General features: G+C 57.1%; 404 protein-coding genes, 8 tRNA genes, 1 other RNA gene and 7 pseudogenes (2 of these 420 running past the window's edge). 231 read left to right on the forward strand and 189 right to left on the reverse strand.

The genetic code is table 11. The features are described 5' to 3' along the window. From sucC to brnQ, 4 genes are all read left to right on the forward strand, one after another. A protein-coding gene (gene sucC, locus RGV06_RS22585) for an ADP-forming succinate--CoA ligase subunit beta (RefSeq protein WP_019828555.1) crosses the window boundary here: on the forward strand, window positions 1-512 show its final stretch. It extends 655 nt beyond the left edge of the window; only the last 512 of its 1,167 coding nucleotides appear in the window; its start codon lies beyond the left edge, outside the window; the stop codon is at window positions 510-512. After that, window positions 512-1,393 (forward strand): succinate--CoA ligase subunit alpha, encoded by an 882-nt coding sequence (sucD, locus tag RGV06_RS22590; RefSeq protein ID WP_019408932.1) that lies wholly within the window; start codon window positions 512-514, stop codon window positions 1,391-1,393. The genes sucC and sucD overlap by 1 nt, the downstream gene beginning before the upstream one ends. A gap of 274 nt (window positions 1,394-1,667) precedes the next feature. Next, a complete protein-coding gene (locus RGV06_RS22595; RefSeq protein WP_052750689.1) occupies window positions 1,668-2,567 on the forward strand; it encodes a zeta toxin family protein in 900 nt (299 codons plus the stop codon). Window positions 2,568-3,055: 488 nt separating this feature from the next. After that, complete coding sequence (brnQ, locus tag RGV06_RS22600) at window positions 3,056-4,369, forward strand: branched-chain amino acid transport system II carrier protein (RefSeq protein WP_322151469.1); 1,314 nt, start codon at window positions 3,056-3,058, stop codon at window positions 4,367-4,369. Window positions 4,370-4,538: 169 nt separating this feature from the next. Here the strand turns inward: brnQ and RGV06_RS22605 are convergent, their stop codons facing one another. Further along, window positions 4,539-4,808, reverse strand: a complete 270-nt coding sequence (locus RGV06_RS22605) for a lipoprotein (protein ID WP_019828549.1) — start codon at window positions 4,806-4,808, stop codon at window positions 4,539-4,541. 233 nt (window positions 4,809-5,041) lie between these two features. On the opposite strand from RGV06_RS22605, the gene htpG reads away from it, so the two are divergent. Both htpG and RGV06_RS22615 read left to right on the forward strand, forming a co-directional pair. Further along, window positions 5,042-6,946 carry a molecular chaperone HtpG gene (gene htpG, locus RGV06_RS22610; RefSeq protein ID WP_019828548.1) on the forward strand — a complete coding sequence of 635 codons (1,905 nt, stop codon included), beginning with the start codon at window positions 5,042-5,044 and terminating at the stop codon, window positions 6,944-6,946. Between the two features lie 58 nt (window positions 6,947-7,004). Further along, the gene (locus tag RGV06_RS22615; protein ID WP_019828547.1) at window positions 7,005-7,733 is read left to right on the forward strand and encodes a dienelactone hydrolase family protein; all 729 of its coding nucleotides are present in this window, start codon (window positions 7,005-7,007) and stop codon (window positions 7,731-7,733) included. A 106-nt stretch (window positions 7,734-7,839) separates the two neighbouring features. On the opposite strand, the gene yegQ is transcribed toward RGV06_RS22615, so the two are convergent. The 9 genes from yegQ to RGV06_RS22660 form a co-directional block, all read right to left on the reverse strand. Then, a complete protein-coding gene (yegQ, locus tag RGV06_RS22620) occupies window positions 7,840-9,180 on the reverse strand; it encodes a tRNA 5-hydroxyuridine modification protein YegQ (protein ID WP_322151472.1) in 1,341 nt (446 codons plus the stop codon). 65 nt (window positions 9,181-9,245) lie between these two features. Continuing rightward, the gene (locus RGV06_RS22625; RefSeq protein WP_322151474.1) at window positions 9,246-10,112 is read right to left on the reverse strand and encodes an aldose 1-epimerase; all 867 of its coding nucleotides are present in this window, start codon (window positions 10,110-10,112) and stop codon (window positions 9,246-9,248) included. Window positions 10,113-10,139: 27 nt separating this feature from the next. Beyond that, the gene (locus tag RGV06_RS22630) at window positions 10,140-11,054 is read right to left on the reverse strand and encodes an EamA family transporter (protein WP_019828544.1); all 915 of its coding nucleotides are present in this window, start codon (window positions 11,052-11,054) and stop codon (window positions 10,140-10,142) included. Window positions 11,055-11,201: 147 nt separating this feature from the next. After that, window positions 11,202-12,482 (reverse strand): TRAP transporter large permease, encoded by a 1,281-nt coding sequence (locus RGV06_RS22635; RefSeq protein ID WP_019828543.1) that lies wholly within the window; start codon window positions 12,480-12,482, stop codon window positions 11,202-11,204. Next, a complete protein-coding gene (locus RGV06_RS22640; RefSeq protein ID WP_046808669.1) occupies window positions 12,483-13,010 on the reverse strand; it encodes a TRAP transporter small permease in 528 nt (175 codons plus the stop codon). A gap of 62 nt (window positions 13,011-13,072) precedes the next feature. Continuing rightward, window positions 13,073-14,056, reverse strand: coding sequence for a TRAP transporter substrate-binding protein (locus tag RGV06_RS22645; RefSeq protein ID WP_019828540.1), 984 nt, complete (start codon window positions 14,054-14,056; stop codon window positions 13,073-13,075). Between the two features lie 63 nt (window positions 14,057-14,119). Continuing rightward, window positions 14,120-15,007, reverse strand: a complete 888-nt coding sequence (locus RGV06_RS22650) for a glucurono-1,5-lactonase (protein WP_046808671.1) — start codon at window positions 15,005-15,007, stop codon at window positions 14,120-14,122. A 47-nt stretch (window positions 15,008-15,054) separates the two neighbouring features. Beyond that, window positions 15,055-15,882, reverse strand: coding sequence for an NAD-dependent epimerase/dehydratase family protein (locus tag RGV06_RS22655; RefSeq protein ID WP_322151477.1), 828 nt, complete (start codon window positions 15,880-15,882; stop codon window positions 15,055-15,057). A gap of 249 nt (window positions 15,883-16,131) precedes the next feature. Next, entirely contained in the window at window positions 16,132-17,427 is a 1,296-nt protein-coding gene (locus tag RGV06_RS22660) for an OprD family porin (RefSeq protein ID WP_082136475.1), read from the reverse strand. A gap of 235 nt (window positions 17,428-17,662) precedes the next feature. On the opposite strand from RGV06_RS22660, the gene RGV06_RS22665 reads away from it, so the two are divergent. Then, window positions 17,663-18,745 carry an AI-2E family transporter gene (locus RGV06_RS22665; protein WP_046808673.1) on the forward strand — a complete coding sequence of 361 codons (1,083 nt, stop codon included), beginning with the start codon at window positions 17,663-17,665 and terminating at the stop codon, window positions 18,743-18,745. On the opposite strand, the gene RGV06_RS22670 is transcribed toward RGV06_RS22665, so the two are convergent. Then, window positions 18,742-20,859 (reverse strand): TonB-dependent receptor family protein, encoded by a 2,118-nt coding sequence (locus RGV06_RS22670; protein WP_046808674.1) that lies wholly within the window; start codon window positions 20,857-20,859, stop codon window positions 18,742-18,744. The genes RGV06_RS22665 and RGV06_RS22670 overlap by 4 nt on opposite strands. A gap of 431 nt (window positions 20,860-21,290) precedes the next feature. Here RGV06_RS22670 and RGV06_RS22675 point away from each other — a divergent pair, with 431 nt between their 5' ends. Beyond that, on the forward strand, window positions 21,291-21,560 hold the full coding sequence (locus RGV06_RS22675; RefSeq protein ID WP_048350832.1) for a hypothetical protein: 270 nt from the start codon (window positions 21,291-21,293) through the stop codon (window positions 21,558-21,560). Window positions 21,561-22,314: 754 nt separating this feature from the next. Here the strand turns inward: RGV06_RS22675 and RGV06_RS22680 are convergent. The 24 genes from RGV06_RS22680 to RGV06_RS22795 form a co-directional block, all read right to left on the reverse strand. Beyond that, window positions 22,315-22,743 (reverse strand): DUF4304 domain-containing protein, encoded by a 429-nt coding sequence (locus RGV06_RS22680; protein WP_322151481.1) that lies wholly within the window; start codon window positions 22,741-22,743, stop codon window positions 22,315-22,317. Between the two features lie 94 nt (window positions 22,744-22,837). Beyond that, window positions 22,838-23,443, reverse strand: coding sequence for a hypothetical protein (locus tag RGV06_RS22685; RefSeq protein WP_322151483.1), 606 nt, complete (start codon window positions 23,441-23,443; stop codon window positions 22,838-22,840). 238 nt (window positions 23,444-23,681) lie between these two features. Beyond that, window positions 23,682-25,151: an NADH-quinone oxidoreductase subunit NuoN gene (gene nuoN / locus RGV06_RS22690; RefSeq protein ID WP_019828524.1), complete on the reverse strand. Its 1,470-nt coding sequence runs from the start codon at window positions 25,149-25,151 to the stop codon at window positions 23,682-23,684. 7 nt (window positions 25,152-25,158) lie between these two features. Then, window positions 25,159-26,691 carry an NADH-quinone oxidoreductase subunit M gene (gene nuoM, locus RGV06_RS22695; protein ID WP_019828523.1) on the reverse strand — a complete coding sequence of 511 codons (1,533 nt, stop codon included), beginning with the start codon at window positions 26,689-26,691 and terminating at the stop codon, window positions 25,159-25,161. Between the two features lie 38 nt (window positions 26,692-26,729). Next, entirely contained in the window at window positions 26,730-28,583 is a 1,854-nt protein-coding gene (nuoL, locus tag RGV06_RS22700) for an NADH-quinone oxidoreductase subunit L (RefSeq protein ID WP_019828521.1), read from the reverse strand. Beyond that, window positions 28,580-28,888, reverse strand: a complete 309-nt coding sequence (gene nuoK, locus RGV06_RS22705) for an NADH-quinone oxidoreductase subunit NuoK (RefSeq protein WP_019412103.1) — start codon at window positions 28,886-28,888, stop codon at window positions 28,580-28,582. Before nuoK ends, nuoL begins: the two co-directional genes overlap by 4 nt. Before the next feature lies 1 nt (window position 28,889). Continuing rightward, entirely contained in the window at window positions 28,890-29,393 is a 504-nt protein-coding gene (gene nuoJ, locus RGV06_RS22710; RefSeq protein ID WP_019828520.1) for an NADH-quinone oxidoreductase subunit J, read from the reverse strand. 9 nt (window positions 29,394-29,402) lie between these two features. Beyond that, on the reverse strand, window positions 29,403-29,951 hold the full coding sequence (gene nuoI, locus RGV06_RS22715) for an NADH-quinone oxidoreductase subunit NuoI (RefSeq protein ID WP_016780194.1): 549 nt from the start codon (window positions 29,949-29,951) through the stop codon (window positions 29,403-29,405). Window positions 29,952-29,963: 12 nt separating this feature from the next. Next, on the reverse strand, window positions 29,964-30,971 hold the full coding sequence (gene nuoH, locus RGV06_RS22720; protein WP_019828518.1) for an NADH-quinone oxidoreductase subunit NuoH: 1,008 nt from the start codon (window positions 30,969-30,971) through the stop codon (window positions 29,964-29,966). Continuing rightward, the gene (gene nuoG / locus RGV06_RS22725; RefSeq protein ID WP_322151487.1) at window positions 30,968-33,682 is read right to left on the reverse strand and encodes an NADH-quinone oxidoreductase subunit NuoG; all 2,715 of its coding nucleotides are present in this window, start codon (window positions 33,680-33,682) and stop codon (window positions 30,968-30,970) included. Before nuoG ends, nuoH begins: the two co-directional genes overlap by 4 nt. 132 nt (window positions 33,683-33,814) lie before the next feature. Continuing rightward, the gene (nuoF, locus tag RGV06_RS22730) at window positions 33,815-35,170 is read right to left on the reverse strand and encodes an NADH-quinone oxidoreductase subunit NuoF (protein WP_019828516.1); all 1,356 of its coding nucleotides are present in this window, start codon (window positions 35,168-35,170) and stop codon (window positions 33,815-33,817) included. Next, window positions 35,167-35,664 (reverse strand): NADH-quinone oxidoreductase subunit NuoE, encoded by a 498-nt coding sequence (gene nuoE, locus RGV06_RS22735; RefSeq protein ID WP_016780198.1) that lies wholly within the window; start codon window positions 35,662-35,664, stop codon window positions 35,167-35,169. Before nuoE ends, nuoF begins: the two co-directional genes overlap by 4 nt. Window positions 35,665-35,666: 2 nt before the next feature. Next, window positions 35,667-37,451 (reverse strand): NADH-quinone oxidoreductase subunit C/D, encoded by a 1,785-nt coding sequence (gene nuoC / locus RGV06_RS22740; protein ID WP_019828515.1) that lies wholly within the window; start codon window positions 37,449-37,451, stop codon window positions 35,667-35,669. A 73-nt stretch (window positions 37,452-37,524) separates the two neighbouring features. Then, window positions 37,525-38,199 carry a NuoB/complex I 20 kDa subunit family protein gene (locus tag RGV06_RS22745; RefSeq protein ID WP_019828514.1) on the reverse strand — a complete coding sequence of 225 codons (675 nt, stop codon included), beginning with the start codon at window positions 38,197-38,199 and terminating at the stop codon, window positions 37,525-37,527. 10 nt (window positions 38,200-38,209) lie between these two features. Next, window positions 38,210-38,623, reverse strand: coding sequence for an NADH-quinone oxidoreductase subunit A (locus RGV06_RS22750; RefSeq protein WP_003446990.1), 414 nt, complete (start codon window positions 38,621-38,623; stop codon window positions 38,210-38,212). Between the two features lie 621 nt (window positions 38,624-39,244). Further along, window positions 39,245-40,570, reverse strand: a complete 1,326-nt coding sequence (gene aceA / locus RGV06_RS22755) for an isocitrate lyase (protein WP_003446991.1) — start codon at window positions 40,568-40,570, stop codon at window positions 39,245-39,247. Window positions 40,571-40,810: 240 nt separating this feature from the next. Next, a complete protein-coding gene (locus tag RGV06_RS22760) occupies window positions 40,811-41,554 on the reverse strand; it encodes a secretin N-terminal domain-containing protein (RefSeq protein ID WP_322151490.1) in 744 nt (247 codons plus the stop codon). A gap of 189 nt (window positions 41,555-41,743) precedes the next feature. Then, window positions 41,744-42,166, reverse strand: coding sequence for a GNAT family N-acetyltransferase (locus RGV06_RS22765; protein ID WP_019828511.1), 423 nt, complete (start codon window positions 42,164-42,166; stop codon window positions 41,744-41,746). Then, window positions 42,159-43,325 (reverse strand): cupin domain-containing protein, encoded by a 1,167-nt coding sequence (locus RGV06_RS22770; protein WP_019828510.1) that lies wholly within the window; start codon window positions 43,323-43,325, stop codon window positions 42,159-42,161. Before RGV06_RS22770 ends, RGV06_RS22765 begins: the two co-directional genes overlap by 8 nt. Before the next feature lie 83 nt (window positions 43,326-43,408). Further along, window positions 43,409-44,779 carry an adenylosuccinate lyase gene (purB, locus tag RGV06_RS22775; RefSeq protein WP_019828509.1) on the reverse strand — a complete coding sequence of 457 codons (1,371 nt, stop codon included), beginning with the start codon at window positions 44,777-44,779 and terminating at the stop codon, window positions 43,409-43,411. A gap of 128 nt (window positions 44,780-44,907) precedes the next feature. Further along, on the reverse strand, window positions 44,908-45,531 hold the full coding sequence (gene hflD, locus RGV06_RS22780; protein WP_048350827.1) for a high frequency lysogenization protein HflD: 624 nt from the start codon (window positions 45,529-45,531) through the stop codon (window positions 44,908-44,910). Continuing rightward, window positions 45,528-46,661: a tRNA 2-thiouridine(34) synthase MnmA gene (gene mnmA, locus RGV06_RS22785; protein ID WP_322151494.1), complete on the reverse strand. Its 1,134-nt coding sequence runs from the start codon at window positions 46,659-46,661 to the stop codon at window positions 45,528-45,530. Before mnmA ends, hflD begins: the two co-directional genes overlap by 4 nt. A 59-nt stretch (window positions 46,662-46,720) precedes the next feature. Next, complete coding sequence (locus tag RGV06_RS22790; protein ID WP_046809247.1) at window positions 46,721-47,167, reverse strand: NUDIX hydrolase; 447 nt, start codon at window positions 47,165-47,167, stop codon at window positions 46,721-46,723. Window positions 47,168-47,362: 195 nt separating this feature from the next. Beyond that, entirely contained in the window at window positions 47,363-49,588 is a 2,226-nt protein-coding gene (locus RGV06_RS22795) for an NADP-dependent isocitrate dehydrogenase (RefSeq protein WP_322151496.1), read from the reverse strand. 463 nt (window positions 49,589-50,051) lie between these two features. Between RGV06_RS22795 and icd the strand changes: the two genes are divergently transcribed. Further along, the gene (gene icd, locus RGV06_RS22800) at window positions 50,052-51,308 is read left to right on the forward strand and encodes an NADP-dependent isocitrate dehydrogenase (RefSeq protein WP_019828504.1); all 1,257 of its coding nucleotides are present in this window, start codon (window positions 50,052-50,054) and stop codon (window positions 51,306-51,308) included. A gap of 74 nt (window positions 51,309-51,382) precedes the next feature. Here icd and RGV06_RS22805 read toward each other — a convergent pair whose 3' ends face one another. After that, on the reverse strand, window positions 51,383-51,661 hold the full coding sequence (locus RGV06_RS22805) for a cold shock domain-containing protein (RefSeq protein ID WP_019828503.1): 279 nt from the start codon (window positions 51,659-51,661) through the stop codon (window positions 51,383-51,385). A 228-nt stretch (window positions 51,662-51,889) separates the two neighbouring features. On the opposite strand from RGV06_RS22805, the gene clpS reads away from it, so the two are divergent. Beyond that, a complete protein-coding gene (clpS, locus tag RGV06_RS22810) occupies window positions 51,890-52,252 on the forward strand; it encodes an ATP-dependent Clp protease adapter ClpS (RefSeq protein WP_019828502.1) in 363 nt (120 codons plus the stop codon). A gap of 29 nt (window positions 52,253-52,281) precedes the next feature. Beyond that, window positions 52,282-54,552 carry an ATP-dependent Clp protease ATP-binding subunit ClpA gene (clpA, locus tag RGV06_RS22815; protein WP_019828501.1) on the forward strand — a complete coding sequence of 757 codons (2,271 nt, stop codon included), beginning with the start codon at window positions 52,282-52,284 and terminating at the stop codon, window positions 54,550-54,552. Window positions 54,553-54,605: 53 nt separating this feature from the next. Here clpA and RGV06_RS22820 read toward each other — a convergent pair whose 3' ends face one another. The 6 genes and pseudogenes from RGV06_RS22820 to aat all read right to left on the reverse strand — a co-directional run bounded on the left by RGV06_RS22820 (window position 54,606) and on the right by aat (window position 61,854). Beyond that, on the reverse strand, window positions 54,606-56,243 hold the full coding sequence (locus RGV06_RS22820; RefSeq protein WP_322151500.1) for a Na/Pi cotransporter family protein: 1,638 nt from the start codon (window positions 56,241-56,243) through the stop codon (window positions 54,606-54,608). Between the two features lie 95 nt (window positions 56,244-56,338). Then, window positions 56,339-59,053 (reverse strand): magnesium-translocating P-type ATPase, encoded by a 2,715-nt coding sequence (mgtA, locus tag RGV06_RS22825; protein WP_072022797.1) that lies wholly within the window; start codon window positions 59,051-59,053, stop codon window positions 56,339-56,341. A gap of 228 nt (window positions 59,054-59,281) precedes the next feature. Beyond that, on the reverse strand, window positions 59,282-59,521 hold the full coding sequence (locus RGV06_RS22830) for a hypothetical protein (protein ID WP_046809210.1): 240 nt from the start codon (window positions 59,519-59,521) through the stop codon (window positions 59,282-59,284). A 574-nt stretch (window positions 59,522-60,095) separates the two neighbouring features. After that, a complete protein-coding gene (gene infA, locus RGV06_RS22835; protein WP_002553999.1) occupies window positions 60,096-60,314 on the reverse strand; it encodes a translation initiation factor IF-1 in 219 nt (72 codons plus the stop codon). 98 nt (window positions 60,315-60,412) lie between these two features. Continuing rightward, window positions 60,413-61,120 carry an arginyltransferase gene (locus RGV06_RS22840; protein WP_046809211.1) on the reverse strand — a complete coding sequence of 236 codons (708 nt, stop codon included), beginning with the start codon at window positions 61,118-61,120 and terminating at the stop codon, window positions 60,413-60,415. Window positions 61,121-61,174: 54 nt separating this feature from the next. Further along, a pseudogene (gene aat, locus RGV06_RS22845) lies at window positions 61,175-61,854 on the reverse strand (leucyl/phenylalanyl-tRNA--protein transferase). Between the two features lie 366 nt (window positions 61,855-62,220). On the opposite strand from aat, the gene RGV06_RS22850 reads away from it, so the two are divergent. The 6 genes from RGV06_RS22850 to cysG are packed head-to-tail and all read left to right on the forward strand — an operon-like array spanning window position 62,221 to window position 69,738. Further along, window positions 62,221-64,662, forward strand: coding sequence for a DNA translocase FtsK (locus tag RGV06_RS22850; RefSeq protein ID WP_416194584.1), 2,442 nt, complete (start codon window positions 62,221-62,223; stop codon window positions 64,660-64,662). Between the two features lie 38 nt (window positions 64,663-64,700). Then, window positions 64,701-65,321 (forward strand): outer membrane lipoprotein chaperone LolA, encoded by a 621-nt coding sequence (gene lolA, locus RGV06_RS22855; RefSeq protein WP_019828492.1) that lies wholly within the window; start codon window positions 64,701-64,703, stop codon window positions 65,319-65,321. Between the two features lie 28 nt (window positions 65,322-65,349). Further along, window positions 65,350-66,675 (forward strand): replication-associated recombination protein A, encoded by a 1,326-nt coding sequence (locus tag RGV06_RS22860; protein ID WP_019828491.1) that lies wholly within the window; start codon window positions 65,350-65,352, stop codon window positions 66,673-66,675. Further along, entirely contained in the window at window positions 66,672-67,046 is a 375-nt protein-coding gene (gene crcB / locus RGV06_RS22865) for a fluoride efflux transporter CrcB (RefSeq protein WP_019828489.1), read from the forward strand. The genes RGV06_RS22860 and crcB overlap by 4 nt, the downstream gene beginning before the upstream one ends. A gap of 16 nt (window positions 67,047-67,062) precedes the next feature. Continuing rightward, window positions 67,063-68,343 (forward strand): serine--tRNA ligase, encoded by a 1,281-nt coding sequence (gene serS / locus RGV06_RS22870; RefSeq protein ID WP_322151508.1) that lies wholly within the window; start codon window positions 67,063-67,065, stop codon window positions 68,341-68,343. Next, the gene (gene cysG / locus RGV06_RS22875) at window positions 68,344-69,738 is read left to right on the forward strand and encodes a siroheme synthase CysG (protein ID WP_198821160.1); all 1,395 of its coding nucleotides are present in this window, start codon (window positions 68,344-68,346) and stop codon (window positions 69,736-69,738) included. A 64-nt stretch (window positions 69,739-69,802) separates the two neighbouring features. Here cysG and RGV06_RS22880 read toward each other — a convergent pair whose 3' ends face one another. Genes RGV06_RS22880 through RGV06_RS22890 form a run of 3 tightly spaced genes read right to left on the reverse strand, consistent with a single transcriptional unit; the run spans window position 69,803 to window position 74,535 of the window. Beyond that, window positions 69,803-70,990 carry an osmoprotectant NAGGN system M42 family peptidase gene (locus RGV06_RS22880; protein WP_019828486.1) on the reverse strand — a complete coding sequence of 396 codons (1,188 nt, stop codon included), beginning with the start codon at window positions 70,988-70,990 and terminating at the stop codon, window positions 69,803-69,805. Between the two features lie 23 nt (window positions 70,991-71,013). Then, complete coding sequence (gene ngg, locus RGV06_RS22885) at window positions 71,014-72,759, reverse strand: N-acetylglutaminylglutamine synthetase (RefSeq protein ID WP_046809467.1); 1,746 nt, start codon at window positions 72,757-72,759, stop codon at window positions 71,014-71,016. A gap of 3 nt (window positions 72,760-72,762) precedes the next feature. Further along, complete coding sequence (locus tag RGV06_RS22890; protein WP_322151512.1) at window positions 72,763-74,535, reverse strand: N-acetylglutaminylglutamine amidotransferase; 1,773 nt, start codon at window positions 74,533-74,535, stop codon at window positions 72,763-72,765. 347 nt (window positions 74,536-74,882) lie between these two features. Here RGV06_RS22890 and RGV06_RS22895 point away from each other — a divergent pair, with 347 nt between their 5' ends. Beyond that, window positions 74,883-79,694: an NEL-type E3 ubiquitin ligase domain-containing protein gene (locus RGV06_RS22895; protein WP_322151514.1), complete on the forward strand. Its 4,812-nt coding sequence runs from the start codon at window positions 74,883-74,885 to the stop codon at window positions 79,692-79,694. On the opposite strand, the gene mnmC is transcribed toward RGV06_RS22895, so the two are convergent. Then, the gene (mnmC, locus tag RGV06_RS22900) at window positions 79,681-81,660 is read right to left on the reverse strand and encodes a bifunctional tRNA (5-methylaminomethyl-2-thiouridine)(34)-methyltransferase MnmD/FAD-dependent 5-carboxymethylaminomethyl-2-thiouridine(34) oxidoreductase MnmC (RefSeq protein ID WP_322151516.1); all 1,980 of its coding nucleotides are present in this window, start codon (window positions 81,658-81,660) and stop codon (window positions 79,681-79,683) included. The genes RGV06_RS22895 and mnmC overlap by 14 nt on opposite strands. Before the next feature lie 139 nt (window positions 81,661-81,799). Between mnmC and pap the strand changes: the two genes are divergently transcribed. Continuing rightward, on the forward strand, window positions 81,800-83,305 hold the full coding sequence (gene pap / locus RGV06_RS22905) for a polyphosphate:AMP phosphotransferase (RefSeq protein WP_046809470.1): 1,506 nt from the start codon (window positions 81,800-81,802) through the stop codon (window positions 83,303-83,305). A gap of 149 nt (window positions 83,306-83,454) precedes the next feature. Here the strand turns inward: pap and RGV06_RS22910 are convergent, their stop codons facing one another. Next, on the reverse strand, window positions 83,455-84,846 hold the full coding sequence (locus RGV06_RS22910; RefSeq protein ID WP_019826805.1) for a class II fumarate hydratase: 1,392 nt from the start codon (window positions 84,844-84,846) through the stop codon (window positions 83,455-83,457). A gap of 192 nt (window positions 84,847-85,038) precedes the next feature. Between RGV06_RS22910 and RGV06_RS22915 the strand changes: the two genes are divergently transcribed. The 7 genes from RGV06_RS22915 (at window position 85,039) to RGV06_RS22945 (ending at window position 92,800) form a co-directional block, all read left to right on the forward strand. Next, window positions 85,039-85,554 (forward strand): DUF2059 domain-containing protein, encoded by a 516-nt coding sequence (locus tag RGV06_RS22915; protein ID WP_019826803.1) that lies wholly within the window; start codon window positions 85,039-85,041, stop codon window positions 85,552-85,554. An 11-nt stretch (window positions 85,555-85,565) separates the two neighbouring features. Beyond that, window positions 85,566-85,862: a BolA family protein gene (locus RGV06_RS22920; RefSeq protein ID WP_019826801.1), complete on the forward strand. Its 297-nt coding sequence runs from the start codon at window positions 85,566-85,568 to the stop codon at window positions 85,860-85,862. Between the two features lie 100 nt (window positions 85,863-85,962). Then, window positions 85,963-86,901: a rhodanese-related sulfurtransferase gene (locus RGV06_RS22925; RefSeq protein WP_048352432.1), complete on the forward strand. Its 939-nt coding sequence runs from the start codon at window positions 85,963-85,965 to the stop codon at window positions 86,899-86,901. A gap of 1 nt (window position 86,902) precedes the next feature. Next, a complete protein-coding gene (locus RGV06_RS22930; RefSeq protein ID WP_019826799.1) occupies window positions 86,903-87,538 on the forward strand; it encodes a DsbA family protein in 636 nt (211 codons plus the stop codon). A 28-nt stretch (window positions 87,539-87,566) separates the two neighbouring features. Then, on the forward strand, window positions 87,567-89,348 hold the full coding sequence (locus RGV06_RS22935; RefSeq protein WP_173667425.1) for an ABC transporter ATP-binding protein: 1,782 nt from the start codon (window positions 87,567-87,569) through the stop codon (window positions 89,346-89,348). Window positions 89,349-89,508: 160 nt separating this feature from the next. Then, window positions 89,509-91,968 carry an EAL domain-containing protein gene (locus RGV06_RS22940; RefSeq protein WP_322151522.1) on the forward strand — a complete coding sequence of 820 codons (2,460 nt, stop codon included), beginning with the start codon at window positions 89,509-89,511 and terminating at the stop codon, window positions 91,966-91,968. Window positions 91,969-92,014: 46 nt separating this feature from the next. Next, window positions 92,015-92,800 carry a TenA family transcriptional regulator gene (locus RGV06_RS22945; RefSeq protein ID WP_019826794.1) on the forward strand — a complete coding sequence of 262 codons (786 nt, stop codon included), beginning with the start codon at window positions 92,015-92,017 and terminating at the stop codon, window positions 92,798-92,800. Between the two features lie 81 nt (window positions 92,801-92,881). Here RGV06_RS22945 and RGV06_RS22950 read toward each other — a convergent pair whose 3' ends face one another. The 4 genes from RGV06_RS22950 to RGV06_RS22965 form a co-directional block, all read right to left on the reverse strand. Next, window positions 92,882-93,622 carry a YciK family oxidoreductase gene (locus RGV06_RS22950; protein ID WP_048352431.1) on the reverse strand — a complete coding sequence of 247 codons (741 nt, stop codon included), beginning with the start codon at window positions 93,620-93,622 and terminating at the stop codon, window positions 92,882-92,884. Window positions 93,623-93,664: 42 nt separating this feature from the next. Then, window positions 93,665-94,336: an N-acetylmuramic acid 6-phosphate phosphatase MupP gene (gene mupP, locus RGV06_RS22955; RefSeq protein WP_322151525.1), complete on the reverse strand. Its 672-nt coding sequence runs from the start codon at window positions 94,334-94,336 to the stop codon at window positions 93,665-93,667. A gap of 3 nt (window positions 94,337-94,339) precedes the next feature. After that, complete coding sequence (ubiG, locus tag RGV06_RS22960; RefSeq protein ID WP_019826788.1) at window positions 94,340-95,038, reverse strand: bifunctional 2-polyprenyl-6-hydroxyphenol methylase/3-demethylubiquinol 3-O-methyltransferase UbiG; 699 nt, start codon at window positions 95,036-95,038, stop codon at window positions 94,340-94,342. Window positions 95,039-95,101: 63 nt separating this feature from the next. Next, a complete protein-coding gene (locus RGV06_RS22965; protein WP_322151527.1) occupies window positions 95,102-96,433 on the reverse strand; it encodes a TRZ/ATZ family hydrolase in 1,332 nt (443 codons plus the stop codon). Between the two features lie 107 nt (window positions 96,434-96,540). Between RGV06_RS22965 and mtnA the strand changes: the two genes are divergently transcribed. The 27 genes and pseudogenes from mtnA (at window position 96,541) to RGV06_RS23100 (ending at window position 128,361) form a co-directional block, all read left to right on the forward strand. Next, the gene (gene mtnA / locus RGV06_RS22970) at window positions 96,541-97,617 is read left to right on the forward strand and encodes an S-methyl-5-thioribose-1-phosphate isomerase (protein ID WP_322151529.1); all 1,077 of its coding nucleotides are present in this window, start codon (window positions 96,541-96,543) and stop codon (window positions 97,615-97,617) included. A 400-nt stretch (window positions 97,618-98,017) separates the two neighbouring features. Continuing rightward, window positions 98,018-100,681 carry a DNA gyrase subunit A gene (gyrA, locus tag RGV06_RS22975; RefSeq protein WP_322151531.1) on the forward strand — a complete coding sequence of 888 codons (2,664 nt, stop codon included), beginning with the start codon at window positions 98,018-98,020 and terminating at the stop codon, window positions 100,679-100,681. A 216-nt stretch (window positions 100,682-100,897) separates the two neighbouring features. Next, window positions 100,898-101,983 carry a 3-phosphoserine/phosphohydroxythreonine transaminase gene (serC, locus tag RGV06_RS22980; RefSeq protein ID WP_019826781.1) on the forward strand — a complete coding sequence of 362 codons (1,086 nt, stop codon included), beginning with the start codon at window positions 100,898-100,900 and terminating at the stop codon, window positions 101,981-101,983. Further along, window positions 101,983-103,077 carry a prephenate dehydratase gene (gene pheA / locus RGV06_RS22985; RefSeq protein WP_016780245.1) on the forward strand — a complete coding sequence of 365 codons (1,095 nt, stop codon included), beginning with the start codon at window positions 101,983-101,985 and terminating at the stop codon, window positions 103,075-103,077. Before serC ends, pheA begins: the two co-directional genes overlap by 1 nt. A gap of 11 nt (window positions 103,078-103,088) precedes the next feature. Next, the gene (gene hisC, locus RGV06_RS22990) at window positions 103,089-104,201 is read left to right on the forward strand and encodes a histidinol-phosphate transaminase (RefSeq protein ID WP_019826778.1); all 1,113 of its coding nucleotides are present in this window, start codon (window positions 103,089-103,091) and stop codon (window positions 104,199-104,201) included. Window positions 104,202-104,205: 4 nt separating this feature from the next. Further along, entirely contained in the window at window positions 104,206-106,437 is a 2,232-nt protein-coding gene (locus RGV06_RS22995) for a bifunctional prephenate dehydrogenase/3-phosphoshikimate 1-carboxyvinyltransferase (protein ID WP_198821152.1), read from the forward strand. After that, the gene (gene cmk, locus RGV06_RS23000; RefSeq protein WP_416194569.1) at window positions 106,437-107,120 is read left to right on the forward strand and encodes a (d)CMP kinase; all 684 of its coding nucleotides are present in this window, start codon (window positions 106,437-106,439) and stop codon (window positions 107,118-107,120) included. The genes RGV06_RS22995 and cmk overlap by 1 nt, the downstream gene beginning before the upstream one ends. A 126-nt stretch (window positions 107,121-107,246) precedes the next feature. Beyond that, a complete protein-coding gene (gene rpsA, locus RGV06_RS23005; protein WP_019826775.1) occupies window positions 107,247-108,941 on the forward strand; it encodes a 30S ribosomal protein S1 in 1,695 nt (564 codons plus the stop codon). Between the two features lie 337 nt (window positions 108,942-109,278). Continuing rightward, window positions 109,279-109,575 carry an integration host factor subunit beta gene (gene ihfB, locus RGV06_RS23010; RefSeq protein WP_003447108.1) on the forward strand — a complete coding sequence of 99 codons (297 nt, stop codon included), beginning with the start codon at window positions 109,279-109,281 and terminating at the stop codon, window positions 109,573-109,575. Between the two features lie 24 nt (window positions 109,576-109,599). Continuing rightward, a complete protein-coding gene (locus tag RGV06_RS23015) occupies window positions 109,600-109,851 on the forward strand; it encodes a lipopolysaccharide assembly protein LapA domain-containing protein (RefSeq protein WP_322151536.1) in 252 nt (83 codons plus the stop codon). 1,212 nt (window positions 109,852-111,063) lie between these two features. Then, complete coding sequence (gene rfaH, locus RGV06_RS23020) at window positions 111,064-111,585, forward strand: transcription/translation regulatory transformer protein RfaH (protein WP_416194585.1); 522 nt, start codon at window positions 111,064-111,066, stop codon at window positions 111,583-111,585. A gap of 163 nt (window positions 111,586-111,748) precedes the next feature. Beyond that, window positions 111,749-112,636 carry a glucose-1-phosphate thymidylyltransferase RfbA gene (rfbA, locus tag RGV06_RS23025; RefSeq protein WP_019826767.1) on the forward strand — a complete coding sequence of 296 codons (888 nt, stop codon included), beginning with the start codon at window positions 111,749-111,751 and terminating at the stop codon, window positions 112,634-112,636. 2 nt (window positions 112,637-112,638) lie between these two features. Continuing rightward, the gene (gene rfbC / locus RGV06_RS23030; protein WP_019826766.1) at window positions 112,639-113,193 is read left to right on the forward strand and encodes a dTDP-4-dehydrorhamnose 3,5-epimerase; all 555 of its coding nucleotides are present in this window, start codon (window positions 112,639-112,641) and stop codon (window positions 113,191-113,193) included. A 150-nt stretch (window positions 113,194-113,343) separates the two neighbouring features. Further along, the gene (locus RGV06_RS23035) at window positions 113,344-113,916 is read left to right on the forward strand and encodes an acyltransferase (RefSeq protein ID WP_019826764.1); all 573 of its coding nucleotides are present in this window, start codon (window positions 113,344-113,346) and stop codon (window positions 113,914-113,916) included. Next, a complete protein-coding gene (gene rffA, locus RGV06_RS23040; protein WP_019826762.1) occupies window positions 113,903-115,033 on the forward strand; it encodes a dTDP-4-amino-4,6-dideoxygalactose transaminase in 1,131 nt (376 codons plus the stop codon). Before RGV06_RS23035 ends, rffA begins: the two co-directional genes overlap by 14 nt. Window positions 115,034-115,039: 6 nt before the next feature. Continuing rightward, a complete protein-coding gene (locus tag RGV06_RS23045; RefSeq protein WP_322151538.1) occupies window positions 115,040-116,323 on the forward strand; it encodes an O-antigen translocase in 1,284 nt (427 codons plus the stop codon). Then, the gene (locus tag RGV06_RS23050) at window positions 116,307-117,572 is read left to right on the forward strand and encodes a glycosyltransferase family 4 protein (RefSeq protein WP_322151539.1); all 1,266 of its coding nucleotides are present in this window, start codon (window positions 116,307-116,309) and stop codon (window positions 117,570-117,572) included. Before RGV06_RS23045 ends, RGV06_RS23050 begins: the two co-directional genes overlap by 17 nt. Before the next feature lie 59 nt (window positions 117,573-117,631). After that, window positions 117,632-118,585, forward strand: a complete 954-nt coding sequence (locus tag RGV06_RS23055; RefSeq protein ID WP_322151540.1) for a hypothetical protein — start codon at window positions 117,632-117,634, stop codon at window positions 118,583-118,585. A gap of 160 nt (window positions 118,586-118,745) precedes the next feature. Then, window positions 118,746-119,786, forward strand: coding sequence for a polysaccharide biosynthesis protein (locus RGV06_RS23060; protein WP_019826754.1), 1,041 nt, complete (start codon window positions 118,746-118,748; stop codon window positions 119,784-119,786). A 3-nt stretch (window positions 119,787-119,789) separates the two neighbouring features. After that, window positions 119,790-120,908 (forward strand): UDP-2-acetamido-2,6-beta-L-arabino-hexul-4-ose reductase, encoded by a 1,119-nt coding sequence (gene wbjC, locus RGV06_RS23065; protein WP_322151541.1) that lies wholly within the window; start codon window positions 119,790-119,792, stop codon window positions 120,906-120,908. 23 nt (window positions 120,909-120,931) lie between these two features. Further along, the gene (gene wecB / locus RGV06_RS23070; protein ID WP_322151542.1) at window positions 120,932-122,062 is read left to right on the forward strand and encodes a non-hydrolyzing UDP-N-acetylglucosamine 2-epimerase; all 1,131 of its coding nucleotides are present in this window, start codon (window positions 120,932-120,934) and stop codon (window positions 122,060-122,062) included. A 4-nt stretch (window positions 122,063-122,066) separates the two neighbouring features. After that, entirely contained in the window at window positions 122,067-123,287 is a 1,221-nt protein-coding gene (locus tag RGV06_RS23075) for a glycosyltransferase family 4 protein (protein ID WP_322151543.1), read from the forward strand. 60 nt (window positions 123,288-123,347) lie between these two features. Continuing rightward, window positions 123,348-123,938 (forward strand): annotated as a pseudogene (locus tag RGV06_RS23080) (sugar transferase); the annotation flags it as partial. A gap of 21 nt (window positions 123,939-123,959) precedes the next feature. Continuing rightward, window positions 123,960-124,565, forward strand: a pseudogene (locus RGV06_RS23085) (acetyltransferase); the annotation flags it as partial. Between the two features lie 95 nt (window positions 124,566-124,660). Further along, window positions 124,661-125,839, forward strand: coding sequence for a DegT/DnrJ/EryC1/StrS family aminotransferase (locus RGV06_RS23090; RefSeq protein ID WP_019826743.1), 1,179 nt, complete (start codon window positions 124,661-124,663; stop codon window positions 125,837-125,839). Window positions 125,840-125,923: 84 nt separating this feature from the next. After that, window positions 125,924-127,921 (forward strand): polysaccharide biosynthesis protein, encoded by a 1,998-nt coding sequence (locus tag RGV06_RS23095; protein WP_322151544.1) that lies wholly within the window; start codon window positions 125,924-125,926, stop codon window positions 127,919-127,921. Between the two features lie 110 nt (window positions 127,922-128,031). Then, window positions 128,032-128,361 carry a ComEA family DNA-binding protein gene (locus RGV06_RS23100; protein WP_019826739.1) on the forward strand — a complete coding sequence of 110 codons (330 nt, stop codon included), beginning with the start codon at window positions 128,032-128,034 and terminating at the stop codon, window positions 128,359-128,361. Window positions 128,362-128,424: 63 nt separating this feature from the next. On the opposite strand, the gene RGV06_RS23105 is transcribed toward RGV06_RS23100, so the two are convergent. Together RGV06_RS23105 and RGV06_RS23110 are read right to left on the reverse strand one after the other, a co-directional pair. Next, window positions 128,425-128,988 (reverse strand): TetR/AcrR family transcriptional regulator, encoded by a 564-nt coding sequence (locus tag RGV06_RS23105; RefSeq protein ID WP_322151545.1) that lies wholly within the window; start codon window positions 128,986-128,988, stop codon window positions 128,425-128,427. 138 nt (window positions 128,989-129,126) lie between these two features. Next, the gene (locus RGV06_RS23110) at window positions 129,127-129,294 is read right to left on the reverse strand and encodes a DUF2897 family protein (protein WP_019826736.1); all 168 of its coding nucleotides are present in this window, start codon (window positions 129,292-129,294) and stop codon (window positions 129,127-129,129) included. Window positions 129,295-129,522: 228 nt separating this feature from the next. Between RGV06_RS23110 and pyrF the strand changes: the two genes are divergently transcribed. Then, window positions 129,523-130,221 carry an orotidine-5'-phosphate decarboxylase gene (gene pyrF, locus RGV06_RS23115; protein WP_162207968.1) on the forward strand — a complete coding sequence of 233 codons (699 nt, stop codon included), beginning with the start codon at window positions 129,523-129,525 and terminating at the stop codon, window positions 130,219-130,221. A gap of 48 nt (window positions 130,222-130,269) precedes the next feature. Here the strand turns inward: pyrF and RGV06_RS23120 are convergent, their stop codons facing one another. Next, complete coding sequence (locus RGV06_RS23120) at window positions 130,270-131,274, reverse strand: NADP-dependent oxidoreductase (RefSeq protein WP_019826733.1); 1,005 nt, start codon at window positions 131,272-131,274, stop codon at window positions 130,270-130,272. 195 nt (window positions 131,275-131,469) lie between these two features. Here RGV06_RS23120 and RGV06_RS23125 point away from each other — a divergent pair, with 195 nt between their 5' ends. Continuing rightward, window positions 131,470-132,231 carry an SDR family oxidoreductase gene (locus RGV06_RS23125; RefSeq protein WP_019826732.1) on the forward strand — a complete coding sequence of 254 codons (762 nt, stop codon included), beginning with the start codon at window positions 131,470-131,472 and terminating at the stop codon, window positions 132,229-132,231. A gap of 44 nt (window positions 132,232-132,275) precedes the next feature. Here the strand turns inward: RGV06_RS23125 and RGV06_RS23130 are convergent, their stop codons facing one another. After that, window positions 132,276-133,466, reverse strand: coding sequence for a benzoate/H(+) symporter BenE family transporter (locus RGV06_RS23130; RefSeq protein WP_046809973.1), 1,191 nt, complete (start codon window positions 133,464-133,466; stop codon window positions 132,276-132,278). Between the two features lie 226 nt (window positions 133,467-133,692). Here RGV06_RS23130 and RGV06_RS23135 point away from each other — a divergent pair, with 226 nt between their 5' ends. Then, a complete protein-coding gene (locus RGV06_RS23135) occupies window positions 133,693-134,460 on the forward strand; it encodes a GntR family transcriptional regulator (RefSeq protein WP_019826729.1) in 768 nt (255 codons plus the stop codon). Between the two features lie 234 nt (window positions 134,461-134,694). Here RGV06_RS23135 and guaD read toward each other — a convergent pair whose 3' ends face one another. The 4 genes from guaD to xdhA are packed head-to-tail and all read right to left on the reverse strand — an operon-like array spanning window position 134,695 to window position 140,701. Continuing rightward, the gene (gene guaD, locus RGV06_RS23140) at window positions 134,695-135,993 is read right to left on the reverse strand and encodes a guanine deaminase (protein ID WP_322151546.1); all 1,299 of its coding nucleotides are present in this window, start codon (window positions 135,991-135,993) and stop codon (window positions 134,695-134,697) included. 8 nt (window positions 135,994-136,001) lie between these two features. Continuing rightward, a complete protein-coding gene (gene xdhC / locus RGV06_RS23145; RefSeq protein ID WP_048352413.1) occupies window positions 136,002-136,859 on the reverse strand; it encodes a xanthine dehydrogenase accessory protein XdhC in 858 nt (285 codons plus the stop codon). Further along, window positions 136,852-139,251 (reverse strand): xanthine dehydrogenase molybdopterin binding subunit, encoded by a 2,400-nt coding sequence (gene xdhB / locus RGV06_RS23150; RefSeq protein ID WP_322151547.1) that lies wholly within the window; start codon window positions 139,249-139,251, stop codon window positions 136,852-136,854. Before xdhB ends, xdhC begins: the two co-directional genes overlap by 8 nt. Next, window positions 139,244-140,701, reverse strand: a complete 1,458-nt coding sequence (gene xdhA, locus RGV06_RS23155; protein ID WP_046809969.1) for a xanthine dehydrogenase small subunit — start codon at window positions 140,699-140,701, stop codon at window positions 139,244-139,246. The genes xdhB and xdhA overlap by 8 nt, the downstream gene beginning before the upstream one ends. A 224-nt stretch (window positions 140,702-140,925) precedes the next feature. Between xdhA and RGV06_RS23160 the strand changes: the two genes are divergently transcribed. The 8 genes from RGV06_RS23160 to recR all read left to right on the forward strand — a co-directional run bounded on the left by RGV06_RS23160 (window position 140,926) and on the right by recR (window position 152,497). Beyond that, the gene (locus RGV06_RS23160) at window positions 140,926-141,585 is read left to right on the forward strand and encodes a GntR family transcriptional regulator (protein ID WP_019826717.1); all 660 of its coding nucleotides are present in this window, start codon (window positions 140,926-140,928) and stop codon (window positions 141,583-141,585) included. A gap of 2 nt (window positions 141,586-141,587) precedes the next feature. Further along, window positions 141,588-145,076: a chromosome segregation protein SMC gene (smc, locus tag RGV06_RS23165; protein WP_322151548.1), complete on the forward strand. Its 3,489-nt coding sequence runs from the start codon at window positions 141,588-141,590 to the stop codon at window positions 145,074-145,076. 258 nt (window positions 145,077-145,334) lie between these two features. Beyond that, on the forward strand, window positions 145,335-146,213 hold the full coding sequence (gene zipA, locus RGV06_RS23170) for a cell division protein ZipA (protein ID WP_019826713.1): 879 nt from the start codon (window positions 145,335-145,337) through the stop codon (window positions 146,211-146,213). 98 nt (window positions 146,214-146,311) lie between these two features. Beyond that, entirely contained in the window at window positions 146,312-148,675 is a 2,364-nt protein-coding gene (gene ligA / locus RGV06_RS23175) for an NAD-dependent DNA ligase LigA (protein ID WP_322151549.1), read from the forward strand. A 309-nt stretch (window positions 148,676-148,984) separates the two neighbouring features. After that, window positions 148,985-149,081, forward strand: an RNA gene (ffs, locus tag RGV06_RS23180) — signal recognition particle sRNA small type. A gap of 224 nt (window positions 149,082-149,305) precedes the next feature. Next, window positions 149,306-151,357, forward strand: a complete 2,052-nt coding sequence (gene dnaX, locus RGV06_RS23185; protein WP_048352408.1) for a DNA polymerase III subunit gamma/tau — start codon at window positions 149,306-149,308, stop codon at window positions 151,355-151,357. Window positions 151,358-151,437: 80 nt separating this feature from the next. Next, entirely contained in the window at window positions 151,438-151,776 is a 339-nt protein-coding gene (locus RGV06_RS23190; RefSeq protein WP_019826710.1) for a YbaB/EbfC family nucleoid-associated protein, read from the forward strand. 118 nt (window positions 151,777-151,894) lie between these two features. Then, on the forward strand, window positions 151,895-152,497 hold the full coding sequence (recR, locus tag RGV06_RS23195) for a recombination mediator RecR (protein WP_019826708.1): 603 nt from the start codon (window positions 151,895-151,897) through the stop codon (window positions 152,495-152,497). A gap of 124 nt (window positions 152,498-152,621) precedes the next feature. Here recR and RGV06_RS23200 read toward each other — a convergent pair whose 3' ends face one another. From RGV06_RS23200 to ccoN (RGV06_RS23285), 18 genes are all read right to left on the reverse strand, one after another. Continuing rightward, window positions 152,622-153,167 (reverse strand): adenine phosphoribosyltransferase, encoded by a 546-nt coding sequence (locus tag RGV06_RS23200; protein ID WP_019826705.1) that lies wholly within the window; start codon window positions 153,165-153,167, stop codon window positions 152,622-152,624. Window positions 153,168-153,219: 52 nt separating this feature from the next. Continuing rightward, window positions 153,220-153,954 (reverse strand): fumarate/nitrate reduction transcriptional regulator Fnr, encoded by a 735-nt coding sequence (gene fnr / locus RGV06_RS23205; RefSeq protein WP_019826703.1) that lies wholly within the window; start codon window positions 153,952-153,954, stop codon window positions 153,220-153,222. Between the two features lie 119 nt (window positions 153,955-154,073). Next, on the reverse strand, window positions 154,074-155,456 hold the full coding sequence (gene hemN, locus RGV06_RS23210; RefSeq protein ID WP_322151550.1) for an oxygen-independent coproporphyrinogen III oxidase: 1,383 nt from the start codon (window positions 155,454-155,456) through the stop codon (window positions 154,074-154,076). A 110-nt stretch (window positions 155,457-155,566) separates the two neighbouring features. Continuing rightward, window positions 155,567-156,250, reverse strand: coding sequence for a sulfite exporter TauE/SafE family protein (locus tag RGV06_RS23215; protein ID WP_016780296.1), 684 nt, complete (start codon window positions 156,248-156,250; stop codon window positions 155,567-155,569). Continuing rightward, a complete protein-coding gene (ccoS, locus tag RGV06_RS23220) occupies window positions 156,243-156,473 on the reverse strand; it encodes a cbb3-type cytochrome oxidase assembly protein CcoS (protein ID WP_019826698.1) in 231 nt (76 codons plus the stop codon). Before ccoS ends, RGV06_RS23215 begins: the two co-directional genes overlap by 8 nt. Window positions 156,474-156,493: 20 nt before the next feature. Next, window positions 156,494-158,944 (reverse strand): heavy metal translocating P-type ATPase, encoded by a 2,451-nt coding sequence (locus RGV06_RS23225; protein WP_046809963.1) that lies wholly within the window; start codon window positions 158,942-158,944, stop codon window positions 156,494-156,496. 93 nt (window positions 158,945-159,037) lie between these two features. Beyond that, complete coding sequence (locus tag RGV06_RS23230) at window positions 159,038-159,580, reverse strand: FixH family protein (protein WP_019826693.1); 543 nt, start codon at window positions 159,578-159,580, stop codon at window positions 159,038-159,040. Between the two features lie 11 nt (window positions 159,581-159,591). Further along, window positions 159,592-161,007, reverse strand: a complete 1,416-nt coding sequence (ccoG, locus tag RGV06_RS23235; protein ID WP_019826691.1) for a cytochrome c oxidase accessory protein CcoG — start codon at window positions 161,005-161,007, stop codon at window positions 159,592-159,594. Window positions 161,008-161,223: 216 nt separating this feature from the next. Continuing rightward, complete coding sequence (locus tag RGV06_RS23240) at window positions 161,224-161,634, reverse strand: type II toxin-antitoxin system VapC family toxin (protein WP_019826688.1); 411 nt, start codon at window positions 161,632-161,634, stop codon at window positions 161,224-161,226. Continuing rightward, window positions 161,634-161,882, reverse strand: a complete 249-nt coding sequence (locus tag RGV06_RS23245; RefSeq protein WP_198822707.1) for a type II toxin-antitoxin system Phd/YefM family antitoxin — start codon at window positions 161,880-161,882, stop codon at window positions 161,634-161,636. The genes RGV06_RS23240 and RGV06_RS23245 overlap by 1 nt, the downstream gene beginning before the upstream one ends. A 144-nt stretch (window positions 161,883-162,026) precedes the next feature. Continuing rightward, window positions 162,027-163,004: a cytochrome-c oxidase, cbb3-type subunit III gene (gene ccoP, locus RGV06_RS23250; protein WP_019826684.1), complete on the reverse strand. Its 978-nt coding sequence runs from the start codon at window positions 163,002-163,004 to the stop codon at window positions 162,027-162,029. After that, window positions 163,001-163,192 carry a CcoQ/FixQ family Cbb3-type cytochrome c oxidase assembly chaperone gene (locus RGV06_RS23255; protein ID WP_003447209.1) on the reverse strand — a complete coding sequence of 64 codons (192 nt, stop codon included), beginning with the start codon at window positions 163,190-163,192 and terminating at the stop codon, window positions 163,001-163,003. Before RGV06_RS23255 ends, ccoP (RGV06_RS23250) begins: the two co-directional genes overlap by 4 nt. Before the next feature lie 5 nt (window positions 163,193-163,197). Continuing rightward, window positions 163,198-163,806 (reverse strand): cytochrome-c oxidase, cbb3-type subunit II, encoded by a 609-nt coding sequence (gene ccoO / locus RGV06_RS23260; protein WP_019826678.1) that lies wholly within the window; start codon window positions 163,804-163,806, stop codon window positions 163,198-163,200. Beyond that, on the reverse strand, window positions 163,806-165,248 hold the full coding sequence (gene ccoN / locus RGV06_RS23265) for a cytochrome-c oxidase, cbb3-type subunit I (protein WP_019826676.1): 1,443 nt from the start codon (window positions 165,246-165,248) through the stop codon (window positions 163,806-163,808). The genes ccoO (RGV06_RS23260) and ccoN (RGV06_RS23265) overlap by 1 nt, the downstream gene beginning before the upstream one ends. Window positions 165,249-165,726: 478 nt before the next feature. Beyond that, window positions 165,727-166,665 carry a cytochrome-c oxidase, cbb3-type subunit III gene (gene ccoP / locus RGV06_RS23270; RefSeq protein WP_019826674.1) on the reverse strand — a complete coding sequence of 313 codons (939 nt, stop codon included), beginning with the start codon at window positions 166,663-166,665 and terminating at the stop codon, window positions 165,727-165,729. After that, window positions 166,662-166,853, reverse strand: coding sequence for a cbb3-type cytochrome oxidase subunit 3 (locus RGV06_RS23275; protein WP_019826673.1), 192 nt, complete (start codon window positions 166,851-166,853; stop codon window positions 166,662-166,664). The genes ccoP (RGV06_RS23270) and RGV06_RS23275 overlap by 4 nt, the downstream gene beginning before the upstream one ends. 15 nt (window positions 166,854-166,868) lie before the next feature. After that, on the reverse strand, window positions 166,869-167,477 hold the full coding sequence (ccoO, locus tag RGV06_RS23280) for a cytochrome-c oxidase, cbb3-type subunit II (RefSeq protein WP_019826671.1): 609 nt from the start codon (window positions 167,475-167,477) through the stop codon (window positions 166,869-166,871). 10 nt (window positions 167,478-167,487) lie between these two features. Continuing rightward, window positions 167,488-168,912, reverse strand: a complete 1,425-nt coding sequence (gene ccoN / locus RGV06_RS23285; RefSeq protein ID WP_019826669.1) for a cytochrome-c oxidase, cbb3-type subunit I — start codon at window positions 168,910-168,912, stop codon at window positions 167,488-167,490. A 73-nt stretch (window positions 168,913-168,985) separates the two neighbouring features. Here ccoN (RGV06_RS23285) and RGV06_RS23290 point away from each other — a divergent pair, with 73 nt between their 5' ends. Continuing rightward, window positions 168,986-169,669 (forward strand): alpha/beta family hydrolase, encoded by a 684-nt coding sequence (locus tag RGV06_RS23290; RefSeq protein ID WP_322151551.1) that lies wholly within the window; start codon window positions 168,986-168,988, stop codon window positions 169,667-169,669. Between the two features lie 97 nt (window positions 169,670-169,766). Here RGV06_RS23290 and RGV06_RS23295 read toward each other — a convergent pair whose 3' ends face one another. The 3 genes from RGV06_RS23295 to acnA all read right to left on the reverse strand — a co-directional run bounded on the left by RGV06_RS23295 (window position 169,767) and on the right by acnA (window position 175,175). After that, window positions 169,767-171,332: a methyl-accepting chemotaxis protein gene (locus RGV06_RS23295; protein ID WP_019826664.1), complete on the reverse strand. Its 1,566-nt coding sequence runs from the start codon at window positions 171,330-171,332 to the stop codon at window positions 169,767-169,769. A 114-nt stretch (window positions 171,333-171,446) separates the two neighbouring features. Further along, entirely contained in the window at window positions 171,447-172,238 is a 792-nt protein-coding gene (locus RGV06_RS23300) for a CPBP family intramembrane glutamic endopeptidase (protein ID WP_019826663.1), read from the reverse strand. Window positions 172,239-172,433: 195 nt separating this feature from the next. After that, a complete protein-coding gene (gene acnA, locus RGV06_RS23305) occupies window positions 172,434-175,175 on the reverse strand; it encodes an aconitate hydratase AcnA (protein ID WP_322151552.1) in 2,742 nt (913 codons plus the stop codon). Between the two features lie 204 nt (window positions 175,176-175,379). On the opposite strand from acnA, the gene rlmM reads away from it, so the two are divergent. Then, window positions 175,380-176,456 carry a 23S rRNA (cytidine(2498)-2'-O)-methyltransferase RlmM gene (gene rlmM, locus RGV06_RS23310; protein WP_019826660.1) on the forward strand — a complete coding sequence of 359 codons (1,077 nt, stop codon included), beginning with the start codon at window positions 175,380-175,382 and terminating at the stop codon, window positions 176,454-176,456. 14 nt (window positions 176,457-176,470) lie between these two features. Further along, a complete protein-coding gene (gene tusA, locus RGV06_RS23315) occupies window positions 176,471-176,719 on the forward strand; it encodes a sulfurtransferase TusA (RefSeq protein ID WP_019826659.1) in 249 nt (82 codons plus the stop codon). 84 nt (window positions 176,720-176,803) lie between these two features. Here tusA and RGV06_RS23320 read toward each other — a convergent pair whose 3' ends face one another. Continuing rightward, window positions 176,804-178,204: an MATE family efflux transporter gene (locus RGV06_RS23320; protein WP_322151553.1), complete on the reverse strand. Its 1,401-nt coding sequence runs from the start codon at window positions 178,202-178,204 to the stop codon at window positions 176,804-176,806. A gap of 175 nt (window positions 178,205-178,379) precedes the next feature. Here RGV06_RS23320 and pdxB point away from each other — a divergent pair, with 175 nt between their 5' ends. Continuing rightward, window positions 178,380-179,522 carry a 4-phosphoerythronate dehydrogenase PdxB gene (pdxB, locus tag RGV06_RS23325; protein ID WP_322151554.1) on the forward strand — a complete coding sequence of 381 codons (1,143 nt, stop codon included), beginning with the start codon at window positions 178,380-178,382 and terminating at the stop codon, window positions 179,520-179,522. 162 nt (window positions 179,523-179,684) lie between these two features. Here the strand turns inward: pdxB and RGV06_RS23330 are convergent, their stop codons facing one another. After that, complete coding sequence (locus tag RGV06_RS23330) at window positions 179,685-179,861, reverse strand: PA1571 family protein (RefSeq protein ID WP_046809938.1); 177 nt, start codon at window positions 179,859-179,861, stop codon at window positions 179,685-179,687. 253 nt (window positions 179,862-180,114) lie between these two features. On the opposite strand from RGV06_RS23330, the gene RGV06_RS23335 reads away from it, so the two are divergent. Further along, a complete protein-coding gene (locus RGV06_RS23335; protein ID WP_322151555.1) occupies window positions 180,115-181,872 on the forward strand; it encodes an ABC transporter transmembrane domain-containing protein in 1,758 nt (585 codons plus the stop codon). A 151-nt stretch (window positions 181,873-182,023) separates the two neighbouring features. Here RGV06_RS23335 and RGV06_RS23340 read toward each other — a convergent pair whose 3' ends face one another. Continuing rightward, window positions 182,024-182,305 carry a pyrimidine/purine nucleoside phosphorylase gene (locus tag RGV06_RS23340; protein ID WP_046809940.1) on the reverse strand — a complete coding sequence of 94 codons (282 nt, stop codon included), beginning with the start codon at window positions 182,303-182,305 and terminating at the stop codon, window positions 182,024-182,026. A 79-nt stretch (window positions 182,306-182,384) separates the two neighbouring features. Next, window positions 182,385-182,927 (reverse strand): exonuclease domain-containing protein, encoded by a 543-nt coding sequence (locus RGV06_RS23345; RefSeq protein WP_019826647.1) that lies wholly within the window; start codon window positions 182,925-182,927, stop codon window positions 182,385-182,387. Window positions 182,928-183,116: 189 nt separating this feature from the next. Between RGV06_RS23345 and RGV06_RS23350 the strand changes: the two genes are divergently transcribed. Beyond that, window positions 183,117-183,908 carry a substrate-binding periplasmic protein gene (locus RGV06_RS23350; protein ID WP_322151556.1) on the forward strand — a complete coding sequence of 264 codons (792 nt, stop codon included), beginning with the start codon at window positions 183,117-183,119 and terminating at the stop codon, window positions 183,906-183,908. An 899-nt stretch (window positions 183,909-184,807) separates the two neighbouring features. On the opposite strand, the gene RGV06_RS23355 is transcribed toward RGV06_RS23350, so the two are convergent. The 4 genes from RGV06_RS23355 to dsbD all read right to left on the reverse strand — a co-directional run bounded on the left by RGV06_RS23355 (window position 184,808) and on the right by dsbD (window position 188,927). Further along, window positions 184,808-185,356, reverse strand: a complete 549-nt coding sequence (locus RGV06_RS23355) for an RNA polymerase factor sigma-70 (protein ID WP_046809821.1) — start codon at window positions 185,354-185,356, stop codon at window positions 184,808-184,810. Between the two features lie 203 nt (window positions 185,357-185,559). After that, on the reverse strand, window positions 185,560-186,333 hold the full coding sequence (gene dsbG, locus RGV06_RS23360) for a thiol:disulfide interchange protein DsbG (protein ID WP_046809822.1): 774 nt from the start codon (window positions 186,331-186,333) through the stop codon (window positions 185,560-185,562). Then, a complete protein-coding gene (locus tag RGV06_RS23365) occupies window positions 186,312-187,184 on the reverse strand; it encodes a TlpA disulfide reductase family protein (RefSeq protein WP_019826323.1) in 873 nt (290 codons plus the stop codon). The genes dsbG and RGV06_RS23365 overlap by 22 nt, the downstream gene beginning before the upstream one ends. Then, on the reverse strand, window positions 187,185-188,927 hold the full coding sequence (gene dsbD / locus RGV06_RS23370) for a protein-disulfide reductase DsbD (RefSeq protein WP_322151557.1): 1,743 nt from the start codon (window positions 188,925-188,927) through the stop codon (window positions 187,185-187,187). A 146-nt stretch (window positions 188,928-189,073) separates the two neighbouring features. On the opposite strand from dsbD, the gene RGV06_RS23375 reads away from it, so the two are divergent. The 3 genes from RGV06_RS23375 (at window position 189,074) to cycA (ending at window position 192,837) form a co-directional block, all read left to right on the forward strand. After that, entirely contained in the window at window positions 189,074-189,754 is a 681-nt protein-coding gene (locus RGV06_RS23375) for a response regulator (RefSeq protein ID WP_019826312.1), read from the forward strand. Next, entirely contained in the window at window positions 189,751-191,079 is a 1,329-nt protein-coding gene (locus RGV06_RS23380; protein ID WP_019826310.1) for an ATP-binding protein, read from the forward strand. Before RGV06_RS23375 ends, RGV06_RS23380 begins: the two co-directional genes overlap by 4 nt. 348 nt (window positions 191,080-191,427) lie before the next feature. Then, complete coding sequence (cycA, locus tag RGV06_RS23385) at window positions 191,428-192,837, forward strand: D-serine/D-alanine/glycine transporter (RefSeq protein ID WP_019826308.1); 1,410 nt, start codon at window positions 191,428-191,430, stop codon at window positions 192,835-192,837. A gap of 223 nt (window positions 192,838-193,060) precedes the next feature. Here the strand turns inward: cycA and RGV06_RS23390 are convergent, their stop codons facing one another. The 10 genes from RGV06_RS23390 to RGV06_RS23435 form a co-directional block, all read right to left on the reverse strand. Continuing rightward, complete coding sequence (locus RGV06_RS23390; RefSeq protein ID WP_019826306.1) at window positions 193,061-193,966, reverse strand: metal ABC transporter solute-binding protein, Zn/Mn family; 906 nt, start codon at window positions 193,964-193,966, stop codon at window positions 193,061-193,063. After that, complete coding sequence (locus tag RGV06_RS23395; RefSeq protein ID WP_016780336.1) at window positions 193,967-194,866, reverse strand: metal ABC transporter permease; 900 nt, start codon at window positions 194,864-194,866, stop codon at window positions 193,967-193,969. Then, the gene (locus RGV06_RS23400) at window positions 194,863-195,618 is read right to left on the reverse strand and encodes a metal ABC transporter ATP-binding protein (protein ID WP_019826304.1); all 756 of its coding nucleotides are present in this window, start codon (window positions 195,616-195,618) and stop codon (window positions 194,863-194,865) included. The genes RGV06_RS23395 and RGV06_RS23400 overlap by 4 nt, the downstream gene beginning before the upstream one ends. Continuing rightward, the gene (locus tag RGV06_RS23405; RefSeq protein WP_322151558.1) at window positions 195,615-196,553 is read right to left on the reverse strand and encodes a metal ABC transporter substrate-binding protein; all 939 of its coding nucleotides are present in this window, start codon (window positions 196,551-196,553) and stop codon (window positions 195,615-195,617) included. Before RGV06_RS23405 ends, RGV06_RS23400 begins: the two co-directional genes overlap by 4 nt. Before the next feature lie 34 nt (window positions 196,554-196,587). Then, window positions 196,588-197,142 (reverse strand): DUF6162 family protein, encoded by a 555-nt coding sequence (locus RGV06_RS23410; RefSeq protein ID WP_019826300.1) that lies wholly within the window; start codon window positions 197,140-197,142, stop codon window positions 196,588-196,590. Continuing rightward, entirely contained in the window at window positions 197,139-197,474 is a 336-nt protein-coding gene (locus RGV06_RS23415) for a hypothetical protein (protein WP_019826298.1), read from the reverse strand. Before RGV06_RS23415 ends, RGV06_RS23410 begins: the two co-directional genes overlap by 4 nt. After that, window positions 197,474-198,013, reverse strand: a complete 540-nt coding sequence (locus RGV06_RS23420; protein WP_019826296.1) for a hypothetical protein — start codon at window positions 198,011-198,013, stop codon at window positions 197,474-197,476. Before RGV06_RS23420 ends, RGV06_RS23415 begins: the two co-directional genes overlap by 1 nt. Next, window positions 198,010-199,221 carry a PepSY-associated TM helix domain-containing protein gene (locus tag RGV06_RS23425; RefSeq protein ID WP_019826294.1) on the reverse strand — a complete coding sequence of 404 codons (1,212 nt, stop codon included), beginning with the start codon at window positions 199,219-199,221 and terminating at the stop codon, window positions 198,010-198,012. The genes RGV06_RS23420 and RGV06_RS23425 overlap by 4 nt, the downstream gene beginning before the upstream one ends. 324 nt (window positions 199,222-199,545) lie before the next feature. Beyond that, entirely contained in the window at window positions 199,546-200,496 is a 951-nt protein-coding gene (locus tag RGV06_RS23430) for a siderophore-interacting protein (RefSeq protein WP_322151559.1), read from the reverse strand. A gap of 69 nt (window positions 200,497-200,565) precedes the next feature. Continuing rightward, window positions 200,566-201,516, reverse strand: coding sequence for a 2-hydroxyacid dehydrogenase (locus RGV06_RS23435; protein WP_046809828.1), 951 nt, complete (start codon window positions 201,514-201,516; stop codon window positions 200,566-200,568). A 212-nt stretch (window positions 201,517-201,728) separates the two neighbouring features. On the opposite strand from RGV06_RS23435, the gene gltX reads away from it, so the two are divergent. The 8 genes from gltX to RGV06_RS23475 all read left to right on the forward strand — a co-directional run bounded on the left by gltX (window position 201,729) and on the right by RGV06_RS23475 (window position 206,202). Further along, window positions 201,729-203,210: a glutamate--tRNA ligase gene (gltX, locus tag RGV06_RS23440; RefSeq protein WP_198822702.1), complete on the forward strand. Its 1,482-nt coding sequence runs from the start codon at window positions 201,729-201,731 to the stop codon at window positions 203,208-203,210. A gap of 292 nt (window positions 203,211-203,502) precedes the next feature. Further along, a tRNA-Ala gene (locus RGV06_RS23445) sits at window positions 203,503-203,578 on the forward strand. 75 nt (window positions 203,579-203,653) lie between these two features. Next, a tRNA-Glu gene (locus RGV06_RS23450) sits at window positions 203,654-203,729 on the forward strand. 50 nt (window positions 203,730-203,779) lie between these two features. Then, window positions 203,780-203,855 (forward strand) — tRNA-Ala (locus tag RGV06_RS23455). Window positions 203,856-203,932: 77 nt separating this feature from the next. Beyond that, a tRNA-Glu gene (locus RGV06_RS23460) sits at window positions 203,933-204,008 on the forward strand. A 151-nt stretch (window positions 204,009-204,159) separates the two neighbouring features. Next, a complete protein-coding gene (locus RGV06_RS23465) occupies window positions 204,160-204,594 on the forward strand; it encodes an acyl-CoA thioesterase (RefSeq protein ID WP_019826163.1) in 435 nt (144 codons plus the stop codon). Between the two features lie 73 nt (window positions 204,595-204,667). Next, window positions 204,668-205,627 carry a tRNA dihydrouridine synthase gene (locus tag RGV06_RS23470; protein ID WP_019826162.1) on the forward strand — a complete coding sequence of 320 codons (960 nt, stop codon included), beginning with the start codon at window positions 204,668-204,670 and terminating at the stop codon, window positions 205,625-205,627. A gap of 122 nt (window positions 205,628-205,749) precedes the next feature. Beyond that, entirely contained in the window at window positions 205,750-206,202 is a 453-nt protein-coding gene (locus RGV06_RS23475; RefSeq protein WP_019826160.1) for an Hsp20 family protein, read from the forward strand. A gap of 134 nt (window positions 206,203-206,336) precedes the next feature. Here RGV06_RS23475 and pbpG read toward each other — a convergent pair whose 3' ends face one another. The 3 genes from pbpG to RGV06_RS23490 form a co-directional block, all read right to left on the reverse strand. Next, window positions 206,337-207,275: a D-alanyl-D-alanine endopeptidase gene (pbpG, locus tag RGV06_RS23480; RefSeq protein WP_037032421.1), complete on the reverse strand. Its 939-nt coding sequence runs from the start codon at window positions 207,273-207,275 to the stop codon at window positions 206,337-206,339. 356 nt (window positions 207,276-207,631) lie between these two features. Next, a complete protein-coding gene (locus RGV06_RS23485; RefSeq protein WP_046810526.1) occupies window positions 207,632-207,841 on the reverse strand; it encodes a helix-turn-helix domain-containing protein in 210 nt (69 codons plus the stop codon). Window positions 207,842-207,850: 9 nt separating this feature from the next. Then, the gene (locus tag RGV06_RS23490; RefSeq protein WP_046810525.1) at window positions 207,851-208,402 is read right to left on the reverse strand and encodes a DUF2975 domain-containing protein; all 552 of its coding nucleotides are present in this window, start codon (window positions 208,400-208,402) and stop codon (window positions 207,851-207,853) included. Window positions 208,403-208,631: 229 nt separating this feature from the next. On the opposite strand from RGV06_RS23490, the gene RGV06_RS23495 reads away from it, so the two are divergent. Continuing rightward, complete coding sequence (locus RGV06_RS23495; RefSeq protein ID WP_019826152.1) at window positions 208,632-209,573, forward strand: class I SAM-dependent methyltransferase; 942 nt, start codon at window positions 208,632-208,634, stop codon at window positions 209,571-209,573. Window positions 209,574-209,791: 218 nt separating this feature from the next. On the opposite strand, the gene RGV06_RS23500 is transcribed toward RGV06_RS23495, so the two are convergent. Beyond that, a complete protein-coding gene (locus RGV06_RS23500) occupies window positions 209,792-210,310 on the reverse strand; it encodes a Dps family protein (RefSeq protein WP_019826151.1) in 519 nt (172 codons plus the stop codon). A 204-nt stretch (window positions 210,311-210,514) separates the two neighbouring features. On the opposite strand from RGV06_RS23500, the gene RGV06_RS23505 reads away from it, so the two are divergent. Both RGV06_RS23505 and RGV06_RS23510 read left to right on the forward strand, forming a co-directional pair. Then, entirely contained in the window at window positions 210,515-211,210 is a 696-nt protein-coding gene (locus RGV06_RS23505; protein ID WP_322151560.1) for an AzlC family ABC transporter permease, read from the forward strand. Then, window positions 211,207-211,518, forward strand: coding sequence for an AzlD domain-containing protein (locus RGV06_RS23510; protein WP_019826148.1), 312 nt, complete (start codon window positions 211,207-211,209; stop codon window positions 211,516-211,518). Before RGV06_RS23505 ends, RGV06_RS23510 begins: the two co-directional genes overlap by 4 nt. Here RGV06_RS23510 and RGV06_RS23515 read toward each other — a convergent pair. The 3 genes from RGV06_RS23515 to RGV06_RS23525 all read right to left on the reverse strand — a co-directional run bounded on the left by RGV06_RS23515 (window position 211,466) and on the right by RGV06_RS23525 (window position 212,461). Further along, a complete protein-coding gene (locus RGV06_RS23515) occupies window positions 211,466-211,660 on the reverse strand; it encodes a hypothetical protein (RefSeq protein WP_082113487.1) in 195 nt (64 codons plus the stop codon). The two genes, RGV06_RS23510 and RGV06_RS23515, sit on opposite strands and share 53 nt — an antisense overlap. 95 nt (window positions 211,661-211,755) lie before the next feature. Further along, window positions 211,756-211,950, reverse strand: coding sequence for a hypothetical protein (locus tag RGV06_RS23520; RefSeq protein ID WP_019826144.1), 195 nt, complete (start codon window positions 211,948-211,950; stop codon window positions 211,756-211,758). 160 nt (window positions 211,951-212,110) lie between these two features. Continuing rightward, window positions 212,111-212,461 carry a hypothetical protein gene (locus RGV06_RS23525; protein ID WP_019826143.1) on the reverse strand — a complete coding sequence of 117 codons (351 nt, stop codon included), beginning with the start codon at window positions 212,459-212,461 and terminating at the stop codon, window positions 212,111-212,113. A 231-nt stretch (window positions 212,462-212,692) separates the two neighbouring features. Here RGV06_RS23525 and RGV06_RS23530 point away from each other — a divergent pair, with 231 nt between their 5' ends. Continuing rightward, complete coding sequence (locus RGV06_RS23530; RefSeq protein WP_046809272.1) at window positions 212,693-213,511, forward strand: shikimate 5-dehydrogenase; 819 nt, start codon at window positions 212,693-212,695, stop codon at window positions 213,509-213,511. A gap of 38 nt (window positions 213,512-213,549) precedes the next feature. On the opposite strand, the gene RGV06_RS23535 is transcribed toward RGV06_RS23530, so the two are convergent. The 6 genes from RGV06_RS23535 to RGV06_RS23560 all read right to left on the reverse strand — a co-directional run bounded on the left by RGV06_RS23535 (window position 213,550) and on the right by RGV06_RS23560 (window position 219,268). Then, window positions 213,550-214,221, reverse strand: a complete 672-nt coding sequence (locus RGV06_RS23535; RefSeq protein WP_322151561.1) for a YceH family protein — start codon at window positions 214,219-214,221, stop codon at window positions 213,550-213,552. Between the two features lie 131 nt (window positions 214,222-214,352). Beyond that, the gene (locus tag RGV06_RS23540; RefSeq protein WP_322151562.1) at window positions 214,353-215,669 is read right to left on the reverse strand and encodes an MFS transporter; all 1,317 of its coding nucleotides are present in this window, start codon (window positions 215,667-215,669) and stop codon (window positions 214,353-214,355) included. Window positions 215,670-215,859: 190 nt separating this feature from the next. Then, window positions 215,860-216,510 carry an N-carbamoylsarcosine amidohydrolase gene (locus RGV06_RS23545; protein ID WP_019826137.1) on the reverse strand — a complete coding sequence of 217 codons (651 nt, stop codon included), beginning with the start codon at window positions 216,508-216,510 and terminating at the stop codon, window positions 215,860-215,862. Window positions 216,511-216,519: 9 nt separating this feature from the next. Next, window positions 216,520-217,275: a maleate cis-trans isomerase gene (locus RGV06_RS23550; protein WP_019826135.1), complete on the reverse strand. Its 756-nt coding sequence runs from the start codon at window positions 217,273-217,275 to the stop codon at window positions 216,520-216,522. Between the two features lie 11 nt (window positions 217,276-217,286). Then, the gene (locus tag RGV06_RS23555; RefSeq protein WP_019826133.1) at window positions 217,287-218,123 is read right to left on the reverse strand and encodes an alpha/beta hydrolase; all 837 of its coding nucleotides are present in this window, start codon (window positions 218,121-218,123) and stop codon (window positions 217,287-217,289) included. Next, on the reverse strand, window positions 218,120-219,268 hold the full coding sequence (locus RGV06_RS23560; RefSeq protein WP_048358424.1) for an FAD-dependent monooxygenase: 1,149 nt from the start codon (window positions 219,266-219,268) through the stop codon (window positions 218,120-218,122). The genes RGV06_RS23555 and RGV06_RS23560 overlap by 4 nt, the downstream gene beginning before the upstream one ends. Window positions 219,269-219,604: 336 nt before the next feature. On the opposite strand from RGV06_RS23560, the gene RGV06_RS23565 reads away from it, so the two are divergent. From RGV06_RS23565 to RGV06_RS23580, 4 genes are all read left to right on the forward strand, one after another. After that, window positions 219,605-220,642: a 2,5-dihydroxypyridine 5,6-dioxygenase gene (locus RGV06_RS23565; RefSeq protein ID WP_019826130.1), complete on the forward strand. Its 1,038-nt coding sequence runs from the start codon at window positions 219,605-219,607 to the stop codon at window positions 220,640-220,642. 120 nt (window positions 220,643-220,762) lie between these two features. Continuing rightward, complete coding sequence (locus RGV06_RS23570; protein ID WP_198822697.1) at window positions 220,763-221,227, forward strand: MarR family winged helix-turn-helix transcriptional regulator; 465 nt, start codon at window positions 220,763-220,765, stop codon at window positions 221,225-221,227. A 177-nt stretch (window positions 221,228-221,404) separates the two neighbouring features. Continuing rightward, window positions 221,405-221,893 carry a (2Fe-2S)-binding protein gene (locus RGV06_RS23575; protein WP_019826125.1) on the forward strand — a complete coding sequence of 163 codons (489 nt, stop codon included), beginning with the start codon at window positions 221,405-221,407 and terminating at the stop codon, window positions 221,891-221,893. Window positions 221,894-221,907: 14 nt separating this feature from the next. Then, entirely contained in the window at window positions 221,908-225,468 is a 3,561-nt protein-coding gene (locus RGV06_RS23580) for a molybdopterin cofactor-binding domain-containing protein (RefSeq protein WP_322151945.1), read from the forward strand. Here the strand turns inward: RGV06_RS23580 and RGV06_RS23585 are convergent. After that, entirely contained in the window at window positions 225,462-226,121 is a 660-nt protein-coding gene (locus tag RGV06_RS23585) for a TetR/AcrR family transcriptional regulator (RefSeq protein WP_019826123.1), read from the reverse strand. The two genes, RGV06_RS23580 and RGV06_RS23585, sit on opposite strands and share 7 nt — an antisense overlap. 96 nt (window positions 226,122-226,217) lie before the next feature. Between RGV06_RS23585 and RGV06_RS23590 the strand changes: the two genes are divergently transcribed. Both RGV06_RS23590 and RGV06_RS23595 read left to right on the forward strand, forming a co-directional pair. Next, window positions 226,218-227,405, forward strand: a complete 1,188-nt coding sequence (locus RGV06_RS23590) for an XdhC family protein (RefSeq protein ID WP_322151563.1) — start codon at window positions 226,218-226,220, stop codon at window positions 227,403-227,405. A 224-nt stretch (window positions 227,406-227,629) separates the two neighbouring features. Further along, on the forward strand, window positions 227,630-228,139 hold the full coding sequence (locus RGV06_RS23595) for a DUF1993 domain-containing protein (protein WP_019826120.1): 510 nt from the start codon (window positions 227,630-227,632) through the stop codon (window positions 228,137-228,139). Between the two features lie 56 nt (window positions 228,140-228,195). On the opposite strand, the gene sstT is transcribed toward RGV06_RS23595, so the two are convergent. Further along, window positions 228,196-229,428, reverse strand: coding sequence for a serine/threonine transporter SstT (gene sstT, locus RGV06_RS23600; protein WP_322151564.1), 1,233 nt, complete (start codon window positions 229,426-229,428; stop codon window positions 228,196-228,198). A gap of 282 nt (window positions 229,429-229,710) precedes the next feature. On the opposite strand from sstT, the gene RGV06_RS23605 reads away from it, so the two are divergent. Further along, window positions 229,711-230,874 carry an MFS transporter gene (locus RGV06_RS23605; protein WP_048352391.1) on the forward strand — a complete coding sequence of 388 codons (1,164 nt, stop codon included), beginning with the start codon at window positions 229,711-229,713 and terminating at the stop codon, window positions 230,872-230,874. On the opposite strand, the gene nhaR is transcribed toward RGV06_RS23605, so the two are convergent. Further along, complete coding sequence (nhaR, locus tag RGV06_RS23610) at window positions 230,861-231,760, reverse strand: transcriptional activator NhaR (protein WP_019826115.1); 900 nt, start codon at window positions 231,758-231,760, stop codon at window positions 230,861-230,863. The genes RGV06_RS23605 and nhaR overlap by 14 nt on opposite strands. Before the next feature lie 136 nt (window positions 231,761-231,896). On the opposite strand from nhaR, the gene RGV06_RS23615 reads away from it, so the two are divergent. Both RGV06_RS23615 and RGV06_RS23620 read left to right on the forward strand, forming a co-directional pair. Next, on the forward strand, window positions 231,897-232,136 hold the full coding sequence (locus RGV06_RS23615) for a hypothetical protein (RefSeq protein WP_046809267.1): 240 nt from the start codon (window positions 231,897-231,899) through the stop codon (window positions 232,134-232,136). A 32-nt stretch (window positions 232,137-232,168) separates the two neighbouring features. Next, on the forward strand, window positions 232,169-232,924 hold the full coding sequence (locus RGV06_RS23620) for a TerC family protein (RefSeq protein WP_019826113.1): 756 nt from the start codon (window positions 232,169-232,171) through the stop codon (window positions 232,922-232,924). Window positions 232,925-233,811: 887 nt separating this feature from the next. Here the strand turns inward: RGV06_RS23620 and RGV06_RS23625 are convergent. Then, complete coding sequence (locus RGV06_RS23625) at window positions 233,812-233,979, reverse strand: hypothetical protein (protein ID WP_019826110.1); 168 nt, start codon at window positions 233,977-233,979, stop codon at window positions 233,812-233,814. Between the two features lie 224 nt (window positions 233,980-234,203). Between RGV06_RS23625 and RGV06_RS23630 the strand changes: the two genes are divergently transcribed. Further along, window positions 234,204-234,881 (forward strand): peptidase C39 family protein, encoded by a 678-nt coding sequence (locus tag RGV06_RS23630; protein ID WP_322151565.1) that lies wholly within the window; start codon window positions 234,204-234,206, stop codon window positions 234,879-234,881. A 120-nt stretch (window positions 234,882-235,001) separates the two neighbouring features. Here the strand turns inward: RGV06_RS23630 and RGV06_RS23635 are convergent, their stop codons facing one another. Continuing rightward, the gene (locus RGV06_RS23635; RefSeq protein ID WP_019826108.1) at window positions 235,002-236,285 is read right to left on the reverse strand and encodes an NAD(P)/FAD-dependent oxidoreductase; all 1,284 of its coding nucleotides are present in this window, start codon (window positions 236,283-236,285) and stop codon (window positions 235,002-235,004) included. Window positions 236,286-236,469: 184 nt separating this feature from the next. Here RGV06_RS23635 and RGV06_RS23640 point away from each other — a divergent pair. Next, window positions 236,470-236,546, forward strand: a tRNA-Val gene (locus RGV06_RS23640). Window positions 236,547-236,655: 109 nt separating this feature from the next. Here RGV06_RS23640 and RGV06_RS23645 read toward each other — a convergent pair. From RGV06_RS23645 to RGV06_RS23660, 4 genes are all read right to left on the reverse strand, one after another. Beyond that, on the reverse strand, window positions 236,656-237,792 hold the full coding sequence (locus RGV06_RS23645) for a tyrosine-type recombinase/integrase (RefSeq protein ID WP_322151566.1): 1,137 nt from the start codon (window positions 237,790-237,792) through the stop codon (window positions 236,656-236,658). Then, complete coding sequence (locus RGV06_RS23650; RefSeq protein ID WP_048401696.1) at window positions 237,792-238,025, reverse strand: hypothetical protein; 234 nt, start codon at window positions 238,023-238,025, stop codon at window positions 237,792-237,794. Before RGV06_RS23650 ends, RGV06_RS23645 begins: the two co-directional genes overlap by 1 nt. Window positions 238,026-238,060: 35 nt before the next feature. After that, window positions 238,061-238,291, reverse strand: coding sequence for a hypothetical protein (locus RGV06_RS23655; RefSeq protein ID WP_322151567.1), 231 nt, complete (start codon window positions 238,289-238,291; stop codon window positions 238,061-238,063). Window positions 238,292-238,454: 163 nt separating this feature from the next. Continuing rightward, window positions 238,455-238,886 carry a hypothetical protein gene (locus tag RGV06_RS23660; protein ID WP_322151568.1) on the reverse strand — a complete coding sequence of 144 codons (432 nt, stop codon included), beginning with the start codon at window positions 238,884-238,886 and terminating at the stop codon, window positions 238,455-238,457. 178 nt (window positions 238,887-239,064) lie between these two features. On the opposite strand from RGV06_RS23660, the gene RGV06_RS23665 reads away from it, so the two are divergent. Both RGV06_RS23665 and RGV06_RS23670 read left to right on the forward strand, forming a co-directional pair. Continuing rightward, entirely contained in the window at window positions 239,065-240,156 is a 1,092-nt protein-coding gene (locus RGV06_RS23665) for a PIN domain-containing protein (RefSeq protein ID WP_322151569.1), read from the forward strand. After that, window positions 240,153-240,962, forward strand: coding sequence for an HNH endonuclease (locus RGV06_RS23670; RefSeq protein ID WP_322151570.1), 810 nt, complete (start codon window positions 240,153-240,155; stop codon window positions 240,960-240,962). Before RGV06_RS23665 ends, RGV06_RS23670 begins: the two co-directional genes overlap by 4 nt. Here RGV06_RS23670 and RGV06_RS23675 read toward each other — a convergent pair. Further along, window positions 240,959-241,900, reverse strand: a complete 942-nt coding sequence (locus RGV06_RS23675; RefSeq protein WP_322151571.1) for a DNA cytosine methyltransferase — start codon at window positions 241,898-241,900, stop codon at window positions 240,959-240,961. The genes RGV06_RS23670 and RGV06_RS23675 overlap by 4 nt on opposite strands. Window positions 241,901-242,090: 190 nt before the next feature. Here RGV06_RS23675 and RGV06_RS23680 point away from each other — a divergent pair, with 190 nt between their 5' ends. Together RGV06_RS23680 and RGV06_RS23685 are read left to right on the forward strand one after the other, a co-directional pair. Then, on the forward strand, window positions 242,091-243,017 hold the full coding sequence (locus RGV06_RS23680; protein WP_322151947.1) for a potassium channel family protein: 927 nt from the start codon (window positions 242,091-242,093) through the stop codon (window positions 243,015-243,017). A gap of 140 nt (window positions 243,018-243,157) precedes the next feature. After that, window positions 243,158-243,496 (forward strand): hypothetical protein, encoded by a 339-nt coding sequence (locus tag RGV06_RS23685; RefSeq protein ID WP_322151572.1) that lies wholly within the window; start codon window positions 243,158-243,160, stop codon window positions 243,494-243,496. Window positions 243,497-243,941: 445 nt separating this feature from the next. Here RGV06_RS23685 and RGV06_RS23690 read toward each other — a convergent pair whose 3' ends face one another. From RGV06_RS23690 to RGV06_RS23705, 4 genes are all read right to left on the reverse strand, one after another. Then, a complete protein-coding gene (locus RGV06_RS23690; RefSeq protein WP_322151573.1) occupies window positions 243,942-244,289 on the reverse strand; it encodes a hypothetical protein in 348 nt (115 codons plus the stop codon). A 383-nt stretch (window positions 244,290-244,672) separates the two neighbouring features. Next, entirely contained in the window at window positions 244,673-244,858 is a 186-nt protein-coding gene (gene csrA / locus RGV06_RS23695; RefSeq protein ID WP_073510530.1) for a carbon storage regulator CsrA, read from the reverse strand. A gap of 54 nt (window positions 244,859-244,912) precedes the next feature. Beyond that, the gene (locus tag RGV06_RS23700; RefSeq protein ID WP_169908922.1) at window positions 244,913-245,296 is read right to left on the reverse strand and encodes a response regulator transcription factor; all 384 of its coding nucleotides are present in this window, start codon (window positions 245,294-245,296) and stop codon (window positions 244,913-244,915) included. 294 nt (window positions 245,297-245,590) lie between these two features. Then, a complete protein-coding gene (locus tag RGV06_RS23705; protein WP_322151574.1) occupies window positions 245,591-246,370 on the reverse strand; it encodes a S24 family peptidase in 780 nt (259 codons plus the stop codon). A gap of 105 nt (window positions 246,371-246,475) precedes the next feature. Between RGV06_RS23705 and RGV06_RS23710 the strand changes: the two genes are divergently transcribed. Beyond that, window positions 246,476-246,679, forward strand: coding sequence for a Cro/CI family transcriptional regulator (locus RGV06_RS23710; protein WP_322151575.1), 204 nt, complete (start codon window positions 246,476-246,478; stop codon window positions 246,677-246,679). On the opposite strand, the gene RGV06_RS23715 is transcribed toward RGV06_RS23710, so the two are convergent. Next, complete coding sequence (locus RGV06_RS23715) at window positions 246,676-246,852, reverse strand: hypothetical protein (RefSeq protein WP_322151576.1); 177 nt, start codon at window positions 246,850-246,852, stop codon at window positions 246,676-246,678. The genes RGV06_RS23710 and RGV06_RS23715 overlap by 4 nt on opposite strands. Window positions 246,853-246,939: 87 nt before the next feature. On the opposite strand from RGV06_RS23715, the gene RGV06_RS23720 reads away from it, so the two are divergent. The 5 genes from RGV06_RS23720 to RGV06_RS23740 all read left to right on the forward strand — a co-directional run bounded on the left by RGV06_RS23720 (window position 246,940) and on the right by RGV06_RS23740 (window position 250,381). Then, complete coding sequence (locus tag RGV06_RS23720) at window positions 246,940-247,713, forward strand: DnaT-like ssDNA-binding domain-containing protein (RefSeq protein ID WP_322151577.1); 774 nt, start codon at window positions 246,940-246,942, stop codon at window positions 247,711-247,713. Further along, window positions 247,710-248,405: a replication protein P gene (locus RGV06_RS23725; protein WP_322151578.1), complete on the forward strand. Its 696-nt coding sequence runs from the start codon at window positions 247,710-247,712 to the stop codon at window positions 248,403-248,405. The genes RGV06_RS23720 and RGV06_RS23725 overlap by 4 nt, the downstream gene beginning before the upstream one ends. Then, window positions 248,398-248,607, forward strand: coding sequence for a hypothetical protein (locus RGV06_RS23730; protein WP_235570841.1), 210 nt, complete (start codon window positions 248,398-248,400; stop codon window positions 248,605-248,607). Before RGV06_RS23725 ends, RGV06_RS23730 begins: the two co-directional genes overlap by 8 nt. Continuing rightward, window positions 248,604-249,920: a tyrosine-type recombinase/integrase gene (locus tag RGV06_RS23735; RefSeq protein ID WP_322151579.1), complete on the forward strand. Its 1,317-nt coding sequence runs from the start codon at window positions 248,604-248,606 to the stop codon at window positions 249,918-249,920. The genes RGV06_RS23730 and RGV06_RS23735 overlap by 4 nt, the downstream gene beginning before the upstream one ends. Before the next feature lie 80 nt (window positions 249,921-250,000). Continuing rightward, window positions 250,001-250,381 carry an antiterminator Q family protein gene (locus tag RGV06_RS23740; RefSeq protein WP_322151580.1) on the forward strand — a complete coding sequence of 127 codons (381 nt, stop codon included), beginning with the start codon at window positions 250,001-250,003 and terminating at the stop codon, window positions 250,379-250,381. A gap of 79 nt (window positions 250,382-250,460) precedes the next feature. On the opposite strand, the gene RGV06_RS23745 is transcribed toward RGV06_RS23740, so the two are convergent. Then, window positions 250,461-251,351 (reverse strand): DUF2971 domain-containing protein, encoded by an 891-nt coding sequence (locus tag RGV06_RS23745; RefSeq protein WP_322151581.1) that lies wholly within the window; start codon window positions 251,349-251,351, stop codon window positions 250,461-250,463. 342 nt (window positions 251,352-251,693) lie between these two features. Between RGV06_RS23745 and RGV06_RS23750 the strand changes: the two genes are divergently transcribed. The 31 genes and pseudogenes from RGV06_RS23750 (at window position 251,694) to RGV06_RS23900 (ending at window position 276,963) form a co-directional block, all read left to right on the forward strand. Further along, window positions 251,694-252,023: a phage holin, lambda family gene (locus RGV06_RS23750; RefSeq protein WP_235570834.1), complete on the forward strand. Its 330-nt coding sequence runs from the start codon at window positions 251,694-251,696 to the stop codon at window positions 252,021-252,023. Window positions 252,024-252,045: 22 nt separating this feature from the next. Further along, window positions 252,046-252,438 (forward strand): HNH endonuclease, encoded by a 393-nt coding sequence (locus tag RGV06_RS23755; protein WP_322151582.1) that lies wholly within the window; start codon window positions 252,046-252,048, stop codon window positions 252,436-252,438. Window positions 252,439-252,580: 142 nt separating this feature from the next. Further along, a complete protein-coding gene (locus RGV06_RS23760) occupies window positions 252,581-253,066 on the forward strand; it encodes a phage terminase small subunit P27 family (RefSeq protein WP_322151583.1) in 486 nt (161 codons plus the stop codon). After that, window positions 253,066-254,793, forward strand: a complete 1,728-nt coding sequence (locus RGV06_RS23765) for a terminase large subunit (RefSeq protein WP_322151584.1) — start codon at window positions 253,066-253,068, stop codon at window positions 254,791-254,793. Before RGV06_RS23760 ends, RGV06_RS23765 begins: the two co-directional genes overlap by 1 nt. After that, window positions 254,793-256,016, forward strand: a complete 1,224-nt coding sequence (locus RGV06_RS23770) for a phage portal protein (RefSeq protein ID WP_322151585.1) — start codon at window positions 254,793-254,795, stop codon at window positions 256,014-256,016. Before RGV06_RS23765 ends, RGV06_RS23770 begins: the two co-directional genes overlap by 1 nt. Beyond that, window positions 255,994-256,647, forward strand: a complete 654-nt coding sequence (locus RGV06_RS23775) for an HK97 family phage prohead protease (RefSeq protein WP_322151586.1) — start codon at window positions 255,994-255,996, stop codon at window positions 256,645-256,647. Before RGV06_RS23770 ends, RGV06_RS23775 begins: the two co-directional genes overlap by 23 nt. A 10-nt stretch (window positions 256,648-256,657) precedes the next feature. Further along, window positions 256,658-257,860 carry a phage major capsid protein gene (locus RGV06_RS23780; RefSeq protein WP_322151587.1) on the forward strand — a complete coding sequence of 401 codons (1,203 nt, stop codon included), beginning with the start codon at window positions 256,658-256,660 and terminating at the stop codon, window positions 257,858-257,860. Between the two features lie 42 nt (window positions 257,861-257,902). Then, window positions 257,903-258,085 carry a hypothetical protein gene (locus tag RGV06_RS23785; RefSeq protein ID WP_322151588.1) on the forward strand — a complete coding sequence of 61 codons (183 nt, stop codon included), beginning with the start codon at window positions 257,903-257,905 and terminating at the stop codon, window positions 258,083-258,085. Window positions 258,086-258,099: 14 nt separating this feature from the next. Next, entirely contained in the window at window positions 258,100-258,399 is a 300-nt protein-coding gene (locus RGV06_RS23790) for a head-tail connector protein (RefSeq protein ID WP_322151589.1), read from the forward strand. Then, on the forward strand, window positions 258,396-258,719 hold the full coding sequence (locus RGV06_RS23795) for a phage head closure protein (RefSeq protein WP_322151590.1): 324 nt from the start codon (window positions 258,396-258,398) through the stop codon (window positions 258,717-258,719). Before RGV06_RS23790 ends, RGV06_RS23795 begins: the two co-directional genes overlap by 4 nt. After that, window positions 258,712-259,191 carry an HK97-gp10 family putative phage morphogenesis protein gene (locus RGV06_RS23800; protein WP_322151591.1) on the forward strand — a complete coding sequence of 160 codons (480 nt, stop codon included), beginning with the start codon at window positions 258,712-258,714 and terminating at the stop codon, window positions 259,189-259,191. The genes RGV06_RS23795 and RGV06_RS23800 overlap by 8 nt, the downstream gene beginning before the upstream one ends. 4 nt (window positions 259,192-259,195) lie before the next feature. Next, entirely contained in the window at window positions 259,196-259,543 is a 348-nt protein-coding gene (gp17, locus tag RGV06_RS23805) for a tail completion protein gp17 (protein WP_322151592.1), read from the forward strand. Window positions 259,544-259,554: 11 nt separating this feature from the next. After that, window positions 259,555-260,022 carry a phage tail tube protein gene (locus RGV06_RS23810; protein WP_322151593.1) on the forward strand — a complete coding sequence of 156 codons (468 nt, stop codon included), beginning with the start codon at window positions 259,555-259,557 and terminating at the stop codon, window positions 260,020-260,022. Next, the gene (locus RGV06_RS23815; RefSeq protein WP_322151594.1) at window positions 260,022-260,492 is read left to right on the forward strand and encodes a phage tail assembly chaperone; all 471 of its coding nucleotides are present in this window, start codon (window positions 260,022-260,024) and stop codon (window positions 260,490-260,492) included. Before RGV06_RS23810 ends, RGV06_RS23815 begins: the two co-directional genes overlap by 1 nt. A 23-nt stretch (window positions 260,493-260,515) precedes the next feature. Then, the gene (locus tag RGV06_RS23820) at window positions 260,516-260,818 is read left to right on the forward strand and encodes a DUF4035 domain-containing protein (protein ID WP_322151595.1); all 303 of its coding nucleotides are present in this window, start codon (window positions 260,516-260,518) and stop codon (window positions 260,816-260,818) included. 74 nt (window positions 260,819-260,892) lie between these two features. Beyond that, window positions 260,893-264,249, forward strand: coding sequence for a tape measure protein (locus RGV06_RS23825; protein WP_322151596.1), 3,357 nt, complete (start codon window positions 260,893-260,895; stop codon window positions 264,247-264,249). Continuing rightward, window positions 264,249-264,587 (forward strand): phage tail protein, encoded by a 339-nt coding sequence (locus RGV06_RS23830; protein WP_322151597.1) that lies wholly within the window; start codon window positions 264,249-264,251, stop codon window positions 264,585-264,587. The genes RGV06_RS23825 and RGV06_RS23830 overlap by 1 nt, the downstream gene beginning before the upstream one ends. Window positions 264,588-264,594: 7 nt before the next feature. Beyond that, window positions 264,595-265,281, forward strand: a complete 687-nt coding sequence (locus tag RGV06_RS23835) for a phage minor tail protein L (protein WP_322151598.1) — start codon at window positions 264,595-264,597, stop codon at window positions 265,279-265,281. A gap of 3 nt (window positions 265,282-265,284) precedes the next feature. Then, entirely contained in the window at window positions 265,285-266,037 is a 753-nt protein-coding gene (locus RGV06_RS23840; protein ID WP_322151599.1) for a C40 family peptidase, read from the forward strand. After that, the gene (locus tag RGV06_RS23845; protein ID WP_322151600.1) at window positions 266,037-266,630 is read left to right on the forward strand and encodes a tail assembly protein; all 594 of its coding nucleotides are present in this window, start codon (window positions 266,037-266,039) and stop codon (window positions 266,628-266,630) included. Before RGV06_RS23840 ends, RGV06_RS23845 begins: the two co-directional genes overlap by 1 nt. Window positions 266,631-266,639: 9 nt before the next feature. Next, window positions 266,640-270,311: a phage tail protein gene (locus RGV06_RS23850; protein ID WP_322151601.1), complete on the forward strand. Its 3,672-nt coding sequence runs from the start codon at window positions 266,640-266,642 to the stop codon at window positions 270,309-270,311. Between the two features lies 1 nt (window position 270,312). Next, complete coding sequence (locus RGV06_RS23855) at window positions 270,313-270,615, forward strand: hypothetical protein (RefSeq protein ID WP_322151602.1); 303 nt, start codon at window positions 270,313-270,315, stop codon at window positions 270,613-270,615. After that, complete coding sequence (locus RGV06_RS23860) at window positions 270,615-271,469, forward strand: hypothetical protein (protein WP_322151603.1); 855 nt, start codon at window positions 270,615-270,617, stop codon at window positions 271,467-271,469. The genes RGV06_RS23855 and RGV06_RS23860 overlap by 1 nt, the downstream gene beginning before the upstream one ends. Before the next feature lie 8 nt (window positions 271,470-271,477). Next, the gene (locus tag RGV06_RS23865) at window positions 271,478-272,119 is read left to right on the forward strand and encodes a hypothetical protein (RefSeq protein WP_322151604.1); all 642 of its coding nucleotides are present in this window, start codon (window positions 271,478-271,480) and stop codon (window positions 272,117-272,119) included. Beyond that, a complete protein-coding gene (locus tag RGV06_RS23870) occupies window positions 272,119-272,451 on the forward strand; it encodes a hypothetical protein (RefSeq protein ID WP_322151605.1) in 333 nt (110 codons plus the stop codon). The genes RGV06_RS23865 and RGV06_RS23870 overlap by 1 nt, the downstream gene beginning before the upstream one ends. Next, the gene (locus RGV06_RS23875; protein WP_322151606.1) at window positions 272,438-272,710 is read left to right on the forward strand and encodes a hypothetical protein; all 273 of its coding nucleotides are present in this window, start codon (window positions 272,438-272,440) and stop codon (window positions 272,708-272,710) included. The genes RGV06_RS23870 and RGV06_RS23875 overlap by 14 nt, the downstream gene beginning before the upstream one ends. A 57-nt stretch (window positions 272,711-272,767) precedes the next feature. After that, window positions 272,768-273,301, forward strand: a complete 534-nt coding sequence (locus RGV06_RS23880; RefSeq protein WP_322151607.1) for a glycoside hydrolase family 19 protein — start codon at window positions 272,768-272,770, stop codon at window positions 273,299-273,301. Then, window positions 273,298-273,825, forward strand: coding sequence for a lysis system i-spanin subunit Rz (locus tag RGV06_RS23885; protein WP_322151608.1), 528 nt, complete (start codon window positions 273,298-273,300; stop codon window positions 273,823-273,825). The genes RGV06_RS23880 and RGV06_RS23885 overlap by 4 nt, the downstream gene beginning before the upstream one ends. Window positions 273,826-273,865: 40 nt before the next feature. Further along, the gene (locus RGV06_RS23890) at window positions 273,866-274,711 is read left to right on the forward strand and encodes a hypothetical protein (protein ID WP_322151609.1); all 846 of its coding nucleotides are present in this window, start codon (window positions 273,866-273,868) and stop codon (window positions 274,709-274,711) included. Between the two features lie 106 nt (window positions 274,712-274,817). Then, a pseudogene (locus RGV06_RS23895) lies at window positions 274,818-275,054 on the forward strand (DUF4113 domain-containing protein); the annotation flags it as partial. A gap of 241 nt (window positions 275,055-275,295) precedes the next feature. Continuing rightward, window positions 275,296-276,963: an ATP-dependent nuclease gene (locus RGV06_RS23900; RefSeq protein ID WP_322151610.1), complete on the forward strand. Its 1,668-nt coding sequence runs from the start codon at window positions 275,296-275,298 to the stop codon at window positions 276,961-276,963. Between the two features lie 678 nt (window positions 276,964-277,641). On the opposite strand, the gene RGV06_RS23905 is transcribed toward RGV06_RS23900, so the two are convergent. Further along, window positions 277,642-278,388, reverse strand: coding sequence for an outer membrane beta-barrel protein (locus RGV06_RS23905; RefSeq protein ID WP_019825426.1), 747 nt, complete (start codon window positions 278,386-278,388; stop codon window positions 277,642-277,644). A 375-nt stretch (window positions 278,389-278,763) separates the two neighbouring features. On the opposite strand from RGV06_RS23905, the pseudogene RGV06_RS23910 reads away from it, so the two are divergent. Both RGV06_RS23910 and RGV06_RS23915 read left to right on the forward strand, forming a co-directional pair. Next, a pseudogene (locus RGV06_RS23910) lies at window positions 278,764-279,510 on the forward strand (ParA family protein); the annotation flags it as partial. 55 nt (window positions 279,511-279,565) lie between these two features. Beyond that, a pseudogene (locus RGV06_RS23915) lies at window positions 279,566-279,775 on the forward strand (GNAT family N-acetyltransferase); the annotation flags it as partial. A gap of 25 nt (window positions 279,776-279,800) precedes the next feature. Here RGV06_RS23915 and RGV06_RS23920 read toward each other — a convergent pair. The 6 genes from RGV06_RS23920 to RGV06_RS23945 all read right to left on the reverse strand — a co-directional run bounded on the left by RGV06_RS23920 (window position 279,801) and on the right by RGV06_RS23945 (window position 285,465). After that, window positions 279,801-281,102: an MFS transporter gene (locus RGV06_RS23920; protein WP_037032257.1), complete on the reverse strand. Its 1,302-nt coding sequence runs from the start codon at window positions 281,100-281,102 to the stop codon at window positions 279,801-279,803. 47 nt (window positions 281,103-281,149) lie between these two features. After that, the gene (gene tcuB, locus RGV06_RS23925) at window positions 281,150-282,307 is read right to left on the reverse strand and encodes a tricarballylate utilization 4Fe-4S protein TcuB (protein WP_019825419.1); all 1,158 of its coding nucleotides are present in this window, start codon (window positions 282,305-282,307) and stop codon (window positions 281,150-281,152) included. Beyond that, window positions 282,294-283,748 carry an FAD-dependent tricarballylate dehydrogenase TcuA gene (gene tcuA / locus RGV06_RS23930; RefSeq protein WP_019825417.1) on the reverse strand — a complete coding sequence of 485 codons (1,455 nt, stop codon included), beginning with the start codon at window positions 283,746-283,748 and terminating at the stop codon, window positions 282,294-282,296. Before tcuA ends, tcuB begins: the two co-directional genes overlap by 14 nt. 169 nt (window positions 283,749-283,917) lie before the next feature. Next, window positions 283,918-284,853 (reverse strand): LysR substrate-binding domain-containing protein, encoded by a 936-nt coding sequence (locus RGV06_RS23935; RefSeq protein ID WP_019825415.1) that lies wholly within the window; start codon window positions 284,851-284,853, stop codon window positions 283,918-283,920. 56 nt (window positions 284,854-284,909) lie between these two features. Further along, window positions 284,910-285,113, reverse strand: a complete 204-nt coding sequence (locus tag RGV06_RS23940; RefSeq protein WP_198822690.1) for a hypothetical protein — start codon at window positions 285,111-285,113, stop codon at window positions 284,910-284,912. Window positions 285,114-285,183: 70 nt separating this feature from the next. Continuing rightward, a complete protein-coding gene (locus RGV06_RS23945) occupies window positions 285,184-285,465 on the reverse strand; it encodes a hypothetical protein (protein WP_019825411.1) in 282 nt (93 codons plus the stop codon). A 349-nt stretch (window positions 285,466-285,814) separates the two neighbouring features. On the opposite strand from RGV06_RS23945, the gene RGV06_RS23950 reads away from it, so the two are divergent. Genes RGV06_RS23950 through RGV06_RS23960 form a run of 3 tightly spaced genes read left to right on the forward strand, consistent with a single transcriptional unit; the run spans window position 285,815 to window position 288,887 of the window. Next, entirely contained in the window at window positions 285,815-286,627 is an 813-nt protein-coding gene (locus RGV06_RS23950) for an ABC transporter substrate-binding protein (RefSeq protein WP_322151949.1), read from the forward strand. Beyond that, a complete protein-coding gene (locus RGV06_RS23955) occupies window positions 286,624-287,469 on the forward strand; it encodes an amino acid ABC transporter permease (RefSeq protein WP_198821471.1) in 846 nt (281 codons plus the stop codon). Before RGV06_RS23950 ends, RGV06_RS23955 begins: the two co-directional genes overlap by 4 nt. Before the next feature lie 35 nt (window positions 287,470-287,504). Beyond that, the gene (locus RGV06_RS23960; protein ID WP_048352609.1) at window positions 287,505-288,887 is read left to right on the forward strand and encodes an LLM class flavin-dependent oxidoreductase; all 1,383 of its coding nucleotides are present in this window, start codon (window positions 287,505-287,507) and stop codon (window positions 288,885-288,887) included. Window positions 288,888-289,045: 158 nt separating this feature from the next. On the opposite strand, the gene gltP is transcribed toward RGV06_RS23960, so the two are convergent. Next, on the reverse strand, window positions 289,046-290,377 hold the full coding sequence (gene gltP, locus RGV06_RS23965; protein WP_322151611.1) for a glutamate/aspartate:proton symporter GltP: 1,332 nt from the start codon (window positions 290,375-290,377) through the stop codon (window positions 289,046-289,048). Between the two features lie 547 nt (window positions 290,378-290,924). Next, window positions 290,925-291,350 (reverse strand): hypothetical protein, encoded by a 426-nt coding sequence (locus RGV06_RS23970; RefSeq protein ID WP_046809258.1) that lies wholly within the window; start codon window positions 291,348-291,350, stop codon window positions 290,925-290,927. A 522-nt stretch (window positions 291,351-291,872) separates the two neighbouring features. On the opposite strand from RGV06_RS23970, the gene RGV06_RS23975 reads away from it, so the two are divergent. Beyond that, window positions 291,873-292,811 carry a hypothetical protein gene (locus RGV06_RS23975; RefSeq protein WP_322151612.1) on the forward strand — a complete coding sequence of 313 codons (939 nt, stop codon included), beginning with the start codon at window positions 291,873-291,875 and terminating at the stop codon, window positions 292,809-292,811. Between the two features lie 280 nt (window positions 292,812-293,091). Here the strand turns inward: RGV06_RS23975 and RGV06_RS23980 are convergent, their stop codons facing one another. Further along, window positions 293,092-293,298, reverse strand: a complete 207-nt coding sequence (locus RGV06_RS23980) for a hypothetical protein (protein ID WP_019826094.1) — start codon at window positions 293,296-293,298, stop codon at window positions 293,092-293,094. A 351-nt stretch (window positions 293,299-293,649) separates the two neighbouring features. Here RGV06_RS23980 and bcsQ point away from each other — a divergent pair, with 351 nt between their 5' ends. The 9 genes from bcsQ to RGV06_RS24025 are packed head-to-tail and all read left to right on the forward strand — an operon-like array spanning window position 293,650 to window position 308,424. Continuing rightward, window positions 293,650-294,855, forward strand: coding sequence for a cellulose biosynthesis protein BcsQ (gene bcsQ / locus RGV06_RS23985; RefSeq protein WP_048352605.1), 1,206 nt, complete (start codon window positions 293,650-293,652; stop codon window positions 294,853-294,855). Beyond that, the gene (gene bcsA / locus RGV06_RS23990) at window positions 294,852-297,074 is read left to right on the forward strand and encodes a UDP-forming cellulose synthase catalytic subunit (RefSeq protein WP_046809254.1); all 2,223 of its coding nucleotides are present in this window, start codon (window positions 294,852-294,854) and stop codon (window positions 297,072-297,074) included. The genes bcsQ and bcsA overlap by 4 nt, the downstream gene beginning before the upstream one ends. After that, window positions 297,074-299,341: a cellulose biosynthesis cyclic di-GMP-binding regulatory protein BcsB gene (bcsB, locus tag RGV06_RS23995; RefSeq protein WP_322151613.1), complete on the forward strand. Its 2,268-nt coding sequence runs from the start codon at window positions 297,074-297,076 to the stop codon at window positions 299,339-299,341. The genes bcsA and bcsB overlap by 1 nt, the downstream gene beginning before the upstream one ends. 6 nt (window positions 299,342-299,347) lie before the next feature. Beyond that, window positions 299,348-300,586, forward strand: coding sequence for a cellulose synthase complex periplasmic endoglucanase BcsZ (gene bcsZ / locus RGV06_RS24000; RefSeq protein WP_322151614.1), 1,239 nt, complete (start codon window positions 299,348-299,350; stop codon window positions 300,584-300,586). Further along, entirely contained in the window at window positions 300,562-304,494 is a 3,933-nt protein-coding gene (locus tag RGV06_RS24005) for a cellulose biosynthesis protein BcsC (protein ID WP_322151615.1), read from the forward strand. Before bcsZ ends, RGV06_RS24005 begins: the two co-directional genes overlap by 25 nt. A 17-nt stretch (window positions 304,495-304,511) precedes the next feature. Then, window positions 304,512-305,180, forward strand: coding sequence for an SGNH/GDSL hydrolase family protein (locus RGV06_RS24010; protein WP_037032400.1), 669 nt, complete (start codon window positions 304,512-304,514; stop codon window positions 305,178-305,180). Window positions 305,181-305,200: 20 nt separating this feature from the next. After that, window positions 305,201-305,839, forward strand: a complete 639-nt coding sequence (locus RGV06_RS24015; protein ID WP_037032406.1) for an alginate O-acetyltransferase AlgF — start codon at window positions 305,201-305,203, stop codon at window positions 305,837-305,839. 18 nt (window positions 305,840-305,857) lie between these two features. Further along, complete coding sequence (locus tag RGV06_RS24020; RefSeq protein ID WP_322151616.1) at window positions 305,858-307,273, forward strand: MBOAT family O-acyltransferase; 1,416 nt, start codon at window positions 305,858-305,860, stop codon at window positions 307,271-307,273. Between the two features lie 11 nt (window positions 307,274-307,284). Beyond that, window positions 307,285-308,424, forward strand: coding sequence for an alginate O-acetyltransferase AlgX-related protein (locus RGV06_RS24025; protein ID WP_322151617.1), 1,140 nt, complete (start codon window positions 307,285-307,287; stop codon window positions 308,422-308,424). A 1,741-nt stretch (window positions 308,425-310,165) separates the two neighbouring features. On the opposite strand, the gene RGV06_RS24030 is transcribed toward RGV06_RS24025, so the two are convergent. Beyond that, the gene (locus RGV06_RS24030) at window positions 310,166-310,744 is read right to left on the reverse strand and encodes a TetR/AcrR family transcriptional regulator (protein ID WP_046809794.1); all 579 of its coding nucleotides are present in this window, start codon (window positions 310,742-310,744) and stop codon (window positions 310,166-310,168) included. Between the two features lie 164 nt (window positions 310,745-310,908). On the opposite strand from RGV06_RS24030, the gene RGV06_RS24035 reads away from it, so the two are divergent. The 3 genes from RGV06_RS24035 (at window position 310,909) to RGV06_RS24045 (ending at window position 313,689) form a co-directional block, all read left to right on the forward strand. Then, a complete protein-coding gene (locus RGV06_RS24035) occupies window positions 310,909-311,691 on the forward strand; it encodes an SDR family NAD(P)-dependent oxidoreductase (protein WP_322151618.1) in 783 nt (260 codons plus the stop codon). A 63-nt stretch (window positions 311,692-311,754) separates the two neighbouring features. Beyond that, the gene (locus RGV06_RS24040; protein ID WP_322151619.1) at window positions 311,755-312,756 is read left to right on the forward strand and encodes an NADP-dependent oxidoreductase; all 1,002 of its coding nucleotides are present in this window, start codon (window positions 311,755-311,757) and stop codon (window positions 312,754-312,756) included. Window positions 312,757-312,837: 81 nt separating this feature from the next. Beyond that, entirely contained in the window at window positions 312,838-313,689 is an 852-nt protein-coding gene (locus RGV06_RS24045; RefSeq protein ID WP_322151620.1) for an AraC family transcriptional regulator, read from the forward strand. On the opposite strand, the gene RGV06_RS24050 is transcribed toward RGV06_RS24045, so the two are convergent. After that, window positions 313,686-314,273 carry a LysE family translocator gene (locus RGV06_RS24050; protein ID WP_019828887.1) on the reverse strand — a complete coding sequence of 196 codons (588 nt, stop codon included), beginning with the start codon at window positions 314,271-314,273 and terminating at the stop codon, window positions 313,686-313,688. The genes RGV06_RS24045 and RGV06_RS24050 overlap by 4 nt on opposite strands. 183 nt (window positions 314,274-314,456) lie before the next feature. Here RGV06_RS24050 and RGV06_RS24055 point away from each other — a divergent pair, with 183 nt between their 5' ends. The 4 genes from RGV06_RS24055 (at window position 314,457) to RGV06_RS24070 (ending at window position 318,395) form a co-directional block, all read left to right on the forward strand. Next, complete coding sequence (locus RGV06_RS24055; protein WP_019828888.1) at window positions 314,457-315,014, forward strand: helix-turn-helix domain-containing protein; 558 nt, start codon at window positions 314,457-314,459, stop codon at window positions 315,012-315,014. 22 nt (window positions 315,015-315,036) lie between these two features. Continuing rightward, complete coding sequence (locus RGV06_RS24060; protein ID WP_019828889.1) at window positions 315,037-316,383, forward strand: glutamine synthetase family protein; 1,347 nt, start codon at window positions 315,037-315,039, stop codon at window positions 316,381-316,383. 114 nt (window positions 316,384-316,497) lie between these two features. Beyond that, window positions 316,498-317,313, forward strand: a complete 816-nt coding sequence (locus RGV06_RS24065) for a hypothetical protein (RefSeq protein ID WP_322151621.1) — start codon at window positions 316,498-316,500, stop codon at window positions 317,311-317,313. A gap of 23 nt (window positions 317,314-317,336) precedes the next feature. After that, window positions 317,337-318,395 (forward strand): linear amide C-N hydrolase, encoded by a 1,059-nt coding sequence (locus RGV06_RS24070; protein WP_019828893.1) that lies wholly within the window; start codon window positions 317,337-317,339, stop codon window positions 318,393-318,395. A gap of 19 nt (window positions 318,396-318,414) precedes the next feature. Here RGV06_RS24070 and RGV06_RS24075 read toward each other — a convergent pair whose 3' ends face one another. The 4 genes from RGV06_RS24075 to RGV06_RS24090 form a co-directional block, all read right to left on the reverse strand. Beyond that, the gene (locus RGV06_RS24075; protein ID WP_322151622.1) at window positions 318,415-318,717 is read right to left on the reverse strand and encodes an XRE family transcriptional regulator; all 303 of its coding nucleotides are present in this window, start codon (window positions 318,715-318,717) and stop codon (window positions 318,415-318,417) included. Window positions 318,718-318,727: 10 nt separating this feature from the next. Continuing rightward, entirely contained in the window at window positions 318,728-319,069 is a 342-nt protein-coding gene (locus tag RGV06_RS24080; RefSeq protein WP_046809787.1) for a type II toxin-antitoxin system RelE/ParE family toxin, read from the reverse strand. Between the two features lie 205 nt (window positions 319,070-319,274). Further along, complete coding sequence (locus RGV06_RS24085; RefSeq protein ID WP_322151623.1) at window positions 319,275-320,861, reverse strand: aldehyde dehydrogenase (NADP(+)); 1,587 nt, start codon at window positions 320,859-320,861, stop codon at window positions 319,275-319,277. A 178-nt stretch (window positions 320,862-321,039) separates the two neighbouring features. Continuing rightward, window positions 321,040-321,651, reverse strand: a complete 612-nt coding sequence (locus tag RGV06_RS24090) for a TetR/AcrR family transcriptional regulator (protein WP_019828897.1) — start codon at window positions 321,649-321,651, stop codon at window positions 321,040-321,042. A 117-nt stretch (window positions 321,652-321,768) separates the two neighbouring features. Between RGV06_RS24090 and RGV06_RS24095 the strand changes: the two genes are divergently transcribed. Then, the gene (locus RGV06_RS24095; protein ID WP_322151624.1) at window positions 321,769-322,974 is read left to right on the forward strand and encodes an MFS transporter; all 1,206 of its coding nucleotides are present in this window, start codon (window positions 321,769-321,771) and stop codon (window positions 322,972-322,974) included. A gap of 70 nt (window positions 322,975-323,044) precedes the next feature. Here RGV06_RS24095 and pcp read toward each other — a convergent pair whose 3' ends face one another. From pcp to RGV06_RS24110, 3 genes are read right to left on the reverse strand one after another with little or no spacing between them, the layout of a single operon-like run. Continuing rightward, window positions 323,045-323,683 (reverse strand): pyroglutamyl-peptidase I, encoded by a 639-nt coding sequence (gene pcp, locus RGV06_RS24100; protein WP_322151625.1) that lies wholly within the window; start codon window positions 323,681-323,683, stop codon window positions 323,045-323,047. A 7-nt stretch (window positions 323,684-323,690) separates the two neighbouring features. Beyond that, on the reverse strand, window positions 323,691-324,641 hold the full coding sequence (locus RGV06_RS24105; RefSeq protein WP_019828901.1) for a DUF979 domain-containing protein: 951 nt from the start codon (window positions 324,639-324,641) through the stop codon (window positions 323,691-323,693). Next, a complete protein-coding gene (locus RGV06_RS24110; RefSeq protein WP_019828902.1) occupies window positions 324,638-325,369 on the reverse strand; it encodes a DUF969 domain-containing protein in 732 nt (243 codons plus the stop codon). Before RGV06_RS24110 ends, RGV06_RS24105 begins: the two co-directional genes overlap by 4 nt. Window positions 325,370-325,675: 306 nt before the next feature. On the opposite strand from RGV06_RS24110, the gene RGV06_RS24115 reads away from it, so the two are divergent. After that, window positions 325,676-326,596 (forward strand): LysR family transcriptional regulator, encoded by a 921-nt coding sequence (locus tag RGV06_RS24115; RefSeq protein WP_019828903.1) that lies wholly within the window; start codon window positions 325,676-325,678, stop codon window positions 326,594-326,596. 108 nt (window positions 326,597-326,704) lie between these two features. After that, entirely contained in the window at window positions 326,705-326,845 is a 141-nt protein-coding gene (locus RGV06_RS24120) for a hypothetical protein (RefSeq protein ID WP_019828905.1), read from the forward strand. 192 nt (window positions 326,846-327,037) lie between these two features. On the opposite strand, the gene RGV06_RS24125 is transcribed toward RGV06_RS24120, so the two are convergent. Continuing rightward, a complete protein-coding gene (locus tag RGV06_RS24125; RefSeq protein WP_046809785.1) occupies window positions 327,038-328,237 on the reverse strand; it encodes a methionine gamma-lyase in 1,200 nt (399 codons plus the stop codon). Window positions 328,238-328,361: 124 nt separating this feature from the next. On the opposite strand from RGV06_RS24125, the gene RGV06_RS24130 reads away from it, so the two are divergent. From RGV06_RS24130 to RGV06_RS24140, 3 genes are all read left to right on the forward strand, one after another. Then, window positions 328,362-328,832 carry an Lrp/AsnC family transcriptional regulator gene (locus RGV06_RS24130; protein ID WP_019828909.1) on the forward strand — a complete coding sequence of 157 codons (471 nt, stop codon included), beginning with the start codon at window positions 328,362-328,364 and terminating at the stop codon, window positions 328,830-328,832. A gap of 173 nt (window positions 328,833-329,005) precedes the next feature. Further along, window positions 329,006-329,689: a glycoside hydrolase family 19 protein gene (locus RGV06_RS24135; protein WP_322151626.1), complete on the forward strand. Its 684-nt coding sequence runs from the start codon at window positions 329,006-329,008 to the stop codon at window positions 329,687-329,689. An 86-nt stretch (window positions 329,690-329,775) separates the two neighbouring features. Next, window positions 329,776-330,309 carry a DUF3087 family protein gene (locus tag RGV06_RS24140; RefSeq protein ID WP_019828911.1) on the forward strand — a complete coding sequence of 178 codons (534 nt, stop codon included), beginning with the start codon at window positions 329,776-329,778 and terminating at the stop codon, window positions 330,307-330,309. A gap of 75 nt (window positions 330,310-330,384) precedes the next feature. Here the strand turns inward: RGV06_RS24140 and ppnN are convergent, their stop codons facing one another. After that, window positions 330,385-331,758: a nucleotide 5'-monophosphate nucleosidase PpnN gene (ppnN, locus tag RGV06_RS24145; RefSeq protein ID WP_019828912.1), complete on the reverse strand. Its 1,374-nt coding sequence runs from the start codon at window positions 331,756-331,758 to the stop codon at window positions 330,385-330,387. A 248-nt stretch (window positions 331,759-332,006) separates the two neighbouring features. Between ppnN and RGV06_RS24150 the strand changes: the two genes are divergently transcribed. Beyond that, entirely contained in the window at window positions 332,007-332,327 is a 321-nt protein-coding gene (locus RGV06_RS24150; RefSeq protein WP_019828913.1) for a YbjQ family protein, read from the forward strand. A 50-nt stretch (window positions 332,328-332,377) separates the two neighbouring features. Here the strand turns inward: RGV06_RS24150 and RGV06_RS24155 are convergent, their stop codons facing one another. Next, on the reverse strand, window positions 332,378-332,923 hold the full coding sequence (locus RGV06_RS24155; RefSeq protein ID WP_019828914.1) for a DUF1269 domain-containing protein: 546 nt from the start codon (window positions 332,921-332,923) through the stop codon (window positions 332,378-332,380). Window positions 332,924-333,224: 301 nt separating this feature from the next. After that, a complete protein-coding gene (gene csrA, locus RGV06_RS24160; protein WP_019828915.1) occupies window positions 333,225-333,419 on the reverse strand; it encodes a carbon storage regulator CsrA in 195 nt (64 codons plus the stop codon). A 252-nt stretch (window positions 333,420-333,671) separates the two neighbouring features. On the opposite strand from csrA (RGV06_RS24160), the gene RGV06_RS24165 reads away from it, so the two are divergent. Both RGV06_RS24165 and RGV06_RS24170 read left to right on the forward strand, forming a co-directional pair. Continuing rightward, window positions 333,672-334,028 carry a hypothetical protein gene (locus RGV06_RS24165; RefSeq protein ID WP_019828916.1) on the forward strand — a complete coding sequence of 119 codons (357 nt, stop codon included), beginning with the start codon at window positions 333,672-333,674 and terminating at the stop codon, window positions 334,026-334,028. A 122-nt stretch (window positions 334,029-334,150) separates the two neighbouring features. Further along, window positions 334,151-334,771 (forward strand): TetR/AcrR family transcriptional regulator, encoded by a 621-nt coding sequence (locus RGV06_RS24170; RefSeq protein ID WP_019828917.1) that lies wholly within the window; start codon window positions 334,151-334,153, stop codon window positions 334,769-334,771. A 98-nt stretch (window positions 334,772-334,869) separates the two neighbouring features. Here RGV06_RS24170 and preA read toward each other — a convergent pair whose 3' ends face one another. From preA to hydA, 3 genes are read right to left on the reverse strand one after another with little or no spacing between them, the layout of a single operon-like run. Beyond that, the gene (preA, locus tag RGV06_RS24175) at window positions 334,870-336,144 is read right to left on the reverse strand and encodes an NAD-dependent dihydropyrimidine dehydrogenase subunit PreA (protein ID WP_019828918.1); all 1,275 of its coding nucleotides are present in this window, start codon (window positions 336,142-336,144) and stop codon (window positions 334,870-334,872) included. Continuing rightward, window positions 336,145-337,512 (reverse strand): NAD(P)-dependent oxidoreductase, encoded by a 1,368-nt coding sequence (locus tag RGV06_RS24180; RefSeq protein ID WP_019828919.1) that lies wholly within the window; start codon window positions 337,510-337,512, stop codon window positions 336,145-336,147. 58 nt (window positions 337,513-337,570) lie between these two features. After that, window positions 337,571-339,010 carry a dihydropyrimidinase gene (gene hydA / locus RGV06_RS24185; RefSeq protein ID WP_019828920.1) on the reverse strand — a complete coding sequence of 480 codons (1,440 nt, stop codon included), beginning with the start codon at window positions 339,008-339,010 and terminating at the stop codon, window positions 337,571-337,573. A 620-nt stretch (window positions 339,011-339,630) separates the two neighbouring features. Here hydA and RGV06_RS24190 point away from each other — a divergent pair. Together RGV06_RS24190 and RGV06_RS24195 are read left to right on the forward strand one after the other, a co-directional pair. Beyond that, window positions 339,631-341,118: an NCS1 family nucleobase:cation symporter-1 gene (locus RGV06_RS24190; RefSeq protein ID WP_019828921.1), complete on the forward strand. Its 1,488-nt coding sequence runs from the start codon at window positions 339,631-339,633 to the stop codon at window positions 341,116-341,118. A 36-nt stretch (window positions 341,119-341,154) separates the two neighbouring features. Beyond that, window positions 341,155-342,429, forward strand: a complete 1,275-nt coding sequence (locus RGV06_RS24195) for a Zn-dependent hydrolase (protein WP_019828922.1) — start codon at window positions 341,155-341,157, stop codon at window positions 342,427-342,429. A gap of 32 nt (window positions 342,430-342,461) precedes the next feature. On the opposite strand, the gene RGV06_RS24200 is transcribed toward RGV06_RS24195, so the two are convergent. The 3 genes from RGV06_RS24200 to RGV06_RS24210 are packed head-to-tail and all read right to left on the reverse strand — an operon-like array spanning window position 342,462 to window position 348,232. Next, window positions 342,462-343,874 carry an efflux transporter outer membrane subunit gene (locus RGV06_RS24200; protein ID WP_322151627.1) on the reverse strand — a complete coding sequence of 471 codons (1,413 nt, stop codon included), beginning with the start codon at window positions 343,872-343,874 and terminating at the stop codon, window positions 342,462-342,464. Further along, a complete protein-coding gene (locus RGV06_RS24205) occupies window positions 343,858-345,024 on the reverse strand; it encodes an efflux RND transporter periplasmic adaptor subunit (RefSeq protein ID WP_322151628.1) in 1,167 nt (388 codons plus the stop codon). Before RGV06_RS24205 ends, RGV06_RS24200 begins: the two co-directional genes overlap by 17 nt. Further along, window positions 345,014-348,232 carry an efflux RND transporter permease subunit gene (locus RGV06_RS24210; RefSeq protein ID WP_322151629.1) on the reverse strand — a complete coding sequence of 1,073 codons (3,219 nt, stop codon included), beginning with the start codon at window positions 348,230-348,232 and terminating at the stop codon, window positions 345,014-345,016. The genes RGV06_RS24205 and RGV06_RS24210 overlap by 11 nt, the downstream gene beginning before the upstream one ends. A 223-nt stretch (window positions 348,233-348,455) precedes the next feature. On the opposite strand from RGV06_RS24210, the gene RGV06_RS24215 reads away from it, so the two are divergent. Further along, complete coding sequence (locus tag RGV06_RS24215; protein ID WP_322151630.1) at window positions 348,456-348,866, forward strand: hypothetical protein; 411 nt, start codon at window positions 348,456-348,458, stop codon at window positions 348,864-348,866. Window positions 348,867-349,057: 191 nt separating this feature from the next. On the opposite strand, the gene mapR is transcribed toward RGV06_RS24215, so the two are convergent. Together mapR and ccoG (RGV06_RS24225) are read right to left on the reverse strand one after the other, a co-directional pair. Beyond that, the gene (gene mapR, locus RGV06_RS24220; RefSeq protein ID WP_019828929.1) at window positions 349,058-350,467 is read right to left on the reverse strand and encodes a GntR family transcriptional regulator MpaR; all 1,410 of its coding nucleotides are present in this window, start codon (window positions 350,465-350,467) and stop codon (window positions 349,058-349,060) included. Between the two features lie 132 nt (window positions 350,468-350,599). Next, window positions 350,600-352,021, reverse strand: a complete 1,422-nt coding sequence (ccoG, locus tag RGV06_RS24225) for a cytochrome c oxidase accessory protein CcoG (protein WP_019828930.1) — start codon at window positions 352,019-352,021, stop codon at window positions 350,600-350,602. Between the two features lie 547 nt (window positions 352,022-352,568). Between ccoG (RGV06_RS24225) and glgB the strand changes: the two genes are divergently transcribed. After that, window positions 352,569-354,800: a 1,4-alpha-glucan branching protein GlgB gene (gene glgB / locus RGV06_RS24230; protein WP_322151631.1), complete on the forward strand. Its 2,232-nt coding sequence runs from the start codon at window positions 352,569-352,571 to the stop codon at window positions 354,798-354,800. A gap of 62 nt (window positions 354,801-354,862) precedes the next feature. Here the strand turns inward: glgB and RGV06_RS24235 are convergent, their stop codons facing one another. From RGV06_RS24235 to RGV06_RS24265, 7 genes are all read right to left on the reverse strand, one after another. Then, window positions 354,863-355,666: an endonuclease/exonuclease/phosphatase family protein gene (locus RGV06_RS24235; protein WP_322151632.1), complete on the reverse strand. Its 804-nt coding sequence runs from the start codon at window positions 355,664-355,666 to the stop codon at window positions 354,863-354,865. A gap of 94 nt (window positions 355,667-355,760) precedes the next feature. Beyond that, the gene (glgX, locus tag RGV06_RS24240) at window positions 355,761-357,914 is read right to left on the reverse strand and encodes a glycogen debranching protein GlgX (RefSeq protein ID WP_322151633.1); all 2,154 of its coding nucleotides are present in this window, start codon (window positions 357,912-357,914) and stop codon (window positions 355,761-355,763) included. Window positions 357,915-358,057: 143 nt separating this feature from the next. Next, window positions 358,058-358,285, reverse strand: coding sequence for a DUF2934 domain-containing protein (locus RGV06_RS24245; protein ID WP_046809774.1), 228 nt, complete (start codon window positions 358,283-358,285; stop codon window positions 358,058-358,060). Between the two features lie 27 nt (window positions 358,286-358,312). Next, on the reverse strand, window positions 358,313-360,394 hold the full coding sequence (gene malQ, locus RGV06_RS24250) for a 4-alpha-glucanotransferase (RefSeq protein ID WP_198822630.1): 2,082 nt from the start codon (window positions 360,392-360,394) through the stop codon (window positions 358,313-358,315). Window positions 360,395-360,453: 59 nt separating this feature from the next. After that, window positions 360,454-362,025 carry a glycogen synthase GlgA gene (glgA, locus tag RGV06_RS24255; protein ID WP_019828936.1) on the reverse strand — a complete coding sequence of 524 codons (1,572 nt, stop codon included), beginning with the start codon at window positions 362,023-362,025 and terminating at the stop codon, window positions 360,454-360,456. 528 nt (window positions 362,026-362,553) lie between these two features. Further along, entirely contained in the window at window positions 362,554-363,000 is a 447-nt protein-coding gene (locus RGV06_RS24260; RefSeq protein WP_037032823.1) for a DUF411 domain-containing protein, read from the reverse strand. A gap of 103 nt (window positions 363,001-363,103) precedes the next feature. Continuing rightward, window positions 363,104-363,634 carry a DUF4946 domain-containing protein gene (locus RGV06_RS24265; protein ID WP_019828938.1) on the reverse strand — a complete coding sequence of 177 codons (531 nt, stop codon included), beginning with the start codon at window positions 363,632-363,634 and terminating at the stop codon, window positions 363,104-363,106. A 228-nt stretch (window positions 363,635-363,862) separates the two neighbouring features. Here RGV06_RS24265 and RGV06_RS24270 point away from each other — a divergent pair, with 228 nt between their 5' ends. The 5 genes and pseudogenes from RGV06_RS24270 to RGV06_RS24290 form a co-directional block, all read left to right on the forward strand. Beyond that, window positions 363,863-365,140, forward strand: a complete 1,278-nt coding sequence (locus RGV06_RS24270) for a serine/threonine transporter (protein ID WP_046809771.1) — start codon at window positions 363,863-363,865, stop codon at window positions 365,138-365,140. Between the two features lie 148 nt (window positions 365,141-365,288). Then, window positions 365,289-365,813 (forward strand): sigma-70 family RNA polymerase sigma factor, encoded by a 525-nt coding sequence (locus RGV06_RS24275; protein ID WP_037032778.1) that lies wholly within the window; start codon window positions 365,289-365,291, stop codon window positions 365,811-365,813. Further along, window positions 365,810-366,793, forward strand: a complete 984-nt coding sequence (locus RGV06_RS24280; protein WP_322151634.1) for a FecR family protein — start codon at window positions 365,810-365,812, stop codon at window positions 366,791-366,793. Before RGV06_RS24275 ends, RGV06_RS24280 begins: the two co-directional genes overlap by 4 nt. A 152-nt stretch (window positions 366,794-366,945) precedes the next feature. Beyond that, the gene (locus RGV06_RS24285) at window positions 366,946-369,396 is read left to right on the forward strand and encodes a TonB-dependent siderophore receptor (RefSeq protein ID WP_048351977.1); all 2,451 of its coding nucleotides are present in this window, start codon (window positions 366,946-366,948) and stop codon (window positions 369,394-369,396) included. A 72-nt stretch (window positions 369,397-369,468) separates the two neighbouring features. After that, a pseudogene (locus RGV06_RS24290) lies at window positions 369,469-369,768 on the forward strand (hypothetical protein); the annotation flags it as partial. 229 nt (window positions 369,769-369,997) lie between these two features. Here the strand turns inward: RGV06_RS24290 and tal are convergent. The 3 genes from tal to ccoN (RGV06_RS24305) all read right to left on the reverse strand — a co-directional run bounded on the left by tal (window position 369,998) and on the right by ccoN (RGV06_RS24305) (window position 372,792). After that, a complete protein-coding gene (gene tal, locus RGV06_RS24295) occupies window positions 369,998-370,921 on the reverse strand; it encodes a transaldolase (protein WP_322151635.1) in 924 nt (307 codons plus the stop codon). Between the two features lie 154 nt (window positions 370,922-371,075). Further along, complete coding sequence (locus RGV06_RS24300; protein WP_048351979.1) at window positions 371,076-371,306, reverse strand: hypothetical protein; 231 nt, start codon at window positions 371,304-371,306, stop codon at window positions 371,076-371,078. Window positions 371,307-371,364: 58 nt separating this feature from the next. Next, the gene (gene ccoN, locus RGV06_RS24305) at window positions 371,365-372,792 is read right to left on the reverse strand and encodes a cytochrome-c oxidase, cbb3-type subunit I (RefSeq protein ID WP_019828948.1); all 1,428 of its coding nucleotides are present in this window, start codon (window positions 372,790-372,792) and stop codon (window positions 371,365-371,367) included. Between the two features lie 337 nt (window positions 372,793-373,129). Between ccoN (RGV06_RS24305) and RGV06_RS24310 the strand changes: the two genes are divergently transcribed. The 6 genes from RGV06_RS24310 to RGV06_RS24335 all read left to right on the forward strand — a co-directional run bounded on the left by RGV06_RS24310 (window position 373,130) and on the right by RGV06_RS24335 (window position 383,843). Continuing rightward, window positions 373,130-373,798 (forward strand): DUF3313 domain-containing protein, encoded by a 669-nt coding sequence (locus RGV06_RS24310; protein WP_019828949.1) that lies wholly within the window; start codon window positions 373,130-373,132, stop codon window positions 373,796-373,798. Window positions 373,799-374,001: 203 nt separating this feature from the next. Next, a complete protein-coding gene (gene tpx, locus RGV06_RS24315) occupies window positions 374,002-374,502 on the forward strand; it encodes a thiol peroxidase (protein WP_019828950.1) in 501 nt (166 codons plus the stop codon). 338 nt (window positions 374,503-374,840) lie between these two features. Continuing rightward, on the forward strand, window positions 374,841-376,148 hold the full coding sequence (locus RGV06_RS24320) for an MdtA/MuxA family multidrug efflux RND transporter periplasmic adaptor subunit (protein ID WP_322151636.1): 1,308 nt from the start codon (window positions 374,841-374,843) through the stop codon (window positions 376,146-376,148). Further along, entirely contained in the window at window positions 376,145-379,246 is a 3,102-nt protein-coding gene (locus tag RGV06_RS24325) for an MdtB/MuxB family multidrug efflux RND transporter permease subunit (protein ID WP_322151637.1), read from the forward strand. Before RGV06_RS24320 ends, RGV06_RS24325 begins: the two co-directional genes overlap by 4 nt. After that, complete coding sequence (locus tag RGV06_RS24330; RefSeq protein WP_198822622.1) at window positions 379,243-382,350, forward strand: efflux RND transporter permease subunit; 3,108 nt, start codon at window positions 379,243-379,245, stop codon at window positions 382,348-382,350. The genes RGV06_RS24325 and RGV06_RS24330 overlap by 4 nt, the downstream gene beginning before the upstream one ends. Continuing rightward, window positions 382,347-383,843, forward strand: coding sequence for an efflux transporter outer membrane subunit (locus RGV06_RS24335; protein ID WP_019828954.1), 1,497 nt, complete (start codon window positions 382,347-382,349; stop codon window positions 383,841-383,843). Before RGV06_RS24330 ends, RGV06_RS24335 begins: the two co-directional genes overlap by 4 nt. A 279-nt stretch (window positions 383,844-384,122) precedes the next feature. Here RGV06_RS24335 and RGV06_RS24340 read toward each other — a convergent pair whose 3' ends face one another. The 4 genes from RGV06_RS24340 to RGV06_RS24355 form a co-directional block, all read right to left on the reverse strand. Next, window positions 384,123-385,199, reverse strand: a complete 1,077-nt coding sequence (locus RGV06_RS24340) for a GGDEF domain-containing protein (protein WP_046809542.1) — start codon at window positions 385,197-385,199, stop codon at window positions 384,123-384,125. Window positions 385,200-385,314: 115 nt separating this feature from the next. Further along, window positions 385,315-386,031: an HPP family protein gene (locus RGV06_RS24345; RefSeq protein WP_019828956.1), complete on the reverse strand. Its 717-nt coding sequence runs from the start codon at window positions 386,029-386,031 to the stop codon at window positions 385,315-385,317. Between the two features lie 183 nt (window positions 386,032-386,214). Further along, entirely contained in the window at window positions 386,215-386,466 is a 252-nt protein-coding gene (locus RGV06_RS24350) for a hypothetical protein (protein WP_019828957.1), read from the reverse strand. Window positions 386,467-386,868: 402 nt separating this feature from the next. Beyond that, on the reverse strand, window positions 386,869-387,711 hold the full coding sequence (locus RGV06_RS24355) for a helix-turn-helix transcriptional regulator (RefSeq protein WP_322151638.1): 843 nt from the start codon (window positions 387,709-387,711) through the stop codon (window positions 386,869-386,871). Window positions 387,712-387,838: 127 nt separating this feature from the next. Here RGV06_RS24355 and RGV06_RS24360 point away from each other — a divergent pair, with 127 nt between their 5' ends. From RGV06_RS24360 to RGV06_RS24380, 5 genes are all read left to right on the forward strand, one after another. Beyond that, window positions 387,839-389,050 (forward strand): MFS transporter, encoded by a 1,212-nt coding sequence (locus RGV06_RS24360; protein WP_322151639.1) that lies wholly within the window; start codon window positions 387,839-387,841, stop codon window positions 389,048-389,050. Further along, window positions 389,025-389,555 carry a hypothetical protein gene (locus RGV06_RS24365; RefSeq protein WP_019828960.1) on the forward strand — a complete coding sequence of 177 codons (531 nt, stop codon included), beginning with the start codon at window positions 389,025-389,027 and terminating at the stop codon, window positions 389,553-389,555. Before RGV06_RS24360 ends, RGV06_RS24365 begins: the two co-directional genes overlap by 26 nt. A 330-nt stretch (window positions 389,556-389,885) precedes the next feature. Continuing rightward, entirely contained in the window at window positions 389,886-390,290 is a 405-nt protein-coding gene (locus RGV06_RS24370) for a TraR/DksA family transcriptional regulator (protein WP_016780464.1), read from the forward strand. 192 nt (window positions 390,291-390,482) lie between these two features. Beyond that, the gene (locus tag RGV06_RS24375) at window positions 390,483-391,817 is read left to right on the forward strand and encodes a T6SS phospholipase effector Tle1-like catalytic domain-containing protein (protein ID WP_322151640.1); all 1,335 of its coding nucleotides are present in this window, start codon (window positions 390,483-390,485) and stop codon (window positions 391,815-391,817) included. Window positions 391,818-391,948: 131 nt separating this feature from the next. Then, a complete protein-coding gene (locus RGV06_RS24380; RefSeq protein ID WP_019828962.1) occupies window positions 391,949-392,167 on the forward strand; it encodes a hypothetical protein in 219 nt (72 codons plus the stop codon). Window positions 392,168-392,204: 37 nt separating this feature from the next. Here the strand turns inward: RGV06_RS24380 and RGV06_RS24385 are convergent, their stop codons facing one another. Further along, window positions 392,205-392,435 carry a hypothetical protein gene (locus RGV06_RS24385; protein ID WP_046809536.1) on the reverse strand — a complete coding sequence of 77 codons (231 nt, stop codon included), beginning with the start codon at window positions 392,433-392,435 and terminating at the stop codon, window positions 392,205-392,207. A gap of 443 nt (window positions 392,436-392,878) precedes the next feature. Here RGV06_RS24385 and RGV06_RS24390 point away from each other — a divergent pair, with 443 nt between their 5' ends. The 4 genes from RGV06_RS24390 (at window position 392,879) to RGV06_RS24405 (ending at window position 399,233) form a co-directional block, all read left to right on the forward strand. Continuing rightward, window positions 392,879-393,349 (forward strand): hypothetical protein, encoded by a 471-nt coding sequence (locus tag RGV06_RS24390; protein ID WP_037032830.1) that lies wholly within the window; start codon window positions 392,879-392,881, stop codon window positions 393,347-393,349. Between the two features lie 285 nt (window positions 393,350-393,634). Then, entirely contained in the window at window positions 393,635-396,046 is a 2,412-nt protein-coding gene (locus RGV06_RS24395; RefSeq protein ID WP_322151641.1) for an efflux RND transporter permease subunit, read from the forward strand. Between the two features lie 93 nt (window positions 396,047-396,139). Next, window positions 396,140-397,522: a DUF1329 domain-containing protein gene (locus RGV06_RS24400; protein WP_019828967.1), complete on the forward strand. Its 1,383-nt coding sequence runs from the start codon at window positions 396,140-396,142 to the stop codon at window positions 397,520-397,522. 97 nt (window positions 397,523-397,619) lie between these two features. Continuing rightward, window positions 397,620-399,233: a DUF1302 domain-containing protein gene (locus RGV06_RS24405; protein ID WP_019828968.1), complete on the forward strand. Its 1,614-nt coding sequence runs from the start codon at window positions 397,620-397,622 to the stop codon at window positions 399,231-399,233. A 65-nt stretch (window positions 399,234-399,298) separates the two neighbouring features. Here the strand turns inward: RGV06_RS24405 and RGV06_RS24410 are convergent, their stop codons facing one another. The 7 genes from RGV06_RS24410 to RGV06_RS24440 all read right to left on the reverse strand — a co-directional run bounded on the left by RGV06_RS24410 (window position 399,299) and on the right by RGV06_RS24440 (window position 407,566). Beyond that, window positions 399,299-400,483: an acyl-CoA dehydrogenase family protein gene (locus RGV06_RS24410; RefSeq protein ID WP_019828970.1), complete on the reverse strand. Its 1,185-nt coding sequence runs from the start codon at window positions 400,481-400,483 to the stop codon at window positions 399,299-399,301. Beyond that, window positions 400,480-401,652, reverse strand: coding sequence for an acyl-CoA dehydrogenase family protein (locus RGV06_RS24415; protein WP_048351987.1), 1,173 nt, complete (start codon window positions 401,650-401,652; stop codon window positions 400,480-400,482). The genes RGV06_RS24410 and RGV06_RS24415 overlap by 4 nt, the downstream gene beginning before the upstream one ends. A gap of 131 nt (window positions 401,653-401,783) precedes the next feature. After that, window positions 401,784-403,058, reverse strand: coding sequence for a hypothetical protein (locus RGV06_RS24420; protein WP_322151642.1), 1,275 nt, complete (start codon window positions 403,056-403,058; stop codon window positions 401,784-401,786). Between the two features lie 98 nt (window positions 403,059-403,156). After that, window positions 403,157-403,654 carry a CS1 type fimbrial major subunit gene (locus tag RGV06_RS24425; RefSeq protein ID WP_019828976.1) on the reverse strand — a complete coding sequence of 166 codons (498 nt, stop codon included), beginning with the start codon at window positions 403,652-403,654 and terminating at the stop codon, window positions 403,157-403,159. After that, window positions 403,654-404,391, reverse strand: coding sequence for a hypothetical protein (locus tag RGV06_RS24430; protein WP_019828977.1), 738 nt, complete (start codon window positions 404,389-404,391; stop codon window positions 403,654-403,656). The genes RGV06_RS24425 and RGV06_RS24430 overlap by 1 nt, the downstream gene beginning before the upstream one ends. 52 nt (window positions 404,392-404,443) lie before the next feature. Next, complete coding sequence (locus tag RGV06_RS24435; protein ID WP_048352079.1) at window positions 404,444-406,969, reverse strand: TcfC E-set like domain-containing protein; 2,526 nt, start codon at window positions 406,967-406,969, stop codon at window positions 404,444-404,446. A gap of 102 nt (window positions 406,970-407,071) precedes the next feature. Further along, entirely contained in the window at window positions 407,072-407,566 is a 495-nt protein-coding gene (locus RGV06_RS24440; RefSeq protein WP_048351989.1) for a CS1 type fimbrial major subunit, read from the reverse strand. Window positions 407,567-408,192: 626 nt separating this feature from the next. Here RGV06_RS24440 and RGV06_RS24445 point away from each other — a divergent pair. From RGV06_RS24445 to RGV06_RS24485, 9 genes are all read left to right on the forward strand, one after another. Beyond that, a complete protein-coding gene (locus RGV06_RS24445) occupies window positions 408,193-408,732 on the forward strand; it encodes a PadR family transcriptional regulator (RefSeq protein ID WP_148561544.1) in 540 nt (179 codons plus the stop codon). A gap of 149 nt (window positions 408,733-408,881) precedes the next feature. After that, window positions 408,882-409,646, forward strand: coding sequence for an enoyl-CoA hydratase family protein (locus tag RGV06_RS24450; protein ID WP_019828982.1), 765 nt, complete (start codon window positions 408,882-408,884; stop codon window positions 409,644-409,646). A gap of 10 nt (window positions 409,647-409,656) precedes the next feature. After that, window positions 409,657-410,811, forward strand: coding sequence for an acyl-CoA dehydrogenase family protein (locus tag RGV06_RS24455; protein ID WP_019828984.1), 1,155 nt, complete (start codon window positions 409,657-409,659; stop codon window positions 410,809-410,811). A gap of 8 nt (window positions 410,812-410,819) precedes the next feature. Next, window positions 410,820-411,878, forward strand: a complete 1,059-nt coding sequence (locus tag RGV06_RS24460) for an acyl-CoA dehydrogenase family protein (protein ID WP_019828986.1) — start codon at window positions 410,820-410,822, stop codon at window positions 411,876-411,878. Between the two features lie 3 nt (window positions 411,879-411,881). Next, the gene (locus RGV06_RS24465; RefSeq protein ID WP_019828988.1) at window positions 411,882-413,033 is read left to right on the forward strand and encodes an acetyl-CoA C-acetyltransferase; all 1,152 of its coding nucleotides are present in this window, start codon (window positions 411,882-411,884) and stop codon (window positions 413,031-413,033) included. Window positions 413,034-413,043: 10 nt separating this feature from the next. After that, window positions 413,044-413,922 carry an SDR family oxidoreductase gene (locus RGV06_RS24470; protein WP_019828990.1) on the forward strand — a complete coding sequence of 293 codons (879 nt, stop codon included), beginning with the start codon at window positions 413,044-413,046 and terminating at the stop codon, window positions 413,920-413,922. Between the two features lie 179 nt (window positions 413,923-414,101). Next, window positions 414,102-414,887, forward strand: coding sequence for an SDR family oxidoreductase (locus RGV06_RS24475; protein ID WP_048351993.1), 786 nt, complete (start codon window positions 414,102-414,104; stop codon window positions 414,885-414,887). Then, a complete protein-coding gene (locus RGV06_RS24480; RefSeq protein WP_037032788.1) occupies window positions 414,884-415,354 on the forward strand; it encodes a MaoC family dehydratase in 471 nt (156 codons plus the stop codon). The genes RGV06_RS24475 and RGV06_RS24480 overlap by 4 nt, the downstream gene beginning before the upstream one ends. A gap of 9 nt (window positions 415,355-415,363) precedes the next feature. After that, window positions 415,364-416,572: an acetyl-CoA C-acyltransferase gene (locus RGV06_RS24485; RefSeq protein ID WP_019828996.1), complete on the forward strand. Its 1,209-nt coding sequence runs from the start codon at window positions 415,364-415,366 to the stop codon at window positions 416,570-416,572. Between the two features lie 21 nt (window positions 416,573-416,593). Here the strand turns inward: RGV06_RS24485 and RGV06_RS24490 are convergent, their stop codons facing one another. Next, window positions 416,594-418,126: an MFS transporter gene (locus RGV06_RS24490; protein WP_322151646.1), complete on the reverse strand. Its 1,533-nt coding sequence runs from the start codon at window positions 418,124-418,126 to the stop codon at window positions 416,594-416,596. Between the two features lie 162 nt (window positions 418,127-418,288). Here RGV06_RS24490 and RGV06_RS24495 point away from each other — a divergent pair, with 162 nt between their 5' ends. The 6 genes from RGV06_RS24495 to RGV06_RS24520 all read left to right on the forward strand — a co-directional run bounded on the left by RGV06_RS24495 (window position 418,289) and on the right by RGV06_RS24520 (window position 426,367). Next, on the forward strand, window positions 418,289-419,170 hold the full coding sequence (locus RGV06_RS24495; protein ID WP_322151647.1) for a LysR family transcriptional regulator: 882 nt from the start codon (window positions 418,289-418,291) through the stop codon (window positions 419,168-419,170). A gap of 117 nt (window positions 419,171-419,287) precedes the next feature. After that, window positions 419,288-421,384: a putative bifunctional diguanylate cyclase/phosphodiesterase gene (locus RGV06_RS24500; RefSeq protein ID WP_046809526.1), complete on the forward strand. Its 2,097-nt coding sequence runs from the start codon at window positions 419,288-419,290 to the stop codon at window positions 421,382-421,384. Window positions 421,385-421,450: 66 nt separating this feature from the next. After that, a complete protein-coding gene (locus RGV06_RS24505; protein ID WP_019829000.1) occupies window positions 421,451-422,197 on the forward strand; it encodes an SDR family oxidoreductase in 747 nt (248 codons plus the stop codon). A gap of 161 nt (window positions 422,198-422,358) precedes the next feature. Beyond that, window positions 422,359-422,859, forward strand: a complete 501-nt coding sequence (locus RGV06_RS24510; protein WP_019829002.1) for a sigma-70 family RNA polymerase sigma factor — start codon at window positions 422,359-422,361, stop codon at window positions 422,857-422,859. Then, window positions 422,856-423,833: a FecR domain-containing protein gene (locus RGV06_RS24515; RefSeq protein ID WP_019829004.1), complete on the forward strand. Its 978-nt coding sequence runs from the start codon at window positions 422,856-422,858 to the stop codon at window positions 423,831-423,833. Before RGV06_RS24510 ends, RGV06_RS24515 begins: the two co-directional genes overlap by 4 nt. Before the next feature lie 101 nt (window positions 423,834-423,934). Then, a complete protein-coding gene (locus RGV06_RS24520; RefSeq protein ID WP_322151650.1) occupies window positions 423,935-426,367 on the forward strand; it encodes a TonB-dependent siderophore receptor in 2,433 nt (810 codons plus the stop codon). Window positions 426,368-426,541: 174 nt separating this feature from the next. Here RGV06_RS24520 and RGV06_RS24525 read toward each other — a convergent pair whose 3' ends face one another. The 3 genes from RGV06_RS24525 to RGV06_RS24535 form a co-directional block, all read right to left on the reverse strand. Then, complete coding sequence (locus tag RGV06_RS24525) at window positions 426,542-427,786, reverse strand: AGE family epimerase/isomerase (RefSeq protein ID WP_019829007.1); 1,245 nt, start codon at window positions 427,784-427,786, stop codon at window positions 426,542-426,544. Between the two features lie 91 nt (window positions 427,787-427,877). Continuing rightward, window positions 427,878-428,741 carry a LysR family transcriptional regulator gene (locus RGV06_RS24530; RefSeq protein WP_048352000.1) on the reverse strand — a complete coding sequence of 288 codons (864 nt, stop codon included), beginning with the start codon at window positions 428,739-428,741 and terminating at the stop codon, window positions 427,878-427,880. 99 nt (window positions 428,742-428,840) lie between these two features. Further along, on the reverse strand, window positions 428,841-429,746 hold the full coding sequence (locus RGV06_RS24535) for a LysR family transcriptional regulator (protein WP_322151653.1): 906 nt from the start codon (window positions 429,744-429,746) through the stop codon (window positions 428,841-428,843). Window positions 429,747-429,860: 114 nt separating this feature from the next. On the opposite strand from RGV06_RS24535, the gene RGV06_RS24540 reads away from it, so the two are divergent. Together RGV06_RS24540 and RGV06_RS24545 are read left to right on the forward strand one after the other, a co-directional pair. Beyond that, complete coding sequence (locus tag RGV06_RS24540) at window positions 429,861-430,703, forward strand: type 1 glutamine amidotransferase domain-containing protein (RefSeq protein ID WP_019829012.1); 843 nt, start codon at window positions 429,861-429,863, stop codon at window positions 430,701-430,703. A 182-nt stretch (window positions 430,704-430,885) separates the two neighbouring features. Next, window positions 430,886-431,185, forward strand: coding sequence for a hypothetical protein (locus RGV06_RS24545; RefSeq protein ID WP_416194573.1), 300 nt, complete (start codon window positions 430,886-430,888; stop codon window positions 431,183-431,185). A gap of 108 nt (window positions 431,186-431,293) precedes the next feature. On the opposite strand, the gene RGV06_RS24550 is transcribed toward RGV06_RS24545, so the two are convergent. Beyond that, window positions 431,294-433,768: a TonB-dependent siderophore receptor gene (locus RGV06_RS24550; RefSeq protein ID WP_019829016.1), complete on the reverse strand. Its 2,475-nt coding sequence runs from the start codon at window positions 433,766-433,768 to the stop codon at window positions 431,294-431,296. 326 nt (window positions 433,769-434,094) lie between these two features. Between RGV06_RS24550 and RGV06_RS24555 the strand changes: the two genes are divergently transcribed. Continuing rightward, on the forward strand, window positions 434,095-434,961 hold the full coding sequence (locus RGV06_RS24555; RefSeq protein WP_322151656.1) for a pirin family protein: 867 nt from the start codon (window positions 434,095-434,097) through the stop codon (window positions 434,959-434,961). Window positions 434,962-435,071: 110 nt separating this feature from the next. On the opposite strand, the gene RGV06_RS24560 is transcribed toward RGV06_RS24555, so the two are convergent. Both RGV06_RS24560 and RGV06_RS24565 read right to left on the reverse strand, forming a co-directional pair. Continuing rightward, entirely contained in the window at window positions 435,072-436,253 is a 1,182-nt protein-coding gene (locus RGV06_RS24560; RefSeq protein ID WP_322151658.1) for an acetyl-CoA C-acyltransferase family protein, read from the reverse strand. A 39-nt stretch (window positions 436,254-436,292) separates the two neighbouring features. Next, on the reverse strand, window positions 436,293-437,213 hold the full coding sequence (locus RGV06_RS24565) for a LysR family transcriptional regulator (protein WP_019829020.1): 921 nt from the start codon (window positions 437,211-437,213) through the stop codon (window positions 436,293-436,295). Between the two features lie 133 nt (window positions 437,214-437,346). On the opposite strand from RGV06_RS24565, the gene leuC reads away from it, so the two are divergent. From leuC to RGV06_RS24665, 20 genes are all read left to right on the forward strand, one after another. Beyond that, complete coding sequence (gene leuC, locus RGV06_RS24570) at window positions 437,347-438,765, forward strand: 3-isopropylmalate dehydratase large subunit (RefSeq protein ID WP_046809810.1); 1,419 nt, start codon at window positions 437,347-437,349, stop codon at window positions 438,763-438,765. A 10-nt stretch (window positions 438,766-438,775) separates the two neighbouring features. Next, window positions 438,776-439,420: a 3-isopropylmalate dehydratase small subunit gene (gene leuD / locus RGV06_RS24575; RefSeq protein WP_019829022.1), complete on the forward strand. Its 645-nt coding sequence runs from the start codon at window positions 438,776-438,778 to the stop codon at window positions 439,418-439,420. Between the two features lie 119 nt (window positions 439,421-439,539). Next, on the forward strand, window positions 439,540-440,307 hold the full coding sequence (locus RGV06_RS24580; RefSeq protein ID WP_019829023.1) for a class I SAM-dependent methyltransferase: 768 nt from the start codon (window positions 439,540-439,542) through the stop codon (window positions 440,305-440,307). A 57-nt stretch (window positions 440,308-440,364) separates the two neighbouring features. Then, complete coding sequence (leuB, locus tag RGV06_RS24585; RefSeq protein ID WP_322151660.1) at window positions 440,365-441,447, forward strand: 3-isopropylmalate dehydrogenase; 1,083 nt, start codon at window positions 440,365-440,367, stop codon at window positions 441,445-441,447. 68 nt (window positions 441,448-441,515) lie between these two features. Further along, window positions 441,516-442,628: an aspartate-semialdehyde dehydrogenase gene (gene asd / locus RGV06_RS24590; protein WP_019829025.1), complete on the forward strand. Its 1,113-nt coding sequence runs from the start codon at window positions 441,516-441,518 to the stop codon at window positions 442,626-442,628. 317 nt (window positions 442,629-442,945) lie between these two features. Beyond that, complete coding sequence (locus tag RGV06_RS24595) at window positions 442,946-443,956, forward strand: aspartate-semialdehyde dehydrogenase (protein WP_019829026.1); 1,011 nt, start codon at window positions 442,946-442,948, stop codon at window positions 443,954-443,956. 188 nt (window positions 443,957-444,144) lie between these two features. Beyond that, window positions 444,145-446,544: a FimV/HubP family polar landmark protein gene (locus RGV06_RS24600; protein WP_322151663.1), complete on the forward strand. Its 2,400-nt coding sequence runs from the start codon at window positions 444,145-444,147 to the stop codon at window positions 446,542-446,544. A gap of 223 nt (window positions 446,545-446,767) precedes the next feature. Continuing rightward, on the forward strand, window positions 446,768-447,592 hold the full coding sequence (gene truA / locus RGV06_RS24605) for a tRNA pseudouridine(38-40) synthase TruA (RefSeq protein ID WP_019829028.1): 825 nt from the start codon (window positions 446,768-446,770) through the stop codon (window positions 447,590-447,592). A 56-nt stretch (window positions 447,593-447,648) separates the two neighbouring features. Further along, window positions 447,649-448,272 carry a phosphoribosylanthranilate isomerase gene (locus RGV06_RS24610; protein ID WP_019829030.1) on the forward strand — a complete coding sequence of 208 codons (624 nt, stop codon included), beginning with the start codon at window positions 447,649-447,651 and terminating at the stop codon, window positions 448,270-448,272. Window positions 448,273-448,540: 268 nt separating this feature from the next. After that, the gene (accD, locus tag RGV06_RS24615; protein ID WP_046809805.1) at window positions 448,541-449,461 is read left to right on the forward strand and encodes an acetyl-CoA carboxylase, carboxyltransferase subunit beta; all 921 of its coding nucleotides are present in this window, start codon (window positions 448,541-448,543) and stop codon (window positions 449,459-449,461) included. Beyond that, the gene (gene folC / locus RGV06_RS24620; protein WP_322151665.1) at window positions 449,458-450,765 is read left to right on the forward strand and encodes a bifunctional tetrahydrofolate synthase/dihydrofolate synthase; all 1,308 of its coding nucleotides are present in this window, start codon (window positions 449,458-449,460) and stop codon (window positions 450,763-450,765) included. The genes accD and folC overlap by 4 nt, the downstream gene beginning before the upstream one ends. After that, window positions 450,749-451,375 carry an SPOR domain-containing protein gene (locus tag RGV06_RS24625; RefSeq protein WP_046809803.1) on the forward strand — a complete coding sequence of 209 codons (627 nt, stop codon included), beginning with the start codon at window positions 450,749-450,751 and terminating at the stop codon, window positions 451,373-451,375. The genes folC and RGV06_RS24625 overlap by 17 nt, the downstream gene beginning before the upstream one ends. A gap of 106 nt (window positions 451,376-451,481) precedes the next feature. Beyond that, the gene (locus tag RGV06_RS24630) at window positions 451,482-452,039 is read left to right on the forward strand and encodes a CvpA family protein (protein WP_019829038.1); all 558 of its coding nucleotides are present in this window, start codon (window positions 451,482-451,484) and stop codon (window positions 452,037-452,039) included. 41 nt (window positions 452,040-452,080) lie between these two features. Then, the gene (gene purF / locus RGV06_RS24635; RefSeq protein ID WP_019829040.1) at window positions 452,081-453,586 is read left to right on the forward strand and encodes an amidophosphoribosyltransferase; all 1,506 of its coding nucleotides are present in this window, start codon (window positions 452,081-452,083) and stop codon (window positions 453,584-453,586) included. 67 nt (window positions 453,587-453,653) lie between these two features. Continuing rightward, on the forward strand, window positions 453,654-454,865 hold the full coding sequence (locus RGV06_RS24640) for an O-succinylhomoserine sulfhydrylase (RefSeq protein WP_322151668.1): 1,212 nt from the start codon (window positions 453,654-453,656) through the stop codon (window positions 454,863-454,865). A gap of 8 nt (window positions 454,866-454,873) precedes the next feature. Next, window positions 454,874-455,641 (forward strand): SDR family oxidoreductase, encoded by a 768-nt coding sequence (locus RGV06_RS24645; RefSeq protein ID WP_019829044.1) that lies wholly within the window; start codon window positions 454,874-454,876, stop codon window positions 455,639-455,641. Window positions 455,642-455,749: 108 nt separating this feature from the next. Next, window positions 455,750-455,825: transfer RNA gene (locus RGV06_RS24650), tRNA-Val, on the forward strand. Window positions 455,826-455,880: 55 nt separating this feature from the next. Continuing rightward, window positions 455,881-455,957: transfer RNA gene (locus RGV06_RS24655), tRNA-Asp, on the forward strand. Between the two features lie 101 nt (window positions 455,958-456,058). After that, window positions 456,059-456,135, forward strand: a tRNA-Asp gene (locus tag RGV06_RS24660). A 302-nt stretch (window positions 456,136-456,437) separates the two neighbouring features. Further along, entirely contained in the window at window positions 456,438-457,289 is an 852-nt protein-coding gene (locus RGV06_RS24665) for a DUF2242 domain-containing protein (RefSeq protein ID WP_046810352.1), read from the forward strand. A 238-nt stretch (window positions 457,290-457,527) separates the two neighbouring features. Here RGV06_RS24665 and RGV06_RS24670 read toward each other — a convergent pair whose 3' ends face one another. Next, the gene (locus RGV06_RS24670) at window positions 457,528-458,568 is read right to left on the reverse strand and encodes an AraC family transcriptional regulator (RefSeq protein WP_019829047.1); all 1,041 of its coding nucleotides are present in this window, start codon (window positions 458,566-458,568) and stop codon (window positions 457,528-457,530) included. 4 nt (window positions 458,569-458,572) lie between these two features. After that, entirely contained in the window at window positions 458,573-459,703 is a 1,131-nt protein-coding gene (locus RGV06_RS24675) for a carbon-nitrogen hydrolase family protein (RefSeq protein ID WP_322151672.1), read from the reverse strand. Window positions 459,704-459,914: 211 nt separating this feature from the next. On the opposite strand from RGV06_RS24675, the gene RGV06_RS24680 reads away from it, so the two are divergent. After that, on the forward strand, window positions 459,915-461,373 hold the 5' portion of the coding sequence (locus RGV06_RS24680) for an NADPH-dependent 2,4-dienoyl-CoA reductase (RefSeq protein ID WP_322151674.1). 578 nt of this gene lie beyond the right edge of the window; only the first 1,459 of its 2,037 coding nucleotides appear in the window; it begins with the start codon at window positions 459,915-459,917; the stop codon falls past the right edge of the window.

Raw genomic sequence — 461,373 nt, forward strand, 5'->3', positions numbered from 1 at the left:
ACGCAAACGCCATGTACCGTCAGGCCAAGCTGAAAACTTTCCACGATCCGTCGCAAGACGATCCGCGCGAAGCGCACGCTGCCAAGTTCGAACTGAACTACGTAGCACTGGAAGGCAACATCGGCTGCATGGTAAACGGCGCTGGTCTGGCGATGGGCACCATGGACATCGTTAACCTGCATGGCGGCAAGCCAGCCAACTTCCTCGACGTTGGCGGCGGTGCTACCAAAGAACGCGTTACCGAAGCGTTCAAGATCATCCTGTCCGACAGCAATGTCGCTGCAGTACTGGTCAACATCTTCGGCGGCATCGTTCGTTGCGACATGATTGCCGAAGGCATCATCGGTGCAGTGAAAGAAGTCGGCGTGAAAATCCCGGTGGTTGTTCGCCTTGAAGGCAACAACGCTGAACTGGGCGCTAAAGTACTGGCAGAAAGCGGCTTGAACATCATCGCTGCTACCAGCTTGACCGACGCTGCTCAACAAGTTGTTAAAGCTGCGGAGGGCAAGTAATGAGCGTCCTGATCAATAAAGACACCAAAGTTATCTGCCAAGGCATCACTGGTTCGCAGGGTAGTTTCCACACCCAGCAAGCCATCGAATACGGCACCAAGATGGTCGGTGGCGTTACTCCGGGCAAAGGCGGCACCACTCACCTGGACCTGCCTGTTTTCAACACCGTGAAAGAAGCTGTAGCTGCCACTGGCGCAACTGCCAGCGTTATCTACGTACCGGCTCCTTTCTGCAAGGACTCCATCCTTGAAGCAGCGTTCGGCGGCATCAAGCTGATCGTTTGCATCACTGAAGGCATTCCTACCCTGGACATGCTGGACGCTAAGGTTAAGTGCGACGAGCTGGGTGTTACCCTGATCGGCCCTAACTGCCCAGGCGTTATCACTCCAGGCGAATGCAAGATCGGCATCATGCCAGGTCACATTCACTTGCCAGGCAAAGTAGGCATCGTGTCGCGTTCCGGCACCCTGACTTACGAAGCGGTCAAGCAAACTACTGACGCCGGTTTCGGTCAGTCGACTTGCGTAGGCATCGGTGGTGACCCGATCCCTGGTTCCAACTTCATCGACATCCTGAAGCTGTTCCAGGAAGACCCGAAGACCGAAGCGATCGTAATGATCGGTGAGATCGGCGGTTCGGCTGAAGAAGAAGCGGCTGCCTACATCAAGGCACACGTGACCAAGCCAGTTGTTTCCTACATCGCTGGTGTGACTGCCCCTGCTGGCAAGCGCATGGGCCATGCTGGCGCAATCATCTCTGGCGGCAAGGGCACTGCAGACGAGAAGTTTGCTGCTCTGGAAGACGCAGGCGTTAAAACCGTGCGTTCGCTGGCAGACATCGGCAAGGCTCTGTCCGAGCTGACTGGCTGGGCAATCAAATAAGCCACGCGCTTATCTGATAGCTACACCAGACAAAGGCCACCTTCGGGTGGCCTTTGTGCGTTTGGTGTTTCGGTACTAAACAAATATATAGGCGTTACACGTCGAAGAAATTAACTGGAAAGTTGGGCACTGCCCTCTAGGTTTACCTTCGAAATAAACCTTATACGAGAGGATGTTACTGACATATCCAAATGTATATTGGAGATGCCCGTTTCTTGACTGGTTATTTGTGCAGAATGAAAATATTAACTTCTCAACCAGTGGAAGTTAAACAATGAAGGGTATTTCTCCAGGTCTGGCCAGCGTGCAAAGGTCCGCCAGTTTTCATGAGCTTCGACACATTCTAGTTTCTTCAGATCCCAGGCAAGTAGGGTCATTGGGCAGTGAGGAAAAACTCAAACTATTGCAGGCCGTTATAAAAGAATTAGCGGCTGCTGCAACTTCACAAAAAAATCCTGCTTCCCATATTGTTACCGGCCAAATGGGCGCTGGAAAATCAACGGCGATAAACAGTATTTCAGCACAGTTCAAAGGTAACTGTGTGATCGTCGATTACGATGATCTGAAGCGTTTTGTCCCTGGCTACACTGAGGCGGCACGGGAGGGTTACCCTGGCACTGTGCCCGGCAGCAAGGAGATAGCGCGTTATCTGGAGGAGGGTCTGCAAAAGCATGGGCTCGAAAACAGGCTCAACATGGTCATCCAGAAATCCATCAATAGTAGAAATCATGAAGTGCTGGCCGCAGCCAAAGCGTGCAAAGAGCATGGTTACCGTGTATCGCTCAACATCCTGGCAGTTGATAAGGCCACTAGCACGATGGGCGTCTTCTCACGGTATGAGTCTGGTTTGAAAGATATCAATGAAGGAAAAGACTCGCGGGACGGTGCCAGAAGAACACCAATGGACTATCACGAAGATGCGTATGTCAGTACCTCGAACCCTGAACAATACGAAAGCCTTGTGCCTGAACTGGATGAAGTTGTAGTGAGCGGCAGGGCGGGTGAGATTTATTATCATGGAGCGACAGATATATCACCTGACAAAATTGTCGCGGCTATTGAACAGGGAAGGGAAAGTGGAAAGTTCGAGCCCGTTCCATTATTCGAGAAGCTGTCGTCACTTGTTTCGTTTAATGCGCAGTTCGCCAATCCAGAGCTAAGAGACAAAAAATAACTGATGGGCCATCGTCTGTCAGATACAAAACCCGCTTGACTGCGACACTGCTCAAGTGTGGGAGCGGGCTTGCTCGCGATGGCTTCAGAGCGGCGTATTTATTCGGTAAATATCGGGCATCGTTAAAGACCATCGCGAGCAAGCCCGCTCCCACAGAGGCAAAAATCACTTAAGTGAACAACATTGCACCTTCGGGTGGCCTTCGTGCCTACCCCATCGCGGCAGCACCAACGCTGCAAAACCACACCAAATCAATTTTCGATGTCATCCAGGCGACAACTGCGTTCGTTCATCGGACAGTCCGCCCTCTAACAGTGCGTTGTAGGAAAAAAATCGGTAATCTTGCCGCCATTCTGCATTTCTGCGTGTGCATCCCAAAAGGAAGCCGCGCGCTAGACGGGTCGGACTTATACAGACCGACAGCATTTCCCACATCCGCACGGGAAATTCCCCTCTAAATTCCGATTCAGTAGTGTGGTATTTCCGTAATGAAAGTATTGAAAGGCCAGGACATCCTGGCACTTGGGTTTATGACTTTTGCCCTGTTCGTTGGGGCTGGCAACATCATTTTCCCGCCAATTGTTGGCCTGCAGGCTGGACCGAATGTCTGGATGGCCGCATTGGGCTTCCTGATCACCGCAGTCGGTTTGCCGGTGGTCACTGTGATTGCGCTGGCCAAAGTTGGCGGCGGAATGGACGCACTGAGCAGCCCGATCGGTAAAATCGCGGGTGGCTTGCTGGCGGCTGTGGCCTATCTGGCTGTAGGCCCGCTGTTCGCGACCCCGCGTACCGCCACCGTCTCTTTTGAGGTCGGTCTGGCGCCGTTGACTGGCGAAAGCCCGATGGCGCTGTTCTTGTACAGCTCGGTGTACTTCCTGATTGTGTTCTTCGTTTCTCTGTATCCAGGCCGTCTGCTGGACACGGTAGGGCGCTTCCTTGCTCCATTGAAAATCATTGCCCTGGCTATTCTCGGCATTGCCGCCGTGGCCTTGCCTGCGGGTGATGTTGGCGTTGCGACTCCAGAGTACGTGGCGGCACCTTTCTCTCAAGGGTTCATCAATGGTTACCTGACCATGGATACCCTGGGTGCACTGGTTTTCGGCATTGTGATCGTGAATGCCATTCGCTCCCGTGGGGTTGAGTCGCCGAAGCTGATTACCCGTTACGCAATCATTGCCGGTCTGATCGCCGGTGTTGGCCTTGCGCTGGTGTATATCAGCCTGTTCCGCCTGGGTGCGGGCAGCCACGAAGTGGCGGCGGGTGCAACCAATGGCGCGGCAGTATTGCACGCCTACGTACAGCACACGTTCGGCTCCCTGGGCAGCGGCTTCCTGGCTGTATTGATTGCCCTGGCATGCCTGGTAACGGCCGTGGGCCTGACATGTGCCTGCGCTGAATACTTCAGCACGGTCTTGCCTCTGTCTTACAAGACGCTGGTGATTATCCTTGCGGTGTTCTCGCTGGCCGTGTCGAACCTTGGTCTGACGCAGTTGATCGCCTTCTCCATCCCGCTGCTGACGGCGATTTACCCGCCGTGCATCGTGCTGGTGGCGTTGAGCTTCTGCAAAGGCCTGTGGCATGCCCAGGCGCGGATCGTGGGTCCGGTCATGCTGGTATCGTTCATCTTCGGTTCGATCGATGCGCTCAAAGGGGCGGGCCTGGCTGGCTGGATTCCGAGCCAACTGGCGAATATGCCATTCAGCGACCAGGGTTTGGCGTGGCTGGTACCATGCCTCGTGACCTTGGTGGGTGCATTTATTTGCGACCGTCTGCTGGGCAAGCGTGCAGAAGCACTCGCGTAATTATTCAGTTCGCCAAAAGCGTATCTGAATAGATAAAAAAGCCCTGTATCTTATGGATGCAGGGCTTTTTTTATGGCGGTGTGTTCGGGCGCTCGATCGACAAAGGTTAATGCCAGACATAACAAAGCCCGCACTTGGCGGGCTTTGTTTTACCTCACAAAAAGCCGTATTACTTGCTTTCTGGAGTTGCCACTGGAGCAGCAGGAGTAGCAGGAGCGGCTTCTTCAGCGGCGGCTTTGTTGGACTCGGCCTGAGCTTTGGCAGCTTCGGCGTTTTCTTTCGCCGCGTCGTTCACTTTGTCCTGAGCTTCAGACATTTTTTCTTGAGCTTGCTCAGCGTGCTGAGTGGCGTCCTGGGCTTTATCTTCGGACTTCTTGTCGCACGCAGCCAGACCAAGGGTGGCAGCCAGCATCAAGGCAACAGCAAAAGTATTACGCATGGGGTGTTTCTCCTTATGAGTAGATCTACGGGGCGTTTGAGCATAGGCAGATAGCTTAAGTTCCATGCTTTTCGACATATATAAGTAAAGCATCAGGGGCAGAAACGATTGGTAAAAAACGGATGCCATTCCATCAGGCCTTGAAATTTGAACCTTAGCCCCCAACTTTCATGACATCCCGCCGCCAACCCACTAGGGCGTGGCTCATGCCATCCAATCGGAGTTTGATAACAATGAGCGTGGAAACTCAAAAAGAAACCCTGGGCTTCCAGACCGAGGTCAAGCAACTGCTGCACCTCATGATCCATTCGCTGTACTCCAACAAGGAAATCTTCCTTCGCGAATTGATCTCGAACGCCTCTGATGCTGTCGACAAATTACGTTTTGAAGCACTGTCCAAGCCAGAACTGCTGGAGGGCGGTGCCGACCTTAAAATCCGTGTGAGCTTCGACAAGGACGCTAACACCGTCACTCTCGAAGACAACGGTATTGGTATGAACCGCGATGACGTGATCACCCACCTGGGTACGATTGCGAAATCCGGTACTGCTGACTTCATGAAAAACCTGACAGGCGACCAGAAGAAAGACTCGCACCTGATCGGTCAGTTCGGCGTGGGCTTTTACTCTGCCTTCATCGTCGCCGACAAGGTTGATGTCTACAGCCGTCGCGCCGGGACTCCTGCAAGCGAAGGCGTGCACTGGTCCTCCAAGGGCGAAGGCGATTTTGAAGTTGCCACCGTCGAAAAAGCCGATCGCGGCACCAAGATTGTTCTGCACCTGAAGTCCGGCGAATCCGAGTTCGCTGACGGCTGGCGCCTGCGCAACATCATCAAGAAGTACTCCGACCATATCGCCTTGCCGATCGAGCTGCCTAAAGAGCAACCCGTTGCCGAAGGCGAAGAAGCACCTGCGTTGGAATGGGAAACCGTTAACCGCGCAAGCGCCCTGTGGACTCGTCCTCGTACTGAAGTCAAAGACGAGGAATACCAGGAGTTCTACAAGCACATTGCACACGACTACGAGAACCCGCTGGCCTGGAGCCACAACAAGGTTGAAGGCAAGCTGGAATACAGCTCGCTGCTCTACGTGCCGGCCCGTGCTCCATTCGATCTGTACCAGCGTGAAGCCCCTAAAGGCCTGAAGCTCTATGTACAGCGCGTATTCGTCATGGATCAGGCCGAATCGTTCCTGCCGTTGTACCTGCGCTTTATCAAGGGCGTGATCGACTCCAACGACCTGTCGTTGAACGTGTCGCGGGAAATCCTGCAAAAAGACCCGATCATCGACTCGATGAAGACCGCGCTGACCAAGCGTGTGCTCGACATGCTGGAAAAACTGGCGAAGAACGAGCCTGAGAAATACCAGGGCTTCTGGAAAAACTTCGGCCAGGTCATGAAAGAAGGCCCGGCTGAAGACTTCGCCAACAAGGAAAAAATCGCCGGCCTGCTGCGTTTTGCTTCGACCCACGGTGACGATGGTGAGCAAAACGTGTCTCTGGCCGACTACCTGGCACGTGCCAAGGAAGGTCAGGACAAGATTTACTACCTGACCGGCGAAACTTACGCACAGGTCAAGAACAGCCCGCACCTCGAAGTCTTCCGCAAAAAAGGCATCGAAGTCCTGCTGCTGACCGACCGTATCGACGAGTGGCTCATGAGCTACCTCAGCGATTTCGACGGCAAGAGCTTTGTTGACGTGGCACGTGGCGACCTCGATCTGGGAAACCTGGACTCCGAAGAGGACAAGAAAGCTGCAGAGGAAGTGGCCAAGGCCAAAGAAGGTCTGGTTGAACGCATCAAGGCAGCCTTGGGCGAAAGCGTTAGCGAAGTGCGTGTATCGCACCGTCTGACCGACTCCCCAGCAATTCTGGCCATCGGCGAGCAGGACCTGGGCATGCAAATGCGTCAGATCCTGGAAGCTAGCGGTCAGAAAGTGCCTGAGTCCAAGCCAATCTTTGAGTTCAATCCGGCTCACCCGCTGATCGAGAAACTCGATGCAGAGCAGAGCGAAGAGCGTTTTGGTGACCTGTCGCACATCCTCTTCGACCAGGCCGCACTGGCAGCCGGTGACAGCTTGAAAGACCCTGCGGCTTATGTCCGTCGGCTTAACAAATTGTTAGTAGAGTTGTCGGTCTAACCGCGCTATAAAAACCCGCTTCGGCGGGTTTTTTTTGTTTTGAATTCAGGAGTTTTTAATGAAATCAATTACGGTCAGTTCAGTGGCCTATCAAATCGACGGCCAAGCTTACGAAGGCCGCCTCGCGTTTGACCCGAGCCGAGAAGACCCTTTGCCGGGTTTGCTGATGGCGCCCAACTGGATGGGCATCAGCGCGGCTGCCGAAGAGATTGCCAAGTCGGTTGCAGAGCAGGGCTACGTGGTACTGATTGCTGACTTGTACGGTCAGGCCATCCGCCCGGGCGATGCCGACGAGGCGGGCGCTGCAATGATGCCGCTCAAGAATGACCGCGCCCTGTTGCGCAAGCGGATGTGGGCAGCGTATGACGCGCTGAAAAATCAGGGCCTGGCCCAGGTCGACAGCAGCAAGCTGGCGACCTTTGGCTTCTGCTTTGGCGGTTGCTGCTCGCTTGAGCTGGCGCGCAGTGGTGCACCACTGCTAGCCGCCGTGTCCTTCCACGGCAACCTCGACACCCCAAATCCTATCGATGCACAGAGCATCAAGGGCTCGGTGCTGGTGTTGCACGGCGCTTCTGATCCCTTGGTGCCAAACGAACAGCTACCGGTTTTTGCGGCCGAGATGAATGCGGCGAGCGTGGACTGGCAATTGACCAGCTATGGCGGCGCGGTGCATTCCTTCACCGACCCGCATGCCAATGTGCCGGGCAAGATGATGTACGACGCCAAAACCTCCAGCCGTGCGTTTACCGCCATGCACAACTTGCTGGATGAAGTGTTTCGCGATTAATCGCAATCACCCAGTCTGTGGGAGCGGGCTTGCTCGCGATGCTGACGGCTCGATCGTCAGACAAAACCGGGCGATGCTATCGCGAGCAAGCCCGCTCCCACAGCGCTCACGCCGAGCGCTCCATCACCTCATTCACCGTCAAATCCCGCATCAACAACCCGTACTTCAAGTCCACCTGCTCAGGGATCGGCAGGTACACCGTGTGGCCGTCACCCGGTGCAACCTGGGTCGGCAAGCCCGCGCTGTTGTGCAACCGTTCGAGATCAAAGTGGTAATTGCCGTGCGGGGTCATCAGCTCCAGATGGTCACCCAGGGCAAATCGGTTTTTGACCTTGACCTCGGCCAGGCCGTTGCGCCGTTCGCCGGTCAACTCCCCGACAAACTGCTGGCGGTGCGATAACGAACTGCCCTGCAGGTAGTTTTGATATTCATCGTGGACATGGCGCCGCAAAAACCCCTCGGTGTAACCGCGCTGGGCCAGTGACTCTAGGTCCGTCATCAGGCTGCGGTCAAACTCACGTCCTGCCACCGCATCATCAATTGCCTTGCGATACACCTGGGTTGCCCGTGCACAGTAGAAGTGCGACTTGGTTCGCCCTTCGATTTTCAGCGAATGCACGCCCATCCCGGCCAGCCGTGCCACATGCTGCACGGCGCGCAGATCCTTGGAGTTCATGATGTAAGTACCGTGTTCGTCTTCGAACGCGGTCATCTGCTCGTCCGGGCGTTGGGATTCATGCAGCACGAACACGTCGTCGGTGGGCGCTCCCACCCCCAGGGTCGGCTCTACCACCTTGACGATATTGCCCAGTTCGTTTTCCGTGGCCGGTTTAGTGTCGTATTTCCAGCGGCAGGCATTGGTGCAACTGCCTTGATTGGCGTCACGCTTGTTCATGTAACCGGACAACAGGCAGCGCCCCGAGTACGCCATGCACAACGCCCCGTGGACGAAAATCTCCAGCTCCATGTCCGGCACTTGCAGGCGAATCTCTTCGATCTCTTCCAGTGACAGCTCGCGGGACAGGATGATCCGGCTCAAGCCTTGCTGACGCCAGAACTCGACACTGGCCCAGTTAACCGTATTGGCCTGTACCGACAAATGAATCGGTACGTGGGGGAAGTTTTTGCGCACCAGCATGATCAGTCCCGGGTCAGACATGATCAGCGCATCCGGGCCCATGGCAACGACCGGCTCCAGATCCTTGAGGAAGGTGCGCAGCTTGGCGTTGTGCGGGGCAATATTGACCACCACATAAAAACGTTTGCCCTGTGCCTGGGCTTCGGCGATGCCAATGGCCAGATTGGCGTGGTCGAATTCGTTATTGCGTACCCGCAGGCTGTAACGCGGCTGACCTGCGTACACCGCGTCGGCCCCATAAGCGAAGGCATAACGCATGTTTTTGAGGGTGCCGGCTGGGGCGAGGAGTTCGGGCGGTGCAAGGCGCATAGTCAGGTCATTCGCAAAAAGGCGCGATGGTAGTCGAGCCTTGATGCGGGACTATTGACCTGGGTCTATGGGTTGAGCTTGAAGCTGACACTCATGCTGGTCGACTGCCCCTTGTGCAATAGCGTCAACCCCGGATGGCCGGGCAGGTGATGGGCATTGACCGGGTGGCTGACGGGCTCGAAGCAGAAATACTTCTCCCCGGGCGGGCAGTAGACCAGACAGTACTGGCTGCCTGTAGCCTGGCATTCGAGCGTATAGCCCAGATCCGGCTGGCTGATCAGCGCGTTGCCATCCCATTCGGTAAAACAGTTGTCGAGCCGGGTGTGCGGCAAGGCGTTGCTCTGGTTGAAGTCCCATTCCACCGGCAGGGGCGCACGCTCCGTGGGCAGGCCCTGATCATCACACAGCCAGACCTGAGCGGCCTTGGCCTGCAATCGGGTGTTGGCGGTGCGCGGCAGATACGGGTGCAGCCCCAGCCCGTGCCAGGCGGCGCGTTCGTCCTGATGGGTGACGTTCAGGTCTATGCGCAGTTGGCCGTCGCTCAAGGTGTAGCGCAACTGGGCGCGGTACGCAAAAGGGGTGGTGCTGTCGAGTTGCAGGCAGGCATGGCGCGGGCTGTGCTCGGTCACGCTCCAGGCTTGCTGCCAGGCGCTGCCGTGAATGGGCAGGGGGCCGGGAGGATTGTTGGCCTGCAGGGCGAACCAGTGGCTGGGGCCGTCGAAGCCGCCGTTGCCTATCCGGTTCGACCAGGGCACCAGTGGATAACAGGCCAGCTGGTTGGCCGAGTTGCTGTCCAGGGCATCGGCCGCACTTGGGCGAAACAAGGGCTGGCCGCTGGCAATGATGCTCCAGTCGAGAATGCTGCCGCCTATGTGCGGTGCCAGAGTCAGACGGGTCAGGCCGTCTTCAAGGGTCAATGTTTCTGTGGGCATGGGGCTCTACCGTTAGGGAATGACAGATCAATCGGTGGCACGGCGCCAGGTCAGCATCACGATACCCGCGACCACGATCAGGCCTCCGATGATTTGGCCGCTGCTAAGCAACTGGTCCAGGATCAGCCAGCCGAACAGCAGGCTTGCCACTGGCTCAACGTTCATCACGGGTGCGTTGCGGGCCATGTTCAGGCGCGTCATGCAGATAAACAACAGGCAGAACCCTAGCCCATAAAGCGCCACCAGGCAGGCCAGAGCTGTCCAGCCGGTGGACGAGGAGGGCAGCGACACGCCGCCGGGCAGCACGCCGCTGACCCCGGCCAGGGCCGCTGCGCAAAACACAATCAGCATGGTCAGCATGCTGCGCACCGTGCCACGCAGGCTCGACAGTTTATGATCGGTAATCCAGAGCGCACAGGCGAACACGGAGGCGGCGGCGAACCCGAACAGAATGCCTTCGAGCCATTGCGCTTCGGTGCTGCCCTGGTTCGACAGGCGCTCGGGTACGTCCAGGGCAAATACCAGACCGCACATGATCAACCCCATGAGCAGCGCCGCTCGCCGGGTCGGGGCTGCACCGCCCAGCGCCCAGGTCAGCAGCACCAGCAGGATCGGCGCCACGTTGGCAATCAACAGTGCCAGTGCCACGGGAATCCGCGCCACGGCCGAATAGATAAAAAAGCTTTGTGCCGCGATCAGCAGCCCCAGCAGCAATTGCCAGCGCCAGTTGGCAGCGGTCAATCGGGGGCGTTCGCGTTGCCACAGCACCAGGCCGGTCAACACCAGCAAGGTCACGCCAGCGCGACACAGAATGGCCAGTAACAGGCCCGTATCGTGGTCGAAGGCGATGCGGGCGGCGATATGGTTGCCCGCGAATGCGCAGGCCAGCAGGACCAGAATCAACACGGCGATATGGCGGGGGAACAAAGCAGGAGCAGACATAAGTAACCAGCCTCCTTGGCTGGAAATAAAGCCTCTTGGATAAGCATTGTGGGAGCGGGCTTGCTCGCGATGGGATCGCTGCGGTGTATCAGTTACACCGCGTCGTCTGCATCGCAAGCAAGCCCGCTCCCACGGGCAGGGGACGGTTTACAGAACCAGGTTTGGCAACCACAGCGAGATGGCCGGAACATAGGTCACCAGCATCAGTACCATGAACAGCGCCACGTAGAACGGCAGCAAGGCTTTAACAGTGTTTTCAATGGTGACCTTGCCCACGGCAGCCCCCACGAACAGCACGGCGCCAACCGGCGGTGTGATCAGTCCTATCCCCAGATTGACCAGCATGATCATGCCGAAATGCACCGGATCGACGCCGATACCGATGATCACGGGCAACAGGATCGGCGTCAGGATCAGAATCAGTGGCGCCATGTCCATCACGGTGCCCAGCAGCAGCAACATCACGTTGATGCACATCAGGATCACGTAACGGTTATCCGACAGCGTCAGGAACGCTGTGGTGATCTTCATCGGGATTTCCATCAGCGTCAGGATGTAACCGAAGCTGGCGGCAAAACCGATCAGGATCATCACGATGGAAATGGTGCGTACCGCCCGGTGCATCAACTTGGGCAGGTCGCGCCATTTGTAATCGCGGTAAATAAACATGGTGACAAAGAACGACCAGACCACCGCAACCGCAGCCGACTCGGTAGCGGTGAAGATGCCGGTCAGGATACCGCCGAGGATGATGACCATGGCCATCAGCCCCCACATCGCTTCACCCGCGATCTTCAGTGCCTTGCGCAGCGGGATCACTTCACCTTTGGGGTAGTTGCGCTTGCGCGCAAAGATCATGCACAGGCCCATCATCACAGCGCTGAGCAGCAGCCCTGGCATGATGCCGGCCATGAACAGCGAAGCGATCGATACCGTGCCGCCAGCAGCCAGCGAGTACAGCACCGAGTTATGGCTCGGGGGGGTGAGCAGGGCTTGTACCGAGCCGCTGACAGTGACTGCCGTGGAGAACTCGCGGGGGTAGCCAGCGCGCTCCATTTCCGGAATCAGAACCGATCCTACAGACGCCGTGTCAGCCACGGATGAGCCGGAAATCGCGCCGAAGAAGGTCGAGGCCACAATGTTGACCAGTGACAGCCCGCCCCGTACGAAACCCACCAGCACCCCGGCGAAGGCCACCAGCCTGCGCGACATGCCCCCTTCGGCCATGATCGCCCCCGCCAGTACGAAGAACGGGATTGCCAGCAGGGAGAACTTGTTGACCCCGCCAGCCACCTGAATCATCAGGGCATCAAACGGGATATCGATCCACCAGGCGCCGACCAGTGCCGACAGGCCCAGCGCGTAAGCGACCGGCATGCCGAGAAGGATCAGGGCGATAAAGCTGCCCAACAGTACGAAAGCGTCCATTTATACGGCCTCTTCGCTGGCTTCTACGATGTCGAACCGCACGGCACGGCGGTGGCTTTGGTCACCCAGGAAGAGTTTTTCCAGGACGAAGCAAAGGGTGACCAGACCGCCTATAGGGATCGGTAAATAGGAGATGCCGACCCTGACGGATGGCATCTCACCGATGAATTGATTCCAGGTGGTCGCGCACAATTTAAACCCCTTCACGGTCATGAACAGGCAGACGATCACCATCAGTATTTGCACCAGCACGGCCACCTTGGAGCGGATGCGTGCGGGCATGCGTTCCACAGCCATCGCCACGGCCATGTGGGCCCCGGCGCGGTAACTGGCGGCGGCCCCGAAAAAGGTAAAGACCACCATCAACAAAATGGCGGTGGGCTCGGGCCAGCTGGAGCCGGTCCCGAGCACGTAGCGGGCAAAAATGCCCCATGGAATGATCAGGGTCATGGTCAGTACCGACAGGCCGGCAATCCCGATACATACCCGGTACAACATGTCGTTAAAGCGCAGCACGGTATTTTTCATGGGGCTCACCACTGCGGCGGAGAACGGGCAGGAGCCCGTTACCGCGGCATTATCGGACTGACTTATTGAACGGCTTCAATACGGGAAATCAGGTCTTTGTAGTTCGCACCATATTTGTCGCGCACTGGCTGAGTAGCGTCGTAGAAGGCTTTTTTCTGTTCTGGCGTGAGGGTGATGAACTCAACACCACCGGCCTTGAGCTTGGTGATGCTCTCGGCGGATTTTTTGTCCCACAGCTCACGTTCTTCAAACTGCGCCTCTCGGGCCAGTTTCTGCACCAGAGCTTGTTGCTCCGGGCTCAGTTTTGCCCAAGTGGATTTGGCGATCACGATTGGCTCCGGCAGGATCAGGTGATCGGTCCAGGTGAAGTACTTGGCGTTCTGATAGTGGTTGTGTTCAAGGAAGGTAGGGGGGTTGTTTTCGGCGCCATCGATAACGCCTGTCTGCAAGGCGCTGAAGATTTCGCCGGTCGCCATGCCGATGCCATTGCCACCCATGTCGTTGATGGTATCGATAAAGACCGGGTTGCCCTGGACGCGAATTTTCATGCCCTTAAGGTCAGCCATCTCGCGTACTGGCTTCTTGGTGTAGAGGTTGCGGGTGCCGCCATCCATCCACGCCAGCGCGACCATGTTGAAATCGGAATTGGTGATTTTATCCAGCATCTCCTGGCCAATTTCGCCGTCGATGATTTTGCGCATGTGGGCCTGGTCACGGAACACGAACGGCAGGTTGAACGCATTGGTTTCCGGTACGACCGGCCCGAGGATCCCGAGGCTGACGCGGGTCATTTGTATTGCGCCGGACTGAAGCTGCTCGACCACTTCTTTCTCTGAGCCCAGTACGCCACCGGCAAACATCTTGAAGGAAATATCGCCGTTGCTCTGGGCCTGGAGCTTCTTGCCCATTTCCTGCTCAGCCACCACAGGCGGATAGCCGGTGGGGTGAACTTCGGCGAACTTGATTTTGATTTCGGCCTGGGCCATGCCTGACAGGCAGAAGGCCAGTGGCAGTGCAGCGATAAGCAGGGTGCGTTTGAAATCCATGGGTCACTCCAAATATTGTTTTTTTTATATCAAGGTGTTGGATCAGCAGTGTCGGCAAAGCAGTCAGTTGTTGAACGCGGGCTCCGTCAGTCCCTTGACCCCGGGCCTGAGGGCGAAAACGCCTCCTGCCAGCGGCTGGTCGCTGAGATCACCCGCAGGACGGATCGAGGTGACGAACAGGGTGTCCAGATCTGCGCCGCCAAAGGCACACATGGCGGGTTTTTTGACGGGCACGGCCAAGGAGCGGTCAAGCTTGCCGTCAGGGGTAAACCGATGGACCAACCCCGCATCGTTGCCGCAGATCCAGTAGCAACCATCGGCGTCGACGGCGGCGCCATCGGGGCGGCCAGCATGCTCGGTCATGTCCACGAACAGGCGGCGGCCATGGGGGGTGCCGGTGTCGGTGTCGTAGTCGAAAGCCCAGATCTTTTGCACATCGGGGTGTGAGTCCGAGAGGTACATGGTCTTGCCGTCCGGGCTGAACGCCAGGCCGTTGGGAACAGTCAGCCCTTCAAGTTGCGCCTTGAGCGGTCCTTCCTGGCCCGCGTCATAGCGATACATCGCGCCTACCGGTGCCCCTGCGGCCATGTTCATCAACATGGTGCCCGCCCAGAAACGCCCTTGGCGGTCGCAGCGGCCGTCGTTGAAGCGCATCTCTGGCAGGGCGTGGGTCACGCTGGCCAGCAGGCGGCTGTCGAGGCTGCCATCGGCGTGGGGCGTGATAGCGAACAGGCCATTCTCCATGCCGGCGATCCAACTGCCATTCCCTGCCTGAGCAATGCACGCGAGCATTTGCGAGGCCTGCCAGCTTTGGTTTTTACCATCGGCGAGGCTCCAGCGGTGCAGGCGTTTTGCCGGGATATCCACCCAGTAAAGTGCTTGTTGCGCCGAGCTCCAGACCGGGCTTTCGCCGGTGGCGTTGCGTGCATCCAGAATCAGTTCAGCAGTCATGGCGGCTCAATCCTTGTCCGTATTCAGTGTGATGCGCGGGCAGCGGTTTACTCGTCGCCGAATGGACCGGCCGCAACGAAGGCTCCGCCCTGGTAAACCATGCTCGGATCATTGGCCGCAGGCATTGGTTGGGCGTCGATCTTGTCGCGGAATACTTCAGAGGTGTCCTTGGGCTCAAAAGCCAGGTGGGCCGCAAAACGGTTGTCCCACCACACGTTGAGGTTGTTTGAGGCGCCATAGACCACGGTGTGGCCGACATTTGGGGTGTACAACGAGCGTTCGATCAACTGCGTGAGGTCGGCAAAGCTCAGCCAGGTGCTCATCATCCGGCGGTTCTGCGGCTCGGGAAATGAGGAGCCGATGCGGATGCTGACGGTCTCGATGCCATAGCGATCGAAGTAGAAGGTGGCCATGTCTTCGCCGTAGGACTTTGACAGCCCGTAATAGCCGTCCGGACGACGCAAGGAGTGGGCATCCAGGGTTTGGTCCTGTTTATAGAACCCGATGACATGGTTGGAGCTGGCGAAGATCACGCGCTTGACGCCATGACGGCGTGCTGCTTCATAAACATGGAAAACGCCGCTGATGTTCGGGCCCAGAATTTCTTCGAACGGACGTTCGACCGAGACACCGCCAAAGTGCAGGATCGCGTCTACGCCCTCAACCATCTGGTGAACAGCCTGTTTATCGGCGAGGTCGCAGAGGACTATTTCTTCGTGACTATCGGCCGCGGGTGCTATTGGGGCGATATCAGAGAGTCGTAAAAGCTTGGCGTAGGGCTTGAGGCTTTCGCGCAGCACCTTCCCCAGACCGCCGGCTGCACCGGTGAGAAGAAGGCGATTGAAGGGGGTTTGGACAGTACGTGTGGTTGTCATCAAAGATCCCTGTAATTCTTGTTATTGTCATCTGTTGTCGTATGACTTGGCTCGGATTATTCACAGCCATTGTGGTGGTTGTCAATGCCGAATCCGTACTTGCAACCGCCGCAAATCGGTTGGGGTCAACAACAGTCTGGCTGTTGTGGGAGCGAGCCTGCTCGCGATGCTGGCGCTGCGGTTTGTCAGGAAAGTCGCAGTGATGCCATCGCGAGCAGGCTCGCTCCCACAAGTTGTTGGGGCTGGCGCTTACAACAACGACAGCGGATAGCTGATAAAGATGCGGTTTTCGTCAAACTCGTTAGCGCTGTAATCGCGACGGATACTAGCGTTACGCCAGCGCATGTTCAGGTCCTTGAATGTGCCGCTTTGCACGGTGTAGGCCAGTTCCGATTCGCGGCCCCATTCCTTGCCGTCCGTAATGGCGCCGGTGTGGATGTTATCGCCGCTGATATAGCGGTTCATCATCGTCAGGCCGGGTACGCCAAGCACTGCAAAATCCAGGTCGTGGCGCAGTTGCCAGGAGCGTTCCTTGGCGTTGTCGTAGCTGGAGTTGTAACTGTCGTTGGCCAATGTGCCGCCACTGGTGCCGTTGACGCGGAACCAGCCGTCGTCGCCGCTGACTTTCTGCAGGCCAACGTACAGGGTGTTGCCTTTGTATTTGGCCGACAGCAGGGCATAAGCGGTCTTGTTGTCCAGATCGCCAGCCAGTTTATTGCCGTCTTCCTTGCCCCAGAAATAACCGAGGTTAGCGCCCAGAGTCACATCGCCAATGGGCTGGCTGTGCAGGAGGTTAAGAAATTGCTGCTGATAAATGTCTTCCAGCTGGGCGTACCACACACCAACCTGAGTGCGCTTTTCGTTGAAGCTGTAATCACCGCCAGCAAAGTTGAATCGGTCCGAGGTAAAGGCGCCTTTACCGTTGAGCGACATGTCTTCCATGCTCGCATCGTTACGCGGGCTGTTGGCGCGGAACTGACCGCCGTAAAGGTTCAGGCCGGCGAATTCCTTGGAGGTGATCTGGCCGCCACGGAACGTTTGCGGCAGGGAGCGCCCGTCATCCGAGCGCAGGATTGGCAGCACCGGCATCCACTCGCCGATTTTAAGCTCCGTGTTGGAAATTTTGGCCTTGGCCGCGACGCCCAGGCGACCAAAATTATCGGCCGGTTCGCCATCGCTATGGATCGGCAGTAGTTGAGTACCGGCTGTGCCTTTGCCGCCGTCCAGTTTCTGAGAGTAGAGACCCAGTACATCCACTCCGAATCCGACCGTGCCCTGGGTAAAACCGGACTTGACGTCAAGAATGAAGTTTTGCGTCCACTCTTCGGCTTTGCTCTGCGGATAGGCAGGGTTGGTGAAATTGCGATTGATGTAGGCGTTGCGCAGGGTCAGGGTGGCTTTGGTGTCGTCCACAAAGCCCTCTGCCATACCCGTTAACGGCAAGGCCAGGCCCATGCTGCCGAGGCCGAGCAGCGCAAGGGATCGGGTATTTTTAGCGGTTATTGAGCGTGTGAGAAGCGAGAGGGCGCAGGTAGGTGACATCATCCGTAGAGCTCCTTGAACATTATTATTTTTGTTATCTGTTGTCATACAACTGGATGGATTTTTTACAGAGTGCGCACAGGGTTGTCAATGCTGCTTACGTCGTTTTCGTAGCCGTTGGTGCAGGTTGCGGGGTCTGGCTTGAGGGGGGATGGCACCGTGCTGCTTATCTCAGCCTGTGCCAACGGCTACACTGCGTCTATTCCAAGCATTCGCGGCTTACCGACATGGATGACACATGAACGAAACCAGTCTTCAACGCAAAACTCTTCTCCTGTTGCTGGCCTTGGTCACGATTGCCTTTATCTGGATTTTGCTGCCGTTTTACGGGGCGATTTTTTGGGCGGTGGCGCTGGGGATCTTGTTTGCACCCTTGCAGCGCAAGCTGCTGCTCAAGATGCGCGGACGCCGCAATCTGGCAACATTTACGACCTTGGGTGCGTGTACGGTGATCGCGATCATTCCGGTGGTCATCACCACAGCCTTGCTGGTGCAAGAAGTGGCCACCCTCTACAAGGACGTTGAGAGCGGCAAGATCAACGTCGCCAGTTACGTCATGCAGTTCAAGGACATCTTGCCGGCCACCGCGCAGGACTGGCTTGACCGTTTTGGCATGGGCAACATTGACGGGCTAAGTGAAAAAGTCTCCAAGGGTGCACTCGAAGGCAGCCAGTTTTTTGCCACTCAGGTTTTCAGCTTCGGTCAGAGCACTTTTGATCTGGTAGTGAGCTTTTTCATCATGTTGTACCTGCTGTACTTCTTTATTCGTGATGGTCAGCAGATGGTGCGCAACATTCGCAACGCAGTACCGCTGGCGGAACAGCAAAAACGCCTGTTGCAACTCAAGCTGCGCCGCGTGGTGCGGGCTTCGGTCAAAGGCAACCTGGCCGTGGCGATCACCCAGGGTGCACTGGGCGGCGTGATCTTCTGGGTGCTGGGCATCCACAGCGCGTTGTTTTGGGCGGTGCTGATGATGTTCCTGTCCTTGCTGCCTGCCATCGGCGCCGGGATCGTCTGGGCACCGGTAGCGGTTTACTTTGTGGTGACCGGTGCGGTTTGGGAAGGGGTGGTGCTGGCGCTGTACGGGGTCTTTGTGATCGGTATGGTGGACAACGTGCTGCGCCCGATCCTGGTGGGTAAAGACACCAAAATGCCAGACTTCCTGATCCTGATTTCGACCCTGGGCGGCATGGCAATCTTCGGCCTCAATGGCTTTGTGATCGGGCCGTTGATTGCCGCCTTGTTCCTGTCCAGCTGGGGATTGTTCAGCGGCACCCGCCGCAAGGTGCGGTTGCCAGCTGATATCCCGCCTGGCGATTAACGGAAGCTGTAGGAAACCCCGACGTAAACGCCCATGCCTTCACCCGGTGTGGAGCGCGCCGCATCCAGGCCTTTGTCGTCATAACCCGGAGTAATGGTTGCGGCATAGCGCTCACCGGTGAGGTTGCGCAGGTCGAGCCAGGTTTGCCAATCCTGCTTGGGGGAGTTGTAGCCCAGCGTTGCACCCCACAGCATGTAGGACGAGGCGTAGTACGAGTTTGCGTAATCCACCGCCATGCGCGAGGCCACCTGGGTGTTGACCCCGGCATAGAAGCCTTGTGGGTGGTCGTAACGGATCTCGGCCTGATAGTAGTGCTGCGGGATCCCGGGCAGTTTGTTGTCACCAAAACGCGAATCATCACGGTAATGGAAGTCGCTGAAGGTGTAGGCCTGGCGCATGGACACCTTGCCAGCGGCCTCGCCTTGCCACAGCAGGCTGTTTAGGCCGGCTTCGAAACCCTGGTGCACGGTTGGGCTGGCGTTTGACTCACCCACAATCGGCCCAAGGTTTTGTGTGGCTGCTTGCAATTCAACGGTCAACAGTTCATGGCGGATGGCCGAGTAATACCAGGCCAGATCCCATTGTCCGATCCATGATTCGCCGCGGGTGCCCAGTTCCAGAGTGGTGGCCGTCTGGTTTTTCAGGGCAATGGGTGTGCTTTGGCGTCCGGTGGCGGCACCGCTACCGACTGGAAACACAAACGGTGAACTCCAGATCATCGACCAGGGATGGGGTGGCTCGACCGAACGACTGAGGTTGCCGTACACCTGCAAGTTCGGGTTGAACTCATATCGCAGGCCGACACGGGGGGCGTAGTCCCAGTCATTTTGACTCACCTTGCCGCCGCTCTCGGGGTAGCTCACATCACTCTCGCGGCGGGTGTAGATCAGCGCCATGCCGGTGGTCAGCCATAGGTCGGGGATCAGCTCCAGATCGTTGCTGGCGTGCAGCACGGTGTCAGAACCCTGATAGCTGAAGTCGCGCATCTTGGTGCCGGGTGCGTAAGTCGCAGTGTTGCCCCGAGGGATACGTACATACTCCGAAGCACCACTGTTGGGCAAATGCTTGGTATTGCGCAGCCCTACGGTGGTTTTGCTTTCAAGTCCGAACAAGGTGTCGCGGCGCTTGTAGTTCAGCGTGCCGCTGACATCGGTGTAGGCAACTTTGAGGCGGTTGGGGCCTTCGCGCAGGTCCATGGGGTAGTCGTGATAGACCAGCCCCACTTCCAGTTGCGAATCGTCATCCAGATACATCGTGGTCTTGTTGCCCAGCCAGGTGCTGCCGGGTTGCGGGCGGGTGTAGTCACCGCTGACATAGGCCGGGTTGGCGGCGCGGGGATGATGCTTGATGCTGTCTTTGGTCACGCGCCCGGCCAGTTCGTTATCGGTTTCGCGATAGCGCAGATAGAAGCGGGTTTCCAGTTGCGGACTGAATCGATAACCGACGTTGGCGGCAATCCCTTTGCTGCTGCCCTGGGTGTGGTCCTGATAGCCATCGGTGTTGGAGTCGGTCAACGACACGTAGTAGTCCAGATCACCCAGCACCTGCCCGGAACTGATCTGACGTTTCTGATAGCCATAGCTGCCCGTTTCGTAGCGCACCTGCAAGGGCGCCGCGTCGTAGCCGGTATGGGTAACGTAGTTGATCGACCCGCCCAGGGCCAGTGAGCCGGTCTCGAAACCGTTGGCGCCGCGCAGCACTTCGGCGCGGCTTAGCCACAAGGGCTCGAACAACTCGTAAGGGGTGCCGCCGGGGCCCGTTAAGGGCAAGCCGTCGAACATCACATACAGGCCAGAACCGTGGGCGCTGGGCGCGCGGTTGATACCCGAGCCGCGCACCGAGACCTTGGCCCCGTCATTGCCCGCTGATTGTGCATAGACCCCCGGTTGATAGGCCAGCACATCGGCGTTGCTGGCAGTGCGGCCGTTTTCGACGCGACTCATGTCGATCAGGTTGCTGGCGCCGGGGATTTGCTCAAGCGCGGCCTTTGCGGCCTCAAGCTCACTGCTTTCTTCGCTGCGCACCTGAACCTCGCCCAGTTCCAGGGCACTGCCATAGGCGGGGGCGCTGCAGATCAACGCCAAGGGTAAAAGTGAAGAAAGAGCAGAGCGCATTAATGGAGCTTCCAGGTCGATGGGCGGGCGGCGCGCCAGCCTATACAAGCCGAGAATCACTCGCAACGTGCGGGCAGCATAAATTGAGTCGGAGCGGGCTTGCTCGCGATGCTACAAGCTCACGTTTTTTCGGGATTTTTCGCACAGGGTTGGCAATTGCTGGGGGCTTGGTGCGGGGCCTATAGTCGGTGCTCGCCGATAAGGCGACCGGGTTTGGCGACTTGGACAATATTTAGTTAGCATGTGGTTGTTATATATAGCGGGGCGTGTATTTTGCTCGCGTTGCTTTATGGCAGCTGTGCGTGGGAGATCTTTGGATCTGCCGGGTTTTCCTAAATGTTACCGGTTCGCCAACCCGCGCATAGCGGCCACCTTTTTTTGTTTGGCGACGAGAACGGTTGGCTCAAATTCGACATTTAGGAGTTTGATTAATGGCTAGTTCTTCGTTTATTCCTCTTACCGCTATCGACTGCACCATCCCCGCGTTATTGATCGATCGTAGCGCTCCCCTCGATGTGCTCCATGCCAACGCAGTCGCCCGCGTTCTGGCTGTAACTCAACTGATGGAATCGTTCTCCAGCCGCGAAATGCAGCAGGCCGATGCTGTTGATCTCAAGCATCTGGCCACTGTTGCCGCTCATTTACTGCGTGATGGTTGTGACCTGCTGGATGTGCTGGGTTGGCGGTTGCGGCCTGCTTGATCTTGTTTGTTTAACTGGCACGTTGAGTACATATCCGGCATCTAGGTCTAACTGGACTATTGGTTTCGCTCTTACAGCGAGTCCCTTTTAGAAGGACCCAAAAGGAACCAAAAGGTCCTCGCCCCAGCGTACGGCCTTCGCTTCGCTCAGGTTCCCTCATTCCGGTCACGCTCCGTGGGCCCGCCGTGACGGGCCATCCTTGGCCCAACACGGCTATCCCGGCATCCATGCCGGGATGCCCACTGCGCGGAACCTCCTCTCGGCCTCCCGAAGGGGCGGGCAGATCAAAAGCATTTCGCCCCGCGGCGGCCGACCGGCCGGCCTGTTTGGTGGCGGTTTGCGCACGATCCGTAGCAGCTGACGAGTAGAACGAGGCTGCGTTCGGCTGCGAAGCAGTCGTAAAATCGGCTTCCACGGTTAGTCAGGCATACCGGGTGCCCCGGTGTTACGACCGCTTCGCGATCGATCGTAGCCTCGTTCTACTCGTCAACTGCTACGACGCGGGGTAAGCGTGAGTCTGTAGCCGCTGACGAGCCGAGCGAGGCTGCGTTCGGTTTGGTGCGCCACTGCGACGCAGCAGTCGTAAAACCTTACACAGCGGTCGTTCAGGTAAATCCCGGGCTCAGGTTTTACGGTCGCATCGCAACCGGACGCAGCCTTCGTTCCTTCCAGACGCCGAAAAAGTCACCCAAAAGGCTTTCCATGTGCATCACCGCACGTCACGTCTGAGAAACTCATCCCGGGTCAAAGGGGCTTACGAGGTTGAGTTGTCCCAGAGAGGGCCTTTGGCCCAATGGTCAGTCGCTTCAGCGCTCAGGTAAGGCAGTACCTCCCGGGCCGTATCTTCGAATCGGGTAGTGCGGGTGCCTTTATTGTCATATCTGAACCAGTGGTCTCCTTCCATGGCCGCGCCCAACCGAATGCGTTTATTGGGATGCAGGTGCGTGGCGACCACTTTTGCCGCGGGGATCTGCTCGCCCCAATGCAGGGTGACTCCCTCAGTCGGACTGACAGCTACTTCAACGACGAAACCACCTCCATGTTTATCAAACTGAAACGTTAGCAGGTCGATTTGCTGTCCCGTGTTACGGCGAAAGTGTGGAAAAGATCCCTTAAACCCCATGCTGCGAAGCACCGGGACGACATGTTCTTTTAAGGCTGCATCAATTTTTTCGCGTTCCATGGCATGACTCCATTTGGCAGGCAGTTATTCGGTAGGACATGTGGAGGTGCCAGTCGAAGAGCATTGTCGTTGTTGGGGTGTGGCAGGTTTTTACTCAGCAGTTAAATACGGGCGCATAGCGTTCTTCACGTTTTTTAAAGTGAATGGGTGCCATGGGCACTTTTTCACCATTCACGTAGATATCCGGGAAGGTGAGGGTGAAGTCATCCATATCGCCCTTGCCCAGTGGCGTTCCCTTACGGCTGCTGCTGGTTTGTTCTCGCGGGTCAAAGCCGGTTTCCAATTGATCGATCCTGACCTGATAGGTTTCACCCGTCGCCAGGGTTACGCTCACCATGGGGGAGGCGGCACTGACCCACAGAGGCGGGTCGGTTTGTTTGTAAGCCGCTCGGCGTTGATCCGGTGTGTTCAGGTTGCGCAAGCGTGGAGGTATGTAGAGTCGGCCAAATAGTCGAAGCTCGGTATCAACTGAGCGCAGGTTACCCGGCCAGCTCGATGTGCCCGGCGGCGCTACATAGACCAGTACATGCACCCAATCGAGTTCTTCCGAGAGAGGGGCAAAGCTCATTGCTGCTTTCGGACCAGGGCAGGTGCGATCAAGCACGGCGTTTTTACCCGTTGCAGATTCGGGATACAGGTAGGGCCCGGTGCTGCATCCTGCGAGCAATGCCATGAGCGGATAGAGGAGGTATTTCTTCATTGGGGGGCCAACTCCATGTGCGGTATTGCCGACTATGTCATTTCTGCGATGGCTTCTCATCAGTTCTGTTTTTGGTTCTGCTGGCCACCCCGGGCCTTTCGACGGTGCGCACAGATCAAAAGCAATGCGCGTCGAGGCAGCCTGTTTTCGTGTTGACGACCCGTAGCCAGCGGTTACAAACCAAAAAAAACCCCGTGAAGGCCAGCCTTCACGGGGTTTTGGGTACAGCGCCCAGCGCTTAGCCAGCAAAGCTCAGCGAGGCGTGTTGCACCAGTTCCAGCATTGGCTGCGGGTAGACACCCAGGAAGAACACCATGACCGAAACCGCCAGCAGCATGACGCCACCGGCTTTTTGTTCCCAGTTCAGCGGAGCATCGTGGCGATGCAGTTTCGGCTCTACCAGGTACAGGGTCACCATCACTCGCAGGTAGTAGAACACGCCGATGGCGCTACCCAGGATCAGGGAACCGACCAGCCACCATTGGTGAGCTTCAACACCGGTGGCAATGATGTAGAACTTGCCGATAAAGCCAGCCGTCAGCGGGATACCCGCCAGCGACAGCATCATCACGGTCATCACGGCCGTCAGGTACGGACGACGCCAGAACAGGCCGCGGTACTCGTACAGTGCGTCGGCGTCACGGCCTTTGTAGGGCGAGGACATCAGGGTGATCACACCGAATGCACCCAGGCTGGTCAGCACGTAGGTGATCAGGTACACGCCGATGGCTTCCATGGCCATGCCCTTGCTCGCTACCAGGGCGATCAGCAGATAGCCAAAGTGAGCGATGGACGAGTAACCCAGCAGACGCTTGAGGTTGTTCTGGGTCAAGGCCAGCAAGTTACCGAACAGGATCGAGGCAATCGCGATCACGGTCAGTACATCGCTCATCACACCGGTGGTTGCCGAAGGTGTGATCTGGAACAGACGCACCATCACTGCAAACACGGCCACTTTGGACGCGGTAGCCAGGAACGCAGCAACCGGTGCCGGAGCACCTTCGTACACGTCCGGCGTCCAGAGGTGGAAAGGTACCAGCGACAGTTTGAACGCCAGACCCACCAGCATCATGCCCAGACCCAGCTGTGCCAGCGGCGCAGGTACGCCAGTGGCTGCCAGGGCCAGACCAATGCCGCTGAAGCTCAGGCTGCCCGCTTCGGCGTACAGCAAGGCCATGCCGAACAGCAGGAACGCGGAACCGGCGGCCGACAGCACCATGTACTTGATGCCGGCTTCCAGGGAGCGCTTGTTGAAGAAGGCGTACGCCACCAGGCCGTAAACCGGTACCGAGAGCAGCTCCAGACCAATAAACAAACCGGCCAGGTGTTGTGCGCTTACCAGAACGATACCGCCGGTCGCAGCCAGCAGCATCAGCAGGTAAAGCTCTTCTCGGTTGCCCGGGTAGCCCGTGCCGCCTTCGCCCAGATAGGCGTGAGCCAGGGTGACGCAGGCCAGGGTCGCGGCCAGGATCAGCCCGATGTACAGAAAGGCGAAGTTGTCCATCATCAACAGCGGGGTGACAGCCAGTGGAGCAACTTTCAACGCCGGGAAGATCGACAACAAAGCCAGGTTAAGACCCGCCACCGAAAGCAGGAAGGTCTGTGAGTGGTTGCGGCGCCACGCGATTGCCAGCATCACCACAACAACGGTGAGGCTGGTAATCAGCAGTGGAGCAAGCGCGATAAAGTGTTGGATCGTGAATTCCATAGCGCTCTTACCGGGCCGAAGCGAGTTGAGTGAAGGCGGTGCCGAGCCATTGCTGCACGCCATGCATGGTGGCAGCCGAGGTATCGAGGAACGGTTGTGGGTACACGCCGATGAAAATCAGCAATACCGCCAGACCGAGCACCATGATCAGTTCACGTGCATCCATGCCGGCCAGTACAGCGTCCGACTTGGATGGGCCGAAATAGGCACGGTGAATCATGATCAGCGAGTAGACCGAACCAAACACCAGACCGGTTGTTGCAATGGCCGTGATCCATGGGAAGCTGGCGAACGAGCCAATCAGGATCAGGAACTCACCCACAAAGTTACCGGTACCCGGCAAGCCCAGGGACGCCGCCGCGAAGAACAGGCTGATGGCTGGCAAGTAAGCGATCTTGGACCACAAACCACCCATCTCACGCATGTCACGGGTATGCAGACGCTCGTACAGTTGACCGCTGAGGATAAACAGCGCGGCAGCCGAAACACCGTGGGCCAGCATCTGGATCACGGCGCCTTGCAGGGCTAGCTGGCTGCCGGAGTAAATACCGATCAGTACGAAGCCCATGTGCGAAACGCTGGAGAACGCAATCAGACGCTTGATGTCGGTTTGTGCGAAGGCCAGGAAAGCACCGTAGAAAATCCCGATCAGGCCCAGGGCCATGGCAATCGGCGCAAACTCGGCCGAGGCATTCGGGAACAGCGGCAAGGCGAAACGCAGCAGACCATACGCAGCAGTCTTCAACAGGATACCGGCCAGATCGACCGAACCTGCTGTTGGCGCCTGTGCGTGAGCATCCGGCAGCCAAGAGTGGAACGGTACCACCGGCAGCTTCACGGCAAACGCGATGAAGAAGCCCAGCATCAGGATGTACTCAGTGGTGAGCGACATCTTGGTTTTCAGCAACTCGGCGTAGCTGAAGGTAATCACGCCGGTGGTGTTGAAGTTGACCAGCACCAGACCCAGGATCGCCACCAGCATGATCAGGCCGGAAGCCTGAGTGAAGATGAAGAACTTGGTGGCGGCGTAGATACGGGTTTTCTTGCCGTCCGATGAGCTGTGACCCCAGAGCGCGATGAGGAAGTACATCGGCACCAGCATCATTTCCCAGAAGAAGAAGAACATGAACAGGTCGATGGCCAGGAACACGCCAACCACGCCGCCCAGGATCCACATCAGGTTCAGGTGGAAGAAGCCCACGTGACGCTGAATTTCTTTCCAGGAACACAGAACCGACAGCACACCGAGCAAGCCGGTCAGCAGGATCATCAGCAGCGACAGGCCGTCCAGCGCCAGGTGTACGCTGATACCGAAGCGTGCGATCCAGGTGTGCTGGAACTCAAGGGCCCAGGTCGGGTCGGCGCCAGGCGCCGGTGCAAATGAGTAGTTCCCCTGGGACCACAGCCAAAGGCCGAGGGCAAGCTCAAGGGACATGGTCAGCAATGCAATCCAGCGGGGCAGGGTGGAGCCGAAACGCTCACCCAGCCAGCACAGGAGGCCGCCGATAAAGGGGATCAGGATTAGCCAAGGCAGAATCATGACGGGCTCAATTCCTTTCGCAAAGTCGAAGGTTCATATCAGACCGCTACCAACACGATGGCGCCCATGACCAGTACAGCACCGGCGGCCATGGATGCAGCGTACCAACGCAGTTGACCGGTTTCGCTGCGGCTGAGGGCGTTATGCCCGGCCTTGGCCATCTTCGGGATCAAACCAATGGTCTGGTCCAGAGGATCTTTGGCCAGCAAGCGGCAGATCAACAGGTACGGTTTGACGAACAGTTTGTCGTACAGCCAGTCGAAGCCCCAGGCAGCGAACCACCAGGCCGACAGGAAGCGACCGATGCCGCTGTTGGCGACGGCGGTTACAAAGCGACGCTTGCCCAGGTACAGCAGGGCGGCGAGCAGGATACCGGCCAGGGCGATGGCACCCGAGGCGATTTCCAGGCTGTGCTTGGCTTCACCGCCAGCATGGCCAACGCTTTGTGGCAGTACACCGGCCAGTGGCGGGGTGATCATTGCGCCGATAAACGTCGACAGTACGATCAGCACGCTCAACGGCAGCCAGTAGGTAACGCCGTGGCCCGCGTGGGCTTCAGTCTTGGCTTCGCCGTGGAACGTGACGAAGATCAGGCGGAAGGTGTACAGCGAGGTCATGAACGCACCGACCAGACCGGCATACAGCAGTTCGTTGTTACCGCTGGCGAAGGCTTCCCAAAGAATTTCGTCCTTGGAGTAGAAACCGGCCGTCAGCAATGGCAAGGCAGACAGCGCCGCGCCACCGACGATAAAGCTGGCGTAGGCCAATGGCAGTTTTTTCCACAGGCCGCCCATCTTGAAGATGTTCTGCTCGTGGTGGCAGGCAACGATCACCGCACCCGATGCAAGGAACAACAGCGCCTTGAAGAAGGCGTGGGTCATCAGGTGGAAGATCGCGCCGTCCCAGGCACCTACGCCCAATGCCAGGAACATGTAGCCGATCTGGCTCATGGTCGAGTAGGCAAGGATACGTTTGATGTCGGTTTGTACCAGTGCCGCGAAACCGGCCAGCACCAGGGTCACACCGCCGACAATGCCGACCAGGTGCAGCACGTCCGGCGCCAGAGTGAACAGGCCATGGGTACGTGCAATCAGGTAGACACCGGCGGTAACCATGGTTGCGGCGTGGATCAGTGCCGACACCGGGGTAGGACCGGCCATCGCGTCTGCCAGCCAAGTTTGCAGCGGCAGTTGCGCAGATTTACCGACAGCGCCGCCCAGCAGCATCAGGGTTGCCAGCACGATCCAGAAATCACCGGCCTGGAACTTCTGAGGTGCCAGAACCAGCAGTTCCTGAATATTCAGCGTGCCCAGTTGCTGGAACAGGATGAACAGGCCGATGGCCAGGAACACGTCGCCGATGCGGGTCACGATAAAGGCTTTGAGTGCGGCGTTACCGTTGTTGCGGTTGCTGTAGTAGAAACCGATCAACAGGTACGAGCACAGGCCTACGCCTTCCCAGCCGAAGTACACGAACAGCAGGTTATCGGCCAGGATCAGGAACAGCATGCTGGCGATAAACAGGTTGGTGTAGGCAAAGAAACGCGAATAGCCGTTTTCACCGCGCATGTACCACGAGGCGAAGACGTGGATCAGGAAGCCAACACCAACCACCACACCGAGCATGGTGACCGACAGGCCGTCCAGATGCAGGGCGAAATTAGGCTTGAAGCCTTCCACCGACATCCACTGCCACAGCACTTGCGTGTACTCACCACCTGGCGGCGGTGCGACGTTGAATTGCCAGATCACATACGCGGCCACGATGGCCGAGAGGCCAATGGAGCCAACGCCAATCACGGCCGAGAGGTTTTCGCTGAAGCGTCCACGGGAGAACGACAGCAGCAAAAAGCCGATCAGGGGGAATACGAAAGTCAGAAAGAGAAGGTTCATCCGCGCATCTCACTGGCAGCATCGATATCAAGCGTATGGAAGCGGCGATACAGCTGCAGCAGGATCGCCAGGCCAATACTGGCCTCAGCGGCTGCCAGGGTGATCACCAGGATGAACATGACTTGTCCATCCGGCTGCGCCCAGCGTGCACCGGCAACGATGAAGGCCAGTGCAGCGGCGTTCATCATGATTTCCAGACTCATCAATACGAAGAGAATGTTGCGACGTACCATCAGGCCAACCAGACCGAGGCAGAACAGGATGCCCGCTACCGCGAGACCATGTTCGAGAGGTATTCCTGGCATGTTATTGCTCCTTCGCCTCAGTGCGGCCCAAGTGGAACGCCGTCACCGCTGCAGCAAGCAGCAGCATCGAGGCGAGTTCGACCACCAGCAGGTACGGGCCGAACAGGCTGATGCCCACGGCTTTTGCATCAATGGTGGTTTGGCCGATTGCCGCACCGCTCTGGTGAGCGAACAGCACGTACAGCAATTGGGCCAGCAGGATGGCCGACAAAATGCTCGGCCCGATCCAGATGCCCGGTTTGAGCCAGTGACGTTCTTGCGTGACCGAGGCAGGGCCCTGGTTGAGCATCATCACCACGAACACAAACAGCACCATGATGGCACCGGCGTAAGCGATCACTTCGAGCACACCGGCAAAGGGTGCGCCCAGGCTAAAGAACGTCATCGCTACGGCAATCAGCGAAATAATCAGGTAGAGCAGGGCGTGCACAGGGTTGGTGTTGGTGATCACGCGTAGCGTGGACACGACAGCGACACCCGATGCGAAATAGAAAGCGAATTCCATCGTTCTTCCTTAAGGCAGCAAGCTCTTCACGTTGATCGGCTCGGCTTCGTTCTGGGCAGCGCCTTTCGGCTTGCCTTCAACGGCCATACCCGCAACACGATAGAAGTTGTAATCAGGGTTCTTGCCGGGACCGGAGATCAGCAGATCTTCTTTCTCGTACACCAGATCCTGACGTTTGAACTCGGCCATCTCGAAATCCGGTGTCAGCTGGATCGCGGTGGTCGGGCAGGCTTCCTCACACAGACCGCAAAAAATGCAGCGTGAGAAGTTGATGCGGAAGAACTCCGGGTACCAGCGACCATCTTCGGTTTCGGCTTTTTGCAGCGAGATGCAGCCTACCGGGCACGCTACGGCGCACAGGTTACAGGCTACACAACGCTCTTCGCCGTCCGGGTCGCGGGTCAGGACAATCCGGCCACGGTAGCGTGGTGGCAGGTAGACCGGTTCTTCCGGGTATTGCAGCGTGTCACGCTTGCGGAAGGCATGGCCAAACACCATCACCAAGCTGCGAAGCTGGGTGTAGGTGCCATGCACGATGTCAAACAGGTACTTGAACATGGGTCTCTATCCTCACTGAACCGCGCCGGCGGGCGTGTTCAACAACACGACTGCGGCGGTCACCAGCAAATTGATCAGGGTCAGCGGCAGGCAGAACTTCCAGCTGAAGTCCATCACTTGGTCATACCGTGGGCGCGGAATAGAAGCGCGTAGCAGGATGAAGATCATGATGAAAAACGCGGTCTTCAGGGCGAACCAGATAAACGGAATCTGCGGCAGGATGCCGAAAGGCCCGTGCCAGCCACCGAAGAACAAAGTCACCAGCAACGCCGAGATCAACACGATCCCGATGTACTCACCAACGAAGAACATGCCCCACTTCATGCCGGCGTATTCAATGTGGTAACCATCGGCCAGTTCCTGTTCTGCTTCTGGCTGGTCGAAGGGGTGACGGTGAGTCACGGCTACGCCTGCGATGAAGAAGGTCAGGAAACCGAAGATTTGCGGAATGATGAACCACAGGTTCTGCGCCTGGTATTCCACGATGTCGCGCATGTTGAACGAGCCAACCTGCACCACGATGCCCATCAGCGCCAGGCCCATGAACACTTCGTAGGAAACCGTCTGTGCCGAGGCACGCAAGGCACCCAGCAGCGCGAACTTGTTGTTGCTCGACCAGCCTGCAAACAACACCGCATAGACCGACAGACCGGCCATGGCGAAGAAGAACAGGATGCCGACGTTCAGATCCGCCACGCCCCAGGTCGGGGTGATCGGGATAATCGCGAAGGCGATCAGCAAGGCGCTCATGGCCACAACCGGTGCCAGGGTGAAGATCACCTTGTCGGCAAACGGTGGGGTCCAGTCTTCCTTGAAGAACATCTTGATCATGTCGGCTGCGATCTGGAACGCGCCAAACGGGCCAACGCGGTTCGGACCGTAACGGTCTTGCCACAAGGCCAGCAGGCGACGTTCTACCCAACTGAGCAGCGCGCCGCAAACGACTACGGCGAGCAGGATCACCACGGCTTTGAGCACCGAGATAATCACGTCGATCACTTCAGGTGTGAACCAGGTCATTGGGCTGCCTCCTGCAAACCGTCAACGGTAAGGCCAAAGATCGCTGGCGGGATACCGGCAAGCCCTGCAGGCAATGCCACCAGACCTGAACCCAGCTCTTCATTGATACGCAGCGGCAGACGCAGGGTCACGCCGGCAACGTTGAGGCTGAGCAGGGCACCTTCATTGACACCCAGACGATCGGCTTCGGATTTGGCCAGTGCGATGTAAGCAGCCGGAATGCGCTCTTGAACCGGTGCGGCTTTCGAAGAGTTCTCTTCGCTGCCCAACAGGTGGAAGAACGGCACCACTTGCCAGGTACCGCGTGCCGGGTTGAATGCGCCCGGAATGTTGGCAAACCAGCTCAGCGAATCACCTTCGCTTTCGATCAGGCGGGTGCCCGGGTCGCCAGCACGGATATGACCACCGACTTCGTCCTGGAACTTGTTCCACGCTTGTGGCGAGTTCCAGCCCGGCGACCAGGCGAACGGCACTTGTTGGCGCGGTTCGACGGAGCCCGAGTAACCTTCCATGGAGAAGGCGAACGCGGTGTCCGGGTCTTGTGGGGTGCGCGGTTCGTGCACGCTGATGTTGGCGCGCATGGCGGTACGGCCGCTGTAACGCAGCGGTTCACGAGCCAGCTTCATGCCTTTGATGCGGAACGCAGCAGACGGCGCGGCATCAATGATGCGGGCCAGTGCAGGTGTGCTTGCAGCCGTGGCTTGCGTGACGTGGTCGAGCAAGGTCCAGTCAACCGGCTTGTTCAGCAGGGTACTGCGCAGTGCGTGCAACCAGCGCCAGCCTTCGTGAACCAGAATGCTGGCGTCCAGGTAAGTCGGGTCGAACACCTGGAAGAAGCGTTGGGCGCGGCCTTCCTGGCTGACCAGTGTACCGTCGCCTTCTGCGAAGCTTGCGGCCGGCAGTACCAGATCGGCACGGTCGGTGGTCGCAGTCTTCTGGTGGTCGGCAACGATCACCACTTTGGCAGCGTCCAGCGCAGCGTTGACCTTGACCGCGTCAACACGGGTGAACAGGTCGTTTTCCATTACCACGATGGCGTCGGCTTTACCGTCGATCACGGCTTGCAAGGCTGCGTCTACCGAGTCGCCGCCCAGCATGGCCAGGCCAAGGCTGTTGGCTTCCGGCACGATGAGGCTGATGGAACCGGCCTTCTCGCGCAGGTGCAGGGCTTTGGCGATGTTGCCTGCGGCTTCGATCAGGGCTTTGGAGCCCAGGGAAGTACCGGCAATGATCAGTGGACGTTTGGCGGCGAGCAGAGCGTTGGCAATGCGTTGCGCCAGTTCCAGGGCTTCAGCATCCAGACCGGCAACGGCTGGGGCGCTGGCGTCGATGGCATGGGCTACTGCAAAACCGATGCGGGCCAGATCGTCCGGTGCTGCATGGACGCATTCCTCAGCCACGTCATCGAGCTTGGTTTCAGCCAGGCTTGCGATAAACAACGGGTTCAGCGCGTGCTGGCCGATGTTTTTCACGGCGGCATCGAGCCATGGCTGAACGCGCATGGCGTCGGCCATTTCTTCAGCCTTGCCCTTGACCGATTGACGCAACGACAGCGCCATACGGGCTGCAGTCTGGGTCAGGTCTTCGCCGAGGACGAAAATGGCGTCGTGATCTTCGATCTCGCGCATGTTCGGCACTGGCAGCGGGCTGTCTTTCAGTACTTGCAGCACCAGACGGATGCGGTCCAGCTCACCGGCTTCGATGCCTGAGTAGAAGTGCTCGGCGCCGACCAGTTCGCGCAACGCGTAGTTGCTTTCGAGGCTGGCGCGGGGCGAACCGATACCGACGATGTTGCGACCGCGCAGCAGGTCAGCGGCTTTGTCCAGTGCGGCGTCCAGGCTCAGCTTGGTGCCGTCGGCCAGCAGTGGCTGGCGTGGACGATCGGTGCGGTTGACGTAGCCATAGCCGAAACGGCCACGGTCACACAGGAAGTACTGGTTGACCGAACCGTTGAAGCGGTTTTCGATGCGACGCAGTTCGCCATAGCGTTCGCCCGGGCTGATGTTACAGCCGCTGGAGCAACCGTGGCAGATGCTTGGGGCAAACTGCATGTCCCACTTGCGGTTGTAGCGCTCGGAGTGGGTTTTGTCGGTAAACACACCGGTCGGGCAGACTTCGGTGAGGTTGCCCGAGAACTCGCTTTCGAGCACGCCGTCTTCAACGCGACCGAAGTACACATTGTCGTGGGCGCCGAAAACGCCGAGGTCAGTACCACCCGCGTAGTCTTTATAGAAGCGTACGCAGCGATAGCAGGCGATGCAGCGGTTCATTTCGTGGGAAATGAACGGGCCCAGTTGCTGGTTCTGGTGGGTACGCTTGGTGAAGCGATAACGGCGCTCGTTGTGACCGGTCATCACGGTCATGTCTTGCAGGTGGCAGTGACCGCCTTCTTCGCACACAGGGCAGTCGTGCGGGTGGTTGGTCATCAACCATTCAACGACGCTCGCGCGAAACACTTTCGCTTCTTCGTCGTCGATGGAGATCCAGCTACCGTCGGTGGCCGGTGTCATGCACGACATGACGATACGACCACGCTTGTCGTTCTCGTCGGTGTACTGCTTGACGGCGCATTGGCGGCAAGCGCCAACACTGCCCAGGGCAGGGTGCCAGCAGAAATACGGGATATCGAGACCTAGCGACAGACACGCCTGTAACAGGTTGTCTGCCCCATCGACTTCGAGATCTTTGCCGTCTACGTGGATAGTGGCCATTGTTCAAAGGTCTTCGTTGGCCCGGTGTCAGCGGGCGTGGCTAATGGAATCTTGTTATGCGTTCGAAACAACTCAGCCTCACGGCGTTATCGAACGATCAGAGAGCGGCACGGACCGCTCTCCTACAGAGCGTTACGCGCCGATTACAATCGGGCGTGCCAGAGGTGGAACCCCGGGTTTTGCTTGCGCAATACCGGCTTCGAACTCTGGACGGAAATACTTGATCGCGCTGCCCAATGGCTCCACGGCACCCGGTGCGTGAGCACAGAACGTCTTGCCAGGGCCGAGGAAACCGACCAGACCCAGCAGGGTCTCGATATCGCCGGGCTGACCTTCGCCGTGTTCAATCGCCATCAGGAGCTTGACGCTCCACGGCAGACCATCACGGCAAGGGGTGCAGAAACCGCACGATTCGCGAGCGAAGAACTGTTCCATGTTGCGCAGCAGAGACACCATGTTGACGCTGTCGTCGACGGCCATGGCCAGGCCGGTACCCATACGGGTGCCGACCTTGGCGATACCACCGGCGTACATTTGTGCATCCAGATGCTCTGGCAGCAGGAAGCCCGTACCGGCGCCGCCTGGTTGCCAGCACTTGAGCTTGAAGCCGTCGCGCATGCCGCCAGCGTAGTCTTCGAACAGCTCGCGAGCGGTCACGCCGAACGGCAGTTCCCACAGGCCAGGGTTCTTCACTTTGCCGGAGAAGCCCATGAGCTTGGTGCCCATGTCTTCGCTGCCTTCGCGAGCGATGGATTTGTACCAGTCAACGCCGTTGCCGATGATGGCCGGAACGTTGCACAGGGTTTCAACGTTGTTCACGCAGGTCGGCTTGCCCCATACGCCCACAGCGGCCGGGAATGGCGGCTTGGAACGTGGGTTGGCGCGACGGCCTTCGAGGGAGTTGATCAGTGCGGTTTCTTCACCGCAGATGTAACGCCCGGCGCCGGTGTGAACGAACAGTTCGAAGTCAAACCCCGAGCCCAGGATGTTCTTGCCCAGCAGGCCTGCTGCCTTGGCTTCTTCAACAGCACGGCGCAGGTGCACTGCAGCCGTGGTGTATTCGCCACGCAGGAAGATATAGCCGCGGTAGGTTTTCAGTGCACGGGCACTGATCAGCATGCCTTCGATGAGCAGATGGGGCAGTTGCTCCATCAGCATGCGGTCTTTCCAGGTGTTGGGTTCCATTTCATCGGCGTTACACAGCAGGTAACGGATGTTCATGGACTCGTCTTTAGGCATCAGCCCCCACTTCACGCCCGTGGGGAAGCCCGCACCGCCGCGACCCTTGAGGCCGGCGTCTTTCACGGTCTGGACGATATCGTCCGTCGCCATGTCAGCGAAAGCCTTGCGCGCAGCGGCGTAACCGTCCTTGGCCTGGTACTCGTCCAGCCATACCGGCTCGCCGTCGTCACGCAGACGCCAGGTCAGGGGGTGGGTTTCTGCCGAACGCTTGATCAGGTTGGCAGGGCCGAAAGAAGTCAGGGTCATGGGTAGGCCTCCAACAACGTGGCGACGCCAGCAGGCTGCACGTCACCGAATGTGTCGTCGTCGATCATCAACGCCGGCGCCTTGTCGCAGTTGCCCAGGCAGCACACCGGCAGCAGCGTGAAGCGGCCGTCAGCAGTGGTCTGGCCCAGGCCGATGCCCAGCTTGTTCTGGATTTCACCAACCACCGATTCGTGGCCGCCGATGTAGCAGACCATGCTGTCGCACACGCGGATGATGTGACGGCCAACGGGCTGGCGGAAGATCTGGCTGTAGAACGTGGCCACACCTTCAACGTCGCTGGCAGGGATGCCCAGCAGTTCGCCGATGGCGTAAATCGCGCCGTCTGGCACCCAGCCGCGTTCCTTCTGAACGATCTTCAGGGCTTCGATCGACGCTGCGCGTGGATCTTCGTAGTGATGCATCTCGTGCTCGATGGCCGAGCGCTCGGTTTCGCTCAGGGCGAAACGGTCTGTCTGGATAAGCGTGCTGTTCATGCTTAGCGGTCCACGTCGGCCATAACGAAATCGATACTACCCAGGTACGCAATCAAGTCCGCGACCATTTCACCTTTGATCACTGAAGGGATCTGCTGCAGGTGCGGGAAGCTTGGAGTACGAATCCGGGTGCGGTAGCTCATGGTGCCGCCATCGCTCGTCAGGTAATAACTGTTGATGCCCTTGGTCGCTTCGATCATCTGGAAGGATTCGTTGGCCGGCATGACCGGGCCCCACGAAACTTGCAGGAAGTGCGTGATCAAGGTCTCGATGTGCTGCAGCGTGCGTTCTTTAGGCGGCGGCGTGGTCAGCGGGTGATCCGCCTTGTACGGGCCTGCCGGCATGTTGCGCATGCACTGCTCGATGATTTTCAGGCTCTGGCGCATTTCTTCGACACGCACGATGCAACGATCGTAAGCGTCGCCGTTGGCCGCCAGCGGGACTTCAAATTCGAAGTTCTCGTAGCCGGAGTACGGGCGTGCTTTACGGATGTCGAAATCACAACCGGTCGAACGCAGGCCGGCACCGGTGACGCCCCATTCCAGGGCCTCTTTGGTGTTGTAGGCGGCAACGCCGATGGTACGGCCACGCAGGATGCTGTTGTCCAGAGCGGCTTTCTGGTACTCGTCCAGACGCTTTGGCATCCAGTCGATAAATTCCTGAACCAGTTTTTCCCAACCGCGGGGCAGGTCGTGTGCAACGCCGCCGATGCGGTACCAGGCCGGGTGCAGACGGAAACCGGTGATGGCTTCGATCACTTTGTAGGCGCGCTGACGGTCGGTGAAGGTGAAGAACACCGGGGTCATGGCGCCCACGTCCTGGATGTAAGTACCCAGGAAAAGCAGGTGGCTGGTGATGCGGAAGAACTCGGCCATCATGATGCGGATGGTGTCGACCCGATCCGGAACCTTGATACCGGCGAGCTTCTCGACCGAGAGCACGTACGGCAGGTTGTTCATCACGCCGCCGAGGTAGTCGATACGGTCGGTGTACGGAATGAAGCTGTGCCAGGACTGGCGCTCTGCCATTTTCTCGGCACCACGGTGGTGGTAGCCGACGTCTGGCACGCAGTCGACGATCTCTTCACCGTCCAGCTGCAGGATGATACGGAAGGCACCGTGGGCCGAAGGGTGGTTCGGGCCCAGGTTGAGGAACATGTAGTCCTCGTTTTCGCCGGAACGCTTCATGCCCCAGTCTTCAGGACGGAAACGTGCGGCTTCCTCTTCCAGTTGCACCTTGGCCAGGGTCAGGCTGTACGGGTCAAACTCGGTGGCACGGGCTGGGAAGTCCTTGCGCAGCGGGTGACCTTCCCACGTCGGCGGCATCATGATGCGCGACAGGTGAGGGTGGCCTTTGAAGTCGATGCCGAACATGTCCCAGACTTCGCGCTCGTACCAGTTGGCGTTCGGCCAGATACCGGTCACGGTCGGTACGCTGAGGTCGCTCTCGGACAAGGCGACCTTGATCATTACGTCACTATTACGTTCAAGCGACATCAGGTGATAGAAGACGGTGAAGTCTGCACCCGATGGCAGGCCCTGACGCTTGGTACGCAGACGTTCGTCTACACCGTGCAAGTCATAGAGCATGACGTAAGGTTTTGGCAGGTTACGCAGGAAGGTCAGGACTTCAACCAGTTTTGCGCGGGTAACCCAAAGCACCGGCATGCCGGTGCGCGTGGCCTGGGCGGTGAACGCCTCAGGGCCAAAACGGGTATTGAGTTCGACAACCACATCTTGGTCGTCAGCCTTATAAGGCGGGATGTACAGAGCGGAGCCTGTAGTCATGGTTTTTTATCGCTTTCGGTCAACGTAAAGAATGAAGCCAGTGTTTCGTTCTATTGATAGAAACGGCGCTGGATCAGACTTCGTCGGGGCTGCGCAGGTTGGTTACCTGAATACGCTGTTCACGGCGCTGTTCCTTTTGGGACGGCATCTCGGCGCGGTAAACGCCTTGGTCGCCGACAACCCAGGAAAGTGGGCGACGCTCCTGGCCAATCGACTCTTGCAAGAGCATCAAGCCTTGCAGAAAAGCCTCTGGGCGGGGTGGGCAGCCTGGCACGTAAACGTCCACGGGCAGGAACTTGTCAACCCCTTGAACCACGGAGTAGATGTCGTACATGCCGCCGGAGTTGGCGCAAGAACCCATGGAAATAACCCACTTAGGCTCAAGCATTTGCTCATAGAGACGCTGAATGATCGGCGCCATCTTGATGAAGCAGGTACCGGCGATAACCATGAAATCCGCCTGACGCGGCGATGCCCGGATAACTTCGGCGCCAAAGCGCGCGATGTCGTGGGGGGCCGTGAAGGCGGTGGTCATTTCCACGTAGCAGCATGACAGGCCGAAGTTGTACGGCCACAGGGAGTTTTTACGCCCCCAGTTGACCGTGCCGTTCAGCACGTCTTCCAGCTTGCCCATGAAGATGTTTTTGTGGACTTGATCTTCTAACGGATCGGCAACGGTTTCCCGTGTGCCGATCGGGTATTGCTCGTTAGGAGCATCCGGGTCGATCCTGGTGAGTTCGTATTGCATTGCCAAAGCCTCATTGTTTCAGCTTGGCCTGCCGCTTACGACGAGCTTCCGGTGCCCAATCAAGAGCACCCACCCGAAATAGGTAGACAAGGCCTGCCAACAGAATTGCTATGAAAACGAGAGCTTCGACGAATCCGGTCCAGCCGCTTTCGCGAACAGACACAGACCATGCAAAGAGAAAGAGGGCTTCGATATCGAAGATCACGAACAGCATCGCGACCAGATAGAATTTGGCTGAGAGCCGCAAGCGGGCGCCACCGGTAGGTAGCATGCCGGACTCGAACGGTTCGTTTTTGCTGCGCCCCCAGGCTTTTGACCCGAGGAGGCTGGAGACACCGAGCATGAAGGCGCAAAGGCCGACAACGCCGAGAAGGAAAATGGCAAAGCCCCAGTTGTGGGCTATGAGTCCTGTCGCTTCGGGCATGCTGGAAATCCTTAACAGAGAGCAAAGGTCTCTGAGCTTAAAAAGGTAATAAAGCAGTGACGTTATGTCGCAGTGCTATTGATTGCCGGGATTTTATGGCTAAACACCCAGCAAGTAAATTTTCTAAGATGAATTAATTCAGTCCTTTAGTGGTATGGCCTTCCTCGAATGTGCTGTAGGCCATGCGCTGCGGGCATTACAGCCTGTTTTGTTGATTATGTTTTACAACGACGGTAATCAACAATAGCAACTCTAAATGATAATCAATATTGTTTAAGTGTGGTGGTGTGCTGTGCGCCGGTTCAAGTTGGCTTATATAGGTGCGGTTAGCAAGTTTTGAACTTGGCTTTTTAACCCGGTTTTTGTTTTGGCGTATGGATCTGGGTCAGGGTTTTGTCGGATGGGCAGGGCCGTGGGATTTCTTTCTGTGGGAGCGGGCTTGCTCGCGATACTGACAACTCAGTACTCCAGGCATGGCGCGGTGATGTCATCGCGAGCAAGCCCGCTCCCACAGCATCGGTGTAAATTCCGGGCAAAAAAACGCCCCGAGCCAGTCGGGGCGTCATGTGCGAGGCATTGCGTTTTTGCTTTACGAGCCGGGCAATGGCCGTTGTTCCATTATCAGTGGAACTGTTCTTCTTCGGTCGAGCCGGTCAGGGCGGTGACTGAAGACGAGCCGCCCTGGATCACGGTGGTCATGTCGTCAAAGTAGCCAGTGCCCACTTCCTGCTGGTGAGCCACGAAGGTGTAGCCCTTGGCGGCGTCAGCGAATTCCTGCTCTTGCAGTTTTACGTAGGCCGTCATGTCGTTGCGGGCGTAGTCGTGCGCCAGGTTGAACATGCTGTGCCACATGTTGTGGATGCCAGCCAGGGTGATGAACTGGTGTTTGTAGCCCATTGCCGACAGTTCACGCTGGAACTTGGCGATGGTCGCGTCGTCCAGGTTTTTCTTCCAGTTGAAGGAAGGCGAGCAGTTGTACGACAGCAGTTGGTCTGGGTATTCCTTTTTGATCGCTTCAGCAAAGCGACGGGCTTCATCAAGGTCCGGCTTGGCCGTTTCGCACCAGATCAGGTCGGCATAAGGCGCGTAAGCCAGGCCACGAGCAATGGCTTGATCCAGGCCGGCGCGTACTTTGTAGAAGCCTTCCTTGGTGCGCTCACCTGTCACGAACGGCTGGTCATACGGATCGCAATCAGAAGTCAGCAGATCAGCCGCGTTGGCGTCGGTGCGGGCCAGGATGATGGTCGGCGTGCCGGCAACGTCAGCAGCCAGACGGGCAGCGGTCAGCTTTTGTACGGCTTCCTGGGTCGGAACCAGTACCTTGCCACCCATGTGGCCGCATTTTTTAACGGATGCCAGCTGGTCTTCGAAGTGAACGCCGGCGGCGCCTGCTTCGATCATGCTTTTCATCAGTTCGTAAGCGTTGAGGACGCCGCCGAAACCGGCTTCAGCGTCAGCTACGATTGGAGCGAAGTAGTCGATGTAGCCCTGGTCGCCCGGGTTTTTGCCGGCTTTCCACTGGATCTGGTCAGCGCGGCGGAACGAGTTGTTGATGCGCTTGACCACGGTTGGGACGGAGTCCACCGGGTACAGCGACTGATCCGGGTACATGGATTCGGCAGAGTTGTTATCTGCCGCCACTTGCCAACCCGACAGGTAAATAGCCTGGATACCAGCTTTAACCTGTTGAACCGCTTGGCCCCCGGTCAGGGCGCCCATGCAGTTGACGAAATCTTTCTCAGGACGGAAGGACGGGTGTGCGCCCTGTGTCACCAGTTTCCACAGCTTGTCGGCACCCATTTTTGCAAAGGTGTGCTCGGGTTGAACCGAGCCGCGCAGGCGGACCACGTCAGCAGCGGAGTAATCGCGAGTCACGCCTTTCCAGCGTGGATTTTCGGCCCAGTCTTTTTCAAGGGCTGCAATTTGCTGTTCGCGTGTCAGTGCCATGGAGATAAACCTCGTCGCATAGGTCTGGGTTGAAAAATGTTTGCTCCACCAGGCACACAACAATGTTGTTGGAATGAGTGCGTGAATGGCTACTCGCTGAGGGCGGTACGGGCCCCAGAGCCTTTGCAGGCTTCTGATCAGCGGGAGCGGGGCCATCATGCCCTTGCATTTTTGAGGCGTCAAATGTTTTGTAGTGCTTTTTTAATAACACTACATAATTGCGGAAAAACGACCCGTCAGTCAGTTTTGGCCCTTTTGGTCGAGTGCATCGACTTTTACCCGAACCGTCATGTCATCCCGGCTTTGAGTAGAGTAGCTGCGGGTTTGCGCCTCATTGTCGGTTTGATTTCGACCGTTGGTGCCCGTCAGGGTGATCCATTGCCCCAAAGGCCCGCTGACGTGTGTGTCGCTACTTTGAATGTTCACTACATCAGGCTGCTCCTGGCTCATTCGATCCCGAGTCGTACTGATCGCCAGGTGTACCGTTTCACCTGTGACACTTGCAGTGACGTAAAACCCCCGGGTGACGTTGCGATACTCGGTTTGTGTCAGCAGCCGGCCATAGGCATCAGTCTGAGTGCTGGTAAGCGGCACGCTCTGGCCTGTTTTGATGAATGCCGGAGTGCCCTCGGTGGTCTGGATTTGCTGAGTGCCGCCGTCGCGGCTTGCGGTACTGATTACGCGGGTGTTCGGGGCGGTGTCTGCGAGGTTGCTGTCGCGGGTATCGACCGTGATCAGCAGGCGCATGGCAGGCTTGTCGAGTTTAGAAAGCAGGTCTTCGAGGTTTTGGATTTTTGAGGCGGATGCCTCGACGATCAATTGATTGCCGTAAGCGCTGACCTTGCCGTTTTTGCCGACAAAGTTTTGGGCGATGGGGAGCAGCTCCGTGCTGGTGCGGTTCTGCAGGGTGATGACCTGCGTGTCGGCCTGGGCGCTGAGGCTGGATGCCAGCAAGAGGCTGGCGATGATGGCGCGTAGGGACATGTCCGTTATCTCCGCAATGCTGAAAAAGCTTGAAGGGAGTGTGCCAGATAGCAAAACGCCCCGCGATCCGAAGATGGCAGGGCGTTTTGCAAAACTACTGTGGGAGCGAGCCTGCTCGCGACGTTTTCAAGAGCGCCGCGCTAGCAGCCTTCGCGAGCAGGCTCGCTCCCACAAAGATGGGTGTGGCAGTTAGCTCCCGCGCACCATGTCAACGTGCGGAATCCCTGCTTCCAGGAACTCGTCGCTGACAATCTTGAAGCCCAGGCGCTCATAGAACGGCGTGGCGTGCACTTGTGCGCTGAGCATTTGCTGCTTAAGACCGCGTTTTTCAGCTTCGTCGATCGTGGCTTGCATCAACGCATCGCCAACTTTCAGGCCGCGCCAGTCCTTGAGCACCGACACGCGGCCGATGTGGCCGTCCGGCAGCAACCGGGCGGTACCAATCGGAAAGTCGCCTTCATAGGCCAGAAAATGCACGGCATCGGCATCGTCTGCATCCCACTCCAGTTCTGGAGGTACAGATTGTTCGGCAATAAACACCGCCTCACGAATGCGTCGAAGTTCGGCGTTGTCCTTTTGCCAGTCGGCGACACGTACGTGAATGCTATTCATCAGCGAACCCCAGGCTTCCTTGTTTGACCAGCTCACAGAGCAGGTCGCGTCCATCTTCATCGGCCAGCCATGAGCCGAGGTTGTCACTGTGCAGCGCGTCTGCGGAGCAAATCATTTTCAGCAATTCGCGCAGCTTGCCCGGCAGCAGGCGGCTTTGACCGCTGGCGAACAGCAGCAGGTCTTCATCGACCTCGGACCAGGCCAGGCGGGCGCTCGGGTTGCGGATCAGGATTGCGCCCTGTTCCAGGCTGCCCAGCAGGTCTTCTTCTTCGAGTTCAGGGCCGACCACGAGTTCCGGATAGCGCGGTTCTGTCATGAACTGGCCGAACCAGGTCAGCAGCATGCGCTCGTCGCTCATGTGCTCAGCCAGCAAGCCTTTCAGGCGGTCCAGGGCATCACGCTGGATCTGGTGCGGATCGCTCACCGGTTGCGCGTCGGCGTCGGTGTAGCGTTCTTCGTCTGACAGGTACTGGCTGAGGAAGTCGGTGAAGTGGGTCAGCACTTCAGCGGCGCTTGGTGCGCGGAAGCCTACCGAGTACGTCAGGCAGTCGTCCACGGCGACGCCACAATGGGCCAGGCGCGGCGGCAGGTAGAGCATGTCGCCGGGTTCCAGGGTCCACTCGTCGGTGGCCTGGAAGTCGGCCAGGATGCGCAGGTCGGCGTGCTCCAGCAGCTTGCTCTCGGAGTCGCACATCTGGCCGATCTGCCAGTGGCGCTTGCCGTGGCCTTGCAGCAGGAATACGTCGTAGTTGTCGAAGTGCGGACCCACACTGCCGCCCGGAGCGGCATAGCTGATCATCACGTCGTCGATCCGCCAGCTAGGCAGGAAGCGGAAGTTTTCCAGCAGCTCGTTGACTTCGGGCACGAACTGGTCGACCGCTTGCACCAGCAGGGTCCATTCACGCTCAGGCAGCTTGCCGAATTCGTCTTCAGCGAACGGGCCGCGGCGCAATTCCCATGGGCGCTCGCCGTGTTCGATGATCAGGCGCGATTCGACTTCTTCTTCAAGCGCCAGACCGGCCAGTTCGTCGGCGTCGATCGGGCTTTCGAAGTCAGGAATGGCCTGACGGACCAGCAGTGGCTTTTTCTGCCAGTAGTCGCGCATGAACTCGCGTGCAGTGATGCCGCCCAGAAGTTGAAGAGGAATATCAGGATTCATGTGTAACCTATTGAAAAATTGCACTTTGTAATCGGGAATAAAAACGCCCGGCACGGCCGGGCGTTAATAGGTCGTTGCAGCGATCAGATGCGCTTGGCTTGCTCGACCGCGTTGCCAATGTAGTTGGCAGGGGTCAGCAGTTTCAGCTCGGCTTTGGCCGCTTCCGGCATTTCAAGGCCGTCGATGAAAGTTTGCAGTGCTTCAGGGCTGATGCCCTTGCCGCGGGTCAGCTCTTTGAGCTTCTCGTACGGGTTTTCAATGTTGTAGCGGCGCATTACGGTCTGGATCGGCTCGGCCAGGACTTCCCAGCAAGCATCCAGGTCGGCAGCGATCTTTTGCGCGTTAAGCTCAAGCTTGCTGATGCCTTTGAGGCTGGCTTCGTACGCGATGACGCTATGGGCAAAGCCCACGCCGAGGTTGCGCAGTACGGTGGAGTCGGTCAGGTCACGCTGCCAGCGGGAAATTGGCAACTTGCTGGCCAAATGCTGGAACAGGGCGTTGGCGATACCCAGGTTGCCTTCGGAGTTTTCGAAGTCGATCGGGTTGACCTTGTGCGGCATGGTCGAGGAACCGATTTCGCCGGCAATGGTGCGCTGCTTGAAGTAGCCCAGGGAGATGTAGCCCCAGATATCGCGATCGAAGTCGATCAGGATGGTGTTGAAGCGGGCGATTGCATCGAACAGCTCGGCGATGTAGTCGTGCGGCTCGATCTGGGTGGTGTAGGGGTTGAAGCCCAGGCCCAGTTCGTCTTCGATAAAGGCGCGGGCGTTTTCTTCCCAGTCGATTTGCGGATAAGCCGACAGGTGGGCGTTGTAGTTGCCTACGGCGCCGTTGATTTTACCCAGCAGCGGTACGGCTGCAACCTGAGCGATTTGACGCTCCAGGCGGTAAACCACGTTGGCCAGTTCTTTGCCCAGGGTGGTCGGCGAAGCCGGTTGACCGTGGGTGCGCGACAGCATGGGCACGTCAGCGAACTTGATGGCCAGTTCGCGGATGGCTTGGGCGGTTTGACGCATCAGCGGCAGCATCACGTCATCACGGCCTTCACGCAGCATCAGGGCGTGGGACAGGTTGTTGATGTCCTCGCTGGTGCAGGCGAAGTGGATGAACTCACTGACGTTGGCCAGTTCAGGCAGCTTGGCAGCCTGCTCCTTGAGCAGGTACTCAATGGCTTTAACGTCGTGGTTGGTGGTGCGCTCGATTTCTTTGACGCGCTCGGCGTGCTCCAGCGAGAAGTTTTCGGCCAGCTCATTGAGAACGGCGTTGGCTTGCTCGGAAAAAGCCGGGACTTCAGGGATGGCAGCGTGAGCAGCCAGGCGCTGGAGCCAGCGTACTTCAACCAGAACGCGAGCACGGATCAAGCCGTATTCGCTGAAAATTGGGCGCAGGGCCTGGGTTTTGCCGGCGTAGCGGCCGTCAACAGGGGAAACCGCAGTGAGCGAAGAGAGCTTCATGGGGTGTTCTCGGACAGTCGGGCAACGAAATGGGGCGCGTATCATACATGAAAAAAACGGCCGGTCCGTTGCCAAGTGACCGGCGTCATACGCGTATCGATTTTTAAATAGGTGCCTGCTGGCGTGCTTCAGTTGCCGCGCAGCATCGGGTAAAGCTCTTTGAGCAGCTTGCGGCGGCTGATGACCAGCTGCCAGCGGTGGCCGCCCAATTGACGCCAAAGCCGCGCTGAACGGATACCGGCCAGCAGCAGGGCGCGAATTTTTGACGCATTGTTCGGTTGTTGCAGGTTGCGCATGTCGCCGTGTACCTGGATACGCTGACGCAAGGTGCTCAGGGTGTCCTGGTACAGCGCGCCACAGGCGGCAACCACGTTTTCATGAGCCGGGCCGAAATGCTCGACCTGGGACTGGATCTGCGGCAGGCGTTTGCCGATCAGTTCCAGCATGTCGTTGCGCTTGGCCAACTGGCGCTCCAGACCGAGCATCGACAGCGCGTAGCGCAATGGCTCGCGCTGAAGGGTATTGGGGTCACGCTCAAGGGCGCCGATCAGGGCTCGATAGCCTTCACGCAGATTGATGTCGTCACCACCAAAGACTTCAAGCGTGTCCTTGGGGTCGCGCACCAGCAGGCTGCCGAGCATGCAGGTCAGGTCGGCCTCGCTGACCTGGCCGGTTTTGGCTATCTTGTCCACCAGCACGGCGGCTAAAAATACGCCCCCCAGGGCTACCAGTTGCTCCTGAGTGGCGTTCATGCCCGGTTGCCCTTGCTGGACCATGGTTCTGCCACTTCGATCACGCCGCCGCCCAGGCAGACTTCGCCATCATAAAACACCACGGACTGGCCCGGCGTGACTGCACGTTGCGGGTCGTCGAAGGTGGCGCGGTAGCCGGTGGCGGTTTTTTCCAGGGTGCAGGGTTGATCGGTTTGGCGATACCGGACCTTGGCCGTCAGGCGTAGCGGAGTGCTCAGGTCGATCGGGTTGACCCAGTAAATTTCGGAAGCGAGCAGCGCGCCAGAGAACAGCCACGGGTGGTCGTTGCCTTGGCCGACGATCAGCTCGTTGTGCTCCAGATCCTTGATCAGCACGTACCACGGCTCGTCGCTGGCGTCTTTCAGACCACCGATGCCCAGGCCCTGGCGCTGGCCGATGGTGTGGTACATCAGGCCGTGGTGGCGCCCGATGACTTCGCCTTCGGTGTTTTTGATCTCGCCGGGTTGTGCCGGCAGGTATTGCTTGAGGAAATCGCTGAAGCGGCGCTCGCCGATAAAGCAGATTCCGGTGGAGTCTTTTTTCTTCGCCGTGGCCAGATCGTGCTTTTCGGCGATCTTGCGCACTTCGGGTTTTTCCAGTTCGCCGACCGGAAACAGGGTCTTGGCGATTTGCTCGCCGCCTACGGCGTGCAGGAAGTAGCTTTGGTCCTTGTTCGGGTCAAGGCCCTTGAGCAGTTCGGTGCGGCCATCAATATCGCGACGGCGCACATAATGGCCGGTGGCGATCAGGTCGGCACCGAGCATTACGGCGTAGTCGAGGAACGCCTTGAACTTGATTTCGCGGTTGCACAGGATGTCCGGGTTCGGTGTACGACCGGCCTTGTATTCGGCCAGGAAGTGTTCGAACACGTTGTCCCAGTATTCGGCGGCAAAATTGGCGGTGTGCAGCTTGATGCCAATTTTGTCGCACACGGCCTGGGCGTCTGCCAGATCATCCATGGCGGTGCAGTAATCCGTTCCGTCGTCTTCCTCCCAGTTCTTCATGAACAGGCCTTCCACCTGGTAGCCCTGCTCCATGAGCAGAACGGCGGAAACGGAAGAATCAACACCGCCGGACATGCCGACAATGACGCGCTGCTTTTTGGGGGCGACTAAGGCTGGATCACGCATAAGGATTCAATGAGTGTCTTGAAAAAGGACGCGATTCTAGCAGGCCCGAGCGCTCAAGGCTAAACCGAAGGGCGGATTAACGTCAGGTCGAACAGTTTACCGGCCAGATAATCGTCGACGCACTGCAGGGTCAGCTCGCTGCGCCACCGTTCGCGCTGGGCGATCAGCTCGTCACGGGTCAGCCAGAGCGGGCCAATGATGCCGGTGTCTAGTGGGTAGTCGGGGTGGTGTTTGACGGCCTTGCCGGCAAAGCAGATGCGCTGGTAGGTCACGCCATTGCTGGGAGCGGTATAAAGGTAGATGCCAATCACGCCGGACAATTCGACGTCGTAACCGGTTTCTTCGAGGGTTTCGCGGATGGCGGCCTCGATCAGGCTCTCGTTCGGGTCCAGATGCCCGGCCGGTTGGTTGAGTACTGCGCGGTCGCGCTTGAGTTCTTCAACCATCAGAAAGCGGCCATTGTCTTCAACGACAGTGGCGACGGTGATGTGGGGTTTCCATTCCATGGGGGTGTTCTCGAGGGTGATTAAGCTGTGGGAGCGAGCCAGCTCGCGAAAATATCAAGAGCACCGCGATTATCCACTAAATACTCTGTCCTTAACGATCTTCGCGAGCAGGCTCGCTCCCACAGGTTTTGTGTTCATCTATAAAACACAAACCCCGGCGTCGTGGGCCGGGGTCTGTGGTGTTGCCTGTTGCTCTTACACCAGTGAGGCGATGATCGCGTTCAGCGTGGCGCTAGGGCGCATTACTTTGCTCAGCTTGTCGGCGTCGGCGTGGTAGTAGCCACCGATGTCGACAGGCTTGCCCTGCACGGCGTTGAGTTCGGCAACAATTTTTGCCTCGTTCTCGGCCATGGCTTTTGCTACTGGAGCAAACTGGGCTTGCAGCTCTTTGTCTTCAGTCTGGGCAGCCAGGGCCTGAGCCCAGTACAGCGCCAGGTAGAAGTGGCTACCGCGGTTGTCGATGTTGCCGACTTTGCGCGATGGCGATTTGTTGTTGTCGAGGAACTGGCCGGTAGCCTGGTCCAGGGTCTTGGCCAGCACCAACGCTTTCGGGTTGTTGTAGGTCGTGCCCAGGTGCTCCAGGGAAGCTGCCAGTGCCAGGAATTCACCCAGCGAGTCCCAGCGCAGGAAGTTCTCTTCCAGCAGCTGTTGAACGTGCTTGGGAGCCGAACCGCCTGCGCCGGTTTCGAACAGACCGCCGCCATTCATCAGCGGAACGATCGAGAGCATCTTGGCGCTGGTGCCCAGTTCCATGATCGGGAACAGGTCAGTCAGGTAGTCGCGCAGAACGTTGCCGGTCACCGAGATGGTGTCCAGGCCTGCACGGGTACGCTCCAGGGTGAACTTCATGGCGTCTACCGGGGCCATGATGCGAATGTCCAGACCGCTGGTGTCGTGATCCTTCAGGTAGGTTTCTACCTTTTTGATCATTTCAGCGTCGTGGCTGCGCTTTGGATCAAGCCAGAACACGGCTGGCGTGTTGCTGGCGCGGGCACGGTTGACCGCCAGCTTGACCCAGTCGCGGATCGGAGCGTCTTTGGCCTGGCACATGCGCCAGATATCGCCTTCTTCGACGTTCTGTTCCATCAGCAGGTTGCCGTTGCTGTCAGTTACCCGCACAACGCCCGGGGTCTTGATCTGGAAGGTCTTGTCGTGGGAACCATATTCTTCGGCTTTTTGCGCCATCAGGCCAACGTTTGGCACGCTGCCCATGGTGGTCGGATCGAAAGCGCCGTGCTTCTGGCAGTCTTCGATGGTCGCCTGGTAGATAGTGGCGTAGCAGCGATCCGGGATCACGGCTTTGGTGTCTTGCAGTTGGCCTTCGGTGTTCCACATTTTGCCGGAATCACGAATCATGGCCGGCATCGAGGCGTCGACGATAACGTCGCTCGGCACGTGCAGGTTGGTGATGCCTTTGTCCGAGTTGACCATGGCCAGCGCAGGGCGGTTGGCGTACACGGCCTGGATGTCGGCTTCGATTTCAGCTTGCTTCTCGGCTGGCAGCGCCTTGATGCGGGCGTACAGGTCGCCGATACCGTTATTCAGGTTGAAACCGATTTCTTTCAGGATGTCAGCGTGTTTTTCCAGCGCGTCCTTGTAGAACTCGGCCACGATCTGACCAAACATGATCGGGTCGGAGACCTTCATCATGGTGGCTTTCAAGTGAACCGAGAACAATACGCCTTGCTTCTTGGCGTCTTCGATTTCGGCCGCTACGAACTGGCGCAGGGCTTTTTTGCTCATGACGGAGCAGTCGATGATCTCACCGGCCTGAACGGCGGTTTTTTCTTTCAGGACGGTGGTGGTGCCGTCTTGAGCGATCAGTTCGATTTTAACGCTGCCCGGCGCTTCGATCAGGGCGGCTTTTTCGCTGGCGTAGAAGTCGCCTTCGCTCATGTGAGCAACGTGGGACTTGGAGTCTGCAGCCCAGGCGCCCATTTTGTGCGGGTGCTTGCGAGCGTAGTTCTTGACCGACAGCGGTGCGCGGCGGTCAGAGTTGCCTTCGCGCAGTACCGGGTTTACGGCGCTGCCCATAACCTTGCTGTAGCGCGCTTTGACTTCTTTGTCGGCGTCAGTGGTCACGGTTTCCGGGTAGTCCGGGATGTCGAAGCCCTGCGCTTGCAGTTCTTTGATCGCGGCCTGCAATTGCGGGACCGAGGCGCTGATGTTAGGCAGCTTGATGATGTTGGCTTCAGGTGTAACGGCCAGGGCGCCCAGTTCGGCGAGGTGGTCCGCTACAGCCTTGGCACCCAATTGCTCGGGGAAGCTGGCGAGAATGCGGCCTGCAAGGGAGATGTCACGCGTCTCAACAGCAATATCAGCGGGCGCAGTGAAGGCTTCGATGATAGGCAGCAGTGAATAGGTGGCGAGCGCCGGAGCTTCGTCGGTGAAGGTATAGATGATCTTCGAACGGTTGGGCATTTCGGATTAACTCTCTTCTTTGCTGAGCGTGCTCAGATTCTCGAGATGCGCAGGGTAGGCGCTTTCGTTCACGGGGAACAATGAGCCGAAAGTCGAGGTTCTTCGCGGTGATGTGAATGCATCAGTAGAGCGTCAAGCGGTCGAACCGGGGTAACGGCTCAGCCTTTCTAGGCCTGAAAGACTCATTCCAGTAGGTGTTTCACTGTGACTCCGTGGTCACCGGCGCAGTATACATAGGTCACTAAGGTTGCTGCGAGGGGTGGCGCTTATCACGAATCATCCATTGGTCTAAGACACTGCGTCAAAATGCCCTGATTTTTGGCGTTTTATCCCCTGTTTACGGGGTTGTCAGGGCGGTTGGCAGCGGCTGGAGCGGTGTGTGCGGAACATTAAGTTTGCGTGTCGATTTAACTGGGTTACGCTCGGGGCCGGCATGATGTTCCACCCACAAATGGAGTTCAGCATGGGATACAACAAGATCAAGGTTCCAGCCGCAGGTGAGAAAATCACCGTCAACGCCGACCACTCTCTCAATGTTCCCGATAACCCCATCATTCCCTATATAGAAGGGGATGGCATCGGTGTCGATATCAGCCCGGTAATGATCAAGGTCGTGGATGCGGCGGTGAACAAGGCCTACGCTGGCAAGCGCAAGATTTCTTGGATGGAGGTCTTTGCGGGGGAGAAAGCCACCCAGGTCTATGATCAGGACACTTGGCTGCCTCAGGAAACCCTGGATGCAGTGAAGGATTACGTGGTCTCGATCAAAGGTCCGCTGACAACCCCGGTGGGTGGCGGAATTCGTTCGCTCAACGTTGCCCTGCGCCAACAGCTTGATCTGTATGTATGCCTGCGCCCGGTGCGCTGGTTTGAAGGCGTGCCCAGCCCGGTTAAAAAGCCTGGCGACGTCGACATGACGATCTTTCGTGAAAATTCCGAAGACATTTATGCCGGGATCGAATGGAAGGCCGGTTCGCCCGAAGCGATCAAGGTGATCAAGTTCCTGAAAGAAGAAATGGGCGTGACCAAGATCCGTTTCGACCAGGATTGCGGGATTGGGGTCAAGCCAGTGTCCAAAGAGGGTACCCAGCGCCTGGCGCGCAAGGCGCTGCAGTATGTGGTGGATAACGACCGCGAATCGCTGACCATCGTGCATAAAGGCAACATCATGAAGTTCACCGAAGGGGCCTTCAAGGAATGGGCCTACGAAGTGGCGGCTGAGGAGTTTGGCGCGACCTTGCTTGACGGTGGCCCGTGGATGCAGTTCAAGAATCCGAAAACCGGGCGTAACGTGATTGTCAAAGACGCCATAGCAGACGCCATGCTTCAGCAAATCCTGTTGCGCCCTGCAGAATATGACGTGATTGCGACGCTTAACCTTAACGGTGACTACCTGTCCGACGCCTTGGCCGCTGAAGTGGGGGGCATTGGCATTGCGCCGGGGGCCAACCTGTCTGACACCATAGCCATGTTCGAGGCTACCCACGGCACGGCGCCCAAGTACGCGGGCAAGGATCAGGTCAATCCGGGCTCCTTGATCCTTTCTGCCGAAATGATGCTGCGGCATATGGGCTGGGTGGAGGCTGCCGACTTGATCATCAAGGGGACCAATGGTGCGATTTCGGCCAAAACCGTGACCTACGATTTCGAGCGGTTGATGGATGGCGCTACGCTGGTTTCATCATCGGGCTTCGGTGATGCCCTGATCGCACATATGTAAACGGATCGGGCATAAAAAAACCGGCCGATTCGAGTGATTGAATCGGCCGGTTTTTTTGCTGCGGGTCGGTCCGTTCAGACCGAGAGGCTGGTTATCTCTTGCGCAGCCGCCGGGGCAAGGGCGGGAGCCTCAGCGTTGGTGATCGCCACAGCATGCAGGCCCTTGGGACCCTGGGTTATTTCGAAGCTCACAGGCTGGCCGGCCTTGAGAGTCTTGTAACCATCCATCTGGATTGCTGAAAAATGTGCAAAAAAGTCGATCGTGTTTCCGTGTTCGTCGATGCCTTCCTTGGCTTGCGTATTAATAAAGCCGAAGCCTTTCGCGTTGTTGAACCACTTGACCTTGCCTTGCATACTCATATCCCTCTGCTGCAAACAACTCCATCACTGGAGTATCATCCAGTTCACTCGCACAGAAACCAGTAATTATGGTTGACTGTGCGGACCATTTTTCCCACTGTGGGCACTAATGGTTGTAACACCGTTTTACCGATAGTCAAGGTCACGCGGCGGCGCGGTTGAAATTTGACACGTTTGCCTCCATCACTGTATCTGCACAACCTACGACGAACCTTTTTTTCCATGCATGCAATCAGCCAGACTCGACTAACATTCAATCAGGATCATCCAGATTTTGATGACGAAGACTCCGCTGGCTTGGCTGTGCAAGAGGCTAAGCCTGCGCTTCAGGCGCCACCGATGTACAAGGTGGTTTTATTTAATGATGACTACACTCCCATGGATTTTGTTGTCGAAATCCTTGAGGCGTTTTTTAACTTGAATCGCGAATTGGCGACCAAGGTCATGCTGGCCGTCCATACAGAAGGACGGGCTGTGTGCGGCATCTATACCCGCGACATCGCCGAGACCAAGGCAGCGCAGGTAAACCAGTACGCACGCGAAAGCCAGCATCCGCTACTCTGTGAAATCGAGAAGGACGGTTAACGCCGACCACTTGGGTATGAGGTGAAGCCATGTTAAATCGCGAGCTCGAAGTCACCCTCAATCTTGCCTTCAAGGAAGCCCGCTCCAAACGTCATGAGTTCATGACGGTTGAGCATCTCCTTTTAGCGCTTTTGGATAATGAGGCGGCCGCAACCGTTCTACGCGCCTGTGGCGCAAACCTCGACAAACTCAAGCATGACCTGCAAGAGTTTATTGACTCCACAACTCCCCTTATCCCTGTCCACGACGAAGACCGCGAAACGCAGCCAACCCTGGGTTTTCAGCGTGTCTTGCAGCGTGCCGTCTTCCACGTGCAGAGTTCCGGCAAGCGTGAAGTAACGGGCGCCAATGTACTGGTTGCCATTTTCAGCGAGCAGGAAAGCCAGGCCGTGTTTCTGCTCAAGCAGCAGAGTGTGGCGCGCATCGATGTGGTCAACTTTATCGCCCATGGTATTTCCAAGGTGCCGGGGCATGGCGATCACACTGACAGCGATCATGAGATGCAGGATGAAGAGGGTGGCGAGTCGTCGTCTTCAAGCAATCCACTGGATGCCTACGCCAGCAATCTGAACGAGCTGGCCCGCCAGGGTCGTATCGATCCTCTGGTAGGGCGCGAAATGGAAGTTGAGCGCGTTGCGCAAATCCTGGCGCGTCGTCGCAAAAACAATCCCCTGCTGGTCGGTGAGGCCGGTGTGGGTAAAACCGCGATTGCCGAAGGTCTGGCCAAGCGCATCGTCGACAATCAAGTGCCTGACCTGCTGGCTAACAGCATCGTCTACTCCCTTGATCTGGGCGCGTTGCTGGCGGGTACCAAATACCGCGGTGACTTCGAGAAGCGCTTCAAGGCGTTGCTCGGCGAGCTGAAAAAGCGTCCGCAAGCGATTCTGTTCATCGACGAAATCCACACCATTATCGGTGCTGGCGCGGCTTCCGGCGGCGTGATGGATGCTTCCAACCTGCTTAAACCTCTGTTGTCTTCGGGCGACATTCGTTGCATTGGCTCCACGACGTTCCAGGAATTTCGCGGAATTTTCGAGAAAGATCGTGCCCTGGCGCGACGTTTCCAGAAAGTCGATGTGTCCGAGCCTTCGGTTGAAGACACCATTGGCATTCTGCGCGGGCTTAAAGGCCGCTTTGAGCAGCATCACGGTATCGAATACAGCGATGAGGCCCTGCGTGCAGCGGCTGAACTGGCTTCGCGCTATATCAATGATCGGCACATGCCCGACAAAGCCATTGATGTGATCGACGAGGCGGGTGCATACCAGCGCCTGCAGCCGGTCGAGAGCCGGGTCAAGCGTATTGAAGTTGCTCAGGTTGAAGATATCGTGGCGAAAATCGCCCGTATTCCGCCAAAACACGTCTCTGTCTCGGACAAAGAGCTGTTGCGCAACCTTGAGCGCGACCTGCGCTTGACCGTGTTCGGTCAGGATGCCGCGATTGACTCGTTGTCCACCGCGATCAAGCTGTCCCGTGCCGGGCTCAAGTCACCCGACAAACCTGTGGGTTCGTTCCTGTTCGCAGGGCCAACCGGTGTCGGTAAAACCGAGGCTGCGCGCCAGTTGGCCAAGGCGTTGGGGATCGAGCTGATCCGTTTCGACATGTCCGAGTACATGGAGCGCCACACCGTATCGCGTCTGATCGGTGCGCCTCCAGGCTATGTTGGTTTCGATCAGGGTGGTTTGCTGACGGAAGCCATCACCAAGCAGCCTCATTGTGTGTTGTTGCTCGATGAGATCGAGAAGGCCCACCCTGAAGTCTTTAACCTGCTGTTGCAGGTCATGGACCACGGCACGCTGACCGATAACAACGGGCGCAAGGCGGATTTCCGCAATGTAATCGTCATCATGACTACCAACGCGGGGGCTGAAACGGCTTCTCGGGCTTCGATCGGGTTTACCCATCAGGATCATGCTTCCGATGCAATGGAAGCGATCAAGAAGAGCTTCACTCCCGAGTTCCGTAACCGTCTGGACACCATCATTCAGTTTGGTCGCCTCAGTCATGAAGTGATCAAGCATGTGGTGGACAAGTTCCTTACCGAACTGCAAGCACAGCTCGAAGACAAGCATGTGCAGCTTGAAGTATCGGATGCGGCGCGCGGCTGGTTGGCGGCGGGTGGCTATGACGCACTGATGGGCGCACGTCCGATGGCGCGTTTGATCCAGGACAAGATCAAGCGTCCTTTGGCCGAAGAGATTCTCTTTGGTGAGCTGGCCGACCATGGCGGTGTCGTACACATCGACCTGGAGAACGGCGAGTTGACCTTCGAGTATGAAACCTCAGTCGAAATGGCTTGATGTAGTTACGCAGTAAAAAAAGGCGCCTTCGGGCGCCTTTTTGCTGTCTGGAGTTAGATCAGGATCGGGTTTGGCGCATGCTCGGCGTTGCGCTCCAGCACCGGGTAGCCCAGGGCGGCTATATGGTGATGAACACGACGGTAGTCGCGCAGCACACGCTGAAAGATATCCCCTGATTCTGCCCATGCCGTCTTGTCATTTTGCAGCTTGCGAAAGTGCTCACGGCTGGCTCTTGCTTCCAGCTTGCGCATGGTTTCCTTGTGGCTGATCAGGGTGTCAGCCGCGGCTACGTCTTCGCGTAAAAACGCAGTAATGGCCAGGTTCAGGCTGTCCAGCAGGGCCAGGTGCATGGCCTGGATGTGAATCAGCTCGAACGAAGAGAAGCGTTCACCCCGGCGAGTCCTGCGAATAGCGAGCTGCGCCAGGTTGTTGAGGATGTCACCGGCATGCTCCAGGTTGATCACAAACATCAGGACTTCCTGGGCGCGGTCCGCATCGGCATTGCTCAGGCCATCCTGGCCAATGTCGGCAAGATAAGCGCGGATCGCCGCACTGAGCAGGTCCACGGAGTGATCCAGTTGGCGCACCTTATCCATCGTCTGCTGGTCAGGCTTCTCGAACAACTGCAAGACCTGGTTAAGCATCAGGGATGTCATGTCCGCCAGACGCAAGGCTTCCCGTACGCTATTTGACAGCCCGATATTGGCGACTTCCAGCCCGGCCTCGTCCAGATATTGCGGCATGCCCGGGTCTGCTGGCGGCTCCTGCTGTGCAAACAGGCGGGTCAGCAGGCGAGCGCAAGGCTCGGTCAAACCGATAAACACCACTGCCAGCAGCAGATTGAACGCGGTGTGCAGGTACACGACCCACTGCGCGAGACCGATATCGGTGCTGGCCATGTAGGTGGCCATCAGCGGCAGACATGGCAGCAATGCCAAGGTGCCGAGCAGGCGGATCAACAGGTTGCCCACGGGCAGGCGTCGCGCTACTGGCGAGCTGGCACTCATCACGGATGGCAAGGCGCCGCCGATATTGGCGCCGAGCATCAGGGCGATGGCGGTGGTCGGGGTCATCATGCCAGCGCCTGCCAAAGAGGCGATAAGCAGCACGACCGCGACGCTGGAGTGGCAGATCCAGGTCAGCAGCACGGCGGCGACCACCGCAATGATCACGTCACCTTCCAGACTTTGCATTACGGCGCGAAACACCGAGGTTGCTTCCATGTGGCCCAGGCTGGCGCTGAGCAAGCCCAGGGCCAATAGCATCAGGCCCAGGCCAATCAGTGCGCAGCCCACGCTTTCATGGCGCGAATCATCGCGCAGGCGAAAGACGATAAAGCCCACCAGCAAGATGACAGGCATCGCCAGCGAGGTATCGAAACTCAGAAGTTGCACCACTAAGGTCGAGCCGATGTTGGCCCCCAGCATCACTGCCAGGGCGGGTGCCAGGCTCAGGGTGCCCGCGGCGGTGAACGAGGTTGCCATCAAGCTGACCGCCGTACTGCTTTGCAGTACGCCGGTGATACCAATCCCGGAGATCAGCGCCATCCAGCGGTTATTGAGGTTGCGCCCCATCCAGTTGCGCAGTTGAGTACCGAATCCACGTAGCAGGGCGGTAGAAATCATATGGGTGCCCCACAGCAAAAGTGCGATGGCGCCCGCGAGATTGAGTAACAGAGTGGTTCCCGACATGAGGAATCTCCACAGAACAAACATTCATGTTTTACGAGGTCGTAATACGAAGGCATGGGCTGGCGCAGTGCTGCACCAGCCCATGGCGATTCAAGTCAGTACCACTGCTTGAAACGACGGATGTAGAGGGTTTTCATAAGCTGTGCGACGCAGCAATAGCTGACGAGGGTGCCTACCAGCCAAGGGAAGTACGACAGCGGCAGCGGCTCCAGGCCGACCATGGTGCCCAGCGGCGAGAACGGTACGTAGATCCCCAGCACAATCACAATGATGGTCATCATGGTGACGGGCCATGCAGCCGTGCTCTGGAAGAACGGGATCTTGCGGGTACGCAGCATGTGGACCACCAGGGTTTGTGACAGCAACCCTTCGATAAACCAGCCGGACTGGAACAGGGTCTGCATTTCCACGCTGTTGGCCGAGAACACGTACCACATCAGGGCGAACGTTGTGATGTCGAAGATCGACGACGTTGGCCCGATCCAGATCATGAAGCGCCCGATATTCTTGGCGTCCCACTTGCGTGGTTTTTGCAGGTATTCCTTGTCCATCTTGTCCCAGGGCAACGCCAGCTGAGAGATGTCGTACATCAGGTTTTGCAGCAGCAGGTGGATCGATAGCATCGGCAGAAAAGGGATGAAGGCGCTGGCCACCAGTACTGAGAACACGTTGCCGAAGTTGGAGCTGGCAGTCATGTTCAGGTACTTCATGATGTTACCGAAGGTCTCGCGACCCTTTAGCACACCTTCTTCCAGCACCATCAGGCTCTTTTCCAGGAGGATGATGTCTGCCGACTCTTTGGCGATATCCGTGCCGCTGTCCACCGAAATGCCTACGTCGGCATCGCGCAGGGCAGGGGCGTCGTTGATGCCATCGCCAAGGAAGCCCACGGTGTGGCCGTTGGCTTGTAGGGCTTTGAGCACCCGGGATTTCTGCAGTGGGGTGAGCTTGGCGAACACCGTGCGCTGTTCGACCTCCAGTTGGAGCGCGGTGTCGTCCATTGTCTCTATCTGCGGGCCCAGCAGCGGGGTACCTGGCTCCAGGCCCACCTGACGGCAAATCTTGCTGGTGACCACGGCGTTGTCGCCGGTCAGTACCTTGACCGCTACGCCGATATCTTGAAGGGCGGCAATCGCCGGGCCAGCGGTTTCCTTTGGAGGATCAAGGAAGGTCAGAAAACCACGTATCACCAGATCGCGCTCATCTGCGGTGTTGTATTGCTTGTGCGAATGGGCTTTCGGGATTTCGCGGGTGGCGACCAGCAACACGCGGAAACCATCCTCGTTGTACTCGGTGGCCAGGGCCAGCAATTGTTCGCGGCGAGCAGCATCCAGCGAGACGACGGTATCGCCTTCCATCACATGGGTGGCAATGCCCAGCATCTCTTCCACGGCGCCCTTGCACACCATCAGGTGGTCGCCACGAGTGTCCTTGACGATGATCGACAGGCGCCGACGCACGAAGTCAAAGGGCAGCTCATCCACCTTGCTGTAGTTGAGAGGTTCGTTGAACTGTGGGTCCTGCCGGGAAAACTGCACCACTGCCTGATCCATCAGGTTGCGTATGCCGCTCTGGTGATGGCTGTTGAGCCAGGCCAGGGCCAGCACCGACTCGTCGCGTTTGCCGGTGGAATCGACATGGTGCTCAAGGATGATGTGGTCCTGGGTCAGCGTGCCGGTCTTGTCGGTGCACAGCACATCCATCGAACCCAAGTTCTGAATCGCATTCAAACGCTTGACCACCACTTTGCGCTTGGCCATGGCGTTAGCGCCCTTGGCCAGGTTAGCGCTGACAATCATGGGCAGCATTTCAGGAGTCAGGCCGACGGCCACCGCCAGGGCAAACAGGAAGGCATCGCCCCAATCGCCCTTTGAGAACCCATTGAGGAAAAACACGATGGGCACCATGACCAGCATGAAGCGGATCAGCAGCCAGCTGACGCTGTTGACCCCGCGGTCGAACGCGGTTTGGGTGCGAGAGCCGACGATTGCCTTGGCCAGCGAGCCGAAGTAGGTGCGTGGACCGGTGGCCACCACCACGGCTCGGGCCGTGCCGCTGACCACGTTGGTGCCCATGAAGCAAATGTTGGGCAAGTCCAGCAGATTGCTCTGGTCAGCCGCGGTGCTGGAGGCGGACTTTTGTGTCACATCCCCCAAGGTGTCGTATTTCTCTACGGGTAAAGCTTCGCCAGTGAGCACGGCCTGGCTGATAAACAGGTCCCGGGACTCGATCAGGCGGATGTCCGCCGGGATCATGTCGCCCGCTGACAGCTGCACGATATCGCCGGCGACCAGTTCGCGCATCGGCACTTCGCGCACCGAGGTTTTTCCGCTGGTCTTGTCTCGCCGAACAACAGTAGCGGTGGTGCGGACCATGGCCTTGAGTGCTTCGGCAGACTTCGCAGAGCGGTGTTCTTGCCAGAAGCGCAGCAAGCTGCTGAGGCCGACCATCAAGCCAATGATGATGACTTTTGTCAGGTCGCCTTCTTCGCCATCGCGCTCCGGCAGCCAGTAGTCGGTGAAAAAGCTGATAACGCCCAGGGTCAGAAGTACATAAATGAACGGGTTATGCAGGGCCAGCATGAACTGAACGAAGGCGTGAGGCGGCTTGTCATGGGCCACCTCGTTGTAGCCATCGCTTTGCAGGCGTTCGGCGGCGTCCTGCTCGGTCAAACCTGCGGTGGTGGCGCGTACATTGGCCAGGGTGGCCGAGAGACCGTTCTGGGCTTCCCGAGCGGCACGCATGGACAGTTTGTTATTGTCGCTGGCGTTGTTCTTGTCCCGAACTTCAGTGTTTTTTACGGCGCTCATGATGAGTACTCCTGTCGCCAACTCTTGACCGGGCATATGTTGATTTACCTTTTAAGAGGCGAGCCAATATATGCCGAGTCGCAAACTTCGCAATCGGTTTAGTTGAAGTGTTTAGTGCGCTTTATATTCCCGCTGCGGTGAGGTAATTAATACTCGCGCAGCGGGTAGCTACTGGCTTCTTCCATAAGGAACTCCAGTTCATTAATAACTGTTTTAATGGGGTGGAACTTAGCGCAAAAAGCGACTCTGCGGGTCCTGAGAGTCGGCCATGCTCCAGCGCTGTTCCAGTTGGCCGGTGGCCGGACTGACGCGCCATTGCACCTGGCGGTGCGCAGGTTTTACGCCGGTTACGGGGATGGAGAAGGGGGATTTTGCCGAGCGAGCATAGGTGGGCTCGCGGGACAGTTTTACGCGCATGCTGGAGGCAAAGGCGCGAACGCCGGGTAGAACATGGGTTTTAAAGGTCATAACACACCTCGTGACCGGACTGCTGCCGGTGAGGTCGTTACGTTGGAGCGTCAGGCTCTAGCGCAGTTGACCCCGCCGTGCAGGCGAGTCCCGTCAATGTCTGGGTTGGGCGTCCGGATCTCCGTGTTAACGGTGACCGGACAGCGACTAGATACTGTGTCCATTGGCTTCTTTTATGAAGTTTATAGGCGGCCTGAATGACCGACCTGTGCAATCTACTCAGTGGGCGGTGGTCCGTCAACTTTAAAGCTCGGTAAGTGTGTACGGTACAGCAACGGTTCAGGTAGTTTGAAAGTTATTGGAGTGGTCCGCCGAGCAGGTCATTAATATGACAGGGAAGTTACAGGTATAGAAGTTTGAAGTGCGCAGCACTAATTGTGGGTGCGGGATATTCGCCTGGCCACACACACACCTTGTGGGAGCGGGCTTGCTCGCGATGGCAGCACTGCGGTTAAGCTGGAATATCGCGCAGCTTGCATCGCGGGCAAGCCCGCTCCCACAGGTCCTGGGTACAGACTCAAATCGCAGACAAACAAAAACGCCCGGCAAAGCCGGGCGTTTTGTATTGACTTGATTAACGAGCGCGGTAAGTGATGCGCCCTTTGCTCAAGTCATAGGGCGTCAGCTCGACGCGCACTTTGTCACCGGTAAGAATACGAATGTAGTTCTTGCGCATCTTGCCGGAAATATGCGCGGTTACGACGTGCCCATTTTCCAACTCCACACGAAACATGGTGTTGGGCAGGGTGTCGACGACAGTGCCTTCCATTTCGAAGCTGTCTTCTTTCGACATGCAGTAAAGCCCTCGGTGTCCAATGAATGGCCCGGTGCAACTGCGCCAGGCAAAAGCGGCGTGCATTGTGCCCGAAAAATGGGGTTTAAGCCAAGGGTTCAATCAAGAGAGCTCCATCTCTGATTAATCAGCAGCTCAATGGGCCTGTATTCGGTCTTGTAATTCATCTTTTTGCAGTTCTTGATCCAGTACCCCAAGTACAGCGCATCCAGCCCCAGACGCTGCGCTTCTGCAATTTGCCAGATAATGCCGTAACGTCCCAGGCTGCGGCGCTCTTCGTCGGGGTCGTAGAAGGTGTACACGGCAGACAGGCCGTTGGGCAGCACGTCTGTGACGGCAACAGCCAGCAAGCGGCCATCGAGGCGAAATTCGTAAAACTTCGAGAACGCCAGGTCGCGCACCAGGAACGTTGAAAATTGATCACGGCTGGGTGGGTACATGTCGCCATCGGCATGCCGCTGCTCGATATAGCGCTGGTAAAGGTCAAAATTTTCTTCGGTGAAACCAGGCTTTACAGCCCGTACCTGTAAGTCGGCATTGCGCTTGAAAATGCGTTTTTGCTGGCGATTGGGCTTGAACCGGGCAACGGGAATGCGCGCCGGGGTGCAGGCATCGCACTTCAGGCAATGTGGGCGATAGAGATGGTCGCCACTACGTCGAAAACCCATCTCGGACAAATCGGCATAAACCTGCACATCCATCGGCTGACTGGGGTCGAGGAACAGCGTGGTGGCCTGTTCATCAGGCAAGTAGCTGCAAGCGTGAGGTTGAGTGGCATAAAACTTCAAACGCGCCAGCTCGGTCATGATGGGCCCTCGGGAAATCTTTGAATTAAGTGTAAGCCAGTGTGTAAAAGTCGCCTATAAAACCCACTGTGCAGTTGTGGGTTGATCCAGGTGCTGGTGCAAATAATCGGCGAATTGCTGACGCGGGATCGAACGTGCGCCCAGGCTCTGCAGGTGATCAGTCGGCATCTGGCAGTCAATCAGCACAAAGCCCCAGGCCTTGAGGTGTTTGACCAGTGTTGCAAAACCGAACTTTGACGCGTTGTCGGCACGGCTGAACATCGATTCGCCAAAAAAAGCTGGCCCATTGCCAGGCCATACAGCCCGCCCACTAGCTCACCGTTATCCCAGACCTCAACCGAATGGGCATGGCCGCGAGCGTGAAGTTCGATGTAGGCGTTTTGCATGTTGTCGGTAATCCATGTGCCGTCCGCATAATCGCGAGGTGCTGCGCAGGCTTTGATAACGGCTGCAAAGTCGCGGTCAAAGCTGACTTGGTAGCGCTGCTGGCGCAACAGCTTGCCCAGGCTGCGGGACACGTGCAGCTCTTCAGGAAACAGCACTGTGCGTGGGTCGGGTGACCACCAAAGGATCGGCTGGCCTTCGCTGAACCACGGAAAACAGCCGTGACGGTAGGCCTGGATCAGTCGGTCTGCCGACAAGTCGCCACCTGCGGCCAAAAGCCCATTGGGTTCGCGCATGGCTTTTGCCAAGGGCGGAAATGTCAGGGTGTCGCGTTTTAACCAGGTCAGCATGGCAATCAGTCTTACAGAAGAAGGGAAGGGCGGCTGCAACTCTGTCGCGCAAGTGCGGTCTCAGTCGATCTGCCAGTGAAATGCGAGCTCTGTTTTGACGGTGGTATAAGTCTTTGTCACAAAAGGTAATACATGCTCAAATTGGCGCTTCCTGGCCAATTTCGGGACGAATCGAACCGCACCTTGAGCCAGCATGGCATCAACGGCTCAAACCCGTACAATGGCCTGCCTGTTTGAGCTGATCTAAACTGCACCAGCAATGCTGCAGGGAACTACTGGCAAAATAATACAGGGCTGGTTTCATTTCACGTTTGAGCGTGTCGCTTGTTCAATATGATGAACAGTATTTTGCAGTCACATTAGTCAATTAATAGTTGGGCGCGCCACAGGCGCAGGAAAAGACCCGTTTTGAAGAAATCCACAGCAGCACCCAAAGCAGTTCCTCTCTGGCGTCAGCAATTGCACTACCGGCTCAAGGAAGGTGCATTGATCGCTATCGGCGCCCTGTGCCTGTTCCTGATCATGGCCCTGTTGACCTACAGCAAGGACGATCCGGGCTGGAGCCATAACAGCCGTGTGGTGGATGTGCAGAACTTTGGTGGGCCTGCCGGCTCCTACAGTGCCGACATCCTGTTTATGGTGCTGGGTTATTTTGCCTACATCTTTCCGTTGCTGCTGGCAGTCAAGGCCTACCAGATCTTTCGCGAGCGGCATCAGCCCTGGCAGTGGAGCGGCTGGCTGTTCTCGTGGCGCTTGCTCGGGCTGGTTTTCCTGGTGATCTCGGGCGCGGCCCTGGCCCATATTCATTTTCACTCTGCCGTGGCCCTGCCTGCAGGCGCGGGCGGTGCGCTGGGCGAAAGCTTGGGTGACCTGGCCAAGAACGCGCTGAATATCCAGGGCAGCACTCTGTTGCTGATTGCGTTGTTCCTGTTCGGCCTGACCGTCTTTACCGACCTTTCATGGTTCAAGGTCATGGATGTGACGGGCAAAATCACTCTGGACCTGTTTGAGCTCATCCAGGGTGCCGCCAATCGCTGGTGGTCCGAGCGCAACGAGCGCAAACAACTTGTTGCCCAGCTGCGCGAAGTCGACAACCGGGTCAATGAAGTGGTTGCGCCAAGCGTTTCCGACAAGCGTGAGCAGGCTAAGGCCAAAGAGCGTCTGATCGAGCGTGAGCAGGCCCTGACCAAACACATGTCCGAGCGTGAAAAACACGTGCCGGCGGTCATTGCTCCGGCCCCGGCCAAGGCTCCTGAGCCAAGCAAGCGCGTACAGAAAGAGAAACAGGCGCCGCTGTTTGTGGACAGCGCGATTGAAGGCACATTACCGCCGATTTCGATTCTTGACCCGGCCGAAAAGAAGCAACTCAATTACTCCCCTGAATCCCTGGCGGCGGTTGGCCATTTGCTTGAAATCAAGCTCAAGGAATTCGGGGTTGAGGTCACGGTGGACTCGATTCATCCGGGCCCGGTGATTACCCGTTACGAAATCCAGCCTGCTGCCGGAGTAAAGGTCAGCCGTATTTCTAACCTGGCCAAAGACCTGGCGCGTTCACTGGCTGTTACCAGTGTGCGGGTGGTTGAGGTTATTCCGGGCAAAACCACGGTTGGTATCGAAATCCCTAACGAAGACCGACAAATTGTGCGCTTCTCCGAAGTGCTGTCGACTCCGGAATACGATAACGCCAAGTCCCCGGTGGCCTTGGCTTTGGGGCACGATATCGGCGGTCGGCCGGTGATCACCGACCTGGCGAAAATGCCGCATTTGCTGGTGGCCGGTACAACCGGTTCCGGTAAGTCCGTAGGCGTAAACGCCATGATCTTGTCGATCCTGTTCAAGTCTGGCCCTGAAGACGCCAAATTGATCATGATCGACCCGAAGATGCTTGAACTGTCGATCTACGAAGGCATTCCGCATCTGCTGTGCCCGGTTGTGACCGACATGAAAGATGCTGCCAACGCCCTGCGCTGGAGCGTTGCCGAGATGGAGCGTCGTTACAAGCTGATGGCCAAGATGGGCGTGCGTAACCTCGCTGGCTTCAACCAGAAGGTCAAGGATGCCCAGGACGCTGGCGAGCCGCTGGTCGACCCGTTGTACAAGCGTGAAAGCATTCACGATGAAGCGCCGCTGTTGGTGAAATTGCCAACGATCGTGGTGGTGGTCGACGAATTTGCCGACATGATGATGATCGTCGGCAAGAAGGTCGAAGAGCTGATCGCCCGTATTGCCCAGAAAGCGCGTGCGGCGGGTATCCACTTGATCCTCGCCACCCAGCGCCCGTCGGTGGACGTGATCACGGGCCTGATCAAGGCCAACATTCCGACTCGCATGGCGTTCCAGGTATCGAGCAAGATCGATTCGCGCACCATCATCGACCAGGGTGGTGCCGAGCAACTGTTGGGCCACGGTGACATGCTCTATATGCCACCCGGCACCAGCTTGCCGATTCGGGTACACGGCGCGTTCGTTTCTGACGAAGAAGTACATCGCGTGGTCGAAGCCTGGAAGCTGCGAGGCTCGCCGGACTACAACGAAGACATCCTTGCCGGTGTCGAAGAACCAGGCAGCGGCTTTGATGGTGGCAGCGAAGGCAGTGATGACGCTGAAACCGATGCGCTCTATGACGAGGCGGTACAGTTTGTACTCGAAAGCCGTCGTGCCTCTATTTCTGCGGTACAACGCAAGTTGAAGATCGGTTACAACCGCGCTGCGCGAATGATTGAGTCCATGGAAATGGCCGGGGTCGTGACCTCGATGAACACTAATGGCTCGCGCGAAGTACTGGCGCCAGCCCCGATGCGCGATTGATCTGCCCCACGGCTTCTAACTAATCAATGAGGATCTCCATGCGTTTTGTCAGCATGCTGTTGCTACCGGTACTGGCTTTTTCTTCGCTTTCGGCCCAAGCGGATGCGCAAAGTGTGCAACGTCTTGGCCAGCTGTTGGGGTCCGATACGATCACTGCCCGTTTTTCACAGCTGACACTGGATGGCAGCGGCACCCAATTGCAGGAAACTGCAGGTGAAATGTCGGTCAAGCGCCCAGGACTGTTCTACTGGCACACTGATGCTCCACAAGAGCAACTGATGGTTTCCGATGGCCAGAAAGTCTCGCTTTGGGACCCTGATCTGGAACAGGTCACGATCAAGAAGCTGGATCAGCGCCTGACCCAGACTCCTGCCTTGTTGCTGTCGGGTGACGTCTCGAAAATCAGTGAAAGTTTCGATATCACCTCCAAGCAAGCCGGTGACGTCATGGACTTCACCCTTAAGCCCAAGACCAAGGACACCCTGTTCGACTCCCTGCGCCTGTCCTTTCGTGGTGGCAAGATCAACGACATGCAGCTGATCGACAGCGTGGGGCAGCGTACCAACATCCTGTTCACCGGGGTCAAGGTCAACGAGCCGATTCCTGCGTCAAAATTCAAGTTCGATATCCCGAAAGGGGCTGATGTCATCCAGGAATAAGCCCTGGAAGAGGTTTCAAGCGCTGCCCATGGATCTGTTTCGAAGTGCCCCGATTGCCCAACCACTGGCTGCCCGTTTACGTGCGGCCAATCTGGACGAGTACGTCGGTCAGGAACACCTGCTCGCTCGCGGCAAGCCCTTGCGTGAAGCGCTGGAGCAGGGCGCGCTGCATTCGATGATTTTCTGGGGGCCGCCGGGGGTGGGTAAAACCACTCTGGCGAGACTGCTGGCAGAAGTGTCGGATGCGCATTTTGAAACTGTTTCGGCGGTGCTGGCCGGGGTTAAGGAGATCCGTCAGGCTGTCGAGATCGCCAAGCAGCAGGCAGGCCAGTACGGCCGGCGCACCATCCTGTTTGTCGACGAAGTGCATCGCTTCAACAAGTCGCAGCAAGATGCCTTCTTGCCTTATGTTGAAGACGGCACCCTGATCTTTATCGGTGCTACCACCGAAAACCCATCCTTTGAGCTGAACAACGCCTTGCTGTCGCGGGCACGGGTCTATGTGCTTAAAAGCCTCGACGAAGCGGCCCTGCACAAGCTGGTGCAACGTGCGCTGACAGAAGACAAGGGCCTGGGCAAGCGTGACTTGACCCTCAGCGATGAGGGCTTCCAGATTTTGCTGCGTGCGGCTGACGGCGATGGCCGGCGCTTGCTCAACCTGCTGGAAAACGCCTCGGACCTGGCCGACGACCACAGCGAAATCGGCACCGACCTGCTGCATAACCTGCTAGGCGATACCCAGCGGCGCTTCGACAAGGGCGGCGAAGCCTTTTACGACCAGATTTCGGCGTTGCACAAGTCGGTGCGTGGCTCCAACCCGGATGGTGCTCTGTACTGGTTTGCGCGAATGATCGACGGCGGCTGCGACCCGTTGTATATCGCCCGGCGCGTCGTGCGCATGGCCAGTGAAGACATCGGCAATGCCGACCCGCGAGCATTGAGCTTGTGCCTGTCGGCCTGGGACGTGCAAGAGCGTCTCGGCAGCCCGGAGGGCGAGTTGGCGGTGGCCCAGGCCATTACCTACCTGGCCTGCGCGCCCAAAAGCAACGCGGTGTACATGGGGTTCAAGGCGGCACTGCGCAGCGCGGCTGAATACGGTTCGCTCGAAGTTCCGCTGCATTTACGCAACGCGCCGACCAAACTGATGAAGCAACTGGGCTATGGCGACGAATACCGTTATGCCCATGACGAGCCAGACGCTTATGCCGCTGGCGAGGACTATTACCCCGACGAGCTGGAACCCTTGAACCTGTACCAGCCCGTCCCTCGTGGCCTTGAGCTCAAAATCGGCGAAAAGCTCAAGCACCTCGCCGCACTCGATCGAGCCAGCCCCAAGCAGCGGAGAAAGCCTTGATACCATTGGTCGTAGCGGTCTCGGTAGGCGGAGTTGCGGGCACTTTGCTGCGCTTTGCCACGGGTAACTGGATCAATGCCAATTGGCCGCGGCACTTTTATACCGCGACGTTGGCCGTTAATATCGTGGGCTGCCTGCTGATTGGCGTCCTGTACGGACTTTTTCTGATACGCCCGGAAGTACCCATTGAAGTCCGAGCCGGACTGATGGTCGGTTTCCTGGGTGGCTTGACCACTTTTTCATCCTTTTCACTGGATACGGTGCGCCTGCTTGAAAGCGGGCAAGTGCCACTGGCACTGGGCTATGCGGCCCTCAGCGTATTCGGCGGGCTGCTCGCAACGTGGGCTGGCCTGTCCCTGACCAAACTTTGATAAACGAGAAACCGACATGCTCGATTCCAAACTGTTACGTAGCAACCTGCAGGACGTAGCGGATCGCCTGGCATCCCGTGGCTACACGCTGGACGTGGCACGCATCGACGCGCTCGAAGCCAAGCGCAAGGAAGTCCAGACCCTGACCGAGAAGCTTCAGGCCGAGCGTAATGCCATCTCCAAAAGCATTGGCCAGGCCAAGGCTCGCGGTGAAGACATCGCGCCACTGATGGCCAGTGTCGAAACCATGGGCGGCGATCTGGCCAACGGCAAGGTTGAGTTGGACGAGATCCAGACCGAGCTGGACTCGATCCTGTTGAGCCTGCCGAACCTGCCGCACGAATCCGTGCCGGTTGGCGCTGATGAAGACGACAACGTCGAAATCCGTCGCTGGGGCACGCCGAAGGCGTTCGATTTTGAAATCAAGGACCACGTTGCGCTGGGCGAGCAATACGGCTGGCTGGATTTTGAAACCGCCGCCAAATTGTCCGGTGCCCGCTTTGCCTTGCTGCGTGGCCCGATCGCTCGCCTGCATCGCGCACTGGCGCAGTTCATGATCAACCTGCATACCGGCGAGCACAGCTATGAAGAGGCTTACACGCCTTATCTGGTTCAGGCCCCGGCACTGCAAGGCACGGGTCAACTGCCGAAGTTCGAAGAAGAGCTGTTCAAGATCAGCCGCGAAGGCGAAGCTGATTTCTACCTGATTCCGACCGCTGAAGTGACGCTGACCAACATCGTCGCAGGCGAAATCGTTGAACACAAAGCCCTGCCGATCAAGTTTGTGGCACACACGCCGTGCTTTCGCAGTGAAGCCGGTGCATCAGGCCGTGACACACGCGGCATGATTCGCCAGCACCAGTTCGACAAGGTCGAGATGGTTCAGATCGTTGAGCCTTCCACCTCGATGGACGCACTGGAAGGTCTGGTCGCCAACGCCGAGAAAGTCCTGCAACTGCTTGAGCTGCCTTACCGCACCCTGGCGCTGTGCACCGGCGACATGGGCTTCAGTGCCGTCAAAACCTACGATCTGGAAGTGTGGATTCCGAGCCAGGACAAGTACCGCGAAATTTCGTCGTGCTCCAACTGCGGTGATTTCCAGGCCCGTCGCATGCAAGCGCGCTTCCGTAACCCGGAAACAGGCAAGCCTGAACTGGTTCACACCCTCAACGGTTCCGGTTTGGCAGTAGGTCGTACGCTGGTAGCCGTGTTGGAAAACTACCAGCAAGCAGACGGCTCGATCCGTGTGCCTGAAGTGCTCAAGCCTTACATGGGCGGCATTGAGGTCATCGGCTAAATGGAGTTTCTGCCGCTGTTTCATAACCTGCGTGGCAGCCGTGTACTGGTGGTCGGCGGTGGGGAGATTGCCTTGCGCAAATCCCGGCTGCTGGCCGATGCCGGTGCCGTGCTGCGGGTGGTCGCACCCGCCATAGAGCCCCAGTTGTGCGAGTTGATAAACAGCAGCGGTGGCGAACAGGTGCTGCGCGGCTACATCGAGACTGACCTTGAAGGGTGTGTCCTGATCATTGCCGCCACCGACGATGAGCCACTCAACGCCCAAGTCTCCGCTGACGCCCACCGTCGCTGTGTGCCCGTGAATGTGGTGGATGCACCTGCCTTGTGCAGCGTGATCTTCCCCGCGATTGTCGACCGCTCGCCGCTGGTGATCGCCATTTCCAGTGGCGGCGATGCGCCGGTACTGGCCCGCTTGATTCGCGCCAAAATCGAAACCTGGATTCCTTCGACCTACGGTCAGTTGGCGGGTCTTGCGGCTCGTTTTCGTGCCCGGGTCAAAGGCTTGTTTCCGGATGTGCAGCAGCGTCGCGGTTTCTGGGAAGACGTTTTCCAGGGTCCGATTGCCGACCGCCAACTGGCCGGGCAGGGCGCTGAGGCCGAGCGTTTACTGTTGGCAAAAATCAATGGTCAGGCGCACGTCACCACCGGTGAGGTTTATCTGGTAGGTGCCGGGCCGGGTGATCCGGACTTGCTTACATTCCGCGCGCTGCGACTGATGCAGCAAGCTGACGTAGTGCTCTACGACCGCCTGGTGGCCCCGGCGATTCTTGAGCTGTGCCGTCGCGATGCCGAGCGCGTTTATGTCGGCAAGCGTCGCGCCGAGCATGCCGTGCCCCAAGACCAGATCAACCAGCAATTGGTCGACTTGGCCAAGCAAGGCAAGCGCGTGGTCCGGCTCAAAGGTGGCGATCCGTTTATCTTTGGGCGTGGTGGTGAAGAGATCGAAGAGCTGGCCGCTCATGGTATTCCTTTCCAGGTCGTGCCGGGCATCACCGCGGCCAGCGGTTGCGCGGCCTATGCCGGTATTCCGCTGACCCATCGTGATTACGCGCAGTCTGTGCGTTTCGTGACGGGTCACCTGAAAGACGGCACCAGCAATTTGCCCTGGAGCGATCTGGTCTCCCCGGCGCAGACGCTGGTGTTCTACATGGGCCTGGTGGGTTTGCCGATCATCTGCGAAGAACTGATCAAGCATGGTCGTTCGCCAGATACCCCGGCTGCTTTGATTCAGCAGGGCACTACGTCCAACCAGCGCGTGTTTACGGGCACCCTGGCTGACTTGCCAGCAATGGTAGCGGAGCATGAAGTTCATGCGCCGACGCTGGTGATCGTGGGCGAAGTGGTATTGCTGCGTGAGAAGCTGAAGTGGTTTGAAGGCGCTCAGTCGCAGGTCTGACGCTGCCCTCACCCCAACTCTCTCCTGTGGGAGAGGGTTGGGGTGAGGGGCTTTTGAGCTTGCCTCAGTTCCGGTTATCCCCCACCAGACTCTCCACCGATGGCACTCGTGTGTCGCTTTCCATCTGCGCATCGTGCTCAATCTGATGGCTGAAGCGATCCAGTGAGCCTTGCGCAGGCTGCGCATCGCTGGCAAAAACCGGTGGGCTCAGTATGTAAGCGCCCAGCAATCGGCTCAACGCCGCCAGACTGTCGATATGGGTGCGTTCGTAGCCGTGGGTCGCATCGCAACCAAACGCCAGCAAGGCGCAACGGATGTCATGCCCGGCGGTGACGGCCGAATGGGCATCGCTGAAGTAGTAGCGGAACATGTCTCGTCGCACTGGCAGTTCATTATCGCTGGCCAAGCGCAGCAAATGCCGCGACAAGTGATAGTCATACGGCCCGCCAGAATCCTGCATCGCCACACTCACAGCATGCTCGCTTGAATGCTGGCCCGGCGCTACCGGGGCAATATCAATCCCCACAAATTCGCTTACATCCCACGGCAATGCCGCCGCCGCGCCACTGCCTGTTTCTTCCGTGATGGTGAACAGCGGATGACAGTCGATCAGCGGTTGCTCGCCACTGTCCACAATGGCCTTCAGTGCGGCGAGCAATGCTGCCACCCCGGCTTTGTCGTCCAGATGCCGCGCGCTGATATGGCCGCTTTCGGTGAATTCCGGCAACGGATCAAAGGCCACGTAGTCGCCGATATTGATCCCCAGTGAGTCGCAGTCGGCCCTGGTTGCGCAATACGCATCCAGACGCAACTCGATATGGTCCCAGCTGATCGGCAACTCATCCACGCCGGTATTGAAGGCATGGCCGGAAGCCATTAATGGCAGGACACTACCGCGAATCACGCCATTGTCAGTGAACAGGCTGACCCGGCTGCCTTCGGCAAAGCGGCTGGACCAGCAGCCTACGGGCGCCAGAACCAGGCGGCCATTGTCTTTGATCGCCCGTACGCTGGCGCCGATGGTGTCCAAGTGTGCCGAAACGGCCCGGTCCGGACTGTTTTTCTGACCCTTGAGGGTGGCGCGCAGAGTGCCGCGCCGGGTCAGCTCGAAGGGAATCCCCAGCTCATCGAGGCGTTCAGCGACATAGCGCACGATGGTGTCGGTAAACCCGGTGGGGCTTGGGATAGCGAGCATTTCCAGCAATACCCGTTGCAGGTAATCGAGGTCGGGTTCAGGGAGGGTGCGATTCATAAAAGCTCCTGAGGGCCGGTCAGCTAGAGAGCAGGCTGACAGTGGGGGAAGAGTAAATCGATAAAGCGTTCGGCGGTCGGTTGCGGCTCATGGTTGGCCAGCCCAGCCCGTTCGTTGGCTTCGATAAACACGTACTCGGGCTGGTCGGCGGCAGGCACCATCAGGTCCAGTCCGACCACGGGGATATCCAGCGCCCGGGCGGCGCGGATGGCCGCGTCGGCCAGCACCGGGTGCAACACGGCGGTCACATCGTCGAGGCAGCCGCCGGTATGCAGATTGGCAGTGCGGCGTACGGCGAGCACCTGGCCTGCTGGCAAGATGCTGTCGTATTCATAGCCAGCGGCTTGCACGGTGCGCAGGGTTTCTGCGTCCAGCGCAATTCGGCTTTCACCTCCAGTGGCGGCCTGTCGGCGTCGGCTTTGAGCCTCAATCAGTCGTTGCACACTGTGCAGGCCATCACCCGTCACCTGAGCCGGGCGACGGATGGCGGCTGCGACAACTTCAAAGCCGATCACCACAATTCGCAGGTCGAGCCCCTCGTGGAAGCTTTCAAGCAGCACACGGCTATCGAATGCACGCGCAGCCTCGATGGCCACTTGCACCTTTTCGAGGCTGTCCAGATCCACCGCCACGCCATTGCCTTGCTCGCCATCCACAGGCTTGACCACCACCCGCGAGTGCTGCTCAAGAAAGTCCAGATTGTCGTCGGCGCTACCGGCCAGTTGCTGGCTGGGCACATTCAACCCGGCTTGGTGCAACACCTTGTGGGTCAGGCATTTGTCCTGACACAGGCTCATGCTGATAGCGCTGGTCAGGTCGCTCAGGGATTCGCGGCAACGAATCCGTCGTCCGCCGTGGCTGAGCGTGAAAAGTCCGGCAGGCGCGTCGTCGATTTGCACATCAATCCCGCGCTTGTAGGCTTCTTCAACCAGAATCCGGGCATAGGGATTGAGCCCGACTTCGGGTCCGGGGCCGAGAAACAGCGGTTGATTGATGCCATTTTTGCGCTTGATGGCAAAGGTCGACAGGGTACGAAAGCCCAGCTTGCTGTAGAGGCTTTTCGCTTGAGCGTTATCGTGCAGCACCGACAGGTCGAGGTAGCTCAAGCCACGGCTCATGAAGTGTTCGATCAAATGCCGTACCAGCACTTCACCTACACCGGGCCGCGAGCACTGGGGGTCTACCGCCAGGCACCAGAGGCTGCTGCCGTTTTCCGGGTCGTGGAACGCAGTGTGATGGTTCAGGCCCATGACACTGCCAATCACGGCGCCGCTGTCTTCATCCTCGGCCATCCAGTACACCGGCCCGCCTTGATCGCGGGAGGTGAGTAATGTGGGGTCGATGGGCAGCATGGCGCGTGCCTGATACAGCGTGTTGATCGCGTTCCAGTCCGCTTCGCTTTGCGCGCGACGGATCCGGAAACCGCGAAATACACGGGTGGCCGGGCGGTAGTCGGTGAACCACAGGCGCAAGGTGTCCGACGGGTCGAGAAACAGCTGTTGGGGCGACTGGGCCAATACTTGCTGCGGAGCTGCCACATACAGCGCGATATCACGCTCACCGGGTTGTTCGTTGAGCAACTCGTTGGCCAGGGTGGCGGGGTCGGGGAAGGTATGCCCGATCAGCAGCCGACCCCAGCCGCAATGCACGGCCACGGGCTGTGCACCGAGTGAGCTGCCGTCTTCGGCAAAACGCGCTTGCAGACGTTCGTAGGACGGTGTTTGTCCACGCAACAAACGCTGACTGTAAGCCGTAGCGAGGGGTTTCATCGATCAGATTCCTTGTTCGCTCAGCCACAGGTTCAAGGCTGCAAGTTGCCAGAGCTTGGAGCCGTTCAGAGGCGTCAGCTGGCTTTGCGGGTTGGTCAGCAGTTGATCAAGCATGGCCGGTTGAAACAGGCCGCGATCCTGGCTGGGGTCCAGCAGCAGATCGCGAACCCAGTTCAGCGTGTCACCCTGCAAGTGCTTGAGGCCGGGTACCGGGAAGTAACCTTTTTTACGGTCGATCACTTCGCTTGGGATCACCAGTCGCGCCGCTTCCTTGAGCACCTGCTTGCCGCCGTCCGGCAATTTGAAGCGCGCCGGAATGCGTGCCGAGAGTTCGGCCAGGCGGTAATCAAGAAACGGTGTACGGGCTTCAAGGCCCCAGGCCATGGTCATGTTGTCGACCCGTTTGACCGGGTCATCCACCAGCATCACCGTGCTGTCCAGTCGCAGGGCTTTGTCCACCCCGGCGTTGGCGCCGGGCTGGGCAAAGTGCTCGCGCACATAATCCCCGGCCTCATCATTGGCCGTCAGCCATTGCGGCTGCACTGTGGCTTTGTATTCGTCATAGCTACGATCGAAAAACGCTTCGCGATAAGCGGCATAAGGATCGTCTGCGGCATCGACAGGCGGGTACCAGTGATACCCGGCAAACAATTCGTCGGCGCCCTGGCCGCTCTGTACCACCTTGCAATGCTTGGCCACTTCGCGCGACAGCAGGTAAAACGCGATGCAGTCATGGCTGACCATCGGTTCGCTCATGGCGCGAAATGCAGCGGGCAATTGATCGATAATTTCGTGTTCGCCAATGCGCAGTTGGTGATGGCGTGTGCCGTAATGCTTGGCGATTAAGTCCGAGTACTGGAATTCATCGCCGCGCTCGCCCCCCGAGTCCTCAAACCCGATGGAAAAGGTCGACAAGTCCTGTACGCCCACGTCCCGCAACAAACCCACCAGCAAACTGGAGTCAACACCGCCCGAGAGCAGTACGCCGACATCCACTGCCGCGCGCTGGCGAATAGCCACAGCTTCGCGGGTGCTATCGAGTACACGGTCGCGCCAGTCTTCGAGGGTTAAATCCAGCTCGTCGGCATGGGGGCCGTAGGGCAGGGTCCACCAGGTTTTCTGCTCGGTGTGACCGTTGGCATCAATACGCAGCCAAGTGGCTGGAGGGAGCTTTTCAATCCCGGCAATCAACGTGCGTGGCGCGGGCACCACTGCATGGAAATTCAGATAGTGGTTGAGGGCGACGGGATCAAGCATCGGATTGATATCACCGCCCTTGAGCAACGCGGGCAGGGTGGACGCAAAGCGCAGGCGCTCACCGGTACGCGACAGGTAAAGCGGCTTCACCCCCAAACGGTCGCGGGCGATGAACAGGCGCTGGGCATCGCGCTCCCAGATGGCAAAGGCAAACATGCCATTGAGCTTTGGCAGCAGCGCTTCACCCCAGGCGTGATAGCCCTTGAGCAGCACTTCGGTGTCACCGTCCGAGTAAAAGGAGTAGCCCAGGGTTTCAAGCTCGGCTCTCAATTCAGGGAAGTTATAGATCGCGCCGTTGAACGCCAGCGACAGGCCCAGTTGGCTGTCGACCATCGGTTGAGCGGAGCCGTCTGACAAATCCATGATTTTCAGTCGGCGATGGCCAAGAGCTATCGGCCCTTGGCTGTAGAAACCCCAGGCATCAGGCCCGCGGGGGGCCAAGTGGTGGGTAATGCGTTCGATGGCTGCCAGGTCGGCAGGGTGTTGATCAAAACGTAACTCTCCAGCTAATCCGCACATGGTGTTTAAATCCTTGGTATTTCGGCATGTGGTGCTACAGGTTGAGTCAGCGTCTTTGCGGGACGCCACGTAGCGCTTGGGCCCGGTTTTAAAGGGGGATGGAGCGCTTGGCCGCATCGCCAGCCCGTGCGGCGCGGGGCAAAAAACACCCGCGGCGCGATAAATGACCGTGTTTTATCGAGTAACTGAGACCCGGATCGTTCAATAAAACTTACAAGAGGTCGATGACGCATGGGGCTGCATGCGGCCCAAGGTTGCGGGTAACCCATAGTTATCTATGGGTTTTCGGTACAGGCGTGACGCTAGGTTGGACGACTCATTTTGGTCACCCACCTGGACATTCGAAGATGACACGCACCGACCGTTATCCCCCTCTGGAAGCGCGCCAGAGCACACTCAGCGATCTTGAACCGCTGGAACTGGTTCAGAGCCACATGCCCAGATGGCTGCTGGACGCACCTCCCGACATCATTGATGCGTTGAATGCCGCCATGGCCCAAAGCCGGCTGTGGCATGGCCGGGTAGGCAAAAAATTCAGCGAGTTGCAAAGCGTCGAAACGTATTGCGGGACGCTTCTGGCGGCCGAGGTGATGTACGAGTTCGGCCCGTCGCTGGATATTCACCGCGACTATCTTGCCGCCGTGCATGTGCACGTGGTGACCGACAACACACTGCTGCTGACAGTGCGTCACACCACCGTGCGCGATGAGCCTAAAACGCTGTTATGGGCCGCGTTGCAAAACTTTTCTGTGGATGAATCCCAGGCTGACGGGTTCCATCCCCAAAGCAAGATCCTGCACGGTGGACACCCTGCGCGCCCCAGCCCAATCCTGCCTCATGAGATCGCAGCGCTGTGTCGCAGGCTGGACCTGGGCCTTAAATACCAGCTGTATTTGCAATGGTTTCTCGGGGTTGCAGCTCCCGGCATCCAGAGCCCGAACGCTACACAATTGGCCACTGAGAGGAATCTTCGGCAACTCAAAACCAGCGACATGCAGGTGGATGCGCATATCGCATTTCTCAAAAAGAACATCGGCCAGACAGCCTACAGTGCGTTGCTGGCAATGTTGGCCTTGGCCACTGATGCCGCCTCTACAGCATCGGTGCAACTGGACGGCAAGCCGATCTTTCACAGCTCGATGTCAATACTCGACACCGTCATCGACGGGGTCGTTATTTTTTCTGCGGACTCGTTGCTGCTGCATCCAGGCCAACGCCTGATTGCGTATATCCCCAACGATCCTGTCGCGCCTTTTTTCGAATTCAGTACGCTTCAGGTTTTTACCGATGAATTGAAGCATCGCCTGCGTGACCCTGCCTATGCCGATTTTTTCGCACGGTTTGTCGCCTTGAAGGCCCGTGCCGGATTTATGCAAAAGGTCAAAGCCCATCCTGAGGTACTGTTCCTGACGGCGACGCCTCTAGGCATGAGCGCTGCGCAGTATTTGACCTCGGTGCAACTCAAGAACATGTTTGCCGACGCGCAAGTGCTGGCGGTGCCAACAGGGGTTCTGGACCAGCAAGAGCGTGAAGCTCGCTGGCAAGCCTATAAAAATGCCGGCTTGTTATTGATCAACGTTGCAGCCTTGTTTGTTCCGGTGCTGGGAGACGTGATGCTGGCGGTAGCCATCGGCCAAATGTTGAAGGAAGTGTATGAGGGGGTGGAGGATTGGGCGCACGGCGATGTCGATCATGCCCGTGAGCATCTGTTGAATGTCGCCAAGGATATTGCCGTCAACGGGGCGATTGCCGTGGGCGCTGCTGCCGTGGGTACGTTGGCCAGCCGCATCAGTCAGGCCACCAGAAACCACTTCGAAGGCTTTGAGCCCATCCAGCGCGATGACGGCAGCGCAAGGCTGTGGAACAAGCAGCTGGAACCCTATGAGCATAAGACCGCTGGTGAACGGCAGCATAGGGCAGACGCCCAGGGCTTTTTTAAGTACCAGGGCGCTGACTGTGTGCAAGTGAATGGCAAGCACTACCGGGCTGAATTTGATTCCAGTCTTAACCAATGGCGTATTGCCCACCCCGCACGGCCAACCGCTTTCAAGCCGGCATTGCTGCATAACCGCCAAGGGGCTTGGCAGCATGCCCATGAGCGGCCGCTGGAATGGGACGCCAGCGCGACATTGATGGGGCGCCTGGGTGGTCCGGCGGTGTCACTCGATGCTCAAAGCCTGGAGCACGTGCGGCTATTGACTGACACGCCGCATGGGTTATTGCGCCGCGTTCATCTGCACAACCTGGCGCCACCGCCCTTGCTGAGGATCAGCCTCAAACGCTTTGAAATCGATCGGCAGATCACGGCGTTTATCGAGCAGATGAGTACCCATGAGTACAACGCCCAGCGCTGGGCTGATCTGCAGTTGCAGCTACTGCCATTGATGCCGGGCTGGCCTGTGGGCAAAGGGCTGGCCATGGCGGACAGTTCGGGGCGCAGCCTGGCGCACGCTGGCAGCAGCGTGGCCCGGATCAACCTGACGCCTGCGATGCTTGAGCAGGGCACGTTGCTGGACACTGTGCTGGGGGCGTTGTCGCAAACAGAGATCAATGGGTTGTTGGGGCAAGAGGGGAGCACTTCAGGGGATGTTGCACAGCGGTTGGCGCAGGCAATGGGAGCCTATGCGCGGGATAACAGATCGTCGGTCTTTGGTCATCTCTACGGTCAATTCGATGTTTCGACTTCGCCCCAAGCCATCCCTATTGAAAGGGCATTTGCGGGGCTGCCGCGTTCTGTGGCGCAAAACTTGGTCGAGTCTGCCACTGATAGCCAGCGCGAACTATTGCGTATTGCCAAGGTGCCTTTGGCCCTGGGCGAAATGGCGCGCCTGTACCTCAGGGAGAGCCGGATCAATCGGGCACTGGAGGGTTTTTACCTGCCGTTTCTGGCCGGCGCCGACACCGATCAATTAACCCTGCATTTTCTGGCGCGACTGCACGGCCTGCCCGCCGACGCGACCCTGGAGATTCGAGATAATTCGCTACTGGGCACTGTCACCCATCGATGGGGCAATGTTGAGGCAAAGGGCGCGCGGGTACTGGTCAAAACGGCCCAGGGCTATCAGCGCTACACACCGCGAGGTTCGATGCAGGTACTGGAGCCGGGCGGGCCAGTGCCATTGTTGAACGCATTGTTTACGTCTCTGACCCCCGATGAGCGTCTGGCAATGGGTTTTGCCTTGCCGGCAGATGCAACGCAATTCAATGCGGCGCTGGGCAAGCTGGCCGCGCAGGCCCGTCAAGAGTCTGCCGGGGTTCTGGGCATGCAGCCGATCAAACCCGTTTTCAAGCCACCGGTGACGCTGCCGAGCGGCCAAACCGGCTATCCGTTATGCGGGCTGGACCCTGGTGGGTACTCTGCAGCGCTTCAACGGCGGGTTCGCGATATTTACCCGGACATCAATAATGAACAGGTGCTGATTTACCTCGATGGTTTGATAGAACGGGGTCTCGACCCTCTGAATGTCCTACGTCAGCGCAAACGTGAGCGATTGGCGCTGGTGCAGAGCTTGCAACGCTGGATCAATGCCACGCCCATTGAGCAGTTGGTGACCAACACCGTCCACGATTATTCGGAAGACAGGTACCAGATCGCGGTTCTGATTCAGCGCAGTTGGCATAAAAGCCCGAAGCATCTTCCCTGGGCCAATCCCGATGAGGTTTACAGCCTTAACCTGGGCGGTTTTCGGTTGGACAGCCTGCCCGCACTGCCAGACCTGGCTGACTTCAGTCATGTGCGTGAACTCAAATTAAGCAATATGGACTGCAGAGATATCGCCGGTTCATTTCTTGAGCACTTCAGCGGGGTGGTGTCGCTGGAAATGGACAACAACCGCATGACCCGTTTTCCGGCTCAGCTAATGCACTTGCCCCACCTGCAGCGCTTGTCCCTGGCGCGTAACCAGTTGTACATGAGCGCTGAGAATATGGAGGTCTTAAGTACGTTGAACCGGCTGGAAGTGCTCAATCTCAACGACAACGTGTTGGGTCCACTCCTGAGTTTCAATGGCCTGGCCTATTTGCGCCGGGTGTATCTACGTCGCTCAGGGCTTGATCAGTGGCCTCAAGGCCTTATTTCCAGGCCACTGCTGGAGTCTGCCGACTTGCGAGAAAACCGTATCACCGAGATACCCGAGCATGTCTACCTGGCCTCGCCAACCTTTACGCGCCATATCTCGTTGTCCGGTAACCCACTGTCTGCGGCCAGTCGCCTGCGCCTGGCGCGTAACGTGATGCAAGGCGGCAGCAGCATGGGGATCAGAAGCGAAGAGCTGATGAGTGAGGCCGCAGCCTTCGAGTTTTGGACGGTGGGTATTACGTCCCAAGAGCGCCGGAGGCGAGAGTTATTGTGGAACGCTTTGCGCGCCGAACCCGCCGCCGATGATTTTTTTGTGGTGATCAGTCGTTTGACCTCGACGGCGGACGCCCAGAGCGTGCGGCACGACCTCAGCCGACGCGTGTGGGAAATGATCGAGGCCGCCAATGAAAGCAGTGTATTGCGCCGTGACGTGCTGGATATAGCGGCTTCCCCACGCAGTTGTTCAGACAGCGTGGCCTTTATCTTCAGTGCCATGGAAGTCCAGATGGAGCTGGCCGCTGTTTCGCGGGATGCCTCGCTTGAGGTGGGGCAATTGTTAACGCTGGGCAAAAAACAGTTCAGGCTGCATAAGCTCTCGCAAATTGCTGCCGCGCATTTCAAACGACAACTGGCGGCGGGAGAAGCCGCCGATGAGCTGGAGGTGCACCTTGCCTATCGCATCGGCCTGGCCGCAGACCTCGATCTGCCGGGACAACCGAGAAACATGTCCTTTGGGAGGCTGGCAGGAGTGACGCAGGCAGATCTGGAAGTAGCAAAGTTCGAAGTCGAAAATGCTGAAAGAACCCCGGAGTTGAATACGTTTATCAGCACCCAGCAATTCTGGAAGGACTACTTGATCAAGACCAGCAAGGCGCAATACAGCGCATTGACCAAACCCCATTTCGACAGTCTGGGCGAATTGTTGTTGAACTCGCCGCAGATGACCGATGAGCGCTATTTGCGCAGGGTGGCAGAAATTCGCCATCAAATGGACGGGGTGGTCGATGCCTGGTGTCTGGAAAAAACCAATGCCCTGCTGGATGCCCTTGAACGTTCAGGAGAAGAATCTACAGCCCTTTGATCAGCGCCCGCAGCCCGAACCGGCTTGGCAGGCAGGCCTCGGCGACAACCCGTGGCACGGGCAGGGGCTCATGGGTGATCCAGGCAGCCAATAGCTCGCCCGACAGGGGGGCGGTAATCAACCCGCGGGAACCGTGGCCGCTGTTGACGAACAAGCCTGCAAGCCAGGGGCAAGGCGTGTCTGGCACTTGGCGGGCATCCTTGCGCAATACGGCATAGGCGCTTGCGAACTGCTCCGGGTCGGTCAATGGGCCCACAATCGGCAAATAGTCGGGACTGGTGCAGCGAAAGGCCGCCCAGCCCTGCAGGGTGTGCGGGTCGAGTTGTTCATCGCCAAGGCGTTGGGCCATGTCCGGGGATATTTCCTGCAGCAAGTCGAGGTTGCCCTGGTGCCCCTCGGGGGTGGTGGTCAGGTCTTCGTTATGGAAGTCGAAACTGGCACCCAGCGTATGCTCACCCAGACGGCCCGGGGCAACATAACCCTCGGCACAGACCACGGTTTTAAGCACGGCGCTGTGTTGGGTTTCTACCAGTTGGGTGATTTGCCCGCGAATGCGCTTGAGCGGCAAGGCGCTGCTGGCCGGGAAACGCTTGACCTCTGCGGCACCTGCAAGAATTACCACCGGCGCTTGGGCCAGCAGTTTGTCGTCCTGGCAGGCCTGCCACTGGTCATCGACCCTGTGCAGTTGCAGCACGTCATGGTGCGTCAATACGTGCACATTGGGGTGCAAGGTCTGGTAATGGCATAGTGCAGGCGGGTGAACCCAGCCACCTTCAGGGTAGAACAGACCACCGTGGGCCAGTTCTATCCCGGCCAGAGCCTGTGCCTGGGGTTGATCCACCAGATGCACCAGCGCAGGCGGGAACGAGGCAGCCAATTGAGCCTGACGTTCGGCTTCCTTGGCATTGAAACCCAATTGCAGAACGCCGCAGTCATCCCAGTCACGCCCGCGTTGCAGGCCTTCCAGCAGGCGACGGGTGTAACCGAATCCGCTGACAATCAGTTGCGACAGGGTTGTACCGTGCGCCGACAGTTTGAGATACAGCACGCCCTGAGGGTTGCCTGAAGCCTCCTTGGCCAGTCGCTCATGGCGCTCCAGCAAAACCACCTGCCAACCTCTACGAGCGAGGCTGTTGGCACTTGCACAACCTGACAGGCCACCACCAATGACCAGGGCTTTACGCGGGCCTTTTACCTGCGGCGGGCGGGCAAACCAGGGTTTGACGCCGGATGTTGCAGTTACGTTTTCAGGCAAACCAACAAAAGTGCCGCGCAGAATCTCCCATTTATGGCCGATGCCCGGAGTACGGCGCATCTTGAAGCCGGCCTCGTTCAGCGCCCGGCGCACCCAGCCGGTGCTGGTGAAGGTACTGATGGTGGACTCGGGAGCGGCCAGGCGTGCCAGTTGCGCGAAGAGTTCGGGCGTCCACATATCGGGGTTTTTTGCGGGAGCGAAGCCATCGAGAAACCAGGCGTCGACTTGCGCGTCCAGTTGCGGCAGTTGCTCGAGCACGTCACCGATCAACAACGTGAGGGTGACCCGGCCATTGGCCAGGCTCAGGGTCTGGAATCCCGGGTGAATCGCAAAGTAGGCCGCAAGCAGTTGTTCGCTGTACGTCGTCAGCTCGGGCCACAGGGCGAGGGCGCGCTGCAGGTCCTGGCGGGTAAGCGGGTATTTTTCGACGCTGATGAAGTGCAGGCGGGCGTCGGGCGGTGCTTTTTGTTCAAACAACTGCCAGGCGCATAAAAAATTCAGGCCGGTGCCGAAACCGGTTTCGCCAATAACCAACTGACCATTGGCCGGCAGGTTTTGGAAACGCTCTGCAAGTGCGTTCTGTTCGATAAAGACATAGCGCGTCTCTTCCAGGCCGGACTTGTCCGAAAAATACACGTCATCAAACACCCGCGAATGGGGGCGACCTTGGTCATCCCAGTCAATCTGGGCATTGGGCATTTCAGTAGTCATGTGCGGCTCGGCAACGTCAAGGCGGCCATTCTAGCTGAACAGTAGCGGCGCGACTGATCCATGACAGTTTTGTGAGGGATGTTCCTACACGTTTAGACGCAATCCGCTAGGCTTGTGAAATCTTGCCAGGGAGCTTTCCATGTTCGAATCCGCTGAAATCGGTCATGCAATCGATAAAGAAACCTACGACAGTGAAGTTCCCGCCTTACGCGAAGCGTTGCTTGAGGCCCAATACGAGCTCCACCAGCAGAAGCGTTCTGCGGTCATCGTATTGATCAACGGCATTGAAGGCGCCGGCAAAGGCGAGACGGTCAAGCTGCTGAATGAATGGATGGATCCGCGGCTGATCGAAGTGCGCACGTTTGACAGCCAGACGGATGAGGAGCTGGCGCATCCGCCTGCCTGGCGCTACTGGCGGCAATTGCCCGCCAAGGGCCGCATGGGGGTGTTCTTCGGTAACTGGTACAGCCAGATGCTGCAGGGCCGGGTTCATGGCCGCTTCAAGGATGCCGTACTCGATCAGGCGATCAATGGCGCGGAACGTCTGGAGAAAATGCTGTGCAACGAAGGGGCGGTGATTTTCAAGTTCTGGTTTCACTTGTCGAAAAAACAGATGAAAGCCCGCCTTAAAGCACTCAAGGATGACCCGCTGCACAGCTGGCGTATCAGTCCATTGGATTGGCAACAGTCAGAAACTTACGATCGTTTTGTACGATTTGGCGAGCGTGTGATTCGTCGAACCAGCCGCGACTATGCCCCCTGGAACATCGTTGAAGGTGTGGATCCGTATTATCGCAGCCTGACAGTGGGCAAGATTTTGCTCGAAGGTCTGCAAGCCGCACTGAGTGAAGCCAAGACCAAAGCCCGCGCCACCCACGTCGCCCCGTTGACTGAAGCCCAGGACGGTTTGAGCCTGCTCGATTGTCTGGACATGACGCAGCATCTGGACAAAGACGATTACCAGGAGCAGTTGATCACCGAGCAGGCGCGCCTGTCGGGGTTGATGCGCGACAAACGGATGCGTCGACATGCGCTGGTATCGGTATTCGAAGGCAACGATGCGGCAGGCAAGGGCGGTTCGATCAAGCGTGTGGCGGCGGCACTCGACCCGCGCCAGTACAGCATCGTGCCGATTGCGGCGCCTTCTGAAGATGAGCGCGCACAGCCCTATTTGTGGCGCTTTTGGCGGCAGATTCCGGGCCGTGGCAAGTTCACCATCTTTGATCGCTCCTGGTACGGGCGGGTGCTGGTTGAGCGGGTCGAGGGCTTTTGCACCCCGGCCGACTGGATGCGCGCCTATGGAGAAATCAATGATTTCGAGGAGCAATTGCGCGATGCGGGCGTGATTGTCGTCAAGTTCTGGCTGGCGATCGATAAGGATGTACAGCTTGAGCGTTTTCATGAGCGCGAAGAGATCCCGTTCAAACGCTTCAAAATCACTGAAGAAGACTGGCGCAACCGCGAGAAGTGGGATGTGTATCGCAAGGCAGTGTGCGACATGGTTGATCGCACCAGTACCGAGGTTTCACCCTGGACACTGGTAGAAGCCAATGACAAACGCTGGGCGCGGGTCAAGGTGTTGCGCACGATCAACGAGGCTCTGGAAGCAGCGTTCGAGAAGAGCGACAAAAAGCGTAAAAAATAGGAAAAGCCTGTAGATACTCTGTTGCAGGTCAAGCCCTACTGTGGGATCGAGCCTGCTCGCGAACGACCTTCGCGAGCAGGCTCGCTCCCACAGTTGCACTTGTCCTGTAGCCGCAGCCTCGTTTCTTCGGCTACGAGAAGACCTATGGCCTAGTGCTTGCCAGTACCCAGCATATTTTCCGGGCGCACCCACTGGTCGAACTCGGCATCGGTCAGGTAACCCAGTTCCAATGCCGCTTCGCGCAGGGTCAACCCTTCGGCATAGGCTTTCTTGGCGATTTCAGCCGACTTGTCATAGCCAATATGCGGGTTGAGTGCTGTGACCAGCATCAAGCCGCGTTCCAGATGCTCGGCCATTTTTCCGGCGTCGGCTTCAAGGCCGGTGACGCAGTGTTTTTGGAAGTTGCTGCAACCGTCCGCCAGTAACTGGATCGACTGCAGCAGGTTGTGAATGATCACCGGTTTGTAGACGTTCAGTTGCAGGTGCCCCTGGCTTGCAGCAAAGCCGATGGTCACGTCATTGCCCATCACCTGGCAGGCCAGCATCGACAGGGCTTCGCACTGGGTCGGGTTGACCTTGCCCGGCATGATCGAACTGCCCGGTTCATTGGCAGGCAGCTTGATTTCTGCCAGCCCGGCACGCGGCCCTGATCCCAGCAGACGGAAGTCATTGGCCAGTTTCATCAGGGTAACGGCCAGGGTTTTGAGTGCGCCCGAGAGGGTGGTTAGCGGTTCGTGCCCCGCCAATGCGGCAAATTTGTTTGGCGCAGTGACAAATGGCAGACCGGACAAGGCGGCGATTTCAGCGGCAATTGCTTCGGCAAAGCCGTGTGGGGCGTTGAGTCCGGTACCTACCGCTGTGCCTCCTTGCGCCAGTTCATACACCGCGGGTATAGCCGAGCGTATGGCTTGTTCGGCGTAATCAAGTTGGGCGATATAGGCTGACAGTTCCTGGCCAAAGGTAATGGGCGTTGCGTCCATCATGTGAGTACGGCCGGTTTTAACCAGTTTCATGTGGCGTACCGACAGCTCGGCCAACCCGCCTGAGAGTTCGCTGATCGCGGGTAGCAACTGCTCGTGAACCGCTTTGGCGGTAGCAATATGCATGGCGGTCGGGAAGCAGTCATTGGAGCTTTGCGAGCGGTTGACGTGGTCATTGGGGTGGACGGGCGATTTGCCGCCGCGGCCTTTGCCAGCCAGTTCGTTGGCGCGCCCGGCGATCACTTCGTTGGCGTTCATGTTGCTTTGCGTGCCGCTGCCGGTCTGCCATACAACCAGCGGGAACTGATCATCGTGCTCACCGTCGAGTACTTCATCGGCGGCCTGTTCGATCAGCCGGGCGATGTCGGCGGGGAGGTCGCCGTTGCGGTTATTGACCCGGGCAGCAGCTTTTTTGATCAGCACCAGGGCGTGCAACACGGCCAGCGGCATCTTTTCGTTGCCGATGGCGAAGTTGATTAGCGATCGTTGAGTCTGAGCGCCCCAATAAACCTCATCGGCCACATTTACTTCACCCAGGCTGTCGGTTTCGATACGGCTCATCAGCTCATTCTCCTATAGGTCTGACCAGACAGCTTAGGCGCTGGTTTGCAGCGGGGGTTCAATCTGATGTTTTTAATGCTTTTGGTCAGGTGATGAGAACGTCTATCAGTCTCGGGGTTGAGTGACACACTTTATTAGGCGCAGAATGGCCGCCCTTGGGGTTCAACCTCGCTTGCTAGAAAAGGAAACTCGATGACCCGTCTTCGCGCCATCTGTACAGCGGTTGCTCTGGTTTGCGCCAGCGGCCAAGTTTTCGCCGATGCAGCCAGTCACGCTGCCAGTGCTGAAACGTTCCTGAAACTGGCACATGCCGATAAGCTCGGTACCCCGGTGTATATGCAAGTGCAGCAAATGTTTGCTCAACGTTTTGAGCAAACCAAAGCGCCAGCCTCCAAGAAAGCCCTGCTGGAAACCTACCAGGCCAAAGCCAACACCGCCCTGGACCAGGCCATCGGCTGGAATAAACTCAAGCCGGACATGGTCAAGCTGTACACCACCAACTTCAGCGAGTCCGAACTCAAGGATCTGGTAGCGTTCTACCAGTCGCCACTGGGCAAGAAAGTCCTGGAAAAAATGCCGCAGCTGACCCAGCAATCGGCACAAATGACCCAGGCCAAACTGGAAAGCGCAGTGCCGGTCGTCAACAAGCTGTTGGCCGACATGACCGCCGAGCTGGAGCCAGCAGCGGCCCCGGCCAAGAAGAAGTAAGCGGAGCCTGAATGGACATGCAGCAACGTATCGAATCGACGCTCAGCGCGTTGCAACCTGAGCACCTGAGTGTGCTGGATGAAAGCCACATGCACAGTCGAGGGTTGCAGACCCACTTCAAGGCTGTGGTGGTCAGCGAGCAGTTCGCCGGGCTCAACAGCGTCAAGCGTCACCAGAAGGTCTACGCCACCCTGGGTGACCTGATGGGCGAGTTCCATGCGCTGGCCTTGCATACGTACACGCCTGAAGAATGGGCGAAAATCGGCACGGCCCCGGCTTCGCCGACCTGTGCTGGCGGTGGGCACTAAGTCGTCTTTTTGCTAGAATCCGCAGCGCGCCGCTTAGCCGGCGCGTTTTTTTTGCATCCGGTTCACCCTTTGCGAGGGTAGCCACCTGGAGAGAAACACGATGACCGCGCCAATTGTTGTCGCTGCACTGTACAAATTCGTCACACTTGAAGATTACGTAGCACTGCGTGAGCCGCTGCTCAACGCCATGGTCGCCAATGGTATCAAGGGCACCCTGCTGATTGCCGAAGAAGGCATTAACGGCACGGTTTCCGGGACTCGTGAAGGCATTGACGGGCTGATGGCCTGGCTCAAGAACGATCCGCGCATGGTCGATATCGACCATAAAGAATCCTACTGCGATGACCAGCCGTTCTATCGGACCAAGGTCAAGCTCAAGAAAGAAATCGTTACCCTCGGCGTAGAAGGTGTGGATCCGAACAAGAAAGTCGGAACCTATGTCGACCCCGAGAACTGGAATGCGCTGATCAGCGATCCAGAGGTGCTGTTGATTGACACCCGTAACGATTACGAAGTCTCGATCGGTACGTTTGAAGGCGCCATTGACCCGAAAACCACCAGCTTTCGCGAATTTCCTGACTATATCAAAGCCAATTTCGACCCGGCCAAGCACAAGAAAGTCGCGATGTTCTGCACGGGCGGCATTCGCTGTGAAAAAGCGTCGAGCTACATGCTCAGCCAGGGTTTCGACGAGGTTTACCACCTTAAAGGCGGCATCCTGAAGTACCTCGAAGAAGTGCCGCAGGAAGAAACCAAGTGGCAGGGTGACTGCTTTGTGTTCGATAACCGCGTCACGGTGCGCCACGACCTGAGCGCCGGCGAATACGACCAGTGCCATGCCTGCCGTACGCCGATCAGCATCGCGGATCGCGAGTCGGAGCACTATCAGCCCGGTATCAGCTGTCCGCATTGCTGGGACACGTTGAGCGAAAAAACCCGTCGTAGCGCTATTGATCGGCAAAAGCAGATCGATCTGGCCAAGGCGCGCAATCAGCCGCACCCGATTGGCCACAACTACCGTAAACCTGCCGAGGTTTAAGATGAGCGCACGCCTGCTCTATGTGATGGACCCTATGTGCTCCTGGTGCTGGGGCTTTTCGCCCATCGCTGAGGCCCTGGTTGAGCAGGCCCAGACCGCAGGCGTCGAGTTGCACCTGGTGGTAGGCGGATTGCGTACCGGCAGTGGCTCGGCCCTTGAGCCCGCCACGCGGCGCTACATTCTTGAGCATTGGCAGGCAGTCACAGAGGCCACCGGGCAATCCTTCAATTTTGACGGTGCATTGCCCGACGGTTTTGTCTATGACACCGAGCCTGCCTGTCGAGCAGTGGTGGCAGCACGCAGTCTTGCCCCCGATTGTGCCTGGAGGTTGGTCAAGCTGATTCAGCAGGCCTTTTATGTGCAAGGTCGCGATGTCACCCAGGCCAGCGTGCTGGTTGAGCTTGCCGAAACGGCAGGGGTGCCGCGTATCGAGTTTGCCGCCGCTTTTGACTCGGCCGAACAACACACGGCAACGGGCGCCGACTTTACCTGGGTGCAAGACCTGGGAATTGCCGGGTTTCCCACTTTGCTCGCCGAGCGTAACGGCCAGCTGGCATTATTGACCAACGGTTATCAGCCGCTTGAACCTCTGTCTGACCTGCTTGCCCGTTGGCTAGAACGCGCTACGCGTGTTTGATCCTTCTGGGGTGCAGTCCTCGTCCCCGGTGACGGATCGCCTGACCTGGGCTGAAATCCGTCGTCTGGCCTTGCGCCACAAAAAAGCACTGTGGATTGCTAACGGCGTGGCCGTGCTGGCTACGTTGTGCAGCGTTCCCATCCCTTTGCTTCTGCCTTTGCTGGTGGACGAAGTGCTGCTGGGTAACGGTGATGCAGCGCTGAAAATCATGAACCATTGGCTACCGGCTGCCTGGCAAGGTGCGGCGGGGTACATTGGCCTCATGCTGGCCATTACCCTGATGCTGCGCTGTGGGGCGCTTTTGTTTAACGTCCTGCAGGCCCGGCTGTTTTCGCGTCTGGCCAAGGACATTGTGTTTCGCATTCGCCTGCGGCTGATTGAGCGCTTGAAGCGAATATCAATGGCTGAGTATGAAAACCTCGGCAGCGGGACCGTGACCACGCATCTGGTCACCGATCTCGAAACCCTCGACAAGTTTGTCGGCGAAACCTTGAGTCGCTTTTTGGTGGCCATGCTCACGCTGGTGGGCACTTCGGCGATTTTGCTGTGGATGCACTGGCAACTGGCCCTGCTTATCTTGCTGTTCAACCCGCCGGTGATCTACGCCACGGTGCAGCTGGGCAAGCGGGTCAAACACCTGAAAAAACTCGAAAACGACAGCACGGCGCGTTTCACTCAAGCATTGAGCGAGACACTGGACGCCATTCAGGAGGTACGAGCGGGTAACCGCCAGGGCTTTTTCCTCGGTCGTCTGGGGTTGCGTGCGCGGGAGGTTCGGGACTTTGCCGTGGCTTCGCAATGGAAGAGCGATGCCTCAAATCGTGCCAGCGGATTGCTGTTCCAGTTTGGTATCGATATTTTTCGCGCTGCCGCGATGCTCACGGTGCTGTTTTCGGATTTGTCGATTGGCCAGATGCTCGCAGTGTTCAGCTACTTGTGGTTCATGATCGGGCCCGTTGAACAGTTGCTTAATTTGCAATATGCCTTTTACGCCGCCGATGGTGCCGTCACACGAATCAACCAGTTACTGGCGCGCAGCGACGAGCCGCAATATCCCGGAGGCGTTAATCCGTTTCTGGGGCGTCAGACCGTTGGCATTGAAGTGCGTGACCTGAGCTTCAGCTATGGGGATGAAAAGGTACTGGATCATCTGAACCTGACCATCGCTGCGGGAGAAAAGGTAGCGATTGTAGGCACCAGCGGCGGCGGCAAGAGTACCTTGGTGCAATTGCTGCTGGGCCTGTATACGCCGCAGTCGGGGAGCATTCACTTTGCAGAGGCGAGTCAGCCAGAAATAGGCCTGCAGACCATTCGTGAACATGTCGCGGTGGTGCTGCAACATCCGTCGTTGTTTAACGATACCGTGCGCGCCAATCTGACAATGGGCCGCGAGCGAACGGATGAGGCGTGCTGGCATGCTCTGGAAATCGCGCAGCTCGATGGCACTATTCGTACGCTGCCTCAAGGGTTGGACAGCATCGTTGGGCGCTCAGGCGTGCGATTGTCGGGTGGTCAGCGCCAGCGTCTGGCGATTGCGCGGATGGTGCTGGCCGAGCCCAAGGTGGTGATTCTGGACGAGGCGACCAGCGCCCTGGATGCCGCCACCGAATACAACTTGCATCACGCTTTGGGAAAATTCTTGAGTGGTCGTACTACTTTAATCATCGCTCATCGTTTGTCTGCGGTAAAACAAGCAGACAGGGTGCTGGTGTTTGATGGCGGCTGCATTGCCGAAGAGGGTGATCACCAGCAATTGATCGCAGAGGGAGGGCTTTACGCCAAACTTTACGGGCATCTGCAACAGACTTGATACAGGCGGTTGTCGTTTAAGGGTGGGGGGCTGCCCAGGTTCGGATTTTTGTCGGTTTGGGGCAATAAGGACTGCTCAATTTTTTGAAAATTGGCCTAGGCTGATTTGTAGTGAGATTTTCTCTCTGGTTTTCATCTGACGCCATGAAGCAAGGAAACTCATGAAACTTAAACGCCCCCATGGGACGCCACGCTTGTTGGGCATTGTTTGGCCCTTTATTGCCGTCGTGCTTTTCCAGGCGCTATTGGGGTGCGTGAGTCTGTATATGCTCTCTGCGGTGCGCAGTTACGTGGGGGGCGAAAGTTTGTGGTCCAAAGGTCAAAAAGACGCCATCTACTTCCTCCACTTGTATTCCGATACGCAAGACCCTGTTTACTTCAGAAAATTTCAGCAGGCAATAAGTGTCCCTCAAGGCGGTCACACACTACGGCTTGCGATGGATCAATCTCCCCCTGATGTAGTCTCTGCCCGTGAAGGCATTCTGCAAGGTGGCAACAGCGAGCAAGATGTCTCCAGCATCATTTGGTTCTATCGATACTTTCGTAACGTCAGTTATATGAAAACGGCCATCGAGAAGTGGACCCAGGGTGATGCTTATCTGATTCAGCTCGATGAACTGGCTCAAGAAATGCATCGGGCATTGCTTGAGGGTCAGGCCAGCGAAGCGGACGTCAAACGCTGGGAGGACAATATATTTGCCATCAACGAAGGAATTGCCCCCGCAGCCAAGGCCTTCAGCGATGCTCTGGGTGAAGGCTCACGTTTTATCTGGCAGTTGCTGGTAGCCATCAATCTAGCCACGGCGCTGGGGCTGATTCTTCTGGTGCTCATACGAACTCATAAAGTGCTGGCTCAGAGCCGTGCATTTGCTGAAGCGCTGCAGCTGGAAAAAGAGCGGGCACAAATCACGCTTCAGTCCATTGGCGACGGGGTCATAACGACCGACGTGAATGGTGCTATTGCCTACTTGAATCCGGCGGCGGAGCAACTGACCCAATGGAAGTCCGAGCAGGCACAAGGCGTTACCCTGGCGGCGTTGTTCAAGTTGCTGGATGACAATGATCAGGATGACGGTTTGAAGCTGATTGAACGTATTCTCAGCGGCCAGCTGGGCAACAATCGCGAGCATTCCAGGCAGATTCAACGAATGGACGGCAGTACCGTCGCGGTCACGCTGGTGGGGGCGCCAATCCTTCACGCCGGGGAGGTGAGCGGCGCGGTGCTGGTGCTGCATGACATGACCCAGGAGCGTCAATACATCGCCAATCTATCCTGGCAGGCAACCCACGATGCACTTACCGGTTTGGCCAATCGCCGTGAGTTCGAATACCGCCTTGAGTTGGTACTGAAGAATCTGGGCCGACAACAGGGCCGGCATGCACTCATGTTTCTCGATCTGGATCAGTTCAAGCTGGTTAATGACACCTGCGGTCATGCGGCAGGTGACGAGTTGCTACGTCACATATGTGTGCTGCTGCGAACCGGATTGCGCGAAGGCGACACCCTGGCGAGATTGGGAGGGGATGAGTTCGGCATTTTGCTGGAAAACTGTCCGGTCGACATGGCGGAAAAAATAGCGGGAGGCTTGCGCCAATCGGTGCAAAGTCTGCATTTCGCCTGGAAGGGGCGACCGTTCATGAGCACCATCAGCATTGGTCTGGTCCACATCCATCAAGCCCCCGTGACCCTGGAGGCATTGATGCGTGCTGCAGATATGGCCTGTTACATGGCCAAGGAAAAGGGCCGTAATCGGGTACAGGTTTACCAGGTGGATGACACTGAGCTGTCTTTGCGTTTTGGAGAGATGGCCTGGGTGCAGCGCCTGCACGTAGCCCTGGAAGAGAACCACTTCAGACTGTATTCACAAGAAATCACTCCCTTGGGGGGGGCTCAGGAAGGCAGTGGGCACATTGAAATCCTGTTGCGATTGAAGGACGAGAGCGGGCGAATGGTTCTGCCTGACAGTTTTATTCCTGCCGCCGAGCGTTATGGTTTGATGAGCTCGATAGATCGCTGGGTGGTCGAAAATGTATTCAGGATCATTTCTGAATGTTCGGCCCAGTCGGGCGGGCGCCCCATGGCGATGTGCGCCATCAACTTGTCAGGCTCGACCATAGGGGATGACGATTTCCTGGCATTTCTGCACGAACAATTTGAATGTTACGCAGTGTCGCCCACGCTTATCTGCTTTGAAATTACCGAAACCAGCGCCATTGCAAACTTGGGCAGTGCGATTCGATTTATTAATGATCTCAAGGCGTTGGGTTGTCATTTTTCGTTAGATGACTTTTGTGCCGGTATGTCTTCGTTTGCTTACTTGAAACATTTGCCCGTCGATTTTTTGAAAATTGACGGCAGCTTCGTCAAAGACATGTTGGATGACCCTATCAACCGGGCCATGGTTGAAGTTATTAATCATATTGGCCATGTCATGGGAAAACGCACCATTGCCGAGTTTGTTGAAAGTACGCACATAGAGCAGGCGTTGATTGAAATCGGAGTTGATTATGCGCAGGGCTATATAGTTCAGCGCCCGCAGCTGTTTACCTTTGACAGTTTATTACAGCGCCCTGTGCGTTCCAGATCGTTGACATTGAAGTCGCCGGGAACTTTACGTTGATATGTTGTACCTTTTCTAAAGTCTCTTCTCAAAAAGGATTTGGATTGTGATTACTGTATTTAACCGGACAGGGCCTCTCATGGAAGAGGCCAGTTATCCACAGTGGGCGCAGCAGTTGATTCGCGATTGCAGCGAGAGTAAACGCCGTGCTGTGGGGCATGAAATATATAAACGCATGCGTGATAACACGCTAAGTCCCCGGGCCATGCGAACGTACCTGATAGGCGGCTGGCCGGTCGTTGAGCAGTTTTCGTTGTACATGGGGCGTAACCTGGGGAAAACCCGTTATGGGCGTCACCCGGGTGAGGACATGGCGCGTCGCTGGTTGATCCGCAATATCCGCGTCGAACTCAATCATGCCGATTACTGGGTGTACTGGGCTCGGGCGCATGGCGTGAGCCTTGAAGAATTGAACGCGCAAGACATTCCCGCTGAATTCCAGGCATTGAACGATTGGTGCTGGCATACCTGCGCGACGGACTCACTGGCGGTCGCTATGGCGGCGACCAATTACGCCATTGAAGGTGCGGTGGGTGAGTGGGCGGCGGCAGTGTGCTCAAAGAATATCTACGAAGAGTCGTTCCCGCTGGAGGGGCGCAAGCGCACGATGAAATGGCTCAAGATGCATGCTCAGTATGATGACGAGCATCCTTGGGAAGCGCTGGAAATCGTGTGTACCTTGGCCGGGATGAACCCGAGCGAGGAGTTGATCGACGACCTGCGCAAGGCGATTTGCAAGAGTTACGACTACATGTACCTGTTTTTGCAAAGTTGTTTGCAGCTCGACACAGCACCGGCTGTGCGTGTGCGCCGGGAGCTGGTTGAGAGCTAAAGGCCCAGTCTGAGATTCCATGTGTAAAAAAAACCGCAGGCTGCATTCACACGCAGGCTGCGGTTTTTGTTTGTTGACCTGTTACTGAGCGTCGAAGGCCTGGCCGTTGATGCCGGTGCTGTCCGGGCCCATCAGGTACAGATAAACCGGCATGATTGCGTGCGGTTCCGGGTTGTTTTCAGGGTTCTCGCCCGGGTATGCCAGGGCGCGCATGCTGGTGCGGGTCGCGCCGGGGTTGATGCTGTTGGAGCGTACCGGGGCGACGGCGTCGACTTCGTCGGCCAGGGTTTGCATCAGGCCTTCGGTGGCAAACTTCGATACGCCATAAGCGCCCCAGTAGGCGCGGCCTTTGCGACCGACGCTGCTGGAGGTGAAGATCACCGAGGCGTCCTGGGAAAGCTTGAGCAGTGGTAGCAGGGTGCTGGTGAGCATGAACATGGCATTGACGTTTATGTGCATCACGCGCATGAAGTTCTCGCCTGACAACTGCTCCAGCGGCGTGCGCGGACCAATGATCGAAGCGTTGTGCAGCAGACCGTCAAGATGGCCGAACTCGTTCTCGATCATGGCAGCCAGTTCATCGAACTGATGGGGCTGGGCGGTTTCGAGATTAAACGGGATGACGACTGGTTTAGGATGGCCAGCGGCTTCGATTTCATCGTAAACCTGGCTCAGGTTGGCCTCGGTCTTGCCCAGCAGCAGTACGGTCGCGCCGTGTGCTGCGTAAGTTTTGGCGGCCGCAGCGCCAATGCCACGACCAGCGCCGGTGACCAGAATGACCCGATCCTGAAGCAGGTTGGGGCGGGCGGAATAATCAAACATATAAAACCTCAACAAAAAACGAAGATCGTCAGCGGGCGCTTTTCAGCAACTGCACATCGCGTTATCCAGCACTTTGCGCAACTCGCTCGGGTGATCGACTACCACGTCGGCACCCCAGTGGTCGGGGTTGTCATCGGGGTGGATGTAACCAAAGCGCACGGCAGCAGTTTTGGTTCCGGCGTCCCGTCCGGACTCAATATCGCGCAGGTCGTCACCGACAAACAGGACGCTGGCCGGGTCTAGGTCCAGCATTTTGCAGGCCAGGATAAGCGGCTCGGGGTCAGGTTTGCTGTGGGTGACGTGATCCGGGCAGATCAGCAGGGCCGAACGTTGCGCCAGGCCCAGTCGCTCCATGATCGGCTGGGCAAAACGTACAGGCTTATTGGTGACGACGCCCCACACCAGATGCGCTTTTTCGATATCGGCCAGCAACTCTTCCATGCCATCAAACAGCTTGGTGTGCACCGCGCAATCGAGCTGGTAGCGCTCAAGGAACTCCTGGCGCAATTGTTCGAAGCCTGGCGCCAGCGGGTCCATGCTGAACGTCGCTGCTACCATTGCACGCGCCCCCCCGGAAATTTCGTCGCGTATCAGCTTGTCGGCGATGGGGGGCAGATCGCGGTCTGCCCGCATGGCCTGACAGATCGCGATAAAGTCCGGCGCGGTGTCGAGCAGGGTGCCGTCCATGTCAAAAAGAACTGCTCTTAAACGCATGTGTTACTCCTCGCGAAGGGTCTGGATCATGTAGTTGACGTCAACATCGGCGGCCAGTTTGTAGTGCTTGGTCAGCGGGTTGTAAGTCAGGCCGATGATGTCCTTGACGCTCAGGCCGGCCTGACGGCTCCAGGCACCCAGTTCGGAAGGGCGGATGAACTTCTTGAAGTCGTGGGTCCCGCGGGGGATCAGCTTCATGATGTATTCAGCGCCGATGATCGCGAACAGATAGGATTTCGGGTTGCGGTTGATGGTCGAGAAAAATACCTGGCCGCCGGGTTTGACCATGCGGTAGCAGGCGCGAATCACTGAGGCCGGATCAGGCACGTGTTCCAGCATTTCGAGGCAGGTGACCACATCGAACTGCTCTGGCATTTCGACGGCCAGGTCTTCGGCGGTGATCTGGCGGTATTCAACACTCACGCCAGATTCAAGCTGATGCAGTTGCGCCACGGCTAATGGTGCTTCGCCCATATCGATGCCCATCACGGTTGCGCCGCGCTGAGCCATGGACTCGCTGAGAATGCCCCCTCCGCAACCTACATCGAGGACTTTTTTGCCTGCCAGTTGCACGCGCTCATCAATCCAGTTGACGCGCAGCGGGTTGATATCGTGCAGCGGCTTGAACTCGCTTTCACGGTCCCACCAGCGATGGGCTAGCGCTTCGAATTTGGCGATCTCGGCGTGGTCAACGTTGCTCATGGGTAAATCCTCTAAAGCCTAATAATCTGGTAAAGCTCCGGGCGCAGGCCCGAAGGTACTGAATCAATGAGTATGGCCGCTTATGCGTTCGCCCCAGGACCTGGCTGTTGCGCCGAGCTGTTGCTCGTCCAGTCGGGTCAGGCGCCGATCATCCAGCAGTTGTTTGCCTGCAACCCACAGGTGTTTCACGCAATCGCGGCCAGTGGCGTAGATCAGCTGTGAGACGGGGTCGTAGACAGGTTGTTGGGCCAGTCCGCTGAGGTCAAATGCAACCAGGTCAGCGGCTTTTCCGACTTCTATGGAGCCAGTGTCGTTTTCAATACCCAGGGCGCGTGCGCCGTTGAGCGTTGCCATGCGCAGAGCGCGGTGTGCGTGCAGCGCAGTGGCCGAGCCGGCGACAGCTTTGGCCAGCAAGGCTGCCGTGCGGGTTTCGCCAAGCAGGTCGAGGTCATTGTTGCTAGCGGCGCCGTCGGTGCCGATCGCCACATTGACCCCAGCTTGCCACAAGCGCTCTACCGGGCAGAAGCCGCTGGCCAGTTTCAGGTTGGACTCAGGACAATGAATCACGCTGGAGTTGCTTTCTACCAGCATAGCCAGGTCGTCATCGCTGATCTGGGTCATGTGCACCGCCTGGAAGCGCGGGCTCAGCAAGCCCAGGCGCGATAGGCGGGCGATGGGGCGCTCGGCATGCTGTTCGACGGCCTGATGCACTTCAAAGGCGGTTTCGTGGACGTGCATATGAATGGCGGCGTCCAGTTCATCGGCGATCACCCGGATTTTTTCCAGATTTTCGTCGCCGACGGTGTAGGGCGCATGGGGGCCAAAAGCAATTTTGATCCGCGGGTGAAACTTCAGGTCAGCGAACAGTTCGACCGCCTGGCGCAGGGATTCGTCTGTGTTGCTGGCGCCGGGAATCGGGAAGTCGAGAATCGGGATTGCGATTTGCGCACGAATGCCGCTCTTGTGGACACACTCACTGGCGATTTTCGGGAAAAAATACATGTCGCTGAAGCAGGTGATGCCGCCCTTGAGTTGCTCGGCGATCGCCAGGTTGGTGCCGTCGCGCACGAAGTCTTCATCGACCCACTTGGCCTCGGCGGGCCAGATGTGCTGCTCCAGCCAGGTCATCAGTGGAAGGTCATCAGCCATGCCGCGGAACAATGTCATCGCCGCGTGGCCGTGGGCATTGATCAGTCCCGGACTGAGCAGCATGTCAGGCAGCTCTCGGGTTTCGGTGGCCGTGAACTTAAGGGCTTGCTGGCGCGGACCTATGAAAACAATGCGACCGTCCTTAATGCCAACGCCATGCTCCTTGAGTACGACACCGGCCGGCTCTACAGGCACCAGCCAGGTGGGTAGCAGCAATAAGTCCAGGGGGGTGGTCGGGGTCGGCATCGAAAACAGTTTCCAGTGCGTTGCAAAAGGAGGCGAAGTATACCCGAGCGTCTTAAGGGTGGGCTCGCTATAATCGGCAGCTTTGTTTCTGGGTGATGGGGTAAGGCATGCGCGATCGACTGTTGGCTGCGGAAAAGGTTAAGGCCATCGATTGGCGGGACGACGCCCTGTATCTGCTGGATCAACGCAGCTTGCCCCTTGAAGAGAACTGGCTGGCGTACACCCGTGTTGAGGGTGTAGCTCAAGCGATTCGCGATATGGTCGTGCGGGGTGCCCCGGTGATTGGTATCGCCGCGGCCTACGGTGTAGTGCTGGCTGCCCGTGTGCGCAAGGCGCAGGGTGGTGACTGGTTGGCTGCGCTCGAGGAGGATTTCACCCTGCTGGCAGACTCGCGTCCTACCGCGGGGAATCTGTTTTGGGCGTTGAATCGCATGCGTGACCGGCTGGCCCGTGCCAAAACCCGTATAGATGTCTTGCAGGTGCTTGAAGCCGAGGCTGTCGCCATTCAAGAGAGTGATCGTGAAGCCAACCTGACGATGGCGCAGTTGGGGGTCGATGTGATCCGCCGCCATCAAGGCAATGCGCAGGCTGTACTGACCCACTGCAACACCGGTGCGTTGGCCACCGGTGGTTTTGGTACGGCGCTGGGGGTGATCCGGGCTGCCTGGCTGGAGGGCATGATCGAGCAGGTGTATGTCGACGAAACCCGGCCCTGGTTGCAAGGCTCGCGCCTGACCGCGTGGGAGCTGGCCAATGAGGGTATTCCGGTGGTACTCAATGTGGATGCCGCGGCGGCACACATTATGAAAACTAAAGGCCTGACCTGGGTGATTGTGGGGGCTGACCGAATTGCGGCCAACGGCGATGTGGCAAACAAGATAGGTACCTACCAGCTGGCGGTTAATGCCATGCACCATGGCGTGCGCTTTATGGTCGTGGCCCCCAGCTCGACGATCGATATGGAGCTGGCCTCGGGTGATGACATTCCTATTGAAGAGCGTGACGGCAGCGAAGTGCTGGAAGTGGGTGGCAAGCGGGTGGGTGCCGATGTGCCGGCATTCAATCCGGTCTTTGATGTGACGCCTGCCGACCTGATCGACGTGATCATTACCGAGAAGGGCGTGGTAGAGCGTCCGGATGCGGCAAAAATGGCTCAATTGATGTGCCGCAAGCGGTTGCATTGAGGCGCTAGCCTGTAGCCGCGGGTGCAGGGACCAGGCCGTGTCCGGTTATACGACTGCTTTGCAGTCGGACGTAGCCTCGCGCTGCTCATCAACTGCTACGAAACCTTGCGTTCTTTTGTAGTATTCAGGCACTCAAATCCCCTTCAGAGCCCCTCTGAGCCCCTTCAGGCCGACACGCGTCATTCCATGCGCATCTGAGGGATAGGTGCGTGGCGGCGATTGTGATAACATTCGGCGGTTTCCAGGGTAGCCCGCAAGGGTTGCCCTTACTGCGCAAATCCGTGACATAACTTGTTGATTTGTCGTAAGTCGTTGCGTGGCACGTGGCCAGCGGCGGCGAGCTTCGTTCGTCCCGAATGGATGTGGCGAAGTTTCACCCGAAAAAGGAATCAGGCTTCTCATGGGCGAACTGGCCAAAGAAATCCTCCCGGTCAATATCGAAGACGAGCTGAAACAGTCCTACCTCGACTACGCGATGAGCGTAATTGTCGGGCGAGCACTGCCTGATGCACGCGATGGCTTGAAGCCCGTGCACCGGCGTGTGCTGTTTGCGATGAGCGAACTGAACAACGACTGGAACAAGCCGTACAAGAAATCTGCCCGTGTGGTCGGTGACGTAATCGGTAAGTATCACCCGCACGGTGATACCGCTGTTTATGACACCATCGTTCGAATGGCTCAGCCATTCTCCCTGCGCTACCTGTTGGTAGACGGTCAGGGCAACTTCGGTTCGGTCGACGGCGATAATGCGGCTGCGATGCGATATACCGAAGTGCGCATGACCAAGTTGGCCCACGAACTACTGGCCGACTTGCACAAGGAAACCGTGGATTGGGTGCCGAACTACGACGGCACGGAAATGATCCCGGCCGTCATGCCGACGCGAATTCCCAATTTGTTGGTCAACGGTTCCAGCGGTATCGCTGTGGGCATGGCCACCAACATTCCCCCGCACAACCTGGGTGAAGTCATCGACGGTTGCCTGGCGCTGATCGATAACCCGGAGTTGAGCATTGATGAGCTGATGCAGTTCATTCCGGGCCCGGACTTCCCAACCGCTGCGATCATTAACGGTCGCGCCGGTATCATCGAAGCCTATCGCACCGGTCGTGGCCGTATTTACATGCGCGCCCGCTCGATGATCGAAGACATCGACAAGGTCGGTGGTCGTCAGCAGATCGTGATCACTGAACTTCCTTACCAGTTGAACAAGGCGCGTTTGATCGAAAAGATCGCCGAGCTGGTTAAAGAGAAGAAGCTCGAAGGTATCACCGAGCTGCGCGACGAGTCTGATAAAGACGGTATGCGTGTTGTGATCGAACTGCGCCGCGGTGAAGTGCCTGAGGTTATCCTTAATAACCTCTACGCCCAGACCCAGTTGCAAAGTGTTTTCGGTATCAACATCGTTGCGCTGATCGACGGCCGTCCACGCATCCTTAACCTCAAGGATCTGCTGGAAGCGTTCGTTCGTCACCGCCGTGAAGTAGTTACCCGCCGTACTGTTTTCGAACTGCGCAAAGCCCGTGAACGTGGTCATATTCTTGAGGGGCAGGCGGTTGCCCTGTCCAACATCGACCCGGTCATCGCGCTGATCAAGGCCTCGCCAACCCCGTCTGAAGCCAAGGAAGCTCTCATCAGCACGCCTTGGGAGTCGAGTGCGGTAGTAGCCATGGTTGAGCGTGCCGGTGCCGATTCGTGCCGCCCCGACAACCTTGATCCGCAATATGGCCTGCGCGAAGGCAAGTACTTCCTGTCGCCAGAGCAGGCTCAGGCGATTCTTGAATTGCGCCTGCACCGTTTGACCGGCCTTGAGCACGAGAAGCTACTGGCCGAGTACCAGGAAATCCTCAACCAGATCGGTGAGCTGATCCGCATCCTGAACAGCGCCGAGCGCTTGATGGAAGTGATCCGTGAGGAGCTGGAAGTCATTCGTGCTGAATACGGCGATGTGCGCCGTACTGAAATCCTGGATCACCGTCTTGACCTGACACTGGGTGACATGATTCCGGAAGAAGAACGTGTTGTAACCATTTCCCATGGTGGCTATGCCAAGACCCAGCCGTTGGCTGCGTATCAGGCCCAGCGTCGTGGCGGTAAAGGTAAATCGGCTACTGGCGTCAAGGATGAGGATTACATCGCTCATCTGCTGGTCGCCAACAGTCACACCACGCTGCTGCTGTTCTCCAGCAAAGGCAAGGTGTACTGGCTCAAGACGTATGAAATCCCTGAAGCGTCCCGCGCGGCCCGTGGTCGTCCGCTGGTCAACCTGTTGCCGCTGGGTGAGGGTGAGTACATCACCACCATGCTGCCGGTCGAGGAATACACCGAAGGTCACTTCATCTTTATGGCAACCGCTAACGGTACCGTGAAGAAGACCCCGCTGGAATCCTTCAGCCGTCAGCGCAGCGTTGGCTTGATCGCGCTGGAACTGGACGAAGGCGACGTGCTGATCAGCGCTGCGATCACCGATGGTGAGCGCGAAGTCATGCTGTTCTCCGATGGTGGTAAGGTCACTCGCTTTAAAGAGTCCGATGTACGTGCCATGGGCCGTACTGCTCGCGGCGTGCGCGGCATGCGTCTGCCAGAAGGTCAGAAGCTGATTTCGATGCTGATCCCTGAAGAAGGCAGCCAGATCCTCACCGCTTCGGCGCGTGGTTATGGCAAGCGCACGGCGATCAGTGAGTTCCCTGAATACAAGCGTGGCGGTCAAGGCGTTATCGCCATGGTCAGCAACGATCGTAACGGCCGTCTGGTCGGTGCGGTTCAGGTGCAGGACGGCGAAGAGATCATGCTCATCTCCGATCAGGGCACTCTGGTGCGTACCCGTGTCGACGAAGTGTCGAGCCTGGGTCGTAACACTCAGGGCGTCACCTTGATCAAGCTTGCCAGTGATGAAACGCTGGTAGGGCTTGAGCGGGTTCAGGAACCTTCGGAAGTTGAAGGTGAAGAGCTTGAAGGTGAGGGTGAAGGCGGTACAGAGTTCGACGGTGAGGCCATCATCGATGGCGTTGACGACGAGCAGCCGCTAGAGGCTGGCGCTGACGAAGAAGAGCCGCAGCAATAAGCGGACACACAGGGGGGCGGATGAGAATTCGCCCCCTTGTTGTATGTCCAGAATGAAAGTTCGTGACACTGTGGGGGCGAGCCTGCTCGCGATGGCATCAGTGCGGTATATCAGATAGACATTACTGCCTGTATCGCGAGCAAGCCCGCTTCTACAAATAACAATGTGTCGAGTGTTGATTTATTGCGTGACCACCAAATCAGAGTGAGAGTGGAAGTGAGCAAACGAGCCTATAACTTCTGCGCAGGTCCTGCTGCGCTACCTGAAGCTGTCCTGTTGCGTGCCCAGTCCGAGTTGCTCGACTGGCATGGCAAGGGCCTCTCGGTCATGGAGATGAGCCATCGCAGCGATGAGTTCGTATCCATTGCGACCAAGGCTGAGCAGGATTTGCGTGACCTGCTGTCTATTCCCTCGAACTACAAAGTCCTGTTTCTGCAAGGCGGCGCAAGCCAGCAATTTGCTCAGATTCCGCTGAATCTGCTGCCTGAAAATGGCAAGGCGGATTACATCGATACCGGTATCTGGTCTCAGAAGGCCATTGAAGAAGGTTCGCGTTTCGGTCACATCAACGTGGCAGCCAGCGCCAAGCCTTACGATTACTTTGCGATTCCCGGTCAGAACGAGTGGAACCTGTCCAAAGACGCGGCCTACGTTCACTACGCGCCAAACGAAACCATTGGCGGTCTGGAGTTCGACTGGATTCCGCAAACGGGCGATGTGCCACTGGTCGCAGACATGTCCTCGGACATTCTGTCGCGTCCGGTAGATGTTTCCCGTTTCGGCATGATCTACGCAGGCGCCCAGAAAAACATTGGTCCGAGCGGTATCGTGGTGAACATCATTCGTGAGGACCTGCTGGGTCGTGCGCGTTCGATCTGCCCGACCATGCTCGATTACAAGGTCGCAGCCGACAACGGCTCGATGTACAACACGCCGCCAACGCTGGCTTGGTACTTGTCCGGCCTGGTGTTCGAGTGGCTGAAAGAGCAGGGTGGTGTTGAGGCTATCGGCAAGCTTAATGAAGTCAAAAAGCGCACCCTGTACGACTTCATCGACGCCAGTGGTCTGTACAGTAATCCGATCAATGTGTCTGACCGGTCCTGGATGAACGTCCCGTTCCGTCTGGCGGATGATCGTCTGGACAAGCCATTCCTGGTGGGTGCCGAGGCGCGCGGGCTGCTGAACCTCAAAGGGCATCGCTCGGTGGGTGGCATGCGTGCTTCGATCTATAACGCTGTGGATATCAATGCGGTTAATGCGTTGGTGGCTTACATGGCAGAGTTCGAAAAGGAACACGGCTAATGTCCGAACAAGAACTCAAGGCGCTACGACTGCGCATCGACAGCCTGGACGAAAAGGTTCTGGAGCTGATCAGCGAGCGGGCGCGCTGCGCCCAGGAAGTAGCGCGAGTCAAAATGGCTTCGTTGGCTGAAGGCGAAGTGCCGGTATTTTACCGGCCTGAGCGTGAGGCTCAGGTGCTCAAGCGCGTCATGGAGCGTAATAAAGGCCCGTTGGGCAACGAAGAGATGGCGCGACTGTTTCGCGAAATCATGTCTTCTTGCCTGGCGTTGGAGCAGCCACTGAAAGTGGCTTATCTCGGCCCGGAAGGCACCTTTACCCAAGCCGCCGCGATGAAGCACTTTGGTCATGCGGTCATCAGCAAACCAATGGCCGCCATTGATGAAGTGTTCCGTGAAGTTGCAGCGGGTGCGGTGAATTTTGGTGTGGTGCCGGTGGAAAACTCCACCGAAGGCGCGGTCAACCACACGCTCGACAGCTTCCTTGAGCATGACATGGTGATCTGTGGCGAAGTCGAGCTGCGTATCCACCACCACCTGCTGGTGGGTGAAAATACCAAGACTGACAGTATCAGCCGTATCTACTCCCATGCGCAGTCGCTGGCTCAGTGTCGCAAGTGGCTGGATGCGCATTACCCGAATGTCGAGCGTATTGCGGTGTCGAGCAATGCCGAGGCTGCCAAGCGGGTTAAGGGGGAGTGGAACTCTGCCGCGATTGCAGGCGATATGGCTGCAGGGCTGTATGGTTTGACCCGGCTTGCCGAAAAAATTGAAGATCGTCCGGATAACTCCACGCGGTTCTTGATGATCGGCAGTCAGGAAGTCCCGCCTACCGGCGACGACAAGACTTCAATCATTGTTTCGATGAGCAACCGTCCTGGTGCGCTGCATGAATTGTTGGTTCCGTTTCATGAAAACGGGATCGACCTGACGCGCATTGAGACGCGTCCTTCGCGTAGCGGTAAATGGACCTATGTGTTTTTTATCGACTTTGCTGGCCATCACCGCGACCCACTGGTTAAAAGTGTCCTGGAGCAAATCAGTCAAGAAGCTGTAGCGCTTAAAGTGTTGGGTTCTTACCCGAAAGCGGTTCTCTGAGGCGATAAAACATGAGCGGTGATTTCCTCGCCCTGGCACAGCCGGGCGTGCAACAACTTTCGCCTTACGTCCCGGGAAAGCCTGTGGATGAGCTGGCGCGTGAACTGGATCTTGATCCGGCCACAATTGTTAAGCTAGCCAGTAACGAAAATCCTTTGGGTGCGAGCCCCAAGGCGCTCGAAGCCATTCGCACCGAGTTGGCAGAGCTGACACGCTATCCGGATGGCAATGGTTTTGCGCTCAAGAGCCTGCTGGCTGAACTGTGCTCAGTGCAGCTGGATCAGGTAACGCTGGGCAATGGTTCGAACGATATTCTGGAGCTGGTGGCTCGTGCTTATCTGGCGCCAGGCCTGAACGCCGTATTCAGTGAGCACGCGTTTGCGGTCTATCCGATCGTTACCCAGGCAGTGGGCGCGCAGGCACGGGTCGTACCGGCCAAGGATTGGGGGCATGACTTGCCTGCCATGCTTGGCGCTATCGACAGCAATACCCGTGTGGTGTTCATTGCCAACCCGAACAACCCGACCGGAACCTGGTTTGGCGTCGATGCGCTGAACGAGTTCTTGCAGGATGTTCCCGAGCACGTCCTCGTGGTGCTGGACGAAGCCTATATCGAGTACGCCCAAGGCGGTGATCTGCCGGACGGTCTGGAGTTTTTGTCGGCGTATCCCAACTTGCTCGTTTCGCGCACGTTCTCCAAGGCTTATGGTCTGGCCGCCCTGCGAGTGGGTTACGGCCTGTCGACTGCAGTGGTTGCTGACGTGCTGAATCGCGTCCGTCAGCCATTCAACGTCAACAGCCTGGCTTTGGCCGCCGCGTGTGCGGCCCTGAAAGATACGGATTACCTGACTCAAAGCCGACGGCTAAATGAGGCCGGGATGCAGCAGTTGCAGGACGGATTTCGGGAGTTGGGCTTGGGCTGGATTCCATCCAAGGGCAACTTCATCGCTCTGGACCTCGGTCGTGAGGCGGCTCCCGTCTATCAGGGGTTGTTGCGCGAAGGGGTGATCGTGCGTCCGGTCGCCAACTACGGCATGCCGAACCATTTGCGTATCACTATTGGTTTGCCGGCGGAGAATATCCGTTTGCTTGAGGCGCTGGCCAAGGTTCTTGCTCGTGGTTGATGTAATGTCTGTGCAATCTGTTAAACCTGTCATCGGTCGCTTGGTCGTTGTCGGCCTGGGCCTGATTGGCGGTTCTTTCGCCAAAGGGATGCGTGAGAGCGGTTTGTGCGCGCAAGTCGTCGGTGTTGATCTTGATCCCGAGTCCTGTGCCATGGCTGTGGAGTTGGGCGTGGTCGATCGTTGTGAGGCGGATCTGGCAACTGCCTGTGTAGGCGCTGACGTGATTCAGTTGGCGGTGCCGATTCTGGCCATGGAGAAAATGCTTGGCCTTTTGGCTGGCATGGACCTTGGTCAGGCAGTGATCACGGATGTGGGCAGCGCCAAGGGCAATGTCGTGCGTGCTGCCGCACATGCATTTGGTGGTATGCCCGCGCGTTTCGTCCCGGGTCACCCTATTGCCGGCTCTGAGCAAAGCGGTGTCGAGGCCTCGAACGCCAGCCTGTTTGAGCGCCACAAGGTTATTTTGACGCCTGTGGCCCAAACCGATGCTGATGCGCTGGCCCTGGTCGATGAAATGTGGCGCGCCCTGGGTGCAGATGTTGAGCATATGCAGGTCGAGCGCCATGACGAGGTGTTGGCTGCAACCAGCCATTTGCCTCACTTGCTGGCTTTCGGGCTGGTGGACTCTCTTGCCAAGCGCAACGAGAATCTGGATATCTTCCGTTACGCAGCGGGTGGCTTCCGTGATTTCACAAGAATCGCGGGTAGCGACCCGGTAATGTGGCATGACATTTTTCTCGCGAATCGCGAGGCGGTGCTGCGCACATTGGATACATTTCGCAGTGATCTCGACGCTTTGCGCGACGCGGTCGATGCAGGGGATGGGCATCAATTGCTGGGCGTCTTTACACGCGCCCGGGTTGCCCGCGAGCATTTCAGTAAAATCCTGGCCCGCCGGGCATATGTGGACGCTATGAATTCCAACGATCTGATTTTTTTGGCAAATCCTGGTGGTCAAGTTACTGGCCGGATCCGCGTACCAGGCGACAAATCCATATCTCACCGCTCGATCATGCTCGGCTCCTTGGCCGAAGGCACAACCGAGGTGGAAGGTTTCCTTGAGGGTGAAGATGCCCTGGCAACGCTGCAAGCATTCCGCGATATGGGAGTGGTCATTGAAGGCCCCCACCATGGTCGTGTGACCATTCATGGAGTTGGCCTGCATGGCTTGAAAGCTCCGCCGGGCCCCATTTATCTGGGGAACTCGGGTACTTCGATGCGTCTGTTGTCTGGCCTGCTGGCCGCGCAAAGCTTTGATACTACCCTGACCGGTGACGCTTCCCTGACCAAGCGGCCGATGAATCGTGTAGCCAACCCACTGCGCGAAATGGGCGCCGTGATCGAGACCGCAGCTGAAGGTCGTCCGCCAATGACTATCCGCGGTGGTCACGCTCTGAAAGGCATGAGCTACACCTTGCCGATGGCCAGTGCTCAGGTTAAGTCTTGCCTGTTGCTGGCGGGCCTGTACGCAGAAGGCAAGACTTCGGTCACCGAGCCTGCGCCGACTCGCGATCACACCGAGCGCATGCTGCAAGGTTTCGGCTACCCGGTTACGGTTGATGGTCCTACTGCTTCGGTTGAGTCGGGCCATAAGCTGACCGCGACACATATTGAAGTGCCGGGCGATATTTCGTCGTCGGCGTTCTTCCTGGTGGCTGCTTCGATCGCCGAAGGTTCGGATCTGCTGCTTGAGCACGTAGGTATCAATCCCACCCGTACTGGCGTTATCGACATTTTGCGTCTCATGGGGGCCGATATCACCCTTGAGAATCAGCGGGAGGTGGGCGGTGAGCCAGTAGCCGATCTGCGTGTGCGTGCCGCCAAGCTGAAAGGGATCGAAATTCCTGAAGAGCTGGTGCCGTTGGCGATTGATGAGTTCCCGGTGCTGTTCGTGGCGGCTGCGGTTGCCGAGGGTCGTACGATCCTGCGTGGCGCAGAAGAGTTGCGGGTCAAGGAGTCTGATCGGATTCAGGTGATGGCGGATGGTTTGCTGGCGCTGGGTGTGAAGTGCGAGCCGACACCAGATGGCATCATCATTGATGGCGGCACTATCGGTGGCGGTGAGGTTCATGGTCACGGCGATCACCGTATTGCGATGGCCTTTAGCGTGGCGTCGTTGCGTGCGACCGCTCCAATACGTATTCACGACTGCGCTAACGTGGCGACCTCGTTCCCGAACTTCCTTGCGCTGTGCAAGCAAGTGGGTATGCGTGTAGCTGAAGAGGCGAACTCGTGATGGTTTCGGCACCGGTCATTACCATCGACGGTCCTAGCGGTTCCGGTAAAGGTACGGTTGCCGGGATCCTGGCCAAGCGCATGGGGTGGAACTTGCTGGATTCCGGTGCCTTGTACCGCTTGCTGGCGTTTGCTGCAGGTAATCACGGTGTTGCACTCGACAATGAGGCGCTACTGGAAAAATTGGCGGCGCATCTTGATGTGCAGTTCGTCGGGGCGACCGACGGCAAGCCAGCTCGCATCATTCTGGAGGGCGATGAGGTGACTCACGCCATTCGCAGTGAGGCGGTTGCAGCTGGGGCCTCGAAAGTCGCGGCTTTGCCGGCTGTTCGGGATGCTTTATTGCAGCGACAGCGTGCTTTTCAGGAGTTTCCAGGCCTGGTTGCCGATGGTCGTGACATGGGTACGGTGGTATTTCCTGATGCCCCGTTGAAGGTTTTTCTGACGGCTAGCGCTGAAGAGAGAGCCCGTCGCCGTTACTTGCAGTTGAAGGCGAAGGGCGATGATGTTAGTCTCTCGGGTCTGCTAGATGAGATTCGTGCCCGCGATGAGCGTGATACGCAGCGTGCAATAGCCCCGCTAAAACCGGCGGCTGATGCCATACAGCTGGACTCTACGGAGTTATCCATCGAGCAGGTGCTGGAACGCATCATGAGTGAAATCGCACTTCGCGATATTGCCTGATGACCAAGAAAGCGTGCAGGAGACCAGAAATAGTCCTGCGTGCCTTCTTTTATATAAACGTAACCCACATTGTCTGGAATGTGGCAGATGGGCGTATTCCTTCGCCCTTGATCAACAGGAATTAAAATGAGCGAAAGCTTTGCAGAACTCTTTGAAGAAAGCCTAAAAACCCTGAATCTTCAGGCTGGCTCGATCATCACCGCTATCATCGTTGATATCGATTACCAAGCTGGTTGGGTTACCGTTCACGCTGGTTTGAAGTCTGAAGGCCTCATCCCGCTGGAGCAGTTCCACAACGACGCTGGCGAACTGAACATCAACATCGGTGATGAAGTTCACGTTGCGCTGGACGCGGTCGAAGACGGCTTTGGCGAAACCAAGCTGTCCCGTGAAAAAGCCAAGCGCGCTGAATGCTGGATCGTTCTGGAAGCAGCCTTCGCAGCAGAAGAAGTGGTCAAGGGCGTTATCAACGGTAAGGTTAAAGGCGGCTTCACTGTCGACGTTAACGGCATCCGTGCGTTCCTGCCAGGTTCTTTGGTTGATGTTCGTCCAGTGCGCGACACCACGCACCTGGAAGGCAAAGAGCTGGAATTCAAGGTCATCAAACTTGACCAGAAGCGCAACAACGTTGTTGTTTCGCGTCGCAGCGTTCTTGAAGCAGAGAACTCGGCTGAGCGTGAAGCTCTGCTGGAATCCTTGCAAGAAGGCCAGCAAGTTAAAGGTATCGTTAAAAACCTCACGGATTACGGCGCATTTGTCGATCTGGGCGGCGTCGATGGCCTGCTGCACATCACCGACATGGCTTGGAAGCGTATCAAGCATCCTTCCGAAATCGTCAACGTTGGCGACGAGATTGATGTCAAGGTTCTGAAATACGATCGCGAACGCAATCGTGTTTCCCTGGGCCTCAAGCAGCTGGGCGAAGATCCATGGGTTGCTATCAAAGCCCGTTACCCAGAAAGCACTCGTGTTACCGCTCGTGTAACTAACCTGACTGACTACGGCTGCTTCGCAGAGCTGGAAGAAGGCGTTGAAGGTCTGGTGCACGTTTCCGAAATGGACTGGACCAACAAAAACATCCACCCTTCGAAAGTCGTACAAGTCGGCGACGAAGTGGAAGTTATGGTTCTGGACATCGACGAAGAGCGTCGTCGCATCTCCTTGGGCATCAAGCAGTGCAAATCTAACCCATGGGAAGATTTCTCTGGCCAGTTCAACAAGGGCGATAAAATCTCCGGCACTATCAAGTCGATCACCGATTTCGGTATCTTCATTGGTCTTGACGGCGGCATCGACGGCCTGGTTCACCTGTCCGACATCTCCTGGAACGAAGTTGGCGAAGAAGCCGTACGTCGTTTCAAGAAGGGCGACGAGCTTGACACCGTTATCCTGTCTGTTGATCCAGAGCGTGAGCGCATCTCCCTGGGTATCAAGCAGCTGGAAAGCGATCCGTTCTCCGAGTACGTACAAGAGAACGACAAAGGCGCAATCGTTAAGGGCATCGTGAAAGAAGTTGACGCTAAAGGCGCCATCATCACTCTGGCCAACGATATCGAAGCTACTCTGAAAGCGTCCGAAATCAGCCGTGACCGCATCGAAGATGCACGTAACGTTCTGAAAGAAGGCGAAGAAGTAGAAGCCAAGATCATCAGCGTTGATCGCAAAAGCCGCGTAATCCAACTGTCCATCAAGTCGAAAGACGTTGAAGACGAGAAGGAAGCAATCCAGAGCCTGCGCGACAAGCCAGCTACCTCTGAGATCGCTGCTGGTCCGACCACTTTGGGCGACCTGCTGCGTGCACAAATGGAAAAACAGAACTAAGTTCTGATTGACCATTAAAAAGGGCGACTTCGGTCGCCCTTTTTTGTGCCTGCGATTTAAGTGCGGAAAATCCATTCATTCATGATTTCCTGTGTGGGCGCGGCTACTGGTCGCCCATGCGCTGGCCTGGGAAGAACGCGCGTATATGTCGCGCGAGCTGTGAGAGGTCCTGGAAGGGGGTTGTTGTCGACTATGGTTATGGCTTAAGCCTGATGGGTGTCTTGAGAGGGGGTCGATGTTTGCAAAGATAAGTCAATCCCTGGGCTGTTCAAAATCAATTGATCATGCTAAAACCTTTGAAGCGCTGATCTAGCTGCTTGAAAAAGAAGGGAAAAATATGACGAAGTCGGAGTTGATCGAACGAATTGTCACCCATCAAGGGCTGCTCTCATCCAAGGATGTAGAGTTGGCCATCAAGACTATGCTTGAACAAATGTCCCAATGCTTGGCGACCGGTGATCGGATCGAAATCCGTGGTTTTGGCAGCTTCTCGCTGCATTATCGAGCACCCCGCGTTGGTCGCAATCCCAAGACTGGCCAGTCAGTCAGTCTGGATGGAAAATTTGTTCCTCATTTCAAACCGGGCAAAGAGCTACGGGATCGAGTCAATGAAGATGAGGAAGACGACATTTAATCCTTCAGGGAACAGGAGTTGCCGATGCGTAGCGTCAAACGTGCAGTGTTAGTGGTGCTTGCCCTGATCATAATTTTCGGGATTGTGATCTTCATCCTCGAAAACCAGCAGCCCACGGCATTGGTCTTTTTGGGTTGGCACACTGCTCAGCTGCCGCAATCGCTGTTTTTTATAGGTGCCTTGCTGGTAGGTATGGCGATTGGACCGGCAATAGGTTTTGTGGCCTTCAGGCGCAAAGCTGCCAGGTCAAAGCGCAAGGTGTTGGTCGAGTCCTGAGACCGCTTTAGAGGTCTCTCATAGGGTTAATATGGGAGGCTCTTGCGCGCTGACTGGTAAACGAAATTTAAAGTGCGCGATCAATATAAACGTGCAATACAAGATATTTCCTACAAGTTGACTGTATGTATTGTTAGGTGTCCTTGATTGAGTACCGGGAACCTTTTTTCTGGGTCTCAGGTGCTTGCTTTTGTGCTCAAGCGTTTCGCTTAATTGAGACTGTAATTTTTTAGTGATCAAGCAATCTTTATGTTCCAGCAGAACATTGTCTAATCAGGTGAGAATGCTCACCTTGTCCAAAGCTGCATGGCATCTCAAATAAACAATGCGAATGCAGTTCCGTGTGCCGTGGTAAGCGTGAATGTATGACTGACTTCGCCTAGGTTTCAGGCATACGTATTGACGGTCTTGCCGTGAATTAACAGAGCAAACTGGTAAATTTAGCGAATATTAATGGTCGGCGTGCGATATGGTTTTCCATCCGGTCGTCGCAAGCTGTGTCATATGAGTCATATTATCAAGTGGATACCTGCAAACCATGTGCTCATGGCTGCTATTCAATTGGCAGTGTTTGTCCCTGATCAGAGAGAGTAGCTAGAAAACGCAATTTACGCATAATGCTCTGAGATCGTCGGAAACTCTGGACGCCTTTTGAACATTCGGCTTGTATCGGGGTAAGGGAGTAAGTGCACATTTCCTTGCCCTCGAAATTACTACTGGCGGGATGTGAGCCAGTGGTCGCATAGTCAACTATACCTCAAGGTCAAGCTGAGTAACCGAAGGCATAATGTGGTCTTTACTGGCATTCAGGCATGAGGAACACCGGCGTGGCGATACAAAAGTATGGCCCGCAAGTCGGTTTTGTTGAAATGGGGGAGGAGCGCTGTATCATTCGTGCAGGCGATTGCACTTTTGGTGGTTGTTCAGCTATGCAGATCAGCATACGTGTGCAGTTTTGTCTCCGGATTTGGCAAATGTCCGGGGCAGATACGTTTGATGTGTAGTGAAAGAGAAGCAAAACGATTTTTAGCTACAGAGCTAGCAGGGCTGTATAGATTGTACAAAAAATACGACGATGTATAAGCCACTGCGGGCTAATGGCCCTGCTGCGAATCAACCTCGTAGCGATGATCAGAACCCAATTGCGGCCATTGGCGCATGCGCTGCACGATGGTAAACACGGAAGAACCTATTAATGAATGACCCATGCACATGACAAGCAGCGCAGTAACCCAGGACCCCGTCGCATCCGGGCCCGGCGACTGGTATCTGGTGCAATGCAAGCCCAGGCAGGACGAGCGTGCAGAGGAAAACCTTCTGCGACAGGGCTATGAGTGCTCACGTCCCGCCTGCCGACGCGAACGACGGGTACGCGGCCAGATGCAGCACGTCCAGGAATCCCTCTTTCCGGGTTATCTTTTTATTCACATGCCTCAAGGTGCCAACTGGGCTCCCTTGCGTTCTACGCGCGGCGTAGCGCGCGTTGTCGCCTTTGGCGGCCGCCCCCTGGCTGTCAGTCATGAGTTGGTAGCGCAACTACAAGATCGTGCAGACAGCCACATCATCACCGCGTTTAAGCCCGGTGAAAAAGTCACCATTCTTGATCAAGGCTTTGCAGGCATTGAATCCATATTCATGACTATGGATGGCGAAGAAAGAGTTATTTTGCTTATCAATTTAATGAATCGTCAGCAACAGATCAGTTTGCCTTTGGCGAGTATCACTAACCGTTAAATAAAAAACTCTGGTCATGGCCGGGGCAAAAAAACAGAACGCGTTCTCAGGAAATTGACGATGAATCCTGGGGCGGTAGCGTGTTTTGTAAAAAATCGAATTCAGTCATCACCTGTATGAATGACAGGCGATGCACCCCAATAGTTAAGGAAGTGCTTTAACAATGACCTCCCTCAAACGCAAAGGCATCATCCTCGCTGGCGGTTCAGGTACGCGTCTGCATCCACTCACGCTGGGTGTGTCCAAGCAGATGCTGCCGATTTATGACAAGCCAATGATCTTCTATCCGCTGTCAGTACTGATGCTGGCGGGTATGCAAGAAATCTTGATCATCTCAACACCAGAAGATTTACCTTGCTTCAAAAAACTGCTGGGTGACGGTAGTCAATACGGTATTGAACTGAGCTACGCCGAGCAGCCTAGCCCCGATGGATTGGCACAAGCCTTTATCATTGGCGAAGAGTTCATTGGCAAAGATCCGGTCTGCTTGATCCTCGGCGACAACATATTTTACGGCCAGAATTTTTCTGGCAACCTGCGCTCCGCTATGTCCCAGGAAACAGGTGCCACCGTCTTTGGCTACCATGTTTCGGACCCGGAGCGTTTTGGTGTTGTTGAGTTTGATGGCACAGGCCGTGCACTGAGCATTGAAGAAAAGCCAGCAAAACCCAAGTCCAACTACGCGGTGACAGGGTTGTATTTCTACGATAATCAAGTGGTGGAAATTGCAAAAAATATCAAGCCATCTTCGCGGGGAGAGCTTGAAATTACTGACGTCAATCGCGCTTATCTTGAGCAAAACAGTCTGACGGTTGAAATGCTGGGACGTGGTTTCGCATGGCTGGATACCGGTACTCATGAGTCTTTGCTGGAGGCCAGTCACTTCGTGCATACCATCGAACAGCGTCAGGGCTTGAAAGTGGCTTGTTTGGAGGAAATTGCTTTCAATAAGGGGTGGATAACACCCGAAATGCTAGAGTTTCAGGGAAAGAAATTTGAAAAGACAGGATATGGACGGTATCTGTTGAATATGTTCTTGGAAGCTAAATAAAGATGAAAATCACGAGAACCAATATTCCGGATGTGCTGGTCATAGAACCTGTTATTTTCAAGGATTCACGGGGTTGGTTTATGGAAACCTTTAACGAAAGAGATTTCTATAAAAGTTTAGAGTCTTTGAATCTTTCCATGCCTAAAGCTTTTGTACAGGATAATCACTCGTGCTCATCTAAATCTGTCTTGAGGGGGTTGCATTTTCAAGCAGCGCCGTATGCGCAAGGGAAGTTAGTGCGGGTCGTAAGAGGCGCTGCATACGATGTGGTTGTCGACATAAGAAAGTCATCGAAAACCTACCTGCAGTGGTTCGGAATTGAGTTGAATTGTAGCAATAATTTGATGTTATGGATTCCAGAAGGTTTTGCGCATGGGTTCGTGGCACTAGAAAACGATACACATTTTTTGTATAAGACTACGGATTATTATCACAAGGATTCCGAGCGAACCATTTTGTGGAGTGATCCCGCTTTGAACATTAAATGGCCGGATTTAGGTGGATTTAAGATTAGCGACAAAGATTCTCAAGCGTTAACTCTTGAGTCCGTCATTTAAAATAAGATCATTGCGATGATTGATTGTGTGGCTGTGCTTGTAGGTGAATGATAATTAGTGCTTGTAAGGTATAATATCGCACCTGTTTGAATCTGAGCACAGTTATCGAGCGGTAGCCTCCAAGGTTCTCTTGGCACATAGGGTGAATGAATGTCATACCTGACGGAAGAGCAACTCCACTCATCTGGATTCAAAAGTCTAGGGCAGGGCGTAAAAATCAGTGATAAGGCAAGTATCTATAATGCTTGCGAGATTGAAATCGGTGATTTTTCCCGGATTGATGATTTTTGTGTGATTTCTGGAAAGGTTAAAATTGGAAAGTATAATCACATCACCCCTATGTGTTTGGTCGCGGGTGGGGTGGCAGGCATTATTTTTGAGGATTTCTGCACCTTGGCCTATGGTGTGAAAATATTCTCTCAGTCAGATGATTATACAGGCGAAACGTTAACTAATTCTTTAATCCCCAAGAAATATAAAAATGAGAAGTTCTCAGCTGTTTTGTTGCAGCGTCATGTGATCGTTGGTGCGGGTTCAACTATCCTTCCTGGCGTTACCATTGCAGAAGGGTGTTCTGTAGGTGCCATGGCATTAGTCACCAAGAGCACTGACGTATGGGGGATATATACAGGTGTGCCGGCCAAGCGAATAAAAGAGCGAAAAAAAGATCTTTTATTGTTAGAAGTTGAATTTCTAAAAGAGCAAAATAATGATCCCGTTTAATAGACCTCTTTATACTGGTAATGAAGATAAATACGTTACTGCCGCTATGCGTAGCGCTAAAATGTCTGGCGATGGCGAATTTGGTCAACTTTGCCATCGATGGTTCGAAGAGCATCTGGGCTGCGCGAAAGCGCTCTTGACGCCTTCGTGCACACACGCTCTGGAAATGGCTGCCATTCTTATTAATATTCAACCTGGCGACGAAGTCATTATGCCAAGTTATACATTCGTCAGCACGGCGAATGCGTTTATTATGCGTGGTGCTAAGGTCATATTCGTCGATGTCAGGCCAGATACTATGAATATAGATGAAACCTTGATTGAAGCGGCCGTCACAGATAAAACCAGAGCTATTGTTCCAGTTCATTATGCAGGTGTTGGGTGTGAGATGGACGCGATAATGGCTATCGCAACTCGTCATGGGCTTTATGTAATTGAAGATGCGGCACAGGGGATGATGTCGACCTATAAGGGGAAGCCACTTGGAACCATTGGTCACTTGGGAACCTACAGCTTTCACGAGACTAAAAATTATACAAGTGGAGGGGAGGGTGGCTTGCTCATTATTAATGATACATCGCTAGTAAATAGGGCCGAAATAATACGGGAAAAGGGTACGAATAGGGGGCAGTTTTGGAGGGGGATGGTCGATAAATATACATGGGTCGATATTGGAAGTAGTTACTTGCCCTCTGAATTACAAGCGGCGTATCTGTATGGGCAGCTATTATGCGCAACAGAAGTCAATGAAGACAGGCTGCGGACGTGGAAAATATACTATGAGGCCTTTGCGGGATTTATTGATAAGGTAGAGCTACCTAGTGTTCCGGAAAGCTGTGTACATAATGCACATATGTTTTACATAAAGTTAAAGGACCTAGGCGCAAGAACGAAATTCATCGAGGGGATGAAAGCTCGTAATGTAATGACGGTTTTTCACTATGTACCTCTGCACTCTTCGCCTTGTGGTAAACGGTGTGCTGCCTTGTCAGGGGTTGATAAGTTCACGACCTCTGAAAGTGAAAAGCTGGTCAGGCTCCCGATGTGGGGTGGTATGTTGCCAGAAGAGCGTAATCAGGTAATTCGTGCTGCTGCAACTGTGCTAGCTGAAATCTAAACGCCCATGAAGGTATTGAATGGTGCCATTTTAACAAGCTGTGCTCACTTGTCCCGAATCGTCATGGGATTAGTGCTGATTAAAATAATAGCTTTCTATCTTGGCGCAGATGGCATGGGGCAGTTGGGCCAATTTATGAGCATGTCGACCATGGTTTATATGGTCGCTGGAGGAGGGATTACCAACGCAGTTATTAAGTATGTGGCAGAATATGCATCCTGTCCGAAACAACTTTTGCGGTTCTTGTCTACCGCGACAACCTACTCCGCCGTTTTTTGTGGTGTTTTTCTTTGTCTTGGCGTAATTTTCTCCCAATCCTTAGCTGTAGTAGTTTTCAATGACCCCGGCATGTATTGGGTCATTATTGCACTGGCATGTATTCAACCTTTGTTTGCTTTTGTAAATTTGGTTATTGGCGTTAGTAATGGGCTGATGCAAACAGAGGTCTATTCTAAGATACAAATTATAGGGAGTGCCCTGGCTGTTCCTATCATATGGAGTCTTGTGGTTCAGTTTGGTTTAGTTGGTGCGATACTTTCAGTTCTCGTTATGTATGTAATTACCTTTGGGCCGGCTTTTTATTTTTATTGCAGGTCAGCTTTTTTCGGAAAAGTGAAAATACGAAAACTCAAATTAATCGAGTTTACACGTCTATCAGCCTTTACGGTGATGATGTTGACAAGTGCCTTAACTTTCCCTGTGGTGGAAATGATTATAAGGCATGTTTTAATCGATTCGGCGGGGTATACCTCAGCGGGGATCTGGCAAGGCGCTATTAAACTTTCAGGCGCTTATCTTGGCTTCTTTACGGTTTTTCTAGCGTACTATTTTGTACCTACTATCTCACGGCTTGATGATAGGAAAACTATTGGTCGTATTACGCTCAAGTATTTAATTTTGATGGCGATGTTGTTCAGTGTTGGTGCAGCTGTATTCTATATGGGGCGTAACTTTCTAATTCCTCTCATCCTGGCAGATAGTTTCAATTCGCTGGGTGATGTTGTGATTTTTCAATTGCTCGGTGATCTTTTTAGAGTTTCATCCTACGTAATCGGTTTTGTGGCTGTTGCCAAGGCAGCGACAAAAATTTATATTGCGGCCGAACTCGTGCAGAATGGTTTGTTCTTGTTGCTTTCAATGATGATGTTGCACCTCTATGGGGATATTAGGGCGGTTATGATTGCTTATGCCGTTTCATATATTATTTATTTTGCGCTCTCTACAGTGTGCTTTGGTATTTATCTGAAGGGTTCACCCTTGCCTAGGAAAGTCAATGCTTCTAGTAGCTAATGTTTTAGAACTTAACGGTGGAACAACTTTTATTTTGAGAGTGGCAAGGGAATTTAAAAAAAGAAACAGGAGGATTGGCGTTTTAGTTCTGATGGATAAAGTGAATGATGGGCTACAGAAAAGTATTGCTCAGTATGCAGACGTTTACTACCTAAAAGATATTGCACATAAAGTCTACGTGCCGTTAATGTACTCTCCACTGGGTATTTTTGCTCCTCTGAATTTTTCGAAAATTTTAAATCTCGTAAATATCTATAATGGGCATGTGCACGTTATGGGTGTTTTCGGTTTGCTTTTTGTTAAGCGATGTTTGGATGCTCTAAACGTTGAGTTTAAAATATCTTTCGGTATCTATCATCAGAATGAAGTCATGTTTGATGGCGTTCCATATTATTTTGCAAAAAATGCAAAAATGTTGTTTGGGCTACTTCCGCCAGAGAGTATAGTTTTTTTTAACGAGAAAAATCGCTCTTCATATGAAAAGTTTTTCGACAATGACTATTCAAAATCTACCATTGTTCCTATAGGCATAGAGATGCCAAGGGCAGAGGTTAAGTTATTAGGAAAGGCTGATTCTAATCGTTTAGTGTCAATTGGGAATTTATATGCATTCAAATCATATAACCGGCATATTATTTCTTTGTTGCCTCAGCTGAGCAAGATCCGTCCGGATTTAATATACGAGATATACGGTACGGGTGAATATGAACCTGAATTACGAAAGCTGGTGTCCTACTTAAAGTTGGAGTCCGCTGTTCAGTTTAAAGGAAGCATTGCATACGAAGATATGCCGAGGGTTCTAGACGGTGCATTGGCATTTGTTGGTAGCGGTACAGCTATTCTAGAGGCTGCTGCCTTGGGTGTACCTGCGGTCATTGGCATTGAGTCGACCGATCAACCAATAACCTATGGGTTGTTGAGTGATATTAAGGGGCTTTCATATAATGAATTTGACACCAACCAAATAACTCGATCGATCAAGGATGTTTTGATTCAGCTAATGCTTAGTGCTGAAGGTTGGGAAACGGCAGCGATGGCATGTAAAGTCAAGTCGACTTCTTTTAGTATCGAACAAACTGTTGATGGGTTTATTGCACTAGAAAATTCAAATATGAATTTAAAATTATTTAAAGATCAGCGCTATGTGAATAGTGTCGGGTTATTTTCTTTTCTAATATGTGCGATTAAACATTCAGTTTTCGATGATAAGACGTTTTCAACACGTAGAGAGCAAGGGACGTTGAAATAACCATAAAGAGTAGAAGGTTGCAGCTTGTTTAATAATCATAAGCAGTAATGTGTGGTGCTATGAAATATTTTTCACATGGAACTTTGGCTGCTGCTTGGGCTTTACCTGTTTTAATTTTTAGTCTTTTTATGTTTCCTTTTTTTACATCAGGTGATCAGGAATTCTATAGGAAGTTTTATAGTGGTGTTTCTGATATGTCCTTTGTGGAGGGTTTCGTTTTCTATAAAAAGACCCTGGGGACAAGTGAAGCAGGTTATTTCTTGTTGACTTATCTTTTTTCGACAGTCCTACAGAAAGATGTACTGTTTTCATTGTTGAATTTCGTTCTATTTCAGCAAATTTTTTCATGGCTACTAAGGCATGACGTGAGTCGTGTTTTGTTTCCCATGGTGTATTTTAATTTTTACCTCATTGTTCTTGCTTTTTCTGCGGAACGACTTAAGTTGTCGTTGTTGTTTTTTTTGATTGCGTATAGTGCCTCCGGCCTTTGGAAGATTTTATTTTTAGCAGTTTCAGTTATGTCACACGTGCAAGTTTTAATAATTCTTTTGTCTGCCCAAGTTAGGAGGTTCAATACGGTCTTAAGCGAGTTTTCTCAAGGTCGTATCGGTTACGGGTTCGTGTCGTTGATGTTTTTGATAATGTTGATGCTTGGAATGTTGTTCGTATTGAGAGAGCATATCTTATCCAAGTTTCTTGTCTATTATGATCTTTGGGGAGGGGGCGGGGCAATATTGAAGCCTCTTTTCTTTACGCTGTTAACCGTATGCTATGCCGGTGACAAAAAACTTGAAGCCTTGCTGGCTTCGTTACCATTGGTCTTGTGTGCGTATTTGATAGGTGGGGAGCGTATTGTTATTTTTAGTTATTTCATTTTTGTATTTTATGCTCTTCAGGTTGATCGTGGAATTAATGTAGGTATTGTTATAACAGGTTTGTACTTTTTTTATAAGGGTCTCTTGTTTGTAAGCAATGTTGTGTATTTCGGGGACGGCTTTGCAAGTATTACTTAATATACCGGTAAGGCGCTATACTTTTCAAATCAAACTCAAATCATGCTTATTTTGAATTTATTGTTCCTGTCTCTGTGTCAGGGCGAATCAGTTGAGCGCAATAACTGCGTACAAGCAGTGCATGGTTTCAAAATAGTGCATCCCTTTAGGAAGATAGGCTGTGAAAAATTTTTCAGGAAAAAAATTATTAATCAGTGGCGGCACTGGGTCATTCGGTAATGCTGTTCTCAAACGTTTTTTAGATAGTGGTATTGCTGAAATAAGAATTTTCAGCCGTGATGAAAAAAAACAAGATGACATGCGCAAGCATTACAATAACGCCAAGTTAAAATTTTATATTGGCGATGTTCGCGACTATCAAAGTGTGTTGAATGCCACTCGAGGTGTTGATTATATCTTCCATGCGGCGGCACTGAAGCAAGTACCTTCTTGTGAATTTCATCCCATGGAGGCGGTCAAGACCAACGTCATAGGCACTGATAATGTGCTTGAAGCTGCCATTCAAAATGAAGTTAAGCGTGTGGTTTGTCTTAGCACTGATAAAGCGGTGTATCCCATTAACGCCATGGGTATATCCAAGGCCATGATGGAAAAAGTGATGGTTGCCAAATCGAGAAATGTCGATGAAAGCAAAACGGTCATTTGTGGAACTCGATACGGTAATGTCATGGCTTCCCGGGGTTCAGTGATTCCCCTCTTTATTGAACAAATTCGAGCGGGAAAACCGCTGTCGATTACCGATCCAAATATGACCCGTTTCATGATGACTTTGGCGGATGCGGTTGATCTTGTTTTGTACGCATTTGAACACGGTAATAACGGTGACTTGTTTGTTCAGAAGGCACCGGCAGCCACTGTCGAAACCTTGGCGCGCGCGTTGATTACTATGATGGGCATGCCAGAGCATCCTATCCAGGTCATTGGTACTCGCCATGGTGAAAAATTATTTGAAGCGCTTCTTAGTCGAGAAGAAATGGCGTGCGCTGAAGACCGCGGTCAGTACTTCCGGGTGCCGCCGGATTTGCGGGACCTGAACTATAGTAAATATGTTGAGCAGGGCGAAGAAAAAATATCCAGAATGGAAGATTACAACTCTCATAATACCGAACGGCTTGATGTCGATGGCATGCAGCGGTTGCTTTTAAAGCTATCATTTATGCAGGCTATCCAACGTGGCGAACACGTCGCGCCCGAGGAGTAAGCTATGAAAGTTCTTATCACAGGGGCTAATGGATTTATTGCACAAAATTTGTACGTTCAGCTGTGCGAACGCAAGGATATAGAGGTTTTACGCTTCTCCCGGGAGGACAACTTGTTCTCGTTGAAGGAGATGCTTTTGCAAGCGGACTTCGTGTTTCACCTTGCAGGCGTTAATCGACCCGAAAACCCCAATGATTATAAATCCGGCAATGTGGATCTTACACAGGCCGTGTGTGATGGAATAGTTGCAAGCGGACGGAAGATACCCGTTCTCTATACGTCTTCAAGCCAAGCAGAACTCGAGAATGACTACGGCATCAGTAAGTTAGCAGCTGAAAATGCGCTCATGGATTTCTCTGACAAACAAAATATACCGGTACATCTATTTCGTTTGCCAAATGTGTTCGGTAAATGGGCTCGGCCTAATTACAACTCGGCAGTAGCCACTTTTTGCCACAATATTTCGCGCAATCTACCAATTCAGATTAACAACCCTGATGCAGTTATTAATCTAGTCTACATTGACGACGTCATTGCTCATTTCATTGCCGTTATGGAGGGAGTAAAACATGGCACTCCTTTTGTTGCAGTTGAACCTGCATATTCGATAACGGTTGGGCAGTTGGCTGATCAGCTCGTTGCATTTCGTGATAGCCGCCATAGTTTGATTACGGAGGCAGTAGGGGCAGGGCTGACACGAGCACTTTATTCGACGTACCTTAGCTATTTACCTCCTCAGCAATTTACCTACGAGGTTCCTAAATATGGAGATGCTCGTGGTGTATTTGTGGAGATGCTAAAAACGCGTGACGCGGGTCAATTTTCTTATTTTACGGCTCACCCAGGTATCACGCGAGGCGGACATTACCATCACTCAAAAACTGAAAAGTTTTTGGTTATCAAGGGCGATGCATGTTTTCGCTTTCGTCATGTTGTATCAGGTGAATTCTACGAATTGTTCACTTCCGGTGAGAAGCCAGAGATTGTTGAAACTGTTCCTGGCTGGACTCACGATGTCACCAATATTGGCAGTGATGAAATGATGGTCATGCTTTGGGCGAATGAAATATTTGATCGTCAACACCCGGACACTTACACAATGCCTGTTGGTATCAAAGCCTAAATATATTTTAATCAGAGTTTGTCATGAAAAAATTGAAAGTAGTTACTGTTGTCGGTACGCGTCCTGAGATCATACGCCTGTCCAGAGTGATGGCTGCATTGGACGTTAGCTGTGAACATATACTGGTTCATACAGGTCAAAACTACGACTATGAACTTAATCAGATTTTTTTTGATGACCTCGGCATCCGTAAACCTGATTATTTTTTAAACGCAGCAGGTAGCACGGGTGCCGAAACCATCGGTAATGTCATCATTGCCGTTGACCGTGTACTGGCTGAAGTTGAGCCCGAAGCACTTCTGGTTTTGGGCGATACTAATAGCTGTATGGCTGTTATTCCAGCAAAGCGTCGTAAGATTCCTACGTTCCATATGGAGGCGGGTAATCGTTGCTTTGATATGCGTGTCCCTGAAGAAATTAATCGACGTATAGTCGATCACACCGCTGATATCAACCTGACTTACAGCACGATTGCGCGTGACTATTTGCTCCGTGAAGGCCTGTCGCCAGATATGGTAATAAAGACCGGCAGTCCAATGTTTGAGGTGCTGAATTACTATCGTCCAGGTATTGATGCTTCTGATGTACTTGAGCGATTGGGTCTTGAGGCAGGCAAGTTTTTTGTTGTCAGTGCGCACCGTGAAGAAAATATCGATTCTGATAAAAATTTTTTGAAGCTCGTTGATGTTTTGAACACAGTAGCCGAGCATTATGATTATCCGGTGATTGTCTCTACTCATCCTCGGACTCAAAAACGCGTAGATGCCATGGGCGTCACATTTCACAATAATGTGCGTTTGCTTAAACCGTTGGGCTTCAAAGACTACAACAAACTGCAACTTGATTCTAAAGCGGCTTTGTCCGATAGCGGCACGATTAATGAAGAGTCGTCAATTCTCAATTTCCCGGCGCTGAACTTGCGTGAGGCTCATGAGCGGCCAGAAGGAATGGAGGAGGCTGCGGTGATGATGGTGGGCCTGGAGGTTGAGCGGGTTATGCAAGCATTGGAGTTGCTGCGCACCCAGCAACGTGGCGCAGCGCGGTCGTTTAGACTGGTAGAAGATTACAGCATGCCAAATGTCGCCGAAAAAATTGTTCGTATCATTCACAGCTATCGCGACTATGTCATGCGTGTGGTCTGGAAGAGGTATTAAATAAATGGGAGTCCGTGTTTTACTGTTGACTCAATGGTTTGATCCCGAACCCACATTCAAAGGACTTGTTTTTGCAAGGGCGTTGGTCAAGCAAGGATTTGAAGTCGAGGTGGTAACGGGATTTCCTAATTATCCTGGTGGCAAAATCTATCCAGGATTTAAGCTGAAGTTGTTTCAAAGAGAATTCATTGATGGCGTTAAAATAACTCGGCTTCCTTTGTACCCTAGCCATGGACAAAGCGGCATTGGTCGAGTTTTCAATTATGTGAGCTTTGCTGCAGCCAGTCTTTTTTATGGTGTGTTCTTCGCGAAACGTCCAGATGTTATTTATGCGTACCATCCACCCCTGACGGTGGGTATAGCAGCCTCGATTATCCGTTTTTTTCGTCGTGTACCTGTACTGTACGATATTCAGGATATGTGGCCGGACACACTCAAAGCAACCGGTATGTTCTCTAATGACAAACTACTAGGTGTTGTGTCTAAAGTTTGTGATTGGGTGTATAGGCATGTTGATAAGCTGGTGGTGCTTTCGCCTGGTTTTAAAAAGGTCTTGATTGAGCGGGGGGTGCCAGAAGATAAGATTGAAGTTATTTATAATTGGTGCGCCGAAGAGCAAATCACCGCCAGTGCAGAAACCCCTATTTGTTTCTCTGATAACGCCAGATTTCGTATCCTCTTTGCTGGAAATATGGGCAAAGCTCAAGCACTGGATGCCGTCTTGGAAGCGGCGTATACCTTGCAATCGCGTAGCAGGCCTGTTGAATTCATATTTCTTGGTGGGGGGGTTGAAGTTGATGCTCTAAAAAGAATCGCTATCGAGAAGTCACTCACAAACGTTACTTTCTTACCTGCTGTTCCGATGGCGGAAGTCGGAGGCTATCTGAAAGCTGCCGATGCCCTTTTGGTGCACCTTAAAAAAGACCCCTTATTCAAAATCACTATTCCCTCTAAAACGCAGGCTTATATGGCAGTTGGCAGGCCATTATTGATGGCTGTTGATGGTGATGCTGCTGAACTTGTAAAACAGAGTGGTTGTGGCGTAGTCGTTGAGTCCGAGAATGTAGATTCTCTCGTCTCAGGTGTTGAATTACTGTTGAATTCCAGCGCTGAAGAACTCGCACTGATGTCTCAAAAAGGGCATGATTTTTATCGTAAACACTTATCGCTTGACCAAGGGGTCTTAAAGTTTTCGAAGGCTTTTAACTTTCTTGCTAAGAAATAGAATATTGTTCTTGATCACCCTATTGATGGCTGAGAGTTAGACATGGTGCAGGTGAGGTATATGCTCAAGCGTTTATTTGACGTTGTTGTTTCTATGGTTGCATTGATTTTATTATTTCCCATCTTGCTTGTGGTTGCTTGGTTAGTTAGGCGCTATCTTGGATCCCCGGTTCTTTTTCGTCAGGTACGACCAGGTCTGAATGGCAAACTGTTCGAAATGATTAAATTCAGAACCATGCGTGATGCATTTGATCACTCAGGTAACCCGCTGCCGGATAGCGCTCGAATGACACGGTTGGGTAGTTTTTTACGTTCCAGCAGTCTTGACGAATTACCAGGGCTTTGGAACGTATTGAAAGGTGACATGAGTCTGGTGGGACCGAGACCTTTATTGGTGGAATACCTCCCGCTTTATAGTCCTGCCCAGGCCCGTCGTCATGATGTAAAACCCGGTATTACTGGCTGGGCACAAGTCAACGGTCGTAATGCCATAAGCTGGGAACAAAAATTTCAATACGACATTTGGTACGTTGAAAATCAGTCATTTTGGCTGGATTGCAAGATTATTGCCTTGACCCTTAAAAAGGTTTTTGTGCGTGAAGGAATAAGCGCAGAGGGTGAGGTAACCATGTCCAAGTTTTTGGGTGAGAAGCCCCCCAGAAAATTTGCAATCCTGGGAGCTGGAGGTCACTCGCGAGTTGTGGCTGATACTGCCGAATGCTGCGGCTGGACAGACATAGAGTTTTTTGATGACAACTGGCCCTCCACTAAATTTGCGGGTCATTGGGCTGTCGTTGGTGATACACAGACGCTTTTAGCACGCTTCCATGAATTTGATGGTGTCATCGTCGCTATCGGTAATAATGAAATTCGACGCTTAAAAATGGATGAGTTGAGCAAGGGCGGTATTGTTTGTGACTCTTTGGTCCATCCATCGGCAACGATCAGTCGATACGCTACTCTTGGAGCGGGTGTCGTCGCTTTTGCAGGGGTTGTTGTAAATGCCGGTGTTAAGATTGGCGATGGCGCTATCTTGAATACGGGCTGCAGTATTGATCATGATTGTGTTTTAGATGACTGTGTTCATGTCAGTCCTGGCGCGAGAATTGCGGGGGCTGTGCAGGTTGGGCGTATGAGCTGGATTGGAATTGGTGCCTGCGTCAGGCAAGAGATCAGCATAGGGGCCAAGGTCACGGTTGGTGCCGGAGCCGCAGTGGTCAACAATATTACTGATGGTGTGACTGTCGTCGGTGTACCTGCCAGAGCTTTGTCAAAATAATAATCGCGAGAATGTATTCCTTCGTAGCTGGTTTATTTCATCCCGGGCAGACGTGGGCTGACTTTCATAACATTAAAAATTATGGGAACTGAATTGTGTTGAATACCCCATTTTCTCCTTGGCCTTCTTTCACGGAAGAAGAAGCAGACGCCGCACGTGATGTCATCTTGTCTAACAAGGTCAATTACTGGACAGGCCAAGAGACACGATCTTTTGAAAAAGAGTTCGCCGAATGGGCGGGCACTGATTATGCCGTTGCCCTGGCTAATGGTACCGTGGCTCTTGATCTGGCATTGAAAGCACTCGCAATAGGTGCCGGGGATGAGGTTATCGTTACGCCACGTACTTTCCTCGCGTCGGTTTCGAGCATTGTTAATGCAGGTGCGATACCCGTTTTTGCTGACGTTGATCTGGATTCGCAGAATTTTTCAGCGCAAACCATCCAGGCGGTTTTGACTCCTCGTACCAAGGCATTGATCTGCGTTCATTTGGCGGGATGGCCATGTGATATGGACCCGATCATGGCCTTGGCCAACGAGTATGGCCTGAAAGTAATTGAAGACTGTGCCCAGGCTCACGGTGCTCACTATAAAGGTCGTCCCGTCGGTTCTATTGGTCATATTGGCGCCTGGTCATTCTGTCAGGACAAGATCATGACCACTGGCGGTGAGGGCGGCATGGTCACCACTAACGATCGTCAGCTCTGGGCCGATATGTGGGCTTATAAAGACCATGGTAAGAGCTGGGAAGCTGTCTACGAGCGTGAGCATGCTCCTGGCTTTCGCTGGCTGCATGAAAGTTTTGGTACCAATTGGCGGATGCTTGAAGTTCAGGCCGTGATCGGTCGTATTCAGTTGCGTCGCATGCAGGATTGGCACCGCGCTCGTCTGAGTAATGCCCAGGCTATCTGGAAAGTTGCACAGCAGCTTCCGGCACTGCGCGTTCCCGTGTTGCCTGACGATGCGGTCCACGCAGCCTATAAATGTTATGTATTCGTACGCCCTCATTGTCTCAAGTCGGACTGGTCCCGAGACCGGATTCTCAATGAAATTGCCGCTCGGGGTGTGCCCGCCTTTGCCGGTTCATGTTCAGAGGTTTATCTGGAAAAAGCTTTCGACAATACTGACTGGCGTCCTGTGCAGCGTCTGGCTAATGCGAGAGAACTGGGTGACACGAGTATGATGTTTATGGTTCATCCAACATTGACCTCGCAAGAAATCGAGTTGACCTGCAAAGTAATCAGCGAGGTTGTTCAGCAAGCTTCGTTGGCGTGAGGTGTAACCTTGCGGTGTTGGTTCGGAGTACCGGGCCGCAAAGGGCTGATGGTTTTTTAGAGCAACAAAGGTGTCATGGGATTTATGGATAAAATTCGAGCGTACTTACTCAACCTTTCTCGGCGACAAAAACGCGTAATTCAAGTCACCACAGATGTAGTACTCGTTTGGATTGCCTTGTGGCTTGCGTTCGTTGTACGTCTTGGCATCGACGAGATGATCAACCCGGTCATATTGCACTTTTGGCTGTTTGTAGCCGCACCAATAGTTGCCATCCCCTTTTTTATTCGCTTTGGTATGTATCGCGCCGTGATGCGGTATTTCGGCAACGATGCGCTGATCGCTATTATCAAAGCCGTCAGTCTTTCGTCGTTGGTTTTGGCAGTGGTGATGTACTGGTACAGCACCCCCGCCAATGTCGTCCCGCGCTCGATCATTTTTAACTACTGGTGGCTGAGTCTGGTGATGCTCGGTGGTTTGCGCCTAGCTATGCGTCAGTACTTTTTGGGTGACTGGTTCTCGGCTGCTCAGCATGTGCCATTCACCAGTCGTGACGATGGCCTGCCGCGTGTAGCGATTTACGGTGCCGGTGCAGCCGGTAATCAGCTGGTTGCAGCCCTGCGAATGGGGCGGGCCATGCGGCCTGTGGCGTTCATTGATGATGATGAGGGTATTTCTGATCGCATCATCTCGGGCTTGCAGGTCTTCAAGCCAGAACACATTCAGCAGATGATTGATCGTACGGGAGCCCAGGAGCTTCTGTTGGCTGTTCCTTCATCTTCCCGTGGTCGGCGGCGTGAAATTCTGGGTTTGCTTGAGGGTTTTCCGCTCCACGTTCGCAGTGTTCCCGGCTTTATGGATCTGGCCAGTGGCCGGGTCAAGGTTGATGACATTCAGGAAGTGGACATCGCTGACCTGCTGGGTCGCGATCCGGTACCGGCCCAAGGTGAGTTGCTGGAACACTGCATTAAAGGTCAGTGCGTGCTGGTAACCGGGGCGGGTGGTTCCATTGGATCGGAGTTGTGCCGTCAGATTCTGGCCCTGAAACCGACGACGTTGCTTTTGTACGAGCACAGTGAATTTAATCTTTACAGCATTTTTGGCGAGTTGGACCAGCGAGTTAGTCGCGAGTCCCTCTCAGTGAAAGTGCTACCGATTTTGGGTTCAGTGCGTAATTCACATAAGTTACTGGACGTGATGAAGACGTGGCATGTCGATACGGTGTATCACGCAGCCGCGTATAAACATGTCCCCATGGTTGAGCACAATATTGCCGAAGGCGTGCTCAATAACGTTATGGGTACGCTCAACACCGCCCAGGCGGCGCTGCAATCCGGTGTCGCGAACTTTGTGCTGATTTCCACTGACAAGGCCGTGCGACCGACCAATGTGATGGGCAGTACCAAGCGCTTGGCCGAGATGACGTTGCAGGCGCTCAGTCGCGAGATTGCGCCGGTATTGTTTGACGATGCCGCTAATGTGTCACGGGTTAACAAGACCCGCTTCACTATGGTTCGTTTCGGTAATGTGCTGGGGTCTTCCGGGTCGGTGATTCCGCTTTTCCACAAGCAGATCAAGGCCGGTGGCCCGTTGACAGTGACCCACCCCAAGATTACTCGTTACTTCATGACTATTCCTGAGGCCGCGCAACTGGTGATCCAGGCTGGCTCAATGGGGCAGGGGGGCGATGTATTTGTCCTGGACATGGGCGAACCTGTGCGTATTGTCGAGTTGGCCGAGAAGATGATTCATCTCTCAGGCTTGAGTGTTCGCTCCGATAAAAACCTGCATGGCGACATAGAAATTGAGTTCACTGGCTTGCGCCCCGGCGAAAAGCTTTACGAAGAGTTACTGATTGGTGACAACGTAGTCGCGACCCGGCATCCCATGATTATGTGCGCTAACGAGGACATGTTGCCGTGGGATGAGTTGAAGCAGCGGTTGTCCCAACTGCTTGATGCGGTTGATAAGGATGATTATGTCCGGGTTCGCCAGTTGCTACGTGAGACCGTCAGTGGCTATGCGCCAGAAGGTGAAATTGTGGACTGGATTCATCAGCAGCGCCGCAGTGAGTTAACTTGACTACATACTCTGCAATGCACTGATTTTTGACACTCGATTCACATCGCCTACGTTTGGAATACAGCTCAGGAGAGCTGTTTTCAACTTAACGCTGTAATGGAGTGTCACTTATGCGTATCGCTTTTATCTCTTCGATCTTTTTGGCGTTGATGGTGGGTTTTTCGAGCGTGATTCATGCTGCTCCCTCGGTAGAAGCAACTGAGCCGGTTGCAGCTGCGCAAGTCGAGTCGGGCGCACAGGTGGTGACGATCAATCTCAACACCGCTGATGAGGTAACGCTTCAACGTGAGCTCTCTGGCGTTGGCGCTGTTAAAGCCAAGGCGATCGTGGCTTATCGCGAAGCTAATGGTGAGTTCGTGTCCGCGGATGAGTTGCTTGAAGTCAAAGGCATAGGCAAAGCTATCTTTGAAAAGAATCGCAATAAGGTGGCGGTCAAGTAAGTCAGGCAGTTGAACGAAGAAAGCCAGTCACTGACTGGCTTTTTTTTGTTCTGACGAAAGTGTTCAAGTGTCTGACGTTGATTGCTTCAAGGCGCTACGCGTCACGTCGAGGATCTTTTCCTTTAACGCAGCGTTCTCAGCCCCGCGCGCGAGAACCAGTGCTCCTACCAGAGTCGCGAAAATCACAATACTTTGGTCTTCGGCGTCTGGCCCTTGCAGTGTGGCCTGGATCTGTTTGAGTCTGGCATCGATCACGTAATCGGTGGTTGCGCTAGCCTGCCCCTGTTGTGCCATTTCTGCAGACATGGTCGGCAATGGACAGCCTTCTTGAGGGGAGGTCAGATGCCATTCTGACAAATAGGCATCAATGAACGCATGCAGGGGTTGTGGCTGGCTGAACAGCTCGGCGCAGATACCGTCAACCTGGCCAGCGGCGTGTTGCAATGCCTTTTCCACCAAGTCGTTTTTGGATGAGAAATGGGCGTAAAAACCGCCGTGTGTGAGGCCCAGGGATTTCATCAGGGGCTGCAGGCCCGTTGCACCAATGCCGTCTCTGCGAAAGAGACCGGATGCTTCTTTGACGATGCGCTGATGGGTTTGGGCTTTATGATCTTGTGAGTAGCGCATGACACGTGTCTCTTTATGCAATGGACCATCATAGCGTTGAGCTCAAAGGCGATGCATTGGGCATTCATGTAATTGTGCGTAGGTTTTTGCCCTTGGAAACTCACTCTTTGTGATGCAGGCCCTGACTGAATCAGGTGTTTATCGATCCTTCGATTCTTTGGCGTCCATTTCTGCATTGCGTTCAGCTACGCGCTTGCGTTGCTCGTCGGTCAGTTCAACTTTGTTGGCGGTGTCACGCAGCGTCATCAGGCCGCCCACGATGGCACCGATGGCGACAATCAGTATTAACCAGGCATACCAGGGCATAGTGTTCTCCTTGGTTGGAACTTCACTGGGCAAGGATTGCGCAGTGGATAGCTGTCTATGATATTGAGTCGGTAAGTGTCTACTCGTTCCATTGTAGGCCGGTTATACAGTAGCGCGCGTTATTACCCCGGTAATGACTAAAATCATGAATTTACGATCATCGGGTGCCGGTTAGCGGCTGGTTCCGCTACAATGCGCGCCGATTTCGACCAGCCTGAGAACCCGCTAATGTCCGACTGCCAGACTCCTATTATCGTCGCCCTGGATTTCCCTACGCGTGACGCCGCACTGAAGCTGGCTGATCAATTGGACCCAAAGTTGTGCCGCGTCAAGGTAGGCAAAGAGCTTTTCACCAGTTGCGCCTCGGAAATTGTCGGGACTCTGCGTGACAAGGGTTTCGAGGTTTTCCTGGATCTCAAGTTTCACGACATCCCCAATACCACGGCAATGGCGGTTAAAGCGGCTGCTGAAATGGGCGTCTGGATGGTTAACGTGCACTGCTCGGGCGGTTTGCGCATGATGGCTGCCTGCCGAGAGGTGCTCGACAAGCGAACGGGCCCGCAGCCTCTGCTGATTGGCGTAACGGTGTTGACCAGCATGGAGCGAGAGGACCTTGCTGCCATTGGCCTGGATATCGAGCCTCAAGAACAGGTGTTGCGTCTGGCAGCCCTGGCGCAGAAGGCCGGGATGGATGGTTTGGTGTGTTCTGCTCTGGAGGCACAAGCGCTGAAGACTGCGCACCCGACTCTGCAACTGGTAACCCCGGGTATTCGTCCCGCAGGCAGCGCTCAGGATGATCAGCGCCGTATCCTGACACCGCGCCAGGCACTGGATGCTGGCTCTGATTACCTGGTGATCGGTCGTCCAATCAGCCAGGCGGCTGATCCGGCCAAAGCACTGGCTGCAGTGGTCGCCGAGCTGGCTTAACGAGTAGCTCGGGGGCTGGTCAGCCAGCTCCCGAGGCACACTTTGGATTCAGATCTTCAACACCAGCTTGCCGTAGTTTTCTCCGCTAAACAGTTTCATCAGGCTTTGCGGAAAGCTTTCAAGCCCTTCAACAATATGTTCTTTGCTTTTTAGTTGGCCTTTGGCCAGCCATCCCGCCATTTCCTGCCCGGCTGCTGTATAGCGATCGGAGTAGTCCATCACTACAAAGCCTTCCATGCGTGCGCGATTGACCAGCAGTGACAAGTAGTTGGACGGGCCTTTCACAGCTTCCTTGTTGTTGTACTGACTAATTGCACCGCAAATGATGACGCGAGCCTTGAAGTTCAGGCGACTCAGCACGGCGTCAAGAATATCGCCGCCGACGTTGTCGAAAAATACATCGACGCCGTTAGGGCATTCTCGTTTAAGCCCCGCGATAACATCTTCGTTCTTGTAGTCGATCGCGCCGTCAAAGCCCAACTCTTGGGTCAACAACGCGCACTTCTCTTTCCCGCCTGCAATGCCGACTACACGGCAGCCTTTAAGCTTGGCGATTTGACCGGCAATGCTGCCGACTGCGCCTGCTGCGCCAGAAATCACCACCGTGTCACCCGTTTTAGGTGCACCGACTTCGAGCAGGGCAAAGTAAGCCGTCATGCCGGTCATGCCCAAAGCGGACAAGTACACAGGCAGTGGAACCAGTTTGGGGTCTACTTTATAGAAGCCGCGTGGCTCACCCACGAAGTAATCCTGTACGCCCAAGGCGCCGTTGACGTAATCACCAACGGCAAAACCAGGGTGGGAGGAGGCAATGACTTTACCTACACCCAGGGCCCGCATGACTTCACCAAGAGCCACGGGCGGAATATAGGATTTGCCTTCATTCATCCAGCCGCGCATGGCCGGGTCGAGGGACAGGTATTCGTTCTTGACCAAGATCTGGCCTTCTTTTGGTTGCACTACCGCAACGCTCTGGAACGTAAATGTGTCAGGGGTTGGTGCACCGAATGGACGTTTGGCGAGCAGAAATTGGCGGTTTGTCTGGTCAGTCATTGCAATAACCCCTTTGAAATAGATGTCTGTTGATAGACCTTCTTCAGCTTCAGGGCAAGTGAATGCAGGTTTACGAATAGGTTTTTATCAGTGGTGGTGATCTTCATAGGCAGGCTTATATCACTCGGATAAATAACTCGATCACTGCATTTGAACGGTTCACAGTGCAGGTGCACCCTTGAGAGGATAAAAATAATGGGCATGACGTTTACCGGACAAGTAGCGGTGGTTACGGGCGCAGGAGCTGGTATAGGTCGTGCCACGGCCTTGGCGTTTGCCGGCGAAGGCTTGAAAGTGGTGGTGGCCGATCTGGATGTGACAGGCGGTGAATGCACGGTCGAGCAGATAAAGGCGGTGGGTGGCAGCGCTGTATTTGTACGCTGCGATGTCACAGTCGAGGAGCAGGTCAAGCAGCTGATGGAGCAGGTCATCAGCTACTACGGTCGGCTGGATTATGCCTTCAATAATGCAGGGATCGAGATCGAGCAAGGTCGCCTGGCTGACGGCACGATGGATGAGTTCGACGCGATCATGGGGGTGAACGTCAAAGGTGTCTGGTTATGCATGAAATATCAGTTACCGCTGATGCTGGCTCAGGGTGGCGGGGCGATAGTCAATACAGCGTCGGTTGCCGGGCTGGGGGCTGCGCCAAAAATGAGCATCTACTCGGCATCCAAACATGCGGTCATTGGGCTGACAAAATCAGCCGCCATTGAATATGCGAAAAAGCATATTCGGGTGAATGCGGTGTGCCCGGCGGTGATTGATACCGATATGTTCCGGCGCGCCCATGAAGCCGATCCGCGCAAGGCCGAGTTTGCCGCAGCCATTCATCCAGTAGGGCGTATCGGTAAAGTCGAGGAAGTGGCCAGTGCCGTCCTGTACTTGTGCTCGGACGGCGCGGGGTTCACCACGGGGCATTCGTTGGCTATAGATGGCGGTGCGTTGGCGATTTAATGCGAACCCAGGATATGCCCGGTCCGCAGGTTGATAGCGTGTTATTAGCGCGCTTTCCAGTTCAGGATCATCAGGGTCAGCACCCCCGCGACAATTCCCCAAAAAGCCGAGCCGACCGAGAACAGGGTCATGCCCGATGCTGTGACCATAAAGGTAACCAGGGCCGCCTCACGCTCCTTGGATTCACTCATCGCAATGGTCAAGCCATTGATGATTGAACCGAACAGGGCCAACGCAGCAATCGACAGCACCAACTCCTTGGGCAAGGCTGCGAACAGCGCGGCGAGTGTCGCGCCAAAAACGCCGGCGATGCCGTAGAAAATCCCGCACCACATGGCTGCGGTGTAGCGCTTTTTAGGGTCTTCGTGAGCATGAGGGCCGGTGCAGATTGCGGCACTGATCGCAGCCAGGTTAATCCCGTGGGAGCCAAAAGGTGCCAGCAGCAATGAGGCCACACCGGTGGTGGTAATTAGCGGTGAAGCGGGCACGTTATAGCCATCGGCTCGCAGAACGGCGATGCCGGGCATATTTTGCGACGTCATGGCGACGACAAACAGCGGGATACCGATGCTGATGGTCGCAGCCAGTGAGAACGAAGGTGTTGTCCATACCGGGACGGCCACTTCGAGCGCAAAACCGCTGAAGTCAAGGAGCCCTAGCAAGCCCGAGATCAGAGTGCCAATCACCAGTGCCGCCAACACTGCATAGCGGGGCGACAGGCGTTTGACTATCAGGTAAGTGAAAAACATGCCAATGACCAGGCCGGTTCGGTGCTGCGCTGCGACGAAGATTTCGCTGCCGATCTTGAACAAAATACCTGCCAGCAAAGCGGCTGCCAGTGACGAGGGGATGCGTTTGACCAGGCGTTCAAAGCTGCCGGTCATGCCGCAGATAATGACCAGCACCGCACAGGTGATGTAGGCACCGATGGCTTCGTGGTAACTGACACCGCCCAGACTGGTAATCAGCAGCGCAGCGCCCGGTGTGGACCAGGCAATGGTAATCGGGGTGCGATAACGCAAAGACAGGCCTATGCTGCAAATTGCCATGCCGATCGATAGCGCCCAAATCCATGACGAAATCTGCCCGCTGGTGAGTCCCGCTGCCTGGCCTGCCTGAAACATGAGGACCAGAGAGCTGGTGTAACCGGTCATCATGGCGATAAACCCTGCGACCACAGCCGAGGGAGAGGTGTCTGCCAGAGGGTGCAGTCGCGGCTGCGTGGCGTCAGTCATGGAACGCTATTCCTTGTTCTTGATAAGAGTTCGAGCAAGGCGCAAGCCTAAACGCAAATGTCACATTTCATTGCGATACAGACGGGGTCGTAAATGACCGTACAGTCGTACTGGCACTCTGGCTTGTGTACAATGCGCCTTGCTTTTTGCATTAATTCCCAGTCAGCGACGCCCGTTTACGTATTAACGTAACTTCATCCGCCGCCGCTTCCCCACACGAGTACCCATGAACGAACAGTTGCAGCCTCTCAAGAAACAATCCCGCTCAGGCAAGGCCGGCCGTAGTGGAACCCAGGACGATATCGTCTATGCGCATATTTTTGAGGCGATCCTCGAACAGCGTCTGGCGCCTGGCACAAAGTTGAGTGAAGAGGCACTGGGCGAAATCTTCGGGGTGAGCCGCACCATCATTCGTCGTGCATTGTCGCGCCTGGCTCATGAAGGGGTCGTGCTGCTGCGGCCCAACCGTGGAGCGGTGGTCGCAAGCCCGAGCGTAGAAGAAGCGCGCCAGGTATTTTTGGCCCGGCGGCTGGTTGAAAAGGCCATTACTGAATTGGCGGTGGTCCATGCGACTGCAGACGATTTGTTGCAACTGCGCAAAATGGTGCAGGACGAACGCGACAGCTTTTCACGAGGCGATCGTGGTGCGGGGATCCGCTTGTCTGGCGAGTTCCACCTGAAGCTGGCTGAAGCGGCCAAGAATGCGCCGTTGATCAGCTTTCAGCGCAGCCTGGTATCGCAGACTTCGTTGATCATTGCCCAGTACGAGAGTGGCAACCGCTCGCACTGCTCCTACGACGAACACATGCAATTGATCGATGCCATTGAAGCCCGTGATGCTGCCCAGGCCGTGCACTTGATGATGCATCACATGGACCACATCGACAGTAAGCTCAACCTCGACGAAGAAAGTGCCTCGGATGATCTGCACGCGGTGTTCTCGCACTTGCTGCAAACCAAGGGCAAAAGCCCTCGACCTGCTGCCAAGCTCTAAGATTCATTGCAGTCGTGTGGCCACGTGTCTGCAAGGCAGCTGCCGAGGAACGAAGGCTGCGTTCGGCGGCGCAGCCTTCGTAAAATCTGATACTGCGGTGTATCAGTTAAACCCGGTTTTCAGGGTTTACGACGACTACGTCGCCGAACGCAGCCTCGTTCCTTCGGCAGCTGCTACATGGGTTTGACTCTCTATGACCTGCAACAGTGTGTGCAGGCCAAGGTAGCCATTAATTCAGCGCTGATGCACCAGATTGCCCGCTGCATAGGTCTGTTGCACAGTGCGGTCGTCGCCCAGGGTCATCAAGACGAACAGCGTTTCAGCGATGTTTTTTGACTGCTTGAGGCGATAGCTCATCAGTGGTGTTGCGTTGTAATCCAGTACCAGGAAGTCAGCATCGCTGCCCGGTTGCAGGTTGCCGATCCGGTCTTCCAGACGCAGCGCCCGCGCGCCGCCCAGGGTGGCCAGATACAGGGACTTGAACGGATCCAGACGAGCGCCTTGCAATTGCATGACCTTGTACGCTTCGTTAAGGGTGTTGAGCAGTGAGAAGCTGGTACCCGCACCCACATCCGTCCCCAGGCCTACATTGAGTTTGTGCTTCTCGGCCATCGGCAGGTTGAACAGGCCGCTGCCCAGGAACAGGTTGGACGTCGGGCAGAAAGCCACCGCCGACCCGGTTTCGGCCAGTCGTGCACATTCCTCGTCACACAAATGCACCCCGTGGGCAAACACGGAACGCTCACCCAGCAGTTGGTAGTGGTCATACACATCCAGATAGCCTTTGCGCTCAGGGAACAACGATTTGACCCACTCGATTTCTTGAAGGTTCTCGCTGATATGGGTATGCAGATACACATCCGGATATTCGCCAAGCAACTTGCCCGCCAAGGTTAATTGCTCAGGGGTGCTGGTCGGCGCAAAGCGCGGGGTAACCGCGTAATGCAGGCGGCCTTTACCGTGCCACCGCTCGATTAGCGCCTTGCTTTCGCTGTAGCCGGTTTCGGCGGTGTCGGTCAGGTAGTCGGGGGCGTTGCGGTCCATCATCACTTTGCCGGCGATCAGGCGCAGGTCCAGTCGCTGGGCAGCTTCAAACAAGGCATCGACCGATTGCGGATGCACGCTGCCAAACACCAGCGCTGTGGTGGTGCCATTGCGCAGCAGTTCCTTGAGGAAAATATCGGCGACTTCGTCTGCATGTGCCTTGTCGGCGAACTGTTTTTCGCACGGGAAGGTGTAAGTGTTGAGCCAGTCGAGCAATTGCTCGCCGTAGGCGCCAATCATTCTGGTCTGTGGAAAGTGGATGTGTGTATCGATAAAGCCCGGTGTGATCAGGGCATCCTTGTATTCGGTGACTTCAATGTCATCAGCGAGTTTTGCAAGCAGTTCACTGGCAGCCCCGACCGCTTTGATCTGCCCGTTGTCGACCACCAGCAGACCGTCTTCGAAATACTCATAGGAGGCTTCGATCCCGACGTCGGCGGGGTCGGCGATGCTGTGCAAAATGGCGGCGCGATAGGCTTTACAGGTCATGATAATTCTCAGTGTGTGGCATGACTGCGTCGTGAAGACGGCAGTAATTGTTTAATGGATTCGGATGACGCGGTGTCGGCTCCGGCGCTGTGCTGGCCGAAGTGGGTGTTGTAGGTGGCGATGATTTCGCCTGCAATGGAAATCGCGATTTCGACAGGCAGTTTGCCTTTGACTTCGCTCAAGCCCATCGGGCAGCGCATGCGCTGCAAATGTGACGCGCTAATACCCCGATCACGCAGGCGATGTTCAAACTTCACGCGTTTGGTTTTAGAGCCAATCAAGCCGAAGTAGGTAAAGTCATTGCGTTTGAGCAGGGCAGCGCTGAGTTCCAGATCCAGGGCGTGATTATGCGTCATGACGATGCAGTAGCAACCCGCTGGCAGATCCTGCACCTCGTCGACGGGCTCGTCGGTGACGATTTTTTGCACGCCTTGGGGGATGAATGTCGGGAATTCTTGTTCCCGCGAGTCGATCCAGCGCACCCGGCATGGCAAGCTGGCGAGGAGGGGCACCAGGGCCCGGGCCACATGCCCTGCGCCAAACACGGCGATGTGTGCCTGCACCTGGCCCATGGGTTCAAACAGCAACACGGCCACCCCACCGCAACACTGGCCCAAGCTGGCGCCCAGGCTGAAGCGCTGAAGATGGGTGTCTTGCTTGCCGCTATTGAGCATCTGGCGGGCGATTTCCATGGCCTTGTATTCCAGGTGCCCACCGCCAATGGTGTCGAATGTTTGATCGGCGCAGATAACCATTTTTGAGCCGGCATTGCGCGGGGTCGAACCTTGCTCCTCGATGATGGTGACTAACACGCAGGGCTCTCCCTGCAGCTGCAACTGCGCCAGGGCGCTGATCCAGTTATTCATGACTGTGTGCCTCTTCGCACCTTGCCGCCGCCGCTACAGAGAGTTCGCGCATTTGCTCACAGCCCCACAGGACCCTCTCCGGCGTAGCGGGCGCGTCGATGGCGGGTTGTGCGCGGTAGTCGGCCACACTCGCCACGGCGTCCTTGATCGCGCACCAGGCCGCAATACCGAGCATGAACGGCGGTTCGCCGACGGCTTTGGAGTGGAAGACGGTGTCTTCAGGGTTTTTACGGTTTTCTACCAGCGTGACGCGCAAGTCCAGTGGCATGTCTGCCACGGCCGGTATCTTGTAGCTGGCCGGGCCATTGGTCATCAGCTTGCCTTTGGCATTCCACACCAGCTCCTCCATGGTCAGCCACCCGGCGCCTTGAATATAGCCGCCTTCAACCTGGCCGATGTCGATGGCCGGATTCAGCGAGGCGCCCACGTCGTGCAGGATGTCAGTGCGCAACATTTTGTATTCGCCGGTGAGGGTGTCAACGATCACTTCGGCACAGGCCGCACCAAAGGCAAAGTAGTAAAACGGTCGTCCGCGAGCCTGAGTACGGTCATAAAAGATTTTTGGGGTTTTATAGAAACCGGTGCTCGATAGCGACACCTGACCGAAATAGGCCTGCTGAATCAAGGTTTCAAAGCTGATGACCTGCTCGCCAACGCGCACCTGGCCATTGTGGAAAATAACCTCCTGCTGGTCGACCTGATACTTGCCGGCGGCAAATTCAACCAGCCGCAGCTTGATGGTTTGCGCAGCATTTTGCGCGGCTTTGCCGTTAAGATCCGCCCCGCTAGACGCTGCAGTAGGCGAGGTGTTCGGAACCTTGTCCGTGTTGGTAGCCGTGATCTGCACGCGGCTGATATCCACCTGAAATACCTCGGCCACCACTTGTGCAACCTTGGTGTTCAAGCCCTGGCCCATCTCGGTGCCGCCGTGGTTGAGGTGGATGCTGCCATCGGTGTAGATGTGAATCAGTGCACCCGCCTGATTGAGGAAGCTGGCGGTGAAGGAAATACCGAACTTGACCGGCGTCAGTGCCAGGCCTTTTTTGAGGATCGGGCTGTTGGCGTTGAATGCCTTGATCGCTTGCCGGCGCTCGGCGTATTGGCTGCTGGCCTCAAGGTCAGCGGTCATTTCTTCCAGCAGGTTGTGCTCCACGGTCTGGTAGTAGTGAGTCACATTGCGTTCGGTTTTGCCGTAGTAGTTGGCTTTGCGCACGTCCAGTGGATCAAGGCCCAGATGGCGGGCAATGTGGTCCATGACCTCTTCGATTGCGACCATGCCTTGTGGGCCGCCAAATCCGCGATAGGCCGTGTTTGACGCGGTATTGGTTTTGCAGCGATAGCCATTGATCGTTGCATCGCCAAGGTAATAGGCGTTATCGGCGTGGAACATGGCGCGGTCGACGATGGAGTTGGACAAGTCCGGTGAGCAACCGCAGTTTCCCGCCAGGTCCAGCTTGATACCCTGCAGACGACCGCTGGCGTCGAAGCCAACGTCGTATTCGATGTAAAACGGGTGGCGCTTACCGGTCATCAACATGTCTTCGACCCGTGGCAAGCGCATCTTGGCGGGCTGCCCGGTCAGGCGCGCCACCACCGCACACATGCAAGCGGGGCCAGCGGCCTGAGTCTCCTTGCCGCCAAAACCGCCGCCCATGCGCCGCATGTCGACGACGATTTTGTTCATCGAAACATCCAGTACTTCAGCTACCAGCTTTTGCACTTCGGTGGGGTTTTGCGTGGAGCAGTACACGATCATTCCGCCGTCTTCGGTGGGCATGACCGATGAAATCTGGGTTTCAAGATAGAAGTGTTCTTGTCCGCCGATATGCAAACTGCCTTGCAGGCGATTTTCAGCTGCGGCCAGTGCGTTGATTGAGTCGCCGCGCTCATGGGTGTGGGTGTCCAGTACGAAGTGTTTGTTGCGCAGGGCCTGGACTACATCCAGCACCGGCTCCAGGTCTTCGTATTCGATAATGGCGGCCATTGCCGCCTTGCGCGCCGTGTCCAGGTCATGGGCAGCAACCGCCAGCACTGCCTGGCCTACATATTCCACCTTGTCGATGGCCAACAGCGGGTCGCCGGGCAGCAGCGGGCCGATGTCTTTGAGGCCGGGAATGTCTTCGTGGGTAATGACCAGGCGCACGCCTTCAAAGGCGTAGCAGGGCGTAGTGTCAACGCGGATGATTTTGGCATGAGCCCGGTCTGACAGGCGTGCGTAAAGATGCAACTGGTTGGGGAATTCGAGCCGGTCATCGATGTACTGCGCCTCACCCGAGACGTGCTTTTCGGCGCTGTCATGCTTGACGCTGCGACCTACACCGGTTTTCAGGTCCTGTTGGAAGAGGGCCGTCAATTCGGCCTGGGTCGGCTCATTCGTGTGATGGTTAGACATAAGCTGTTACCCGCGTCTCAAGCAGTGGTGCCTGCAGTTCGATGAAGTATTTGCGCAGCAGGTTTTGGGCGCTCAGCAGGCGGTACTCCTTGCTGGCACGAAAGTCCGACAGCGGGGTGAAATCAGTGGCCAATGCTGTGCAGGCGCGCTCAACAGTGGTTGAGTTCCAGTCTGCGCCGAGCAAGGCGGCTTCGCAGGCGTTGGCGCGTTTGGAGGTGGCGGCCATGCCTCCGAATGCCACGCGAGCCCCGGTCACCACGCCGTTGTCGATACGCAGGTTAAATGCGGCGCACACGGCGCTGATGTCGTCGTCCAGACGCTTGGAGATTTTGTAGGCGCGAAATGAATGGTTGGCGTCGGCGCGGGGAATGATGATCTTTTCGATAAATTCCCCTTCCTGGCGCGCCGTTATCCGGTAATCGATGAAGTAGTCCTCAATCGCCAGCGTGCGGCGGGTCGGGCCTTTGCGAAGTATCAGCTGTGCGCCCAGAGCAATCAGCAGCGGCGGTGAGTCGCCAATCGGCGAGGCATTGCCGATATTGCCGCCCAAGGTCCCCTGGTTGCGGATTTGCAGCGAGGCGAAGCGTTGCAGCAGTTCGCCGAAGTCCGGGTATTCGGCCTTGAGCGTGCCGTAAGCGTCCGTCAGCGAAACGGCTGCGCCTATTTCAATACGATCCTCGAAGCGCTCGATGAGCTTCATTTCGGCCACGTTGCCGACGTAAATCATGACCGGCAACGGGCGATGGAACTGGGTGACCTCCAGGGCCAGGTCGGTGCCCCCCGCCAGCAGGCGGGCCTGGGGTTGGGACTCATACAGCTCGGCCAGATCGCTGATGGTCAAGGGCAGCAGGCAACGTTTGTCGCCGCTGTTCAGTTCGCCGGTCTGGGTGGGCGAAATAGACTTGAGCAGGGCGATAGTGTTGTCCTGGAGCGCGTCAAATTGATCGTATTGCTGAACGCCGCAGGCTTGTTCGGCGGCGGCCAGGATCGGCCGGTAACCGGTGCAGCGGCACAGGTTGCCCGCCAGTGCCTCGTGGGCTTGATGGCCGTCAGGCTGGCCGGTGCTGTTTTTTTGCAGGGCGAAGAGTGACATCACAAAACCCGGCGTGCAGAAACCGCACTGTGAGCCGTGGCAGTCGACCATCGCCCGTTGCACGCTGTGCAGTTGACCTTTGTGCTTCAAGTCTTCGACGCTGATCAGTTGCTTGCCGTGCAACGCAGACACAAATGTCAGGCAGGAGTTGAGGCTGCGATAGCGCACACGTTCAAGGCCCCGGTCGTCCGTGTGCAGTTCGCCGACCACGACGGTGCAGGCGCCACAGTCTCCACTGGCGCAACCTTCTTTGGTGCCGGATTTGTTCAGGTGTTCACGCAAATAATTGAGCACGGTTAAATTGGGGTCCAGCGTGTGCTCGGTGCGCAGCGTCTGATTGAGTAGGAACTGGATCACGGAAGGCCTCGCATAATCATTATTGTTGTAACGCGGGATGTGCTGAATTTAGCTAAAGCTGACCTGCGGGTCAAGAAATAGAGATCAGGCATCCCTGTGATTTGAATCCACGGGATTTATTTGCTTATTTCGTGCCATATTCGGCCCCTGAAGCGCTGCGCGAGCACACACCAAGTGCGTTACACTGCGCCGCCTGCACTGATCAAAGATTTTGAAGGTAAAACATGACGTTCAAGGCGCCGGACAGCCTCGCCGAGCAAATCGCTCACCACCTCGCCGAACGCATCATTCGCGGCGAGCTCAAGCCTGGGGAACGCATTCAAGAACAGAAAGTGACGCTGGCGCTAAATGTCAGCCGTGGCTCTGTGCGCGAAGCGTTGTTGATCCTTGAGCGGCGACATCTCATCGCCATCCTTCCACGACGTGGCGCCCACGTGACCGAGCTCACCGCGCACAAGGTGCAGAGCCTGTGCACGTTGATGAGCGAGATGTACATCCTGCTCGGCAATGCCGTTGCCCAGCGTTGGGCCGTGCAGGCCGATCTGGGGCCGTTTTTGCAAATCCAGCAACGTCTGATTGCCAGCTACGAACGCCAGGACATCAGCAGCTTCGTTGAAGACAGCTTCAATGTAATGCGTGCGGCATACCCGTTTGCCGACAATCCGTATTTGCAGGAAACCGTCGAGAACCTCCATCCGGCCATGAGCCGCGCCTATTACCTGGCGCTGGATCAGCGCAAGGCTGAGATGAGCGAGTATCTGGCGTTGTTTGCGCAGCTGCTCGAAGCCGTACTGGCTCGTGATCTGGTGCAAATCCGCGTGGTGCTGAGCAACTATGCCCAGCGCAGTTGTGCGTTGGTGCTGTCTGCCTTGACGGATGCCTGAGCGTGCGCCTGACGTGTATCAAACTGGCTGGCTTCAAGTCTTTCGTAGACCCGACCACGGTTACCTTTCCCAGCAATATGGCTGCGGTTGTAGGTCCTAACGGCTGCGGAAAGTCGAACATCATCGATGCCGTACGTTGGGTAATGGGCGAAAGCTCGGCCAAAAACCTGCGTGGCGAGTCGATGACGGATGTCATCTTCAATGGTTCTACCACCCGTAAACCGGTGAGTCAGGCCAGCATCGAGCTGGTATTTGATAACTCCGACGGCACGCTGCTGGGTGAATATGCGGCCTACGCCGAAATCTCCATTCGACGCAAAGTCACCCGTGACAGCCAGACCACCTATTACCTCAATGGCACCAAATGCCGTCGTCGTGACATCACCGATATTTTTCTCGGAACGGGCCTGGGACCGCGCAGCTACTCGATTATCGAGCAGGGCATGATCTCCAAGTTGATCGAGTCCAAGCCTGAAGACCTGCGCAACTTTATCGAGGAGGCGGCTGGCATCTCCAAGTACAAGGAGCGTCGCCGCGAGACCGAAAACCGTATTCGCCGTACCCACGAAAACCTCGCGCGTCTGACTGACCTGCGGGACGAGTTGGGGCGTCAGCTTGAGCGCTTGCATCGTCAGGCCCAGGCTGCCGAAAAGTATCAGGAGTACAAGGCTGAGGAGCGTCAGCTCAAGGCGCAGCTGTCGGCCTTGCGCTGGCAGGCGCTGAACGAGCAGGTGGGGCAGCGCGAAGCGGTCATTGGTAATCAGGAAGTCAGCTTTGAAGCCTTGGTGGCCGATCAGCGCAATGCCGATGCCAGCATCGAGCGTCTGCGTGACGGGCACCACGATCTGTCAGAGCGCTTTAATCTGGTGCAAGGTCGCTTCTATTCGGTGGGCGGTGATATCGCTCGCGTCGAGCAGAGCATTCAGCACGGTCAGCAACGCTTGCGCCAATTGCAGGATGACCTGCGCGAAGCCGAGCGCTCGCGTCTGGAAACCGAGTCCCATCTGGGGCATGACCGCACGATGCTCGCGACACTGGGTGAAGAGCTGCACATGCTTGAGCCCGAGCAAGAGCTGACCAGCGCCGCTGCGGAAGAGGCCGCTGCTGCGCTTGAGGTGTCCGAGCACAGCATGCACGGTTGGCAGGAGCAGTGGGACAGTTTCAATCAGCGCTCTGCCGAGCCGCAGCGCCAGTCCGAAGTGCTTCAGGCCCGTATCCAGCAGTTGGAGACCAGCATGGAACGCGTCGCAGAGCGTCAGCGCCGCTTGGCTGAAGAGCGCGCCTTGCTCGCGGCAGACCCTGAAGATGCGGCGATCCTCGAGCTTAGTGAGCAACTGGCTACCAGCGAGCTGACCCAGGAAGCATTACACGCCAGCGAAGAGCAACTGGTAGAACGCCTGGAGCAAGTGCGCCACGACTTGCACCAGGCGATGCAGAATCAACAACAGGCTCAGGGCGAGCTGCAGCGGCTCAACGGTCGACTGGCTTCCCTTGAGGCCCTGCAACAGGCCGCGCTCGATCCCGGTACCGGTGCAGGTGAATGGCTGCGTGAGCAGCAACTCGCTGAGCAGCCGCGTCTGGCTGAAGGTTTGAGGGTTGAGGCCGGTTGGGAATTGGCGGTCGAGACTGTGCTGGGTGCAGATTTGCAGGCCGTGTTGGTCGACGATTTCTCACGGCTGGACCTGGGCGGCTTTGCCCAAGGGGATTTGCGTCTGTTCAGTGGCGGATCTCAGGAATCTCGTTTGGCGGGGAGCTTGCTCGATAAGGTTGAGGCCGATTTTGATCTGGCGCCCTGGTTGGCCCAGGTCAAACCGGTCGAGACCCTTGAGCAAGCGCTGGCCTTGCGTGCGCAATTGGTCGACGGTCAAAGCCTGATCAGTCGTGATGGCTATTGGGTTGGTCGTCACTTTTTGCGGGTGCGCCGTGCCAGTGAAGCCGAAAGTGGCGTCCTGGCGCGGGGTCAAGAAATCCAGCGTCTGGGGCTTGAGCGCGATGAGCGCGAGGCGGTGCTTGCCACGCTCGAAGAGCAGCTTCAGCGTCTGAGAGAGCAACAGCTCACCCAGGAGGACTCCCGTGAGCAGGTCCGCCGTCGCTTGCAGGATGAAGGGCGTCAGCAGGGCGAGATTAAAGCCAGGCTTTCTGCCAGCAAGGCTAAGGTCGAGCAATTGACCTTGCGCCGTCGTCGACTGGACGAAGAGCTGGCCGAGTTGGGTGAGCAGCGTGCCCTTGAGCATGAGCAGGTGGGCGAGGCTCGCCTGCTCTTGCAGGACGCGCTGGACGCAATGGCCACCGACACTGAGCAGCGTGAACTATTGCTGGCCCAGCGTGACAGCCTGCGCGAGCGTCTTGATCGGGTGCGTCAGGATGCCCGTCAGCATAAAGATCACGCGCACCAGTTAGCGGTTCGTTTGGGCTCGCTTAAAGCGCAGCATGATTCGACCCGTCAGGCACTTGAGCGGCTGCAACTGCAGGCTGAACGCCTGGCTGAAAAGCGCGAGCAGCTCAGTCTCAATCTGGAGGAGGGGGAAGCCCCTCTCGAAGAGTTGCGTCTCAAACTTGAAGAGTTGCTCGACAAGCGCCTGACCGTGGATGAAGAGCTCAAAATTGCCCAGACCGCGCTGGAAGATGCTGACCGTGAACTGCGCGACGCTGAGAAGCGCCGCAATCAGGCTGAGCAACAATCGCAGCTGATTCGTGGTCAGTTGGAACAGCAGCGTATGGAGTGGCAGGCCCTGACTGTGCGCCGTACGGCGTTACAGGACCAGTTGCTGGCAGACGGCTATGATTTGCATGGGGTGCTTGCCACCTTGAACAGCGAGGTCAACGAGCAGCAGGCCGAAGAGGAGCTGGAGCGCATTGCCGCGCGGATTCAACGCTTGGGCGCGATCAACCTCGCGGCCATCGATGAGTACCAGCAGCAATCGGAGCGCAAGCGTTATCTTGATGCTCAGGATGCCGATCTGGTCGAGGCACTCGATACCCTGGAAAACGTCATCCGCAAGATCGACAAAGAAACCCGGAGCCGCTTCAAAGACACCTTTGATCAGATAAATGGTGGATTACAGGCGCTTTTCCCAAAAGTTTTCGGTGGCGGCAGCGCTTATTTGGAACTGACGGGCGAAGATTTACTCGATACAGGGGTAACAATCATGGCGCGGCCACCGGGCAAGAAGAACAGCACCATTCATTTGCTGTCCGGTGGCGAGAAGGCTTTGACGGCTTTGGCATTGGTTTTTGCCATTTTCAAGCTCAATCCGGCGCCTTTCTGCATGCTCGACGAGGTCGATGCACCGCTTGATGACGCTAACGTAGGCCGCTACGCACGCTTGGTGAAAGAGATGTCGCAGACCGTGCAATTCATCTACATCACCCACAACAAGATTGCCATGGAGATGGCTGATCAGTTGATGGGCGTAACGATGCATGAGCCGGGTTGCTCACGTCTTGTAGCGGTTGATGTGGAGGAGGCGATGGCAATGGTCGATGCTTGAGCTATAAGCATGTAGGACGATTTTTTTCTTCTTGTAAGAGAAATATCAACTAATTGACCGATATGACTCACAAGTCGAAGGGTATATGGGCATAGCTCAATGCGACAGACGGTGTAAAGTTATCTTTGGTCGTGTTAATTTAATGTCTAATTTTTTTGTACGTGGGTAAAACGCCATTCAGAACATAGAGTTGGCGCCACGTTTTAAAGGGCTTTAGGCTCTTCTTCATAGAATCATTTTTTAGGGGCACGGGATTACATGGAAATCGGTCTGCGCGAGTGGCTGATAGTCATCGGCATAGTGGTTATCGCCGGTATTCTTTTTGATGGCTGGCGCCGTATGCGCGGTGGCAAGGGGAAGCTCAAATTTCGTCTTGATCGCAGCTTTTCCAACGCCCCTGACGACGATACCAGCCCTGAGCTTCTGGGCCCTTCACGGGTTCTTGATACCCCAAATCATAAAGAGCCGCTGCTTGACGAGCACGACCTGCCATCCGTGAGCATGCCGGCGCGTGATAAAGGTGCCAAGCGTGGCAAGCGTGGCGGTGAGCCGAGTCAGGGTGACCTGAACCTCAATCTTGATCTGGATGACGGCCCAAGCATCAGCGCCCGCGATGATGATTTTGCGCAAGAAGCCAAGCCGCGTGCTCGTTCGGCTCCTGCCGTGTCGGCCGTTGAGGCCAAAGAGTCACAACCACAGCAGGCCGCTGAAGAAGTCCTGGTGATCAGCGTGATCAGTCGTGACCCTGCAGGGTTCAAAGGCCCGGCACTGTTGCAGAACATCCTTGAAAGCGGTTTGCGTTTTGGCGAGATGGATATTTTTCACCGCCACGAAAGCATGGCCGGTAATGGCGAAGTTCTGTTCTCCATGGCCAACGCGGTTAAGCCGGGTGTATTCGATCTGGATGATATTGATCTGTTCAGTACGCCAGCTGTGAGCTTCTTCCTTGGGTTGCCTGGTCCGCGTCATCCCAAACAGGCTTTTGACGTGATGGTTGCTGCAGCACGCAAGTTGTCCCAGGAGCTCAATGGCGAGCTTAAAGACGATCAGCGCAGTGTGTTGACGGCCCAAACCATTGAGCACTACCGCCAGCGCATCGTTGAATTCGAGCGTCGCGCCCTGACTCAAAAACGCTGAACATGTGGGGGGCCGGCTTGCCTGCCCCCGCACACATGCAGAATGAATAATACAAGGAGCAGCCTCGGCTGCTCTTTTGCTTTGTGAGAGAACACCCCATGACCGCCGCCAATACCCGCATTTTAGAGCTGCGCGCTGAACTGGATCAGCACAACTATCGCTACCACGTGCTGGACGAACCGAGCATTCCGGACGCCGAGTACGATCGCCTGTTTCATGAGTTGAAAGCGCTGGAAGCCCAACACCCGGAGCTGGTGACTGCCGACTCGCCGACCCAGCGCGTGGGGAGTGCGGCCTTGTCGGCCTTTACTCAGGTGCGTCACGAAGTGCCCATGCTGAGTTTGGGTAATGCCTTCGATGAAACCGATATGCGTGAGTTTGATCGCCGTGTCAGCGAAGGTCTGGACCTGCCCGCAGGGGATCTGTTTGGCGGTGGCGCTGAAGTTGAGTACAGCTGTGAGCCAAAGCTGGACGGGTTGGCGGTCAGTTTGCTGTATCAGGATGGCAATCTGGTGCGTGGCGCTACGCGAGGTGATGGCACCACGGGTGAAGACATCAGCGTCAACGTGCGCACCGTGCGCAATATACCCCTTAAGCTGCATGGCAGCGGCTGGCCTGCGGTGCTGGAAGTGCGTGGCGAGGTGTTCATGTCCAAGGCAGGCTTTGAGCGCCTCAATGAGACTCAGCTCGCTGTTGGCGGCAAGACGTTTGCCAACCCTCGTAACGCGGCGGCGGGCAGCTTGCGTCAACTGGACTCTAAGATCACCGCCAGTCGGCCGCTGGAGTTTTGCTGTTATGGGCTGGGGCAAGTCTCCGAGGAATTCTCTGATACCCATATAGGCAATCTCAAGCAGTTGCAGCAATGGGGTATGCCCATCAGCCACGAGTTGAAACTGGCCCGCGGGATTGCCGAGTGCCTGGATTACTACCGTGATATTGGCGAGCGCCGTGCTGCGCTGCCCTATGAGATCGACGGTGTGGTGTTCAAGGTTAACAACCTGGCATCGCAGCGTGAGCTGGGCTTTCGGGCTCGCGAGCCGCGTTGGGCGATTGCCCACAAGTTCCCGGCGATGGAAGAGCTGACGGAGTTGCTGGATGTGGAGTTTCAGGTCGGGCGCACGGGTGCGGTAACGCCCGTGGCTCGCCTCAAGCCGGTCAAGGTGGCCGGCGTGACTGTCTCCAATGCGACCCTGCACAACATGGATGAAGTAGCACGTCTTGGGCTGATGATTGGCGATACGGTGATTATTCGCCGTGCAGGCGACGTGATTCCGCAGGTGGTGCAGGTAGTGCTCGAGCGTCGTCCTGAAGATGCCCGTGCGGTGCAGATCCCTGAAAGCTGCCCGGTATGTGGCTCCCATGTTGAGCGCACGCAACTGATCAAACGCAGCAAGGGGCGTGAAACCATCACCGAGGGTGCGGTTTATCGCTGCGTCGGACGTCTGGCCTGCGGTGCCCAGCTCAAACAGGCGATTATTCATTTTGTCTCGCGTCGTGCGATGGACATTGAAGGCCTGGGCGAAAAAAGCGTCGAGCAGTTGGTGGACGAGGGGCTGGTGAGTTCGCCCGCCGACCTTTATACCCTGGCTTTCGAACAGATTGTCGACCTCGAAGGCTTTGCCGAGTTGTCGAGCAAGAACCTGCTCCAGGCCATTGCCGACAGCAAGCGTCCGACATTGGCGCGTTTTATCTATGCGCTGGGTATTCCTGATGTGGGTGAGGAGACGGCCAAGGTCCTGGCCCGCTCCCTGGCCTCTCTGGATCGCGTACAGCGTGCCTTGCCTCAAGTACTGACCTACTTGCCTGATGTCGGGCTCGAAGTGGCGCACGAAATCCACAGCTTCTTCAGCGATGCGCATAACCAGCAGGTGATTGCTCAATTGCTGGAGCGTGGCCTGGAATTGCAGGATCAGGGCGATTTGGGGGCTGAATTCGCGGCCAGTGCGACGCTGGGCGGTCTGATCGACAAGCTGCACATTCCCTCGGTAGGACCGGGTGGCGCACAGAAGCTGGCCGAGAAGTTTGGCTCGCTCGAAGGCGTGATCCATGCGGACTGGCTCGATATGCGTCAGGCCTTGCCCGAAAAGCAGGCCAAGGCGGTACGTGAATTTTTCGATAATCCCGAAAATGCCCGTCTGGCGCTGGAAGTAGAAGCGCAACTGCGGGATTTCGGCATGCACTGGCAGAGTGAGAAGAAGGCTGTTGAGGGCTTGCCACTGGCGGGTCAGACATGGGTGCTGACCGGTTCGCTGGAGTTGATGAGCCGAGATGTTGCCAAGGACAAGCTGGAGAGTCTTGGGGCCAAGGTCTCAGGTTCGGTTTCTGGCAAGACCCATTGCGTGGTCGCAGGGCCAGGGGCTGGCTCTAAGCTGGTCAAGGCCAATGAGCTGGGGCTCAAGGTGCTGGATGAAGAAGCTTTTGTGGCCTTTTTGAAAGAGCAGGGGCTCGCGACAAAGCCCTAGTAGCAGTTGACGAGCAGCGCGAGGCTACGTTCGGCTGCGTAGCAGTCGTAAACCACTCAGCTTTGGTGTTTTAGATACATCACGCTGAACGGGTTTACGACGATTGCATCGTCGGACGCAGCCTCGCTCCTTCGGCAGCTGCTACCCCTGCTAGATCTGCAACAGAGTAACTACAGAGTGCGAGTGCACTCCCGAATCCAAGTACTTGAACCCATTCATTTTTTTATTATTGCAGCAGCGGTTGTAAGTTTTTCTCAGACAGGTACAATGGCGCCGTTCGCTGCTAGGCGGATGTTGTTATGGTGACCCTATCGGTCCCCCCGCAACGATTACCCGTGAACCTGGTCAGATCCGGAAGGAAGCAGCCACAGCGGGAACATTGTGTGCCGGGGTGTGGCTGGTGGGGTTGCCTCCATTTTAAAAATCCTCAGTTCTGCAGGGTTTTAGTCAAAATTCCAATCGTGTGATCCTGTCTCTCCAGGCATTCTGCTGAACTGTCGGCGTGTTGCCGTGCGTGGGTAAAACCTGTTCTGCATAGGCTGCGAGCAGTTAAAAGTGCTCATCGGATGCAATTTTGGCCTTGCTCCGCTAGCATTAGCCCCTTCCGCTTTTCAGACGCGACGGTTATCAATGAGTTATCAGGTTCTTGCACGTAAATGGCGTCCGCGCTCGTTCCGCGAAATGGTCGGCCAGACCCATGTGCTCAAGGCTCTGATCAATGCCCTGGACAGTCAGCGCCTGCACCATGCCTACCTGTTTACCGGTACCCGTGGCGTCGGCAAGACCACCATCGCGCGGATCATCGCCAAATGCCTGAACTGTGAAACAGGTATTACTTCGACCCCCTGCGGCGAGTGTTCGGTGTGTCGCGAGATCGATGAAGGGCGTTTTGTCGACCTGATCGAAATCGACGCGGCCAGCCGAACCAAAGTAGAGGACACGCGCGAACTGCTCGACAACGTGCAATACGCGCCGAGCCGTGGGCGCTTCAAGGTCTACCTGATCGACGAAGTGCACATGCTTTCCAGCCATTCGTTCAATGCGCTGCTCAAGACCCTCGAAGAACCGCCGCCCTACGTAAAATTTATCCTGGCGACCACCGATCCGCAAAAATTGCCGGCCACGATCTTGTCGCGTTGCCTGCAGTTCTCGTTGAAAAACATGACGCCCGAGCGTGTGGTCGAGCATCTGACCCACGTGCTCAGTGCTGAAAACGTGCCATTCGAAGATGACGCGCTGTGGCTGTTGGGCCGTGCGGCCGATGGCTCGATGCGTGATGCCATGAGCCTCACCGATCAGGCCATTGCGTTTGGTGAGGGCAAGGTCCTGGCGGGCGATGTGCGCGCTATGCTCGGTACCCTCGACCACGGTCAGGTATTTGATCTGCTGCATGCCTTGATCGAAGGCGATGCCCGGGCGCTGCTTGAAGCCGTGCGCCATCTGGCCGAGCAGGGCCCGGACTGGAATGGCGTCCTGTCCGAGATCCTCAACGTTTTCCACCGTGTTGCCATTGCCCAGGCATTGCCGGATGGCGTCGACAATGGTCACGGCGACCGCGACCGCGTATTGGCCCTGGCCAAAGCGTTGCCGGCCGAAGACGTCCAGTTTTATTACCAGATGGGCCTGATTGGCCGGCGCGATTTACCGCTGGCGCCAGACCCGCGTGGTGGCTTTGAAATGGTCCTGCTGCGAATGCTGGCCTTCCGTCCAGCGGACACCGGCAATGTGCCGAGTCAGCCGCTAAAGCCAGTGGGGATCAGCCAGGCCACAGTTGATTCCACTCAAACCCTGGCGGCTGCAACACCTGTTGCGCCAGTAGTCATTGCGCCTGCTGTTGCGCCCACGCCGGTTGTCGAGGTTGCAGAGCCAGTGATCGCTCCTGCGCCTGTGGAGCCTCCCAAGGCGCCTGTCGTGCCAGAAAAGGACTTACCCTGGAACGAGCCGTCAATTCCGGTGATTGAGGTCGAGGCTGCTCCTGAGTCGGTGCTGGACACCGTCGGCGAGCCGCCTGAGTTACCGCCGATGCCCCTGCCTACACCTGACAGCGTGGTACCAGACGCGCCGCAGTGGAGCGAAGCACCGATCCCCGATCCGACGCCTGAACAGGTTGATGCGGCCCTGACGGGAATGGATCGTGACGACGAGCCGCCTCTGGACGAAGACTATATCGAGCCGGACATGGATTCGGCGGCGTACAGCTACCTCGACGAACTGGCCAGCGAGCACGCGGCTGAGCCTGCGCCGGAACCCGAGCCCTTGCCTGCCGCAATGCCTGCGACCGGGCTGGCCCTTGAATGGCTGAATATGTTCCCCAAATTACCGGTATCGGGCATGACCGCCAGCATTGGCGCCAACTGCACCTTGATCGCCGTTGACGGGGATGACTGGCTGTTGCACCTGGATCCGGCTCACAGTGCGCTCTTTAACCTGACCCAGCAGCGCCGACTCAACGATGCGTTGAACCAGTACACTCAACGCACGCTCAAAGTGACTATCGAGCTGGTCAAGCCGGAACAGGAAACCCCGGCCCAGGCTGCTTCGCGTTTTCGTGCAGAGCGTCAGCGACTGGCAGAAGAGTCGATCTATGCCGATCCGCTGATCCAGCAAATGATCGAGCAGTTCGGCGCGGCAGTCCGAGACGATACGATTCAACCTGTAGACGTTGCCCAGGCCCCGGCTTAGCAACGCCAGAATAAATACTTACAACCCGCAGTCGTAGTGATTGCGGGTGCATTGTCCAAATAACGTTTGAGGTGATTCCCATGATGAAAGGTGGCATGGCCGGCCTGATGAAGCAGGCGCAGCAGATGCAGGAAAAAATGGCCAAGATGCAGGAAGAACTGGCCAATGCAGAAGTCACCGGTAAGGCCGGTGGCGATATGGTGACTGTGGTCATGACCGGTCGTCACGACATCAAGCGTGTAAGCATCGATCCGGCCCTGCTGGAAGGCGTCAGCGAAGACGACCGTGAAGTGCTGGAAGACCTGTTCGCCGCTGCGGTCAATGACGCCGTTCGCAAGATCGAAGCAAACAGCCAGGACAAAATGTCTGGCGTGACCGCCGGCATGCAACTGCCGCCGGGCATGAAGCTGCCGTTCTAAGGCGCTCTAGAATGCCAGGCCCTGAGCCTGGCATTTTTTTGCCTTTTTTACGGGCATTTGACGTCATCCCACACCGCGGGTATAAACCGCGTCTCGTTGTTTTGTCGGACCTTTCCCTATGAGCTTCAGCCCCCTGATTCGCCAACTGATCGATGCCTTGCGTACCTTGCCGGGTGTGGGTCAAAAGACCGCGCAGCGCATGGCTCTGCAATTGCTTGAGCGTGATCGCAGTGGCGGCTCGCGTCTGGCTTTGGCGTTGACCCAGGCGATGGACGGCGTTGGGCACTGCCGTCTGTGCCGAACCCTCACCGAAGACGATCTGTGCCCGCAGTGTGCCGACGTGCGCCGTGATGACACGTTGCTGTGCGTGGTCGAGGGGCCGATGGATGTGTATGCCGTTGAGCAGACCGGCTATCGCGGACGTTACTTTGTGCTCAAGGGGCACTTGTCGCCGCTGGATGGTTTGGGGCCAGAGGCGATTGGCATTCCGCAATTGATGACGCGCATTGCAGAGCAGGGCACCTTTGCAGAAGTGATCCTGGCGACCAATCCTACGGTCGAAGGCGAAGCAACTGCCCATTACATTGCTCAACTACTCAGCAATAAAGGCCTGATCGCTTCACGTATCGCGCATGGTGTGCCGTTGGGGGGGGAGCTTGAGCTGGTCGATGGCGGCACGCTGGCTCACTCGTTCTCGGGGCGTCGACCGATTACGCTCTGACAGGGAATGCCGGGGGTGACGCCTGTGGGAGCGGGCTTGCTCGCGATGGCATCAGCGCGGTTCAACTGAATGCCGCGGTGTCTGCATCGCGAGCCAGCCCGCTCCCACGGGTGATGTGTCGGTATTACTCGGTCAGTGAAAACTCGGTCAGGCAGAAGGTAGGTACACCCAAATCCTGCAGGCGCTGCGAGCCGCCCAGTTCAGGCAGATCAATAATCGCTGCCGCTTCGAATACCTGAGCACCCATGCGGCGTACCAGATTGGCAGCGGCGATCAGGGTGCCGCCGGTGGCGATCAAGTCATCGACGATCAGCAACGAGTCGCCTTCGCACAAACTGTCGGCGTGAACCTCCAGAAATGCTTCGCCATATTCCGTCTGATAACCTTCGGCCAAAACGTCAGCGGGCAATTTGCCTTGTTTGCGAAACAGGACCAGCGGTTTGTTGAGCTGATGGGCCAGCACCGAGCCGATCAAAAAGCCGCGGGCATCCATGGCGCCGATGTGGCTGAAGTCAGCCTCGACGTAGCGCTCGATAAAGCTGTCGGCGATCACGCGCATGGCGCGGGGGGATTGGTAGAGCGGGGTAATATCGCGAAAGATGACGCCCGGCTTGGGAAAATCAACTACCGGGCGGATCAGGGATTTGAGGCAAAAATCGTCGAAGACCATATCAGGTGTCCTGGCGTGCGTTAAGCGCGCCAGTATAACCCCTCAAGCCGCTTTAGACTTCCAGCGAACCACCTGCCAGGGCGCACAACTTGATCGGGTCAAGAATATGCACTTCCTTGCCTTCGGCTGTGATCAGCTGGTTTTCCTGCAGGCGTGTGAACACCCGGGACACAGTCTCTACGGCCAGACCCAGGTAGTTGCCGATTTCGTTGCGCGACATGCTCAGGCGATATTGATTGGCCGAGAAACCACGGGCGCGGAAGCGGGCTGACAGGTTAACCAAAAAGGTCGCAATACGTTCGTCGGCCGTTTTTTTCGACAGGAGCAACATCATTTGTTGGTCGTCGCGAATTTCGCGGCTCATCACGCGCATCAGTTGGCGACGAAGCTGTGGCAGTTGCACAGAAAGCTCGTCCAGACGTTCGAAAGGAATTTCGCACACCGGAGTGGTTTCCAGCGCCTGAGCCGATACCGGGTAGGTTTCCGTGTCCATCCCGGATAGGCCTACCAGTTCGCTTGGCAGATGGAAGCCAGTGATTTGCTCTTCACCGTTGTCACTCAGGCTGAACGTTTTCAGTGCGCCAGATCGAACTGCGTACACCGAGCCAAACGTGTCGCCTTGGCGAAACAAAAACTCGCCTTTTTTCAGTGGGCGCCCGCGCTTGACGATTTCTTCCAGCGCGTCCATGTCTTCCAGGTCCAACGAAAGTGGCAGGCAGAGAGGTGCCAGGCTGCAGTCCTTGCATTGGGCCTGGCTATGAGCGCGCACTTTTACTGGCTCGGGCATTTCTTAAATCCTTGTAGGAAAACACACATAAGATGCAAGGGTAACCCAGTGGGGGAGGCTAGGCCAGCCGCACCACACCAGTGCACTCATCTCATGCAATAGAGGCCGTGTTCGAGACCTTAAATCACCCGCGAATATCGCTGGCGTGTTTGCTGCTCCAGGTAGGCATCGAACACCATGCACACCGAACGAACGAGTAACCGACCGGCAGGCAATACGGTCAATTGCCGATCGTCCAGAGCAATCAGCCCGTCCGCCGCCATGGCTTCGAGCATCGTCCACTGGTGTGCGAAATACCCCCGGAAGTCGATATTGAAGGCCTGCTCGATGTGTGCAAACGGCAGGTGCAAATTGCAAATGATCTGCTGGATCACTTCCCGGCGGATGCGATCATCCTGATTGCACAGCAGGCCACGGTGGGTGGCGAGCTGGTCACTGGCCAGGGTGTGCTGATAGTTGGCCAGGTCGCTGTCGTTCTGGCAGTACAGGTCACCAATCTGGCTGATGGCCGAGACGCCAAGCCCGACCAGGTCACAATGGCCGTGGGTGGTGTAGCCCTGAAAGTTGCGCTGCAGGGTTGATTCTTCCTGAGCGATTGCCAGTTCATCGTCCGGTAGCGCGAAGTGATCCATGCCGATATAGCGATAGCCGGCGCCAGTCAATTGCTCGATGGTGCGTTCGAGCATCTGCAATTTCGCGGCAGGCGAAGGCAGGTCGCTCGTATTGATCCGGCGCTGAGGCATGAAGCGTTCAGGCAAATGGGCGTAGTTGAACACTGACAGGCGATCCGGCTGCAAGCTGATTACTTCGTCAACCGTACGGGCAAAGGCCTCGGGGGTTTGCTTGGGCAAGCCGTAGATCAGGTCGATATTGATCGAGCGAAACTGCAGGGTGCGTGCGGCTTCGATCACCGCCCGTGTTTCCTCCAGGCTTTGCAGGCGATTGACGGCTCGCTGTACGTCTGGATCGAGGTCTTGCAGGCCGATGCTGACACGGTTGAAGCCCAGTTCACGCAACAGACCCATGGTCGACCAGTCGGCTTCCCGCGGGTCGATTTCGATGCCGTAATCACCTGAGTCGTCGTCCAGCAGGTTGAAGTGCTGGCGCAACGTAGCCATCAGATGGCGCAACTCATCGTGACTGAGAAAGGTGGGCGTGCCGCCGCCAAAGTGCAGTTGCTCGACCTTTTGTTTCGGATCGAGGTGGCAGGCAATCATCTGGATTTCTTGCTCAAGCCTTTGCAGGTAAGGCTGTGCCCGGCCACGGTCTTTGGTGATGACCTTGTTGCAGGCGCAGTAATAGCAAATGTTGGCGCAGAACGGCACGTGTACATACAGCGACAGCGGGCGCAGCGCCTTTCGGCTTTCGCGCAGCGCGTGCAACAGGTCGAACGGGCTGACCTGATTGTTGAACTGCATCGCGGTCGGATACGAGGTATAGCGCGGACCCGCCAGGTCGTAGCGGCGGATCAAATCTGGGTCCCAACGAATGGCGTCGAGCATGCGGGCATTCCCCTGGGATGGCTGGCAATGCCCAAGAGTCTAGGGGGTGAGTCGATGTTGCATCTTGATTTGCATCAAGGGCTGTGATTGCGGATGGAAGGTGCTCGAAGCTAATGCCCCATCAACCAATGCTGATGCGGGCCGGGCAGGGTCCAGATGCCGAACAGGATGACCAGCAGCCCCCCGGCCATGCGCACGCTGCGTTTGCGCAACAGTGCAGTGACCCGCTCGGCAGCAAGGCCGGTGGCCAGCAACACGGGCCAGGTGCCAAGACCAAACGCCAGCATCAGCAATGCACTGTCGATCGCACTGCCCTGACTGGCGGACCAGATCAGCGTGCTGTACACCAGTCCGCAGGGCAGCCAGCCCCAGAGCGCACCCAGCAGCAATGCCCGCGGCAGGCTCGACACGGGTAGCAAACGGGTGGCCACGGGCTGGATATGCCGCCACAGGCCGCGCCCCAGGCTTTCGATACGGGTCAGGCCGCTCCACCAGCCGGCCAGGTACAGGCCCATGCAAATCAGGAGTAGTCCGGCCAGGATGCGCATGAACATTGCTGCGGGGCTATTGGCCACTGCCCAGCCCGCCAGCCCCAGCAGTAATCCTGCAGTGGCATAGCTGAGAATTCGCCCAAGGTTGTAGGCCAGCAGCAGCCTGAAGCGTCGGCTGCGTTGCTCTTTGGGAATGGCAAGGGTTAGCGCACCCATCAGGCCGCCACACATGCCCAGGCAATGCCCGCCGCCAAGCAGGCCCAAAATGACCGCCGAGACCAGCAGTGGCGCTAACTCAAGCATGGGGCGGGGTTTTGTTGTGGTTGTCGGTAATCGACTCCGGGTGCTGGTTCTTGGCTTCTTCGACGGCGGCGGTGTGTTGCGGGTCCTGGTCGTCGAACAGAATGCTGTGGGCGGGACTGTCCAGATCGTCGTACTGGCCGCTGTCCACGGCCCAGAAAAAGATGTAGATGGCGATGGCGACAATCAGCAGGGCCGCAGGAATCATGACGTATAGCGCTGGCATATAGGCTCCAGGCGACCGGTTCAGGCCGGATGCGGGCGGGTGTGTGGCGTGGCCGAAGTATGTGCCTGATCAGGCATGCGCGTCAGGCGCAAGGCATTGAGCACCACGGTCAACGAGCTGATTGACATGCCGATGGCGGCCCAGATCGGTGTGATCCAGCCCAGTGCGGCAAATGGCAGCATAAGGCCATTGTACAGGCCAGCCCACAACAGGTTCTCGATGATCACCCGTCGAGTACGTTTAGCCAGGCTAAAGGCTTGCACCAGTGCGCCCAGGCGATTAGAGAGCAGTACCGCATCGGCGCTGGTCTTGGCCAGGTCCGTGGCCGATCCCATTGCCACGCTGATATCGGCCGCAGCGAGTACCGGGACATCATTGACCCCGTCCCCCAGCATCAACACCTTGCGCCCCTGTGCATGCAATTGTTGCAAAATTTGCAGTTTGTCATCCGGGCGTAATCCGCCTCGCGCTTCATCGATGCCCAGTTCGCCAGCCACGCTGGCCACCATCGGCGAGCTGTCTCCCGAGAGCAGTAGCGTACGCCAGCCTCGTGCCCTGCACGCAGCCAGCAACGCGGGAGCATCATCACGCAGGCGGTCATCCAGAACAAACCAGCCCAGTACACCTTCGGTATTACCCAACAATAACCATTGCCCAGGCTCATCCGGCATGGCCGGGACCCGGCACTGGCTCAACTCGCAGACAAACCCGGGCTGACCGATGCGCAAACGCTGTTCGCCAACCCGTCCTTCAAGGCCCAGGCCTGGAGTGCTGTGGACTTCTTCGGCGGCTTGCGGCGCGCGGCCAAAAGCACGGGCAATCGGATGTTCGGAGCGATTTTCGAGGGCGGCGGCGAGGGCCAGGCATTGATCGCTGTCCAGGTCGCTCAAGGGGCGAATGGTCCGCAGCGTCAGACGGCCTTCGGTCAGTGTGCCGGTCTTGTCGAAAATCACGGTGTCGATCTGGTTGAGGCCTTCAATCACATGGCCACGGGTCAGCAGTAGTCCCAGTTTGTGCAGCGTGCCGGTTGCGGCGGTGAGTGCAGTGGGCGTTGCCAGGGACAATGCGCAAGGGCATGTGGCCACCAACATCGCCAGGACAATCCAGAAGGCCCGTGACGGGTCCAGTTGCCACCACAGCAAGCCGATCGCGGCAGCAGCGATCAACGAAAACAGGAGGAACCATTGCGCGGCCTTGTCGGCAATTTCGGCCAGGCGTGGTTTCTCGGTTTGGGCGCGGTCCAGCAAGCGCACGATGGCGGACAGGCGTGTGTCCTGGCCCAGGGCTGTGACTTCAATGGTCAGAGCGCCTTCGACATTCAGGGTGCCCGCCGTCACGGCGTCGCCTATACGGCGTGGCTGCGGCAAGTACTCGCCGGTGAGCAGGGACTCATCGACGCTTGATTGGCCATCAAGGATTTGGCCGTCTGCCGGAAGAATCGCGCCGGGGTGCACCAGTACCTTGTCGCCGACCTTAAGCTCGGTCAGCAGGATGCGTTCGCTTTGGCCGTCGTCAGCCAGGCGCAGGCAGGAGGCGGGCAGCAGATTGACCAGTTGTGCGGTGGCCGCCGCAGTGCGCTCGCGGGCTCGGCGTTCGAGGTAGCGCCCGGCCAGCAAGAACAAGGCAAACATGCCTACCGCATCGAAGTACAGCTCACCGACACCGGTGATGGCCGTCCAGATTCCGGCGATGTAAGCGCCGCCGATGGCCAGGGACACCGACACATCCATGGTCAGATGACGGGTGCGCAGGTCGCGCATGGCCCCCTTGAAGAAGGGAGCACAGCTGTAAAACACAATCGGCGTGGTCAGGAACAGCGCCACCCAGCGCAAGATGGTATGCATCTCGGGGCTGAGGTCGATATTGAATTCGGGCCAGGTGGCCATGGTTGCCATCATCGCCTGAAACCACAGCAGTCCGGCGACACCCAGTTGGCGCAAGGCCAGTCGGTTTTCACTGGCAAGCTGTTCAGTGGCGCGATCGGCCTGATACGGGTGCGCGACATAGCCGATATGCCGCAGCTCGCTCAGTATCGCGCTCAGCGGCAGTTGGCGCTGGTCCCAGCGTACGTGTAGCCGGTGGTTGGACAGGTTGAGACGGGCTTCGCCCACGGCAGGCAAAAGGCGCAGGTGTTTTTCAATCAACCAGCCACAGGCTGCGCAACTGATGCCTTCGATCAGCAGAGTGGTTTCGGCCTGTTCACCCTCGTGCCGCACAAAAGGCTTTTGCACGTCAGGGCGGTCATACAGTGCCAGCTCTTCTACCAGTTGCACGGGCAGGGCATCGGGGTTGGCGCAAGCTCCACTGCGGTGCTGGTAATAGCTTTCAAGGCCGCCGGCCACGATGGCTTCAGCCACCGCCTGGCAGCCCGGGCAGCAAAACTCGCGAATGTCACCAAGAACAACGGCAGTAAACCGACTGCCTGGCGGGACGGGCAAAGCGCAGTGATAGCAAGGTACGGGAGAGGTCATGGCGGTCTATCGCGGTGTGGTGGCGCCGGGAAATACGGCATCGCGGTCAAGCCCGCGGCCACATCTGTGGCCGCGGGCTTGACCGCGAAGAGGTTACTTCTTGTTGTGGTCTTCAGCGCCTTGCAGCGGCTCGTCACCCAACAACAGATCCTTGTCGTGGCCGACCAGTTCTTCTTCAAACAGGCGCCAGGTTTGGCCGTCTTCAACGCCCATCAACTCGACAAAGCGGCGACCTTCGATCTTGTCATCCAGCTGGCCGATGTAGCGTCCTGGTTCCGACTCGCTCTGGGTCAGGCTGATCTTGCGGTCTTTCTCGGGTTGGGTCGGGGAGATCAGGTTCAGTTCCAGAACCTGCGGTTTGCTGTTGCCTTCAAGCAACAGCACCACTTCGCCGGTCATCTCGTCCAGACGCAATTTGGCTTTCAGTTGCAGGGTCTGGCCCAGCAGCTCGCGATCAAGCGAGCGGTTGATCCCTTTGCCGGCCTCGTAGTAATTGTCGTTAACCAGATGATCCGGGTTGTTTACGGCAATGGTGACCATCGACAGGGTCAGGGTCACCGAGCAGGCGAGGATGGCAATGATGATCCACGGCCAAAGATGCTTGTACCAGGGGCTGGAGGGCTTTGCTGCGGGCATGTCGAATTCTCTTATCTGATTTGTGGGCCGATGAATCGGCTCTTGGCTTTAACATTGATGTCGTTGTTGTCGGCATCCTTGAGGATAAAGAACACCTCGTTGGTGCTGGACGGTAGCTTCTCGGGGGCAATCGACAACTCCACCGGCAGGCTGACGATATCGCCTGCAGCGACCTTGATTTCCCGTTTGCCTTGCAGCTTGAGATCGGGCAGGCCGGTGGCGTCCAGCACATAGGTGTGGTCTTGCTGATCTTTGTTCATGATCTTCAGGCTGTAGACGTTTTCGATGCGGCCTTCAGCGTTTTCGCGGTAGAGCACGCGGTCTTTGCTGACGTCGAAACCAACCAGTGTGCGGGTAAAGAATGCAGCAGCCAGCAGCCCCATCATGGTCAGCAGCACCAGGGCATAGCCAATCAGGCGCGGCCGCAGCTTTTGGGTTTTCTGGCCCGAAAGGTTGTGTTCGGTGGTGTAGCTGATCAGGCCGCGCGGGTAGTTCATCTTGTCCATGATGCTGTCGCAGGCGTCGATACACGCGGCGCAGCCGATGCACTCGATCTGCAGGCCGTCACGAATATCAATCCCGGTGGGGCATACCTGCACACACATGGTGCAGTCGATGCAGTCGCCCAGGCCTTGAGCCTTGTAGTCCGCATCTTTTTTACGCGGGCCACGGACTTCGCCGCGACGCGGGTCGTACGACACGATGAGGGTGTCTTTATCAAACATCACGCTCTGGAAACGGGCGTACGGGCACATGTAAATACACACTTGCTCACGCAGCCAGCCTGCGTTGCCGTAGGTGGCGAGGGTGAAGAAGCCGACCCAGAAGTACGCCCAGCCATCGGCCTGGCCGGTGAAGAAGTCGATGACCAGTTCACGAATCGGCGAGAAGTAACCGACAAAGGTCATGCCGGTGACAAAGCCGATCAACAGCCACAGGCTGTGTTTACTCAGCTTGCGCAGAAACTTGTTGGCGCTCATTGGCGCCTTGTCGAGCTTGATGCGTTGGTTGCGATCACCTTCAGTGACCTTTTCGCACCACATGAACACCCAGGTCCAGACGCTTTGCGGGCAGGTGTAGCCGCACCACACGCGCCCGGCGTACACGGTAATAAAAAACAGGCCAAAGGCGGCGACGATCAACAGTCCGGACAGGAGGATGAAATCCTGTGGCCAGAACGTGGCGCCAAAAATAAAAAATTTACGCTCCGGAAGGTTCCACCAGACCGCCTGGTGACCGCCCCAGTTGAGCCACACCGTTCCGAAATACAGCAGAAACAATAGGGCTCCGCCGCCGATACGCAGGTTGCGGAAAAGACCGGTGAAGGCTCGGGTGTAAATTTTTTCCCGGGCTGCGTACAGATCGGTGCTTTCAGTGGTTTTTTTGGCAGGTGGAGTGACGTCGTGTACAGGAATCTGATTGCTCATTAGTGCGTCCCACGGCAGTGGAAAATGCCTCGGTCAGTACATGCCGACCGCGGTCAGAAGGTGTTGCAGTAACGTAATGATACGCCTGTGACTCTAGCTCAAGGGTGCGACCTTTGGTCGCGTTCCGGAAAAGAAGAAGTTGGTATAGGAGTTGTAACAAGTCATGACATGGATCAATTGACTTAAGGCGGTAGGTGAGTTGCGCGCAGCCTTGAATCATAGCTCCCAAGGGTTGAGCAGGGCGGCGCCGCTGAAGGCGAAGTCCTTTGTATTGCGGGTGACGACAGTCATGTCATGAACCAATGCCGTGGCAGCGATCAGGGCATCGCTCTCATTGCTGCGGTCAGGGACGTGGAGGCGGGCGCATCGTCGGGCAACGCTGCCGTCGACTGACAGTACGCGCCCGGCAAAGGCAGGGATGACATGGTTGTCCAGCCAGTTGCGCAACGGTACGGCTTGCGTAGGGTCGCGCCGCTCCAGGCGCAGGATGCCGGTTTCGATTTCTAGCAGGCTAATCGCCGAGATGTACAGCCTGTAGGCTGGGACAGTGCTGGCCCAGGCCACCACGTTGGGATTGGCCTGGGGTTTGCGCAGTTCAGAGATGACGTTGGTATCGAGCAGGAACATTAGAAGTCCACTGGGCGCGGGGTGATGATTGCGCGTTCGGGTTCAAATTCGACCGCTGGCTCTGGCATGACGAGCAGGTCGACGATGCTGGCGTTCAGTCCGGTCAGTCGTTGGTACTCTTCCATGCATAGCAGTACATGGGCGGGGCGACCACGATCGGTGATGTAAACCGGCCCAGCCTGGGCTGCTTTTTTGGCACCGCTTGTGTCTTGGTTGAAATCGCGGCTTGAAATGGTCGTGATGGGCATGGGCTGTTCCTCCCCTGAAAATACAATGTAGAAACGTTACTACCTTTTGGGCGGGCGCTGCAACAGCTTGCCGGATCCTGAAACAAAATGGCCCCGCCAACTCTCGTTGGCGGGGCCATTTTTTGCTGCGTTCAGACGTCTGCGTTATTCGTCTGCCTTGGCTTCATCGCCATGGGACAGGCTGTAAACGTAGGCGGCCAGCAAGTGAACCTTGTCGTTCCCTTGCAGGTCAGCCTGTGCAGGCATCTGGCCCTGGCGGCCGTAACGGATGGTCTGCTGCAGTTGAGCGAAGCTCGAACCGTAGATGAACGCCCCCGGATGGGTCAGGTCAGGTGCGCCCATCAGCGGATTGCCTTTACCTTGCGGACCGTGACAAACCGCACAGTTGGTAGCGAAAAGCTCTTTGCCCTTGGCAGGGTCGGCTTTTGCACCTTCCGGCAATTTACGGCCGTCCAGGTTGGTCAGTACGTAGGCAGCTACGTCGCTGACGCCTTGCTCGCCAATCACTTCGGACCAGCCCGGCATGACGGCGTGACGGCCGGCCATGATGGTGGTCTTGATGTCAGCTGGCGTACCGCCCCAGCGCCAGTCGGCGTCGGTCAGGTTCGGGAAGCCGTAGGCGCCCTTGGCGTCAGAACCGTGGCACACCGAGCAGTTGGATGCGAACAGACGGCCACCCATTTTCAGTGCTTGCGGATCCTTGGCTACTTCTTCAATGGGCATGGCAGCGAATTTGGCGAAGATCGGGCCGAACTTGGCGTCCGATTTGGCCATTTCTTTTTCCCACTCATGAACGCCGGTCCAGCCTGTCTGGCCATTGGCAAACTGGGTTTGCTCTTTGGTGTCCAGGTACTGGTAGCCCGGCAACAGGCCTTTCCAATTACCCAGGCCCGGGTACAGAACGAGGTAACCGAGGGCGAAAATGACGGTGCCGACAAACAGCATGAACCACCATTTAGGCATTGGGTTGTCGTACTCTTCGATCCCGTCATAAGCGTGCCCGACTTTCTCGTCGGTCTGCTCGCTGCGCTGGCCCTTGCGGGTGGCCAGCAACAGCCAGGTCAAGGCGAAGATGGTACCCAGAGTGAGGACTGTAACGTACAGACTCCAGAACGTAGTCATTCTTTGTTACTCCTAGAAGCTTGCTCTTGCTCGACGTGCTTGATGGCTTCGGGATCATCCTTGAACGGCAACAAGGTAGCGTCGTCAAATTCTGACTTGCGTCGCGGGCTGAATACCCACAAGGCCAAACCGATAAAAGCCACCATCACGACGACAGTGCCCAGGCCACGAATCATCCCGATATCCATTCAGATCACCGTTTGCTTTTGATGATGGTGCCCAAGCCCTGGAGGTAAGCCACCAGTGCGTCCATTTCAGTTTTGCCCTTCACGGCATCCTTGGCACCGGCGATGTCTTCGTCGGTGTAAGGAACGCCGAGGTCGCGCAAGACCTCCATTTTTCTCGCGGTGTCCTTGCCGTCCAGCTTGCGCTCTACGAGGAACGGGTACGCGGGCATGATCGACTCAGGCACAACGTTGCGCGGGTTGTACAAGTGCGCTCGCTGCCAGTCATCGGAGTAACGACCGCCGACACGGGCCAGGTCCGGGCCGGTACGCTTGGAACCCCACAGGAACGGGTGATCCCACACGCTTTCACCGGCGACCGAGTAGTGGCCGTAACGTTCGGTTTCGGCACGGAACGGACGGATCATCTGCGAGTGGCAGCCGACACAGCCGTTGGCGATGTAGATATCACGGCCTTCCAGTTCCAGTGCGGGGCGAGGCTTCATGCCCTCAACCGGAGTGTTGGTCACTTCCTGGAAGAACAGCGGAACGATTTGGGTCAAGCCGCCAATGCTCACGGCGATGACCATGAAGAAGGCCATGAGGCCAATATTCTTCTCGATTGTTTCGTGCTTCATCAGTGGGCTCCAACTACAGAGATCTTGCTCGCCGCTTCAGCTTCTGCCGGGTTCGACGCACGTACGGTGCGGAACACGTTGTAGGCCATGAACAGCATGCCGCTGGCGAAAATGGCACCGCCGAGGGCGCGAACGATAAAGCCCGGGTGACTGGCTTGCAGCGCTTCGACGAACGAGTAGGTCAGCGTGCCGTCGTCGTTGATTGCACGCCACATCAGGCCCTGAGTGATGCCGTTGACCCACATCGAAGCGATGTAAAGCACGGTACCGATGGTCGCGAGCCAGAAGTGCACGTTGATCAGACCGGTGCTGTACATCTGCTTTTGGCCATAGACTTTCGGGATCATGTGGTACATGGCGCCGATCGAAATCATCGCAACCCAACCCAGTGCACCCGCGTGAACGTGGCCGATGGTCCAGTCGGTGTAGTGCGAAAGCGCATTGACGGTCTTGATTGCCATCATAGGGCCTTCGAAGGTCGACATGCCGTAGAAGGCCAGGGACACAACGAGGAATCGCAGGATCGGGTCAGTGCGCAATTTATGCCATGCGCCCGACAGGGTCATCATGCCGTTGATCATGCCGCCCCAGCTTGGAGCCAGCAGAATGATCGACATCGCCATACCCAGCGACTGGGCCCAGTCCGGCAGGGCGGTGTAGTGCAAGTGGTGCGGACCTGCCCAGATGTAGAGGGTGATCAGCGCCCAGAAGTGCACGATAGACAGGCGATACGAGTAGATCGGACGCTCGGCCTGTTTCGGCACGAAGTAGTACATCATGCCGAGGAAGCCAGTAGTCAGGAAGAAACCTACAGCGTTGTGTCCGTACCACCACTGGATCATGGCATCAGTCGCACCGGCGTATGCCGAGTAGGACTTGAAGAAGCTCACCGGCAGGGATGCGTGGTTGACGATGTGCAGCATTGCCGTCACAAGAATGAAGGCACCGTAGAACCAGTTACCGACATAGATATGCTTGGTTTTACGCTTGGTAATGGTTCCGAAGAACACAATGGCGTACACCACCCAGACGATTGCCAGCAGGATAGCCAGAGGCAACTCCAGCTCTGCGTATTCTTTGCTCGTGGTGTAACCCAGCGGCAAGGTGATGATCGCGCCGATGATAACGGCCTGCCAACCCCAGAAGGAGAACGCGGCCAGCGAGTCAGAGATCAGCCGCGTTTGGCAGGTGCGCTGCACGACGTAATAAGAGGTGCCAAACAATGCACAGCCACCAAAGGCAAAGATCACAAGGTTGGTATGCAAGGGGCGCAGACGGCCGAAGGTCGTCCATTCAAGGCCAAGGTTCAATTCAGGCCACACAAGCTGTGACGCGATGAAAACCCCGAGCCCCATGCCAAGGATCCCCCAGACCACCGTCATGATGGCGAACTGGCGGACTACCTTATAGTTATAAGCAGTCGGACTGATTGCTGTGCTCATTCTAAGGTTCCACGGTTTAGGTGTTTTATTAGGATAAAAATCGGTCGCAAGTATGTATAAAGCGTAGGGGTATTGCAACGAAGCATGACCCCGGTCAATGCTTTCCAAGGCTTATTCTGCGGCCTTTCCATGCAGGGAGTAAGGTCAAACGGACCTCTCTAAAATGCCGCACGGAGGGCAAAATCCAAGGGGGAGATGCGGGCAGGTTCAACTGGGGGTAAGGCATGGCGAGAGCATGGCGAACTTCGCAATGGACGACAGCCGTTGTAAACCCACTAGTGTGGCCCGTAACAGTGCCCTTCAACCTACCGATTAATTTCACTTGACGTAGCGCCGGGAAAATCCCGATCACGCAAGACAAGAGCTTAGTCCTGAATGGCGGGAGAGCAATGGCGGACTAAAAAGAGGTGCGACACTTGGTCGCGCTTTGAGGCGGGAACTGCCGCACCAAAATGATGCGGCAGGAAATGTCTGGTAATTATTCGGCTGTTTTTTCCTCTTGATTACCATGTGACAAGCTGAACACGTATGCCGCCAGCAGCTGTACCTTGTCGTTGCCCAGCAACTCGTTTTGCGCAGGCATATGACCCTGACGCCCGTGGCGAATGGTTTGCTGCAATTGCGCCAGGCTGGTGCCGTAGATAAAGCCCGCAGGTTGTGTCAGATCCGGCGCACCCATCATTGGCATGCCTTTACCGTTTGCACCGTGACACGCCACGCAGGTGGTATCGAAGGCTTGCTTGCCCGCCGCCAGATCCAGGGTGGTGTCCTGCGGCAAAGGCAGGCCGGCCAGATCGTGACGTACGTAGGCGGCCACGTTTTTGACCCCGGATTCACCCAGTACCTCACCCCAGGCCGGCATCGCAGCGATGCGTCCGCCCATGATGGTGGCCTTGATAGTGTCGGCATCGCCGCCCCAGCGCCAGGTGTTGTCGGCCAGATTCGGGAAGCCGAACGCACCTTTGGCATCCGAGCCGTGGCACACCGAACAGTTGGAGGCAAACAGGCGCCCCCCCATTTTCAGTGCAGCAGGGTCTTGTGCGACTTGGTCTACGGGCATGGCGGCGTACTTGGCAAAGATCGGTCCGAAACGGGCGTCAGCCTTGTCCATTTCCTTTTCCCACTCATGCACGCCGGTCCAGCCATTTTCATAGCCCGGCAGCAGGCCTTTCCAGTTGCCCAGGCCCGGGTAAAGAATCAAATATCCCACCGCAAACACCAGCGTGCCCACGAACAACATGAACCACCATTGCGGCAGCGGGTTGTCGTACTCCTCAATGCCGTCGAAGCTGTGGCCCATGGTCTCGACGGTATCGCTTTTGGTTTCACCCTTGCGCGTACTGACCAATAGCCAGGTCAGGCCGATCAGCGTGCCAATGGTCAGCACGCATATATAGAGACTCCAGAAGGTGGTCATGCTTTGTTACTCCTAGACGCTTGTTCTTGCTCGACGTGTTGAATCGCCTCTGGATCGTCCTTGAATGGCAGTAAGGTCGCGTCTTCAAACTCCGATTTGCGTCGCGGGCTGAACACCCACAACGCCAGACCGATAAACGCCACGGCCACCACCACGGTGCCCAAGCCGCGAATCATTCCACTACTCATCTCGAAGACCATGACTTACCTCTTGCTCTTGATGGCAGTGCCGAGCACTTGCAGGTAGGCCACCAACGCGTCCATCTCCGTTTTGCCTTGTACCGACTGCTTGGCATTGGCGATGTCTTCGTCGGTGTACGGCACGCCCAGGGTGCGCATCACGTCGAGTTTTTTCTCGGTATGGCTGCTGTCTACCGCAGCCTCCACCAGCCATGGGTACGCTGGCATTTTCGACTCGGGCACGACGTTGCGCGGGTTGTACAAATGCGCGCGGTGCCAGTCATCCGAGTAACGGCCTCCGACGCGGGCCAGGTCCGGCCCGGTACGTTTGGAGCCCCACAGGAACGGGTGATCCCACACGCTTTCACCGGCAACCGAGTAGTGACCATAACGTTCGGTCTCGGCACGGAATGGACGGATCATCTGCGAGTGACACTGCACGCAGCCTTCGCGTATGTAGATGTCGCGACCTTCCAGTTGCAGTGCGGTGTACGGCTTCATGCCTTCCACCGGGGTGTTGGTCACGTCCTCAAAGAACAGCGGGACGATTTGCGTCAGGCCGCCGACACTCACACACAGAATCATCAGCAACAGCATCAGGCCGATATTTTTTTCAACGACTTCGTGTTTCATTGCCAACTCCTCAGGCCATCTGCGCGGCGGCTACGACTTCAGCGGGCTCGGCGTTACGCACGGTGCGCCAAGTGTTGTAAGCCATCAGCAACATGCCGCTGAAGAAGATCGCACCACCGACCAGTCGCACGACATACCCCGGATGGCTGGCCACCAAGGTTTCGACGAAGGAGTAAGTCAGCGTTCCGTCTTCGTTGACTGCGCGCCACATCAGGCCTTGAGCGATGCCGTTGACCCACATCGATGCGATATAGAGCACGGTGCCGATAGTGGCCAGCCAGAAGTGAGCGTTAATCAGGCCCAGGCTGTACATCTGTGGGCGGCCGAAGATTTTCGGGATCATGTGATACAGCGCACCGATCGAAATCATCGCGACCCAACCCAGGGCGCCGGCGTGTACGTGACCGATGGTCCAGTCGGTGTAGTGGGAGAGGGCGTTGACGGTCTTGATTGCCATCATCGGTCCTTCAAAGGTCGACATGCCGTAGAACGCCAGTGACACAACGAGGAAGCGCAGGATCGGGTCGCTGCGCAACTTATGCCAGGCCCCCGAGAGCGTCATCATGCCGTTGATCATGCCGCCCCAGCTTGGCGCCAGCAGAATCAGCGACATCACCATGCCCAGCGACTGAGCCCAGTCCGGCAGTGCGGTGTAGTGCAAATGGTGGGGGCCGGCCCAGATGTACAAGGTGATCAGCGCCCAGAAGTGCACGATGGACAGGCGATAGGAGTAGATCGGACGTTCGGCCTGTTTCGGCACGAAGTAGTACATCATCCCCAAAAAGCCCGCCGTCAGGAAAAAGCCCACGGCGTTGTGTCCGTACCACCACTGCACCATGGCGTCAGTGGCGCCACCGTAGAGTGAGTAGGACTTCGTGAAGCTGACCGGGATTTCCAGGTTGTTAACGATGTGCAAAATGGCCACGGTCACAATAAACGCGCCGAAGAACCAGTTGCCTACATAGATGTGCTTGGTCTTGCGCTTCATGATCGTGCCGAAGAACACGATGGCGTAAGCGACCCAGACGATGGTGATCAAAATGTCGATCGGCCACTCCAGCTCTGCGTATTCCTTGGAGCTGGTGTAACCCAGCGGCAGGCTGATGGCTGCGAGCACAATCACCAGTTGCCAGCCCCAGAAGGTAAACGCCGCAATCTTGGGCGAGAACAGCGTGGCCTGGCAGGTGCGTTGCACCGAGTAGAACGAGGCGGCGAACAAGGCGCAGCCACCGAAGGCAAAAATGACCGCGTTGGTGTGCAAAGGGCGCAGGCGCCCAAAACTGGTCCAAGGCAAATTGAAGTTGAGTTCTGGCCAGACCAACTGCGCGGCGAGAAATACCCCGAGCCCCATACCGACGATGCCCCAAACCACCGTCATAATGGCAAATTGGCGGACCACCTTGTAGTTGTAGGCGGTACTTGTAGAAGTGTTCATGGTTCCCCATCCACGGTTCAGGCGAATACAAAGGCACGCCTGGAGTTATAGGCAGACTAAAAGCGAGGCAAGCATGGGTGTAGCAGGCAAGGACGGTATTGACGGGGATCAATGGCTGAAGTGCGTGGAACAGCGGGGCTGGCTGTGGAATGGCGCGCCAACCCCCTCATCCATGACGCTGATTCTGGCCCACGGTGCGGGGGCTCCGATGGACAGTGCCTGGATGACAGGCATGGCTGAGCGCCTTGCTGCACGCGGGGTGAGCGTGTTGCGCTTCGAGTTCCCGTACATGGCTCAGCGACGGCTAGATGGTGGTAAAAGGCCACCCAATCAGCAGGCAAAATTGCTTGAATGCTGGCATGAGGTATTTACCGAGGTGCGACGGCATGTCGCTGGGCAATTAGCCATCGGCGGCAAGTCGATGGGCGGGCGCATGGCCAGTCTGGTTGCTGATGAGCTAGAGACGCAGGCTCTGGTGTGCCTGGGTTATCCGTTTTATGCCGCAGGCAAACCGGAAAAACCGCGTGTGGCGCACTTGGCTGAACTGCAAACGCCGACTCTGATTGTGCAGGGCGAGCGTGATGCGCTGGGCAACCGGGAGGCGGTGGAGGCCTACACGCTGGCACCGGGTATTGAAGTGTCGTGGCTCGTGTCGGGGGATCACGACCTGAAGCCATTAAAGGCTTCGGGGTTGACCCATGAGCAGCATCTGGATGCGGCGGCAGACAAGATAGCGCGGTGGTTGCAGCAACCTTGAACGATTTGTGGGAGCGAGCCTGCTCGCGATGGCATCAACGCGGTGCAAGTGTTGAACCGCAGCGATCCAATCGCGAGCAGGCTCGCTCCCACAAGGGTCAGCGGTTAAACCGCGCTACCAGCGAGTACTGGCTGTTTACGGTCTGGCTCAGTTCTTCGCTCAACAGCGCCGAGTGCTGCGCCTGCTCGGAGGTCTGGTCCGCGAGATCGGCAATGGTGCTGATGTTACGGCTGACTTCTTCAGCTACCGCACTTTGCTCTTCGGTCGCGGCGGCGATCTGGGCAGTCATGTCGGTGATATTGGCCACCGCTTCGCTGATGCCCACCAGGGCCTTGTCGGCCTCCAGCACGCGGGCCACCCCTTCCTCAGCCTGACGGTGCCCGGCGTTCATGGTTTGCACGGCAGTGGCGGCAGTCTGTTGCAGCTTTGCAATCAGGCTGTGAATTTGCCCGGTTGATGTGCTGGTACGTTGTGCCAATTGGCGCACTTCGTCAGCCACCACGGCAAAGCCGCGACCCATTTCGCCCGCCCGCGCGGCTTCGATTGCAGCGTTCAAGGCCAGCAGGTTGGTCTGGTCGGCAATGCCCTTGATCACATCAACCACGCCGCCGATCTCGTCGCTGTCCTTGGCCAGTTGCGTGACCGTGGCCCCGGTTTCTCCTACCACCACCGACAAGCGTTCAATGGCCTCGCGGGTTTCACCGGCAATATCTCGGCCGCGACTGGTCAGGCGGTTGGCTTCCTGCGTGGCGTCCGCAGTGCGTTGCACGTGGCTGGCAACTTCTTGAGTGGTCGCGGCCATTTGATTGACCGCAGTTGCCACTTGTTCTGTTTCTACACGCTGGCGCTCCAGCCCGACAGAGCTCTTGTGCGCCAGGATGTCGGATTGACGGGCTTGCCCGCTCAAATGCTCGGCAGTGTCCTGCAGGCGGGTCAGGCAGGTTTTGAGGCGTGCTTCCTGGCTCAGGATGGACATTTCCAGACGCGCTTGCGGGCCACGGCTGTCGGTGTACATCTGGGCGATAAGCGGATCGGACGTGGTTTGTTCGGCCAGGCGCAACAGGCGCTTGATCCCGCGCTGTTGCCAGCTCAGGCCGAGCAATCCCAGCGGGATCGATAGCACGGCTGCCAGGGCAAATCCCCAGCTGGAGTTGAGCAGGGCACCAATCATGAAGCTCAACTGGCTGACCAGAATAAAAGGCAGCCAGTCCTGCAGCACCGGTAGCCACTTGTCACGCTGAGGCACTGCCGATTTGCCCCGGTTAAGGCGTGAGTACAGGGCTTCGGCACGGCGGATCTGTTCGGCGGTCGGTTTGATCCGCACCGACTCGTAGCCCACCACGCGCTCGTTCTCGAAGATCGGGGTGACATACGCATTGACCCAGTAATGGTCGCCATTTTTGCAGCGGTTCTTGACGATACCCATCCACGGCGCGCCCTTTTTCAGGGTGCTCCACATATGCTCGAACACGGCAGACGGCACGTCGGGATGGCGCACAAGATTGTGCGGTGCGCGTATCAGCTCCTCACGCGAAAACCCGCTGATTTCGACAAAAGCATCGTTGCAATAGGAAATGACGCCTTTGGCATCGGTCGTGGAGATCAACCGTTGTTGCGCGGGGAATGTGCGTTCGCGTTGAGTGATGGGCTGGTTGTTACGCATGTCGTTTCAATCCGCAAGACTTTGACAGGCTGTCGGCATGGGCAAGAAATTGTTTAATTTATATTTCACGTGTCGGGTTGTCGGCGAACAACCCGTCACGGCTGATGCAGACCGTCAGGGCGTGAGCATCGGGTAAGTAAAAAACACGAAATGCAGCACATTGAGCCCAAAGTGGGTGGCAATTGCCGCGCCCAGTCCGCCAAAGCGGTAAGCCAGGCCATAGCCGACCCCGGCCAGCCCCGCCAACAACATCCATTGCCAGCCGGCAGCCGCATGTGCCAGGCCAAACAGGGTCGAGGCGGCGACCAGCGCTACCGTCTGGCCATAGGGCAGCATTTTCAGTTTGCGGCTCAATCCGCCCTGGATATAACCGCGAAACAGAGCCTCTTCCACCAGTGTCACCAGCAGCAGATTATTCAGCAGCCAGAGGGTGCCCTGATGTGGCCATTTGGGTGCCCAGGTGATCATGCCCAGCAGCATTGCACCGCCCAACGCCATACTGGCTGCCAGCGCCAGGCCCATCAACGTGGCGCCCAGGGATGCGCGCCAGGCAAAGCGGGGCGCGATCCATGGGCACACCAGCAGCAGCCAGACACCAATCAGCGGCTTGTCCAGGTTGAAGTACATCGAGAATGGCACGGCATCCGGCGTCAGCCTTGCCGGGTTGATGGCGCGGCCGTTATGAAAACCGGGTAGCCAATGCAGGGCCAGCGCCACAGCCAGCACTACAAACAGTGCATGTCCGGCATAGCGCAGGTAATGGCTTTTGCGTTGGAGAACGGCGAGCCCGCTGAGGGTCAGTAGGCCAATGGCTATAAGGGTTTGAACACCCAGTTGCCCATAACTCAGGGCAAGTCCGTAGCCGAGGGTCAGAAGTGCCAGATAAGGCCATGGCAGAACAATCATGAAGATCCTTGGAATCGTTAAAAAACACCCCGGATCCAGTCCGGGGCGCGGCAGTATAACGACTCAAAAGGCTGAGCATGCGGGGAAGGCAATCTGTGGGAGCGGGCTTGCTCGCGAGGGCATTACCTCGACTTGCCTGACGGACCGCGTAGCCCGAATCGCGGGCAAGCCCGCTCCCACAGTGTTCAGGTGTGACTAAGAGGCAATCAGCTGACGCAATACATAGTGCAAAATCCCGCCTGCCTTGAAGTATTCCACTTCGTTTATCGTGTCGATCCTGCAGAGCACATCGACTTTTTCCTGGCTGCCATCCTCACGGGTGATCACCAGCGTCACGTTCATCCGTGGCTGCAATTGGGCGCCGGTCAGGCCCAGAATATCCAGGGTCTCCTTGCCTGTAAGGTTCAGGGTCTTGCGGTTCTGATCGAGCTTGAACTGCAAAGGTAGAACGCCCATGCCGACCAGGTTCGAGCGGTGGATACGCTCAAAGCTTTCAGCAATCACCGCTTTGACCCCCAGCAGGTTAGTGCCTTTGGCCGCCCAGTCACGGCTGGAGCCGGTACCGTATTCTTGACCGGCAATCACCACCAGCGGTGTACCGGATGCCTGATAACGCATGGCCGCATCGTAGATCGGCATTTTCTCGGCGGTGGGAATGTAGATCGTATTGCCGCCTTCTTCACCACCGAGCATTTCGTTGCGGATGCGGATATTGGCAAAGGTGCCACGCATCATGACTTCGTGGTTGCCGCGTCGAGAGCCATAGGAGTTGAAGTCACGGGGCTCGACGCCTTTATCGCGCAAGTAACGGCCGGCGGGGCTGTCCGCCTTGATGTTGCCGGCGGGTGAGATGTGGTCGGTGGTCACTGAATCGCCCAGCAGTGCCAGAATATTCGCAGCCTTAACGTCAGCAATCACCGGCAAAGGTCCGCTGATGTTGTCGAAAAACGGCGGATGCTGGATGTAGGTCGAATCAGCCTGCCAGACATAAGTCGCGGCTTGCGGCACTTCGATGGCTTGCCACTGGGCATCACCGGCAAACACTTCGGCGTATTCCTTGTGGAACATACCGGTCGTGACCTGGGCCACGGCGTCGGCGATTTCTTTCTGGCTGGGCCAGATATCGCGCAGGAACACCGGCTGGCCATCGTTACCTGTACCCAGTGGCTCACGACTGATATCGATACGTACGGTACCCGCCAGAGCATACGCCACCACCAGCGGAGGGGAGGCCAGCCAGTTGGTTTTCACCAATGGATGTACGCGCCCTTCAAAGTTGCGGTTGCCTGACAGCACCGAAGCCACGGTCAGATCGGATTGGGTAATTGCCTTTTCTATGGGCTCGGGCAATGGCCCTGAGTTGCCGATGCAGGTCGTGCAGCCATAACCCACCAGGGCGAAACCCAGTTGGTCGAGGTACTGGGTCAGGCCCGCGGCTTTGTAGTAATCGGTCACTACCTTGGAACCCGGTGCCAATGAGGTCTTGACCCAGGGCTGGCTCTTCAGGCCTTTTTCGACTGCCTTTTTGGCCACCAATCCGGCGGCCATCATCACACTCGGGTTCGAGGTGTTGGTGCACGAGGTGATGGCTGCAATGACCACGGCGCCGTTTTTCAGACGATAGGTTTGACCCTCAAAGCTGTAGTCAGCTTCGCCGATCAAGTCCGCATTGCCCACGGCCACACCGCCACCGCCCTCGCTTTCAAGGCGGCCTTCTTCTTTATTGGCGGGTTTGAATTGCAGGCTGAGAAACTCGTCGAAGGCCTGGCCGACATTGGGCAGCGAAACCCGGTCTTGCGGGCGTTTTGGCCCGGCCAGACTGGCTTCTACAGTGCTCATGTCCAGTGCCAGGGTTTCGGTGAATATCGGCTCCTGACCTGCTGTGCGCCACAAACCCTGGGTCTTGCAATAGGCCTCGACCAATTTGACGGTGGCTTCTGGGCGCCCGGACAAACGCAGGTAGTCCAGGGTGATTTCATCGACTGGGAAAAAGCCGCAGGTGGCGCCATATTCCGGGGCCATGTTGGCAATGGTGGCGCGGTCCGCCAGAGGAAGATCCGCCAGTCCATCACCGTAAAACTCCACGAACTTGCCGACAACGCCCTTGCTGCGCAGCATTTGCGTGACGGTCAGTACCAGGTCCGTAGCGGTGATGCCTTCTTTGAGTTTGCCGCTGAGTTTGAAACCCACCACTTCGGGGATCAGCATCGACACGGGCTGGCCGAGCATTGCAGCTTCAGCTTCGATCCCGCCCACGCCCCAGCCTAATACGCCGAGGCCATTGATCATCGTTGTATGGGAATCGGTGCCTACCAGCGTGTCTGGAAAGGCATACGTGCGGCCGTCTTCGTCTTTGGTCCAGACCGTACGACCCAGATACTCCAGGTTTACCTGATGGCAAATCCCGGTGCCGGGCGGGACGACGCTGAAGTTATCGAAGGCATTCTGCCCCCAGCGCAAAAACGCATACCGTTCGCCGTTGCGTTCCATCTCGATGTCGACGTTTTGCTCAAAGGCGCTGGCGCTGGCGAACCGGTCAACCATCACCGAGTGGTCAATGACCAGGTCCACGGGGGACAGCGGGTTGATACGCTGCGGATCGCCACCCGCCTTGGCCATTGCGGCGCGCATGGCGGCCAGATCGACCACGGCCGGGACACCGGTGAAGTCTTGCATCAGCACTCGGGCAGGGCGGTACTGGATTTCCCGGTCACTGCGCCGCTCCTTGAGCCATGCGGCCAGTGCCTTGAGGTCGGGCTCGGTAACGGTTTTGCCGTCCTCCCAGCGCAGCAGGTTTTCCAGCAACACTTTGAGCGACATTGGCAGCTTGCTCAGGTCGCCCAAAGATTTGGCGGCGAGCGGGAGGCTGAAGTAGTGATAAGTCTTATCGTCGACTTTTAATGTGGCTAGGGTATTCAGGCTATCGAGGGAGGACATGAAATGACTCCTTTAGACGGATCACGTTGCATAAACAGAGCTTCAAACCTAGCTCTGATTCCGGGCTCTGGCTAATAACTGGACTGTCTTTGCGGGTTCAAGGTTCCGAACTCGGCTATCATGCCGACCTTTTCGTGACAGTCCTTGCGCCAAATCAAGGATGCGCAGCCGGCCAATTCCTGCCCGCTGCCCAGGAGTAATTCAATGAACACCGTTTTTATGCACTGCCGGCCCGGGTTTGAAGGCGAAGTCTGCTCGGAAATTGCCGAACACGCCGCCCGTCTCAATGTGTCTGGCTATGCCAAGGCCAAGCCGAGCACTGCCTGCGCCGAATTTGTGTGCACCGAAGAAGGCGGCGCTGAACGCCTGATGAAAGGTTTGCGTTTTGCCGAGCTGATCTTCCCGCGCCAATGGGCCCGTGGCGGCTTTGTCGATCTTCCGGAAACCGACCGCATCAGCGTTATCCTTGAGCACATGGCGGACTTTCCGGTGTGCGGCAGTCTGTGGCTGGAAATAGTCGATACCAATGACGGTAAAGAGCTGTCCAATTTCTGCAAAAAATTTGATGCCCATCTGCGCAAGGCGTTGATCAAGGCCGGAAAGCTGGTTGAAGACGACGCGCACAAGCCGCGTCTGCTGCTGACCTTTAAAAGTGGCCGCGAAGTATTCCTCGGACTGGCAGAAGCCAACAACTCAGCCATGTGGCCCATGGGCATTCCGCGCCTCAAGTTCCCCCGTGAGGCACCGAGCCGTTCGACGCTCAAGCTGGAAGAGGCCTGGCATCACTTTATCCCCCGCGATCAGTGGGATGAGCGCTTGCACAGCGACATGACCGGCGTTGACCTGGGCGCTGCCCCGGGTGGCTGGACCTGGCAGTTGGTAAATCGCGGCATGATCGTGACCGCCATCGACAACGGCCCAATGGCTGAAAGCCTGATGGACACCGGCCTGGTGCAGCACTTGATGGCCGATGGCTTTACCTTCAAGCCCAAGCAGCCGGTGGACTGGATGGTCTGCGACATCGTCGAGAAACCGGCGCGCAATGCTGCGATGCTTGAAGAGTGGATTGGTGAAGGTCACTGCCGTGAAGCGGTGGTTAACCTGAAACTGCCGATGAAGCAGCGTTATGCCGAAGTGCGTCGCTTGCTCGACCGGATTGCAGACGGCTTCAAGGCTCGTGGCATCCAGGTTGAAATCGGCTGCAAGCAGCTGTATCACGACCGTGAAGAAGTGACCTGCCATTTGCGTCGACTGGACGTTAAAAAACCTAAATCTCGCTGATTCGGGAGTAACTGATGAGTTTTACTGACCTGCCGGTTGACGGCACTCTGGATGCCACCGGCCTCAACTGCCCTGAGCCGGTGATGATGCTGCACCAACACATTCGCGATCTAGCGCCGGGTGGCTTGTTGAAAGTCATCGCCACCGACCCCTCGACTCGCCGTGACATTCCCAAGTTCTGCGTGTTTCTGGACCATGAACTGGTGGGGCAACAGGAAGAGGCGGGCAAGTACCTGTACTGGATCCGCAAGAAGCAGGATTAAACGTTCAGGTTGCTACCGTGGGAGCGAGCCTGCTCGCGAAAGTCGCCGCATTGAGGCGTTCGCGAGCAGGCTCACTCCCACACGTCAGGCGCTGCGGCGAATATGTTTTTTCGCACTGCGCGCCAGCCGCACGCCAAGCATCAGCGCGGCGCAGGTCAGGCCAACGATTAAACCCTGCCACAGCCCGCTCGGGCCATTGGCTTCGCCAAACCAGTCCGTCAGCCCCAGCGCGTAGCCCACCGGCAGACCAATCCCCCAATACGCAAACAACGTCAACACCATCGTCACCCGCGTGTCTTGATAGCCGCGCAATGCGCCGGCGGCCGTCACCTGGATCACGTCTGAAAACTGATACAGCGCGGCAAACATCAGCAGCATGGTTGCCACCTCGATCACCCTCAGATCGGCGGTATAGACGGTCGCAATTTGCTCACGCAGCAGCAGGATCAGACTGGCGGAAATGGCCGCCCAGACCAGGGCGGTGCCCATGCCGACGCCAGCCACAAACCGTGCCTCACGAGGTTGCTGACGGCCCAAGGCCTGGCCTACACGCACCGTAATGGCCATGCCCAGCGAATACGGAATCATGAAAACCAGTGAACTGAAGTTCAATGCGATCTGATGGCCCGCTACAACGGTTGCACCCAAACTGCCGATCAGCAGCGCAATCACCGCAAAAATGCTCGACTCGGCAAAGACCGCGATACCAATCGGCAAGCCCACGCTGAGCAAGCGCTTGAGAATCGCCCACTGGGGCCATTCAAAATGGCTGTAGACCTTGCTCGACTGGTAGATTGCCCCGCGCCATGTCCAGACCACCATACCGATGGCCATGAACCACATCACAATAGCCGTCGCCCAGCCACAGCCCACGCCGCCCATGGCCGGGACGCCAAAGTGACCATAAATGAAGATGTAGTTGATCGGGATATTGAGTGCCAGTGCACTCAGCCCCAGCACCATGCTTGGTCGGGTTTTACCCAGGCCATCGCTGAAGTTGCGCAACACGCAATACAGCCCAACGGCCGGCATCCCACTGGCGATCCCGTATAAATAGCCCATGCTCGGGTCGATCAAGTCAGGGTCGACCTTCATCGCATGCAAAAGTGGCTCGGCACCGATCAGAATCAGGGCCGCGCACAGGCCGGTGATCAGCGCCAGCCACAGCGCCTGGCGCACGATCGGGCCAATGTCACTGTGAGCATCCGCGCCAAAACGCTGTGCCACCTTGGGGGTGGTGGCCAACAAAATGCCCGACATCAGTAAAAACACCGGGACCCAGATAGAGTTGCCCAGCGCCACGGCAGCCAGATCCCGAGGACCGACACGCCCGGCCATCACCGCATCGACAAACCCCATGGCGGTGGTGGCGATTTGCGAAATGATGATCGGAAACGCCAGCGCCAGGAGTGCGCGTACTTCTGTACGAACCCGGGCCGGGCGGCTTACAGCGGTAGAAGGGGGGGTATGAGTGACAGAGTTCACAAGCGTGCATCCACAGTGTTTAACGCGCAAAGCTGGCGATTGTACGCTTGACCAAAAGGTCAGAAAACACTGAGTTGTAGGAGCTTTGTAAGCATGATCGTAAGTACCTTCCACGCTTGGCTGGCCCATTCAGCGTAACAACGCCTACACTGCCACTCCGCCAAAGGAGCCTGCCATGTTGATTGTTGCTGACGAAAATATTCCGCTGATCGAAGAGTTTTTTGCTGACTTCGGTGAAATACGCCGTTTGCCGGGGCGTCAGATCAGCCGTGCAGACGTCCACGATGCAGACGTCCTGCTGGTGCGTTCGGTGACCAAAGTCGACCGTGAGTTGCTTGAAGGCAGCGCGGTGCGGTTTGTCGGCACATGCACCATCGGTACCGATCACCTGGCCCTCGACTACTTTCAGCAAGCCGGTATTCAGTGGTCCAGCGCCCCCGGTTGCAATGCCCGTGGCGTGGTCGATTACGTGCTTGGCAGCCTGTTGACCCTGGCCGAAATTGAAGGTGTCGATCTGACCCGGCGTACCTACGGCGTGATCGGCGCCGGTGAAGTGGGCGGTCGTCTGGTCAACGTTCTGCGTGCTCTGGGCCTCAACGTACTGGTTTGCGACCCCGTGCGGCAGGCCTGTGAAGGAGGTGATTATGTCACCCTCGAACAGATCATCGAGCAGTGCGATGTACTCAGCCTGCACACCCCGCTAAGCAAAACCGGCGACTACTCGACCTGGCACTTGCTCGATCAGCAACGTCTGGAGCAACTGAAACCGGGCACCTGGCTGATCAACGCCAGCCGCGGTCCAGTAGTTGATAACGCGGCGCTGCGCGAAGTATTGACCCGACGCGAAGACCTGCAGGCAGTGCTGGATGTGTGGGAGGGCGAGCCGCAAGTCGACGTCGAACTGGCTGACCTGTGCGTACTGGCGACTCCACACATTGCCGGGTACAGCCTGGATGGCAAGCAGCGTGGTACTGCGCAGGTTTATCAGGCGTTATGTGATTTTCTGGGGCATACCCCGCAGGTCAAACTCGCCGACCTGCTGCCCGCTCCATGGCTGGCGAAGGTTGAACTGAGTGCCGACAGCGATCCTGGCTGGGCCATGGCCATGATTTGTCGCGGTGTGTACGACCCGCGCCGTGACGATGCGGATTTTCGTCGTAGCCTGATCGGCAGTGTCCAGGAGCAGAAGCTGGCGTTCGATGCATTGCGCAAGCACTACCCGATTCGCCGCGAAATCGAAGGCCTGCCCGTGCATATCGAGGGTGAGTCAGTGGCCTTGAATCAACTGGTAAAGGCCTTGGGGGCGGTGCCTGTCTAAAGAGTCAGGGCATAAAAAAACCGGCCTTATGCAGTAAGGCCGGTCAGTCATTCTTGGGTTGCTATCTCATGTGTGGAGCTGGCTGGTCAGCGATGCAAACGGTGCGGTCTGTCCGGTAAACCGCAGTAATGCCATCGCACGGTTGCCCGCTGTCACAGAGGATCAGTCCTTGTGCACAGGCTTGACCAGGCGTTGCTCCAGTTCGTGGCAGGCGTCCTGAATCATCGCTTCAGTGATCAAGATTTCCTGACCATTCTCGTCGATAAACGCGCACCCCAGAGATTGCTGTGGTTGGGTGCGAATCACCGGTACGGCTTGAGCGTTCTGTTGCAAATCCATGGCCTGTCTCCTCATCAGGGTGTAGCGATACTGTAGATCCGTTTAATGACCAAGCTGTTACAAACTTGGCCACCAGCCCAGTCCAACAGAAATATCCTGAAACTTCCACCCCGACTTTAGAACATTACTGCCTAGGGCTTGCTGTTGCAGGTCATATTCAAGACGAGTGAGAAAGGTTTACCAAGATAAGCCGAACTTCGTTGTAGGCTGTGTAAGGCTTTTCACGCTGATCCTCATTCTGGATACCCCTCCCATGCTTTCGTCCCGTCATCGTCGTGCCATTCGTCTGGCCACCCATTTCATTGCCCCCTATCGTTGGCATGCATTTGGCGCCCTGTTGGCCCTGATTGTCACAGCGGGGATCACCTTGTCGATGGGGCAGGGCATTCGCTTGTTGGTGGACAAGGGTTTTATGACTCAGTCCCCCCATCTGCTTAACCAGTCCATCGGTTTTTTTCTGGTGCTGGTGCTGGGCTTGTCCGTGGGCACTTTTGTACGTTTTTATCTGGTGTCATGGATCGGTGAGCGGGTGGTCGCCGATATTCGCCGCCAGGTGTTCAATCACCTGATCGACTTGCACCCCGGGTTCTATGAGAACAACCGCAGTTCTGAAATCCAGTCACGACTGACCACCGACACCACCTTGCTGCAGTCAGTGATTGGTTCTTCGCTGTCCTTGTTCTTGCGTAACAGCCTGATGGTGGTGGGTGGCGTGGTCCTGCTGTTTGTCACCAACCCCAAACTCACCAGTATTGTGGTGGTCGCCCTGCCTCTGGTGCTGGTGCCCATCCTGTTTTTTGGCCGTCGGGTGCGCAGCCTCTCGCGCCAGAGTCAGGACCGGATAGCGGATGTCGGCAGCTATGTCGCCGAAGCCTTAGGCCAAATCAAGACGGTCCAGGCCTACAACCACCAACAGCAGGATCAGCAGCGTTTTGCCAGCACCGTTGAGCATGCGTTTGCCACCGCACGCAAACGCATTCTGCAACGGGCATGGTTGATCACGCTGGTGATCTTGCTGGTGCTGGGGGCTGTGGGGGTGATGCTGTGGGTCGGTGGCATGGACGTCATCGCAGGGCGCATCACCGGTGGCGAGCTGGCAGCCTTTGTGTTTTACAGCTTGGTTGTAGGGAGCGCGTTCGGCACCCTGAGCGAAGTTATTGGCGAGTTGCAACAGGCGGCAGGTGCGGCGGAGCGAATTGCCGAACTGCTGCAGGCAAAAAGCCTGATCCTGGCACCGGACACGGATCTACGAGTGTTGCCTGAGCGGGTGGACGGCAATCTGCGGCTTGAAGACCTGCGATTTGCCTACCCGTCGCGGCCTGAAAGTTATGCCATTGATGGTCTGAGCCTGTCGGTCAATGCAGGGGAGACCCTGGCGCTGGTCGGCCCGTCAGGAGCGGGCAAGTCGACGTTGTTCGACCTGCTGCTGCGCTTCTACGATCCCCAGCAAGGGCGGATTTTGCTGGAGGAGCAGCCCATCACCCAGCTAGACCCGCACGACCTGCGTCGTTGCTTTGCCCTGGTGTCGCAAACCCCGGCCCTGTTTTTCGGGACCATTGAAGACAACATCCGTTATGGCAATGCTGGCGCCAGTGATGCGCAAGTTGAAGCCGCCGCGCGAATTGCCCATGCCCACGACTTCATCCTGCAAATGCCCGAGGGCTATAAAACCCACTTGGGTGACGGCGGTCTGGGTTTGTCGGGCGGTCAACGTCAGCGTCTGGCTATTGCCCGGGCGCTGCTGGTCGATGCGCCCATTTTGTTGCTGGACGAAGCCACCAGTGCCCTGGATGCCCAGAGCGAACACTTGATCCAAGAGGCATTGCCCAGCCTGATGCAAGGCCGAACGACGCTGGTGATTGCTCACCGCCTGGCCACCGTGCAAAACGCCGACCGCATCGCGGTAATGGATCAGGGCAAGCTGGTTGCCATTGGCACTCACGCACAGTTGATCGCCAGTAACCCGCTGTATGCGCGACTGGCGGCGTTGCAGTTCAATGTAGGGATGTGAAAAGAGATCCGTAGCAACTGCCGAGGGGCGATGGCTTGAGATACTTCAACCGTGGGAGCGAGCCTGCTCGCGAAAATCATTCGCGAGCAGGCTCGCTCCCACGGAGGGCCTTGACCGGTGACAGAGTATTTACAGGGGAATGTGCAGGGCCTTAGCGGTACTCACACAGGTAAGCAGTGTCCACTGCAACCTTGAGCTGGAACTTGCTGTTGGCCGGTACGTTGAACTGGCTGCCGCTCTTGAATGTTTCAAATGCGTTGCTGCCCGGCAGCTTGACGCTCAGCTCACCTGAAACCACGTGCATGATTTCACGCTCGGCCGTGCCGAATTCGTATTCGCCCGCAGCCATGACGCCAATGGTGGCCTTGCCTTCGGTTTGTGCGAAGGCAATCGACTTGACGGTGCCGTCGAAGTATTCGTTGACTTTAAACATGGCGATTCCTCGGAATGGGCTAAAAAGGGCTGGCCAGTATGCAGAAGCCGTTTTATCCCGTCACGCCCTTTTGTGGCCGTCAGCCTTTGAGCACCAGAGGCAATAAACGTGCAGTATTTCGCGCATCTTCCAAGGCTCGATGTTGCTGGCCACTGAACTGCATTCCGGCCAGTTGCAGTGCGCTGTTAAGTCCCAGCGCACGCTTTAACTGACGGGCCTGGGCAAATTGCTGCTTGAGGTTCATGTGCGGCAATTGCAGCAGGGCACTGCCCAGTTGTTTCTGGCGCCATTCCTGCTCCAGCTGTTTGCGATCGTAGTCGCCCCAGCTGGCCCAGCCTTCGAGTTTGGGTAGATGTTGGCCCAGCCAGCGTTCGAACTGCTCCCAGACCACCGTCATCGGTGCACCAGTGTCAATGTTGGCCTGGGTGATGCGAGTCAGTTGACGGCAAAAAGGGGTCAACAACGGCCGACGTTGTGGTCGAATGAAACGCTGAAAATGATCGACCTCCCGGCCTGCGCGGGTGACCACGCTGGCACCGATTTCAATCACTTCCATTTCCTCTAGGGGCCAGCCGCCATCATCGGTTGTGGCTTCCAGATCAATTACCAGCCAGTGAGGCATGTGCAGCTTCCTTTAACAGCATCGGCGTTGAAGTGGGAGCGTAGCTAAAACACTGACCCGCACGGTTATTTTGTAGTGGGCCAGTGGACCGCTTGCTTGCTAGTCTATATGCGCTTCAATGGTGTGCGTGCTCGATCTAAGGTCGTGTGTCGATCAATAAGTTCCAGCCATGGGCGGCGCGGGATGTGTATGGTTTTGAAGTGTTCGCCGATTCAGTTGGCTCATAGTGTGTTGCTGACCCTCGGCATAATCTGGCTAACGCCGGTTTGGGCCGCCCAGGAAATCAGGGTCGGAGCTGCGCATTTTCCGCCGTATACCGTACGCCCGGAGCGCGGTGCCGATACCGGTCTGTTGTCCAAATTGCTCAACGCCCTCAACCAGCTCCAGAGCGACTACCGCTTTGTTCTGGTACCCAGCTCGATCCCGAGGCGCGTGCGTGATTTTGAGCGGGGGCGGGTGGACATGATGATGTTCGAAAACCCGGCCTGGGGTTGGCAGGAGCTCTCGTACACGGCCGTGGACATGGGTCTCGAAGACGCAGAAGTGTTTGTGGCCAGGCAGTACCCTGATCGCGCGCAACGTTATTTTGATGACCTGAGCGGCAAGCGGCTTGCGCTCTTCAGCGGCTATCACTATGCCTTTGCCGGGTTCAACTCAGCACCGAAATTCCTTACCAATACCTTCAGCGCAACCCTGACCTATTCCCACGAAAGCAACTTGTTGATGGTCTTGCGCGGGCGGGCAGACATTGCATTGATGACGCGTTCCAACCTGATTGACATCCAGCGCTACGACCCTAAGGTCAAATCACAGATTATGGTGTCCGAGCGTGTCGATCAGGTCTATCGGCACTACGCGTTGTTGCGACTCGATGCTCCGATCAAGAGTCAGGAATTCGCGCAAATGTTGAACAATCTTCGTGACAGCGGGCAGTTGAGAGCCATTTTTGGGCCCTACCAAATTGACGTGGTTGCCATGTAACGATTGATCCGGGAAGGGGGAGGTGATGGCGCGGCAGCTTTGCCGTCGATCGCAGCTTTGAGCAGCGGCTTGTATGTTGGCGCTAAACCGTTTTTCGTAGGGTTCTGTGACGTCTGCGATGCATTTTGCTTTTGCTGGAGCCACACGTATGTCCAGACGACGCGAATGCCCATCACAGAAGGCCGAACGCAGGTGCTGTTATGGGGGTGGCGCGGCAGGACGCCGCGCCAGCCGCGATGGGCCATGGATGGCCCGTCGCGGCGTGCCCCCATGACAGTGCCGGAGTGAGGGAACCACCGAGCCTGGGCGAGGCGGCCGAATGGTCGGGCAAGCCTTTTTGGTTACTTTTTCGGCGTCTGGAAAAAGTGACCCGCCGTAAGGGCGGAACCCGTAGTAGGTCGTGACATATCGAATGGATATGTACTCGGCATCGCTGCGGGCGCATCGCAAAACAACTGGCACACGGGGTACATATCCGGCATTCGCAGTTAACTGAAATGATGGTTTCGCTTTTACAGCGAGGCACTTTTGTCAAACAGCCACAAAAGTACCCAAAAAGGCCTTGCCCCAGCGTACGGCCCTCGCTGCGCTCAGGTGTCCCTCACTCCGGTCCCGCTCCGTGGGCACGCCGTGACGGGCCATCCATGGCCCAACACGGCTCTCCCGGCATCCATGCCGGTCGACCCACTACGCAGAACCTGCGCTCGGCCTCCCGAAGGGCAGGCAGATCAAAAACCAGTGCAAAAACAAGATCAACTGCCCGCCGAGGCGGCCTACAGGCCGACCTGTTTAGCGAAGCACATTTCTCTAAACAGGCCGGTTGGCAACAGAGTATCTACAGGAGCCGCTGAGGTAAATCCGGACGGACGATGTGTTTGTGCAAACGGCAGTGGCCTGAATCAGCGTCGCGCATAGGTATCGGGGTATGTTCCCGATACCTCGCGGCAATGAATCAGGGCATCGCGAATCATGAAGTTGACCAGCGTTGGCGACACGCCCAGCTCCTTGGCAATGTCTTTTTGTTGTACACCGTGCAGGCGATACATCTCGAATGCATAGCGCGTGCGGCTCGGCAGTTCGGTCAGAGCGGTCGCAATGTGCTCCAGGGTTGAGAAGTTGATCAACGAAGTTTCCGGGGAGGCGCCGTGGATGACCACGTTCAGGCCTTCTTCTTCTGAGCCCGAGTATTTCTGTTCCAGCGCTTGCTTGCGGTAGTGATCAATCGCAAGGTTGCGCACGATCTGGAACAGGTAGCTGAGCTGCGCCTTGAATGAAGAGGTGATCTGGGGGGCGGACTGCAGACGGAAGAAAGCATCCTGCACGACATCCTCAGCTCTGTATCGACAGCCGGTGATGCGTGCTGCGATTTTGACCAGGACCAGTCGGTTATCAACAAAGGCTTGAAGTAAGGGTGAGTCGCACTTGCCTGTGGACATTTGTTCCGTCATGGAGATCACCTGTTGCGAAAGATTGAGTGAGGCGCTCTTCGTGGAAGCGTCCTACACAGCTGTTCACAAACTAGGCTTAATGATAATGATTGTCAATTGAGAAATAGAACTAATAGCACTGAAAGGCTCGAACTGAGACATGCCTCACGCAGGTGTTGGTGCTGGCTGTGACCTTGTGTTCCAAAGGGCACAGCCAGCGGGTTTTACTTGGGACCGAGAATCTGCACCAGTTTTTCCGGCGACGGCGCGCCTTGTTGCTGTTGCAGGTTGCCTTGTTGGTCCAGATAGAAAATCGCCGGGGTTGCTGCCACATCCAGCTCCTCCATCAGCTGTGCGTTGGCATCCAGCTTGGCCTGAACATCGGCCGGGATTTTGGTCAATGGCTTGAGAGTGCTGGCCTTGCCGGCTTTTTCGTGATCATGCAGCGCTTGCTGAGGGTTCTTGGCGGCCAGCAGGGCGGCAGATTTGGCCGGGCTGTCTTCGCGGATAATGCCCACCATGATGTGGCGCAATTGCACCTTGCCCGAATCAACCCACGGGCGGGCTTGTTCCCAGAACATGTTGCAGTACGGGCAGTTCGGGTCGCTGAACAGGTAAACGATGCGCGGTGCATCCTTTTTGCCATCAGCGATCCAGTTACTCTTTTCCATTTCAGCCCAAACTTGCTTGGCCATGGGTTCGTAAACCAGTTTTTGCAGCGGAGCCAGGCTTAGGTCCTTGCCGTCTGCATCATACAAATTGCCCACCAGCACGTTGCCGTCCTGGGTCAGGTACAGCGCCATGCCACGGTTCTGGTACTGGGCCGCATAGCCACGCAAACCGCCGGGAGCATCGAAACTGCCAATGATTTTTGCGCCTTTGGCTTCAATCTTCTTGATCGCCGGCGGCAGCTCTTCAGCCTGCAACACAGGGGATTGCAAAAGTGCGGCGCCCAGCAGGGCGGTCATGCTCAGGGTTAGCAGTTTGCGGTTAAACATTTTTGCTCATTCCTTGCAGGGTCGGCCTGTTGGGCCGACATTGAATTGTTCAGGTTTAAAGGCTCCATGGCCCGGGCCAGGCTGGCTTGGGATAACTCGCCCAAATGGCTGCCCAGCAGCCGGCCTTCAGCGCTGTAGAACAGCGTAGTCGGCAGTGCCATTGAGCCGACTTTTTGCGCCAGCTGGCCGCCACTGTCGAACAGCACGTTGCTGAGGTTCAGGCCCTGGGTTTCAAGGAAGGTGCTGACGCTCTGCATGCTCTCGCCCTGATTGACGAACAGGAACGTTACGTTCTGATGCTGATGCTGGGCGTTTTGCAATACCGGCATTTCGCGCCGGCATGGCGGGCACCAGGTGGCCCACAGGTTGATCACCAGAGGGCCGCCCTGATAGCTGCTCAATTGCACCGACTCGCCGTCGGCGTTGCGCAACACCAACTCGGGCAGCCGTGTGCCTTGTTCGTAAAGATTGGACGAGAGACTGGCAAGCAGCCAGAACGCCAGGCCACTGCCTAGCCCCCAACCCAGTGGCCGGCGCAAGCCGACCCTGCGCCAGCCCCAGATGACCGCGCCGGCCACCACGGCGATCAGCCCCGGCCACAGCAAGAATCCGCCGTCACGCAAGTCCAGGACTTGCAGCGGGTCGTCCTTGAAGTAGCGCCAATAGCTGACGACAAAACCGATGCGCGCCGTCAGCAAGCCCAGTAAAAAAAGGCTGAACAGCACTGACTCGGGATTTTCGCCACCGCGCTTGGCCACACGCCACCCCACCAGTGTCGCCAGGGCAAGGGCCAGAATCAGCAGCAAGTGGTTGATGGCCAGCGCAAACGAACCGATGGTCAGGGTCAGCATTTAGAGGAGTTCCCGAGTGGCGTTCCAGTTATTCAAAAAGGTCTGGGCGTTGACTTCGCCAGTGATGCGTTGCCCGCGACGCTCAATACCGTTGGGGCCGATCCAGACAAAGCTGGGCGGGCCGGGTACTTGATAGCGGCTGAGCAGTTCGCGGCTGGCGACATTATCGGCGGTCACGTCAAGACGCAACAGGCGCACACCTTGCAATGCCTCCATCACCTGGGGTTTGCCGAACACCTGCTTCTCCATGACCTTGCACGACACACACCAGTCGGCGTAGTAATCGAGCATCACCCACTGGCCATCGGCCTTGGCGCTGGCCAGTTCACGGTCCAGGCTGGCGGGGTCCTTGATGGTGATAAACGCATCGTGGGCAGTGCTTGCAGTGCTGGCGCCCGCCACTGTTTTGGCGGTGTACACCTGCAATGGTTGCCACAGATCGGTACCGCCCCCGGCCGCGCCCACCAACAGCAGGCAACCCCACAGGCCCGCCAGCAGGCTTAACGGATTGAACAGGGTTTTGGCGCGCAGGAACGTCTGAGCCTGTTGCCACAGGGTGCACGCCAGAATGATCAGCAGCACGCCCCACAGGCCGACCCACAAGGACTCATCGAGTACCGGGCGTACCAGCAGCAATGCGGTACCCAGGAACAGGAAGCCGAACAGGCCTTTCATCAGGTTCATCCAGGCACCGGGCTTGGGCAGGAAGCGGTTGCCCACGGTAACCAGCAGCAACAGCGGTACGCCGATCCCCAGGCCCATCACAAACAGCACCAGGCCGCCTTGAACGGCATTGCCACTTTGCGCGATATACAGCAAGGCACCGGCCAGTGGTGCGGTCATGCAGGGGCCGACCAGCAAGCCAGACAGGGCACCGAGAATGCCTGCGCCGATCAAGCTGCCGCCCTTGCGGCCACGCCCGGCGGTTTCAAGGCGGTCGCGCAGAGCCGCGGGTAATTGCAGCTCAAAAAAGCCGAACATGGGCAGCGACAGCAGGATAAACAGCGCGGCAAAACTGCCCAGTAGCCAGGGCTGTTGCAGCAGGGCCTGCAAGTTGGCGCCCAGCAGGGCAGCCAGCACCCCCAGTCCGGCATACACCAGCGCCATGCTGATCACATAACTGCCGGCCACGGCAAAACCGCGCCCGGCCTTGGCACCGCTGCCTACCACCAGCCCTGCCAGAATCGGCAGCATCGGCAGTGAGCATGGAGTGAAGGCCAGCAACAGGCCCAGGCCGAAGAACAGCAACAAACTCCAGCCTAGCGAGCGTTGCTGCAAACTGGCAGCCAGTGACTGGTCTTGCGCCTGACCTTGTGCGGCCACAGGCTGCGCACCGCCCAGATCAACCGTCTGGCTTTGTGGTGGATAACACAGACCCGCATCGGCGCAGCCTTGCCAACTGACCTTGACCTGACCGCTGGCGCCTGCAGGGATCAGTATCTCAACCTTGTTGCGATACACCTGGGTGGCGCCAAAGAATTCATCGCTGTGTTCCAGACCTTGGGGCAGTACGGGCGTTTTTGCCGGATCCAGCCCGTCGAACTTGAAGCGCTTTTGGTACAAGTAATAGGTATCGGCTATTTTCCATTGCAGGCGGGTTTCGCCAGAAGGCAATGGCTCGACACTGAATGTGAAGGCTTTGTTGACCGGTAGAAAGTCAGGCTGTGCAAACGGATTGTTCGCGGTCTGGGCCTGAGCCACACCGACCAAACACATCAATAGAAAGGACAGCAGCAAACGCATGGGTAAAGCCTTGGGCAAGTTCAAGTGCAGCTACAGTGTGTTCCTGCGATTAACCGATCATTAACCGATGCACATCGCGGTGTACACGGCATAATCGGCCCTTAATCCCATGACCTTTTAATCGGCTCATTTAAGCGGGTATCAGCATGCATGTACTGGTTTGCGAAGACGACGAACTGATCGCCAGCGGCATCAAGGCCGGGCTGACGGCTCAGGGCCTGACGGTTGAGCACGTCGGCACGGCCAGTGCGGCGCGGGCCATGTTGAAGGCCGCCGAGTTCGATGTGATGGTGCTTGACCTGGGCTTGCCCGACGAAGACGGCCTCAAGCTGCTGCAGCAGTTGCGCCAGCAGGGGCTCGAATTGCCCGTACTGATTCTGACTGCCCGTGACTCGGTGACCGATCGTGTCGACGGCCTGCAGGCCGGTGCCGATGATTACCTGCTTAAACCCTTTGATCTGCGTGAACTCGCAGCCCGGCTGCACACGTTGCTGCGTCGGGTTGCAGGTCGCAGCGTCAACCTGATCGAGCACGGTAGCCTGAGTTACGACCCCAGCAGTCGCGTGACCTTGTTGGCGGGTCAACCAGTCGACTTGTCCCGCCGTGAGCAGGCGCTGTTGCAAGCCTTGCTGCACAACCGTGGGCGGGTACTGTCCAGTGAGCAGCTCAAGGACAGCATTTATGGCTTTGGTGACGAACTGGAGAGCAATGCCCTGAACGTTCATATCCATCACCTGCGACGTAAATTGGGCAACGGCATCGTTGAAACCGTACGTGGCCTGGGCTATCGCCTGGGGCATGCAGATGGCGCAGAGTCAGAAGCATGATGAGTCTGCGCCTGCGCTTGAGCCTGACTATTGGCTCGGCATTTGTTCTGGTCTGGGCCCTGGCTGCGGCCTGGATGCTCAGCGACCTGCGTCAGCAAATGATGTTTTCCCTCGATCAGCGGCTGGTGGCTTCGGCGCGCATGGTAGCGGGGTTGCTGGAGCAATTGCCGCAATTGCCGGTAAAAGGCGAGGGCACCCATTTCAGTGCCGAGCAACTGACCGTGCCCGGCGGCATGGCCTGTCAGGTCAGTTCGTTGCGCGGCGAGATCCTGGCCCGTAGCCACAATAATCCGGACCAGCCGATGCAGTCACAATCGGCAGGGTTTCATGACCAGATTATCGACGGCGCCGCCTGGCGCACCTTTACCCTGGATCGCGGTGATCTGCGTATTACCACCGCGGATCGTCAGGTCGAGCGCGAGGCACTGAACCTGTCGGTCCTGCTGGCGGCATCGGTGCCCGTGGGCATGGCGCTGATGGTGTGTCTATTGTTGCTGTGGCTGGGGATCGGCCAAGGGCTGGCGCCGCTCAACCGGATGCGCGATGCCTTGATGCGCCGCGATGCAGACTCATTGCAACCGCTGAACATCACGCCATTGCCCAGTGAGCTGAAACCACTGCTCGATTCGCAGAACCAGCTGTTCGCGCGTATTGCCAAGACCATCGAGCGTGAGCGGCGCCTCACCGGCGATGCGGCCCACGAATTGCGCAGCCCGCTGACTGCGATCAAAACCCACCTGCAAGTAGCGCGCATGACCGATGGCCAGGCCCGCGAACAATCACTGGCCCATGCCGAAGCGGGTGCCGACCGCTTGCACCGAACCCTTGAGCAATTGCTGCTGCTGGCGCGGGTTGAAGGCAGCCTGTCATTTGATGACGGGGTCAATTGCTCGGCCGAGCAAGTGGCGCGCCTGGCGATTCATGATGCCGCCAGTGCCGGTGGTGAACACATCCGCTTGCATCTTCCGCCAGACCTCCCGACCACGGCGCTTGAAGTTCCATCGGTATTGGCCATTGCAGCGCTGCGTAACTTGCTGGACAACGCCTTGCGCCATACCCCGCCCGGCACCCAGGTGGAATTGACGGTTGCCGTTGAGGGCTCGCACGTAAACTTCGTGGTCCGCGACCACGGCCCCGGCATAGCCCCCGAAACATTGCAGCACATGACCCAGCGCTTCTGGCGCAATGGCAACAGCAATGGGTGTGGGCTGGGCCTGGCGATCGTGCAAGCGATTGTCGAGCGTTGCCGCTGCGAACTGACTTTTGACAGTCAGTCCGATGGTTTGCGGGTTGAACTGCGAATGCCGTTGAAAAGCACTCTTTAAGGGAGCTGGAGCGGGCTTGCTTGCGATGCAGGCGACGCGGTCTGCCAGGCCAGTCGCAATGATGCCATCGCGAGCAAGCCCGCTCCCATAATGGCCTGACGGTTAGAATGCGCTGCAATGTACTGATTTTGTTACAACTTCAATTGGGCCATGGTTTACAGTACCCGCGCTTTACCGAATCACCCACAGACCGCTTTTTGGTGGCGTGATTCCATTCTGGATTAACAGACCCCTACGGCGCATAAACGGCCCACTTGACTGCTTGTACGAGGCTGGCACAGAACATCGGGTGAACATGATGTTTGTCTGGTGTGAGGACCTCGTACAAGAACAATAAGAGGATGATTCATGCAAAATCACCAACCTGCCACAGAAGAACCAGAACTGAAGCGCAGCCTGTCCAATCGTCATATCCAGTTGATCGCCATTGGCGGAGCCATCGGTACCGGTCTGTTCATGGGCTCGGGCAAGACCATCAGCCTCGCAGGCCCCTCCATCATATTTGTCTACATGATCATCGGCTTTATGCTGTTTTTCGTGATGCGCGCCATGGGCGAGCTGCTGTTATCCAACCTCAAGTACAAGTCGTTCATCGATTTTGCATCCGACCTGCTGGGCCCCAGGGCGGGTTACTTTACCGGTTGGACCTACTGGTTCTGCTGGATCGTCACGGGCATCGCCGATGTGATCGCCATCTCTGGCTATACCCACTTCTGGTTCCCGGATATCCCCCTGTGGTTGCCCGCTATCGGCTGCGTGGCGCTGCTGCTGTCATTGAACCTGATCACGGTAAAAATGTTCGGGGAACTGGAGTTCTGGTTTGCCATGATCAAGATCGTGGCCATTTGCGCACTGGTCTGCACCGGTCTTTATATGGTGACCACCGCGTTCCAGTCACCGACTGGCAACTCGGCATCCCTGGCCAACCTGTGGAATGACGGCGGAATGTTCCCCCACGGCGTGATGGGTTTTTTCGCCGGCTTCCAGATTGCCGTGTTTGCCTTTGTCGGCATCGAGCTGGTAGGCACCACCGCCGCAGAAACCAAAAACCCGGAGCGCAATCTACCCCGTGCGATCAATTCGATTCCGTTGCGCATCATTATGTTTTACGTGTTTGCGCTGATCGCGATTCTGGCCGTTACGCCATGGCGTGATGTTGTGGCCGACAAGAGCCCCTTCGTTGAGCTCTTCATGCTCGCCGGTCTGCCCGCCGCCGCCGGCATCATCAACTTCGTGGTCCTGACCTCTGCGGCCTCTTCGGCCAACAGCGGTGTGTTCTCAACCAGCCGCATGCTGTTTGGCCTGGCAATGGATGGCGATGCCCCGGGCAAGTTCAAGAGTCTGTCGCGCAGAGCGGTGCCTTCAAACGGCCTGATTTTCTCCTGCATCTGCTTGCTGGCGGGAGCGCTGGTGATCTATGTGGTGCCCAACCTGATGGAGGCTTTCACCCTGATCACCACGGTATCGGCCACCTTGTTCATGTTTGTCTGGACCATGATCCTGCTGTCCTATCTGGCCTATCGCAAAAAGCGTGACCACTTGCACCGCGCATCGAAATACAAAATGCCCGGTGGCAAGGTCATGGTCTGGGTCTGCCTGACTTTCTTCGTGTTTATCCTTGTACTGCTGGCTCTGGAAACCGACACCCGTCAGGCGCTGTATATGGTGCCCGTCTGGTTCGTGCTGCTGGCTGTGGGGTATCGCTCTGTTCGCCGCAACAAGCAGGAGGCCGAGAGTCAGGCTTGTGAGACGCAGTAATCGCGTTTTTCATGGCTTGGGGATACAAGGCCCGTAGCCGCTGACGAAGGAGCGAGGTTGCGTCCGGGGGCGGAGCACCCGTAAAACTGAACCCGGGAATTGTCTGCTGCACTGCAGGGGCCTGTTTTGCGAGGGCTGCTCCGCCGAACGCAGCCTTCGGCAGTTGCTGCGAACTGGCAGGGCGCGCTGCAAGCGTCGCAACGCGCCAGGTGACCAACCAGGTTCAGCTGTGGCTCAGCACCTTGACAATGGCGTCGATAGTGTCTTGCAACTCGGCCACTGGGTCAGCGCCATCTGCGGTCACCACCACCAGTTCACTGCCACCTTCGGCGATCGCAGCTTTCACCGCAGCTGCCGGCTGACGGTGATCCAGCACCAGCGCTACCTCATTGTCTTTCAGGGTTTGGGTCAGCGCTTGCAGCGACTCGGGGGTCCAGGTCTCATCGCCTTTGTGATCGACCTCAACCCGTTCCAGATTCAACCCGCCAATCAAGTAGTCCAGCCGATCCGACAAACTCACCACGGCCAAATTATCAGCCTTGGCCAGCTGTGCTTCGCTGTCGGCGCTGAGCTTGAGCAAACGCTGTTTGAGACCTGCCAGGTTGGCCTCGATCTTTGGCTTGGCATCCGGTGCCAACCGCACCAGATCGGCTGCGATCACGTCCGCCATGCGTCCCATATTGTTGCTGGTCAGCCACGGCTGGCTGTTCAGGCCATCGCTGTGAACACCCGGTTGCACGGCAATGCCCGGCAGGCTGCCGTCCACTGGTCGCGCAGCGTCAACTTCAACAATGCGGATATTGCTGCGCCGTGCCATGGGGTACAGCGGGTCATCGCTCCACACAGAGCGCAGGCCGATCACGGCATCTGCGTTTGTGGCCAGTTTGTGCAGGGCCGGAGCGCCGCGACCACTGAAATAGGCGCTCTGCCGGCTGCCGGGCAAATTGGCCGCAGCGGCCCGCTCCAGGGTCACGTTGCTGTCTTTGAGCAGCAACTCGCCCAGCCCGTAAGTGATCGGCAGGCTGGCGAGGATGCGCACCGGTTGCGTTGCAGTGTCGGCTGCCAGCAGTGGAGTACTGAGCAGGCCGGTGATGGCCAGGGCCAGTGCGAGTTTGCGCAGAGTGAACATTTATCCAATATTCCCTTTTAGGCTGGGCACCACGCCGCGGGCGATGGCGGCGAGAGCGAAGGCGATACCGGCCATCAAAATAATTGCGGCGCCGGACGGAATCGGCAGGTCAAACACGATGGGCAACAGGATGCCGCACAGGGTGCTGACGGTGGCGATCAACACTGAAATCCAGAAAAAACCTTTAAGCGACTGGCTGAGCAAACGCGCCGCAGCGGCCGGAATCACAAGCAGTGCGCCCACCAGAATCGCACCAATGACTTTTACGGCGGCTACGGTAATCAGCGTTACGAGGATTACAAACAGGTAGTCCAGAGCTTTGACAGCGACCCCGCGCACAGCGGCCAGTTGCGGGTTGAAACTGGCGAGCATGATGCGGTTGTACAGTGGTAGGCTGAGGCCCAGCACCAGCGCGCCGACCACCGCCAACACCAGCAAATCGTTGCCGTTGACCGTCAATACGGAGCCGAACAGCACGTTTTCGAGGATATGCACGTTGATCTTGCCCGCCAGAATCAGCAGCAGGCTGGCGCCCAGTGCCAATGACACCGACAGGAACACCCCGATCAGTGTGTCCGGGGCCAGGCCGGTACGGTTGCGCAGGTAATTAAGCGAGATCCCGAACAGCAGGCAATAGCCAAACAGGCTGCCGTAAGGCCCGGTGTAGGGTTCACCCAGCAGGATGCCGATGGCCACGCCAGTCAGCGCGGCATGCCCCACGGCTTCGGAAAAAAACGCGAAGCGTTTGACCACGACCAGGGTTCCCAGCCCGCCAAGCACCGGGCCAATCAGCAAACCGGCAAGCAAGGCGTTGACCACAAAACCGTAAGCCAGCACTTCGGGCAGATAGCCCGCAGAAGCCCAGCCCTGAACCATCAAGCGGAACGCTTCGTAACTCATGAAAGGGCGCTCCCGTGAGCCTTGGGATGGGTTGAAAACAGGTTGAGCAGACGTTCGGGGCTCAGGGTTTGCTCGGGCGGGCCGTCGAACAGCACCTGGCGATTGAGTCCGGTCACGCGTTCTGCCAAGCGTTTTACGGCGGCCAAATCGTGTTCAATCCATACCACCGTGACCCCGGCCTGACGCCAGTCAGTCAGCAAACGCTCAAATACCCGTGCACCGGCTTCGTCCAGCGCCGACATGGGTTCGTCCAGTACCAGCAGCTGCGGTGCGGGGATAAGGCCCTGTGCCAACAACACGCGCTGGCGCTCGCCGCCGGACAGTGCGCCCATGCGCCGCTTGCGTTTGTCCTGCATGCCCACGCGCTCCAGCGCTTCACCGATGGCGGGAGCCACCTTGCGCGACAAGCCCATAAACGCTGGACGGCGCTGGCACATGGCGGCCATGAAATCATCGACGGTCATTGGCAGCCCGCGATCGAATTCCAGCGCCTGGGGAACATAGCCGATCAATCCCGGCTCGCCAGGCCAGTTCAGGCACAGGCGACCCTGATGGGGCATTTGCCCCAGCAGCGTTTTGATCAGCGAACTTTTACCGCCGCCATTAGGCCCGACCAGTGCATGCACGCTGCCGGGGCGGATACTGAAACTGACATGATCCAGAATGGGCGTTCGGCCCAGGGTCAGCGACACCTGATCAAACTCGACCCCTGGCCCGCAGACCGCAACTGACAAGGGTTCAACGGCGGTCATGCTCCGGCCTCCTGAATGGCCCTGACCACGGTATCGAGGTTGCCGGTCATTTCCTTTTCGTATTTGTCAGCGCTGTAGTCGCCATAGGAAATATGCGACAGCGGGTACAGCTTGACCCCTGACTCGCGCTGAATGGTCTCAACATAAGTGGAAGGGAAGTCCATCTCGGAGAAGATGACTTTCACATCCAGCTCGCGCAGTTGATCGATGGTTTTCTTCAACTGGCTGGGGCTTGGTTCTATGCCGTGGGCAGGCTCAACCACGGCGGTGACCTCCAGGCCGAACTCACGCAGCAGGTAGTCGTAAGCCGCGTGTACTGTGGCTACGCGCAGGTCGGCGTTTGGTGCCTGGGTCAACTTGGCCAAGGCGTCGGCGCGCATTTGGCGCAGGCGCTTGCCGTAGGCGCGTGCATTGGCGGTGTAGGTCTTGGCGTTGGCCGGGTCGAGTTTGCCCAGTTCGCGGGCAATGTTATTGACCTGGGCAATCGAGGCGCTGATCGACAGGAACGTGTGCGGGTTGACCACCTTGCCCGCGCCGCGAGCCGCGTTACCTGTGGCTGCCAGCAGTGGAACATTCTGGTTGGCCTCGATTACCGGGATGTCCGGTTTTTCACTGGCCTCGATCATGCGGTCGGCAAAGTCATCATGACCCACGCCATTGAGCACGATCACATCCAGTGTGCCGATGCGCTTGATGTCTTCAGCCCGGGGCTCATAGGCGTGGGGGTTAAAACCTGCGGGAATCAACGGCACTACTTCGGCTTTGTCGCCGACGATATTGGCCACGTAACTGTAGTAAGGGTGCAGGGTGATACCAATACGCAACGGCTTGGCCAGCGGGGCCGGGGCGTCGGCAAAGGCCTGTGGTGACAGGCAAAAGGTAAACAGGGCGGCCAGCAGCACGGTGCGGCTACGCACAACAGATGAAATCGACATGGCGAGCAGTCTTCTCTCAGGTCAAGCGGTGGGTTCAGTGCCGATGTTGGCGTGTAACCCCGGCATCGAATTGCGCGATCACTTGCTGCCAGCCACTTTGGTTAAGGGCAGCATCGCTGAAGTCGGTGGGGGCTTTTACGTCGGGAGTGCGGTTGAGCCATATATCCGGCTGGGAGCTGATGCGCATCAAGAACGAACCCGCCACCTCAGGGTTGGGGCTGGTGCCCAGATACGCCTGCTCGCCCAGTAATTGCCAGGCATGGTTGCCACGGCTCACGGAGCTGGCATCGCTGGCAAAGGGTGCAAAGCCTTCTTCGGCCAGTTGAGCGGGTTGGGGCAGGGCACTGGACTCTTCGCGCAGCAACTGGATTTCATCCAGGGTGACCCGCAGGTCGGCGTAGATACCTTGTTCGGCAGCGGTCAGGTCTCGGCGTGCATCCAGTTGATGGGCGGCCACCGAAGTAATCTCCTGCGACTCGTGACGCCAGGCCACCACGGAGCCGGCTACAGTCAAAATCAACAGGCACAACAGCAGCACATACAGGGTTTCATGCCCGGCCCCGGCCGGACGCACGACTTGAGTACTCATGGAGCCTCGATATCGGCTTGGTCGATTTCAACGATGTGACCGGGGCCGGCGTCGAACAGGACATAAAACTCGGAATCGGGACGCTTGAAGGTCAGGGTTGAATCCGCTCCCAGCTTGCCGGGCACCAGGATGGTTTCGTCGTAGCCGATCACATCCAGGGTCACTCCCGGTGCGCCGCTGCCGTCGGAGAACCCGCCTGTGCAACGGATTTGCCCGTCTTCCACGGCTTTGCACTCACACATCGGGTTGTGGGCCAGTGCCTGGTTGCAGACACCGAGCAACGCAATAAATCCTGCCGCCAGGGCAGGTTTTTTAAACAGGCGCGAAGGCATTATTTGGTTCCTCGTTGGGCCAGCCAGGCCACCGTTGCCGGTGAGGCCTGACTCAGGGGAATGGAGGCCTGATGCATGGAGCCGTCCCACCCCTCAAGGGTGATCCACAGCTCGGCGTCGGCTTTGGTGCGATCCGGGATCGGCATGGTGGCGCCCATACGGTAGGGCGTACCGAAGAAAATTACGCCAGCGGCCCGCAGGCTGCGAGGTTTGCCGATTCGCAGGTAGGCGGCCTTGACCTGATCGATGCAGGTATCGCACAGGGCCGCGTTAAAGCTCTTCATATAGCCGGCCGGGCCATCAGGGCGCGGGGCTTCGTTGCGAAACTCAGCCAGTTTCAGGCTCCAGGGGCCGACTTGTACGGTGCCGATTTCACGCTCGCCCAAGCCGCTGTCCCCACGAAACAGCGAGGCATCTGCGAAGTACTTGGGCATGAAGCCCAGCGGCACCAACAACAGCAGGACATTTATGTGAAAGCGCCATTTGTGCCACCACCGGCCCAGGGTGGTGGAGGGCTGTGCGGCCACTGCCTTGCTCATACATTGGCCTCTTCTGGCTGTTGGCTATGCGCCGTGGCGGTCTGGGTTTTGGCGGGTGCGCGCTGTGATTTCTCGCTGCGCTTGAAAGCATTGGCGGTGGCCAGCGCAGTGCGTTTGGTCCAGATCAGCAGGCCGCTCAGAATCATCATGCTGAGGATCAGGCCGAAGAAGAACCAGATCAGCTTGACCCACAGGCCGCCAAAATCGCCGGTGTGCAGCGGACGCATGGACTCGGTGACCAGCTCCAGCCCGGAGCGGTCGGCAATCATTCGCGAGCCTTCGATCGCGCCGTTATACGGGTTGATTTCTGCTGTCTGGAACAGCAGTGGATACCAGCCCGGGCCGCCGACCTCGATGTGTCCGTAGGCATTGCTCGGCAGGCTGACAAAACTCGCTTCCAGCCCAGGAATTCTTTCGGCGGCAATCTTGACTGCCTGATCGAGGCTGATCTGCGGTGCGGGCTTGCCGTCAGGCATGATCGGCACGTCCTGGCGCGCCACAACAGGCGGGTTGCCAGCGGTCGAAATCGAAATCTGGTTATCGAACATAAAGGCCTGAATCAAGAACCACAGGCCGGTGATGGAAATGACCGCAATAAACCAGATCGACCAGATGCCGCACAAGCGATGGAAGTCGCCCCAAAAAATGCGTGCACCATGATTGAAACGCAGGTTGGGTTTAAAAAAGCCCTTCCAGAATTTTTTGTAGACCACCAGGCCGGTGATCAGCGACCCCAGCAATGGAAGGCCGAGGAACGACACCAGATACCAGCCCCAACTGAAGCCATTGGTGAACGGCACCAACCACCAGCCGTGCAACGCGCGGGTAAAGGCCTGGAAGTCAAAGCTGGGGCTTTCCCCCTGGATCGCCCCGGTGTACGGGTTGATGTACAGCGATGGCGAGCGGCCGTCCGGGTACACCACACGGGCCACGAGGGCAAAGTGCGACTCATCCGGGCGGCTGATCGACTGAACGGCCAGGTTCGGTTCGGCCTTGTGAATGGCGGTCAGCGCCTGCTCGTATGTCAGCAGTGGAGCGTCATCAAACGGCTGGGTGGATCGGGCTTCAGGGGTGGCAAGCCACACAATTTCCTGGCTGACCACGGCCAAGGTGCCGGTCACGCAGACAATCAGGACGAAGAACCATATAGGCAGGGTCAACCAGCTGTGAACCAGAAACCAGAGTTTGGAGCGGGACTTTTTGGACATGGGAAACGGCAAACTCGGGGGTAGGGCGGGTGTGTAATCGCCATTGAGAAGCGATCTCTTATACATGTAGGACGAATGAGGTGAGTAAAACCCGAAGCTGTATTTGTAATAAAATGTTTCATGCGTTCCAGTAGATGCTCTGCTGCGAGCTGAGGGGGGCAAATTTTCGTAGCAGCTGCCGAGGGAACGAGGCTGCGTTCGGCGGCGTAGCCGTCGTGAAATCAATGCATGCGGCCTGTCAGATACCCTGCGGACTCAGGTTTTACGATCGCTACGCGCCCGAACGCAGCCTCGTTCCTTCGGCAACTGCTACAAGGGCCAGTATCAGCCCAATGACCGTCCCAGCTTCCAATAACCCATCAAGGTCAAAGCCTTGCGGTCCATGCCGCATTCATGGATGAAAAACCTTCTGATCGCCATCACCGCCATCGATTCTCCAGCCACCCAGGCATAAAACTCGTTGTGCCTGGCGCTGGCCCGTTCCCAGAGGCGCTGGTTGTCCAGATCAAGTTCTTGCAGGACAGCACAAGCCTTTGCCTGCAGGCGTCGGGGCGGCAGGCTGGCCAGTTCACGGGCGGCGAGGATCATGCCGTCACCGTGCTGCTTGCCCAGGCTGGCACGGGGTAGCCAGTGGATTTTGGTGTTCGGGCCACAGACCAGGTTTTGGCAGTCGGATTCTTCGGGTACTTCAATAAAAACCTGCACCTGAGGGGTGTCGGGGTGATGTGCCAGCTCTTCGAGGATGCCGGCTATGGCGGGCAGCGCAGTTTCGTCGCCGATCAGCAGCACTTTGCGCATGCCTTGTGGCGGTTGCCACTCATAGCCGCCCGGGTCGTCCGTATAGGCGGCATTAGGGGCCGCAATTTGCAGGGGGGCACCCGCTTTGGCCTGTGTCGCCCAGCGTGTGGCGGGGCCGGTGACGCCGTGCAGGACAAAGTCGATATCCAGTTCGCCTGCCTCCAGGCGCAGGTTGCGAATGGTGTAGGAGCGCATGGGCGGCACCCGTTCGGGGCTCAAGTCGCGCAGGGGCGCCCGCCAATCCCCTTGTTTTGGCAGGTTGGAGGGCTCGCCATTGGCGCTGGGGAACAACAACTTGACTCGCTGATCGGGTGCCAGGGTGCGCATCAGTGCTACGTCGCTGCCACCGAACACAAAGCGTGTCAGCGAGGGGCTCAAGGTGATGCGGCGCTTGAGCTGGATATCGAACAGCCGGTAGGCGGTGGGTTTACTGAGTCGGTTGCGCAGGTTGTGTACCAGGGCGGCAGCGGGGGACATATCAGCACCTCAATAAGCAGGAGTCGTTGTGTATAACGAGCTGCTGGGGGCTTAATTTAAACTCCGTGCTTATTGAGGTTCGGGTAAACGTACCGGGGTCAGTACGGGTTGCCCGGCAAAGAAGGCGAGCAGGTTGTTGACCACCATTTGCACGGTGCCCTCGGCGGCTTCCGGTGATTGGCCGCCCATGTGGGGGGTCATTACCACATTGCCGAGCAATTTGAGTGCGTCCGGTACTTGTGGCTCATCATCGAATACATCGAGCCCGGCCCCGGCAATTTTGCCTTTGGCCAAGGCATCGATCAGGGCCTGGGTGTCGACCACGCTGGCTCGGGCAATGTTGATCAGGTAACCGTTGCGGCCCAGGGCATACAGCGCGGCTGTATCGACCAGGTGTCGTGTCTCGCTACCGCCGGGTGTGGCAACGATCAGAAAATCTACCGAACTGGCCAGTTCGATCACGTTTTTGCAGTAGGTGTAGTGCATGTCGTGGCGTTCCTGGCGGGTGTGATAGCTGATGCTCATGTCAAACCCGTTGGCTGCACGTTTGGCAATGGCCATGCCTACTGCGCCCAGGCCGAGGATGCCCATGCGCTTGCCTGCCAGCGAAGGTTGGCGCAGCTTGTTCCATTCACCGCGACGGATGCCGGCATCGGCCTGGGGAATGCCGCGTACCAGTGACAGTAGAAGCGCCATCGCGTGGTCGGCCACCGATGAGGCATTGGCGCCGGCGCCATTGGTGACGACGACCCCGCGGTTGCTGGCGGCCTGCAGGTCTACATGCTCATAACCGGCACCGATCACGCAGATAATCAGCAGCGAAGGCATGTCGGCGATCTCTTCGGCATATAAACCCAGCGGCCCACGGGTCAGCACCGCGTTGATCCGTGCGCCATGCTCGGCAATGGCTTCGGCGCGGCTGGACGGTGTGGGCGCCAGTATCAGCTCGAAACCTTCGCGCTCAAGCAGTGGCAAGTAGTCATTTACCGTTTCAACCAACACCAGTACGACATGGGCCATAGAGGACTCCGGCCAAGGGGATTAGAGCGTGGCCAGAGGTTAGCATCTCTGCCGGGCGGTTTCTTTTTATCGAGCTTGATGCAGGTGCTCTGTTTTCGCTGTATTGAGCCGTGGGGCGGGGGATGTGACCTTGTTGGCCTGCTGCGCTGGAGCCAAGCCGTCTCGGCCTGTTACCATTCGCCCTTTGTTTTATCTCCACTTCGAGACCGCCCATGACCACCGTTCGTACGCGCATTGCGCCATCGCCTACCGGCGACCCCCACGTCGGCACCGCTTACATCGCTTTGTTCAACTACTGCTTTGCCAAGCAGCATGGCGGCGAATTTATCCTGCGGATCGAAGATACCGACCAATTGCGTTCTACCCGCGAGTCCGAGCAGCAGATCTACGATGCCTTGCGCTGGTTGGGTATCACCTGGAGCGAAGGCCCGGACGTTGGTGGCCCACACGGCCCGTACCGTCAAAGCGAGCGCAGCGAGATCTACAAGAAGTACACCCAGCAACTGGTCGATATGGGTCATGCCTTCCCGTGCTTCTGCACGAGCGAGGAGCTGGACCAGATGCGCGCCGAGCAAATGGCCAAGGGTGAAACCCCGCGTTACGACGGTCGTGCGCTGCTGCTGTCCAAAGAAGAAGTGGCGGCCCGTCTGGCTGCTGGCGAACCGCACGTGATCCGCATGAAAGTGCCTACCGAAGGCGTGTGCGTAGTGCCGGACCTCCTGCGCGGCGATGTCGAGATCCCGTGGGATCGCATGGACATGCAAGTGCTGATGAAAACCGATGGTCTGCCGACCTACTTCCTGGCCAACGTGGTCGACGATCACTTGATGGGCATCACCCACGTACTGCGTGGCGAAGAGTGGCTGCCATCGGCACCCAAGCTGATCCTGCTGTACGAGTACTTCGGCTGGGAACAACCGCAACTGTGCTACATGCCGCTGCTGCGCAACCCGGACAAGAGCAAGCTGTCCAAGCGCAAAAACCCAACCTCGGTGACGTTCTACGAGCGCATGGGCTTTATGCCTGAAGCCATGCTCAACTACCTGGGTCGCATGGGCTGGTCGATGCCGGACGAGCGCGAGAAGTTCTCGTTGCAGGAAATGGTTGATAACTTTGACCTGTCCCGCGTCTCGCTGGGCGGGCCGATTTTCGACGTTGAGAAGCTGTCCTGGCTCAACGGCCAATGGTTGCGTGACCTGCCGCTGGAAGAGTTCGCCAGCCGCGTTCAGCAATGGGCGTTGAACCCTGAGTACATGATGAAGATCGCCCCGCTGGTTCAGGGTCGTGTTGAGACCTTCAGCCAGATCGCGCCATTGGCCGGGTTCTTCTTCTCGGGTGGCTTGCAACTCGATGCCAAGTTGTTTGAGCACAAGAAGCTGTCCAGCGAACAAGTGCGTCAGTTGATGCAATTGATTCTGTGGAAGCTTGAGAGCCTGCGTCAGTGGGAAAAAGACGCCATCACCGGTTGCATCCAGACGGTGGTTGAATCCCTGGAGCTGAAGCTGCGTGATGCCATGCCGCTGATGTTCGCTTCGATCACGGGACAAGCAAGCTCGGTGTCGGTGCTGGACGCCATGGAAATTCTGGGGCCGGACCTGACCCGCTTCCGTCTGCGCCAGGCGCTGGACCTGCTGGGCGGCGTTTCGAAGAAAGAAAACAAAGAGTGGGAAAAGCTGTTTAACGCGCTGAATTAATCATCGCAGGCGGTTTTTTTCTGTGGGAGCGGGCTTGCTCGCGATGGTATCGACACGTATTGCCTGGCACTGCGCGTCGTTCCCATCGCAAGCAAGCCCGCTTCTACAAAAGCGTCTAGATGGGTTTGGGCCAGTATTTACGGGGCAGGGAAGGTAAGTGGTTGTTCTCACGGCAAATTTTTTTTAAAAACTTTGAAAATAAGTTTGACAGCCTACCGATCCAGTCTTAATATGCGCCCCGTCCACACAGCAACATGAAACAAGCAGCAATAACACGCTGCGTTGACTGTCTGGGGCTATAGCTCAGCTGGGAGAGCGCTTGCATGGCATGCAAGAGGTCAACGGTTCGATCCCGTTTAGCTCCACCAAATTTACAGTTCAATGTCTGGCCACACCGGCATTGAATCGATCAGCACTCAGCGCTGATCAGTTAGAAGGTTTGTGTCCCCTTCGTCTAGTGGCCTAGGACACCGCCCTTTCACGGCGGTAACAGGGGTTCGAGTCCCCTAGGGGACGCCAGTTTTACAGAAGCAGCACTTCGGTGATGCTCCGCCGCCAGGCGATAAATCGGGGCTATAGCTCAGCTGGGAGAGCGCTTGCATGGCATGCAAGAGGTCAACGGTTCGATCCCGTTTAGCTCCACCAATTTACAGTTCAATGTCGGGCCACACTGGCATTGAATCGATCAGCACCGAGTGCTGATCACTGTTAGAAGGGTTTGTGTCCCCTTCGTCTAGTGGCCTAGGACACCGCCCTTTCACGGCGGTAACAGGGGTTCGAGTCCCCTAGGGGACGCCACGATTACCCGCTATGCGGGATTTATAAGGGTCATTCGATTATTGAATGACCCTTTTGTTTGTCTGCAGTTTTTATATTCCTCGCCTTGAAGCTTGCTGGTGCCACCTCTGCGTTACACTGCGCTCCTTTTTTGTTTACAGGGAGACAAGGCATGAGTTGGGATTTGGCAGCACCGTTCATCATTGACCTGCACGTTAAGGCCGAAGACATTGACGGGTTCGGCCATGCCAATAACGCGGCCTATGTGGTCTGGCTGGAACGATGTGCCTGGCGCCATTCGCAGCGCCTGGGGCTGGACCTCACCGAGTACCGTCGTCTTGACCGCGCCATGGCGGTATCCCGGCATGAAATCGATTACCTGGCCAGCGCCTACGAAGACGATGAGCTGCAATTGGCGACCTGGATTGTCGACTGTGACCAGCGCTTGCGCATGACCCGACACTTTCAGCTCGTGCGCCCCAGCGATGGCGTGACCTTGCTGCGTGCCCAAACCACCTTTGTCTGCATCGAGCTGTCCACCGGCAAGGCCAAGCGCTTGCCGCCCGAGTTCCTTGAAGGTTATGGCCCGGCTGTCGTGACAGCCTGATCAGCAGCGCCTGCTCATACCGATTGCCTACAGAACGGCGTAAACTGCCGCACGTTTTTTATGAGAGTCACCCATGCAAATTGCTTTGGCGCCGATGGAGGGGTTGGTCGACAACATCCTGCGTGATGTCCTGACCCGCACCGGCGGTATTGATTGGTGTGTGACCGAATTTATTCGGGTCACCGAACGGTTGTTACCAGAAGCCTACTTCCATAAATTCGCCCCCGAACTGCAGCACGGTGCCCAGACGCGTTCCGGCGTTCCGTTGCGCGTTCAGTTGTTGGGTTCTGATCCGGCCTGTTTGGCCGACAACGCGGCGCTGGCCGTTGAGCTGGGCTCCGGAGTGATTGACCTCAATTTTGGCTGCCCGGCCAAAACTGTGAACAAGTCCCGTGGCGGTGCGGTGCTGCTCAAAGAGCCCGAACTGCTGCACGCGATCCTGCTGCAGGTACGACGTACCGTGCCTGCGCATATCCCGGTGACCGCCAAGATGCGTCTGGGCTTTGACACGCCAGACAGCGCCAATGAGTGCGCGATTGCCCTGGCCGAAGGGGGCGCAAGCCAGATCGTGGTGCACGCGCGGACCAAGATGGATGGCTACAAGCCGCCTGCCCATTGGGAGTACATCGCCCAGGTACAGGAAGTGGTGAAGGTGCCGGTGTTTGCCAATGGCGATATCTGGTCGGTTGAAGATTGGCGCCGTTGCCGCGAAATCAGTGGTGCCGAAGACATCATGCTGGGTCGCGGCCTGGTGTCGCGCCCCGATCTGGCCCGGCAAATTGCCGCAGCCCGTGCCGGTGTTGAAGTGGTGCCGATGACCTGGGCTGACTTGCAGCCCATGATCCGCGATTTCTGGGCTCAGGCCGAGGCTCAGCTGACGCCGCGCTCAGCCCCCGGGCGCCTGAAGCAGTGGTTGGCCATGCTGACGCGCAACTATCCCGAAGCGGTCGTATTGTTCAATGCCATGCGTCGTGAGACCGACTGTGAAAAGGTCCGCCATCTGGTCAACAACCCGCCAGTAGACGCTGCCTGAAGCGGGTGAAAAAAATTCAAAAAAAGGGCTTGAAATGGTTTTGACGGTCCCTATTTAAGGGGTACGCGATGCCGAAACCGGGTCGCGTAACTAAATCTCGCTGAAATCAGGAGGATGAAATTATGAGCAACGCATTTTCAATGGCGCCACTGTTCCGTAATTCTGTCGGTTTTGACCGTTTTAGTGATTTGTTTGAAACCGCTTTGCGCAATGATTCGAGCGGCGGCTACCCACCTTACAACGTTGAAAAACGGGGTGAGGACAGCTATCGCATCGTGGTTGCAGCTGCAGGCTTCCAGCAAGATGATCTGGACCTGCAAGTAGAGAAAGGTGTGCTGACCGTAAGCGGCAGCAAACGTGAAAGTACCAGCGAAGAAGGCGTGACCTTCTTGCATCAAGGCATTGCACAGCGGGCGTTTAAATTGTCCTTCCGTCTCGACGACCATATCGAGATCAAAGGTGCAAACCTGAGCAACGGTTTACTCAGCATCGACCTGCAGCGGGTGGTACCGGAAGAGGCAAAAGCCAAACGTATCCCGATCAATGGGGATTCGCAGCCTGCTCTGCAACACTGATCTGAGCACGCGTTAGCAAAGAACCCCGTCTTCAGGCGGGGTTCTTTTTATCCGCGTGCATGTTAGGAGCAGTACGCAGGCATTTGTCCCCGATCTCTCCCCGAGGCAAGTGCCTGCAATTTACGTCTTGAATATCACTTTCCTGCCTGGCCTGCGGTCAACTGATGCTTTTGCAGGTTCTTGTCGGCTTTGTAGCGCAAGGCTACGTCGGGCACGCTGCCGCTTTTACCGGTTTCAACCCAGTTGCGAATCCGCCCTGCATCGGCGAAGTGGGTGTATTTGCCAAAGGCATCCAGAATCACCAGCGAAACCGGGCGATTGCCCATCTCGGTTACCAGCACCAGGCAGTGGCCGGCTTGATTGGTAAAGCCGGTCTTGGTGATCTTGATATTCCACTTGTCCTTTTTGACCAGATGATCGGTGTTATGAAAGCCCAGGGTGTAGTTGGGCTTGCGGAACGCCACGGTTTTTTCTTTGGTGGTGCTCAACTGGCTGAGCATCGGGTAGTGCCGCGCCGTTGCCAGGAGTTTGCTCAAGTCGCGGGCGGTGGACACGTTGTGAATCGACAGGCCGGTCGGCTCAACGTAATGGGTACTCATCATGCCCAGGCTTTTGGCCTTGGCGTTCATGGCTGCGATAAAGGCCACATAACCGCCTGGATAGTGATGGGCAAGGCTGGCAGCCGCGCGGTTTTCCGATGACATCAGGGTGATCAGCATCATTTCGCGACGCGAGAGCTCGCTGCCAATCTTGACCCGCGAAAACACGCCTTTCATTTCTGGGGTGTCGCTGATGTTGACCGAAATGTATTCATCCATCGACTGCTTGGCGTCCAGCACCACCATGGCGGTCATCAGTTTGGTCACGGAAGCGATGGGGACGATGGCGTCAGGGTTGCTGGCAAAAATGACCTTGTTGGTCTGCAGGTCGATCAGCATCGCGCTGCCTGAGGCGATATGCAGTTGTGAGGTATCCCTTGGGGCCGAAATGCTTTCAGCCGCTGCGGCGATTGAAGAGGCGCTGGTGCCTGCCAGAACTAAACACAGGCTTAAAATAGAAAGATGAATTTTCACGCAGAATGACTCAAGGATGGTTGGGAATTACCTGGCTGCAACGGCTGTTACACACATAACGTTACATTTTGTCAGTATGGATCAATAGCGGCAGAAATGCCTGATTTCGCAGGGTTTATCAGCGAATATTCGTGGATGAGGCTTTGAGGCGCCAGTGCATTGGCAGACGTCAATTGCAAGTGCTGGCGAAACAGGGATTCGTGCCCGGGCGAGCCTAGCAGTGCAAAGCTGTTGGCTGGCTGAACAGAGTAAGCGTTTGACCCGGCCCCTGGAGGTGGCGAGCAGTCAGTAACGCTGGAGGCGGGGCCAAGTACAACGCCTGTGGGGCGGTGGCCCCACAGGCGTGAGCGGGAGTTTTACGATTCGGCTCGATAATGCAGCAGGTCTCCGGGCTGGCAATCCAGCGCTATGCAAATAGCCTCCAGGGTGGCGAGCCTTATACCTTTTACCTTCCCTTGTTTGAGCAGTGACAGGTTCTGCTCGGTGATACCGACCCTCTGCGCGAGGTCTTTGGATTTGACCTTGCGGGTGGCCAGCATCACGTCCAGCTTAATCTCGATCGGCATCTTGGCCTCTTAAACAAACTGCTGATTTTCACGAGCCAACGAACAGGCGTTGTATAGGCTGCGGGCGATGATCATAAGAGAAGCGGAGAGGAATAAGGCAACAAGATGCGACGGTTCAAAGCTGATAGTGAGCAAACGCTCGCCAGCAGGGCGCAAAAATGTAATCCAGACACTCATGACCGGTGTCAGCAGCAGGCAAGCCAGCACCCACAAAGAGACGCTTTTGCCAACTTTGCCCAACAGTTCAGCCGACTCTGCCGAGAAGTATTCCCCGTTGCTGTAGGCCAGAAACAGGCTGCGCAGTGCCAGCAAACCCTTGGCCAGTATCAGCAGGGGGATACTGGAGAGCACGATTGCACCTGCGACTTGCCACCAGGGCATCTGAAGAATGTCTGCATTCAGTGTTTTGCTCATGGCGCTGAGGCTGAATCCGCCGACATAGGTGCCAATGACGTTGGGGAAAATCCAGTAAGCGATATTGGCCAGCAGCATGGTCACGACGAGTGCCAGAGTGGCTGTTGCCAGGATTCGGCTGCGATCGGCCAAGTGATCAGTTTTCATCTAAAAGTCCTTCTGTCGTACTGATGGTTTTAAGTGCCCGGATTCTGCGCAGAAACGGTAGGCGGTGTTTTGCGGTGGAAGTATCGTAATTCGATAATAAATGATTGTAAAACGATAATTTTAAGTTTTTCAGGAAGGGCGGTTACGGGTGCATGAGCGAGTTGTGCAGGTTAGGCAGGGCGATGCAATTGTGTAAAATGCCGGCCCTTGAAATTGACCGGCCGGCCTGATGACTCCTGAAGCGTTAACCACTCTGCATCTGCACCTATTGACTGCTCTTGAGGCTGCGCCCGATGAAACCCGACGTTTGTTCCATGGGCGCGGACGTTGCTGGCCGGGGCTTGAGCAGTTGACGGTGGACTGGCTGCAAGGCGTGGTACTGGTCTCGCTGTTCAAGGAGCCCGATGCCGGGCAGCTGGACGCCTTGAAGCAACTGTTGATGACTCTCGTGCAGTCCCCCCCATGGCAAGCCAGCGGCGCACACACGTTGGTGCTGCAACATCGCTATACGCTGCAGAGCGACACCGAATGGCTGGTGGGTGAGGCGGTTGATGAGTGGACGCTGACGGAAGGCGGGTTGCGCTATCGGGTGGACCTGGGCCGCAAGCAGAACAACGGCCTGTTCCTGGACATGCGCTACGGCCGTGACTGGGTGCGGGCCAACGCCGGGGGCAAACGGGTATTGAACCTTTTTGCCTACACCTGTGGCTTTTCAGTGGCCGCGATAGAAGGTGGCGCCGAGCATGTGGTCAATCTCGATATGTCACGTGCAGCGCTGAGCCGTGGCCGCGACAACCATCGGTTGAACGGGCACGACATGAGCAAGGTGACGTTTTTGGGGCATGAACTGTTCAAGTCCTGGGGCAAGGTGAAAAGCACCGGTCCTTACGATCTGGTGATCATCGACCCGCCGTCGTTCCAGAAAGGCAGCTTCCTGTTGACCAAGGATTACCAGCGCGTAGTGCGCCGTTTGCCGGAATTGCTCAGCGAAAACGGCACGGTCCTGGCGTGCATGAACGACCCTGCACTGGGTTCGGACTTTCTGATCGATGGCGTCACCCGTGATGCGCCCGGCCTGCGTTTTGTCCAGCGCCTGGATAACCCCCCGGAGTTCCCTGATGCCGATACCGAATGCGGTTTGAAAGCGCTGGTGTTCCAGCAAGGCGTTTGACAGGCAAAAAAAAGCCCGCTGGGGGAGGTGCGGGCCAAGGGGTTCATTGAATGAGCAATGAGCGCAGTGAATATACCTCTCGCTGCACTCAAAGACTGTGAAACAAAATTCATGGTTCTTGTGGGAGCGGGCTTGCTCGCGATGGCATCGACCAAGTGCTCCAGCCGAACCGCGTCGCTTGTATCGCGAGCAAGTCCGCTCCTAAAAAAATTTGCCGGTTATTTAGTGCGCGACGACTCGAACAGGAACCACACGCGGCGTTCGGCTTCGTCGATCCAGTTTTCCAGCAGGCTGGTGGTGGCTACATCCCCGAGTTCGGAGCACATGTCGTGAGTCTCACGCATGTAGGCCGCCAGTTGAATGTTGTCTTCGCGCAGCTCTGCCAGCATGTCTTCCGGAGTGACGAAGTCGGCATCGTTATCCAGCAGGCGCTGGAGCTTTTTAATATGGCCAATCGAGCGAAGCGTCGTGCGCCCCAGCTTGCGTACGCGTTCGGCAATGGCGTCGGTGGTCGCATAGATTTGATCGGCTTGCTCGTCCAGCAGCAGATGGAAATCACGGAAATGCGGACCGGACATGTGCCAGTGGAAGTTCTTGGTTTTCATGTAAATGGCGAAGGTATCAGCCAGCAGGGCATTCACTTCGGCTGCAATGTTGATGCAGGCTTCTTCGCTTAATGCCGTAGGTGTCCGCAGATCGGCCTTTCTGCTTTCCTTGGCGGATTTCAGGTCTTTCATGGTGGTTCCTCGTGGCAGCGGTTGATCGGAATTAACGTCACTTGAATGCGGCTGACTAAAGACCAGGATCGGCCTCTCGTCAAACGCGTCGGGGCGTCTCAAGGAGCCCGCGTAAAGTTTTGAGGGCCTGTGAGCAAGATCGTTCAAGACTTTCGTCAGTCAAGTTGCGACCCTTTGCCGCTGCTTACTGCCGGAATGTTTGTTATGTCTGATTCCCTTGCTCGAACCGCGTTTGTGCGCGGCACCATGGCCTGTCTTCCGCTCACGCTGGCGTGTGCCCCTTGGGGGTTATTGGCCGGCTCCACGGCCATCGATGCCCAATTGACGCCCGCGCAAAGCCAGGGGCTCTCGCTTTTTGTGTTTGCCGGTGCGGCGCAATTGGTGGCGATCGGCATGATCAAGGGAGGGGCGAGTGTGATTTCGATCCTGGTGACTACCTTGCTGCTGACCTCGCAACATTTGCTCTATGCCATGCATTTGCGACCGCTCGTGGCACCACTCGAATCGAGATGGCGTTTCGGGTTGGGCTTTTTGCTGACCGATGAGTTCTTTGCCCTGGTCAGCCCGTTTGACCAGAATACGTTCGATCGTTGGTACGCACTGGGCGTTGGGCTGTGCATGTACGTGGGCTGGAATATTTTCACCCTTCTGGGCGTGCTGCTGGGCAAGAGTATCCCGGGGCTGGATCAACTGGGGCTGGAGTTCTCGATTGCCGCGACGTTCATTGCGTTAATCACACCCATCGTTCGCAACTTTCCGACAATCGTCTGCATAGCAGTGTCGTTGCTGACCGTGGTGCTGTTCAGTTATTGGCGTTGGGAGTCGGCCATTGTGCTGGCAGGGCTGTCGGGCATGGTTGCAGGCTATCTGTGCAAGCGACTGGGAGGGTACTGGGCATGATTTGGGCAATCATAGGCGGGATGACGCTGATACTGTTTTTCAACCGCTACCTGTTTTTGGAGCCGCGGTTGCCGATTCGCTTGAATCGCGGGGTAAAGGAATTTTTGGGATTCGCGGTGCCGGGGATGCTGACAGCGATTTGCGGGCCAATCATCTTCGTCAAGGATCACGGGGTCGACCTGAGCCCGGGCAACCCGTACCTGTTGGCCGGGCTATGCACCATTGGGCTCATGCTCTGGAGCCGTAACGTCCTGCTCAGTGTCGCGTTGAGTGCGGCGCTGTTCTATCTGTTTCGCTGGTGGCTTTGATTTGCGCGGCGGCACGGGAGGTAAAGGGGCCGCTGAGGGCAACGCCGTCACTGACCACATACCAGCACGCCAGCAGGCCGTGCGCGCGAAGCGGAGCGGGTACTGCGCTACCGATGACCGACATGACATGAATCTTGGGCATAAACACCTCCTTCAAACAATGTCGCTACCTTACGGGCTGGGCCGCTGCGCAAAAAATCATTGCGCGTGATAGTCGTCATTGATGGCGATGAGGTGTCAGTCAACCACTTGATCGAGCATGTGCATGACTTCCTGATCGCTCAGTAATCCCTCGCGCACCAGATGCTGGGCCAGGAGTGAGACCAGCTTGGCGGTGCGATGGCCCTCGAGCTGTTTGAGCTCGGTCAGGGTGTTGTACACCTTGCTTGAAGTGCAGAGCCCTACGATGTGGTGCGGGTTTTGTGTAGGCATAGAGGTCGTCCTTGTTTTTATTAATGTGCCGATGATCGCGCCAATGGCGCTCCATCATGCCGCAGTCCGGGCCAGTACGGTGTCTCATCAGCGACATTCACATTGTCTATTCGGACCCACCGACAGCTGCAAAAAGCCTGCCGGCTTGCCTGCGCCGGGATTACCAGCGCGGCGGGCCGTAATAGCCACGTGGCGGGCCATAGTAGGCCGGGTGCGGCCGACCGTAGTAGCCCTCGTAATAGACAGGCTGAGGGGGTTGGACATACACCGGTTGCGGTTGGTAGTAGACCGGCGGGGCCTGAACGTAAACAGGTTGCGGCTGGACATAGACCGGTTGTTGCACGTACACCGGGCGCTGCTCCTGGCCTGCAATGACCGAACCCACAACCGCGGCGCCGACGACCGCACCAAAAATGGCAGGTCCGGCACCCCAACCGCCATGAGCGGATGCCTGCCCAGAGGCAGCCAGGGCGCCGATAAGCAAAGCAACTTTGGGGATGGTACGCATCATGACGATTCCTCGAATTTCAGCCCCGACTTTCGGCCTGCACCAGACCACGGATAATTGCGGGGATAACGTTAAGACCGTGTTTTATTAAAAAACTGCGAAGCGCGTTGGTAAATTTTGTGTAAGGTCTGCGGGCGCTGAGACGTTTCAGCGTTCGCAACTGCACTATGATCCAGCAAAACTTCCGGTACGGCTTGTGCCGTCCATCTAAAAGCATTCAGCAAGGAGATGAGCATGCAAATGAATCCGAACAAAGACACCCAGCTGTGCATATCGCTGTCGGGTCGACCGGGGAACTTCGGACTGCGTTTTCATAATCATCTATACGAACAACTGGGCCTGAACTTTTACTACAAGGCGTTCAGCAGCAAAGACCTCAAGGGAGCAGTGACCGGTATCCGTGCCCTGGGGATTCGAGGTTGCGGTGTGTCCATGCCGTTCAAGGAAGCGTGCATTGAGTTGGTGGACGAACTGGACGCCTCGGCTCGGGCCATCGCGTCGATCAACACCATCGTCAATACCGATGGTCACCTCAAAGCGTACAACACGGACTACATTGCCATCGCGCAATTGCTCGACAGTCACAAGGTTCCCAAGGACACCACTTTTGCATTGCGTGGCAGTGGTGGCATGGCCAAGGCCGTTGCCTCGGCATTGCGCGACGGTGGCTATCGCAATGGGTTGATTGTGGCGCGTAACGAGGTGACAGGGGGAGCGCTGGCGGCAAGCTGTGGTTACGAGTGGAAGCCGGAGTTGGCCGCACACAGGCCCCAGATGCTGATCAATGTCACGCCGGTGGGCATGGCGGGCGGGGCAGAAGCCGACGATCTGGCCTTTGAAGCAGATGCCATCGATCGCGCCGATATTGTCTTTGATGTGGTGGCGATTCCGGTAGAAACGCCATTGATCGTCCGTGGCCGTGCTCAGGGCAAGCAGGTGATCACGGGGCTGGAGGTTATTGCGATTCAGGCACTGGAACAGTTCGTGCTGTACACCGGTGTTCGACCTAGTGCCGAGCAGTTCCAGGCAGCGGTGGCATTTGCCCGCAGCTGATGGCAGGGTCGGGCGAGTGACCTCGCCCGACATCCGCTTTATTCCAGGTCTGCCAGGCGAGCCTCAAGGGCTGCGATGCGCGCTTCAAGAGCTTCAAAGCGCTCCAGCGATACCGTGGAGCCACTGCTGCGCTCTGCAGGCTGCTGACGGTTAGCCATGAGTGTGTCGATGTCAGCCGGATCCCCCATCGCGTGCATGTAGCGGTCTTCGCGCTGGCCGCTCTGGCGCGGCACCAGCAGCGCAAGATCGCGGGCGATCAGACGTTCCAGCTGGTGCTGCACCTGCTCTATGTCTTCGAAATCGTGCATGCGCGAACTGCGGGTCAAGAGCTCGTTCAGGGTTTGCGGGCCCCGCAGAAACAACAAGCCCAGCAGAACCACTTGCGCAGGCACCAGTTCCAGCGCCTTGTCGACCTTATGCTCCCAGCGGTCAGCACGGCTACCCATCACCAATCGGGTAAAGCCGCGGCCTTCCAGGGCGCGCAAGCTTTGTCCGACCTGTCCTTGAGTGAGATTAAGCACCGGTTCACGGCTGGTTTTCTGATTGCACGCCAGTACCAGCGCGTTGAGCGTCAGAGGGTAGGTTTCAGGGTTGGTGGCCTGTTTCTCGATCAGGGAGCCGAGAATGCGGATCTCGATGCTGTTGAGCAGAGGTCCGGTGTCAGATTCGATTTGAGTGTCTTCTGAGAGCTGACTAGCGGGAACTTCCATTTTCTTCTCCAAATTGAGTAACCGTTGCCAGCGACCATTGTGGAGTCTTTTGCGCGGCAGGGCGACTGCCATGTAAGCCCCGCGCTGTGGGGGCGAGCAGGCTCGCTCCCACAGGCGTTCCTAGTCGCGTGTCAGCGGTTGACCAGTTTCGCTGGCAAGGCGATCACCAGCAGGCTGCTCAGGAGCAGACAGCCTGCGAAGAACCAAAGCGCTCCTGAACCGCTACCGGTCACGTCAATGGCGATGCCCATCAGCGAATTGCTCACCAGGCCGGCGATATTGGCCAGCGAGCACGCGAGGGCAAATCCCGTGGCCGCTGCCCGCCCTTTGAGAAAGGTCGCCGGCAAGCTGAAAAACACCGGTACGGCCCCGATGATGGCGGCTGAGGCAATGGCAAACAGTAGAACGGTGGCGAAGACGTTATGGCTGTAGAACGTTGTGCCGGCCATGGCCGCCGCGCCGATCAGAAAAGGCACGATGATGTGCCAGCGGCGTTCGCGATGACGGTCTGAGCTTGCGCCAATCAACAGCATGCCAATCAGGGCGGCGGCGCTGGGCAGGGCGGTCAGTACACCTATATGAAAGTTGTCGGCCACGCCCGCATTACGAATGAAGGTGGGCATCCAGAAAGCCATGGCGTAGGCGCTGAGCAGGATGGAGAAGTCGATACCCCCGAGCATCCAGACCTTGAGGTTGAAAAAGCCGTCGCGAAAGCTGTGCTTGCTGTTTTTGCCTTCGGCGTCATCCTGGCGCAGCTCGTTTTCAAGCAGCGCTTTTTCTTCGTGGTTCAGCCATTTAGCGGTGTGGTGGCTGTTGGGCAGGGCCCAGAACGTCAGAATACCCAGCAAAACGCTGGGAATCGCTTCGATGATAAACAGCCACTGCCAGCCCTTGAGCCCTGCTGTGTTGTCGAACGCGCCCATGATCCAGCCCGAGAGCGGCCCGCCGATCACGCTGGAGAGCGGCATGCCAATCATGAACAGGGCAATGATGCGGCCCCGTCGGTGAGTCGGAAACCAGGTCGTCAGGTAGTAGAGAACGCCGGGCAGAAATCCGGCCTCGGCCGCACCCAGCAAGAAGCGCACAATGTAGAACTGGGTAGGGGTGGTGACCAGCATGGTGCAGGCCGAAAGCAGGCCCCAGGTGATCATGATCCGGGCAATCCAGATCTTGGCGCCGACTTTCTCCAGGGCCAGGTTGCTCGGCACCTCAAAAATGATGTAGCCGACGAAAAACAGCCCGGCGCCAAGGCCAAAAGCCGTTTCGCTGAACTGCAGATCGCCCAGCATTTGCAGCTTGGCGAAGCCAATATTGATCCGGTCCAGGTAGGACGCCAGATAACAGAAGCAAAGGAAGGGAATGAGTTTCCAGGTGATCTTGCGATAGAGCACCTGGACCGGGTCCGCGATAGCGCTCGCGGCGGTTGTACCAGCATTTGCAGAGGGCATGTGTGTCTTCCTGGCGGTGACTTTATGGTTGTTGTGTAGCCGCGATCAGTGCTTTGGCAGGCTCGTGAAGCGGCTTCCAAAGGCAGTGTCAGAAGACTGGGCAGGCCTTGTTAGGGCCCTTGCTCAGTAATGGTGACCAGTGCTCTACGGCCTGGTTCTATGGCAGGTATCCCTGTCTGCCAGTTGTTGCCTAAACAGTTTTTGTGAAGTGACTCATGGCCTCCTGTTTGCTGACGACGTCGCCATATTTACTGTCGATGTCAAACAGGTTCGCCTCGTGGGGGGCGCTGTGGCGATCACCGACACATTCGCGCACCACGATGGTTCGGAAGCCGTGCTGCACCGCATCCACCGCCGTAGCCCGGATACATCCGCTGGTCGAACAACCGGCCAGAACCACAGTGTCGACGCCCTGGGCGTGCAACAACGATGCAAGGCTGGTGCCGAAAAACGAGCTGGCGTACTGCTTGCTGATTACGACCTCATCCGGAGTTGGCAATACCTCTTCACAGAAGGCCGCCAGCGGGTTGCCCTCCACCATGTCCTGCATGACCGGGGCCTTTTTTACCCAGATCCCGCCGTCAATAAAGTGCCCGGGGTGGTAGCGAATATTGGTATGCACCACCAGCACTGCATTTTTGCGCGCGCAGGTTAGCAGTTCGACACTTTCGGCCACAGCGCTGACTACACCAGGTGCGAATAGTGGCGCACCTTTTTGTGTGTAGCCTTGCATGAAGTCGATCATCAGCAGTGCAGGCTTTTTACCAAAGCCGATGCGCTGGCCCCATACGCCTTGGTAGTTGGCGTCTGCGCTTTGCTGTTCATTGTGTTGCTCGGTCATGACCCGCTCCTATTTATACGCACCGGATAGCAGAGCCCCGGCACCCGGCACGATGGGCTCCAGGTTCAGGGCCTTGAGCATGGCGTAGGTGGTGGCAATGGCGGCGGTGAGCACCGGCTTGCCGGATTGCGCCTCAACCTGTGCAACCACGGGCAGTGATTGCATTTGCACGCAGGCCGACAGCACGATGACGTCAACGCCCTCAAGGTTCATACCGCTGACAATGGCGGGCAAGTTGGCTGGGTCGTGGCGGGCCACTTCCAGGTTGTCGGGAATTTCCAGGGCGCGCCAGTCCACCACTTCAAAGCCTTCTGCGCGGATGTAATCCACCACCAGTTCGGTCAGCGGCTTCATGTAAGGCGCGACGATGGCGATTCTTTTTGCCCCCATTACCTTGAGGCCGTCGATCAGGGCACCCGCACTGGTAATGACAGGAGCGTTGCCATCATTCTCGGCGGTAGCCAGGGTCAGGCGTTGCTCGGATTTTCGGTGGTAGCCCAGCCCCATGGCCATGATAGCTACCAGGCAGGCGTAACCCAGAACATCGACCCTGGCGTCGGACAGTTCGATCGCACAGCGGTCGGACTCGCCGTCCATGGCCGCCAGTTCTTCCTTGCGAACCTGCTTCATGCGCATGCGGCTGGAGTGAAAGGTGAAGCGTTCGGGGCGGATCAACTGGCGTGCGGTCAGCATCGCCGGGATCTCGGTTTCCATAGTGGTGTTGGAACTCGGCACAATCTGGCCGATGCGGTAAGGCTTGATCACGGGCTGTCTCCTTAAGCGGTGCGCTGAGTGCGGGTCGGGGGGTGGTCATAAAACTCGCCAAACGTGGCGAGGAAACCCTCAAGGTCGTCCCACGGGATCATGTGGCCGGCGTTGTCGATACGAGCAATGTTGATGGTTGGGTTCAGGTCAAGGATTTCTGCTTCGTCCCCGGCCTGGATCACGCCCCCACGCCCGGCGACCATCAGCAGGGTGGGCACCGCCAGTTTTGGCAGGTCCTGATGGAAGTCCACGTCATGGAAGTCATTAAAGGCGCGCACGATGGCGGGCTCATAACAGGTGTGCAGCCACTCGGCGCGCAACTGCAGCTGTTCCAGGGTCCAGGTCGGGCAAAAGGCACGCATGGCCTGTGCATCCATCCCGGTCACGGCCAGGCGGATCGAGTCCACGTACCACGGCAGCTTGCTTGGGTATTCGCGGCGGCCGGGCCCGGAGACAGGCGGGTCGATCAGTACCAGACTTTGCAGTCCGGCCGGGTTGCGCGCGGCGCTGCGCACGGCAAAGCGCGCCCCCATGGAGTGGCCGGCGAGGTGGTAATGAGTAAGGCCCAATGCCTGGGCAAAGGCGGCGATGTCATCGGCGCAGGCGTCGGTGCCGTAGTCCAGGTCGGGGCCACTGGAAGACAGGCCGCGCCCCCGGGCATCGAGCACGTAGGTATCGAAGTGCTCGCCCAGCCGCTCGGCCACAAAGCCCCAGGTGATGGCCGGGCTGGTGATCCCGGGGATCAGCAGCAGGACCGGTTTTGCGCCGTTGTCCTGGCCACCGTAGCGCAGGTAGTGCTGGCGTATGCCGTTGGCCTGGACATTGGCGCCGTGGATAAATGTGCTCATGCCAGGGCTTCCGATTCAAGTGAGTGGCTGTAGATGTCGTAGCCGTAAACCCAGGCCGGATCTTCCTGCGTGCGCAGCCAGGTGTTGGCGTTGGACACAGCCTGTACCCGTGAAGCTCGATCCTTGCGATTGGCTTCGTACAGTTCGAAGGCAGTTCGGTAATCACTCAGCCCGGTTTCTTGCAGGCAGCGGGTCAGCATGGCGGCGTCTTCAATGGCCATGCCGGCGCCTTGGGCCATATGCGGTTTCATCGGATGGCAGGCGTCGCCCAGCAAGACCAGTCGGCCGCGGCTCCACAGGGGCAGCGGGTTGCGATTGAGCAGCGGCCATTTGCTGACGCTTTCACTGGACTCGATCAGTGCCTGCACCGTCGGGTTGTAGCCGGCGAACGCTTCACGCATTTCTTCGCGGCTGCTGTCGACAAAACTGCCCTGGAAATCCCAGGCCGCGTGCGGCACGCCAGTGACGTAGTAGTACTCATCCCGCTTGGCGGTGGTGTGGTAGACCATCATGTGGCGGTCTTCGCTCCACCACTTCACGCAGTTTTCGAAGTTCAGGTTGTATTTGGCCAGTGTTTCGCTGCGGATGAGTGCGCGGTGGGCCACCCAGCCGCTGTACAGCGGCTTTTCTGCGCCAAGCAACTCTTCGCGGATTTTTGAGTTGATGCCATCTGCGCCAATGACGATATCGGCCTCGGTGCTGGTGCCGTCGCTAAAGTGCAGGCGCACCAGAGAGTCGGTTTCTTCGAGGCGGGTCAGGCATTTATTGAAGTGGGTGGTGCCCGGCGCGATGGTCGACATTTGCAGTGCATGCAAGTCGCCACGGTGAACCGTGATGTAGGCGGCGCCATATTCCTTGCGCGCAAATTCGCCCAGCGGGATGCGTGACAAGTAGTCGCCGCTGGCGCCGTCACGGCTGAACCAGAAGTCAGGGTGCGAGCCCATGTCGCTTAGTTTCTGTTCGATGCCCATGCGGCGGAAGATCTTCATGATATTGGGCCCCATGTGAATGCCCGCGCCAATGCGGGAAAACGCGGGGGCCTGCTCATAAACATCGACCTGGAATCCGGCTTTTTGCAGCAGCGTGGCTGCCGCAGCACCCCCCAGACCTGCACCGACAATGGCGATTTTTTGTTTTATGGGCATGCAAGGCTTCCTTTTTTCAGGTGGTGGCTGGCAAGAGTCGTGTTTGCGGTGGCCAGCTATTTACAGTGTATACGCTATTTATTTTTGAGTTGCATAGAGCCCTGCGAAAATAAAAATGACAAGAATGGCGGCTGTGTAACGCCAAGTAACCATTGTTTATTAGGTGTGTGTTGGTATGTAACGGTTTTTTACGTTCTTGAATGGCTTGTAAAAATAATGGGTGTTTACCGTTAAATAGCGTGTACGCTTTAAGTTGAGCCGTGGGATGCAACGCTGACTGCAGAGCAGGGGTGGTGCGCCAAACACATTCAGCGAGTCAATTGAGAGGAACCCTAAATGCCGGTAAGCGACTGCGAACTGACTCAGATGTTTGAGCACGTGTTGAAACTGTCAAAAGTCGATGCGACCCAAAGCGTCGCAGTGTTGAAAAGTCATTACTCCAACCCGCGCACCGTGAGGTCGGCGATGGAGGCTGCTCAGCGTCTGGGTGCCAAGGTGTATGCGGTGGAGTTGCCCTCGTTCAACCATCCGATGGCGATGGGCAATGACATGACGGCTTACTGCGGGGACACCGCACTCACGGGCAATATCGCGGCGCAACGGGCGCTGGAGGCGGCGGATCTGGTGGTCGACACCATGATGTTGCTGCATTCACCCGAGCAGGAGCAGATCCTCAAGACCGGCACGCGCATTCTGCTGGCGGTTGAGCCGCCTGAAGTGCTGGCGCGCATGCTGCCCACTTTGGCGGACAAGGAACGGGTGATGGCGGCAGAAAAACTGCTTAAACAGGCGCGCTCCATCCATGTCAAATCCAGGGCCGGCAGTGATTTCAAGGCGGCGTTGGGGCAGTATCCGGCAGTGACCGAGTATGGTTTTGCTGATGAGCCGGGGCGTTGGGATCATTGGCCAAGCGGTTTTCTGTTCTCGTGGCCCAATGAAGAAACCGCGCAGGGCGTGTTGGTAATCGATGTGGGGGATATCGTCCTGCCGTTCAAGAACTACTCGCGCGAGCAGATCACCCTGGAAATCGATCGGGGCTTCATTACCTCGATTCATGGCGGTTTTGAGGCCGAATACCTGCGCGATTACCTGAAGTACTTCAACGATCCCGAGGTGTACGGCATCTCCCATATCGGTTGGGGGCTGCAGCCGCGTGCCCAGTGGACTGCCATGGGCCTGCACGACAAGAACGATGGAATGTGCATGGATGCCCGGGCGTTTGAGGGTAACTTCCTGTTTTCCACCGGGCCCAACACCGAGGTCGGGGGCACGCGCAAGACGCCATGCCACCTGGATATCCCGCTGCGCCATTGCGATATTTATCTGGATGACCTGGCGGTGGTCACCGGCGGGGTGGTGGTTGCATCCAGGTAGAGGCCGCACGTCCTTGTAAATGACCTGCGCTGGCAGACCAGCCCCCACAGGGGTTGGCGACAGAGTGGCCCGCGCAGGTTAAGGTCATCACCACTCACCCTTCAATTGATCGAGGCCGCTGTGCCGGATACGACAGACAAAAAACCAGGCAGTCCTGTGACATACGACTTTTCCGAGCAGGTAGGTCATTTATTGCGCAAGGCCTACCAGCGCAACATGGCCATTTTTCAGCAGAACATCGGCAACTCGCAATTGACCGCCGTGCAGTTCATTACCCTGTGCGCAGTGCATGATCACGGGCCCAGTTCCCTGAGTGAGCTGATCAAGGCCACAGCGGTGGATCAGGCGACCATTCGCGGGATAGTCGAGCGCCTTCAGGCACGCGACCTGATTGCCCTCAAACCTGCGCAGCACGATAAGCGCAAGGTCATCGTCAGCCTCACCGAGACAGGTGAGCAGTTGGTGCGCGAAACCCAGCCCCATGCCGCACAAGTGAGCGAGTTGACCATGAGCAGGCTCAACCCGGCCGAACGGGTCGCGATGCTGTATTTGCTGCGCAAAATGGTCGATGAAAGCGCCGATTAACCCTTCCCAGGCCCCTTGGCATTGTTCTTGCCTTTATTTGATGAAGTAGTTACTTCATCAATGCCGCGGTAACAGAGGCCCTGCAAGCGCAGGGCTTTGCTACGCACTTTTCATGAAGTAAACACTTAATAAGATCCGCTCAAACAGTGCGGACGTTGCTACCCGGGGAAGCCTTGCATGAGCGATCAAACCCTTGCGCCTGTCAAAACGGTAACACTTGAAGTCAACGGGCAGCGGGTTGCGGTTACAGCAATGGCTGATACGCCCTTGCTGCTGGTACTGCGCAATGATTTGCAGCTGAACGGCCCGAAATACGGCTGTGGCCTAGGCGAGTGCGGAGCGTGCACGGTGATCATTGACGGGGTGGCTGCCCGCTCCTGTGTTTTCCCCCTGTCCGGGGCCGAGGGGCGAACCATCACCACCCTTGAAGGCATCGGCACCCGCGAGCATCCGCACCGGGTCCAACAAGCGTTTATTGATGAGCAGGCGGCGCAATGCGGCTACTGCATGAACGGCATGATCATGACCGCCAAGGCATTGCTTGATCGCAACCCCCACCCCAGCGAAGAACAGATTCGAAACGAACTGTCAGCCAACCTCTGTCGCTGCGGCACCCATATCGAAATTATGCGTGCGGTCATGCTTGCCGCCCGTCCAAAGCCCTGAACGGATTGATGACTATGACCCTTACCACGCTCACCCGTGATCAGTTGTTGGCCAAGTCTGGCGTTTTGCTGATCGTCGATCAGATCCAGCCCCCCTCGGGCCCGGTGGCCAAAGGCGGTGTGCCGGTGCTCAAGCCCAAGGAGCTGGGGTTGTTTATTGCGGTAAACGATGACGGCCAGGTCTACGGGTTTAACGGCCATGTGGATTTGGGCACGGGGATTCGTACCTCACTGGCGCAGATCGTGGCCGAAGAGCTGGATCTGGCACTGGAGCAGGTGTGCATGGTGTTGGGGGATACCGATAGCGCACCGAATCAGGGCGCAACCATCGCCAGCGCCACCATTCAGATCACGGCGATCCCTTTGCGCAACGCAGCCGCTGAAGCGCGGCGTTTTTTGCTGGCCCGGGCCGCACAGCAACTGGGTGTAGAGGCGGATGCCTTGCTGATGGAAAACGGCGTTATCAAAAGCGCCGACGGCCGCGAGCGTTCGTTCGCCAGCCTGGTCGAGAACGAGCGCCATGTGCTGAGCATTTCCGGGGATGCACCGCTCAAGGCGGTGCAAGACTATCGACTGGTGGGCAAGGCCTCGGCCCGGGTGGATATCCCCGCCAAAGCCACGGGCGAGCTGATCTATGTGCATGACATGCGCCTGCCGGACATGCTGCATGGCCGGGTGATCCGCCCGCCCTATGCCGGGCTGGACAGTGGCGAGTTTGTCGGCAACAGCCTGCTGGAGGTGGACGAGTCGTCCATCGCGCATATTCCGGGCATCGTCAAAGTGGTGGTGATCCGCGACTTCGTGGGCGTGGTTGCCCTGCGTGAAGAGCAGGCCGTGAAGGCCGCCCAGGCGCTGAAAATAACCTGGAAAGCCTGGAATCAAAAACTGCCCGACATGGATGATGTCGAGCAGGCGATCCGCGACAACCCGCGGGTACAGCGTGTGGTGCTGGACAAGGGCAATGTGGAACAGGCATTGGCGCAGGCCAGTGAACGCATGCCTCGCACCTATTTGTGGCCCTATCAGATCCATGGCTCCATTGGCCCGTCCTGTGGCCTGGCGGATTATCAGCCTGAGCAGATACGGGTGTGGTCCGGCACGCAAAACCCGCATCTACTGCGCGCGGACCTGGCCTGGCTGCTGGAGTATCCGGAAGAGCGCATTGAGATTATTCGCATGGAGGCGGCGGGGTGTTATGGGCGCAATTGCGCGGATGACGTGTGTGCCGATGCGTTGCTGTTGTCCCAGGCCGTGGGGGTGCCGGTGCGGGTGCAACTGACCCGCGAGCAGGAGCATGTGTGGGAGCCCAAGGGCTCGGCGCAGTTGATGGAAGTGGACGGCGGGATCAATGCCGACGGCGGTGTGGCCGGTTATGACTTTCAAACCAGTTACCCCTCCAACGGTGCGCCGACCCTGGCCTTGCTGCTGACAGGACGCGTGGAGCCGGTGGCGGCGATGTTCGAAATGGGGGATCGGACCTCGATCCCGCCTTATGATTTCGAGCACATGCGCGTAACGATCAACGACATGTCGCCGATCGTGCGGGCGTCGTGGATGCGCGGAGTGTCGGCGTTGCCCAATACCTTTGCCCATGAATCGTATATCGATGAATTGGCCTTCGCCGCAAAGGTTGACCCTGTCGAATACCGCTTGCGCTATTTGCACGATGATCGGGCTTCGGAGCTGGTCAGGGCGACGGCCGCACGTGCCGACTGGGTGGCGCGTACCGAGCCCATGCAAACCCCGGAGCAGGACAATATCTTGCGTGGCCGCGGTTTCGCCTACGCCCGCTACATCCATAGCAAGTTCCCCGGCTTTGGGGCGGCATGGGCGGCGTGGGTTGCGGATGTGGCGGTTGACCGGCTCAGCGGTGAAGTGTCGGTCACGCGGGTGGTGATTGGCCATGATGCGGGGATGATGGTCAACCCGGCCGGGGTGCAGCATCAAATCCACGGCAATGTGATTCAGGCCACCAGCCGCGTCCTGAAAGAGCGCGTGACCTTCGAAGAGTCCACCGTGAGCAGCAAGGAATGGGGCGCTTATCCGATTCTGACGTTCAAGCAGGTGCCGAAAATCGACGTGTTGATGATGCCGCGTCAGCACGAGCCGCCCATGGGGGCCGGTGAGTCGGCGGGTGTACCCAGTGCGGCCGCCATCGCCAATGCCATTTTTGATGCCACCGGGATTCGATTCCGGGAGCTGCCGATTACCCCGGAGCGTGTACTGGCTGCGCTCAAGCATTCGCAGGATGCGGCAGCGCCACCTCCCGAAGAGATAAAACCCAAGCGCTCAAAGTGGTGGTTTGCGCCGTTGGTTGCCGGGTTCGGCGCCTTAGTCGGTATGGCCGCTACGGCGCTGCCCTGGCGTGCAGAAATCGCCCCCATTGTCCCGCCTGCACTGGGTACCTGGTCGGCGGCCACCCTGGAACGCGGGCGGTTGCTGGCGGCGGTGGGTGATTGCGCGATCTGCCATACCGCCCCGGGCGGCGTGACCAATGCGGGCGGGCTGGAGATGCAGACGCCATTTGGCAAGTTGTACAGCACCAACATCACTCCCGATCCCGAAACCGGTATCGGCAAGTGGTCTTACACGGCGTTCGAGCGTGCGATGCGAGAGGGTATCAGCCGTGACGGCAAGCATTTGTATCCGGCCTTTCCTTACACCTCTTTTCGTAATATCGACGATGCCGACATGCAGGCGTTGTATGCCTACCTGATGTCGCAGGCGCCGGTCAGTCAGCCGTCCAAGGCCAACGACATGCAGTTCCCGTTCAATATGCGGCCGTTGATGGCGGGTTGGAATGCGATCTTTTTGCGCTCGGGTGAAGTCAAGCCACAGCCTCTACGCAGTGCCCAATTGAATCGCGGCTCTTATCTGGTCAATGGCCTGGGGCACTGTGCGGCCTGCCATTCGCCGCGCAACTTGATGGGCGCGCAGAAGGGAGGCGCGTCCTTTCTGGCTGGGGGCATGGTAGATGGCTGGGAGGCTCCGGCGCTCAATGGCTTGTCCAAGGCGCCGACACCCTGGACCGAGAATCAGCTGTTCACCTATCTGAGTACCGGTTACTCCGATGCCCACGGGGCAGCGGCCGGGCCCATGGGGCCTGTGGTCAGCGAGTTGGCAAAGTTGCCTGATGCCGACCGAAGGGCAATGGCGGTTTACCTGGCCTCACTGAGTGCGAATGCCCAAGCCGCTCCCGCGCCGGAGCCGAAAGCCGAAGCTCCTGATGACGCGGTGGCGTTGAGCAATGGGCAGCGAGTTTTCGAGGGTGCTTGCCAGGCCTGTCATGCCGACGGCCTGGGCCCAAAACTGTTTGGTGTCAGTCCGTCATTGGCCAGTAACAGCAACGTGCACAGCGCGTTGCCCGACAACCTGTTGAAGGTGATATTGCAGGGCATTCCAACGCCCGCGACGGCAGACCTTGGTTACATGCCTGGCTTTAAGGACAGCCTGTCGAATCGCCAGATCAGCGAGTTGGCGGCCTACCTGCGCCACCGGTTTGCCCCGGCCGAACCTGCGTGGCAGGGGTTGCAGCAGAAGGTGGCGCACGTGCGGGCCAATCCGGGTACTCATTGACCTTTTGCAGCGCCCGGCAGCGTCATGACACCGCGTATGACCAGGTCGCTGATAAACGTCAGCCAGTCTTGCTGCTGGTCTTTATCGGCGAGGTCCTGACCCAGGAAGGAGGTGAGGGTGTGTTGATTCGAGTTATAGAAATAGCACAGCGAAGCGATCATCAAATAAACATGGTTTATGTCGACGTCCTGGCGAAACAGCCCCTGACGCTGGCCTTCCTCGATGATCGGGCGGATCACGCCGACAGTGGTGGCCGACAGGCGCCCCATCTCCTGGGATTGTCTGGCGTGTTTGCCCTGATGCAGGTTTTCGATAGTCAGGATGGCTACGAATTCAGGGTGTGTAACGTAGTAGTTCCAGAAAAATGCCACCTGCTGGCGCAAGGCTTCAACCGGTTTGGACGGGTCGGGGCGGTGCAGGCTTTCGGCCTGATTGAAGGCCTCGTAGGTATGCTCCAGCACCCGGACAAACAGATTTTCCTTGCTGGAAAAGTAGTAATAAATCATCCGGTCGTTGGACTCGGCTTCTTTGGATATTTGCTCAATGCGCCCACCGGCATAACCGTCTCGGGCGAACACGGTAATGGCGGCCTTGAGAATTCGCGCTTTGGTCTGGTCGGCTTGATGGGCCCGGACACCGGTTTTTTTGTTCACGCTGTTGTTCTCCACGATGACGTGTGGCGCTGTTTTTAACGAATAAACTGCGGCGATGGTACGGCAATTAATTGAATAAGGCTGGGAGCGGCGGTCATGTCTGATTTGTATTGCTTGCTTGATGCACTGGATCACGCCGACACAGGCAATGTCGATGTGGTGTTGGCCACGGTGGTCAAGGTTGAAGGTTCGGCTTATCGGCGGCCGGGTGCAAGGATGCTCATACCGCGTTTCGGCCAGGCAGTGGGCACTGTCAGCGGAGGTTGCCTTGAACAAGAACTGGTCAGGAAAGCCTGGTGGCTGACTGAATCGGGAGAGCCGGTGATCCGCTGCTACAGCACGGCGGCGCAGGACGATGACGACCTCGATGAAGAAGGCGCAGAACTGACTTTTGGTCTGGGCTGCAATGGTACGGTGCATGTGCTGCTTGAGCGCCGAGAAGCGGGTAAGCCATCGTTGCTGCATACGCTATTGCAAGGTGTACGCACAAGCGGGCAGCCCGCCGCGCTGGCGACCGTGTTATCCGCAGAAGACAAGTACCGGGTCAAAATGGGGGCCCGGTTAGGGGTGGGCGCCCAGTTGCAACTGTGTGAGGGATTTCATTGTGAGGTTTTGGCAAGCAAGGTTCAGGTAGATTTGCTCGCGACCCTTGCGTGCAAGAAGTCGTCGCGAATGATCTATGAATGCGGTACGGGCGCCGTTGAGGTATTGCTGGAGTACATAGCACCCCAGCGCCGGCTGGTGATTTTTGGCGCCGGCAACGACGCCCAGCCGTTGGTGCGCTTTGCCACTGAGTTGAACTGGCAGGTGCATGTGGTGGACGGGCGGGCTAATTTTGCCCGCGCCGAGCGTTTCCCTTGCGCCCACCAGGTTCTGGTTGCGCCCATCGATCAGGCGTTCGATTTAAAGGCGGTAGTGGACGGCGCTGCGGTGGTGATTATGACCCACAGCTATCGGCAGGACAGGCACTGGCTCAAAAACATCCTGGTCTGCGCGCCCGCTTATGTCGGGCAGCTTGGGCCTAAAGAGCGCACGGAACGCCTGCTTCACGATATAGAGGCAGGACCCGCAGGGGCGCACGTCCATTATCCCATGGGGCTGGATCTGGGGGGTGATACACCAGAGAGTGTTGCCCTGGCCATTGTCAGTGAAATCAGCGCTTGCCTGAACCGGCGCCAGGGCGGGATGTTGAAACACCGCAAGACCACGATTCATGAGGCTACGCAGGTTCAACTCACGGCGTTGTCTGAGCCGTTACAGGTCGCAGGAGTTGGACACAATTGATCGGACAACCAAGCACACCGGTGGTGACGATGATATTGGCAGCTGGGGGGGCGGAACAAAATGCTCCTGGCGATCGAGGGCCAGCCTAGGGTCTGGTAAGTTCTTCTGGGCGACCTGGCGCTCTGCGACCAAAAGCTACAGGTTGATCTTCATACACCAGATGACTACAGGCGTGTCTATAATCGCCGCACATCCAATCCCGCCCACAGACTGTCGAGACTTTCATGACTATCTCTCTGTACGCCGCTTCCGTTCCTGTCTTCAAGCAAATGCTCAACGCCCTGAGCGGTGTTCTGACCAAGGCTGAAGCTCACGCGACGGCCAAGAACATCGACCCAAGCGTATTTTTGCAAGCGCGTCTGGCGCCGGACATGTTCCCGCTGGTGCGTCAGGTTCAAATCGCCGTTGATTTCACCAAGGGTGTTTCGGGCCGTCTGGCTGAAATCGAATTGCCGAAGTACGACGACAGCGAAGTGACCTTTGCTGACCTGCAAGCGCTGATCAGCAAGGTGCTGGCCTTTGTTGACGGGATCAAGCCTGAGCAAATCGACGGCAAGGAAGGCATCGAAATCATCACCCGTCAGGGCACTCCGAAAGAAAAACGCTTTACCGGCCAGGCTTACCTGCTGACCTACGGCCTGCCGCAGTTCTTCTTCCACGTGACCACTGCTTACGCGATCCTGCGCCACAATGGCGTTGAAGTCGGCAAGCGCGACTACATGGGCGCGTTCTAAGCAAATCACCTGTGGAGGCGGGGCAAGCCCGGCTCCCACAGGTTTTGCTGATTGACTCAGCCCTGCTGCAGGGTTGAGTCTTCCTTGGCCATGCAGGCCGCAGCCGTAAACAGTACGTCAGTGGACGAGTTGAGCGCGGTTTCTGCCGAATCCTGCAGGATGCCGATGATGAAGCCCACCGCCACGACTTGCATCGCAATCTCGCTTGGAATGCCGAACAGGCTGCACGCCAACGGGATCAACAGCAGCGAACCTCCCGCAACACCCGATGCGCCACAGGCGCAAATGGCTGCCACGACACTGAGCAGGATGGCTGTCGGAATATCGACCTCAATGCCCAATGTATGGACTGCGGCCAGGCTCAGCACCGTAATGGTGATCGCCGCGCCCGCCATGTTGATGGTTGCGCCCAGCGGGATGGAGACCGAGTAAGTGTCTTCGTGCAGGCCCAGGCGTTCGCTCAGCGCCATGTTCACCGGAATGTTGGCGGCCGAACTGCGAGTGAAGAAGGCGGTTATCCCGCTTTCGCGCAGGCACAGGAATACCAGCGGATACGGATTGCGACGCAGCTTCCAGAACACGATCAGCGGGTTGACCACCAGCGCCACAAACAGCATGCAACCAATCAGCACCGTCAGCAGGTGCAGGTAGCCCAGCAATGCGCCGAAACCCGAGGTCGCCAGTGTTGAAGCCACCAGTCCGAAGATGCCCAGTGGTGCAAAGCGAATCACCACGCGCACGATCAGCGTAACGCCGTTGGACAGGTCGCTGAGCACGGTACGGGTGGTGTCACCCGCATGGCGAATGGCAACCCCCATCCCGATAGCCCACGCCAGAATGCCGATAAAGTTGGCGTTGATCAGTGCGTTGACCGGGTTGTCTACCACGCTCAATAGCAGGCTTTGCAGCACTTCGCTGATACCGCCGGGTGCGGTAATGGCGATGTTTTCAGTGGCCAGCACCAGGTTGGACGGAAATAGCATGCTGGCGATAACGGCCACGACCGCAGCGGCAAAAGTACCGAACAGGTACAGAACGAGGATGGGTCGGATGTGGGTTTCCTGGCCGTGTTTGTGGTTGGCAATCGATGCCATGACCAGAACAAACACCAGGATGGGGGCAACGGCTTTCAAGGCGCTGACGAACACCTTGCCGATAAAGGACACCGAGAGCGCTGCGGAAGGCGCAAGCCAGGCCAACAAAATGCCGGCGATCAGACCGATCACAATCTGGGTCACCAGGCTGGTGCCCTTGAGCTTCTGCAGCAAGGTAGGTGGAGCATCAGTCATAGGGTTTCTCTAGTTGTTCTGGGTGGTGCGTTGAAAAAACCATGGGGCGATCAGCGGCAAACGGGCGGGCTGATCGACGCAAGTCGGCGGGAAGGCTAACTTTATCATAGAGATGTAGGTGCTTTCCTACGCAGGGGCAATCTGCCACATCGGCGATAGAGCGCGTCCCGAGCAACATGGCTTAGGGTTGAATCATTCTGTTAACATTGCGTATCCCCTACTTTTCTTCAAATCAGCGTGCCTTTCTGGCTTTCGCTGGTCTCGTTGTCTCTGGAGTTATTCATGCTGTTGCCCATCCTGCTGCTGTCCGCGGCCGGCTTTACTGTGCTCACTACTGAGTTTGTGATCGTCGGCCTGCTGCCTTCGATTGCCCGCGACCTTGATGTCAGCGTGCCCCAGGCCGGTCTGCTGGTGACCTTGTTTGCCTTTACGGTGGCCGCCCTTGGCCCGTTTTTGACCGCCTGGTTTGCACGTTTTCCGCGAAAGCCGCTGTTTATCTCGATTTTGCTGATGTTCGCCTTCGCCAACACCGTGGCGGCGCTGGCGCCGAATATTTGGGTGATGGCCTTTGCGCGGCTGTTGCCGGCACTGGGCTTGCCGGTGTTCTGGGCCCTGGCCAGTGAAACGGCAGTGGATATCGTAGGTCCGGATTATGCCGGGCGCGCGATTGCCAAAATCGGGTTCGGGATTGTCTGTGCGACGGTATTTGGCATTCCGGTAGGCACCTTGATCTCTGATGCATGGGGCTGGCGTAGTGCCTTCGCCATTCTGGCTGTGGTTGCGCTGGCCAAAGCCATGCTGCTGTGGATTTACCTGCCAAACACCCGTGTGGTCAAAGAGACCGTCACCCTCAGGTCGCAATTCGGCTTGTTGCGCAGCCCTTTGATGATCGGCCATATCGTGTTGTCGGTGCTGGTGTTCAGCGGCATGTTCACCGCTTACACCTATCTGGCGGACATCCTTGAGCGGCTGGCGGGGTTTGACGGGACGTTGGTGGGCTGGTGCCTGATGGGCTTTGGTGCGGTCGGTTTGATTGGTAACTCGTTGGGCGGGCGCATGGTCGATCGCCATCCGCTGATTGCCTCGATGGTATTTTGTGCCTTCATGATCGGGGGGCTGGTGGCCTTGGTGCCCAGCATTCACTCAACCCTGGCCCTGGCGGCGGCGATGGGCATTTGGGGCGTGAGTCAGGCGGCAATGTTCCTGGTCAGCCACGTGCGCTTGATGAAAGTCGCGCCCCATGCCCCGGCATTTGCGGCGTCGTTGAATATCGCCGGGGCCAACCTGGGTATTGGCCTGGGGGCTATGGTCGGTGGTCGGGTGATAGATAACTATGGTTTGGGCAGCCTTGGGTTTGCCGCTGCCGGGTTTATCCTGATCTCGATTTTGCTGGCGCTGCTGCTGATGACCGCAAAGGTGCGCCCCGTTTGCGTCAGCGCGGGGTAAACAATTCGCGTCGGGCCCCCTCGGTGATGGCAACGATGCCGGGGTGGCGGATTTTTCGCTCGACGGTAATGGCGTAAAACGATTCGGTCACAGCCTCGGTATGGCCGATCAACTCAACGTCAAACTGGCGTATCACTTCCTGGGCAATCACGCTGGGGGCAATGAATACGCCGATCCCGGATTGGCCAAAAGCCTGCATCAGTGCACTGTCATCGAATTCACCGACGATCCGCGGCTGTATCTGCTGCTCGGCCAGCCAGCGCAGCAAGCGGCTACGCAACACGGTTTCGGGCCCAGGAATCAGGAGTGGCGCGCCTTGCAGGCACTGCGGAAAGTTTTCTGAGTAATGCTTGGCCAGGGCAGGGGTGGCGAAAAAACTGATGCCGCACTCGCCCAGTTTTTGACTGAAGCCCTTGATGTCGAGGTGGGAGGGCATCGGGCTGTCGGAAATCACCAGATCCAGACGTTGAATGGCCAGGTCTGCCAGGAGCCGGTCCAGCTTGTCTTCACGACAGGTGATACGGATCGGCTCATCCAGTTCCATGGTCGGAGCGATCAAGCGATACACGATCGACTTGGGCACCACATCGGCCACGCCTACCCGAAACAGAATCTGCTGCTCCTTGGGCGCCATGCGCAGCATGCTTTCCAGCTCGATACCGACTTGAAAGATCTGCTCGGCATAGGGCAACACCTGGCGCCCGGTCTCAGTGAGCTCAAGTTGGCGCCCGACCTTTTGAAACAAGGGCAGGCCGTAGGTGTCTTCCAGCAGGCTGATTTGCCCGCTGATGGTTTGCGGGGTGAGGTTCAGTTGCTCGCAGGCGCGAACGATGCTGCCGGTTTTGGCCACGACCCAGAAATAATGGAGTTGACGGTAATTAAGCATCAGCGCTGCAACACTTCGTAAAAAACGAAGTATAGCGCTTATAAATACGAATTTTACTGAAGTGTTTGATTCTCTAGAATCCCGCGTCATGCGCAAGCCACCCCAGGTGGTCGTCGGTTTAGAGAGGAAAAAGATCATGAACATTAAAAAATCAGGTGTTGCACTACTATTGTCGGCAGGCTTGTTGCTCATGACCGGTTGCGATCAGGCTGAAAAAGCGGCGCAACAAATGTTGAGCAAGACTGCTGAATCCGCTAAACAGGCAATTGATGACACCCACAAAGCAGCTGAACAAGCGCTCAGTGATGCCACGGGTGGGCTGATTGAAAAAGAAAAGCCTGAGCAAGAAAACGAAGAATCGTCCAAAGCTATCTAAAACCAGTCTTACTGCAGAGTCCGAGCACACTTATGGAATATCTTTTACAACTGGCTGCCAGCCCCGCAGCCTGGGTCGCTTTAGCCACGTTGATTGTGATGGAAATCGTGCTGGGCATCGATAACCTGATCTTTATCTCGATTTTGACCAACAAACTGCCAGAGCAGTACCGCACCAAAGCCCGTCGCATAGGGATTGGCATGGCACTGATTCTGCGACTGGGCTTGCTGGGTACCATTGCCTACATCGTTCAATTGACTACGCCGGTGTTTGAAGTACTGGGCAAGGCCTTCTCGTGGAAGGACATGATCCTGATTGCCGGTGGTTTGTTCCTGGTGTGGAAAGCAACCAGCGAAATCCACCACAGCATGACTCCGCAGGCGGAAGAAAAAACCGAGAGCGTGTCCTCGAAAGTCACTTTGGGTTTTGCCGCGGCTATCGGGCAGATCTTGATGCTGGACCTGGTGTTCTCCATCGACAGCATTATTACTGCCGTAGGCATGACCGAGCACTTGCCGATCATGGTGATTGCAGTCGTAGTGGCAGTGCTGGTGATGTTGCTGGCTTCGGAGCCTCTGGCCAAGTTCATCAATGACAACCCGACCGTGGTGATGCTGGCGCTGGCCTTCCTTATCATGATCGGCATGACCCTGATCGCCGAAGGCTTTGGCGCCCATGTACCTAAAGGATATGTGTATGCGGCGATGGCATTCTCGGCCACTGTTGAAACACTCAACATTCTGGCGCGGCGGGTACGAGAAAAACGTCAGGCTGCCCTGGTGAAGTAAGCGGACATTGCTGTTAAAAAGCCGTCCACCCTGTATGGGGTGGGCGGCTTTTTTGTGGGAACTTTCAAATCCTGGGTCTGCCTCACAATCCGATATAACCGCTTTCCAGTTTTGTGTTTATCGAGCCGTGTGCGTCTAAGCGTTTTGGGGATGTAATGAGTCAAGTAATAACAAGCTATTAGTAACTTATTACGTTGACCGCTGTGACTACCCGTATGGGGGCTGATGTACCTGATGTGTAAACATCCAGTATTAAATGGTGGTTTTATTGTGTACTGCGCAGATCCTTAAATGCTAATCATCAGCATTTAAGGAGTTTGATTATGTCGGATGTTCTCCAGTTAGGCGCTACCTTTATCGGCGCTCGGCCAGCCAGCAAAGGGTATTCAACTTTCACATCACTCAACCTATCAAATTAAAGGGCAGGAAATAAAATCGGAGGATTGTGGGTGAGCGCCTCCAGAGTCGCTGTACTAATAATGACGATCTTTGTTCAAGGGTGTGGGGATAACTCCGATGTCTCCTGCCCAGAGGCAGACCGTATCTTTTTTGACAACTCCATCAAAGGTCATTTAGAGCGTAATCCGGGGGAGGGTGGGTTGCGCATTACCAGCCAGACGGTGAGGCAATTTACGACAGTCACAACAACTGGTGGTCTGTGCCCTTCGTTTCAGACGCGAGACAAATGATTGCTATTGTGAGTTGTGATGGGCGCGTAGAGCTTTCCGAGCGGCGTTAAGTCAATTACTTGCGGGATTCAAAAGCAGGAGTTCAAAAGGGAGTATTCAGCCGATAACTCTTGCAGCGCGGATATACAAGTATTTCAACGTGTAGCGTTGAGTTTCTGAAGTACAAGAGCCCATTAGCTCCCCCTGTTTGAGTAGGTGCTAATGGGTTTTTGCTGCGCCAACCACCAGTTTTTCAGGGGTGTCCAGCGGTTTGGCCTGCACCTGCGGGTGGTGATGGCGACTGATGCGCATCAGGCCCCAGAGCATGGCACCGGCAACGGCCAGCCAGCCTGTGATCAGCAGGAAAATAGTGAGTATCGGGCTCATCAGTGCCTCCTTTGCCCCCTACGGGCTCAAACACACGCTAAGCAGTGGACAGTCTAGTCTGTGCAGTGTTGCAGTCTATTGACCGAAGGTCGTGTTGGACTAACAGATTTGCTCTATCTCGACGATTGGGCTGTGGCTTAAGGCTATACCTCGCCTTATTGGCGCCCTATGATCGTCGGCCATGGCAGTCCTTACGGTCTGGCGTTCATTCAAGGCGAGGGAATATGCAGGCTGTAACTGGATTGATATCAGCGCGAAAGTGGCTGGCGGCGTTGTTAGCGTTGGTGATTGTAGGGTGTGCCAGTGTCGAATCGCCCGAGTTTCGGCGTTTGCCTGAGCGAGTCGAGCTCAATGGCGTGCCCTTTTTTCGCGGTAATGCCAATCAAGGTGCCCCGCAGACATTGGCCGGCATGCTCGGCGAGCAACGGATCAGAATCACCCCGGGGCTTTTGGTCAAGCCGCTGAAACTGCCGGAGGCCGAGGCGTCGTTGCAAGGCAGCATAGAACAACTGGCGGCTGGCTATGGGTTGATGGTTTACCCGCTGGACACGTCCTTGCATGCATTATTGGCCCAAGTGGCGGCAGGTTATCCGGTCATGTTGCGCTTCAATGACGGAACACTCTGGACAGAACCGCGCTACGGGATGCTTGTAGGGTACAACCGCGCCAAGGGGACGGTGCTGTTGCGGGCAGGCATGGAGCGGCGACGCCTTATGGACTTCGATACGTTCGAGTCAGCCTGGAAGGATGCGGGTGGTTGGGCGGTGTTGATCCTGTCGCCGACACAATTACCAGCCAATGTCGACAAGGCCCGCTGGTTGAAAGTGGCCAATGACCTGTCCCGCTCCGGTCAGGAACAGGCAGGGGCCAGAGCCATCAAGACCCTTGAGTCCCGCCCATAATTTGCGCGGGTATGCATCGCGAGCAGGCTCGCTCCCACAATCATCCCAGCACGGCTCGAACTCTGTGGGCGCCGAAGTTGAAGTGGGAGCGAGCCTGCTCGCGAAGGCACTCAATGACAGTCAAAAACCAAACTTGTCCCGCAGGCTGTAGTACCACGCACCCAAAGCGGTCAGCGGTGTACGTAGCAGTTGTCCGCCGGGGAACGGGTAATGAGGCAGGTCGGCAAAGGCATCAAAGCGCTCAGCCTGACCGCGCAGGGCTTCGGCCAGCACTTTGCCGGCCAGATGGGTGTAAGTCACCCCGTGACCGCTGCAGCCTTGGGAGTAATAGATGTTGTCACCGATACGTCCGACCTGAGGCAAGCGCGACAATGTCAGCAGGAAGTTACCCGTCCAGGCGTAATCAATCTTCACATCCTTGAGCTGCGGGAAGGCCTTTAGCATTTTTGGCCGGATAATCGCCTCGATATTGGCCGGGTCCCGCGCGCCATAGACCACGCCACCACCAAAGATCAGTCGCTTGTCACCGGACAGGCGATAGTAGTCGAGCAGGTAATTACAGTCTTCGACGCAATAGTCCTGGGGTAGCAGCGTTTTGGCCAGCTCTTCGCTAAGGGGTTCGGTCGTGATGACCTGCGTGCCGCAGGGCATGGATTTGGAGGCCAGCTCGGGGACCAGGTTGCCCAGATAAGCATTGCCCGCAACGATGATGAACTTGGCCCTGACCTTACCCTGAGGCGTATGAACCACAGGGTTGGCACCGCGCTCAATACGGATCGCAGGTGACTGCTCGTAAATCTTGCCGCCCAGTGACTCGACGGCGGCTGCCTCACCCAGTGCCAGGTTGAGCGGGTGGATATGCCCACCACTCATGTCCAGCAGCCCGCCCTGATATTCGTCACAGGCAACCACTTCACGGATCCGGCGCTGATCCAGTAGTTCCAAGGACGTGTTGCCATAGCGTTCCCAAAGCTTCTTCTGAGCTTCCAGGTGGCCCATCTGTTTGCCAGTGATCGCAGCAAACACCCCACCGTCTTTCAAATCGCACTGGATCTGATACTTGGCCACCCGTTCACGAATGATCTTGGCGCCCTCAAAGGCCATATCCCCCAGCAGTTGCGCCTGCTTGGCACCCACCGTGCGCTCGATCACATCGATATCGCGGCTATAGCTGTTAACGATCTGGCCGCCATTACGCCCCGAAGCGCCGAACCCCACCTTCGCGGCTTCCAGTACCGTGACCGTGAAACCGGCCTCCAGCAAAAACAGCGCGCTCGACAGTCCGGTGTAGCCGGCGCCGATCACACAGACATCCGTCTCAACCTCACCCTGCAGGGCAGGGCGCTCAGGAGTCGAATTAGCTGAAGCCGCATAGTAGGACTGGGGATAGGGAGTGTTCGACATTCTGCAGCCTCTGTTTTATATTTTTTACGAGTGCGACCGATGCTACCTGAGTTGAAATCCCCCCGCCAGCCACTGGCAGATGAGCTTTTTTGTGGGGAAAATAAAAAATTCGACTATTCATAGGGTTAGCTGCAAAAAAGGTGTTGACACCCCTCCGCAAATCTATAGAATGCGACCCCACAGCAGGCACGTAGCTCAGTTGGTTAGAGCACCACCTTGACATGGTGGGGGTCGTTGGTTCGAGTCCAATCGCGCCTACCAAACAAAATCCGCTCTGCTGGGCGGTCTAGAAGGGCTCACCGAAAGGTGGGCCCTTTTTTGTTGTCTGCGATTTGCAAAACTTTTGCAAAACTTTTGCAAAACCCCCACCTCAAAACGCCAAATCAGCTCCCACCTCCAGGTACTCGATACCTTTCGCTGTGTGCCCATCCTGATAGTGTTTAGTCATCTTCGCGTCCGCGTGGCCCATCAGCGCCTGGATGTATTCCTGCGGGAAATTCTGCTGCTCATATAGCCATGCGCCCAAAGCGCGGATCTCGTGAAAGGTGGGTCGTTCGGTGGCCGGAATATGGTCATACGCATGCGCCGCGTCACGTGCCTTGCTGAACTCGTTGCTCAGATAGTTCGGAGTGACCGAGGTCCAGTGATCCTTGGCGTCTATCTGCTCACGCCTTCTCGCCTTGGGCCTGTAATGAATCAGGTAGGGCGAAGCCACAGGGGAGCGCAGACATTCGCTCACAACCTCTCGTAGAGCCTTGCCCATTTTGATCTGCAGGTGAATGGGGTTGTCATAGCCCTGAGTCTTGCCGGGCGAAACCTTGATCGTATTGTTCTCAAGGTCGACTGCGGACTTGAGCCACGAAACGATATCGTCCCGCCGCTGCAGACTGGCCAGCGCCAGGCGGATGGCGCGTTTCAACCAGAGTGGCGTGGTGTCCGCGTTCGCAATCGTCATCAGGCCCGCCAGCGTGTGTCGCTGACGCTTCTTCTCGGCTTCCTTTTTGATCAGTGTCAGCTCGGCCACGTTGCGCTCAGCCAAACCCTTGGCCACCGCGAAGGCAAAGATCTGGATAAGCAGGCCGCGGTGCTTGGTGTAAGCGTTGTTGCTGAAGCCGTCCAAGTACTCTGCGACCGTAAGCACATCTAGCTGGCCGATTAGTTGATCTCCCAAGTCCTGCCGGTAGCGCTCAAGCTTGAACTGGATCTCAACCAGGGTACGAGCGGCATAGCCACGATCTTTCAGCCATTCGGCCTCAAAGCGCTCGACCAGGTTGCGCATCGTGGGCAGGCGATCGCCTGTCAGGATCATGAGCAACTCACCGTCACCGGCCATCACAGGGGCCAGCTTTGCGTTGGCAGCTCTGGCCAGCTTGATAGCGTCTTCCAGCGGGCGGTTAATGCTGGTCATCAGGCCGGTGATGGGGTTGCGGTACCGCCAGTATTTGCCGTTGGGGTAGAGGTTGGGGGGAAGCTTGCGGTTTTTGATTGTGCGAGGCCGAGAAGCCATTACCCAAGCTCCAGCATTTGAGCGAGCAGCGGATCGCTCGACCCCATAATCGCGGCCTGCAGGTCTACGAAATACATCCCGCCTTTTACCTCCCCCAACACTTCGCCTTCCTCTATCCATTTTTTGAGTTGTTGCAAGCTCGGCTTGCCGCCTGCGTAGCGCAGTTTTCTGTATTCACCGGCCTCCATCAAGCGAGGGAGGCGGGCAGTGATCTGAGCAATGATCTTTGCCATGACTGATTCCTGTTCCCGGGTGGGGCGATGTTGGGTTAGGGGGCGAGTGGGTTCTTGCGGAATGCCCAGTCGTGCGCGCATTGGCGGCAGCGGCCGAAGAGGCGGCCTGTGGCTTTTAGCGCGTCGTCCGGCGTTACGGCGCTGACCTTTCCGGCTTGCACTTCATAGTTTTCAGTGCCAACAACTTCTTCTTTGATTTGCATGTTGCGGCCACCGCAACGGGTGCAGCGAGCATCGATGTGCTCGCCGATGTTCTTTGTGGTCATTCCTTCTCCCGTGCGCGCCGCACTGCCGCTTCGGCTTGGCGCAACTTGCTGCATTTGATGTGGTTGCCGTGTGCACGTGATCTGTCGCATTTGTCGCAGATCGTTTGCAGGTCAAGCGCTTGCATGGGAGCGCCACTTATCCGAACTGTTCGGCGGAGGGCGGTCATGCTGCCTCCGTTATGGCCTGTCGGAAGACGGGTAGGGCGCCGGCCTGCTCGCGTATAGCGCGCATTCCCTCGATGTCGTATCCCCAGATGTTGCAGTCATCAAACCGCTCAGGCCCGAGATAGCCAGGGTGCAGTGGCTCGCCGGTGCGGATGTAATCTCGGAACCTTTCTATGAGCGAGCGAAGCGTGCCGCCATGGCTGAACCCACGCCACCTTCCTCCCCAGTTTGTTTTGTGAATGAAGATCCGCCGGGAGCTGAAATCGTCGATGAACCAGATCTTGCCGCGCTGATCGACTTCCATACAGGCGTAACGATTGGCCTTCTGGTTGAAGAAGAAATGCCGGCCGTGATTGCCAATGATTCGAATTACTTGGTTAACCTGCTCGGTGCGCTGTTGCTTCAGGGTGAGTTTGTTTCCTGTAGTCATGGGGTGTCCTTGCCGGGCAATGCCCAAGCGTTTGAGGGTGGAGGATTCTCGAGGTCGGAGACATCAGTAGTGTTTGTTAGGGCTGACTCCTTTCTATTATCTATGTGAGCTATGATGGCTTTTTGCCCAGCGGAGTATTCGCTGAGGTTCCGAGGCATAGATCAAAAAGGACGCACCGGTGACAGACTTTGTATTGGAAACAAAGTATGTGTTTGTTGACACTAATATCTATGAAGGTAAGAACTTTCAGTTTTTAACTTACGAGCTTGAACGTTTGTCATTGTTGGCATCTGCGGGTGAAATTGTTTTACTAATGAGCCCTATTATTGATTTTGAGATCAGGAATCATATAAAGGCTGGAGCTGTTAAGGCCGCAAAAAGCATCAAGGACTTTACAAAAGAGGCAATGGTTCTTAGAAATACAACAGAGCTGCCAGTTTCAGGTGTTTTTGAGCGTGTGTCCGCATTAGATATATCCACTGCTCTACTTGAAAATTATAGTCGCTTCATCGAGTTGGCAAGGGCAGAGGTTATTTCTTTTGAGGGTGTTAATCCGGCTGAGGTGTTTGAGCGTTATTTCTTAGAGCTTGCTCCTTTTAGTGAGGGGAAGAAGCATGAATTTCCTGATGGGTTTGTATGTTTTTCATTGTTGAATTACTCTCGTCAGGAAAACGCAAGAATATATGTTGTAAGTGACGATCGTGATATGCGAAATTTCTGTTGTGAACATGAGTCATTAATTTATTTGGATAGCCTAAATCCAATAATTGATGCTTTGGCTCATCTGGGTCCATATGAGCCCGCTAGTTTTGCAGATCAAATGTTTGATCGCTTGGAGTGTAAGATCGTTGCAGCTGCAAAACATTACTTAAATAGTTTGGAATTTGATACTGATCGAATGATTGATGATGTTATAGCTCAGAGTTTTTCTTTTGAAATGCTTCAAGTGCTAGAGCGTGATATGTATGAGGTGAGAGTTGGTCACGCAGAGTACGATGTTGTTATTGGTTTGGAAGTTTGGGCTCACCAAGTAGTTGATGATCTTGGAGATTTTGAGTCTGAATGGTGTTTTGAGGAATACATAGGTGTTGAGCGGTCACGGCAAATTTCTAAATTTAAAGCCGTGGTCGATATGCGTGTAATGTTGGTTTCAGAGGGTTATAAGCTGGAGTCAGTATATTTATGTGATGTTGATCCAGTGCTACGAAGCGATCTTAGTTTGCAAGATGCGTTTTCTGTTGAGATTCTAGCAGAGGGGTCGGCTCTATGATTCTAAACAACGGTAGTGGTCTTTTTGATCTGGTTGGTCAGGAAGTTATTTCGAAAAGAAATCTGTTTGATCTTATTCAGTTCTCTAAGGTTAAGTCCTCATCATATTGGGGAGGAGCATCCTTCTGGATTAGTAATACTCCTCAGCAGGGTATTAATTGGATTGGTGAGTTTCCAGCGCTTATGGGTGTCATTATAAAGGTGCGTCCTGGTAGTTATGAGGGTGATGGTTGGGCTGATAGTGATAAGGTGTTGTATCACTATTCGTTCAAGGCGAGAATGGGGGTTATTTCATATGAGGAAAAAGCTAATCAGGCTCTAATAAGACAGCCACAGCATTTGTATCCAATTTTCCTGTTTTCAGACTTTGGAAACAACTGGAGTTTCGAGGGGCGGTTTGAAGTCTTCGAGATAAAGGATGCATGCGTAGTTCTTCGGCGTCATGAAAAACCTGTAGATCATGCTGCTCCCAATCAAGTTGAGAAGTATTATGGGGAGGGGGATAGAAAGTATGTCTCTCATTTGATGGCCGAGCGAAGCGCTGCAGCGGTTTCAGCAATCAAAGCCTCTGCGGATTGGGTCTGCGAGATATGTGATCTTAACTTCGAGGAGTTTTACTCGTTTCCATATATTGAAGCGCACCATAAGATACCAATATCTACCTATGTTTCGTCACAGCAGATTGCGCTCTCTGATTTAGCACTGCTATGCGCCAATTGTCATGCGGCCGTTCACCTACACATGAAAAAGACACCGATGGATTACTATGAGATTAAGGAGGCTTTGAAAAAGCGCATAAAAAATTAACTGGTTAACTGCGCCTGAATGCGACAGCCTATCCATTTTATAACCAGCACGGCTTTGCTGTTTCCAATGGCCTTATAGCGTGGTCCATCGGGACATGCATCTGAAGGTTTTCCCCTCCAAGGGATTAGCGTGTAGTTATCAGGCAGTCCTTGGCAGCGTTCCCACTCGACTGGTGTTGTCCGTCGCACTCCTGAGGCCTCCAGTACATATGCCTCTCTGTCATCGAGAGAGCCTCCCCCCTGAGCCGTGAGAGTAGGATGAAGTTGGCGCTTCTCCGGCCATCCCGGCGAGAAATCCCGGCGAGCGCCTTCTCGCTCAAAAAGAACCGCGGTGGGATCGAACCCGTCTCGAGCACTTGCGACAACGAACACACGACGGCGTCGTTGGGCCAGGCCGAAATATTGGGCGTCCAAGACCCGCCATGCGATTGTTCTTTTGGGTCCATACACACAACCAGCGTCCTCCCATTTTTTCCTTGGAGGCTGCAGCTCGCAGTCCTCCCCAGCAAGCGCGCCAAGAAAGTATCCGAAGGCGTTGCCTTTATCGCTGAGGACGCCGGGGACGTTCTCCCAGACAATGACACTGGCGGGTTTTCGCTGGCCAGCGCGAACATAGTCAACTGCATCTGCAAGCTCCACGTATTTGATGGTTAGGGCGCCGCGCGGGTCTGTGAGGCCTTCGCGCATACCAGCGACCGAGAAGGCCTGGCACGGGGTGCCGCCGACTAGTACGTCCGGTGCCGGGATCTTTCCGGCAAGCACCAAGGCCGCCAGCTTGGTCATATCGCCGTGGTTCGGTACGTCGGGGTAGTGGTGCGCTAGGACCGCCGAGGGGAACGGCTCAATCTCTGCGAACCAGGCGGTGCGCATACCGAGCGGGTGCCAGGCTTGGGTTGCGGCTTCAATGCCGCTGCAGACGCTTCCGTAGGTCATAGGCATAATGGCTCCTAGTAGCCATAGTTTCGGTTTATGGCTAGTGCGTCGATTCAAAGAAATTAAAATCTCTGCTCTAAACTGTCACATCAAAGGAAGCGGTCGGAGGAAGCCTTTAAACGCAATACATTCCAAGAATTTTCATGGATAGCATCGTGAGGGCAATAAGTTGGGAAAGAATTCTGCGTTGAATCTAATGGCAGAGCCGGTCATTTTTGGTTTAACTTTTATAGCGCTAGTGCCTATTTTTGCTTTAGTGTACTGCGTTATTGGGGGGCAAGATTTTATCGGTGAGCCTAAAGGCTTTGTCGATTTTTTTTACTTTAGTGCTGTTACAGCTACAACTCTAGGTTATGGCGATGTTTCGCCAAAAACCGAGCTTGCGAGGTCGCTAGTCTCGTTGGAGGTTTTGTTGGGTGTCGTTTGTGCCGGTTTGTTTCTTAATGCTTGCTCATATCGACTTTCTGTCAGATCGGCAGCAGAAGAGAAGGCTAGAAACGAAGTTTTGCTTAGGTGGGAGCGATATGAGGTCAACAAAGAAACTTTATCGAGTTTTCATGAAGTTATAATGTTCCGATTGGAGAGGTACGCGGTCAGACTTTGGCTGTTAACAAATACGCCAGATGAAAGGGGGGAGTACTCTTTGGATAAGGTTATTGGGTTAAATGGTATTGTTGCTCACGACTTTCAATTTAGGGATTTTAGATTTCTTCATATGGAAACGCTGCTGGCAAGAGATGCTTTTCAAGCTTCTATAGTAAGCTACTACTTTAAGGATTTGAGACTATTTGTTGATGCCTTGCGAGACCTCTTGAAGTTTTCTCGATTGAATGATTGGTCTAAGTTGCGTAATGATTGCTTAGACTTTTTGCACGCTTACGAACACTTGGATTACTCTGAGTCGATCATGAAGTTTGAGCAGATGAGCAAAGAGGATGGCAATCTAGGGCGTATGATATTTTCACAGATTGAATCTGCGCCAGAGGAGGTTCCTGAAGTAAAGGGGGCTGATATGCTCGATTCGTACGTCTGCCTTTACTATTTGGCCAAGAAAAGCGTAGAGTTTTGCCGTGAGTACCTTGAAACAGTTGACGATATACTCGATTCTTCATGCCCGGAATGAAGTGGTTAATCTTCCGGCTCAGTATACATGTAAAGCTGACAGGGCCGTGCCCAGCAGCATGTTGCCATGTTGCCATGGTGGCAATTTGGGGTGGAATGATGTTGAATGTCGTCTTGTAATCTAAACATTGGAGGTTTTTTATGATGCCTTTCTTTAGGGCGGCAAATTGTTTTTCTAGCGCAGAGGACACGCTTTCTGCATTGGATGAAATCGGTAAAGACAAAGCTGTTGGGTTAGCATTGATTGAGTGCAGTAACGGCTTGTCGAGCATTCGGCGCGATCAGTTGACGGAGCCCGCAATAGAGTGGGTTTCTGAGTTGAGCTCTTTTCTTGATTACTCAGGACTTGAAGTGCCTAAAGATCAAGGTGGTATTCCCACTAAAGCCGCGACTCTTACTGCTGCTGAAGTTGGGCGTATCGCGGAATTGGTCAAGAATCTTCAGCGCTGGTTCAGTGCGGAAAATAGAAAGGGCATGTAGTTTCGTTCCCCAGATCTCTCTGTAGTTTGGCTATGCCGTGCTCTTTGAGCTGACGACCCAGTCTTGGTGATATGTAAAAGACTGGTGTGTCAGGTTTCTGAAGTCGGCGTGCTGTCTGACTCGGGCCTGTTGCTTGATTTATCCGCGCCACGTTTTTGCTAACTTCGATTTTGTGGCGCGGGCTATCAATTGCCTGATAGGAGAGAGTAGGGTTCAGAGAGTGAGCGTTGAGGTTCTGGGTTACCTCGCTGATCTCCTTAATGCCGTTCCACGTTATCAGCTTATCAAGCTGCTACCAATCAGCCAGTCGTACTCGATCGTCTTTCGCGGCGGCATTCGCCGATCGTTATTGTCCACTCCGGACCATGGCCTACCTCTTCAATTCCGCTGGCCGGCAGTGCCAACTATGTTTGACGTTTGCGTTGCCGGATGCGGGCTATACGACTCACATATGACTGCCGAAGAAGGCGAGTACGGTCAGCGTGATGCCTATGCGAAAAGCCCAACTGCTCAGGAATTTTCCGAACTGCTTAGCGTTGAACTGCGCTTCTTTTGCCTCTAGCTCACGAGCATGAGCAGTGGCATTGTTGTGGCCGAAGCGCTCGGCTACGACCACGCCAGTAGCGCGATTGATCAGCGAAAAGGTGTTGTTGCCGCTTGGCCGCACGATGATCAGCGGGGCCAGCGGTGGCGGTTGTACACCGGGCTTTTGGTAGAACTCGGCCGTGGCCTGGTGAGCACGTGCGCGCAACCCGTCGAGAACGGTGATGCGCTGGGCGATTGATGGGTGCATGGTCGATCCTCGACTTGGGTTACGGGTATTCGTCAGCGCTCAGGCCTTGCGATAAGGGAGGGCTGACGAATAACTGCAAGCATGAAAAAGCCCAGCCGAAACCGGGCTGTGTTGCTCTCTTAAAACGCCACCGTATTTAAGAGCCTGGTGTGCGGGCGTGCTCGTCACGGTTTATGTATGCATGGCAGAATCCTCCGGTTTGTTCGTTATGGGAGTAGGGATGTGATGCAGGTGTCCAGCGTCTGCTGGGTTGGCGTCCGCATCGGTCTGTACTCTGGCCGGAATATGCCGAAGATCAGACCGATGCGTCCTGGTGCTGGGGAGTACCAAGGGTTCGGGCAGTTAGCGACAGGCTGTCGTGGCGCTGGTTGATTCGTTGCGAGTTAAGCCGCGCTGTCTATCTCGCGTTGTGCCTGGATTCGTTCGTAGACTTCTTCGCGGTGAACCGCCACATCGGCAGGGGCGGTGATGCCGAGTCTTACTTGCTGCCCGCAAATGCCCAGCACCTGAATGCTGATGTCGTCGTTTATGCGGATGGTTTCGCCTACTCGTCGGGTAAGTATCAACATGGTGTTGCTCCTTGGTTTGCTGTTTCTGTGCGCCGGGCTGGCGCTATAGGGGGGTTAACCGGTCAGCTCTGGCACTTCGGCGCGGCGCACCAGGCGCATTTCGGCGAAGCGCCGTTCTGTGGGGCGACGGTCGCGGGGGACCATTTCGCTTCCGGTGGACGTGTGGATGGCAATCAGTCCGGCGAGTAGCAAGCAAAGTGGGGTGATGATCTGCCGCCGCATCGCTTCGGCGACCATAGCGCCCTGGCGATGAACGCCGAGCTTGAACATGGCGCAGGCCAATCGCTTGACCACGGTACCCGGCGCAATGCCGAACTCTCTGGCGATCTCTTTGGCGGTCAGTCCCTGAGCAACTGAAAGCACGAATTGCAGTTCCCGTGGCGCAAGGCCTCGGCCGAGATGGCCTTTCCATGCTCCGTCTACAATCGTCGATTCCATGATGTTTTCCCGGTTGTTTTCCCGATGCACCCGGCAAGCCAGGTGCAGCAGTGAAAGTGTCCGTTTCTAAAGAGCTCTCATTGCTGAGCCAGTCGGTCCCTGTGAGGGGGCTGGGGTCAGGTTTTCCCCTGGCCGCGGTAGCCGGCGAGTCTCCGGCTTGTTGCCGGTGTGAGCCGGCGATGGACATAGTTAACCATCGGTATATTAGCTTGGTCAATACCGATGGTTAATTATTTTTCTATGGACGAAAAAAATCCCGCTCAAGGGCGGGATTTGTTTAACGCTGTTTATTTGCTACCAGAGAACGGATGACCAGAATACGCGGCCCAAAACCTCGATTTCGTGCTCTGCCATCTCGCTGACTGAGTACTCTTCGTCCGGGTGTTCCTCTCTGTTAAAGCTGCGCATGCGCACGCCGCCGCCCGGTAGCCGATAGAGCGTTTTGACTCGTAACTGGCCACCATGATCGAGGGCGTACATCTTCCCGTCGCTCACAACTGTTGTGCCTCTATCCACTCCGACAGTGCTGCCATCAGGCAGTACCGGTTCCATGCTGTTGCCGTGAACGGTTACGCAAACTGCTTCTGAGGGCTGGACGCCTTGGCGTCTGAGGGTGAGCTTCCCGAAGCGTATTTTTTGTCTTGGGGATACCTGGACGCAGGTACGGCCTTGGCCTGCAGACAACTCCACTTCCTTTAGGAGCGGCACATATACCTCGTCATCATCGAGCGGTGTCTCATCGTCCCAAGCGTCTAGTGGGCCGATCAGTACGGCGTTGGATGCTGGGGTCGACTTATCTGACGCTGCTCTCGTGAGTTTTTCTATCTCTGCCGCCAGGCGAGGGCTGAATTTCTCTACTGGCTCTTGAAGCTGTTCTGAGAGGACGGCTGCGAATTGTGCGTTTAGGGGGTTGATCCCTTTGAAGTACAGGTTCACCGCAGCCGGTGTAACCCCCGCAGCATCAGCAATTTTTCGCTGGCTCAGCTTTAGCTCATTTTTTTTAGCAAGAAACAGGTCGTGCGCTGCCTTGCACTCGGCAAGGCGATCTGGAGGGAGGATGCGTTTTTTAGTCATGACGAGAATCTATTACCAATGGTTAAAACAAAGAAGAAACCATCGGTATTGATACTTAGTTAACCGATGGTTAATATCGTGCCAATTGCTACCAGAGGCACGACCATGAATGAGACTTCCCTTGATGAATTCGTGGCCGAGAAAGGGCAGTCCGAAGCCGCACGGCTTCTGGGCGTGACCCCTCCGGCCATCTACAAAGCCATAGCTGCCAGGCGTCATATCCGTGTACTTGAGCTCTCTGCCGGGGTTTTTCAAGCCAGCGAGCTGCGTCCATTTCCATCCCAAGCCACAAAACTGCAAGTCGCTTAAGCACTTGCAGCGATGAGCAGTATCCGCTCGTTTTTTGTCGAGCGGCAGAACCTCGGATTGGCTGTTAATTCATCCAGCTGCCAAATCGCAGGCAAAAAAAAGCCGGTGGCTAGACCGGCTTCTTCACAACACATTTCGGGGGCCATTATGAGCACCATTCCATCATCAGGCAACAGCGCTTTCCTGTTGCTACGCCTTGCACCTGTTAGGAGCGCCGCGCCTCCCATCATTACCACGACCACCGCACAGGAGGCCGTGTAATGGCCCGCATCCGCACGATCAAACCCGAGTTCTGGACCAGTGAACAGGTCATGGAATGCAGCCCTTTGGCGCGCCTGTTGTTTATCGGCGTGTGGAATTTCTGCGACGACGCGGGCAACCACCCGATGTCAGCCAAGACCCTGAAAGCACTGGTGTTCCCAGGCGACGACATCACCTCGGCGAAGGTCGGTGAACTGCTCGCCGAGCTGTCAACGAATGGGCTGATCGACCTCTACGAGGTGTCGGGTAAAGAGTACCTGCACGTCAACGGCTGGAAGCATCAAAAGATCGACCGACCGACGATCAAGCACCCTGCATATCGACTGACTATCGACGCTGACTCGGAGAATGCTCGACGAGCCCTCGCCGAGGAACCGCCAGAGCCTAGACGAGCCCTCACCCCCGGAAGGGAAGGGGAATGTAAGGGAGTAAACCCACCCAACGCGCACGAGACGTTCGACCCTCGCGAAATGGTCGCCATGACCCTGGACTGGTTGCCAGATCCAGAAACCCTAAAAACCTATGCCGTTCACGTTGGCCTGTCTGGCGCTCTGTTCACTCCAGCGGTGATTGCCCTGTTCACCTGCCACTACGAGCCGAAGGGTGTGATTAACACTCAGGCCGAGTGGGTGAGCATGCTGGTCAAGTGGGTGCAGCGTGATCAGGTCAAGACTGCCGGAACCAACGTCAGCCGCTTCCCGGGCAAGCCCCGTTCTGACGAACCCTTTGACGATGAAAACACCGACTGGCTGCATCAGGAGGCCACCCAATGAATCAAGTGTCAGTAATCGCCACCGGCCTGTGGGCCAAGGTGCAGACCGGCCAGTTCATCGCTGCCGGTGAAAGCGAAAACATCCTGCCCGCCGCCGAGCGGTCCCAGGCCACGGCCAAGGTCATCAACGGCCTGTTCCGCGAACTGCGATCGATTTTCCCGGCATGGAAGCAAGCATGGCCAGATATGGCGACGTACAAGGCCGCCAAGCAGCAGTGGATGCGCGGTTTTCTTGAGGCGGGGATCTGCAGCACCGAGCAACTGCGCTTCGGCCTGATGCAGGCACGCCAAGCCGCCAAGGACTTTGTGCCGAACGTGGGCGTGTTTATCGGCTGGTGTACGCCGACAGCGGAAATGCTCGGCCTGCCGAGGTTGGCTGCGGCCCATCGCGAGGCTTGCCGTAACGCGCATCCGTCGATGGCCGGCCAGGCCAAATGGACCCATGACGCGGTGTGGCATACGGCCAAAGAGTGCGGGTTTGAAAACCTCAACCGGCTGTCCCACGACCTGAGCATCAAGCTGTTTGAGCGCAACTACACGATCACCGTACGCCGCATTCTGGCGGGCCTGCCGTTGCAGAAAATGCCGCTGGCTTTGCCGACCCGGGCCATTGAACGCAGCGCGCCCGAAGTGGGCAACAAGGCGCTGGCGGCACTGCGGGCCATGCGTTCGGGAGGTGCTGCACATGCCTAACCCTCACCTGGCCCCGGTGGAACCGAGCGCCTACCGCTGGGCCGTTCACTGCTGCTCGTACAAGCTCGACTTGAGCCACAAGCCCGACCGGGCCGTGGCCCTTTTTGAGCACGAAAGCGCGGCAAAGTACTTCGGCGGGCTGATGTGGCCCAGCACCTTTGAAGTGGTGGACCTGCAATCACCGGTGGGAGCGGGGCAATGAACACCAAAATCAAAACCCTGACCGTGAAGCTGTCCGACGCCGAGATTGGTCGCAATGCCAAGCTCGAGCATGTACGCGATCTGCGCGATGCCGGTCACCCGGCGCTGCACTTTCGCTTTTCCAAAAACCGTACGCGTGGCTCCTGGTACTTGCTCAACAAACGCCGCTGGCACCGCATCGGCGCCTTCCCGGACTTGAGCTCTAAGCAGGTGCTGGCCGCGCTGCCGGCCGTGCGCCTGCGAGTATCGGCTGATACGGGCGCGACCATTTCCCAGTGGGCTACCACGGGCGAGCTGCTCAACTGGTACGCCGGTCGCATGGCTCTAGACCGCAGCCTGTCTGTCAAGCGTAAGAGCACTGGCGCTTCGGCCATGAAGTGTCACCTGCTACCGCGCCTGGGTGATCTGCCGCTGGTGGAGGTCAACAAGGCCACGCTCGATACCCTGTTCATGTGGCCCCTGCAGGAAGCCCTCTCAATCGATTACGTGCGTCTGGCGTTCCAGTTGCTGGCCCTGGCATTCCGGCAGGCGTTGAAGTTGGGTTGGATATCGTCCAACCCGATGGCGGGTATCAAGTTCAGCGACTTCTCCAAAGCTAAGGTCGGGATCAAGCCGTCGCGCCTGCGTGGTGTGCAACTACAGGATCTGCTGGCCGAGCTGGAGCAGGTCATGGACAGCGAACCGGCTGACGCCATGCAGGCCTTGATGATGTTGTGTCACGGCACGCGAATCGGGGAGACCCGGCAAGCGCGCTGGCCGCATATCAGCTTGGCCGAACGTGAGTGGTTCATTCCAGCTGAACACACCAAGACCGGCGTGGAGCATCACCTGCCACTGACCGACCAGGTGCGTGCCCTGTTGATCCGGTACCGCCACACACAAACCGCCCGCGGCTATGACGGCCAGTACCTGTTCCCGGCGCGCAATGGCAAGGCGCTGAGCGAAGGGCAGGCCAGTGCCGTGTTCACCCGGTTGGGCAAGGGCGAGTGGACCAGTCACGACCTGCGCAAGTTGGCTCGCACGGGCTGGGCAATCCTCGGCATCGACCACTTGATCGGTGAACTGCTGATCAACCACGCGATGGGTCACAACGTGAAGGTGTACATCCAGTCGGACGTGATGAATCGCAAGCGTGACGCGCTGGAGAAGTGGCACGCCCATCTAGACGAGAAGGGTTTCAGCCTGATTCACGGGCAGACAGGCGTTAGATTCGGAGAATCCGGTAATACGCTGCAGGCCGCTAACGGTGTGGCTTGCAGCGCTATTCAGAAAACAACCATAGGCGAGGTTTCAAAACCTGATGATAGCCAATGAGTATCAGGTTTTGACGAGCCAACAACACGACCTTCACGACCGGTGAAGGTCGGTTCAAACAATACAAGGTGTTAAAAAGCATGATGATCAGGAAGCCTGCAGGTCGCCCTTTGGGGGATACCGAGTATTTACTTGAGCAGTGGGGGTGGTGGCGTATGGATGGTGCAGGGATTCCGAAATACGTTTCGCCTTCCTTTGCGCTGATGCAACAGTCAATACCGCAACCTGCTGCGGCTAAGGGTTATTGCATCACTGATGACTGGGCTCTTGCTATCGATGAGGCTGTTGCCAAATTATCAGTTCGGGATCAACAAATGGGTGATGTCATATGGCTGTATTATGGTGCCAAGTGGCCAATGGTGCGAGTAGGTAAACACTATGGCTTGAGTGAAGGAAAGACTAGAGAGTTGGCTCGCGCGGGTGCAGCATGGGTTGATTGTGCTGTAAGTGAAAAAAGGTAATGTTCATGACTGCTAAAGCCAATGCATGAGTCTAGTCAGGAATGCCACTTTCAGTGGCATTTCATTGGGTGGTGAAATGCTATATAGGAGTTATTTCAAAAGTTGTAGCTCCTTTGGTTGCTTTGAAGATCTTGATTTGAGAGTTGGGGTTTATGTTGGTTATGGCTTTGGTTATGTTTTCTATTGTTGATTTTGTTGCGTTCATTCCGAAGATAATATGGGATATAGCAGTGGCCGGGTAATTAAACAAAGATATTTTGTTTCCTTCGTCAGTATTAAATTCAGTGTTTGCGGTGTTAAGCGGCAGTAACATGCGCCATTCGTCCTCATAATCCCAGCATTTATTTTTTAATATCAATAGGTTGCCATTCATTTCTGACAGGTTTTCAGCTGGAGGAATATCATCGTAGATGACTTTACGCAAATGATAGAATTCATCTGATTTGGAGCGGCGCCTGTTGAAAAAAATATTTTGCGTATCAAATCCAATAACAAAGCCTTTTGAATTGTCCGCATAGTTAGCCCACATAGACGGACTGGAGCAGTTGGGTGTGAGGCTGAGTACGCCTATAGTTGTATCAAGTCCGGAATATAACTCGTTTTTGACTCTGGCCGTGTTGGGGCTTATGTGTGTGTTGTTTAATTTTTCGATGTTGCTGAGGCTGAAGAAGTTATTGGCTAAATCGTTTTTCAATGTTGTAAGTTGTTCACTTGGCAGCGAGTTGATAATTGCTTTTTCGTCAGCTGTCATTTTATTCAGTATGTTTTGGAATGTTTGTTCTACTCCTATGTTTGAAAAATGATCGTGTAATTGTGTGCTAGATATTAATTCTCGAAATGACAAGTTGAACTCGAATGGGTCGTTGAGCGCCGATGGCTGCGTAAATCTGATATTGAGGTTGTTTAAGATGTCAATTCTTTCTGGTGTTACGTATTTGTAGAGTGTGCTAGGGACGTTTGCCATATGCATATTTATCGCCATTTTTGATAAAGTGTAAAAGTCGATATAAGCGTAGTGTCTTTTTCTCCACGATCAAGCTGGCTGAATCACAGCATTACGTAAAAGCAATATTATAGGAAAAGAAATCTATTTTCCGCGCGGAATAGATCTGTTTTCATAGCAGCGTGAATTGCTGTGAACGCAGCGAGACGCCTTCAAAACACGGCCGATGAGCCGGGTTTTTTGTTCCCTATCTACAAGCCTCGGCATTTGCCGGGGCTTTTTAGTTTTCGGCCCCGCCACCCCATCGCGTCAAGCTGGGAGTGCTGTCAGGGCCGAACCAATTCAGCTCCCAACTCGGGAGGACACCGGATGCCTCATATGCCTGACAAACCAGACACCTGGGTGATCGTACTCGCGTGGCTGAGTCAGCACTCCCCGACGATATATGCTGGCTCACTGTCCTTTGTAATGGCGATGCTGCGCATTGTGTATGGCGGCGGTACCCGGCGGCAGGCGCTGCTTGAGGCAACCATCTGCACGCTGCTGACGATCAGTCTGATCTCCGTGCTGGAGTACTTCGGTCTGCCTTCCAGTCTGGCCACACCGGCAGGGATATGGATTGGTTTCCTGGGGGTGAAGAAGATCGCCAACCTGGCTGACCGCTTCGCTGACTTCAAGCTGCCACGGCGCTCTGACTGATCCATCCACCAGGTACTTAATCATGGCGCTACGTCCTCAGAAGCCCTGTAACGCCCAAGGCTGTAACAGGCTCACGCGCAACCCTCGCTACTGCGACGATCACCTGCACCTGCTCAAGAGCTTCACTCGCGAGAAGCCCCGCGAATCCAGCTCGGCGCGTGGCTACAACTACAAGTGGCAGCAGGCCCGGGCAGGCTACTTGGCCAAGCATCCGCTGTGTTGCCACTGTTCGGCCCGCGATCTGGTTGTTGCTGCCACGAATGTTGACCACATCGTCCCGCACAAGGGTGATATGGCGTTGTTCTGGCAGCGATCCAACTGGCAGGGGCTCTGCGGGCCTTGCCACTCCACCAAGACGGCCACAGATGACGGTGGATTTGGCAACTCCAGGCGTTCTGGTGCAGAAAATGGCTGATTTTTCAATTAAAAATACACAAATAAGAATCATTCGCCTCCATAGGGAGGGGGGAGGTCAAAACTTTGGGGCTCTTTTCTCCTAGACCGCGCCCTCAAGAGGTTTTGTTCGCCCGCGAAATTAAAAAATCAGGAGTTGCGCTATGGGGGGCACCGCCACGGTCGCTGGCCGTGGTCGAAAACCCAAGCCCACGGCCCAGAAGAAACTCGCCGGGAACCCCGGTAAGCGGGCTTTAAACACCTGTGAACCGCAGTTCTCGACGGTGACCAATATTGATCCGCCCGAGTGGTTAAGCGCACGCGCCGCCACGATGTGGCGAATGCTGATCCCTGAATTATTGCGCGAACATGTTGTTGCGCTGACGGATTTACACAACGTCGAAGCGTTCTGCACCGCCTACGACAAGTGGCGGATGGCTGAAGAGGCCGTCCAGCAATTCGGCATCGTCGTCGAATCCGCCCAGGGCAGCCCGATGAAAAACCCTGCACTTACCGCCGCGAACGAATCCATGCGCCAACTGGTGACCTTCGGTTCCTTGCTCGGCCTCGACCCATCAAGCCGCAGCCGTATCATCGGCGGTAACAAACACACCTCAACCAACGAATTCGCCAAACTACTGAGTACCTAATGAGCAAAGTCCTGCACGCCAACGTCGACAAGGCGATGGTGTGGGGGCGCTCTGTTTTGCGTGGCAAGGTGCCGGCGTGCCGGTACATTCATCAGGCGGTGCAACGTCACTTCGATGACCTGGCCAACAGCCGCAAGCGCACCTTTCGCTTCAAGTTCGACCCGGCCAAAGCCGAGAAAAAGCTCAAGCTGATCCAGCTACTGCCGCACACAAAAGGGGAGTGGGCATTCAAACGCCAACTCATCACCCTGGAGCCGTGGCAGTTGTTCGGCCTGGCCGTGACCTTCGGCTGGGTCAAGAAGAAGGGCGGGCACCGGCGCTTTCGAGAAAGCTACTGGGAAGTGCCGCGGAAAAACGGCAAGTCCGTGGTGGCGGGCGGTGTAGGCATCAGTATGTTTGTGGCTGATGGCGAATACGGCGCCGAGGTCTACGCCGGTGCGACCACCGAGAAGCAGGCGTGGGAGGTGTTTCGTCCGGCCAAGCTGATGATCACCAAGTCACCGATGCTGGTCGAGGCGGCGGGGATTGAGGTCAACGCCTCAAACATGAACATCCCGTCCGACTTCAGCCGCTTTGAGCCGCTGATCGGCAACCCCGGCGACGGCGCATCACCAAGCTGCGCCATCGTCGACGAATACCACGAACACCCGACCTCAGCCCAGTACGACACCATGCTCACCGGCATGGGCTCCCGTCGCCAGCCGCTGATGTTCATCATCACCACGGCCGGTGCCGACATTGAAGGGCCTTGCTACGACAAGCGACGCCAAGTCATCGAAATGCTCGAAGGCACGGTACCGGATGAAGAGCTGTTCGGCTGGATCTGGACCCTGGACGAGGGCGACGACTGGACCGACCCGAAGATGCTGGCCAAGGCCAACCCCAACCACGGGGTATCGGTGTTTCAGGAGTATCTGGAAAGCCAGCAAGCGCGGGCCATACGCTCGACCCGCTTCACCAACACGTTCAAAACCAAGCACCTCAACCTTTGGGTGAGTGCAAAAACCGGCTTCTACAACGTCGAAAGCTGGCGTACCTGTGAAGACACCACGCTCACCCAGGAGCAGTTCGCCGGGCAGGAATGCATTCTGGGTTTCGACCTCGCGCGCAAACTCGATATGAACTCAATGGCGCGGCTGTTCTGGCGAGTTATCGACGGCCGGGTGCATTACTACTGCATCGCGCCGCACTTCTGGGTGCCTGAAGACACCGCCTACAACACCGACAACAAACGCATGTCGGAACGCTTTCAGGCGTGGATCAACTCAGGCCATCTGCAAACCACAGACGGCGCCGAGATCGATTACCGCGAGATTCTCGACGAGGCCAAAGAGGCCAACCACATCGCCCCCGTGCGCTGGTGCCCCATCGACCCGCACGGTGCGACGGGCCTCAGCCATGACCTGGATGACGAGGGTTTCAACCCGGTCACCATTACCCAGAACTACACCAACATGTCCGACCCGATGAAAGAGCTGGAAGCAGCAATTGAGTCGGGCCGCTTCCACCATGACGGCAATCCGATCATGACCTGGTGCATCGCCAACGTGATCGGCAAACACATGCCCGGCAACGATGACGTAGTGCGCCCGATCAAGCAGGGCGACGACAACAAAATCGACGGCGCCGTGGCGCTGATCATGTCCATAGGGCGGGTGCTGGCAAACCTTCATCCGGAGGAAACCCTCTCTGGCCACCTCACCAAACACGGAATCAGGAAACTCTAATGGGGCTATTCAAGCGGATTGGCCGGCTCTTTGGCGCCAAGGGCGATCCCCAGGCCATCGACACGTCAGAGAAACTGGCCCAAGCCCTGGGCGCAGGCTACGAAACCCATGCCGGGCAGCGTGTAACCACCAGCAGCGCGCTGCAGCAGCTGGTCGTATTCAACTGCATCAGGGTGTTGTCCGAGTCCATCGGCATGTTGCCGTGCCGTCTGTTGAAGCAAACCGGCAAGGTTCGCCTGCCAGCCACTTCGCACCGGCTGTATCCGCTGCTGACAATGGCGCCCAACAGCTTTATGACCTCCCAAGAGTTCTGGGAAATGCTGGTGGCGTGCTTGTGTCTGCGCGGCAACTTCTTCGCCTACAAGGTGATGGCGCTGGGCAACGTGGTCGAGCTGCTGCCGCTGAACCCCGACATCGTGACGCCCAAGCTCAAAGACGACTGGACGGTGGAATACACCGTCAACTTCAAAACCGGTCAGCGGGTGCTGACACAAGACGAAATCTGGCATGTGCGGCTGTTCACCCTTGACGGGCTGAATGGCTTGAACCCCATCGCCTACGCACGGCAAGCCCTGGGTCTTGGCCAGGCGATGGACACCCACGCTGCCAAGCTGTTTACCAACGGCGCTGTCACCAGCGGCGTGCTGCAGACCGAGCAAACCCTGACCGATGAAGCCTTTGCCCGACTCAAAGCCGAGTTCCAGGGCGAGCACATGGGCGTGGCCAACGCCTACAAACCGATGATTCTGGAAATGGGCCTGGACTGGAAACCTATCAGCCTTAACGCCCAGGACACCCAGTTCATCGAATCAAAAAAGATGAGCGAGGCGCAAATCTGCGGCCTGTTCCGTGTGCCGCCACATCTGGTGGCCAGCATGGAAAAAATGACCCTCAACAACATCGAGCATATGGGCATGAGCTTTGTGAACTACTCCCTGGTGCCGCTGATGACCCGCATCGAGCACCGCATTCAAGTGGGTTTACTCAATGAAACCGACCGCCTGACCCATTACGCCAAATTCAACGCCGGTGCCCTGATGCGCGGCGATCTCAAAGGCCGCTACGAGTCCTACGGCAAGGGCATCCAGTGGGGGATTTTGAGCCCCAACGATTGCCGCGAGCTGGAAGACGAAAACCCCCGCGAGGGCGGCGACATCTACCTGACCCCCATGAACATGACCACCAAACCGGAGTCGCCCGATGCAGACGAAACAACGGCTTGATCTGCCCCTGACCATCAAATCGGTCAGCGACAGCGGCGAGTTTGAAGGCTACGGCTCCGTGTTCGGCGTTGAAGACAGCTACAGCGATCTAGTGGTGCGCGGCGCCTTCGCCACCACCCTGGAGAAGTGGACAACCAAAGGTCGTCTGCCAGCCATGCTCTGGCAACACAACATGAGCGAGCCTATCGGCATCTACACCGAGATGCGCGAAGACGATGTGGGCCTGTACGTCAAAGGCCGCTTGCTGATCGACGCCGACCCGCTGGCCAAGCGCGCCCACGCTCATATGAAGGCGGGCAGCCTGACCGGCATGTCCATCGGCTACATGCTCGATGACTACGAATACGACAAGGAAAAGGGCGTCTGGATCCTGAAAGCCATCGATCTCTGGGAAGTCTCCCTGGTCACCTTTCCGGCCAACGATGAAGCCCGGATCACCGATGTGAAATCTCTGCTAGCCCGTGGCGAAACACCGCCGCCCAGCAAAGTGGAGCGCGCCCTGCGAGAGGTAGGGTTTTCGGGCTCCCAGGCCAAGGCCTTTATGGCCAAAGGCTACAGCGCAGTATCACCGCGAGAGGCGGGTGTTGACGACGCAATGCAATCCCTCAAATCACTTTTGACCCGCATTTAAGGAGCCTCTCATGGCTGTTGAAAAGAGAGACATTGAAGACGTTGCCGAAGCCCTGGGCAAGAAGTTCGACGAATTCAAAAAGACCAACGACAAGCGTATCGACGGCCTGGAGGAAGAGAAGGGCAAACTGTCCGGGCAGGTCGATACCCTCAACGAGAAACTGGGCGAGCTGGATGCCCTGAAATCCTCGCTTGAGAAAGAGCTGATCGCCATCAAGCGCCCGGACGGCAGCGGCACCAAGGCCGCCAGCGAACACAAAGCGGCGTTTTTGCAGTTTGTGCGCAAGGGCATCGACACCGGGCTTGGCGAACTGCAAGCCAAGGCGCTGCAAATTGGCGTCGAGTCGGATGGCGGCTACGCCGTTCCCGAAGACCTAGACCGCAGCATCATTGAACTGCTGCGCGAAACCTCGCCGATGCGCCAGGTGTGCAACCAGATCACCGTGGGCACCCCGGACTACAAGCGCCTGGTGAACCTCGGCGGCGCCGGTTCGGGCTGGGTGGGTGAAACGGCCGAGCGACCAAAAACCGACACCCCGACCCTGGGTCAAATTTCTGCCTTTATGGGCGAAATTTACGCCAACCCGCAAGCCACCCAAACCAGCCTCGACGATTTGTTCTTCAACGCTGAAGGTTGGCTGAACGATGAGGTGGCCCGCGAGTTTTCCGAAAAAGAGGGCAACGCTTTTTTGCTTGGCAACGGCACCAACAAACCGAAAGGCTTGCTGGCCTACACCCTCGATACGAAAAACGATGCCGAGCGCGAGTTTGGCGTGCTGCAAAAGATCATCACTGGCGCCGCTGGCCAAATTACCGGCGACAACCTTATTGATCTGATCCACGCCTTGAAGGCGGGCTACCGCGCCAACGGCACCTGGATGATGGGCAACCTCACCGTCGCCTATATGCGCAAACTCAAGGACAAGGAAGGCAACTACCTGTGGCGCCCGGGGCTGGAAGCCGGTGCACCGTCCGTGCTGCTGGGTTACGGCATCACCGAAAACGAAGACATGCCCGATGTAGCGGCCGATGCCAACGCCATCGCCTTTGGCGACTTCAAGCGTGCGTACACCATCGTCGACCGCATTGGCACCCGGGTACTGCGCGACCCGTACACCAACAAACCTTATGTGGGTTTCTACACCACCAAGCGTGTCGGCGGCATGTTGGTTGACTCCCAGGCAGTCAAAATCCTCACCCTCAGCGCGGAGTAACGGGCAGGGCGCCTGCGGGCGCCCGTGCCTCTGGAGATCGCCATGCCTACGATATTGGTCACCAAGCCATTCCCCTTTGCGGAGGGTGGCAATCACGTCATTCAAATTGAAATCGGTGAACAGGAAGTCTCCGAACGTTGTGCGTTGGTGGCAGTCGACCACTTGAAAATCGCCACGTTGGTTGAGGGCTCAAAAACCGAGCGCAAAACCAAGGCCAAGCCTTGATTGCACTGAGCCTCGTGAAGCAGCAACTGCGGGTGTTTCACGATGACGAAGACCTGTTGATTCAGGGTTACACCGATGCGGCACTTAGCGCCTTTGAAGGCTGGACCAACCGTACCCTGATCGACCCCGCACACGCGCTGCCCGACCCGCCGGGCAATGCGATCGCGCTTAGCAAAAGCATTTTACAGGGCGCCTTGTTGCTGATTGGCCACTGGTACGCTAACCGCGAAACCGTGGCGATGGGTATGTCAGCTATTGAACTGCCAATGGCCACCAACGCGCTGTGGAATCCCCACCGCTGGGTGAATTTATGAGAGCCGGTCCACTGCGACACATGTGCATGCTGCGCGGCCTCACTGAAACCAAGGACGAACTCAACCAGCCCGTCAAAGGCTGGGCCGATATCGGCAAGGTCTGGGCTGAAATCAAGGCCCCGTCCGGGCGGATGTATGAGGCAGCGTCGCAGATGCAGGCGCAGATCAACGCCGAAATAAACATTCGTTACCGCAAGGACGTGGTGGCCGGTCAGCGCCTGGTGCATGACGGAATCACCTACGAAGTCATTGCACCGCTGCCGACCAACCAGCGGGACATGCTCAAACTCATGTGCAAAACGGTGAAACCCAATGAGTAACGGCTCGGTCAGCATCCTGGGGCTTGGGGAATTGCAGGCGGATTTTGAGCGCTTGTCCCGGGCCACGGGCAACAAGGTGGCGCGTGATGCCGTAATGGCGGGCGCCCGGGGCGCCCGGGTCGCCCGAGACAGAGCCCGGGCCCTGGCGCCTGTGCGAACCGGCCGGCTGAAGAAAAACATCACAGCCACCCGTCTCAAACAATCGGAAACCCCAACCGGTGCCACGGCGGGCATACGGGTCAAAAAGCCCAAAGGCAAATCCACCAAGGCCATCAAATCCCGGGGCAAGAAAAGACGCAGTACCAAGACCGTTTACGACGCGCCTTACTACTGGTGGTTTGTTGAGTTTGGAACGTCCAAGCATGCAGCCGCGCCGTTTATGCGCCCCGCGTGGGACAGCAGCCTGCCGCAAATCGAAAAGGCCGTTATCGACAAACTGGCCCAAGGCATTGATAGCGCCATCACCGGGTAACCCCATGATCGAAAACTCACTTATCGACAGGCTCTCGCCTCTGGTCGACGGGCGCGTGTACTTCGGCGTTGCCCCCGAGGGCGCGGCCTTGCCCCGTTTGATCCTGCAAACCGTCAGCGAAGGCGCCGGATTCACCCTCACCGGGTGGGACGGCTCCAGCGACCTGAGTATTCAGGTGGACGCCTGGGGCGCCAGTCACTTCAAAGCCCTGACCCTTGCCCGGCAAGTCTTTACCGCCATGACCAATGACGGCGAAGACTTCACCACCGGCAGTGCAGACCGGCTACCGGACGCCTTTGAAGACGACACCGAACTTTTCAGCGTGAGCTGGGAATACACCCTGCAACCTTGATAGGAGGCCACATGGCCGCTCAAACCCCAACCAAAGCCAAGTTCGTCAAAACCCAGGGCACCAAGCTCAAGGTTTCCAAACTCACCACCCTTGATCCCAAAGACCCCGCGCTGCTGTGGGCAGACCTTTCGGTCACCATCAAGCAGCCGCAGTTCCAGGGCGGGCAGTCGGACGAAATCGAAGTTTCTACCCTGTCCAGCGAAGCCAAGGAATTCACTACCGGCCTTGCAGATAACGGCACCTTCACCATGTCCGGCAACTGGAAGGCCGACGATGAGGCACAAACCGTGCTGCGTACTGCCCGTGACGATGGCGAACCACGGGCTTTCAGCACCGGGTTTAAAGACGGCACCTCTTCGGACTTTTTGGGGCTGGTCACCCAGTTCACCTGGGACGCCGCCCCCAACGGCACCGTAAACGGCACCTTTAACGTCCGTATCACCGGTGCGGTTTCCTTCAATGTGCCGGTGAAAGCGTAATGGCCCGGGTAAAAGCCGCAGAAAGCGGCCTTCGTGCGTTTGCACTCGATCCGTTGCGCAACTTCAAACACGAAACCGTAGCGGTGGCAGAGTGGGGCGGCGCGCTTGTGACCGTCCGGGCACTGAGTGCCGGCGACTGGGTGGAGTACCGTCGCCGCGCCGCTGAGTTGGTGTCTGCTGCCCGTGTTGAGGCGGGGCTCAGTGCTCATGTGGTGGAAGCGGCCGAAGGCGAAGAGTCACCGCCTGAGCCTCAAGTGGAGGTCAATGCCAACTTGCTCTACGCCTTTGTATTGGTGCGCACCTTGTTCGATGAAAACCAACAGCGGGTTTTCTGCGATGAGGACGTAGACGAAGTGGCCGAGGCATTCAGCCCCGTGCATGACCGGCTATCCGCCAGGGTCTTTGAACTGAGCGGCGTCGGCCTGAACGAAGACACCCCCGACCCGGTGGACGCAGCGGGAAACGCCTGACGGCGGAACCGGCGCTGGCCTTTATGCTGGCGCTGGCTCTCCGCCTGGGAATGACCTTGCACGACCTGCGCGAACAAATGAGCGCAGAAGAACTGATGCTATGGATGGCCTACGACAGGCAGTCACCGATTGGCGATATTCGCGGGGATATTCAGGCATCGATCATTGCGGCATCCACGCTCCAGGCCCAAGGCGCGAAAGTGACCACCTCCGACATGATGCCGCAGTGGGCACCTGAAAAGGTGCTGCCAGTGGATGAAGAGCTGGAAGCGGCTGAAGGGGAGGCGTCTTTCAGGGCATACCTGCAGGGTATGAGTGATGCCTGAGAGTGTTAAGGCTTGGCCGAAGATCAAAACAAACTGACCCGCTCCGGCGGGTTTTTTAATTCCCGGAGAAAAGCATGGCAGGCCAAACCCTTCGCAAGCTGATTGTCAGCGTCTCGGCAGAAACCGGCGCTTACCAGCGCGAAATGGCCCGCGCCGGGCGTATGGGCCAAAGCTATTTTCGGACAATTACCAGCGGAAACCGGCAGGCCGCAGATGGCTGGCGCTCGCAGCAGGCTTCTATTGCCGCGCAAAACTCGGCGGTGTCATCACTCACCCGCTCGGTCAGCAATTACGCCTCGGTCATGGTGGGGGCTTTGGCTGTCGGCAATCTGGTGCACCAGGCTGACGCCTGGAACTCGATCAATGCCCGCCTCAAGCTGGCGACCTCAAGCACTGAAGAGTTTCAGTTTGCCCAGAAGTCACTGTTCGACATCAGCCAGCGCACCACCACCTCATTTGCGGACAACGCCAACCTGTTTACCCGTTCCTCCCGGTCACTGAAGGAATACGGCTACTCCACCAAAGAGTCGGTGCAATTTACCGAGGCGCTGGCCACCAGCTTTCAACTGTCGGGCTCCAGCGCTGAAGAAGTCACTTCGGTCACTACCCAGCTCAGCCAGGCGCTCGCCAAAGGCGTGTTGCGTGGGCAAGACTTCAACAGCGTTAGCCAGAGCGGTGGCCGTGCAATGGTGGCGCTGGCAGATGGCATGGGCGTCACCACTGGCGCGCTTAAGGCGATGGCCGATGGCGGCCTGCTGACCACTGACAAGCTGGTTTCAGCGCTGATCGGGCAACTGGGCAAGCTGCGCGAAGAGTACAAACAGCTTCCACCGACCGTCAGCGGTTCGATGCAGGTACTCAACAACGCTTTTCAGGCATGGGTGGGCGGTGCCGACAGCTCAACCGGCAGTACCCGGGCGTTGTCGGAGGCAATCGTGTTTGTCGCTGACAACATGGACGGCCTGTCAGCCACGGTGATAACGCTGGGTGCTGCATACGCGGGGTTGAAGGTTGGGCAGCTTTCAAAAATGCTGCTGGCGCAGGCCGGTGCCTGGCGGGCGACCAACGCCGCCGCTATCGGCCAGGCCCGGGCACAACTGGACGTTGCAACCGCTGCGGCACGGCGTACAGCGGCCAACGTGTTTGCCGCCGAGGCAGAGGTCACCGCGGCCCGCTTCACCGATGCTCACACCGCTGCACTGGGCCGTTTGCGCCTGGCGCGGCTGGCCGATCAGCAAGCGACAATGGCGCAGACACAGGCACAGGCCGCGAACAATGCGGCCACTGCGCTGGTGGGCCGTGCTGGCCGTGGGCTGTTGGGCATATTGGGCGGTCCTGCCGGTTTGGCGATGGTGGCCGGCACCGTGGCCGCGAGCTTTTTGCTGTTTCGTGACAATGCGGAAAAAGCCGGTGATGCCGCTGTCGACCTGAAACGCCCGATCGAGGAACTGCGCAAGGAGTGGGAAGCGCTCGGCGCCGCACAACGGCGCCCCATCCTTGAGAAGCTGACCCAGGAGCAAGCCGAGGCTAAAAAGCGCGCAGCGGAAATCCTCAAAGATATGCAGGCCATTGCCCAAGGCCCCACAGGCAACTACTCGGGTGGTAAAAACTTTCAGGCCAACCAGTATCAGCGGGCAGCCGCGTCGGGCAATTTTCGCCGGGGTATCCAGGGCGGGATCGATATTGATTCGGCCACACAGAACCTTGTCCAGAACATCAAACCCACCACCGAGCTGACCAGCAAACTGCAAGCGCTGGCGGGTGAATACCAGACCAACATCGACAAGATTTACGCCGCTGGCACGCAAATGTCGGCGTTGACCCTGGTGATGAACAATGCCCAGGGTGCCGCTGAAGGTCTTGGTGCGGGCTTGAGCAAGATCAAACCGCCCGATGCCGCCACCACCGATGCGTGGATGAAACGCATCGATGCCCTCAAGGAAAAAACCGAGAAACTGAAAGACCCCACCGAACTGGGCGAAATTAACCGGTTGGGCGCCAAGCAGGGGCTGGCACAAACCCCGGAAGGGCTTGCGCTACTGAGTCAGGCACAGGCAGCGGCCAAAGTGGCTGACGCCAGCGAACAGGCGAAAAAGTCTCAGGAAGAAGCTGCACGCAAGGCCAAACAGGCCGCAGAAGATGTCGCCCGGCAAGCCAAACAACTGGACGAAAACTACAGCCGCACCCTGCGCACGCTCAACGAACAGGCCGATGTTCACGCGACCAAAACCGAGCTGGCCAAGATCGAGTTTGAGATCACCAAAGGCACCCTGAGCAAGCTGGATGCGGCCAAAAAGGTCGACCTGCAACGCGCTGCCATCGCGCTGGACAACCTTAATACGCAGAAGTCCTACAAAGACCTGATGAGCGATGTACAGCGTCAGGAAGACAGCTTGCTGGCCACCACCCGCAAGCGTTTTGCCGAGTTGGCCAAGCTCAAGGCCCAGGGTGGTTTGACCTCTGATCAGTACCGGGATGGTGCTGATGCCATCTCCAAAGCATCGGTTGGCAAAAACACATCTCCGACATTCACCGGTCTGGACGCTTCTGTCGGTGGGCCGGGTGGTGAGCTGATCAAGGCTGCAGAAGCTGACAAGGCCCTGGCCAAATGGCACGAAAAAGAACTGCAGCGCCAACAAGAGCTGTTCGATCAGAAGCTGATCAGCGAACAGCAGTATCTGGACCGCAAGGTTGAGATCAACGAAGAGAACAACAAAAAGCTCGAGTCGATCCAGGACGCTTACAAACTCGGCTCCATCGCGGTGTTTGCCGACCTGACCAGCAACGCCGCCGACATGATGAAACAAATGGCCGGGGAGGGCTCCACGGCCTACAAGGTGCTGTTCCTGGCCAGTAAGGCAGCGGCGATTGCTCAGGCAATGGTCAGTACCGAAGTGGCAGCGGCCAAAGCCCTGGAGCTGGGGCCGATCATGGGCATACCGGCGGCTTCGCTGATTCGCGGCCTGGGTTACGCCTCGGTCGGCATGATCGCCGCCACGGCGGTCACCGGCTTCTCGGAGGGCGGCTACACCGGCAACGGCGGCAAGTACGAGCCCAAGGGAGTGGTGCACGGTGGCGAGTTTGTATTGCGCAAGGAAGTGGTGGAGCAACCCGGCATGCGCTCGTACCTGGATCAGCTCAACCAGCGGGGTTATGCCGATGGCGGTTATGTCGGCAGGTCCAACAACTTCTCGGTCCCGGGGTTGAGCCAGTCGCCTGCGGCAGCCAGCCCGTCAGCGGCGCCGCAAATTCACCTGCATATCCAGAGCGACGGTTCCGGCGGCTCAGTCACCGCCACCGAAGGCTACGAAGCAATGGGCCGTGCCTTGCTGGACACCGCTCGCGCCGAAATGCCCAAGGTCGCCCGCGCCGTCATCATCAAGGAAAAGGGCCAAAACGGCCTGCTCGATCCCAGTAACCGGAGAGGCTAATGGCTGAATTATTTACCTGGTCACCCCGGGTGGGTTCTGCGGGCGACGACCAGCCCAATGTGCTGACCTCGCAATACAACAACGGCTACAGCCAGCGCCTGTCGGTGGGCATCAACAACATCGCAGGCAGTTGGGCGGTGTCCTTCACCGGCAACTCGGCCTACATCATCCCGATTCGTGACTTCTTCAAGCGACACAAAGGCGCTCAGCACTTTTTGTGGACGCCGCCGCTCGAGCAGCAGGGCGCCTTCATCACCGGCGGCGGCTGGCAGTTGCAAACCCTGGGCAACAAAAAATACACCCTGAGCACCACCTTTCAGCAAGTCTTCAACCCTTGAGGTCACCATGATCACCGCAGACGACCAGACACTTGAACCGGGCTCACTGATCCAGCTGGTGGAGCTGGACGGCGAGTCACGGGGCATGGGCATCTTGCGCTATCACGCGCACCAACAATCCGGCGCAATCATCTGGAAGGGCGAGCGCTACGAGCCGCGTCCGTTTGAAGTCAGTGGCTTTGGCCGGGGCATGGAGGGCAACACCTCAACCCCGATGCTCAAACTGGGCAATCTCGATGGGGTGATCACGGCGCTGTGCCTGAATTTCTACCAGCTCAGCGGGGTACGCCTGACGGTGCGGGAAACCTACGCCAAGTACCTGGACGCCGCGAACTTCCCCGGCGGCAACCCCGAAGCCAGCCCGATGGAACGCCTGAACATCTCCTACATCAACCAGGCGCTGAGCCTGAGCCGGGAAGAGGTGACCTTTGAATGTGCATCGCCCACCGCGATCAAAGGCCAGATGCTGCCCGGCGGGCAACTGATGAGCCGCTGTGAATGGTGCTTGTGGGGCGAGTACCGGGGGGAGGACTGCAACTACACCGGTGTGCGGATGTTCGATCTGGACGGCAACCCGGTGTCAGACCCTGCGCTCGACCGCTGCGGCGGGCGGGTCAGCGATTGCGAAATACGCCACGGAAAAGGCAACCCACTGCCGTTTGGCGGCACCCCGGCGACTTCCTTGGGCGAGTAAACAATGAATAAAACCCTGATCAAACAGATCCAGGCTCACGCCGCTGCCGAGTTCCCAAGGGAATGCTGCGGTGTCGTGATTGCCGAGGGCGGGCGCCAGAAATACGTGCCATGCCGCAACGATGCCAGTACCCCCAGTGAACACTTCATCATCAACCCTGAAGACCTGGCCGGCGCCGAAGACCGTGGCGCCATTCGCGTCATCGTCCACAGCCACCCCGACACCCCAGCGCAACCGAGCATGGCCGATCGCGTTAGTTGCGAACTGCACGAAAAGCCCTGGGCAATTATCAGCTGGCCTTCGGGCGATCTATTCGAGTTGAAGCCCTGTGGCTATCAGGCACCGTTGCTTGGCCGGGATTACGGCCACGGTCTGCTGGATTGCTACGCCCTGTGCCGCGACTACTACAGCCGCGAGTACGGCATTGAACTGCCCAACTACCCGCGCCGGGATGGCTGGTGGACAACCGGTGAAAGCCTCTACGAGAAATACTACGAAGAGGCCGGGTTCTGTCCGGTGGCCGACCTGCGCAAGGGCGACATGATCCTGATGCAGATTAATGCCAATGCGCCCAACCATGCCGGGATCTACCTGGGTGACGGCCTGTTGGCCAGCGTGCCCGATCTGCACCCGGCGCCGCGTACCTTTCTGCACCACCGCTACAACAAGAAATCCAGCCGCGACGTATACGGTGGTATGTGGGCCGACTACACCGTGTTGATTTTGCGGCATCAAAAAATGCCGGAGGAAAGCTGATGGCAGCCCATACGCTGATCACTGCCCAGCCGCTGGTGGTGAGGATCATGCTCTACGGCGTGCTGGGTGCGCGCTTCGGCCGTGAACATCGGCTGGCGGTGCATTCCTGCGCCGAGGCGATCCATGCGCTGTGCGTATCGATACCCGGCTTCAAACGCTTTCTGCGCCTGTCGGAAGAGCGCGGCCTGACCTTTGCCGTGTTCCGGGGCAAGCAGAATCTGTCGGCGGACGAAATGGACATGCGCTCAGGGCGTCCTGAACCGATCCGCATTGCCCCGATTGTCATGGGCCGCAAGGCGGGTCTGTTCCAGACCATCGCCGGTATCGCGCTGATCGTGATCGGCGTGATTACTCAGCAGTATTACCTGGCAGCCGCTGGCGCCGGTATGGCCATCGGCGGAGTGGCGGCCATGCTCTCACCGTCTCCTGCTGGGCTGCTGGGGCAAGAAGACTCGGGTAACAAAGCCAGCTACGCCTTCGGTTCAGCCGTCACCACCACTGCGCAAGGCCGCTGCAAGCCGTTGCTGTATGGCGAGCGCGACATAGGCGGAGCCTTGGGCTCGGCGGGCATCTACGCGGAAGATCAACAGTAAGGACATGACATGAGCAAAGTCTCAACGGCGCGCGTCGCAACACGCAAGCGCCGGCATCAGGCTGCCCGCGTTTCCGGTGCCAAAGGTGGCCAGAGCAAGCCACGACAGCCCTACAAGGCCCCCGACAGCGCGCTGTCGATCTCCCATGCCAACCTGCTGTACTTCCTCAGCGAAGGGCCAATCGTCGGCCCGGTCAATGGCCTGGAGTCGGTCAAGCTCGACGGCACGCCGATGCGTGGGCCGGACGGCGGTGAAAACTTCCCCGGTGCGAGTTGGGACTTTAGCCCGGGCACTGTCGATCAAGAGCACATCGCGGGCTTCCCGGCCATTGAAAACGAGATCACCCAGGGCTTCCCGGTTGAACTGCGCTCGGATGCACCCTGGACACGGGCCATTACCGATCCGCAGTTGTCGGCGGTACGCATCCGTCTGGCCTGGCCACAAATCTGGGAAGTAAAAACCAACGGCGACCAGGTGGGGTACAGGATTGATTACGTCATCGAGCTGTCAGTGGATGGCGGCAGTTTTCAGCCCTATCTCAATGCCACCCTCGCGGACAAAGGCACCACCGAGTACGAACGCAGCCACCGGGTAGACCTGCCCGAAGGTTTTACCTCGGCGCTGGTGCGTGTGCGCCGGTTGACGGCCAACCGCAACGATGTGAACTGGGCCGACACCATGCGCATCAAGGCGCTGACCGAGGTGATCGACGCCAAGCTGCGCTACCCAAATCTGGCACTGGGCGCGCTGCGCTTCGACGCCTCGCAGTTCCAGAACATCCCCAAATTCAGCCTGCGCGCTCGTGGGCGCATCATTCGGGTACCGAATAACTACGACCCCGAAACCCGCACCTACAACAGCAGCTGGGATGGCACCTTTAAACAGGCGTACACCAACAACCCGGCCTGGATTTGGTATGACCTGTTATTGCATCGACGTTATGGCCTGGGTCGTCGCATCTCCCCGGATATGGTCGACAAGTGGACCCTGTACGAGATTGGTCGCTATTGCGATGTCATGGTGAAGGATGGCCTGGGCGGGCTTGAGCCGCGCATGACCACCAACGTCTACATTCAGGATCAGGTTGAGGGCTACGCACTGCTGTCCGATCTGGCGAGCGTGTTTCGTGGCAGCAGCTGCTGGAATGGCTCGATGGTCACAATGGTGGCTGATATCCCGGGCAACGAAGACGGCTACGTGTTTACCCGCTCCAATATCATCGGCGAATTTGAGTATGGCGCCGTGGCCTGGCCAGACCGGCACACGCGGGTCAAAGTCAGCTACGACAACCCGGCCAACGACTTCAAAACCGAACCGGTACCGGTCACCAACGAAGAATTGATCGGCATCCTTGGCCACCGCCAAAAAGATATCTCGGCCTTTGGCTGCACCTCCCAGGGTCAGGCCATGCGCCACGGTGTGTGGCTGCTGAAAACCGAGCAATATGAGAGCTGGACGGTGGGTTTTACCACCGGCATGGAAGGGCGCAACGTCGAGCCCGGGCAAATCATCAGCATCGCTGACGAACTGTTTTCCGGGCGAGTCAGTGGCGGGCGAATTCGCGCAGCCACCAAACGGGTGATTACCCTCGACCTTGCCGTGCAGATCCAGCCTGAAGACCGCCTGATCCTCAACCTGCCCAGTGGCAAGACCGAGGGCCGGATCGTCAAATCAGTGGCCGGACATGAGGTTACGCTGCTGGCTGACTATTCAGAGCTGCCGCAGCCCCAAAGCAGCTGGTCGGTTGAAAGCGCCGACCTGGCCGTGATGCGTTTTCGGGTGCAAACCATCGAGCCCCAGGGCCTGCACCAGTTTGAAATAAAGGCTGTACAGCATGAGCCGGGCAAATACGACGCCATCGACAATGGCGCCCGTATCGATCCACAACCGATCAGCATCATCCCGCCTGGCGTAATGAGCCCCCCTGAAAACATCCAGATCGAAGCCCGCAGTAGCATTGCCCAAGGGCTTGCAGTCACCACCATGCGCATCAGCTGGGATGCATCGAAGGGAGCCGTTTCCTACAACGTCGAATGGCGCAAGGACAGCGGCAGCTGGATCAGATTGCCGTCAAACGGCACCCTGGGTTCCGAAGTCGAAGGTGTCTACAGCGGGCGCTACATTGCCCGTGTCAGCGCCGTAAACGCCTTGGGCGTGGCCTCGGTTTGGGGTAGCAGCATGGAAGTGCTACTGGCGGGCAAAGTGGGTTTGCCGCCGGCGGTGACTCACCTAACCACCCACAGCAAACTATTCGAAATCGGTCTTAAGTGGGGCTTTCCGCCGGGTGCAGGAGACACCCAGCGCACCGAAATATGGTACAGCCCATTTAACAGCCTGGAGAGCGCCACCAAGCTATCGGATCTGGCCTATCCGCAGAACGATCACCGCCTGCAAAGCTTGGCTGCGGGCGCGCAGTTCTTCTTCTGGGCGCGTCTGGTAGACCGCACCGGCAATATCGGGCCGTTCTTCCCTGAGATAAACGGAGTGATGGGACAGGCCAGTGCTGAGGCTGGGCCGGTGCTGGAGTTGATCGCAGGGAAGATTGGCGAAACCGAGCTGGGCAAGGAGCTGCTGGATCGAATCGAGCTGATTGATGGCGACGGCTCAGGCTCCGTGAATGACCGTCTCAATGAAGCCAAAAAGGAACTGGAAGGGCTGATCGGTGAAATCACCGAAGCGCTGGAGTACGACAACACCAAGGCCTATGCCTCGGGCGAAGTCGTGCGGCTGGGCAATCGGCTGTTTCAGGCGATCGCAGCCACCACCGGCCATCCACCACCTGACGCCACGTACTGGCTCGACATGGGCACTCTGGCCGAAACCACCAATGCCTTGGTGCTGCAGGTACAGAAGAACTCGGCAAGTATCATCGAACAGGACGGCAAGATCACAGCTCAAGGCAAGCAGATCAGCGCAATTGACGCCAAGGTCACTGACCCTGAAACAGGGTTAGAAGCCACGGCCAGCGGCTTGAGTTCACTTACCAGCACCGTAGAAACACTTGACGGCAAAGTCACGGCAACGGCTGAGAAAGTCGATGGTGTGTATGCGTTAATCGACTCCGGTTCTGCGGGCGACGAGAACGGCAGCGCAGGGGATGAGCGTGCATCGGCTGGCGCAGAGTCGTTGATGTCAGTGATTGCCGAGCGCGACTTTGCCCAGGCCGTGCGTACCGACCGGGTTCAGGCTGAGGTGGGGGAAACATCTGCCGCCGTTGAAGTCGTCAGCAAGGCCCAGGCTGAGTTCGAAGGCAAGGCCAGTGCCATGTGGTCGGTCAAGATGCTGGTCAATGCCAGCGGACAATTGGTCACGGCCGGTATCGGGCTGGGCATCGAAACCAACGCTGAAGGTGTTTTGCAGAGCCAGTTTCTGGTTAGTGCGGATCGCTTTGCGGTGGTGGGTGCGCTGGCGGGTGGGGAGGTTTTTACACCGTTCGTGGTTGAAAACGGGCAGGTGTTCATGGGCTCTGCGTTTATTCAGGACGGCACGATCACCAATGCCAAGGTCGGCGACCTCAGCTCAACAGGATGGGTGGCAGGTCTGACAGGCTGGCATTTGGGCAAGGATGGCACCTTTGAAAATAACGGCACAAGCAGCAGTGGTGGGCGAATGGTCCAAACCAGCACTTCAATTCGCATGTATCACCCCAATGGTGTGACTGCCATCGATCTGAGTCTATGATATGACAGGATTAACCATCAAAAATACGGATGGCCAAGTCATCCTTGATATGACCAGCAACATCAGCCAGAACTTAGGCAGCGTGATCACTAACGGGGTCAATGGCACCATTCAAATTCCGCATCCACCGGCAGGGAAAACAGCTTACTTCTCAGTGGCGCCACTTGTGGACATGAACAGGTCGAAAGGAAAGCGTCCTGGAGTAACGCTAAATGGCACGACTTTAAGCTGGCAATATTCCTATGCGGGAAACGGTTGGGGATTCTTTTCTGCCAATTGCGCAATTTATTATGGCTATTATTGATGGCTAATTTAATTGTGAGAAAAGAAGACGGAAGCCTGCTATTTGATACTGATAAAATCGCATACGGTTTGGTTAAAAGCGGATATCTATCCTATATAGAAAGCTGGAGCAGATATGTCTGTACTTCGAGCGCCTGCAAAAAAGATCCCAGCTGGGGTGGGAATTGGTCTGCCTCAGGCCCTGCTGATGCTATGTATGGGTTTACAGTTGTAGGCGCCAAATCGCCGATTGTGTTCATAACAGGTGGAGGGGCTTTGGCAGGCACAAAGGTAGTTGGCGACTCGATGACCTTCTACTATGGCGGTGCATCATTGGATAGTAAGTTTTATTGCTTTGATCTCATGCGCGATGGAGGCGCTGGTCCCGCGCTTAGAACTTATAAAGCTGATGGAACCCTTACGTTTAACTCCAGGCAGGCGCCATTGAATGTTATCGCGAATATATCTCCTCCGGGTAAAGGAGGAGGGGCTAACAGCAATATACCGGGATGGTCAGTTACTGCTTATGCAGGAGGGTACAATTCTGTACAAGGAAATATAATTAAAAGCTCAGTAACTATCCCTATTCCTGGAGAGGGCAAGGTTGCGGCTTTCCTTCCTTGGAGTCGGACGGTGACATGCGCGGCCCGCGTTATCGTAAATATGCCCTACCAATGTGCTTTGACCGAGGGCTGTGCGGGGTTAGTAGGGGGGATTAAGTTTGAATTCATAATCTCCGCTGAAACCACATGGGGTCAGTTACTCAATAGCTCAATACCTTCGGAAAGCCCTCTCTTTCGAGATATACCCGACATCAGGCCTTCGGCTCTCGTTATCCGAACAAGTGGCCTTCCTTTTCCATTCAGCATAGGTTGATATACATCATGGCCTGGCAAGAAATTATTTTGGGCACGCCCCCCTCTGGCTTCGGAGGTGATCCGCCGCGGGTTGCCAGCATGAAAATCAATGCGATGACAAAGGAGCTGTATGCGGAGGTCGAGAGCCTTGGTTCGGCCGACGACGTAGTACCCATTGAGAAAGGCGGTACAGGCGGTACTACGCAGGAACTGGCTCGCTCTGGACTGGGTTTAGGGTCAGCAGCTGTTGCGAATCTGGTGGGTACGATGGCTAGCGGTGCCATTATTGAAAAAGGCTCCAACGCTAATGGCAACTTTATAAAGTTCGCAGATGGGACGATGTTGACGTGGGGTGCGCAACTTAGAAACGTCACCACTTTAGCCGGACAGGCGGCAGCGTGGGATGATGGAAGTCAACAGCCAGCGCCGTTCTTGGGCGGGTCTGGTAATGTACAGACCACTGTTTCATTTGGTTTTTATGTAGGCATTAATGGTGCGGGAGGTCTGCTTTACTGTGCTATGCAGCATTACAACAATGGCGTGAACTGGTATCACTCGGGAGTGAATATGGGGGTTAGTCCATCTGCTTCACATCCGTCCTTTGTATACGGAAGTATTACATCCCTGTCTTATGTGGTTTCCTTTCAATCAATGGGAAGGTGGAAATAATGAAAATTACATTAAGTCCTCAGCGGAGAGATGATCTAGTCACTTATGAGAGGTCAAACGATTCATTGCTGGTGAATGGTGAACTCTTCGACTTTTCCCTAGTTAAGGAAGGTGATATCTTGCCAAGAAATGCCATTCAGTCAGAGTTTTTCGCCGGGGATGTAACTCGAGTGAGTGGCAAGCTTGAGTTGACTCTGATCCTGCCAAACCCTGCGAACTATAGCCCCCTGCAGGCTTTTCCCGCTCCCATCATTACCACCAAAAATGGTCTCGTTGAACTACCCAAACCTTTGGCTGACACAACCAAGGAGCCAGTAGATGAGCAATATTGACTGGTCAAAACTGCGCAAGGCCGCAGATATCAGAGCTGAGGCTGATGCTGCACGCTTGTCTCCTTTAATCGCGGCGGAAGTCCAGTGGGCAGAGCAGGAGCGCAAGTTCGCAGCTGAGCAACTTGAAGCTATTGAAGATGGCGAGGAGTGTGTGGGTACTGAACGCCAATGGCGTGATTATCGAACCCAGGTGCGAGCCTGGAAGCTGGACGCCGAAGGCTATCCCGATTCAAGCCTACGGCCAGAAAGGCCAAGCTGATCGGACCAGCTACACCTAACCCCGCCAGTGCGGGTATTTTTTCGCCCGGAGAAAGTCATGCCCATCACTGCGCAGCAATTGCTGCAGATCCTCCCGAACGCCGGCCCAGTTGTCGGCGTTTTTGTTCCTGTCTTAAACACTGCTATGAACCGGTACCAGATTGTTGGCACCAAGCGCATAGCCGCATTTATCGCTCAGATTGGCCATGAGTCCGGCCAGCTCAAATACCTCAAAGAAATCTGGGGCCCCACGGTCGCTCAAACCAAATACGAAGGCCGCAAAGACCTGGGTAACACCGAGGTCGGCGACGGCTTCAAGTACCGGGGGCGTGGACTGATCCAGATCACCGGCCGGGCTAACTACATGGCCTGCGGCGAAGGGCTGGGTATTGATCTGATCAAGCAACCCGAGCTGCTAGAGAAACCACAGCACGCCTGTATGTCGGCCGCATGGTTCTGGGCGACCAAAGGCATCAACACACTGGCCGACGAGGGCCAGTTCGACAAGATCACCCAGCGCATCAACGGTGGCCAGAATGGCGCGACCGATCGGCAGGCATTGTACGCCCGTGCGTTCAGGGTGTTGGCGTGAAGATCGATGCGGTGAAGTGGGGCGGGGCGCTGCTGATCATCTTGGCCCTGATGGCGGGCAGCGCATGGGCAGCATGGGAGTGGCAGGCCAACGCCTACGGCCAGCAACTGGCCGCCAAGGAAGCGGCACACCAAACCGAGCGCACCCATCTGGCCAATGCCAACTCAGCGCAAATTTTGGCAGAGCAGGGCAAGCGCCTCGCCCTGGAGCAATGGCTTGCAGCTAGTGATCAATCCCATTACCGAGCCCTTACTGATGAGAAAACGAAACAGGCACGACTGCGTGATCGCCTTGCTACTGCTGACCTGCGGCTGTCAGTCCAACTCGACGCCGCAACTGGTTGTGACGCAGTGCAATCCGCCACCCGCGCCGGCGGCGTGGTTTATGGAGCCCATAGAGCCCAACTTGACCCAGCGCATGCTCAACGAATTATCCGCATCACAGGCGACGGCGATAAAGGATTGATTGCTCTTGCAGCATGTCAAGCTTATGTGGAAAAAATTAGCGCTATTTTTTCATACTAAAGTTATCATGTTTGTAATAGATATCTAAAGAGCGCTTCTGATGAAGTTTTTTTTTGTTATGGGTGTGGTCTTAGGGGTAGTGCTGACAGTGCTTTTTACGTTGTTGCTGGTCTCCTACTTTCAAGTTGTTGGTGCAACAATAAGTCCTGATTTGCTGTTCCTTATGAAAGATGTTGGAGGGCCTATTTCCGCTGGTTTTGGGGGGGCAATTATTGGTGCTTGCTGCGCATACTTTTTGAATCAAAAGAATGAGCGTGATAAAAAAACTAAGGAGGACTTCTCTCTAGTGTATAAGTCCTCAATGCAATTGCATCATAAGCTTAATGAGTTGGGGTCTATAAAAAAGCATAATATAATTCCGTACTGTAGTGATTATAATTTTCTATCGGTGCAGCAAATCCCCGCAGAACCTCATAATCTTGAGAAATTGGATCCGGTGCTGATTGATGTTTTTGTTGCGGCAGGTGACGATGAGTCGTTGAACTCGGTTTTTATGGTGGACGGCCTCTATAGGGCATGTTTTGTTAACTTGGCTAATCGTAATGCTTTGGTCAGGGAAAGCTGGGATATAATTCAAGATAGCGTTAAGTATGCTGATAGAGGTCTCTCGCTACATGCGATCCGTGATTTAATCGGGGAAGCTCGAGTAATGGCTCTGCACGAGGTGACGCTGGCTACATTTGAAGTTTTGGATGAGACGATTTTAGAGCTCGTAGGGGCTATTAATAAAGTTTCAAAAGTACTCAAGAAGGAATCGTTAAATAGTGGTTATAAATTGTTAGATTTTAGTTTTGATCGTGGTGCGTTTGATTTTGAACCCATACCGACTTCTAAGTTTGATACTGAGGCTCTAATGGGGATTCTTAAAAGTGACAAGGATTCGTAAGGTAGTTATATTTTTGGCATTAATAGCGATGGCCCTTGATTATAAATGCTACCAACAGCCTTACTTACTGGAAACCATTAAAAATCTTCAGTCGACTGACAGCACTCTAAGGCTAGACCTTCGACAGCCTGGTGAGTTTTCGGATGATCTGTTTGTAGTAAATCAGCCGGCAGAGGCATCCCGGGTCATGGCTGTGTTGGATGAAATCAATGGCCGCTGGGGAAGGTGAACGCTGCGTGCAGCGAGTGTGCCGAGCAACCACGATTGGGGGATGAGACGAGAGATGATGAGTCAGAGTTATACGACAAAGATTCAGCAACTGTGGCAGGTATCATGCAGGTAAGATGGGGTTGGTGTTAAACCAGGCTGGCACTAGGGAGAAAGGAGTAGAGCTTTTAGGGGGAGCAACTACCGTCTGCAATCGGCTACAGTTAACTTTCGAAAACAAAAAAATCCCGATAAAGTAGTATGGTTGTTATGCACTTTAGTTGAAGTTATGGTTTTGGTGTTGCAGTTTTTATTGTTGATTATAAGCGCAGTATTTAATGTGCGTTAATGCTGGTGAGTCAGCGGAGTAATAGATTATGAAAAGACCTACAGCATCAATATCGCAAATTACATTTTCTGGTGGTGATGTCTATGAGTTAAAACCAAATGAAAAGATAATTTTAGTGGGCCCAAATAATAGCGGAAAATCTCACTCTCTAAGAGAGATTATATCTATTTGCGAAACGGGTAAGGACCAAAGAACGGTTGTGGTTGCTAGCTTGAAGATTTCGAAAGAAGGCGACGGGCAACAATTGAAAGACTTTCTCGATGCGGAGGCTGAATATAAGGACGGATATTATAGTTATAAGAGCTGGAGTCTCTATGATAGTCATGTGCAATACTGGGATGGTGAGTATCTTTTACATGCTATAAGACCTGGGTTTATTCAGAATATTGCAGCAAATGATCGATTAAATATTTGCGAACAACAGGCCAGTATTTCACCTGGAGAACAAAAAACTAAGCCTCAGCATATTCTTTACGATAGCGAAGGCCTTATGAGAAAAGTTAGCTTGATGTTTCGTCGCGCTTTTGGCAAGGATTTGATGTTTGACTTCAGAGGAGGAAGTCGTCTACCTATTCATGTTGGTGAGCTGCCTAAGTCGCATGAGGGGACTGATCGTGTGGGTGATGCTTATGTAAGTGCAGTTCGCGAAAACCCTCTTCTAGATAAGCAGGGTGACGGTATGAAAAGTTATGCTGGTATACTTTTCGAGGCAATTGTTGCAGATCTAGATATTACTCTAATTGATGAGCCAGAGGCTTTTTTACATCCGCCACAAATGCGTCGACTAGGAGAAACACTTTCTTCAGAGGTCAGAGGGCAGCTGATAGTTTCTACACATAGCAGCGACATTTTAAGGGGGTTCTTAGAAGGTACGCGCGGAGATGTCCGCATTCTTAGGATTCGCCGAGAAGGGGATAAAAATATGGTTTCCGAGGCATCCTCCGACGTAATCAAGGAGCTATGGGAAAAACCAGATCTACGCTACTCAAATGCACTGGAAGGAATGTTTCATGAACAAACTATAATTTGTGAAGATGATAGTGATTGCAGATTGATTAACTCAATTGCCGACCATTTGGAAAGCAAGTCCGGAGAGCAGTGGCAAGACACAGCTTATGTTCCAACTGGTGGAAAACACGGTATTCCAAGGGTTGCAGGCGTACTAAGAAAAATTGGCGTTCCTGTGAAGGCGGTTTTTGATATTGACTTCCTTTCTGAGCGTTCACTAGTTAAATCCACTGTCGAAGCCTTCGGTGGAAACTGGACCGAAATTGAGCCAGTTTGGGGGCGCTTAGACTCCGCCGTCAGATCCGGAAACAAGCCAAAGACTGCAAGTCAAATTAAGGTGGATATAATTGGGCTGCTAAATCAGTCAGGTGAAGAAGATCTTCCGAAGGGAGATATTATAGAAGCCATGAAACAAGGGAAGTCGTGGAATGATGTAAAAAAATATGGTACCCGCGGAATACCGAATGGAAATGCTCAAGCTGACTTTAAATTGCTTAGAGATAAACTAGAATGTATAGGGGTTTATTTGGTTCCAGCTGGAGAGATTGAAAATTTTTGTCCTGAGATAGGTTCGCACGGACCGAAATTTGTTACAAAATTACTTTCAAGTATTCCGCTAAATGATGACCGTCTGAGTGATCTTCGTAGATTTGTTGAAAGAGTACATAAAGGTCCACACAGCAAATAAAGTGCAAGTGTTGTTTTACGGTCAGGGAAAGCTGCAGGACGCGTAGTTTTTGGGTCCATAACCCAAGACTGAACATAGATAGAATGCAGGCAGTAGACTGTTGTAAAGCGCCTATTAATGGAACGCGAAGCACAGGCTACAGACCATGGTTTTAAAAGACTTCCTGCTCGGATTGCAAATCCGCCTCTGGCCGTCAGCTGTAATACCTCAGAGTTTAGCCTGACTACTGTATGAATATACAACGCTAAGTTATTGATTTATATAGGTTGATTCAGCGATTCCACACTATGGATTAATCCAGAAAAACCTATACAAATCATACGCTTAGCGCCTACATCTGGTCACCTTGACATGGTGGGGGTCGTTGGTTCGAGTCCAATCGCGCCTACCAAACAAAATCCGCTCTGCTGGGCGGTCTAGAAGGGCTCACCGAAAGGTGGGCCCTTTTTTGTTGTCTGCGATTTGCAAAACGACTTCTCGTAGTGCCAAGGGAGCATAAGCCACCACCTGTTCCGGCGGCGTGGCTCATGGCCTCACTAGAACTCGGTTGGCTCTGCGCATGCTCAAAGAATTATCGGCTACGGCGACCAGGGACTGATCGCGCTTTTGACCTGTCAGGCCTGTGCCAAAGTGCGAGGGCGGGTGCAGGCCCCGATGATACGAGGCCTGCTATAAAAATCAGAACGCCAGACCGACCTTCACGCCGAACTCGTCACGCTTGAGTTTGGTGTTGTCGGCCACCGGCGAATCTTCGTCGATCTTGTACTCGGTACGGGTGTAGTACACGCCCGCGTTGATCGGCATGTCACCGTTCTGGTTCATCAGTAGCGAAACTTCCGCGTACGGGTTGGTACGGTCTTTCATGTCGACGCTGTCGCTGCCGAAGTCGTCGACCTTAATGCGTGCGCGCCCCCCCATGGAGTGACGGGCACCCACTTCAACTCGCAGGGTGGAGGTGTCGAACTGGTGGTTGTAACCCAGTGCTGCCTTGGCAAACGGCGATTTGAGGGTCAGCTTGGTGTCCAGATCGTTGATCTCAGGCTCGAAACGGGTCCAGCTGTAGCCGCCACCCACGATCACGTCAACGAAGTTGCGCGCATCCAGCGCGGCACGCCAGCCCAGGTCCAGGTCGGCTTGGGCTTCCTTGAGCTTGTTGTCATTCTTTTTGCTGTATTTGGCTTCACCACCGATCTGGTAGATGAAACCAGATTCGGCGGTCATTTTGTTGCCAAAGTTAGCGAACACACCGCCTTGGCCCAAATGCTCCTTGTCGGACTCGCGACCGCCTTCAAACTTGAAGTCGCTGTAGGAGCCCAGCAGGCCGATAGTGAAGAGGGGGTCGGTGCTTGGGGCGGCCATCACTGCCATTGGTGCGCTGAACAGCGCGAGGGCACAGGTGTGACGCAGCAGTTTTGCAGTAAGCATTCGCGAATGTCTCCATGACGTAGATAAAAATATCGAACGGCGCTTTGATGTAACCCGTCCAAAAAAAGTTCCAAAAAATATCGGTAAAACCCGTCAATCCAGATCTGGGTTTTGCGTTGAGTTCAAGCGCTAAGGTGCTGAGCGCGCACCCGGCGATTGATCCAGGAAAGCTTGGCGCGTACGCGCTGACTCACCCGCCTTGCTGCCATGAACCCGCCGATTGTTCAATCATGCCATGCTCTGGCCTGAGGCTTTCCATTGAACCGGCAATGGAAACTGGCCTGTCTTAAACTTGAAACATTTTGTCGCGTAGAAACATTACTGAAATATTTCATTCTTATTATCAGGGGAGGTTTTTCTCAGGGTATCTGTCTTATGCGCCGCGCTGTATTCAATCTGAAAGGGGGCGTTGGCAAATCCAGCATTGCCTGCAATCTGGCAGCTGTCAGTGCTGCTGAAGGCTATCGCACGCTCCTCGTGGATCTCGATCATCAGGCTAATGCCACCCACTATCTGACGGGGCTCTCAGGTGATGATATCCCTATGGGGATTGCCGATTTTTTCAAGCAAACCCTCTCCAGTGGCCCCGCCAGCAAAAAGAATCGAGTCGCAATCACTGAAACGCACTATGACAACCTGCACTTGGTCACGGCTAATGGTGAGCTTGCTGAGCTCCAGTCAAAGCTCGAGTCGAAATTCAAGGTCAATAAACTGCGCCGCTTGTTGGTCGAGCTTTCGCAGGATTACGAGCGTATTTATATCGATACGCCGCCCACGCTTAATTTCTACTCATACAGTGCGCTGATCGCCGCCGACCGTGTGTTGATTCCCTTCGATTGCGACAAATTTTCCCGTCAGGCGCTTTACAGCGTCATCGCGCAAGTGGCCGAATTGAAGGCTGACCATAATGAATCGTTGGTCGTCGAGGGCGTGGTGGTCAACCAGTTTGTAGGGCGCGCCAGTTTGCACCGCAGGCTTATCGACGAATTGATAGCGGAGGGTATGCCTGTATTGCCCAACTATTTGAGCAGCACAATCAAAATGCGTGAGTCCCATGAGGCGTCTGTGCCCATGATTCACTTGGCGCCACGGCATAAGCTTTCATTGGAATATGTAAGCCTTTTTCAGCGTTGGAGCAGGCGAGTTAATCGCAAGGGCAAGGTAGATACTGCCCAGGATGAGTGCGGCGCTGGAGCAGGCCAGAGGTGAATCAGTGACCGTCCATGCATCGCTGTCTTCGATAACCGCCTATGAAAGCTACGGATTCACACTTGCAGGGGGCGTGGGGGCGCTCGCAGGGTTGGTCTATCAGCCGATGGAGAAGCGGCTGCCCGAAACGAAACGTGCTAACCGACCCAATGTCACTCAGACCCAGCTCCCGCTGTGAATGAGTGACACGCATCGAGCCGGTGCTAAACGACGCTGACCGCTAACGATCTTTGCCGACGATAAAGAATCGTTGTCGCTGTAAATCCGCACACTGCCGCGAACATCAACCAGTACGCAGGCGAAGCTTTATCCCCGGTGGCCTGAACAAGCAGGGTCGAGATTGCCGGAGTGAAACCGCCAAACACCGCAGTCGCCAGGCTGAAGGCCAGGGAGAACCCGACTACACGTACGTTTTGTGGCATCACTTCGGTCAGTGCCGCGACCATGGCGCCGTTGTAAATACCGAAGAAGAATGAGAAGTACAGCAGAACAGCAAGCAGTCGTTCGAAGCTGGCGGCTTGCGCCAGCCAGTGCATGGCGGGGTAGGCGGTGAAGATGCACAGCAAGGAAATCGCCAGCAACAGAGGCCGACGCCCGATACGGTCAGAGAGTGCGCCGCCCACAGGCAGCCAGAAAAAGTTGCTGATGCCCACCAGCAGAGTCACCACCAGGCTGTCAGTGGTGCTCAGGTTCAGTACGGTTCTGCCAAACGTTGGGGTGTAAACCGTGATCAGGTAGAACGTGGTTGTGGTCATGGACGCCAGCAAGCCGCCTGCCAGAACGGTACGCCAGTTGTCACGCATCGAGCGAAAAACCTCGCGGGTTGTTGGCCGATGGTGGCGTGCCGTGAAGGCTTCGGTTTCTTCCAGGGAGCGGCGAATAATGAAAATGAACGGGATGATCACGCAGCCAATAAAGAACGGAATGCGCCAGCCCCAATCGGCGATTTCAGCGGCCTGCAAGGTGGCGTTGATCGTGTAGCCCAATGCAGCTGCGACGACGATTGCAACTTGCTGACTGGCGGATTGCCAACTGGTGTAAAAACCGGTGCGCCCCGGTGTAGCTATTTCCGCGAGATACACAGAAACACCACCCATTTCCGCGCCGGCGGAGAAGCCCTGTAGCAGCCTGCCCAACAACACCAGAATCGGAGCCGCTATGCCGATACTGGCATAGCCCGGTACCAGGGCGATTAATACAGTACCGGCCGCCATGATCGACAGCGTCACGATGAGACCTTTGCGACGGCCCACCTTGTCGATGTAAGACCCCAACACAATCGCACCCAGCGGACGCATCAGGAAGCCTGAGCCGAACACAGCGAAGGTCATCATGAGCGAGGCAAATTCGCTGGTAGCAGGAAAGAACGTCCGGGAGATGTAGGTCGCATAAAACCCGAACAAGAAGAAGTCGAACTGTTCAAGAAAGTTGCCGCTGGTGACCCGCAAGATGGCGCCCAGTTTTGACCCCTTGGCGCGGGTTGTTGTCGTTGTAGTTTTCATCATGGCTACCGTTGTGCTCACTATTGTTATTGGAATGAGTGACCTGACCGTCAGTCGCTGCCGGCGTTAATCGGATTGGGTTGACGCTTTTCGATGGCGTGTTTGAGCAGCGCTGCGCTGCGGAAGATTCCATGGGCAAACTTGCTGTAGGGCATGGTCAGGAAAAACGCCATGACCAGCCCGAGATGGATAGCCAGCATCAAGCCCAATGCGCTGGTTTCGCGAAACGCCAGGAGCGCCAGGCCGCTTGCGCTCACCAGAAACAGCAGGGCGATGAAGCCCAGGTCCATGGGTTTTTGTTTCTCGTCACCGTGGGCAGGGTTGCGGCGCAGGTTCAGCCAAAGGAGACCTGCGGGACCGATCAGCAGGCCAATGCCACCGACAATGCCCAGCATCACGGGCAGGCTAAACACCGGGTAAGGCGCCGACCACTTCAGCAGATAGTGATACAACGTGGCGACACCGGTTGCTGCGAAGCACAGCATGAAGCCGTAGAAGGTGAGGTGGTGAAACCGGCGGCGCCATAAGGTAAATGTATCGTCGGCGTTGTTGCAGCCCTGACCATGACCGCCGTCCAGGTATTTGAGTTGAGCAACGTTGGCCGTCGCCTCCAGCGCCGCTGAGGTTTTTAACGGCAGGGAGGCTGCAGGCGGTGAGATGTTGTGCCAGAAGCGCCGTACTCCCAGGGTCAGCGCAAGTACCGCAAAACCGAACACTGCGCCAAACATTAGCGCCAGGGTGTTGTGCGGGAAAATCCCGTAGAAGTTGCCTCCAGGGATCGCGGTGAACAGGTTGCCCATGATCATCAGTGTCAGGCATAAAAACAGTGCCAGGCCCGCTCCGGATGCCAGCGCCAGTGTCAACCCGTTGCGCTGATACAACTTGCCCATCGCCCGTGGCCACGCGTATTCGGCGTAGGTATCAAGCCGCACTTTGGCCATGGCTTTCGGGACATTGACCTCGAACTCATGGGGGGCGGCGTATTGGCAGGCGTGCAGGCATGCGCCGCAGTTGTGGCACAGGTTTGCCAGGTAATGAATATCCGCCTGAGTGAACTCCAGGCGCCGTGTCATTGCCGGAAAAACCGCGCAGAAGCCTTCGCAGTAACGGCAGGCATTGCAGATGGTCATCTGCCGCTGGACTTCACTTTCGTCAAGGTTCAGGACCGGGATCAGCTCGCCCGACGCGTTGGGATCAAACAGTTGCATGTCGAGACTCCGTGTTCGCAGATGAAGCGCCAAAGCCCACCGAGGCCGCCGCTTGCACACCGGCAATACGGCCGAACGCAGTGCCGATGGCCATGCCTATGCCGGCGGTGTATCCCTTGCCCAGAACATTTCCGGCCATCATTTCTCCGGCTACGAACAGGTTGGGGCTCGCCTTGCCGTTGAAATGCACGGCGGCGGTGTGGTCGGTTGCAAGGCCCAGGTAGGTGAACGTGACACCCGGTTTCAGCGGGTAGGCATAGAAAGGTGGTTTGACCAGCGGCCTTGCCCAATGGGTCTTGGCAGGTGTCAGCCCTTGGGTGTGACAGTCGTCCAGCGCGGTGTGGTCGAACGTGCCGACGCAACAGGCGTTGTTGTAGTCCTCGACGGTCTTGACGAATTGCTCTTGAGGCAGGTTCAGTTGGCGGGCCAGGTCCTGCAGAGTATTGGCTGTGGTTCCGGGGAATACGGGCGGCATGAAGCGGCCGATGGCTTGTTGATCGATGATCGAGTAAGCCTGCTGGCCTGGTTGTCTGGCGACCAGGCGCCCCCAGATCGCATAGCGCTTAGGCCAGAAATCCTCGCCCTCGTCATAAAAGCGTTCGCCATCACGATTGACTACCACCCCAAGCGAAACGCAGTCGATACGTGTGCAGATGCCGCCGTCGTACAGGGGCGCGCGGGCATCAATTGCTACCATGTGGGCCTGGGTCGGATCGCCGATCACATCAGCGCCCAGATCAAGCATGCGCCGGAGCACAACGCCGGTATTGAATCGGGTTCCACGGATCAGGAAGTTATCGGACGGCCACTCACCGCGTTCGTTCTGGCCCCACGCTTCGCGGAGCCACTCACGGTTGGACTCGAAACCACCGCTGGCCAACACGCAGGCCCGGGCTTCAATGCGTTCAGCCGCCATAGGCTGGCCATCAACCAGGTGCTCGCCAATGTGGGCTGCGACGAACTTGTCGTCGTCCAGCTCAATGTCGGTCACTTGAGCGTTGTAGCGGATTTTTACACCCAGGCGTTCGGCACTGCGGTAGTACGCATTGATCAATGCTTTGCCGCCACCCATGAAAAAAGCATTGGTACGCGCCACATGCAGTGCGCCAGACAATGGGGGCTGAAAATGCACGCCGTGAGCGCGCATCCAGTCGCGACAGGTGGACGATGCGCGGATAGCGATGCGCGCGAGTTTCTCATCCGTAATACCGCCGGTGACTTTCAAAAGATCTTGCCAGTACTCTTCTTCCGGGTAGGCATCGATCAGCACGTCCTGCGGCTCATCGTGCATGCAGCGCAAGTTGCGGGTGTGTTGTGAGTTACCCCCGCGCCAGATTTTCGCAGAGGCTTCCAACAGCATCACGCTGGCGCCAGCTTCTCGCGCCATTAGAGCGGCGCACAAGGCTGCGTTGCCACCCCCCACGATTAAAACATCGATCATTATCGCTCCTCGATTTGCAAGGAGGCGGGAACGAAGTGCTCCTTGCGAGTTGAGGGCACGATAGAGGCGGGGGGGGAGGGCCGAAAGGCTGCTTTTGACGCGGGGTGTTTAGTTTTGCTAAAGGCTTGGCCTTTACACGATACCGCTCAACTTGAGGCTGAACCCGGGATTAAGCGTCCTGTTCCTCAATCCACGTTGCTCCCGGCCACTGTTTGTCGACAACCAGTTGCCGCGCTACGTCGACCATGACCAACCGGGTTGCCAGCGCAGCCGGCGACAATTCGTCGTCAGCCAATGTGGCCAGAAGGTTGCGTCGTCCCACATGGGGATCGGCAATTCTGACCAGTGAGAGTCCGGACTCGTCTTTCAATGCCGCTGCGGCTCCCGGTTGAATGGTCGCAGCATGACCGGCCCGGACGGCGTTCATCAGAACGGCGAGTCCGTCCACTTCCATGATGACATTGGGTGTTAAACCGACCCGCTCGAACGCGCTCACCAAGGCCGTACGCAAACCGTGCTGCGCACTGGGCATGACCAGCGGCAAGCCACCAAGGTCTGCCAGCTGCACGCTGTCACCACAAGGCGCTTGGGGCAGAGTGGGGGAGGCAATGACAAACAGCTTTTCGTCCAGCAGGGGAGTCACGCTCCAGCGTTTACCGCCTTCGAGCTGGAACAGAATGGCCAGGTCAATTTGTCTGGCGTTGAGCTGTGCAGCCAGGTGCCCGGAGAGCATTTCTACGAGGTGCAGTTGTATGTCTGGATACCGGGCACGCATTGCGTTGATCAACGGCAGGGCGAGCACTGTGGCGGTGGTGGGTGGCAGGCCCACGCTCACGTAGCCACTCATTCGCCCGCGATGGGCCGCCATAATGGCGTTTTCGGCTTGGCGCAGTGTCAGTTGGGCGTGGTGTAAAAAACCAAGGCCGGCGCTTGTCGGCGTCACGCCAGTGGTGGTGCGATTAAGAAGGCGGGTGCACAGCTCGCTTTCGAGCTTTGAGATCTGCTGGCTGAGGGCTGACACCCCAACGTCCAGTTCCAGTGCCGCACGCCCGAGACTGCCATGTTCGATGATTTTGACGAAATAGCGCAGCTGTCTTAATTCCAATGTCAGTGTCCCGCGAAACAGTTATTTGAATCCCTGATCGTTTGCTGCCGCACAAATCAGATCAAGTCTGGCGGCGTGAGCAACTTCTCGAAATAGACGCGCTTGAAGCCGTCTTCAGTGCGTTGCCCAACGTTTGCATACCCAAGTCTGGGGTAGACCAACAGATTGTCGGCCATCATCTCATTGGTATAAAGCTGCACGGCCTGCATGCCACGCTTGTGGCCGGCGCTTTCACAAAAGGCAATGAGCGATTTGCCCACGCCGAGCCTTGGAGGTGTGACCTCCCGGCGATGTGCCGGGAGCGACTGGCACAGTGAACAGACGGGAGAATCAATGTGGCTTGAGGTCGGTCAGGTAGCTGGCGATGTCTTCGCCGCGTTGCGCGAACTCTTCGACATCGTTTTCAAATGACGTGACATCCCTGGGTCGGTACTCATGCAGGCACAGCACAATGGCCTGCTGAAAGTCATCTGAACTGATGTGTACACCGAACTCATCGAAAGCGCTTTTTAACGCCAGGTGAAAGCGTTGATCGTCCAATGGATCCCCGCTGTGCCATGTCTCTGCCGAGAGCCAGGGTTTCAACAACGTCTTTAGTTTTTCCATATCCATAATGCTTTTCCTTCAATTGCCGAAATCGGTGGCAAGTCTCTGCACGTTCTTGCGCTGATCATCAAGGTTCTACCGGACTTTGACGGTTATGCAATAGCACCGCGAGGGAAGTTGAATCCGTGTTGCGAATATCGCGGTCACAAGCCAAAGCAAAGGGTCGTCCCGGTCTGGTTTAACCCCTCAGATAAGCCTCGAAGTGGGAAGCCCGTTTGGCGAGGCTTTCGGTGTGTGCCCGATATAGCTCGAAGCGAGGTTTTTATTCCATAAAACACGTACAAATGAGATTTATAGTACGTTTTAATCTATTCAAATGACTTTGAAATGATTGGAGTATTGGTCTTTGAAAACTATGGCGCTCTTCCCTCTCGGCTTCGCACTGCTTGCGACCTGTGCCACGGCTTTTGCCGGTCCCACCCTGGATCGTGTAACCCAAAAAGGGGAGATGACGGGCGTGCTGATGGAGAGCTATCCGCCATTTTCCTTTCTCAATGATCAGAACCAACTGGACGGGTTTGACGTGGATGTCGCCAAGGCCGTGGCGCAACGGCTAGGGGTCAAGCTCAAGCTGGAAACACCGTCCTGGGATGTGATCGCCGCTGGCCGCTGGAGCGGGCGTTACGACATTTGTGTGTGCTCGATGACCCCGAGCAAGGCCCGGGCTGAAGTGTTCGACTTTCCGGTCGAGTATTACCAGTCGCCAGCAGTGATCGTGGTGAACGCCAAGGACAACGACATCGTTGAAGGCAAGGATTTGTCCGGGAAAAAAGTCGGCGTGATCAGCGCCTCCACCTACGAAGCCTATTTAAATAAAGACCTGGTGATTGAAGGCGCCGAAGACAAGCCGTTGAGCTACCCGTTCGAGCATGTCCAGATTGCCCCGTACGACAATGAAACCGTGGCGTTCCAGGACCTGGCCTTGGGCAGCGGGGTGCGTCTGGATGCGATGGTCACCAACCTGATCACGGCCCGTGAACGGATTGCCCAGGATCCGCGCTTCAAGATCGCAGGCCCCGCGCTCTACGCAGAACCCAACGTGGTCGCGATTGAAAAGGGCGATCCGCAGTGGAGTGCCAAGGTGACTGAGACCATTGCTCAACTCAAGGCTGACGGCACCCTGAGCAAGATTTCGCAGAAGTGGATCGGCTCCGATATCAGCCAATGACAGCCCACAACTCACACTCCACGAAGACACGTTCAACAGCCAAGGTCGAGCCCCGTCGTTTGAGCCAACTGTTTGGCTTTCGCACCCGGCTCTATCTGACGTGGGCGGTGCTGTTCGCGTTGTGCGTCATGTTCTTCATGAGCTTCGACCTGAAGCTGTCGATCATTCTGGATAAATTGCCGAACCTGATGGGCCTGCACCTGGGCCCGAACGGTTTCCTGCAAGGCGCGGCACTGACGTTGTTCCTGTGCTTTTGTTCGATCTGGTTGTCCTTGCTGCTCGGCTTTGTGACGGCGCTTGCGCGCCTGTCACGCAGCGCCGTGGCCTTTGGGATCGCGAGCTTCTACGCGTCATTTTTTCGCGGCACGCCGCTGCTGATCCAGATCCTGCTGATCTACCTGGGCTTGCCCCAGATCGGCATTGTTCCGGGGGCAATCAGCGCGGGGATCATTGCTCTGTCGCTCAATTATGGCGCTTACCTCAGCGAGATTTTTCGCGCCGGGATCATGGCTGTGGCCCCCGGGCAACGCCAGGCGGCGATGGCGCTGGGGCTATCGCCGACGGCGACATTCCTGCACATCATCCTGCCGCAAGCCATGCGCACGATTTTGCCGCCGACCACCAGCCAGTTCATTTCAATGCTCAAGGACTCTTCGCTGATTTCGGTGATGGGGGTTTGGGAAGTGATGTTCCTGGCGCAGTCCTATGGGCGTTCGTCGTATCGCTACATCGAAATGCTCACCACCGCCGCCGTTATCTATTGGTTGATGTCGATTGGTCTCGAACTGGTGCAGAACCGCCTCGAGCGCCACTACGGCAAAGGGTTCATAAATCAACGGTAACGCCACCCCTTTAATTATTCTTTTCAGGTATCAAGATGTCCGATCCAAAACCTCTGATGTTTGCGCTCTACGAGCAAGCGAGTGTTGGCTGTGGTGGTGCGCCAAGCCTGTGGACACACCCGGCTGACGAGCGATTGAGCATCAATTCGCTCGGCTACTGGTCAAACCTGGCGCGTATTGCCGATCAGGCGCACATGGACATGCTGTTTTTCGGAGATGTCCTGGGCTTCTACGATGTGTTTGGCGGCAATGCCGAGGCGGCCATGAAATGGGCCGTGGAAGCACCGGCAAATGACCCGCTGATGATCATCCCGGCACTGGCTGCGGTGACTGAAAACCTGGCCTTTGGCGTCACGGTGACCACCAGCTACGAGCACCCCTTTACCCATGCCCGGCGCTTCAGCACATTGGACCATCTGACGGATGGCCGGATAGGCTGGAATATCGTCACTTCATACCTGTCCAGTGCCGCTCGAAACTTCGGTCTGGAGCAGATGATCAAGCACGACGATCGTTATGAGCGGGCGGAAGAGTTTCTCGATGTGGCCTATAAGCTGTGGGAGGGTAGCTGGGCCGATGATGCGGTGGTTGCCGACAAGGCGCACCAGCTTTATGCCCGTGGTGATCGCATTCGGCCGATCAATCACGTGGGCGAACATTATCGGGTGGCGGGTCCGCATTTGACGTCCCCGTCGCCGCAGCGAACGCCGCTGCTGATCCAGGCTGGCTGGTCAGGCCGTGGCCGGGCATTTGCGGCCAAGCACGCCGAATTGATCTTTATTGCCAAGTCCAACCCTCATGAAATTCGCCAGGGGCTGGAGGAGATCTGGGCCCAGGCCCAGGCGCTCGGTCGCCCGGCCGAAGATGTAAAGTCGCTGACAGTGCTGCGTATTGTGACCGCCAAAACGGAAATCGAAGCTCAGCGCAAATATGACGAGCTGCAAAGCAATTACCACGTGCAGGCGCAACTGGTCAGCTATGCGGGTGATACCGGAATCGACATTAGCCGTTACGCCGACAGTGATGCTCTGTCTACTCACACCGAAGGCATGACGTCCTATGTGATGCGTGCAGATGGGAGTGGCAAGCCCCTGACGGCCGGTGACGTCAAACAGCGCTTTGCCAACGTCACACGTGGCAGTGACCTGATTCTGGTAGGCACCCCGCAACAGGTGGCAGACCGGATCGAAGAACACGCTCGCATCAGCGGTACCAGCGGCTACATGCTCAATCCGCTGATCAGTCCGGGCAGCCTTGAAGACTTTGTGGAGCTGATCATTCCTGAGTTGCAAAAGCGTGGCCTGTATCGCACCGAACCTCAGCGCGGTACGTTCCGTTCGCGATTGCGGGCAGATGGCGCCAGTCATTTACCGGCGTCAGCTTATGGTGCCTCGTTCCGTTTTGATCAAGGGCGTTAGGTCAGCCGCTATTGATTTGCGCGAGCGAAGTCCCTGTGGGAGCGGGCTTGCTCGCGATGCAGACGGTGTGGTCTTTCAGGTATGACTAATTGATGCCAGCGCATTCAAGCCAGCTCCCTCAGGTTTTGTGCTGCTCACAAAGCCTGAGGATCACTTTTTCAGGTGTTCGACACTTCCCCGGCCGGCAGCGGTTCTTTGCTGCGCCAGTGCGGCAGCGAGTTCCAGTAGCGCTCGCCCTTGGCGTCGTCGTACATGCCTTCCCAACGGGAGATCACCAGTACCGCCAGGGCGTTACCGATCACGTTCAGGGCCGTACGGGCCATGTCCATCACACGGTCAACACCGGCGATAAAGGCCAGGCCTTCAAGCGGGATACCCACGCTGCCCAAAGTGGCCAGCAGCACCACGAAGGACACGCCCGGTACACCGGCGATGCCTTTGGAGGTGACCATCAGGGTCAGAACCAACAGCAATTGCTGGCTGATCGACAGGTCGATGCCGTACAGCTGAGCGATAAAGATCGCTGCGATACTTTGATACAGGGTCGAACCGTCAAGGTTGAACGAGTAGCCGGTCGGTACCACAAAGCTGCAAATCGCTTTAGGGGCGCCGTAGGCTTCCATCTTCTCGATCACGCGCGGCAGCACGGTTTCGGAGCTGGCGGTGGAATAGGCCAGTACCAGTTCGTCCTTGAAGATGCGCATCAGCTTGATCACGGAGAAGCCGAACAGCTTGGCGATCAGGCCCAGTACCGCAAAGGCGAAGAACAGGATGGCCGCGTAAACCAGCACCACCAGCTTGGCCAGTGGCACCAGGGAGGCGAAGCCGAAGTTGGCGACGGTCACGGCGATCAGGGCAAACACACCGATTGGCGCGTAGTTCATGATCATGTGAGTGACTTTGAACATCGACTCGGACACGCCCTGGAAGGTTTTCACCAGCGGGTCGCGCAGTTCGGCGTTCAGGCTCGACAAGCCGAGACCGAAGAGTACCGAGAAGAAGATGATCGGCAGCATTTCACCGCGAGCCATGGCCGCGAAGATGTTCGACGGGATCAGGTTGAGGATGGTCTCGATGAACGCATGTTCATGGGTGACTTCAGCCGCAGTGGCCGCATATTTCGAGATATCGACTGTGCCCAGGGTGCTCATGTCGATCCCGGCACCTGGCTGGAACACGTTGGCCAGCACCAGGCCGACCAAAATCGCGATGGTGGTGACCACCTCGAAGTAAATGATGGTTTTAAAACCGATACGACCGAGTTTCTTCGCATCTCCCACGCCTGCAATCCCGACAACCAGTGAAGAAATCACGATTGGGATTACGATCATCTTGATCAGACGGATAAAGATATCGCCGGCAGGTTGCAGAACGTTACTGATCCACCAGGCCTTTTCAGCACTGAAATGGTTGAGCAGCGCGCCGATTGCAATCCCGAGGACCAGACCAATCAGGATCTGCCAGGCGAGGCTAAGTTTTGCCTTCTTCATATTATTTTTTTTGTACCTTTACTTCAGTTTGATGTAGGTAGGAGCCTGAGCAGAAACATTCATTAATCGAAAAATCTGTGGGTATCGCCGGGATAGATCCCTTGGAAGTTGTGCTTGCAGCGCACTGGCAGCCCGCTCAGGCGGCGCGACTATTCCAATGCCGGAGAGCGGCGTCTAATGCTGTAAATGCCTACCCTATGCTCAAATGGCATGGCATTTATCCAAAAAAACCATGATTTCAAGCTGTCCGAATACGCCATTTCAGGAGGCATAAGTGCCGTGTACCGGCCCTTGCAGGAAGCGGAGTGAGCGTTATGATTGGCGAAATGAAAGGCTAAAACCGAGTGGCTTTTGAAGAAGGGCCCGCGGAAAAAATGCGTAATTTAATCAGGGCATAGTTTGATGGCCTGGCGTGGACTCGCCATCTGAAGCCGTTGAGAGGAGAGTTTTGCAATCTCGACTAGGTGAGGGGTTGATCCGGCATCTGCAGCGCCATCAAAAAGCCCGACACTGAGTCGGGCTTTCGTCACGTGATGAGCCTCGCTTATTAGCGGTGCTTGTTCTTCTTGTGTTTGTTTTTCTTGTGATGCTTGCCGCCCGAGTTGTGCTTGCTGCCATCGTCGGCCAGATTGTTGCCTATCGCCCCGCCAGCTGCACCACCAAGACCCGCGCCGATAGTGGAGCCCGTGGTGCCTCCGAGCCTGTTGCCGATGACTGAGCCGCCGGCCGATCCGATACCGCCGCCAATGGCTGCTTCGGTTTTGCTGCCTCTTGGAGCACCGATCGCGCTACCGGCAGCACCACCGACCCCAGCCCCGACGGCGGCCCCTGTGGATCCGCCCAGCTGTTGGCCAACGATATTACCCAGCGCGCCACCCACACCGCCTCCCACAGCAGCGGTCCCGTCGCCAGCAGCCATTGCGCCTTGTGCAACCAGGATGCTTAGAACAAGTACAGGGAGTGTCATTCGCATGTTATGTACCTCGATGGGTAGTAATCAGGGCGCCCACTGCATTAGGGATGCCTGAGAATATAGAGGGGGCAAAACCCCTCAAGTTCTATGTTGGCAACCACTGTGGATGATAAAGCTGTAACAAGCTATTGCGGCGTCAGTTTTGGGCCTCGAGTCATATCGCGGTTGCGCCAAACCTCATGCCTTGATCAGCCACGGGTGGGGCAGGGTGGGGCAGGGGTTCCAGGTTCAATCACCTCAAGAATGTGATGATCTGCGAACGTGTTAGCGAGTGTACTGGTGTTGTCAGCAGGCATTACCGAGGGCTGATCCCACATCGCTTCGCTACATTCAATGACGCTGTATACATATGTATCACCGCAGAGTTGTTCCAATAAATAAGATGACGGTGGCAAGAACAGGAGTCTTCAAGCCATTGTTAAAATAGCGATGAAGATAATCAATTGTTTGATTGGCAGGCGTCTGTGATGTTGGATGTCCGGGATGTTTATGGCGATCAGTCTGTATTCAAAGGTACAACTAATGAACGAAGTAGTAGCGTCAGGTGAACATGATGCCTCTTTGCACGCACCCACATGGACTCAATCCTGGGAGCTCATCATGCCTGTCGAGGGCACAGGCATTTGCAGTGGCATCTCGGCCGTTGAATTCAAAGATAAAATATATGCCTTTTTCATCACCGAAAAAACTACGAATAATCTACAGTTGAGCCATCTGGTGTTCAGTAAAGGCACGGATAAAGCGCTGATTGTTGAAAGGCAGGAGGATTTTTCGATCAATGGATTAACGCGTCATCGACCGTCCGTTACAGTGCATGACGGGCATCTGTTCTGTTTTCATACGGTCAGGGACCAAACGGTGCATTACCATGTCTATTCAGGGACCGAGTGGTCACATGGTGGCACCGTCCCAGGCGTGCTGACAGATCAGGCCCCCTCTGCTGTAAGTTACAAGGACACCTTATATTTAGCCCTGCAGGGTACCTACAACGGTGAGTTCTACCATAAAGCTTTCCAAAATTTCGAGTGGGGGGATACGATCAATTCTCCGGGCTTGCATATAAAAGGAAGTCCTTCCCTCTGTCAATTTGGTGACACACTGAGTGTGGCATTTACAGGGTTGGACGATGGTATGCATCTCTTTAACTTTTTCTCGGGGAAGTGGGAGTTTATTTATAAATCGCCCCACTACAAGGTGTCGGGTTCGCCTGCACTTTATGCGCGAAACAATTACCTTGTTTGTGCTTCGCTGGCTCAAGCAGATCAACATGTGTTGACCGAAACACTTTTGGAGAGGACAGGTAATGCGCCGAGCCTGGACGTAACTACCCATTTGGACAGGACGGTCGGGACATATCTGTCTGAGCCTTGCCTGATTGAATATAAAGATCGATTCTATTTGATTGGACGGCGTCCTTGTAATGATGTTGGCATTTCCTTGTTTAAAACCAGCATTCGTTAAGTGCCCGATTGAAATGCACGAGCTTTAAACTGATCACTTCAACAGGTTAATACCTTTGTATGTTGTTTAACCTGATTGTTTCTATTCGTCGACAAGGTTCGCCACCGAGGCGAGACCCTTCACTCACATTCCGTGTGACTTGAGCTATGTGCGAGCCTGCTCGCGAAGGGTCCTGTCGCGTTGCGCGCGATGGGTGATTGCCTTCGCGGCAGGCTTCGCCCACAAAGTTACCGCTCATCTAAATGAGCAGCCGTTACATGTGCCTTATGAGAACCGGCCTTTATTTGACCTCAAGTGCGGCCTGAATCTGATCGGCATATGTGCTCAGCCGGTTCAGCTCTGATTGAAGCTGACCTGGACCGCTTGAGTTAAGTACCTTCGCCTGAATCAAGGTTAAAGCCGCAGCGACGGCGAGTTCTCGTTGGCTTTGCGGGCTTGCGGCGCCAAAGGGGGTATCCCCCCTGAGGTTTTTGAAGTGCTCAGACATGCTGTTCTCCTTCTTGCAGGTCCCCCTGCCACTCATTTCAGCAACTACCTGCAGTGTAGAAGGATCAATGGGCACACGGCGTGCTCTAGGTCCTGATCCTTGTCCATCCGTCTGCCGACATCACGTCCGTGCTGTTCGGTCAGTTGTTTGCCAGCCCTGAGACGTGAGTGGTGCCAAATTTTAAACCCTGAAAACGTCAATAAAATGGCTTAAAAGCAGGGTTTTTTGCGTGCTCACTAAGATACTAATCCTATTTCGTTCAATTTATTGACGATGCCATTGTGATGGCTTATTTTGGCGCGCTGCGGCTGGTCATGGGTCGTTAACAGTCAGAAAGCAGGAAGCCTTCCTATGAGCCACAAAGACGACATATCAAATCTATTCCGTAGATTTGGCGCGACTTCAGACAGCTATCACGAGTTCGAAACCCCGTTCGACTACCCGTGCGCAGCCCCGCAAAAGATGCCGCTGCCTGCCGAGCCAGCGTATTTGCCTGAAGTTGTGGCTCAAGTAGTCGAGAACATGGCGGCCGAGCCACAAAATGAACAGGCGCCATTCAAGTCGTTACCGTTTTCGGTGGTAACGCCGGGAGCGCAACCCGTGGTGCAGTCGGTAATTCCAGCCGTTGAACCGTCGCGGCGCGATATTGAAGCGCCCTTGATGAGCTCTGGGGATGTCGCAACTCCGCTGCGTCATTTACTCGCTGAAGTAGCCCTCGCCCGACAAGCCGAGATGCACGCTCAACTACAACCTGACGCGTGTGCACCAAAGTGCAAGGCACATGTCGTAGCACTGGTTTCGGCCAAGGGCGGCGTAGGCAAGTCCACGTTGGGCGCTGGTCTTGCCAGCAGCTTGCATCTGGGTGCAGGCAAGACCCTGGCCATCGATCTTGACCCGCAAAATGCGCTGCACTACCACCTTGGGATTGAGTCCGGTGCGGTAGGCCTGGGCAGTACCTGCGCGCAAGGCACCACTTGGGCTGACAAACTGCAGCAGGGTTTCGACGATGCCCAACTGCTGCCCTATGGCGTCTTGAGTGATGACGAACGTTGCGCTCTGGAGCGCGACATGAGCCAGGATCGACATTGGCTGGCCCGGCAATTGGCGAGTCTGGATCTGGGTGAAAGCGACGTGGTGATTCTGGACACGCCGACCGGCCGGTCGTTGTATCTGGAGCAGGCGCTGGACGTGGCCGATCAAGTGATCGTGGTCACCACCGCCGACGCTGCGAGTTTTATCGCCCTGGATCAAATGGATCGCTTGATTGACTCCGCCCTGACTCGCCCTGAGTCCTCAGTCTGCAACTATGTGGTCAATCAGTTCGACGCCCGCCGTGAGTTTTCACGGGACATGCTTGAGGTGCTCAAACGTCGCCTGGGCGGGCAGTTGCTGGGGGTTATTGCTTTGGATAACACCCTGGGCGAGTCGCTGGCTTACGGTCGTAATCCGTTGGCTTCGCCGCATGCCTCTGCAGTCTGCCAGGAGATGGCATTACTGGCTAAACAGCTCAAGGCCAGGTTTCAGAGCGCCGCTGTATCAGCGATGTCCGCCCTGTGATCAACCCATGCACAGAGCCATCCGCTACACAAACCCGCCTTCAGCGTTGGGCGCAGTCTGTTGCTGATCGTATAGATCGATGGCCAGTGGCAGCTCGCCGCGCGCTGACCTTTGGCACGATAGTGTTTAGCGTTTTGGTGGGCCTGCTGATCATCACGGCCCCGTTTGATTTTTATGCCCAGTGCGTCTTCGCCATCGGCTGTTTTGGCGCGGCGCTGATATTGCGCCGGATCCCCGGGCGCCTGACCATCCTGATCATGATCTGTTTGTCGCTGACGGCCTCGCTGCGCTACATGTACTGGCGGCTGACAGCAACCCTGGACTTCGATCAATGGATCGACATCGCATTCGGGTACGGTCTGGTACTGGCCGAATTCTATGCCTTGGTAGTGCTGATTTTCGGTTACTTACAAACGGCTTGGCCGCTGCGGCGCCAGCCGGTCTTGCTCAAAAGCCCGCCCAGCGAGTGGCCGGTGGTTGACGTGTTTATCCCGTCATACAACGAAGCCCTCGATATTGTGAAGTTGACCATCTTTGCCGCCCAGGCCATGGACTGGCCAAAGGACAAACTGCGGGTCCACGTGCTGGATGACGGGCGTCGCGAAGACTTTCGCCAGTTCTGCGAGCAGATCAACGTCAACTACATCACCCGTGACAACAATCGTCATGCCAAGGCCGGCAACCTGAACGAAGCGTTGCAGGTCACCAGTGGCGAGTTCGTGGCGTTTTTCGACGCCGATCACGTACCGACCCGCTCCTTTTTGCAAGTCAGCATTGGCTGGTTTCTGAAAGACCCGAAGCTGGCGATGCTGCAAACGCCGCACTTTTTCTTTTCCCCGGACCCGTTCGAGAAGAACCTCGATACCTTCCGCTCAGTACCGAACGAAGGCGAACTGTTCTACGGGCTGGTTCAGGACGGTAACGACCTGTGGAACGCCACATTCTTCTGTGGCTCCTGTGCTGTGATCCGGCGCAAACCGCTGATGGAAGTGGGCGGGGTCGCAGTAGAGACCGTGACCGAAGATGCCCACACCGCGCTGAAACTCAACCGCGCCGGTTACAACACCGCGTACCTGGCGATTCCGCAGGCGGCGGGCCTGGCAACGGAAAGCCTGTCGGGGCACATCAGCCAGCGGATTCGCTGGGCCCGGGGCATGGCGCAGATTTTTCGTACGGACAATCCGCTGTTCGGCAAAGGCCTGAACTTGGGGCAGCGCCTGTGCTACCTCAACGCGATGCTGCACTTTTTCTACGGTTTGCCGCGCCTGGTATTTCTCACCGCGCCCCTGGCCTTCCTGTTTTTCGACGCGCAGATTTTCCATGCTGCCGGGTTGATGATCATGGCCTATGCGCTGCCTCATATCTTTCATGCCAGCCTGACCAACTCCACCATTCAAGGACGGTTCCGTCACTCGTTCTGGAACGAGGTCTACGAGACCGTACTGGCCTGGTACATCATGGGGCCGGTGCTGGTAGCACTGGTCAATCCCAAACACGGTGGTTTCAACGTTACCGACAAGGGCGGGATCATCGACGAAAAATACTTCGACTGGAAACTTGCCCGTCCGTACATCGTGCTACTGACCCTCAACATGGCAGGCATGGCCTATGGGCTCGCGCGGCTGGCAATGGGAGAAGAGGGCGCCACCACCACGGTGCTGATCAATCTGGTGTGGACCCTCTACAACGTCGTTATTACCAGCGCTGCAGTGGCAGTTGCCAGTGAAACCCGACAGGTTCGTGCTGAGCCGCGGGTAGCAGCCAGTTTGCCGGTACGCCTGACGTGTGCAGATGGCCGCGTGATAGATGGCGTAACCCAGGACTTTTCGCAAAAAGGCATGGGTTTGATTTTGCCGGAAGGCGTCAGCTTGCCTCAGGGCGAGCGGGTACAAATTTCGCTATTTCGTAATCAACACTCGAGTGTGTTCCCGGCAGTCATCGTGTTCAGTCGCGGCGAATTGGTTGGCGTGCAGTTTGATGCCCTCACGTTGCGTCAGCAGAGCGACCTTGTTCGGCTCACCTTCTCCCGCGCCGACACCTGGGCTTCAACCTGGGGCAGCGGGCAGGTCGATACCCCGCTTGTAGCCTTGCGCGAGGTCGGTCGTATCGGCCTGCGCGGTATCCACGAACTTTTCAAAGCCTCGGCCATGGAAGTGCGCAGCTTGCTGCGCCGTCGCCGCGTCACCCCTTCCACGCTAGACAATGTCCTGGACAAGTGATGAATTCAACGTCTTCAGCCTTCGCCCCCTTGCGCGACCTGCGCCGCGCGCTGGCCCGCCTGACGTGCGCCGTGCTGGCTGTTAACGCTGGCGTTGCCAGTGCCCAAACCCTGCCAGCAGCCACGGCGCCCGGAGCGAAAAGCTACACCGTTACCCTCAAGCAATTGGGCCGTAATTACCCGATGAGCCTTCGCGGCGTGGAGGCGACCGACAGCGTCAGCTTCGATGTGCGGGCCGATTCGATCGTCACCGGGGCCAGGCTGAACCTGCAGTATTCCTATTCGCCGGCACTGCTGGCAGAACTGTCGCAAATCAACGTGCTGGTCAACGATGAAGTGGCTGCGAGCCTGCCGTTACCCAAGGACAAGGCCGGGCAACTGCAACAGCAGGTTGTAGAGATCCCGGCTCATTTGATCACCGAGTTCAACCGTCTGAGCCTGCAGTTTATCGGGCACTACACCATGAGCTGCGAAGATCCTCAGCACTCCAGTCTGTGGGCCAAGATCAGCAATGCCTCAGAATTGGGCATCGATGTCTCGCCCTTGGTCTTGCCTGATGACCTGTCGATCATCCCGCTACCGTTCTTTGATCGTCGGGACGCCCGCGCCCTGGACTTGCCGTTCGTGTTCGCTGCCGCACCTGACAACGCCACCCTGGAAGCCGCCGGAGCCCTGTCATCGTGGTTCGGCGCCCAGGCCAGTTATCGAGGTGCGCGCTTTTCATCGGGCTACAACCGGATTCCGGCCAGTGGTAATGCCGTGGTGCTGGTCAGTGGCCCGGATGCGCTTCAGATCGACAGCCTGAGCCTGCCGCCCGCCAAGGGCCCGACCCTCACCGTAATGACCAACCCCAACGATGCCAACGGAAAGTTACTGGTCATCAGCGGTCGCGACTCAAATGAACTCAAACGTGCTGCAACGGCGTTGGTGCTGGGCAACCAGGCCTTGTCGGGCAATAGCGTAGTGATCGACCGTCTGGATGTGGTACAGCCGCGCAAACCCTACGATGCGCCGAACTGGTTACCCAGCGATCGCCCGGTAAAACTCGGCGAACTGTTGCCAGCCAAGGAACTGACGGTCTCGGGCTACAACCCGGGCGACATCACCGTGCCGCTCAACTTTGCGCCGGACCTGTTTACCTGGCGCGAAGAAGGCGCACCGCTGAACCTCAAATACCGCTACACGCCGCAAGAGAAGTCCAACAACTCATCGTTCATCATCAGTTTTAACGATGCACTGATTCAGTCGCAGAACCTGCTGTCCCAGGACAAACTCCCGAGCGGCGTCCTGAGCGCACTGAAGTCCGACGACAGCCTGGGCCGGGAAACCAGCGTGTTGCTGGCGTTGAACTCGGCGCCCCTGCAGTCACGTCTGCAACTGCGTTACATGTTCGATTACATCAAGCAGGGTGAATGCAACGACATCATCATCGACAACATGCGCGGTGCCATTGATCCAGAATCGACCATCGATGTAAGCGGCTACGACCACTTTATCGCTATGCCTAACCTGGGCGTGTTCAAGGATGCCGGTTTCCCGTTCACCCGCCTGGCCGACTTGTCGCAAACCGCTGTCGTGCTGCCGGATAACGCAGGCACCGCTGACCTGGACGCCTACCTGACCGTACTCGGCCGTTTCGGCAACGCCACCGGTTACCCGGCCACCGGCGTGCAGGTGATCCAGGCTGCTCAGGTTGCAAGTGCTGCCGACAAGGACTTGCTGGTACTGGCATCCGGTGGCAACCAGCCGTTGCTGGCGCAATGGGCTGATCGTCTGCCGGCCACTGATGCCGATGGACAGCAGGTTTTCAATCTTTCTGACCTGCCGATGCGTGTACGTGAGTGGTTCAGCCCGGATCCGGAAGCCAATCTGCGCAGAACCCGACTGGCGATGGCGTTCTCCGGTGGCGCGCGCAGTACCTACCTCACTGGTTTCGAGTCACCGCTCAAAAGCGGTCGCAGTGTCGTCGTGATTGCCAGTGGTCAACCCCAGGGTCTGGCTGATGTCACCAATGCCCTGATCGGTGGCGAGGATTACACCCAGTCGGTCCAGGGCAGCCTGGTGGTAGTGCGGGGTAAAAACATCGAGCCACTGGTGGCGGACGAACAGTACTACGTCGGTAGTCTTGGCCCGATCAAGTACTTGCAGTGGTTGATGTCCAGACATGTGGTACTGGCGCTGGTATTGACCGGTCTGGGAGTGATCTTGCTCAGTGGTCTGGCGTATCTGGCGTTGCGGGCGCTTGCCAATAAACGGCTAGGTGGCTGACGGGTCATGAGTTTCTTCGCGATCTTTCGCAATAAAACCTCAACGAGGCGCCTGCATACGGCGCTTCGTTTGCTCGCCTGTACTTTCGTAACGTTCACGCTGACGCCTGCGGTGGCTCAAGACGAGGCGTGCAAAAATGCCCAGTGGCCGCTTTGGCAAACCTATGCCTCGCATTTTGTGCAGGCTGACGGCCGAATGCTGGAGTCGAGTGCGCAGGTCAATCAAAGCTCTTCCGAAGGCCAATCCTACGGGATGCTTTTCGCACTGATAGGCAACGATCAGGCGCGCTTTGAAAAGCTGTGGCAATGGACTTTGGCCAACATGGCAGGTGCCGATGTGAGCAAGCGCTTGCCGGGCTGGTTGTGGGGGCAGGGCAAGGACGGCACATGGCAATTGCAGGACGCGAATTCGGCGTCCGACTCGGATTTGTGGATCGCTTATTCACTGCTTGAGGCAGCACGTTTGTGGCAGCGTGCGGACTATCACGAAGCTGCCTTGCAGCTGCTTGCAAACATAGAAACCCAACTGATAGTGAGCTTGCCCGGTTTGGGCAAAATGGTGTTGCCGGGGCCACAGGGTTTCGTCCAGCCCGATCACCTGTGGCGGTTGAATCCCAGCTACCTGCCATTGCCGCTGCTGCGCCGACTGGCCAAGGAGTCACCGGCTGGGCCATGGAAAGAAGTAGCCGAAAACACGGTGAAGATGATCAAGGCTTCCAGCCCCAAAGGCTATGTGGCCGATTGGGTTGGTTACCGTGCCACCGGACCGAAAGCCGGTTTGTTCGTGGTTGACCCGATTGCAGGCGAGATGGGTAGTTATGACGCGATTCGCGTGTACCTGTGGGCAGGCATGACGCCCAAGTCCGATCCGCTCGCAGCCCTCTTGCTGGCGATGCTGGACGGTATGTCAAACAGCACTGCGTCCACCGGTCTTCCACCGGAAAAAGTCCAGGTCACCAGCGGTGCACTAGAGGGGCAGGGGCCGTTCGGGTTCTCAGCTGCACTGATCCCGTATTTCCAGGCCAAAGGCCAGCCCTGGCTGGCACAGGCCCAGCAACGTCGAACCCTACAGGCGTTGGACAAGGGACTGGCCACTGTCGGCGGCGAGCGTACAGAACCTTTGTATTACAACCTCATGCTCAGCTTGTTCGCACTCGGCTGGGCTGAAAATCGTTTTCAGTTTCGTGATGACGGAACACTCAAATTATCTTGGGAGACGTCATGCGTCCGCACCGCCACTCGCTAGCCATAGGGTTTTTAACCGCCGTGATCAGCACTGCCGTCCACGCCGACACAAGGGACGTGCAATCGCAGTTGGTCGAGCAGGGCCAGTACTGGCAGGGTCGTGACAATTCACAACGAGCGGCCGAAGCCTGGGAAAAAGTGCTGCGCCTGGACCCTAATCAAGTCGACGCCCTTTATGGGATGGGCCTTGCAAGCATCAAGCAGAAAAAGTCCGCGCAAGCCAGGCAATACCTGGCGCGCTTGCAAGCTTTGTCGCCCCGACCATGGTTGGCTGCGCAGCTGGAACAGGATCTAGCCCTTACAGAACCGCAGAACATCGCGCTGCTCGCCGAGGCTCGCCGTCTGGTCGATAGCGACCAGCGTGACCAGGCGACTCAGGTGTTTCGCAAACTCTTTGCCGGGCGCACACCGTCAGGCACTTTAGGCCGAGAGTATTACAACAACCTTGCATTCAATCCTGCAGGCTGGCCGGAAGCTCGCAAAGGCATGGAGCGTTTGCTCCACGAAACGCCGAATGACTCGATTTTGGCGCTGTTTCTTGCCAAGCAATTGGTTCGTCACGAAGACACTCGCCCCGAAGGTATTCGTACACTGGCCAAACTGTCGACGCGGCCCGACATCGGTGGTGACGCTGACGAGAGTTGGCGTCTGGCGCTGGTGTGGTCCGGTCCCCCGAATCCCGCCCAAATACCTTTGTTCGACGCATTTTTGAAGGCTCATCCGGATGACCAGGAAATACGCGATCTACTGAACAAAGGTAAATCGAAAGCCAGCACTGCTGGCCGGGTAGCGAGCTGGCAACCAGATCCACTGGTAGAGCGTGGATTGCAAGCCCTTGAAAAAGGCGACCAGGCAGGTGCCGAGCAAGCTTTCGCCGCACGCCTGAAAAACAAGGCCAATGACCCTGATGCTCTGGGTGGGCTTGGTGTGGTGCGCCAACAACAGAATCGTCTGGCCGAAGCTGAGCAGTTACTGAACCGTGCCATCGGCAACGGTGGAACGCGCTGGAAGCCTGCGTTGGACAATGTGCGTTACTGGGCCTTGCTGCAACAGGCGCGCAACCAGGCCAAGGCTCAACCCGACAAGGCCCGGCAGAATATTGCACAGGCCATGCGTCTTAACCCTAAAGGCGTCGAAGCGCGCCTGGCCCTGGCAGATCTCCAGGCCCAGAGCGGTCAACTGGATGAAGCCCAGGCCAGTTATCGCCAAATATTGAGTGTGCAGCGAGATAATGCGCAGGCCGTACAGGGGCTGGTGAGTGTACTGTCGCAATCGGGGCAGGCCGATGAAGCATTGCGTCTGCTCGATACCTTGACTGCAGCCCAGCAGGCCGAATTGGGCGGTGGTGGTCGACTGCGTGCGCTGCGCTCCACCCAGGCTGCTGCATTGGCCGAGCAGCGGGGCGACACCCGCGGTGCCCAGCAGGCGTTGGTGCAAGCGGTCAAGGACGACCCGGATAACGTTTGGACCCGCTTTGATCTCTCCCGTCTGTACCTCAAGACCGGCGAGCCGCAAAAGGCTCGAGACCTGATCGACAGCTACCTAAAAACGCATCCGACCGACGTTGACGCGCTTTACACCAGTGCCTTGCTCTCGGTGGAAATGGAGCAGTGGGACGCCGCACAGGCTGCCATCAGCCGCATTCCTGCGGGGCGTCGCACCGCTGACATGACCGAGCTGGCCGACCAGATCACCCTGACTGTACAAGTCAAACTCGCTGCGACCATGGCCAAGCGTGGCCAGCGTCAAGAAGCTCTCGCTCTGCTTGATCGTTTGCAACCAATGGCCAGCCGCAGTCCGGATCGCATGGCGACGCTGGCGACGGCCTATGTCGACACCGGTGATTCCACACGTGCATTGACCATGATGCGCGACGTGATTAACCAGACACCGACACCGTCCGCCGACCTGATGTTGCAGTACGCCAATTTGTTGTTGAAGACGGGCAATGATGCTCAGGTCAATTCGATTCTGCGCGGTCTGCAAAACCAGCCAATGAGCCTCGCGACACGCAAGCGCTTCGATGATTTGCTTTACCAATACCGTATACGGCAAGCCGATCTGCTGCGTGAGGGCGGTGACCTGGCAGGGGCTTATGACACTCTTGCGCCGGCACTGGCATCACGGCCCGGGGATGCGGGTGCGGTTTCAGCACTTGCGCGGATGTATGTCAGCAGCGGTGACAATGCCAAAGCATTCGAACTGTATAAACCCTTGCTGCAGCGTCAGCCCAACGACCCGCAAATTCTGCTTAATGCAGCGGATGCAGCAGTTTTGGCCCGCGACAACGGCTACGCCGAACGTGCGCTGGAGCAGTTTGTGAAGCTGCAAAACTACGACCCGCAGTCCTTGACCGAAGCGGCAAGGATCTACCGAAGCATGGGCAAGACCAGTCAGGCCGCCCATTTGTTGCGCAAGGCCGTGGACATTGAGCAGACCGAGAAAAAACGCAGTCTGGCGACTCAGGCTGCCGGTACGGGCGCTGCGCCGAACCCTTTTGCAGGTTTGTCGGGGCCGGGTAATCAGATTGGCCGCGGGGCGTTCGACGGGATTCCTGCTCCGGCGCAAGCCGTGCTGGATTCGGCATCGTATAGCGCAGGCAGCAATTCGTTATTGCCCCAAGACGTCTATCCAGGTCAGCAACAAGCGCGCGTGGCAGCCGCAATCCCGAGCCGTGCGGCCGTGCCCTCCGGGCGATTTGGCAATGCCGGGGCCAATCCTTTCGCGCCGCAAGGCACGGTCAATGTAGCGGTAGATCAGGCCAGTTCTGCCCAGCGGGCACTGGACAGCATCCTTCAGGAACGCAGTGCTTACGTGACTCAGGGTGTGACCGTGCGCACCAATGACAGCGAGCCGGGCCTGGGCAAAATGACCGATATCGAGACGCCGCTGGAGATTAATTTTCCGGCAGGTGACAACCGTCTCGCTGTACGTGTGACGCCGGTATCTCTGAACGCGGGACGGGTGGGTGTGTATGCCGCTGAACGCTTCGGCAGTGGCAAGGCGTCAACTGAGGGGATTGGTGCCCAGCGGGAAAGTGGTGTGGGTGTGAGTGTGGGCTACGCCCGCCCGGACGAGGGTATCAAGGCCGACATTGGCACCACGCCTATTGGCTTCCAGTACAGCACTGTTGCCGGTGGCGTGAGTGTCGATCGCCCGCTCGCCAGCAACTCCAATGTTCGCTATGGCGTCAACGTCTCACGCCGCGCGGTGATCGACAGCGTGACGTCGTTCGCCGGTACAACGGATGAGCGTACCGGGCAGTCGTGGGGCGGTGTGACGGCCAACGGCGGTCGTGGCCAACTGAGCTACGACGACCAGGCTATCGGTGCTTATGGCTACGGCGCCTGGCACAAGCTGTTAGGCCATAACGTCGAGTCCAACAGCCGTGCCGAACTGGGCGCCGGTGTTTACTGGTATCTGCAAAATGACGAAGACAGCAAGCTGACCCTCGGCCTGAGCGCCACTGGCATGAGCTTCGACAATAACCAGAACTTCTTTACCTACGGTCATGGTGGCTATTTCAGTCCACAAAGTTACTTTGCCCTCGGCGTGCCGGTGGCGTGGTCGCAGCGTACCGAACGCCTCAGCTATCAGGTCAAGGGTTCGGTGGGTGTCCAGTACTCCCATCAGGCCGGTGCGGACTACTTCCCCGGCGACAAGGATTTGCAGGCTGTCAACGATCAGCGCTACTCCAGCGAGAGCAAAGCAGGCGTTGGTTATAGCCTCTCTGCAGCGGGTGAGTACAAGTTTGGCTCGAGCTTTTTCCTGGGGGCCAATCTCGGCTTGGACAACGCCCAGGACTACCAGCAAATCACGGGTGCCATGTACTTGCGTTACATGTTTGAAGACATGAACGGCCCGATGGCACTGCCGGTCAGCCCCTACAGTTCACCTTATTCCAATTGATGTCCTGGAGACTTTAAATGCCTTCATCCGTTCTAGCCGGTATGACCCTTCTTGTTCTTGGGGAGAGTCACATGAGCCTGGCCAATCACCTGATGGAACCACTGCACGCCAACTTGACCCAGCAAGGCGCGAATGTGCATTCGATAGGCGCGTGCGGGGCCAGCGCTGGCGATTGGCTTATCACCAAAAAAGTCGATTGTGGAGCTGAAGAAAAGGGCAGCGGCAAGATTGTGATCAAGGGGCGTGATGCGACCACAACCCCAATCAAGGACTTGATTGCCGCCGACAAGCCGGATCTGGTGGTGCTTGTGATTGCCGACACCATGGCCTCGTACGACAAACCGGTATTTCCCAAGGCCTGGGCGTGGCAGAACGTGTCTGCATTGGCCAAGGAAATCACCGCCAACGGAGCCAAATGCGCCTGGGTAGGCCCGGCGTGGGGCAAGGAAGGCGGCATGTACAAGAAAAACGATGCACGCACCAAGCTGATATCTGCGTTCTTGGCAACCAACGTCGCGCCTTGTACATACATCGACTCCCTGGAGTTCTCCAAGCCCGGGCAGTGGGTGACCACTGACGGCCAGCATTTTACGGTTGCGGGCTACAAGTCTTGGGCCAATGCCATCGGCACTGCGTTGGGCAAACTGCCGCCTGAAGCGGTCAGTGCCAAGGGAGAGAAGAAGTGATTCGTCCACTGACGGGTGCGATGACACTGTTATGTAGCATGTGCACCCTGGCTGCAGATTTTGCCCTGTATCCCACCGGCCCGGATCAGGACGCAGCCTTCATCCGCTTCGTCAACGCCACCACGGCGCCACTCGACGTGCTCGGTCAAGCCGGGCAGCCGCCGTTGCGACTTGAGGTGGCACAACCGGCGTCGCTGTTATTTGCGGTGGACTCCACGAGTCCGGTCAAGGGCTCTCTGGTCAGTGGTGCGCACACGCTGGCGCTGGATCTGAAGGTCGAACCAGGTGAGTTCACCACGATTGTTGTGGTGTCGCAGGAGGCGGGGATCGAACAGGTCGCCGTGCGCGAAACACCTGACGATTTTAACGGCCTCAAGGCATCACTGGCCTTCGTCAACGTCGATAAATCCTGCAGCGATGCCAGTTTGCGTCCTGCCGGGCGTAGCGCCGATCTGTTCAAGGCGGTGCCCGTCGCGAGCCTGCAACGGCGCTCGATCAACCCAGTCAACCTCTCGGTGCAACTGGTGTGCGCCAACGCCAATGTGGGTGCTCCGCTGGATCTGGGCATGCTCAAGGCGGGGGAGCGCTACAGCGTGCTACTGGTTCCTTCTGCCACGGGGCCACGTCTTTTGAGCGCAACGGACACTCTGTCCCACTGATCGGATTCTACCGCTGCCATGGTCTTCGCCTCACTCGAGTTCCTGACGCTTTTTTTGCCCGCCTTTATGCTGGTTTACGCTCTGGGGAAACCGCAGTGGCGTAACGTCATTCTGTTGATGGGCAGTTGGTTGTTCTATGGCTGGCTGAACCCGATGTTCCTGGCGTTGCACGTGGCGTTAACCATCGTTGCCTGGGTCGGCGGGTTGCTGATTGATCGCTCCCGGGAGGACTCAAAGGGCAGGGTGCGACTGTTGATTGCGCTGATCGTGTTCAACACGGCGGTGCTGTGCTGGTACAAGTACGCCAACATTCTCGCCGCGACCTGGATGCAGATGATTACCTGGCCCGGCGCGATGCCCCTGGAGTGGCAGCGGGTGGCGCTGCCGGCAGGGCTGTCGTTTATCGTGCTGCAGGCGATTTCCTATCTGGTGGATTTGCATCGCCATACGGTGCCGGTGGAGCGCAGCTTCATCAATTACGCCACTTACATTTCGATGTTCGGTCACTCGATTGCAGGCCCGATCATTCGCTATGACTGGGTGCGTCGTGAGCTGAACCGGCGTTATTTCGACTGGCAGAATTTCTCCCTGGGCGCACGCCGTTTCATGATCGGCATGTGCATGAAAGTGCTGGTGGCAGACACCCTGTCACCGCTGGTGGACATCGCGTTCCATCTGGATAACCCGTCCTTTGTGGACGCCTGGATCGGTTGCCTGGCGTATTCGCTGCAACTGTTTTTTGACTTCGCCGGCTACAGCGCCATGGCCATCGGCTTGGGCTTGATGCTGGGCTTTCACTTCCCGGAAAACTTCAACCAGCCATACCTGGCCAGCAGCATTCAGGACTTCTGGCGACGCTGGCACATGTCGTTGTCCAGCTGGTTGCGCGACTACCTGTATATCGCCCTGGGCGGTAACCGCAACGGCGCCTGGAAGACCTACCGCAACCTGTTCCTGACCATGGCCATTGCGGGTCTCTGGCATGGCGGCGACAGCTGGAATTACCTGCTGTGGGGAGCCGCTCACGGCATTGCGTTGTGTGTCGATCGGCTGTGGTCGCGATCGAGCCTGCCGAGTATCCCGCCCCTGTTCTCGCATACCTTGACGCTGCTGTTTGTGTTTATGGCCTGGACCCTGTTTCGTGCGCCGGATTTCGATTCGGCCCTGAACATGTATGCCGGTCAGTTTGGCTTGCACGGGTTCGCCTTGGGTGATGCGCTGGCGGTGACCCTGCGTTCGGCTCACGGTCTGGCGGCATTGCTTGGCGTGGCGTGCATTATCGCGCCGCTGTTCAAGCACCGTTATGAGCAGCGCTTCGGTGCTCACGCCTGGTTTGTTCCGATCGCGGCCTTGTGGCCGGTGGCGGGTTTTCTGCTCTCGTTCGCGCTGATCGCGAGCCGGGAAGCGGTGCCCTTCCTCTACTTCCAGTTCTGATGGCCCAGCCCATGTCTTCTTCATCGCCCCAACCGGCTGTACCGACCGAACTCACCGCCCGTGTCAGCAGGTTTGGCGGTGTGGTGTTTGTCGTATTTCTGGCCGTCAGCTTTGCCTCGTCGCTCTGGTTGTTGATCAGCGGCAAGGTCCAGATGCTGCCCCCCAACCTGACTCGTGACGCGGTACTGCATGGCGAGGTAACCCACAAGATCGCCAAGCAGTTGTCCGAGGCAGGCGTGCCGCAAAAGGCGGCGGATCTGGAGCGAGGTGCAAGCTGGCTGATGCTGCGCGACACCGGTGCACGGGTACGTCCGGGGTGCGATGGCTGGTTGTTTTTGACGGATGAAATGCGCATCAACCGTCATGCCCTGGCCAATGCACAGACCAAGGCGGCGGCAGTGCGTGATATCCAGCAGCAACTGGCGTCGCGGGGCATCAGTTTGCTGGTGGCCGTGGTGCCGGACAAAAGCCGTATCGCCAGTGAGCAACTGTGCGATTTGAGGCGACCGGCGCAGTTGCAAAACCGCGCAGCGACCTGGGTTGAAGGGTTGAACAAGGCAGGGGTGAGGGCTGTGGATCTGGCGCCAGTTCTGCAGTCTGTGGGCAGCGATGCCTATCTGCGCACTGATACCCACTGGAGTGAAGCAGGCTCCTGGGCGGCGGCCAAGGCCATCGCCCTGCAAGTACAGGCGATGGGGATCAGCGCCACGCCGCACACGGCGTATGAAACTGCACTGCAAAACCCGGCGCGTCGTCCGGGAGATCTGGTCAGGCTGGCCGGTATTGAGTGGTTACCGCTGGGGTTGCAGCCCGCAACAGAAACGGTGGCAGCCAGCCGGTTCAGTGAGAAAGCCGATACATCCCTAAGCGATGCTGACAACCTGGATGATCTATTTGGCGATGACAACCTGCCCAACGTTGCACTGATCGGTACATCGTTTTCGCGCAACTCCAATTTCGCCGGGTTCCTGCAACAGGCCCTGGCTGCGCCGATCGGCGACTTTTCCAAGGACGGTGGCGAGTTTTCCGGTGGAGCCAATAGCTATTTTACTAACCCGGCATTCAAACAGACGCCCCCTGCGCTTGTGATCTGGGAGATCCCCGAGCGTGATTTGCAAACGCCTTACAGCGACGTGATCAGGCCGTTGTAAATCGCCGGTCTGTAGTCGCTGACGAGCCGTGCGAGGGTGCGTCAGGTTTGGTGCGCCACTGCGACGCAGCAGTCGTAAAGTCAGCCTCCCGGTTTTTCAGGCACACCGCGTGCTCCGGTTCTGCGACCGCTTTGCGATCGATCGCAGCCGCGATGGGCCATGGATGGCCCGTCGCGGCGTGCCCCCATGACAGTGCCGGAGTGAGGGCACCGCCGAGCCTGGGCGAGGCTGCCGTATGGTAGAGCAAGCCTTTTTGGTTACTTCTTCTGCGTCTGGAAAAAGTGACCCGCCGTAAGGGCGGAACCCGTAGAAAGTCGTGACATATCGAATGGATATGGACTCGACATAGGTGCGGGCGCTTCGCAAAACAACGGGCACACGGGGTACATATCCGGCATCCGCAGTTAACTGAAATGATGGTTTCGCTCTTACAGCGAGTCACTTTGCAAAAGCGGCAAAGTAACCAAAGCGCTTTCGCCCCCGCGTACGGCCCTCGCTGCGCTCAGGTTCCCTCATTCCGGTCCCGCTCCGTGGCCCCGCCGTGACGGGCCATCCCTGGCCCAACACGGCTCTCCCGGCATCCATGCCGGTCGACCCACTACGCAGAACCTCCTCTCGGCCTCCCGAAGGGGCGGGCAGATCAAAAGCACTGCCCGCCGAGGCGGCCGACCGACCGGCCTGGTTGGTGGGTTGCATTCACGATCCGTAGCAACTGACGAGCCGTGCGAGGCTGCGTTCGGCTTGGTGCGCCACTGCGACGCAGCAGTCGTAAAGTCAGCTTCCTCGGTTTATCAGGTAAACCGCGTATTCCGGTTTTGCGACCGCTGCGTGATCGAACGCAGCCTCGCACTACTCGTCAGCGGCTTGTATGTTGGCGCTAAAACGTTTTGCGCAAGGTTCTATGGCGTCTGCGATGGATTTTGCTTTTGCTTTTGCTTTTGCTTTTGCTGGAGCCACACGTATGCCCAGACGACGCGAATGCCCATCACAGAAGGCCGAACGCAGGTGCTGTTATGGGGGTGGCGCGGCAGGACGCCGCGCCAGCCGCGATGGGCCATGGATGGCCCGTCGCGGCGTGCCCCCATGATAGTGCCGGAGAGAGGGAACCACCGAGCCTGGGCGAGGCGGCCGAATGGTAGGGCAAGCCTTTTTGGTTACTTTTTCGGCGTCTGGAAAAAGTGACCCGCCGTAAGGGCGGAACCCGTAGAAAGTCGTGACATATCGAATGGATATGGACTCGGCATAGGTGCGGGCGCTTCGCAAAACAACGAGCACACGGGGTACATATCCGGCATTTGCGGTGAACTGAAATGATGGTTTCGCTCTTACAGCGAGTCACTTTGCAAAAGCGGCAAAGTAACCAAAGCGCTTTCGCCCCCGCGTACGGCCCTCGCTGCGCTCAGGTGTCCCTCACTCCGGCCCTGCTCCGTGGGCACGCCGTGACGGGCCATCCATGGCCCAACACGGCTCTCCCGGCATCCATGCCGGTCGACACACTACGCAGAACCTCCTCTCGGCCTCCCGAAGGGGCGGGCAGATCAAAAGCACTGCACGCCGAGGCGGCCCACCGGCCGGCCTGTTTGGTGTAAGTGTGCGCTGCTCAATCTGTAGCCGCTGACGAGCCTCGCACGACTCGTTAGCGGGTCTGAAGGAAACTTCAACTGTGGGAGCGAGCCTGCTCGCGAACGACCTTCGCGAGCAGGCTCGCTCCCACAGGGAGGGTTGACTGGCAGCAGAGTATCTACAGGTCGCCGGGTCCCATTGGGCCGAGAATTTCCTTGCGGCAAACCTCGAGAATCTCATCTGCCAGAGCGCTGTCATCGGGGCAGGCACGGGACAGCACGATCGCGCCAATGGCATGGGCCATGGTGTCGATCATCTTGGCCCGCATGTCCTGTGGCTCCACGCCGGTGAGGGTGATGCCTGAGTGCTCCACGGCGGCCAGCATGTTTTCGAGCCCCTGGGCAAAGGTTGCCTTGACCTCTTCAGGCTGACGCGCAGCGTCCCCTGACAAGGCCGCGAAGGTGCAACCCTGGCCTGGAGTATCACGGTGCTGACGGGACAGGTACTGGTCAAAGAACGCGGCAATGTCGTGCTCTGCACTTTTTTCCAGTGAGTTCGCCAGCCCGCACGCAGCGGCTTCTGCCATCAGGTCGGCCTTTGAGCCAAAGTGCTTGTAGAACCCGCCATGGGTGAAGCCTGCCTCGGCCATCAGATCCGCCACTCCCACACCGTCATAGCCACGCTCGCGAAACAGCCTGGAAGCCGTCTCGACGATATGTGCCCGGTTCGCCTGCGCCTGTGCTTTTGTGACCCTCATTGCTTTATGCCTCGTTCAAACCACTGACAATCAAGGGCCCAATATACATGGATGTCGACCATCATCAAAATGGTTGACGTTTAAGATTATGATCATCATCATAATGGCTCGCTGATCGATATGCCGTATCCCGCGGCTAGATTTTCTCTTGAGAGAGCGCCTCCATGACTACTCATTCTTCTGTCCTTATCACCGGCGCCTCCAGTGGCATCGGGGCAACCTACGCCGAGCGGTTTGCCCGCCGTGGCCATGACCTGGTACTGGTTGCCCGCGACAAGGCGCGACTGGAAACCCTGGCGGCACACGTGCGCCAGGAATACGGCGTTGCCGTCGATGTGTTACAGGCAGATCTGACCCATGATCGTGATCTGGAGGTGGTGGAAGCGCGCCTGCGCGACGATTCGAAGATCGGCATCCTGATCAACAATGCGGGCATTGCCCAGTCGGGCGTTTTTTTGGAACAGACCGCGCAGAGCCTCACGACGATTATTGCGCTCAACACCGTTGCGCTGACGCGACTGGCCAGCGCGATTGCGCCACGGCTGGTGCAGGCCGGTGAGGGGGCGATCGTCAACATAGGATCGGTGGTAGGTCTGGCGCCCGAGTTCGGTCAGTCGGTCTACGCTGCAACCAAGGCGTTTGTGCAGTTGCTGTCACAAGGGCTGAGTCACGAGCTGTCGGCCAAGGGTGTTTATGTTCAGGCGGTGTTGCCTGCCGCAACCCGCACCGAAATCTGGGAGCGCGCGGGGATCGATATCAATACCCTGCCCGAAGTGATGGATGTGGGTGAGCTGGTCGATGCCGCTCTGATCGGTTTCGACCGCCGTGAGTTGATGACTATCCCGCCTTTGCATGACGCTGCCCGTTGGGATGCACTGCAGGGCGCACGTCTGGCGCTGCTTGGAGATGTGCGGATGGCCCATGCTGCCGAGCGTTATCAAAACTGATTGATGTGGGAAGGCCGCACCGGGCGCAGTGGGCGCTCGGTGCCTCACCCAGAGTCGCCGTGTATGAATGCTTTTTTTATCGATGGATACGGTAAGGACAATGGGCGGATAGGGCACGTGCCCGACCCTGAAGTTCGACCCGATGAAGTACTGGTCAAGGTGCATGCCGCCAGCGTCAATCTGCTGGACTCCAAAATCCGCAAGGGCGAGTTCAAATTGATCCTGCCGTACCGGTTTCCTCTGGTGCTGGGGAACGATCTGGCGGGCGTGGTGCTTCGAGTCGGCAGCAATGTGAGTCAATTTAAGCCGGGAGACGAGGTTTATGGGCGTCCTCAAGAGGACCGTATCGGCACGTTTGCTGAGCTGATTTCGGTGTCGCAGGATGCGCTGGCGCTTAAGCCCGTCAACCTTGACATGGAGCAGGCAGCGTCCGTGCCATTGGTCGCACTCACGGCCTGGCAGGTGCTGGTAGAAACCGCGCAACTGAAAAAAGGGCAGAAGGTGCTTATTCACGCGGGTTCCGGCGGCGTGGGCAGCATTGCCATTCAACTGGCCAAGCACGTGGGGGCCTTTGTGGCCACGACCACCAGCACCCGCAACGTCGAATGGGTAAAGGCTCTCGGAGCCGATGTGGTTATCGACTACAAACAGCAGCATTTTGAAACGCAGTTGCACGACTACGACGTGGTGCTCAATAGCCTGGACGCTGGCACCCTCGAAAAATCCCTCAAGGTGCTAAAACCGGGAGGGCAGCTTATTTCTATCTCCGGCCCACCCACCGCGCAGTTTGCCAAAGCCCAAGGGCTGTCCTGGGTGTTGCAGCAGGTCATGGGCCTTCTGAGCTATGGCATTCGCCGCAAAGCACGCCAAAGAGGGGTGAGTTATTCGTTTGTCTTTATGCGGGCAAGCGGGGAGCAGCTGCGTGAGATCACCACGCTGATTGAGTCTGGTGTTATCAGGCCTGTGGTTGACCGGGTGTTTGAGTTCGGCGCGACAGCCCAAGCGCTGAGTTACGTTGAGTCAGGCAGGGCGAAAGGTAAGGTCGTTATCCGGGTCGAGCTGTAACAAATGCAATGCGGTGCTAGGCTAGCAGGCAGAAAACGGCCATGAAATCCATCGTGGCCCCTGTTTTTCGGTCCCGCTACCATGCCCGCAACCCATCAGGTCAACACCCTTCCCGTCGATGCAAGCTGCGCAATTCCGAGGTTCTGGCGGGATGCGCAGTTACCATTTATCGAGGCTCGCTCAATCGCCGACGGTCGCAAGGTTTGCTATGCCCGGCACTCTCACGAGATATTCTCGATCGGTGCGATCACGTCCGGTTGTTGCAACTACCTGCATGAAAAAACTTCACACGCTATCAGCGCAGGCACGGTGGTGTTGATGAACCCGGGTGATGTCCACGCCTGTAACCCGGTCGAAGATCAGCCTTGGTCGTACGTGATGCTGTATGTGGATGCACTTTGGCTGTCCGGTATTCAGCAGGGTTTTGATGAGCAAGGCAGCGGGGTGTTCCAACCCGTCGCGGCCACCCACACGCAATCCGCCGTCTTGTTCAGCGGCCTGACCGCCCTGTATGCACAATTGGTCGACCCTCAGCTCGAGGTGCTGGCCAAGCATGAAGCCGCGATTCTGTTTTTCTCGTCGATGCAGCAGGAGCTGGGCAGTTCGGTGGCGCTGCGCAAGAGCGCCAATGTGCGGGTGGAGCGTGCCGCCGACTATATTGATGAGCACTTCTTGAGCACGATTCGATTGCAGGACATCTGTGAAGCCGCGAGCCTGTCAGAGGCTTACCTGATTCGTGCATTCCAGCAGCGTTACCACATGACGCCCCACGCCTATCTGATCAACCGACGGATTCAACATGCGCAAACGCAGTTGCGTGAAGGTGCATTGATCGCCGATATCGCGCATCAAACCGGGTTTGCCGATCAAGCGCATTTCCAGCGGGTATTCAAAAAGTACCTCGCGGCCACGCCCGGCCAGTACAAGACTTAAAACCACAGCAAAGAGACCGCACAGCCCGCCAGCATGGCCGCCATGCAGCGGTTGAACAGCCGGATGCGCTGTGCGCTGCGCAGGTAACGGCTCAGGAAGGCCCCGGTGTAGGCCCAGCAAGCTACGGACAGGTAGCAGACGACAAAGTAGATCAAGGCGAACGACCAGATCAGTACGGCTTCTCCGCCCGCCACAAACGCGCCCATGCCCGCAACTGCAGCCAGCCACGCCTTGGGGTTGAGCCACTGCATGGCCGCGCCATATAAAAACGAGGGCTGTCGTGTATCACCTTCGAACTCGATTCGGCCGTTATCCATCGCCAGCTTCCATGCCAGATACAGCAGAAATGCCATGCCGGCCCAGCGAATCAGGTCGGTCAGTATCGGCCACTGCTTGAGCACTTCATGCAGGCCGAAACCGGTAAACAGCAGCAGCACGACAAAACCCACCGTGGCGCCCAGCACATGACGCAGGCTGGGGCCCAGGCCGAACTGCATGCCGGAACTCAGGGCAACGACATTGACCGGCCCCGGTGAAATGGATGCTGCCAGGGCGAACGCCGCCATCGAAATCAACACGCTCATCGTTACTGTGCTCCGCTCAAGGGGTGTGCTCGAAGGTTAAGGAGCATGCAGGTTGGCGTATTGAACAAAACTCCCCTGTGAAGACGTCGATGGGAGGCGTGCAGACCAATTGGCTTGCACTTGTGAAATTTAACCTGTAATTTTTCATGAAATTAAACGGTTTAAATTTCACGGCGGCCCGGGATGAACAAGCAAGAAGAGATGGCCGCATTGGCGATCCTTATCCACGACCTGCGCAAACACAAGAAATACACCCTCAAGGAACTGGCTGACAAAATCGGCCGTTCGGTGGGTTTTTTGTCCCAGGTCGAACGCGGAATTTCGCAGCCAACGGTGGCCGATCTGACCGCCATCAGCGAAACACTGGGCGTGCCGACCACCTATTTTTACAGCCTGCCAAAACCCAAGCAGTTGCCCTGGGTGACCCGCCCGGACGAGCGCCGCACGTTGTATCTGGGCAACGGCATTACCGATATTTTGGTTTCGCCGAAAATCCGCGCGTCGTTCTCGATGCTTGAAAGTCTGCTGGAAGCAGGCGCGAGCAGCGGTGAGCGGCTCATGACGGACAGCTCGGAGCAGGGCGGCTATGTGATCGAAGGTCAATTGACCCTGTGGCTGGGTGACGACGATGAGCCCGCCACCCTGAACGCCGGGGACAGTTTTCAGTTCGACAGCCACACGCGCTGTCGCTACGCCAACCTGACACAGCAGCTCACGCGAGTGCTGTGGGTCTACACCTGATAACAATAAAGGAACTTCCAAGATGGATGCTGCATGCTCTGATCTGCTGGCCGAGGTGCGTGCCTTTCGCCAACACAACCCTGAGGTGCGTTATGTCGACCTGATTTCCCTGGATATTCCCGGGCATTTCTACGGCAAGCGTTACCCCATCGACATGCTAGAAAAAGTGGCGGCTGGCAGCGTGCTCAAATTGCCGCAAAACTGCGTGTTGCTGGGTGTGCAGGGCGGGCTGTTCAAGATTGGCGATTACTGTTTCAACGACGGTGACCCGGATGCCGTACGGCGCCTGGTGCCAGGCACCCTCAAGCCGGTGACCTGGGAAGGCAAGCCGCTAGGCCAGATGCTGATTACCACGGACGGCACTGAAAAACCGATTGTCTTCGAGCCCCGGGAGGTCCTCACCCAGGTGTTGGCCCGGATGGCCCGAAAGGGTATCCACCCGGTGGTGGCGTTTGAACTGGAGTTTTACCTGTTCGACAAGCAACTGCGTGAGGGGCTGCCGCAGTTTCCACGTGATCAGTTGAGCGACGATGCCGATGACCAGCCCAACATGCATATCGAGCGGTTGTCGCGCTTTTCTCCTGTGCTGGATGACATGGTCGATGCTGCGCAGGCCCAGGGGATCGACGCAACCGTGATCACAGCGGAGCTGGGGCCGGGTCAGTTCGAAATCAATTTTGGCCATCTCGATGATGGTGTTCGGGCAGCGGACTGGGCGGCCCTGTTTTGCCGCAGTACCCGCGGGGTTGCCCTTAAGCACGGTTATCGCGCCAGCTTTATGGCCAAGCCCTATCTGCAACATCCCGGCAGCGGCATGCATGTGCATGTGAGCCTGTACGACGCCGGCGGCAACAACCTGTTGGCGCACAATCAGCAGCAACCCTTGCGGCATGCCATTGCGGGTTGCCTGGAATTATTGCCGGCCTGTATGCCGATTTTTGCCCCGAACCAGAATGCGTTTCGCCGTTTGGGCGGCACGACCAACATCGCCACACACGCCAGTTGGGGCTACGAAGATCGGGATGCCTGTTTGCGGATTCCTGAATCCGATGCAAAAAACCTGCGGGTCGAATATCGCCTTGCGGGTGCCGATGCCAACCCCTATCTGGTGCTGGCGGCGATTCTGGTGGGGTTGGAGCACGGGCTTGAGGCGGGTAAAGAGCCGATTTTGCCGCTTAACGAAGACCGCAACAGCGGCATCGCGTTCCCGCTTGAGATGCTTGAAGCGGTGCGGACCATGCAGCATCAACCTCAGTTGCGCGACGGCATGGGCGGCGAATTTGTAGACGTTTACTGCGAGAACAAACGTCAGGATCATCTAGCTTTCATGCAGGAAATCAGTGCCCGGGAATATCGCTGGTTTTTGTAAATGCCTTATGGAGTAAAGACTTATTGGCGTTTGCAATGACTGCACCAGACAGCAGATTTTCAGGGGATACCTGCTATACCTACTGATTGAATCCATGACCGGTTAATCAGGGCGATGATAAAACAGACTGTCAGATGTGCGTCTGCGGCGTTGCCGCTGTTGTTAGCCCTGCAGGTGGCGCAGGGGGCTGAGCCACCCGTTAAAACCAGTACCAGCGACTCGGACTGGCTGCTGTTGGCGAGCCCGTTTGTGTGGGCTCCGTCAATGAGCGGGCAAGCGGCGCTTGGCGGGGTCAATACCAAAGTCGATGTGCCGTTCTCGGATGTTCTGGATAATTTGAGTTCGGTTTTCATGGGCAATCTGGAGCTGACCAATCGCACGTTGGGGTTTTATGTCGACGGCGTCTACGCGAAAACACACCAGTCTGAACGGGTGTACGGGCGCAAGGTAGGTTTGGCTATCGCCCAATCCACCCTTGCCGTGGGGATGTACTACCGCGTCTATGAGTATGAGTTGGGGGGCTCCACGATTTTCGGCGAACCTCGCGCCTGGCGCGTCGAGCCCACGGTCGGTGTGCGCTGGACCAAGCTGTCGACAAAACTGGACATCGATTCTCTGGGTTTCAGTACCAAGAAAAAAACCGAGTGGACAGACCCTTTCGTTGGCTTGCGCATGCAGACCGACCTGACGGACCGCTGGACGCTTTCGGGCCAGGCCGATACTGGCGGGCTGGACACGTCCTCCAAGAAAACCTGGAACGCTCAGGGGTATGTGGGCTACCGCATGTTCCTGGCGGATCACCCCACGATCATTCGTGTCGGTTATCGGGTGTTGTCGCAGGACTATCGCACCACCGACTTTACCGGCAACAAGTTCAAATACGATGTGACCCAGCGCGGCCCGGTACTTGGCCTGTCCATGCGCTTCTAAACCAGCAGTGAGGAATCAAAGGAATGCAATTGCTCAAACACACCCAACATCTGGCGTTGGCACTCGCAGGTTTTATGCTCGCGTTGCCTGTTGCCAATGCCTGCACCCGCCTGGTTTATCTGGGTGACAATCAGACGGTGATTACGGCGCGCTCCATGGACTGGAAAACAGACGTGGCAACCAATCTGTGGATCTTCCCCCAGGGTATGCAGCGCACAGGAGAAGCCGGGCCGGGCTCGCTCAAGTGGACGTCCAAATACGGCAGTGTGATTGCCACGGGCTATGACATTTCAACCACTGACGGGGTCAACGAAGCCGGGTTGTCAGCAAACCTGCTGTGGCTGGTTGAGTCTGAATATCCACCGGTCAATAAAGACAAACCGGGGTTGAGCATTTCTGCCTGGGCTCAGTATGTCCTGGACAACTTCAGCACCGTTGCCGAAGCGGTCGACGTACTCAAGACCGAACCCTTCACCGTTGTCACCGCCAATGTGCCGGGTGAGAGTCGTCTGGCGACCCTGCACCTTTCAATGTCCGATGCTTCGGGCGACAGCGCCATCATTGAATTTATTGATGGAAAACAGGTGATTCACCACGACCGGAGCTATCAGGTCATGACCAACTCACCGGCGTTCGATGCGCAGTTGGCAATGAATGCGTATTGGCAGTCCATTGGCGGTACGGTGATGCTCCCCGGCACCAATCGCTCCGCGGACCGTTTTGCCAGGGCGTCGTTTTACGTCAATGCGGTGCCAAAAAACCAGGACGCACGCTTGTCGCTGGCCAGTGTGTTCAGTGTGATCCGCAACGTTTCAGTGCCCTACGGGATTACCACACCCGGCGAGCCGAACATATCTTCGACCCGCTGGCGCTCCGTGATCGATCACAAGCAGGGGTTGTACTTTTTCGAGTCGGCCGTCACCCCGAACACGTTTTGGGTGGACTTGAACAAGGTCGATTTTTCAAAGGCAACGGGCACCGTCAAAAAGCTGAACCTGGGGCCGGACCAAAGCACTATTTATTCCGGGGAGGTCTCAAGCAGCTTTAAAGTCACTCCGGCGTTCAAGTTTGAGGGGGTTTAATGTTGTTGCGAAGGTGGGGTTATCCGAGTGTTGCATCGTGCTCCGGCACCAAGCGGATTTCTACGCGTTGACCTAGTGCGCGGGCGGCGCTGGCCAGGGTTGCCAGTGTCATGCCCGGGTCATTTTCATCAAGTGCCCGATCGACCGCCGAACGGCTGGTGTGCATCCGGTCAGCCAGCGTTTTTTTGGTGACATGTTGCTCCTTCATGGCCTCGGCTATCTGCCAGGCAATGACGCGTTTGAGTGCAGCGGCCGAGACCTCTTCTGCGAGGCCTTGCTCCGAGAGGAAGTCGTCAAAATCGGAGCCGATGTGGTTATTCATGCGCTGTACCTCATAGTTTTGCATTGCGCTGTCTGGCTGTTTGAAGATCGACCGCCGGGGTTTTCTGGCTTTTCTTGATGAATCCGTGAAGCAGGATCATCTGCGAGCCGACAACCGTAAAGATGATACGAGCAATGATGCCATCCAAATCCGAGCGAACCTCCCACAATTTAGGCTCCAGCTTGCGCACAACCGGCATGCCAATCGGCCAGCCAAGTTGTACGGTCTTTATATCGGTTCCAATCAGGCGCCTCTGCTCGCGCTCGAGACTGGCCAACCATTCACGCACAGGCTCATTGCCTGCGAGCGTGCAAAAAAATCGAACATTAAGAATGGGAGGGACAGAGTTCATGTATTGAAGTGTACCTAATTTGGTACCTTCCTCAAGCCCGGCCAGTGTTCAACTGATCAGCGGCCAGGGGTGACCTGCTCACAGAACATCTGAAACTGCGCGTCGAATGATTCTACGACGGCTGCGCCGCCGGACGCAGCCGTCGTGCCTCGGCAGCTGCTACGGGCTGGGTGATCGCAGGGCCCCATCACGGGGCCCGCGCAGATCAGCAGGCCAGTGGCTCGCGGCTGTGCTTGCCGTCGAGCAAGCGCTGGATACCCAGCGGGTTGGCGTTTTTAAGCGCGTCCGGCAAAAGGCTGTCCGGATAGTTCTGGTAGCACACCGGGCGCAGGAAGCGGTCGATGGCCAGAGTGCCCACCGAGGTGCCTCGAGCATCGGAGGTCGCGGGGTAAGGCCCGCCGTGAACCATCGCGTCGCACACTTCAACGCCGGTCGGGTAACCGTTGAGCAGTAGGCGTCCGGCCTTTTGTTCAAGCACCGGCACGACCTCGGCGAATGCCTGCACGTCAGCGGGCTCGGCAATCAGTGTCGCGGTCAGCTGACCATGCAGGCTATGCAACGCTTGCAGCAACTGCGCCTTGTCGGCTACTTCGACCACCAGGGTGGTGGGCCCGAACACCTCTTCCTGTAATACCTCGGCACCATCGATCAGGAGGCTGGCATTGGCCTGGAACAATTGAGGGCTGGCCAGATTGCCTTGTTGCGGCGCACCTGCAAGGTGGCGAATACCATCGACATCAGCCAAGCGCTGGATGCCCTTGCTGTAACTGGCCAGGCCCCCTGCATTGAGCAGTGTCTGTGCGGGCTGAGCGCTGAAGAACTGGCCGAGTGTGTCGATAAAGGCACTGAACTCGGGTGAACGGATACCCAGCACCAGGCCCGGGCTTGTACAAAACTGGCCAGCGCCCAGCATCACGGAACCGCCCAGCTCCCGTGCTATCTGCTCGCCGCGGGCACGCAATGCCTGGGGCAATACCAGCGACGGGTTGATGCTCGACATCTCGGCAAAGACCGGGATCGGCTGTGGCCTTGCCGCGGCCATGTCGCACAGGGCACGGCCACCGGGCAAGGAACCGGTAAAGCCGACGGCTTGAATCGCCGGATGCTTGACCAGCACAGCGCCCACACCCGCGCCGTAGATCATGTTGAACACACCGGCTGGCATGTCGGTGCGCTCGGCGGCACGCACAATCGCAAGCGCCACCTGTTCAGCGGTTGCCATATGCCCGCTGTGTGCCTTGAACACCACCGGGCAACCGGCCGCAAGTGCCGAGGCGGTATCACCGCCCGCAGTGGAGAACGCCAGCGGGAAGTTACTGGCCCCGAACACAGCCACCGGCCCCACGCCCATTCGGCACTGACGCAAGTCTGCACGGGGCAATGGTTGACGATCAGGCAGCGCCTGATCGATGCGCGCTCCATAAAAATCCCCTCGGCGCAGCACATTGGCGAACAGGCGCATTTGCCCGCTGGTGCGCCCGCGCTCGCCCTGGATGCGCGCGGCTGGCAAGGCGGTTTCGCGGCAGACAATGGCCACGAAATCGTCGTCCAGGTTGTCAATTTCTTCGGCGATGGCTTCCAGGAACTCGGCGCGCCGTGTGGCGGGCAAACTGCGAAAGGCAGGAAACGCGGCGCTGGCAGCGCTGACAGCGGCATTCACTTCGGATTCCGTAGCCTGGATAAAGTGGTATGGCAGCGCTTCGCCGGTGCTGGCATCCACGCTTTGCAGGTGCACGGTGCCAGCGCCGCTGCGGTGTCCGCCAATAAAGTTTTGTCCGGTGATGCGTGTCATATCAAGGTCCCTTTAGGCAACGGCTACAAGATTTTTTGAGCCTGCTGCGAATCAGCTCATCGCGCCGCAGTGCTCGCAATCGGGAGCCACCAAGGCTCCTTCAGGCGGCCACTGTAGTTTTTGTCGAAGAGACTGCCCAATGACGAATGCTGATTGGGCGATAACCATTGGTCATCCTTCAGGCTCGCGCGGCATCCCATACGCGCATGATCTGAGTGATCGCTGCATCGAGTACCTCATGGGGCACGCCGTCGCGGGCGAGGGTGGTGAGCCCCAGCAAAAAACTCTCGAACACAGTGGCCAGTGCAACCGGATCGGTATGTTCCGACAGTTCAGCGGTATTGATGCCGCGCTCAACACAGGCAATAAATCCTGCGCGGTTGCGGGCACGGGCTTCGGCCAGCGGCGCGCAGATGGCCAAGGTCTGTGGTGTGCAGGCACTCATCAGGCCCAGAGCAACCAGGCAACCCCGTGGGTGACCGGTCTCGCACTGCATGTTGGCGGACCGGCGCAACGTTGTTTCGATGGCCTCGCGCGCAGGCAACTGGGGGTCGTACAGGCTGTCGGTCACTTTGCCGTGACTGTTCAGATAGCGTTCCATCACTTCTTTGAACAGGGCTTCCTTGGAACCGAAAGCCGCATAGAAGCTGGGTGCAGAAATGCCTGAGCCAATATTCGCCTTGAGCTGGCTCAGGGAAGTTGAGTCATAGCCTTGCTCCCAGAACAGGTGCATGGCCTGCGTGATAGCCGCGTCCCGGTCAAATGTACGCGGGCGTCCCATCTGTGCCATTTGAATCTCCTTCGTCACGAGAGATAAATACTATTCGATACAAAAGTCGTTGACCAATATTTTTCCTCGACTTACATTTGTACCTATCGATACATAACTAGGCAGGTCAGAGCACCCATGGCACAAGAGCAAAACACCACTGAACGATTACCCATGGGCGCGCTGCTAGCGCTCGCCATGACTGGCTTTATCTGCATCGTCACCGAAACGTTGCCTGCGGGCCTGTTACCGCAAATCAGCAGTGGCCTCGAAGTGTCATCGGCATGGGCGGGGCAGATGGTTACGGTCTACGCGCTGGGGTCTTTAGTGGCCGCCATCCCGTTGACCATTGCGACCCAAGGCTGGCGGCGGCGCAATGTACTACTGCTGACGATTGTCGGTTTTCTGCTGTTCAACTCGATTACCGCGTGGTCTTCAGACTATGTCGTGACCCTGATTGCACGGTTTTTTGCCGGTGCATCAGCCGGACTGGCCTGGAGCCTGCTGGCGGGTTATGCCCGGCGCATGGTCTCACCGAACTTACAGGGCAGGGCCATGGCGGTGGCGATGGTCGGCACCCCGATTGCACTGTCTCTGGGTGTGCCGCTGGGTACCTGGCTGGGCGCGCTGGTGGGGTGGCGCACGGCGTTTGGCCTGATGTCGATCCTGACCTTGGTGCTGATTGTCTGGGTGGTGGTCAAAGTCCCCGATTACCCGGGGCAGACGGCCTCTGAGCGCATCGGTTTGCGCCAGGTATTGGCCACTCCGGGGGTGCGTCCGGTGCTCGCTGTGGTGCTGACCTGGATGCTTGCGCACAACATGCTTTACACCTACATCGCGCCTTTCGTGGCCTCTGCAGGCCTGGGCAATGAGGTCGATCGTGTGTTGTTGGTCTTCGGGCTGGCTGCGCTGGCAGGGATCTGGATGACCGGGCGTCTGGTGGACCGGCATCTGCGTAACGCGGTGCTGGCAAGCCTGGCGACGTTTGCCGCGATCTCTCTGCTGTTCGGGTTTTTCTCACAGTCGGTGGCCGTGGTGTACGCGGGTATCTTCGTTTGGGGCTTGTCCTTCGGTGGCGCCGCCACATTGCTGCAAACAGCCCTGGCCGATGCGGCAGGCGAGGGCGCCGATGTGGCGTTGTCGATGAACGTAGTGGTCTGGAACAGCGCTATTGCCGCCGGGGCATTAACCGGCGGCGTGTTGCTCGACCAGGTCGGGGTTGGTGTCTTTCCCTGGGTATTGCTGGCGCTGTTGCTGGCAGGGCTGTGGATTGTGTTCAGCGCCCGTACCCACGGTTTCCCAAAGGGCCAGAGGCAATCAGGAGCGGCGGTGGTCGGGCATTGAGCTCGGTTGATCGGGCGTTTTCACTCTGGCCCGTTACAAGGGCCAGAGTGTGCCGGGGTTCTGAGCCTTGTCAGCTGACCTGTCCGCCGCTTTCCAGTACGTCGTGATGGGTGTTCAGGGCAGTGATCACCGCGATGCGCAGCCCCTCAACCACCGTTGAAAGTGCCATGGATGGCATGCCGTTCTGCACCGTCTGCTCTGGAAGCGCGGGCACATGGATAAACCCGCCGCGCACCGCAGACCCGGCCAATGCATGCTGCAGGCAATAGAACACCTGGTTGCAGACAAAAGTGCCCGCCGTATGCGACACCGAGGACGCAATCCCAGCGGTCTTTAACGCCCGCACCATGGCTTTGATGGGCAGGGTACTGAAGTAGGCGGCCGGACCGTCCGCCACCACAGGCGTGTCGATGGGCTGCTCGCCCAGGTTATCGGGGATGCGGGCGTCGTTGATGTTGATCGCCACCCGCTCGATGCACACGTCAGCACGGCCGGGGCCCAGCCCGACCGCGATCACCAGTTGCGGCTCGTACTCTTCCAGCAGTTGCTGCAGTCGTTCAGGTGCCTGTGCAAAAGCGCAGGGCAACTGGCGGCCGACGATGCGCACATCGCCTTGCAAGGTGCCGTCCAGAAGGCGCACGGCCTCCCAGGACGGGTTCACGGTGTCTTGGTCGAACGGCTCGAAGCCGGTCAGGAGTACAGTGCGCATCAAGGCCTCACATCAGCACGTAAAGAAGCACGATGTTGACCAACAGCATCATCAGTGCGGTCGGCATTTGCGCCTTGATCACGGCGTATTTGTCCGGCAGTTCCAGCAGGGCAACGGGCACGATATTGAAGTTGGCTGCCATCGGTGTCATCAGGGTGCCGCAGTACCCGGAAAACATGCCGATTGCCGCCATGACCGCCGGGTTGGCATCGTACATACCCACCAGCACCGGTACCCCGACACCGCCAGTCATCACCGGGAACGCAGCAAAACCGTTGCCCATGATCACGGTAAACAGCGCCATGCCCAGGACGTAGACGATGACTGCGACCAGTCGATAGTCCATGTTGATGTACGCAGTAGTGATATGGGCAACCGCAGTACCGACACCTGCGTCATTGAATAGCAGGCCAAGCATCGCCAGCATTTGCGGCAAGACCATGGTCCAGCCCAGGGCTTCGGTCAGGCGGCGTGATTCACGCAAACCTTGCAACGGCGTGTCGCGGGTCAGGATGCACGCCAGGACCAGAGCCACCATGCAGCCGATACCCAGTGACACGAACGTGGTGTTTTTTGGGTCCAGCAGCGGCACGCCACCGATCTGGGTGTTTTTCAGCAGGATGGAACCAATCACCGTCACCAGCGGAATCGACAGGGCTGGAATGAACAGCTTGTGGCCCAGACGTCCAGCACTGCCCCGTGCTGCCTTGATCGACAACTCGGCGTGGGTGCCTCGGCCGACGCCACCGATGCCCGCAATACCGGCCATGACCAGCACGCCAACACCGACCACAAACGGCGACAGGCTATCGCCAATCAGGAACACCATGGCGAACAGCGCCCAGAACAGGCCGCTGGTCCAGCGTTTCGGGTGGGTACGGTCACTCACAATCATGCCCGCAGTGACCAGCAACAGAGCACCGGCCAGCCAGTAGAAATACTCAATAGAGATAATCATCGTGCCAGCTCCTGGGCTGCATCAACTTCTTCCCGGGCAACTTCGGCCATGCTGCGTGACAGCATCAGGTCGAAGCGGTACAGGCGTAACGCATGCACGATAAAGGCACAGATGGCGGTCGGGATGCCCCAGAAGGCAATGTGCAACGGCTCTACATCAAGCCCCGAACCCAGCAGGAAGGTGTGCATCAGTGCGATTGCACCAAAGGCTACAAACACGTCTTCGCCAAAGAACAAACCAATGTTGTCGGTGGCCGCGCACATGGCGAGCACCTTTTGACGCACCGGGGCCGGCAGCTTGCCGTACTTGTTTTCGGCGGCGCCCTCGGCCATCGGTGCCAGCAGCGGGCGGACCATCTGCGGATGCCCGCCCAGGCTGGTCAGCCCGACTGCGGCCGTAGTTTCACGCACAAACAGGTACATGATCAGCAGGCGCCCGACGGTGGCGCGCTTGAAACTGGCAATCCAGTTTTGCGCATGCAGACGCAACCCGTGGCGCTCAAGCAGGCCGATCACGGCCAGGGGCAACAGCAGAATCAATTGCAGGGCGCGGGTTTGCAGGAAGCCTTCACCCATTTCGCTGATGATTTTTTCCAGCGGGAAGTTGGCAGCGAGGCCGGTGACGATGGCTGCGGCGCTTACCACCAGCAGTGGATTGAAGCGCAGCACAAAGCCAATGATGATGACGAACACGCCAATCAGTGGCCATAGATTTACGACGGTTTGCATGAGGGGGGAATCCCTTTAGCTGATTGCCGCTGCACCAGGGCAGGCTGGTGAGAGCAAGTCGAAAGCGGTCAGGCACACTTTCGAAAAATCGGTACGCTGCCGGACTCAGCGTGTTTTTTTATTTTTGACGCCCGATGAGCGTCATTGCCCGATATGGTTGGTGGCTTTGGGTTGTGCGTCCAGTCAATAAAAGTTGTCACCACTGAACAAAAAAGTTTTACCAATCACCGACTTAAGCCGACTGGCTTGCGGCTGCGGCAAGGGTTTAAAATACGGGCCTGGTTTTGTTTGGGTGAGGCGTCCTGTATGAACATGCGATTTCTTCTGACATTCGTCTGGGTGGCGCGCCTTGGCAGCTTTCGACTCACCGCCGAAAAGCTCTCAAGCACCCAGGCGGCTATATCGAGTCGCATTTCAGTCCTCGAAACCGAGCTTGGCGTGCAGCTTTTCCAGCGCGATTCCCGTGGGGTCAATCTGACCCGTGAAGGTCATCAAGTGCTGGGCTACGCCGAGGAAATGCTGGCCACCCAGCAACGCCTGCTCCAGTCGCTGGGGCAGGCAGACAGCTTCGCCGGGCGCTTGCGCATCGGGGTGATGGACACCGTCATCCACAGTTGGCTGGGCGATTTGATCAGCGCATTGAGCCGCGATTACCCTCAGGTCGAGGTGGAACTGACGGCCGACACGGCACTTAACCTCAATGAACAGCTGCTCAAGGGGCAGTTGGACCTGATCTTTCAGACGGACCTGCTGCGCGCTGATGGTGTGCGCAATGTGCAGTTGGCCAGTTATCCCCTGAGCTGGATCGTTGCCAAGGATGCTGCCCTGGATCGCAACTACGAGAGCCTGGCTGATTTGTGTCAGGAGCGGTTGCTGACCTTCTCTCGCCTGTCACGGCCACATCAGGACATGCTCAATTTTCTGCATCAGCACGACATTGCGGCCCCGCGCATCAGTTGCATCAACTCGGTGGCGGCCATTATCAAGTTGGTGGCAGACGGGTTCGGCATCGGTGCATTGCCACCGGTACTGGTGAGTCGCGAACTGCAAAGCGGAGCGATGATCGCCTTGCCGATCGAAACTGCACCGGGCTTTGCGGTGTACGCAAGCTGGCGCGCAGGGGCGGGGCTGGAACTGAACGAAGCGGTGGTAAGCCTCAGCCAGGCGGTTGTTGCCCAATACCAGCGCAGCGTTGTACCTGAACACTTTGTGCTACCCGCCATCTGATCCGTATTTTTTTGCGTTATCTGCGACTGTTATGTATGCAGTTTGCGGCGCAAAATTCCCGTCAACCTTTCGAGACAGACGAGGACGTGAGTACTCAGCAACACTCGCGTGTGGTCGGCTGATGTTCTGCGCCTGTTTTATTACGAACGTTTGACGGGGAATTTCATGAACAAAATGGCATGGTTTTTAGGTGGCTTTTTGGTGCTGACCATCGGGATCGGCATTTTGGCGACCATTCCGCCGGGTTGATGGGGTGTTTTTACTCGCGAGTTGAAGTTTTTCTGTAGCCGCTGGCGAGTAGTACAAGGCTGCGTCCGAACGCGCAGCGGTCGTAAACCCTGAACGCGCGGCTTGACTGATAAACCGTGGACGCTGGACTTTACGGTGGCTACGCAGTCGGACGCAGCCTTGGCGCCTGGGCAGCGGCTGCGTTGTGTGAGCTCAAGCCATGGCTTTCATCGCCTGCTCTATGTCCGCCAACAAATCGGCAATGTCCTCCAGCCCCACGGCCAGTCGTACCAGCCCCTCTGAAATACCGTGCCTGGCCCGTTCTTCAAGGGTGTAAGTGGAGTGGGTCATGCTCGCAGGGTGCTGTGCCAGTGATTCGGCGCCACCCAGGCTGACCGCGCGGCTGAACAGTTGCAGGGCATTCATGAACCGCTGTCCTGCGGCCATTCCACCTTTGAGTTCAAAGGCAATCATGCCCCCCGGCAGTTTCATTTGCCGGGAAGCCAGGGCGTATTGCGCGAAGGAGGGCAGGCCGGGGTAAGCCACCCATTCCACGGCTGGATGATCCTGCAACATGTGTGCGATGACTTGGGCGCTGCTGCAATGGCGATCCATGCGCAATGCCAGGGTTTTTATGCCTCGCATCAGCAGGTGCGCATCATTGGGCGACAACACCGCGCCGGTCAGGTCCTTCAGCCCTTGCAGGCGAATCCTGTCTGCCAGAAGCTGGCTGGTCACCACCATGCCTGCGGTGATATCGCTGTGCCCGCTCAGGTACTTGGTGGCCGAATGCACCACCACATCGGCGCCCAGTTCCAGGGGGCGTTGCAAGTAGGGGGTGCAGTACGTGTTGTCGATCACCACGATGATGTCGCCGTGCGTGTGGGCAATCTGTGACACAGCGGTGATGTCCACCAATTGCATGTTCGGGTTGGCCGGTGTTTCAAAGTAAATCATGCGCGTTGCCGGGCTGATGGCAGCTTCGAGATCCGCTGGGTTGGACATGTCCACGTGCTTGACCACGACCCCGAACTCCCCGATGCCGTGATGCAGTAGCGCAAAGGTGCAGCCATACAGCGTGCGGTTGACGATGATTTCATCGCCGGGCCTGAGCAAGGTCCAGAACGTTGCAGCAATCGCCCCCATGCCGGAGCTGAATGCCACGCCCGCTTCGCCGTTCTCCAGCGCCGCCATGCGCGACTCCAGCAGGGCCAGGGTCGGGTTGGAAATACGGGTATAAAAATGGCCGCTCTCTTCCCCGGCAAAACAGGCTGCGCCGTATTCGACCGATGCAAACGCAAAGGTCGACGTCAGATAAATGGGCGGGATCAGCGCACCGTGATTTTCCAGTGCGTTGTATCCGTGATGTATTGCGCGGGTAGAAAAGCCGAAGTTGTTATTTTTATCGTTCATGCTGAACTCTCCGATATTTCCTACAATGCTATGCTTTAAACAGACGGTAAAAATTCCAAATTTGCCTGTAAATACCCAGTGTATTAGAACAAAACCAAGTCGCAGCGATATTTAGAGGCACAGTATGCCAACTGCTCTGGATCGAATTGATAAAGCCCTACTTGCTGCACTGCAAGTTAATGCCCGCCTCACCGTCGCCGAGTTGGCCGAGAGCGTTTCGCTGACCACCTCACCGTGTTGGCGAAGGGTAAAAATTCTGGAAGAAAGCGGGATTATTACGGGCTATCAGGCCGTTCTTTCTCCCAAGGAACTGGGTTATGGCGTTACAGCTTTTGTCAGCGTGATGATGGAATCCCACTCTCAAGAGGTGGCCCGGTGTTTTGAGCAGCGCTTGCTGGAAATCCCTGAAATCATTGCCTGTCATAACGTCTCTGGGCGTTATGACTTTTTGTTGGAAGTCGTGGCCAAAGATCTGGAGTCTTTTGGTGAATTTGCCCGCGAGGTCCTGCAAGCTTTGCCTGCGGTGAAGGAGATTTATTCGAGCTTTTCGTATAAGTCGGTCAAGCCGCGGCGAGTGGTTCCGGTCATCGGTTGAGGACGGTTAACCGTTGGCTCAAGGTGAAGTATGCGAACTTCGCACTCACCCTGTTATGGGGTTGTAAGTGTGTTCTGTTAAAGGTGTAGTTCTGGTCTTTCGATAGTTATTTAGCAGGCGGTAAAAATTCTAAATGGTTCACTTTTAATTTCATTGATTAAGAGTAAGTAACCATGTTGACCCGTGAAATCATGTTGCAGCTTTTTCCAAAAAGCGTTGCGTTTGTCGATGTGTATCTGCCGTTCATACAGGCGATGACCCCTCAGCGACTGATCAATACGCCCAAGCGTATGGCGGCATTTTTGGCTCAGGTAGGGCACGAAAGTGCTGGTTTCAGTGCCCTTGTCGAAAACCTCAATTACAGCGCTGACGGCCTGGCTGCGACCTGGGGCTCACGGTTTGCGCAGAAAGATTCGGCCGGCCAGTACCTCACAGAGATGGACGGTGGCCGTGCACGGCGCCTGCCCAATAGTGACGCACAGCGGCTGCATCGCAGGCCTGAAGCAATCGCCAACCGGGTTTACAGTGATCGCCTGGGCAATGGTTCCGAGGCGTCGGGAGATGGTTGGCGGTATCGTGGCCGAGGGCTGATCCAGATAACCGGCAAGAGCAATTATCAACACTGCAGCCTTGGGCTGTTCGGCGATGAGCGATTACTGGCGAACCCGCACCCGTTGCAGGAGTGGCGCTGGGCAGTTGAGTCCGCAGGCTGGTACTGGAACTCGCGCAACGTCAATGTTCTGGCCGACGGGGATAACTTTGAGCTTGTCACAAAGGCAATCAATGGCGGGCTCAATGGCCAGTTGCACCGTGTTGCGTTGTACCGCCAGGCATTGAATTTATTGCAGTCGTCCTGACCGGTGTTTTTTCCGTCAGCAAGACCGCGTTATCGGGCCATAATGCCCGCGCACTTTGCTCACAGCCATGGAGTCATAGATCAGTGATGTTTGAAATACAGCCAATGAACCCCGACATTTATCGTCAGCAAACCCGCCGCAGCACGCTGTATATCGTGCTGACGTTTGTGGTGCTGTCGTTGCTGCTGTCCGGGCTGGCGGTCATGTTGCTGGGCGTTCCAGGTGGCGATAACTTTCGCTTGAACCTGGCCGGGGTGATTGCCGCCTTGATCACGACCATACTGCTGGTGCGCTACCTGTTCTGGTCACAACCCTGGATGAGGCCTGCGGCCTACGGCTGGCAGCTCAAGCGTAGTCTGATGAAGGTGACCAATGTCATGCACCACGTAACGGCGGGGGTGATGGCGGGGGATGTTGCGGCGATGAAGCTGCTGCGCTTTTATCATTTGGGGGTGAGCCAGATGTACCAACTGGACGCCAACTCCAGTGCGTTGAGCCAAATGGTTCTCGAGATAGATTTACACAAGGCGCGCCTAGAAGCGCTGGGTATCGACACCGAACAAACCCGGCTTGATCCGGCCTGGATTGAAACCGTTAAAAAGTGGGCACCCTTGAAGTGATCCCTCACCGGGCAGGCCAGGCGATGTGCGTGATGACGTTACGCGTTTCGCCTGGCAAGCCCTTCAGGATGAGTGTTAGCTGACGACTCGATAGCACGGCTCATAGGCCGCGCCGCCTGGCAGTTTCATGCGGTGTTGCTCAACAAATGCCTGCAGCAGTTTGTCCAGTGGCTTCATGATGGCCGCGTCGCCGTGGATCTCGTAAGGCCCGAACTGTTCGATCAGGTGAATACCTTTCTCTTTGACGTTACCCGATACAATCCCGGAAAAAGCCTGACGCAAATTAATTGCCAGTTCGTGCGCCGGCATATCTTTACGCAGTTGCAGGCTGGCCATGTTGGCGTGGGTCGGGTCGAACGGACGCTGAAAACCTTCATCGATTTTCAATAGCCAGTTGAAGTGGAATGCGTCATTGCGCTCGCGACGGAACTGTTTAACCGCCTTGAGTCCCGCAGTCATTTGCCGGGCTACTTCGGGCGGGTTATCGATGATGATCTGGTAGTGCTGTTGCGCTTCTTCACCCAAGGTAGCCCCTACAAATTCATGCAGTTGCTGCAGGTAGGGTGCGGCTTCTTTGGGGCCTGTCAAAATCACCGGGAACGGCACATCGCTGTTTTCCGGGTGCATCAGGATGCCGAGCAGGTACAGAAACTCTTCGGCGGTCCCGGCTCCGCCCGGAAAAATGATCACGCCGTGGCCGACCCGGACAAACGCTTCGAGGCGCTTTTCGATGTCCGGCAGGATCACCAGTTCATTGACGATAGGGTTCGGCGCTTCGGCAGCGATGATGCCCGGTTCGGTAAGCCCCAAATAACGCCCGCCTGTCAGACGTTGTTTTGCGTGGGAAATAGTGGCGCCCTTCATCGGGCCTTTCATCACACCAGGACCACAGCCGGTGCAGATGTCGAGGCTACGCAGCCCCAGTTCGTGACCCACCTTTTTGGTGTACTTGTACTCTTCGGTGTTGATCGAGTGACCACCCCAGCACACCACAATTTTTGGCTCGACGCCCGGACGCAGGGTGCGGGCGTTGCGCAACAGGTGAAACACGTAATCGGTGATGCCGGCAGAGCTGCTCAGGTCGATACGCGGGCTGTCGAGGCCGCTCTGGGTATAGACGATATCGCGCAGGGCGCTGAACAGCATTTCACGTGTACTGGCGATCATTTCGCCATCGACAAATGCATCGGCGGGAGCGTTGAGCAGCTCAAGACGAACGCCGCGGTCTTGCTGGTGAATGCGAACCTCAAAGTCCAGGTAGGCCTCAAGGATGGTTTTTGCGTTATCGACGTGAGCGCCAGTGTTCAGAATAGCCAGTACGCACTGGCGAAACAGCGTGTAGCTGGTGCCTGAGCCAACTTCGCTCAGCTGTTGTACTTCGCGTTGGGAGAGTGTTTCCAGACTGCCTTTAGGGCTTACTGAGGCGTTGATGACTTGTCTTTGGACCATTGCGGGCTTCCTTGAGCGGGGTCGAAAAGTTGCTTGGCGCAGCCATTGAGTTCATGTCAGCAGTACAGTTTTGCCGAGCGAGGCGTCCCAACTCTTACGTCTTAGATTCATCTGCTGTAAGCATAGTAGCCTTTGGTCATGCTTTATAAGGCCCTGTTGCTCACTCTGGCTACAGTAGCAGCAGTGAGCAGGCCAACGATAAGGTAACCTTTCAAGTCACTGAAACAGAAAAGGAAAAGGGCGGGCTGATGATTATTACCACCACACATGGCATTGACGGCCGAAAAATTACTGAATACGTGGGAGTTGTCAGCGCCGAGTCGGTTCACGGGATCAACGTGGTTCGAGATTTTTTTACCGGCGTGCGCGACTTTTTTGGCGGGCGTTCTCAGACGCTGGAACGGGCCCTGAAGGAAGCGCGGGCAGAAGTCACGGATGAAATCCGTGACAGGGCAAGAGCCATGGGTGCAGATGCCATTGTGGGACTGGATTTTGAAATCAGCATGCCGTCAGGTCGAGGTGGAATGCTGGTGGTGTTTGCCACGGGCACCGCAGTGCGCCTGAACTGAGGATCAAGGATTCGACCGCGCCAACGCGGTCGAATGGGGGCGCTACAGGCTTAAATCGTTTTGCTCAATGAGGCGCCAGAAGTGGTTTGGGATAGCGCGTCCTGTAGCTTCTGCTCTTGTTCTGGAGACAGGGAAGTACGCAAAACCTTGCCCTTGAAGTCTGAGTCTTCCAGTTCTTTCAGGACTTTTTCAGGCTGGAACTTGCGCAGCAGCACGAACAGGGCCGAGGAATCGTTGGGAATGGTCTCGCTCAACGACTTGATAAAGTCGTCATCAATCCCGTAATCGCTCAGCGAGCCCGACAGGGCGCCAGTGCCAGCGCCCAGTGCGCCACCGATGGCAAAGCCTGCCAGCGGGTTAAGAAACAGCAGCCCTACCAATGCGCCCCAAAGGCCGCCGGTGACCAGGCCTGATGTCGCCCCAATGGCTGTCAGGTTTACGCTTTGCTTGATATGGATTTTGCCTTCGGCATTGCGCACAACAATGACCGCATCTTCCAGCTCAACCAGATGCTCTTTGCTCAGCGAAACCATCTTGGTGAGGGCGCGATCGGCTTTTTCGGTGTCTGAAAATCCCACTACGATTAAATCGGACATGTCTTTCATTCCTTGACGGTACAGGTCCAGCCCGGTAACGGGCTGAATTGAGGAGGAGTTTCTCAAGACGTCACAACGCAAACGCCCTGGCGCGCAGTGGTTCAGATGCTTTGAGCCTTCTGCGAGGATTGAGCGTGGTCGCTAACCTTGAAACGGTCAAGTCGACAGGACATATCTCTTGGCAAAGAGACGGGTCTGCAGGAAGAGGGGTGACGCTTTGGCAGGCACGCGTTTTGATTGATTTGAGAAGGGCTGGCTGAGCAGCCCTGACACTCAAGCCTAGGGCTGATACCTCACAGGCTTACGGCTGATCGTTTTTTTCAGGTGCATTCAATCCGGCCTGGATACGTTGATAAATTTCTTCACGGTGAACGGCCACATCTTTCGGCGCGTTGATGCCGATTCTGACCTGTTGTCCGCTGACACCTAAAATAGTGATCGTAATATCGTCACCGATGTTTATGCTTTCACCAACTTTACGGGTGAGTATCAGCATTTTTTTCTCCTTGATGGCTTTGTAAGGCACGTCTCTGAGACGGTGCGGCTTCGGTCATGACTACAGAATACTGCTAAGTGCGTATAAATGCGCCGCTCATTACAGACGACATGGCCAGAGGTTTGATTCCCCATATCGGGAAAATTCTTGCGCATGAACCATAAATTGGGGCGTTTTGGATTTGTTCAAGGAGAGCAAAGGCCGCTGTCCCAGTGATAAAATCTACCCATTCAAACAGACAGGGGAAACGCAGTGCGTATAGTCATCGTGATGACAGCAATATTGGCCTTGACGGCTTGCGGTCAGGAGTCTAACGATAAAATCCAGCGGGCTAAAGCAGCTTCTGAATCAACAGTAGTCCAGGCGCCAGTTGCGCATTGGGCGCTAGAGATCACTGAAGGCCAGAGAGCGACAATTCCTGACACGACCGGAAGGCTTCTTGACAACGGTTTTACTCCTTACATTTTCGAGAGTGGCGGTGTTCAGCACTTCCTGATCGGGCCGTTTACCACTGAGGCTCAAGCACTTGAGGCCCAGGAAAAAATGAAACTCAAGCCCAAACTCGACGGTATTGAAACCAATGTGATTGAGTTACCCGCCGTCAAATAATCTGCTGCAGCGTCGTGTATTCGCCTAAGCGTAGCTGCCGCAGGCGTTATTCGACGCTTTGTGCAGGAAATATTTGCTCACTCGGCGTTCATCAAAGAAGCACGACGGCAAGGGCACCAGGCATGAGCAATCACAAGATCGAAATTCGGCGCAGCAACGTCGAAAAAATCCTCCTCGGGGCCGAAAAGATTTTTGCCGAAAAAGGGTTTGCCGGAACCGCGATGGCGGACATCGCGGCGCAAGTCCAGCTGCCACGCTCCAACCTGCATTACTACTTCAGTACTAAAACCGAGCTGTACAGCGCCGTCTTGCTGGGGCTGCTTGAGGTGTGGAAGCAGGATGCGCTGTGTTTTGAAACCTACGATGACCCTCGCCTTGTGCTCAGCAGCTATATCCGCGCCAAAATGAACCACTCGCGCACACGGCCCCACGGCTCCAAAGTCTGGGCCAATGAAATGATCCACGGCGCCCCGACCCTGGGCCTGGCGCTGGATGCCAGTCTCTATGACTGGGCGAAGATGAAAGAAGCCAAGATCCGGCAGTGGGTGCTGGACAAGCGAATTCTGCCCGTGGAACCGTCCAGCCTGCTGTACATGATCTGGGCCTCAACCCAGCATTACGCCGACTTCGACCATCAGGTGATGATCATCAACGACCATCAGCCATTGTCCGACATTCAATTTGAGCGGGCGCTGCAAACGGTCACCAGCGTGATCCTGAGAGGGATCGGGCTGGAACCTTGAAGCGCCTGGTTTGTAGTCGCTGCAGAGGCACGAAGGCTGCGGGCCTTTTCAAGACAAGAGCTCGCAGCCTTCGTGCCTCGGCAGCGACTTCGGGCTAACTACGAAGCCACGCAGTACGGGTTACGCGGATCATGGTTCCAGTCCAGGAACGGCAGCCCATTGTTGTGCGGCACCATCTCGATACATGCTTCGACCGGGCAGGTGATTTGACACAGGTTACAGCCCACGCACTCATCCTCGATCACTTCATAACGATGTGTCCCGTCAGCCTGCTTCAAGCTGGAGATGGCCTGGTGTGAGGTGTCTTCGCAGGCAATATGGCAGCGTCCGCAGCCAATACACGCGTCCTGATCGATTTTGGCGATAACCTGATAGTTTATATCCAGATATTTCCAGTCGGTGGTATTGCCCACAGCGCGCCCGGAAAAATCGTCCAGGCTGGTATAGCCTTGGCTGTCCATCCAGCGGGACAAACCATCTTTCATCTCGTCGACAATTCGAAATCCGTGGAGCATCGCTGCGGTACAGACTTGAACCGCCCCACAGCCCAGCGCAATAAATTCTGCTGCATCACGCCAACTGCCAATGCCACCTATTCCACAAATAGGCAAGCCCTTGGTCAGCGGATCGCGGGCGATTTCGGCCACCATATTCAGTGCAATCGGCTTGACTGCCGAGCCGCAATATCCACCGTGCGTGCTTTGGCTTCCCACCATCGGCAACGCCACCATGCGCTCAAGGTCGACGCTGGTAATCGAGTTGATGGTGTTGATCAATGACACCGCATCGGCGCCACCGCGATGGGCTGCGCGGGCGCTCAGGCGCACGTCGGTAATGTTGGGCGTGAGTTTGACGATCACCGGCAGCGAGCAATAGGTCTTGCACCAGCGCGTCACCATCTCGACGTACTCGGGTACCTGGCCTACCGCCGCACCCATGCCGCGTTCCGGCATGCCGTGGGGGCAGCCGAAATTCAGCTCAATGCCATCAGCCCCTGTGGCTTCTACCAGCGGCAGGATGAACTTCCATGACTCTTCTTCGCAGGGCACCATCAGGGACACGATCAAGGCCCGGTCCGGCCAGTCCTTTTTGACCTGGGTGATTTCACGCAAGTTGATTTCAAGGGAGCGGTCGGTAATCAACTCGATATTGTTGATGCCCATGACTTCTCGGTTTGGCCCGAAGTGCGCCGAGTAGCGCGAAGACACGTTGACCGCGGCCGGGTCTTCGCCCAGGGTTTTCCAGACCACTCCACCCCAGCCGGCCTCATAGGCGCGTACTACGTTGTAGGCCTTGTCGGTAGGCGGTGCAGACGCCAGCCAAAAAGGGTTAGGCGCTTTGATACCGGCGAAAACAATCGAGAGATCGGCCATTTACGCAGCCTCCTGATCAAGCATGAGTTGGGCATGCATGGCTTCTGCGGCCAGCTTGCCGTGTTGCACGGCCTGTACGGTCAAGTCCTGCCCAAGGGAGGTGCAATCGCCCCCGGCATAGACCCCGGGCACACTGGTGCGCAGTTGCTCGTCTACTTCAATCCGGTCGCCTACCCGTTTAAGTTTTTGCGCCAGAGGATCCCCAAGGGCCGCGTCATCAAAAGTCTGGCCGATGGCCTTGAACACCGCGTCAGCCGCCAGCTCAAAGGTTTCACCGGTACTCACCAGACGCCCGTCCTCAAGGCGGGTGCGAGCAAAGCGCATGCCGCGCACGCGGCCTTGCTCATCCAGCAGCAGCTCTTGTGGCTGGGCCCAGGTCATCAGTCGCACTTGATTGGCCTTGGCAATGTCCTGTTCGTGACCGGTGGCGCCCATGTCTTCGAGCCCTCGGCGATACACCAGATTCACCTCGCGGGCACCCAGGCGGGCCATTTGCACGGCCATGTCGATCGCGGTATTGCCTGCGCCCAGCACAATGCAACGCTCGGCCAGGGGGAGTTGGGTCAGGTCATCGCTTTGGCGCAGCTCGCGGATGTAGTCAGTGGCAGCCAGCAGGCCGGGTGCGTCTTCGTGGGGCAGGCCAAGCAACCGGCTGGCGGCCAGCCCCAATCCCAAAAACACCGAATCAAATTGTTGATGCAGTTCGCTCAAGGTCAGGTTGTCGCCCAGGCGCTGACCGTGGCGCACTTCAATACCGCCGATCTCCAGGACGAAATCCACTTCGCGCTGGGCAAAATCATCCACCAGTTTGTACTTGGCAATCCCGTACTCATTGAGCCCGCCGGACTTCGCCCGGGCTTCGAAAATCACCACTTCATGCCCGTGCAATGCAAGGCGATGGGCGCAGGCCAAGCCCGCAGGGCCTGCGCCGACCACGGCGATGCGTTTGCCGGTAGGAGCCGCACGGGTGAATGGATGCTCGCTGAATTGGGCGTGGTCGACCGCATAACGCTGTAGTAAACCGATCAGTACCGGGGCACATTCCTGGCTGTTGTTGCGCACACAGGCTTGCTGGCACAGCACCTCCGTCGGGCAAACCCGGGCACAACTGCCGCCCAAAATGTTGGCCGAGAGAATCTTGTGCGCGGCGCCCTGGACGTTTTCCTGCTGGATATTGCGAATAAACGACGGGATATCGATCTCGCTGGGGCACGCATTGACGCAAGGTGCGTCGTAGCAATACAGGCAGCGCGAGCTTTCCAGTACGGCTTGACGGGCATTGAGCGGTGGCGCCAGGTCGGTGAAGTGACTGGCCAACACCTGCGCATTTTCATGGGGGTGCGGTAAATGGTTCAGGGACTTGATCACGGTGATTGCCTCACGGTTGTGGGGATCGTCCTGCCTCTGTCGGGCAGTGGTTAGCCACTCAGCGTTTAACAGCCACGGGCTGCTGATGCTCGGCGCGTTTTTTCAGCAAGTCGAACACGGCGGGGTAGGCCGGGCGTTCGATATAGCGGCCCGCTCCGCGTTCTGCCCGCAGATCGCCATCGGCCCACACCACACGGCCCTGACTGATGGTATGGCTGGGGACGCCGCGCACGGTCTTGCCTTCAAAAATATTGAAATCGACTTTTTGATGGTGGGTCTTGGCGCTAATGGTGCGCGTACCCAACGGGTCCCACAGCACCAGATCGGCATCGGCGCCGACCCGGATCGAGCCTTTGCGCGGGTACAGATTGAAAATTTTGGCGGTGTTGGTGGAGGTCAGTGCGACGAACTCCTGCATCGACAACCGGCCTGTGTTTACGCCCTCATCCCAGAGCACTGCCATGCGGTCTTCGATACCTGCCGTGCCGTTGGGGATCTTGCTGAAATCGTCGCGCCCGGCGGCTTTTTGTTCGGCGCAAAAGCAGCAGTGATCGGTGGCTGTCGTGTGCAGGTTGCCCGACTGCAGGCCATGCCAGAGTGCTTCCTGATGCCCGCGTGGGCGGAAGGGTGGGCTCATTACGTAACCTGCGGCGGTTTGCCAGTCTGGATGTTGGTACACGCTGTCATCGAGCAGCAGATGTCCGGCCAAAACTTCGCCATACACCGGCTGCCCCTGACTGCGGGCATAGGTGATTTCGTCCAGCGCTTCACGGGTTGACACATGCACCAGATACAACGGCGTGCCAATGGTCTGGGCGATGCGGATTGCCCGGCTGGCGGCTTCGCCCTCAACTTGAGAAGGACGTGACAGCGGGTGAGCTTCCGGTCCTGTCATGCCCTGGGCCATGAGTTTGCGTTGCAGGTGATACACCAGTTCGCCGTTTTCGGCATGCACTGTGGGCACCGCGCCCAATTCGAGGCAACGCTCAAAACTCGCGACCAGAGTGTCGTCTGCGGCCATGATCGCGTTTTTGTAAGCCATGAAATGTTTAAAGCTGTTGACGCCATGCTGGCTGACCAGTTCGGCCATTTCTTCGCGCACCTGTTCGCTCCACCAGGTGATAGCGACATGAAAGCCGTAGTCCGACGCCGACTTCTCTGCCCACCCGCGCCACTGATGAAAAGCTTCCAGCAGGGACTGCTGAGGATTGGGAATGACAAAATCGATAATGGAAGTTGTGCCACCTGCTAAACCGGCTGCCGTGCCACTGAAAAAGTCTTCACTGGCCACCGTGCCCATAAACGGGAGTTGCATATGAGTGTGGGGATCAATGCCGCCGGGCATTAAATATTGACCGCGGCCGTCGAGAACTTCGCAGCCGGACGGAACATCAAGATTAGTACCAATTGCGCGGACGAGACCGTCGGCGCAATAAACATCGGCACAATAACTTTCATCATGGGTCACAAGCGTAGCGCCACGGATTAACAGTGACATACCGAGTTCCTCGCAGGCTGACCGGCTATAACCGGTTCTAAATGTTGTTATTAAAGTTAGCGCACAGGCTGAATCCTGTCACTGGTGTCAGGAATGAAATCTAGAGGGTTGTTGGAAAATGATCAAACTTTATTTTTAATAGCTTAATTAATGTCTAAGTACATGTTTTATATATAAATTATTTTGAATTCACCAAAATGTGGCACGGCCTCACCATTTTGACGCACTTGACAGGATTCAAATATAAGCGAAGTTTCTTATGCTAAATCAGGCGCTTGAGTCAGCGGGAGAAGGGAGAGGTAGCGATAAAAATAAATAAGCGTGCACCGTGATGTTTCAGTGGGCTATATCAAATAAGCGATAAGTCGAAGGTGAACGCCTTTAATAGGAATGAGAGTCATTTGGCTCATGGGTTAAACAGTTTAAAACAGGGTGTTGCAAGTAGTAACAGCCAGTGTGCGGGGAAGGGGCAAGTAACACGGCACAGTTCTTGATTGTTGCTGCCACAACCGGACGGGCCGATACATAAACGTTAGTGTCCAGGCAAGGGAGCCGCTCTGCGTCAACACGCAGGGCCTCAAAGCACAACCAAGAGCCCCACAACAAGAGAGTGATCGAATATGCAACCGAGCAGATCCAAAGTCACCGAACGTAACGGTTTGTACGAATTGGACGCCGGGCCTGAAGTCCTCGATAGCCCCCGGTACAACCACGACATTGCCCCCACCCAAGTTCACGAACGCACCTGGAACAAATGGCATATCACGGCCTTGTGGGTAGGCATGTCCATTTGTGTACCCACTTACACCTTGGGCGGGGTACTGACCGCCTACTTCGGACTCTCGGTCGGCGAGGCGCTGCTGGCGATTCTGCTGGCCAACATCGTGGTGCTGATCCCGCTGACCCTCAACGCGTTTGCGGGCACCAAGTACGGCATTCCCTTTCCCGTGTTACTGCGTTCCTCCTTCGGCATCATCGGCTCAAACGTCCCTTGCCTGATCCGAGCGCTGGTGGCTTGCGGCTGGTTCGGTATCCAGACCCTGTTTGGCGGCCTGGCAATCCACCTGTTTCTGGGGTCCGTATTCGAGGGCTGGAAAAGCCTGGGCGGGACCGGAGAAGTGATCGGTTTCATGGTGTTTTGGGCATTGAACCTGTGGGTGGTCTTGCGCGGTGCCGAGTCGATCAAGTGGCTTGAAACCCTCTCAGCCCCCCTGTTGGTACTGGTCGGCATCGGTCTGCTGGTGTGGGCATTGCCCAACGTGTCGATGACTGAATTGCTCGCCCAACCCCCCAAACGCCCCGAAGGCGCCAGCGTGTATGGCTACTTCTTTGCAGGGCTGACCGCGATGGTCGGATTTTGGGCCACCTTGTCACTGAACATTCCGGACTTCAGCCGCTACGCAAAAAGCCAGAAAGACCAGATTCTGGGGCAGATCTTCGGGTTGCCGCTGACCATGTTCCTGTTTGCCGCCCTGGGTGTGGTGTTGACCGCCGCCTCGGAAAAACTGGTAGGCGTTACGGTGTCCGATCCGGTCAGCCTGATCGGTCATATTCAAAGCCCGGGCTGGGTGGCACTGGCGATGGCGCTGATCATCATCGCGACCCTGTCGACCAATACTGCCGCCAATATCGTGTCGCCCACCAATGACTTCCAGAACATTGCGCCCAAGCTGATCAACCGCACCAAGGCGGTGATGCTGACCGGGCTCGTTGGTCTTGCGCTGATGGCCCATGAGCTGCTCAAAAAGCTCGGTTTGCTGGTGTCCGATGTGAGCCTTGAAACCGTGTATTCCAACTGGCTGCTGGGCTACTCCAGTCTGCTGGGGCCGATTGCCGGGATCATGGTGGTCGACTATTTCATTATCCGTCGGCAAAAACTCGACCTCGCCGGGCTCTACCACGACGGCGTGTACCCGGCCTGGCACTGGAACGGGTTTATCGCGTTTGGCATACCCGTGGTGCTGACCTTGCTGTCGCTGGGTAGCAGCGCCTTCAGCTGGTTCTACGACTTTGGCTGGTTTACCGGCTCATTGCTCGGAGCCGGAATTTATTACGGACTGCATCGCATGAGCAGCCAGCAAGCAGAAACCGTCAAAGGCACGGTTTAAAACCAATTCCTATAAAAACTGCCTGAGGAAAACATCATGAATGCCCCACAAGACCTTCAGCAGCACCCCATGCAATCGATCAATGGCGACCGCCTGTGGGCTTCGCTGATGGAAATGGCACAGCTTGGCGCCACGGTAAAAGGTGGGGTGTGCCGCCTGGCCCTGACCGACCTCGACCGTCAGGCCCGTGACCTGTTCGTTCGCTGGTGCGAAGACGCGGGCTGCACCGTCAGCGTGGATGCGGTGGGCAATATTTTTGCCCGCCGCCCCGGGCGCAATCCCGACTTGCCGCCGGTGATGACCGGCAGCCACATCGACACCCAGCCCACCGGTGGCAAGTTTGACGGCTGCTTCGGCGTGCTTGCCGGGGTTGAAGTGCTGCGCACGCTAAACGACCTCAATATCGAGACCGAAGCCCCCCTGGAAGTCGTGGTCTGGACCAATGAAGAAGGCTCGCGATTTGCACCTTGCATGATGGGTTCGGGCGTCTTTGCAGAAAAATTCACCCTGGAAGAAACCCTGGCCAAAACCGATGCCCAGGGTGTAACCGTCGGCGAAGCCTTGAATGCCATTGGTTACGCGGGTAGCCGCAAAGTCAGCGGCCATCCCGTGGGGGCATACTTCGAAGCCCATATCGAGCAGGGCCCTATCCTTGAAGACGAGCACAAAACCATTGGTGTGGTGCTCGGGGCTCTGGGGCAGAAATGGTTCGACCTCAACCTGCGCGGCGTCGAAGCCCACGCCGGGCCGACCCCCATGCACCTGCGCAAAGACGCACTGGTCGGTGCCGCTGCGGTAGTCGCCGCCGTCAATCATGCCGCTCTCGGCCATCAACCCCACGCCTGTGGCACCGTAGGCTGCCTTCAGGCCTACCCCGGATCGCGCAACGTGATCCCCGGCGAAGTGCGCATGACCCTGGACTTCAGACATCTGCTGCCTGAGCGGCTTGACTCGATGATTGAAGAAGTACGTGGAGTGATAGAAGCCACGTGCAAGCAACATGGCCTGAGTTTCGAACTCACCCCAACGGCAGATTTCCCGCCGCTGTACTTCAATCCTGATTGCGTCAACGCCGTGCGTGAGGCCGCCAACGAACTGGGCTTGTCCAACATGGATATTGTCAGCGGGGCGGGGCACGACGCAATATTCCTTGCCGAACTTGGGCCCGCGGGCATGATTTTTGTGCCCTGCGAAGGCGGGATCAGCCACAACGAAATCGAAAACGCCGACCCCAAGGACCTGGCAGCGGGATGTGCGGTCCTGCTCAAAGCCATGTTGGCCGCGTCTAAAACAGTAGCGCAGGCAAACTGATCACCGAACGCTCTCCCAAGGGCTGATAGGAGTCAGCCCTGCCACCCACCCCCCAACGCCGTCAACAGCCCCACGCTGGCCTGCAACTGCCGGGTGCGAAGTGCCTGCACCTGGCGCTGTGCTTGCAGCGCTGCCGTTTGTGCCGTCACCACATCCAGATAACTCACTGCCCCGGCTTCATAGCTGTGGGTGGCGATTACCTGGGTGTGTTCTGCGGCATTGGCGGCGGCTTGTTCGTCGAGGCTTTCCTGTTGCAGGTCGCGCAGTTGGGCCAGGTTGTCTTCGACTTCACGTACGGCATGTAGCACTTGCCCTCGGTAATGGGCCGAGGCTTCTTCAAACTCGGCCCTGGCCTGGCGCTCCTGACCATCGAGCCTGCCGCCGTCAAAAATCGGCAAGCTGATCAGTGGCCCCAAGGCCCAGAAGCGGTTGCTGGCGGCCAGTAAATTGCCGCTGCCCTGGGTTTGCCCGCCGAGCAGGCCCGTCAAGCTGAAGTCCGGGAACCAGGCCGCTTTTGCCACGCCGATCGCGGCATTGGCGGCAAACACCCGACGCTCGGCCGCGGCAATGTCGGGGCGGCGTTGCAGCAGGGTGCTTGGCAGGGTTCGGGGCTGATCGGGCAGGTTCAGCGTCTGTTCACTGGCCGCCAGCTGGAAGTTGCTGGCGGGTTCGCCCACCAGTTCACCCAGGGCGTGTTCGGTCAGGTTGCGCTGGGCACGTATGTCGTCCAGTTGAGCCTCGGCTTCGGCCAATTGGCTTTGGGCGCGGGTCAGGTCGAGCTCGGAGGCTATTTGCCCCTGATAGCGGGAACGGGTCAGTTGCAGGGCCTGGCTGTAATCATCCAGTGAGCGGGACAAGATGCGACGTTGCGCATCCAGTCCGTCGAGTTGCACATACAGGCTGGTCAGCTGACGTTGCAGACTTAGACGCGCGACGGCCAGATCATCCGCCGAGGCTTGTGCCCGGGCATCGCCTGCCGCCACCTGATTGCGGATTTTCCCCCACAGGTCGAGGTCAAAATTCAACGCGAATCCAGCGGTATTGCTGTTGTAGACCGACGGCTGAGTCGTGCCCCGCAAGGGGCGGTTGTCCGATTGACGTTGGCGCAGCGGTTGCCCGCTGGCAGTCAGTTGCGGGAACAATCCTGCGTGCAACTGGCTGGCATACGCCTGCGCGCCATCGAAGTGGGCCAGCGCGGCTGCCAGGTCAGGATTGGCCTTGAGCAACTGCTCTTGCAGGCTGTTCAGGCGCGCATCCTGATAAACCCGCCACCATTGCGACGACAGTTGATCGGCAGGTTGCGCGCTGTGCCACGGGCCATCACTGCTTTGCTCGCGGTAGTGCGTGGGCAAGTCCAGCGTCGGGGTTGTGTAGGTGGGCGCCAGGGAGCAGCCCTGCAGCGTCATGGCCAGGAACAGGGCGGCGTGTTTAAGCCTTGGCTGCATGGGACGCTCCTGCATCGGCCAGTTTGACCCTGTCGCCTTCGCGCAAGGCATCGGGCGGGTTGTCTATGACCGTGTCGTGCGCTTCAAGGCCTTGATCGATCACCAGCCGCTCGCCCAAATCGAGGCCAATATGAATGTTCTGCAAATGCACCTGTTGCGCGCTGTCGAGCACGGCCACTTGGGTGCCTTGGGCGCGAAAGATCAGCGCACTGGCCGGGATGCTAACGCCGTGAGTGTCCGCCGGGATGGCCAGAGTCGCTTGGGCGTAGTCCCCCGGCATCAGGGCGTCGCCGGGGTTTTTCGCCACAAACTGCGCCATCAGGGTGCCGGAGCGCTGATCAATCGAGGTCGAGTTGCCAATCAGGGTGGCGCTGAATATTTTTCCCGGATGCTCCGGCACGCTGAGCTGCACTTGCATGCCGGGGCGGATCACGCTGGCGTAGTTCTGTGGCACCGGTACGTAGAGTCTCAGTTGGTGGGTGTCGGCAATATCAAACAACTCGGTGTCGCTGTCGGTATCGGCCTTGATCAACTGACCAATGTCGGTGTTACGTGCCGTGATGGTTCCGGCGAACGGCGCACGTATGGTCTTGTAGGCTTCCAGCGTTGAGAGGCGTGCGTAGTCGGCTTCTGCGGCTTGGGCATTGGCCTGGGCAGCGTCGGCGTTTGAGTGTTTTTCGTCGGCCTCCTGACGCGAAACCGAATGACTGGCCAGCAGGTTTTGCCAGCGTGTGGCGGTGGTTGTCGCGAGCCTGGCGTTGGCTTGTGCCTGCAGCATGTGGGCGTGGGTTTGCGCCAGTTGCTGATCGAGATCAGGGCTGTCGATAACGGCCAGTACCTGGCCCGCTTTGACCTTGCTGCCGATATCGGTTTGCCAGCTTTTCAGGTAACCGTTGACCCGTGCATGAATCGGCGCCTTGCTCCAGGCTTCCAGATGCGCGGGCAGGCGCAAGGTGTCGCCGTGGGCGTTATGCATGGGCTGAAACACGCTGACAATCGGCAGGGCAGCCGCTTCGGTCCATTGGCTCACCGCGTGTTCGTGGCGACTGCGTGCTGCCAGCCCATTGGCTACCAGCAGTGCGGCCAGGGTCAGGCCACCGATGCCCAGGTACATCAAGCGCTTGCGCGAGGGTGTTTGATCAGATGACATGAGGCGTTTCTCCAGCAGCGCGATTTCTTTCACCGCCGTGCACCAGGCTGAACACCACGGGCACGAACAGCAGGGTGGCAACGGTTGCCAGCATCAGACCGCCAATGACGGCGCGTCCCAGCGGCGCGTTCTGTTCTTCTGACAAGGCCAGTGGCAGCATGCCGATCATCATCGCCAGTGCGGTCATGCACACTGGCCTGAAGCGCGTGTAGCCCGCTTCGAGCGCGGCCTTGAGAGCATCGCCATGTTCGGCCAGGCGCTCTCGGCAAAAGCTCACCACCAGAATCGAGTTGGCTGTCGCCACCCCCATGCACAAGATGGCTCCGGTCAAGGCGGGAACCGACAACGAGGTACCGCTCAGGAACAGCATCCACACGATCCCGGCCAGGGCGGCGGGCAGGGCGGTGATGATCACGAAAGGATCGACCCATGACTGGAAGTTGACCACGATCAGCAGGTAGATCAGCACGACCGCACCCAGCAAGCCCAGGCTCAGGCCACTGAACGCTTCATGCAGGGCGTCGATCTGACCGTGCAGGCTGACTATTGCACCTTTGGGCCGCAGGTCGGACGCACCATCAATGACCTTTTGCACATCCGCCGCCACCGAGCCCAGATCGCGACCCTGAATATTGGCGTAGAGGTCCAGTGTCGGCTGGATGTTGTAGTGGGTGACCACGGCCGGGCTCTCGACCCGGCTGATGGTCGCCAACCCGCCCAGGATTTGAGACTGGCCGTTGCTGCCCGTCACCGGCAAGGCTTCAAGGGCAGGCAGGCTGTCCAGGCGATATTGCGGGGTGGCGGCAACCACGCCATAAGACACGCCGTTTTGCGGGTTGAGCCAGAAAGTCGGTGCCACCTGTGAACTACCGGCCAACGAGGCCACCATGCTGTTGGTCACATCGCGCTCGGTAATCCCGAGGCCATTGGCCCGTTGGCGATCCACGTTGACTTGCAGCGACGGGTAGCCCACCGATTGCTGAATCCGCAGATCGGCAATGCCCGGCACATGCTGCAAGCGCCGTTGCAGTTCCAGGGCGTAGGCGCGGTTGGCCGCGTCATCACGGCCGGAGATTTTCACGTCCAGTGGGGCAGGGCTGCCGAAGTTGAGAATCTGGGTGCTGATGTCCGCAGGCATAAACGCAAACTGGCTGCCGGGAAAGCTTTCGGGCAGGGCTTCTCGCAAGCGTTTCACGTAATCGGCGGTGGGGCTGTGATCGGTCTTGAGGGCGACTTGAATATCGCCGTCCTGTGGGCCGATAGTGCCGCTGCTGCTGTAGGCCATGTCGATACCACTCAACGGAATCCCGATGTTGTCGATGATGGTGTCCAGTTGATCGGCAGGGATGATTTCCCGGATGCGGGATTCGATGCGATCGAAGTCGGCGGCGCTTTCCTCAATCCGGGTACCCAGCGGCAAGCGCACATGCAGGGCCAGGGCCCCGGCATCGGTGGCCGGGAAGAAGTCCTGGCCCAGGCTTGGCAGCAACGCAAACGAGGCCAGAACACAGGTCATAAAGCCCAGCAAAAAGCGTTTGCGATGGGCCAGCGCCAGCTCCAGCACTGCGTAATAGACGTCACGCACGGCCGAAAAACGGCGTTCGAACCCAAGCTGGAAGTTCAGCAGTGCGCGCACGGGCGCCGGGTGCTGTCGGGTGTGTTGATCGCCTTCGTGATGGTTGATGTAGCCGTCTTCCGGATGATGCCCTGCACCTTGCTCCGTTACATGTGGCTTAAGCAGAAACATAGCCAGGGTGGGCACCAGGGTACGCGACAGAATGAACGAGCTGGCCATGGCGAAAATCACCGACAACGCCATGGGGCGGAACAGGTAGCCGGCAATGCCCTGCAACATGAACATGGGCACAAACACAATGCAGATACACAGCAGCGACACGAATGCCGGGCCGACAATCTGTTTGGCACCCTCGAGAATCGCATCACGAACCGATTTGCCTTGTTCAAGGTGCCAGTTGATGTTCTCGATAGTTACCGTCGCATCGTCCACCAGAATCCCTACCGCCAACGCCAGCCCGCCCAGGGTCATGACGTTCAGGGTTTGCCCGCTGAGGGCCAGCAGGGCTATGGCCGACAGCACGGCCAGTGGAATCGACACGGCAATGATCAGGGTGGAACGCCAGCTGCCCAGAAACAGCAAAATCATTGCACTGGTCAGCAAGGCGGCAATGATCCCTTCCTGGGCCACGCTGCCTACCGATTGTTTGACGAATACCGAGGCATCCCCCAGCAGCGCGGTCTTGAGAGAGGGCGGCAAGGTTTCGTTGATTCGCGGCAGCATCCCGCGAATACCGTCGATGATGGACAGGGTCGAGACAGTGCCGTTCTTCAATGCCGGCATCAGCACGGCACGATGACCGTCCACGCGCACGATGTTGGTTTGCGGCGGTGAGCCGTCGCGCACATGGGCCACCTGGCCGATGGTGATGAGCGCGCCGTTAACGGTTTTGATCGGCAAGTCGTTCAGCTCGTCGATGGCCTTGGGGCTGTTGTTGAGCAGCACCGTGTATTCATAGGTGCCTAGCTTTGCCGTGCCCACCGGTACGATCTGGTTTTGCGCTGCCAGTGCATTGCCCACGTCTTGTGCCGACAAGCCTTTGGCCGCCAGTGCTTGCGGGTCAAGATCAAGGGTGATCTGGCGCTGCTTGCCGCCCATGGGTGTCGGCATGGCCAGACCGGGCAAGGCACTGAGGGGCAGGCGGATATTGTTCTGCACCAGGTCGCGGATTTTGGCTTCCGACAGTGTCGGGCTGGAGAACGCCAGTTGCAGGATCGGTACCGTGGAGGCGCTGTAATTGAGGATCAGCGGTGGCGTGATCCCCGGGGGCATCTGTTTGAGCACGGTTTGCGACACGGCGGTGACTTGCGCGTTGGCCGTACGAATATCAACGCCGGGTTGAAAGAAAATTTTCACGATACCCATGCCGGGTAAGGACTGGGACTCAATATGTTCGATGTCGTTGACCGTGGTACTCAGCGATCGCTCGTAGGTGTAGATAACCCGTCCTGCCATGTCGGCAGGTGCCAGCCCGGTGTACTGCCACACCACCGCGACAACCGGAATGCCAATGTCCGGGAACACATCCGTAGGGGTACGTACAGCCGCCAGCGGCCCAATGATGCAAATGAAAATCGCCAGCACGATAAACGTGTAGGGCTTGTGCAGTGCGGTCTTTACCAGCCCGAGCATGCCTGAACCTCCGAGGAGTGGAATTGCAAACCTCGGCAGTCTCACCGTCCACACCTAACGATCAGCTTTCAGCAACGTGAAGGATCCTTTAGGAATGGCCTGAAAATCCCTTCATTTTCATTCATTTGGCCGCAGAGCCGATGAGCGCCAAGCTTGAATCCTGTTCGACGGACCAGCCTTGGTCCCTGTCGCTTTTTTGCTTTTTTTGCGAGGCGCACGTGCAATGACTTTTAAACCGCTGCTGCTGATTCCGTCCCTTGGCATGGTGCTGTTGCTGTCGGCCTGTGCTGGCCCCATGCCCCAGCAGGACCCGAGCGAAGCCTGGATCGGCCTGAAAGAAGAGGGCAACAGTGACCTGATGGCCGAGCGCGTGGATGGTAAAAACGTCAACGATGGCCGTTACTTTGAAGTCACTCCCGGCGCGCACCGTCTGGATGTCACCTTGTTTGACGGCGCCACGGGTGATGAAAACCAGGTGGATTGCCAGGGCAAGGTCAACTACACCGGGTTCAGGGCCGGTGAGCACTACGAACTGATCGAATCGAGCCTTGGACCTGAAGTCAGCGCAAGGCTGGTGGACGGGCATGGCAAGGAAGTGGCGCACACGGCTGATTTCACCTGTATGCCGGGGTAAGTGCCACGATCGTCGTAGCAGCTGCCGTAGGAACGAGGCTGCGTTCGGCGACGCAGTCGTCGCAAGATCAGGCGCTTGGGTGTGTCAGGCATATTGAGTGCCCAGGTTTCACGACGGCTTCGTCGGGGTGCCGCACCACGCGAACGCAGCCTCGTTCCTACGGCAGCTGCTAGAGGGCTTTGGGGTGTTGTCTAGAACGAACGCACGATCTTGCCCAATGTCTCCATGGCCTTTTCGCATGCCGAGTCCCACGGGCTGCCGTAGTTCAGGCGGATGCAGTTGCGAAAGCGCTGGGTGGCCGAGAAAATCGGGCCCGGTGCGATGCTGATGCCTTGGGCCAGGGCCATCTGGAACAGCTTGAGCGAGTCCATTTGTTCAGGCAGTTCGAGCCACAAAAAGTAGCCGCCCGAGGGCTGGCTGACACGGGTTTGGGCCGGGAAGTAACGGGCAATCGCTGCCAGCATCGCGCTCTGTTGTTCTTCCAGGGCATAACGCAGCTTGCGCAGGTGACGGTCGTAGCCGCCGTGCTGCAGGTAATCGGCGATGGCAGCCTGGGCGGGCATCGAGGCGCACAGCGAGGTCATCAGTTTTAGCCGCTCGATTTTCTGCGCGTACCGTCCCGCAGCCACCCAGCCGATGCGATAGCCCGGGGCCAGGCTTTTGGCAAACGAGCCGCAATGCATCACCAGCCCCTCAGTATCGAACGCCTTGGCCGGTTTGGGTGCGTGCTGGCCGTAATACAGCTCGGCGTAGACATCGTCTTCAATCAATGGCACTTGATGGCTGCGCAGCAGTTCGACCAGGGCCTGTTTCTTGGCCTCGGGCATGGTCGCGCCAATCGGATTCTGAAAACTGGTCATACACCACACGGCCTTGATCGGGTGGCGCTCGAGGGTTTGTGCCAGCACCCCGAGGTCGATGCCATCACGGGGATGCACCGGGATTTCTACGGCCTTGAGTTTGAGCCGCTCAAGCACTTGCAGGCAGGCGTAAAACGCAGGAGCTTCGATGGCCACCAGGTCGCCGGGCTCGGTGACGGCTTGCAGACACAGGTTCAGCGCCTCCAGCGCGCCATTGGTAATCAGCAGTTCCTCCATGGGCAACATCAACCCGCCAACCATGTACCGCAGGGCGATTTGCCGGCGCAGTTGCGGGTTGCCGGGGGACATGTCGGTGACCACCATGCGCGGGTCCATCTCGCGGCTGGCGGTGGCCATCGAACGGGCAAGCCGCTGCAGCGGAAACAGCATCGGGCTTGGGAATGCCGAGCCAAATGGCACGGTGTGGGGGTCTTTTATCGAGTCCAGTACCGAGAACACCAGGGCGCTGACATCCACCTGGGTGGACTCGGTGACATGGCTGCTGAACACCGGTTCGCAAAAAGGGGTAGGCGCATGCACATTGACGAAGTAGCCCGAACGCGGCTTGGCTCGAATCAGGCCGCGGCGCTCCAGCAGGTAATAGGCTTGAAACACGGTCGAAGGACTGACGCCGTAGGTCTGGCTGGCATAGCGCACCGAAGGCACGCGCTGGCCGGGGCCGAGCACCCCGCTGCGAATCAGTTCAGCAATATCGTCGGCGAATTTTTCGTAGCGTTTCATTGGATAGGGCTCGGTCCGGCGTGAGTGACACACATCAAGCATCTGTGGAAGCGAGCCTGCTTGCGATGCATGCAGCGCCGTGCTGCCATCGCGAGCAGGCTCGTTCCACAAGGGTTGTTGCAGTCTAAAGGCTCAACGATTAAGCGGTGCAACAAAACGGCTTTTGGCCACGCTGCGTACAGCCGGTTCATCGGTGTCGGTCACCACGAACTCGATGGTCTGTGAGCTGCTCTTCGGTCGATCGGCCAGCAGGGCGACTGACACCGGTACATCAACGATCTCGCCCGGGGCCAGGCTCAGCTCGGTTTTACCCTGCAACTGAAAGTCCTCGCTGTCTTGCAACGACACCCGATAGTGCTGCGGCTCTTGGGTCTTGTTGATGATTTTAAGGCTGTAGATGTTCTCGATCTGGCCCTGGCTGTTCTCGCGGAACAGGCCCCGGTCCTTGATCACGTCCAGCGAGACCATCGTGCGCTGGTTCAGGGCCACCACCAGCGCCCCGATCATCACCACCAGCACCACGGCGTAGCCGATCAGGCGAGGGCGCGCCAGATGGGTTTTGCCGCCTTGCAGCTCGTGCTCGGAGGTATAGCGCACCAAGCCCGGGGCATAACCCATTTTCTCCATCACCGAATCACAGGCATCGATACAGGCTGCGCAACCGATGCATTCCATCTGCAAGCCATCGCGGATATCGATCCCGGTCGGGCATACCTGCACGCACATATAGCAGTCGATGCAATCGCCCAGACCCTCTTGCTTGGGTTCAACCCCGCGTTTGCGCGGACCACGGTTTTCGCCCCGAGCCACGTCATAGGAAATGGCCAGGGTGTCTTTATCGAACATGACGCTCTGGAATCGGGCATACGGGCACATATGCATGCACACCGCTTCTCGCAGCCAACCGGCACTGATGTAAGTGGCACCCGTGAAAAACAGCATCCAGAACAGACTGATGCCCGCTATCTCCAGGGTCAGCAGCTCAGTGGCCAATGGCCGGACCGGCGTGAAGTAGCCGACAAACGTCAGTGCAGTCATTACGCTGATGGCCAGCCACAGTGTGTGCTTGGCGGTACGGCGCAGGATCTTGTTCAGGCGCCAGGGTGCTGCTTGCAGTTTTATGCGCTGGTTTCTGTCACCTTCGGTGATCTTTTCGCACCACATAAACAGCCAGGTCCAACTGCTTTGCGGGCAGGTGTAGCCACACCAGACCCGACCTGCGAAGACGGTGATCGCAAACAGGCCAAAAGCGGCAATGATCAGCAATGCCGACAGCAGGATGAAGTCTTGCGGCCAGAACGTTGCGCCGAAAATATGAAACTTGCTCTCAGACAAATCCCACAGGACCGCCTGCCGACCTTCCCAGTTCAGCCAGACCGTGCCAAAGAACAGCAAAAACAGAAAGCCTGTGCCCACTATTCGCAGAGTGCGGAACAGGCCAGTGAAGCTGCGGGTGTGGATCACGTTGTCGTTGGACTTGTTTTTATTTTTTGTGGCTCTGGGGCGAGAAGCCTCAAATGACTCAAGTATCTGGACGGGAATTTGTTCGCTCATGGTCTTTCGCTCATCAGCCTCCATCAGGCAGGAGCACTATGCCCAGCGAACTGTTTGCATAACAGGCTCAGTTATTTGAATTAAAACCGGATCAGATGCTGTTTTAGGGCTGCCTGCGACAATGTGCTGCACCTGGGTCAATGCCCCGTTGTCATTGACTTTGTGCGCCTGTAACCCAGGTGCGTTGAGCACAGTGTGATCGAGGTCAAGCAAATCACCGAATCACGCAAGTAAGGCTTTAGTGTGGGTGAAATGTGCATGTGTCTTGCATTGGTAACGGCAGTGATGCCCATGGGCCTTATTAACCTCGGACTGGATGTTCGGGTGACCTTAAAGCAACACATTGCACGGTTAATGTGCGAAAAGAGTGCATTCGGCCGTGTTCTGCGCCCAGTACTTGATGTGCGTCACGGGTTATTCATGAATGGATACAGATTGTCTGACAACAGCTAGTCTTTGCTCTGTCTGTGAGTCTCAGGACACAGCTCAAGTCGATGGCTATAACGCGTGCTGGGTCAGACGTAACCTTTACCGGATGGAGAACAGCATGATGTCGAGCAAGCAAACGGGTAAAGGTAAAGACTCGTTGTTACCCGCAGACTCGGATATCGAGGCGTTGACACGGGCAGAGCACCCCGATCCGTTTTCGGTGTTGGGCCCTCACGCAGATGGCGAGGGCGGGCAGTATATTCGGGCATTTCTGCCGGGAGCGGTGAGTGTCAACGTGCTGGCCCGTGACGACGGTCAAGTGCTCGGCAGCCTTGAGGATTCTCAGGTGGCCGGTCTATATGTCGGACATTTCGCGCATACCCGGCCGTATGTGCTGCAGGTTGATTGGGGCGACGCTGTGCAAATCAGCGAAGATCCCTACAGTTTTGGCCCATTGCTGGGTGAAATGGATCTGTACCTGTTTGCCGAAGGCAATCATCGTGACTTGAGCAGTTGTTTCGGCGCGCAGCTGACCCACGTTGACGGTGTACACGGGGTGCGCTTTGCGGTGTGGGCACCCAATGCCCGGCGGGTGTCGGTAGTGGGCGATTTCAACGGCTGGGACGGCCGTCGTCACCCCATGCGCCTGCGCCATCCGAGTGGAGTGTGGGAGTTGTTTGTTCCCCGCCTGCAAGCGGGGGAGGCGTACAAATATGAAATTCTGGGCGAGCAGGGGATCTTGCCGCTCAAGGCCGACCCTGTGGCGCTGGCCACACAGCTACCGCCTGATACCGCATCAAAGGTAGCTTCACCCCTGACCATCGACTGGCAGGACGGTGACTGGATGCAGGCCCGTGCGCAGCTCCAGCGTCACGATGCGCCGCTGTCCATCTACGAATTGCATGTGGGCTCGTGGCAGTGTGAGGTCGATGATGTCGGCGAGGTCGAGCGTCAGTACACCTGGCCTGAGCTGGCGGATCGCCTTATTCCCTATGTGCAGCAATTGGGTTTCACCCACATCGAGCTGATGCCGATCATGGAGCATCCGTTTGGCGGCTCCTGGGGTTATCAGCCCCTGTCGCAGTTTGCCCCCACAGCCCGCTACGGCTCGCCCGACGATTTTGCTGCGTTCGTCAATGCCTGCCATGTAGCCGGTATTGGGGTGATTCTGGACTGGGTACCGGCACACTTTCCTAACGATACCCACGGGCTGGCGCAATTTGACGGCACCGCGTTGTATGAATACGCCAACCCCCTTGAGGGATTTCATCAAGACTGGAATACCCTGATTTACAACCTGGGTCGCACCGAAGTGCATGGCTTTATGCTGGCGTCGGCCCTGCACTGGCTCAAGCACTTCCATATTGACGGCCTGCGGGTCGATGCCGTGGCGTCCATGTTGTACCGCGACTATTCGCGCAAATCAGGGGAGTGGGTGCCCAACCGTCATGGTGGCCGGGAAAACCTCGAAGCCATCGAGTTTTTGCGCCACCTCAACGACGTGGTTGCCCACGAAGTCCCGGGCGCTCTGGTGATTGCAGAAGAGTCCACGGCCTGGCCGGGTGTCAGTCAAAGCACCGATCAGGGCGGTCTGGGTTTTTCGTATAAATGGAACATGGGCTGGATGCACGACTCGCTGCATTACATTCAGCAGGACCCGGTATACCGCGCCCACCATCACAATGAGTTGAGTTTTGGGCTGGTGTACGCCTGGACCGAGCGTTTTATCCTGCCGATTTCCCACGATGAAGTGGTGCATGGCAAGCACTCGCTGATCGACAAAATGCCCGGTGATCGCTGGCAAAAGTTCGCCAATTTACGGGCGTACCTGAGCTTTATGTGGGCTCATCCGGGCAAGAAACTACTCTTTATGGGCTGCGAGTTCGGCCAGTGGCGCGAATGGAATCATGATCAGCAACTGGACTGGTATTTGCTGCAGTACCCCGAGCACCGTGGTGTACAGAAGCTGGTGAGCGACTTGAACCGCCTGTACCGCGAGCAACCTGCGCTGCATGATCAGGACGACGTTGCTCAAGGGTTCCAGTGGCTGATCGGCGATGACGCCGCCAACAGTGTTTACGCCTGGTTGCGCTGGAGCAAGGATGGCTCGCCATTGCTGGTGGTGACCAACTTTACCCCGGTACCCCGCGAGGGCTACCGCATCGGCGTGCCGTTTGCCGGCACCTGGCAAGAAGTGATCAACAGTGATTCCGCCTCCTATGCAGGTTCTGACTACGGGAATGGCGGCGGGGTGGTGACCGATGAACTGCCCAGCCATGGGCAGAGTGTGTCCTTGGCATTGAATCTGCCGCCGTTGGGGGTGTTGATACTGCGGCCGGTGATCGCGTAGATCAAAAGCACCCTCACCCTCACCCTCCGGGAGAGGGTGAGGGCATGGCGGGCGCCTCGGTATTACAAATGCACCTCAACCGCCAGTGGTAAATGATCCGATAAATGCGTCCACGGCTTGTTGCCGAGGATTTTTGGATTGTGACTGGTTGCATTGCGCAAGTAGATGCGGTCCAGACGCAGCAGTGGCCAGCGCGCCGGATAGGTTTTGGCCAGTTGCCCGTGATGACGCTCAAACACTTCGTGCAGGTCGTCTCGTTGGCGCAGGGCGGCATTGCCTTGCTGCTTCCAGTCGTTAAAGTCCCCGGCAATGATGACCGGTTCTTCGGGCGGCAGGGATTTGAGCAACTGGTTAAGCAGCACGATCTGTAGCTGGCGATGGCTTTCCAGCAGGCTCAAATGCACGCATATGGCGTGCACATTGGTGTGGCCCGGTACGTCCAGTACGCAATGCAACAGACCGCGCCGTTCGGGACCTGTGATGGACACATCGAGATTGCGCGAAGCCTTGATCGGGTATTTGGACAGCAAGGCATTACCGTGATGGCCGTCTGGGTACACGGCGTTGCGGCCGTAGGCGAAGTCGCTCCACATGCTGTCGGCGAGAAACTCGTATTGCGAGGTTGCTGGCCAGTCTTCGTAGCGCGATGCGTGTTTGTCATGCTCGCCCAGCACTTCCTGCAAGAACACTAGGTCGGCACCGGTACTGCGCACTGCCTCGCGCAGCTCGGGGAGGATAAAGCGACGGTTGAAGACGGTAAATCCCTTGTGCGTATTGACCGTCAGGACCTTGAGTTGATGGACAGCAGCAGTTGTTGCCGTAGTGGCAGATAAAAGTGTATTGCCGACAACATCTTCAGTGGGCATGGTCACTCCTCTGTCAGGGGCAGTTTTGAGCGGCAAGCTCAAGGGTGTAGTTTGCCGCTTTTCATGGGGGTGGACTTGATGTTTATCAATACATTTACGACACCTCGGTATGTTGCAGTTCAAACAGCACCAGCGAGCGTCCGGTGACCTCGTAGGGCTTGTTGAACGGCAGGTGCTGGGGGCCTTTGATGGTCGGGTCCGTGGTGTCGAGCTTGCATGACCAACTGATGCCGTGGGGGACTTTGGGCAAGTTGAAGCTGATCGGGTCGTGGTTCGCATTCACGACGATCAGCAATGAAGCGTCTGCTCCGGCCCGTTGTACTCCGGACACCTGGGCCCGGCCATCCAGCAGCATGCCCAGGCACCGGGCCTGACCGTCCTGCCACTGCTCGGTGGTCATCTCGGTGCCATCGGGTGCCAACCAGGTGACGTCTTTTACCCCGGGGGTATCGCTGGAGTGACCCACCAAAAACAGGCCGCGCCGCAAGATGGGGTATTGCAGGCGTAACTTGATCAGGCGTTTGACAAACGCCAGCAGCGATTTACCGGTCTTGTCCAGTTCCCAGTTGATCCAGCCGATTTCGCTGTCCTGGCAGTAGGCGTTGTTGTTGCCGTGTTGGGTGCGGGCGAACTCGTCGCCGGCTACCAGCATCGGCGTGCCTTGGGCCAGGAGCAGGGTGGCCATGAAGTTGCGCATCTGGCGCTGACGCAGCGCATTGATTTCGGGATCGTCGGTGGGGCCTTCCACCCCGTGGTTCCACGAAATGTTGTTGTTGCTGCCGTCCTGATTGTTCTCTTCGTTGGCTTCGTTGTGCTTGTCGTTGTACGACACCAGATCGTGCAAGGTGAAGCCGTCATGGGCGGTAATGAAATTGACCGAGCTGTAGGGCCTGCGACCACGATGATTGAACAGGTCGGCAGAGCCGGTCATGCGTCCGGCAAAGTCGGCCAACTGGCCTTCGTCGCCTTTCCAGAAGGCGCGCACGGTGTCGCGAAAGCGGTCGTTCCACTCCGCCCAGCCAGGCGGGAAACCCCCGACCTGATAGCCCCCGGGCCCGCAGTCCCAGGGTTCAGCAATCATTTTGACCCGGCGCATCAGCGGGTCCTGGCGGCAGGCCACCAAAAAACTGTGACGTTCGTTAAAGCCGTCGTGATAACGCCCCAGAATGGTTGCCAGGTCGAAGCGGAAGCCGTCAACGTGCATTTCCCGGGCCCAGTAGCGCAGCGAGTCGGTGACCATCTGCAAGACGCACGGGTGGCTCAGGTCCAGGGTGTTGCCGGTGCCCGAATCATTGATGTAATAACGTTTATCCTCGGGCATCAACCGGTAGTACGAGGCGTTGTCGATGCCGCGCATGGACAGGGTCGGGCCTTGCTCGTTGCCTTCGGCGGTGTGGTTGTAGACCACATCCAGAATTACCTCCAGCCCGGCCTTGTGCAGGCGCGCGACCATTTCCTTGAACTCGGCGATCTTGCCGCTGGCCAGATAACGCGGGTCCGGTGCGAAAAAGGCGATGCTGTTGTAACCCCAATAATTGGTCATGCCTTTTTGCAGCAGGTGCTGGTCGTTGACGAATGCGTGTACCGGCAACAGCTCGACGCTGGTGACGCCCAGGCCGGTAATGTGTTCGACCACTTCATCGACCATCAACCCGGCAAAGGTGCCCCGTACCGCATCTGGTACGGCGGGGTGGCGCATGCTGATGCCGCGTACGTGGGCCTCGTAGAAGAGGGTGCGGTCCCAGGGCACGCTGAGTCGGTGGTCGTGGCCCCAGGTGTGCGCCGGGTCGATCACCTTGCACTTGGGCACAAATGGCGCGCTGTCACGCTCATCAAAACTCAGATCGGCATCCGGATGGCCGATGGTGTAGCCAAACAGGGCTTCTGACCATTTGAGTTCTCCCACAAGCTGCTTGGCGTAAGGGTCAATCAGCAATTTATGGTGGTTGAAGCGATGGCCGTTTTCCGGCTCGTAGGGACCATACACGCGGTAGCCGTAAACTTGCCCGGGGTGGGCGTCTGGCAGGTAGCCGTGAAAGGTCTCGTCGGTGTATTCGGGCAGCTCGATACGCTCCAGCTCAACTTCACCGTTAGCGTCGAACAGGCACAGTTCAACTTTGGTGGCGTTGGCTGAAAACAGGGCGAAGTTGACGCCCAGTCCATCCCAGGTGGCGCCCAGGGGGAAGGGCAGTCCTTCGCGGATGCGCAAAGTGTCGCCAGTGGGCGGTGCTGACGTGTGTTTACTCATGACCTGCTCCTGCGTATTAAGGACTTGAGGGATAGGTGGCCTGTAGGCGCTGGCTTGCCCGCTATTCAACTACCTTGATTCAACTCGTTCCCGGGTTGAATCAATCGCGGGCAGGCTCGCTCCCACACGTTGGAAACCTGTGCTCAAGACGAGGCAGGTTTGCGCGGTGCCCGGGGTTTTTTCTCGGCGCCAGGCTTGGGTGCTGCCTTGGCCTTGCCAGCCTTTGGTTCGGCTTTGGACGGGGACAGGGCTTGTGCCTGGGCCAGCTTGTGAGCCATGTCCCAATGGCGTGCCTCCTGGCCCTCGGGGCGACCCTCGGATTCCCAGATCTGATAGGCAAATTCACGAATGTGTTTGTCGTCGTTACTCATGGCGAAGCTCCTTGACTCATGGGTGAATTATCGGTCTCTTTCGTGGGCTTGCTGGCGGGCGCAGGCCAGCAATTCGAAGCGTTGCGTTGCATCAATCGCGTCCAGCAACGTATTGCAATCGCCCGGCATTCGGCGCCGCCAGTTGGGGTGGCCGCTGACAGTGCCAGGCAAATTGGCTTGCTCCTCAAGACCCAAAGCATCCTCGATCGGCAGCAACACCAGCGGCGCACGGGTGTGCCCCAGAAAACGGATGCTGGCGTCCAGTGTCGGGGCGTTGCCTTGGGCTTCTTCCTGAAAGTTCTGCGGGTCCTGGCGCAAGGCCCGGTCCAGGCCTTCGCACTCGCGTTGACGGTTTTCGCGCCAGTGGTGGGCGGTAACCGGATCAATCAGGCCCAGGCGTTCATTCCAGTCGATATCGCGTCCGTGCAACCAGCCATTGAGTGTCGGCAGATCATGGGTACTGGTGGTGGCGAGTGCATCGTGCGGCCAATCCAGTATGGGTTTGAAGCGCGCCCCATAGTCTTGCTCGAACAGCAGCACGCGTATGCCCAGGATTGCCCTTTCGCTGAGTTTCTCCCGCAGGCCGTCAGGTACCGTACCGAGGTCCTCTCCGAGGACGATGGCTTGATGGCGCACGGATTCGAGGCATACCAGGCGCAACAGGTCGTCAACCGGGTAATACAGATAAGCCCCCTCGCTGGGCGCTGCGCCCAAGGGAATCACCCATAAGCGTTGCAAGCCCAGTACATGGTCGATTCGCAGCCCACCGGCATGAGCAAAGTTGGCGCGCAACATCTCAATAAAAGCGCGAAAGCCATTGCGCTTGAGGCCTTCAGGCGAAAACGCGGAAATCCCCCAGCCCTGGCCTGCACGGTTCATCTGATCGGGTGGGGCACCCACGGTCAGTTGCGACAACAGTTCGTCCTGGCGACACCAGGCCTGACTGCCCGCACCATCGGCGCCCACGGCCAGGTCGGCGATCAGGCCGATGGCCATGCCGCTGGCCCGAGCGGCAGTTTGTGCGCGGCCCAGGCAGCGATCCATCAACCACTGACAAAACGCGTAATACGCGATGACATTTCGGTGTTCTTCGGCGAAATGCAGCAATGCAGGACTGTCGGGGTTGCGCCATTGCTCCGGCCAGTCGCGCCAGTCCAGGCTGTGATGTTCAGTCACACACAACTCTTGCAACGCTTCGAAACGGCAATGGTTCTCCAGGGCTTCGCCCCCCAGCTCGCGAAAGCGCTTGAAGTCAGCATGGAGCGGGTGTTCGTCCAGGATAAAATCGTTGTAGAGCTGGCGCAGCAATGCTTGTTTGGCCTTGGTTACGGCAGGCCAGTCGATCAGGGGCAGTTGTTCAAGACGCTGCAGTTCATCTCTCAGGCCGGTGGCGTCAATGGCCCGGTTGAGTGCCTCGTGCCCCAGGATGCTGGCGGGAGCGGCGTACAGGCTGTTGAGAAACAAACGGCTGGACGGTGAATAAGGGCTGTAATGCTTGGGTGCACTGCTGAACATGGCGTGCAAGGGGCTGATCGCCAGTGCGTCGGCTCCGCGTTCACCGACGGCCTGCAGCAGGGTTTCCAGCGCCTGGGTATCTCCAAACCCGCCATCCCCGTGGCGATGCAGCGAGTACAGCTGAACGCTCACTCCCCATGCTCGCGGGGCGGTTTGATGCAAGGCATCGGCAATACTGAAGCAGTGTGTCGGGGCCACGGCCAGGGTGAACTGCTGATCGTCCAGCTGTACCCGGTGGTAGCCGACGGGAATCATGCCCGGCAGTACGGCGTCAGCATCCAGCTGGATCGGCAGCGAATCACCGTTTTCCAGGTGCACGATGCACTGGCTATGGGGGTGGAAATAACGTGACAAGTCCAGGGCCTTGCCGACGTCTGCGGTCAGCAAGGGCGGCAGACGTTTGTTCTGTTGCTCCAGTTGCAAGTTCAGCAAGCTGGTTTCAATGGCTTCGGCGCTGTCGGCGGGTAATCCCAGACCCGCCAGAATGGCTTCCAGTACCTGGGGTGTAACCCTTTGTGGTTGGCCGTTGGCATCAATCCAGTCAACGGCCAGGCCGGCTCGGCCGGCGAGTACTTCGAGTTGCGCTTCGCTCATTGGCGGGCTCCCTTGGCGATAAACGGTCGGGCGTCAGGCAGATCCGCGGGTTGCATGACTCATGGCTTCACGGAGCGAAGCAATGACTTGGCTACCAGTTGTTCATAAAGCTCGGCGTAGGGTTCAACGGCCTTGCACCAGTTAAATGGGGCGGCCATTGCGCGGCAGCGCATGGCGTTGAACAGTGCCGGGTAACTGAAAACTTTGAACGCCCGTTTCAGGGCTTGCTCGTAACTGGCTACGGTGGACTCATCGAACAAGAAGCCGGTGACGCCATTCTCGATGGTGTCGGCCAGTCCGCCGGTGTTGCGAGCCACGGGCAGAGAGCCGAAGCGTTGTGCATACATTTGGCTCAACCCGCAGGGCTCGTAGCGCGAGGGCATCAGCAGGAAATCACTGCCCGCGAACATGCGCCGGGCATCGGTTTCATTGAAGCCGATGCGCACCCCGATCTGCCCCGGAAAGCGCAAGGCCAGTTCGCGCATGGTTTGCTCCTCTTCGGGCTCGCCGCGGCCGATGATGCAGATCTGACCACCGTTGGCCACGATAAAAGCCGCCACGGCTTCTGTCAGGTCCAGGCCTTTTTGGTACACCAGACGCGAAACCACGGCGAACAGGGGGCCCTTGGACGGTTTCAGGCCGAACAGGGTGCGCACATGGGCGGTGTTCAAGGCCCTTGCCTCCCAGTCACCGATGCCGAACGGGGCAACCAGATGGGGGTCGGTCGTGGCTTCCCAGCTTTCATCGATGCCATTGGGAATACCGCTCAGCAACCCTTGCTGGGTTTTACTGGCCAAAAAGCCATCCAGCCCGCATCCAAAGGCCGGGGTGGTGATTTCGGCAGCATAGGTGGCGCTGACAGTGGTGATATGGCTCGCGTAGGCCATGCCCGCCTTCAGGAACGACAACTTGCCATAAAACTCCATGCCGTCCTGCTGCAGGGCATGCTGCGGAATGCCCAGCTCCGGGCAGCAGGCGCGGCTGAATACGCCCTGATAGGCCAGGTTATGGATGGTAAAGAGTGTGGGCGTACGTTGGCCGCGCCAATGCATATAAGCAGGCGCCAGCCCGGCGGGCCAGTCGTGGGCGTGGACCAGATCGGGTTGCCAGTGAATTTGCGCCAGGTTGGCCGCAATATCGGCTGCGGCCAGGCCAAGGCGAGCGAAGCGAATATGGTTGTCAGGCCAGTCGCGTCCGTTATTGGCGCCGTAGGGAGTGCCTTCGCGCTCATACAGTTCCGGGCAAATCAGCACATAGATGACCAGCCCGTCCTTCAAGTCCATGCGGCCGATCTTGCAGGCGGGCAGGGCAGCATGGCCGCCGAGTTCACCGATGATATGAATCGGGTTGTCGCTGTTGAGTACTTGCGGGTAGCCAGGGATCAATACACGCACATCATGCAAGTGACGCATGGCCCGCGGCAGGGCGGCCGACACATCCCCCAGACCGCCTGTTTTAACCAGGTCGGCCAGTTCGGAAGTGACAAACAGCACTTTCTTCTTGTTGGGATTGGCACTCGCCAGCGGCAGCTCGGGCCTCCCCGCAGGGGCCAAGTCTGGCAGAGACAACAGCTCACTCACAACTTGCGGGGTCAGACGTTCTTCTTGATGTGGCGCAGCCGCACTGATCATGAATTTCTCCCGTTATATTTATTGATCCACTGACGGCCACCCGGCCGGTACTTCCCCACTTGCGATTGGCCCTGTCATCCAGGGCATAAATGCTCAAAAGATGATTAAGGCACTGCAAGGAATGCACCAATAGCGGCAACCCAGCCTTAGGTAGACCTATCACGGGTGAAGAAAATTCGATTGTCTGATTACGGCAGTTAGACGCCGTAGACATGACAGCGTTGAGTGTAGGAGAGATACTTCAAGGTGTTAGGTATATGAGATGTTTTTTTGTAGGACAAAGATAATTATCGCGTAGGAAAAATATCTATCACGGGATGTGTGTCACTGTTATTTCAGTGCCGGGTGATGCGTCGCTTCTTTGTTGTCGCTGCCGAGGAACGAAGGCTGCGAGCTCTTGATCGTGCGAACGGGACAATAAAGCTCGCAGCCTTCGTTCCTCGGCAGCGACTACAGGTCACTTAACGCTCCAGAGGATTTCAAAAAAGCACGGGGGCGCACCATTGCGGTGCGCTGCGTGCTGAAATCTCAGTTGCCGGGATACTCGGCCACAACCTGATCACTGCCATCGTTGCGCAAGCCGATCACCTGATACGCGTCCTTGCGGTCACCCATTTCCATACCCGGCGAACCCATAGGCATGCCCGGTACCGCAATCCCCTTTAGGTCATTGCGCTTGGTCAATGCCACCACTTGTTCGGCCGGGACATGGCCTTCAACAAATTTGCCGTTGATCACCCCGGTATGGCATGAAGCCAGGCGCGGCTGGACACCGAGGCGCTGCTTGACACTGCTCATGTCGGCTTCCACATGGTCATTGACCTTGAAGCCATTGGTTTCAAGGTGGGAGATCCAGGCTTTGCAGCAGCCACAGTTGGCATCGCGGTGCACATCAATGGTCAGTTGTTCGGCGGCCTGAGCCAGCGAGGACAACAGCAGGGCCGAGAGTGCGACAAGGCGCAAAGGGGTTTTCATCGAGTTCCTCAATACGTAAAAAATGTGAGCCTGAGCATTAACGACTGTCAGGTAACTGATGACCAGATGACAATTTTGTCAGGTTGGGCCACCTTGCTGCGTTTCAAGGCGTCAGTCGCAAGCTTGCACGGATGCCCTGGACCTCGGGCTCGTTGGCTTTGTAGCCGTCTGCCGGGCCTGCGTAGGAAAGGGCGTAGGCGCTGTTGCCCTGAGTGGCGGCCACCAGGGTCTGGGTGATGACATGGTTGCCGTTCTGGGTGATTTTGCAGGTGGTTTGCAAGGCGTCCAGGCCCCCCAGGGTGCTGCTGTTGATTTTGCTGCAAGCGCTCTGGTATCCGCCTTTGGCGAAGTTTTGCTGCAGGGTTTTGCGCATTTGCAGCAAAACGGCCTCCATATTCACCTTGTGTTCCGGCACCAGGGTCGACTGGGTCAGCTCCATGACCATTTGCGGATCGCCATTGGCATCGTTCTTCACGGCCCGTTGGCGCACGCTGCTGTCGCCGGGCTCAGGGGTGACGGTTTGAATCTCCCAGCCTGCGGGCCAGGTAATCGTCAGACCGTCGGCATGGGCCGCTGGCAACGCAACAAGCAGGCATAAACCGATAAAAGCGGGGAAACGGCGGGCAAAGTGCATAGGTCTCAGGCCTTTTTGACGGGTTTTTAACAGCAATAGTGTATCAATAGGTGTCGATCTCTTGCTTTGCAGCGTGACATCATTTTCGACCATTGCTCAGCTAAACCTTTGCTTCTTATGTCTAATCCCGGACAATCGCGCCCCTCTTATGGCCGGGGCGATGTCAGCAAGGTGTTTCTTGTCCGCTCCGGCTGCGTGGTAACGACCGGCTAGCGGAGATTCGACCGGATGAATGACCAGGCTAACAGCGTCGACGAACGCTTCGACGAGACCCCTGCGACTCTCAGTCGCTGGAATCGTCATGACACCACCTGGATGCTGGGCCTGTTCGGCACAGCGATTGGCGCAGGTACCTTGTTCTTGCCAATCAATGCAGGGCTTGGCGGCTTTTGGCCGTTATTGATCCTGGCGCTGCTGGCGTTCCCGATGACCTTTTACGCTCACCGTGGCTTGACCCGCTTCGTACTCTCCGGGCGCGAAGGCTCAGATATCACTGACGTGGTTGAAGAGCATTTTGGCCTGCGCGCCGGCGCAGTGATCACATTGCTGTACTTCCTGGCGATTTTTCCGATTTTGCTGATTTACAGCGTAGCGCTGACCAACACAGTTGGCAGCTTTATGCTCAATCAAATGCATATCACGCCTCCGCCACGGGCAATTCTGGCGCTGGTTCTGATTCTGGGCTTGCTGATTGTGGTGCGCTGCGGCGAACAAGTGATCGTCAAGGCCATGAGCATGATGGTCTACCCGTTTATTGTCGCGTTGCTGTTTTTGGCCGTGTTTCTGATTCCGCACTGGAACGGCGGCATTCTGAGTACCGCGACCACGCTGCCTGCACCTTCTGCATTGCTGCACACCTTATGGCTGGCCATCCCGGTGATGGTGTTCTCCTTTAACCACTCGCCCATTATCTCGGCGTTCGCCGTTGATCAGAAGCGCCGCTATGGTGCCAATGCCGATGAGCGCAGCTCGCAGATCCTGTCCCGCGCCCACCTGCTGATGGTGGTGATGGTGCTGTTCTTCGTGTTCAGCTGCGTACTCACGCTGTCGCCGGAGCAACTGCTTGAGGCCAAGACGCAGAACCTGTCGATCCTGTCCTACCTGGCCAACCACTTCAGCAACCCGACCATCGCTTTTGCTGCGCCGCTGATTGCGTTTGTGGCCATTGCCAAGTCGTTCCTGGGCCACTACATCGGCGCCAGTGAAGGTCTTAAAGGCCTGGTACTGAAAACCGGCAAGCGCCCTGCAGCGAAAAACCTCGACCGCATGACTGCCGCGTTCATGCTGGTGGTGTGCTGGGCGGTGGCAACGCTGAACCCAAGCATCCTGCGCATGATCGAAACCATGGGCGGGCCGGTGATTGCAGCCATCCTGTTCCTGATGCCGATGTACGCGATTCGCCGTATTCCAGCCATGCGCCAGTATTCGGGGCAGATCTCCAACGTCTTCGTGACGGTTGTTGGCCTGATCGCGATTTCGTCGCTGGTGTACTCGCTTATCCCTTGATCCTTGCCCCAGTCGCCGCCGTTCTGTGCGGCGACATTGCATGATTGCCCTCGCAAGCCGCCCAAGGCTTGAGTCTGGCCAGTACTGCGAATATGATTGCGACCCATTCCTATTCGCAGTGTGCTGACAGCACGTCCCGAGGGTTCCCGTGTCGCCATCCCCGTCGAACCCACCGTTGCTGCATGCAGACGTGCATAGCCTTTATAGCGATCACCACGGTTGGCTGGTGAACTGGCTGCGGCGGCGTTTGCGTGATACCGACAATGCTGCCGACATGGCACAAGACACCTTCCTTTATGTATTGGGCAAACCGGAGCAGGTTGCGCAGTTGCGTGAGCCGCGTGCCTGGTTGAGCAGCATCGCCAAGGGTTTGTTGATTGACCGCTTTCGCCGCCAGAAAGTCGAGCAGGCGTATCTGCAAGCCATTGCGCACTTGCCCGAGCAGGAGATGCCGGCTCCCGAAGAGCGTTTGATCCTCCTGGAAACCCTGACCCGAATCGATGCGCTGCTCGATGGCTTGAAACCTGCGGTGCGAACTGCTTTTTTGCTTTCACGCCTTGAAGGGCTTGGCTATCAGGCGATTGCCGAGCGCCTTGGGGTTAGTCTGAGTTCGATTGAAAAGTACATGGCCACGGCCATCCGCCATTGCTTTGTCGCGCGTCACACCCTGTGAGCGGTAGCCCCACGCAGGTCGAATTTGCGCCCCATGTGCTCGATCAGGCCATTGACTGGCTGGTGAAAACCCAATCCGGCGCGGCTGAACCGCAAGTGTTTGCCGCGTGCAAGCAATGGCGCGCCGCCGACGCCAGCCACGAAGCTGCCTGGCAAGCCCTGCAACTGACCGAGACGACCTTGCGTCAGGCCTCGGCACTCTCCGGTCGTGTGGCACTGGACACCCTGGCCGGCAGTGGCCGCCTGCGCTCGCGCCGCCAGACGCTCAAAGTACTGGGGTTGAGCATGCTGGGCGCCGGGGCGGGGGCTTTGGCGATCCAGCAGCAACCGTGGCGTACGTTTGGCGCCGACTATGCCACTGGTGTGGGTGAGCGGCGATTGTTCAATCTGGTGGATGGCACGGATTTGCAGCTCAATACCGACAGTTCTGCTGATGTGCTGTTCACGGAGCAACAGCGGCTGGTGGTGTTGCGCAGTGGTGAGATTTTTGTCCGCACGGGCCAGGACCCGATTTCTGTCAGCGGTCGCCGACCGTTTTGGGTTCACACCCGTGAGGCTCGATTGCAGGCCATCGGCACGGCATTCGACGTGCGTCAGGAATCCGGGCGTACCCGGCTGCTGGTCGAGGAGGGGGTGGTGGCGATTCACATGCCTGATGCCCGACCAGTACTGGTGCAAGCCGGGGGCGAGTATTTGATCAACGCCCGTTCGGCGCAACCGCAGCCGGCGTCTGGGTTCACGACCAGTGGCTGGGCAAGCGGTGTGCTGGTGGCCAGGCAGATGCGTTTGCAGGACCTGGCGCAAGAGCTCGCGCGCTATCGCCACGGCTGGTTGCAGTGCGATCCGGCGGTCAGAGACCTGCGGGTGTCCGGGGTGTTTCAGCTCGAGGGTATCGACCATGCGCTGGAAAGCCTGAGCCAGTCGCTTCCAGTTCGAATTGAGCACAGGACACGGTTCTGGACGAGGATTGTGGCGGCGTAGGCAATCGTACCTGGGTGCTGCTGAAGGATTTTGTGCAAGCCGTTTTTTGCCGAGTATTACAAATACGAATAATTATCAAATTTCTTTGCGGGTTTTCGCGTGTCCTTCGACAGATAGGCATAAGACTTATTTATTGCAGGAGCCCCGCGCCAATGTCCCGTGTTTATCGCAACCCTTCATTGCCTTCCCGCAGCCGCCTGGCCTTGGCCTTGCAAACCGTGTTACTGGGCGGCGCAATGCTGGCGGCCACGCAACCGTTCTCGCTGGCCAGCGCCGCCCCCATCAGTGCCCAACGCAGTTTCGACGTGCCAGCCAGTGATCTGGAAGCGTCGTTAAACCGCTTTGCCCAGCAGGCCAATATTTCCCTGCCTTATGATCCGAGCCTGGTCAGAAACAAGCAGGCGCCGGCACTCAAGGGGCGTTTCGATGTGGCGCAGGGCTTGCAGAACTTGCTAAAAGGCAGTGGCCTGACGGCCACTGAAGGCGCCAATGGCGTCTGGATACTCTATCCGTTGAGCTCGGACGGTGCGCAATTGCAACTGCAAGCCACTAGTGTCACAGGGCTGGGGTTAGGCGGCACCACAGAGGGCAGCAATTCCTACACAACCGGTGAAACCAGTACGGCGACCAAGCTGCCTCTTTCGCTGCGCGAAACACCGCAATCTGTCACGGTAATTACCCGCCAGCAGATGACCGATCAGGGGTTGGGGAGTATCGCTCAAGTACTGGCGCAAACCCCTGGTATCACCGTGATGCATGACGACAGCGAGCGGTACAACTTCTATTCCCGTGGTTTTACCCTGGACAACTTTCAGTACGACGGCGTACCGACCTCGGATTTCACCACCAACACCAATGGCCTGGGCATGCGTGACATGGCTATTTACGACCGTGTAGAGGTGGTGCGCGGCGCCACCGGTCTGATGAGTGGCGTGGGCAGCCCATCGGGCGCGGTGAATCTGGTGCGCAAACGTCCGACCAAGGAGTTTCAGGGGTATGCATCGGGCAGCGGCGGTTCGTGGGACCGTTATCGCACCGAACTGGACCTGTCCGGGCCGCTCACTGAAAACGGTGCGGTACGTGGTCGTATGGTTGCAGCTCGCGAAGAGGGTCGTTCTTTCATCGATCGCTACTCCTCTGACAAGGACGTGTTTTATGGCATCGCCGAAGCAGATTTGAGCGATGACACCACCGCTTATGCCGGTATCGACTATCAGCGGATTAACTCCAACGGCTCAAGTTTTGGCCAATTACCGCTGTATTACAGCGATGGCAGCCGAACCCATTTCAGCCGCTCGATGAATCCAGCAGCCAAGTGGGCCTATGCCGACAGCGAAAGCACCAAATACTTCGCAGGGGTTGAGCAACGTTTTGACAACGACTGGCTGCTTAAAGTCGAGGCCAGTCACTGGAAGGGCAATACCGAGCAGTTGCAGGGGAATCTGGTGGGGTGGGGACCTTTCCCCGATAAAGCCACGGGTCAAGCTCAATTCATGAGCGGTACCAAAACCTTCGAGATCAAGACCGATACCCTGGATGCCTATGCGACCGGGCCATTCGAGCTTTTGGGTCGGACCCATGAACTGGTGGTGGGGATGAATGTCAGCGATGGTCGTACGGACTATCTGGCAATGAATGCGGATGACCTGACCGTCAATTATGAGAACTGGAACAATGACGCGCCGCGTCCTACGGACTTGAGCCGGGGTCTGAAGCAAAAGTACAAGACCAAAGAGTCGGCGGCTTACGGAGCGTTGCGTTTCAAGCCTACAGATGATCTGTCGGTGATCCTGGGCACCCGAGTGGTGAACTACGATCGCAAGGGAACAATGACGTATAACGCGGCGCAAACTACTCCGACGACCGATAACAGCAAAAAAACCGGAAAAATGATCCCTTATGCAGGGATCGTCTATGACCTGAGCGAAAGCCACTCGGTCTATGCCAGCTATACCGACATCTTTACTCCCCAAAGCTACTTCGATCGCGACAACAAAGTGCTCGCCCCCGTGACCGGGCAAAGCTACGAAACAGGCTTGAAGTCGGAGTATTTTGGCGGTGCCCTGAACACCAGTTTTGCCCTGTTTCTGATCAAGCAGGACAACTACGCCGAATACGACGGTATGCGCGCCGATGGCCAGGATGCCTACAAAGCAGTCAGTGGCACCAAGACCAAAGGCTTTGAGGCTGAAATTTCCGGCGAAGTCATGAGCGGCTGGCAATTGCTGGCGGGTTACACCTACGCCCAGCCACGGGACAAGGAGGGCAAGCGGATCAACAGTAATCACCCCGAGCAATTGTTCAAACTGGCCACCAACTATCAGCTGTCCGGTGATCTTAAGGATCTGAACGTGGGCGGCAACCTGACGTGGCAAGGCTCGACCTACAGCGAGCTCGACTCATCGATCAAAGCTGATGCCAAGGAAGGCAGCTTCGCGGTGGTCGGCTTGATGGCCCGCTATGACATCACTCAAGACTTGAGTGCCTCGGTCAATCTGAACAACGTATTCGATCGTGAATACCTTAGCGGGTATGGCTTGTATTCAACCTATTACTACGGCGACCCGCGCAACCTGATGCTGGGCATGAAGTACCGTTTCTGACGACTGTTTCGTCTTGCAGGGGCGCGGCGTCGACCAGACTCAGCGCCACAAATTTGCGGACAAGGCCCAGCGATTTCATTGCCAGCGTGCCGTGTGTCACTTGTGCCTTTATCACTGGCAAGGGGCCTTAACCGGCGCGGCGAGCGTGACATCATCGCCGTGGACGATCTAACCGATGGCGACAAGTGCCGCAATCTCGCGGACTGCGATATCGCCGATTACGTTGGCAAGAGTGAATTCGTTCAGCGCTTTGCCAGCCATCAACTGGGCGAAGTGCGTGCGGTGTTGCATCAGGGCGCCTGCTCCAGCACGGTGGAAAATGACGGGCGGTTGATGATGGACAACCACTACCGTTACAGCTGCGATGTGCTGAGGACCGACCGCCCCTGAGCGTCGAAACTGCCATGCTGGAGGGTGTCATGCGCTACTGCGAATTCCCGCTGGGGCTCAAGCACAAGTATCAGGTTTACACCTGTGCGGACCTCACACAGTTACGTGAGGCGGGTTATTGCGAACCGATGATGGGATTGGAGGAGGGGGGCAACGGTATTGTGCAGGGCTTCTTGTGGGAGCGAGCCTGCTCGCTCCCACAGTTGAAAGGTTATTTACCTGACAGCAGCGCCTCAAGTTTTTCCTGGTCGCGAGCGAACTGACGAATGCCTTCAGCCAGTTTCTCGGTGGCCATTGCATCTTCGTTCGAGGCCCAGCGGAATTGCGCTTCGTTCAGTATCAGGCGCGGTTCGCCTGCGTGGCCAGGGACAAGTTTGCGTTCCAGCTGGCCGTCGTCCAGTGCCAGTTTTTCCAGCAGGTCGGGGCTGATGGTCAGGCGGTCGCAGCCGGCCAGTTGCTCGATCTGGTTGAGGTTGCGGAAGCTGGCGCCCATCACCACGGTGTTGTAGGCATTGGCTTTGTAGTAGTTGTAGATACGGGTTACGGACTGCACGCCCGGATCATCGGAGCCGGTGTAGTCAACGCCGGTGGACTTCTTGTACCAGTCGTAAATCCGACCTACGAACGGCGAGATCAGGAATACCCCGGCATCGGCACAGGCAGCGGCCTGGGCGAACGAGAACAACAGGGTCAGGTTGGTTTGAATGCCGTCCTTTTCCAGTTTCTCTGCCGCGCGGATGCCTTCCCAGGTCGAGGCGAGCTTGATCAGCACGCGGTCGCGGCCTACACCAGCCTTGTCGTAAAGCTCGATCAACTGGTGGGCTTTTTTCAGCAGGGCGGGTTCGTCAAACGACAGGCGGGCGTCGACTTCAGTCGAAATACGGCCCGGTATCACATTCAAGATACCGCTACCTACCGATACCGCGAAATGGTCGCAAGCCAGGCCCACATCACCTTTGGCGTGGCTGATGGCGTTTTTCAGCAGTTCGGCATAGCCGGGCATTGCTGCAGCCTTGAGCAGCAGCGACGGGTTGGTGGTTGCATCCACAGGTTTGAGACGGGTAATCGCGTCGAGGTCGCCGGTGTCTGCGACCACGGTGGTGAACTGCTTGAGTTGTTCCAGCTTGGAAGTCATGAGCGTCTCTGTCGAAAAGGTATTAATGGCGTACAGATTGATTGCGTCGGCGATCATTAGTTCGTTGAACGGTGAGTGGCAGAATGCCGCTGAACACCTTCTCAGTGCAACCAATCGTGCAGATTTAATCTGTCGCAGTGCCATTACCTTAACGTCAAATCTCCATCTTGCTCCACCCTGGCTTGCACGGCTCTGGCTCGCAGATCTGCACCGCATTGACGGTTTTGCCGGTGGCGAGTTCAACCCTGCGTGCCACCTCCGGGTCGTCGGCAAACGGGATCAGGCTGGCTTCGTCGATGTCTTTCTCGGTTTTGTGCTTCAAGCACCAGCTGACGGCGCAGTAAATACTGATCACAGCGCAGCTGTTGAGGGCTATTTCGAGCATGTGCAACGCTCCTTGCTGGAGGGCAAGCGCAAGCCTTGTGGCCTGCGCTGCAAAGGGATCAAGCAATCCGGGCGGCCAGTTCGGCCTGTTTGAGGTTGGCCACTCGCACCGTGCGCCATACGTTCCAGGCCATGAGCAACATGCCGCACAGGAAGAACAGCCCGCCCACCAGGCGTACGACAAAGCCCGGGTGACTGGCCTGTAAAGACTCGACAAACGAGTAGGTCAGGGTGCCGTCATCGTTGATCGCCCGCCACATCAGGCCCTGGGTGATGCCGTTGACCCACATCGAGGCGATGTAGAGCACGGTACCGATGGTAGCCAGCCAGAAGTGCAGGTTGATCAGCGCGATGCTGTGCATCTGCTCGCGGCCGAAGATTTTCGGGATCATGTGGTACAGCGCCCCGAAGGTAATCATCGCCACCCAGCCCAAAGCCCCGGCGTGTACGTGGCCGATGGTCCAGTCGGTGTAATGGGAGAGGGCGTTGACGGTCTTGATCGCCATCATCGGGCCCTCGAAGGTCGACATGCCGTAGAAGGCCAGCGACAGCACCAGAAAGCGCAGGATCGGGTCGGTACGCAACTTATGCCAGGCCCCCGACAGGGTCATCATGCCGTTGATCATGCCGCCCCAGCTCGGTGCCAGCAGGATGATCGACATTGCCATGCCCAGCGATTGCGCCCAGTCCGGCAAGGCGGTGTAGTGCAAGTGGTGAGGGCCTGCCCAGATATAGAGCGTGATCAGTGCCCAGAAATGGACGATGGACAGGCGATAAGAGTAAATCGGCTTGCCGACTTGCTTGGGTACGAAGTAGTACATCATTCCGAGAAAGCCGGTTGTCAGGAAGAAACCTACGGCGTTGTGCCCATACCACCACTGCACCATGGCATCGGTGGCGCCGGAGTAGACCGGATATGACTTGAACCAGTCCACAGGAATGGCCAGGTGATTGACCACATGGAGCATGGCAATCACCAGAATAAACGCGCCGAAAAACCAGTTGCCGACATAGATGTGCTTTGTTTTTCGTCGAACCACTGTGGTGAAGAAGACGATGGCGTAGGCCACCCAGACCACGGTCATCCAGACGGCGCCGGTGAACTCGATTTCGGCGTATTCCTTGGTCGTGGTGTAGCCCAGGGGCAGGGTGACCAGCATGATCACGATCACTGACTGCCAGCCCCAAAAAGTGAAGGCAGCGAGCTTGTCGGAGAACAGCCGCACGCCGCAGGTGCGCTGTACGGCGTAATAGCTGGCGGCAAATTGGGCGCTGCCGGCAAAACCGAAAATTACCAGGCTGGTGTGCAATGGACGCAGGCGGCCGAAGGTGGTCCAGGGCAGGTCGAGGTTCATTTGCGGCCAGGCCAGTTGTGAGGCGATCCATACGCCCATGGCCATGCCGACTACCCCCCACACCACAGTCATGATGGCGAATTGGCGGACGACCTTATAGTTATAGGCCTGCCCGTTTTGTGCTGTGCTCATGCTCAAGTCTTCCACGGTTCAAAGTCCTGCCAGGCCTCGTGGTCTGGCGCAGGGTGAACTTTAGGAAGCTTGAGTAAAACAAGACAGATTCAGAAAATCAGAATTTATGCGGATCAGATTATTTGTTTTGTTTAATGGGTTTTTTTCAAAACTGATCTGGTTTTTAAGGTTTTTTTGATATTAATTTTTAACTGAACTGTAGGGTGCAGCTCTCTGTTTAATGTTTGCTCCAGCACATTCATCGACGGATACAACCTGGTTCTGCGGCGATTCTCCAAGGCTTGGCTATACCTATATGGGCGCGTTCCTACGGCCGCCCCCCCACAGGAGTTACAGAATGAAGCTTGGTTTAATGATCGGTACGTTGTGCGTCGCCTCGATCGCGATGGTCGGTTGTGCGAGCAAGGTCCAGCAGCCGGACGAATACTCCGGTTTTCTAAAGGATTACAGCCGCCTAAAAGAGGCCAAGTCGCCCTCTGGTGCTGAAGTGATGCGTTGGGTAGACCCAAACCTGAAGGTGAACGAGTACACAAGCGTGTACATCGAGCCGACTCAGCTGTACCCGGCACCCAAGCCGACGGAGAAAATCCCGCAAAGTACGTTGAACGGAATCACCAACTACTACGATCAGGCCCTTAAACGTGAACTGAGCAAATCATTGCCATTGGCCAGTGCCCCTGGTCCGGGTGTGATTGTGGTGCGGGCAGCCATCACCGCAGTCAGCAGCGAGACCGCGAGCCTGGCGCCTTATGAATATATTCCGGTAGCGCTGGTGGCAGCGGCGGTGAGCACGGCGTCGGGCATCCGCGATCAGGATACCGAACTGGCTACCGAAGCCGTCTTTATCGACGGGCAAAGCCAGGATGTGGTGGCCCAGGTCGTGCGCAAAGGCACTGGCAAGCCGTTGGCGAACAGCAGCCAGGCCATGAAGGCCGATGATGTGAAGAATGTCATCGATACCTGGGCTGCGGACTTGCACCAGTCGTATCTGAAACTGAAAAAGTAATTGCACCCGGTGGTGCCTCAGTGGGGGCGAGCACGCTCGCTACCACTGGCGTGTTCGTCAGTTTTGGCAGAAGTGCATGAAGGGTTGTGGGAATAGTCTTTTTGTAATGAGAGGCGTGAGATTTTATGCTCAGGCCGTAGGTCGTCCGCCTGATTCATGTTTAACTTCGGCCTCTTCAAAAACTGTTAAGAAGGACATCGTTCATGGCTCAAGTGACGCTTAAAGGCAACCCTGTTCAAGTCAACGGCGAACTGCCTGCAGTAGGTTCCAAGGCGCCAGCGTTTTCGCTGGTTGCAGGTAATTTGTCCGACGTAACACTGGCGAGCTTTGCTGGTAAGCGTAAAGTGCTGAACATCTTCCCAAGCGTTGACACCCCGACGTGTGCGACCTCCGTGCGTACGTTCAACGCTCAGGCCAACGAACTGGCCAATACCGTGGTGCTGTGCATCTCGGCTGACCTGCCATTCGCTCAGGCCCGCTTCTGCGGCGCCGAAGGCCTTGAAAACGTGCAAAACCTGTCGACCCTGCGCGGTCGCGAGTTCATCGAGAACTACGGAGTTGCAATCGCTGATGGCCCGCTGGCTGGCCTGACTGCGCGCGCGGTCGTGGTTCTGGACGAAAACGACAACGTGCTGCACAGCGAACTGGTAAAAGAAATCGCTGAAGAGCCGAACTACGAAGCAGCCCTGGCTGTTTTGAAGTAAGTCGTACCGCTAGACCCAAAACGGCCTGGCACCGAGAGGTGCCAGGCCGTTTTTTTTTGCGTCCCATTCTGTAATCCGGCAACCCTTGTGGGAGCGGGCTTGCTCGCGATGGGGGCGCTGCGGTGCATCGGTACAGCTGCGGTGACGCCATCGCGAGCAAGCCAGCTCCCACAGGTAGTGTGGCCCCCTCCAGATCTGAAGTCTGGCAATCCAGCCCCCACAATGACTGTCATCTTTTGCTCATGACCCCTCTATAACGTAAATAGCCGGTAAAGAGCCTTTTCATAACGGCTCGCACTGCTTATCGTTCGACTTCCTGAAAATTATCGCTCGCGCTAATGGTTGATCACTCCATGCAATCCTCTGTTTCCCACAAATCCCGTTTCTGGCTGTTTGGCCTGCTGGTCTTGCTGATAGTCCTTGGCCTGTGCTGGTGGCTCTGGCCTTCTGCCCCGAAAAAGGCCACGAGCGATCAGCCCGCAGGGCACACCAGCCGCTCAGGGATGATGCGTCCCGGGTTTGGCGGGTCGACTCAGGCCGTGCCAGTCAGGGTGTCGGAAGTCACGCAGGGTAATTTTCCGGTGTACTTCAAGGCGCTGGGCACAGTGACTGCACTCAACACGATCAACGTACGCAGTCGCGTGGCGGGAGAGCTGGTCAAGATCTATTTCAAGGAAGGGCAGATGGTCAAGGCTGGCGAGCTGCTGGCTGAAATCGACCCGCGAAGCTATCAGAACGCCCTGCTGCAAGCCGAAGGCACCCTGCTGCAGAACCAGGCCCAATTGAAAAACGCCCAGGTTGATGTACAGCGCTATCGCGGCCTGTATGCCGAAGACAGTATCGCCAAGCAGACTCTCGATACAGCCGAAGCACTGGTCAGCCAATATCAGGGCACGGTCAAGACCAATCAGGCAGCCGTCAATGATGCCAAGCTGAATCTGGACTTCACCAAGATCCGTGCGCCGATCAGTGGCCGTGTGGGCTTGCGTCAACTGGATGTCGGCAATCTGGTTGCAGCCAACGACACCACGGCCCTGGTTGTGATCACCCAGACCGAGCCGATCGTGGTCGCCTTTACCTTGCCCGAGACCAATCTGTCACTGGTGCTTGAGCGTTATCGCAGCGGCGCGAAAATGCCGGTTCAGGCCTGGAACCGGGGTGACACCAAAGAGCTGGCAGTGGGTGTGTTGAGCAGCATCGACAACCAGATTGATATCACCACCGGTACCCTGAAGTTCAAGGCGCTGTTCGAGAACCGCGATCAAGTGCTTTTCCCCAACCAGTTTGTCAATGTCCGCCTGCTGGCCGACACCCTGGTAAACGTGGTGCTTGCGCCGACAGCGGCCATTCAGTTCGGCACCAACGGCTCGTTCGTGTATGCAATGGACGGCGACAACAAGGTCAAGATCCGCACCATTAAAGTGGGCGCCACTGACGGCGATGTGACAGTGATCGAAGACGGCCTGGTGCCGGGTGATCGAGTGGTGCTCGAAGGTACGGACCGTCTGCGCGACGGTGGTGCAGTCGAAGTGGTCAATGACAGTGTTGAAGTGCCAACAACGGCCGCAGGGCAACTGCTGGATGGCGGCCCTGACACCGATACAGCCCCGGCCCCTGACAAAGCCAAGACCAAGGCCCACGAATGAATCTGTCGCGGCTGTTTATCCTTCGCCCGGTCGCAACCACGCTGTGCATGCTGGCCATTGTGTTGTCCGGGATTATTGCCTATCGCTTGCTGCCGGTGTCGGCCTTGCCTCAGGTCGACTACCCGACAATCCGTGTGATGACGTTGTATCCCGGGGCCAGCCCGGATGTCATGACCAGTGCCGTGACGGCGCCGCTTGAGCGTCAGTTCGGGCAAATGCCGGGTCTGACGCAAATGGCCTCGACCAGTTCCGGTGGCGCATCGGTGCTGACGTTGCGCTTCAATCTCGATATCAACATGGATGTTGCCGAGCAACAGGTGCAGGCCGCGATCAACGCCGCCAGCAACTTGTTGCCCAACGATTTACCGGCGCCGCCGGTGTACAACAAGGTCAACCCTGCAGATACCCCGGTGCTGACCCTGGCGATCAGCTCCAAAACCATGCCGTTGCCCAAACTCAATGATCTGGTCGATACGCGCATGGCGCAAAAAATCGCCCAGATCAGCGGCGTTGGCATGGTCAGTATTGCCGGCGGTCAACGCCAGGCCGTGCGGATCAAGGTCAACCCTGAAGCGCTGGCCGCCAATGGCCTGAACCTGTCGGATGTGCGGGCCCTGATCGGGGCATCCAACGTCAACCAGCCCAAGGGTAACTTTGATGGCCCGACCCGGGTCTCGATGCTGGACGCTAATGACCAGTTGAAAACCCCGCAGGAATACGCCGAGCTGATCCTGGCGTACAACAACGGCGCGCCGCTGCGACTCAAGGACGTAGCCGAAATTGTCGATGGCGCCGAAAACGAGCGTCTTGCCGCCTGGGCCAACGAAAATCAGGCCGTGTTGCTCAATATCCAGCGCCAGCCCGGTGCCAACGTGATTGAGGTGGTGGACCGGATCAAGGCGCTGCTGCCGAGCATCACCGATAACCTGCCGGCGGGTATTGATGTCACGGTGCTGACCGATCGTACCCAAACCATCCGCGCCTCGGTACGTGATGTGCAGTACGAATTGCTGATCGCCATCGCGCTGGTTGTGATGGTGACGTTCCTGTTTTTACGTCGCGCCAGCGCCACCCTTATTCCATCGATTGCCGTGCCGCTGTCGCTGGTCGGCACCTTTGGGGTGATGTATCTGGCGGGGTTCTCGATCAACAACCTGACGCTGATGGCTCTGACTATCGCCACCGGTTTTGTGGTGGATGACGCCATCGTCATGCTCGAGAACATTTCGCGCTATATCGAAGAGGGCGACAGCCCGATGCAAGCGGCGCTCAAGGGCGCCAAACAGATCGGCTTCACCCTGATCTCGCTGACCCTGTCGCTGATTGCGGTACTGATCCCGCTGCTGTTCATGGCCGACGTGGTGGGGCGCTTGTTCCGGGAGTTTGCGATCACCCTGGCGGTGGCGATCCTGATCTCGCTGGTGGTCTCGCTGACCCTGACGCCGATGATGTGCGCCCGCTTGCTCAAGGCAGAACCCAAGCCGCAAGAGCAGGGGCGTTTCTACCGTGCCAGCGGCGCGGTGATTGACTGGATGATTGCCGAGTACGGGCGCATGTTGCAGTGGGTGCTCAAGCACCAGCCGCTGACCCTGCTGGTGGCTATCGGTACTCTGGCATTGACCGTGTTTCTGTACATGGTGGTGCCCAAGGGGTTCTTCCCGGTGCAGGACACCGGGGTGATCCAGGGAATTTCCGAGGCGCCGCAGTCGATTTCGTTCAGCGCCATGAGTCAGCGTCAGCAAGCGTTGGGCAAGATCATCCTGCAAGACCCGGATGTTGAAAGCCTGTCGTCGTATATCGGGGTGGACGGTGATAACCCGACGCTGAACAGCGGACGCATGCTCATCAACCTCAAGCCTCACAGCGAGCGCAGCGACAGTGCTACCGAGGTGATTGCGCGCCTGCAACCGCAACTCGACAAGCTGGCAGGGATTCGCCTGTTTATGCAGCCGGTGCAGGACTTGACCATCGAAGACCGTGTGAGCCGCACCCAGTATCAGTTCAGCCTGTCTTCGCCGGATGCCGAGTTGCTCAGCACCTGGAGCGAAAAACTGGTAACGGCACTGAACAATCAACCTGAACTGGCCGATGTGGCCAGCGATCTGCAAGACAAAGGCTTGCAGGTGTACTTGGTGATTGACCGTGATGCGGCCTCGCGCCTTGGGGTGTCGGTCGCCACTATCACTGACGCGCTGTACGACGCTTTTGGCCAGCGCCAGATCTCGACCATCTACACCCAGGCCAGCCAGTACCGCGTTGTGCTGCAGGCCAAGGACGGCGAGAAGATCGGTCCCCAAGCCCTGGATCAGATCCATGTGAAAACCACCGACGGCGGCCAGGTGCGGCTGTCGAGTCTGGCCAAGGTCGAAGAGCGTCAGGCGCAACTGGCAATCTCACACATCGGCCAGTTCCCTTCGGTCATGGTCTCGTTCAACCTTGCCCCAGGCGTTGCTTTGGGCCAGGCAGTCGAGCTGATCGATCAAGTGCAAAAGGACATCGGCATGCCGCTGGGGGTCAAGACTGAGTTCCAGGGTGCAGCGCAGGCGTTCCAGGCTTCGCTGTCGAGCACCTTGCTGCTGATTCTGGCTGCGGTGGTGACCATGTATATCGTGCTCGGTGTGCTCTATGAGAGCTACATCCACCCGATCACCATCCTCTCGACCCTGCCGTCGGCGGCGGTCGGTGCCTTGCTGGCGCTGATTCTCAGCGGCAATGACCTGGGGATGATTGCGATTATCGGCATCATCCTGCTGATCGGTATCGTGAAGAAGAACGCGATCATGATGATCGACTTCGCCCTCGATGCCGAACGTAATCAGGGCATGGCCCCCGAGCAGGCCATCTATCAAGCCGCGTTGCTGCGCTTCCGACCGATTCTGATGACCACCCTTGCGGCGCTGTTCGGTGCTGTACCGTTGATGCTGGCCACCGGTTCGGGGGCTGAACTGCGTCAGCCGCTGGGCCTGGTCATGGTGGGCGGTTTGCTGGTGAGCCAGGTGCTGACCCTGTTCACTACCCCGGTGATTTACCTGTATTTCGATCGATTGGGTCGTCGCTGGCGCGGTGATGATGCCCAGGCTGAGCAGGCGTCTGTATGAACCTGTCCGGCCCGTTCATCAAGCGCCCGGTAGCCACCATGCTCCTGAGCCTGGCAATCATGTTGCTGGGGGGGGTGAGCTTTGGTTTGCTGCCGGTGTCGCCGCTGCCTCAAATGGATTTCCCGGTGATTGTGGTGTCGGCCAACCTGCCGGGAGCCAGCCCCGAGGTCATGGCGTCAACCGTGGCCACGCCGCTGGAGCGATCCTTTGGCGCTATTGCCGGGATCAACACCATGAGCAGCAATTCTAGCCAGGGCTCGACCCGGGTGATTTTGCAGTTCGATCAGGACCGGGATATCAACGGTGCTGCGCGAGAAGTGCAAGCAGCGATCAACGCTTCGCGCAACCTGTTGCCCAGCGGCATGAAAAGCATGCCGACCTACAAAAAGATCAACCCGTCACAAGCGCCGATCATGGTGCTGTCGCTGACCTCCGAGGTGCTTTCCAAAGGGCAGCTCTACGACCTGGCTTCCACCATTCTTTCCCAAAGCCTGTCCCAGGTGCCGGGTGTGGGCGAAGTGCAGATTGGCGGCAGTTCGTTGCCCGCGGTGCGTATCGAACTGGAGCCGCAGCTGCTCAACCAGTACGGTGTCTCGCTGGATGACGTGCGCAGCACCATCGCCAATGCCAACGTGCGTCGACCCAAGGGCGCGGTGTCCGACGGTGATCGTAACTGGCAGATCCAGGCCAACGACCAGTTGGAAAAAGCCAAGGATTACGAGCCCCTGATCATTCGCTACCAGGACGGCGCAGCGCTGCGTCTGAGCCATGTGGCCAAGGTCAAGGACAGTGTCGAAGACCGTTACAACAGCGGTTTTTTCAATAACGATGCGGCAGTCTTGCTGGTGGTCAACCGCCAGGCCGGTGCCAACATCATCGAGACCGTGAACGCGATCAAGGCCCAATTGCCGGCCCTGCAAGCGGTGCTGCCGGCCAGTGTCCAGCTGAACCTGGCGATGGACCGTTCGCCGGTGATCAAGGCCACGTTGCATGAAGCCGAAATGACCCTGCTGATCGCCGTGGCGCTGGTGATTCTGGTGGTGTTCCTGTTTCTGGGTAATTTCCGTGCATCGCTGATTCCGACGCTGGCAGTGCCGGTTTCATTGGTTGGCACTTTTGCGATCATGTACCTGTACGGCTTCTCGCTGAACAACCTGTCATTGATGGCCTTGATTCTGGCGACCGGGCTGGTGGTGGATGACGCCATCGTGGTGCTGGAGAACATCTCGAGACACATTGATGCCGGTATTGCACCGATGAAAGCGGCGTACCTGGGGGCCCAGGAAGTCGGTTTTACCTTGCTCTCGATGAACGTGTCGCTGGTGGCGGTGTTCTTGTCGATTCTGTTCATGGGCGGGATTGTCGAAAGCCTGTTCCGCGAGTTTTCCATCACCCTCGCGGCTTCGATTGTAGTGTCGCTGGTGGTGTCTTTGACCCTGACGCCGATGCTTTGCGCTCGCTGGCTTAAACCCCATGTGCCGGGCACTGAAAACGCCATGCAACGCTGGAGCATACGGCTCAACGAGCGCATGGTCAGTGGTTATGCCCGTAGCCTGGACTGGGTGCTGCGGCACAAGCGCCTGACCCTATTCAGCCTATTGGTGACCATTGGCGTCAACGTTGCGCTGTATGTCGTGGTGCCCAAGACCTTTATGCCGCAACAGGACACCGGGCAACTGATCGGCTTTGTTCGCGGCGACGATGGCCTGTCGTTCAGCGTGATGCAGCCGAAGATGGAAATCTTCCGTAAGGCTGTGTTGGCCGACCCGGCGGTCGAGAGTGTCGCAGGCTTTATTGGCGGCAACGGTGGCACCAACAATGCGTTCATGATCGTGCGCCTCAAGCCGATTTCAGAGCGCAATGTGTCCGCGCAAAAGGTCATCGAACGCTTGCGCGAAAACATGCCCAAGGTACCCGGTGGCCGCCTGATGCTGATGGCCGACCAGGACCTGCAGTTTGGCGGCGGGCGTGATCAGACCAGCTCGCAATATTCCTACATTCTGCAAAGTGGCGACCTAGGCCAGTTGCGCACCTGGTATCCGAAGGTGGTGGCTGCCCTCAAGGAGCTGCCGGAGCTGACAGCCATCGATGCCCGCGAAGGGCGTGGCGCACAGCAGGTGACGCTGGTGGTCGATCGTGATCAGGCCAAGCGCCTGGGCGTGGATATGGACATGGTCACTGCCGTGCTCAACAACGCCTACAGCCAGCGGCAGATTTCAACCATCTACGACAGCCTGAACCAGTATCAGGTGGTGATGGAGGTCAATCCCAAATACGCCCAGGACCCCGAAACCCTGAATCAGGTGCAGGTGATTACCGCCGATGGTCAGCGGATTCCGTTATCGACCATTGCCCATTACGAAAACAGCCTGCAGAACGACCGTGTATCCCACGAAGGCCAGTTCGCCTCGGAGACCATTGCGTTTGATCTGGCTCCCGGCGTGACGCTTGAGCAAGGTACAGCGGCCATTGAAAGGGCTGTCGCAAAACTCGGCTTGCCCGAAGAAGTGATCGTGAAAATGGCCGGTACGGGCGATGCGTTTGCGGCCACACAAAAAAGCCAGCCGTTCATGATTTTGGGTGCGTTGGTGGCGGTGTATCTGGTGTTGGGGATTCTCTATGAGAGTTACATCCACCCACTGACCATTCTGTCGACCTTGCCATCGGCCGGGGTGGGTGCGCTGCTGAGTATCTACCTCACGGGCGGTGAGTTCAGCTTGATCTCACTGCTCGGTTTGTTCTTGCTGATCGGTGTGGTGAAGAAAAACGCGATCCTGATGATCGATCTTGCGCTGCAACTGGAGCGACACTCCGGCCTTGGCCCGCAAGAGTCGATCCGCAGCGCGTGCCTGCAACGTTTAAGGCCGATTTTGATGACGACCCTGGCGGCTATTCTCGGCGCCTTGCCGCTGATGCTGAGCACCGCCGAAGGTGCAGAAATGCGCCAGCCCCTGGGCCTGACCATTATCGGCGGGCTGATTTTCAGCCAGATCCTGACCCTCTACACCACCCCTGTGGTTTACCTCTATCTCGACCGTTTACGCCATCGTTTCAACAAATGGCGTGGCGTGCGCACTGATGCTGCTCTGGAAACTCCGCTATGACCTCTCGTTTGCTTACTCTTGCACCGGCTCTGTCGTCCCGACGTTGGCCGCTGGCCCGTGGCTCGCGCCTGCTGGGCCTGGCGCTGTCCGCCGTATTGCTCAGTGCCTGTGCGATTGGCCCGGACTACCAGCGGCCGCAAACGTCAGCGCCGCTTGAGTACAAGGAGGCTGCTGGCTGGACTCAGGCCAACCCCAGCGACTCATTAGCCCGTGGTGCCTGGTGGGAGTTGTACGGTGATCAGCAGCTCAACGGGCTGGTTGAAACCCTAAACAGTTCCAACCAGACCATTGCGCAGTCCGAAGCCCAGTTTCGTCAGGCCCAGGCATTGGTGCGCAGCGCGCGCGGGGCCTTTTTGCCGAGTGCCGACCTGAGCGTGGGCAAAACCCGCTCCAGTCAGGGGACCGGTAGCTCCAACTCCAGCCTGACTAGCTCCAGCAGCGGTATTCGTGACACTTTGAATGCTCAGGTCGGGGTGAGCTGGGAGGCTGATGTGTGGGGCAAGTTGCGTCGTGGCCTGGAAGCCAATGAGGCCAGTGCCCAAGCCAGCCTGGCCGATGTGGCCGCAATGCGTCTGAGCCAGCAGTCGGAACTGGTGCAGAATTACCTGCAGCTGCGGGTGATCGATGAGCAAAAGCGTTTGCTGGAGGCTACGGTCGAGGCATATCAGCGCTCGTTGAAAATGAGTGAAAACCAGTACCGGGCAGGGATTTCCGGCAAGGACGCGGTGGCTCAGGCACAAACCCAGTTGCGCAACACCCAGGCCAGTCTTATCGATCTGATCTGGCAGCGTGCGCAGTTTGAAAACGCGATTGCAGTGCTCACAGGGCAAGCACCCTCGGGCTTCAATCTGGCTGAAATCAAAGATGTGCCCACGTTGCCGCAGATCCCGGTCAGCCTGCCTTCACAATTGCTCGAAAGGCGCCCTGATATCGCTTCGGCGGAGCGTTCGGTTATCGCCGCCAATGCCAATATCGGTGTGGCTAAAGCTGCTTATTATCCGGATTTCAGCCTGAGCCTGTCGGGCGGTTACAGCAGCAGCCAGTATCAGGACTGGATCAGCGTGCCGAACCGTTTCTGGTCGGTGGGGCCGAAAATTGCCTTGCCGCTGTTTGATGGTGGCCAGCGTTCGGCAGAGGTGGATCGTAACGAAGCCGTGTATGACCAGACCGTGGCCAAGTACCGTCAGACCGTGCTTGACGGCTTGCGGGAAGTGGAAAACTACATGGTGCAATTGAAGGTGCTGGGAGATGAGTCGGTTGTGCAGGAGCAGGCACTGGAATCGGCCCGGGAATCGCTGCGTTTGACCAACAACCAGTACAAGGCCGGTCTGATTGCTTACCTGGACGTGGTCTCAGTACAAACCACCGCTCTGAGTACCGAGCGCAGCGTGCTCAACCTGCTGCAAAGCCGGCTGATTGCCAGCGTGCAGTTGATTGCGGCGCTGGGGGGCGGCTGGGATGGCAACATCGACCTGAGTGCCCGGGAACAATAAATCCTGTCCTGATGGTGCTTGCCCAGCCGCCCTTGTGGGAGCGAGCCCGCTCGCGAAGGCATCATCGCGATTTTACGGATGCACCGCGGCGCCAGAATCGCGAGCAGGCTCGCTCCCACAGTGAATCGAGGAGGGAGCAAGGTTATGTGAGCCCTTTTGGGAGCCTGCTGTGCTTACCCAGCCGCCCTTGTGGGAGCGAGCCCGCTCGCGAAGGCATCATCGCGATTTTACGGATGCACTGCGGCGTCAGAATCGCGAGCAGGCTCGCTCCCACAGGTTCTACTGATAAAAACTGAACCGGTCCTTACCGCTGTTCTTGGATGCGTACAACGCCTTGTCGGCATTGGCAAGGGCCTGGTTCAGGGTGTCGTTATCTCCCACCCGGGCCAGGCCGATGCTCACGGTCACCGGATGTGCGTGCGGGTCCTCACGCACGTGCAGGCACAAGGTGTCCATCAGCGTCTCGGCGTCGCTGCGACGTACACCTGACAGGTACACGGCAAACTCCTCTCCGCCCAGTCGCGCGTACTCATGGTCAGCCATCACCTCCTTGATGATGTCGGCAGTACGCTTGAGCACCTCATCGCCAATATCATGGCCGTACTGGTCGTTTACCTTCTTGAAATTATCGATATCGATCATCGCCAGATAGTGATCACGCTCACGGGGCTGTGCCTGCAACTCATGACTTGCCTGGAGCATGAAGGAACGCCGGTTGGGAATCTCGGTCAGGGCATCGATATAGGCCTGGGCCACCAACAGTTTGGACATGGTGTAGTTGTGCAGTTTGACCCGACGCAATTTGAAGAAACTGTAAGTCGTCAGGCTGCACAGAAAGGCGAAATAGCACAGGATCAGGAGGCCACGCAGATCCATGATCGACGCCTGGGTCATCAGGAAAGGGTTGAGCACGATGCAGTCAATGACCGCGACACTCAGGAAGGCCCAACGGCTAAGGGGTAGAATCGATGCGCTGTAGAGGATGCTGGAGCTGGCAAGTGCCAGCCAGATGGGTTGTGTATCCGCGGGCAAGCCAAAGATGATCAGGCGCAAGCCCAGGGTAATGACCAGGACGAAAACCAGGTTGAGTACGTCGAAGTGCCGGTACTTGTGAATAAAGCCGAGCATGATGGTCAGCACCACCATGGTGCTGATAAACAGCAAGGACAGGACGGTCAAACCCTGGCCGCCCTTGATGCTGACAATAAGGTTGAACAGCAGCCAGATGGCAATGCTCGCGGTGTAGGTCAGCCGGCAAAAATTGCGCAGGTTATCAAAATCATATTGGGCAAATTCGGCTTGCAAGGCAGGCGGGGCGGCTTGTTTTGAGATCTCTGATTCAATGGTTTTGAGCATTGCGCCCCTTGATCACTGTCAGATGAATGAATCCGGGTGATCACGTGTTCAGTAACGCCTACCCGGGCTACCCAGATAACCCTAGCAGGAGTTTGCGGCTTATCGAAACGGGGTATCAGCCATCGTGGGCGAAGACTTCGCCGATGCTGCGACGGCGCGCATGTTGTTCGCTTGCCCGAATCAGTTCTTCTAGATCCTCAGGGGTCACGTCTATAAATGCGTCCATTTGCTGCAGTGCATTTTGCAAGTCCTGAGCGGTAATACCCGGATCACCAGAGACCTGATCCGCTATCACCAGGGGGTTGGCCTCGGTCGATTTTTTGGGGTAACGCACCCGGGTCAGATTGTTGTAGGCCAGCGCCGCAAGCAGCATGCTGATCGCGCTGAGCATCACCGGGGCAAGTACGCCCCAGCCCAGGCTGGCGCTGTCCGGATCGGCCAGTACCACCAGTAACGCCAGCGCTCCGGCAGGGGGGTGCAGGCAGCGCAGCAGGCACATGCACAGCAGGGCTATGCCGACGGCGAGGCAGGCGGTGTCCAGGTCACGCCCGAAAAAGTACACCACTGCCAGTGACACCACCGTTGCGCACAAATATCCGCCGACAATCGACCAAGGTTGTGCCAGCGCTCCTGACGACACGGCAAACAGCAAAATGGCAGAAGCCCCCAGCGGGCCAATTAAATGCATGGCCACGGGCAGACCGAAGAACAGGCTGCACACCCAGACGCTGAACAGTGTACCAAGGGACACGCCAATGGCTGCGCGGCTCCACTCGGCGGGACGGGTGTTCGTAGCCGCAGGCAATAGGCGGCTGATCCAGCGGTTTTGCATGGTCAGGAAAGTCCGGTTTTGAGGAGCTGGCAGGTAAAAAAAGGGCCTGACGGGTTTTCCGGCAAGCCCTTGAAAATGTCCCTTCATTTGGGGGAGGAACGGGTGCAGTCTGCCCCGAAATGAAGCAGTCCGCAAATGCATAATAATGCTAATTAAGTGCATTAAAATTGATGTTATGCGCTGTTATCCCCGATTATCAGGGGTGAGCTTGCCCAGTACCCGTTCATATACCTCGTTGTTCAAGAGCCGCTGCTCGATAAAGGTGCGTGCGTTGGGGCTCTTGGCCAGCGGGCCCTTCAAAACAATCAGAGCATCTCTCAGCTTCAGCAGTTTGCAGAGTGTGAACAGGCAAGCGTCGTCAGCGCATCCTTGCGCCTGGATACACAGGTTCTGCTGGGAGGAGGGGATAGCATTGGCAGCCAAGGATTTATTCATCGCGTTGTGCTCCGTAGTTGAGGGCATGGATGGATGCATAGAGGGCTTGTCACCAATGCCCGGTATCAGGATACAAGCAGTGACATATCGCTCATTTACTCGGAGCGCGATCTAGGATTTGCGGCAGTGATTGTAAAGGGTCAAAACAGCGAGGTGGTGTCAGTCAATGCGCAGCGAGAGATAAGATTTACGGAGAAAATCGTAGGATTGTTCAATGTAGGTGGTGAGGTATTTGGGGGCGTAAATTCACGCAAATATAGGGATGCAGGCGCACTTTTGCCGATGTGGTTTCTTACTGAAACTTACATCAGTGTTGAAAGTAGAAATACTTTTTGCGCGTGGTGTAATGACCGATTCAAGCCGGGCCTTCAGGCAATTTTGAGCTCAGGCAATACGAGGGTTCTAATCGGCTTTACCTAGAAGCCATCCTTCAAATGCGCTCTGGGCCGGGTCTTCCAGGCAGGGTGCGTAGTAGCTCAGATGCAAGTGCCTGTCGGCGTCAACCGTCAAGGTGGTGTGCTCAAACGAGATGTTTCCAAATGAGGGGATATCAAGGTGCCTGATGCCTTGGCAGGGCCCCTGGATATCTTGCCTGTTCCACCAGTGCTTGAATTCGGCACTGACTTTTTCGAGGCTGCGCACCAGTTCAGTAACGTCGCTTTGTGTCGACGCGTGAGCAAAGTCCCTGCGAAAACTGGAGAGCATGTGTATCGCTTGTTGCTCCCAGGCGCACAGTAGCGAACGCATTATTTCATCGGTAAAGAGCATCCACAGCAGGTTGCGCTGTTCTGCAGGTTTGTCCGCAAAGTTGAATATTTTGTCGGCGGCCGAGTTCCAGGCCAGCACATCCCAGCGCAGATTGAGTACATAGGCAGGGCGCAGAGGCATGTCTGCCATTAAGCGATGGATGACTTTTGGTACCACGCACCATGTTTGCGCCTGTTCAGCCGGTGCTCGTTGATAGGTGAGCAGGTAAAGGTGCCTGCGCTCTGTGGCATCAAGTCTCAAGACACGGCAAAGACTGTCGAGGAACCCTGGCGAAACTCCGATCTCGCGGCCTTGCTCAAGCCACGTGTACCAGGTCAGACCGACGCCGGCCAACGCGGCGACTTCCTCGCGCCGCAGCCCCGGGGTTCTTCTTCGTCCGCTCGCGGGTAACCCTGCCTGTTCGGGTGAAATTCGCTCCCGACGACTACGCAAAAATGCCGCCAGTTCGTCCCGGGTACGCGCCAGTGTCCGAGTCATTACCCAGTTGCTCCTAGTAATAGTATAAGTGGTAGATATTGTAACAATTATTAGCATGCTAAAGAATTCGCCGAATGAGGGCGCGCGCAGAGCAGGTGCCGCCCCACATTCATTAAGGAAGATTCTTATGCAAAGGAAAACCCCCGCATCGGTCTACTGGATTGCCCTCGGCGCTTTTGCGCTGGGTATGGCGTCCTTTGTCACGGCTGGCCTGGTGCCCATGATTGAGCGGGCCTTTAGCGTATCGGTAGGCGCAGCAGCGCAATTGGTGACAGTGTTTGCTTTGGCGTATGGCATCGGGTCGCCTGTATGCGTTGCACTCTTGCCTGCGCAGCGGCAGAGGTTCGGGCTGTTATCCGCCCTGGGGATTTTTGTGTTGGCTAATGTGGCCAGCACGATCGTTGATGACTTTGCGGCGCTGCTGGTGTGTCGTGCATTTGCCGGGCTTGGGGCCGGTGTTTATCTGGCCGCCGGAATTAGCGCTTGTGCGGCGGTCTCTGAACCTCACAGACGCGGTCGAGGGATTGCCATCATCATGGCTGGAATGGCCAGCGGGACTGTTTTGGGGGTTCCTTTAAGCCTGCTGCTGGCTGAACAGTCAGGGTGGCAGGCCGCACTGTGGTTCATTGCCTTGCTAGGGGCTGGCTCATGGCTGGGATTACTGATCAAACTGCCCGAGCTGCCTGCCGCACCGCAAATGCCCCTTCGGAACAAACGCCTGTTGCTGGAAAACCCGAAGGTAGTGAGCGTCCTGATGGTTTCACTGTTAGCCGCAGTGTCCAGCCTTGGGATGTATACCTTCATCGTCCCGTTCATAACTGACCCTGGCTATGCAAGCGTCGACAGCGTGACACCTTACCTGTGGGTCTGGGGGCTGGGTGGCGTTGCGGGAAGCTTCATGATTGCGCCGCTGGTTGAGCGCATTGAGGGGCCTGTGTTGATACTGATCATCATGCTGGTGTTGACCGTTTCGCTATTGGCACTGCCGGTGGCCGCCGCAGTGTCGCCCTGGTTGGCCATGATTCCCATCGCGATCTGGGGTGGCGTGGGATGGGCCTTGCAGGTTCCCCAGAACAACGAATTGATCTCGGCGCGGGAACGACATGGCGATGGTAATTTAGCCGTGGCTTTGAATGAGTCTGCCCTCTACCTGGGAAGCGCAGCAGGTGCCGGTGCAGGAGGTTTTCTATTGATGTTGAACATGCCCGGTTGGGCGCTGGCGATCTGTGCCGGTGCAGTGGCGTTTCTAGGCACCGTTTTACAGTTCATTAACGTGCGCGGACATAAAACCCCATTTGCAGGAAGCATCCAAAATGCCAAACACCGCTCGATCGATTGAAACGTACATTTTTGCAAAGGATGCAAACCGGCCTGATCTTCTGCGCCAATCCTTCACTGCGGATGCAACCCTTGAAATGGTTGTGCACACAGGCGCCATCTCTTTTCCTCCGCACGTCAGCGGTCGAGCAGGGATCGCGCAGGTGCTGGTGCGCAGCTTTGGCCAGAGTTATGAAAACGTCTATACGTTCTGCCTGGGGGAGCCACCCAAGGCAGATGCAATCACCCATGCCTGCAAATGGCTGGTAGGCATGTCCGTCAAAGAAACGGGCGAACTGCGCATCGGCTGCGGCGATTATCACTGGCGTTTCGAGCCGCAATCGGGACTTGCGCAGCATCTGTGCATTACGATTGAACACATGCAGGTGTGTCTGCCTGAGGACCTGGAGCCGGTCATGAACTGGCTTCAAAGCCTCGAATATCCGTGGTGCCTGCCCAACGAGGTGATTGAGGGCGCACCGCAGATCAGCAACATTGCCCCGGTCATTGAGTACCTTCAAACCTGAGCCCTGCACATTTCAGCAGCAGGACCGCTCTACGCACACACCACGTCTTGGCACGTGGTGTGTGCATTTTCAGCCCGGAGATTGAATTTCTTGCTATAAACGCACTCCATTAGCCCCTGTTAAACACTTTTTTCGTCACTTTCCAGGTTTTGCTGGACAAATAGGTGCGTTTTCAGTTGCTGAGTCGATAAGTCGGCCTTAGACTGCCGCCCCTCGTAAATTGAGTGCCGGGTGGCGCTTGAAATAGATGGCACCTAACGGGTTGGGATGTAGATCGGTCAGAACGCTCCCTAATTAGCCTTAATGCACGTATTTTTTATAGAGAAATCAATGACAAAGGATAAGTTGCTGGCCATGCCGGCGGATGACTACATGAATGCCGAGCAACATGCTTTTTTCAGCGAGCTGTTGCAAAACATGAAGGTCGAAACCCACGAGCGTATCGAGCAGAACCGCATCGCTATCGAGAGCCTGGACACTCCAGCCGACCCTGCAGACGCCGCTTCGGTTGAAGAAGAGCGCACCTGGCTGGTGAACGCAATCGACCGTGACCAGCGCATGCTGCCTCAGCTTGAGCAGGCACTGGAACGTATCAAGGACGACAGCTTCGGCTGGTGTGATGACAGTGGCGATGCAATCGGCCTCAAGCGCCTGCTGATCAGCCCTACCACCAAGTACTGCATCGAAGCTCAAGAGCGTCACGAGCAAATCGACAAGCATCAGCGTCAGGCCTAAGCGCCTGTCCTTGCCGGAACCGCGCCATGCGGTTTCGGTAGCTTGGGCTCTGCAATCGTTTGTATTGCAACCATCCTCCCGCAATCCCCCCCGCTAAAATTTAAATTAACGTTTAGCTAAGTGTCCTGATGAAGTCCCTTTATATTTGGCACGGCGTTTTTTGCGCAAAGCTGAATTAATCGAGGGCAGGTCATGAGTCACTCAGGCAATACGGGATACGTATTGCGTGTCGGTATCTTTTTCGACGGTACGGCCAACAACCAGTTCAACAGCCTTCTGGGGCAAGAGCGTCAGGCCCAGGGTCTGAAGGTCGATCCGGGCAGCAGTTATGCCGGCGTTGCGACTAATATCGCCCGGCTGCACCAACGCTACCCTGTGCAAGCAGGCTTTAACGATGGACGCGCGCACACTTCGATTTACGTCAGCGGTATCGGCACCACCACAGGCGCCCCGGACTCTGCATTTCCGGGCCTGAGTTATGGTCGTGGTCGCACTGGCGTGCTGGGCAAGGCCGAGGAGGCTCAGGCACTGCTGTACCAATGCCTGGAGCAGTACACACGGCTTTTGCCACCTGGCGCCTTGAGTCATGTGCAACTGGACTTGTTTGGATTCAGTCGAGGGGCGGCAGCGGCCCGGCACTTTGCCAATCAAGTGCGCACTCTCCCTTTTGAAAAGCAGATGGCGCTGGCGCCCGACTTCAAATGTTCGATTGAGTTTATCGGCTTGTTCGATACCGTCGCGGCCATGGGCGGGCTTGAGGACTGGGGAGATGTTGGCGACGAGATCAACCCTGGGCTCAATCTGTACCTGGGGCCCGACTGTGCGCAACAAGTGGTGCAGCTGTGTGCGCGTGATGAAAACCGGCGCAACTTTCCCCTGACCCGAATTGCACCCCAATGGCCCCTGGATATTTTTCTGCCGGGTGCTCATGCCGATCTGGGCGGCGGGTATCCGGTGGATATGCTGGAGTACGTGCAGTTGACGCGTTGGCAGAGCAATCTGGTCGCCCCGTCGACGCCTGTCAGGCTGACCCGGGCCTGGACATTGACGCAGGCGCAACTCCCGGGCTGGCAACAAAAGGGCTTGATTGACCCGCACTCGCCAGACGATTTTTTGCAGATCCACACCGACGAGCGTAAGGCCGGTACCCGTGAGGATCCGATGAAACGGGTGCAGGCAGCCGTTTTCATGCAGCGTCGAATGCGCGGTCATCTCTCGCGGGTGTACTTGCATATCATGCACGCCGTGGCCGGTGAGCACGGTGTACCCTTTGGCGCCCTGACCGATGCACTGGAGGTTGTGCCGGATGAGCTATTACCCATTGCCGCGCAGCTCAAGGAGCAATTGAGGACACATACGATCACCCTGACTGGCCCCCAGGAGCGCTTGCTGCGCCAGCGTTACGTGCATCATTCGGCCAACTGGGATGCTGATGTGGGCGAAGGGCTCGGGGTGCTGGAAAAGGCTTTTTTCAACATTCCGCAAGAGGGCGGACGCTCGGTGTTCGCTCAGAGCGCACCGGCCTAGGCGTGCTTTACAGGGATATTGTTACAGCTGATGCAATGGAGCTGTACAGGGCACGGCTTTTTCCAGCGCGCGTTACTCTTTAAGATGGCCCATATCGTTAGGTGACTAACTAAATAGGTAGAGTAACCATCATGTCTAACCGGGTTGATGTCGCCGTGATGATTGGCAGCGGTGTACCCAAAGGCTTGCGGGCCGCGGGTCAGAAGGCTTGCTGGGTTGTGCTGGTCAATGGTGAGCAGCGCGGTACGGCTTTCTCCAGCCGCCTGGAAGCGGAGGAGTGTCGTACAGCCTGGATGGCGCAGTTGAGCGCCACCCAATGCGCAATGCATGTACGGGCTCAGCGCGCCTGATTCGGGCCTGGATGATTCAAGACCGGTTGACTGGGGTCTAAGCGTTGAGGGCGCCTGCGTCCACTGCCTGTTTTAATTCCAGTGCCGAGCTCTTGGCTGCAACTTCTGCCTGTTCGGCAGTCTTGAACCAACGGTCTTTCTCGACCTGATGGTAAGTCACCGTTTTCAGTGGTGGCTTGGCCCGCATCACAATCACTGCCTGAAACTCACCGTCGACTTCTTTGGACTCGCCGCGGATAAAAAATTCGCCAATATCAAATTCCGTCACGTGTCACTTTCCCTTCGAGGTAATGAAGCCCAGACAACCCGGCGGCATGGGCCAGGTCGATTTTTGCGCAAGTATGGCAGTTGTTGACACCCAGCGGCGCAGTTAACGTGTCCGGGCGACGAAAGCGCTGTTGAAGGGCTATCAAACGAAGTAAAAATCAGGATTTGCCCGATTGAGAAGCGGATGTGTATACCCAATCTCGGGCATGAGCCGTTAGAATGGCGTTCCGGTTGTATTTTTTAGCCTGTTTTCGCTGATGCAGGCCCGGGTTGATGCCCATCACCCTGCGGTAATCGTCGGTCTTTGTGACATGCCACTCCCGACTCCAGCAGTCTGGAGTTTTTTGTTGTATTCGGTTTTTAAATTAAGTGGGCCGAGGCCTTTTTTTCTGCTGCCTGTCATTTGTTCTGGCAGCTCCACTTCAAGTTTTCGAGGGTTTTTCGTTGGCAGTCAGCAATCTGGAGATGCATGCGTTGTTTGTTCTTGGTGATTTGCGGGCGCGGTTGGTCAAACTGTTCCAGTCCCGCTTTGTGTACATCACCGAGCAAAACGCAGAAGGTATTTACATCGCTGAAATCGATACGCAAGCAGCGTTGGTGGTAGATGACAAGCCAGGTCTGGGACTCAAGGTTGGCGATCACTTTCGCGCTGCAGTCTTGCCCAGCCGTGAAGGTGGCAAGTTCGAAATAAAATTTCGCGACATCAAGATGACGGTCTATGGCATCGGCGACTACGCCTATGTCAGCTCACCGTTGGGCGAAGGCATCGTATTCAAGGAAGGTCAGACCGTGATGCTGATCTTCGCCGCCCAGGAGCAGCTCAAGGAAGGCCTGAGCAAAACCCTGAAGGCTGTCACCGCCAAGGCCGCCAAGTGGCCCAAGGGTGAGTTGACGTTCAAGGCCAGCAAAGAGTGACAGTTGGCCTCTGTATCCCTGTAGCAGTTGCCGTGGGAACGAGGCTACGTCCGGCGGCGAAGCCGTCGTAAACCCTGTGAACCGGGTTTAACTGGCACACCGCAGTGCCTGTTTTGGGGCTGCTGCGCAGCCCAACGCAGCCTCGTTCCGACGGCAGTTGCCACAGGGGGCATTCCCCCCCCCGTCCCTCAAACAGCCTAACCCTTATGGACGATGTTCAAGGGGCAGGGCCGTTTGATTATCGCGATCACCTAAACGAGTGTGCGAGGGACCGCGAGCATGGGCATGCAGCGCTTTGTAAACAACTGCGCCGATCTGTTAATGGCCCGGCGCAAAGTATTGCTCGGTTTTTTTCTGCTCGTCACCCTGGCGCTGGGCTACAGCGCCACCCAGGTACGGCTCGACCCCGGATTTAACAAACAAATTCCGGTGCGTCATGCCTACATGCTCAACTTTCTGGACTTCAGCCGAATATTCACCGGCGCCAATCGCCTGCTGGTCAGCGTCCACTGGAAAGGCCAGGGCGACCTCTACAACCCTGAGTTCCTCCAGACCCTGCAACAGGTCACCGATGATGTTTTTTTCATCTCCGGAGTCAGTCGACCCAGTGTGACCTCGCTGTTTACACCCAATGTGCGCTACATCGAAATCACTGAGGACGGCTATGTCGGTGATCTGGTGGTGCCACCGCAATACGCCGCCACCCCCGAAGACTTGCAGCAGGTGCGCAGTAATGCCGCTCGTTCAGGGCAGGTCGGCCGCCTGCTGGCCAACGACTTGAAATCAGCCATGGTGCGTGCCGACTTGCAGGACGTTGACCCCAAAACCGGGCAGCCTGTGAGCTATGTGCAGATCGCCCAGCGCCTGGAAGACATCCGCGCGAAATACAGCAGCGCCGATATCGAAATCAACATCGTCGGCTTTGCCAAGCTGGTCGGCGATGTGGTCGAAGGTTTGAATACGGTGATGGGTTTTTTCGCCATCGCATTTCTGATTACCGGTGCGCTCTTGTGGGTCTATTCGCGCTCGTTGCGCCTGACTCTTGTGGCACTGTTTGTCGCCTTGCTGCCAGTGATCTGGCTGCTCGGCCTGTTGCCATTACTGGGCCTGGGGATCGATCCGATGTCGATTCTGGTGCCCTTTCTGATTTTCTCCATCGGCGTGTCCCATGCCGTGCAAATGACCAACGCCTGGAAGCAGGAAGTGCTGGCCGGCAGTGATTCGGTCACTGCGGCCAAGGCGGCGTTCAGCAAGATATTTATCCCCGGCGCCCTGGCGTTGCTGATGAACGCACTGGGTTTCGGGGTGATCATGCTGATCGATATTCCCATCGTTCATGAGCTGGGTGTTACAGCTTGCATCGGCGTGATGCTGATGATCATCACCAACAAAATCATGCTGCCGCTGATCATCGCTCACCTGCGACTTGAGCCGCGCTTGATGACGGCACAGGCCACGTTGTCGGGCCAGCGCCATCCGCTGTGGTGGCGTCTGTCCGCATTGGCCACGCCTGGCCCGGCCCTTTGGGTGTTCGCCCTGAGTCTGGTGCTCTTGGCGGTGGGGGCGATCAAGGCCCGAGACCTTGCGATCGGTGATATTGGCTCCGGTGCGCCGGAGCTGCGAGCTGACTCGCGCTACAACCAGGATAACCAGAAGATCATCAGCAATTACTCCATCGGACTTGATGTGTTGTCGGTGTTCCTGAGCATTCGCGACCGCAGTGAAGCCTGTCTGGACCCGGCAGTCATGCGGGCAGTGGAAACCTTCGACTTCAAGATGCGAGAAGTGCCGGGTGTGCAATCGGTGCAAAGCGTGGCGGGCATGAGCAAGCAGGTGATTGCCGGCAACAACGAAGGCAATCCGCGCTGGGCGGCGATTCCGGGATCGGCCCAGGGCTTGCAGCAGGGCGCCTATGCCTATTCGCCGGACTCGGGGCTGGTGACTGATGGCTGCCAACAGATGCAGATCCTGGTGTTTTTGACCGACCACGAAGGCGCCACCGTGGCCCATGTGCTGGAGGAGGCCAAGCGCATCATCGCCGGGATTGAGGTGCCGGGTGTGGCGTTCAAACTGGCGGGGGGCAATATCGGGGTCATGGCCGCGTCCAACGAAGCGGTCAAGCATGCCGAGGTGGTCATGCTCGCGGCGTTGTTCTTCTCGGTGGCGTTGTTTTGCCTGCTGACCTTTCGCTCGGTGCGTGCGGTGTTGTGCATCCTGGTGCCGCTGGCGATCGTTGCAGTGCTGTGCAATGCACTGATGGCGATGCTGGGCATTGGCCTTAAGGTTGCCACGCTGCCGGTGATGGCACTGGGCGTGGGGGTAGGGGTGGATTACGGGATCTATTTGTACGAGCGCATCGAACATGAAATGGCCGAAGGCCAGGACTTGCGCGAAGCCTTCTATCGCGCCATGTGCCAGCGTGGCACAGCGGCGGTTTTTACCGCACTCACCATGTCGCTGGGGGTCTGTACCTGGGTATTTGCACCCCTCAAGTTTCAGGCCGATATGGGCCTGCTGCTGGCCTTCATGTTTATGGTCAACGTGTTGGGCGCCATCTTCCTGCTTCCGGCGCTGGCCGCGTGGTTCAACCTGAGCAAACCGCTGGTGGCTGACAGATCCCCTGTAACAGCGGCCGAAGACTGCATACGGCCGCGGAGCGGTCGTAAATCCCTTGATGCAACTGTTCAGACAGATTGAGTGGCCCCTATCAAGACCGCTTCGTGCTCCAACGCAGCCTTCGGCAGCGGCTACGAGGTTTGCATTCATACAATAAGAAGGAGAATACCCCTCATGCGACGTATCACACAGATGGGCGGCTGGCTGTCAGTCGCACTGGTTTTACACGGTTATAGCGGGCTGACGTTGGCCCAGGCTCCGGCCGATCAGATCGCCCGGCTGGGCAAGGATCTGACCTGCGTCGGCGCACAGCGGGAGGGCAATGCCGAAGGCACCATCCCGGCGTTTGGTGGCCAATGGCTGGGCGCGGCGCCCGGGATGAAATTCGAGGGCACGGGCAAGCATCCTGTCGATCCGTATCCCAGCGAAAAGCCGCTCTTTGTGATAACTGCGCAAAACATGAGTCAGTACGATGCGCATCTGTCGCAAGGGCAGAAAGCGCTGTTCAAGCTTTATCCGCAGAGCTTTCGCATGCCAATTTACCCCTCGCACCGCGACTTTCGTTTTTCTGACACGGTGTGCAAAGCCACCCTTGAAAACGCATCGGTCGCCAAGCTGGTCGATGACGGCGAAGGCGTGGTCGCCCGCACCGGTGGTGTCGCGTTCCCCATCCCGCAAAACGGCATTGAACTGCTGAAAAATGCTTCGCTGTTTACCGTGCGGGCATGGACCGAGGAATACACCTCGGACAACGCCTATGTGCTCAAGGACGGCAACATCAACTGGGGCCGCGTGCATTCGCGCAACATGGCACCGGGCCTGGAGCCCGGCAAAATTGGAGATACCACCGGCAACTCGTCGTTCTACCTTAACGAGACCTTGCTGCCCCAGCGAGACAAAGGTGAAATCAACACCGGGACCGAGTACTGGAACGACAAGACCGAACCGCGCCAGAGCTGGCGCTACGACCCCGGCACGCGTCGCGTTCGTCAGTCCCCGGGTTACGGTTTTGACATGGCGTTCCCGGGTTCCGGTGGCTCTATCACGGTTGACGAAGTTCGCATCTTCAACGGCTCTGCCCAACGTTACAACTGGAACATCGTTGGCAAAAAAGAGCTGTATATCCCTTACAACACGGCACGTTTGCACGACAGCAACCTCAAGTACGCCGACCTGTTGACCCCGGGTCATATCAACCCCGACAACATGCGGTATGAGCTGCACCGCGTCTGGGTCCTCGAAGGCGTACTCAAACCAGGCAACCGCCACCTGTATGGCAAGCGCACGATGTATATCGACGAGGACAGCTGGTTCCCGATCATGGGCGACAACTACGACAACCGTGGCGAGCTGTGGCGCACCTCGATGGTCAACTATTTCTACGCCCCGGAAACCCAGACCTGGCAGGCGGGCGTTGGCCTGTATCACGACCTGAACGCGGGTAGCTACCTGGCCTTCAACCTGATCAACGAACAACGCAACGGCTATGTGCTGAACAAAGGCGGTTTTGCTCCGGGCGATTTCGGCCCTGAAGCGGCACGTCGGGCCGGCAAGTAAACCTGTAACGCCCTGACTCCATCCAGCTGTCTGCCACAGGCCTTGCCTGTGCGCAGGCGGCTGGGCGGGGCAAAAAAACAATAAGAAGGAGCAAGGCATGTTTAAGCAATACACGCGTTTTGTAGGGACCGGTTTATTGTCAGGGTTAAGTGGCCTGGCGCTGGCTGCGCCTACCATTGAGCTGGGCGAAAACACTACGCTCGACTCGTCGCTGACCGTGAACTACACGGCATCGATGCGTACTGAAAAGCCGGATCACGAATACCTCAACAACATCAACTACGACGATGCCACGCGTAACTTCAAGCGCGGTTCATTGATCAACAACCGGGTGAGCGTGTTTGGCGAGTTGATGCTCAAGCATGAGAATCTCGGCGCCGTGGTACGTGGCAGTCACTTTTATGACGAGGTCTACCATCAGCGCAACGACAACGATTCGCCGGACACGGTAAACAAGACCGGGCGCTACAACGACTTCAGCCGGGACACGCGCAAACTCAGCGGCAGCAAGGCGCGACTGCTGGACGCCTACGTGTACGGTGACTTCACGGTCAATGACGACCAGTATTTATCCCTCAAGGCCGGACGGCACCTGGTGGCCTGGGGTGAAAGCCTGTTCTGGCCCAACATCAGCCAAGGGCAAGCGCCAGTGGACTCGACCAAGTTCAACGTGCCGGGCACAGAAGCCAAGGACGCCTACTTGCCGGTCGGACAAGTCTCGGGTTCGTGGTCGGTGAACGAGGATCTGGCCTTGCTCGGCTTTTATCAATACAAGTGGGAAGAAACCCAGCTTAATCCGGTGGGCGACTACTTTGGCAGCGACACCTTTGGTCCAGGGGCCGAGTTCTTTCGTTTGGCCCCGGGTGTCGTCAACAACTTGCCCGACGCGACAGCGGTGGGTTATGGCGGCTCCGTCAAACCGGGCAACAGCGGCGAGTGGGGTTTGGGTACCCGATATCGATTGACGCAAAACACCGAAATCGGACTGTTTCATTACCGCTATCACGACCGTGTTCCAGCGCTATTTTTCGACTTTACCGGGCAGACGCACTACTCCTCGCTGGGCAAGGCAGGTGGCAACGGCAATGGCCCGAGTTACCAGCTGGGATACTTTGACAACATCAAACTCACGGGCATGAGCTTCACCACAAAAGCCGGGGACTCGGTGCAATTTGCCGGAGACCTGAGCTATCGCGATGGTGCCGCGGTGTACTTGAGCAATGGAGCCCCGGCCCGCGGTCAGGTGTGGCAAGGCAACCTGAACGCGGTGTACATGATTGGCCCGACGTTCATGGCGCAACAGACCACGTTGATGACCGAGGTGGTGCACCAGAGGATTCAGGGTGTGGATGACCTGACCATTACCGGTGGCGGGGCGGGTACAGATGGCACCTTCAACAAATTCGTTTACGACGGTCAGACCCGTGGCTCAAGCCTGCTGGGGATCGGTGCGTATTTCGATCATCCCAACGTGTTTAACGGCTGGGACTTGACGACCAAGGCCACTTGGACCCAGAACATTGACGGCAGCGCTTACTCAGGATTGGGGCGTGCCGAAAAGCGCCTGACTGTGGGCGGTGACTTTAAATACCTGGGTAACTTCCAGCTGGGGCTGACTTATGTGGCGTACCTGAGTTCTGCCGATATTGCCCAGGGGCGGACCATGGCTGACAGGGACTACTTGTCGTTCAACGGCAAGTACACGTTCTGATAGGTGGGAGCGGGCTTGCTCGCGATGGCGTCAATGGCATCGCGAGCAAGCCCGGACCTCAGGATTTACCGCGGTTCTCTTGGCATCCCCAAGGCTCGTTCGGCAATGATGTTGCGCTGGATTTCGTTACTGCCACCGTAGAGGGTGTCTGCGCGGGTAAACAGGAACAGCGCCTGTAAACGGGTCAGTTCGTAAGGGGCTCCTGCCAGCAACTCTGCTTCCGGCCCCAACACATCCATCGCCAATTTACCCAGTTCCACATGCCAGGTAGACCAGGCCAGTTTGTAGATCGTTGCTTCAGGTCGCAGGCTGCCATCCTGTACTCCGGACAGCATGCGTAACGAGTTGTAGCGCAACACCCGCAAGCCGCTCCAGGCCTGGGCGATGCGTTGACGCATGACCGGGTCCTGGGCCGCGCCATTGGTTTTGGCGATACGCACCACTTCGTCCAGTTCATTTTGAAACTGCATCTGTTGACCCAGGGTGGATACCCCCCGCTCAAATCCAAGCAGCGCCATGGCTATTTTCCAGCCGTCTCCAGGCTGTCCGATCATGTTGTGTGCAGAAGTGCGGGCCTGATCAAAAAAGACTTCGTTGAACTCGCAGGTGCCGGTCAGTTGCTGAATCGGCTGAACCCGAATGCCAGGCTGATCCATCTTGACCAGCAAAAAAGACAGCCCACGATGGCCCACGCTGCCAGGTTCCGTGCGTGCCAGTACAAAGCACCAATCCGACTCGTGGGCCAGTGAAGTCCAGACCTTTTGCCCGCTGATCAACCATTGCTCGCCAGCTTCGTCGAAGTTGGCGCGGGTCTTGATATTGGCCAGGTCGGAACCTGCGCCGGGCTCGGAATAGCCCTGACACCAAAAATCCTGGCCGGACAGTATCGGCGGCAAAAAGCGCTGTTGCTGTTCGGGGGTGCCGAAGGCTGCAATCGTCGGCCCGACCAAACCCTCGCCTATATGGCCCATGCGCCCCGGACCGCCTGCACGTGCATACTCTTCAAAAAAAATGACCTGCTGGTTGATGCTCAGTCCACGGCCACCCTGTTCGATGGCCCAGCCGGCCCCCACCCATTTGCCTTGCGCCAGTACCTGCTCCCAGCGTTTACGCAACTCGGGGGCAAAGTCTTCATCCCCCGGGCCACCTCGAAAACGCAGAACGGCAAACTCGCCAGTCAGGTGCTTTTGCATCCATTGGGCCACCTGTTGCCGGAACTGCTCATCTGCTGCGCTAAAGCCGATATTCATGTGCGCTCTCCGAAGATCTGTTTAGCCAATTGCTCACGATGAAATGCCGGGGTGCCTAGCATCTGCTCACTGGCCCGCGCTCGCTTGAAGTACAAGTGCGGGTCGTATTCCCAAGTGAATCCCACACCGCCATGCAATTGGATGGATTCGGCTGCGCACTGGAAAAAGCCTTCACTGGCGAAAATTTTGGCAGTGGCGGCGGCCTCTCCCAATTGTTGTCGGGTACTGGGATCGCCATCAATGTTCAGGCATTGATCGGCAATGCAGGCGGCGTAATAACTGGCGGAGCGTGAGCACTCGATGGCGAGCATCAGGTCTGCGCAGCGATGCTTGATGGCCTGGAAGCTGGCAATACGTCGACCAAACTGTTCGCGCTCGCCTATGTACTTCAACGTGATGTCCAGTGACTGTTGAGCACCGCCGGTCTGTTCGCCTGCCAGCCCGATACAGGCGATGTGCAGCACATCGCGCAGCATCGGCCAGCCTTGCCCCGGCTCGCTGAGCAAGTGCTCGTCGTTAACGGCAACGTTATTCAGGGTGATGGTGGCCAGACGACGGGTCTGATCCAGTGTCGCCTGCGGCTGGCGAAGAAGGCCGGGTGTATCAGCAGGCAAGGCGAACAAGCGGATGCCAGCTTCGCCGATGCTGCCCGGAGTGCGAGCGGCAATGATCAACAGATCACAGTCGGCGCCGTCGATGACATAGCGATACTCGCCGTTGAGTCGATAGCCACCTTCATGGCTTTGTGCATACACCTGCACGCCGCTGTCGTCCCAGCGTGGTGCGCTGGTATAAGCAACGCTGGCGCTAATCTCTCCAGCGGCGATCAATGGCAACCAGCGTTCCTTGAGCGACTCATTGCTGCTGAGTAACAGGGCGGGGGTGGCCAGGCAGCACGTGGCAAAGAAAGGGGTTGGCAGCAGGCAGCGTCCCAATTGTTCCTGTAACAGGCAGACTTCGACAAAGCCCAGCCCGAGCCCGCCATAGGCTTCGGGGATCGCCAGTGCGGGCCAATACAGCTCCTTGGCTATCTGCCTCCATGTTTGGGTGTCATATCCGCGCTCACTGCTCATTGCCGTGCGCACGGCGCTGGAGCTGGCAACCTGGGTCAAAAAGCGCTCGGCGGACGCTTGAATCATTCGCTGCTCGTCGGTCAGGGCAAGCTCCATGTGGGCCTCGTCTAAGTCATACGGATCAAGGCGCCAGCATGAAAGCGCGCAACGCGGGTGCAATCCCTGAGCCGGACTAGTCCATATGGGTGCCCCGCGTGGGCCTTATCACATAAGTGGAGTGGAGCGCGTCAGACGTCGGAGTCCCAAACTACGGTGATATCGCCTGAGTACTTGCCTTGCTCGGACAGCATTTCACTGACGTATTGCTTTTGGATTTCGAAGTGCAGCATGGAGGGCTTTTGATCCACATAATGGGTGGACTGAAATACCTGTTCTGTCGCAGTACTCAACTTCTCACGGGAAACTGCAGAGCCATCGTCATTGCCGATACCGTTTGGCATGCTGACCCTCACATCCACCGGTACTGCATGGTCGTTGCTGTTATTGCTGATCGCACAGGCGTCACCTATCACCCGCTCACAGGCCAATTGCATCTTGAAGCGTGAACTGGCGGATATCAGGAAGGTTTGGTCTTGGTACAGCTTCTCGGGTGTGCGGCCCTTTTGCAGCCAGTGTTGCCAGCCGCCTGTTGGCAGTAATTCAACTTTTTCCCCGCCGGGAGGAATGTCAACTTTCAGGGTGTGTTGAACATTCAAGGTGAAATTCAACGACAGGGTTGGGTCAGCCGGAATCATCACGTCACCCATGTCAAAGTCCTGGCCCGGACCCACTGTATAAATTAAGTTGCCCACATAATCACCGGATGACATGCCCAGCGGGTTGGGTGTTTCTATTTCGTAAGCGAAGTCCAGATAGCTGTATTTCATCCAGGGGATATTGAACCTGGCCTGTTTCTGGCAAGGAGCCTGTACGGGGGTTTTCCAGAAGAAATTATAAAAGTTATAACCATAATAGCCGACACCGCTGTATGAACAGTTAGCCGGTGCATACACCCAACCCGTGCCCCATAGCAGGTAATGGGCTGCGATATCTGTGACACCACCACCGACAAGGTCGATAACCGAGGGAGTAACGTACGTTGAACCAAATCCCTTGATTCTAATGCGTACGGTTTCCTGCTCAAGGGTCTGGCTATGGCTGACTGTGAAGTCTCGCCATTGTGTGGGCAAGCTGAATGATGCGCCTTGGCGCGGATCAGCATGATTGGCTGTGATGGGTGCAATTGAGTTAAATACGATTGGCGCACGCAAACTGAACATAGCACTGGATTTGCATTCGTTAGGGTAATCCTTGCAGTAACCACTGTTAGGCGTCTTGTTTTCAAACTTGTTGAAAAAGGGCTTTGAAGAGTCGGGTTTAAATTCTGCCCGTACGCTCATCTCGAAACCCTGCGCCGTGTTGAGGTGAGCGAGTGTCATGAACAAGGCAGTGGTCATCCGGATGCGGGCCTTGGATGACCATGACTGAATGCAGGTGTTGGAAGGGATCAATTTGCTGTTCATATAAATGCCATCGTTCGCGTGTGTTTACGACGTACGTGCACAAAATGCCCGGACATGACCTGGCCAATCAGAACGGCGGGCGTTGTTCCTGTTGGTTATCAATGCATTGGAAAAGACGCATCGAAAACAAGTTGCACGCTGCCGAAATATTCTCCCGCGCTGAATCCTGCATCAGGCGTAATGGCCTCGATCAGCAAGGGAACTCTGGAACCGATATTGGCTTCGGTATCGGGTACGACTACGGTATTTGTCAGCAAGAGCGGTTGGTTGTTGAAGATCACGTTTAGTGCGATCAGGTCCCGGCCGTTTGATAACACGGGCTCATGACCCAGACGCGCTGAAACGGCACCGCTGGTGCTGCGCACATCGAATAATGTGCGCAAGGGCTCTAGAGTGCCGTTGACAAGATTCCAGTTCATTTGTTGTTCACGCTCAACAAACCCTGGATCTACGGGCAGTACATAGAAATCATGGGTCGGAATGCTAACGCTGACCTCGAACGTGTGTTCTTCACGCGCTGCATACCCTGTCTGCACCCAAAGTGCCAAACTTGCCGCCACAGCCAGATGTGAAATGTTGCAGCCAGGGAAGTGCATCAGCCTTTAACCTCGATGGTTTTTTGTTTATCGGCTTCGATCAGCACAAAGCGGTAATGGCGACCCGCTTCTTTGGTGAAGCGGAACGTGCGGCCCGGCAAGATGTGGTTTTTGGTGATGGGTCTACAGTCCATTGAGTCCCGGGATGAGCAATCCTTGAATTCGTCGACTACCACGACGGTGTTGCCTTTGTTGCTCACTGAGTACTGGTCCTTGGTGTCGTCGATACGGGTATCGATGCGTGATACCTGGGGTCGCACAAAAAATACGGTGCCATAGCCCGCCAGCACATTGACCCCGGCGGACAACGTCTTTTTGTACTCATCGCTTTGATCCTGGTTCAAAGCAAACTCGTCTTCTTTTTCGGGTACTACCGGAATAAAACGGACGCGAAAATAGCGTTCGTTGTCCCGGTTGCCCATGAACAGCAAACGCGAGCCTTGGGTACCTTTTGCCGGCACAATCAAGCGCGCCGGACTGGCCATTAAGCCGTCGCGTACACTGGAATCCTTGGTTTTGAGCGGTACTTCCTCGGAGGTACCATCCGCCTTGTAAATAATCTCGGTGATTTTGATTCGTACAAATGCGGTACTGCTGCCACCATTGAATACACGCTTCAAATAGGTGCTTTTATCAGCCTCCATGTAGTCATAGACAGTGCCGACATTAATATTGGGGCCTGCAATAACTCCGAATGAAACCAGGCAGCAACCAATGAGTGAAAAAAGGCGTTTCATTGTTAAATCTCTCTATTGAATATAAAAGTCATACATCTGTGCTGTGGCATTGTTAGCCGGCTGTTTGTGGGGTGTTCTTTGACTCTGCCAAGGTATCGGGATGGCAACGCAAATCACCAATCTGCAAAACGTCTTGCTCTCTTTTTGTATGCTTGGTGTCAATCCGGAACTGGCACAGCAACTGTTCACCCTTGCGCACTTCAAGCGTCGGAGTGCGAGCATTCATCTCCATCGAGAAGAATCCATCGACTTCCGTGATACCCCGACTGGCGTGGTTGATGATGTGATGGCCCTTGAGCGGTCTGCCCTGGGAGTCAATCAAGCGGCCAAGTACGGTCACGGTTTGCACCACATTGATGGTGCGATAGTCCACGCCGCCCTTGTTCAGGTGGTAACTGCTGCGAGCTGGCTGAATGGTTGCGGCCGGGACGTCGGTCCCTTCGAAATCGAAACTGACTGAGCTGTTTTTGTAAGCCGTGAGCGGGATGAAGTTGCGCCCCGGGCGCAGTATTGTGCTGCTCCCGCTTAAGTCATCGGCACGCAGGCTGATGCCTTCGATATCCGATTGCACATCCACAATCATGCCCGCGCCCCGACCGCTGTACTCACTGGCCATGACTGACTTGCCGCCACCGATTGCGAGGGTGTTGTCCAGGTTCAGGCCTCCGGTGAATTTGCCGTTATACGAGGAGCGCTGTACAAAACCGTCGGCATTGAGCGTGCTGGTCTGGATGTTCCCTCGCGCCGACATCCCTACACCGTAAGTGTCCGCGGTCACTGTTGCTGCAACGCTTTGCAGCAGGTGGTTTTGCAGGGTTTTGCTGTAGGTCAGCGAGGCGTTGTTGTCCCGGTCGCCATCTCGGGAGGTGCGCGATCCAAGGCTGGCAGACCATTTTTCGCCCGGGCCTCCAAGAGCGAGGCTGACGCTCAGGTCGACACCGCGATTGCGCTTGGCCCCGCTGCTTAGGCTGCCGGGCCGATCAAATACCGATAAGCGCCAGTTGCCGTCACTGCCGAACAAATGAGTCGATTGGGCCCAGCCCAGGTCTATCCCGTAGCCCTTGGTGTAGCCGTCAGCATAGGAGAGACGGGCGCTGAGGCTATTTTTGGGGCTGAAGCGATGATTCATCGAGATCGACGAGTTACTGGTCTGTCCAACATAGACCTGGCGTTTGCGCAGGCGCGTTCCGTCAGCCAGCGTGTCGTAGGTGTTACGGGTGTCCAGCCAGCTTCGGGTATGGTTGAACACCAGGCTGCCGCTACCGTAGCTGTAGAGTGCATTCAGGTCGGCGCCGGTGCCATGGTTTTGAGTTTGAGAGACGTTGGCGTAAAGGCTGGCATTGCTGGCAAAGGTCCAGTCGATGGACGTTCCCAACTGCATGTTGCCTTTGACCTGACGCCCGGACAAACCGAGGATCACACGCGGGTGCAACAGGTAGTTAAGCGAGGCTCCGCCGGTCATGTCACCACTGGACTGGTCTTCCCAGTTGCTTAATAGTTTGGCTTCTCGGCCGGCAAACACGTTGTAGCGCCAGCGCTGATCGTGGTTGCGCCAGTTGTTGGGTTTGTAGACCAACTCCGAAGTGGTACTGGTTGTCTGGCCATCTTCAATAAGGCGCACTTGCACTTCGTAAATACCGCCCGGCAAGGTGCGGGTATCGATGCTCTGCAAGCCAGCCTGTACGGGTTGCGTGTTAACGAGCAGGCCGTTGCGGTAAACCTCTACGGAGCCCTGGCGGTTGGCTGTGACGTAGATAGGATAGATGCTGGGTTTAGGCAGCTCGACGGCGAGGCTGTCGGAGCTGCCATACATAAACCCCAGAGTGGTGTCGGGGCTGGCGCCGAAAGTGCGGACCTGACGGCTCAGGCCTTCGGAACTGGGAGTGAAATAGCCGAGGCGAAAAAAACTGCCTTCTAACTCACGTTGCGTATAGGCCTCGTGCAGCGCGTGATACAGCGTGTTGTTGTCCGGACCGCCTATACGGGACAGTTGCAGATTCAGCCCCTGCGTCCAATTGCCCAGGCTGCTGCTCGCTTCCAGGCCGAATCGTCCGCTTGGGGTTTCTTCCTGGCCACCATTAATATTGAGTTGATTGCGAACAATCAGGCCGCGACTGCCATTTGCGGGCAGTTCGTAGTACTGGCTTTGTTGATGGTCACGTTCTGCGTTTTCGGTCAGCAGTGAAACCAGTGAGTTTTCGAGGTTGTAGTGTATGGCCAGGAGTTGATTGGGGCACTGACTCGAACAACTGCCCAGGCTAACCCCCTGTTTGAGGTAGTCAGACCATGTATCGCGCTCTGCAACTGTAAGGTTGCTGGCGTCGTAATTGGTAAATTCAATCAGGGTCAGTCGATCGTCACGGGAAAGCACGATCATTGCTTCGCCCACCAACTGTCCGTCGCGCTCAACCTGCACCGCCAGAGGAACATCGAAAAAGTGCTCTTCAAAGTCTGCTGGCAGGCCCTTGGCCTGGGCCAATAAACTGCGGGGCGTTGTGCCGTTGGTTACAGGCGCTGCCAAGGCCGTTGTACTAACCAGCAGGGCAAGTGCCGTCGCGATGGGGGTCATCGGGAACATAGTCGAAATACTCGATAGCAGCCAGTAAAAGCACAAGGAACGTGCGGTCATCTGGGGTCGACCGAACGTTCCTTGTCGGGTTGAATCAATTACGGGTCTGGATCAAAGAGTTTTGGGCACGTTGTCGAATATAACGGTGACAGACGCGGTGTAATCACCCGATGCGCCAGAGGGGGCTGCACCTGCACTGATCACCAAGTCGGCCTGGGTTCCTGCAGTGGTAGCGGTGCCATCGGCGACTACTAATAGTGCGTTGGCAGTCAGGGTTACGCCGTTGAAGGTGGTTACGAGTGGAATGTTTTGAAGGGTATTACCATTGAACAGATTGGGTGGGCCGCCATCGACGTAGGCGTGGATCGAGCCCGTGGTGTTTTTGACGTTGAACGTCTGGCGCAGGGAGCTCAAGCTGCCTTTTACCGGGTCGTAGCTCATGGTTTCGTCTTTACCGAACTCAGGATTGACCGGCATGGCGTGGAATTCCTGGGTTGGAATCGACGCCTTGATCTTGATAACACTGCTGGCATCGTTTGCTGCCCATGCACTTGAAGAACCGATGGCCAATGCGATGAGTGAGGTTGCGATAGTTTGTTTAAACATGTTTATTACCTGTTTTGAAGTTTTAGGGCGGTGAAGGCCAACCCTTAAGTTCGCGCTGAAACTTTGCAGTTGCATTCGGTGGTCCATTGAGGCTCGGCCGCCAACAAGTTTTTACTTGTTTAGATTGAGGTGTCGAGTTTTCAATGCGGGGGGGATTGTTGCTCAAGAGTGAGATCTTTAATGTAGTAAGTTGCGTTTCGTTCTGTAGTTTTCGGCTTCCAGATTTGAAGGTTTTTTCTTACGCTTTGGCGCTTTTGGTGTTTTCTCACTAAGATAGCTGTCAGTTATCGAAATATTTTTTTGTAGTTAAAACAACTAATTAGGCCGCTAGGGTGCCTACTGTCTCATTCGTCGCCAAGCACAGCAGAAAATCCGCTTTTGTCTGACGAGTAGGCTGTATCTCTATGTTTCGTGTGAGCGATATGTTTGTTGGGTAAGTGAAGTATGAGTTGGCGGGGTCGGGGATTGCATCTGTATTGAATTTGTGGGTTGTGTTTTGGGGTGGGTTTGAAGTTGTATCTTTTTGAAGTTGCAAGCGCGCCTATTCTAATCAATGCGTTAAGTGGCTTGAGTTGAAAATTAAGTTATGGTTTAAGTTCTATTTTTCGCTTATGGAAGTCAGAAAAATGAATGAGCATTATGCGCAAACAGTAGAAGTGGAGTCGCGTGCGGGGCTGGCGAGGTATTCGGCGCGTGAACGTGCCGTGCGTAATCCACGCATATTTGCATCGGGTGATTTGAAGTTGTTGTTATTGGAGTTGATTGGCCAGCAACCCTGTCACGGATATGACTTGATTCAACAGATCGAGGGACTGTTCGACGGTGCCTATAGCCCCAGCCCGGGGGTGATTTATCCGGCATTGGCCTTTCTGGAGTCCGGAGAGCTGGTAGGCGTGGCAAGCCAGGGTGATAAAAAAAACTACAGCATTACCGAGTCGGGGCGCGCCTATCTGATCCAGCAACAGGTTGCCCTCAATGGTGTGCACATACGCATTGATGTCAGTCGGCGCTCGTTGCGTGGCCACGACCGGCCACCGGAGATCCATGAGGCGATGCACAACGTGCGCCATGCCCTACAACTGCATCAGGGGCACTGGAGCCCCGCAGAGGTTCAGCGCGTACACGACTTGCTCAACAACACCGCCAAGGCAATTGTTGACGGGTAACCCTCGATTGCATGCCCTGCGCAAGAGCAGCCTTGGGCGGTTCCTGCGCAGGGCAGGTGGGCCTGCAACTGTTTAGTCTCAACGGACGATGATCCACCCCCGACGCGTTCCCATACTGCTCCCATGCCTTTGCCAACCCGGGAGCACACGTGAACAGCGCAACTCATACCGCATTTCACACCAGTATCGACGCAGGCGTCGCTGAACTGGTGATCGACAGGCCGCCCGTCAATGCCCTCAACAGCCATGAGTGGCTGGACCTGGCACACACTCTCGAAGCGCTTGGCCAGGACCCTGAGGTCCGTGTGATCGTGATTCGTGCCGAAGGCCGCGGTTTTTGCGCAGGGGTCGATATCAAGGAGCTGGATGCTCACCCGGAACTGATCGTCAAGGTCAACGCGGGCAACTACGCCACCTTCAAGGCCGTGCATCGCAATCCGGTGCCGGTGATTGTCGCGGTTCACGGCTTTGTACTGGGTGGCGGGATTGGTATTACCGGCGCCGCCGACATCGTCGTGGCCTCTGATTGCGCCACCTTTGCGCTGCCGGAAGTCGACCGCGGTGCCATGGGCGGTGGTGCGCATTTGCAGCGTTTATTCCCGGTACAAAAAGTGCGCTACCTGTTTTTTACCGGCGACAAGATCGGCGCTGTAGAAGCCCAGCAATACGGTTTTATCGAGCGCGTGGTACCCCGTGAGCAACTGCGCGAAACCGCGCTGAACATTGCCCACAAAATCGCGGGTAAAAGCCCGGCCATGATCCGCATCGCCAAAGAAGCGTTGAACGGCATCGAAGACGGCAACCTGGAAGACAAATATCGCTGGGAGCAGGGTTTTACGCTTCAGGCCTACACCAGTGCGGACTCCGCCGAAACTCGCCGAGCGTTCGTTGAAAAACGCGACGCCAAGTTCTGAGGAGCCGACCATGGAACTGACTTATTCGCCCAAACAAAAGGCTTTCCGTCAGGAGGTCAGGCAATGGCTGGCGGCTAATCTGCCCGCTGAACCGTTGGCCAGTTACGACACTCGCGAAGGTTTTGAACAGCACCGCCAGTGGGAAGCCAAGCTGTTCGACAGCCGCCTGTCGATGGTGATGTGGCCCACCGAGCTGGGCGGGCGCGGTTGCGACCTGATCGAGTGGCTGATTTTCGAAGAAGAATATTACGGTGCCGGCGCACCGATGCGGGTCAATCAGAACGGCCAGTTACTGCTTGGCCCCACCCTGATGGAGTTCGGCACCGAAGCCCAGAAGAAACGCTTTCTGCCACGCATGGCCGCCAGTGCCGATATGTGGGCCCAGGGCTGGTCCGAGCCGAATGCCGGTTCGGACATGGCCGCGATCACCAGCAAAGCGACCCGCGATGGCGACGGCTATGTGCTTAACGGTCAGAAGACCTGGTCGACTCGGGCCATTTTTGCCGATTGGCTGTTCGGTCTGTTTCGCAGTGACCCCGCGTCCAGCCGTCATCACGGGCTGTCGTTCGTGATGGTGCCGCTCAACGCACCGGGTGTGACCGTGCGCCCGATCAAGGCCCTCAACGGCAAGGATGCGTTTGCCGAAGTGTTTTTCGACGACGTGCGCATCCCCCTGGAAAACCGCATCGGTGATGAAGGGCAGGGCTGGCACGTGGCGATGGCCACCGCCGGTTTTGAGCGTGGCTTGCTGCTGCGTTCCCCGGCGCGCTTTCAGTACACCGCACGCAAATTGGTCGAGCTGTATCAGGCCAACCGCGCCAGCGCCGACCGCGACCCGAGCCTGGGTGAGGCCGTGTGCAAAGCCTGGATGGATGCGCAAGCGTACGCCTTGTCCGCCTACCACACGGTGGGCCGGCTGAGCCGCGGGGCGCAGATTGGCGCCGAGTCGAGCACCAACAAAATCATCTGGTCCGAACTTGATCTGCGCATGCACGAAACCGCCATGCGCATCCTGGGTGCCAGTGGCGAACTGACCGGTAAATCGGCAGACGGCCATGATTGGCTGGAGGGCTTTCTGTTTGCTCAGGCAGGTCCCATCTACGCCGGCACCAACGAGATTCAGCGCAACATCATTGCCGAGCGCATGCTCGGTCTGCCGAAGTGAGGCCGGGGATGGACTTTACCTTTACCGATGACCAGCAAACCTTCCGCGAAGCCATCAGCCGTTTTTTGATGACCGAAGCCGCGCCGGAAATGCTCCGTGAAATCTGGGAAACCGATGTCGGTCGCTCCCCGGATCTACGCAACAAAATTGCCGAACAAGGTCTCACGGCACTTTCCATTCCCGAGGCCTTTGGTGGCCTGGGCATGGATGACGTGGCCTGGGCCTTGATGACTCAGGAATTGGGTTACTACGCCATTCCTGACTCGCTGGCCGACACCGCTTACGTGGCCAGCGCCCTTATCGCAGGCTTGTCCGACAGCGTCGCCCAGCGCGGCGAGTGGCTGCAGGGGATTGCCGATGGCAGCTTGCGGGTTGCCCTTGGGCACCCGGTCAACCCGCTGGTGGCCGATGCCGCACATGCTGACTTGCTGCTCCTCGCCCATGGCGATGAGGTTCACGCGGTGCCTCGCAGCCAGGTGGATGTTCATGGCCACAGCAGCCTTGATGCCTCTCGGCGTCTGGCGCAAGTCAGTTGGCAACCCTCTGTTGCGACGCGGGTGGCGCAGGGCGAACAGGGCCGCGCACTCTGGACGCAAACCCTGAACCGTGGAGCGCTGTCAGTGGCCGGGCAGTTGCTTGGGCTGGCGCAGCGCATGCTGGACCTGTCGGTAGATTACGCCGCGCAGCGCAAACAGTTCGGCAAGCCGATCGGCAGTTTTCAGGCGGTCAAACATCACTTGGCCGACGTTGCCACGCAGCTCGAATTTGCCAAGCCGGTGCTGTATCGCGCCGCCTACGCCCTGGCTCACAACGAGCCGAATGCCGCCGTGTGGGTATCGCAGGCGCGCCTGGCCAGCTGTGATGCCAGCTGGCTGGCAGCTCGTCATGGCATACAGGTACACGGCGCCATGGGTTACACCTGGGAAGTTGACCTGCAAATGTTCATGAAACGCGCTTGGGCACTGGATAACGCCTGGGGCGACCGTGCGCTGCACAAGACCCGTGTGGCCGAGTATGTATTGAGTGGCGCGGCGCCTTTGGGCCCCGGCCACACGTTCGAGGATTGACCGATGCCCCAAGCTTACATTGTTGACGCGTTGCGCAGCCCGACCGGCAAGCGCAAGGGCGGTCTGGCCCATGTCCATGCCATCGATCTGGGCGCCCATGTGCTCAAGGCGCTGGTCGAGCGTAATCAGATCCCGGCGGATGAATATGACGACGTGATTTTTGGCTGTGTCGACACCATCGGCTCCCAGGCCGGTGATATCGCCCGCACCAGTTGGCTGGCCGCCGGTTTGCCGCTGAACGTACCCGGCACCACGATTGATCGCCAGTGCGGCTCTTCGCAGCAGGCGCTGCACTTTGCCGCGCAAGCAGTGATGAGCGGCACCCAGGATGTGATCGCCGTAGGCGGTGTACAAACCATGACCCAGATCCCGATTTCGTCGGCGATGCTGGCGGGGCAGCCGCTGGGTTTCAGCGACCCGTTCTCCGGCAGCAAGGGCTGGAAAGCCCGCTTTGGCGATCAGCCGGTCAACCAGTTCTACGCAGCCCAGCGTATCGCGGACCACTGGAATATCAGTCGCCAGCAAATGGAAGCCTACGCGCTGGAAAGCCATCGCCGGGCCCTGGATGCCATTGCCGGGCACCGTTTTGTGAATGAAATCGTGCCCTGTGAAGGGGTATGGGACGACGAAACGCCACGCCACACCAGCCTGGCGAAAATGGCCGAGCTGGAGCCGGTGTCTGTTGAATTCCCGTCGATCACCGCAGCCGTGTCCAGCCAGACCTGCGACGCCTCGGCAGCCTTGCTGGTGGTTTCAGAGGCGGCACTCAAGCGCTACAACCTGACGCCCCGGGCGCGGATCCATCACCTCTCGGTGCTGGGCGACGACCCGATCTGGCACCTGACAGCACCGATTGCGGCGACCCGTGCCGCGCTGAAAAAAGCCGGCATGAGCATCGGTGACATTGATCTGGTCGAGATCAACGAAGCGTTCGCCTCGGTGGTCATGGCCTGGGCCAAGGAGCTTGATTTCGACCCGGCCAAAACCAATGCCAACGGCGGGGCGATTGCCCTTGGTCATCCACTGGGTGCCAGCGGGGCACGGTTGATGACCAGCCTGCTTAACCAGCTGGAGCAAAGCGGTGGGCGTTATGGCTTGCAGACCATGTGCGAAGGCGGCGGGCAAGCCAACGTGACGATTATTGAGCGCCTTTAGGAGCATTGACATGGCAATTTGTGCAGGACGTACCGTCATCATTACGGGCGCGGGCGGTGGATTGGGGCGGGCCTATGCGCTGGCGTTCGCCGAGCAGGGTGCCAACGTGGTGGTCAACGACATTCGTCGTGAAGCCGCTGAAGAAGTGGTTGCGCAGATTCGCGAGGCAGGTGGCCAGGCCATCGCCAACGCAGATGACATCACCACCCTCGCGACGGCACACAACATCGTGGATGCCGCCCTGGCTGCATTTGGCGAAGTGCACGTGGTGGTCAATAACGCGGGTATTTTGCGCGACCGGATGTTCATCAGCCTCAGTGAGGACGACTGGGATGCGGTGATGCGCGTGCACCTCAAGGGGCATTTCTGTCTGGCCAATATCCTTGGCAAACGCTGGCGTGACCTGGCCAAGGCCGGTCAGCCGGTGGCTGCGAGAATCATCAATACCACGTCGGGTGCGGGCTTGCAGGGCTCTGTCGGGCAATCCAACTACAGCGCTGCCAAAGGCGCAATTGCAGCGTTGACCCTGGTGCAGGCGGCAGAGCTGGCGCGTTACGGCGTCACGGCTAACGCCCTGGCCCCGGCGGCGCGTACGTCGATGACCGAGAGCGCGATGCCGGACCTGGTTAAAAAGCCTGAAGACGGTGCGTTCGATGCTTGGGCTCCGGAAAACGTCGCGCCGCTGGTGGTGTGGTTGGGCAGCGACCTGTCGGGTGATGTGAGCGGACAGATCATTGAAAGCCAGGGCGGTCGATTGTCCGTGGGGGATGGTTGGCGCACCGGCGTGACCCGCGACAAGGGCGCGCAATTGCAGCCTGAGGAAGTGGGCGTAGCCCTGAGCCAGATCCTGGCCGAAGCCCCTGCGCCGCAAAGGGTGTGGGGTAGCTGACGAGTGATGCCCTGTGGAAGCGGGCATGCTCGCGATGGTCGTTAACGATGACGCGTATTGACTGAGTAAATGCGGCGCTCTGAAGACCATCGCGAGCAAGCCCGCTCCCACACTTGAGCAGCGTTGCTCTTAATTACGCTCCCACAGCGGGGCTATCGTTTAAACCAGAGACTTCAACCATGAGACAAGCGCCTCCTTACGTCCCCGGCCACCAGTTGCTGGCAGGCAAGTCGATCTTGATCACCGCCGCAGCCGGCGCAGGTATCGGTTATGCCGCCGCCAAACGCTGCGCCGAAGAAGGCTGTCGCGCCTTGATGATTTCCGATATTCACCCCCGCCGCCTCGAGGAAGCGGTCGAGCGCCTCAAGGCTGAAACCGGGCTGCAGGCGGTGTACGGGCAGCTTTGCAATGTCACCGTCGAAGCCGATGTACAAGCGTTGGTCGCCGCAGCTGAACAAGCCTTGGGCGGGGTCGATGTGCTGATCAATAACGCAGGCCTTGGCGGCCAGGTACGCCTCACCGAAATGACCGATCAACAGTGGTCCTCCGTGCTGGATATCACCCTGACCGGCACCATGCGTATGACCCGCGCCATGCTTCCACACATGGAGCGCCGTGGCGGCGGGGCAATCGTCAACAATGCCTCGGTGCTGGGTTGGCGGGCGCAGAAAGAACAGGCCCATTACGCCGCCGCCAAGGCCGGGGTTATGGCCCTGACCCGTTGCAGTGCTCTGGAAGCAGCCGAGAGCGGGGTGCGGATCAACGCGGTGGCGCCATCCATTGCCTTGCATGACTTTCTGAAAAAAGCCTCCAGCAGCGAACTGCTGGAGCAACTGACCAGCCGCGAAGCTTTTGGGCGTGCGGCTGAAGTGTGGGAAGTGGCCAACGTGATGGTGTTCCTGGCCAGCGATTACGCCTCGTACATGGTCGGCGAAGTGCTGCCCGTCAGCTCGCAACAGGCATGAGTACGCTATTTAGCAGTGCCGGGCAGATGCTCGCGGCACAAGGCCAAGACCTGGGCCGCACTGATTGGCTGTTGCTGACTCAGGAACGGATCAACCTCTTTGCCGAGGCCACGGGCGATCACCAATGGATTCATGTCGATCCTGAGCGTGCCGCCAAGGGGCCGTTCGGCGCCTGCATTGCCCACGGCTACCTGACCCTGTCACTGGCCAACCTCTTCATGCCGCAACTGATGCAGTTTGAAAACCTGGCCATGGGCGTCAATTACGGCAGTGACCGGTTGCGCTTTCCGGCTGCGGTCAAGGTCGGTTCGCGGGTGCGCGGACATGGTCAGATCATGCAGGTCGAATCGCTGGGCCAGGCATTGCAGGTGGTGGTTCGCATCAGCGTCGAGATCGAGGGCAGCGAGCGCCCGGGCTGTGTGGTGGACACCATCAGCCGTTACACCTTCAACCCTCTTGAGAAGTGAGCCCTGAACATGAATCTGAATGACGTTGTGATCGTATCCACGGCCCGAACCGCCTTGACCAAATCCTTCCGGGGTTCGTTCAACGATACCGAAGCGCCGGTGCTGGGCGGGCATGTGGTGCGTGCGGTGGTTGAGCGCGCAGGCATTGAGCCGGGTTCAGTGGAAGACGTGATCATGGGCGCCGCCGCCCAGCAAGGCACCCAGGGCTACAACATCGGGCGCTTGTGTGCCAACACCGGCGGCCTGCCCAATACCGTGCCAGGCATGGCGATCGACCGCATGTGCGCCTCGGGCCTGATGAGTATCGGCGTGGCTGCAAAAGGCATCATGACCGGCGAAATGTCGATCGCCGTGGCCGGTGGCGTGGAGTCATTGTCCCTGACCCAGAACAAGTACAAAAACACCTACCGTGCACAGTCCGAGGCAGTGCTGGAATGCATGCCTACGGCCTATATTCCGATGCTTGAAACCGCTGAGATCGTGGCCCGGCGCTACAACATCAGCCGCGAGGTGCAGGACCAGTATTCCTTGCAAAGCCAGCAGCGCACTGCCGCCGCCCAGGCTGGCGGTCTGTTCAGCGACGAGATAGTCCCGCTGGCTGCGCGCAAGCTGTGCTTTGACAAGGAAGGCAAGCCCAGCGGCCATCAGGACGTGATCGCGGATCGCGACGAATGCAATCGCCCGTCCACCACCCTCGAGGATTTGGCGGCACTCAAGCCGGTCTGGAAGGACGGCAAATGGGTTCAGCAGGGGGAGTTCATTACTGCGGGCAACGCCTCGCAGTTTTCCGATGGCGCCTCGGCGGTATTGTTGATGAGCCGTGCCGAAGCCAAGCAGCGAGGGATCGAAGCGTTGGGCGTGTATCGCGGAATTGCGGTGAGTGGTTGTGCACCGGAAGAAATGGGCATTGGCCCGGTGTTTGCGATTCCCAAGCTGCTCAAGCGGTTTGGCCTGACCGTATCGGACATTGACCTGTGGGAAATCAACGAAGCGTTCGCGTGCCAAGTGGTGTACTGCCGCGACTTCCTGCAGATCCCCAACGACCGCCTCAACGTCAACGGCGGGGCAATTTCCATCGGACATCCGTTCGGGATGTCGGGTGCCCGGATGGTAGGACACAGCCTGCTCGAAGGCCGCCGCCGTGGCGCCCGGTTTGTCGTGGTTGCCATGTGCATCGGCGGCGGCATGGGAGCTGCCGGGTTGTTTGAGCTCAATTAAAGCGATCGGGAACGGGTTGGGTTACTGGGTAATTGCCAGGCGTGATTGCGGAATCGGATTGCGCATCAGGGTGCCCACCACCAGGGCGCCCAGTAGCCCCAGCACACCCGCAACCCACAAGACCAGACTAAACCCCGCCACAAAGGCGCCGGTCGCCAACGGCTGGATCTGTGCTTGCACTTGCAGCGGCAGTTGACTGAGCGCCCCCGGCATATCACCGGCCACTACCCGCGAAGCAATGAAGTGACTTTGCCCCAGCCATTGCCCGGCGTCCTGCTTGAGGCTGGCCTGCAAGTTTTGCTCGGTATGGCTGCCCAACAACGCGCCAAAAACGCCGATGGCCAACACAATTGCGCTAAAGCGCATGGTCGTGCTCATGCCCGACGCCATGCCTACACGGTCACGGGGCACGCAGGCCATGATGTTTTTCTGCGTGTCGCCATTGAGCAAGCCCGCCCCGGCACCCGTCACCGCGGTGGTCAGCGCAAAACTCAGATAGCCGCCATGGTCCACCGCCCAGGCACTGAGCAGGTTGCCGCAGCCCACCAGGGCCAAGCCGGCGGCCATCATGCTGGCGGGGCTGTAACGTGACGCCAGGCGAGCGCCGATACGTGGGCAAATCAGCATGGTCAAGGCAAATGGCAACATGCCAAGGCCCGATGCGACAGCGCTGAAACCCAGGCCGTTTTGCAGATAAAACGGCAGCAAGGTCATCATCACCTGTGCGCAACCTGCATAGGCAAACATGCCCAGCAGAGCACCGATAAAGCGCGGATGGCGGAACAGTTGCAGGTCAATCATGGGGCGGCGTTGCAGTGATTCGATCAGCACGAACAGAACCAGCAACAGCACCCCGGCACTGATCCGGGCATAAGTCAGCGGGGCGTTCCAGCCAATGCGATTGGCTTCGATCAGGCCCCAGATCAGGCACAGCAAACTGGCGCTGAAGGCCAGGCTGCCCCAAGGGTCGAGTCGCGCCGATTGCGGGTCCCGTGACTCACCGATGGCATGTTTGACCAGCAACATCAGCAGCAGGCCGACCGGCAGATTGAGGTAGAAGATCCAGCGCCAGCCCAGGTATTCGGTGATCAGCCCGCCAATGGTCGGTGCCGCCGTCATGGCTACGCCCATGCAGGCACCCCAGAAGGCCCAGGCTTTGGCCCGTTCAGCCTCATCGTGAAAGGCATGCCCGATCGAAGCCAGCGCCGAGGTCAGCAGCAGGGCCGCGCCCACGCCTTTTACGGCACGGGCGATTTCCAGCAACAGGCTGTTGGGAGCGGCGCCGCAGCCGAGGGACGCGAGGATGAAAATGCTCAACCCCCACAGCAGGGTCTTTTTACGGCCGAAGCGGTCGGCAATGCTTCCGGCTGGCAACAACAGGGCGGCAAACGCCAGCATGTAAGCGCTGACGACCCATTCGATATCGACAAAGTTGGCCCCCAGATCCCGGGCGATGCTGGGCAGGGTGACTGCGACGATGTTGGTGTCCAGCACGATGAGTGAGCACACCCCGCTGGCAGTGAGCAGAGTCAGGCGCGGGCTGGCAGCATTCATCGCAATAGCTCCTGGACAAGTTCAAGCATTACTTTGCAGGCAATTAATTTTACGGGCATGCTCGGAGCTCTTCTGTGTGGCGATGGCCCCAGTGTAGGGCTGAGTATTGCGGGATTTGTTAGCCGATAACCCGAACTTCATTACCTTTGAGCTAATGCTGCTATGGATATACGTCATTTCCGTTATTTCCTGGCCGTTGCCCGGCAGCGCAATTTCACCCGTGCCGCAGAAGTACTGGGGATTGCGCCGCCGACCTTGACGCGGCAAATCCAGGACCTTGAAGCCGCCTTGGGCGTGCGTCTGTTTGTGCGACAGCAGCGCCAGGTCAGCTTGACTGAAGCGGGACAGGCGCTGTTACCCGAGGCGGAGGCCACGGTGCGCCAGTTTGAATTTGCCCAGCGCAATGCCCAGCGGGCGGGGCGTGGCGAGACTGGCCATATCGAACTGGGTTATGTGGCCTCGGCAGTGTATTCGGGGGTTTTGCAGCATCAGGTGCAGGCGTTTTCGAATGAGTGCGCCGAGGTCAGTTTGAATGTGCGCGAGGCGCCTATGGCCAGTTTGCCGACGATGGTCGCCGAAGGCCGATTCGATCTGGGTTATGTGCGTTCACCCATGACTTTGCCCGAGGGGCTGGATGCAATTCGTCTCAAGGCCGAGGGTTTTGTGCTTGCGCTGACCGCAGATAGCTGGCTGGCGCGCCTTAAAAGCATCAGTGCGCAGCATCTGAAAAACGAGACGTTTATCTTGCCGGAGCAAATCAGCGGTACGTTGCACGTGGCGGCTCAAGGCGGCTATGCGCCTGCGCTGGGCCCGCAACCTGGAGGGTTGGTGGCGGTGATTGCCCTGGTTTCGCTGCGCCAGGGCGTAGCGGTGGTACCCGAATCAGTGGTCGGTCACATCAGCCTGCCCAATGTGATCTACCGGCCGATCGAGGGGTGTGAAGCACAGTCATGGCTGTCATTGATCTACCGTCGATTTGAAAAGTCGGCGGTAGTGATGCGTTATATCGACCAGGTAAAGCGCGCCGGGCCGGGCGAAAGATAGTCAAGCCGTCCAGCAGGATTTAGTCGCATAGATAGATGCGTTAGCACCTGGAAGCAGTACAATCGCGCCCCTTTACCGAGCATGGATGCTGTTCGGCACACGCTCACGAGAAGGTCCATGGTTTCTGCAACGTACTCACCCTCGCTGGTTTTCATTTCTCTGTGTGTTGCCATCCTGGCGTCGTACACCGCCCTTGATTTGAGTGGCCGTATTGCCACCGCTCGTGGTCGTGCCGTGTACTTGTGGATCGGGGGCGGCGCCTTGGCCATGGGTTTTGGCGTGTGGTCGATGCACTTTATCGGGATGCTCGCGCTGGAGTTGCCACTGACCCTGGGGTACGACCTGGGACTGACCCTGTGGTCTTTGCTGGTGGCAATTTTGTCGTCAGGTTTTGCCTTGTGGCTGGTCAGTCAGCCACGCCTGCCGGCGCTGCAACTGCTGTTTGGCGCCTTGATCATGGGGGCGGGTATCAGTGCCATGCACTACAGCGGCATGGCGGCGTTACGTATGCAGCCGGGGATCGATTACGACCCGACGCTGTTTGGCCTGTCGTTGCTGATTGCGGTCGGGGCGTCGGCTGCCGCACTGTCGATCGCGTTTCATCTGCGCAAGCAAACACCTTATGTGCGCCTGATCCGTGGGGCGGCTGCGGTCATCATGGGGCTCGCCATTGTCGGTATGCATTACACCGGCATGGCGGCGGCGAACTTCCCGGTAGGCAGTTTTTGCGGCGCTGCCGTGGATGGCTTGAGTGGCAAGGGGCTGGACAACCTGGTGCTGGTATCCAGCCTGGCCGTGCTGGTCATTGCTCTGTTGACCTCGGTTTTTGATGCCCGCCTCGATGCCCGCACCGCCGCTCTTGCGGACTCTTTGACCCTGGCTAATGAAGAACTGACGCAACTGGCGCTGCACGACACCCTGACCGGGCTGCCTAATCGCATCCTGCTGGCTGATCGCATCGGTCAGGCGATGAACAAAGTGGCGGAGCAGGGCGGATGCTTCTCGCTGATGTTTATCGACCTCGATGGTTTTAAACCGGTGAACGATGCGTTCGGCCATCACCTAGGCGACCGCTTGTTGCGTGAAGTGGCCTTGCGCTTGCGCGAGCAGTTGCGCAGCCAGGACACCCTGGCGCGAATTGGTGGCGATGAATTTGTGCTGCTGGTGCGTTTGCTTGAGCCGGACGATGCCCCACAAGTGGCGGCGCGTCAGGTCAGCCTGCTGTCCAAGGCGTTCCGCGTGGACGAGCATGATTTGCTGATTTCTGCGAGTGTCGGTATTGCGCTTTATCCCGGTAACGGCTTGAGCGCCGAAGAGTTGTTGATGAACGCCGATGCGGCGATGTATCACGCCAAGGGCACGGGCAAAAACGGCTACAGCTTTTTCGATGCATCGATGAACATCAACGCCCGCAAGCAATTGCAACTGCTGCAAGACTTGCGTCAGGCCCTGGTACTGAAACAGTTTCGTTTGCATTATCAGCCCAAGTTCGACGCGGGCACCGGCCAGCCCGTGGGTGCCGAGGCCTTGTTGCGCTGGGAGCATCCGCAGCAGGGTTTGCTGTTGCCGGACAGCTTTATCGACCTGGCGGAAAAAACCGGGCTGATCATTCCCATTGGTGACTGGGTGCTTAACGAAGCCTGCCGGCAGATGCGAGTATGGTTTGATCAGGGCTATAGCAGCTGGCGAATTGCGGTCAATCTGTCGGCATTGCAGTTTTGCTACACGGGGCTGGTCGACAGTGTTGTCGAGGCGCTGGAGCGGCACCGGTTACCGGCCAATAGCCTGACCCTGGAAATCACCGAAACCACTGCCATGAGTGACGCCGATGCAAGCATGGTGGTGCTGCAACGGCTGTCACAGATGGGCGTTGACCTGTCCATTGATGACTTTGGTACCGGTTATTCCAGCCTCATGTACCTCAAGCGCTTGCCCGCCAATGAATTGAAAATCGACCGTGGCTTTGTTCGGGACCTGGAGCATGACAGCGACGATGCGGCGATTGTTTCGGCCATTGTTGCACTGGGTCAGGCACTGGGGCTGCGGATTGTGGCCGAGGGTGTGGAAACCGATACCCAGCAAAGCTTTTTGACCTCACTGGGCTGCGATTCACTGCAGGGTTTTCTGCTGGGCCAGCCACTGCCTGCGGTGCAGTTCATGGAGGAAATCCATCGCGCCGAGCCCGCCACGGACAGAAATCAGACACCGACCTGACAAAGCAAAGCCTTCACGGTTATTCTGGCACCCAGACTTGGATCGTTGTAAAGGGAGCACGTATTTATGGACAAAGTCATCGTGATCACCGGCGGCAGCCGCGGCATAGGTGCGGCCACTGCGGTGTTGGCGGCGCGACAGGGTTATCGGATTTGCATCAATTACCTGGCTGACGATGCCGCTGCCCATGAGGTGCTGGCGCAGGTTCGTGCCCTGGGCGCAAAAGCTATCGCGGTACGTGCCGATGTAAGTGACGAAGAGGAAATCATTCGCCTGTTTCTCGAGGTTGACGAGCAGTTGGGGCCAGTCACGGCGCTGGTTAACAACGCTGGCACCGTGGGGCTCAAGTCGCGGGTCGATGAGCTTTCCGAGCTGCGCATCATGCACACTCTGAAAACCAACGTTTTGGGCCCGATCCTGTGTGCCAAGCACGCGGTACTGCGCATGTCGCCACGCTACGGCGGGCAGGGCGGCAATATCGTCAATGTGTCCTCGGTGGCTTCGCGTCTGGGTTCCCCGGGTGAGTATGTCGACTATGCGGCCTCCAAGGGCGCGCTGGACACGTTCACTCTGGGCTTGTCCAAGGAGCTGGCGGGTGAAGGGATCCGGGTCAATGCGGTGCGACCCGGTTATATCTTCACCGACTTTCATGCCTTGAGCGGCGATCCGGGCCGGGTCAGCAAGCTTGAACCGATCATCCCGATGGGCCGTGGCGGGCGCCCCGAAGAAGTGGCCGAAGCGATTGTGTGGCTGCTCTCGGACAAGGCTTCCTACACCACAGGTACCTTTCTGGATCTGGGCGGCGGGCGGTAAGCCCCTACTATCTCCCTTAGACACTCTGGCCGTGGGAGCGAGCCTGCTCGCGAATGATCTTCGCGAGCAGGCTCGCTCCCGCATTGCTTGCTTTTACGCTTGATCCGACGATAATGCGACTTATTGCTATTTAAGTCTGGTTATCTATCGTGTCTAGCCCTGTGGATCCCAAAAGCCTGTTGGCAAGTCTGTATCACGACAATCATGCGTGGCTGCGCGGCTGGCTGTCGCGACAGGTGCGTTGCCCACAGGATGCAGCTGATCTGACCCAGGACACTTTTCTGCGCGCCTATGATGCCCAGCAGTTGGAGCGCATCCAGGAGCCCAGGGCGTATCTGAGCACCGTTGCCCGCAGGTTGCTGTGCTCGTTGTGGCGCCGCCGCAAGCTTGAGCAATCCTATCTGGATCAGCTGGCGGATTTGCCTCTGGCCTATGCACCCTCTGCCGAAGACATTGCGCTGGTTCGCGAGGCGATTGAAGCGATTGATCGCGTGCTTGAAGGGCTGCCGTCGCGGGTCAAACGGGCCTTTTTGCTCAATCGCCTTGAAGGTATGCCCCAGCAAGCCATTGCGGATCAGTTGGGGGTATCGCTGGCCACTGTCGAACGTGATTTGCGTCGCGCCTTTGTTCATTGTCTCGAGCAAACGGAGCCAGCCTTATGAGTACAACCAGGGTCGATCCGATCACCCGTGCAGCCATTGACTGGATGCTTCGCCTTGAGTCCGGGCAAGCCTGTCCTTCGGAGCGTCAGGTGTTCAAGGCATGGCTGGCTGAAACCCCCGAAAACATGGCCGCATGGCAACGGGTGGCTGGGGTACTGAAAGCCCCGGTGGCCGACTTGCAATCGGTTGAACGGCGCAGCCCCGGGCAATTGCAGGCCGCACGCCGGGCATTAATGGCCAGCACTTCTCCGACACGTAAAAAGGCCCTGCGAGGCGGCCTGTTAGTGTTGCTGCTCGGTCTGGGTGCTGCAGGCTTGGTAGATCGTGTGACGCCATTGGCGGGCTTGATGGCCGACCAGCAGACGGCAACCGGTGAGCGCAAAACCATTGAACTGGTGGATGGCAGCCTGCTGACACTCAACGCCCGCAGCGCAGTCGATATCGAGTTCAGCGCTGGCCAGCGCCGCGTGCGACTGCGTGAAGGCGAGTTGCAGGTGGACGTGGCCGCCGATGCCAAGCGTCCGTTCGTGGTGGTGACGGATCAAGGCCAGGTACAGGCACTGGGTACGCGCTTTATGGTGCGTCAGGGGACGGGCGAAAGTCTGGCCAGCGTGCAACAACACAGTGTGCAGCTGAACACCCTGGGCGGTCAGCAGCGGCGTGTAGACACCGGCCAGGCCGTGTCTTTCACGTCCAGCCAGATTGACCCACAAACCCCTACTTCCCGTAGCCAGACCGATTGGGTCCACGGCCGGGTAGAGCTGCATGACGAACCGTTGTCGGCCCTGGTCGACGCGCTTGCGCCCTACCAGACGGGGGTGCTGCGCATCAGTCCCGAGGCTGCACGGGTGCGGGTGTTCGGGGTGTTCCCTCTGGACAACACAGCCCAAACCCTGAGCGCGCTGGCGCAAACCTTGCCGATCAAGGTCACGCGCTACGGACCGTGGTTGACCCTGATTGATGTGAATCGGTAAACAACAGCCGAATGGGAATTAATTGCAAATAGTGTGAGGGGAAATCCTTACTCGTTGGTCAAGGTTACAACTGCCTACCTTGCAACGAGAAAGGACGCCCCATGCCGTATGCCCCGCTAAGACCTTGCCTGCTGGCACTGACGATCACCCTGAGCATTGCTGGCTTGCCGAACGCGGTGGCTGAGGCGTTGCACAGTGAACAGAGTGCCGTTCGTTTTTTTGATCTGCCTTCAGCGCCTCTGGGCGTGACCTTGAGTCGGATTGCCCGTGACAGCAACCTGACGCTGTCCGTTGCCCCTGCCTTGTTGCAAGGCAAGAACTCTGCGCCGGTGAACGGCATGTTTACCCCGCAACAGGCTGCCGAACGCGCTCTGGCGGGCAGTGGCCTGGGCCTGAGTGTGACCGACAGCGGCGCCTTGAGTGTTTACCCGCAGGCTGAGGCGGGTGCGTTGAATCTGGGTGCGACCAACGTGTCGGCACGTGTGGGCGAAGATGGTCGTGGCCACGTTGACGGCTTTGTCGCCACCCGTTCGGCCACCGCGACCAAAACCGACACGCCGATTCTGGAGATCCCCCAGACCATCAACGTGGTCACTGCTGATCAGGCAGAAGTGCAGGGCGCACGCGACCTGACACAAGCGTTGCGTTACACCCCGGGGGTGAGCACCAATGGCTACACCGATCGCAACACCATCGCTGACGAGATCACCAGCCGGGGTTTTGCCCCTACGCTGCTCTATCTCGATGGCGCCTACCTGCCGTCAGCCGGCAGCCTGGGTGGCACCCCGCAGATCGATCCGTACACCCTGGAACGTATCGAAGTGCTCAAAGGCCCGTCCTCTGTGCTGTATGGGCAAAACCAGCCGGGGGGGATGATCAATATGGTCTCCAAACGCCCGAGCATGGAGGCCCAGCACCAGATCAAGGTCGGCACCGGCAGCTTTGACCGTTACAACCTGGCCTTTGATACCACCGGCCCGCTGGACGATGCCAAAACCCTGAGCTATCGGCTGATCGGTGTGGGCAATACCGGCAGCGAGCAGGTGGACCACACCGAAGACTCGCGCATGCTGCTGGCGCCCAGCTTCACCTGGGCACCCAATGACAGCACCGAACTGACACTGTATGCGCAGTTGCAGCGCGATGACGCACTGGCCGACTATCAGGCCTTGCCCGCAGTAGGCAGCCTGTACCGCAACTCCCAGGGCAACAAGATTGACCGCGACACGTTTTTGGGCGATTCGAAATGGAACGACTACAAGCGCGACCAATATGTGCTCGGTTATCAGTTTTCCCACGACTTCAACGAGGTCATGACCTATCGCCAGAGTCTCAGCTACATCGACGTCGACGATCGCTACAAGGGCTTTTACCTCAACCGTTTTGTAACCGCCCCGGACGGTGCGACTGACACGCACGCCAGTCGCACCAAACTCGACTGGCGTCAGCAAAACAGCTCGTACAGCTTCGACAACCACCTGCAGAGCGACTTCACCACAGGTCCCTTGCAGCACACCTTGCTGGTAGGTCTGGACTACCGTCAGTTCGCTCGCAAGTATCAGGGGTACAACCTGTCTGGCAGCGAGGTCATTGACCTCTACAACCCGAGCAACTACCGCACCATGGGGGTGCCGACCCTGACCACCAAATGGGATAACCGGGTCAAGCAGACCGGGCTGTATGTGCAGGACCAGATCAAGCTGGACAACTTCATTCTGACCATTGGCGGTCGCCACGATTGGGCAAAAGTTGAAAACAACGATTTGCTCGCCCGTTCGCGCGTGACGCAAAACGACAACAAATTCACCGGGCGCGTGGGGCTGACCTATGTCACTTCGTTCGGTCTGGCGCCCTACATCAGCTACACCGAGTCGTTCTTGCCATCGGTGGGCACGAGCGCGCCGGATCGCGGTGGCAAGGCGTTCGTGCCCATGACGGGCAAGCAATACGAAGTGGGGGTCAAGTATCAGCCCAATGACACCACGTTGCTCACCGCCTCGGTGTTCGAAATCACCCAGCAAAATGTCCTTACGGGCGACCTTGAGTATCTGGAATATCAAGTTCAGGAAGGTGAAGTCAGGTCGCGGGGCATTGAAGTGGAAGGCAAAAGCAGCTTCAACAACATCGACCTGATCGCGTCTGTGTCGTATCTGGATGTGATCTACACCAAGTCCAACTACGGCAACGAAGGCAACCGCAGTGAGGCACAAGCGCCTTGGGCGGCCAGTGTGTGGGCGGACTATCACTTTACCGGGCAGGCGCTTGAAGGCGTGACCCTGGGCGGCGGTGCCCGTTACACCGGGAAGAACTTCGGCGACTCGGCCAACACCTTCAAAACACCGTCATTTGTCGTCTACGACGCCACGCTCAGTTATGACCTGGCGGCCCTGGATCCTGGCTTCAAAGGGGTCAGCACCAGCCTTAACGTACAGAACCTGTTTGATCGCGAGTACGTGTCCTCATGCAACTACAGTTTTGGCTGTTACTACGGACAGCAAAGGACGGCGGCGCTGGAAGTCAAATACGACTGGTGATGATGTATTTTTACGTAGCAGCTGACGAGCTCCGCGAGGCTGCGTTCGGCTGCGCAGCAGTCGTAAACCATCCTGAGCGGTCTTTCAGGTTCACCGCGCTAACCGGTTTACGACGACTACGTCGTCGGACGCTGCCTCGTTCCTTCGGCAGCTGCTACGGGGCTGTTTGAGTATTCAACGGCGCAATTTGAGTGCACTGGCCAGGCTGATTGCCAGAGGCAGGCGGGGCAACAATGTGGCCTGGTAAGCATGGTAAAGGTCCGGCTTGCCGGGCCAGATGTTTTCTGAAGGCTGATTGTCGATCCCCAGCTCGTGGTGCCAGCTGCCGTTCAGACGATCGATCAAATGCAGGTCGATGTAGTCCCAGAACTGTTGATACCAGACTTCGTACTCATGCTCGTCGGTGCGTTGCAACAACGCTGCCGCCGCAGCCGAGGCTTCAGCCAGGGTCCAGTGCAGACGTTCGCGCACCACGGGCTGGTTGTTCCAGTCCAGGGTGTAAACAATTCCGCTGCCGCCATCGACATTCCAGCCATGCTTGCACGCGCTGCTGAACAGTTGGCGGGCGTCTTCGAGCAGCCACCGGGGTGCCGATAAACCGCGTTGTTTACGGGCTGCCTCAAGGTGCAGCAGCAAGCGCGCCCATTCAAAGGCGTGGCCTGGGGTTTTACCGAAAGGGCGAAAGCCATCTGCCGGGTTGTCGTGGTTGTAGTCGGGCAATGGCTGCCAGAGCGCATCGAAATGTTCGACGGGCAGGTAGTCGGACTGCGCAGCATGCTGATGGATAACCCGCTCGGCGATGCTCAAGGCACGGTCGAGCCACAGGTCTTCGTCGAGCACATCGGCCAGGGCCAGAAAGACCTCGGTGCCATGCATGTTGCTGTTGGCCCCGCGATACGCTTCGCAGTCACTCCAGTCGCTGGCAAAGCTTTCCAGCAAGGCGCCTTCTTGTGGTGACCAGAAATTGTTTTCGAGGATTTGTACGGCATCACCCAGCAACTCAGCCGAGCCACCACGTCCAGCCACGGCTGCGGAACTGGCGGCCAGGGCGACAAAGGCGTGCAGGTATGCGGCTTTGCGAGAGTTGCCATCCTGCGCATTGGGGCTGGCAAACCAGCCGCCATTGACTGCATCACGCAACGGCCCGGCCAATGCAGCCAGACCATGGTCGATCAGCGGGGCGCAACCGGGCAAGCCTTGGATATGGGCGAGGGAAAAGCTGTGCACCATCCGTGCCGTGGTAATGGTGTCAGCCGGGGCATCATCCGGTCGTCGCCCAAACCGGTCCAGTTGGGCGAAGCCAGATGGCACACGCGCAGCCTTGGCGAAATCCACCAGCGCCTGGCCCTGATCACGTAGCCACTGTTGATGGGGGGCGCTCGTCAGCCAGCTTTCGTTGGTCCGGGTGAGGTCGGTCATGTGCCACCTGTAGTGTTCTTGTCGGTATTCAGCGCTCGCAGACTAAGGGATTGGGCAAAAAGCTGAAAGCTTTCATCTTTGGCAAACCGGCTTAAATTTCCGGCTCCCAGCGCTGCGACCAGTCGCTGTCTTGCTTGACGATCTCGCGCAGTAACGCGATACCCTCTTGCAGGGCCGCGCAGTCCCGTTCGCGTGAATACACAAGGTAAGTGGGGTAGCTGAATTCAGGGGCTTTGGGCACGCGCTCCAGAGCGCCACTGTCCAGATAGCTCTTGACCACCCGCGTGCGGAAATAGCCGCTGCCGCCGTTTTCCAGAATGTAATGCAGCGCCACCGGCCCCAGGTTGAAGCTGATGGCTGCGCGAGCTTTGTCGGGGAGGGCAGCGTCATGCTGGCGTCGAAAGTCTTCGCCCCATTCAATGTACACATAAGGATCGGGCTGCTCGGGGCGGCGAATCTGGATCAGTTTTTCTTCCAGTAGCTGTTCCACCTGAACGCCAGGCCAGTAAGCAGGCTGATAGACCAGTGCCGCGTCCAGCAGGCCCATTTCGACCTGACGCAGCAACTGCTCGGCATCGCTGATCTGTATGCGCAAGGCATGGGTGGTGAGGTGTTGGCGCAGGGCCTTGGCCCAGTTCAGGATCAGCGGATTGCACAGGCTGACTTCACCGCCGATATGCAGCAGCTGATGCAAGCCCTCGGGGCGCGGCAGATCGCGGCGGGCGGCTTCCCAGGTCTGTAGCAATTGGTTGGCGTACACCACAAACGCCTCGCCCTCAGGCGTCAGCCTGGCGCCAGCGCGGTTACGAATGAACAGCGTCACGCCCAGCAGGCTTTCGAGCTTGTGCACCCGCGCGGTCACGGCCGTCTGGGTGACATGCAGTTTTTCGGCCGCGCCGACAAGGCTGCCGTAGCGAACGATTTCGAGGAAGGTGCGAGCCAGGTCGAGGTCCATAAACGCGCCAGTGAGCAAAGGGCGTTCAGTGTAAGGGAGAACAGGCGGTTGCTCATCCCGGTTTTGAACTCGTGAGGGTGCCTGAAACGCAAACGAGCTCTAGCCATGAACCTGTTTCAACAAAAAGCTGATGAGCGCTTTTGAAGCCGTCGAGAGTTGCCGGTGCGGTGGGTAAATAATTGAGAAAGGACGTGAGCAGCCTGAGGTGTGTTTCAGTACTTCTACCAGCAGCCCGGAGCGGATTTGATCTTCGACGATGAAACGATAGGTCTGGCAAATTCCCAGCCCGCTTTTCGCCATCGATACAACGCCTAAAACATCGTCACTGATTTGTACATTAGCCGTCGGTAGACGCTCTACCGGTTGACCATGGTCCATAAGTTGCCACGGCCTGACTCTTCCACTGCTTGGCACGACAAAGGGCAAGCACTGATGATGTTGCAAGTCATCCAGGCACTTGGGTACACCCTTGCTGAGCAGGTACAGAGGTGCTGCAACCAGACACAACCGCGCATCTTCCAATTTACGGGCTATCAGTGCGCTGTCAGGCAAGCAGCCCACACGAATGGCCATGTCAAAATTGTCAGCGACCAGATCCACGTTGTGGTTACTGATGCTCAGTTCGATCCTGACCTGAGGGTGTATGCGGCTAAAAGCTGCTAACAGGCCAGGCAGACGGTAATGGCCGTAAGTGGTAGGTGCACTCACTCGCAGGCGAGCATTCAACGCATCGTTAGGGCCGGATAATGAACGCTCCACGTCACTGATCTGCGCAAATGCCAGGCGTGTCTGGTTCAGGTATGTGAGTCCTGCATCAGTGATGCTCAGTCGGCGTGTCGTCAGTCTGAGTAACTGAACCCCCAGATGTGTTTCAAGGCGTTTGATTGCTCGGCTGATAACCGTCGGTGTTGTCGCTAGCTCGACCGCCGCGGCACTGAGGGAGCCGTTGTCTGCCACGGCGATAAAGGCTTCAACGTCAGCCAGGTGATTAAATCGGCGGGCCATTACACCTCCCAGAGGCAAAGTGATTGTCATTTATGCGGGTTTCTCAGGACGAACACGGTAATTACATTCCTCAAGTGAAAGAGGCAACGGTTCTCTTAATACTCAGGAGGCACTATGAAACTTTTAAACATCCTCGCGATAAGCGCTGTTGTGGGAGGCGCCAGCTTTACGGTACAAGCCGCCAAGGTGCTGGTTGTATTGTCCGACGCCAGTGAGCTGGAACTGAAAAATGGCCGTTCAATACCCACCGGGTTCTACTTCAATGAACTGATGCAACCGGTAAAAATGCTCCTTGATGCCGGGCACACCCTTACCTTTGCAACGCCTTTGGGGCGAGCACCAACAATGGATCAGGGTTCTTTTGACAAGTCCTATTTCGGTGGCAGTAACGAGGCACTGAATGACCATAAAGTGTTGATGGACAGGCTCAAGATTACTTCGTTGACTGACTCGCCGGTGGTCAGCCTATCGCGTATAGAACACGTGGGTTATGCCCAGTTTGATGCACTGTATGTTCCAGGGGGGCGTGCGCCTTTACAGGATTTAGCCACCGACACGTCGATGGGCAAATTACTCACCCACTTTCATCAGTCCGGTAAACCGACAGCATTGGTATGTCATGGGCCAGTGGCCTTGTTGTCGACGTTGCCGGACGCTCCAGGATTCGTTGCACAGCTGGAAACTGCAAAGGATAAACCGCCTTTAACCGGGTGGATTTATGCGGGCTACAAAATGACGGTTATGAACAATACGGAAGAGAAGCTTGCTCAGCGTCGGCTGCAGGGCGGAGAAATGAAATATATGCCCCAAACAGCCTTTGAACAGGCCGGTGGTGACTATACGTCCTCTCTCGTGCCGTTCAGTCCTTATGTGGTATCCGATCGCGAACTGATTACCGGTCAAAATCCGGCATCTTCAATCAGGGTCGCCGAAGAGTTGCTCAAGCGCTTGCAATAAAAATTGGTGTGTTTCGTTAATCACTTTTTAAAAGAAGGATCATGTTGTGAGCGCCTTAAACTACGTAATGATTGTATTGGCGGTTGGTTCGATCGCAGGTTGCAGTTCTTCAACTATTTCCCCATGGGAGGGCCGGGACCAGTCGGCAAGCCTTTGCCAAGGCGCGCTGGGAAACCGCAGGCGTGGTAATAAGCACTTTTCAATTTAATGATGAATTGATTCGCAGTCTGATGACGGGTGAAATTGACGCTACTTTGCAAGATACGATAGAAATTTCACAGGCATTACTGGATACCCCACAGGGTGACGGCTTCGGATTTTCGGGCCCGCCTGTCAAAGATGAACTGTTAGGGAGTGGCATTGCGATAGGGGTCCGTCAATCAGACACAACACTGCGCATAGCTTTAAATAGCGCCTTGCTGACGTTAAAAGAAAGCGGTCAGTACGCGGATATCGTCAATCGTTATCTGCAGGCTGAATGAGGTCATACCCTCTGTGGGCGCGACGATACGACATGCTCGCGATGCTGGCGCCGCAGTTTGTCAAATAAACCGAGGTGACGTCATCGCGAGCAAGCCGGCTGCAACGCTCTAGAAACTGTACTTGGAGGTCAGCATCAGGCTGCGCGGTTCGCCGTAATAAGTGGTACCGAAGTTGCCCAGGCCCGACAGGTACTTTTTGTCGAACACGTTGTTGGCATTGAGGTTGAACGTCAGGTGTTCGTTGTACTCGTAGCGGGTCATCAGGTTGACCAGCGCAAAGCTCCGCTGCTCGATGATGTCGTAGTCTTCTTTGGCTGAGTTGTAGATCTTGCCGTAGAACGGGCTCTGCCAGTTCACGCCACCGCCCACGGTCACCTTGTTCATCACGCCCGGCAGGCGGTAGGTGGTAAACACCCGCGCCACGTTTTCCGGTTTGGTGGTTTCCAGCGGGTAGCCATAAACACGCTCCCCATCATCGGAGCGGGTTTTGGCGTAGGTGTAGCCGGCGATCAGGTTCCAGTCCGGCATCAGCTCACCAGACAGCTCAAGCTCGATACCGTTGGTGGTTGCACCATCCAGGGATTCAAAGATACCCAGGTTGGTGTTTACGTTGGTACCGACCTGAATGGGGACATTTTTCTGTTCGGTGCGAAACACCGCTGCACTGGCATTCAGTCGGCCATCGAAGTACTCGCCCTTCACGCCGAGTTCGTAGCTGTTGCCTTCGGTCGGTGCCAGAGTAGCGCCCGAACTGCTCTGCTCGGTGAGGGGTTTGTAGATAGAGGTGTAGCTGCCGTATACCGAGTAGTTCTCGTTGATGTCATACACAACGCCGGCGTAGGGCGTAACCTCTCCGTGCTGTTTAGCAGTGGTTTTGTTGTCCTGGAAGTTGCTGCTTTGCTCGTAATACCGGTAGGTGCTGTTGTACTGGAAGTCACTCAGGCGACTGCCGAGAATAATCGACCAGTCGTCCGCGGGGTTGAAACGTGCGGCGATGTAGGCGCTGTTCTGATTCTGGTTGGTTTCATATTTACCGTTCTTCGGGAAGTCCGGTCGCGGGTATTTGCCATTCCAATCAAAGATGCTTTCGGACAGCACACGATATTCACTGCTGTCAAAGGTCGCGCCGGTTTGCCGGGAAGACTGTGATGTGGCACCGACCACCAGTTCATGTTCGCGGCCAAACAGGGTAAACGGGCCGGTGGCATTGATATCGAAGGTGTTTTGTACGCGATGGCCTTCCCAGTGACCCCAATAGAAGGACATGCCTTTACCGGTCACCGGATCAGGCAAGCCACCACTGGCCGATCCCAACAGGGTGTCGTGATCGTTGGTTTGCTGGGTCAGGGTGCCTTTGACTTTCCAGTCATTGGCAAAGCGGTGTTCCAGGGAGGCGAAAGTCGTCTGGATCTGGACGTCGCGACGGCTCCAGTCAGTTGCCGGGTTGAACGAACGGCTGAAATCGGTCTTGGTGTAGTTGGAGTAGTAGTACGGGTTACCGGTCCAGGATGAACCGCGCGGCTTGATATTCTGGTAGTCCATGCCGAAGGTGAACAGGGTGTCTGGCGTGAGGTCTGCTTCGATGATGCCGTAGAACACATCATTCTTTTTGGAGTAGTGATCAATGTACGAGTCAGCATCCTGATACACCGCAACCATGCGTCCGCGTACGCTGCCATCGTCATTCAGCGGTCCGGAAATATCGCCTTCGGTGCGGTAATTGTCCCAGGAGCCTGCGCTTGCAGTGACTGAAGCCTTGAAGTCGCGGGTTGGTTTTTTGCGGATCAGGTTGACCGTGGCCGAGGGCTCGCCCGAGCCGGACAACAGGCCGGTAGCGCCCTTCACGATATCTACTCGGTCATACAGGGCCATGTCGACCTTGGTTGCGCCCTCATCGAAAACCCCGTCATACAGCGTGTTGACCCCGTCGTACTGGAAGTTGGTGATGGCATAACCGCGCGCCGAATACTCCATACGGTCGCTGTCGTAAGCCTGGGTGGACACACCCGGCGCGTTGCGCAACACATCGCCGATGCTCTGGGCGGCCTGGTCGTCCATCAGTTGGCGGGTGATCACGGTCACGGTTTGCGGGGTTTCGCGGATCGAGAGCGGCAGTTTGGTCGAACTGTTGCTGGCGCCGGTGGTGTAGGAGTGGGTGTCTTCGGTAGTCAGCGAGTTGCCCAGGCCCTGGCCGGAAATCGTGGTCGCGCCCAGCTCCAGGCCGTTGCCTTGAGGGGCGCTCAAAATAACCGTGTCGCCGTTGAGCTGATACGAAATGCCACTGCCTTGCAGCAAGGACTCCAGTGCCTTGACCGGTTCGAGAGAGCCGGACACCGAGCGGGACTTGATGCCTTGAACCTGATCCGGGCTATACAGAATTTGCAGATTGGCTTGCTTGCCCAGTTCATTCAGCGCGCTGGCCAGGGATTGAGACGGAATATTCAAGGCCACAGGCGCCGCCTGGGCAATGGATGACCCCAGCAATACCGTCGCTACAAAGGCGCTGGACAGCAGGGTACGGCGAACTGTCTGGCGCTGGGTAGCGATCGAAAGGGGGGTCCGGCTCAAGTTGGGTCGTTGCATCGCGTGCCTAGGCTCCGAAGTGGAATGTTTCTTTTTAGTTAATGGGAATAGTTATTAGACGCAGCACGGTGGAGAAACCAGATACAGGTTTTTCAAATAGTTGTATTTAGCGGATGGCCACAGTCGGGGCCTTAGTGGAAGCGGGCTTGATCGCGATGGCATCAATGGGATCAATCAGGCAAACCGAGTCGCCTGCATCGCGAGCAAGCCCGCTCCCACATTAAATAGATTGTTCTGCTGGTGGGACGATTTGTGTCGATAACGCTATCTAGTCTTATGGGTGAATCGAATCTAAGCTTGTCACCATGATTTACAGGAGGTGCAACATGAAAAAGATTCTTGGCGTGTACACAGCTCCCCGTCCTCATTGGGTCGGCGATGGCTTTCCGGTTCGCACGTTGTTTTCCTACGACAGCATGGGCAAACACATCAGCCCGTTCCTGTTGCTTGATTACGCAGGGCCAGCGGAGTTCTCGCCTACCACTGAACGCCGTGGCGTAGGTCAGCACCCGCATCGTGGTTTTGAAACCGTGACCATCGTCTACAAGGGCGAAGTCGAGCACCGTGACTCCACCGGTAACGGCGGGGTGATCGGGCCGGGAGATGTGCAGTGGATGACCGCTGCCTCGGGGATCCTGCATGAGGAGTTCCATTCCGAGGCGTTTGCCCGCAGTGGCGGCCCGCTGGAAATGGTGCAGCTATGGGTCAATCTGCCGGCCAGGGACAAAATGTCCGCGCCGGGGTATCAGGGCATTGTGGATCGGGATATTCCGGATCTGGCGCTCAAGGACGATGCCGGCCGGTTGCGCCTGATTGCCGGTGAATTCGATGGCAAACGCGGCCCGGCGCGCACCTTTACCGATATCGACGTGTGGGATATCCGCTTGAACGCGGGCAAGTCGACCACGTTCGATGTGCACCAGGGCCGCAATACGGCGCTGGTGGTGTTGCACGGTGCGGTTGAGGTCAACGGTCAGGAAGTGGTACGTGAAGGGCAGTTGGCGCTGTTCGAACGTGACGGTTCACAGGTCAGGCTTGAAGCCAACAACGATGCTGTGCTGCTGATTCTGAGTGGCGAGCCGATCGACGAGCCTATCGTGGGGCATGGCCCGTTCGTGATGAACACCGATGCCGAAATCCATCAGGCCTTTGTGGACTTCCAGTCGGGCAAGTTTGGCCGTATGCCTGTGTAGCAACGTCTGTCGATACGCTGCTCCCGGTCAAGCCCTGGTGGGAGCGAGCCTGCTCGCGAATGTTCTTCGCGAGCAGGCTCGCTCCCCCAATTGATGTCTCTACAGCGCTTTTAAACCCGCTCGAAAATAACCGCTATGCCCTGGCCACCGCCAATACACATGGTTGCCAGGGCGTAGCGCCCCTTGATCCGGTGCAGTTCGTGGATGGCCTTGGTGGCGATGATCGCGCCAGTGGCGCCCACCGGATGCCCCAAGGCGATCCCCGAGCCATTGGGGTTGACCTTGGCCGGGTCCATGTCCAGTTCCTGCATCACGGCGCAGGCCTGGGCTGCGAAGGCGATATTGGCTTCGATAACGTCCATGTCTTCGATGGTCAGCCCCGCCCGTTTCAGCGCCAGGCGTGTTGCCGGAATCGGTCCAAGGCCCATCAGCTCGGGCTCTACCCCTGCATGGGCATAGGCCACCATCCGGGCCATTGGCACAAGGTTAGCAGCCCGTACCGCAGCGCCACTGGCCAGTACCAGCGCTGCCGCACCGTCATTGAGCCCCGATGCATTGCCCGCGGTAACACTGCCGTCCTTCTTGAACGCCGGTTTCATTTGCGCCAACTGTTCAAGGGTGGTGGCCCGCGGGTGTTCATCCTGACTGAACAACACGGTGCCCTTGCGGCTGCGTACCTCGACGGCGGCAATCTGGCTGTCGAAGTAGCCTTCGGCGATGGCCCGCGCTGCACGCTGCTGGTCCTCAAACGCCAGGGCATCCTGAGTCTGGCGGCTAATGCTGTTGCGCTCGGCGATGTTTTCGGCGGTGATGCCCATGTGAATGCCGTGGAACGGGTCGTGCAGAATGCCGAGCATGTAATCGAGCATCTGCGTATCCCCCATGCGCGCACCCCAACGGGCAGCAGGCATCAGGTACGGGCCGCGACTCATGGCTTCGGCCCCGGCCCCAATGGCAAATTCGGCATCGCCGAGCATCAGGGTATGGGCGGCTGAAATAATTGCCTGCAAACCGGAGCCGCACAGGCGATTGACGTTATAGGCCGGTGTTTCCTTGGGGATCCCGGCATTGATCGCGGCGACTCGCGCCAGGTAGGCATCCTGGGGCTCGGTTGGTATCACATTACCCATCACCACGTGGCCGATGCGCTCGGGGTCGACCTGGCTATTCAGCAACGCGGCTTTTACGGCGGTAGTGGCCAGGTCGCCCAGAGGCACGTCCTTGAGTGCGCCACCAAAGGTGCCGATGGCCGTTCGCTGGGCGCTGAGGATGAAGATTTCAGAAGCTTGCATGGCGGATCCTTGTTGTTTTATTGGGCCAAATGCGCTGGATTATTTCACGGGGTGATCAAGGTGGGAGTCGTCCATTTGAGGGGCCTGGGTGTCGACCTGGCCATCCAGAAGGGTCATGAAGGCATGGGCGGCATTGGACAAGGTCCGCTCCGTATGCACGATATAACCCAGCTGGCGGGTCAACTGGATGCCGGGCAAGGCAATCGATGCCACTTGTTCGTCGAGCATCGTGCGCGGCAGCACGCTCCAGGCCAGCCCGATGGACACCATCATTTTGATGGTCTCCAGGTAGTTGGTGCTCATGGCGATATTGGGTGTCAGGCCCTGGGCTTCAAACAAGCGATGGACAATATGGTGGGTGAAGGTATTGCCGCCGGGGAACACCGCCGGATGGCGCGCAATATCAGCCATGCTGACCGCCTTTTTTCGGGTCAGGCTGTGCTCCGGAGCGACCACGAAGTCCAGCGGGTCATCCCAGACCGGTACGGCACGAATCAGCGAGTGAGGTTCCGGCGCGAGGGTGATCACTGCCAGTTCTGCGCGGCCGTGCAGGATTTCGTCATAGGCGACTTCTGAATCCAGAAACTGAATATCCAGCGCGACCTTGGGGTACGTGCGCGTGAACTCCCGCAGCAAAGGCGGCAGCCGGTGCAGGCCAATGTGATGGCTGGTGGCCAGGGTCAGGCGCCCGCTGACTTCACCATTGAGGTTATTCAGCGCCCTGCGGGTGTCATCCAGCACGTTGAGAATCTGATAGGCCCGCGGCAATAAAGCCCGGCCCGCCTCGGTCAGGCTGACCTCGCGGCCCAGCCGGTCGAACAGCCTGAGCTTGAGTTGCTGCTCAATGCTGGCGATGCGTTTACTGATGGCGGGCTGGGTCAGGAACAGCCGTTCGGCGGCTCCGGAAAAGCTTCCGGTTTCAGCAATGGCAATAAAGGCATTGAGATTCGCGAGATCCATCTATTCGAATTCCTGTTGGTTATCCAAAGCATGAAAATTATGAATTTGAGTTATTAACTGTAACGCCATAGGATCGACCTCACAAGCCAAGTGGTTATTGGCACAGAAAAGTAGCTGATGAGGAAACCGTCTGATGGCCGGCAAAACGCTCTACGACAAGCTCTGGGATTCGCATTTGGTCAAGCAGCGCGACGATGGCTCGGCGCTGATCTACATCGATCGTCATATCATTCATGAAGTGACGTCGCCGCAAGCCTTTGAAGGCTTGCGTCTGGCCGGGCGCAAGCCTTGGCGGATCGATGCCAACATCGCCACCCCGGACCACAACGTACCGACCACGCCAGAGCGCAAAGGCGGGATCGAAGCGATTGCTGACCAGGTTTCCCGTTTGCAGGTCCAGACCCTGGACGACAACTGCGACGAATACGGCATTACCGAATTCAAGATGAACGACGTGCGTCAGGGCATCGTTCATGTGATCGGCCCGGAGCAGGGTGCCACCTTGCCGGGCATGACCGTGGTCTGCGGCGACTCGCATACCTCGACCCACGGTGCATTCGGTGCATTGGCCCACGGTATCGGCACCTCCGAGGTTGAGCATGTGCTCGCCACGCAGTGCCTGGTGGCCAAAAAAATGAAGAACATGCTGGTGTCGGTTGAAGGGCAATTGCCATTCGGCGTGACCGCCAAGGACATCGTGCTGGCGGTGATCGGCAAGATCGGCACCGCAGGCGGCAATGGTCACGCCATCGAGTTCGCTGGCAGCGCGATTCGCGACTTGTCGGTTGAAGGGCGCATGACCATCTGCAACATGTCCATCGAAGCCGGTGCCCGCGTGGGCCTGGTGGCGGCGGATCAAAAGACCGTCGATTACGTGAAGGGGCGTCCGTTCTCTCCTAAAGGTGCCGAATGGGACATGGCTGTCGAAGCCTGGAAAGACTTGGTTTCCGACAGCGATGCAACATTCGACACCGTGGTTGAACTCGACGCAGCCCAGATCAAGCCACAAGTCAGCTGGGGCACTTCGCCCGAGATGGTATTGGCGGTTGATCAGAATGTGCCGGATCCGGCGCAGGAAGCCGACCTGGTCAAGCGCGGTTCCATTGAACGTGCGTTGAAGTACATGGGTTTGACAGCTAATCAGGCGATCACTGACATCCAGCTGGATCGCGTGTTCATTGGCTCGTGCACCAACTCGCGTATCGAAGACTTGCGTGCTGCAGCCGTGATTGCCAAAGGTCGCAAAGTAGCGTCCACCATCAAGCAGGCGATCGTGGTTCCGGGTTCGGGCCTGGTCAAGGCCCAGGCCGAGTCGGAAGGGCTGGACAAGATTTTCCTGGAGGCCGGTTTTGAATGGCGCGAGCCAGGTTGCTCGATGTGCCTTGCCATGAACCCGGACCGACTGGAGTCCGGCGAGCATTGTGCATCGACCTCCAACCGCAACTTCGAAGGCCGTCAGGGTGCCGGTGGTCGTACCCACCTGGTGAGCCCGGCAATGGCCGCCGCCGCCGCTGTGAACGGTCGTTTCATCGACGTCCGTGAATTGATCTAAGGAGCGCAGCATGAAAGCTTTTACTCAGCACACGGGTTTGGTCGCGCCTTTGGATCGTGCCAACGTGGACACTGACCAAATCATTCCCAAGCAGTTTTTGAAGTCGATCAAGCGCACTGGTTTTGGTCCGAACCTGTTTGATGAATGGCGCTATCTGGATGTAGGGCAGCCGTACCAGGACAACTCCAAGCGCCCCCTGAACAAGGACTTTGTGCTCAACGCCGAGCGTTATCAGGGCGCCAGCGTGTTGCTGGCCCGTGAAAACTTCGGCTGCGGTTCCAGCCGTGAACACGCGCCATGGGCGCTGGAAGAATATGGCTTTCGCAGCATCATCGCGCCGAGTTATGCCGACATCTTCTTCAATAACAGCTTTAAAAATGGTTTGTTGCCGATCATCTTGAGCGACGCCGAGCTTGATGAACTGTTTGCTCAGGTTGAAGCCCAGCCGGGTTACCAGCTCAGTATCGACCTTGAAGCGCAAACCGTGACCCGCCCCGATGGCAAAGTCATGAACTTTGAGATCGATGCGTTTCGCAAACATTGTTTGCTCAATGGTCTGGACGATATCGGTTTGACCTTGCAGGACGGCGAGGCGATTGCAGCGTTTGAAAGCAAGCACCGTGCAAGCCAGCCGTGGTTGTTCCGCGACGCATAACACGTCTTGTAGTCGCTGCCGCAGGCTGCGAAGGGTTGCGTAGCAACCCGTTTCCTGGAATCTCCGCGACCCCTATCGCAGCCTGCGGCAGCGACTACAGATTCAACAAGGACATCAACATGACCAGCACCGCCCAGCACACCCAGGTTGTACAAAAACAGTTCGGCGAACAGGCTTCGGCCTATTTGAGCAGCGCCGTGCACGCGCAAGGCACAGAATTCGGCCTGCTAAAGGCCGAGCTGGCCGGCAAGTCAGAGGCGCGGGTGCTGGATCTGGGCTGTGGCGCGGGCCATGTGAGTTTCCATGTGGCGGCACTGGTCAAGGAAGTGGTGGCCTATGACCTGTCGCAGCAAATGCTCAATGTCGTAAGCGCCGCTGCGATCGATCGCGAGCTGGGCAATATCAGTACCGTGTGCGGTGCGGCCGAGCGCCTGCCCTTTGCTGACGGTGAATTTGATTACGTGCTCAGCCGTTATTCGGCGCATCACTGGAGCGACCTGGGTGTGGCCCTGCGTGAAGTGCGTCGGGTACTCAAGCCGGGTGGTGTGGCGGCATTTATCGATGTGATTTCTCCCGGCAGTCCGCTGTTCGACACCTATCTGCAAAGTGTTGAGGTGCTGCGCGACACCAGCCATGTGCGCGATTACTCCACTGCCGAGTGGCTGCGCCAGGTCAGTGAAGCCGGTTTGCATACGCGCAGCACACAGCGCCAGCGTTTGCGTTTAGAGTTCAGCTCCTGGATTGAGCGCATGCGTACGCCGCAGGTCATGAGCGCGGCCATTCGCCAGTTGCAACAGTCGATGGGCGCTGAAGTTCGCGATTATTTTGAAGTTGAAGCCGATGGCTCGTTCTGCACCGATGTGCTGGTGCTTTGGGCTGAGAAGTAACCCTAAATATTTCAGGATGCGCCTGCGGGGGCATCAACAGACAAGAAAGAGGAACCCATGAGCAAGCAGATTCTGATTCTCCCAGGCGACGGTATTGGTCCGGAAATCATGGCCGAAGCGGTCAAGGTGCTGGCGTTGGCCAACGACAAGTTCAACCTGAACTTTGAGCTGACCCACGACGTGATCGGCGGCGCTGCCATCGACAAGCATGGCGTACCGCTGGCTGACGAAACCCTGGAGCGCGCTCGTGTGGCCGACGCTGTGTTGCTGGGCGCCGTGGGTGGCCCTAAATGGGACAAGATCGATCGCGATATTCGCCCTGAGCGTGGTCTGCTGAAAATCCGTGCGCAATTGGGTCTGTTCGGCAACTTGCGTCCGGCGATCCTGTATCCGCAACTGGCGGATGCATCGAGCCTCAAGCCTGAAATCGTTGCGGGTCTGGACATCCTTATCGTTCGCGAGCTGACTGGCGGCATCTATTTCGGTTCACCGCGCGGCACCCGCGAACTGGAAAACGGTGAGCGTCAGGCTTATGACACGCTGCCGTACAGCGAAAGCGAGATCCGTCGCATCGCCCGTGTCGGTTTCGACATGGCCCGTGTTCGCGGTAAAAAACTGTGTTCGGTAGACAAGGCCAACGTACTGGCTTCCAGCCAACTGTGGCGTGAAGTGGTCGAGCAAGTCGCCAAGGACTACCCGGACGTTGAACTGAGCCACATGTACGTCGACAACGCCGCCATGCAACTGGTGCGAGCGCCCAAGCAATTTGACGTGATCGTGACCGAGAACATGTTCGGCGACATCCTGTCCGATCAGGCCTCGATGCTCACGGGATCGATTGGCATGCTGCCGTCGGCATCCCTGGACACCAACAATAAAGGCATGTACGAGCCGTGCCACGGTTCGGCGCCGGACATCGCAGGGCAGGGCATTGCCAACCCTCTGGCAACCATTCTGTCGGTCTCGATGATGCTGCGGTACAGCTTCAATCAGAGCGCTGCGGCCGATACCATTGAGCAGGCGGTGAGCCTGGTTCTGGACCAGGGCTTGCGCACCGGCGACATCTGGTCGGCGGGTTGCACCAAGGTTGGAACACAGGAAATGGGCGATGCAGTAGTCGCCGCGCTACAGAATCTGTAATCTCTCTGGCCCGTTACTTCCTGTTGGTGGAAGTAACGACCCCACTTTTTGTTAAAGGTGTCGTTGTGATGAAGCGTGTAGGTCTGGTCGGTTGGCGCGGTATGGTTGGTTCCGTACTCATGCAGCGGATGCTGGAAGAGCAGGATTTCGATCTTATTGAGCCAGTGTTTTTTACTACTTCCAATGTCGGTGGACAAGGTCCGTCCGTGGGCAAGGATATTGCCCCGCTCAAGGATGCTTACAACATTGAAGAGTTAAAAACCCTCGATGTGATCCTGACCTGCCAGGGCGGCGACTACACCACCGAGGTGTTCCCCAAGCTGCGTGAGGCGGGTTGGCAAGGTTACTGGATCGATGCGGCATCGAGCCTGCGGATGCAGGATGACGCGGTCATTATTCTGGACCCGGTCAACCGCAAGGTGATCGACCAGCAACTGGACGCGGGCACCAAGAACTACATCGGCGGCAACTGCACCGTCAGCCTGATGCTGATGGGCCTGGGCGGCCTGTTTGAAGCAGGTCTGGTCGAGTGGATGAGCGCCATGACCTACCAGGCGGCCTCGGGCGCCGGCGCGCAGAACATGCGTGAGCTGATCAAGCAAATGGGCGCGACCCATGCCGCGGTGGCAGATCAACTGGCTGATCCGGCCAGTGCAATCCTGGACATTGACCGTCGTGTGGCAGAAGCCATGCGCAGCGATGCGTACCCGACCGAAAACTTCGGCGTGCCCTTGGCTGGTAGCTTGATTCCGTGGATCGACAAAGAGCTGCCAAACGGTCAGAGCCGTGAAGAATGGAAGGCGCAGGCAGAAACGAACAAGATTCTGGGTCGCTTCAAAAACCCGGTTCCTGTTGACGGTATCTGTGTGCGTATCGGCGCGATGCGTTGCCACAGTCAGGCATTGACCATCAAGCTGAACAAGGATGTGCCCATTGCTGATATCGAAGGCTTGATCAGCCAGCACAACCCTTGGGTCAAGCTGGTGCCGAATCAGCGTGAAGCCAGCATTCAAGAACTGAGCCCGACCAAGGTCACAGGTACCCTGAATGTGCCGGTTGGCCGTCTGCGCAAGCTGAACATGGGTTCGCAATTCCTCGGTGCGTTCACCGTTGGCGATCAGTTGCTGTGGGGCGCGGCTGAGCCGTTGCGTCGCATGTTGCGGATCTTGCTGGAGCGTTAATTCGTCCTGGCAAACCCAAGGCCCGCCTCTCGCAAGAGTGGCGGGTTTTTTATTGGATTCTCGTGTGGCGGTTAGCCGTAGCAGCTGCCAAGGAACGATGGCTGCGTCCGGCGACGCAGTCGTCGTAAGGCCTGAGCCTTCGGTCTACCTGTTAAAACGTGTACACAGGTTTTACGATCGCTTCGCAATCGGACGCAGCCATCGTTCCTCGGCAGCTGCTACGAATTGTCATCAGCCATCAAATTGGCCGGTTGCGTTGCCTGTCGCAGTTGCGCCCGGTAAAGTGCCGCTCCCCACGTTTCGCCTGAGGTAGACACATGAGCCAGTCCTTTGATATCGCCGTTGTTGGCGCCACCGGCACTGTCGGCGAAACCATCGTACAGATCCTGGAAGAGCGCGATTTCCCGATAGCGGATTTGCACTTGCTGGCCAGCAGCGAGTCGGTCGGGCATTCGGTGCCTTTTCGAGGCAAAAACGTAAGAGTGCGTGAAGTCGACGAGTTCGATTTTAGCAAGGTTCAGCTGGTTTTCTTTGCCGCAGGGCCTGCCGTCACCCTTGGTTTTGCTGCCAAAGCCAGCGCAGCCGGCTGCATTGTGATCGATTTGTCCGGTGCACTGCCTTCGGCTCAAGCGCCGCATGTGGTGCCTGAAGCGAATGCGCCAGTTTTGGCTTCGTTGAAAAAGCCTGTTCAGGTCAGCAGTCCGAGCCCTTCGGCGACCGCCCTGGCTGTGGTCCTGGCGCCGTTACGCGGTTTGCTGGACATTGAACATGTGAGTGTGACCGCGTGCCTAGCGGTCTCTGCCCAAGGGCGTGAAGCGGTTTCTGAGCTGGCGCGCCAAACCACTGCGTTGTTGAACCTGCATCCGCTGGAGACCCGTTTTTTTGATCGCCAGATGGCATTCAACCTGCTGGCACAAGTTGGAAAGCCAGATGCTCAGGGCCATGTGCCGCTGGAAAAACGCCTGGTGACGGAGTTGCGCGAAGTGCTGGGCATGCCTGCGCTGAAAATTTCTGTCACCTGCATTCAAGCGCCGGTGTTTTTTGGCGATAGCTTTAGTGTGTCCATGCAACTGGCCGGTCCGGTTGACTTGGCCGGGGTCAATGCCGCGCTTGAAGCCGGTGATTGTATCGAGTTGGTTGAAGACGGCGACTATCCTACAGCTGTGGGGGATGCGGTAGGTCAGGACGTGGTCTATGTAGGTCGTGTCCGTCACGGTGTGGACGACATTTCCCAGCTCAACCTGTGGCTGACCTCAGACAACGTACGCAAGGGTGCTGCGTTGAACGCCGTACAGTTGGCTGAGTTGTTGATAAAAGACCTGCTGTAAAAGATACTTGGCGCCAATTTGTAACTGGTTGCCCAAGGTTCCAGTGCCGGTCGCCGCAGTAAAGCTGCTGTAAGGGCTTGCAGGTTTAATGGGGTGATGTGTCCGGTGGCAAAAGCCCCGGACCATGCCTTCAGGCAGCAGCTATGCAGGTCTCGTGGGACGAGAGCTGTACCAATAAGGAAGAGGCTATGGTTCAGGTTCGCAAATTAGTGTTAGCAATCGCCGCCGCTTCGGCGCTGTCATCCGGTATGGCACACGCGCTTGGGCTCGGGGAACTGACGCTTAAGTCGACCCAAAACCAGCCACTGCTTGCAGAAATCGAGTTGCTGGACGTTAAGGATCTGACCGCGGCACAAGTGGTGCCCAGCCTTGCCCCTGAGCAGGAGTTCAGCAAGGCAGGCGTGCCACGCCCGGCATACCTGGATGATCTGCGTTTCACGCCAGTGATCAACGCTGATGGCAAGAGCGTGTTGCGCGTGACTTCCAGCCAGCCGCTGTCCGAACCTTTTGTTAAGTTCCTGGTGCAGGTGATGTGGCCCAACGGCCGCTTGATGCGCGACTACAGCGTGTTGCTCGATCCTGCAAAGTTCTCGCCCCAGACGGCTGCTGCGGCGTCGGCTTCTGCGCCGGAATCTGCACAGCCAACGCAATACACCACGACGGCCCGTGACACCTTGTGGGAAATCGCCGCCAAGGCACGCAATGGCGGCTCGGTGCAGCAGACCATGCTGGCGATTCAGGCCCTGAACCCTGATGCCTTCATCAACGGCAATATCAACCGTCTTAAAACCGGTCAGGTGCTGCGCTTGCCGGACTCGGGCCAAAGCGTGCAGTTGCCTCATGCCAAGGCCGTTAACGAGGTCGCCTCGCAAAATTCCGATTGGCGTAATGGCCGTCGCACCGTGCCGCTGGCTCAACAGCTGGATGCCACCGGGCGCAAGCCTGAGCAGGCGTCGCCCGCCAAGGCCGTGACCCGGGATGGCTTGAGTCTGGTATCGGGCCAGCCGAGCAAGGCGGCGGGCAAGGGCGCTGCTGGGGACGCCAGTAATGTGAGTGACAAGCTGGCGATGACCCAGGAGGGGCTGGATACCAGTCGCCGCGAAAACGCCGAGCTGCAAAGCCGGATGAAAGATTTGCAAAGCCAACTGGACAAACTCCAGCGCCTGATCGTGTTGAAGAACGACCAGTTGGCCAAGCTGGAAGCCGAAAAAGCGCTACCTGCCGACCCGGCGGCGGCGATACCGGCACAACTGGTCGCCCAGGCGGCGGACGCCCCTGAAGCTGATATTGCGCCTGCCCTTGAGGGTGTGCCCGCTACAGCCGTCGCGCCAACCCCTGTTGAAAACACTGCGCCGCCAAGTGTTGAGCGAAAAATCCAGGACTTGCTGGCAAGCCCGATGCTGCTTGGGCTGATGGGTGGCGGGGCGGTCTTGCTGCTGCTCCTGCTTCTGTTGATGGCGCGTCGACGCAAAGCCCTGCAAGCCGCCGAAAAACATGCACGCATGGCTCGGGATCTCGAAGTGGAGTCCGATTTTTCAGTTGATCTGGATATGCCGCAGAGCAGTTTTGAAGGGTTGGAGACGCCATCGCGTAGCGTCAAGCTCGAACCGGCACCGGCACCGGCACCGGCACCGGCACCGGCACCAGTGGCAGAAACTGCAATCGTAGCGCCCGTGGTTGCACCCGTGTCGTTGGCCAAGCCTGCGGCAGATGTGCTGGAACAGGCTGAGCAGTTGATTGAGCAACGCCAGTTGAGTGAAGCCGCCATATTGCTCAAGGCATCAATTGATCAAGCTCCGCAGCGCAGTGATTTGCGTCTAAAACTGATGCAGGTTTACGGCGAGCAGGGGGAGCGCGAAGCTTTTATCGCCCAAGAGCGTCAACTGGTTGCCAATGGCAAGAACCACGCTGAGGTCGAGCAGCTTAAAAAGCGCTATCCGGGCATGCTGGTGGCGGCGGCGGGCATTGCCACAGCGGCCGTAGCCACACAGCTTCAAGCACAGTTCGTGCAGGAGATGATGCGTGATGATCGCGAGGTGCAGTCCGAGCCTGAGACGGCTCCTCCCGTCGATACGTTTGATCACGACTTCGATTTGAGTCTCGATGAGCTTGAAGCCGCTTCGCCTGCTGTGGTGTCTCCAGAGCCGCCGAGTGTCGACAAACCTGCGGCAGACAGCTTTGAGGCCGTCCTTGAGCAGCAGGCTGAAGCTCAGGCTGCTCGTGAAGACGTGTCGGACTTGGATCTGGTGCTGCCGGATGACTTCGATTTGTCACTGGCGGACGAAAGTGCTCCGGCGAGTACCGAACCGGACAGCTTTTCCCTGGAGCTGGACAAGGTCAATGCCGAGCTGCATCGACTGTCGCAAAGCCTTGAGCAGTCATCCCTGGCTGAGCCATTTGCCGATGATGAGCCCGAGTTTGACTTCCTGTCGGGTGCCGACGAAACCGCTACCAAGCTCGATCTGGCCCAGGCCTATATCGACATGGGCGATGACGAGGGCGCGCGGGATATCCTGACTGAAGTCATGGAAGAGGGTAATGCTCAGCAGCAGGCTGAAGCCCAGGAAATGCTGGCGCGGTTGACCTGATCCGGTCTTTGCCGGCTAGAGATTCAACCGAGGGAGTGAGCCTGCTTGCGAAGATCAATCGCGAGCAGGCTCACTCCCTCGGTGGCTTTACCACCAGCAGCGGTATCTACAGGTCGGTTGAAATGTTTCATGGCGTCTTGCCGGGTGCGCCTTATAATGGCCGCCTTTGCGTTTATGATCAGGCTGTAAGTTCTTGGCAAATATAGATAACCCAGCCGCTGAAATGGCTGCCGAAGGTTTTTTTCGAATCGCGCTTGGCGTGGAATACAAAGGTTCGCGCTACAGCGGCTGGCAGCGTCAGGCCAATGGTGTGCTCACCGTTCAGGAAACTCTGGAAAATGCCCTGTCAAAAGTCGCGGCCTCTCCTGTTTCATTGATGTGTGCCGGGCGTACGGACGCCGGTGTGCATGCCTGCGGGCAAGTCGTGCACTTTGACACCCAGGCCGAGCGTTCTTTGAAGGCCTGGGTCATGGGCGCCAACATCAACCTGCCCCATGACATCAGCGTGACTTGGGCCAAGGTCATGCCTGAGGATTTTCATGCGCGCTTCAAGGCTATCGCCAGGCGCTACCGCTATGTGATCTATAACGATCAGATCCGCCCGGCGCACTTGAATCAGGAAGTCACCTGGAACCATCGTCCGCTGGATGTAGAGCGCATGGCCGAGGCTGCCCAGTACTTGTTGGGCGTGCATGACTTCAGTGCCTTTCGAGCCGGTCAATGCCAGGCCAAATCCCCTATCAAGGAAATGCACCATTTGCGCGTGACCCGTCACGGTCGAATGATCGTGCTAGATATTCGCGCCAGTGCATTTCTGCATCACATGGTGCGCAACATCGCCGGTGTGCTGATGACCATCGGTACCGGTGAGCGGCCAGTGGAGTGGATCAAGGAAGTGCTGGAGAGTCGTGCTCGCCGCTCGGGCGGTGTGACGGCGCATCCCTATGGCCTGTATCTGGTGCAAGTTGAATATCGCGACGAGTTTCAATTGCCGGAGCGTTACATAGGTCCACATTTCTTGACTGGTTTTACCGAACTGGACGGCTGACGCCCGGATAAGCATTTGTTACCATCCGGGACTTTCGCGTTCGGGGTGTTATCGAGATGTCCGTTGTTCGCAGCAAGATCTGCGGTATTACCCGCATAGAAGATGCACTGGCTGCGGTCGAGGCCGGCGCTGACGCCTTGGGTTTTGTGTTTTACGCAAAAAGTCCGCGGGCCGTTACCGCGTTGCAAGCACGAGCCATTATTGCGGCTCTGCCACCGTTTGTGACGACGGTCGGTTTGTTCGTCAATGCCAGCGCCTGTGAACTCAACGAAACGCTGGATGCAGTGCCGCTGGATTTGCTGCAGTTTCATGGCGATGAGACCCCGGAGCAGTGCCAGGGTTACCACCGTCCTTACATCAAGGCCTTACGCGTAAAGGCCGGTGATGACATCGCCGGTGCTTGCAAGGCGTATGCGGGTGCCAGCGGTATTTTGCTCGATGCCTATGTTGAAGGCGTGCCCGGTGGAACCGGTCAGGCATTCGACTGGTCTTTGATACCACGGGATCTGAGCGCGCCGATAATTTTGGCGGGTGGCCTGACAGTCGAGAACGTGGCAGGTGCCATTGTCCAAGTGCGTCCTTATGCCGTTGATGTGAGTGGCGGGGTTGAAAAGAGCAAGGGCATCAAGGATCACGACAAGATTCGTGCCTTTATGCAGGCAGTACGAGTAACAAACTGATGCCCGATGTGACGGCTGGCAATCTGCCGCCGTCCATCATTACCGCTCTGCAAAGCAGGCGGGCCCGGTGATTTGACGGGCAGAAATTAAAGTGGCGGCCGCTCTGGAGCGTGTTGTCGGGAGGCTGAGGGTTGCAGGGTTTCGCTGGTTTGCCGTGGGCTGACCGCAGCATTTGCAACCATCGCCACACACCTAATGAATTTAGCTCAAGGGCATACACGGGGCCTGAACTCAACGGTTCTGGTCGCCGGTACTGGAGAAAGAAAGCATGAGCAACTGGTTGGTAGACAAGCTGATTCCTTCGATCATGCGTTCCGAGGTCAAAAAGAGTTCGGTACCTGAAGGCCTGTGGCACAAATGCCCGTCTTGCGACGCTGTGCTTTATCGTCCAGAGCTGGAAAAGACCCTGGACGTTTGCCCGAAATGTAATCACCACATGCGCATTGGCGCGCGTGCCCGCATCGATATTTTCCTGGATGCCGACGGCCGTGCCGAGCTGGGTGCAGATCTGGAGCCGGTTGACCGTCTCAAGTTCCGCGACAGCAAAAAGTACAAGGACCGCCTGGTCGGCGCACAAAAGCAAACCGGCGAAAAAGACGCACTGATCTCCATGAGCGGTACCTTGCTGGGCATGCCGGTGGTGGTGTCTGCCTTTGAGTTCTCGTTTATGGGCGGCTCGATGGGCGCCATCGTCGGTGAGCGTTTCGTCCGTGCAGCCAACTACGCACTGGAAAACCGCTGCCCGATGATCTGCTTTGCGGCCTCCGGCGGTGCGCGGATGCAGGAAGCGCTTATCTCCCTGATGCAAATGGCCAAGACCTCTGCGGTACTGGCGCGTCTGCGTGAAGAAGGCATTCCGTTCATCTCGGTACTGACCGACCCGGTCTATGGCGGTGTTTCGGCCAGCCTGGCAATGCTTGGCGATGTCATCGTGGCTGAGCCGAAAGCGCTGATCGGTTTTGCCGGCCCACGCGTGATCGAGCAGACCGTTCGTGAAAAACTGCCGGAAGGTTTCCAGCGCAGCGAGTTCCTGCTGGAGCACGGCGCAATCGACCTGATCATTGCGCGTCAGGAACTGCGTCCACGCCTGGGTAACCTGCTGGCACAGATGATGGGCTTGCCTACACCTGTGTTCGTTGCGGCACCTGTTGAAACCATCGTTGTTCCGCCGGCACCTGCAAACATATGACCCAGCGCACCCTTGGCGAGTGGCTCGCCTATCTTGAACAGCTGCATCCGGCCGCCATTGATATGGGGCTGGATCGCGCGCGCGAGGTAACGAACCGCATGGGGCTGCAAAAGCCCGCGCCTCGGGTGGTGACGGTTACGGGCACCAATGGCAAGGGCTCGACCTGTGCGTTTGTGGCCGCGTTGCTGCAGGCGCAAGGGCTCAAGGTGGGGGTTTACAGTTCACCTCACTTGCTGCGCTACAACGAGCGCGTACACATTGACGGGGTTGAAGTCAGCGACGAACTGCTTTGCGAGGCCTTCGCGGCGTTGGATGCAGGGCGGGGCGAGACTTCCCTGACTTATTTTGAAATGGGCACGTTAGCTGCGTTCTGGCTGTTTGAGCGTGCTCAGCTGGATGCCGTTGTGCTGGAAGTAGGGCTGGGCGGACGACTGGATGCGGTCAATCTGGTGGATGCCGACCTGGCGCTGGTCACCAGCATCGGTGTCGATCATGTTGAATACCTGGGCAATACCCGCGAATCCGTGGCGTTCGAGAAAGCCGGGATTTTCCGTGCGGGCAAGCCCGCCTTGTGTGGCGATCTCAATCCTCCTCATACCTTGCTCGACAAGGCCAAAGAGCTGGGCTGCCCACTGTTCTTGCGCGGTCGTGACTTCGATCTGGCCAGTTCAGAGCAGGTCTGGCATTGGCGTGGCCTGGATGCAAAAGGGCAAGTCCTGGAGCTGCGTGACATTGCGCTGCTGGATTTGCCCATGGAAAACGCAGCCCTGGCCGTGCAGGCCTATGCGTTGAGCGGTCTGCCCTGGGAGCCGGCCCGTATCATCGGCGCGCTAAAAGGCACTCGTGTCACGGGTCGACTGGATCGCCGCTCATTCAACTGGAAAGGCAAAACCCTGAATGTGCTGCTGGATGTGGGGCACAACCCCCATGCGGCCGAATACCTTCAGCGTCGTTTGTCACAACGGCCTGTGGCTGGCAAGCGCCTGGTGGTGTTCGGTCTGCTGGCAGACAAGGATCTTGATGGCGTAGTGTCGCAGCTCGCTTCGTCGGTCGAGCACTGGGCGGTTGCGCCGTTGAACACCCCGCGTACGCGCACGGCGACCGAAGTTCAGGCCGCGCTACAAGGGCTCGGCGCTTCGGTTTCGGCTTATGGCAGTGTGGATGCGGCGCTTGAAGCACAGTGCGAGCGGGCGACACCTGAAGACGAAATCCTGTTGTTCGGATCATTTTATTGTGTCGCGCAAGCGCTCGAGTGGTTGGAGCGGCGTGCCATGGAGGAGGCTGCAAATGGCTATGCTGGATAAGGTAATCAAGCAGCGCATGGTAGGCGCCCTGGTATTGGTGGCGCTGGCTGTGATTTTTCTGCCGATGCTGTTTTCTCGTCAGGACGAGCAGCGTCAAATCCAGGTGGATGCCCCCACGGCGCCACAGACTCCGGTCATGCAGCCGGTTCAGGTTGAGCCAGTTGTCGTGCCGGAACCTCAGGTCATTGCTGAGGAGCCCGCCCCGGAACAGCTGCCGATTGTCGAGCAGCAGGCGCCGGCTCCCGTCGCGCCTGTGGTTGCCAAGCCTGCAGTAGCTGCCCCAAAACCACCGGCGGTCACTCCGGCACAAACGGTTGCCCAGGCACCGGCCAAACTGGATACCACGCAAAAACGTGTTGACCCCAACGGTTTGCCGATCAGTTGGTCAGTCCAACTGGTGAGTCTGTCGAATCGGGCAAGCGCTGATAACCTTCAAAAAACTCTTCGCAATCAAGGGTATAACGCTTACGTGCGATCTTCTGGCGGAATGAATCGAGTTTTTGTCGGTCCATTGCTTGAGCGTGCAGAGGCCGATCGCCTGCGTGATTTGCTCGGCAAACAGCAAAATCTCAAGGGTTTTGTGGTGCGCTTCCAGCCGGAACGTGGTTGAGCGCGTAAAAAGGTTCAATCAGATTGCTTAAGCACAGATAAATCGCCTTACCTGAGAGGCGGCGCTCTGCTAAAATGCGCCGCCTTATCTGTCTGTAGGCTGAACTGTGCCATTTACCTGGGTTGACTGGGCGATCGTTGCAATTATCGCCATCTCCGCTTTGATCAGCTTGAAGCGCGGCTTCGTAAAAGAAGCATTGTCGCTGTGCACCTGGATCATTGCCGGGGTCGTTGCCTGGATGTTCGGCGGTTCACTGTCTCAATATCTCACCGGATACATAGAAACTCCTTCCGCCCGCGTTATCGTTGGGTGCACCATCATGTTTGTCGCCACCTTGCTGGTAGGCGCAATGATCAATTTTCTTATCGGCGAACTGATTCGTGTCACCGGCTTGTCCGGGACCGATCGTTTTCTCGGCATGGCCTTCGGCGCTGCGCGTGGCGCGTTGCTCGTGGTCACTGCGGTCGGGCTGCTTAGCCTGGGGCCGGTACAGCAAGACTCATGGTGGCAAGAGTCGAGGCTCGTGCCACAATTTCTATTGGTTGCCGACTGGTCCAAAAACCTCATTCTGGGGTGGAGCAGTCAGTGGCTGGCCAGCGGAATCAGCGTACCCGCTGACATTCCGTTCAAGGAGCACCTCTTGCCGGCTACCCAGCCCAAGTGAGTGGTGTTCAGTTCAGATCCATTAAGTAGGGGTTGCGTCGCATGTGTGGCATCGTCGGTATCGTCGGTAAGTCGAACGTCAATCAGGCGCTGTATGACGCGCTAACCGTCCTCCAGCACCGCGGCCAGGATGCTGCCGGTATTGTTACCAGCCATAATGGCCGGTTATTTCTGCGCAAGGACAACGGGCTGGTTCGTGACGTGTTTCATCAGCGCCACATGCAGCGCCTGGTCGGCCACGTGGGCATTGGTCACGTGCGCTATCCAACCGCTGGCAGCTCGACTTCAGCTGAAGCTCAGCCGTTTTATGTCAACTCGCCCTATGGCATCACCCTGGCGCATAACGGCAACCTGACCAACGTTGAACAGCTGGCCAAGGAGATTTACGAATCTGACTTGCGTCACGTCAACACCAACTCCGATTCGGAAGTGTTGCTCAACGTCTTCGCCCACGAGCTGGCTCAGCGCGGCAAGTTGCAGCCGACTGAAGAAGACGTGTTCGCTGCAGTGACCGACGTGCACAATCGTTGCCGCGGCGGTTATGCCGTGGTTGCCATGATCACCGGTTACGGCATCGTCGGTTTCCGCGATCCGAATGGCATTCGCCCGATCGTCTTCGGCCAGCGTCATACCGATGAAGGCGTCGAGTACATGATCGCCTCCGAAAGCGTCTCCCTGGATGTGCTGGGCTTTACCCTGATTCGCGACCTTGCGCCGGGTGAAGCCGTTTACATCACTGAAGACGGCAAGCTGCACACTCGTCAGTGCGCGGTTAACCCGCAATTGACCCCGTGCATCTTCGAACACGTGTACCTGGCGCGTCCGGACTCGATCATCGACGGTGTTTCGGTCTATAAAGCGCGTCTGCGCATGGGTGAGAAACTCGCAGAGAAGATCCTGCGCGAGCGCCCGGAACACGATATCGACGTGGTTATTCCGATTCCGGACACCAGCCGTTGCGCTGCTCTGGAGCTGGCCAACCATTTAGGCGTCAAGTTCCGCGAAGGCTTCGTTAAAAACCGTTACATCGGCCGCACCTTCATCATGCCGGGTCAGGCTGCGCGTAAAAAATCCGTGCGCCAGAAACTCAATGCCATCGAACTGGAGTTCCGTGGCAAAAACGTGATGCTGGTGGACGACTCGATCGTGCGCGGTACTACCTGCAAGCAGATCATTCAGATGGCCCGCGAAGCGGGTGCCAAGAACGTCTACTTCTGCTCGGCGGCCCCGGCCGTTCGCTACCCGAACGTCTATGGCATCGACATGCCAAGCGCTCATGAGCTGATCGCACACAATCGCAGTACCCAGGAAGTGGCCGAATTGATCGGTGCCGACTGGTTGATCTACCAGGACTTGCCTGACCTGATCGAAGCCGTCGGTGGTGGCAAGATCAAGATCGACGCGTTCGACTGTGCTGTGTTTGACGGCAAGTACGTGACCGGCGATATCGATGACAACTATCTGGAACGTATCGAGCGTGCGCGCAATGATGCATCCAAGGTGGTTGCCCAAGGTGTTGGCGCGACGATAGGCTTGTACAACAACTAAGTGTTCACCAAACCGGCCCTGATGGGCCGGTTTGCGTTCATCCAATACAAAGCAAGGAGTGGGCAGCATGAGTCAGGATTGGGATGCGGGTCGGCTGGACAGCGACCTTGAGGGCGTAGCGTTCGACACCTTGGCTGTGCGTGCTGGCCAGCACCGTACGCCTGAAGGCGAGCATGGTGATGCAATGTTCCTGACCTCCAGCTACGTGTTCCGCACGGCGGCTGACGCGGCAGCGCGGTTCTCGGGGGAAGTGGCAGGCAACGTTTACTCTCGTTACACCAACCCCACTGTCCGTGCCTTCGAAGAGCGCATTGTTGCCCTTGAAGGTGCCGAGCAGGCCGTGGCGACTGCCACCGGCATGGCGGCCATTTTGTCGGTGGTCATGAGCCTGTGCAGCGCCGGCGACCATATTCTGGTATCGCGCAGCGTGTTCGGTTCGACCATCAGCCTGTTTGAAAAGTACTTCAAGCGATTTGGTGTGCAGGTCGATTACGTGCCGCTGGCCGAACTGGCTGGCTGGGACGCAGCTATCAAGCCCAACACCAAGTTGCTGTTTGTCGAGTCGCCGTCCAACCCGCTGGCCGAACTGGTAGACATTGCTGCCCTGGCGGAGATTGCACACGCCAAAGGCGCGCTGCTGGTGGTCGACAACTGCTTCTGTACGCCAGCCTTGCAGCAACCGCTTAAGCTGGGTGCCGACATCGTTGTGCATTCGGCCACCAAGTTTATCGACGGCCAGGGTCGTTGCATGGGCGGTGTGGTTGCCGGTCGTGGCGAGCAGATGAAAGAAATCGTCGGCTTCTTGCGCACTGCCGGGCCGACCCTGAGCCCGTTCAATGCATGGATCTTCCTCAAGGGTCTCGAAACCCTGAACCTGCGCATGCGTGCTCACTGCGCCAGCGCCCAGGCGCTGGCTGAGTGGCTGGAGCAGCAGGACGGGGTTGAAAAGGTCCACTACGCCGGTCTCAAGAGCCATCCGCAATACGAACTGGCTCAGCGTCAGCAGCGCGGTTTTGGAGCTGTGGTCAGCTTTGAGGTCAAAGGTGGCAAAGAGGGCGCGTGGCGCTTTATCGACGCAACCCGCCTGATCTCGATCACCGCTAACCTGGGCGACAGCAAAACCACGATTACCCATCCGGCGACGACCTCCCATGGCCGTCTGGCGCCCCAAGAGCGTGAAGCGGCGGGTATTCGCGATAGCTTGATCCGCATTGCGGTCGGTCTTGAAGATGTCGCCGACTTGCAAACCGATCTTGCTCGAGGTCTGGCTGCGCTGTGAGTGACGGGATGCACGAAGCACCGGTTGGCGGTAATGGCCGCGTAGCGCTGGTGACTGGCGCTGCGCGGGGCATTGGCTTGGGTATTGCTGCCTGGCTGGTCAGTGAAGGTTGGCAAGTGGTGTTGACCGACATTGATCGCGCCCGGGGTTCCAGGGTAGCCAAGGCGCTGGGCGAAAGCGCCTGGTTCGTGACCATGGATGTGTCGGTCGAGGCCGATGTCATCCAGTGTGTCGCGCAAGTCCTTGGCCAGTTTGGTCGACTGGACGGACTGGTGTGCAATGCCGCGATTGCGGACCCGCACAACATGGGCCTGGAAAGCCTCAGCCTGGAGCGCTGGAATCGCGTTCTGGCGGTCAACCTGACCGGGCCCATGCTATTGGCCAAGCATTGCGCGCCGTATCTTCGTGCGCACAATGGTTCGATCGTCAATCTGGCTTCCACCCGCGCCCGCCAGTCGGAGCCCGATACCGAGGCTTACGTGGCGAGCAAGGGCGGTTTGCTGGCGTTGACTCATGCGCTGGCCATCAGCCTTGGACCGCAGGTTCGGGTCAATGCGGTAAGTCCGGGCTGGATTGATGCCCGAGACCCCTCTGTGAGGCGTGCAGAGCCGCTGACAGCCGCCGATCACGCTCAGCACCCGGCTGGCCGGGCAGGGACCGTGGAAGACGTGGCGGCGATGGTTGCCTGGTTACTGTCACGTAATGCCGGGTTTGTGACGGGTCAGGAGTTTGTGGTTGACGGGGGCATGAGCAAGAAGATGATCTACAGCGAGTAAGCCTCGCTGCAGGGTGGCCACTATTTTTGCTTATTTTGAAAAAAACTCAATCTTGTCCTTGACTTAGCTTCGATAGATGCGTAAATTTCGCGGCCTCAACGAAGCAAAGGGTGATTAGCTCAGCTGGGAGAGCATCTGCCTTACAAGCAGAGGGTCGGCGGTTCGATCCCGTCATCACCCACCACTTCTTGAGATTCTCGCAAGAGAAAGGTCGTTCTGAAAAGAACAACCACCGACGCGCAGCGGTAGTTCAGTCGGTTAGAATACCGGCCTGTCACGCCGGGGGTCGCGGGTTCGAGTCCCGTCCGCTGCGCCATTTTTGTACAAATCAGGTTCGCCTGGTTTGCGATTGAAAAGCACCGAAGCTCTTCAGTCACAGGTTTAAAAGTTTCAAACGGACGCAAGTCCGAGCGATACGCAGCGGTAGTTCAGTCGGTTAGAATACCGGCCTGTCACGCCGGGGGTCGCGGGTTCGAGTCCCGTCCGCTGCGCCATATTTGCTTCAGAGCCCTTGAACTCTCTGTAGCTGCAAAGAAAGCGACCTTAGGGTCGCTTTTTTTGTGCCTGGAATTTTGCAAACTCCCAACGACTGTGGGAGCGAGCCTGCTCGCGAAGATACTGGGCGATAGCGTGTACTCGCCGGATAACCGCGAAGCTCTTGGCACCTTCGTGAGCCGGTTCGCTCCTGCAGTGAGGTCGCCCGGGTCTTCAGACCCCGATCAGGCGCGACAAACTGCCCTTGATTATCACGACTTGATGCACAATACGCCCCGTACCGTTCTCTTCAGGATCATTAATGCTTATGTCATTCCCCGTGCGTGCCGTAGTAGTCGCCCTTGTGCTGGCTGGACTCGCAGGTTGCTCATCGAAGAAGACAGCGATCTACGAACATGAAAGTTTCGATGATTCCGGTACGTTCTCGCGTAATTACCCGGTAACCGACAAAACCTCCTGTGAGGCCGCACGCCGCGCCTTGCTCAGCCAGGGTTACATCATCACCAGCAGCGATCCGAAAATCATCAGCGGGCACAAGAGCTTCCAGCAAACGGGCGAAAGCCACCTGGAGATCAGCTTTAACATTGTGTGCGCCGACGATGGCGGTTCCGAGCATCACGCCACCATGTTTGCCAATGCCCTGCAGGATCGCTATGCGCTGAAGAAGGTAAACAACTCAGCGAGTCTGGGGGTAGGTGTGCTGGGTTCGGTGTCGATGCCAATTGGCTCCACCGATGACTCAATGGTCAAGGTCGCCAGCGAGACGGTGTCTTCGCCTCAGTTCTACGACCGTTTCTTCACGCTGGTTGAAGCGTTTTTGCCCAAGCCCAAAGAAGTGGAAAAGGCAGTACCTGCCCCGCAAACACCCAAGCCTGACCTGGGAGTGCCAGAGGCAGCGCCTGCAAAGGTTGAAGCCGTTGCACCTGCCACTGAGCAGCCAGTACCTGCTGTCGAGGCTGTGAGTGAGCCTGTCGTGCCACCGGTAGAGGTCGAGCCTATTTCCCCGGTTGAAGTCCCGGCGGTCCCGGCGGCGGTAGAGCCTGAGATCAAGCCGGCCACTGAACAGCCTGAGCCGGCCAAGCCGGTAACGCCACAGAGCGAACCTGCGATCACGCCTCTACCTGCTGCAGTAGAGCCGTTGCCGGCTCAATAACCGTGCGGTAATTCTCAAAAGCTCTGCTACGTTTATAAATGTGTTGTGACAGTGTCCGCGAAGGTGTCATTTTTCCTTCATGCGGGCACTTTATGCTCAGGCATGACTTAAACAAACAGACTGAAAAGGGATGCTGCAATGGACGACTATCAGGAAGAGCTGCTTGAGTATCAGGCTTTTGAGCTGGACCCGCTTGAACCTGCTGACGATGCCACCGAGCTTTGAGCTCCAGGCACGTTTACGCAGATTGGCGTTGACGGCGCCGGTATTCTCCCGGCGTCTGCGCGTTCCAGCGCTTGAAAGCCCTCTGAAACGCCTCGGCTGAGGCAAACCCCAACAAATAGGCAATCTCGCCAAAGGCCAATTCCGTATCGCGGATATAGGTCATGGCGAGGTCGCGGCGCGTGTCGTTGAGAATGGCGCGAAACTGCGTACCTTCTTCCGTGAGCTTGCGCCTCAACGTCCAGGTCGGCAGCTTCAGACGCGCCGCCACTTCTTCCAGGTCGGGTTCACGACCGCCATTGAGCAAAGGCCCAAGCATTTGTGTGATGCGTTCGCGCAGGCTGCGGGTGCGGGTCAGTTGTTCCAGTTCGCGCTCGCACAACTGCAACAGGTAAGCCCAGGTACTGGGGCAGTGCTGCGGGTTGCGCAGGTCGAGCGTGGCATGGTTCAGGCGCAGCTGATTGGTCTCGGCGCGAAACTGGATCGTCGAGCTGTCCAGCGCGCTGTAACGCTGCGCGTAGTCAGGTTCACTGAACTCAATGTCGATCTGTTCACAGGTCAATGGGCAGGCCGCGACCGATGACAGGTGTTGCAACCAGCCGGCAATGATCGAGTCCACCACAAAGCGGTTGTAGGCGTTGTATGGGCTGATGGAGTAAAACCGCAGCCAGGCACCCTGAGCGTCTTCATGAAAGCTCGATTGCCCGCGATAGTTGGAGCCGTACAGGGCCTCAAAGCGAATCAGGGTGCGTGCCGCTTCCCGTACTGTGGGAGCCTGGGCTGCGGTGACGCCGGCCAGCCCGACCTGGCTCAAGCGGCTTAGCTGACCCATGCGCAAGCCCAGTGCCGGGTCGCCGGTCAGGGCAATTGCCGCGTGTCCCAGGCGCATGTAGCGCGGTATAGACAGGCGCGCCAATGGCTGGGCCAGGCGGGCCGGGTCAAGGCCGAACTGTTCGAGCAACGGCGCAGGGTCTTTGCCGCAGCTGTGAACGGCGTCGGCCAGGGCCTGCACAAACCCGACCGAAAGATCGCCCAAACGCATCGGCAGCGGTTTCATCGCGCTACAACCAGAGGTTCAGCAGCCGCGCCCCGGTTCCGGGCTGATCCGGGCTGGTCTGACCGTTGCGGCTGATAAAGCCCAGGCCGGTGCTGTGTTTGTCCCAGAACTTGCCGCGCAAGAACACGGTGACACCGGCTTGGGCCGTGCTGATGGGCAGGCTGCTGATCAGGGTCAGGCGATGCCAGGCGTCGCCTTCGGTCAATTCGCCGGGCTTGAGGCTGATTTCGCTGGGCGTCGACACGCTTTTATAACCGCCCCAGGGTTTATCCCACGTGGTTTTGCCCACGATGAACGCGGGTACAGCGATCAGTTGCGCGCCTTTTTCGTTCAGCGTTCGGTAATTCTCGGGATACCAGCTGTCGCTGCCGATCAAAATACCCAGGCGTCCGGCCGGGGTATCAACCACATTCAACTCATGGTCGGGGCTGGGCTGAATATAGCTTTGCTCTTCATAGGTGGGCAGCAACTGGCGTTGGGGAGTGCCCAGTGCTGCGCCGTCGCTGCCGAAGACCACGCTGCTGTTGTACAGCGGGCCAGTGCCGGGCAGCAGCTTGCCATTCTCGATACGAGGGGCAGGAAGGGCGATGCTCCCGGCCACCAGGGTGACACCGAACTCTTTGGCCAGGCCGCCAAACAAGGTCTGGTAATCGGCCGCCATGCTGCTGGCTTTCATGCGCAGGTGAGCATCGTTGATCCGGCTTTCACCGTCAGCACGAAGCCAGGCATTGGCAAAGGCCAACGGGTTGCTTAGCGCCAGCCAGCGCATGGCTTCATTCAGGTTGGCCGCCTGATACAGCTCGTTTTTTTCACCGCGAAACACCAGCCACGAACCGATATGTTCTGGCAGCACCACGACGGTCTTGTCATTGAGCAAGCCTGCATCGCGAGCGGTATTGAGATAAGAGGCAAGCTTGAGGTGGACCAGTGCCAGGCTTTGATAGTCGCGTGGTGTGAGGTCTGGCTCGATGCCAAGCAGGTTGCCCCGGCCTTGGTCGACACCCTCGTTGAGGGTCAGCTCCACACGTAAATCTGACAAATAATGACCGACGTCGCGTTGCGCGGCCCAGTAGGCATAGCCGCCGGCAGCGGCGACCAGGGCGATCAATAAGGTGCAGCCAATAAGTTTGCGCATAGAAATAGAACAGACAGCTTTCAGCGGAATTCGACGCCTAGGGTAGGCGGCGCTTGCAGGCTTGCCAAGGGGGCCTGCTCATTTGGGTTAATAATTTGTAACTTTGGGTCATTGAGTGGGGTCGTTTGAGTCTTTACTGTGCCTCTGATTAGACGACGGGAGCCGCAGAGCATCCCGCGTTCCGTGATTTAGCCCGCTGTGGAGCTTACTGATGACTGCCACTCACTACCCGCATTTACTGGCCCCGCTGGATCTGGGTTTTACCACCTTGCGCAACCGCAGCCTGATGGGTTCGATGCACACCGGCCTCGAAGAAAAGCCCGGTGGCTTCGAGCGCATGGCGGCCTATTTTGCCGAGCGGGCCAAAGGCGGTGTGGGTTTGATCGTGACCGGCGGCATTGCGCCCAACGACGAGGGCGGTGTGTACAGTGGCGCGGCCAAGCTGAGCACGGTTGATGAGGCCGAAAAGCACGTTGTTGTAACCCGTGCGGTACACGATGCCGGCGGCAAGATCTGTCTGCAGATCCTCCACGCCGGGCGCTATGCCTACAGCCCGCGTCAGGTGGCGCCGAGTGCGATTCAGGCGCCGATCAACCCGTTCACGCCCAAGGAACTGGATGAAGAGGGCATCGAAAAGCAGATCAGCGATTTCGTGACCTGCGCCAAACTGGCCCAGAGTGCCGGGTATGACGGTGTCGAGATCATGGGCTCCGAAGGCTACCTGATTAACCAGTTCCTCGCGGCGCACACCAACCAGCGCACTGACCGCTGGGGCGGCAGCTACGAAAACCGCATGCGCCTGCCGGTGGAAATCGTGCGCCGCGTGCGTGAAGCCGTAGGCCCGAACTTCATCATCATTTACCGTCTGTCGATGCTCGACCTGGTAGCAGGCGGTAGCGTCTGGGAAGAAATCGTCCTGCTGGCCAAGGCCGTCGAATCTGCTGGTGCAACCTTGATCAACACCGGAATCGGCTGGCACGAAGCACGAATTCCGACCATTGCGACCAAAGTGCCCCGTGCCGCATTCAGCAAGGTTACGGCCAAGCTGCGTGGCTCGGTCAGCGTGCCCCTGATTACCACCAACCGCATCAATACCCCGGAAATCGCCGAGCAGATCCTTGCCGAAGGTGACGCTGACATGGTGTCCATGGCCCGTCCGTTCCTGGCCGATCCGGAGTTCGTGAACAAGGCGGCTGCGGGGCGCAGTGACGAGATCAACACCTGCATCGGCTGCAACCAGGCCTGCCTGGATCACACCTTTGGCGGCAAACTCACCAGTTGCCTGGTCAACCCCCGAGCCTGCCACGAAACTGAACTCAACTACCTGCCCACTATTGCGGTTAAAAAAATCGCTGTGGTGGGTGCCGGCCCCGCCGGACTATCGGCAGCCACAGTGGCGGCAGAGCGCGGGCATGAGGTCACGCTGTATGATTCGGCGAGCGAGATTGGCGGCCAGTTCAATGTGGCCAAGCGTGTGCCGGGCAAGGAAGAGTTCTTCGAAACCCTGCGCTACTTCAAGCGCAAGCTGCAAACCACCGGTGTCGAGGTGTGCCTGAACACCCGTGTGGAAGTACAGCAGTTGATCGAAGGCCGGTTTGACGAAATCATCCTGGCCACCGGGATTGCGCCGCGCACTCCTGCAATTGCGGGTATCGACAACCCCAAGGTGC

The sequence above is a fragment of the Pseudomonas sp. CCI3.1 genome, assembly GCF_034313985.1.
In the GTDB taxonomy this organism is placed as follows: Bacteria; Pseudomonadota; Gammaproteobacteria; order Pseudomonadales; family Pseudomonadaceae; genus Aquipseudomonas; species Aquipseudomonas psychrophila.

Excerpts from the sequence above, each read along its gene's own strand:
- sucD (WP_019408932.1), top strand. The coding sequence starts at position 512 with ATGAGCGTCCTGATCAATAAAGACACCAAAGTTATCTGCCAAGGCATC.
- RGV06_RS22595 (WP_052750689.1), top strand. The coding sequence starts at position 1,668 with ATGAAGGGTATTTCTCCAGGTCTGGCCAGCGTGCAAAGGTCCGCCAGT.
- brnQ (WP_322151469.1), top strand. The coding sequence starts at position 3,056 with ATGAAAGTATTGAAAGGCCAGGACATCCTGGCACTTGGGTTTATGACT.
- RGV06_RS22605 (WP_019828549.1), bottom strand. The coding sequence starts at position 4,808 with ATGCGTAATACTTTTGCTGTTGCCTTGATGCTGGCTGCCACCCTTGGT.
- htpG (WP_019828548.1), top strand. The coding sequence starts at position 5,042 with ATGAGCGTGGAAACTCAAAAAGAAACCCTGGGCTTCCAGACCGAGGTC.
- RGV06_RS22615 (WP_019828547.1), top strand. The coding sequence starts at position 7,005 with ATGAAATCAATTACGGTCAGTTCAGTGGCCTATCAAATCGACGGCCAA.
- yegQ (WP_322151472.1), bottom strand. The coding sequence starts at position 9,180 with ATGCGCCTTGCACCGCCCGAACTCCTCGCCCCAGCCGGCACCCTCAAA.
- RGV06_RS22625 (WP_322151474.1), bottom strand. The coding sequence starts at position 10,112 with ATGCCCACAGAAACATTGACCCTTGAAGACGGCCTGACCCGTCTGACT.
- RGV06_RS22630 (WP_019828544.1), bottom strand. The coding sequence starts at position 11,054 with ATGTCTGCTCCTGCTTTGTTCCCCCGCCATATCGCCGTGTTGATTCTG.
- RGV06_RS22635 (WP_019828543.1), bottom strand. The coding sequence starts at position 12,482 with ATGGACGCTTTCGTACTGTTGGGCAGCTTTATCGCCCTGATCCTTCTC.
- RGV06_RS22640 (WP_046808669.1), bottom strand. The coding sequence starts at position 13,010 with ATGAAAAATACCGTGCTGCGCTTTAACGACATGTTGTACCGGGTATGT.
- RGV06_RS22645 (WP_019828540.1), bottom strand. The coding sequence starts at position 14,056 with ATGGATTTCAAACGCACCCTGCTTATCGCTGCACTGCCACTGGCCTTC.
- RGV06_RS22650 (WP_046808671.1), bottom strand. The coding sequence starts at position 15,007 with ATGACTGCTGAACTGATTCTGGATGCACGCAACGCCACCGGCGAAAGC.
- RGV06_RS22655 (WP_322151477.1), bottom strand. The coding sequence starts at position 15,882 with ATGACAACCACACGTACTGTCCAAACCCCCTTCAATCGCCTTCTTCTC.
- RGV06_RS22660 (WP_082136475.1), bottom strand. The coding sequence starts at position 17,427 with ATGATGTCACCTACCTGCGCCCTCTCGCTTCTCACACGCTCAATAACC.
- RGV06_RS22665 (WP_046808673.1), top strand. The coding sequence starts at position 17,663 with ATGAACGAAACCAGTCTTCAACGCAAAACTCTTCTCCTGTTGCTGGCC.
- RGV06_RS22670 (WP_046808674.1), bottom strand. The coding sequence starts at position 20,859 with ATGCGCTCTGCTCTTTCTTCACTTTTACCCTTGGCGTTGATCTGCAGC.
- RGV06_RS22675 (WP_048350832.1), top strand. The coding sequence starts at position 21,291 with ATGGCTAGTTCTTCGTTTATTCCTCTTACCGCTATCGACTGCACCATC.
- RGV06_RS22680 (WP_322151481.1), bottom strand. The coding sequence starts at position 22,743 with ATGGAACGCGAAAAAATTGATGCAGCCTTAAAAGAACATGTCGTCCCG.
- RGV06_RS22685 (WP_322151483.1), bottom strand. The coding sequence starts at position 23,443 with ATGAAGAAATACCTCCTCTATCCGCTCATGGCATTGCTCGCAGGATGC.
- nuoN (WP_019828524.1), bottom strand. The coding sequence starts at position 25,151 with ATGGAATTCACGATCCAACACTTTATCGCGCTTGCTCCACTGCTGATT.
- nuoM (WP_019828523.1), bottom strand. The coding sequence starts at position 26,691 with ATGATTCTGCCTTGGCTAATCCTGATCCCCTTTATCGGCGGCCTCCTG.
- nuoL (WP_019828521.1), bottom strand. The coding sequence starts at position 28,583 with ATGAACCTTCTCTTTCTGACTTTCGTATTCCCCCTGATCGGCTTTTTG.
- nuoK (WP_019412103.1), bottom strand. The coding sequence starts at position 28,888 with ATGCCAGGAATACCTCTCGAACATGGTCTCGCGGTAGCGGGCATCCTG.
- nuoJ (WP_019828520.1), bottom strand. The coding sequence starts at position 29,393 with ATGGAATTCGCTTTCTATTTCGCATCGGGTGTCGCTGTCGTGTCCACG.
- nuoI (WP_016780194.1), bottom strand. The coding sequence starts at position 29,951 with ATGTTCAAGTACCTGTTTGACATCGTGCATGGCACCTACACCCAGCTT.
- nuoH (WP_019828518.1), bottom strand. The coding sequence starts at position 30,971 with ATGACCTGGTTCACACCTGAAGTGATCGACGTGATTATCTCGGTGCTC.
- nuoG (WP_322151487.1), bottom strand. The coding sequence starts at position 33,682 with ATGGCCACTATCCACGTAGACGGCAAAGATCTCGAAGTCGATGGGGCA.
- nuoF (WP_019828516.1), bottom strand. The coding sequence starts at position 35,170 with ATGACCCTGACTTCTTTCGGCCCTGCCAACCTGATCAAGCGTTCGGCA.
- nuoE (WP_016780198.1), bottom strand. The coding sequence starts at position 35,664 with ATGAACAGCACGCTTATCCAGACAGACCGTTTCGCCCTGAGCGAAACC.
- nuoC (WP_019828515.1), bottom strand. The coding sequence starts at position 37,451 with ATGACTACAGGCTCCGCTCTGTACATCCCGCCTTATAAGGCTGACGAC.
- RGV06_RS22745 (WP_019828514.1), bottom strand. The coding sequence starts at position 38,199 with ATGCAATACGAACTCACCAGGATCGACCCGGATGCTCCTAACGAGCAA.
- RGV06_RS22750 (WP_003446990.1), bottom strand. The coding sequence starts at position 38,623 with ATGCCCGAAGCGACAGGACTCATAGCCCACAACTGGGGCTTTGCCATT.
- aceA (WP_003446991.1), bottom strand. The coding sequence starts at position 40,570 with ATGGCACTGACACGCGAACAGCAAATTGCAGCCCTTGAAAAAGACTGG.
- RGV06_RS22760 (WP_322151490.1), bottom strand. The coding sequence starts at position 41,554 with ATGTCCCTACGCGCCATCATCGCCAGCCTCTTGCTGGCATCCAGCCTC.
- RGV06_RS22765 (WP_019828511.1), bottom strand. The coding sequence starts at position 42,166 with ATGAATAGCATTCACGTACGTGTCGCCGACTGGCAAAAGGACAACGCC.
- RGV06_RS22770 (WP_019828510.1), bottom strand. The coding sequence starts at position 43,325 with ATGAATCCTGATATTCCTCTTCAACTTCTGGGCGGCATCACTGCACGC.
- purB (WP_019828509.1), bottom strand. The coding sequence starts at position 44,779 with ATGAAGCTCTCTTCGCTCACTGCGGTTTCCCCTGTTGACGGCCGCTAC.
- hflD (WP_048350827.1), bottom strand. The coding sequence starts at position 45,531 with ATGAACGCCACTCAGGAGCAACTGGTAGCCCTGGGGGGCGTATTTTTA.
- mnmA (WP_322151494.1), bottom strand. The coding sequence starts at position 46,661 with ATGCGTGATCCAGCCTTAGTCGCCCCCAAAAAGCAGCGCGTCATTGTC.
- RGV06_RS22790 (WP_046809247.1), bottom strand. The coding sequence starts at position 47,167 with ATGGAATGGAAACCCCACATCACCGTCGCCACTGTCGTTGAAGACAAT.
- RGV06_RS22795 (WP_322151496.1), bottom strand. The coding sequence starts at position 49,588 with ATGCCCAACCGTTCGAAGATCATCTATACCTTCACCGACGAAGCTCCG.
- icd (WP_019828504.1), top strand. The coding sequence starts at position 50,052 with ATGGGATACAACAAGATCAAGGTTCCAGCCGCAGGTGAGAAAATCACC.
- RGV06_RS22805 (WP_019828503.1), bottom strand. The coding sequence starts at position 51,661 with ATGCAAGGCAAGGTCAAGTGGTTCAACAACGCGAAAGGCTTCGGCTTT.
- clpS (WP_019828502.1), top strand. The coding sequence starts at position 51,890 with ATGCATGCAATCAGCCAGACTCGACTAACATTCAATCAGGATCATCCA.
- clpA (WP_019828501.1), top strand. The coding sequence starts at position 52,282 with ATGTTAAATCGCGAGCTCGAAGTCACCCTCAATCTTGCCTTCAAGGAA.
- RGV06_RS22820 (WP_322151500.1), bottom strand. The coding sequence starts at position 56,243 with ATGTCGGGAACCACTCTGTTACTCAATCTCGCGGGCGCCATCGCACTT.
- mgtA (WP_072022797.1), bottom strand. The coding sequence starts at position 59,053 with ATGAGCGCCGTAAAAAACACTGAAGTTCGGGACAAGAACAACGCCAGC.
- RGV06_RS22830 (WP_046809210.1), bottom strand. The coding sequence starts at position 59,521 with ATGACCTTTAAAACCCATGTTCTACCCGGCGTTCGCGCCTTTGCCTCC.
- infA (WP_002553999.1), bottom strand. The coding sequence starts at position 60,314 with ATGTCGAAAGAAGACAGCTTCGAAATGGAAGGCACTGTCGTCGACACC.
- RGV06_RS22840 (WP_046809211.1), bottom strand. The coding sequence starts at position 61,120 with ATGACCGAGCTGGCGCGTTTGAAGTTTTATGCCACTCAACCTCACGCT.
- lolA (WP_019828492.1), top strand. The coding sequence starts at position 64,701 with ATGCGTTTTGTCAGCATGCTGTTGCTACCGGTACTGGCTTTTTCTTCG.
- RGV06_RS22860 (WP_019828491.1), top strand. The coding sequence starts at position 65,350 with ATGGATCTGTTTCGAAGTGCCCCGATTGCCCAACCACTGGCTGCCCGT.
- serS (WP_322151508.1), top strand. The coding sequence starts at position 67,063 with ATGCTCGATTCCAAACTGTTACGTAGCAACCTGCAGGACGTAGCGGAT.
- cysG (WP_198821160.1), top strand. The coding sequence starts at position 68,344 with ATGGAGTTTCTGCCGCTGTTTCATAACCTGCGTGGCAGCCGTGTACTG.
- RGV06_RS22880 (WP_019828486.1), bottom strand. The coding sequence starts at position 70,990 with ATGAATCGCACCCTCCCTGAACCCGACCTCGATTACCTGCAACGGGTA.
- ngg (WP_046809467.1), bottom strand. The coding sequence starts at position 72,759 with ATGAAACCCCTCGCTACGGCTTACAGTCAGCGTTTGTTGCGTGGACAA.
- RGV06_RS22890 (WP_322151512.1), bottom strand. The coding sequence starts at position 74,535 with ATGTGCGGATTAGCTGGAGAGTTACGTTTTGATCAACACCCTGCCGAC.
- RGV06_RS22895 (WP_322151514.1), top strand. The coding sequence starts at position 74,883 with ATGACACGCACCGACCGTTATCCCCCTCTGGAAGCGCGCCAGAGCACA.
- mnmC (WP_322151516.1), bottom strand. The coding sequence starts at position 81,660 with ATGACTACTGAAATGCCCAATGCCCAGATTGACTGGGATGACCAAGGT.
- pap (WP_046809470.1), top strand. The coding sequence starts at position 81,800 with ATGTTCGAATCCGCTGAAATCGGTCATGCAATCGATAAAGAAACCTAC.
- RGV06_RS22910 (WP_019826805.1), bottom strand. The coding sequence starts at position 84,846 with ATGAGCCGTATCGAAACCGACAGCCTGGGTGAAGTAAATGTGGCCGAT.
- RGV06_RS22915 (WP_019826803.1), top strand. The coding sequence starts at position 85,039 with ATGACCCGTCTTCGCGCCATCTGTACAGCGGTTGCTCTGGTTTGCGCC.
- RGV06_RS22920 (WP_019826801.1), top strand. The coding sequence starts at position 85,566 with ATGGACATGCAGCAACGTATCGAATCGACGCTCAGCGCGTTGCAACCT.
- RGV06_RS22925 (WP_048352432.1), top strand. The coding sequence starts at position 85,963 with ATGACCGCGCCAATTGTTGTCGCTGCACTGTACAAATTCGTCACACTT.
- RGV06_RS22930 (WP_019826799.1), top strand. The coding sequence starts at position 86,903 with ATGAGCGCACGCCTGCTCTATGTGATGGACCCTATGTGCTCCTGGTGC.
- RGV06_RS22940 (WP_322151522.1), top strand. The coding sequence starts at position 89,509 with ATGAAACTTAAACGCCCCCATGGGACGCCACGCTTGTTGGGCATTGTT.
- RGV06_RS22950 (WP_048352431.1), bottom strand. The coding sequence starts at position 93,622 with ATGTTTGATTATTCCGCCCGCCCCAACCTGCTTCAGGATCGGGTCATT.
- mupP (WP_322151525.1), bottom strand. The coding sequence starts at position 94,336 with ATGCGTTTAAGAGCAGTTCTTTTTGACATGGACGGCACCCTGCTCGAC.
- ubiG (WP_019826788.1), bottom strand. The coding sequence starts at position 95,038 with ATGAGCAACGTTGACCACGCCGAGATCGCCAAATTCGAAGCGCTAGCC.
- RGV06_RS22965 (WP_322151527.1), bottom strand. The coding sequence starts at position 96,433 with ATGCCGACCCCGACCACCCCCCTGGACTTATTGCTGCTACCCACCTGG.
- mtnA (WP_322151529.1), top strand. The coding sequence starts at position 96,541 with ATGCGCGATCGACTGTTGGCTGCGGAAAAGGTTAAGGCCATCGATTGG.
- gyrA (WP_322151531.1), top strand. The coding sequence starts at position 98,018 with ATGGGCGAACTGGCCAAAGAAATCCTCCCGGTCAATATCGAAGACGAG.
- pheA (WP_016780245.1), top strand. The coding sequence starts at position 101,983 with ATGTCCGAACAAGAACTCAAGGCGCTACGACTGCGCATCGACAGCCTG.
- hisC (WP_019826778.1), top strand. The coding sequence starts at position 103,089 with ATGAGCGGTGATTTCCTCGCCCTGGCACAGCCGGGCGTGCAACAACTT.
- RGV06_RS22995 (WP_198821152.1), top strand. The coding sequence starts at position 104,206 with ATGTCTGTGCAATCTGTTAAACCTGTCATCGGTCGCTTGGTCGTTGTC.
- cmk (WP_416194569.1), top strand. The coding sequence starts at position 106,437 with ATGGTTTCGGCACCGGTCATTACCATCGACGGTCCTAGCGGTTCCGGT.
- rpsA (WP_019826775.1), top strand. The coding sequence starts at position 107,247 with ATGAGCGAAAGCTTTGCAGAACTCTTTGAAGAAAGCCTAAAAACCCTG.
- ihfB (WP_003447108.1), top strand. The coding sequence starts at position 109,279 with ATGACGAAGTCGGAGTTGATCGAACGAATTGTCACCCATCAAGGGCTG.
- RGV06_RS23015 (WP_322151536.1), top strand. The coding sequence starts at position 109,600 with ATGCGTAGCGTCAAACGTGCAGTGTTAGTGGTGCTTGCCCTGATCATA.
- rfaH (WP_416194585.1), top strand. The coding sequence starts at position 111,064 with ATGACAAGCAGCGCAGTAACCCAGGACCCCGTCGCATCCGGGCCCGGC.
- rfbA (WP_019826767.1), top strand. The coding sequence starts at position 111,749 with ATGACCTCCCTCAAACGCAAAGGCATCATCCTCGCTGGCGGTTCAGGT.
- rfbC (WP_019826766.1), top strand. The coding sequence starts at position 112,639 with ATGAAAATCACGAGAACCAATATTCCGGATGTGCTGGTCATAGAACCT.
- RGV06_RS23035 (WP_019826764.1), top strand. The coding sequence starts at position 113,344 with ATGTCATACCTGACGGAAGAGCAACTCCACTCATCTGGATTCAAAAGT.
- rffA (WP_019826762.1), top strand. The coding sequence starts at position 113,903 with ATGATCCCGTTTAATAGACCTCTTTATACTGGTAATGAAGATAAATAC.
- RGV06_RS23045 (WP_322151538.1), top strand. The coding sequence starts at position 115,040 with ATGAAGGTATTGAATGGTGCCATTTTAACAAGCTGTGCTCACTTGTCC.
- RGV06_RS23050 (WP_322151539.1), top strand. The coding sequence starts at position 116,307 with ATGCTTCTAGTAGCTAATGTTTTAGAACTTAACGGTGGAACAACTTTT.
- RGV06_RS23055 (WP_322151540.1), top strand. The coding sequence starts at position 117,632 with ATGAAATATTTTTCACATGGAACTTTGGCTGCTGCTTGGGCTTTACCT.
- wbjC (WP_322151541.1), top strand. The coding sequence starts at position 119,790 with ATGAAAGTTCTTATCACAGGGGCTAATGGATTTATTGCACAAAATTTG.
- wecB (WP_322151542.1), top strand. The coding sequence starts at position 120,932 with ATGAAAAAATTGAAAGTAGTTACTGTTGTCGGTACGCGTCCTGAGATC.
- RGV06_RS23075 (WP_322151543.1), top strand. The coding sequence starts at position 122,067 with ATGGGAGTCCGTGTTTTACTGTTGACTCAATGGTTTGATCCCGAACCC.
- RGV06_RS23095 (WP_322151544.1), top strand. The coding sequence starts at position 125,924 with ATGGATAAAATTCGAGCGTACTTACTCAACCTTTCTCGGCGACAAAAA.
- RGV06_RS23100 (WP_019826739.1), top strand. The coding sequence starts at position 128,032 with ATGCGTATCGCTTTTATCTCTTCGATCTTTTTGGCGTTGATGGTGGGT.
- RGV06_RS23105 (WP_322151545.1), bottom strand. The coding sequence starts at position 128,988 with ATGCGCTACTCACAAGATCATAAAGCCCAAACCCATCAGCGCATCGTC.
- RGV06_RS23110 (WP_019826736.1), bottom strand. The coding sequence starts at position 129,294 with ATGCCCTGGTATGCCTGGTTAATACTGATTGTCGCCATCGGTGCCATC.
- pyrF (WP_162207968.1), top strand. The coding sequence starts at position 129,523 with ATGTCCGACTGCCAGACTCCTATTATCGTCGCCCTGGATTTCCCTACG.
- RGV06_RS23120 (WP_019826733.1), bottom strand. The coding sequence starts at position 131,274 with ATGACTGACCAGACAAACCGCCAATTTCTGCTCGCCAAACGTCCATTC.
- RGV06_RS23125 (WP_019826732.1), top strand. The coding sequence starts at position 131,470 with ATGGGCATGACGTTTACCGGACAAGTAGCGGTGGTTACGGGCGCAGGA.
- RGV06_RS23130 (WP_046809973.1), bottom strand. The coding sequence starts at position 133,466 with ATGACTGACGCCACGCAGCCGCGACTGCACCCTCTGGCAGACACCTCT.
- RGV06_RS23135 (WP_019826729.1), top strand. The coding sequence starts at position 133,693 with ATGAACGAACAGTTGCAGCCTCTCAAGAAACAATCCCGCTCAGGCAAG.
- guaD (WP_322151546.1), bottom strand. The coding sequence starts at position 135,993 with ATGACCTGTAAAGCCTATCGCGCCGCCATTTTGCACAGCATCGCCGAC.
- xdhC (WP_048352413.1), bottom strand. The coding sequence starts at position 136,859 with ATGAATAACTGGATCAGCGCCCTGGCGCAGTTGCAGCTGCAGGGAGAG.
- xdhB (WP_322151547.1), bottom strand. The coding sequence starts at position 139,251 with ATGTCTAACCATCACACGAATGAGCCGACCCAGGCCGAATTGACGGCC.
- RGV06_RS23160 (WP_019826717.1), top strand. The coding sequence starts at position 140,926 with ATGACGTTCAAGGCGCCGGACAGCCTCGCCGAGCAAATCGCTCACCAC.
- zipA (WP_019826713.1), top strand. The coding sequence starts at position 145,335 with ATGGAAATCGGTCTGCGCGAGTGGCTGATAGTCATCGGCATAGTGGTT.
- ligA (WP_322151549.1), top strand. The coding sequence starts at position 146,312 with ATGACCGCCGCCAATACCCGCATTTTAGAGCTGCGCGCTGAACTGGAT.
- dnaX (WP_048352408.1), top strand. The coding sequence starts at position 149,306 with ATGAGTTATCAGGTTCTTGCACGTAAATGGCGTCCGCGCTCGTTCCGC.
- RGV06_RS23190 (WP_019826710.1), top strand. The coding sequence starts at position 151,438 with ATGATGAAAGGTGGCATGGCCGGCCTGATGAAGCAGGCGCAGCAGATG.
- recR (WP_019826708.1), top strand. The coding sequence starts at position 151,895 with ATGAGCTTCAGCCCCCTGATTCGCCAACTGATCGATGCCTTGCGTACC.
- RGV06_RS23200 (WP_019826705.1), bottom strand. The coding sequence starts at position 153,167 with ATGGTCTTCGACGATTTTTGCCTCAAATCCCTGATCCGCCCGGTAGTT.
- fnr (WP_019826703.1), bottom strand. The coding sequence starts at position 153,954 with ATGCCCGAGCCAGTAAAAGTGCGCGCTCATAGCCAGGCCCAATGCAAG.
- hemN (WP_322151550.1), bottom strand. The coding sequence starts at position 155,456 with ATGCTCGACGCCATTCGTTGGGACCCAGATTTGATCCGCCGCTACGAC.
- RGV06_RS23215 (WP_016780296.1), bottom strand. The coding sequence starts at position 156,250 with ATGCTTGAGTTAGCGCCACTGCTGGTCTCGGCGGTCATTTTGGGCCTG.
- ccoS (WP_019826698.1), bottom strand. The coding sequence starts at position 156,473 with ATGCCAGCGCTATACGTCATGATTCCTGCGGCCCTGCTGATTGTCGCC.
- RGV06_RS23225 (WP_046809963.1), bottom strand. The coding sequence starts at position 158,944 with ATGACCTCTCCCGTACCTTGCTATCACTGCGCTTTGCCCGTCCCGCCA.
- RGV06_RS23230 (WP_019826693.1), bottom strand. The coding sequence starts at position 159,580 with ATGCCCGCAGCAAAGCCCTCCAGCCCCTGGTACAAGCATCTTTGGCCG.
- ccoG (WP_019826691.1), bottom strand. The coding sequence starts at position 161,007 with ATGAGCAATCAGATTCCTGTACACGACGTCACTCCACCTGCCAAAAAA.
- RGV06_RS23240 (WP_019826688.1), bottom strand. The coding sequence starts at position 161,634 with ATGTTCCTGCTCGATACCAACGTCATCTCTGAACTGCGCAAACCCCAG.
- RGV06_RS23245 (WP_198822707.1), bottom strand. The coding sequence starts at position 161,882 with ATGCCCATCACGACCATTTCAAGCCGCGATTTCAACCAAGACACAAGC.
- ccoP (WP_019826684.1), bottom strand. The coding sequence starts at position 163,004 with ATGACTACGTTCTGGAGTCTGTACGTTACAGTCCTCACTCTGGGTACC.
- RGV06_RS23255 (WP_003447209.1), bottom strand. The coding sequence starts at position 163,192 with ATGGATATCGGGATGATTCGTGGCCTGGGCACTGTCGTCGTGATGGTG.
- ccoO (WP_019826678.1), bottom strand. The coding sequence starts at position 163,806 with ATGAAGCACGAAACAATCGAGAAGAATATTGGCCTCATGGCCTTCTTC.
- ccoN (WP_019826676.1), bottom strand. The coding sequence starts at position 165,248 with ATGAGCACAGCAATCAGTCCGACTGCTTATAACTATAAGGTAGTCCGC.
- ccoP (WP_019826674.1), bottom strand. The coding sequence starts at position 166,665 with ATGACCACCTTCTGGAGTCTCTATATATGCGTGCTGACCATTGGCACG.
- RGV06_RS23275 (WP_019826673.1), bottom strand. The coding sequence starts at position 166,853 with ATGAGTAGTGGAATGATTCGCGGCTTGGGCACCGTGGTGGTGGCCGTG.
- ccoO (WP_019826671.1), bottom strand. The coding sequence starts at position 167,477 with ATGAAACACGAAGTCGTTGAAAAAAATATCGGCCTGATGCTGTTGCTG.
- ccoN (WP_019826669.1), bottom strand. The coding sequence starts at position 168,912 with ATGAACACTTCTACAAGTACCGCCTACAACTACAAGGTGGTCCGCCAA.
- RGV06_RS23290 (WP_322151551.1), top strand. The coding sequence starts at position 168,986 with ATGGGTGTAGCAGGCAAGGACGGTATTGACGGGGATCAATGGCTGAAG.
- RGV06_RS23295 (WP_019826664.1), bottom strand. The coding sequence starts at position 171,332 with ATGCGTAACAACCAGCCCATCACTCAACGCGAACGCACATTCCCCGCG.
- RGV06_RS23300 (WP_019826663.1), bottom strand. The coding sequence starts at position 172,238 with ATGATTGTTCTGCCATGGCCTTATCTGGCACTTCTGACCCTCGGCTAC.
- acnA (WP_322151552.1), bottom strand. The coding sequence starts at position 175,175 with ATGTCCTCCCTCGATAGCCTGAATACCCTAGCCACATTAAAAGTCGAC.
- rlmM (WP_019826660.1), top strand. The coding sequence starts at position 175,380 with ATGAACACCGTTTTTATGCACTGCCGGCCCGGGTTTGAAGGCGAAGTC.
- tusA (WP_019826659.1), top strand. The coding sequence starts at position 176,471 with ATGAGTTTTACTGACCTGCCGGTTGACGGCACTCTGGATGCCACCGGC.
- pdxB (WP_322151554.1), top strand. The coding sequence starts at position 178,380 with ATGTTGATTGTTGCTGACGAAAATATTCCGCTGATCGAAGAGTTTTTT.
- RGV06_RS23330 (WP_046809938.1), bottom strand. The coding sequence starts at position 179,861 with ATGGATTTGCAACAGAACGCTCAAGCCGTACCGGTGATTCGCACCCAA.
- RGV06_RS23335 (WP_322151555.1), top strand. The coding sequence starts at position 180,115 with ATGCTTTCGTCCCGTCATCGTCGTGCCATTCGTCTGGCCACCCATTTC.
- RGV06_RS23340 (WP_046809940.1), bottom strand. The coding sequence starts at position 182,305 with ATGTTTAAAGTCAACGAATACTTCGACGGCACCGTCAAGTCGATTGCC.
- RGV06_RS23345 (WP_019826647.1), bottom strand. The coding sequence starts at position 182,927 with ATGCCTCACTGGCTGGTAATTGATCTGGAAGCCACAACCGATGATGGC.
- RGV06_RS23350 (WP_322151556.1), top strand. The coding sequence starts at position 183,117 with ATGGTTTTGAAGTGTTCGCCGATTCAGTTGGCTCATAGTGTGTTGCTG.
- RGV06_RS23355 (WP_046809821.1), bottom strand. The coding sequence starts at position 185,356 with ATGACGGAACAAATGTCCACAGGCAAGTGCGACTCACCCTTACTTCAA.
- dsbG (WP_046809822.1), bottom strand. The coding sequence starts at position 186,333 with ATGTTTAACCGCAAACTGCTAACCCTGAGCATGACCGCCCTGCTGGGC.
- RGV06_RS23365 (WP_019826323.1), bottom strand. The coding sequence starts at position 187,184 with ATGCTGACCCTGACCATCGGTTCGTTTGCGCTGGCCATCAACCACTTG.
- dsbD (WP_322151557.1), bottom strand. The coding sequence starts at position 188,927 with ATGCGTTTGCTGCTGTCCTTTCTATTGATGTGTTTGGTCGGTGTGGCT.
- RGV06_RS23375 (WP_019826312.1), top strand. The coding sequence starts at position 189,074 with ATGCATGTACTGGTTTGCGAAGACGACGAACTGATCGCCAGCGGCATC.
- RGV06_RS23380 (WP_019826310.1), top strand. The coding sequence starts at position 189,751 with ATGATGAGTCTGCGCCTGCGCTTGAGCCTGACTATTGGCTCGGCATTT.
- cycA (WP_019826308.1), top strand. The coding sequence starts at position 191,428 with ATGCAAAATCACCAACCTGCCACAGAAGAACCAGAACTGAAGCGCAGC.
- RGV06_RS23390 (WP_019826306.1), bottom strand. The coding sequence starts at position 193,966 with ATGTTCACTCTGCGCAAACTCGCACTGGCCCTGGCCATCACCGGCCTG.
- RGV06_RS23395 (WP_016780336.1), bottom strand. The coding sequence starts at position 194,866 with ATGAGTTACGAAGCGTTCCGCTTGATGGTTCAGGGCTGGGCTTCTGCG.
- RGV06_RS23400 (WP_019826304.1), bottom strand. The coding sequence starts at position 195,618 with ATGACCGCCGTTGAACCCTTGTCAGTTGCGGTCTGCGGGCCAGGGGTC.
- RGV06_RS23405 (WP_322151558.1), bottom strand. The coding sequence starts at position 196,553 with ATGTCGATTTCATCTGTTGTGCGTAGCCGCACCGTGCTGCTGGCCGCC.
- RGV06_RS23410 (WP_019826300.1), bottom strand. The coding sequence starts at position 197,142 with ATGAGTACTCAAGTCGTGCGTCCGGCCGGGGCCGGGCATGAAACCCTG.
- RGV06_RS23415 (WP_019826298.1), bottom strand. The coding sequence starts at position 197,474 with ATGCCTTCGCGCCTGTTTAAAAAACCTGCCCTGGCGGCAGGATTTATT.
- RGV06_RS23420 (WP_019826296.1), bottom strand. The coding sequence starts at position 198,013 with ATGAGCAAGGCAGTGGCCGCACAGCCCTCCACCACCCTGGGCCGGTGG.
- RGV06_RS23425 (WP_019826294.1), bottom strand. The coding sequence starts at position 199,221 with ATGTCCAAAAAGTCCCGCTCCAAACTCTGGTTTCTGGTTCACAGCTGG.
- RGV06_RS23430 (WP_322151559.1), bottom strand. The coding sequence starts at position 200,496 with ATGTCCCCCGCTGCCGCCCTGGTACACAACCTGCGCAACCGACTCAGT.
- RGV06_RS23435 (WP_046809828.1), bottom strand. The coding sequence starts at position 201,516 with ATGGCCCATGTCGTACTGGTGTTGGTTGAAACGGTAAATGACTACTTG.
- gltX (WP_198822702.1), top strand. The coding sequence starts at position 201,729 with ATGACCACCGTTCGTACGCGCATTGCGCCATCGCCTACCGGCGACCCC.
- RGV06_RS23465 (WP_019826163.1), top strand. The coding sequence starts at position 204,160 with ATGAGTTGGGATTTGGCAGCACCGTTCATCATTGACCTGCACGTTAAG.
- RGV06_RS23470 (WP_019826162.1), top strand. The coding sequence starts at position 204,668 with ATGCAAATTGCTTTGGCGCCGATGGAGGGGTTGGTCGACAACATCCTG.
- RGV06_RS23475 (WP_019826160.1), top strand. The coding sequence starts at position 205,750 with ATGAGCAACGCATTTTCAATGGCGCCACTGTTCCGTAATTCTGTCGGT.
- RGV06_RS23485 (WP_046810526.1), bottom strand. The coding sequence starts at position 207,841 with ATGCCGATCGAGATTAAGCTGGACGTGATGCTGGCCACCCGCAAGGTC.
- RGV06_RS23490 (WP_046810525.1), bottom strand. The coding sequence starts at position 208,402 with ATGAAAACTGATCACTTGGCCGATCGCAGCCGAATCCTGGCAACAGCC.
- RGV06_RS23495 (WP_019826152.1), top strand. The coding sequence starts at position 208,632 with ATGACTCCTGAAGCGTTAACCACTCTGCATCTGCACCTATTGACTGCT.
- RGV06_RS23500 (WP_019826151.1), bottom strand. The coding sequence starts at position 210,310 with ATGAAAGACCTGAAATCCGCCAAGGAAAGCAGAAAGGCCGATCTGCGG.
- RGV06_RS23505 (WP_322151560.1), top strand. The coding sequence starts at position 210,515 with ATGTCTGATTCCCTTGCTCGAACCGCGTTTGTGCGCGGCACCATGGCC.
- RGV06_RS23510 (WP_019826148.1), top strand. The coding sequence starts at position 211,207 with ATGATTTGGGCAATCATAGGCGGGATGACGCTGATACTGTTTTTCAAC.
- RGV06_RS23515 (WP_082113487.1), bottom strand. The coding sequence starts at position 211,660 with ATGCCCAAGATTCATGTCATGTCGGTCATCGGTAGCGCAGTACCCGCT.
- RGV06_RS23520 (WP_019826144.1), bottom strand. The coding sequence starts at position 211,950 with ATGCCTACACAAAACCCGCACCACATCGTAGGGCTCTGCACTTCAAGC.
- RGV06_RS23525 (WP_019826143.1), bottom strand. The coding sequence starts at position 212,461 with ATGATGCGTACCATCCCCAAAGTTGCTTTGCTTATCGGCGCCCTGGCT.
- RGV06_RS23530 (WP_046809272.1), top strand. The coding sequence starts at position 212,693 with ATGCAAATGAATCCGAACAAAGACACCCAGCTGTGCATATCGCTGTCG.
- RGV06_RS23535 (WP_322151561.1), bottom strand. The coding sequence starts at position 214,221 with ATGGAAGTTCCCGCTAGTCAGCTCTCAGAAGACACTCAAATCGAATCT.
- RGV06_RS23540 (WP_322151562.1), bottom strand. The coding sequence starts at position 215,669 with ATGCCCTCTGCAAATGCTGGTACAACCGCCGCGAGCGCTATCGCGGAC.
- RGV06_RS23545 (WP_019826137.1), bottom strand. The coding sequence starts at position 216,510 with ATGACCGAGCAACACAATGAACAGCAAAGCGCAGACGCCAACTACCAA.
- RGV06_RS23555 (WP_019826133.1), bottom strand. The coding sequence starts at position 218,123 with ATGAGCACATTTATCCACGGCGCCAATGTCCAGGCCAACGGCATACGC.
- RGV06_RS23560 (WP_048358424.1), bottom strand. The coding sequence starts at position 219,268 with ATGCCCATAAAACAAAAAATCGCCATTGTCGGTGCAGGTCTGGGGGGT.
- RGV06_RS23565 (WP_019826130.1), top strand. The coding sequence starts at position 219,605 with ATGCCGGTAAGCGACTGCGAACTGACTCAGATGTTTGAGCACGTGTTG.
- RGV06_RS23575 (WP_019826125.1), top strand. The coding sequence starts at position 221,405 with ATGAGCGATCAAACCCTTGCGCCTGTCAAAACGGTAACACTTGAAGTC.
- RGV06_RS23580 (WP_322151945.1), top strand. The coding sequence starts at position 221,908 with ATGACCCTTACCACGCTCACCCGTGATCAGTTGTTGGCCAAGTCTGGC.
- RGV06_RS23590 (WP_322151563.1), top strand. The coding sequence starts at position 226,218 with ATGTCTGATTTGTATTGCTTGCTTGATGCACTGGATCACGCCGACACA.
- RGV06_RS23595 (WP_019826120.1), top strand. The coding sequence starts at position 227,630 with ATGACTATCTCTCTGTACGCCGCTTCCGTTCCTGTCTTCAAGCAAATG.
- sstT (WP_322151564.1), bottom strand. The coding sequence starts at position 229,428 with ATGACTGATGCTCCACCTACCTTGCTGCAGAAGCTCAAGGGCACCAGC.
- RGV06_RS23605 (WP_048352391.1), top strand. The coding sequence starts at position 229,711 with ATGCTGTTGCCCATCCTGCTGCTGTCCGCGGCCGGCTTTACTGTGCTC.
- nhaR (WP_019826115.1), bottom strand. The coding sequence starts at position 231,760 with ATGCTTAATTACCGTCAACTCCATTATTTCTGGGTCGTGGCCAAAACC.
- RGV06_RS23615 (WP_046809267.1), top strand. The coding sequence starts at position 231,897 with ATGAACATTAAAAAATCAGGTGTTGCACTACTATTGTCGGCAGGCTTG.
- RGV06_RS23620 (WP_019826113.1), top strand. The coding sequence starts at position 232,169 with ATGGAATATCTTTTACAACTGGCTGCCAGCCCCGCAGCCTGGGTCGCT.
- RGV06_RS23625 (WP_019826110.1), bottom strand. The coding sequence starts at position 233,979 with ATGAGCCCGATACTCACTATTTTCCTGCTGATCACAGGCTGGCTGGCC.
- RGV06_RS23630 (WP_322151565.1), top strand. The coding sequence starts at position 234,204 with ATGCAGGCTGTAACTGGATTGATATCAGCGCGAAAGTGGCTGGCGGCG.
- RGV06_RS23635 (WP_019826108.1), bottom strand. The coding sequence starts at position 236,285 with ATGTCGAACACTCCCTATCCCCAGTCCTACTATGCGGCTTCAGCTAAT.
- RGV06_RS23645 (WP_322151566.1), bottom strand. The coding sequence starts at position 237,792 with ATGGCTTCTCGGCCTCGCACAATCAAAAACCGCAAGCTTCCCCCCAAC.
- RGV06_RS23650 (WP_048401696.1), bottom strand. The coding sequence starts at position 238,025 with ATGGCAAAGATCATTGCTCAGATCACTGCCCGCCTCCCTCGCTTGATG.
- RGV06_RS23655 (WP_322151567.1), bottom strand. The coding sequence starts at position 238,291 with ATGACCACAAAGAACATCGGCGAGCACATCGATGCTCGCTGCACCCGT.
- RGV06_RS23660 (WP_322151568.1), bottom strand. The coding sequence starts at position 238,886 with ATGACTACAGGAAACAAACTCACCCTGAAGCAACAGCGCACCGAGCAG.
- RGV06_RS23670 (WP_322151570.1), top strand. The coding sequence starts at position 240,153 with ATGATTCTAAACAACGGTAGTGGTCTTTTTGATCTGGTTGGTCAGGAA.
- RGV06_RS23675 (WP_322151571.1), bottom strand. The coding sequence starts at position 241,900 with ATGCCTATGACCTACGGAAGCGTCTGCAGCGGCATTGAAGCCGCAACC.
- RGV06_RS23680 (WP_322151947.1), top strand. The coding sequence starts at position 242,091 with ATGGCAGAGCCGGTCATTTTTGGTTTAACTTTTATAGCGCTAGTGCCT.
- RGV06_RS23685 (WP_322151572.1), top strand. The coding sequence starts at position 243,158 with ATGATGCCTTTCTTTAGGGCGGCAAATTGTTTTTCTAGCGCAGAGGAC.
- RGV06_RS23690 (WP_322151573.1), bottom strand. The coding sequence starts at position 244,289 with ATGCACCCATCAATCGCCCAGCGCATCACCGTTCTCGACGGGTTGCGC.
- csrA (WP_073510530.1), bottom strand. The coding sequence starts at position 244,858 with ATGTTGATACTTACCCGACGAGTAGGCGAAACCATCCGCATAAACGAC.
- RGV06_RS23700 (WP_169908922.1), bottom strand. The coding sequence starts at position 245,296 with ATGGAATCGACGATTGTAGACGGAGCATGGAAAGGCCATCTCGGCCGA.
- RGV06_RS23705 (WP_322151574.1), bottom strand. The coding sequence starts at position 246,370 with ATGACTAAAAAACGCATCCTCCCTCCAGATCGCCTTGCCGAGTGCAAG.
- RGV06_RS23710 (WP_322151575.1), top strand. The coding sequence starts at position 246,476 with ATGAATGAGACTTCCCTTGATGAATTCGTGGCCGAGAAAGGGCAGTCC.
- RGV06_RS23720 (WP_322151577.1), top strand. The coding sequence starts at position 246,940 with ATGGCCCGCATCCGCACGATCAAACCCGAGTTCTGGACCAGTGAACAG.
- RGV06_RS23725 (WP_322151578.1), top strand. The coding sequence starts at position 247,710 with ATGAATCAAGTGTCAGTAATCGCCACCGGCCTGTGGGCCAAGGTGCAG.
- RGV06_RS23730 (WP_235570841.1), top strand. The coding sequence starts at position 248,398 with ATGCCTAACCCTCACCTGGCCCCGGTGGAACCGAGCGCCTACCGCTGG.
- RGV06_RS23735 (WP_322151579.1), top strand. The coding sequence starts at position 248,604 with ATGAACACCAAAATCAAAACCCTGACCGTGAAGCTGTCCGACGCCGAG.
- RGV06_RS23740 (WP_322151580.1), top strand. The coding sequence starts at position 250,001 with ATGATGATCAGGAAGCCTGCAGGTCGCCCTTTGGGGGATACCGAGTAT.
- RGV06_RS23745 (WP_322151581.1), bottom strand. The coding sequence starts at position 251,351 with ATGCATATGGCAAACGTCCCTAGCACACTCTACAAATACGTAACACCA.
- RGV06_RS23750 (WP_235570834.1), top strand. The coding sequence starts at position 251,694 with ATGCCTCATATGCCTGACAAACCAGACACCTGGGTGATCGTACTCGCG.
- RGV06_RS23755 (WP_322151582.1), top strand. The coding sequence starts at position 252,046 with ATGGCGCTACGTCCTCAGAAGCCCTGTAACGCCCAAGGCTGTAACAGG.
- RGV06_RS23760 (WP_322151583.1), top strand. The coding sequence starts at position 252,581 with ATGGGGGGCACCGCCACGGTCGCTGGCCGTGGTCGAAAACCCAAGCCC.
- RGV06_RS23765 (WP_322151584.1), top strand. The coding sequence starts at position 253,066 with ATGAGCAAAGTCCTGCACGCCAACGTCGACAAGGCGATGGTGTGGGGG.
- RGV06_RS23770 (WP_322151585.1), top strand. The coding sequence starts at position 254,793 with ATGGGGCTATTCAAGCGGATTGGCCGGCTCTTTGGCGCCAAGGGCGAT.
- RGV06_RS23775 (WP_322151586.1), top strand. The coding sequence starts at position 255,994 with ATGCAGACGAAACAACGGCTTGATCTGCCCCTGACCATCAAATCGGTC.
- RGV06_RS23780 (WP_322151587.1), top strand. The coding sequence starts at position 256,658 with ATGGCTGTTGAAAAGAGAGACATTGAAGACGTTGCCGAAGCCCTGGGC.
- RGV06_RS23785 (WP_322151588.1), top strand. The coding sequence starts at position 257,903 with ATGCCTACGATATTGGTCACCAAGCCATTCCCCTTTGCGGAGGGTGGC.
- RGV06_RS23795 (WP_322151590.1), top strand. The coding sequence starts at position 258,396 with ATGAGAGCCGGTCCACTGCGACACATGTGCATGCTGCGCGGCCTCACT.
- RGV06_RS23800 (WP_322151591.1), top strand. The coding sequence starts at position 258,712 with ATGAGTAACGGCTCGGTCAGCATCCTGGGGCTTGGGGAATTGCAGGCG.
- gp17 (WP_322151592.1), top strand. The coding sequence starts at position 259,196 with ATGATCGAAAACTCACTTATCGACAGGCTCTCGCCTCTGGTCGACGGG.
- RGV06_RS23810 (WP_322151593.1), top strand. The coding sequence starts at position 259,555 with ATGGCCGCTCAAACCCCAACCAAAGCCAAGTTCGTCAAAACCCAGGGC.
- RGV06_RS23815 (WP_322151594.1), top strand. The coding sequence starts at position 260,022 with ATGGCCCGGGTAAAAGCCGCAGAAAGCGGCCTTCGTGCGTTTGCACTC.
- RGV06_RS23820 (WP_322151595.1), top strand. The coding sequence starts at position 260,516 with ATGCTGGCGCTGGCTCTCCGCCTGGGAATGACCTTGCACGACCTGCGC.
- RGV06_RS23825 (WP_322151596.1), top strand. The coding sequence starts at position 260,893 with ATGGCAGGCCAAACCCTTCGCAAGCTGATTGTCAGCGTCTCGGCAGAA.
- RGV06_RS23830 (WP_322151597.1), top strand. The coding sequence starts at position 264,249 with ATGGCTGAATTATTTACCTGGTCACCCCGGGTGGGTTCTGCGGGCGAC.
- RGV06_RS23835 (WP_322151598.1), top strand. The coding sequence starts at position 264,595 with ATGATCACCGCAGACGACCAGACACTTGAACCGGGCTCACTGATCCAG.
- RGV06_RS23840 (WP_322151599.1), top strand. The coding sequence starts at position 265,285 with ATGAATAAAACCCTGATCAAACAGATCCAGGCTCACGCCGCTGCCGAG.
- RGV06_RS23845 (WP_322151600.1), top strand. The coding sequence starts at position 266,037 with ATGGCAGCCCATACGCTGATCACTGCCCAGCCGCTGGTGGTGAGGATC.
- RGV06_RS23850 (WP_322151601.1), top strand. The coding sequence starts at position 266,640 with ATGAGCAAAGTCTCAACGGCGCGCGTCGCAACACGCAAGCGCCGGCAT.
- RGV06_RS23855 (WP_322151602.1), top strand. The coding sequence starts at position 270,313 with ATGACAGGATTAACCATCAAAAATACGGATGGCCAAGTCATCCTTGAT.
- RGV06_RS23860 (WP_322151603.1), top strand. The coding sequence starts at position 270,615 with ATGGCTAATTTAATTGTGAGAAAAGAAGACGGAAGCCTGCTATTTGAT.
- RGV06_RS23865 (WP_322151604.1), top strand. The coding sequence starts at position 271,478 with ATGGCCTGGCAAGAAATTATTTTGGGCACGCCCCCCTCTGGCTTCGGA.
- RGV06_RS23870 (WP_322151605.1), top strand. The coding sequence starts at position 272,119 with ATGAAAATTACATTAAGTCCTCAGCGGAGAGATGATCTAGTCACTTAT.
- RGV06_RS23875 (WP_322151606.1), top strand. The coding sequence starts at position 272,438 with ATGAGCAATATTGACTGGTCAAAACTGCGCAAGGCCGCAGATATCAGA.
- RGV06_RS23880 (WP_322151607.1), top strand. The coding sequence starts at position 272,768 with ATGCCCATCACTGCGCAGCAATTGCTGCAGATCCTCCCGAACGCCGGC.
- RGV06_RS23890 (WP_322151609.1), top strand. The coding sequence starts at position 273,866 with ATGAAGTTTTTTTTTGTTATGGGTGTGGTCTTAGGGGTAGTGCTGACA.
- RGV06_RS23900 (WP_322151610.1), top strand. The coding sequence starts at position 275,296 with ATGAAAAGACCTACAGCATCAATATCGCAAATTACATTTTCTGGTGGT.
- RGV06_RS23905 (WP_019825426.1), bottom strand. The coding sequence starts at position 278,388 with ATGCTTACTGCAAAACTGCTGCGTCACACCTGTGCCCTCGCGCTGTTC.
- RGV06_RS23920 (WP_037032257.1), bottom strand. The coding sequence starts at position 281,102 with ATGATGAAAACTACAACGACAACAACCCGCGCCAAGGGGTCAAAACTG.
- tcuB (WP_019825419.1), bottom strand. The coding sequence starts at position 282,307 with ATGCAACTGTTTGATCCCAACGCGTCGGGCGAGCTGATCCCGGTCCTG.
- tcuA (WP_019825417.1), bottom strand. The coding sequence starts at position 283,748 with ATGATCGATGTTTTAATCGTGGGGGGTGGCAACGCAGCCTTGTGCGCC.
- RGV06_RS23945 (WP_019825411.1), bottom strand. The coding sequence starts at position 285,465 with ATGGATATGGAAAAACTAAAGACGTTGTTGAAACCCTGGCTCTCGGCA.
- RGV06_RS23950 (WP_322151949.1), top strand. The coding sequence starts at position 285,815 with ATGGCGCTCTTCCCTCTCGGCTTCGCACTGCTTGCGACCTGTGCCACG.
- RGV06_RS23955 (WP_198821471.1), top strand. The coding sequence starts at position 286,624 with ATGACAGCCCACAACTCACACTCCACGAAGACACGTTCAACAGCCAAG.
- RGV06_RS23960 (WP_048352609.1), top strand. The coding sequence starts at position 287,505 with ATGTCCGATCCAAAACCTCTGATGTTTGCGCTCTACGAGCAAGCGAGT.
- gltP (WP_322151611.1), bottom strand. The coding sequence starts at position 290,377 with ATGAAGAAGGCAAAACTTAGCCTCGCCTGGCAGATCCTGATTGGTCTG.
- RGV06_RS23970 (WP_046809258.1), bottom strand. The coding sequence starts at position 291,350 with ATGCGAATGACACTCCCTGTACTTGTTCTAAGCATCCTGGTTGCACAA.
- RGV06_RS23975 (WP_322151612.1), top strand. The coding sequence starts at position 291,873 with ATGAACGAAGTAGTAGCGTCAGGTGAACATGATGCCTCTTTGCACGCA.
- RGV06_RS23980 (WP_019826094.1), bottom strand. The coding sequence starts at position 293,298 with ATGTCTGAGCACTTCAAAAACCTCAGGGGGGATACCCCCTTTGGCGCC.
- bcsQ (WP_048352605.1), top strand. The coding sequence starts at position 293,650 with ATGAGCCACAAAGACGACATATCAAATCTATTCCGTAGATTTGGCGCG.
- bcsB (WP_322151613.1), top strand. The coding sequence starts at position 297,074 with ATGAATTCAACGTCTTCAGCCTTCGCCCCCTTGCGCGACCTGCGCCGC.
- bcsZ (WP_322151614.1), top strand. The coding sequence starts at position 299,348 with ATGAGTTTCTTCGCGATCTTTCGCAATAAAACCTCAACGAGGCGCCTG.
- RGV06_RS24005 (WP_322151615.1), top strand. The coding sequence starts at position 300,562 with ATGCGTCCGCACCGCCACTCGCTAGCCATAGGGTTTTTAACCGCCGTG.
- RGV06_RS24010 (WP_037032400.1), top strand. The coding sequence starts at position 304,512 with ATGCCTTCATCCGTTCTAGCCGGTATGACCCTTCTTGTTCTTGGGGAG.
- RGV06_RS24015 (WP_037032406.1), top strand. The coding sequence starts at position 305,201 with ATGACACTGTTATGTAGCATGTGCACCCTGGCTGCAGATTTTGCCCTG.
- RGV06_RS24020 (WP_322151616.1), top strand. The coding sequence starts at position 305,858 with ATGGTCTTCGCCTCACTCGAGTTCCTGACGCTTTTTTTGCCCGCCTTT.
- RGV06_RS24025 (WP_322151617.1), top strand. The coding sequence starts at position 307,285 with ATGTCTTCTTCATCGCCCCAACCGGCTGTACCGACCGAACTCACCGCC.
- RGV06_RS24030 (WP_046809794.1), bottom strand. The coding sequence starts at position 310,744 with ATGAGGGTCACAAAAGCACAGGCGCAGGCGAACCGGGCACATATCGTC.
- RGV06_RS24035 (WP_322151618.1), top strand. The coding sequence starts at position 310,909 with ATGACTACTCATTCTTCTGTCCTTATCACCGGCGCCTCCAGTGGCATC.
- RGV06_RS24040 (WP_322151619.1), top strand. The coding sequence starts at position 311,755 with ATGAATGCTTTTTTTATCGATGGATACGGTAAGGACAATGGGCGGATA.
- RGV06_RS24045 (WP_322151620.1), top strand. The coding sequence starts at position 312,838 with ATGCCCGCAACCCATCAGGTCAACACCCTTCCCGTCGATGCAAGCTGC.
- RGV06_RS24050 (WP_019828887.1), bottom strand. The coding sequence starts at position 314,273 with ATGAGCGTGTTGATTTCGATGGCGGCGTTCGCCCTGGCAGCATCCATT.
- RGV06_RS24055 (WP_019828888.1), top strand. The coding sequence starts at position 314,457 with ATGAACAAGCAAGAAGAGATGGCCGCATTGGCGATCCTTATCCACGAC.
- RGV06_RS24060 (WP_019828889.1), top strand. The coding sequence starts at position 315,037 with ATGGATGCTGCATGCTCTGATCTGCTGGCCGAGGTGCGTGCCTTTCGC.
- RGV06_RS24065 (WP_322151621.1), top strand. The coding sequence starts at position 316,498 with ATGATAAAACAGACTGTCAGATGTGCGTCTGCGGCGTTGCCGCTGTTG.
- RGV06_RS24070 (WP_019828893.1), top strand. The coding sequence starts at position 317,337 with ATGCAATTGCTCAAACACACCCAACATCTGGCGTTGGCACTCGCAGGT.
- RGV06_RS24075 (WP_322151622.1), bottom strand. The coding sequence starts at position 318,717 with ATGAATAACCACATCGGCTCCGATTTTGACGACTTCCTCTCGGAGCAA.
- RGV06_RS24080 (WP_046809787.1), bottom strand. The coding sequence starts at position 319,069 with ATGAACTCTGTCCCTCCCATTCTTAATGTTCGATTTTTTTGCACGCTC.
- RGV06_RS24085 (WP_322151623.1), bottom strand. The coding sequence starts at position 320,861 with ATGACACGCATCACCGGACAAAACTTTATTGGCGGACACCGCAGCGGC.
- RGV06_RS24090 (WP_019828897.1), bottom strand. The coding sequence starts at position 321,651 with ATGGCACAGATGGGACGCCCGCGTACATTTGACCGGGACGCGGCTATC.
- RGV06_RS24095 (WP_322151624.1), top strand. The coding sequence starts at position 321,769 with ATGGCACAAGAGCAAAACACCACTGAACGATTACCCATGGGCGCGCTG.
- pcp (WP_322151625.1), bottom strand. The coding sequence starts at position 323,683 with ATGCGCACTGTACTCCTGACCGGCTTCGAGCCGTTCGACCAAGACACC.
- RGV06_RS24105 (WP_019828901.1), bottom strand. The coding sequence starts at position 324,641 with ATGATTATCTCTATTGAGTATTTCTACTGGCTGGCCGGTGCTCTGTTG.
- RGV06_RS24110 (WP_019828902.1), bottom strand. The coding sequence starts at position 325,369 with ATGCAAACCGTCGTAAATCTATGGCCACTGATTGGCGTGTTCGTCATC.
- RGV06_RS24115 (WP_019828903.1), top strand. The coding sequence starts at position 325,676 with ATGAACATGCGATTTCTTCTGACATTCGTCTGGGTGGCGCGCCTTGGC.
- RGV06_RS24125 (WP_046809785.1), bottom strand. The coding sequence starts at position 328,237 with ATGAACGATAAAAATAACAACTTCGGCTTTTCTACCCGCGCAATACAT.
- RGV06_RS24130 (WP_019828909.1), top strand. The coding sequence starts at position 328,362 with ATGCCAACTGCTCTGGATCGAATTGATAAAGCCCTACTTGCTGCACTG.
- RGV06_RS24135 (WP_322151626.1), top strand. The coding sequence starts at position 329,006 with ATGTTGACCCGTGAAATCATGTTGCAGCTTTTTCCAAAAAGCGTTGCG.
- RGV06_RS24140 (WP_019828911.1), top strand. The coding sequence starts at position 329,776 with ATGTTTGAAATACAGCCAATGAACCCCGACATTTATCGTCAGCAAACC.
- ppnN (WP_019828912.1), bottom strand. The coding sequence starts at position 331,758 with ATGGTCCAAAGACAAGTCATCAACGCCTCAGTAAGCCCTAAAGGCAGT.
- RGV06_RS24150 (WP_019828913.1), top strand. The coding sequence starts at position 332,007 with ATGATTATTACCACCACACATGGCATTGACGGCCGAAAAATTACTGAA.
- RGV06_RS24155 (WP_019828914.1), bottom strand. The coding sequence starts at position 332,923 with ATGTCCGATTTAATCGTAGTGGGATTTTCAGACACCGAAAAAGCCGAT.
- csrA (WP_019828915.1), bottom strand. The coding sequence starts at position 333,419 with ATGCTGATACTCACCCGTAAAGTTGGTGAAAGCATAAACATCGGTGAC.
- RGV06_RS24170 (WP_019828917.1), top strand. The coding sequence starts at position 334,151 with ATGAGCAATCACAAGATCGAAATTCGGCGCAGCAACGTCGAAAAAATC.
- preA (WP_019828918.1), bottom strand. The coding sequence starts at position 336,144 with ATGGCCGATCTCTCGATTGTTTTCGCCGGTATCAAAGCGCCTAACCCT.
- hydA (WP_019828920.1), bottom strand. The coding sequence starts at position 339,010 with ATGTCACTGTTAATCCGTGGCGCTACGCTTGTGACCCATGATGAAAGT.
- RGV06_RS24190 (WP_019828921.1), top strand. The coding sequence starts at position 339,631 with ATGCAACCGAGCAGATCCAAAGTCACCGAACGTAACGGTTTGTACGAA.
- RGV06_RS24195 (WP_019828922.1), top strand. The coding sequence starts at position 341,155 with ATGAATGCCCCACAAGACCTTCAGCAGCACCCCATGCAATCGATCAAT.
- RGV06_RS24200 (WP_322151627.1), bottom strand. The coding sequence starts at position 343,874 with ATGCAGCCAAGGCTTAAACACGCCGCCCTGTTCCTGGCCATGACGCTG.
- RGV06_RS24205 (WP_322151628.1), bottom strand. The coding sequence starts at position 345,024 with ATGTCATCTGATCAAACACCCTCGCGCAAGCGCTTGATGTACCTGGGC.
- RGV06_RS24210 (WP_322151629.1), bottom strand. The coding sequence starts at position 348,232 with ATGCTCGGGCTGGTAAAGACCGCACTGCACAAGCCCTACACGTTTATC.
- RGV06_RS24215 (WP_322151630.1), top strand. The coding sequence starts at position 348,456 with ATGACTTTTAAACCGCTGCTGCTGATTCCGTCCCTTGGCATGGTGCTG.
- mapR (WP_019828929.1), bottom strand. The coding sequence starts at position 350,467 with ATGAAACGCTACGAAAAATTCGCCGACGATATTGCTGAACTGATTCGC.
- ccoG (WP_019828930.1), bottom strand. The coding sequence starts at position 352,021 with ATGAGCGAACAAATTCCCGTCCAGATACTTGAGTCATTTGAGGCTTCT.
- glgB (WP_322151631.1), top strand. The coding sequence starts at position 352,569 with ATGATGTCGAGCAAGCAAACGGGTAAAGGTAAAGACTCGTTGTTACCC.
- RGV06_RS24235 (WP_322151632.1), bottom strand. The coding sequence starts at position 355,666 with ATGCCCACTGAAGATGTTGTCGGCAATACACTTTTATCTGCCACTACG.
- glgX (WP_322151633.1), bottom strand. The coding sequence starts at position 357,914 with ATGAGTAAACACACGTCAGCACCGCCCACTGGCGACACTTTGCGCATC.
- RGV06_RS24245 (WP_046809774.1), bottom strand. The coding sequence starts at position 358,285 with ATGAGTAACGACGACAAACACATTCGTGAATTTGCCTATCAGATCTGG.
- malQ (WP_198822630.1), bottom strand. The coding sequence starts at position 360,394 with ATGAGCGAAGCGCAACTCGAAGTACTCGCCGGCCGAGCCGGCCTGGCC.
- glgA (WP_019828936.1), bottom strand. The coding sequence starts at position 362,025 with ATGATCAGTGCGGCTGCGCCACATCAAGAAGAACGTCTGACCCCGCAA.
- RGV06_RS24260 (WP_037032823.1), bottom strand. The coding sequence starts at position 363,000 with ATGAAAACCCCTTTGCGCCTTGTCGCACTCTCGGCCCTGCTGTTGTCC.
- RGV06_RS24265 (WP_019828938.1), bottom strand. The coding sequence starts at position 363,634 with ATGCACTTTGCCCGCCGTTTCCCCGCTTTTATCGGTTTATGCCTGCTT.
- RGV06_RS24270 (WP_046809771.1), top strand. The coding sequence starts at position 363,863 with ATGAATGACCAGGCTAACAGCGTCGACGAACGCTTCGACGAGACCCCT.
- RGV06_RS24285 (WP_048351977.1), top strand. The coding sequence starts at position 366,946 with ATGTCCCGTGTTTATCGCAACCCTTCATTGCCTTCCCGCAGCCGCCTG.
- tal (WP_322151635.1), bottom strand. The coding sequence starts at position 370,921 with ATGACTTCCAAGCTGGAACAACTCAAGCAGTTCACCACCGTGGTCGCA.
- RGV06_RS24300 (WP_048351979.1), bottom strand. The coding sequence starts at position 371,306 with ATGCTCGAAATAGCCCTCAACAGCTGCGCTGTGATCAGTATTTACTGC.
- ccoN (WP_019828948.1), bottom strand. The coding sequence starts at position 372,792 with ATGAGCACAGCACAAAACGGGCAGGCCTATAACTATAAGGTCGTCCGC.
- RGV06_RS24310 (WP_019828949.1), top strand. The coding sequence starts at position 373,130 with ATGAAGCTTGGTTTAATGATCGGTACGTTGTGCGTCGCCTCGATCGCG.
- tpx (WP_019828950.1), top strand. The coding sequence starts at position 374,002 with ATGGCTCAAGTGACGCTTAAAGGCAACCCTGTTCAAGTCAACGGCGAA.
- RGV06_RS24320 (WP_322151636.1), top strand. The coding sequence starts at position 374,841 with ATGGTTGATCACTCCATGCAATCCTCTGTTTCCCACAAATCCCGTTTC.
- RGV06_RS24325 (WP_322151637.1), top strand. The coding sequence starts at position 376,145 with ATGAATCTGTCGCGGCTGTTTATCCTTCGCCCGGTCGCAACCACGCTG.
- RGV06_RS24330 (WP_198822622.1), top strand. The coding sequence starts at position 379,243 with ATGAACCTGTCCGGCCCGTTCATCAAGCGCCCGGTAGCCACCATGCTC.
- RGV06_RS24335 (WP_019828954.1), top strand. The coding sequence starts at position 382,347 with ATGACCTCTCGTTTGCTTACTCTTGCACCGGCTCTGTCGTCCCGACGT.
- RGV06_RS24340 (WP_046809542.1), bottom strand. The coding sequence starts at position 385,199 with ATGCTCAAAACCATTGAATCAGAGATCTCAAAACAAGCCGCCCCGCCT.
- RGV06_RS24345 (WP_019828956.1), bottom strand. The coding sequence starts at position 386,031 with ATGCAAAACCGCTGGATCAGCCGCCTATTGCCTGCGGCTACGAACACC.
- RGV06_RS24350 (WP_019828957.1), bottom strand. The coding sequence starts at position 386,466 with ATGAATAAATCCTTGGCTGCCAATGCTATCCCCTCCTCCCAGCAGAAC.
- RGV06_RS24355 (WP_322151638.1), bottom strand. The coding sequence starts at position 387,711 with ATGACTCGGACACTGGCGCGTACCCGGGACGAACTGGCGGCATTTTTG.
- RGV06_RS24360 (WP_322151639.1), top strand. The coding sequence starts at position 387,839 with ATGCAAAGGAAAACCCCCGCATCGGTCTACTGGATTGCCCTCGGCGCT.
- RGV06_RS24365 (WP_019828960.1), top strand. The coding sequence starts at position 389,025 with ATGCCAAACACCGCTCGATCGATTGAAACGTACATTTTTGCAAAGGAT.
- RGV06_RS24370 (WP_016780464.1), top strand. The coding sequence starts at position 389,886 with ATGACAAAGGATAAGTTGCTGGCCATGCCGGCGGATGACTACATGAAT.
- RGV06_RS24375 (WP_322151640.1), top strand. The coding sequence starts at position 390,483 with ATGAGTCACTCAGGCAATACGGGATACGTATTGCGTGTCGGTATCTTT.
- RGV06_RS24380 (WP_019828962.1), top strand. The coding sequence starts at position 391,949 with ATGTCTAACCGGGTTGATGTCGCCGTGATGATTGGCAGCGGTGTACCC.
- RGV06_RS24395 (WP_322151641.1), top strand. The coding sequence starts at position 393,635 with ATGCAGCGCTTTGTAAACAACTGCGCCGATCTGTTAATGGCCCGGCGC.
- RGV06_RS24400 (WP_019828967.1), top strand. The coding sequence starts at position 396,140 with ATGCGACGTATCACACAGATGGGCGGCTGGCTGTCAGTCGCACTGGTT.
- RGV06_RS24405 (WP_019828968.1), top strand. The coding sequence starts at position 397,620 with ATGTTTAAGCAATACACGCGTTTTGTAGGGACCGGTTTATTGTCAGGG.
- RGV06_RS24410 (WP_019828970.1), bottom strand. The coding sequence starts at position 400,483 with ATGAATATCGGCTTTAGCGCAGCAGATGAGCAGTTCCGGCAACAGGTG.
- RGV06_RS24415 (WP_048351987.1), bottom strand. The coding sequence starts at position 401,652 with ATGGAGCTTGCCCTGACCGACGAGCAGCGAATGATTCAAGCGTCCGCC.
- RGV06_RS24420 (WP_322151642.1), bottom strand. The coding sequence starts at position 403,058 with ATGAACAGCAAATTGATCCCTTCCAACACCTGCATTCAGTCATGGTCA.
- RGV06_RS24425 (WP_019828976.1), bottom strand. The coding sequence starts at position 403,654 with ATGCACTTCCCTGGCTGCAACATTTCACATCTGGCTGTGGCGGCAAGT.
- RGV06_RS24430 (WP_019828977.1), bottom strand. The coding sequence starts at position 404,391 with ATGAAACGCCTTTTTTCACTCATTGGTTGCTGCCTGGTTTCATTCGGA.
- RGV06_RS24435 (WP_048352079.1), bottom strand. The coding sequence starts at position 406,969 with ATGTTCCCGATGACCCCCATCGCGACGGCACTTGCCCTGCTGGTTAGT.
- RGV06_RS24440 (WP_048351989.1), bottom strand. The coding sequence starts at position 407,566 with ATGTTTAAACAAACTATCGCAACCTCACTCATCGCATTGGCCATCGGT.
- RGV06_RS24445 (WP_148561544.1), top strand. The coding sequence starts at position 408,193 with ATGAATGAGCATTATGCGCAAACAGTAGAAGTGGAGTCGCGTGCGGGG.
- RGV06_RS24455 (WP_019828984.1), top strand. The coding sequence starts at position 409,657 with ATGGAACTGACTTATTCGCCCAAACAAAAGGCTTTCCGTCAGGAGGTC.
- RGV06_RS24460 (WP_019828986.1), top strand. The coding sequence starts at position 410,820 with ATGGACTTTACCTTTACCGATGACCAGCAAACCTTCCGCGAAGCCATC.
- RGV06_RS24465 (WP_019828988.1), top strand. The coding sequence starts at position 411,882 with ATGCCCCAAGCTTACATTGTTGACGCGTTGCGCAGCCCGACCGGCAAG.
- RGV06_RS24470 (WP_019828990.1), top strand. The coding sequence starts at position 413,044 with ATGGCAATTTGTGCAGGACGTACCGTCATCATTACGGGCGCGGGCGGT.
- RGV06_RS24475 (WP_048351993.1), top strand. The coding sequence starts at position 414,102 with ATGAGACAAGCGCCTCCTTACGTCCCCGGCCACCAGTTGCTGGCAGGC.
- RGV06_RS24480 (WP_037032788.1), top strand. The coding sequence starts at position 414,884 with ATGAGTACGCTATTTAGCAGTGCCGGGCAGATGCTCGCGGCACAAGGC.
- RGV06_RS24485 (WP_019828996.1), top strand. The coding sequence starts at position 415,364 with ATGAATCTGAATGACGTTGTGATCGTATCCACGGCCCGAACCGCCTTG.
- RGV06_RS24490 (WP_322151646.1), bottom strand. The coding sequence starts at position 418,126 with ATGAATGCTGCCAGCCCGCGCCTGACTCTGCTCACTGCCAGCGGGGTG.
- RGV06_RS24495 (WP_322151647.1), top strand. The coding sequence starts at position 418,289 with ATGGATATACGTCATTTCCGTTATTTCCTGGCCGTTGCCCGGCAGCGC.
- RGV06_RS24500 (WP_046809526.1), top strand. The coding sequence starts at position 419,288 with ATGGTTTCTGCAACGTACTCACCCTCGCTGGTTTTCATTTCTCTGTGT.
- RGV06_RS24505 (WP_019829000.1), top strand. The coding sequence starts at position 421,451 with ATGGACAAAGTCATCGTGATCACCGGCGGCAGCCGCGGCATAGGTGCG.
- RGV06_RS24515 (WP_019829004.1), top strand. The coding sequence starts at position 422,856 with ATGAGTACAACCAGGGTCGATCCGATCACCCGTGCAGCCATTGACTGG.
- RGV06_RS24520 (WP_322151650.1), top strand. The coding sequence starts at position 423,935 with ATGCCGTATGCCCCGCTAAGACCTTGCCTGCTGGCACTGACGATCACC.
- RGV06_RS24525 (WP_019829007.1), bottom strand. The coding sequence starts at position 427,786 with ATGACCGACCTCACCCGGACCAACGAAAGCTGGCTGACGAGCGCCCCC.
- RGV06_RS24530 (WP_048352000.1), bottom strand. The coding sequence starts at position 428,741 with ATGGACCTCGACCTGGCTCGCACCTTCCTCGAAATCGTTCGCTACGGC.
- RGV06_RS24535 (WP_322151653.1), bottom strand. The coding sequence starts at position 429,746 with ATGGCCCGCCGATTTAATCACCTGGCTGACGTTGAAGCCTTTATCGCC.
- RGV06_RS24540 (WP_019829012.1), top strand. The coding sequence starts at position 429,861 with ATGAAACTTTTAAACATCCTCGCGATAAGCGCTGTTGTGGGAGGCGCC.
- RGV06_RS24550 (WP_019829016.1), bottom strand. The coding sequence starts at position 433,768 with ATGCAACGACCCAACTTGAGCCGGACCCCCCTTTCGATCGCTACCCAG.
- RGV06_RS24555 (WP_322151656.1), top strand. The coding sequence starts at position 434,095 with ATGAAAAAGATTCTTGGCGTGTACACAGCTCCCCGTCCTCATTGGGTC.
- RGV06_RS24560 (WP_322151658.1), bottom strand. The coding sequence starts at position 436,253 with ATGCAAGCTTCTGAAATCTTCATCCTCAGCGCCCAGCGAACGGCCATC.
- RGV06_RS24565 (WP_019829020.1), bottom strand. The coding sequence starts at position 437,213 with ATGGATCTCGCGAATCTCAATGCCTTTATTGCCATTGCTGAAACCGGA.
- leuC (WP_046809810.1), top strand. The coding sequence starts at position 437,347 with ATGGCCGGCAAAACGCTCTACGACAAGCTCTGGGATTCGCATTTGGTC.
- leuD (WP_019829022.1), top strand. The coding sequence starts at position 438,776 with ATGAAAGCTTTTACTCAGCACACGGGTTTGGTCGCGCCTTTGGATCGT.
- RGV06_RS24580 (WP_019829023.1), top strand. The coding sequence starts at position 439,540 with ATGACCAGCACCGCCCAGCACACCCAGGTTGTACAAAAACAGTTCGGC.
- leuB (WP_322151660.1), top strand. The coding sequence starts at position 440,365 with ATGAGCAAGCAGATTCTGATTCTCCCAGGCGACGGTATTGGTCCGGAA.
- asd (WP_019829025.1), top strand. The coding sequence starts at position 441,516 with ATGAAGCGTGTAGGTCTGGTCGGTTGGCGCGGTATGGTTGGTTCCGTA.
- RGV06_RS24595 (WP_019829026.1), top strand. The coding sequence starts at position 442,946 with ATGAGCCAGTCCTTTGATATCGCCGTTGTTGGCGCCACCGGCACTGTC.
- RGV06_RS24600 (WP_322151663.1), top strand. The coding sequence starts at position 444,145 with ATGGTTCAGGTTCGCAAATTAGTGTTAGCAATCGCCGCCGCTTCGGCG.
- truA (WP_019829028.1), top strand. The coding sequence starts at position 446,768 with ATGGCTGCCGAAGGTTTTTTTCGAATCGCGCTTGGCGTGGAATACAAA.
- RGV06_RS24610 (WP_019829030.1), top strand. The coding sequence starts at position 447,649 with ATGTCCGTTGTTCGCAGCAAGATCTGCGGTATTACCCGCATAGAAGAT.
- accD (WP_046809805.1), top strand. The coding sequence starts at position 448,541 with ATGAGCAACTGGTTGGTAGACAAGCTGATTCCTTCGATCATGCGTTCC.
- folC (WP_322151665.1), top strand. The coding sequence starts at position 449,458 with ATGACCCAGCGCACCCTTGGCGAGTGGCTCGCCTATCTTGAACAGCTG.
- RGV06_RS24625 (WP_046809803.1), top strand. The coding sequence starts at position 450,749 with ATGGCTATGCTGGATAAGGTAATCAAGCAGCGCATGGTAGGCGCCCTG.
- purF (WP_019829040.1), top strand. The coding sequence starts at position 452,081 with ATGTGTGGCATCGTCGGTATCGTCGGTAAGTCGAACGTCAATCAGGCG.
- RGV06_RS24640 (WP_322151668.1), top strand. The coding sequence starts at position 453,654 with ATGAGTCAGGATTGGGATGCGGGTCGGCTGGACAGCGACCTTGAGGGC.
- RGV06_RS24645 (WP_019829044.1), top strand. The coding sequence starts at position 454,874 with ATGCACGAAGCACCGGTTGGCGGTAATGGCCGCGTAGCGCTGGTGACT.
- RGV06_RS24665 (WP_046810352.1), top strand. The coding sequence starts at position 456,438 with ATGCTTATGTCATTCCCCGTGCGTGCCGTAGTAGTCGCCCTTGTGCTG.
- RGV06_RS24670 (WP_019829047.1), bottom strand. The coding sequence starts at position 458,568 with ATGAAACCGCTGCCGATGCGTTTGGGCGATCTTTCGGTCGGGTTTGTG.
- RGV06_RS24675 (WP_322151672.1), bottom strand. The coding sequence starts at position 459,703 with ATGCGCAAACTTATTGGCTGCACCTTATTGATCGCCCTGGTCGCCGCT.